The following is a 453,723-nucleotide window of genomic DNA, read 5'->3' on the forward strand; positions in this document are numbered from 1 at the left end:
ATGGGACCGCCGGAAGTCGACCGGCGCTGCAACAACCGCACAAGGGACAGGGACTACATGACCGAGCACGCCAATACCTCCCAGAATCAGCAGCGCCCCGACACGCGAGGACACGGAGCAACACCTTCACGGGCGATGCTGCAGCGGATCCGTCGCGGCGCGTTCCTCGAGACGCTGACGCCCGCGACAACAATCCTCGGCCGAATCCTGATCGTCGCTGCCGTGGTGGTGGGCCTGTTCTACCTCCTGTCCGCCCTGTGGGTGATCGTCCTGCCGTTGATCCTGGCCCTCCTGCTGTCCTCCATCCTCTGGCCCGCCAACCGGCTCCTGCGGCGGTTCATGCCCGCTGCTGCCTCCGCGGCGCTGACCATCATCGGTCTGCTCGTGGGCACGATCGGCGTTAGTTGGAGCGCCGCGGCGCTCTCTGTCGATGGTGTGAAGGACCTGTCCAGCCAGGCCGTGGATAACGTCAGGAACCTGGGCGAGTTCGCCGAGTCCCTCCCCTTCGATGCACCGGACATCGACGAACTGCTGATCTCCGGCCTGTCCTGGCTGCAGGAGAACGTCGGCGAGATCCTCTCCCGGGTGTCCTCCGGTCTCGGCACGATCGGGTCCGTTACCGTGACGATCCTGCTGACCCTCGTCCTGACGTTTTTCTGCCTGAAGGACGGCGACCGGTTCTCCGCCTGGCTCCTGCGCTGGACGACCGGCACGGTCTTCGTGCACACCGCCAAAATCTCATCGCGGAGCTGGAAGACCCTCTCCGCCTACGTCTCCTCACAGGCAGCCGTAGCACTCGTAGACGCCGTCTGTATTGGTGTCGGCCTCTGGATACTCGGTGTGCCGCTGGCCCTGCCACTAGCGGTCCTGGTCTTCTTCGGAGGATTCCTCCCCGTCATCGGGGCCGTCGGATCGGGCTTCCTCGCCACCCTCGTCGCGCTCCTGGCCGACGGCTGGGTCACAGCACTGATCGTGCTGGGCATCGTGCTGCTCGTGCAACAACTCGAAGGCAATGTCCTGCAACCGATCCTCGTCGGCAAATCCCTCAAACTCCATCCGGCTGTCGTTCTCACCGCGGTGACAGCCGGCGGCTCACTCTTCGGACTCATCGGGGCGTTCCTCGCGACCCCGGTCATCGCCGTCGGCATGACCGCTTTCCAGTACGCGCGGGAGCAGATGCTCGAGCCCGCCGCAGCTCCGCACACTGACACGGGCGAGGAACTTATCAGGACCGAAACAGAAGCCAACATCCCTTCCACGACGGAACGCCCACACCCTGCACCGGACTCTCGCTCGTGAGAGACACCCATTGATACCGGCCGAATCGAGTTGCCCTGGGGAGGGCCGCAGCAGATCGGGACTCTTCGAGCCGGGTACTTACGAAGGATGGAGCCACGATGAGTGAGCACGCACCACTGACGAGAGCGAAACGAGGTATTCCTGCGGACAGGTTCATTCTGAGCTACGACCTGACGCATTGGCACACCCGGCTCATGCAGCGCTTCGTCGCCTTCCTGTTTCGACTGAGCTCGCGCATTGGTGCCGTGGTGACCCTCGCCGTCGTGCTCCTTACCGGGGTTCTGCTGATCCTGGGAACTGCGACCGGCGCCACCGAACTGTACGAAGCGACCGTGGAAGGAGACGGCGCCCAGCTCCTGGACACGCCAGCACTCCAAGCGGCGATGGCTATGCGGTCGCCTCCTGTCGATGAGGCCCTCACCGCGTATACGACGATCGGCGGGCCCATCGGCATGAGCGCCCTGGCCGGCACGATCATGATTGTGCTGGCCATCCGGCGACGATCCTGGACCCCCGTGGTACTGATCGTCCTCGCAGCTGCAGGTTCCGTTCTCATCACCGTCGTCAGCAAGCAGTTCATCGGACGCGCCCGACCACCCCTGAGCAATGCCATCCCCCCGTACGAATACTCCGACTCCTTCCCCAGCGGCCACGCACTGAACTCACTGGTCCTGGCCGGCATCATCGCCTACCTGCTGATGCTCCGCCGACGAACACGACGAACCGTGGCATGGACAGCGGTCATCGCCATCCTCTTCGCGATCACCATGGGTATCAGCCGTGTATATCTCGGCCACCACTGGCTCACCGACGTCCTCATGGCCTGGGCGCTAGGCTCCCTCTGGCTCACCATCGTCATCACCACCCACCGCCTCTACCTCACCTCCAAACTTCAATCCGGCATACCTCGGATGACAGTGAACGGGGAGGACGACGAGTGAGCCAAACCTTATCTGAGCAGGAGCGAAGGATATGGCTGATCCTTCAGGCGGTAACCCTGAATGTCCCGTCGCGGCTGAGCTCCCCCCTGTTCCATGCGGTACGGATCACCATGTTCGACTACTACGTACTGGCGATGCTGTCCGAAGCCGAAAGAACGCGGATGACAATGAAGGAACTCGCCGGAACTCTGTCATGCTCCATATCCCGCCTCGGTCATGTCATTCGCAAACTCGAAAAACGCGGATGGATCACCCGCAGCGCCGTTGATGCCGACGGACAGAGAGACAGCAGAGGAAACCGTGGCATGGCCGTGCTGACAGACGTCGGCTTCGACACCGTAGTGTCCCTCGCCGAGAACCATGTGAGAAAGGTGCGGGCTCTCGTATTCGACGCTCTCGATGACCAGGACGTCGCGGACCTCGGACGTATCAGCACCAAAATCCTCGACCAGATTTGCCCACCACAGTGGGACAAAACGGCGGTCTGTTCCGCATCAACGCGGGGAAGGTATTCGCGAGCCAGAACGCGGAGTCCGGCACTCATCATGATGATCCGACGCGATGCTGGCGAGAAGCCCTCTGGTTCCGCTAGGGGTGGTGATGCCGGCGACGTGCCTTCAGTGCCTGGCCGCGAAATGACATCCAGCTGTGGGCAGCCGCAGCCATACACAAACACACCGCGCTGAGGTGAAGGAAGAAGTACGGTCCGGCGATTCCGTCACTGATGATCGCTGCCCATAGCCACGACCCTGCAACTGCCGGCCAGGCCAACGCGCCCAAAAAGTGGCGCCCGACCGCATCATCGCCGGCCCGGGCCTCGCTCTCCTGCTCATCCATACATCCACCCTGTACACATCCGCAGAAGCGCGCAAATCCTCCCTCGAAAAGGGGTACCAGCCCACTCCACCCCGACTCCGGACCGCAAAAGAGTGCCTCGGAAACCTAATGCTTTTGGGACACCCGAATAAGTCGGACACCGCACCATCGCTGCAAATCAGGGTCTGCAACGCGGTGTCGCAGCTGCGTGTAGCGGATACGTTCCAATAAGAGACGCTGATTACCCCTGCTGCCAGCTGTGCCTTTTCGCGAGAGTAGTGGTCCTTTCGCGCAGTGACGGGCAGAGTCACAGGATGCCGCGACGTTCTACTAGAGGATCGAGGTGAGTACCCCTCCATCGGCTCGCACCGCGGCCCCATTCGTTGCGGACGACAGGGGGCTTGCAAGGTACACGGCCAGGGTGGCGATTTCGTCGGGCTCGATGAACCGCTCGAGAAGCGTGGTCTGGTTCCCACCGATGATCATTGCCTTGAGATCGTCTGTCGCGAGCTGTTGTACCTCGGCTATCTGCTCCACCGTCTGGGCTACCCCGTCGGAGTAGGTGGGTCCGCCGAGGATCGTGTTGACCGTGACCCCGGTACCACGGGTGAGTTTGGCGAGTCCGTTCCCCAGGGCGAGCATTCCGGCTTTGGTGACGCCGTAATGGATCATGTCTGCGGGGATGTTCACGCCTGATTCGCTGCTGATGAAGATGATCCGGCCCCATCCTGCGTGGATCATCTGTGGAAGTAGGGCACGTGAGAGCCGCACACCACTCATCAGGTTCACGTCGAAGTAACGTGCCCAGTCATCATCAGAGGTGCTCTCGAAGGGCTTCACGTCGAAGAGCCCAACGTTGTTGACGAGAATGTCGATGCCATCGAGCGACGCCACGAGGCGCTGTACCTCGGCGGGGTCACGGAAGTCGGCGGCGATGCCTGAGACGGTGCCGCCGGGTACTTCTGATTCCAGTTGCCGTACCGCATTCTCGACCCGATCCTCGGTGCGCCCATTGATGACGACCGAGACTCCCTCATCGAGAAGGGCCTTCGCGGTTGAGTAGCCAATGCCCTGGGTGGAGCCGCTGATAAACGCTCGCTTCGTCGCCAACTGCATGTCCATGCTTCGTCGTACCTCACTTATAACTTGACTGGGAAACTAAACTCTAGGGGTCGGATAGTTGCCCGGTCAAGTAAACGAGCGGCGGGTCCGGGCTGGTTCTCGTACTGTGGTCATATGACTGATACCCACCGGCCCGAAGATCTTGCGGGGGATGACCTCGGAACGTGGGTGGGACTGGCAACAGTTCTGGAGTGGTTGCCGCCGGCACTCGATGCGCCGTTGATGCACGACTTCGGTCTGACGCACTTCGAGCACGGCATCCTCTTCGCTCTGTCCAACGCACCCGAGCAGACCCTTCGCATGAGTGAGCTGGCCGGCTTCGCCAACAGTTCACTGTCACGACTGTCCCGCGCAGTCGCACGACTCCAGGGCCGGGGTTTGGTGCAGCGCGCCCAGGACCCGAAGGACGGCAGATCAACCCGGGCAACCCTGACCGATGTCGGACATGAACTACTTGAACAGGCAACGCCGGCTCACGTCGCCACAGTGAGAAGGCTCGTCCTGGACCCGTTGACAGCCACTCAAAGACGCCAGCTCCACAACATCACTACGCGCATCCAGCAAGCCATCCGAACGAACGAAGGATGGCGGCCACCACAAACCGGCCAGTCATCCGCTACCCCTGAGTAGGGCGGACGGCCTGGAACTCCACCCTCCGGACTCCACCTACCTACACCCGGCTGATCCGCTAAAGGTGTTGCGCCATGTGCACCACGCACAACAGGCCGCACGTAGGGCAATCAACTTCTGTCCCTTTATCGTTTCGATTACGGCGCTTCGATCAACAATCCAAAACTGCACTTGACGTGTTCGCTCTGCTTTTTTCAACACGTTCCCAGCATGGGCTGAAGCTTGTGCTGATGGAAGCTTTGGGCGGGTCAGGGGTGGTTCCAACCCAGTGCGTCTCCGACGGCTTTGATTCCTTGGAGCAGGGTGGTGTTGATGTCCACGCCGAGCTGGTTTGGGATGGTGATCATCACCATGTCCGCGGCATCGAGGGCCGCGTCGCTGCGTAGCCGTTCAACGAGCTCTTCAGGTTCACCGTAGAAGCTCGGCCCAAAGCGGCTGCTGATACCTTCCAGTTGCCCGACCCCTTCGCCTCCGGACCGTTTGCTGGCGAAGTAAGCGCGCGTGACGTCATCGACAACCGGCATAATGCTTCGGGCAACCGATACTCGTGGGGCCCAGTCCCAGCCGGTCTCGTGCCAGGCCTTCCTGAACCCGTCGATCTGCTCGAGTTGCAGGCGGTCGAACGGGATGCCCTTCTCATCCTGGATGAGGGTGGAACTCATCAGCTGCATCCCCTGCTTCGCGGTCCAGAGCGCTGAGTGGAGGTTCCCGGCGCCCCACCACACACGTTCGCGCAGGGTGTCCGATCGCGGGGTGATTGGCAGCTTCCGGCCTCCTGGGTAGAGCTGGGGATTCGGGTCGGCAATGGGTGCGCCTTCAAGGGCTGATAGCAGTTCAGCGGTCCGCTCACGAGCCATGTCGGCGTCCGAGGAACCCGGTGCCGGGACATGTCCGAAGGAGCGGTAACCGCGGTCCGCGTGTTCGGGTGAACCCCGGCTCACCCCGAGCTGCAGACGCTCCCCTGAGAGCAAATCAGTTGCTGCGGCCTGCTCCGCGAGGGAGAGCGGGTTCTCATACCTCATGTCGATCACCCCGGTGCCGACCTCCAATGTCGCGGTCCTCGCCGCGATGGAGGAAAGCAGAGGGAACGGATTCGCCTGCTGCTCGGCGAAGTGATGGACCCGGAAATACGCGCCGCTAATGCCGATCTCCTCCGCCGCCACGGCCAGATCGACCGCCTGGAACAAAGATTCCCTGGCGGAACGCACACGCGAACCCCGCTGGTCACTCCAGTAGTTGAAGGACAGGAACCCGATCTTCTTCATCATGCTCACTCCTCATCCGCTACAGGTTGTTCCGCAGCCCAGATCGCTGCAGCGTACAGAACATATAGTTGATACGTCAACTATATTCAAGAGCCTGCCGTGACCCATCATGCGGCGCGTCATCGGATGTGCCCGACGTCACGGACTCCTGGTCAGTCCAGGTAATTGACACATCAATTACCTGGACGTAGTGTTTGAGCATCGGCCGGAGGAAAGCTCCGACCAGAAACCTTCAGCAACAGTCATTGAGAAAGTAGGACCCCATGTCCAAGGTCATCGTCTTCGGCGCCACCGGGTACGCCGGAAGCAACATCACCACCGAGCTGGTCTCCCGCGGCCACGACGTCCAGGGCGTTGCCCGCCGTTCACCGGACACCGCCCCTGAGGGTGTCTCCTTCAGCACCGGATCCCTGCACGACGCCGAAACGGTCCGTACCGCTGTCACCGGAGCCGACGTCATCGTCGTGTCGCTGCCGGCCAGCGCCACCGAGGACGGCGGACCCCGCCTCCTGGACTCCATTCCTGCGGTCATCGATGCCGCCATCGCCGCCGGAGCGCGGCTCGGCGTGGTCGGTGGAGCTGGGTCCTTGAACGCCTATGACGGCGGGCCCAAGGTCATGGACCTCGAGGTCTTCCCGGCGGACTTCCGCCCCGAAGCCCAGAACCACGCGGACGTGCTCGAAGCGCTCCGCGAAGCACCGGCCGACCTCGACTGGTTCTACCTCAGCCCCGCCGGCGGTTTCGGTGCCTGGGCACCGGGTGAGCGCACCGGCACCTTCCGCCTGGGCGGTGACGTCCTGCTCAGCGACGAGAACCACCAATCGAATATTTCCGGTGCCGACTACGCGATCGCGTTCGTCGATGAGATCGAGCAGCCCAAGCACTCCCGTCAGCGCTTCTCCGTCGCCTACTGACGCCGGCGCAGCAGGGCGGCTCCGCTCCCCGGGGCCACCACGAACACGCACTCGGGTCATGACGTCGATCGTCTGGGATGATCGAACCTTCCCAGGAGCTGCCCATCCGGCAGCTCCTGGGCCCACCCTCGGGTCGGAAAATCGGTCCGGCGGTGTCGGGACGAGGTAGCAACAAGGAGGACAGGCATGGACGAGATAATGACCCCGGTCAGGACCAAGCGTTCACCCACTCGGGATGAACTCGCTGTCTGGCGGGACTACATCGAGACCTCCGAAGCGGTCAAACGTGCCCTCACCGCTGACTTCCAAGCAACCTTAGGCATGTCCCCGGGCGACTACGGAGTGATGCTCGCACTCAGCGAGGCGCCCGACCGGGCACTGCGCTCCTCGGACCTGGCAGAGACCATCGGATGGGAACGCAGCAGACTCTCCCACCACCTCCGCCGCATGGAGGACCGGCAGCTGATCACCCGCCACAAGGTCGATGGTGACAGCCGCGGAGCGACCATCACCCTCACCGACGCCGGGGCCGACCTGTTCCGCAGATCATCTCCCTCACACCTGCGCGTGGTCCGCGAGGTGTTCATCGACGCCTTCACCCCCGATCAACTCGACGCCATGAGGACAGCCGTTCAGGCCCTCCGCACCCACCTCCAGAACCGGCCCACCACCGGCTGCTGAGCCAACCCCTACCAACCCGAAAAACGCCCGGCCGCAAGAAAACACCCCGGGCTCACCGAGCACTCCCGGTTCTACGAACTCCAACCTCTGGCCGTACCGGCCCGGCACGTGGCCCCTCGCCGAATCCCTCACCCTCAGCCGAGGACGCTCCCGCCCGCCCCGAACGGCCTCTCACTACCCGACACACCCACCTGGCAGCCGCATGCCCTCATGTCGTGCGGCCCTTTTTCCTAGCCTTCACCTCCACCTCGTACGTCACCTTGTACTTCTTCAGAACAGGACTGTCATGCTCATCGCTCTCTGGATCCTCGTCGCCTTGCTCACCATCGCCTTTCTCGGCGCCGGCTTCGTGAAGCTCGTCAAGCCCCGCACCGCGCTGATTAACCGCGGCATGCCCTGGGCGGAGGACTTCTCCCCCACCACGATTAAACTCATCGGGCTGCTCGAGATTGTCGGCGCGCTCGGCCTGATCTTGCCTCTGGCCACCGGCATCACCCCCGTCCTCACCCCGATCGCCGCCACCGGGCTTGCCATCGTGATGATCGGAGCTGTCGTCGTCCACCAGCGCCGACACGAGCCCGTCATCCCTCCGGCCGTCCTCGCCGTCCTATCGATCGCCACCACCGTCCTGGGCTTCACAACCCTCAGCTAGTCCCGCCCGCTCCACCGCTCACGGCTCACAGGCCGGACCATGATCAGGAGAACACTATGCAGTACCCCATCGAGCTCGGCCTGGACACTTTCGGTGACGTCACCGAAACCACCGATGGCGTCCTTGTAAGCCACGCACAAGCCATCCGCGACGTGGTGGATCAGGCGGTCCTCGCCGACCAGCTCGGCCTGGACTTCTTCGGCCTAGGTGAGCACCATCGCATCGAATTCGCCGTCAGCGCCCCCGAAGTGGTCCTCGCCGCGATCGCCGCCCGCACCAAGAACATTCGCCTCGGATCCGCCGTCACCGTACTCAGCAGCGACGACCCCGTCCGCGTCTACCAGCGCTTCGCGTCCCTCGACGCCCTCAGCCAGGGACGCGCCGAGGTGGTCCTCGGCCGTGGGTCCTTCACCGAGTCCTTTCCCCTGTTCGGCTATAACCTCACTGACTACGAGATCCTGTTCGAGGAGAAGATCGAACTGTTCGCCGAACTGCTCAAAGATGCACCCGTGACCTGGTCGGGTACCAAGCGCGGCAGCCTCGCAAACCAGTGGGTTTATCCCCGCCCTGAATCAGGGACCATGACCACTTGGGTAGGCGTCGGCGGCTCCCCCCAGTCCGTGGTCAGGGCAGCCCACTACGGACTGCCCCTGATGCTTGCAATCATCGGAGGCGAACCGGCACGCTTCGAACCCTACGCCGATCTCTACCGGCGGGCCCTGGCAGAACTCGGCAAGCCGGCACAGCCGATCGCCATTCACTCCTCCGGCTACGTGGCCGAGACGGACGAGGAAGCACTTGAGACTATCTACCCGCACCACATGGCGTTCATGGAGAAAGCCGGCCGTGAACGGGGATGGCCGCCCTTCTCCCGGGCCCAGTACCTCCAGGGCGCTGGACCTGACGGCGCCCTCTACATCGGCTCTCCCGAAACCGTGGCTCATAAAATCGCCAAGAACCTCCGGCTCCTCGGCGCTTCCCGCTTCGACATGCGCTACAGCATGGGCCTACTCGGACACACCCACCTCATGAACAGCATCGAGCTCTACGGAACCCAAGTAGCACCCCGCGTCCGCGAACTCATGCACGAACAGACGCTGCCCTAACCCTGATCCTTGTCCTTCTGATAGCCGAACCTCCCGCAAGCCGAGCAGGGAACACGTCTCACAAACCTAAAGCTTTTCAAGACAGCCGCAGGGCCGTCACGCCGAGCGATCACTCCCCCGCAATTCCGGCCCTCTGCATGTCTCGGAAACTTGTCTCACCGTAGTGCGTCTCGAAAGTGCTCGCCTTCGAGGTTTGTGAGTCAGAATGGCGGGATGAGGCATCTCGGCTACACCAGGGTCAGCACATCGAGTCAGGATGCGCAGCTGCAACTCGACGCACTGGTCGCTGCGGGGGTGCATAAGCGAGATGTCTTCGCTGATGTGACCTCGGGAACGAGGACCGCGATTGAACGTCCTGGTATGAAGAAGTTGCTCGGGTACGCCGACGAGGGAGATACCGTCGTCGTGTGGCGCGTCGACCGGCTGGGCCGGTCCCTCATCGACGTCCTTAACACTGTGAATATGCTCCGCGACCGCGGGATCCTTATTCGATCCCTTTCTGACGGTATTGATCCGGCGACGTTGACGGGCCGGCTGATGCTGAACATGCTGGCGACTCTGGCCGAGTATGAGCGGGAGCTCATCGTGGAACGCATCAACGCCGGCATCGCCGCGTCCAAGCAGACCGGCACGAAATTTGGGCGGCCAGCCGTGAATCCCAAGGTCATCGCCGACAAGCTCGCGATTGCTGCCGACGCTCGAGCGAAGGGGCGCACGGCTGAGGAAGCAGCCCGACTCGTGGGCTGGAGCCGGGCGACGCTGTACCGACACCAGCAAGCCCTAGCGATCAGCGCGCCACCATCGATCGAGGCATCACCGCCTCCGGGCAGCACTGATCGACTCGCATGAATTCGGGACATAGAAAGGCGGTGCGAGTGCGTCGCCCTAAGGATTACACCGATCAGGCAGCCCCCACGAACCGGCCTTTCGCGACGTGGGGTTTGATGGTCCTGGCAGCGGTTAGTGTGCTCCTGCTCCCCGACTGGACAGGGTCCGGCAACCTACGCCCCGTGTGGATTTTTCTCATACCCATTCTGCTCGGTCTTACAGGAGCAGTTCTTGCCCTGAAGCGTGGTCACTATTGGTGGGCTGTGGGGTCGGCACTATGGGGCTTCGTGCTACTCCAAGCGCTCATCGTCGCCACCACCCTGATCAGTGGGCCATAAGCATTCACTCCCTCCGTGGCCTATCAGCGGGACTTGTAAATGCCACGCCTCCGTAGACCGGCCCCGGTCAGACGACGGCGAGAATGGTGCCCGTGACGAGGGCGTTGTTAGCTGCGTGCAGGAGTATTGGGGCCCAGAGGTTCTGATGGAAGCGGCGAAGGAGTGCCAACGCGATCCCCAGAGTGAAGAGGTAGACGAACGTCAGTGGGACGAGGTGAACTGCCGCGAAGAGAGCAGCCGATAGAACGACTGCGACACCAGGCCGAAAGCGTCTGGTCAAACCGTCCAAGAATGCGCCTCGGAACAGGATTTCCTCCCACAGTGGAGTGATGACGGCGACGACCAGCAGGCAAACCGCGATCAGAGGAGCGGACAGGTTGACGATGTCGGCGAGGGGATCGTCAGCGTTTCCAGCCGACGCCGTGTTCACCCCGACGGAGGTAAGGACGATAAGGAACAGGCCCTGCAGGGAACCGCAAACGATGATGGTCGCCGGTATCTGCCAGAGCAGGTGCAGCAACCGGGGCGTGGGGCGCCGAAACCCAAGATCAGCTGGAGTGAGACGGTTCCGGCGGAAGAGATGAAGGTAAAGAGCGAGGAGTACTGCCGCTGTGACTGTGACGAGGAAGACCGGCAGAAGTGACGCAATTGTGAACGTGACCAGGCCTAAGAGCCCCACAGCGACGATCACGCCGGCGACCACGGCGATGTAGATGGCAATGAACATCAGCGCCCAGGACGCCTGCCCGAGAGTCGATGGTGTTACCTGCCTGCGCAACGGCATCGGTTCGGTGGTATAGATGTGCGTCAACGAACAATCCCCAGGGTTGATGTGAAATGTGCGGTCCTGCTTCCAAGCTACGTCCACCCGCTCGCTTCCTCGGCAGATTCTCACTACATAGGTTCGTTTGAGGCTTCTGCGTAGCCAAAGCCCCTGACCTCGATGCAGCCATGACCACCGCCCAGTTGAACCCTGCAGTACGCACAAGCGCACTGGCGGCGTCGAAGGACGCCCGTCCGCAGTGGAGGAATCACTGCCACAAGCAACTAGAAGCGGCGGCATACCGACACCCGGCGCAGCAGTGGAATAGCTTGAGTGATTGACACCCTACGCAATGTAAAGCAGCCTTGTCAGGACAAGCGCGTTTTACATGAGGGGGTGGAGTGCCGAACAAGATCCGCGATCTTCGCGCCGAGATGGGCATGTCGCAGCGAGAGCTAGCCGAAGCTCTTCAGGTCTCGCGGCAGACCGTCAACTCGATCGAGACGGGCCGCTACGATCCATCCCTGCCTTTGGCGATCGCCATCGCCCGCTACTTCCACCGTCCAGTAGAGGAGATTTTCCATGCAGACTGACACCCGCTTTTCATGCAACGTGATGGCCCTGGGAATCCTGTGAGTGATCCTCGGTCTGGTGACCATCGCCGTGGTGCTGCTCCGCGAGCACGCCCCGGGCAACATGATTCCCGGGTTTCTCGTCGGACTGGGGATCGGTATCGCCGCGGCACTGGTCATGGCATGGAGGGTGCTTCGCAGGCCGGAACGTGCCACGACCTTCGAGCGGGCGTGGACCCAGACCGGAGACGAGCGCGAGGACACACTCCTGACCCGTGCACTTGCCGTGGTCGGCCTGGCATCACTCCCCTTGATCGGCATCGCCACCCTAGCCATTGGATTCGGCGCCGAACCACCGATGGTCATGACTCTGCTCATGGCGACCCTGTTCGTCATCGGCGTCGGTTCCTTCGCGGTCATCGACCACCGAACCTGACTATTGAAACATCCGCCTGAAACATCCGCCGCAAGCGTCTTCGATGGACACAGGGCCGAGCACTGCGCCAATTGTCACAATAAGCGAAGCCGACAGGATAAGCAGAAGAATCCCCTTCGTCTTGCATCCCGTGGGATGCAACATACTAGGACGAAGAACAGCATTTCCCCCGCCACTACTGTTCCTGCTATGTTTTGCTACCCTGTCTTTCAAGCAGGGGTGCGTTTTCTCGATACAATGGCTGAATGACCTTGCACAGGCAAGCGTCTACCTCAGCACGCTTTTCTCTGGACGGTGCCCGACTAGCAGAGCCGCCCGACTCGCGTTGTGTAAGGGGTACGAAAATGTGCGACCGCTCTCGCCCATTGAGCGACGGCGCCTTCGCCGTGACCCGCTCCATCTCCGGGCGCCTGTGACGGCTGCGGTGGCCCGGTGATGAGGTCGGCAGGTCCTGCGCACGAGCCCAAGTCCTGCCGCTCCTGCGGACGCCGCATCGAGTGGCGGAAGAAGTGGGAGCGGAACTGGGAGGACGTCGCCTACTGCAGCGACGCCTGCCGGTCCCGCAAAATCCGTGCCACCGACACCGCGCTCGAGAAGTGGCTGCTCGCGCGGCTCGACGCCGCAACCCGCAGTTCGGGGATCGACCCGGCCGACGCCGCAGCGGCCCTCGGCGGCAGTGACAGCCCGCTGCACGAGCCCGCACGCAACGCTGCCCGCAGGCTCGTCGCCCGCGGACTCGCGGAGATGGTGCAGCGCGGCGCCGTCGTAGACCCCTCGACCGCCAAGGGCCCCGTCACACTCCGCAGACCCCGCTGATCCTGCTGACCCCGCTGAATGCATGACCCCGCTGACCGCACCGTGCGCGGGCAGGGTGTTCCGCCGTCGTCCGTGCTCGGCGCGCGGACGGCTCGAAGCGCTGGTGTTGTGGTGGGTAGCAACGCAATTCCTGATGCGCAGGACACAGGCGGATGGTCAGCCGTTCTCTAGCGACGCTGTCGTGCAGGGTGTACCTATACGCAACACTCCGGGTCATGCCAGCCAGTAGGTCTTTTCCAAAAATCGGACCGCATAGTCAGGGCTTGCGGACAGGAAACTGCTTCACACTGCCGTCTTCCGGCCCCAAAAGAAGAACAGTACAAGGAAGGCGCCCAGCCCCGGAAAGGGGCGGTGCTGTGCCACCGCGGACAACACTGGGCAGAAAGCTCAGCATTCCATCGAGTACCGCACACTCATTCTCTTCAATGAAGCACCTGGCTGTGAAGGGGCGCTGCTCGAGCCCTCAGACCGTCAGATATCGAGGTTGCCCCTTCATCAACATGACACGATCCTCTAACACTATATGGCGGGATCAGCCGCTTCAGTATCGTCCTGTAGGGATTGCTTTGCGTTCTTTGGCTGAGAGGGACACTTAGATGAGAAACCCTGCCGCGCGAAAGGCCCGCTTATAGATATCATGGATAACTGTCTCTTTGCGGGCGTTGTAGTCCATGACGCGCTGCGGTGTTTTACCAGCAGCAGCGCGTTTCGTTTCCGCGTAGAGCTCTCTATCGGTGGAGTCGGCACGCAACCAGTCGCGGAAGACGATGTGTTTGACCAGTTCGGGACTGTCCGGGCCGAAGACATGAACATTGGTATCCATGCCGTCAGTTCTACGCGGGCCGTTACGTAACATTCGGTGCTCATGCCACCACGGCTCACGGACCGTAAGGAGGAAGCCGGCGTTCTGCAATTGCGGCAGCCAACTCTGTTCAGCAGCAGGGTCAGCAACCATGAGGTCAAGATCTATGACCGGTTTGGCTGGAAGTCCCGGCACCGCCGTCGATCCGACGTGCTCTACCCGCAGGGCCCTGAGGCCCAAGGCTGAATGCAATCTCTCACAAATTTTTTGAGCCTCACCTGGCCATCGAGAGTCGTATTCCACTACCTCTATCGCAGCACGCAAAGGCTGGATCACCCACGGGCTCGCCCCGGGCGGCGCAGGGACTTCATGGAAACTCAGGATTTCGTCGCGACTCGGCACGCCGAAATCCTACTTGCTGGACATGCGCGACCGCTGGGTCAGACAAGATCATACCGACGGTCCTTTGAAGCTGGACACATCACCCTCGACATGGCCCGCTGGCTAATCGATGCCTGCCTGCCTGCCTCGATCGCTAGCTCCTGTAGCGCGCCAGACAATGATGAGAGGTGTCTTCACTGCCCGGTGAGAAGGACGGCGATAAGGGTCACAATGATCTGACGGTGTGAGCAAAGCTGACCACGGTAGACCTCCGGCTGGAGCAGTCCCGCTAGCCAATCCTGACCTGCCCGGCAACGGACGCCCTCATGCACATCGATGACAGAACACCGGTCAGTATGCCGCTGGGTCTGCGCGATGATTGGTTGAACCCGACTCTCCCCGACGGTTTCGAGGTACAGCAGGCGCTGGAGGAAATCCCGGAACCTCATCTGCTTCCTGGGGTCGTTGGTGCAACGGCGGGAACGCGCGCAACGACGGACCGCACCTGATCGAGCCGGTCGATTAGGCATAGGCGGGAACCGAACCCAGGGACGGTTGAAGGAGGGAACTCAGTAGCGGGCTCCTTCAACCACCGGGCGACGTGTGCGCTACATGTTGTAGATGTAGCGGATGGCGTACTTGTACCGTGAGCCGTCGCGGAAGCATGGCTTGTAGTCGTCGACCTGCGTCCGTGGACTGGCGTTGATGCGGTACAACTCGTACTTCAACGCCGCCATGCATCCCGAATACGTCGCGTAGGTGTTCGTCATGGTCCAGCAACAGACCGGGGCCGCGTTTGCTGGCACACTCGCCCCGAACAGCATGCCGCCTGCCAGTGCTACAGCAGCTGCAGTCTTCGTCACATACTTCATCATTTCTCCCCCTGGTGATGGTAGGCCGTTGTCACCCTATCGAGGGCAGCGGCAGGGAAACAACGGGAAGTACTGATTCCGGCTGTATCGCTTCTATAGCCAGCTTGCCGCGGCGGGTTGGCTGTCGGTGGATTAAGACTCGCCGCCTCCGTCCGTACGCCTTGAATATGCCAGTCCGATGCGAGACCACTAGAACGGCTTCATTTGGGGCTATTGGGGCTGGGCCGATTTTGGATGATCAGTGTGGTTTGGGTTGCGCTAATAAATGTGAGCTTATGGCCTCGGAGTCGACCTAGGTGGTCTTCTTTTCTACAGTGGATGTATGCCCCCATCATCTCAGGCCTCGTCCGACTGTCATAGACCCGGTGCCCGGCGGAGGCCGGGCCGGCTGCCCGTTGTTGGGGTGGCCCGATGAACGGGGACTTGGGGTTGAACATTGCGTTGGTCGTGGTGTTCGTCCTGATCGGTGGTGTCTTCGCCGCGACCGAGATGGCGTTGGTGACCTTGCGTGACAGTCAGGTTAGCGCGATAGCCCAGCGTGGGAAGCGAGGCGCGAAAGTCGCCGCGCTGGCTCGTAACCCGAACACGTTCCTGTCCGCGGTGCAGATCGGGGTGACGGTCGCTGGATTCGCGTCAGCGGCGTACGGGGCCTCATCCATTGCGCCGTCCGTTGCACCCCTGCTGGTGTCACTTGGGTTGGCCGAGCCGGCGGCTCTCACCCTGGCCACGATCCTACTGACCCTGATCGTCGCGTACCTCTCGCTCGTTCTCGGTGAGCTCGCACCGAAACGCCTCGCGATCCAGCGCAACGCGCAGTTCGCCTACGCGGTGGCGCCGGTGCTCAGCGGCTTCGCGCGGCTCATGCGGCCGGTGATCTGGTTGCTGTCCGTGTCGACGAACGCGGTCGTCCGGCTCCTTGGTGGCGACCCGCACCGCACCAGCGAGGAGATGACGGAGGAGGAACTCCGGGACATCGTGATTAGTCATGAAGGACTGCCCGAGGAGGAGCGCCGCATTCTGGACGATGTGCTCTCGCTGCGTGGTCGGCAGATCAGTGAAGTCATGCGCCCCCGACCCGAGGTCGTTGCCATCACCAGCAGCGACACCGTCGGCGAAGCCATTACGCGCATTGAGGAGTTACCATTTTCCCGGTACCCGGTGGTCGACCAGTCCATTGATGACATCACCGGCTTCGTGCATGTACGGGATCTGTACGACGCGGCCGCTCAGCATCCTGATGCACCGCTGGAGTCAGTTCTCCGGCCTATTTCGTACCTGCCCGCCACCGCCAGGGTCCTGCCGACGCTTACGAAACTGCGGGCACGGAACACACACATCGCAGTCGTCATCGACGAATACGGTGGTACGGACGGCATCATCACGTTAGAGGATCTTGTCGAGGAAGTCGTCGGTGAGATTTTCGACGAGTACGACACCGACGCCGCACCCGTGAAACTCGCTGACGGCGGGGGTGTTGTGGACGGGCGGTTGAACCTGCAGGACTTTGCTGAGGCCACTGGCATCGAACTACCCCGCGGTACCTGGGACACGGTTGCCGGCTTCGTCCTCGACCGCCTCGGACGCCTCGCAATGCCGGGAGACACGGTCGAGGTGGATGGAGCAACCTTGCAGGTCACCAACATCGACCGACGACGCATCGCCGAACTCCTCGTCCTACCCGCACCGTCGCACTCCGATGCCGACCCACAGGTCACTTGAAGAGCTCAGCATCAACACCAGAACTGCACCAACGGCATCTTAAGTTGTTCCTTCTGGGTGTTCGCTCCTCACATTGCAAATCTGAAAGCGAGTACCAGCCCGTGACAGCTTCACCTCGCGCATGGCTGAGGAGTGTGTCGCCAATCGTTGACGCGGTCACCACCTGGAGACGTCACGAGAAGCTGAAGCTTTTTAGGTTGAAGAGTCGGTGCCGGGCTACTTAAAGGTGCCTAGGCCACCCAGTCCACCCAGTCCACCCAGTCCACCCAATCCACCCAGTCCACCCAGTCCACCCAGTCCACCGATTAGGTTGCCAGTGGTGATGATCTGGCCGATGCCAGCGCACTTGCGACAGTGCTCGCCGAGAAGTACCTCATTGAGGAAAGAAAGCTTAGTGCGAGAGAGCCCTTGTGCCGCTCAACCAAATGCTCTTCCCTGTGAAGAACAGTCTTATTCGACAAGGCGGCGTTGCAGGTCGTCGACGGACATTGGTTGGTCAAGGAGGAAGCCCTGGCCGGCATCGCACCCAAGGGCGCGTAGCTGAGCGAGTTGGGTAGAGGTTTCGATTCCCTCGGCGATAACGTCGAGGCCCATTCCATGAGCCATGGCCACGATCGCTTTGATGATGTCCTTCGGGCCAGTGTCGGTGAGTTCATCAATGAAAGACTTGTCGATCTTCAGTGTGGTGAAGGGCAGACTGCGCAGCCGGGCCAGTGAGGAGCGACCAGTGCCGAAGTCATCCACAGCCAACTTCACGCCGAGCGCACGTAGTTCTCGCAGCTGGATGGCGATCGTGGCATCAGGACCTGCGAGGATGCTCTCTGTGATTTCCAGGGTCAGGCGGTGAGGAGGCAGTCCTGCTCGATTGAGGGCGTGCGTGACGATGTCGATGAATCCGGGTTCGGCGAGTTGACGGATCGACACGTTCACGGCGACGGCGAGATCTTTCGAGGCGGCGGGTATGCGGGCAATCTGCTGGCACGCTTCGGCAAGTATCCAGGCGCCGATAGGAACGATGACCCCGGTTTTCTCGGCAATGGGTATGAAACTTAGTGGAGAGACAGAGCCGAAAGTAGGATGCTGCCATCGCAAGAGGGCCTCGACTGCCTTGGGCCGGCCGGTGGTGAGGTCACAGATGGGCTGGTAGTGCACCGTGAACTGACCGATTTGCAACGCGGCGCGTAGGTCCGCTTCAAGTTGGACTTGGGCGGTGAGTGCGTAGCTCATCTCGGGTTGGAAGGCTCGCCATTGAGCTTTGCCAGCGGCCTTGGCCGCGTACATGGCTAGGTCGGCATTTCGAAGCAGATCTTCAGCATCGACCGGTGAGGATCCATGGGTTTCCGCGATCCCCACGCTGGCACGCGGAGTGATGTGTTGCCCGCTGATGTTCATCGGGGCATCCAGAGTGTCCACGATCCGTTGGGCCAAGGTCTCGCCGAGGCCGGACGAGGCCTCTTCGGCGAGGACCGCGAACTCGTCGCCGCCGAACCGTGCCACGGTGTCCCCGGCTCGAATCAGACCCTCGAGCCGTGCGGCAATCTCGCAGAGCAGCTGGTCCCCGACGCTGTGCCCGAGGGTGTCATTGACGTATTTAAAGTCATCGACATCAATCATTAACAAGATCGTGGTGGCACCGGTTCGTTCGGCTTCGGTAAGTGCGAACCCGAGCCGATCCATGAGCAACGCCCGGTTCGCGATTCCCGTCAGCGGGTCGTGGAAAGCGCGGTGCTCCATCTCTGAGGCCTGCCGGGCTAAGGCGTCTCTGGTTTCGCGTAACCGCCGATCAGCGGACTTGGCCGCGGTGATATCCCTCCCAACGTACGCCAGGCGCAGTACCGCGCCGGTGTCATCTCGCACAGGTGAAACCGTCAATGACATCTCCACCGCCATCCCATCGGCCCTAAGCTGCACCGTTTCCAGTTGTTCGATCCGCTTCCCTGCAGATACCTCGGCCAGGATGTGATCGAACTCATTTGATGAACTTGCTGGCATCAAGCGGGCAAAGGACTGACCGATCATTTCGGCCGCCGTGTAACCATAGATCCGGTCAGCTCCGGAGTTCCAGGTCCGCACCGTTCCATCGAGGTCGGTGCTGATGATCGCATCCGATGATGCTGCAACGATGGCCGCGAGCTGCCCGGACAACTCAGCAGCGGCGACTCGTTCGCTGACATCACGCAAGAACGCATACAGGGCCACGCCATGTGGATCGTCCTGAGCCCACACTGTGAGATCAATGGGGAATTCGCGGCCCAACCGGTGTCGAGCGGTGACCTGCACCGGCCGACCGACCCGGCGCACTTCACCTGTGGTCACAAACCGGCGCAGCCCTGCCTCGTGCGCCGCTCGGTCCTGTTCGCGCATGATCAGCTCACTGACTTTACGGCCAATCGCCTCGTCCTTGGTGTAGCCGAACAACTTCTCCGCCGCACGATTCCAATCGGTCACCACACCGTAAGCATTCATTCCTACGAAACCATCAGCAGCGTTGTCAATCAATCGCTGCGCGCGGAGGTTTGCCTCCAGCAAGGTCACCTCCGGACCCTTAGACATCCCAGACTCTCCCGACTCGGAGCCACGCTGGCTCCTCCCCTTGACATGACGAGAAGCGTCATCCGCCGCAACGAGTCACATTCCACTACTTTCGCCGAAGTCTACCGGTTCCCGAATCTTCGTCATCAGCATCCTCATGAAGCGGTGTAAGGTCTCAGCTCATCAAGCCTTCACCCTAATTGCGACCGCGAGCAACAGGACGAACACGAACCTTATCGACGTGACCGAACACCTCGTCGGTAGCTGTTCACTCAACACCAACGGCCATCCCCGCAGCTAAGTGGCGCCCTTCTTACAAAATGCCCGGCATTTCTATAGAACACCGAATGTTTCCGGCGCCCGGCCTCTCAGTGCGCGCATCCTCCCTCGCCTGCCCCGGTCCTACCCCATCTCCTGCCCCCTTGTTGGGTGTGGTGCCCTTGATAGCAGGGCGGTGCTGCAAGGTTCTGGGCGACGGGGATCTGTCTCCCGTTCGGCTGTCTCCTGCTCCGGCAGTCGGACCCGCTTGCGCAGCTCACGACTCTCCAACATCTCACTGCGCGCCTGACCAGTCTTCGAGGCATTACCGGCAGGGCGCAGTTACTTCGTGAGCGTCATCGGGTGAATACCGAAATCTTGAGCGACCTGCTCGATTGTCACTTCAACATCGCGGTCTCTCACCACGCGCACTGCGTCGTCACGGGTCTCCTTGGTCTAAGGCTTGGGCACAGCAATATCTTTCGGGCTCACTGTCCGGCGGCCAGATCAGATGTCACCCATCGGTGCAGCAGACCTTGAGCTTCGAGCAGCTTTCCAGGGCCCCGAACAGTGCTTGCGACAGAAGCGCTGCTTAGGAATTATCCCCGCGTTGTCTCGGGCCCAGTCAGAGTCAAATGTGGGCGCCATATGGCGCAGATGGTGAGGTTGCGCACACGTGACGACCACTCCCCCACCGCCGCCTGAATTCAAGGCGATCTTTGGCCGAGCCAACGGACAACTCCTGACGGAGCAAACCGCGCAGGATGCTGTCGACGGCCTCGCCGACATCGCCCGGGACATCATTAGTGCCGCCGGTGGAGCTGGGGTAAGCATCATCGACACCCTTGGCACACGTCTGAGCGTCGGAGCTACCGATCCGCATGTCCTCGCAGCTGATGATCTGCAGTACGGCCTCGGTGAGGGGCCGTGCATGAGTGCCTGGTCGACCGGGATCTCTGTCTACATCAAGGACACGCACCCCGATGACCGTTTTCCTGCCTGGAAGGGCGCCGCAGCAGGTATCGGTATTCGGTCCTGCCTCAGCGTCCCTCTCCTTGCGAAACCAGTCAGCCTCAGCGCAATGAAGGTGTACGCGGACACGGTCAATGCTTCTCCGACGAGGACCGGCGACTGCTCGTGAACCTGGCACGATCCGCCGCGGAGCTTCTTGGTCACGTGCAGACCAGCGACACACCAACGGATCAGCGCGGACGTGAAAACATCCCTGGCCGATCGAGACACTGTCGGGGTAGCCCGTGGGATCCTCATGGAACGCTTCGACCTGCATAAGCAGGAAGCGATGGAACGCCTGATCGGGCTAGCCACCGACACGAACACCACCATCGGCTCGGTGGGCGCCATGATCAGTGAGCGGCAGGACGGCCCTGAGCCCAGCGGTGCACAATGATCCGGGAACTGACGACCTGAAAGTAAGGTGCGCTCACCCGCCACGCCAGGTACGCCGCGGGGCTCACCGTGCTGAACGTCTGGATCCGGTACTTCTAACTCATCGGTAACGCTGACGAGTTCGAGGTCGACGCCTATCTGAATGAACTCATGCCTCTGCCGGCCCTGCACCGGAACCTCGTCGCCCACGCCGTCAATGAACTCATCCGCGAGACACCACCACCCACGTCCCCTACACAGACACACCCTGGCGCCACGCCCACCCGCAGGCCTGGAGGAAGCCATGGACCTGGGCGCGCATGCGTCTTGGTCGTTAGAGAGCTCGCCGCCAGCGACATCTGAGGTGGATTGTACACCACGAATTACTCCGCGACGCGGCGGGGAAGCCCTGCTTACCATTGGTGGCAGACACAGGTCGCCCCAATCTTGTCCAGGCAGTCGAGGAAGGAAAAATACGTCATGGAGGAACACGCGCCAGATGAGCAGTACGCCGAGACGTTCGAGGCGATGAGTAGGGCTGGGTTGTCGCTTAGTGAGGTGTGGGTGCACTACTTCAGCTTGGGCGGGTACATCGATGAGTATGAGGTCAACGCCTATCTCCACGGGCTCCTGAGCCTACCGGAGCTGGACCGGGACATGATTTCCCAAGCCGTCAACGAGCTCTACGACGACATCTGCCGCAGCCCCCGCGCACCTTTCAGCAGAGACTTGCACCGCCGCCACGCCGATTAAGCACCACCCGTAGCTCACCACCGCCCACTGCTGGGCTGAAGCGCTGCACTACGGACAGGCCGTGCTGGGATGCCGGTCCCGCGCTTGTGTCAAGACGGCATACCTGTCGGGTGTGTTGTCCCCGACGGTTACCTTCAACACGCGGAAGATGCATGAGTGCCGGGAAGCTCGAGAATTTGTTGGATCGGATCTGTGCTGACTGACGCCAGTGTGGGAGTGCTATGACTCGTAACGGCTCACCCTATGGGGGTCTGACGTTCCGTGAGAGAGTGAGCCGACAGCCACGATGCACGCCTCGCTGAGTCGAAGGATCAAACATGTGCGATCAGGATGACGAAGAACACCACCATGGTGGAGCTCCTGAGGATGAGGGTCACGATCATGGGACCCGCGAGAGCCGTAGCGGTAACGCCCGTCTGGCAGGGCTGGAGGACGTCGTGGAACGTCTTCGTGAGGTCAACGACCGTCTGGGGCAGATGACTCGTGCAGTGGAGTCCCGAGACGTGATCGGGCAGGCCAAAGGCATTCTCATGGAGAGATACGGGCTTACCGCTGATGAAGCTTTCGCGCTGTCACTCTCTGCGAGCAACAACAGTCAGGCTCGGCTCGGTCAGGTCGCAACGGCTCTCGTCACTGATGGGCGCTTACCCGACATCGCAGGTGGTTGAGAACTCGCAGCAACTGTCGCCGGTCCGGAAAGCTTCTAGACGTTCACCGGTTAGGAGAATTCCTACGCCATGAATGGCGGCGTGGGTGGAGTTCGGAACGAAGGGGGAATGGGTCACGAGTAGTGATGACACGGCTGGTGTAGCCGCTGATCCAATCATCGGTAGTGGCGTTGGTAGCGGCCTTGCTGAGCAGGTCAGCGAGCTGGCGAGGGACCTGCAGCGCGAACCGGACGCGGAGCAGATCCTCGATGACATCGTGCAGGCTGCGATTCGGTTGATCCCCCATGCATCCGAGGCGTCCATCAGCCTGGTGAAGGCACACAGGACCGTAGACTCCCATGCCGCGTCCAGTGACCTGCCGCGGGACGTTGACTCCGTGCAAACCGAAGTGCGTCAGGGTCCATGCCTTGATGCTGCCTACCATGAGCAGATCGTCCGGGTCCCCCACATCGGTGAGGAAACAAGGTGGCCGAAGTTCGCGCAACGAGCCTGGGACCTCGGGGCTCGAAGCATGCTCTCCTTCCAGCTGTTCGTCGACGGCGACAACCTAGGCGCCCTGAATGTGTATGGGGAGCACGTGGGCGCCTTCGGGGACGAGGACGAGGAAATCGGGCAACTCGTTGCCGCGCACGCCGCCATCGCCTTCTCCGACGCCCAACACATCGGCCAGCTCAACGCGGCACTGATCAACCGGGACATCATCGGACAGGCCAAAGGCATCCTGATGGAGCGGTACAAGATCTCCCCTCACCAGGCCTTCACCCTGATCGCGACCGCGAGCAACAGGACGAACACGAAACTCGTCGACGTCGCAGAACACCTCACCACCAGCGGAGAACTCACCACCAAAAAATACCCCCGCACCTGACCGGGACTCCTACACCAGTACGGACAGCGCTCGATCGCGGACCCAACTTTCGACATCTCCGTACCCGGCCGGCCGTCGTGCCTTAATAAGTGCGCGCCTGCCGCAATGTCATCGCGAGCCCGGGGTCCCGTTTGGTTCTGAGCACCAGGGGGACCTGTTCCCCGTCCGGCTGCTTGACCAGGGAACAGGCCTATCCCAGTCCAGCACGAACCCTTACACTCCGACCCGCCGTTCAGGGTCCTGGCGGCGAGGTTGCATTTCCAGCCCCCGTCAGGTGCGCCGGGGCCTTCTCAATGCGCAGGTCGGTCTGGGTGGATTGCGTCGACCAGTGCGTGAAGCGTCGCCGGGGCCGCGCACACATCGAGCATGGCTTGGGCGATGTCGGTGACTTTGCGGTTGTGGTTTTGGCTGAAGCTGCTGATACTGGCGAACGCCTCGTCCGCACTCACACCCTTCAAAGCCATGAGGACGCCTTTGGCTTGCTCGATCACTTCCCGCCGGACCGCTGAGCGGGATACCGCGTCATCGGCGCGCTGATGGGAGTCCACATGGATCGAAGCGGTGATGTCGGTCAGATAGCCGCGGATTCCCGTGGTCTTCCCGTCGTGCTGGACGGCGTTGACGACGCCGAGGACCTGCCGGTGCGATCCCCGGGCGTCGATGATGGTGTGGTACCAGGCGATCGGCTCGGTACTGGTCAGGATCTGCTCCCACAGGGACCTGGCCTTCGCCTGCTCCCCGGGTGCGATATGCGCCATGCCCAACTCCAGCGACGGCATGACATCGCCGCGACGGTATCCATGGATCCGGTACATCACCTCCGACCAGACAAAGGTGCCGGTTTCAAAGAAGTAGTCGAACGTCCCCGTCGGGCAATCCACCGCTTCCGTCGAGCCCCTGGACGCCGGCCCGACAGCAACGGTAGAGCTAGCCTCCGCAGAGTCAGGAGCGGAAGTGACTATGAGATCTTCGGGGAAGTCGCTAGAAGCAGGAAGAGGTGGCATCCGCAGATCCAATGTTCAGAACCAGAATGAGGGCCAACTGCTTAACCCGGACATTGTTCACTGCCACAGTATCAGCGCCTACAGTGCCGGACAGTGCGATCCCGGGGTGTCGAGAGTTCGGTTCGAGGGTGAACGACCAAGCCGTGCGTGACCGACCTACGCGGTGGTCTGACACCCAGCACGACGTACTTTCCTTCATCGTGCTGGAGTTGCAGTGGCGCACCCCGTGCCTCTCACGCTTCGCGAAACGCAGCGTCCTGTTCGGCTTCGGCGGTCGTCTCGACCTCGGTATCCCTATCGGAAGGGGTCGAAGCAGCTGTGTCGCGGATCGCTTGGCGGCAATCGAGCTCTTCCCGCAGCTCATGGTGCTGACCATCGGTCTCCGGATGCACCTCACCGTCACGGATGTACTGCAGATCCCGGGTGCGGTGGTTCCTACTGTTGAGGATGTCCAGATCATCCCGGTCTATCCTCGTCAGATCCTCCGGGAAACCCGCATCCGGATCCAACCTGCTGCTATCGCGCACGAAATGCCTCAATCACGAACTGGCAACCAAGAAGCCCCGCTTCTAGAGGCAAAACCGACGATACCGCATCGCCTCCTCGAGACCTGCCCCACCCCAGAGCACTACAAGGTCACCTGGCGCCGTCTCGGAAACCTGTTCAACCACTGTCTGTCTTAGCGTTGGGCACTTCCAAGGCTATGGTGGCGCGGTGAAGGGTCTTCGATGGATGTTCAGCGCTCTGGCTGTTCTGATTGCAGGATGTTCGTCACCCCCGCAGGTCTTTCCGGGAGGTGCTCAGTTCGATTATCAGCTCGGCGGTGGGTACGAGCCGCCCGAGGGGGTAAGCGTCGTAGTACGGGATGCGACAGACGATCCTGCTGTCGGGATGTACTCGATTTGCTATCTGAATGCGTTCCAGACGCAACCGCAGGCTGCGGAGTCTTGGCTTGCCGCCGGCCTGGTCCTGGAAGTCGACGGTAACTTACTGGCTGATCCCGATTGGCCGGACGATTATCTTCTCGACACGGGTTCAGCCAGCACGAGAAAGGCTATTGCCGCCCGTATCGCTGAAGACATTGTGCAGTGCGCTAGGAAGGGATTCGACGCCGTTGAGCTCGACAACCTCGACTCGTATAGCAGATCTCATGGTCAGTTGACCTTCGAGGACAACCTTGAGGTCGCCGAGGTGCTGGTGAAGCAGGTTCACGATGTCGGCCTCCTTGTAGGACAGAAAAACGCGGCCGAGGAATCTGGCCGGCTACGAGACATCGGCTTTGACTTCGCCGTAGCAGAGCAATGCGTGGAGTTCGATGAGTGTTCTACCTACACCAGCGCTTACGGCGCGAACGTCCTTGCTATCGAGTACTTGGAAGGGTCCGGGTCGGATGATCCCTGTGAAGCGCCAGACAAACCAACGTCCACCATTGTGCGGGATCTGAACCTGACGATGCCAGATGATCCTGCTTACCGGTACACCGCGTGCTAATCCCGTAGCGCCTTGCTGTCACGTGTGGCACCCAACCGGGCTGAGGCAACCGATTCGACACCGCTGACGAATGAGCGAAAGCGAGGACTGACGGCATATACGGCCCGGGGCTGTTCTGACCAGCCGGCTTCTTGACCGCATCAGGACAGCTCAATTCATTCCATCATGGGCCTCACCGTCCATTGAGCGGACAGCCTGCCGTAGCAGGTCTCGACAGAGACTTACCGGACACCATCGACGCCTGTACTAGTAAGCCTGCTTGCTATTTGCTCGTGATGGTGTCTACAGTTGCAAGGCAGCTTGCACCGGTCGACAAATCAGCTGCTTGTATCGGGAGCGAACGCCCAGTATGAGCAGGAGACGACACAGGCCGGTGCCTGTAAGACAAGCGCAAGGCGGCGGGATCCCAGGACGGGAGATCCTGCCGCTTTTTGCTTTGCGCTCTCAGGCGCATCGTTTGGTGACTGACTGCGACAACCCCTCAGCTAAGTCCCAGCAGCAAGGCCCTTACGTGATGCACCTGCAGGCAGGCTCGCGGCCGATGTCGCCATAGTCATGTGCGGCAGCGCCGATGAGGTTCATGGCAGGGAGAGGCGCAGCCGCTAACTGGCCGGCGCTTCCCACGCATGGCACGTAATTCGCGGTTCTGCTCAGGCCGTGGTGATCAGCGCACGGAAATGTGGGTGCTCGTCCAGGAAAGCCTGTGCATGATGGCAGTACGGGATGGTAGCGAGTCTGCGCTTGTGAGCGGCAAGGAGCACATTCTGGATGAGGACCTTCTCGATTCCGGCGCCGTCGAATGTGTCTGCGACGATGGTTCGGTGGAGCCGGAGGGTCCCGCCGCGCAAGGTGTACGCGACGTACCCGGCCAACATCCCATTGCGGAAAAGTTCAAACCGGCGGTTCATCGGGTTATCTCGGAACTTCTCCCGCGTACTCGTGCCGGTCGGCTCGCTCCTTGCCTCATCCTCGCGCTGGCGAAGTTCGTCGACTACCCGCTCGTAGTCCTCGGACGTCCCGTAGGACGGAAAGTCGCTGTCCAAAGCCTTGAGCAGGCGGTTGCTCCAGCGGCGCAATTCCCTGTGCGACACGTCGCTCAGGTCGAACGGCACGTGGAGGAGCGGTTCGGTGACCGTCGACAGCGCCCCGAAGTCCTCGGTGCCTTCCGTCGTGGTTAGGTGCGCCAACTGCAGGGACGAACCCCCCAGATCATCCGACGGGGTATGGCCATCAGGGACCGCCGGCACCGCTCCGGCAAGCATCGTATTCAAGGAAAGAGGAGCTATAGACACGTTCGAACCTTCTCGGGAAGGACTGGCAGGCCATCGGCTCGACCTGTTACCCACCATATGAGAAAGCTCAGGGTCTGTAAAGCTAGATTGCCTAGCTATCTTCGGCGGTCTTGTCTCAGACTCCGAGCGCCCGGGTGGAGGAGCGATCAATCCCTCTCGAGATACATCTCGCTCCAAGGACGTCAACGATGACAGGCTCTGATCGATTGCGGCTTCGAGTTCCGGTTGGATCCGCTTGTGTTCCTAGATGCCGGCTTTGGTGGGGAGGAGGCAGATCTTTCGGCGTTCAGCACGATTCGGGCGCCGCTGGACGAAGCCAGCACTCTTGAGCCTGTCAGCGACGGTGGTCATGCTGGCCGTCGAAAAATCCAGCACCCCGGCCGGCGCTTATAAGTCGAATTCCTCCACGCCAATGTCCGCCCCAATGATCAGGACCGACGCCCGCGCTGCCATCGCGTTCACGCCCAGGTTTTCCTGGGCAAGGTCCTTCTTCATCCCCGTCAGATGGACCGAGACGCGGCGCATGAACACGTCAGTGGACAGATCTTCAGGCTCAGGCAGGTACTGCCTGAAACTGGGCGTAGTACGCCATGACCACCACGCAGATCACCCTCGTGCTCTGGCCTAAAGAATCGGTCCCTGCTGCAAGAAACCCTTTGAGGTAGTGTTCACAGCAGAAGCAGCCGGTGTGGCGTGTCATCCCTAGGCACGGTGAGCACCGGCTGCTTTTTTCTGTCCCAGTCTGCAGGGGCACGTTGATGAGCATGTCGACCAGCGGTTCAATGAGCCGGTGTGAGGTGGTGGATCCGAGGAAATGTCAGTTGAAGTGGGTAGTGACCGGGGCTGGGGTGACGCTTTCCACCACGGCGGCGGCAACCACGCTCAGCTTCACGTTCCGGGAGCTGGAGGCCATCTTGAGAATTTTCACGGCCTCCTCTTGGGAGCACCTGTTTTGGCTCATGATGATTCCGGCCGCGAGGTCGATGATCGTGCGGCTCTGCATTGCGGCCTGAAGGTCCTGCGAATGATCAGCTAGATCGGCGATCCGCACCGCAAGCCGCAGCGAACTTGACGCGGCATCGGCATAGTCCCGTGCCTTTTCGACCGCCGCATCATCGAAGGCACCTACTCGTGGCGAGTACAGGTTCAGGCTCGCGTTGGCTTCTCCATCAAGGATTATCGGTACTCCGATCGCGGACAGCATCCCGTGCTCGGCAATATCGGTCGAATACTCACCGAACCGGTCCTCGGTGCGGAAGTCCTCCACCCGGTACACCTTTTCTTTCCGCGCCGCCCGCAGGCATGGACCGTCGTTGTGCTCGTACTGCAGTTCGTCCATTTTCTCGGCCTCAACACTGCTGCTAGCCACCGTCGCCATTCTGCGCGGACGCAGCAACGTCACCCCACACAACACCGGGGCCGACTCCGTGGACAACTGCTCAGCGGCCATCACAGCCAATGAACTTAGGAACCCACGCACGTCTTCACTATCCAAAACCGCGTCCTGCAGCGCCGCACTGGGCGAAGATGTGGGGTCGTTTCCTACAGGGCTCATTGGGTCCTCAACTCAGTCAGGCAACAACGGAACAGGCGTAGCAGCGCAGCCCATCACTAGGCGCTCTGCTCGGGATCGGAACAAATCCCGCGTGCACGAGACAGGATGACATCGGGCCCCCTCATCACCTCAACATCACTGCACCTCGACATCGCCGCCTTGCTCATTGTGCACCACCCTCTCTGCCGCGCCACCCTTCGCACCTATTCGCACGCCCACACAATTCGGAGCAAAGACCCGCGTGTCGGAGGTGGAGCCCAAGTACGTGGTGACGCGGCACTCATCGAGCAGGCTCACTGCCACCGATGCTGAGATAGCGGTACACCGTCGCCCGGCTGACTCCGATGATCTTCCCGATATCGCCCGGGGCAAGGCCTTGCGCTTTGAGGTCCCTGGCGCGCCTGACCTTCACATGATCTGTGGTCACTTCCCGTCGGCCAGCCTTTCGTCCGTGCTCCGCAGCCGCGGCCATGCCAGCCTTGGTCCGCTCGGCGAGCTGGTCCCGCTCGAGCTGAGCGAAAGCCGACATGACAGTAACCATCGCCCTGCCCATCGGCCCGGTAGTACTGATCCCTTCGGTGACGCTGCGAAAATGCACTCCCCTGCTTTCGAGGTCATCGATCAGGGCGAGCAGGTTCCGGGTGTTGCGCCCAAGCCGGTCCAGCTTCCACACCACCACCTCATCACCGGTCCGCAAATGGTCGAGAAGCTTGTCGAGCTCCGGCCGGCTCGCTGTTGTGCCGCTAACCCCGTGATCGGTGAAGATCCTGTCGCAACCTGCGGCAGAAAGCGCCGCTCGCTGCAAATCCGCGTTCTGCTCCAACGTGCTGACCCTGGCATACCCGATGCTTCCCACTCCTACGCTCCTCACGCTCATCAAAGGCGCTGATTCCCTTTGATGAGAATACTCGACGTGAGACACATTGCTGAGACACAATCGCGGCTCTGGAATCCCCGCCGGCGCTCGAAACGTCTAATCGGGCCAAGAACTTTCCAGTTCGTCCGGTCAAAGGATCCTTTGGCGGGACTCACGCACCGGACCGATACACACGGTCTCGACCCTCGCACACAGGTGTAGCCGTGCCTTGGCACGGGGCTTCATTGCAGTGCTTCTCGATCAGCCCGGCATCGTCGCCTTGGGGTGATTTTTGCGCAAGACCGGCGACGGCGAGTTGATGCACGCTATGGCAGGTGCGTGCATCCTCGTCGTGCTGAGGAGGTGTGCGCTGCTTTATACGATCGGGCGTTTCCTGCTTGATCAGATTCGACTGCAGATCGACGCAGATGAATCGCCACTGCTCGCATCCATGCGTGAGCTGGCGCGAGCACTCTGGCGAGAGCAGGGCGCAGGATTTACGCACCGGGAAGACTCGACCCCTCTGTCGTTCGCGCCGCTTTACCTGAACTCATGGCCGGGGTCCCTGGCCCAGTATTGAGGCAGTGAAGTCGATCGTCGCTGGAGACACTCGCGTAAGGAATGGGCTGGACTCAGCGACGAGGAGTTGAAGGCGCTCGTCGCGGTACTAAACGGCAATAACGATGCACTGGACGCTACTCAGCCCGCCTTTGCCGGAGAACTGTTCTTCTACTTCGCCGCAGATGCAGACTTCGCGGCGGCGCACCTGCTCCCGCTATTCAACGATCCGCAGCGACATGCCTTCGCCTGGAATCCCTTCCTGCACCATCCCAGGTGGAATGACCGGATCCTCGCAGCCGGCCTCTTCGACGGCATGGTGGCCGAGCTCAGCCGTCTCGACGAGTTGCAAGACGGAACCCTGCATCACATTTTTCTGGGGTTCATAACCTCCGTGATGTCATACGCGGGCATCACGAGTACCGATCGAAGGCGCCTGCTTGACCAGACAGTGCTCGCATCAAACGGCTCGCATGCCGCCGGCTTCGCTGAAGCAGTGGCCCGGTTCCTTCGTGAAGACGGCATCGACGGCGCCGAGGTGTGGCGACGGTGGCTTGGAAAACATCTGGAACGCCGCCTCAGCGGGCAGCCTCGGCTCGCATCCGCCGAAGAACTTGCACACTGGGCGGACATCGTCCCCGCCGTCGGTGAGTTCGTCCCTGCCGCCGCGACGCTTCTCGGCGGACACAGCATCGGCCTCAGCGAGAGGTTCTTCAACCCGGATTTGCCGAATGACGTCCTCGCCTCCTATGGCCCTGAGCTCGTTGCTTTCTTTGCGGAGCGGGTTCGAAACATGACCGGCTCAGACCACATGATGACGTATCGCGCGCAGAAACTGGTCGAGACGATACGAAGCGCGGTCAGCGAATCCGTTGCCCAGCCACTAGTTAACGCAGCGACGGAGAGGGGGCTTCTGGATGCTGCGAAATGAAACAACCTCGAGCAGTGGAATCTCGACCTCTGGAGGCCTGCTGCTCGACGCGATATCGGGCCACGCGATGGTGGTTGGAGCTCGGTGACTGGCCGTCTGCCATCCAACCTCAGCGTCTCACTGCTGCCATCACAAAGCTGTACCGGCGATTTCTGGCTCTCAGCTATTTGACCTCCCTTGCGCACGCACCCACGCACGAGGCGTTGGTCCCGGTCCTTTCGGGCTTGATCCCGGTGAGCTGGCGCGTGGCGACTCTTGTACCAGCGCCCGTACAAGAGTGCTCTTTCCTACCTCTATCCACGATTAGTGCTGAGCTTTGCCGTGGCGCTTGCCCTCGCACGAGCATGTGCAATCGTCTCCTTCAGCCTTCCTGCACCGTAGGTCGCAGCCCGGGCCGGCTTGTTACCACTTGTCCCTTAGCTTCATTGCTCCCTCATACTAAAGAGCTCACGGTACTGCCAGAACTGTCATATGCGCTGTTATCGGCGTCAGATCATCCGGAGCAGGTCGCCCGCGCCGACATGTGGCATCCTCTGCCACCATTGGGGAGGCAGTTTGCAATGCGGCTTCTGCGCACACTGGCCACGGAAGGCATTCCAATAGCACCACCAGTTCCGACGAGCAAAGCCGCCCGACTCGCGTTGTGTAAGGGGTACGAAAATGTGCGACCGCTCTCGCCCATTGAGCGACGGCGCCTTCGCCGTGATCCGCTCCATCTCCGGACGCGTGTGACGGCTGCGGTGGCCCGGTGATGAGGTCGGCAGGTCCGGCGCACGAGCCCAAGTCCTGCCGCTCCTGCGGACGCCGCATCGAGTGGCGGAAGAAGTGGGAGCGGAACTGGGAGGACGTCGCCTACTGCAGCGACGCCTGCCGGTCCCGCAAAATCCGTGCCATCGACACCGCGCTCGAGGAGTGGCTGCTCGCGCGGCTCGACGCCGCAGCCCGCGGTTCGGGGATCGACCCGGCCGACGCCGCAGCGGCCCTCGGCGGCAGTGACAGCCCGCTGCACGAGCCTGCACGCAACGCTGCCCGCAGGCTCGTCGCCCGCGGACTCGCGGAGATGGTGCAGAGCGGCGCCGTCGTAGATCCTTCGACCGCCAAGGGCCCCGTCACACTGCGCAGACCCCGCTGATCCTGCTGACCCCACTGAATGCATGACCCCGCTGACCGCACCGTGCGCGGGCAGGGTGTTCCGCCGTCGTCCGTGCTCGGCGCGCGGATGGCTCGAAGCGCTGGTGTTGTGGTTGGGCATCAACGCAATTCCTGATACGCATGACACAGCCCTGTTCCCTGCGATCACGAAACGTCCACGCATACCGGTCATTCTGCCCGTCTCTCGCCACAGCATCATCGGCGTGGTGAACTAAGGCTCCGATGCGCCGACCTGTACGGATGCCTCCTCACGGGCCGGCGCAGCGCCACCATCGTCGTGAAGACCGAGAGCTGATTGGTTGTCAGATTGCTGCGCCTCCTGTCCCAGGTGCACGGCACAAACGTCCCCATGCTCCGCTACTTGTCCCGCACACAGGGGGACAAGCAGGAACCATCAGCCCGCCTGCACACACCCACCCGCGTCACCGACACCGGGGAACTCACCTCGAGTAAATGGTGGATGTGGACAGCCTCCTCATGCTGGGGTGCTACGAAGGAAGCGCTATCGCGCCCGGGCGCGGAAGTACCGGAAGCTAAAGATGTAGAGGCCAATGAGCAGAATGCTCCTGAAAATGGTCAACTGGTTCGAGTGGAACAAGATGGAACCCGAAGTCGGCGCGCCCGTGGACTGGACGGTCCTGGAAAACGGCACCACCCGCACCAGCTTCACCACCGCACTACCAGACTGGTACCACTACGCACCCAAACCACGAACCTGCGGAGAACCCCTCGCCCAAAACCGCCGTGGGTGAGAACCAGGCGTGGGAACTACCTCATGGCCGTCAATGCATGACGCCCAGCTGATGCTGTCCGCGCCCAGCCGTCCACGACCGCCTACACGCGGCCACACATACGCACACACACAGTAGTGAAGATCGGCTTCCTCGAACCACTCATAAGAAACCAGCGCTAGAGGCTGGGTCGGCTCAGTGCCGTCACTCCCTCGACGAGTGACAGTGAAACTAACAGTGACGATCACGGCGCCAATAACGACATGAAGTGTGCTTAGTGTCATTTGAGTTAGAATTCGTAAAGGGGAACTATTTATGGTCTGCACGTAATTGAGGAGTACGACAATGGCGCAGCGTGTTCAGGTGGATTTGATTGACGATCTCAATGGCGAGGAAGCTCATGAAACCGTCCGGTTCGGTATCGACGGAACCGACTACGAGATCGACCTCACGACAGAGAACGCAGAAAAGCTCCGATTAACCCTGTCTGAGTACGTGGACAAGGGCCGGAAGGCAAAGACGGGCCGTCGCGGACAGGCAGCACAGAGCGGGCAGGGCGGGCAGAGCTCGTCCTCGACATCCACGAGTAGGTCCAAGCGGGAAGAGACGCAGAAAATCCGCCAGTGGGCGCAGGACAACCGACACAACCCAAGCTCCCGGGGTCGCATCACCCAGTCCATCATCGACGCCTACAACCAAGCCCACTAGTGCCTGACCTAACGGTTAGCTGGCTGGTAGGGGGGAACAGTGGCGGGACTCGATGATCTGATGTCGGAGTCCGACGGGCGGTGGGCGAAAGCCGAACGGTACGCCCGCGGCTTCGCCGACAATGGGATGGGCGAAGCCCTGCGGGTGTACTACACCCGCTACTTCCCCGTCGGCGTCGTCCTGTACGTCGCCGCCCTGACCCTCATTACCCCGTTTTTGTACGACGAGCCCCCGCAATGGTCGCTTGTGCTGCAGGGTGGCGCCGCCCTCTTCGGTCTCCTCGCGGCGATCGCCGGACTGATCTATAACGCCAAGCGAGTCAAACCACGCGCAGAGCTCGGCCAAAATCTCTCCATCACCATCGGGCTCGAGGTCGACGAGCAAAAGTACCTGAGGCGGGTCATCAGCGGCAAAAAGGCTCCGCCCCAGGATCCTGTTCGTCTTGCTGTAGCGCGCTCAGTCGCCGTGCAGAGCAGAAAGACCCAGGCAACGAACCTGCTGATCGAGCCCATGTACTCCTACTGTCTCGGAGGCCTCTTCGGGGACCTTTCCTTTCTGTGGATGGGCATCGCGGCCGTCTTCCTGATCACCACCGTCCTCTTCGCTCGTGAATTCCGTCGGGCAGGGCGGTTCCTCGCTACCACCGCACCTCAGAACGTGACCTGACCCCCGATCAGCACGAAGAACAGGGTGATCCCGGAACAGGGTAGTGCTTAGCAGGAGCCAGGTGGCCAAGGATCAGATGACCGTCAAGCTGCGGCGAGGTACCGGATTCTCACGAGCTCCGAGCCGGGCAGGATGCTCGCGTCGACCAGGCGCAGTCCGGCCCTGGGCCCGCAGTAGAGCTTGTTTCCCTCTCCAAGGAGTGCAGCACCGACCAGAACGATGAGTTCATCCACGAGCCCCAGCTCAAGCAGAGGACTCCACGTCGTTGCGCTGCCGAACATCACCAAATCACCACCGGACTGCTGCTTCACACGGATGAGTTCCGCCGGCGCCACTGACCGCGGAATGATGCGGGTGGTGTTCGCCCATGGTGCGTCCCGATCCTCCACCATGGAGTCGCTGATGACGAGCTTGGGCAGCGTCATGACGAAGTGTGCGATGTCGTGCTCACGTTGGTTCGCCGACTGGTCGGCTGCGACCGCTGACCAGAAGTCCCAGTTCTCTATGAACCACGTACTGCCGTACACAAGGGCGCCGGCCGTGCGCAGCAATCCATGATTATGGGTGTTGAAGGCGTCCTCGAAAGGCATCACACTGAGGTCGCCATCCCGGCCCTGGAAGTAGCCATCCAGTGATGTGAGGACTGAAACCACGAGTCTGGTCATGCGGTGAGCGTACAACTCCCCCGCCGGCATCGGAAGGAAACCTGACGGCGGCTCGGGTGGCGTCCGGGTCATCCACCTGTGGGCGAATGAAGCCCGAAGGATGAAGCTCAAAGTCGTCCACAAGTGGATGACCCGTGCCTGTACTCACTGCACTCCAATCGTGGCAGACACACCCCTACCCGTCCCGAAAAAGGCAAAACCAGCAGCTCACCAACGACGTCGCAAATTAGTGGTGCACAATCGGTCGTTTCTGCACGCGGGTCTAGACAGCAATCAACGTGCTTGGTGGTGTCCCGTTTAGCGCACCACCACCGGGCTTTTTCTCGGGCGGGGCATACGGGAATCTCATCGATCGGGCGTGAATAGGTCGAACGGGTCACGGCCGGCTCAGTCATCAGTGTCGCGGTCAGCGACCGGCTTACGGGCGGGGCTGTTAGCTCTCCGGCGGACATAGATCGTGCTCACTGGTCCTCTCCATGACTTCGACGGGCTTCAAGCCACAGCTTAAACTTGTGCTGACAGACCGTACAGATACGGTCTGCATCATGAAGGTAAAACATCAATCGAGAGGTAGGAGAAATGTTGGCGTTAGATCAGCTCATTTTTGGGTTAGTAGTCCTCGCCTTCGGTGGAACTCTCGCGTTGATACGAAAAAGAGTCAATACATTGCGTGACGCCTGGCTTGACATGTGGCACCCAAACATACCGACTCACGGTCAAAACGTCTTCAATAAGACAATGTACTACGTACTTATGATAGTGATGCTACTCATGGGCGTCTTCTTCATTCTTTGGAGTGCCTACACCGCATTTGGTTTCCTTGTAACATTCCACAGCTAGGCACCTACATGCCCGCAGGCGACTCACAACGAGAGAACGTGATCTAGTCGCAACGGAGCAGTACCGCGGGAGGATGGGTTACCGGGCGTTGTCAGCAGGGCCGCCAGCGGTGGGGAACTGGGCGATGAGTGCAAGTAGCTTTGTCCGGCGTCGACGGGTCCAGATGGGGTACCAAGCTCCGACGGAGAAGAAGAAGATGGTTGCAAGTATCCAGAACCAAGGGTGTTCGGGATTGTCGATGATCAAGTAGATTCCCATGATCCCGAACGCCCCGAACAACAGGGGGCCAATCCAGGCCATGACTCGGTCCGCGCGGATCGCCTTACGGAGCTCGGGAACCCATTGTTCGGCTGATGCGTCGTCCGGGATCCGGCGTGTGGACATTGCTCGTTCGACGTTGGTCTGTGTAGGCGAACCCGAGGGCTTCTTCTTTTCCCTGGCACTCTTCCACCGGTTGACCCGAAAGATGACAGCGGAGAGCGCAAGGCCTGAGAGAACGGCGAGGGCAACGTCGGCCAACACGACCGTCTCGCTGGTAAGAAGGTCCTTTCCCAGCAAGAAGACTGCATACAACACAGCAATGACGAGGAAGATGATCCAGTTCGGAGTGCGTCGGAGAGCTCTGACCCAGAAGCCCTTCTTTCTGACATCTTGTTCTGTGGAAGTCACACCCACAGTCTGTCAGTCCAGGTACCACTCTGACCGATAAGCGGATCGGCCTACGGACACCTGGGAATCTATCGAGGGCGAGGGTTCCAGCGGCCTCTCTTACGTTGAGCTGACCATCTGCCGCTCAGGATCGTGGCAGACTTCGTGGAAATCGCGAAGACCCACATCCTTCGCAATGCGGGCAAGCCCACTCAAACAGACTAGGTTCAGCTGTGCTACGTCGTCATCGAACGCCGAGGAGGACATCCTGTTGAGCGCAAAGACCTCAGTTCGAATCACTCTCGGGTTTTTCGTAATAATGCCAATCATCGTGCTGGTGGTTATTCTCACAGGAGTCCCAATGAGGGGAGGAAATGAGGGTACCTCTTGGTTCTGTTTTGCGCTAAGCGTCGTCTATTTCCTGGTGTTCTTGAGTTTCAACAGAAGATGGAAAGCCGGGAGGTCGACGGCTCAGCATTTGCGCGTACTTGATCCAAATATCTCAGTGGAGGAAGGAGCGGATCTTCTACAGAAGCACTCTTTCCTAATGTTGGTCTCTTCGGGTCTATTCGTCATCGCCGGTATCACCGCACTACTTATCTACTGAGGTGTACGCCTAATTTACAACCACGCGCCACGGTGAAGATTGCATGCTCATGGCTCGTCAGTTTCGTGTGGCTGAGTCTGTGGCTCCTTGGTGGGAAGTGCCGGTCAAGGATGGGTTCGCGAACGTCCCGAATCGGGGTAAGCGCGTACAGGCGCCCTTCGATTGGGGCATGGTCGCGCCTGTACAACAGTCCGATCAGGAGGTCGACTCCTTCACCGACGAACACGACGCCCTGACACGGCCGGCCAATCACCCGACTGATGCGTGAATGCCTTACGCGTGTCGGTACAGTCGGCGTACCCCAGGATTATCAGACGGTCGTACACGAGCTTCAGAGAGGAAGTGAGATATTGTGTGCAGCAAGAGGGTGGGTACTCCTGTGGAACTGCTGAGGCCGTTCACGATGGAACTGCGTAACGGGATCCTGTCGGTCGGTTGGGCCGAGGGGATGAGCGTTAGTGAGGCAGATGCAGTCGCCTTCATCGAGCATGCTGAGGCGATCTGCAGGACTACTTGTCCGCCGATGCTCGTCGAGCTCAACGAGATGGTGACCTTGAGCAGTAGAGCCCTGAACCACTTCGCGAAGGAACTGAACATTGGGGCGCTGGCCCTGGTGGGTCCGTCCCCTGTCGACAAGACAATCGCAGATCACTTCACCGTGGTCCATAACCCGCCCTACCCGAGCCGCTACTTCCCCCACCGGAACGAAGCCCTGACCTGGCTGACCGCATGCTCCACGCCGGTCTGATCAGAGAGGAGGTGGCTGTGACTTCACCCCGAAGTATCACAGGCAATGATCGATCGCCTAGTGCACCAACTGCAAGATGCAGTGGCGCCGGGCGATCGACCGCAAGGGCAAATTCGCGCTGACCAGGCGGGGCCGTGCTGCGGGTCATCACCCGGTGGCTTGGAGTCCTGTCAGGAAAGACGGCTTCGGTCGGGGTGGTGGTCCTGCAGGTTCTGCTATAGACGGGGTTCGGTGCCGCCCATCGCCCTGGTCACTAGCGGGTGCTTGTCCTTCGACATCCGTGAGCAGGGCGATGACGTCGGGGAGGGCGGGGGGGGCCGGGGTCGTGCCAGATCAGTTCGAGGGGAGCCAGCAAGGGGGGCGCCACGGGGCGGACGACGATCCCGGGTACCGCTAAGTGCTCCGCCACCGCCGGTGCGACCGGCGCTACCCCATGGCCTGCGGCGACCGCGCGAAGCAGGGCTTCGGGTGCATTGATGAGATTCGGCGGGGTGAGCACCTGGTCGGGACGAGACGGGCCCGCGGGGAGCAGGTGGGCGAGGAGGTAGTCGCAGACGCCGGGGAACTGATCGCGGGGGATCATCACGACCGTCTCCTCGGCGAGGTCGGTGACCGGGACGCTTTCCGCGGCGGCTAGCCGGTGCTCGGCCGACAGGGCCAGGTGTACCGGCACGCGAGCCAGGAGCCGCCCCGGAAGGTCCTGGTCCTGCGCGCAGCGCACCCACACGATGGCGGCGTCGGTGTGCCCATCCCGGACCGCGCGGATCGCGTCGCTGTCGGTGGCGGTCACAGCGGTGACCTCTAGCTCGGAGGCCGGCCCGGAGAGGCGGCCCAGGGGATCTTTCAGGATGTGTTCCACACCCGGGGCGACGCGCAGGCTGATATGCCGATGACGGCCGTCGGCGCAGCGGACTTCGGAGCGGGCACGGTCGGCGCGGGCCAACAGGACGTGGGCGTGTTCGAGCAGCACCTCCCCGGCGGGGGTGAGAACCACACGGCGAGGGCTGCGCTCGAGCAGGGTGACGTGCAGGTCCCGCTCCAGGACCTTGATCTGTTGGGACAGAGAAGGGGCAGCGATGCGCAGCCTGCTGGCTGCGCGCCCGAAGTGCCGTTCCTCGGCCACCGCCACGAAGTACCGCAGCTGTCGCAACTCCATGATTCACGTTAGCCCCTGGCTCACGCGCCGGAGGAATTATGTCGTGGTGGCCATCTGGGGTGAGGCGAACAATCGTGGTGTGCGTTGATGGGTTGCCTCGATGGGTCGCCGAAGGCGAGGAGGCCGCTGGATCGGCGTCATCTCCGTTGCCGCATCAATTCAAGGAGGCTCACCGTGAAAGCAGTGGTTTACAAGGGACCGAACGACGTCAGCGTCGAGGACGTGCCGGACGCCAGGATCGAACATCCCGCCGACGTGCTGGTCCGCATCACGTCGGCGAACATCTGCGGCTCGGACCTGCACATGTATGAGGGCCGCACCAGTTTCGAACCCGGACGTACCTTCGGGCACGAGAACCTCGGCGAAGTGATCGAGACCGGCCCGGCCGTGAGCAAGGTGAAGGTGGGCGAACGTGTCGTACTGCCCTTCAACATCGCCTGCGGGTTCTGCAAGAACTGCGAACGGGGTTTCACCAACTACTGCCTGACGATGCAGCCCGAGCCCAAGCTCGCTGGAGCAGCGTACGGCTTCGCGGACATGGGCCCGTATCAGGGCGGTCAGGCCGAGTACTTGCGGGTGCCGTATGGGGATTTCAACTGCCTGCGGCTGGGCGAGGACGCGGTGGAGAAAGAGCTCGATTACGTGATGCTCGCCGACATCTTCCCCACTGGTTGGCATGCGACTGAGTTGGCCGGGGTGTACCCCGGGGACTCGGTGGTCATCTACGGTGCCGGTCCGGTGGGTCTGATGGCCGCCTACTCCGCCATCATCAAGGGCGCCGGCAAGGTCATGGTCGTGGACCGCCAGCGCGATCGCCTGCAGCTGGCGGAACAGATCGGAGCAATCCCGGTCGATGACTCGGTGGTCGATCCGGTGAAATTCGTCAAGGACCAGACCATGGGCTTCGGGGCGGACCGGGGCTGCGAATGCGTCGGCTACCAAGCCCACGACCCCTCGGGCACCGAGCACCCCAACCAAACCCTGAACCGGCTCGTGGATTCCGTCCGGTTCGTCGGCGGCCTCGGCGTGGTCGGTGTGTTCCTCCCCCAGGACCCCGGCGGCCCCGACGAACTCGCCCAGCAGGGCCAGGTGGCCTTCGATTACGGCAACTACTGGTTCAAGGGACAGACGATGGGCTCGGGCCAGTGCCCGGTGAAGAAGTACAACCGGGCCCTACGCGACCTCATCGCCGGCGGAAAGGCCAAGCCCTCGTTCATCGTCAGCCACGAACTCACGCTCGACCAGGCCCCCGAGGGTTACCGGAACTTCGACAACCGCGCAGACGGCTGGACCAAAGTCGTCCTCCACCCGGCCGGGGGCTGAGCGCCGTGACGTCCGACGGAGTCATCACCCCTCGAAAAATAGGTAACACATGAAGCGAGTAATGAGCATGGCCGTCCTGGCCGGGGCAGGCGGGATCATCATCCGCCGCGTCATCCAGTCCTCGCGTAGGACCTCGGGCGAGGAGTCGCAGGATCGACGGTGGGCAGTTACCATCAACCGTCCGCCTCAGGAGGTGGCGCCGCAGGGCCAGTGGCCCGAGCCCCTCGCGAGGCTGGGCGACACCGTCGAGGTCAGGACGCGGACCGCTCCCGGGGGCAAAGGCACCGAGCTGACCGCCCGGCTGCGTCACCGCGGACCCTCCACATCGGGCAACGCGACATCCCGGGCCGAGGGCGAAACCCCGCAGCAGGCGCTGCGCTCGGCGCTGCGCCAGGCAAAGCAGCTCATCGAAGTCGGTGAGGTCCTCCAGGTCGATCCGGCACCACACGGTACACGCAGGCGCACCCCTGGCGGGCTGCTGCTCGAGGCCGCGACCAAGCGAGCCGGTAAGGAAGGAATCCTATGAAGGCGCTGTGCTGGACCGGGGTCAATGAAACCTCCGTCGAGGAGATCCCCGATCCTACGATCCTCAATTCCCACGATGTGATCCTGCGCGTCATCCTCACCACCACGTGTGGGTCCGACCTACATCTGCTCGGCGGGTACATCCCCTTCATGCGCAGCGGGGACGTACTGGGTCATGAGTTCCTCGGTGAGGTCGTCGAGGTCGGTACCGGCGTCCAGAAGCACAAGGTCGGCGACCGGGTCGTGGTGTGCTCGTTCATCAGTTGCGGCAAGTGCTGGTACTGCCAGAACAAGCTGTTCTCGCTGTGTGACAACGGCAACCCCAACCCTGCGATCACGGAAGCGCTATGGGGCTTCGCGCCAGGGGGGTGCTTCGGCTACTCGCACGCCCTTGGCGGGTACGCCGGCAGCCACGCCGACTACATCCGGGTGCCCTACGCCGATCAGGGGGCATTCTCGGTCCCGGACGGCGTGCCCGACCTGACCGCCTTGTTCGCCTCCGACGCTGCCCCGACCGGGTGGACCGGTGTCGATCAGGCCGAGGTCCAGGCCGGGGACGTCGTCGCCGTGTGGGGTGCCGGTGGGGTGGGGCAGATGGCTGCGGCCGCCGCGCAGCTGAGAGGTGCCGAACGTGTGATCGTGATCGACCGGATCGCCAACCGGCTACAACAAGTCGAACAGCACATCGGTGCCGAGACACTGAATTATGAGCAGGTCGACGTGGCAGCCGCACTTCGCGAGGTCACCGGTGGCCGAGGACCCGATGTGTGCATAGAGGCCGTCGGGATGGAGGCCCACAGTTCCGGTCCCGCCTATCTCTACGACCAGGCCAAGCAGCAGCTGCGGTTGCAGACCGACCGGCCGACCGCCGTTCGCGAGGCCATCCACGCCTGCCGCAAAGGCGGAACAGTATTCACCCTCGGCGTCTTCGCCGCAGTCGTGGACAAATTCCCCTTGGGTGCCGTGATGAACAAGGCGCTCACGCTGCGCGGCGCACAGCAGCACGGCCACCGCTACATCCCGCAGATCCTCGAACACATGGCGCGGGGCGAACTGACCACCGAACACCTGGCCACCCACGTCATGCCACTCGACCAGGGACCGCGCGGATACGAGATGTTCAAGAACAAGGAAGACGGCTGCGTCCGAGCTGTCTTCCAACCCGCAGGATAACCCGACGACCAGCAGCTCCAAGGGCGGTCAGGACGTGTCGCTGCCCCTGGCACCGGAACACCCGATCGAGCCCCGGATCGCACACGCACCGACGCGCTGTCCGGGACTCGAGCATCCGGTGACCTGCGCGCCCTGATCCGCCACCCCATGCTGAACCACCCCGCCCGTTCGAGGACCCCATGCCATCGCGTATTCTCTCAGCCCGCCGCGCCCTGATCTGCCTCGGGGCAGGAATCGCCGCCGGGATCATCGCAGCAATCACCGTCGCAGCGGATCTCGGTCCGTTGGTCGGCTGGTGCGTAGCCGGCACCATCGCGCTGACCTGGGTCTGGCGTATCTGCTGGCACCAGGACCCGGCAGGCACGAGAGAACTGGCACAGGAAGAATCAGGGACCCGCATCACCGACAACGCCATCATCGCCGCGTGTCTGGCAAGTATCGCGGCCGTCGCAGTCGCCCTGATCCAATCAAAAAGTGCAGATCTGACCTCGGTGGCCTTGGTCATCCTCGGCGTCCTGGGCACGATGATCGCGTGGGCGCTCGTCAACACCGTCTATGCGCTGAAATACGCCCGCCTGCACTTCATCGACCAGGCCGAAAGCGGCTTCGACGTCAAACAAGACCGGCAGCCCACCTACAGCGACTTCGCCTACTACGCCTTCACCATCGGAATGTCCTACGCAGCACCGGAGATCGAACCGGTCACCAGCAAGACCCGACGCAAAGCCCTCCCACACGCACTCCTGTCCTACTTCTTCGGTACGGTCCTCATCGCCGTCGCCATCAACCTCGTCACCAACCTCAGCCAACAATAAGAGAGCCCAGCATCATCTTCAGGGATACCCCACGACCACAAGGGAACGCAGAGATCCCTACTACGTCTCAGAAACCTCAAGCTTTCCAAGACATCCGTAGGGCTCTCAGCCCGAGTGACCACTCCTGTGAGTCGCAGTGGTGAATGGCGTGTTTTTCGCAGCTTTCTGTGACCCAGTGGCTCAGCTTCGTCGCGGGATTGTCATGCGGAAGTCTGATCCACGGCAGCTCGACTGGTTGTCTTCTGTGATGCAGGAGGTGTGGGAGTCGGCGGTGTGGAGTCCCGTTGCCGCGAGGTCAGATGAGGGAGCTGAAGAGTTCCGCTTTGCTTGTCGGGCCGGCGACGATGATCTCGTCGTCGTCGTACAGGGTGGTCTGGGCCGTGGTGTAGTCCCATTCCCCGCCCTTGCGTTTGACGGCGACGACCGTGACGCCGTGTCTGGCGCGCAGGCCGGTGGTGCCGAGTTCGCGCTCCCAGTACTCGCGTGGGGGCCGGGTTTTCACCATCGCGAAATTGTCCTCGAACTCGACGTAGTCGAGCATGGTGCCCCGGACGAGGAGTGCCACCCGTTTGCCCATGTCGTGCTCGGGCCGGATGACCCGTTCCACACCGAGCTGGGACAGGATCTGGGCGTGTGGCTCGCTGATGGCTTTCGCCCAGATGGTGGGGCGGTCAAAGCGCAGCAGGATCGAGGTGGTCAGGATGCTGGCTTCCAGGTCGGACCCGATCCCCACGACGACGCGGTCGAAATCAGGGAGGGACAGCTGGCGCAACGCTTCCTCTTTCGTGGTGTCAGCGCGGACCACGTGGGTGAGGCGGCCGTTGAAGGACTGGACGGTGTCTTCGTCGCTGTCGATGCCCAGGACTTCGGTCCCTGCTTCCTCCAGCTCGAGGGCCAGGGCGCCCCCGAACCGGCCGAGGCCGATGACTGCGACGGAGTCGGCGGCCGCGACTGCTTCGATGGGTTTGGAGGAAAACATGCGTTGCCTAGCCAATGAGGGGCCTTTCCTTGGGGTATTCGTAGTAGAGCGGTTTGGAACGCAGCGCCAGTGCGGTGGCCAGGGTGACCGGGCCGAGGCGTCCGGCGAACATCACCAGGATCAGGACCACCTGGCCTGCCGGCGGGATGCCGGCGGTGATACCTGTGGACAGACCTACGGTCGCGAAGGCGGAGATGACCTCGAAGAGGATCCGGTCGAGGCCGAAGTCGGTGATGAGCATGAGGAACATCGTGGCGCTGATGACGAGCCCGACGGCGAGCAGCACGATCGAGATGGCTTGCCGGTGCACCGAGCAGGGCAGACGCTTGCCGAAGATATTGACTGCGTTGCCGCCGCTGATCTCCGTGTAGAGGATGAAGAGCAGAACACCGAACGTGGTGATCTTCAGGCCGCCCGCGGTACCTGCCGGGCCTCCCCCGATGAACATGAGGACGTCCATAGCAAGCAGGGTGACGGGGTTGAGTTGGGCGAAGTCCACACTGTTGAAGCCGGCGGTGCGCGTCATCGTCGACTGGAAGAAGCCTGCGAGGAGCCGCTCTTCAGGCCGTAGCGCCCCGAGGGTTGCGGGGTTGGACCACTCGACGGCGGTGATGAACACAGTGCCAAGAACGAGGAGGACGACTGTCCCGGTGAGCACGAGTTTGGTGTTCACGTGCCATGTGCGGGGGTACCGGAAGTGGCGCCGAAGTTCAAACAGGACGGGGAAGCCCAAACCACCGATGATGACGGCGGCGCAGATCGGCAGGCAGATCCATGGGTCCCCGGCGAAACCGATCAGGTTGTCACTGAACAGCGCGAAGCCGGCGTTATTGAAGGACGAGATCGAGTGGAAGACACCCAGCCATACCGCTTCACCAACGCCGTAGCCATACCTAAGGAGGAACCGCGCCACCAGAGCGACGGCGGTGAGTACCTCGACAATCAGGGTGATGCGCAAGACGCCGAGCAGGACGCCTCGGACGTCACCGAACCCCACGCTCTTCGTCTCGGCCGCCGCGGAGATCCTTGAGCGTAGACCCATGCGTCGGGCCAACAGGACGCCGAGGAGGGAGGCGAAGGACATGATGCCGAACCCGCCGACCTGGATCAGTGCCAGGATGATGACGTGACCGCTGCCCGTCCAGTAGACCGGGGTGTCGACGACGATCAGCCCGGTGACGCAGACGGCCGACGTCGCCGTGAACAGGGCCTCCAAGAATGTGGCGCTGCGCGGACCGACCCTCGAGGTGGGGAGCATCCGCAGCGCAGTCCCGATCAGGATCGCTCCCGCGAAACCGAGAACGATCACCTGGGCGGGGTGACGAGGGCTCAGATGCGCAACCCACATCACGACTTTGCGCGCTGTCGGGCGGAGAAGCCCGCCCAAACGTGCCGTCATGGACGCTCGTGACTCCCTGAGGATAGTTCTGCTCGACCTCACGGGAATGCTCCGACCTCCAAAGAGTTGATCGACGTGCTGCAGACGCTCTGCACCAGCCGCTCATTCAACCCTACGAACAGCGAGCTGAGGGGCGTCTTTACATGATCTTGATGCTCCGAGTCAGTGGATTCCGCCGCAGCCTGTTCACCATTCACGGGGCTCTCGCGCGCGGACCGCTGTCCGCTCACCAACGTAGAACGCTGCACCTTCACACCCTCACCGAAACGCCACTTGAATAGGCACGGCGTGCAGCATGATGCAGGGTCGTGAACAGCAGCGCGCCAGCACCCTTCTGAATCAGGAAGCGGCGATCCCTGCCCCACCCTTCAGACGGCGGCGAGAAGGTAATCGTGACGGGGGCGTTGTTCGCTCCGTGCAGGAGTATCGGCGCCCAGAGATTCTAGTGGAACCGTCGAACAAAAACACGTGGCCCCGACTGTGACGGTAGTCCCGCTGAGCTTGCCCTGGGCGGTCTGACCAACACTGTCAGAGTCATTCTTCGTGGCGCCTTTCACGGCTCCGGTTGTTCAGGTTCCGTGTCGACAACGTCGACGTCGCCTTCATATCGCAGATTCACCCGCATGCCGGTAAATAGCGAACAACAGGTGTCATGCGTAGCCCGTGCCCGTCACCTTTGAAGGTCGGGATAGATGCCCCTGGTCTCGGCGCGGCGGTTCCGGTTGGTCACCCAATCCGACGGGTAGATCTTCGGCAGGACATTCGACAGGGCCAGCGAGGCGTAGATGACCGTATTGATCGCTACGAACGCCGCGAGAATGGCGAACAGATTCGAGTGCAGCACCGACTCCGGAAGGAGGATACCAGTGGGGACGATAGGTCCTGCTGACGTGCTGAACATGGCCTAGGCCTCCTGGGATTCGAGCGAGCGTGCCGGGGCGGCGTGGGTGAGGTGCTTCCAGCTGGCCGTACGGCCGAAGGAGAGATCGACGACGCCCTTGACGTAGACGAGGTTGAGGAACATGTCGAAGAACAGCTCGGGGAAGAGGGTCAAAGCCAGCAGCCGTGCTCTCCACCCGCCCTTCCACACCGTGACGACGCGCTCGACGGTGAACAGCAGTCCGAGTCCCAGCCAGAAGGGGAACCAGATCCAGGTCTCGAGTGCCACGACGGTGATCAGAATGAGCGCGAGGTAGGAAGTCAGAGCGATCACCCCGTACCCGATGCCGAGCTGCTGCGCCCAATACCGCATGGTGGGAGCTGTGACACCGTAGGCGCCGATGTTCTCAAGCGCTCCGCGCTGCCAGCGGAGCCGCTGGTTCCACAGCGTGCGCCACGACGGCATGAGCTCGGTCACGACGGTGCAGTCCTGTGGCGAGATCATGAGGCCTCCGAGGGACTTGAGGGCGATGGTGAGTTCGTTGTCCTCCGTGAGAGAAGCAGTGTCGTACACATCACTTGGTGTACCGGGGATGGTCCTGCCGCGGCTGGCGGCGATGGTGCGCAGCGCCACCGGCCGGAACAGTGAGGCGGTTCCCGTCAGTACGAACACCCGTCCGCGACGGCGGCGCATCTGGCGTGAGTAGCGGATGTACTCGTTGCGCTGGAACTGGCCGATCAGCCCGTGCCCGTCCTCGCCGTAGAAGAGTCCGCCGACCGCCATGAGCGCGCGATCATCGACGAAGCGCGCCACGGCGCTGGCGAGGAAGCCGTCATCGAGCTGTGTGTCGGCATCCATGACCATGACGACGTCGTTGTCCCCCTGCTGCGGCAGGACCTTGGTGAGCGCCTGGTTCAGGGCGCCGGCCTTCTTGTGGGTGTTGCCGACCGACTCGATCACCTCGACACCGGCCTCGCGGGCAACGCGGACGGTATCATCCGTGCAGTTGTCGGCGACGACGATGATGCGCTCCGGCCGGTGCGACTGGCTCTGCAGCGACGCGATGGTCTGCGGGAGGGAGGCCTCCTCGTTGTGTGCCGGGATGAGCACTGTGATCGTGACCTCGCCGGCGAACACGCCTCGGTTGGCGGCCATCACGACCTTGGGGGCAAGGGGCTGGTGATTCGGGTTCATCGACCGACGCGCCTTCGTCGCGATCCGGCGTTCCACCACGGCGAGTCCGGCTCCTGCGAGCAGTGCGAGGGCGATCGCGGAGAGGATGACGTTCAGATCCGGGGCGTCGGAGTTGTAGAGGACGCTCCAGACACCGACCACAGCGTCGTGCGGATCGGCGACCGTGGTCTCGGGGCCGTTCACAGCGACCGCCAGCCAAAGCAGGGCTGCGGCCAGCGTGACGAGACCGACGATCACTAGGCCGACAATGCGATCGAGCTTGCCCTTGGTCGCGTAGGGCGCCGGCTCCGCCTCGTCCGGTTCAGGCTCAAGGCAGTTCTGGAAAGCAATTTGCGTGGTCATGGAATGTGTTCCTTTTGAGACCGGCACCACGGCAACTTCCCCTGAAGTACCTGGCATGAGTACAGCGCCACCACCCAGTCGGAAACCGCGCTTCAGCTTCGAGTCTTCCGCACCATCCTTGATCCAATCCGAGGCTAAACCCGAAGAAATAGGCAACGAATGCTATGGATCACCGCCTCTGATGATCCAGGCCGATGACTTTCGTGGAGCTGTTCCGTCTGAGTAGATGACGAAAGAAGATCTGGAAGGAGATCGGATTATGGGACGGATCAGTGTGACGGAGAGTGTGACCCTCGACGGAATCATGCAGGGCCTTGGCCGGGTTGACGAGGACACCCGCAGCGGGTTCGCGCGCGGCGGATGGGGGGCCGGCTATCAGGACGAGGTGTCGATGAATTTCATGGGTGAAAGGATGACCGGTGAGGGGGTGATGCTGTTCGGCCGCCGGACCTACGAGGACATGCTCGGCTACTGGACGGCAGCGACGGACCCGAACCCCTTCACTCAGTATCTGACGCAGGTACAGAAGTACGTAGTCTCCCGCGCACCAAACCCGTCCACCATGAAGCTCGACTACCCAAACTCGACGCTGCTCACCGGTGAGGCAACACACACCGTCCGCGACCTGAAGGATCGAACAAACGGGAACATCACAATCCTTGGGAGCGGCGAGCTTGTTCGCGCCCTGCACACAGCCGGCATGGTCGACGAATACATTCTGCAGATTCATCCCATCGTGCTGGGTCAGGGGACTGCCCTGTTCGGAGCTGCAGACCGGGCAAATCTGACGCTGCAACGGTCCGTCACCACCACTACCGGTGTCATCATCGCCCAGTACTCCGTTACACCCGTATCCAGCGGGAGTGATGAGACCGAAAGCGGCGACCGATAAGCTCCAAGCGGAGAGGTCAGAGCAGTCGGGCACGCTCGAGACGGGGCTTTTCGAGATCACTTGCTCGGTAGGGATCGCCACTGCCCCGATGGAGTCTCGCTGTCCGGCCAGGAGCGACTGTGGTGCGGGAGCAAACCTTGCTGCAGTGTATGAAGGAACCGGCACGAACCGGAGGTCGATGTGAGCGGTGAGGGTACGAGTGACGTCAGTGAGAATCGAACTCAGTTCTGACGAGGCCATTTCTGCACGTGTGGGTGGCCAGCTTCAATCAAACTGGAGAGAGCACACAGGTACTGCCCTAGGACGACGGATAGACGCACCTCGATCGGAAGGTTCAGCATGAGCAGTGAGCGTGGCAGGAACAGAGTCCGGATTGCGCAGGGGCATACTTCGTGAGCGCGCCGGTCACTCGCTCGACCAGTTCATCCCAGGACTCGCGGTCGGAGTTCCGCTTGGTGCGCCCTGTGGCTCGATTGATTGCTGCTTCCGCTGTGGGCACGGCAGTGGTTGCGACGTTCCTCGATACCGCGTCGAGGACAACGATCAATCCGTTCAACTTCTTCGGGTTCTTCACCATGCAGAGCAACATCATGACTGCACTGGTTCTTCTGATCGCCGCGGTCCTGGAACTCGGCCGACGACCGGCTCCGGTGTGGCTTGTGCCCGTACGGGCTGCGGTGACCACCTTCATGGTCGTCGTCGGCGCCGTCTACAACCTGCTGCTGGCAGGTCTTGCTGGCGGAGTCGATCTGGCCTGGGCGAATTGGGTCCTGCACGTCGCGTTCCCCATCTACGCGTTCCTCGACTGGCTCCTCACTACTGACCGACACCCCGTGCCCTTCACAACTATCGGGCTGACCCTTGTCTACCCACTGACATGGTGCGCGGTCGTCCTCGTTCGTGGTGCCACCGACGGCTGGGTGCCCTACCCGTTCCTGGACCCTGCTACCGGTTATGGATCCGTCGCCCTCTACGTCGTCGTCATTGCCGTCGCGTTCGCCGCGTTCGGCGCCCTCGTCATCGGGATCAGCAGGATACGCCTGCCCTGGGCGAACCGCTCCAACTCCACGCGGTAGGTCCCGCGCGTGGACAAGAGCCGCCACTCCCAGCCCACCAGAACCGACCGGAGCCCCGAAATGCAGACGGACCACGGTGATGTCCGTGGTCCTTGCCGCTCACATGCTACTTCGTCCCACTTGCATCCGGGCCTTCGCTTCTCGACTTCGAGGAACGCCACCCATGTCGAGACACACAGTCCGTCAATCCGAAGTTGTAGCTCGTCCCAGCAGCAACCAACGGCGACGCCATGTGCTCCCGCGACGTCGTCGGCCACGCCAGATGCATCGCTCATGGAGCGATAGGCATCACCGCTCAGAACGCGTTCGTCATGCTCACAAGCCGGCTTCTACACCAACACGAAAGTCATCGACGTGGCCGAACACCTCGCCACCACCGGAGCAATGCCCTCCCGGGCCATGAATGCCTGCCACCGGACTGCGGAGCGGGAACCACTCGTTCCCAACGGTCTGCTGGCTATAGGAGAATCGGCGGCCGTGCGCGTCCCGTGGCTTCCTTACGGCCCGGGGCCGTCGTTCGAATGCGACAGTCGACCGGGGCGTGGCTCAGCTGTGCGTCGTGTTCTCCCGCATCTCCTCGAGGCTCAACTCCGGTGCGCCGCCTGCTGCCGCCTCCGGGTCCATCCACACGAAGTCCCAGTGGTGGCCGTCGGGGTCGTCGAAGCTCTTGGAGTACATGAAGCCGTGGTCTTGCTCGCCGGCGGGCGTCGCGCCCGCTGCGAGGGCCTTTGCGTGAACGTCGTCGACCTCCTCTTTGCTCTCAGCGCTGAGGGCGAGCTGCACCTCGGTCGAGGTGGTGGCGTCGATGATCGACTTGCTGGTGAACTCGGCGAAGAACTCCCGCGTGAGCAGCATCGTGGTGATCGTGTCGCTGATCACCACGCTCACGGCATTCTCGTCGCTGAAGCCCTCGTTGATGGAGTACCCGAGCGCTTCGAAGAACGTCCGGGATCGCGCGAGATCACTGACGGCCAGGTTGATGAAGATCGTGGTGGGCATGGAGACGATCCTTCTCTCGGGACGCCGGCGGCCCGTCGCCGCCGATCGTCACTGCATGATGATGAGGGGCGGCCGACATTGTCAAGCGACTGGGAGCAGCGTTGCGGTTCGGCCGGGGCCCGTGGTTCCCAGCTGCCACCCGGCCGCGGAGGTACGTCCCGTAACCCTGAAGCTTCACACGACACTCGAACGGGTCGATTGCCGTGCCACCTCTTCCCCGGAATCACGGGGCTCCCTCTGTCTGGGGAACTCCTCTCGACGCCCTTCTCGAACGCCTAGCCCCGTATGTCGCCGAACAACGACAGGGCCGTTGCTTCGCTACCCGATGAGCTAACTGACGGCGATCAGGGTCGCAACGATTGCGAAGGCGGGGAGAACTCCTTGTTTGATAGCTGCGCTCCTCTTGGTCGGACTTGAGACGAACAAGACCAACGCTGCGGAAGCCATCGACCCGACCCCGGCAAATATCAATGCCGCGCCGACACCGGCGTCAGCCGCCACGAACACGACGATGCCCACCAGAGCAATGAGGGCGAGGAAGAGATTGTAGAAACCCTGGTTGAACGCGAAACTCTTCGTGACCTTGACCTCGGCATCACTGGCCGGCCCGAACGTGCGACGCGCCTGAGGACCTTCCCACGCGAGGGACTCCATCCAGAAGATGTAAAGGTGCAGTACGGCAGCCAAGGCGGTCAGGATCAATGCCATCAGTGTCATGGTGAGCTTTCCGGTAGACGTGCACGGTCCTACGCGGCGAGAGCGAGACGACTCTACCGAGCCACTACACGCCGAATACGGTCGAGCCCCGAGCAGCCAGCGACTCCACGCAGTCGTGCCCACAGCCTATCCGGCCGGATACCATCACGACGCGTTCGATAGGCGATGCCCTGTCGGTGCATCCGGCCAGCGCCGGGAATCCCTAGGTTCGGCACGGGAAACCTCGACCTCATCGAGGCAGCATCACCCCACAGAGCCACCACAGACGCACGCACCACCGAAGCAGGTATGGCCCGCGACCGCAGGTAGCCAGCAATACAGCGGAGTCACCGGACCTGGATCTCGAGCATTTCCCGCCGACTCGTGGGAGATGGAAAGCGAAGGCAACGCCAGTCGGAGGATGACGCGGAGGAACCGGTAGTTGGAGGGAATGCTCGCCGGGCCGCCAGCGGATGAATCTGATGAGTGAGGACCCTTGATGGGAGTTCGGCGCCGATTCCGGCGGCTGGTCCCTCCGGTAGCTCCGATCTCGACTTCCGCCGCCTGGTGGGAGTCGACGGATCGCGTCCGAGCGTTCGCTACCCCGGCTGTCGACGCTCAGTAGGGCCGGCGCTTCCTAGTAAAATGACGATCGGATCTCCGACTGGTCTCCCAATGCTGATGTGTTGAGTTGGTGTGCCGACGCTGCGAAGGCAGCACCATGCCATCATCCAGTGAGGAAGACCCAGTGATCAAGGCCTACACGTTCGACGACCGATTCGACGTCGTCCGCTTCGAGCGTTGCGCTGTCTCCGTGCGCGCCAGGACGAACGTCGTCATCTCCGAGGTAGATGCGCTGATGATCCTGCGGCGATGCTTCGAGCTGACGGACAACCGGCAGTACGTCGTCCTCCTGACGGTCGCCAACATCATGGGTGTAAGTGCTGGTGCCCGCCGTGTCCTGTCCTCCTCCCGCAACGTTCTTGCTGCAGCGCTGTTCGGCCAGGGTGCCATGGATGAGGTTCTCGCCGCTCCCTATCTGCGGGCCGTGTATCCGGGCGAGTACTTCACCGAGGAAGCCAGCGCCCTGCGGTGGCTGGCCATGATGCACGATCTCGTATGCGCCGACCCTGTCCCCCATGCCCTGAGTCTTACCGTGGACCTGGATCCGTTCCGCCCACGGAAGCCACGAGTAGCCTGAACCGCGTCACTTCCACGGCACCCGGTCGTCCTGCCGCATGCAAGGCGAAGCACAGCATGGCGCTAGGTGTCGATGGTGGGGCAGCGCAGCCGTCACAACACCCTCCCCGGCGAGAACTACGCCTCGGGTGATGTGGCGGTCACTGACCCAGCCCGGAGACGCGGCGCTCGACGCACATCGACGGGCACTTCAGGTGATAGCCGACGCCGTGGAACGCATCATTTCTCCATCAGACGTCCCGTCGACCTGAAGCATCACGAGACACTCGAACGGCTCGAGCGCCGTGCAATCATTCCCCGGAATCGAAGGGGGTCCTTCGTCCCAAGTACCCGCCTCATCGGCTTGCAGCAGTATGGGCGGTGGGAAGCACTTCCCCACCGCCCAAATCAGCGCTGACCCGTTAGCTTCTCCTGGAGAAGCTATTGGGCCTTGCCGTTGCCCGGTCGTACGGTGATCGTAGCCGTTGCGGTGGTCTCGATGCCCGCGTGGTTGACCGCGGTGGCGGTGAGCTCGAAGCTGCCTTTGAGCCCTTCGATGGGCAGTTCGTATCGGCCGTCGACTCCGGTGATCTCCTGCCCGTCGACGGTGACGGTGAGTGAGCGGACGCCCGACTCGGCGTCGTCTGCTCGGATGTCGAGCGTGAGTCCGCGCTTGGCACCGACCTTCGTGTCCTTGAGCCCTGTGACGACTGGTGCTGTCTCGTCGGGCACCGGAGCATTCACGTAGGCGATGCTCGGAGCGGGAGGCGTCGTCATCCCCTCGCCCAGGAAGAAGCTCGTGTGAGGGGGCTGGTTGTAGGCGGTGTTCTGCCATGCGACGCCGAGACGGTACACAGGATCGTGCATCAGCGTGCGGATGCGGTGCTCGGTGACATCGGTGGTGGTGAAGATCTTCAGCGATGAGTGGTCAGTACTGCGGTAGACGAGTTCTTCGCGCCAATCACCGAACAGGTCGGCCTGCAGGGCCGGGTTCCCCTTGGTGCCGTTACCGGTGAGTGTGCCGTCCAGGGTGAGGAGCCGTTCTTCTGTCGTCGACTCCCAGTCCCACTTCGAGATGGTCGGAGTCGCACCGGTGGCGAGCTCCAGCGGGTCGGTGTAGTCGTGGTCGGTGATCTCACGCAGCAGGTCCCCGTCCCACCAGGTGAGGAAATTCGCCGCGGGGATGCTCGTGCCGAGGTCCGTGCCGTCGGCTGCGCGGAGTGACCCGACCTTGGAGTAGAACTTGTAGGTCCCTCCGATCGCCCACGCCTCGTTGCCCTCATGGGTCGGGTCGATGTCGCCTGCAGCTCCGCGACCGGTGTCACGGGTACCGGGGATGGACCAGAGGATCCCGCCGGTTGCGGCATCACGCATCGTTGCCGCACGCTGTCCGCTGCTCGTCATGCTCTCGTGCACCGAGTAGACCTCGAGCCCGTCACGGGAGGGGATGTGGTCCGTGACGTGCATCGCGTCGCCGTGGCCGAGGCCGGTGGTGTACAGCGGGGTGCCGTCGCTGTCGATCGTCATGGATCCGAAGACGATCTCGTCGGCGCCGTCGGCGTCGACGTCTGCGATGGAGAGGTTGTGGTTGCCCTGGCCCGCGTACTGGATGCCGGCAGTGGTCGAATCGAATGACCAGCGCTCCTGGATCCTGCCGTCGACGAAGTCGAACGCGGCGATGGAGGTCCTGGCGTAGTACCCGCGGCTGAAGATCATGCTCGGGGTCTCACCGTCGAGGTAGGCCGTGCCCGCCAGGAAGCGGTCCATCCGGTTCCCGCTGGTGTCACCCCAGGAGGCCAGCTCTCCGCGCGCCGGTACGTAGTCGATGCTGTCGAGGGCCGCACCAGTAGTGCCCTCGAAGACGGTCAGATATTCCGGCCCGGCGAGGATGCGGCCGCTCGTGTTGCGGTGGTCCGCCGCGGCGTCGCCGATGACGACGCCGGCACCATCGACTGTGGCGTCGGCGGTCTTCATCGCGACTTCGGCTCGACCGTCACCGTCGTAGTCGAAGACCTGGAACTGGGTGTAGTGCGCTCCGGCACGGATGTTGCGGCCGAGGTCGATCTGCCACAGCCGCGTGCCGTCGAGCGTGTAGGCGTCCAGGTAGACGTTGCCGGTGTAACCGGAGCGCGAGTTGTCCTTCGCGTTCGTCGGGTTCCACTTGAGGATGATCTCGTACTCGCCGTCGCCGTCGAGGTCTCCGACCGATGCGTCGTTGGCCTCGTACTCGTAGGTCTCCCCTGTCGGAGTCGTTCCTCCTGCCGGGCGCTGGAGCGGGATGTCCAGGGACTGATCCCCCCACGGGCTGAACTCATCGGTGACCGTCACTTCGCGCTGGTCGATCAGCGCGGTCACGCGGTAGACAGAGGTACTGGTCCCTGCCTCGTCGAGCATGTTCGTGCTCCCGGTGATCGGGTCTTCAGTGATGCGCACGCCGTCGCGGTAGACGTGAAACCCGACCGATTCAGGGTCGAGGCCGAGCATCCGCCAGCCGACATAGACTCCCCCTTCGGTCGTCACGGCGACCGGGGCCCGATCGAGGTATTCCATCTGCCGGACCGGCGTGTCCTCCGGCGCAGCTGATGCAGGCATGCTCACCAGCGTTGCAGCAGCAACGGCGGCCACTGCCGCCACTGCCGCCGCTCCCAGTGCTCGTCGTGATCTTCGTGGGTGGACGAATGAAACCATAACCATCTCCCTTGATGTCCTGGTACAGAAGAAAGCCCAGAGCCTCCCCAGCCGGGAAACCGCTTTCCTTAACGACTTCATCGTCCGTTCGCTGCCCGACAGTTGTCAAGAGCAACAAGCCGGATCGTGCATCGTCCCTCAAGACATCACGGGCCGAACCGCTAATCGCTGCAGAGTGAGGCATCGCAGCGGCGTGGGCTGCTCGGACGGGAGCGGTCCACCGCGCATCCAGCGTTCCAGTAGCCGGATGTCGCGCCACCGGTCACTTCAGACCTCTCCGTAGGGCCAGTCGAAGTGGGCGCGCGTCTCCTCGAGCGGCAGATGCAGGGTGCGGGCGATGTCATTCCAACTCGCGCCTTCATTGCGTGCCAGCCGGACGGCCGCTGCCAGCTCCCTCTCGGCTCGCTGCGCCTGTTCCTGACGGTCTTTCAACAGGGACTTCCAGTCCTGGATGAGCCGGCCATGCAACGCCAGGTCGTCGTCGCTCGCTTGCTCGAAACAGTCCCCCAGCAGCCGGTACGAGGTGAAGGCTCTGAGGGCTTCGTCGGGGCTGAGGTTGTCGAAGTCGTCGGTGTTGTTCGGACCTGCATAAGGCGGTCTCCTCATCGGCGTGACTCCTCAAGAAAGCGTCGTGTCGGGAAATCCTTCACTCGGGCACAGCGGGAGTAGGGCCCGAACGGCCACCTGCTCCCCTTCACCTGGCCGGCGAAACCATCGCCGTACCCGGGGACAACTGATCCTGCACGGCAGGATAGACCTCACTGGTCGAGTCCGTAACCCGCGACCCCGCGGCCGGGAGAACGAACGATGCCTACCAGAAGCAAAGGTGCTCCGGCGAGACCACCCGAGCTCGGATGATCTGGAACAGGGCGCGGCTATTGCGCCGGCCGTTCGCGGCGCCCTGGATCTCGATCCGCGTCGCCATGATTCGCGGCTGATATTCGTCGCCGGCGACACTCCTGGGAAGCACAACGGGTGAGACACGTTGCGCCGCTTCCTCTCGTCCGTCAGCGAACTGGCGTGCAACAGCGTCACCGATCAGTGAAGAATGAGAAAGTACGCCACATGCCGCGCACACCGTGAGTGCTGTTCTCGACGGCGAGGTCGAGAGCCCCTCCGGCGGACACACCGTTTGCCCGCGTATTCGTCCTGGTCTGCGTCCCTGCACAGCGCTGACCCCCGTCAGAACAGGAAGTGTTCATGCCCTTTCGAAGCAAGCAGACCCTCGAATCCTGGGTCGAGGAGTTCCGTACCACCCGCGAGGGCGGCGCCCTGATCACTGTCCTCGTGCAGGAGGGATTCGATGGCGCGGACACCGGCCTGGTCACCGTCCCCCTGCGCGACGACGGCACGGAGATCTATATGCAGCCCGTCGCCCTCGGAGACCCGACCTGGTCGGTCACCATCGGGATGCGGAACACTGAAACGACGTTGAGCGCAGCCCAACTCCATGGGCTTGCCGCCGAGCTCCTCCTCGCGGCCTCGCTCTGCCAGTTCCTCCAGGAGAAATCCATCCACCACGTCGAAGAACCAGCCGAAGACCGGGACAGCGACCACTAGGGTCTCGGGGTCCTGCGTCGACAGCCCTCCTGATCACCGAGCGATGGAGCGCCTGGCCGCTCGTTGCGCGGCAGGCTTCGCCGGGTCGAGATCCGGGCATCAGCCCGGCCTGTCAGTCCCCTCGTCACTCACGGTGTCAGTGCCGTGTTCTACGCTGTGTAGTGGAGTCCTGTCCGGGGTGTCCGTCGTACTCGACCTACCGTGCACCCTGGGCAGGACTTCCGACTGCCCGCGGGTCCTGCCCCCAGCGCGGCCCCGAGGAGGGACCGCGCTGCGGGCATCAGAGGACGCTGCGGTACACCCCGAGCGTCGTCTCGGCGATGGAGCCCCAGTCGAAGTGCCGCTCCGCGCGTTCCCGTCCCGCCGCGCCCATCGCGGACGCCTTCGCCGGGTCACCGACGAGCGCGTTCAGGGCCGCCGCGAAGTCGTCGACGAACCGCTGCGGATCGAGCGGCGTGCCCGTGCCGTCCTGCACCTGCTCGATGGGCACCAGGGTGCCGGTGACGCCGTCGTCGATCACCTCGGGGATGCCGCCCGTGGCGGACGCGACGACGGCGGCGCCGCATGCCATCGCCTCGAGATTGACGATGCCGAGGGGCTCGTAGATGGACGGGCACGCGAAGACGGTGGCGTGGCTGAGGATCTGGACGACCTCGCGGCGCGGCAGCATCTTCTCGATCAGCACCACGGACCCGCGCCGCTCCCGCAGTTCGGTGATGAGCACCTCGGTCTCGGCCGCCAGTTCCGGCGTGTCCGCGGCGCCCAGGCAGAGGACCAGCTGCACGTCGGCCGGCAACTGAGCGGCCGCGCGGAGGAGGTACGGTACACCCTTCTGCCGCGTGTTGCGGCCCACGAAGACCACGCTCGGCCGGTCCGGGTCGATCCCGTGGGCGCGCAGCGCGTCGTCGTCCTCGTCCCGCGCCCACTGGGCGACGTCGATCCCGTTGTGGACCACGTGCACCTTGCCGGGGTCGACGTCGGGATAGCTGCGGAGGATGTCGGTCCGCATTCCGGCGGACACGGCGATGACGGCCGCGGCCGCCTCGTAGGAGGTCTTCTCCACCCAGGACGAGAGGGCGTAGCCGCCGCCGAGCTGCTCGGCCTTCCAGGGGCGCAGCGGCTCGAGGCTGTGCGCGCTCAGGACGTGCGGGATGCCGTGCAGCAGGGACGCGAGGTGACCGGCCATATTGGCGTACCAAGTGTGCGAGTGCACGAGGTCGGCGCCTCCGATGGCGTCGAGCATCTGAAGGTCGGTGCCAAGGGTCTGCACGGCGGCGTTCGCTCCGACGAGCCCCTCCGGGACGCCGTAGGACAGGACGGATGCTCCGTGGTAGTCCTCCGGCCGGGGCGCACCGAAGGCGTGGACCCGGAGGTCGACCTGCGGCGCCAGGACCCGGCTCAGTTCGGCTACGTGCACCCCCGCGCCACCATAGATCTCGGGCGGGAACTCCTTGGTCACAATGTCTACTCGCACTATCTCAACGTAGTGCAGTGCGTCGGAGTCCTCTAGTGTGAAGTGGACCGGAAGGGTTCCGGGATGTGGGACCTACGCCGGATCGGTCCGGATCGGGACGGCAGATCACTCAAGGAAGAGCGGGGGGTCGATAGTGGCACCGAAGAAAGTACTTGCCGTGGTGTTGGCAGGCGGAGAAGGCAAGCGGCTGATGCCATTGACGGCGGACAGGGCCAAGCCCGCCGTGCCGTTCGCGGGGAGCTACCGGCTCATAGACTTCGCGCTGTCCAACCTGGTCAACTCGGGATACCTCCAGATCGTGGTGCTGACGCAGTACAAGTCGCACAGCCTCGACCGGCACATCTCCGAGACCTGGCGGATGTCCACGCAGCTGCAGAACTACATCGCGTCCGTCCCGGCGCAGCAGCGACGCGGCAAGAGCTGGTTCCTCGGCAGCGCCAATGCCATCTACCAGTCCCTGAACCTCATCCACGACGCCCAGCCGGACATCGTCGTCGTGATCGGCGCGGACCACGTGTACCGCATGGACTTCCAGCAGATGGTCGACGCCCATGTGAAGAGCGGCGCCTCCGTGAGCGTCGCGGCCGTGCGGCAGCCGATGAACCTCGTGGACCAGTTCGGCGTCATCGAGGTCGACCAGCACGACCCCGGTCGCATCGCGGCGTTCGTCGAGAAGCCGACGACGACGCCGGGCCTGCCGGACGATCCGAACAGCTTCCTCGCGTCGATGGGCAACTACGTCTTCACCACTGATGCGCTCGTCAAGGCGCTCGAGGACGACGCCGCACGGCTCGACACCAAACACGACATGGGCGGGGACATCATCCCCTACTTCGTGGAGCGCAACGACGCCGCGGTGTACGACTTCACGACGAACGACATCCCGGGCGCCACCGACCGGGACCGCCAGTACTGGCGCGACGTCGGCACCATGGACTCGTACTACGAGGCCAACATGGACCTCATCTCGCCCCTGCCGCTCTTCAACCTCTACAACCTGCAATGGCCCATCTACACGCGGCAGAGCGTCTCGCCTCCGGCGAAGTTCGTCCGGAGCGCATCGGGCCGGTCCGGCGAGGCACACGACTCGATCGTGTCGGCCGGCGTCGTCGTCTCCGGCGGTGCAGTGCAGGGGTCGATCCTGGCGACGGATGTGTTCATCGACGAGGCCGCCGAGGTCACCGGCTGCGTGCTCCTGGACAAGGTCACCGTCGGCGCGGGCGCCGTGGTCCGGCGCGCCATCATCGACAAGAACGTCCGCATCCCGCCGGGCGCCCAGATCGGGGTGGACTTCGAACTGGATCGCAGCCGCGGGTTCGCGGTCACGGATTCAGGGCTGACGATCGTCAGCAAGGGCCAGGTCGTCGCACCGGCCTACCCCACCACCTGACGCATGCACGGAAAGGCCCCCGGCACGCGCCGGGGGCCTTTCCGTGTCTCGGGGCTAGGCGACCCTCGTGATCGCGACCCTCACGTTCAGGGTGGAGCCCCCGCCGCCGGAGAGGATGCCCTTGAGCGGCGAGACGTCCCGGTAGTCGCGGCCGCGGGCCACGGAGACGTGGAAGTCGCTCACCGGGCCGCTGTTGGTCGGATCCCAGCCGCGCCACTCGCCGTCGTACCACTCGACCCATGCGTGCGACTGACCCGCCACCGTCTCGCCGACGCCGGCGCTGCGTCGCGGGTGGAGGTAGCCGGAGATGTACCGTGCGGGGATGCCGAGGCTGCGCAGGGCGCCGATGGCCACGTGCGCGAGGTCCTGGCAGACGCCCTTCCGCTCGGCCCAGGCATCGCGTGCGTTGGTCTGCACGCCGGTGGCCCCCTGGACGTAGTCCATCTCCGCCCTGAGCCAGTCGAAGACGGCGTGGGCGGCCGCATGCGGGTTCAACCCCTCGGTCACGGCTGCGACCTGTTTCCGCACCTCCTCCCCCGGCTCGCTGAGCGGCGTCTGGCTCAGCCAGTCGGAGAAATCGTCCGTGAGGGACGGCGCCGCGAGGTGCTCCCAGGGCAGGATCTCGTCCTCGCCCGGGACGCGCTCGGACCGGCTGACCTCCACGGTCGAGACGGCCGTGACCTCCAGGTGCTCGTGGGGCACGTGGACGTCGAACGAGGTCACGCGTGTCCCCCAGTAGTCGCGGTAGGTCGCGACGGCGGCACTCGAGGGGTTCACCTTCAGCGTGGACTCGAGGACCACCTGCTGCGGATCGGTCAGCGGCGTCATCCGGGCTTCGTTGTAGGACAGCGAGACCCGGCGCAGGTAGTCGTAGCCGGTGCGGTGTTCGATCAGCAGGCGTGTCATGAGACCTCTCCGACCCAGGACAACTCGTCGGCCTGGGAAAAGTACGTGCGGGAAACGGCATCGGAGGCCCGCGCGCAGGCCTTCTGGACGCGTTCCATGTGCTCGGGCAGCTCGGACATCAGGTCCCGCGTCTGGTGGAACTCGAGGAAGGTCCGGGCCTGTCCCACGATGCGGCTGGCATCGTTGATGAAGCCGACGCGCTGGTAGGCGGGATTCAGCTGGGTCAGGCACTTCTCGGCGTCGCTCAGCGCATAGACGATGGAGCGCGGGAACAACCGGTCCAGGAGCAGGAACTCGGCGGCCTGCTGGTCGCCGAAGGACGCCCGGCGCGTCCGCAGGAACGACTCGTAGGCGCCGGCGCAGCGCAGCATGTTGACCCAGGAGAGGCCGGCCGCGTGGACGTCGTGCGTGGAGAGCATCCGGGCCGTCATGTCCGCCCGCTCCAGGCTGCGCCCGAGGACGAGGAACTGCCAGGACTCGTCGTGGCTCATCGTGGTGTCGGAGAGGCCGCGGACCATCGCGGTACGCTCCACCACCCAGTGGCAGAAGCGGTAGGTGCCCACGACGTCCTTGCGGTGCTGCGTGAGCCCGTACCACGTGGTGTTGAGGCTCTCCCACACGCTGCTGGAGACGGTCTCACGGGCGCGGCGGGCGTTCTCCCGGGCGGCTCCGAGGGCACCGGCGATGGAGGTGGCGCTCGTCCGGTCGTACGCAAGCGCCTGCAGCAGGTCGGAGAGGTCGATGTCGTCCTGCTCCGGGCGGCTGCCCATCACGCCGAGCAGCTGGCGCGAGGTCTCGCGCTGCTGGGGCAGCGGCATCTGGTTGAGCCGTTCGAGATGCACGTCCAGGATGCGCGCGGTGCCGTCCGCCCGTTCGACGTAGCGGCCGATCCAGAAGAGGGATTCAGCGATCCGGCTGAGCATGGGGCCTGCCTTCCAGGGGGGTCGTGTGCGGGATGCGGGGTGCGGGAGCGGTCACTGCTGCTGCTGCTCCGACTGCTTGTCCTGCCAGTTCGTCTCGATCGGCCAGACACTGGTGCGCTCGCGGACGGTCACCGCCGGGCGCTCCCGAGGTCCGTCGTCGCCTGCCGGGCCGCGCACCTCGCCGTCCACCACCCAGGTGTCCTTGGATCCGCCGCCCTGGCTGGAGTTCACGATGAGCGAGCCCTCCTTCATGGCCACGCGCGTCAGCCCGCCGGGCAGCACCCACACCTCCTCGCCGTCGTTGACGGCGAAGGGCCGCAGGTCCACGTGGCGGGGGCTGAACTGCCCGCCGGACATCGTGGGCACGGTGGAGAGCTGGAGGACCGGCTGCGCGATCCAGCCGCGCGGATCCTCGAGGACCTTCGCGCGGAGGACATCGAGCTCGGCCCGGGTGGCGTCGGGTCCGATCACGAGGCCCTTGCCGCCGGAACCGTCCACGGGCTTGACGACGAGTTCGTCCAGCCGGTCGAGCACCTCCTCGCGCGCGTCGGGCTCCTCGAGCCGGTACGTGTCCACGTTGGCGATGATGGGCTCCTCGCCCAGGTAGTACCGGATGAGATCGGGCACGTAGGTGTACACGAGCTTGTCGTCGGCGACGCCGTTGCCCACGGCGTTCGCGATCGTGACCATGCCGGCACGTGCTGCGTTGACGATCCCGGGACACCCGAGCACCGAGTCGGCCCGGAACTGCAGGGGGTCGAGGAACTCGTCGTCGATGCGCTTGTAGATGACGTCCACGCGCTGCTCCCCCGCCGTCGTCCGCATGTACACGCGGTTGCCGCGGCAGATGAGGTCGCGTCCCTCCACGAGCTCCACGCCCATCAGGCCGGCCAGCAGGGTGTGCTCGAAATAGGCGGAGTTGAAGACTCCGGGGGTCAGCACGACGACGGTGGGGTCCTCGACGCCCGGCGGCGCGGTCTTGCGCAGGGCGGCGAGGAGCCGCCGCGGGTACTCCTCGACCGGGCGGATGTGCTGCTGCCCGAACGCCTCGGGGAGGCCCTTCGCCATCGCCCGCCTGTTCTCCAGGACGTAGCTGACGCCGCTCGGCACACGCACGTTGTCCTCGAGGACGCGGAAGGTGCCCTGCTGGTCGCGCACGACGTCGATCCCGGAGATGTGGACGCGCACGCCGCCGGCCGGCGCGAACCCGGCGACCTCCCGGTGGAAGTGGGCGCTGGAGGTGATCAGGCGCCGCGGGATCACGCCGTCGGACACCACGGCCATCTTGTCGTAGACGTCGCTCAGGAACGCCTCGAGCGCCCGCACGCGCTGCGCCACGCCGCGTTCGAGCACGTCCCAGTCGCTGCCGGCGATCACGCGCGGCACGATGTCGAGCGGGAAGGGCCTCTCCTCGCCCGCGAAGTCGAACGTGACGCCGCGGTCCAGGAAGGTGCGCGCCATCGAGTCGGCGCGCGCCGTCACGTCGGCGAGGTTCAGCTCGTCGAGCGCCGCGGCGACCTGGCCGTACTCGGTGCGCGGGAACTGCCCGGGATCGAACATCTCGTCGAAGGCGGGCGTCTTGCGGGCGGCGGCTGCGTAGTCAGCAAAGAGCTCGGACATGGGTCAACAGTGCCATGGATCCCGCGCCGGTACACCGCGGCACACGCCGGTACACGCACGGTTAACACGCCCGAAACGAAGCGGAGGGGGTGCATGGTTGAATGGCCGGATGAAGAACGAGAACCTGCGCCGGGACGAGGCAGCTGCCCGTTCGGCACTGCTGCAGACGGAGCGCTACACAGTCGAACTGGACCTCTCGGATGCCAGGGACCCCGCCAGGGGGACGTACCGGAGCACCACCACCGTCTCCTTCACCTGCCGGGAGCCGGGCAGCTCCACCTTCCTCGACTTCATCGGGGAGGTCACCTCCGTGGAACTGAACGGACGCGCCCTGGATCCGGCAGTGGCCGGCGACGGCGCCCGTGTGAGGCTCGACGATCTGGCAGCGCACAATACGGTGACGGTCGAGGGGCTGGCCGCCTACAGCACGAGCGGCGAGGGACTCCACCGGTTCGTGGACCCGGTGGACGGCGAGACCTACCTCTACACGCAGTACGAGCCGGCGGACGCACGCCGCGTCTTCGCGAACTTCGAGCAGCCCGACCTCAAGGCGTCCTTCACGTTCAGCGTCCTGGCACCGGCGGGGTGGACGGTGGCCTCGAACGGCGCACAGGCGAACGCCCTGCCGTCCGACGACGGCACCGGCACCGTGCACTGGACCTTCGAGCCGACGCGGCGGATCTCGACGTACATCACCACGATCCTGGCCGGCCCCTACCACCGGGAGACCGGCTCCTGGACGGGCACACCGGGGACCGCGGGTGAAGGCCTGGAGGTGCCGCTCGCCCTGTACTGCCGCCGGTCGCTGGCGCCCTCGTTCGACGCCCCGGAGATCCTCGACACGACGCGGCGCGGCCTCGACTTCTTCCACGAGCTGTTCGACTACCCGTACCCCTTCGGCAAGTACGACCAGGCCTTCGTACCGGAGTACAACCTCGGGGCCATGGAGAACCCCGGACTCGTGACGTTCACGGAGAACTACGTCTTCCGGTCGGCCGCCACCGAGGCGCAGCGCGAGGCGCGCGCGAACACGATCCTGCACGAGATGGCGCACATGTGGTTCGGCGACCTCGTGACCATGTCCTGGTGGGACGACCTCTGGCTCAAGGAGTCCTTCGCCGACTACATGGGAGCTCTCGGCGTGGCCGAGGCCACGCGGTGGAGCACGTCGTGGGTGAGTTTCGCCAACCGCCGGAAGGCGTGGGCCTACGTCCAGGACCAGCTCCCGACGACGCACCCGATCGTCGCGGACATCCCCGACCTGGAGGCCGCGAAGCAGAACTTCGACGGCATCACGTATGCCAAGGGCGCTTCGGTGCTGAAACAGCTCGTCGCCTTCGTCGGCCGGGACGCCTTTACCGAGGCGGCGCGGCAGTACTTCCGGAAGCACGAGTACGGGAACACGACCCTCACCGACCTCCTTGACGTGCTGGCCGACGCGACGGGACAGGACCTCGGGTCCTGGTCGCGGTCCTGGTTGCAGACCTCCGGCGTGCCGTCCCTCCGGGCGGAGGTCTCCGCCACGAACGGTGTCCTCTCCGGGGTGACGATCGTGCAGGAGGCCCTGGACCCCGTCACGGGCCGGGACGAGCCCCGGCCCCACCGCATCCGGCTCGGCCTGTACTCCTTCGACACGGAGGGACGCCTGGTCCGGACGGGAACCGAGGCGGTGACGGTCGAGGGCGGGCGGACGCCGGTGCCCGCGCTCGCCGGCGCAGCGCAGCCCGATCTCCTGCTGGTCAACGACGACGACCTCACCTACGCGAAGCTCTCCTTCGACGAGCGGTCGCTCGCCACCCTGCTGTCCTCGATCGACCGCCTGCAGGATCCCCTCGCACGCGCCACCTGCCTGACCGCGCTCTGGTCGAGCACCAGGGATGCGCTCCTGCCGGTGGGCTCCTACCTCGACGCCGTCCTGCTCGCCGCACCGGCCGAGACGGGGGTGGGCGTCCTACAGGTCCTGCTGGCCAATGTGCGCACGGCGGTCGAACGGTTCGCTCCCGCCGACCAGCGGGACGGTCTCCGGGACCGGATGTGCCGCTTCCTGGTGGACGGGCTGCGGAGCGCCGGGGCGGGGTCGGACCTGCAGCTCGCCTGGGGCCGTGCACTCGCCACCGCCGCCCGCACCGTTCCCCGGGCGGCCGACGTGGTGCGCTCCGTCCTCGACGGCGATGAACGGATCCCGGGGTTGCCCCTCGACGCCGAGGTGCGCTGGCTCTTCCTGCAGGGGCTCGCCGCGCAGCAGCGCGTACGGCCGGGCGAGCTGGAGGCCGAGCGCGCGGCCGACCCGACCGCGGCGGGCAGGGTCGGATTCACGCTGGCCTCCGCTGCGATACCGGACGCAGCCATCAAGAAGGCGACGTGGACGGAGGCCGTGCAGGGTGAGCGGCTGTCCAACGAGTTGCTCAGCGCCGCGATCGAGGGCTTCCTGCTCGGCCCGCACGAACTCCTGGCGAGCTACGAGGAGCCCTACTTCGAGGCGCTGCGCCGCGTCTGGTCCGAGCGCGGCATCGAGATGGCGAGCAGGATCGTCCGGGGGCTGTACCCGGGCCGTCAGGATGCCTCGGGTGCACCGGAGTCCCACCCGATCGTGCGGAGGACGGACGAGTGGCTCACGGCCAACGCGGATGCGCCCGCCGCCCTGCGGCGCATCGTCGTCGAGGAGCGGGACCATCTGCTGCGCGCCCTCCGCGCACAGGTTCAGGGCACGCGGTAGAGCCACTCCCCGGTGCCGAACTTGTGCTCCACCAACTCCTCGGCGCGCCGCAGTTCGTCGTCGGACAGGGTCGTGTCCACCGCACCGTAGCGGCGGCGGAAGGTGGACATCATCACGTCGATGATCTGCTCCCGGGACATGCCGGTCTGGCGTCGCAGCGGGTCCACGCGCTTCTTGGCGCTCTTCGTGCCCTTGTCGGACATCTTCTCCTTGCCGATGCGGAGGACCTCGAGCATCTTGTCGGCATCGATGTCGTAGCTCATGGTCACGTGGTGCAGCATGCCGCCGTTCGCCAGCCGCTTCTGGGCCGCGCCGCCGATCTTCCCGATGTCCGTGGCGATGTCGTTGAGGGGCTGGTACCAGGCCCGGATCCCGAGCTCCTCCAGCGCCTCCATGACCCAGGCGTCGAGGAAGGGATACGAGTCCGCGAAGCTCATGCCGTCCACGAGGGACTGCGGGACGTAGAGCGAGTACGTGATGGCGTTCCCGTGCTCCATGAACATGGCGCCGCCGCCGCTGATCCTGCGGACCACGGTCACACCGTGCCGGGCGGCGCCCTCCGGGTCCACCTCGTTGCGCATGGACTGGAAGCTCCCGATCACGACCGACGGCGACTGCCATTCCCAGAACCGCAGGACCGGGTTGCGGGCACCCGCACCGACGTCACGGGTCAGCACCTCGTCCATGGCGACGTGCATCGCGGTGGACAGCGGTGTGGGCGGGATGATCTCCCACTGGTGGTCCGCGAAGCCCGTGGCCCGGCCCAGTGCACGGCGCACCGCGGTGGCGACGGCCTCCGCCGAGAAGCCGAACAGGACGGCGGTGGGATCGAGCCGTGTGGTGATGGCGGCGGCGAGTTCTCCCGGCGCGGTGTCGGCGGGCAGGCCCTCGAGGGCCGCGTTGATGTCCAGGAGGGCTTCGTCCGGTTCGAGGAAGAAGTCGCCGTTGACCGAGACGTGGGCGAGGCGTCCGTCGCGCACATCGAGGTCCACGGCCGTGAGCTTGCCGCCGGGCGTCTTGTACTCGCCGTGCAGGCGGTCGGTGTCCGGAGCGTGAGCCATGGCAGTGCCTTCCGGTAGGGCCCGGTGCCGGGCTCCGTGCTGATGGGATGCGGGGATGGGTCCGACACCGGAGTGTGGTGGCGGAGTGTGGTGGCGGAGCGCGGTGCGGGTCCGGCGTTAAGCGGGAAGAGCCACGCCGGACCGGCGTGGCTCTTCCTGGCGGACGGTGGGCACGGGGCCGTCTGTCCGGTGCTCGCGTGGAGCTGGGCTACTTCTTGCCGCCGAAGCCCTTGAAGCGGGCGTTGAAGCGCTCGACGCGGCCGGCGGAGTCCATGATGCGCTGCTTGCCGGTGTAGAACGGGTGCGACTCCGAGGAGATCTCGACCTCGATGAGGGGGTAGGTGTTGCCGTCTTCCCACTCGATGGTCTTGGGCGAGCCGACCGTCGACTTGGTCAGGAACGCCTTGTCGGAGGCCAGGTCGCGGAACACGACCGACTGGTACTTGGGGTGGATATCAGACTTCACGGGACTACCTTCTCTGGTTGCCTGGATTTTGCCAGGCACGGGAAATTGAAAGGTTGGCGACAGTGCCAGCTGTCCATACTAGCGCAGGTGGGGCGTCGACGCTAAAGCGCGGAGCGCGCGCCGTCGTCGTACCGGCACTCCCAGAAGGCGACGGCGGCTGCCGCGGCGACATTGAGGGAGTCCACCCCGCCGTGCATGGGGATGGTCAGCGCGACGTCGGCCTCGGCGAGGGCGCCGGAGCTCAGGCCCTCCCCCTCGGTGCCCAGCATGAGGGCGAGTCGCTCCTGCTCCCGGGCCGGGAAGTCGCCGAGCTCCCGTGCGCCGGGCACCAGGGCCAGGGCGGCGACGGTGAAGCCCGCCCTGCGGACGGTGGCGAGGTCGTCCGGCCAGGTGCGGAGTCGCACCCAGGGCACCTGGAAGACGCTGCCCATGCTGACGCGCACGGACCGCCGGTACAGCGGGTCGGCGCTGCGGGGGCTCAGCAGCACGGCATCGATGCCGAGGGCCGCCGCGGAGCGGAAGACGGCCCCGAGGTTCGTGTGGTCCACCATGTCCTCGATCACGGCGACGCGCCGCGCTGAGGCGAGGACGTCGGCGAGCGGGAGGGGCGCCGGGCGGTGCACAGCGGCCAGGGCGCCGCGGTGGAGGTGGAACCCGGTGATGGCCTCGAGCGTCGCCTCGGGCGCCACGAACGCCGGGACGGACGGGAAGCGCGCGAGGACGTCGGCGAGGTCCGGCAGCCATTTCGGGGCCAGGAGGAAGGACCGCGGGGCATGGCCGGCGTCGATGGCGCGGCGCAGCACCTTCGAGCTCTCGGCGATGTAGAGGCCCTCGGCCGGCTCCTTCGCGAGGCGGAGCTGGACATCCGTGAGGTTCCGGTAGTCCGAGAGTCGGGGGTCGTCGACGGTCTCGAGCTGGACGAGCGCCATCAGGTGCGCGTACCGGACGCGGGGCCGGCTGCCGGCGGGGTCACGCCCGGGCGACCGCGCTGTAGCGGCCGTTCTCCTCGGTGACCTTGAGAGCGACGTCGAACGCTTCGCTGAGGTTCTCCTCGGTCAGGACGCCTGCGACGGGCCCGGCGGCGACGATGCTGCCGTCGCGGAGGAGCAGCGCGTGCGTGAAGCCGGGGGGCACCTCCTCGAGGTGGTGCGTGACGAGCACCATGGCCGGCGCTTCCTCGTCCCGGGCGAGCTCGGTGAGGCGCTGCACCAGGTCCTCGCGGCCCGCGAGGTCGAGACCGGCGGCCGGTTCGTCGAGGAGCAGCAGTTCGGGGTCCGCCATGAGGGCCCGCGCGATCTGGACACGCTTGCGCTCGCCCTCGCTCAGGGAGCCGAACGGGCGATTCATGAAACGGGACATGCCCCAGGTGTGGAGCAGGCGGAACGCGCGTCGCTCGTCGAGGCGCTCGTACTGCTCGCGCCACCGGCCGGTGACGCCGTAGGAGGCCGTGACGACGACGTTCAGGACCGTCTCGTGCTCCGGGACCTGGGTCGCCAGGGCCGCGGAGGCGAGCCCTATGCGCGGGCGGAGCTCGAAGACGTCCACCGCGCCCATCACCTCGTCGAGGATGCCGACCACGCCGCGGGTGGGGTGCAGGCGTGCGCCGGCGAGCTGCAGCAGGGTGGTCTTGCCCGCTCCGTTGGGGCCCATGACCACCCAGCGCTCCCCCTCGCCGACCTGCCAGTCGATGTCATCGAGAAGGGTCTTGCCGCCCCTGACGAGGCTCACTCCCGCCAGTTCCAGAACGTTCCTCATGGTCCTAGACACTAGGCTAAGGACCGGCCCCGTGGCGAAACCGGAGAGCCTCCGGCCCGGGGCGCCCGCCCGGCGGGTCCCCGGCTCCGCTCGCGTGGCGCACGGACCGCCCACAGGGACGACGCCTTCACCGTGAGACCTCACGGCCTCGGGACAAGTATTCGACGACGCCGCGGCAGCGGCACGGACAGGAGCGGACACATGCCGGACAACGCCAGGGTGGTCGCCTACGCAGCGACGCTCGAGGACGGCCACCGCCGTGACCTGACGGGAATCCTTGAAGCCCTCGGCGTCGACGTGACGGAGGCGTCCTCCGCGGGAACGTCGTCGTACGACGTCCTGACGCTGGAGGTCGTGCTCCCGGCCGCAGCGGCACCGGTGCGCGCCGCCCTCGCCGCGTGGACCTCGACGACCGGCATCGGCGCCGCGTATGTCCCGGCCGCGGTGTACGGGCCGGGACCGAAGCTGCTGATCATGGACGTCGACTCCACGCTCATCAAGCAGGAGGTCATCGAACTGCTCGCGGCGCACGCCGGCCGCGAGGCGGAGGTGGCTGCCGTGACGGAGGCCGCGATGCGGGGCGAACTCGACTTCGCCCAGTCACTCCATCACCGCGTGCGCGCGCTGGAGGGACTGCCGGCGACGGTCATCGAGGAGGTGGTGGCCCGCATCGAACTGAGCGACGGCGCCGAGCGGCTCGTGGAGGCGTATCTCGGGGCCGGTCACCGCGTCGGTGTCGTGTCGGGGGGTTTCTCGCAGGTCCTCGCACCCCTGGCCGACCGCCTCCGGCTGTCCTTCGCGAAGGCGAACGACCTCGAGGTCGTCGGTGGCATCCTGACCGGGCGCGTCGCCGGTGCGGTGGTCGACCGCCGGGAGAAGGAGCGCACCCTCCGTGCCGAGGCGGAGCACGCCGGGATCCCGATCGCCGCCACCGTGGCGGTGGGCGACGGCGCGAACGACCTCGACATGCTGGCGGCGGCGGGCCTGGGTGTCGCGTTCAACGCGAAGCCGGCCGTCCGCGCGGTGGCGGACGCCGCCCTGGACCTGCCGGACCTGGACGTCGTCCGCCACCTGGCAGGCGTGTAGGTCAGCTCTTCGCGAGGAAGTCCTCGGCGCCGCCCACGTACTCCGTGTGGCCGCTCGGCACGTCGGCCGTCGCCATCCGGACGATCTCGGTGGCGAACTCGGCCACCGAGTACAGGCGCCCGGCCTCCTGCCGGCGTGCCTCGATGGCACCCGGGGTGGCCCGGTCGAGCAGGGTCGCGGTGACCGTGCCCTCGATCATGTCGCCGGACACGACCACCAGGGAGATGCCCTTCTCGTCGAGCTGCGGGATCAGGGCGCGCAGCGCATCCTCGCCCGCCCGCTTGCTGCGGGCCACCGGTTCGTAGGCGTCCATGGTGGCGACCTTCTCGATGAAGTGCGCCTGGTGGCTCGTGATGAAGACCACGCGCGACCCCTCCGGCATGACCTCGACGGCTGCCGTCAGCATGCCGACCTGCGCGTCGCGGTTGAGCTTGAGCGCGTAGTCCTCCCCCATGTTCGTCTCCATGCCGCCGGAGGCGTTGAGCACCAGCAGGTCGAGTCCCCCGAAGGTGGAGACGGCGGCGTCGACCAGCGCGGCCGGTCCCTCCGGCGTGGTCAGGTCCGCTCCCACGGCGACGGCCCTGCCGCCGGCCGCCTCGATCGCCGCGACGACCTTGGTGGCGCGCGGCGCCTTCTGGCGGTAGTTGACGACGACGGCCGCGCCCTGCGCGGCGAGCTGCTGCGCGACGTCGGCGCCGATGCCGCGGGAGGATCCGGTGACGATTGCTGTGGTGCCCTCGAGGGTGGCCATGGTGCTCCTTCTACTGGAATTCTGGGTGCTGCCGGGATGCCGCTGGGATCATGCTGGGGTGCTGCAGGTGTCGTGTGCGGGTCAGTGACCCATGCCGAGGCCGCCGTCCACAGGGATGACCGCACCGGAGATGTAGCCTGCGGAGTCGCCGGCCAGCCAGGACACGACGCCGGCGACCTCGTCCGGGGATGCGAAGCGCCCGGCGGGGATGGTGGCCAGGTAGCTCTTCCGGGTCTCCTCGGGCAGTTCAGCGGTCATGTCGGTGTCGATGAAGCCGGGAGCGACGACGTTCGCCGTGATCCCCCGCGAGCCCAGCTCGCGGGTCAGGGAGCGCGCGATGCCAACGAGTCCCGCCTTCGACGCCGAGTAGTTGATCTGGCCGGGGGCGCCGTAGAGGCCCGTGACGCTGGAGATGAGGATGACGCGGCCGCGCCGCAGGCGGATCATGCCGCGCGAGGCGCGCCGGACCACCCGGAACGCACCGGTGAGGTTCGTGTCGATGACGTCGGTGAAGTCGCTCTCGCTCATCCGGAGCAGGAGGGTGTCCCGGGTGATACCGGCATTCGCCACGAGGACCTCCACCGGCCCGTGCTCCGCCTCGACCTGGGTGAAGGCCGCGTCGATCTGCTCCTCGCTCGTGACATCGGCCCGGACGCCCAGCATCCCGTCGGGGATCTCGCCACTTCGGTAGGTGATGGCAACCTTATCGCCGTTGGCTACGAATACCTTGGCGATGGCGAGGCCGATACCCCGGTTTCCTCCGGTTATGAGGACGCTGCGACCGGTTGTCGTCGTCGTGCTGTCTGCACCAGATGCCAAGGGGAAACTCCTCTGTCTGCGGGACCGGAAGGGACCCGCGTTGTTCTGTATCGGGGATCGCGCTGCGATCCGGCGGGGCGTCCCAGCCCCTCCGGGCCCGTTCCGCGGCTCTTCCGTCAAACTATCCCGACGATCCTAGCGGCGCATCCCTCAACTTCGGGAACGGGAGCCCGAGTGAGACAATGGAGGGAGTCTTTTTGGAGTGTGATGAGTAAACAAACGAAGCACGACACAGACGTCCACAGCATCTCCGACGCTCGTGAATCACACAGCGAGGAAATGCGTACACGAATGATCAGGTACACGGTCTCGATGAGCATCCGCCTCGTCTGCTTCGTCCTGATCTTCGTCGTCCCCTACGTGTGGCTGCAGTGGGTGATGATCGCCGGAGCGGTCTTCCTGCCCTACTTCGCCGTGATCGTGGCGAACGGCGGCAGCGACACCAGCAACATCCGGCACAGCGACGCACTGATCGACCGCGCTCCGGTGCGGGAGCTCGAGGCGAAGGTGGTCGACAGCGATCCGGACGACGGCGACGACGTCCTGAGCGGCGAGATCCTCGACGACACCGCCCACCCCGCGGCGCACGGGTCCTCTGCCGCCGGCAACAGCAGGCCCGGTGGCGATGCCTGATCTCCCCTCCGGCCTTCGGCCCGCGGTCGGCACCTCGACCGCGGGCCTCGGGCTGTTCTCACCCCCTGCGCCCGCAGCGGGCGACGGGCCGGTCTGCTCGCGCAAGGGCTGCCGGAACGGGGCCGAGTGGCAGCTGCTCTGGAACAACCCGCGTATCCACACCCCCGAACGCCGGAAGGCCTGGGCATCGTGCCCGGACCACGTCGCGTGGTTCGAGGAGTACCTCCGGGACCGCGGTCTTTGGAGGCAGACGCTTCCCCTCACCGCCGATCGACCGTTGGAGACCCGCTAGGTGTACCGCTTCCTCTTCTCCGCCCGATGGCTCGGCTGGCTCGCCATGGTCGTGGTGCTGGCCGCCGGCTGCGTGGCCCTGGGTCGCTGGCAACTCGACCGCCGCGAGGCCGTCGTGGAGGACATCCAGCGCATCGTGGCGAACTACGACGCCGCCCCGGAACGCTACGTGCCCGGGGAGAACGGCTTCGACGACTACGACCCCTCCCGTGAGTGGTCTCCGGTGACGTTCGTGGGGACCTACGACGTCGCGAACCAGGTGGTGGTCCGCAACCGCCCGATGAACGGGCAGCCGGGGTACGAGGTGCTGACCCCGCTCAGGCTCGACGACGGCACGGCCGTGATCATCGACCGGGGCTGGCTGCCCATCGGCAATGCCGAGGCCGGGCGCCCCGACGAGGTCCCCGAGCCCCCGGCCGGGCAGGTGGAGGTCACCGCCAGGACCAAGCCGGGAGAGCCTGCCGTCAACCGCGGCGCCCCCGAGGGCCAGGTCGCGTCGATCGATCTCCCCGCGCTCGCCGACCGGCTCGACTACCCGGTGCAGGACGCCGCCTACGGGCTCCTGGCGCTCGAGCGCCCGGCAGCGTCGCAGACACCGCTCGCAGCGCCCAAGCCCTCGATCGACGAGGGGCCGCACCTGTCCTACTCCCTGCAGTGGTTCGCCTTCGGGGTCCTGGCCTTCGTCGGCCTCGGCTACGCGGCGCGCCAGCAACGCCGGAGCGACGCGGAGCAGGACGGCACCCTCCCCGAGCAGCCGGTCCGCCGGCGTCGACGTCCGTCGTCGGAGGAGGAAGAGGACGCGATCCTCGACGCGCAGGGCATCCGCTAGGTCCTGCGCGGATCAGGACCCTTCCGGTGCCCCAGGGGCCCAGCCGAGTGCGGCCCGCGCGGCGGCGGGCAGCGAGGCGACGACGAGGTCGTAGGAGTCCTCGATCATGTCCCGCACCGTCCCGGCGGGGAGGTCGCCGTCGAGGCGCACGCCGTTCCAGTGCTTCTTGTCGAGGTGCCAGGCGCCGGTGATCTCGGGGTGAGCTGCGCGAAGCTGGACGGCCAGCGCCGGGTCGCACTTGAGGGAGATGGACGACGGCGCACGGTCGACGGGGACCAGCGCGAAGATCTTCCCCGGACGCGGGGGCGCGGTCGGCACGCGCACCCGGAACACCGCCACCTCCGGGCCGAACGGATAGTCCTCGTAGGCGCCGGGGAAGGACAGGCACGAGCTCCGGAGCCGGTCGAGATCCACGCCACCACCCTAGCGGCTGCGCTCCGGTGATACCCGTGCAGGCTCCGCCGGCCCCGGTGGTGCCGGCGGAGGCTAGGCGAGGGTGACGAGCTCCAGGTAGTCCTGGTTCCAGAGGTCCTCGACGCCGTCCGGCAGCAGGACCACGCGCTCGGGGTCGAGCGCGTCGACGGCTCCCTCGTCGTGGCTCACCATCACCACGGCGCCGCTGTAGTTCTTCAGGGCACCGAGGATCTCGGCCCGGCTCGCCGGGTCCAAGTTGTTGGTGGGCTCGTCGAGCAGCAGGACGTTCGCCGAGGACGCGACGATGGTCGCCAGGGCCAGGCGAGTCTTCTCGCCACCGGACAGCACACCGGCGGGCTTGTCGACGTCGTCGCCCGAGAACAGGAAGGACCCCAGGATCCCGCGCACCTCGGCGTCCTGCATGTCCGGTGCGGAGGACTTCATGTTCTCCAGCACGGTGCGCTGCGTGTCCAGCGTCTCGTGTTCCTGGGCGTAGTAGCCCACCTTGAGGCCGTGGCCCGCGATGACCTGCCCGGTATCGGGCTTGTCCACGCCGGCGAGCATGCGCAGCAGCGTGGTCTTCCCGGCTCCGTTGAGACCGAGGATCACCACCTTCGACCCGCGGTCGATCGCGAGGTCGACGTCGGTGAAGATCTCCAGCGATCCGTAGGACTTGCTGAGGCCCTCGGCCGTCATGGGCGTCTTGCCACACGGAGACGGTTCCGGGAAGCGGAGCGCCGCCACGCGGTCGGAGGCGCGCACGGCATCGAGGCCGCCGAGCAGGCGTTCGGCGCGCTTGGCCATGTTCTGGGCAGCGACGGCCTTCGAGGCCTTCGCCCGCATCTTGTTGGCCTGGTCCATGAGGACCTGGGCCTTCTTCTCGGCATTGGCGCGCTCACGCTTGCGGGCGCGCTCGTCCGTCTCGCGCTGGAGCTGGTACCGCTTCCAGCCCATGTTGTAGACGTCGATGGTCGCGCGGTTGGCGTCCAGCTGGAAGACCTTGTTCACGGTCGCCTCGAGGAGTTCGACGTCGTGGCTGATCACGATCAGGCCGCCCTGGTGGTTCTTGAGGAAGTCACGCAGCCAGGCGATGGAGTCGGCGTCGAGGTGGTTGGTGGGCTCGTCGAGGAGCATCGTCTCCGCGCCCGAGAAGAGGATGCGGGCCAGCTCCACACGCCGGCGCTGACCGCCGGAGAGGGTCTTCAGCGGCTGGTTGAGGATGCGCTCGGGCAGGGCCAGGTTCGAGGAGATGGACGCCGCCTCCGCCTCGGCCGCGTAGCCTCCGCCGGCGAGGAAGGCGGCCTCGATGCGGTCGTAGCGGGCCATCGCCTTGTTCCGCACGGAGGTCTTCTCGCTCGCCATGTCCTCGTGGGCCTGGCGCAGTTCCCCGACCACGGCGTCGAGGTTCCGGGCCGAGAGGATCCGGTCCCGGGCCAGCTGCTCCATGTTCGGCGTGCGGGGGTCCTGCGGGAGGTAGCCGATCTCGCCCGAGCGGGTCACCGTGCCGCCGGCAGGGAGCGACTCCCCCGCCAGGACCTTCGTGAGTGTCGTCTTGCCGGCGCCGTTGCGTCCGACGAGGCCGATCTTGTCGCCCTTGTCCACGCGGAAGGACACCTCGTCCATGAGCAGGCGGGCGCCGGCCCGCAGCTCCAGGTTCGATACGTTGATCACGATGAGGCCTTTCCATGGTGCCGAGGACGGCGATTTCTTGTAGGAATCCCACAAGGGATCCCGGAATGACCGGCGCTAGTGTCGGTACAGAAGCAGTAACGGCTGGAGGAAGTCGACAAATCACCGGAGTAGCCGGTGCGACTCCGGCCTGCTGGAGGAGAGTCCGCCGTGCAGCCACTGGAGAAGACCGTCGCCGGAGCGGGCGGCGCCGGCCGCCCGTCGTCCCGCAAGCGGTGGGATACCACCGATCTCTCGCTGGTCGCGGTCTTTGCCGCCCTCATCGCCGCCCTTGCAATCCTACCCGGTATACCGGTCGGTCCGCTCGGGGTGCCCATCACACTGCAGACTCTCGGGGTGATGCTCGCCGGCGTGGTCCTCGGGCCGGCGCGCGGCGCCGCGGCCGTCCTGCTCTACCTCGCGGCAGGGCTGGTCGGCCTGCCGGTCTTCAGCGGCTTCTCCGGTGGCTTCGGCGTCCTCGCCGGGCCGTCCGCCGGCTACCTCGTGGCGTTCCCCCTCGCGGCCTTCGTCGCCGGCCTGCTCGCCGTCGTCGTGGTGCGCAGGGCACGCCGGTTCCGCACCCTCCTCCTCTTCCTCGCCTGCCTCGCGGCCAGTCTCCTGACCATCCATCCGCTCGGTGTCGCCGGGCTCGTGATGAATGCCGGGCTCCCCCTGAGGGACGCCCTCGTCGTGGACGCCGCCTACCTGCCCGGCGACGTGGCCAAGAACGTCCTGGCCGCCGTCCTCGCCGTCTCGGTGCACCGTGCGTTCCCGCGGCTCCTCACCACCGGGACGCGCGCCCCCCGTGATTGAGTTCAGGGGCGCCGCCGTCCGCACCGACGACGACGACGCCCGCGTGCTCCTGCATCCGCTGACGCTGACCCTCAGGGAGCGGCGTGTCTCGGTGATCGGCGCCAACGGTTCCGGCAAGTCGACGCTGCTGCGCCTGATCAACGGACTGCTGGTCCCCTCGGAGGGAGCGGTAGCGGTGTTCGGCGAGGACACCCGGACGGCCGGACGTGCCGTGCGCCGGGCCGTCGGCTTCGTCTTCACGGATCCCCTGTCGCAACTCGTGATGCCGACGGGCCGCGAGGACGTGGAACTGTCCCTGCGCGCGCGCCGGCTCCCGGCAACGGAACGCCGCGCCCGGGCCGACGGCGTCCTGCGCCGATTCGGCCTCGACCACCTCGCCGACCGCAGCATCTACGACCTCTCGGGCGGCGAGCGGCAGATCCTCGCCCTCGCCGTGGTGCTCGCGGTGGAGCCGTGCATCCTGGTCGCGGATGAACCGACGACGCTGCTGGACCTGCGCAACGACGCGCGCATCCGCTCACTCATCGCGGGCCTCGACCAGCAGGTGGTCTTCACGACCCACAATCTCGATTTCGCCCTGGAGAGCGACCGCACCCTCGTCGTGGACGACGGTCGCGTGGTGTTCGACGGCGTTCCCGCCGACGCCGTCGCCCGGTACCGGGACATCTCCTCGGACGCGCGGGACAGCCGGCGATGAGGGGCTTCGGCAGCACCCTCGGCCTGTATCGGCCCGGACGCGGATTCCTGTACCGGATGCCCCCGTCGGTCAAGGCGGCCGCCTCGCTCGCCTGCGCGTTCGCCGTCGTCGCCTGGCGATCGCCGGCCACCACGGCCGGTGTGCTGGTGCTCGCCCTGGGCGCACTCGTGATCGGTGCGCGCCTGTCCCCCCTCCGGATCCTCCGGATGCTCCTGCCCGCGGCCCCCGTCCTCGGCATCCTCGCGCTGTACCAGGGCATCGGCCAGGGGTGGCTGCGGGCCTTCACGGTGGTCGGCGGCATCACCGCCTGCCTCCTGGCGGCGCGGGCCCTGACCCTCACGACGCCGACGCAGGTCCTCCTCGACGGGGTGGTCCGGCTGGCCGGCCCCTTCCGAGCGGTCGGCGCCGATCCCGAGCGCTTCGCCCTCACGCTCTCCGTCATGCTGCGGAGCATCCCGTACCTCGCGGGGCTGTTCGTGGACGTCCGCGAGGCCGCCCGTGCACGCGGTCTCGAGCGGGACCCGCGCGTGGCCGTGACCCCGCTGGTGATCGGCGCCGTGGCCTACGCCCATCGGACGGGTGAAGCGCTCGCTGCACGGGGCCTCGGAGACGATGACCGCGACGGGCACGACGGCCGTCACGACGGTCACGGCCATCTCGGCAGCCGTGCCGCGGGAAGCAGCATCGGACGTGACCGCGACCCGGGCCGACCCTGACGTGCCGCCGCCCGTGGCGGCGCCCGGCAATCCCTCGGATCCGGCATGGGACGCAGGAAGGGCGGTCCCAGCGTGTGCTGGAACCGCCCTGTCCGGAACTGCCCGGTGCCCGGCTCAGATGTTGAAGCCGAGCGCCCGCATCTGGTCGCGGCCGTCCTCGGTGATCCGCTCCGGACCCCACGGGGGCATCCACACCCAGTTCAACCGCCACTCGTCCACCACGCCGTCCAGCGCCTGGCCCACCTGCTCCTCGAGCACGTCGGTCAGCGGGCATGCCGCGGTGGTGAGCGTCATGTCGATCAGGAGGGCGCCGTCCTCCGCGTAGTTCAGGCCGTAGAGCAGCCCGAGGTCCACGACGTTCACGCCGAGCTCCGGGTCGATCACGTCCCGTAATGCTTCCTCGACGTCGTCCAGCGCGGTCTGCGCCTGCTGCACATCACTCATCGCACTCTTCCTTTCGAGCGGTCCGGCACGCGTGCGTGCCGGGAATCCTGAAGGTCCTAGGCCTCGACGGCGGCCGTGAACCGATCGTAGCCCTCTTCCTCGAGGCGGTCCGCGAGTTCCGGGCCGCCCTGTTCGGCGATGCGCCCGGCGACGAACACGTGGACGAAGTCCGGCTTGATGTAGCGCAGGATCCGCGTGTAGTGCGTGATGAGCAGCGTGCCCATCTCACCCTTGGAGTGCTCGCGGTTCACGCCCTCGGAGACCACCTTCAGGGCGTCGACGTCGAGACCCGAGTCGGTCTCGTCGAGGATCGCGAACTTCGGGCGGAAGAGCTCCAGCTGCAGGATCTCCACGCGCTTCTTCTCACCGCCGGAGAAGCCCTCGTTGACGTTGCGCTGGGCGAAGTCGGCATCGATGCGCAGCTGGGCCATGGCCGTCTTGACGTCCTTGGTCCAGTGCCGCAGGCTCGGGGCCTCGCCGTCGAGCGCGGTCTTGGCCGTGCGCAGGAAGTTGGTCATGGTGACGCCGGGGACCTCGACCGGGTACTGCATGGCCAGGAAGAGACCGGCGCGGGCGCGCTCGTCGACGCTCATGGAGAGGACGTCCTCGCCGTCGAGCGTGATCGAACCGCTGTCGACCTTGTACCGGGGGTGGCCGGCGATCGTCGACGCGAGGGTCGACTTGCCGGAACCGTTGGGCCCCATGATCGCGTGGGTCTCGCCGGTGTTGATCGTCAGCGTGACGCCCTTGAGGATGGGGATGTTGCCCTGCTCGGTGTCGATGCTGACGTGCAGGTCCTTGATTTCAAGTGTGGACATCGTGTTCTTTCTCCTTCGCCTGCTGTGCAGGAAGTGTGTGCGTGGACGGCGCCGGCGTCAGCCGAACTGCGGCGCGGGGGCTCCGTTGGTGACCGTCGTGATATCGACATAGACGTTGCCGTCATGGATCTCGAGTGCGAACACCGGGACGGGCTCGTACGCGGGGAGCTGCAGCGGCTGGCCGCTGCGCAGGTCGAACTGGGACCCGTGGCCCCAGCACTCGATGGCGCAGCCCTCGACGTCGCCCTCCGACAGCGAGATGTCCGCATGCGAGCAGGTGTCGCCCAGTGCGTGGATCTCCCCGTCCGAGTCGCGGACGATGACGACCGGATAGTCGTCGATCAGCACACGCAGCGCCTGCTTGACCTCGATGTCGTCGATATCGCAGATCAGCTCGCCGCGGGGTGCTTCCGCCATCAGAGGTTCCCTGCCGCGAGCTCACGCTCGACCGACGCGGAGAGCCGCTCCTCGAGGGACGGCACCTTGATCTGCTGGATGACCTCGGTGAGGAAGCCGCGCACCACGAGGCGGCGTGCGTCCTTCTCGGGGATCCCGCGGGCCATCAGGTAGAACAGGTGCTCGTCGTCGAAGCGTCCGGTGGCACTGGCGTGGCCGGCACCCTCGATGAGGCCCGTCTCGATCTCGAGGTTCGGCACCGAGTCCGACCGCGCGCCGTCCGTGAGGATCAGGTTGCGGTTCGTCTCGTAGGTGTCCGTACCCTCGGCGGCCTTGCGGATCAGCACGTCACCGACCCACACGGTGTGCGCGTCGTCGCCCTGCAGGGCGCCCTTGTAGGTGACGCGTGACTTGCAGTTCGGGACCGCGTGGTCCACCAGGAGGCGCTGCTCGAGGTGCTGGCCGGCGTCGGCGAAGTACAGTCCGTACATCTCGACCTCGGCTCCGGTGGCGGTGAAGATCGACGACGGCGTGAGGCGCACGAGGTCGCCACCGAGGCTGACGACGACGTGCTTGTAGCGGGCGTCACGGCCCACCTTCGCCTGCTGCGAGGACACGTGCACGGCGTCGTCGTCCCATTCCTGGACACTGACGACGGTCAGCTCGGCACCGTCGCCGACGATGATCTCGACGTTCTGGGCGAGGGTGACCGAACCGGTGTGGTCCAGCACGACGACGGCCTTGGAGAAGGCCTCGGCGTGGATGAGGATGTGCTGGGCCGCCGCGCCGGAGGTCGAGCCGGTGACGCTGACCATGACCTCGCCGTCGGCCACCGTCTCCTTCGGGATGGTGATCACGGTCGCGTCGGAGAACGCGTTCCACGCTGCGGCGGAGACGCGGTCCTCGGGCGTGGCCGCGGTGCCGAGGCGGGCGTCGCTGCGATCCACGGTCTCGACGGTGACGTTCCCGGCGCCGGTGACATTCACCGCGGGAGCCGTGCCGGTCAGGGCATCGGTGTGCAGTCCCCGCAGGCGCTTGAGCGGGGTGAAGCGCCAGTCCTCCTCGAGGCCGGTGAGGGCCGGGAAGTCGGCGAGGTCGAAGGACCTGCGCCGCTCGCCCCGGGACGCCTCGGGCACCACGGGCGCGTTGCCATGGCTGTGCTTCTTGAGGCCGAGCTGCTCCGAGCCCTGGTCGTCGGCGGAGAGGCTCTCGCCCTCCTCCGTGAACCCGTCGATGGACGCCGCGGCGCCCGAGGGGGCGCCCAGGCGGGCCTTCTCGTCGAGGTCTCCGAGATCGGTGACCTCGCGCTCGGTGTCGGGTGAAATTTCCGTGTGGGTGGTCTCAGCCATCGCTAGCCTACGGCCCCTTCCATCTGCAGTTCGATCAGCCGGTTCAGCTCGAGCGCGTACTCCATGGGCAGCTCGCGGGCGATCGGCTCGATGAAGCCGCGCACGATCATGGCCATGGCCTCGTCCTCGGGGAGCCCGCGGGACATTAGGTAGAACAGCTGCTCCTCGCTGACGCGCGACACGGTGGCCTCGTGGCCCATGGTGACGTCGTCCTCGCGGATGTCCACGTACGGGTACGTGTCCGAGCGCGAGATGGTATCGACCAGCAGCGCGTCGCAGCGCACCGTGTTCGCGGAGTGCTTGGCCCCGTCGCGCACCTGGACGAGCCCGCGGTAGGCGGCACGTCCGCCACCGCGTGCGACGGACTTGGAGATGATCGAGGACTTGGTGTTGGGCGCGATGTGGACCATCTTCGAGCCGGTGTCCTGGTGCTGTCCCTCGCCGGCGAAGGCGATCGAGAGCGTCTCGCCCTTGGCGTGCTCGCCGACCAGGTAAACCGCCGGGTACTTCATGGTGACCTTGGAACCGATGTTGCCGTCGATCCACTCCATGGTGGCGCCCTCGTGGGCGATGGCGCGCTTGGTCACGAGGTTGTACACGTTGTTCGACCAGTTCTGGATGGTCGTGTACCGGACGCGCGCGCCCTTCTTGACCACGATCTCGACGACGGCCGAGTGCAGGGAGTCCGACGTGTAGATCGGGGCCGTGCAGCCCTCGATGTAGTGCACGTAGGAGTCCTCGTCCGCGATGATGAGCGTTCGTTCGAACTGGCCCATGTTCTCGGTGTTGATGCGGAAGTAGGCCTGCAGGGGGATCTCGACGTGGACGCCCTTCGGCACGTAGACGAAGGAACCGCCCGACCAGACGGCCGTGTTCAGCGACGCGAACTTGTTGTCGCCGACGGGGATGATGGTGCCGAAGTACTCCTTGAAGATCTCCGGGTGCTCACGCAGCGCGGTGTCCGTGTCGAGGAAGAGCACGCCCTGGCGCTCGAGGTCCTCGCGCAGCTGGTGGTAGACCACCTCGGACTCGTACTGGGCGGCGACACCGGACACGAGGCGGGCGCGCTCGGCCTCGGGGATGCCGAGCTTCTCGTAGGTGTTGCGGATGTCCTCGGGGAGGTCCTCCCACGTGTTCGCCTGCTTCTCCGTGGAGCGGACGAAGTACTTGATGTTATCGAAGTCGATCCCGGAGAGGTCCGCACCCCACGCGGGCATGGGCTTGCGGTCGAAGTACTTGAGGCCCTTCAGGCGGAGATCGAGCATCCATTCGGGCTCGTTCTTCTTGGCGGAGATGTCGCGCACGACCTCCTCGCTCAGACCGCGGCGCGCGTTGTCGCTCGCCTCGTTCTTGTCCGCCCAGCCGTACTGGTAGGTCCCGATGCCCTCGAGTTCGGGGTTCTTCTCGAGGATGTCGCTGATCACCGACTCCGGCACTGCCGATGCAACTGGCTTGCGGTCTACTTGATCCGTCATCATGGCCTTCCTTGCTGATGGATGGATAACGTCGCTGGATTGCTGGGGGGACCGGCGTCCGGAGCCGCCGGCTGCGCGTCGGCGCCGGCTGCGTCCGTGCCGGCCACGGCGGCCGGAGCCGCCGTCGTCCGTCCCAGGGGAATGTGGGTGGTGCAGACGTGCCCGCCGGCGGCCAGCGTGGACAGCCTGCGGACATCGACGTCGAGCAGGCGGGCGAAGACGCCCGTCTCCTGCTCGCAGAACGCCGGGAACGCCGAGGCGAGCCCCTGGATGGGGCAGTGTCCCTGGCAGAGCTGGACGCTCAGCATCACGGGCCGGATCGCGGCGTTGGTGCGCGGACCGCGCCCCTGTGGGAGCCCCACCGTCTTGGTCGATCCCACGAACCCGTCGGCGGTGAGCGCACCTGCCAGGGCGTGGGCTCGCGCCTCGAGATCGGGCCCTGCGGCTTCGACGATCGGGCGGTAGCGCTCCTCCATGCCCGAGAAGCGGGTGCGGGCGAAGTCCTCGATGGCCTGCGGGCCGGCAGCCTCGCCGAGCTGGGCCAGTGCGGCGGTCGCGATGTCGAGGTAGTCGTTGCCGAGCTTCGTCTGGCCGCGCTGGCTCAGGACGTAGCGGCGTGCGGGGCGACCGGCACCGGTCGCGGAACTGCGGACGCGCTTGACCTCGATGAGGCCGTCGGAGGAGAGGGCGTCGAGGTGGCGGCGCATGGCGGCGGGTGTGAATCCGAGGCAGTCACCGAGTTCGGCCGCGCTGACGGGTCCCCGCTCGAGGACGGCGGAGAGCACACGGTCACGCGTACGCTCGTCCGGATCGGGCGAGACGATCTGGGCGGTCCGGTCGGCGGGCGCGGGTCCGCCGGCAGGACCGGCGACCTCGGGAAGGGTGGCGCGGGGCGATACGGTCACGGTCCATTCCTTCCGTCGGCGACAAAATACACAACACAAGCATGACCTAATGTATTCCGGGCCACCACTTAGGCGAGGCTACCCATCCGGGCCCCCGCGCCTCCTACTACCTGACGTAGAATAATGGGGTGCCGACAACTTCCCCCGCCCTCGAGATCGACGGGCTGATCAAGGATTTCGGGCCCGTCGGCTCGCTCGATGGCCGCATGGTCCGGGTGCTCGACGGCGTCAGCCTCAGCGCGGCGCATGGGGCGGTCACCGTCCTCCTCGGAGCCAATGGCGCCGGCAAGACGACGACGCTCGAATGTGCGCAGGGGCTCCAGCGTGCAGACGGTGGGCTGGTCCGGCTCCTCGGCGAGGACCCCGCGCGCGCGACGCCGGACCTGCGGGCGCGAGTCGGCGTGATGCTGCAGGACGGAGGGCTCCCGCCCTCGGTGCGACCCCTCGCCCTCCTGCGCCACGTGGCGTCGATGTACCGGTCCCCGCTGCCCGTGGAGGCGCTGGCCGAGCGCCTCGGCCTGGACGACTTCGGCGCCGTCTCCATCCGTCGTCTCTCCGGTGGGCAGAAGCAGCGCTTGGCCCTGGCCTGCGCCCTCGTCGGACGGCCCGAGGTCGTCTTCCTCGACGAGCCCAGCGCGGGTCTCGACCCGCAGTCGCGCACGATCGTGTTCGACCTCATCCGGGAACTCCGCGCGGACGGCCTCGCCGTCGTCCTCACTACCCACCTGCTCGACGACGCGCAGAAGCTCGCCGACTACGTCTACATCCTCGAGGGCGGCCGGACCGTCGCCGAGGGTACTGTCGCGGACCTCACGGCCGACACGGACACCGACGGGATGCGTGAGCTGCGCTTCGAGACCGTACCCGGACTCACCCTTCCCCCGGACCTGCTCCCCCACCTGCACCAGCGTGAACCCGAACCCGGACAGTACGTGCTCCGCGGCTCACTGACGGCCCGGGACGTCGCCCGCCTGGCGGAGTGGTGGGATGCCTGCGGCGTGATGCCGACGGCGATCGCCATGACGCCCCGGTCCCTGGAGGACGTCTTCCTCGACATCTCCGGACGGAGCATCCGATGAGCACCAGCGCTCCCGCTCCCCGCCGCACGGCTTCCGGTCCCGACGCCGGTGCCGCCCGCGGAACGGCCGCCGGCCTGCCTGTCCGCGTGCTGCGCCACGGCTCCTACGAGGCCCTGGCGATGCTGCGCAACGGGGAGCAGCTCGTCCTGGCGATCGTCCTGCCGCTGCTGGCACTCACCGCCCTGGTGATCACCCCGCTGCTGGACCCCTACGGCCCGAGCCGCATCGACATCGCCGCTCCCGGCGTCCTCGCCCTCTGCACCATGTCCACGGCGTTCACGGGCCAGGGCATCGCGACGGGCTTCGACCGCCGGTACGGCGTGCTCCGCTTCCTCTCGACGACGCCCCTCGGCCGCTCGGGGCTCATCCTCGGCAAAGCCGTCGCCGTCGCCGGTGTGCTGGCCGTCCAGCTCGTCGTGATCGGGGGTGCCGCCGCCCTGATGGGCTGGTCGCCGCGGGCCGAGGGGGTCCTCCCGGCCGCCCTCCTCCTGCTGGTGGGGTCGGCCGCGTTCACGGCCCTCGGACTCCTCGTCGCGGGCACCCTGCGCCCCGAGGCCACCCTCGCGGTCACCAACCTCGTGTGGATCCTGCTCGCCGCTGCCGGCGGGGTGGTCATCCCGGCCGCGAGCCTGCCCGCTGCCGCCGAACCGTTCGTCACCGTCCTGCCGTCGTCGGCCCTCGGCGACGGGCTGAGGAGCGCCCTGGTGGACGGCGCCCTCGATCCCATCGCGTGCCTCGTGCTCCTCGCCTGGGCCGCCCTCGCTAGCCTGGCGGCCATCCGCTGGTTCAAATGGAGCTGACGCCATGACCCTCCCCTCGCTCTCGCGCCTCACGACCCGACTGCCGCGCACCACGACGCCGCTGGTGCGCCGGCTGGCTATCGCCTCGCTCGTGTCGCAGATCGCCATCGTGGTGACCGGCGGCGCGGTCCGCCTCACGGCGTCGGGCCTCGGCTGCCCGGAATGGCCGCGCTGCACGCCCGACTCGATCGTGACCACGCCCGAGATGGGCTTCCACGGTGTGATCGAGTTCGGGAACCGGCTCCTCACGTTCGTGCTGGTCCTCATCGCCGTCGCCATGATCGTCTCCCTGCTCGGCATGCGGCGCGAACGCAAGGACCTGTTCCGCCTGTCCATCGGCCTGTTCCTGGGGATCCCAGCCCAGGCCGTCATCGGCGGGATCACCGTGTGGACCGATCTGAACCCGTGGGTCGTGGGTCTCCACTTCATCGTCTCGATGGTGCTCGTCGCCCTGGCGACCGTCCTGGTCAACCGTGCCCGGCTCACGACGGAGCAGTACCTCGCACGGCGGGCACCGGCCGCCCCGCCCCTCCTGCGCCAGCTGCTCGTCACGGCCACGGTGCTGACGTCCGTCGCCGTCGTGCTCGGCGTGGTCGTGACGGGTTCCGGCCCCCACGCAGGTGACCACGGCGCTGCCCGCAACGGGCTCGACTCCGACCTCATGACGCGCGCGCACGCCCTCCCGGTGTACCTGCTCGTCGCCACCGTGGTGCTCGCGCTCGTCGTCGCCCACCGGGCCAGGGTCCACGAGAAGCTGCGGAAGGCCCTCGGGATCCTCGCCGGAGTGGTGCTGGTGCAGGGCGCCATCGGATACACCCAGCACTTCCTGCACCTGCCGATCGCACTCGTGGCGCTGCACATGCTGGGGGCGTCACTGCTCATGGCCGCCGTCATCCATGCGCAGTACACGGGCACGACCGGCAGGACGCTCCCGGGGACGCGAACCGAGGCGAAGGTGCCGCACACCGTCTCCTAGGGGCGTCGACCTGCGTCCCGTCATCAGGCAGGGAGAACCGGAGCCGTCGACCGGGCGTCGCCTCAGGCGTCGTTCCTGCCATCGTCTCGGTCGTCCGCGAACTCACCCTCGAGGAGGTCGAGGAGCCGCCCGAGCTCGCGCAGCTCGGATCCGGGACTCGGCAGCAGGGGCGGGCGCGGATCGCCCGCCGCCACCCCGCAGGCCCGGGCCAGGAGGTGCAGTCCGCTGATCTTCCGCAGCCCCGCCACATGGTCGACGAGGGGCGCGAGGACCGAGCGCACGCGGTCCACCTCGCGCCGGTCGCCCGCGAGGACGGCGGCGCGGAGCCGGCCGTAGTAGGCGGGCAGGAGCGCGGCGGGGCCGCTGTGCCACGCGTCGGCCGCGACCTCCCCCGTCATCATGAGTAGATCCCCGCTCACGCCATGGCTGAAGGTCTCCGGGACGAGTGCGGCGAGTTCGGCGTGCCGTGCGTTGAAGGTCGCCGCATCGGCCGCCGTGTCCTTGAACGCGATGACCTCCGGAAGGGCGGACAGTTCGGCGACCACCGGCAGCGAGTAGTCGAACTGCGTGGTCCCCGGATTGTTGTAGAGGCAGACGGGCAGGTCCGTGGCGGCGCACACCGCCCGCACCTGCGCCAGGACCTCGTCGTCGGTGAGGGGTACGTAGGAGACCGGGGACAGCACGAGTCCGGCCGCCCCTGCCCGCTGGGCGTCGACGGCGGCGTCCAGCACCTCCCGCGTCCCGACGGAACTGATGCCCACCGCCACCGGGACGCGCCCGTCGAGAGCATCGATCGCCGTCCGCGCGATCTGCGAGCGTTCGGCCGCGTCCAGGTAGGCGAAGCTGCCGGAGGAACCGAGGACGGTCACGGCGTCGACACCGGACGTGGCCAGGGAATCCAGGAGGCCGCGCAGGTCCTCGTGGCGGACGGATCCGTCGGTGTCGAACGGTGTGACGGGGTAGGCGATCAGGCCGGTGAAGTCCATGGCAGCCAGCCTAGGGGGTGGTGCCGCGGCCGGCACCACCGCGACCGGGAACGCGGCGCGGCCCGTGCCTGCCGCCGGAGTGTCCTCGGGTCAGCCCGGCTCAGGCCGGGGGCGGGCTCAGGGCAGGATGGCCGAACCGACGAAGGGATCGATCGCGAGGGCGAGGAAGAGCACGGTGAGATAGCTGATGGAGCCGTGGAAGACCTTCATCGCGGCCTTGTTGTTCAACGCGCCCCGCTGCGCCAGGGAGTACAGCGTGTGGGACTCCCGGATGAACCAGGCGCCGCCGAGGAGGGCGGCCACGGAGTAGACCCAGCCGGCACCGGCGGGGACCAGCAGGAGCGAGCACGCCACCATGGCCCAGGCGTAGAGCACGACCTGCACCGAGACGACGCGGGCGCCGGCGATCGCACCGAGCATCGGGACGCTCGCTGCGTTGTAGTCGTCGCTGTACTTCATGGAGAGCGGCCAGTAGTGCGGGGGCGTCCAGAGGAAGATGATCAGGAACAGGACGACGGCGGGCCACTCGACGGATCCGGTGACGGCGGCCCAGGCGATCAGGACGGGCATGCACCCCGCGGCGCCGCCCCAGACGATGTTCTGCGACGTGCGGCGCTTGAGCACGAGCGTGTAGACGACGACGTAGAGGAAGATGGCGGCGACGCCGAGCAGCCCTGCGAGCGGGTTGGCACCGAACCACAGGACGGCGATCGCCACGGCACCGAGGATCCAGGAGAAAACCAGCGCCTCGCGGGGCGTGACCTCACCGGTCACGAGCGGGCGGTTCTCCGTGCGGTGCATGAGCTTGTCGATGTCGCGGTCGATGTAGCAGTTGAATGCTCCCGCGCTACCGGCCGCAAGGGCTCCGCCGACCATGGTGGCCAGGATCAGGCCGATGGGCGGGAATCCGCCCTGCGCGAAGATCATGGTGGGAAGCGTGGTCACCAGGAGGAGTTCGATCACGCGAGGCTTCGTCAGGGCGAGGTAGGCCTTCGCTTTGCGGCCGAAACCCTGACGGGCCTGCGGGAAACGTGCCGGAGCAGGAGCCTGCTGGGTCTTCACAAGGCAACACTTTCGTTTCTTCCGGAGTAAAAGACAAAGCCCATCATACCCTTTTACGCTCTGTAGAAATCGGGGCCGATCGCCGTCCCGCGGTCCTTGCGGGTACGGCTCCACCGTGTCCGCGAGGACCGGCGACAGGGACCGCGCGGTCGGCGCGGCGCGGAGGAGCGCCCCTGCAGGACTCCGGCGGTGCGGCGCCCATCAGGACGTGGCAGCGGCCGGGCCGGTCTCGTGGCTCGTCCCGCTGCCTCTCCGGCGCCGTCCGCAACCCCTTGATGTGACGGACGACATTCTTCGACTCCCACGACTGTTCGCGGGCCGGAAGGGATAGTGTGGATTCGAAAGCCCGCTGCAGAAGCCTGCCCGGAATCCCTCCGGGTTCGATGCTGTCCGCGGTCGGTGCTTGAACTCGCAGCATTCAACGGTGAACGGCCAGCCCGACGGCGTGCCTGCAAGCACCCCGTCGTCGGCCGTTCCGGACAGAGAGGGGCCCGGAAACGTGCCACAGACGCAAGAGCAGGAACTGACCTGGACCGAACTCGACCAGAAGGCGGTCGACACGGTCCGCATCCTGGCAGCGGACGCGGTGGAGAAGGTGGGCAACGGACACCCGGGGACGGCCATGAGCCTGGCGCCGGCCGCCTACCTCCTGTTCCACAAGCTGATGCGGCACGATCCGTCGGACCCCGAGTGGACCGGCCGCGACCGCTTCGTCCTCTCCCCCGGCCACACCTCGCTCACCCTCTACATCCAGCTCTTCCTGTCCGGGTACGGCCTCGAGCTCGATGACCTGAAGGCACTGCGCACCTGGGGCTCCCTCACGCCCGGGCATCCCGAGTACCGCCACACCAAGGGCGTCGAGATCACCACCGGCCCGCTCGGCCAGGGCCTCGCGACGTCGGTCGGTTTCGCCTACGGCCAGCGCCGCCAGCGCGGGATGTTCGACGCCGACGCACCGGCCGGCACCAGCCCGTTCGACCACACCATCTGGGTCATCGCCTCGGACGGCGACCTCCAGGAGGGCGTGACGGCGGAGGCCTCGTCCCTCGCCGGCCACCAGGAGCTCGGGAACCTCGTGGTGATCTACGACGAGAACCACATCTCGATCGAGGACGACACGGATATCGCCTTCACCGAGGACGTCCTGAAGCGCTACGAGGCGTACGGGTGGCACACCCAGCGCGTCGACTGGACCAAGACCGGCGAGTACGTCGAGGACGTCGCCGAGCTCTACTCCGCGCTCGTCGCCGCGAAGAACGAGACCTCGAAGCCGAGCATCGTCTCGCTGCGCACGATCATCGGCTACCCCGCGCCGAACAAGCAGAACACCGGCAAGATCCACGGCTCCGCGCTCGGCAAGGACGAAGTCGCAGCGCTCAAGGAAGCCCTCGGCTTCGACCCCGAGAAGCACTTCGACGTCGACCCCGAGGTCCTGGACCACGCCCGCGGCGTCGTGCAGCGCGGTGCCGATGCGCACAGCGCCTGGCAGGAGGGCTTCGACGCCTGGAAGGCGGCACACGCCGACGAGGCCGCGCTCCTCGAGCGCATCCAGGCCCGCACCCTGCCCGAGGGCTGGGAGGAGACCCTCCCCACGTTCGAGGCCGGCAAGGACATGTCCACGCGTGCCGCGTCCGGCAAGGTCCTCACGGCCATCGGCCCCGCCCTCCCCGAGCTGTGGGGCGGCAGCGCCGACCTCGCGGAGTCGAACAACACGACCATCGAGGGATCGCCGTCGTTCATCCCGCCGAGCCGCCAGACCAAGTCGTGGTCGGGCAACGAGTACGGCCGCGTGCTGCACTTCGGTATCCGTGAGCACGCTGCCGCGGCCATCGTGAACGGCATCGTGATGCACAGCAGCACCCGCGCGTTCTCGGGGACCTTCCTGATCTTCAGCGACTACCAGCGCCCCGCGGTGCGCCTCGGCGCGCTCATGGGCGTCCCGGCCATCTATGTCTGGACCCACGACTCGATCGGCCTCGGCGAGGACGGCCCCACCCATCAGCCGGTCGAGCAGCTGTCCTCGCTGCGGACCATCCCGGGACTCGACGTCGTCCGCCCGGGCGACGCGAACGAGGTGGCCGTCGCCTGGCGCACCATCCTCGAGAACACCGAGAACCCCGCCGGCATCGTGCTGACGCGGCAGAACATCCCGACCTACCAGCGGGGCGACGGCGCAGCCGAGGGTGACACGTTCGGTTCGGTCGAGGGTGTCGCGAAGGGCGGCTACGTGCTCGCCGAAGCACGGAACGGATCGCCCGATGTGATCCTCGTCGGCACGGGCTCCGAGGTCCAGCTCGCGGTGGAAGCCCGCGATGCCCTCGAGGCGGAGGGCATCTCCGCGCGCGTCGTGTCCATGCCGTGCCTGGAGTGGTTCAACGCCCAGGACGCGTCCTACCGCGAGAGCGTCCTGCCGCGCACCGTCCGCGCCCGCGTGTCCGTCGAGGCCGGCGTCTCGCAGAGCTGGCACGGGATCGTCGGCGACGCCGGACGCAGCGTGTCGCTCGAGCACTTCGGCGCCTCCGCCGACTACAAGACGCTCTACCGCGAGTTCGGCATCACGGCGGACGCCGTCGTCGCGGCCGCCAAGGACTCCCTCGAGGCCGTGGCCGCCGATCCGCTGGCACCGAACGGCACCGCGGCGATGCCGTCGGGCCACCGTGCCACCGAGACCGGTGACCACCAGTAGTCCCGCACCCTCCGTCAGAATCCAGCACACATTCCGCGGAAGCGGACAAGGAGCACACCATGTCAACACCCACAGCTGACCTCTCGGCCGCCGGCGTATCCATCTGGCTCGACGACCTCTCACGGGAGCGCATCAACTCGGGCGCCTTCAAGCACCTCATCGAGGACCGCAACGTCGTGGGCGTCACGACCAACCCGAGCATCTTCGCCGCCGCTCTGAAGAAGGGCGAGTCCTACGCCTCCCAGGTCGGGGCACTGGCGGAGGCCGGCGCCGATGTGGACCAGGCCGTCTTCGACATCACCACCCACGACGTCGCCCAGGCCTGCGACATCTTCGCCGAGGAGGCCAAGCGCACGCACGGCGCCGACGGCCGCGTCTCCATCGAGGTCGATCCCCGCCTGTCCCGCGACACCGCCGGGACCATCGCCGAGGCCAAGCGCCTGCACGCCAAGGTGCAGCGCACCAACGTGCTCATCAAGATCCCGGCGACCGTCGAGGGCCTCGAAGCGATCTCCTCGACCCTGGCGGCCGGTATCAGCGTGAACGTGACCCTCATCTTCTCGCTCGAGCGCTACCGCGCCGTGATCAACGCGTTCATGGTGGGCCTCGAGCAGGCGAGGGAGAACGGTCACGACCTCGCCAGGATCCACTCGGTCGCCTCCTTCTTCGTCTCCCGCGTCGATGCCGAGATCGACGCACGGCTCGACGCCGTCGGGTCCGACGAGGCGAAGGCACTCAAGGGCAAGGCGGGACTCGCGAACGCACGCCTCGCCTACCAGGTCTTCCAGGAGCAGTTCTCCTCGGAGCGCTGGCAGGTCCTGAAGTCCGCCGGCGCCAACGCGCAGCGTCCCCTCTGGGCATCGACGGGCGTCAAGGACCCTAACCTCCCGGACACGCTCTACGTCGCCGGCCTCGTCGCAGCGGACGTCGTGAACACCATGCCGGAGAAGACGCTCGAGGCGATGGCCGACCACGGCGTCGTCGAGGGCGACACCATCACGGGCACGTACGCGGAGTCCAACGAGGTCCTGAACCAGCTCGACGCGATCGGCATCTCGTACGACGAGGTCGTCGAGCAGCTCGAGACCGAGGGCCTCGACAAGTTCGTCGCCAGCTGGTCGGAGCTCCTCGAGACCGTCCAGACCGCACTCGACGCTTCGAAGGGCTGATCCCCATGGGCTCATTCGCACTGACCGCGTCCGGCGCGGCGCTCGCCGCGGTCGAGTCGGCGGTACCCGCACTCGTGCAGGAACGCTTCGCCTCCCGGCTGATGGCGAAGGACCCCACCCTGTGGGGCAGTGATGCCGAGTCCGAAGCCTCGGTCCGCCTGGGCTGGATCGACCTGTTCGAGGGCTCGCGCGCACTCCTCCCGGAGATCGCGGGCCTCCGCGCCGATCTCCTGGCCGAAGGGGTGGACCGGATCGTGCTGTGCGGCATGGGCGGCTCCTCGCTCGCGCCGGAGATCATCACGAAGGAGGCGGGCGTCCCGCTCGTCGTCCTCGACGCCACCGACCCCGACCAGGTGCGCGCTGCCCTCGAGGAGGACCTGCAGCGCACCGCGATCGTGGTGTCGTCGAAGTCCGGCTCCACCGTCGAGACCGACTCGCAGCGCCGGCTGTTCGAGCAGGCGTTCACCGACGCCGGCATCGACGCGGCGTCGCGCATCGTCATCGTGACCGATCCGGGGTCTCCCCTCGATGAGGCGTCGCACAAGGCGGGTTACCGGAAGGTGTTCAACGCCGACCCCCAGGTCGGCGGCCGGTACTCGGCCCTCACGGCCTTCGGCCTGGTACCGTCCGGCCTCGCCGGCGCGGACATCGAGACACTGCTGGACGACGCCGAGGACAGTGCGGAGTTCCTCGGCGACGACGTCGACGACAACGTCGGCCTGCAGCTCGGCGCCGTCCTGGGCGGGACCAGCCCGCTCCGCGACAAGATCGTCTTCGCCGATGCCGGATCCGGGCTGCCCGGCTTCGCCGACTGGGCGGAACAGCTCATCGCGGAGTCCACCGGCAAGCTAGGCACCGGGCTGCTTCCCGTCGTCGCCTCCAGCGGCGCACCCGAGCTCGCGGACGTGGCCGACGACGTCCTGCCCGTCCTCCTGGCCCCGTTCGACGAGGCTCCCACCGACGAGCTCACCGACGGCACCAGGCTGACTGTCAGCGGTACCCTGGGCAGCCAGCTGTTCGTCTGGGAATACGCGGTCGCCGTCGCGGGACGCCTGCTCGGCATCAATCCCTTCGACCAGCCCGACGTCGAGGCGGCCAAGAAGGCCGCGCGCGGCCTGCTGGACGCCCAGCCCGAGCCCTCCCCGGCGGCCTTCGTCGACGGCGCCGTGGAGGTGCGCGGCGACGCCGGCCTGCTCGGGTCGTCGAGCACGGTCGCGGAAGCCCTCGAGGCGCTCCTCGCCGCACTCCCCGCGAACGGCTACCTCTCGGTCCAGGCGTACCTCGACCGGCACCGGCAGGCCGCACTCGAGGAGATCCGGTCACCGCTGGCCGCCGCCACCGGCCGACCGGTCACGTTCGGTTGGGGCCCGCGCTTCCTGCACTCCACGGGCCAGTACCACAAGGGCGGCTCGCCCATCGGGGCGTACCTCCAGCTGACCGGTGCAGCGCACGAGGACCTCGCCATCCCGGACCGGCCGTTCACGTTCGGCGAGCTGATCTCCGCGCAGGCCGCGGGCGACGCCCAGGTCCTCGCCGACCATGGCCGGCCCGTGCTCCGCCTCCACCTGACGGAACGCGAGGCGGGCGTCGCCCAGCTGCGGCGCGTCGTCTCGGCCCTCGCCGCGTCCGGCCGGGACGAGCGGGGAACGGACGGGCATGCCTGACGGCACGACGGCGAGAGCCACCAATCCGCTGCGCGACCCCCGGGACAGGAGGCTCAGCCGGATCGCCGGCCCGTCCTCGCTCGTCCTGTTCGGTGTGACCGGTGACCTCGCCCGGAAGAAGCTCATGCCGGCCATCTACGATCTCGCGAACCGGGGGCTCCTGCCCCCGAGCTTCGGCCTCGTCGGCTTCGGCCGCCGGGACTGGAGTAACGAGGAGTTCGTGGAACAGGTGAAGGACTCTGTCACGCAGCATGCCCGCACGCCGTTCAACGAGACCGTCTGGGAGCAGCTCTCCGCCGGCATCCGCTTCGTCCGGGGCGAGTTCGACGACGACGACGCCTTCAAGAACCTCAGGGAGTGCATCGAGGAACTCGACCAGAGCAGGGGGACCCGGGGGAACCACGCGTTCTACCTCTCGATCCCGCCCAACGCGTTCGAGGCCGTGTGCCAGAAGCTCTCCGAGCACGGCCTGGCGCAGCCCGACGACGGCCAGTGGCGCCGCGTGGTCATCGAGAAGCCCTTCGGGCACGACCTCGAGTCCGCGCGGGAGCTGAACAGCATCGTCGAGGAGGTCTTCCCTCCGGACGCGGTGTTCCGGATCGACCACTACCTGGGCAAGGAGACGGTTCAGAACATCCTGGCCCTGCGCTTCGCCAACCAGCTCTTCGAGCCCCTCTGGAACGCGAACTACGTCGACCACGTGCAGATCACCATGGCCGAGGACATCGGGATCGGCAGCCGCGCAGGCTACTACGACGGTGTGGGCGCTGCCCGCGACGTCATCCAGAACCACCTGCTCCAGCTGCTCGCCCTGACGGCCATGGAGGAACCGATCTCGTTCGACGCCGACCACCTCCGGTCCGAGAAGGAGAAGGTCCTCGCGGCCGTCTCCCTCCCCGCCGACCTCACCGGCCGGTCCGCCCGCGGACAGTACGAGGCCGGCTGGCAGGGCGGGGAGCGCGTCAACGGCTTCCTCGAGGAGGAGGGCATCCCGGCCGACTCCACGACGGAGAGCTTCGCCGCGCTCCGGCTGGACATCAACACACGCCGCTGGGCCGGCGTCCCGTTCTACCTGCGCGCCGGCAAGCGACTGGGGCGCAGGGTCACGGAGATCGCCGTCGTCTTCAAGCGGGCCCCGAACCTCCTGTTCCGGGACCACAACGAGGAGGATTTCGGCCAGAACGCGGTCGTCATCCGGGTCCAGCCCGACGAGGGCGTCACGATCCGCTTCGGCTCCAAGGTGCCCGGCACCCAGACGGAGGTCCGCGACGTGACCATGGACTTCGGGTACGGGCACTCGTTCACAGAGTCCAGCCCCGAGGCCTACGAGCGACTCATCCTCGACGTCCTGCTCGGTGAGCCGCCACTCTTCCCGCGCCAGCAGGAGGTGGAGCTGTCCTGGCAGATCCTCGACCCGTTCGAGAAGCACTGGGCATCCCTCGACGGCCAGCCCGATCCCTATGTCCCGGGGAGCTGGGGTCCCGCATCCGCCGACGAGCTGCTCGCAGCCGATGGACGAACCTGGAGAAGGCCATGATCGTAGAGCTTCCCGACACCACGACCTCCAAGGTGTCCAAGGAGCTGATGGCGATGCGCGAACGCGGCGGCGTCGTCGCCCTCGGGCGCGTGCTCACCCTCGTCGTGATCACGAGGTCGGGACAGGAGGAGGAGGCCATCGACGCGGCGAACGAGGCCAGCCGCGAGCACCCGTGCCGCATCATCGTCCTCGCCGAGGGATCGCCGGACGAGCCGACACGCCTCGACGGCCAGATCCGCGTCGGCGGCGACGCCGGCGCCTCCGAGGTGATCGTGCTGCGCGGTTACGGGGAGCTCTCCGACGAGAACGAGTCGCTGGTGTCCGCCCTCCTGCTGCCCGACGCGCCGATCGTCGCGTGGTGGCCGCACGGCGTGCCCGAGGCCGCGTCCCAGACGTCGATCGGCAGCATCGCGCACCGCCGGATCACCGACTCCGCCAACGAGCCGGACCCGACGGCGGCGCTGTTCAACATCCGCAGCACCTACGCCGCGGGCGACACCGACCTCGCTTGGACGCGCCTCACCAACTGGCGCATCCAGCTCGCAGCCGTGCTGGACCAGCTCGAGGGCGACCAGCCGATCACGGCGGTCACCGTCGAGGGCGCGTCGGACTCCCCCAGCACCGTCCTGCTGGCCGCCTGGCTCACACGGGCGCTGGACGCGCCCGTCGATATCACCGCGGGGCCGGCGGGCACCGGACTCAAACGCGTGCGCCTCATGCGTGACGGTGGGGACATCGAACTCCACCGTCCGCACCACGACGTCGCCGAGCTGCACCAGCCGGACCAGCCCGTCCAGCGCATCTCGCTGCCGCGGCGGGGCCTGCGCGACTGCCTCGCCGAGGAGCTGAGGCGGCTCGACCCCGACGAGGTCTTCGGAGAGGTCATCACCGAAGGACTCGCCCTGACCAACCTGAGGAGCGTGTGACCGTATGAGCGCTGAACCGAAAGTCAGCATCCATCCTTCCCCGACATCCCTGGCGGCGGCCGTGGCGGCGCGACTGATCACGCGCCTGGTCGATGTGCAGAGCGACCGCGGCACGGCCACCGTGGTCCTCACGGGCGGCTCGATCGGCACGGCGGCCCTGCAGGCCGTCGTGGAATCACCGGCGCACACGGCGGTCGACTGGGCGAACGTGCACTTCTGGTGGGGTGACGAGCGGTTCCTGCGCGCCGAGGACCCGGACCGCAACGCCGTCCAGGCGCGCACCGCGTTCCTCGACCGTGTCGCCGTCGACCCCGTGAAGATCCATGAGTTCGGCTCGAAGGACGAGTTCCCCGACGAGGACGCGGCCGCCCTCGACTACGCCGAACAGCTGGCGGCGGCCGCGAAGGCCGAACGCGCGGCGGACGAGGACGCGGTACAGCCCGATCCGCGCCTGCCCCGCTTCGACGTCCTCCTGCTCGGTGTCGGACCCGATGCGCACGTCGCCTCGCTCTTCCCGGAGATGGCCGGCATCCGCACCAAGGGCGAGACGACCGTGGGGGTCGCCGATGCACCCAAGCCTCCGCCGCAGCGCATCTCGCTGACGCTCGAGGCGATCAACACCGCCCAGGAGGTCTGGCTGTCCGTCAGCGGCAGCGACAAGGCCGGTGCTGTGGGACTGGCCCTCGCGGGAGCCGGCCATGTCCAGGTCCCCGCCGCCGGGGCGCGCGGGGTGCGGAAGACCCTGTGGCTGATCGACCAGGACGCGGCACAGAAGCTGCCCGGGCGCCTGATCGACCACGAGGACGAGGAGGAGTCCGTCGGCTGACGACGGCCCGTCGATGACGAAGGCCCCCGCTTCCTGCTGGAAGCGGGGGCCTTCTCCGTACGGTCGTGTGCTGTGCCCTACGACTCGCCGGCGAAACGCTGGATGAGGCCGAGGGCCACGATGACCACGCCCCACGCGAGTCCGAGGGCCACCGTGAACCGGTTGAGGTTGCGCTCGGCAACCCCGGACGATCCCATGCTCGAGGTCATGCCGCCACCGAACATGTCCGACATACCACCGCCACGTCCCTTGTGGAGCAGGATCAGGAGGGTCAGCAGGAGACTCGTGATCCCGAGCAGGACGAGCAGGATGATACGGATGATTTCCACGGGGCCCTTTCAAGGCTCGGTAGCCGCTCAGCGGAGCGGCCGGCGCACGGAACTAGTCTGTCACCAGATGCTGTTCGAACCTGACAATACTAGCAAACTCGGACACGTCGAGGCTCGCACCGCCGACGAGCACGCCGTCGACGTCGCGCTCCTTGAGGATGCTCGCGGCGTTCGCCGCCTTCACCGAGCCGCCGTAGAGCAGGCGCGTCTTCGAGGCGGTCTCCGCATCGAAGAGGGAGCCGAGTTCGGCGCGGATGGCGGCGCACATCTCCTGCGCGTCCTCCGGTCCGGCGACCTCACCCGTACCGATGGCCCAGACAGGCTCGTACGCGACCACGAGGGCGGACGCCTGTTCCGGCGTCAGGCCTGCGACGCCCTGGCGGAGCTGCTCGAGCGTCGAGGCGACATGCGTTCCGGCCTGCCGGATCTCGAGGCCCTCGCCGACGCACAGCACGGGCACCAGTGCATGGCGGTAGGCGGCGTGCACCTTCCGGTTGAGCAGCGCGTCCGACTCGGAGTGGATCGTCCGCCGTTCGGAGTGTCCGACCAGCACGTAGGTGCAGTCGAGCTTGGCCAGGAACTGACCGGAGATGTCCCCCGTGTACGCGCCGGAATCCTCGGGTGAGAGATCCTGGCCGCCGTAGACGACGTCGAGGTTGTCACCCTTGACGAGCGTCTGGACGCCGCGCAGATCGGTGAAGGGCGGGAAGACCGAGACCTCGACGCGCGAGAAGTCGTGGCCCGCGTCATCGAGGGTCCAGGCCAGCTTCTGCAGGAAGGTGATGCCCTGCATGTGGTCCAGGTTCATCTTCCAGTTCCCCGCGATGAGCGGGCGGCGGTCGAAGGCGCCGTTGGTCGAGGTGGTCATCGTCCTACTCCATCTGTTCGTTGCATGGGGGCGGGATCCGCGCGGCCTCGGCCCCGCGGATCCCGCTCTTCCTGTGCGCCCGTTGCCGGGCGGTCGATCGTCCCCGCCCTCCCGCTAGTCGCGGGCGAGAGCCGTGAGGCCGGGCAGTTCCTTGCCTTCGAGGTATTCCAGACTCGCGCCGCCACCGGTCGAGATGTGCCCGAACTGGTCGTCGGCGAAGCCGAGGCCGCGGACGGCAGCGGCGGAGTCGCCGCCGCCGACCACGGTCAGGGCGCCGTCCGCCTGTGCGTCGACGAGGGCCTGGGCGACCGCCCGGGTACCGCCGGCGAACGCCTCGAACTCGAAGACGCCCATCGGCCCGTTCCAGAAGACGGTTCTCGCCTCGGCGATGTTCGCGGCGAAGTCCGCACCCGTCACGGGGCCGATGTCGAGGCCGATGCCGGTCGCTCCGTACGTCCCCGACTCGATGGCGTCCGCGGCGACAACGCCCGAACCGGCGTCGGCGGCGAACTTCTCCGCCACGACGATGTCGGTCGGGAGGACGAACTGCGTGCCGTCACGGGAGCCCCGCTCGAGGTAGCCGCGAACGGTCTCGATCTGGTCCTCCTCGAGCAGGCTCGCGCCCACCTTATGGCCCTGGGCCGCGAGGAACGTGAACAGCATGCCGCCGCCCACGAGGATGCGGTCCGCCGTGCCGATCAGGTTCTCGATGACGGCCAGCTTGTCGGACACCTTGGAACCGCCGAGCACGACGACGAAGGGCCGCTGCGGATCCTTCGTCAGCCGCTCCAGGACCACGAGTTCGGCCTTGACCAGATCACCCTGGTAGGACGGCAGCAGCGCGGCGATGTCGTACACGCTCGCGTGCTTCCGGTGCACCGCACCGAAGGCGTCGTCCACGTAGGCGCCGTCCGGGCCGGCCAGGTCCGCGATCTCGCGGGCGAAGGCCGACCGCTCGGCGTCGTCCTTGCTCGTCTCACGCGCGTCGAAGCGCACGTTCTCGAGGACGAGCACCTCCCCCTCGGCCAGGGCTGCGGCCGCGCTGCGGGCACCCTCACCCGTGGTGTCCGGCGCGAGCGTGACCGGGAAGTCCGCGAGGTCCCGGAGGACGTCCACGGCCGGCTCGAGCGAGTACTTCTGCTCGGGTGCGCCCTTGGGCCGTCCGAGGTGCGCCAGGACGATCACGGCCGCCCCTGCCTCGCTCAGCCTGCGGAGAACGGGCAGGGACGCGCGTACGCGGCCGTCGTCGGTGACCTTCAACTCCGGGACGTCGCCCTCGAGGGGCACGTTGAGGTCCGAGCGCACGAGGACACGGCGTCCGCGGACGCCTTCGGCGAGGAGGTCGTCGAGCGTTGCGTAAGCCACGGGCGATCGCCTAGGAGAGCTTGGCAGCGACGATTTCGGTCAGGTCGACCAGGCGGTTCGAGTAGCCCCACTCGTTGTCGTACCAGCCCACGACCTTGACCTGGTTGCCAAGGACCTTCGTCAGTCCGGAGTCGAAGATGCACGACGCCGGATCCGTCACGATGTCCGAGGAGACGATCGGGTCCTCCGTGTAGGAGAGGTAGCCCTTGAGCGAACCGTCGGCAGCGGCAGCCTTGTAGGCGGCATTGACCTCGTCGGCGGTGACCTCGCGGCCCAGGGTGACCGTCAGGTCGGTGGCCGAACCGGTGGGGACGGGAACGCGGATGGCGTAGCCGTCGAGCTTGCCCTTGAGCTCCGGCAGGACGAGGCCGATCGCCTTGGCCGCACCCGTGGAGGTGGGCACCATGTTGATCGCTGCGGCCCGTGCGCGGCGGAGGTCCTTGTGCGGGCCGTCCTGGAGGTTCTGGTCGGCGGTGTACGCGTGGATCGTCGTCATGAGACCGCGCTCGATGCCGAAGGAGTCGTTCAGCACCTTGGCGAGCGGGCCGAGGCAGTTCGTGGTGCAGGACGCGTTCGAGATGATGTGGTGGTTCTCGGGGTCGTAGTCGCCGTCGTTGACGCCGAGCACCACGGTGAGGTCCTCGTCGGACGCTGGGGCGGAGATCAGGACCTTCCTGGCGCCGGCATCGATGTGCTTCTGCGCGTCGGACGCCTTGGTGAAGAACCCGGTGGACTCGATCACGATGTCGACGCCGAGGTCCTTCCAGGGCAGGTTCGCGGGGTCGCGCTCGGCCAGTACCTTGACGCGCTTGCCACCGACCACGAGGTCACCGCCGTCGACCTCGACGGAGGCCTTCAGGCGGCCGGTCACGGAGTCGTACTTCAGCAGGTGGGCGAGGGCCTCGGGGCTCGTCAGGTCGTTGACGGCAACGATCTCGAGGTCTGCACCCTGCTCGAGGGCCGCGCGGAAGTAGTTGCGACCGATGCGGCCGAAGCCATTGATTCCAACACGAGTAGTCACTGGTTTCCATCTCCTTCATAGGTGGTGCCGCCGCGATGACCCTTCTCGGGTGATGCCGGCGACGAATAAATCTGGTACCGGGCACACCTTCGTGCCGAAGTGAATCGGGTCCTGCTGGCTCCCTGCGGAGCGGTGTCCGTCGCCGGAGCCGTGCGGGGACGCGTCCCTGCACGGCTCCAACCTTACTCAGCGCGGCGTTCCGCACGCACTCCGGACGTGGATCGCCCCGGTTGCGCGGGGCGTGTTGTGGTGGCCGGTCAGCGGCCGGGCGTGATGAGCACCGAGGCGCCGGTGCGTGCCGCCTGGAAGCGGGTCTGGACGTCGGCCCAGTTCACCAGGTTCCACCAGGCCTTAACGTAGTCGGGCTTGACGTTGACGTAGTCCAGGTAGAAGGCGTGCTCCCACATGTCCAGCATCAGCAGCGGCACGGTGCCCACGGGGACGTTGCCCTGCTGGTCGTAGAGCTGTTCGATCACGATGTTCTGGCCGAGCGGCTCGTAGGCGAGCACGGCCCAGCCGGAACCCTGCAGGGAGGTGGCGGCGGCCGTGAAGTGGGCGCGGAACGCGTCGAAGGATCCGAACGCGTCGTCCAGGGCCGCGGCCAGTTCACCCTCGGGCTTGTCGCCGCCCTCGGGGGACATGTTCTTCCAGAAGATGCTGTGGTTGATGACGCCGCCGACGTGGAAGGCGAGGTCCTTGGAGAGCTTGGGAATGGTCCCGAACTGCCCGGTCGCGCGGGCCTCGGCGAGCTGGGCGAGGGCGTCGTTGGCGCCCTTGACGTAGGTGGCCTGGTGCTTGGAGTGGTGCAGCTCCATGATCCGGCCCGAGATGTGCGGCTCCAGGGCCGCGTAGTCGTAATCGAGATCCGGCAGTACGTATTCGCTCACGTAGTCCTCCATGTAGTGGTCCCAGGTGCCGGCGCGCCCGTCGACTCCAGCGGGAGCCCGGACGGCAGGCGGCCCACCTGATCAGAAGCGGGCTTGTCGTTCCATCCTATGCACTTCTTCACTCGTCGAGCATGTCCGCGGTCACATTCGCATCGGTCCCCGGGATCCCGATGTCCGACGCCCTCTTGTCCGCCATGGCGAGCAGGCGCCGGATGCGGCCGGCGATGGCGTCCTTGGTCATGGGCGGGTCCGCCAGGCGGCCGAGTTCGTCCAGGCTCGCCTGCTTGTGGGCCACCCGCAACTCCCCCGCGTAGCGCAGGTGTTCGGGCACCGTCTCGCCGAGGATCTCGAGGGCACGCTCGACGCGCGCGCCCGCGGCCACGGCGGCCTGTGCCGACCGGCGCAGGTTGGCGTCGTCGAAGTTCGCGAGGCGGTTCGCCGTGGCCCGCACCTCCTTGCGCATCCGGCGCTCCTCCCACACCATGAGCGCGTCGTGCGCGCCCATGCGCGTCAGGAGGGCGGCGATGGTGTCGCCGTCGCGGATGACCACGCGGTCCACGCCGCGCACCTCCCGCGCCTTCGCGGCGATGTCGAGCCGCCGTGCTGCCCCGACGAGTGCCAGGGCGGACTCCGGGCCGGGGCAGGTGACCTCGAGGGAGGAGGAGCGGCCGGGTTCCGTCAGGGAGCCGTGTGCGAGGAACGCGCCGCGCCAGACGGCCTCGGCGTCCGCCGTCGAGCCGTTGACGACGGCGGACGGCAATCCCCGGACGGGGCGGCCACGGCTGTCCAGGAGTCCGGTCTGGCGGGCGAGGGACTCCCCTTCGCGCACCACGCGCACCACATAGCGGTTGCCCCGCTTGAGGCCGCCGCCCGAGACGACGATGATCTCGCTGTTGTGCCCGTACACCTCGGCGATGGTCGCCCGGAGCCTGCGCGCCGTCGAGGCGAGGTCCACCTCGGCCTCGATGACGATCCTGCCGGAGATGATATGGAGGCCCCCGGCAAATCTCAGCAGCGCGGACACCTCGGCCTTGCGGACCGAGGACTTCTTGACGTCGAGGTGGGACAGCTCCTCTTTGACATCGGCGGTCAGGGCCACAGATACACTCCTAGTTCTCCCCGAACATGTCGTTGTAGGACGTCGCCAGCCGCAGGGGATCATGTACGGGCTTACCGGTCGAAACTCCCACTGTACCGAAGACCGCCCGTCCGCCCATTCCTGCGACGGCCCGCTCGAACTCCTCGCGGTCTGTTACCACCGCGGGGTCGGCGAGCACCACGTCGACGGTGAAATCCGGTGCGTAGCGGGAGATCACGCTGAGGTGGTCGACCGCGCTCATGCCCTGGGTCTCCTTGGTGTCGTTCGTGAGGTTCATGGTGAGGCACCGCTTGGCGGAGGTCCGGCACAGGGCGTCCCGGAGCTCGGGAAGCAGCAGGTGCGGCAGCACCGAGGTGTACCAGGACCCCGGCCCGAGGACCACCCAGTCGGCCAGCTCGATGGCTTCCAGGGCGTCCCTGCAGGCCGGTGCTGCTGCCGGGAGGAGGCGCACGTTGCTCACGTTGCCGGTGTCGGCGGCCACGGCCAGTCGGGCCTGTCCCGTCACGGTGGTCACGCGCAGGGACCCCTGCACCTCGCTGAGCAGGTCGCCCTCGATCGTCAGGGGCACGCTGGCCATCGGCAGGACCCTGCCCCGCGCGCCGAGCAGGGCGCCGGCCCACTGCAGGCCGGCGACCGGATCACCGAGGAGCTCCCACAGCGTGACGATCAGGAGGTTGCCCATGGCGTGGTCGTCGAGTGAGCCCTCGACGCCGTCCCGGGAGGTGAAGCGGTGCTGCATCACGTCACGCCACGTGCGCCCCCAGTCCGTGTCGTCGCAGAGCGCCGCGAGGGCCATCCGGAGGTCGCCCGGTGGCAGGACACCGAGTTCGCGGCGCAGCCGCCCCGAGGACCCGCCGTCGTCGGCAACGGTCACCACGGCGGTCAGTTCCTGGGTCAGGAGCCGCAGGGCGGACAGCGACGCCGACAGCCCGTGCCCGCCGCCGAGCGCGACGACGGACGGGCCGGGGCCCGGTCCGTCACCCTTCCTGCGGGCCGCGGGCGGGACGAGAGGGAGGGACCCGGAGAACAGGGCCACTACTCACGCCCGAGGTCTCGGTGGTGAGCAGCGACCTGCACGCCCGGCAGCTGGGCCAGGCGCTGTGCGATCTCCTCGGTCACGGCGACGGACCGGTGCTTGCCACCGGTGCAGCCGACCGCGATGGTGGCGTAGTGCTTGTTCTCGCGGCGGTAGCCGTCCAGGACCGGGACGAGGGCGTGGACGTACCGGTCGATGAAGTCACCGGCGCCCTGCGCGCCGAGCACGTAGTCGCGCACGGGCGCGTCGAGCCCGGTCTGGGGTCGCAGGACCGGCACCCAGTGCGGATTCGGGATGAAGCGGACGTCGGCCACGTAGTTGGCGTCCACCGGGAGGCCGTACTTGAAACCGAAGCTCATGACGTTGAGGCGGAGGACGATGGGGCCGGACTCGGAGAACAGCTCGGTCACACTCGTCGCGAGGGCGTGCACATTGAGCTCGCTCGTGTCGATCACGATGTCCGACGTGTGCTTCAGCTCCCTGAGCACGTCGCGCTCCGCCGCGATGCCGTCGAGGATCCGGCCGTCTGCCTGCAGCGGATGCGGCCGGCGACCCTGCTCGAACCGGCGCACCAGGACGGCGTCGTCGGCGTCGAGGAAGAGCACGCGGTAGCCGACCCCGGCCGCCCGCAGCCCGTCCAGCGATGCCTTGATGTCGTTGAAGAGCTCCTTGCCGCGGACGTCGATGACCACGGCGAGCTTGGGGATGGACTGCGGCGTCCGCGCCACGAGCTCCGTGAGCGTCGTGAGCATCTGCGGCGGGAGGTTCTCCACGACGTACCAGCCATGGTCCTCGAGCGCGTTCGCGGCCGTACTGCGTCCGGCCCCGGACATGCCGGTCACGACCAGCAGCTCGGACTGGGTGGGTTTGACCGGAGTCAGGCTCGTGGCCTCAGTCATCGTGGTGCGTCCGTTCCGGCTCGTCGGGGCAGCCCGGTATGGGGGCATGCCCTGGTGTGTGCGGTCTCAGCGGCGCGCCTGCGGCCGCGTCCTCAGCCTAGCTAATCTTCGATGATCTCGCCCGTGGTCATGTTCACGGCAGGGGCGGGCGCGTCGTCCGCGTCGACGGCGAGCGAGGTGCGGATGGTCTCGGCCAGGGCAGGGCCGACACCCGGTACCTCCACGAGTTCCTCGATGCTCGCGGCCCGGATCTTCTTGACCGAGCCGAAGTGCTTGAGCAGCGCCTTGCGCTTGGCCGGGCCGAGGCCCGCGATGTCGTCGAGGGCCGAGGCCGTCATCGACTTCCCGCGCTTCTGGCGGTGGAACGTGATGGCGAAGCGGTGTGCCTCGTCGCGGATGCGCTGCAGGAGGAACAGTCCCTCCGACGCGCGGGGAAGGATGACGGGGAACTCGCTGTCCTGGATCCACACCTCCTCGAGCCGCTTGGCGAGACCGATCACGAAGACGTCGTCGATGCCGAGGTCCGCGAGGGCCCGGGACGCGGCCGCCACCTGGGGAGGTCCGCCGTCGACGACGACGAGGCTGGGCGGGTACGCGAACCGGCTGCGCGGGATCGCCGTCGTGGTGTCGCGGATCGGTGCGCCCTGCTCGTCGACGGCGGGGTGCTCGAGGACCGATGCCTCGTCGTCGACCGGCGCGCTCTCCGGGTCGGGGGCCGCGGCGTCCCGGGTGTCGCCGGCCTTGGACGCGAGGTAGTTGCGGAACCGCCGGTAGATGACGTCGTACATGGAGGCGGTGTCGTCCCGGGCGGCGTCGCCCGTGATGGAGAACTTGCGGTACTCGGACTTCCGGGGCAGGCCGTCCTCGACGACGACCATCGAGGCCACCACGTTGGTTCCCTGCACGTGCGAGATGTCGAAGCACTCGATGCGCATCAGCGGCTGGGGCAGGTCGAGGGCCTCCTGCAGTTCCTGCAGGGCGGCCGACCGGGTGGTGATGTCGCCGGCCCTGCGGCTCTTGTGGAGACGCAGGGCGTCCGCGGCGTTCTGCTCCACGGTGCCCATGAGAGTGGCCTTGTCACCGCGCTGCGGGACCCGGACGTCGACCCGCGCGCCCCGGAGGCCGCGGAGCCATTCGAGCATCTGGTCGGAGTTGCTCGGCAGGACCGGGACGAGGACCTCTCGGGGGATCTGCTCGTTGCTGCTGTTGCCCTCGCCGTACACCTGCTGCAGCAGGTGCTCCACGAGGTCGGGTGTCTCCATGTCCTCGACCTTCTCGACGACCCAGCCGCGCTGGCCGCGGATGCGGCCTCCCCGAACGTGGAAGACCTGGGCGGCGGCCTCCAGTTCGTCCTCCTTCAGCGCGAAGATGTCGGCGTCGGTGTCCTCGCTGAGGACCACCGTGTTGCGTTCGAACACGCGGCGCAGGGCTGCGATGTCGTCGCGCAGGCGGGCAGCCGACTCGTAGTCGAGCTCGGCGACGGCCTCCGCCATCTTCTTCTCGAGTCCGGAGATGAACTTCTTCGCCTCGCCGGACATGAAGTCGCAGAAGTCCTCCGCGAGGGCCCTGTGGTCCTCGGGGGTGATCCGGCCCACGCACGGCGCCGAGCACTTGTCGATGTAGCCGAGCAGGCACGGCCTGCCGGTCCGTTCGGCGCGCTTGAAGACACCGGCGCTGCAGGTCCGGACGGGGAAGACCCGGATCATGGTGTCGACCGTCTCGCGGATGGCCTTCGCCGGGTAGAACGGGCCGAAGTAGCGGGTGTCCTTCTTCTTGTCCCCCCGCAGGACCTGCACGCGCGGGTACTTCTCCCCCATGGTGACGGCCAGGTACGGGTACGACTTGTCGTCCCGGAACATGACGTTGAACCGCGGGTCGAACTCCTTGATCCACGTGTACTCGAGCTGGAGCGCCTCGAGCTCGCTGCCGACGACGGTCCATTCGACGCTCGCGGCGGTGAAGACCATGGTGCGGGTCTTCGCGAGCAGCCCCTGGGGGTTGGCGAAGTAGGAGTTCAGCCGCGACCTGAGGTTCTTGGCCTTGCCCACGTAGATGACCCGGCCGTGCTCGTCGCGGAAGCGGTACACACCGGGATCGAGCGGTATCTCGCCTGTCTTGGGCCGGTATGTCACTGGGTTCGCCACGCCATTCATCCTAGGGCTGGACGGTGACATGCCCCGACCCCGGAGCGTCCTTTCCGCTGACCGCTGACGGGCGGGCCTAGTCGGTCGCGGGGCTCTGGTTGTAGTGCGGGACGCGCTCCTGGCCGGTGAGGGCGGCGATGCTGTCCATGATCGTGTCCGTCGCGCTGCGGCGTGCGGGCAGGGGGTGTCCGGGTCCGGTCTTCGCGAACACCAGGGGCTCGCCGATCCGCAGGGTGAAGTGCTGCGGGCGGACGCCCTTCTTCCCCGCCGGCTGCAGGGCGTCGGTGCCGAGGAGCCCGACCGGCACCACGGGCGCACCGGTGGTGAGCGCGAGCCAGCCGACGCCCGTCCTCCCCCGGTAGAGCCGGCCGTCGCGTGAGCGCGTGCCCTCGGGATAGATGCCGACACCGTCGCCCTGCTCCAGCAGGTCGAGGAGCGTCCGGAGCGCCTGCACGCTGGCGGCCTGCTGCCCGCGCTCCACGGGGATGGAGCCGACGCCCTCGAAGAACGACTTCATCAGGACGCCCTTCACGCCCGAGCCGGTAAAGTACTCCGCCTTGGCGAAGAACGCGACCGGTCGTGGCATCAGCGCCTGGACCAGCACGCTGTCGAGGAAGGACAGGTGGTTGGGCGCGACGATGAAAGGGCCGTCCTTCGGCACGTTGCCGAGTCCCTCGACGGTGGGCCGGCACAGCGTGCTGATCAGGCCGCGGGTCGTGCTGCGCGTCAGGTCATAGACCCCCACGGAGCACCTCCAGCAGGTCGTCGGCGGTGTGCACGACCGCGGCAGCTCCCGCGTCCTCCAGTTCGCCGGGTGCGGCGAAGCCCCACCCGACGCCGATGCAGGCGATCCCGTTGGCGGCCGCGCCCTCGACGTCGTGCCGGCGGTCGCCGACCATCACCGGCCGGAGGGCGTCGGACGCGTGTCGTTCGAGCGCCGCCCGGATGATCGGGGCCTTGCCGCCGACGGTCGCGGCCTCGTCGCGCGGGGATCCGTGGACGGAGGCGAAGAGATGCCGCAGGCCCTGCGCTTCGAGCAGTTCCTCGGCGAGCCACTCGGGCTTCTGGGTCGCCACGGCGACCACCGCTCCCGCGTCGGTCAGCGCCTCGACGCACCGTGCGATCCCCGGGTAGGGGCGGCTGCGTGCCATGCCGGTCGCGACGTAGCCCGCGCGGTAGGTCGCCATGACCTCCTGGACCCGGGACGCCGGGACCCCTGCGAGGGCGGTGAGGGAGTGGGCGAGCGGCGGCCCGACCATGGCCTGGAGGGCGTCGTCGTCGGGCTCGGGGAACCCGTGGCTCACCAGGGCCGAGCTGATGCCTCCGGTGATGGCCCCTGCCGGGTCGACGAGGGTGCCGTCGAGGTCGAAGAGTATCAGCGAATGCATATTTGCCACCGGGCAAGCTTGCCATAGCACCGGGAGGGCATGCATCATGCATGCCCTCCCGGGTATATCAGGCGTGCGGCAGGGCCCTATCCGACCTTGTCGAAGATCTCCTTCAGGAACGTCCCCGTGTAGCTCCGCTCATTGGTCGCCACCTGCTCCGGCGTGCCCGTGGCGATGATCTGACCGCCGCCAGAGCCGCCGTCCGGGCCGAGGTCGATCACCCAGTCGGCGCTCTTGATGACGTCGAGGTTGTGCTCGATGGTGATGACCGTGTTGCCCTTGTCCACCAGGCCCTGGAGGACCAGCAGGAGCTTGCGGATGTCCTCGAAGTGCAGGCCCGTCGTCGGCTCGTCCAGGACGTAGATGCTGCGGCCGTTGGACCGCTTCTGCAGTTCGCTCGCGAGCTTGACGCGCTGCGCCTCGCCGCCGGACAGCGTGGTGGCCGGCTGGCCGAGGCGGACGTAGCCCAGTCCGACCTCCACGAGGGTGTTGAGGTGCCGCGCGATGGGGCTGAAGGCCGCGAAGAACTCGGCCCCCTCCTCGATGGGCATGTCGAGCACGTCCGCGATGGTCTTGCCCTTGTAGTGCACCTCGAGCGTCTCCCGGTTGTACCGGGCCCCGTGGCAGACCTCGCACGGGACGTAGACGTCCGGCAGGAAGTTCATCTCGATCTTCAGTGTGCCGTCACCGGAGCACGCCTCGCAGCGGCCGCCCTTGACGTTGAACGAGAACCTGCCCGGCAGGTATCCGCGGACCTTCGCCTCCGTGGTCTCCGCGAAGAGCTTCCGGATGTTGTCGAACACGCCGGTGTACGTCGCCGGGTTCGAGCGCGGAGTGCGGCCGATGGGGCTCTGGTCGACGTGGATGACCTTGTCCAGGTGCTCCAGCCCGTCGATCCGCTTGTGCCGCCCGGCCACCTGCTTGGCACCGTTCAGCTTGTTCGCCAGCACCTTGTAGAGGATGTCGTTGACGAGCGTGGACTTGCCGGATCCGCTCACACCGGTGACGGCGGTGAGCACGCCGAGCGGGATCGTCGCGTCGACGTTCGTGAGATTGTGCTCGCGAGCGCCGACGACCTTCAGCTGGCGGGAACGGTCGATCTTCCGGCGTTTCTTCGGGATCTCGATCCTGCGCCGTCCCGAGAGGTAGTCGCCGGTCAGGGACTTCTCGTTGGTGAGCAGGTCCTCGAGCAGGCCCGAGTGGACCACTTCGCCGCCGTGCTCGCCGGCACCCGGTCCGATGTCGACGATCCAGTCGGCCTCGGCGATGGTGTCCTCGTCGTGCTCGACGACGATGAGCGTGTTGCCGAGGTTGCGCAGCCGGGTGAGCGTCTCGATGAGGCGGCGGTTGTCACGCTGGTGCAGGCCGATCGACGGCTCGTCGAGCACGTAGAGGACGCCGACGAGACCGGACCCGATCTGGGTGGCGAGGCGGATGCGCTGGGCCTCGCCGCCGGAGAGGGTGCCCGAGGCGCGCTCGAGGTTGAGGTATTCGAGACCGACGTCGAGGAGGAACGTCAGGCGCGCCTGGATCTCCTTGAGCACCTGGTTGGCGATCTGGGCCTCGCGGCCGGTCAGCACGAGGTTGTCGAGGAACTCGGCGCAGTCGCGCATCGGCATGGCCGAGACCTCGGCGATGGAGCGCCCGTTGATCAGCACGGACAGCGACGCCGGGTTCAGGCGTGCCCCGCCGCAGGTGGGGCACGGGATCTCCCGCATGTACTCCTCGTAGCGGTCCCGCGCGTTGTCGGACTCGGTCTCCGCGTGCTTGCGCTGGATGTACTGGATGGCGCCCTCGAAGCCCGTGCTGTACTTGCGCTCCCGCCCGAAGCGGTTCTTGTACTGCACCACGACCTTGTGGTCCTTGCCGTACAGGGCGGCCTCGCGGGCACGGTCCGGGAGCTTGCGCCACGGCGTGGTGATGTCGAACGTCAGCTCGGACGCGAGCCCTTCGAGCAGGCGGGTCCAGTACTCGAGCGTCGCGGTACCGAGCGACCACGGCGCGATGGCGCCCTCCGCGAGGCTCAGGTCCGGATTGGGGACCACGAGCTCCTCGTCGACCTCGAGCTTCGTCCCGATCCCCGTGCAGGCCGGGCAGGCGCCGAAGGGGTTGTTGAACGAGAACGAGCGCGGCTCGATCTCGTCGATGGCGAGCGGGTGCTCGTTCGGGCAGGCGAGGTGCTCGGAGAAGGCGTGGAGGCGCTTCTCGTCGTCCTCCGGGAGGTCCACGAACTCAGCGAGCACGCGACCGTCGGCGAGCTTGAGGGCCGTCTCGACGGAGTCGGTGAGGCGCTGCTGGATGCCGCCCTTGACGACGAGGCGGTCGATGATGACCTCGATGGTGTGCTTGTACTGCTTGCCCAGCTTCGGCGGGTCGCTCAGCTGGATGAGCTTGCCGTCCACCCGGGCGCGCGAATAGCCCTTCGCGGTGAGCTCCTGGAACAGGTCGACGAACTCGCCCTTGCGCGCCCGCACGACGGGAGCGAGGATCTGGAAGCGCGTGCCCTCGTCGAGCTCGAGCAGCTGGTCCACGATCTGCTGGGGGGTCTGCTTCGCCACCGGCTCGCCGCAGACCGGGCAGTGGGGGCGGCCGACACGCGCCCAGAGGAGCCGCATGTAGTCGTAGATCTCGGTGATGGTGCCGACGGTGGAACGCGGATTCTTGCTCGTGGACTTCTGGTCGATCGAGACGGCCGGCGAGAGCCCCTCGATGAAGTCGACGTCCGGCTTGTCCACCTGACCGAGGAACTGGCGTGCGTAGGCGGAGAGGGATTCGACGTAGCGTCGCTGGCCCTCCGCGAAGATGGTGTCGAAGGCGAGGGAGGACTTGCCCGAGCCGGAGAGGCCGGTGAAGACGATCATGGCGTCGCGCGGGAGGTCCAGGTCGACGTTCCGCAGGTTGTGCTCGCGGGCGCCCTTGACGATCAGCCGGGACAGGTCCTGGGGAGCGGGCTCCGGATTGTGGGCGTGCTGCTCGAGGGAATTTGCTATAGACACTCATCCACTGTAGGGGAAAAGGGCTTCGAAGACATATTCGAATTCCCTGTTTTCCGCACGGTTGCCGCGGCCTGCGGCGTGCCGTTCACGCTCGGCGCAATGCCGCCCTCGCGATGGCGACCGCATCGGACTCGGACAGCCCTGCGGAGTGCACCACCGCGGCGAATACATCGGCGGCGGCACCCACCTTCTGTCGAGCGGCGTCGCCCCCGGCCGTGACGGTGGTCCCCGCCCGCCCCTTCGTCTCCACGACGCCGGCGTGCTCCAGCTCGCGGTAGGCACGGGCGACGGTGTTGGCGGCGACGCCGAAGTGCGCTGCGAGCGCTCGGACCGGTGGCAGTCTCGTGCCGACGGCGGCCTCGCCCGAGTTGGCCGCGGCCAGGATCGCCTGCTTGATCTGCTCGAACGGCGGCACCGCGCTCTGTGGGTCCAGCGCCAGCCACCCGGGGATGCCCTGCTCCACGCCCTGTTCCTTCCACGGTACGGTGCCGCGGGGAACGTCTCGCGGTGTACTCGAACCCTACCCGCCGTGTCCGCGCGCCCGGTACGTGCGGATGCCTACACTGTGCTCATGACCGGCCCCCTGCACGACCTCGACGCAATGACCATCCGCCGCATCTCCGTGTCGGAGATGGACAACAACGTGTACCTGCTGACGTCGAAGTCCAGCGGCGCACAGGTGCTCATCGATGCCGCCGACGACGTCCCGGCGATCCTCGGGCTCCTCGCGGACGCGCAGGAGGACACGGACGCCGAGGCCCGGGTGGCCCTGATCATCACCACCCACTCGCACTGGGACCACGTACGGGCGCTGGCAGAGGTCAAGGAGGCCACGAAGGCCCGCACGGCTGCCGGCGAAGCGGACGTCCCGGACATCGCGGTACCGACCGAGGTGCCCCTCAGGCAAGGCGACGTCGGGTCCTTCGAGGGGTTCGATCTCGAGGCGATCTCCCTGCGCGGGCACACGCCCGGGTCCGTCGCGCTGCTGTACCGGGACCCCACCGGGCCTGCGCACCTCTTCACCGGTGATTCGCTGTTCCCCGGCGGGGTCGGGAACACGCAGGGCGATCCGCAGCGGTTCGCGTCGCTGTACGACGACGTCGTGACCCGCATCTTCGACCGCCTGCCGGACGACACCATCGTGCACCCCGGCCATGGCGGCGGGACGACCCTCGGGGCCGAGCGGGGCTCGCTGGCGGAGTGGAAGCAGCGCGGCTGGTAGCCGGCGGCAGGACGAGGCGGAGGACGAGGCGGGCGGCCCGTCAGCCGGCCCTGTGCCCGACGGCGAAGATCCGCCGGAAGCCGAACACCGTGCCGTGCTCGCCCCGGGGGTAGGCCTCCCGCAGGAGCGCGCCGTACCCGGCCTCGAACCCGGCGGCCTCATCGTCGGACAGTGCGTCCAGCACGGGCCGCAGGGCCGTGCCGCGCACCCAGTCGAGGACGGCGTCCTCCCCCGGGAGCACCTGCTCGTACGTCGTCTCCCACACGTCCGCCTCGAGTCCGGCGGCCAGGAGGACGCCGAGGTAGTCGATCGGCTCGCCGACGGCGTCGTCATGGCGGAGCACACCGCGCAGCCGTGACGCCCACTGCCCGCTGCCGGCATGGCTGCGCAGCAGGGCATGGGACGGCGCCGAGAAGTTACCGGGTACCTGCAGCGCGAGCCAGCCGCCGACCGGCAGCGCTGCGGCCCACCGGGCGAGAAGCCCCTGATGGCCCGGCACCCACTGGAGGGCGGCGTTCGTCACCAGGACGTCGTCGGCACCGGGTTCGTAGTTCCGCAGGTCGCCGAGCTGGAACCGCAGGTTCGGGAGCGCCGTCCTCCGCCGTGCGGCACCGACCATCTCCGCGCTGGAGTCGATCCCGACCACCTGCGCGGTGGGCCAGCGGCGTGCGAGGACCTCGGTCAGCTCCCCGGGCCCGCATCCGAGGTCGACGACGGAGCGTGGGGCCTCATGACCCACCCGCGCCAGGAGGTCGAGGAACGGCCGGCCGCGGTGGCCCGCATGCCGACCGTAGAGTCCCGGGTCCCAGCGCATGATCCACCCTAACTCCGCGGGCGACTCCCCCACCGGTAGGCTGAACGGATCATGAGGATCCAAGAGCACCTGCCCCGGCACGACGACGGCGACCTTCCCGCGGACGCGGTCTACGAGGCCTTCACGGGCTGGGCGACGGCGCGGGGCCTGACGCTCTACCCGGCGCAGGACGAGGCGGCGATGGAGCTCGTCTCGGGGAACAACGTCATCCTCGCGACGCCCACCGGCTCGGGGAAGTCCCTCGTCGCGATCGCAGCACACCTGAAGTCGTTCGCCGACGGGCGTACGAGTTACTACACGGCGCCGATCAAGGCGCTCGTCTCCGAGAAGTTCTTCGCGCTCTGTGACATCTTCGGCCCGGAGAACGTCGGGATGATCACGGGCGACTCCGGCGTGAACCAGGATGCCCCGATCATCTGCTGCACGGCCGAGATCCTCGCGAACCTCGCCCTGCGCGAGGGCGCGGCGGCCGACGTCGACACGGTGGTGATGGACGAGTTCCACTTCTACTCCGATCCCCAGCGCGGCTGGGCGTGGCAGGTGCCGCTGCTCGAACTGCCGCAGGCGCAGTTCCTCCTCATGTCCGCGACGCTCGGAGACGTCACGCGCTTCGAGAAGGACCTCACCGAGCGCACGGGGCGGGCGACGGCGACCGTGACCTCCGTCGAACGACCCATCCCGCTCCACTTCTACTATGTCGAGACGCCGGTGCAGGAGTCCCTCGAGGAACTGCTCTCCACCCGCCAGGCTCCGGTGTACGTGGTGCACTTCAGTCAGGCCGAAGCGATCGAGCGGGCGCAGAACCTGATGAGCGTCAACATCTGCACGCGGGAGGAGAAGGACCGCATCGCCGAGCTGATCGCGACGTTCCGGTTTTCCGCCGGCTTCGGGAAGACACTCAACCGGCTCGTGCGCCACGGCATCGGCGTGCACCATGCCGGGATGCTGCCGAAGTATCGGCGCCTGGTCGAGCAACTCGCCCAGGCCGGCCTGCTGAAGGTGATCTGTGGGACGGACACCCTCGGGGTCGGCATCAACGTGCCGATCCGCACGGTCCTCCTGACGGCGCTCAGCAAGTACGACGGCGTGCGCACGCGCCTGCTCAACGCCCGCGAGTTCCACCAGATCTCGGGCCGTGCCGGCCGCGCGGGCTACGACACGGCGGGGACCGTGGTCGTCCAGGCACCCGAGCACGTGGTCGAGAACGCCAAGGCCATGGCGAAGGCCGTCTCGAAGTTCGGCGACGACCAGAAGAAGCTGCGCCAGGTGGTCCGGAAGAAGCCGCAGCAGGGCTTCGTCTCGTGGGGGAAACCCACCTACGAGCGGCTCGTCGAAAGCATCCCGGATCCCCTGACGTCGTCCTTCTCGGTGAGCCATTCGATGCTGCTGAACCTGCTCGAGCGACCCGGTGATCCCTTCACGGCGACCAAACGGCTGCTGACCGAGAACCACGAGACGCGCGCTTCGCAGCTGCGGCTGATGCGCCGCGCGATCGGCATCTACCGCGAGCTCGTCACGGCCGGCATCGTCGAGAGGCTGCCCGAACCCGAGCCTGACGGGCGCCAGGTCCGCCTGAAGGTGCACCTCCAGGCGAACTTCGCACTGAACCAGCCCCTTTCCCCGTTCGCCCTCGCGAGCCTGGAACTCCTCGACCCCGAGGCTCCGGGCTACGCGCTCGACGTCGTGTCCGTCATCGAGGCGACGCTCGAGAAGCCGCGCCAGGTCCTCAACGCGCAGGAGAAGAAGGCACGCGGCGAGGCGGTGGCGGCCATGAAGGCCGAGGGGATCGACTACGACGCCCGCATGGCGCGGCTCGAGGAGGTCACCTACCCGAAGCCGCTCGAGGAACTGCTGCAGCAGGCCTTCGACGTGTACCGGGCCTCGGCGCCCTGGCTCGGCGACTTCGAACTCGCGCCGAAGTCCGTGGTCCGCGACATGTACGAGCGGGCCATGAGCTTCGGCGAGTACGTCGCCTTCTACGCGCTCACGCGGTCGGAGGGCATCCTCCTGCGCTATCTCGCCGACTGCTACAAGGCCCTGCGTCACACCGTGCCGGTCGAGGCCCTCCGGGAGGACCTCAGCGACATCCTGGAGTGGCTCGGTGAACTGGTGCGCCAGGTGGACAGCAGCCTCCTCGACGAATGGACCCAGCTCGCCGCCGGGATCGACGCGGGTGCCGCTGCGGCTGCCGCCGTCGACCTGCCGGAGGAACCACCCTCGGTGACGTCCAACGAGCGGGCCTTCCGCGTCATGGTCCGCAACGAGATGTTCCAGCGCGTCAAGCTCTTCGCCGACGAGCAGGACGAGGCCCTCGCTGCGCTCGACGCCGACTCGGGCTGGACCGCGGACCGGTGGGCGGACGCCATGGACGGGTACTTCGGGGACTACGAGGACATCGACGACGGCCCCGAGGCACGCGGCCCCGATCTGCTCCTCATCACGAAGGTCCCGGGCGCCTGGAAGGTGCGGCAGATCCTCAAGGACCCGGAGGGGAACAGGGACTGGGGCATCAATGCCGAGATCGACCTCGCGGCGTCCGACGAGGCCGGCAGCCCCGTGGTCCGGATCCTCGGTGTCGGGGCGCCCGTCGCTGCCTGACCCCGTTCTCGCCGCCCCTGTCCGCATCGCACAGCGGACACGATGGCCGCGGGCGGAGGGAGGCGGACGGATGGCTACGCTTGGAGCATGACTACCATTCGGGAGGCACGGCCGGCGGACGTCCCGGTCATCCTCCAGCTCATCCACGACCTCGCCCTCTACGAACGTGAGCCGGACGCGGTGAAGAACACGGCGGAATCCCTCGACGCCGCGCTGTTCGGGGACGCCCCCACGATCTACGCTCACGTTGCCGAGGCCCGGGGGGAGGTCCAGGGCTTCGCCCTCTGGTTCCTCAACTACTCCACGTGGGAGGGGGTCAACGGGATCTACCTCGAGGACCTCTACGTGCGGCCCGAGGCCCGGGGTGCCGGTCACGGCAAGGCCCTCCTCACCAACCTCGCGAAGCTCGCCGCGGAGCGGGGCTACGCTCGCGTCGAGTGGTCGGTGCTGGACTGGAACGAGCCGTCCATCCGCTTCTACGAGAGCCTCGGCGCCCGGGTGCAGTCTGGATGGAGCACCTTCCGGCTGACGGGCGACGCCCTCGCCGCGGTCGCCGCGTCATGAGCGAACGCGCCCTGCTGCACGACGACGACCACCGGGCCGACCCTGCAGCCGACCCTGCACCCGACCCTGCCGCCGGTCATGCAGCCGGTCATGCAGCCGACCAAGCAGCCAACCGAGCAGCCGGTCATGCGGCCGACCCTGCCGCCGAGCACACCGTCGGAAGGACGGCCGTCATGCGCGGGCTGCGCGCGACAGGCCACACATTCCGTGTGCCGCTCGACCACGCGGACCCGGCGTCGCCGTCCATCGAGGTGTTCGCGCGCGAGTACTCGTCCCTGGACCACGGCGACGACGAGGTCTCCCGTCTCCCCTGGCTGCTGTTCCTCCAGGGCGGACCCGGCGGGCGGGGGGTCCGCGCCACGCAACTGTCCGGGTGGCTGAAGTCCGCGGCCAGGGAGTTCCGGATCCTCATGCTGGACCAGCGGGGCACGGGGTTGTCCACCCCGGCCGACGCCATGACACTCGCGTCGCTGCCGACGCCCCAGGCCCGGGCGGACTACCTCACGCGTTTCCGTGCCGACTCGATCGTGGCGGACGCCGAGCTGATCCGCCACCGCCTGGGCAGCCCGCCCTGGACGGTGTTCGGGCAGAGCTACGGGGGCTTCTGCACACTCACCTATCTGTCGATCGCTCCCGAGGGAATGCAGCGCGCGCTCATCACGGGAGGCCTCGCACCCCTGTCCGGAGCGCCCGACGAGGTCTACCGGGCGACGTTCCGGCGGGTCGAGGAACGCAATGCCGAGTACTTCTCCTGGTACCCCGGGGACCGGGACCTCGTGACGCGGATCGCCCGCCACCTCGACGCCGTCGAGGAACACCTGCCGAGCGGCGAGCGGCTCACGGCGCGGCGCTTCCAGATGGTCGGTTCGTTCCTCGGTGGCAACACGCGGGTCCACGGCCTCCACTACCTGCTCGAGGACGCCTTCACACAGACCGCGGACGGGCCCCGCCTGTCCGCGACCTTCCTCGAGCAGGTCTCCGGCATCGTGAGCAGGGCGTCCCAGCCGCTTTACGCCCTCCTGCACGAATCGATCTACTGCCAGGGCGCCGCCTCCTCCTGGGCCGCGCAGCGCGTCCTCGAGGAGTACCCGCAGTTCCGCGAGGACGCCGACGCCACCCTCCTCACCGGCGAGATGATCTACGACTGGTACTTCGAGGAGGATCCCGCGCTGCGGCCGCTGCAGGCCGTGGCAGGGATCCTCGCGGAGAAGGATGACTGGGGCAGGCTCTACGACGCCGACGTCCTGGCGACCAACACGATCCCGGCCGCGGCCGCGGTCTACCGGCACGACATCTACGTCGATCGGGAGCTCTCCCTGGCGACGGCAGCTGCCGTCCGGAACCTCGAGGTCTGGGAGACGGACGAGTTCCACCACGACGGGATCGCCGACGACGGCGAGGGCATCTTCGAGCGGCTGCTCTCGATGACCCGGCGGTAGCGCCGCCGGTCGACAACGAGCGACGCCGAACGACGAGGGACCCCGCACATCGTGCGGGGTCCCTCGTCGTCCGGAGGCTCGAGGAGCCTCCGTCAGGCGGTGCTAGTGGCGGGGGTTCTTGGTCCCTGCCTCGTCGGCTGCCTCGTCGAGTCCCTCGTCGACCGCGGGGGAGGACTCTTCCTCGACACCGTCGCGCGCTTCGTTGCCCTCGATGACCCTCGAGCGGATGAGGCTCGCGATCACGGCGATGATGATCGTGGCCACGATGACGGCCAGCGACACGAACGTCGGGATCTCGGGCGCCCACTCGATGTGCTCACCGTTGTTGATGAACGGCAGCTCGTTGACGTGCATGGCGTGCAGGATGAGCTTCACGCCGATGAAGGCGAGGATCACGGACAGTGCGTGCTTCAGGTAGATGAGGCGCGTCATCAGGCCGCCGAGCAGGAAGTAGAGCTGACGCAGGCCCATGAGGGCGAAGATGTTCGCCGTGAAGACGATGAACGCGCTCTGCGTGAGGCCGAAGATGGCCGGGATGGAGTCGACGGCGAAGAGCAGGTCGGTCAGTCCGATCGTCACGAAGACGATGAGCATCGGGGTGAAGACCTTCTTGCCGTCGACGACGGTGCGCACCTTGTTGCCGTCGTAGGACTCGGACATCGGGAGGACTGACTTGAGCTTCGAGATCAGCTTGTTGTCGCCCGCGTGCTCCTCGTCCTCGCCGGAGTCGGTGGCCTGCTTGTAGGCCGTGTACAGCAGGAAGGCGCCGAAGATGTAGAAGATCCAGCTGAAGTTCTCGATGACGGCCGCACCCAGGGCGATGAAGATGCCGCGCAGGATCAGGGCGATGATGATACCCACCATGAGCACTTCCTGCTGGTACTTCCTGGGTACGGAGAAGCGCGCCATGATGATGATGAAGACGAACAGGTTGTCGATACTCAGGCTGTACTCGGTGATCCAGCCGGCCACGAACTGGCCTCCGTACTCCGGCCCCGTGAAGACGAACATCAGCGCCGCGAACACGAGGGCGAGCCCCACGTAGAAGGCCACCCACAGTCCGGCCTCCTTCATGGAGGGCTCGTGCGGTCGCTTGACCACGAGCAGCAGATCGAACAGCAGGATGATCCCGAGCACGACGAACGTGCCGATCTCAAACCAGACGGGTAACGCGGGCATGGAGTACCTTCCGGAGGGTGCGGTGAATGGCCGTAAGTCTCTCCGCCGCGGCTCGACGCCGACCGACCGCTACGCCCGGCCGAGCGACGATGCTCAGCGTGTTGACGTCCGTAGCGCTTGGGATACTCCCCTACGTTCGGTCCATGGTACCCGCGGAGCGGGAAAGCCGACGACTAATCACCACAGGATGACCACTCGCCGGCTTCCTTGACGTGCCTCCGCCGCTCGTCCAGCGCCGTCCCGCGCGACTGCCCGCAGGATCAGGCGTGGCCTGCGGACTGCATCTGACGGAGCTCCTTCTTCAGGTCACCCACCTCGTCGCGCAGGCGCCCGGCCAGTTCGAACTGCAGCTCGGCCGCAGCGGCATGCATCTGGTCGGTGAGCTGCTGGATCAGGTCCGTGAGGTCCTCGGCGGGGACCGAGGCCAGCCCCTCGTGGCGGCCCGCGCCCTTCTTCGGCTTCCGGTTCTTGCCCGCTTCCTCGAGCAGGGCGCGCGTATCGGCGTCCTCGCGGTTGATCGTGTCCGTGATGTCCGCGATCCGCTTCCGCAGCGGCGTCGGATCGATGCCGTGCTCGAGGTTGTGCGCGACCTGGATGGCCCGGCGCCGGTTCGTCTCGTCGATCGCGCGTTCCATGGAATCCGTGATGCGGTCGGCGTACATGTGGACCTCGCCGGACACGTTACGGGCAGCACGGCCGATGGTCTGGATCAGGGAGGTGGTGCTCCTCAGGAAGCCCTCCTTGTCGGCGTCGAGGATGCTCACGAGCGACACCTCCGGAAGATCGAGGCCTTCTCGGAGCAGATTGATGCCGACGAGGACGTCGAAGGTGCCCATGCGCAGTTCGCGCAGCAGTTCCACGCGCCGCAGGGTATCGACGTCGGAGTGCAGGTACTCCACCTTCACTCCGTGCTCCAGGAGGTACCCGGTGAGGTCCTCGGCCATGCGCTTCGTGAGGGTGGTGACGAGCACGCGCTCGTTGATCTCGACGCGCTTGCGGATCTCGCCGAGCAGATCGTCGATCTGTCCCTTGGTCGGCTTGACCACTACCTCGGGATCCACGAGGCCGGTAGGACGGATGATCTGCTGCACGAAGCCATCGGCCTTGCCGAGCTCGTACTTGCCCGGGGTGGCGGACAGGTACACCGTCTGGCCGATGCGCTCCAGGAATTCGTCCCACTTCAAAGGCCGGTTGTCCATCGCCGACGGCAGGCGGAAGCCGTGATCGACGAGGGTCCGCTTGCGGGAGGAGTCGCCCTCGTACATGGCGCCGATCTGCGGGATGGTCACGTGCGACTCATCGACGACCAGGAGGAAGTCGTCCGGGAAGTAGTCGAGCAGGCAGTGGGGCGCAGAGGCCGGGTCCCGGCCGTCGATGTGGCGCGAGTAGTTCTCGATGCCGTTGCAGAAGCCCATCTGCTGCATCATCTCGAGGTCGTAGGTGACGCGCATGCGGAGCCGCTGCGCCTCGACGAGCTTGTTCTGGGACTCGAGTTCCGCGAGCCGGACCTGCAGCTCGTCCTCGATGTCCTTGATGGCCCGCGTCATGCGGTCAGGGCCGGCGACATAGTGCGAGGCGGGGAAGACGTACATCTCCTCCTCCTCGCGGATCACGTTGCCGGTCAGGGGATCGAGCGTGTAGATGTTCTCGACCTCGTCGCCGAAGAACTCGATCCGCAGCGCGTGCTCCTCGTACATCGGGATGATCTCGACCGTGTCGCCGCGCACCCGGAACGTGCCCCGGTGGAAGTCCATGTCGTTGCGCGTGTACTGCATGCCGACGAACTGCCGCAGCAGTTCGTCACGGTTCATCTGGTCGCCCCGGCGCAGCGTGACCATCTTGTTGATGTATTCCTCGGGCGTTCCCAGGCCGTAGATGCAGGAGACGGTCGCGACCACGATCACGTCGCGGCGCGTCAGCAGCGCGTTGGTGGCGGAGTGACGGAGGCGCTCCACCTCCTCGTTGATGGAGGAGTCCTTCTCGATGAAGGTGTCCGTCTGCGGGACGTAGGCCTCGGGCTGGTAGTAGTCGTAGTAGGAGACGAAGTACTCGACCGCGTTGTTGGGCAGGAGCTCCCGGAACTCGTTCGCGAGCTGTGCGGCGAGGGTCTTGTTCTGCACCATCACCAGCGTGGGGCGCTGCACCTGCTCGATGAGCCAGGCGGTGGTCGCACTCTTGCCGGTACCGGTGGCGCCGAGCAGGACGACGTCCTTCTCGCCCGCGTTGATGCGCTCGGCCAGTTCCCGGATGGCGGTGGGCTGGTCACCCGCCGGCTGGTACTCGCTGATGACCTCGAAGGGTGCCACGACACGCTTGATATCCTGCGCAAGACTCATGGCTTAACGGTAGCCCCTTGCTGTGACACTTCTCCTCGGATCTGCTCGCGGCTGAACCCCGCCGACGGCTGGGCCGGAGGCTCAGGCGGGAGCGGGAGGAGCGGTCACGACCACCGTGACGTCGGTGGCCGGATCGGCCCAGCGGTGTGTCGCGAACGGACCGCCCGCGCCCGGCGGGGCAGCCGCTCCGACTCGCGGGAAGCCGGCGGCGGCGATGGCGCCGGAGAGGGCGTCGAACTCCTCCCCCGCCCCTGGCAGCACGGACACGGCGGCGGCGGAGACGTCGTCGGGCGGGTGGCGGGCAGCGCCACGGCGGGATTCCACGATCGAGGCGGCGGACGAGGCCGGGAGCGCGGCCCGGAGCTTCGCCGCGATCCGGCGGCTGAGTCCGCTCGTGCCGGGCAGCCCCGCTTCCGCGGGCTGGACGTTCGCTCCGGGCTCATGTCCGCCGGCGTCCAGGGTGTCCCGGAAGGGCAGGACGCGCTGGTGCCACAGGGTATCCGTGGCCGCGAGGAGGTCGGCGAGCCCGCGGTCGTTGGCCAGGACGGCGTCCGCCTCGCGGAGCCGGTCCGCGCGCGACACCTGCGCTGCCATGCGCTGTTCCGCGTCCTCGCGCCGCATGCCCCGCTGATCGACCATCCGCTGGAGCCGGAGCTCGTCCGGGGCGTCGACGACGACGACGAGGTGGAAGCGGGACGCCTGCCCCGTCTCCACGAGGAGCGGGATGTCCTCGACCACGACGGCACCGGCCGGCGCTCCGTCGATCAGCCTCGCCGCCCCCGCACGTACCCGCGGATGCACGATGGCATTGAGGCGTTCGCGCGCGCCGTCGTCGGCGAACACGAGGCGGCCCAGGGCGGGCCGGTCCAGTGCACCGTCGGGCGTCAGCAACCCCGTCCCGAAGGCGGCCACGATCTCGGCGAGGCCTTCGGAACCGGGTTCCACGGCAGCACGGGCGAGGAGGTCGGCGTCGACGACCACGGCGCCGAGCTCCGCGAAGCGGCGGGCCACCACGGATTTCCCCGCGGCGATGCCCCCTGTCAGTCCGATGCGCAGCATGAGGCAAGACTAGTCGTGCCTCTCCGCCCAGCTGTCAAGAAGCAGCGGCGCACGCTTCCGGGGCGGAAGTGTCAGTGCCCCGAAATACGCTAAGGGGACTTACCTTTTCGAGGAGGACCGTGACCGTCACCCTGCAGGATCTCAAGGAAACCGCTGCTTCCACCTTCGGCTGGGACCTTCGCCCCGGCCAGAAGCGGGCCATGGAGGCGGTGCTCGATGGGCACAGCATTCTCTGCGTGATGCCGACAGGGAGCGGCAAATCGGCCATCTACCAGGTTCCAGCGCTCGCGATGCCGGGCGTCGCCGTCGTGGTCTCCCCGCTGATCGCACTGCAGCACGACCAGGCGGACGCGATCAACGAGAGCGCCGGCGCCACCCGCGCCCACGTGATCAACTCGGGGAGAAAGAAGAGCGAGATCGAGGCGGCCTGGGCGGCAGCGGCGGACGACGACGAGTCCTCGCGGGCGAAGTTCCTCTTCCTCGCACCGGAGCAGGTCGCACGCGACGAGGTGGCCGCCCGACTGCGCTCGCTCGACGTCTCCCTCGTCGTCGTCGACGAGGCGCACTGCGTCTCGTCCTGGGGCCACGACTTCCGGCCCGACTATCTTCAACTCGGCCACCTCGTCCGAGACCTCAATGTTCCCGTCGTCGCCCTGACCGCGACCGCCTCCCACCCCGTGCAGAGGGAGATCGTGGACAGGCTGCACCTGAAGGATCCGGTCGTCCTGGCGGAGGGGTTCGACCGCCCGAACCTCTTCCTCGACGTCGTGCACCACGTCGAGGGAGACGCCAAGCAGCGGGCCGTCCGCGATCAGGTCCTCGGGCTCGAGGGTCCGGGGCTCGTGTACGTCGCGACGAAGAAGGCCGCCGACAGGCTCTCCTCCGAGCTGCAGGAGCGAGGGCGGCGTGCGGACGTCTACCACGCCGGGCGGGTGAAGAAGGAGCGCGAAGCGGTGCACGAGGGATTCCTCGACGGGTCCGTCGACATCGTGGTGGCGACGACGGCCTTCGGGATGGGCATCGACAAACCCGACGTGCGCTTCGTCGTCCATGCGGACGTCTCGGATTCCCTGGACAGCTACTACCAGGAGATTGGCCGCGGCGGACGCGACGGACTCGACGCGCAGGCGACCCTGCACTACCGCCCGGAGGACCTGTCCCTGCGACGTTTCTTCGCCGCGAAGTCCGTCAACCGGAAGCAACTCCGCGAATTGTTCCTGCTCCTCGCCGCGCAGGAGAAGCCGGTGAAGATGAAGAAACTCAAAGAGCTGTCGGACCTGTCCCCCCGGAAACTCAGCGGGCTCCTCAACCTGCTCGAAGGGTCCGAGAGCATTAGGGACGGCGTCAAGGGCTATCGCGCCAGGAGGGTGCCCGCCGATGACGCCGTCAGGAGGGCCGTCGAGTATGCGGAGAACCGTGAGCGGATCGACGAGTCCCGCATCGAGATGGCCCGTCGCTATGCCGAGACGAAGGGGTGCCGCCGCCAGTTCCTGCTCTCCTATTTCGGGGAGGAACTCCCCGGGCCGTGCGGCAACTGCGGCAACTGCGCCCGGGAGGATCTTGCGGCCGATCCGGCTTCCACCGGGGAGAAGCCGATGCCCGACGTGGACGTGCCGTTCGACGTCGACACCGACGTGGAGCATCCCGAATGGGGTCACGGGACGGTGATGGGTTACGAGGAGGGCATCGTCACGGTGCTGTTCGACTCGGTGGGCTACAAGACCCTGTCGGTAGGGCTCGTGGAGGAAAAGGGCCTGCTGACCGCCGGGCCGGCCGCCGGATGACGCGGACGGTCCGGCGGCAGCAGCAATGCCGCCGGCTGTGCAGGGCGGTGGAGCGCCCCGCAGGGCTGCGACTAGCGGGGCTGGGCGGGGTTCGTCGGATCGCCCTCTGAGGGCGGGTTGATCGGCGGGCCGGACGTCGCCGGACTGACCGGCGATCCGCCCGCCGTGCTGCTCACCTCGGGTGTCGAGGTGCCCGCTCCCTCGGACAGTTCGGCACCGCCCTGCACTGCCTCCAGGCGCTGCTGCAGGACGAGTTTCACGGGAAGGCGGTTCCCGTGCGCCTCCTCGTAGTCGATCAGCGCGCGCAGGCCTCCCTCGTCGAGGCCCGTGATGCGCGTGGGCAGGGTGCCGAGCGGGATGTGGTCGTAGTCGGGCAACGGTAGTGCGTCATGGCCTGATGATCCGGTCACGTCAACTCCTAGGCTCATTGGGAAGCATGCTTAGTAAAGCCACCCTAGGCACGGGAGCGACCGACGGGCAAGCAGCTCTTGGGTGCGTCGGAGCAGTGGCAGGACGCCACCGGTCGTCCTCCCTACGCCCTCCGCGGGCCGGTGGAACAGCGCATGGAGACCGGGCCGCCGTGTGTATCCTGATACTTTGTATCCCATCCGAACGACTGTGGTGCCGAGGCTGGAACTGTGACTTCTCCGATGGAAGAGCTGACTGTGGTCTTCGCCAGACTCAAGGGCCTCCTGCTCACCGAAGGCAAGGCCGGACGAGCGGTCGAGGACCTTGCCGAGGCCGTGAAGAAGTCGATCCCGGGTTCGCTCGGTGCGGGTGTGTCCCTGATGGACGACCAGGGCCGCAAGCGCAGCACCGGTTACACCGACGACGTGGTTGCCGCCGCCGATGCCCTGCAGTACGAACTGGGTCAGGGCCCCTGCCTGACGGCATGGGCCGCGGAGACGACCGTGCAGATCGACGACGTCGTATCCGATGACCGATGGCCGCTCTGGCGGAAGGCGGTCGCGGACCTCCCGTTGCGTTCGACCCTCAGCACCGTCCTCGTGCACGACGGCAGGAGCATCGGCGCCCTCAAGGTCTATTCACCCCTCCCGTCCGCCTTCTCGGCCCAGGACCGCAAGCAGCTGGCCCTCCTCGCCTCCCCGGTGGCCACACTGCTGGGCAGCGCCCAACCGGACAGCGCACCCGCGGCAGCGAGCAGGGCGCTGCAGGCCGCGCTCGGCACCCGGGACCTCATCCACACCGCCCGGGGCATCCTGATGGAACGGCACGGACTGGACGCCGACTCGGCGCTGCGCAGCATGCTGTCGGAAGCATCGACGACGAAGACGGACCTGCGGGCCGTAGCCCTCTCCGTCATCGACGGCACCGCCGGTAGCTCGCACTAAGGCGTAGCCCGTGGAGAACCATCCAGATCACGAATATCAGCGGATCCACCTCCTCCGGGCGATCCGCCATGCGCAGATCGAGGCCAGTGAGCTCTGGCTGCACTACTTCGGCCTGGGCGGAGACGCCGGCGAGTACGAGGTCGAGGCCTACCTCCACGGCTCCTTCACCCTGCCGCCGCTCCAGCGGGACCTCCTCGCCCACGCGGCCAACGAACTGATCGACCGCCTCCCTCCACCGCCCCGCGCCCCCTACAGCACCGATCCCGCCGAGGACGGGGAGCAGCCCGACGGAGACGCGTCCCTGCAGGCGGGCGGGGGTGGCCATGAGGGAACGGCTCTCGACTGGCTCTTCAAGCCGAGGGCCGGCACGGAACCGGAGGCGGACAGCAACGACTCCGACTCCGGTTCTGCCACCGAACCCTGAGCGGACCTAGGATGGTGCGGGTGACTCCGTTCAGCCCCGACCGCCTGCGCCGCCGCCCCGACATCGAGTCCGCGGAGCTGGTCGCCGTCGACGCGGCGGACCGTCTGCTGCTCGACACCGCTGCGGACCGTCTCGCGCTCGGGGGCGGCGTCGCGACGATCAACGACTCCTACGGGGCCCTCACCCTGGGTGCTGTCGGACTATCGGGCGGAACGCCGATCCGGGTGTTCCAGGACGGCGTGGTCCACGAGCGGGCACTCGCCCTGAACGCCGCCGACGCCGGCATGGCGGACACCTACCGGCCCTGCCCCCTGGACGGCTCGCTGCTCGACGGCGTCACGACCGTCCTGCTGCGCCTCCCGCGATCGCTCGACGAACTCGACGAGATCGCCTGGACCATCGCCACGCACGGAGCACCGGACGTACAGGTGATCGCCGGAGGCAGGCTCAAACACATGTCCGTCTCCATGAATGCCGTGCTCGGCCGGTACTTCGGGGACGTCACGGCCGGCCTGGCCCGCCAGAAGTCGCGTGTCCTCCGGGCAGCGGAGCCCCGCCCCACGTCCACGTCCACTTTCCCCCGGGCTGCGAGGTTCGACGTCGGCCTCGACCGTCCCCTGGAACTGCGCGCCTACGGCGCGACCTTCGGTGGAGCCGCGCTGGACCCGGGGACCCAGCTCCTGCTCCCCCACCTGCGCGGTCTGGCCGACGCCCTGCCGGACGATCTCCACGCCGGGAAGGTCATCGATCTGGGCTGCGGGAACGGCGCCATCTCCGCCTACCTCGCCCTGACCCACCCGGACCTCGAGGTGCACGCCACGGACCAGTCGGCCTCGGCGACCGCCTCGACGGCCGCAACCGCGGCGGCCAACGGTGTGGCCGACCGGGTCAGGGTGAGCAGGGACGACGCGCTGTCCGCCCTACCCGACGCCTCGGCGGGCGTGATCGTCCTCAACCCGCCGTTCCATACCGGCAGTACGGTGCATACCGGCGTCGCCCATCGCCTTTTCGACGCCTGCGCCCGTGTCCTGGTCCCGGGGGGCGAGCTGTGGACCGTGTGGAACGGCCATCTCCGCTACCGCCCCGTCCTCGAACGGACCGTCGGCCCGACCCGGCAACTCGACCGCTCCCCCCGCTTCACGGTCACCCGGTCGACGCGGAGGGTATGACCGCTACCGGCGCGCGGATCTCCCGCGGCTCTCCACCGTTCCGCAACCACCTGGTCTCCGCGGATGGGGGTGGCATGGGATGAAGGAAGGCCCCCGTCCGGTGGACGGGGGCCTTCCTCAATCTCAGCTGTAGCGCGGCAGCTTACGCTCCGGTCAGCTTCTCACGCAGTGCTGCGAGTGCCTCGTCGGAGGCGAGCGTGCCGGATCCGGTGTCGGCGGCGACGGGCTCCGAGGAGTAGCTCGTCGCGTTCGACTCGACAGGCTCGTTCGCTGCAGCGGCGTCGTCGGACGCGTGCTGGACGACCTGCTTCTTGTGGGCCTCCCAACGTGACTGGGCCTCCGCGTACTGGGCCTCCCAGGCCGCACGCTGCGTCTCGTAGCCCTCGAGCCATTCGTTCGACTCGGGGTCGAAGCCCTCGGGGTACTTGTAGTTGCCCTCTTCGTCGTACTCGGCGGCCATACCGTAGAGCGCCGGATCGAACTCGGTGCTGTCGGCGTCGACGCCCTCGTTGGCCTGCTTGAGGCTGAGGGAGATCCGGCGACGCTCGAGGTCGATGTCGATGACCTTGACGAAGAGCTCGTCGCCGACGGAGACGACCTGCTCGGCCAGTTCGACGTGGCGGACTGCGAGCTCCGAGATGTGCACGAGGCCTTCGATGCCGTCCTCGACGCGAACGAACGCACCGAAGGGAACGAGCTTGGTGACCTTGCCGGGAACGACCTGGCCCAGCGCGTGCGTACGGGCGAAGGTCTGCCAGGGATCTTCCTGCGTGGCCTTCAGCGAGAGTGAGACACGCTCGCGGTCCAGGTCGACCTCGAGGACCTCGACGGTGACTTCCTGGCCGACCTCGACAACCTCGGACGGGTGATCGATGTGCTTCCAGGAGAGCTCGGAGACGTGGACGAGACCGTCGACGCCGCCGAGGTCCACGAACGCACCGAAGTTGACGATCGAGGAGACGACGCCCGGACGGACCTGGCCCTTCTCGAGCTTGTTGAGGAACGTGGAACGGACCTCGGACTGGGTCTGCTCGAGCCAGGCACGACGCGACAGCACGACGTTGTTGCGGTTCTTGTCGAGCTCGATGATCTTCGCTTCGATCTGCTGGCCGATGTACGGAGCCAGGTCGCGGACGCGACGCATCTCGACGAGGGACGCGGGCAGGAAGCCGCGCAGGCCGATGTCCAGGATGAGGCCACCCTTGACGACCTCGATGACGGTACCGGTGACGACGCCGTCTTCTTCCTTGACCTTCTCGATGTCGCCCCAGGCACGCTCGTACTGAGCGCGCTTCTTGGAGAGGATCAGGCGGCCTTCTTTGTCTTCCTTGGTGAGAACCAGAGCCTCGACCTGATCGCCCACGGAGACGACGTCCCCGGGATCGACGTCGTGCTTGATGGAAAGCTCGCGGGAAGGAATGACACCCTCGGTCTTGTAACCGATGTCGAGCAGGACCTCGTCGCGGTCGACCTTGACGACCGTACCCTCGACGAGATCTCCGTCGTTGAAGTACTTGATGGTGGCGTCGATCGCTGCGAGGAAGTCCTCAGCGGTGCCGATGTCGTTGATGGCGACGACGGGGGCACCTTGCTTCTCGGTGGTGGTGATGGTCATGTAGTTGGGGCTCCGTTGTGGATGTTTACTTGCTCCGGTCAGGACGGACACCGCGATTCCAGCTGGGCCGGGCGCGGGTTCCGATGTCCGGATGTGGACGAAATGGAAAGAACCTCGGAAGGTTCAGGAGAGGTAGCACGCCGAAGGGCCTCCGGCTTGCACCGGAAACCACGAGAGCGCACCACGCGCCTGTTCAGTCTAGCTTCGGGGTCCAACAGCGTCAAAGCAATGCGGTCGGGCCGGGGGTCTCCACCGATCGTCTGCGACCCCTTCAGTGGGAGGCGGAGTACCTCGAGTTTCTCTCGACCTCAGGTAAGGCTAACCTAAAGAGTCCCCGCTTCACTTCCTGCCTCCGGGCAGCCCTTCAAGGTGGTCACCCGTGCGTTCGTCCTTCCCGTCCCGTGTCCTCGTGGCCGCGGTGGCCGCCCTCGTCCTCACCGGCTGCGGATTCAGTGGTGGTTCGGTTCCCTCCGATGGCAGCACCGCGACGGCCGACACGAGCCAGCGCATCGTGGTCGACAACTTCCGGGCGCCGGTGGCCGACTGGGCGCTGGAATCCGATGCCGCCTACATCCTGTCGCTGTCCGGGTGCCTGGAGACGCTCACCCGGTACGACCAGCAGGAAGGGAAGGTCCAGCCCTTCCTCGCCACCGAGTGGAAGCAGGCTTCCCCCCTGGAGTGGGACTTCACCCTGCGCCAGGGAGTCTCCTTCCAGGACGGCACGGAACTGACCGCGGAGTCCGTGGTATCCGCGCTGAACCACGTCCTGGACGCCGATGTTCCGGCGCGGGCCTTCAACCGGACGGTGATCAGCTCCGTCAGCGCCGTCGACGCCGATACCGTCCGGGTGAGCACCCCGGAGGAGAATCCCCTGGTGCCGTACCGCCTGGCGAGCGTGAATACCGGCATCCTGGCTCCCGCGGCCTACGGGGACGGCCAGGTGGATCCGTTCGGGCACTGCACCGGCCCCTTCACGCCGGTGTCCGAGCAGCCCAAGCAGTCCCTGACGCTGGACCGCAACGAGAAGTACTGGGGCGGGGACGTGCAGCTCGCCGGAGCGGAGATCCGCTTCATCACGAACGGCGCCACGCGGGCGGCACAGATCCAGACCGGGGAGGCGGACATCTCCCTGTCGATCCCCGTGTCCAGCTTGGCGGCCCTGGAGGGCGCGCCCGGAGTCACCGTCCTCGAGGCGGACTCGCCGCGCACGGCGACGCTCTATCTGAACAACGGGCGCGCGCCGCTCGACGATGTGGACGTGCGCAGGGCGATACGGAAGGGCCTGGACCTGGACGCCCTCGCGGCCAGCGTGTACGAGGGTGCGGCCCTTCCGGCCACCGGTCCCTTCGCCTCCTCCGAGCCGTGGGCGGACGGCGTGGGCGAGGACCAGGAGCAGGACCTGGACGGGGCCCGCGATCTGCTCGCCGCCGCCGGTTACACCGCTGACCGACCCCTGGAGATCATCGCCATCGTGGAACGTGCGGAGTTCAGCGACGTCGCAGCCGTGATCCAGGAGAACCTGAAGAACATCGGCATCCCGGTGACCATCGAGGCCAAGGAGTACGCAGCGGCGGAGCCGGACGTCCTGGCCGGCGACTACGACATGCTGCTGAGCCAGCGCAACCGACTGATCGACATCGCCGATCCCATCGGCTTCCTCACGGCGGACTACACCTGCGAGGGCACGTACAACCTGAGCCATCTCTGCAGTGCGGAGTACGACGGCGTCATCGCCGAGGCGGCAGCGACCGTGGACCAGACCGAGCGCTACGCGTTGTACGCCGAGGCCGGCCGTATCCTCCAGGACGAGGCCGTCAACGCCTGGCTCGTGAACGAACAGGCCACCGACGCTGTCCGCTCCAACGTCCTCTCCTACGTCCAGGACCCGCTCTCCCGCTATGTCCTGACGGCGAAGACCGCCAAGACCGCACCCTAGCCCTCCAGCAGACACCCCCTCCATGCTGCACTTCATCACCAAACGCATGGCCACCCTGGTGGCCGCCGTCGCGGTGTCCTCCTTCGCGGTGTTCCTCATCCCCTACCTCACCCCGGGGGACCCCGTGCGGAAGATCATCCGATCACGGGTGGCCGGGGACGCGGTGGACGAGGCCACCGTCCAGGGCCTGGCCGAGAGCCTGGGCCTGAATGACCCCCTTCCCGCCCAGTACCTGCGGTGGGTGGGCGACGTCGCCGGCGGCAACATGGGGCTGTCCTATGTCAGCAGGACCCCGGTGGCGGAGCAGGTGCTGCCGGCACTGGCCGTCACCCTCAGCCTGGTGGTCCTGTCGCTCGGACTGGCGGTCTCGCTCGCCCTCCCGCTGGGCATCGTCTCCGGGCTCCGGCCGGGAAGTGCGGCGGACAAGGCCATCACCACTGTCACGCAGGCCCTCATCGCCATGCCCGAGTACTGGGTGGCGCCCGTGCTGGTCCTGGTCTTCGCCCTCGAACTGTCCGTGCTGCCCACCGCCGGCTGGAACGACCCGTCGTCCGCCGTGCTTCCCGCAGTGACACTGGCCCTGCGCCCCATCAGCTTCTTCACCTCGGCGGTCCGGGCAGGCATCATCGACAGCGCCGCGGCGGACCATGTCCTGGCCTCGCGTGCCCGGGGCCTGAGCCGGGCCCAGTCGGTGGTCCGCCATGTCATCCCGAACGGGCTGGTCCCCCTGTCCACGCTCTTCGCCGTGTGGTTCGCGGGGCTCCTGGGTGGCTCCGTCATCGTGGAGGTCATCTTCGCCGTCCCGGGAATGGGTCGGCTCCTCTTCGATGCCGTCGTCAACGGCGATATCCCGCTCGCGCAGGGCGGAGTGGTGGTGGTCGTGGTCCTCGCGGTCGGCGTCACCACAGCGGCCGACCTCGTCCACCGGTTCCTGAGCCCGGCGCTGGGAGCCTCCCTTGCGTAGCCGGATCACCGGAACGACCGTCGCCGCGTCCGTCCTCGTCCTCATCGTCCTCGTCGTCCTCTTCGCGCCCTGGCTCGCGCCCTATCCGCCCGCGGAGCAGAATCTGACCGAGCGCCTCGCTCCTCCGTCCGCCGGGCACTGGCTGGGCACCGACAATCTGGGCCGGGACACCCTGAGCCGCATCCTCGACGGCGGCCGCTTCTCCATGTCGGTGGCGGCGCTCGCCACCGTGTCGACCTGCCTGCTGGGGGTGGCCATCGGCGTCCTGAGTGCGCGGCGCCGGGGCTGGGTGGACGAGTTCCTGACCCGGACGAACGACGTCCTGCTCGCACTGCCGGAGATGGTGGTGGCCCTGTTCGTCGTGGCGGCGCTCGGGACGGGGTTCGGGCCGTTGCTGCTCGCCCTGACCGTCACGGGATGGACGCCCTTCGCACGTCTGGCACGAGCCCTCGCCTACGACGTCTCCGCCCGTGGCTTCGTCGAGGCAGCGCGCGTGGTGGGCTGCCGGTCGTCGTTCATCGTCCTCCGGCATGTCCTGCCGCACCTGGCAGGTCCCATCCTCGGTCAGGCGGCGCTGCGGTTCGGGCACCTGCTGATCAGTGTGGGAGCCCTGTCCTACCTCGGTCTGGGGGTGCAGCCCCCACAGGCCGACTGGGGGTCCATGATCGCTACCGCCCAGCCCTTTGCGGACCGCGCTCCGATGGGGATCCTCGCCCCCGGCGTGGTCATCTTCACCGTGGCACTCTGTGTGACCCTGCTGGGCCAGCGTGCGGCGCGCAGAACGGCACCTCCCCTGCTCCTTCCCGCCCGGGCCGACTCGTGACGGCGGGCCTGGTCCTGGACGGTCTCGACGTCCGCACCGACTCCTCCGGGAGCCGGGGTGCGCCACTGCTCGACGGCGTTTCCCTCTCGGTCGGTCCCGGTGAGTTCGTGGCGCTGGTCGGTGGGTCCGGCTCGGGGAAGACGCTCACCGCGATGTCCTGCCTGCGCCTGCTGCCGCCTCGGCTCGCCATCACCGGCGGGTCCATCCGGCTCGGTGACCTCGACCTGACCCGGGCCGCCGAGCAGGAACTGAACGGTGTACGTGGCGGCAGGCTGGGGATGCTGTTCCAGCAACCCGGGCGCATGTTCAATCCGAACCGGACCGTCGGACAGCACCTCAGGGAACCGTTGCGACTGCATTCGGGCCTCCGGGGAGTGGGAGCGTACAGCAGGGCCCTCGAACTGCTCGCCGAGGTCGGGTTCCCGGATCCGGCCCGGGGCCTCAAGGCCTATCCGCACCAGCTCTCGGGCGGGATGGCCCAGCGCGCCATGACGGCCGTGGCGCTGGCGGGGCAACCGGAGATGCTCCTGGCCGACGAACCCACCTCCGCGCTGGACAAGGTCCTGGAACGGCAGATCCTCCAGTTGCTCGACCGGGAACGCCGGGAACGTGGACTGGGCATCCTGTACATCACCCACAACATCGCGTCCGTCGCCGCATACGCCGACCGCGTCCTGGTCATGAGTGCCGGATCCATCGTCGAGGAGGGCGTCACGAGCGAGCTGCTCGCCCGACCCCGGAACCCGTACACCCGGGAGCTGCTGACAGCCGCCCGCCTCGCGCCCGAGTCCCGACGTCGTCAGCCCTCCGCAGAACGCGAGATCCTGGTCCTGGACGGGGTGGGCAAGAGCTTTCCGGCACCCCGGGGAAAACGCCATACCGCCCTCGAGGACGTCTCCCTCTCCCTCAGGCGCGGAGAGATCCTCGGGATCCTGGGCCAGTCGGGGTCGGGCAAGAGCACACTCGCGAAAGCCGTCGTGGGGCTCGAATCCGTCGATACCGGGTCCATCACCCGTTCTCCCGACGGCGCCGGTGGAGACCGGATCACCGCCGTGCAGCTCGTGTTCCAGGAGCCGCACAGCGCCTTCGACCCCCGCATGACCCTGCGGACCAGCCTCCGCGCACCGCTTCACGCACGCCGGGAACTGACGCCCAGGGAACGGGACGACCGGATCAGTGCTGCGATGGAGGAGGTGGACCTGGACGAGAGCCTGCTGGAGCGGCATCCCGGCCAGTGCTCAGGCGGTCAGCTCCAGCGAGCCACCATCGCCCGGGCACTCCTCCTGGAGCCACGGATCCTGATCTGCGACGAGGCCACCTCGGCACTCGACGCGCTCTCGCAGCGCACCATCCTGAATCTGCTGCTCCGCCTGCAACGCGAGCACCACCTCTCCCTGGTCGTCATCTCCCATGACATGGACGTGGTGAGGTACATGTGCGACAGGGTTGCCGTCATCCTGCAGGGGCGGGTGGTCGAGGTTGCCCAGACCCGGGACTTCTTCGCCACGCCCCTGCACCCGCACAGCCGGACGCTCGTCGCCGCGTCGATCCCCTGTCGCGCCGAAGGACTCTGGGCGGCTCTGCATGCTCCCGGGCTGGTCCGGGCGCCGGACGGAAAGGCATCCCGTGACGAGGCTTGACGCGCCGCTGCCGGGACCGGCTGCCCGCGCCACCCGTGCTCCGGACCACCCCGGGTGACACGCTCCGCCTCCGGTGATCTCTCCCGATGATCCCTGCTCCCTCGACGACTCAGCGCGGCGCACCGGTGCTCCTGTCCACCCAACTGGTCTTCAACATCGGCTTCTACGCCGTCGTCCCCTTCCTGGCGCTCGTCATGTCCGAGGACCTCGGGCTGGGTGCCGCCGCCATCGGCGTCGTACTCGGCGTGAGGACCTTCAGCCAGCAGGGCCTGTTCCTGCTTGGAGGGGTGCTCGCCGACCGGTGGGGCCCTCGCCGCAGCATCCTGTCCGGTTGCGTGCTCCGGGCGGCGGGCTATTGCGGACTGGCCGCGGCCGACAGCTTCTGGCCGTTCCTCCTGGGCGCCGTACTGACCGGCATGGGTGGCGCCCTCTTCTCGCCCGCCGTCGAGGGGCTCGTCGGCGCACTCGATCGAGCCCGCGCAGCGGACGGCAGCCGGCGCCGGAGTCTGTTCGCGTGGCTCGTCCTGTTCGGCGAGGTGGGCGCCGTCACCGGGCCCCTGGTCGGGACCGGCCTCCTGCCACTCGGCTTCCCGATCGTCGCCGGGTCCGCCGCCTGCCTCTTCCTCACGGTGGGAGTGGTCCTCTGGCTGATCATGCCGCGGGGGCTTCCGACGACGGCCCCCTCGCCCCGGGCAGCAGCCGGGGGCCATGACACCTGGGCCTGCCTGCGGGAGCGTCGCTTCCTCGCGTTCTGCGCGTTCTTCGGCATCAACCTCCTCGCGTACAACCAGCTGTACTTCACGCTCCCTCTCGAACTCCAGCAGAGCGGGGCGGGCGCCGGACTTCTGGGCATGCTGTTCACCATCGCCTCGATCCTGACGATCGCACTCCAACTACCGGCGTCGTCCGTGGCAGCGAGGATGGGGACGGTCGCGGCGCTACGGGCCGGGTTCTCGTGCATCGCCGTGGCCTTTCTGCTGATCACGCTGCTCGGTACCACCGGCATGCACCTCGTGCCCGGACTCCCGGCGGCCACCGGACCGGTGTGTCTCGTCGTCCTCCTCAGCCTCGGACGCATGCTCGTCGGGCCCGCCGGGCTGCAGCAGGTGCAAGGTTTCGCCGGGGCACGGCCGCTGGGTGCCTACTACGGGCTCCTCACCAGCTGCGGAGGCCTCGCCGTGGTCTGCGGCAACACGCTGATAGGTGTGCTCCGGGACACCGTGGGCAGCACCTCCGGCTGGGTGCTCCTGGTCCTCCTCAGCGGGGCTGCCGCTGTCTTCCTCCCCCGTTTCCTTCCCCTGCCGTCCACGGCGGCGTGACCTCCGACGGGCATCGGCTCACAACCCCTTCTTCCTGCACCCTCGGATCGGCCGTCGGCGGCGCGCTTCGCAGACACCCTCGGTCCGATCGGACGCTCCGCCTGGAGGCGGATCTAGAAATGCGTGATGCAGTACGGCTCCTCGGAGCGTCCGAACAGCGTGTCGAGGAGCTCGACAGCGTCCTCGGCTGCAGCGTCGAGAGCGCCGGCCGCTGCGAGTGCTGAAGCCGACACCCCCCCGAGGTAGAGCGAGCCGAGCGCATTGATGGTGAGGGTGGCGTCGGGTGCCGCCGCGGCCTCGACGTGCTCCATCTGGGCGACGCCGTCGACGACGGTCAGGACGTAGGAGCCGCCGGCGAGCCCGAGCGCGTCCAGGACCTCCAGGACGATCGTGCCGCTCCCACGGTACGAGCGCCTGCCGAGCGCGGCCGGCACGTCGAGCAGGCGGACCCAGAGGACGTCCTCGGTCCCCTTCACGTCGTAGCAGCGCCGGTCGCGCAGCGCCCAGGGCAGCGGGTCGTCCCGCCGCGCTCCGTCCCAGGTGACGACCTGCACGAGGTCGAGCGATCCCAGGTACCGCCACAGTTCGAGGTAGGCAGAGGGTGTGGCTGCCACCAGATCCACGATCTTCATCGTGTAGGGCGTCGTGTCCCAGCCTGCGAAGCGGTAGGACACGTACCCTGCCGGCGTCCCCTCGGCGTCGTAGTGCACCGCCATCCGCACGTTGCGGTCCTCGACCGGCCGTTCCCTGCCCCACTCGCCCGAGGCGCGGCGCGGGTAGGCGTACTGCCGGTCCACGGAACCGAAGGTCACGGCGTGGAAGCCTGCGAAGATCTGCTCGGCGAGGCGCACTGCGTGCTCCCGGGCCACCAGCGTCGTCGTACCGGTTCTCGGTGCCGTCACCTCGAACCGCTCGCGGACGTCCACCTCGACGGCCTGCGTGAACGTGGCGCAGCCGAATCCGAAGCGCCCGTAGATCGTCGCCTCCGACGCGGTCAGGATGGCCAGCGGGAGCCCCCGTTCCGCGGCCTCCCGAAGGTCCCTGGTCATCATGGAGCGCAGGATGCCGTTACGCCGGTGGCTCGGCCGGACAGTGACAGCTGTGATCTGGTGGGCTTCGATCTGTCCCGCTCCGACGTTGAGCGGATGCACCATCGTGCCGTAGGTGGCCACCGGATGGTCCGCACCGAGAGCCTCGGCGGGCTGGGCACGATCGTGGACGCCCCACAGGACCCGCTGGTCCGCCTGGTACGCCCCGAGGAATTTCGGGATGTCCTCCGGATCGAACGTGCCCTCGTGGAACCCGATCCCCTCCGCATCGAGCCACTTCGTGAAGCGGCCGTCCGCCGTGACGTCCTCGTCGGCGGCAGGGCTGAAGATCTCGGTGTGCAGGTCGGGTGCGGTGTTGTGGCTCACTCCACCACCCTAGCCGCGGCGGTCCGGCGTGGACCAGGGGCGCCGTCGGCGCCGACTTCAGGGGTGGCAGGACGACGCCCTCCGGCGGCGGGGGCGGGGCGCCTCTTAGCGCGCTCGCATCGGGAGGAGTACGACGACGGCGCCCGGCTCGAGGGCCGGAATGCCTTTCCAGGCTCCTGTGCTGAGCGCGGGAGGACGACGCCGTCCGGCGGAGGGACGGTGTGTGTCTTCGGGCGCTCGGGCCGGGCATGGTCCGACGACACCGTCCGACGGAGGGGCCGGGACGCCTCTTCGCGCGCTCGCGTCGGGAGGAGTACGACGACGGCGCCCCACCTCTGATTTCGTGAGCGATCGCACCCCGATTCCATGAAAATAGGGAGCGTCCTGTCGTTGTCCACATAGGCCGAGGAGCACGCGGAATAGTACGCGTGTTCGATAAAATTCAGGGTATGGCCATTGCCCCGCTCGAGTGTTCCGCGCAGACCCCGACTGCAGTGGGTACGCTGAACTCGGCCTTCGCTGCGCTCACGGAGTATGCCCGAGAGCTGGGCCGGCAAGGCCGTGTCCCCTCCCGGCCGGAGGCACTGCAGCTCATCATCGACATCGAACGTGTCTCGAGGGTCGTGGACCATCTGCAAGTCCTCGCCGCACGCCTCGCCGAGGAACACTACCGGGTCGACGAACCCGATCACGGCAGTACGTCCGGGAGTACGTCCGGGAGTACGTCCGCACCCGGGTCGCTGCTGGCCCGGGCAGAACAGGCCATTCGCGCCGAGGCTCCGATTCCGGCCGCTTGCAGCACCGCCTCCGCGGGTACCGCCTCCTCGAGCACCGCTTCGTGGGGTACCGCGTCGTTGGGTGTCGGCAGCGCCACGGGATCCTTCTGGGGGTCGCGGGCGGGTGCAGCACCGGATGGATTCAGGGATTGCGCGGACTTCCTGCGCGGGACTCTGGGGATCAGCCGTGCCGAAGCCCGACGCCGGCTGGCCCTGGCGGACCTGGTGCTGTGCCAGATGTCGCCAACGGGTGCGGCGCTGCCTGCCCGGCTGGAGACCCTCAGTGCAGTGGTGGAGGCGGGGCTGGTCAGCGGTCGGGCCGCGACGATCGTGTCCCAGGCAGTACAACGGGTGCAGTCCTTCGCGACTCCGGAACAGGTCGAGTCGATGGAGGACCACCTGACCCGGCAGGCGGTCGAGTCCGACGAGGACGTCCTGCGGGTCGTGGCCCGCCGCTGGGAAGGAGTCCTCGACCAGGACGGGCAGGAACCCACCGACAAGGTGCTCCGGGCTCGCCAGGGCGTCTTCCTCAGGGGCCGCCGCCATGGCCTGCACGTCCTCGAGATCGGCGCCACCGACGAGCAGTTCGAACACCTTGCCACCGTCATGAACACCGCCACCAATCCGCGCATGCACACCGACCGCGCCAGTACGGCCAGTGCCGGTGCCGACGGCCTCGGCCCTGCGGCCGAAGGCGCGGGCGAATCCGGCGCCTCCGGTGCTGCTGCCGAGAGCGGGCCAAGATCAGACACCGGCTACGGCGCAGCCTCCGGAGCAGGCTCCGGTGCAGGCTCCGGCTGGGGTGGGGGATCAGATTCAGGCAGAAACACGGATTTGTACGGTGACCCGGAGGGAGCAACAAGGGCTCAGATGTTGCTCGAAGGATTGGTCTCCGCGTGCAAGATCGCCCTGAGCACGACTAGTCTTCCCGCAACCGGCGGCCACCGACCTCAGGTGATGGTCACCATCGATTATCAGGACCTCATCGAACATACCCAGAACCTCACCCTGGACCTCCCCGGCAACCTCGCCAGGGGCCTCACCGGTCAGACGCAGCGGGCAGGGCAGCGGCCGGGTCACACGGTCTTCGCCGGCCAGGCCAGTGCCAGGACCATCCGGCGGATCGCCTGCGACGCGGACATCATCCCGATCGTTCTCGGCGGTGCGGGTCAGGTCCTGGACCTCGGGAGAGCCCAACGCCTCTTCCCACCCCACCTGCGTCGAGCCCTGGTCGCCCGTGACAAGGGCTGTGCCTTCCCGGATTGCACCATCCCGGCGCCCTGGTGCGAAGCCCACCACATCGACCCCTGGTCCCGCGGCGGGAGAACGAGCATCGGCAACGGAGCGCTGCTGTGCTCACGACACCACCACCTCATCCACCAGGGCATGTGGACGATAGAGCCCCGAGGCGGCATTCCCTGGTTCCGCGCGCCCGGATACCCTGGCCGGGCAGGCGTTCCCCGGACCAACACCTACTCGCATACCGGACGAATCGTTCGAGACGAACTACTGCACCACGAACAGCTGCACGATGAATCACACCACCAAGGACGACGGCCCGTCGAACCACTCCACGACATGACCCGGGGCATCCCCGCCACCCTTGCCTGGAACAGGGCGGAGCAGACGAGGCCTGGTTGGAACCGACCGGAACAGACGAGGCCCGGCTGGGACCAACCGGAACAGACGAGGCCTGGCTGGAACAGACCGGAACAGACTACCCATGGCTGGAACAGACCGGAACAGACCACCCCTGGCTGCAACAGACTGGAACAGACCCACCCGAGCGGGAACAGAGAGGTACTGACCTGAACCGCTGTAGTCCGACCTGACCCGACATGACCCAACCTGAACCGCCCGGATTGACCTGATCGACCTGATCGACCGAATTGACTCGATCGACTTGCTCGACCGGAACGGACGTGAGCAGATCAGCCCTGCTTCGGAAGAACCGCTACGGATCCGACAAGACCGTCACAGGTCAGAACGGACCGGACCGGACCAAGCCAGACCGGACCGGAGCACCGCAACACCTCGTTCTGGTCCGCGGACGCTCAGGTCGTCCCCGGTGCACTACACCTAGTGGGCGGCGTCGTGCCAGCTTGCTCCTGTGCCCACCGAGACGTCGAGCGGAACGGAGAGATCCGCCGCTGCGCCCATCTGCTGCCGCACGAGCGCCTCGACCTCCTCGGACTCACCCTCGGCGATCTCGAGCACGAGTTCGTCGTGCACCTGCAGCAGCATGCGCGACGCGAGGCCCCGCTGGGTCAGTGCGTCGTCGACGCCGAGCATGGCCTTCTTGATGATGTCCGCAGCCGAACCCTGGATGGGCGCGTTGAGAGCCGCCCGCTCTGCCATCTCGCGGAGCTGCCGGTTGTCGCTCGACAGGTCCGGCAGGTAGCGGCGCCGACCCTCGATGGTGGAGGTGAAGCCGTCCTTGCGGGCCTGCTCCACGATGCCGCGCAGGTAGTCGCGCACCGCGCCGAAGCGCTCGAAGTAGTCACGCATGAGGGTGCGCGCCTCGTCCACCGAGATGTTGAGCTGCTTGGAGAGCCCGAACGAGCTCAGGCCGTAGACCAGCCCGTAGGACATCGCCTTCACCTTGGACCGCATGGCGCTGGTGACTTCCTCCGGCGCGACGCCGAAGATGTGCGAGCCGACGAAGCGGTGGAGGTCCTCGCCCTCCTGGAACGCCGAGATGAGTCCCTCGTCACCGGACAGGTGCGCCATGATGCGCATCTCGATCTGCGAGTAGTCGGCCGTCATCAGGCTCTCGAATTTCTCGCCGTTGCGTCCCTGCCCGACGACGAACACCTCGCGGATGCGGCGGCCCTCGTCGGAACGGACGGGGATGTTCTGCAGGTTCGGATTGGTCGAGGAAAGCCGACCTGTCGCCGCGATGGTCTGCAGGTACGTGGTGTGGATGCGGCCGTCGTCGTCCACCGCCTTGCGGAGCCCCTCGACCGTCTGGCGGAGCTTCAGTGCATCGCGGTAGGCGAGAAGCTGCTCGAGGAAGGGGTGCCCCGTCTTGGCGATCAGGTCCGTCAGGGCGTCGGCGTCAGTGGAATAGCCCGTCTTGATCTTCTTGGTCTTCGGCAGCTCGAGCTCGTCGAACAGGACGGTCTGCAGCTGCTTCGGCGAGCCGAGATTGATCTCCTTGCCGATGATCCGGTACGCCTCGGCTCCGGCGGCACTGATCGTCTTCGAGAAGTCGTCGAAGAGCCGGTCGAGCCCGTCGACGGAGACGGCCACGCCGGTGAGTTCCATGCGGGCGAGCACTTCCGCGAGCGGAAGCTCCAGCCCACCGAGCAGCTGGTTGGCCCCGCGCTCGACGAGCTGACCGGCGAAGTGCTCACTGAGGCGCAGTGCGGCATAGGCGGCGACCACGGCCGGCGATGCGACGTCGTTGCCGCCGAGGTCGAGCGCCTGCTGGCCCGACGAATCATTGGCAGACGCCGTGATGGACAGCCGCAGGTGGTACTGGGCGAGGTCGGCGAGATCGTAGCTCCGCCGGTCGGGCTGGATGAGGTACCCGGAGAGGGCTGTATCGTCGATCTCCCCCGCCAGCACGAGGCCCCGGGCGGACAGCAGCTTGAACACTGCCTTGAAGTCGTGGACGATCTTCGGCGCGTCGGTGTCGGACAGCCAGTCCCCCAGCACCTTCTCGGCCTCGGCATCGAGAGCTTCCAGCGGGATGAAGGCTGCGGAGAGCCCGGTGACCACGGCGACCCCGACGACGTCGGTCACCCCGGCCGTCGTCTCGGTGGCCAGCGCCACCGAGGCCTGCGCCTGGTTCGTGGCCCTGAACCATTGCTCGAGTCCGGCGGCGTCGTCGAGCAGCACGTGTGCGGGAGCACTCTGCTCATCGCCCTCGTCAGCGGTCTCCTCCTCGCCGAAGAGGTCGAACAGCCGTTTGCGCAGCGTGTTGAACTGCAGGGAATCGAAGAGGTCCTCGACCGCCGACCGGTCCGGGTGCTGCGAGACCATGGCGTCGAGGTCCACGGGTAGGTCCAGATCGGTGAGCAGCCGGTTCAGGCGCCGGTTCCGCTTGACGTCCTCGATGTTGGCGCGCAGCGAATCCCCGACCTTCCCGCCGATCTTGTCGAGGTTCTCGAGGATCCCCTCGAGCCCCCCGTACAGCTTGATCCACTTCGCCGCGGTCTTCGGGCCGACGCCGGGTACCCCCGGCAGGTTGTCGGCGCTCTCCCCCACCAGCGCAGCGAGGTCCGAGTACTGGTGCGGCGGTACGAAGTACTTCTCCTCGATGGCCTGCGCATCCATCTGCGGGATGTTGGTCACGCCCTGCTTCGGATAGAGCACGGTCACGCGGTCGTTGACGAGCTGGAAGGCGTCCCGGTCCCCGCTCACCACCTGCACGTCCCAATCGGCACTCGCCGCCTGGTACGCGAGGGTGGCCAGGATGTCGTCCGCCTCGTAGCCGTCGAGGGAGATGGTCGGGATGCGCATCGCCTCCATGACCTTGATGATCAGGTCCACCTGTCCGTGGAACTCCTCGGGCGTCTTGGAACGGCCGCCCTTGTACTCCGTGTACTCCTCGGAGCGGAAGGTCGGTGTGTCGAGGTCGAAAGCGACTGCCACGTGGCTCGGCTTCTGGTCCTTGATGAGGTTGATGAGCATCGCCGTGAAGCCGTAGACCGCATTCGTGTGCTGGCCGGTGTCGGTCGAGAAGTTCTCGGGCGGGAGCGCGTAGAAGGCACGGAAGGCCATGGAGTGCCCGTCGATGACGAGGAGCCGGTTGCGTGAACCGTCGCTGCGACGCGCCGGCGCCTGCCCGCCGGCCGGTGCCACAGAGCCGTCCGGAGTGCTCTCCGCGGGCGGTGCGATGGTCAGGGTGGCAGCTGGTTTGGTCGTTTCACTCACAGGTGCCAGCCTAGTTGCCATGACAGACAACCGCACCCGGCCCGACGCCGTCCACGCACCCTCCGGAGACCGGCTGGCCGAGCTCGTCGCAGCGGGCATCCCGCCGGAGATGCACGGCTGGCTCGGCCGCTACGGCGTCGGCGCCCTGACCGTGAAGATGGGCATCGTCTTCTCCGAGATGAGCGCCGAGCGCATGGTCGCCACCATGCCGGTCGAGGGCAACCAGCAGGTCGCGGGCATCCTCCACGGCGGCGCCCACGTGGTGCTCGCCGAGACCCTGGGGTCGTTCGCCGCGGGACTCCACGCCGGCCCGGGCAGGCAGGCCGTCGGCATCGAGGTGGGAGCGACGCACCACCGCAGCATCGATTCCGGCACGGTGACGGGCACCGCGACGGCCATCCACCTCGGCCGGACCCTCACAACGCACGAGGTGGTGATGACCGACGAGCAGGGTCGGCGCCTCTCCACGGCCCGCATCACGAACCTGATCCGGGAGGTCAGGGACTGATCCGGCGTACCGGCCGCGGTGCAGCTCCTTCCGAGCCGGGAACGGGACACCGTACCCCGATGCGGAAGCGACCGGATCGGGCAACGATCCGGCCCGTCCGATGAGCACGACGGCGACCTACCGGGCGGGTGCGGGGTCGCGATTGCAAGCTCCGACTGAGCCGGGAACTCCTGTTGCCCCGCCTGAGGGCGCTGCCTACCGTGAAAGAAGGGCTGCACCACCGCCGCCCCGGTAGGAACTCGAACGGAGACCCCGTGGCCGACAAGAAGACGAAGACCATCGCCGCCGTTCTCGCCGCCGGCGCCCTCTTCCTGGGCGGGTGCGATCTCGGCAACAAGGACAGCGACAACTCCGGGACCGATACCGGGAACTACGACGACAACAACGGGATCGACACCGACCTCGGAGACGACAGTCGCGGCAACGACCTCGACGACGCCCCGGACGGCGGGAACGACAAGTGACGGATCGCGGTCCCGTCCTCGCCCGGGCGGCGTTGCGCGGCGTGGCAGCGGGCCTGGTCGGGACGGCCGCAATGACGGTCGGAGAACTCGTGGAGCAACGCATCACGGGTCGTCCGGACTCGCACATCCCCGCCCGGACCCTCCGGATCCTGCTGGGTCGGCCCGCCGACGACGCCGTCCGCTACCCCGTGTGGAACCACGCCATGCACTGGCTGACCGGAGCGACCCTGGGCGCGCTCCGCGGCCTGTGGTCGGTGACGGGGATCCGTGGGGGTTCCGCAACGGCGGCGCACGCCGTCGTCCGCCTCGCGTTCGACCAGACACTCGAGAACGCGACGGGTGCGGGCGCAGCCCCCTCCCTTTGGCCTGCCGGCGAGAAAACCGCCGACTACCTGCACAAGGGGATCTTCGCCGTCGTGACGGGCGCGGTCTCCGACGCCCTCAACCAGCCCGTGCTCGTGAGCACGGCGGGGGCGCGCAGCCACTGAGCGACGCCCGCCAATGACGCCCATCAGGCGTCCGCCGCCGCCATGCCTTCCTGGATGTGCCGGCGCAGCTCCGCCGGACGGAACGGCTTGCGGAGATAGCGGTCGGCGCCGGCCTCGAAGCCCCGTTTCTCGTCCGACGGATGGGCGCGCGCCGTGAGCATGACGATGAAGGTCGTCGAGAACCTGCGGATCCGCTCCGCCACTTCGAAGCCGTCGATGTCCGGCAGGCCGACGTCGAGCGTCACCACGTCCGGCATGAGGCGGCGGACCATCTCGACACCGGCGAGACCGGCCGGCGCGGTGTGCACACGGAAGCCCGCGCCGGTCAGTACGGTGTGCAGCAGATCGCGGACGTCATCGTCGTCTTCGATGACCACAGCAGTGCGGGTGTGCTCCTTGCTCGGCATAGCCTGAGTTTACTCCGCAGCGGTGTCCGGCCGGTCGTGCGAACCGGCTCAGGACTCCGGACGGACGGTCGCCTCCACCGGGTCGGCCCCGCCCGTCGGCTGGACCAGAACGCGCTGGACGGTCTCCGGCACGTCGGGGAACGCCCCGATCATGAGCAGTTCGCTCGTCTCCCCGGGCAACGCTCCCCCGCTGTACTGCTCCACCAGGTCGACGACCTCCGGGGAGGACTCCCCGCCGTTCGCTGCCGCACCCCATTCCTCGAGGACGGTCGCTGCCGGCCTGAGCTCGAGGTCCTGGCCTTCCGGAGTGGAGACGGTGATGGTCTCCAGGTCGAGGGTCACTCCCCCTTCGGGATTCTGCACGGTCACCAGTGAATAGGTCACCGCCTCCTGGCCCAGCTCCTCGCGCACCGCCTCGACATCCTCGGGCGCCTCGGCCGGCAGGACGACGTCGCCCCTTGCCTCATCGATCAGGAACGAGAACGTACCGCTGTTGGCATCTGCGAGGCCCTCGACGGACGGCGCATCCGATGGCGCTGCGGCCTGCTCGGTCGCCGTCTCGGCGGGGTCGGGCGTGGGACCGGGAGGCTCGGCATCCGTGGCGGGATTTCCGCCGCACCCGGTGACCAGGATGAGCAGGAGGGTCGAGAACAGCACGGTCTTCTTCATGGGTCTCCCGATGGCCGGGCAGCGGCCGGAGTCAGGCCCGGCTCCTGCCGGGCGCGGCAACGTTCCCTCCCGTTCTACCAGCGCGGGCAGGAGCTTGCGCCGGGAACCGCTCGTCCTGCCTTTCGTTGACAGGGCGGCTCAGGCGCGGTTTCGTGCGCGGCTGGGCTGCACGCGCAGAGGTTCCCCTGGCATCTTCGGGAAGTCCGGCGGGAACGGCAGCTCGCCCAGTCCCGCCTCGACGTCGCGGTCCCACCATTCGCGGAGGACGTCGATGCTGCCCGGATCGGCATGCAGCCCCTCCCAGGGGTCGCCGGTCGTCGCCAGCCTCTGGGGCACGGTCGTGATGGTGAAGGCTGCCGGGTCGACGCCGGTCAGTTCGTCCCAGCTGAGTGGGCACGACACGGGGGCGTGGGGCAGGGCGCGCGGGCTGTACGCGCCGGCCATGGTGCGGTCGCGGTTCGCCTGGTTGTAGTCCACGAAGATGCGGGCACCGCGTTCCTCCTTCCACCAGGCCGTCGTCACCCGGTCCGGCATGCGCCGCTCGAGTTCCCGTGCGGCGGCGATCAGGGCCCGGCGGACCTCGAGGAACTCGTGGGTCGGCTCGATCGGCGCGAAGACGTGGAGCCCGCGGTTCCCCGAGGTCTTCACGAAGCAGGTCAGTCCCGCCTCCCGCAGGACGGCCCGGAGTTCGTGGGCGGCCGCCACCACGTCGGCGAACGTCGTCCCGGGCTGCGGGTCGAGGTCGATCCGCAATTCGTCCGGCAGGTCGGGGGCATCCGCGCGGGACGCCCACGGATGGAAGACCACGGTGTTCATCTGCGCGGCCCACACGGCGGACGCCGGCTCGTCGAGGACGAGCTGAGGGTGTGCACGGCCACTGGGATAGACCACCGTCACACTCCGCACGTAGTCCGGCGCACCCTTCGGCGGATTCTTGCTGAAGAAGTACTCGCCGTCCACGTCGCCGCCGAAGCGCTGCAGGGAGACCGGGCGTCCGCCGTTGGCGCGCAGGAAGGCAGGCGCGACGGCGACGAGATAGCGCGCGAGGTCCAGCTTGGTCAGCCCGGCCTGCGGCCAGAGCACACGGGACGGGCTGGACAGGCGGACGGCCCGCGAACCGTCCGGACCGTCGACATCGAGGATCATCGCTTCGCTGGCCATGGACCCAATCTACCCCCGGCACCTTCGAGCGGGACTTCCCTGCTCCTGACCGTGCGACGCTGGGTACATGGATCTCGAGGTGACACCCGCACTCACGATTCCCGCATCGGAACTGGGCTGGCGGTTCTCGCGTTCGTCCGGGCCGGGGGGCCAGCACGTCAATACCTCGGACAGCCGCACGGAACTCTCGTGGGATGTCGCGCGCTCGGCGGCGCTCTCGGACAGCCAGCGCCAGATACTGCTCACGCGTCTCGGACCCCGTCTCGTGTCCGGGGTGATCACTGTGACGGCCTCGGAGCGCCGGTCACAGCTGCGCAATCGCGAGATCGCCCTGGCCAAACTCGCCGCTAAGGTGGCAGAGGCGCTCGCACCCGAGCCGGCAGCCCGCCGGGCGACGAGACCCACCAGGGGCTCGGTCCGCCGGCGACTGGCTGCCAAGGAACGACGGTCGTCCACGAAACGGCAGCGGCAGCGGCCCGCGACCGAGCAGTGACGTCCCCGGACTTGCTGAAGACCGGTGCCCGAAGTGGGACTCGAACCCACACACCTCTCGATACTGCATTTTGAGTGCAGCGCGTCTGCCAATTCCGCCATTCGGGCCGTTCGCGCCCGGGCGGGGCGGAGGTACAGGGACTTCATTCGCCTCCGGTGCGCGAATCCACTCTACATGCCGATAGGCTGTTTCCGGGAACGGGAGCATGCCCTCTCCGGGCCCATCGGAACGCCACATCATCAAGGAGCAACAGTGTCTGAACCCACCGAATCCACGCCCGCCGGACCCGCACGCCGGGTCATCGTGGCCGAGGACGAGACGCTCATCCGACTCGACATCATCGAGATCCTGCGTGGGGAAGGGTACGAGGTCGTCGCGGAGGCCGACAACGGCGAGAAGGCCGTGGCCCTTGCCGAGGAGCACAAGCCGGATCTCGTCCTCATGGACGTGAAGATGCCCGTCATGGATGGCATCACCGCCGCGGAACAGATCGTCAAGGCACGCATCGCGCCGGTGGTCCTGCTGACGGCCTTCAGCCAGAAGGAACTCATCGAGCGCGCCCGCGACGCCGGTGCAATGGCCTACGTGGTCAAGCCCTTCACACCGGCCGACCTCATCCCCGCCATCGAGATCGCCATGTCGCGCCACGAGGAGATCAAGGCCCTCGAGGCAGAGGTGTCCGACCTCCAGGAGCAGTTCGCCACCCGCAAGCTGGTGGAGCGTGCCAAGAGCCTGCTGACCACCAAGATGGGCCTCACCGAACCCGAGGCCTTCCGCTGGATCCAGAAGACGTCCATGGACCGCCGCCTCAGCATGCGCGAGGTCGCCGAGACGATCATCAACCAGGTCAACTGACCCCTGGCCGAGGACCTTCCGGTCCGCAGACGCGAAGAGCCCCATCCTCACGGATGGGGCTCTTCGCGTCTGACCGGTGGGTCGGCCTACTTCTTCTTGGTGGGCCAGGGGCCCACGTCCTCCTTGATGTAGGACGTGTGGCTGTCGGGAAGCTGGCCGGCGTCGGTGATGTCGCCGACACGGTGGACCTTGATCGAGTTGGTCGACCCGGCCTGTCCGGGAGGGGAACCGGCGGCGATGACCACGAGGTCGTCGACCTCGACGAGGCCCTGCTCGAAGAGGACACGGTCCACCTGCGAGGTCATCTGGTCGGTGTGCTCCACGAACTCGACGAGCTTGGGCTGGATACCCCAGATGAGCGACATCGTGTTGAGCGTCGACTGCACCGGGGTGAACGCGAAGACCGGCTTCTTCGGGCGGAGGCGCGAGAGGCGTCGGGCGGAGTCACCGGACTGCGTGAAGGTGCAGATGTACTTGGCGTCGAGCTGGTCCGAGATCTCGACGGCGGCACGGGTGATCGCACCACCGCGGGTCTTCGGCCTGCTGCCCAGCGGCGGGACGCGCTCGAGGCCGTGGCGCTCGGTGGACTCGATGATGTCCGCCATGGTGCGGACGGTCTCGATCGGGTACTTGCCGACGCTCGTCTCGCCCGAGAGCATCACGGCGTCAGCACCGTCGAGGACGGCGTTGGCGCAGTCCGACGCCTCGGCGCGCGTGGGGCGGGGGTTGTCGATCATGGATTCGAGCACCTGCGTGGCGACGATGACCGGCTTGGCCCAGCGGCGGGCCAGCTCGACGGCGCGCTTCTGGACGATCGGGACGTCCTGCAGGGGAAGCTCGACGCCGAGATCGCCGCGGGCCACCATGATGGCGTCGAAGGCGTCGATGATCTCCTCGAGGGCGTCGACGGCCTGCGGCTTCTCGATCTTCGCGATGACGGGGACCCTGCGGCCTTCCTCGTCCATGATCTCGTGCACGCGCTTCACGTCACCGGCGTCGCGCACGAAGGACAGCGCCACCATGTCGACGCCGATCTGGATGGCCCAGCGGAGGTCCTCCTCGTCCTTGTCGCTGAGGGCGGGGACGTTGACGGCGACACCGGGCAGGTTGATGCCCTTGTTGTTCGACACCATGCCGCCCACGACGACCTCGGTGGTGACCTTGACGTCGTCGACCGCGGTGGCGCGGAGCGAGACCTTGCCGTCGTCGATCAGGAGCATGTCGCCCACGTTGACGTCCTGGGGCAGTCCCTTGAACGTGGTGGAGCAGATGTCCTGCGTGCCTTCGACGTCCTCGACGGTGATGGTGAAGACGTCCCCGGGGGTGAGGGCGTGGGGGCCGTCGGCGAACCGGCCGAGGCGGATCTTGGGACCTTGGAGGTCCGCGAAGATGCCGACGGGCTTGCCGAGTTCCTCGGACGCGCGGCGCACGTTCTCGTAGGTGCTGCTGTGCACGGCGTAGTCGCCGTGGCTCATGTTCATCCGGGCTACGTCGACGCCCGCCTCGAGCACCGCGAGGGTGTTCTCATAGCTGGCGATTGCGGGGCCGAATGTTGCAACGATTTTTGCGCGTCTCATAAACCTAGCCTAGTCGTGTTTGGGTCGTGGGGATTCTGTGCGGAGCCGGTCAGAGCACGGCGATCGAGCGGTCGGTCGGCGCCACGGGCGCGGGGAGCTTGGTGGAACCCATGAGCCACTGGTCCACGGCGGCAGCGCAGGCGCGGCCTTCCGCGATGGCCCAGACGATCAGCGACTGGCCGCGGCCGGCGTCGCCCGCCGAGAAGACCCCCGGCGTGTTCGTCATGTAGTAGCCGTCCCGTGCCACGTTCCCGCGGTCGTCGAACTCGGCCTGGACCTGCTCCGTGATGCCGGCGGGCTCGGCCCCCGTGAAGCCCAGGGAGAGGAAGACGAGGTCCGCGGGGATCTCGCGCTCCGTGCCCTCCTTAGGCACCCGTCGGCCGTTCACGAACTCCGTCTCGGCGACCTTGATGCCGCGCAGTACGCCGTTGTCGCCGACGAACTCGACGGTGGAGGCCAGGTAGCGCCGCTCGCCGCCTTCCTCGTGGGCGCTCGCGATGTCGAACAGCGTGGGGAAGGTGGGCCAGGGCTGGTCCGGGCGGCGCTCGGTGGGCGGCTGCTGGCCGATGGCGAGCGTGGTGACCGATGCCGCGTGCTGCCGGTGGGCCGTGCCCAGGCAGTCGGCACCGGTGTCGCCGCCGCCGAGGATGACGACGTGCTTGCCCTCCGCATGGATCTGGTCCTCGATCGCCTCGCCGGCGACGACGCGGTTGGCCTGTACCAGGTAGTCCATGGCGAAGTGGACGCCCTCGAGGTCCCGGCCCGGGATGGGGAGGTCGCGCGGCACGGTGGCACCGGTGGCGACGACGACGGCGTCGTACCGCCGCTTCAGCTGGCCCCAGCTGATGTCCTTGCCGACGTCGACGCCGGTCCGGAAGCGCGTGCCCTCGGCCTTCATCTGGTCGAGGCGGCGCTCGAGGTGAATCTTCTCCATCTTGAAGTCGGGGATGCCGTAGCGGAGCAGGCCGCCGATGCGGTCGTCGCGCTCGTAGACGGCCACCGTGTGGCCCGCCCGCGTCAGCTGCTGCGCGGCGGCGAGCCCCGCAGGTCCCGAACCGACGACGGCGATGGTGCGGTCGGTCAGGCGCTCCGGCGGATGCGGTTCCACCCAGCCCTCGTCGAAGGCCAGGTCCGCGATGGACACCTCGACCTGCTTGATGGTCACGGGCGGCTGGTTGATGCCGAGCACGCACGAGGACTCGCACGGTGCGGGGCAGAGCCGGCCGGTGAACTCGGGGAAGTTGTTCGTGGCGTGCAGGCGATCGATCGCCTCACGTCCCTTGTCGCGGAACGTCAGGTCGTTCCACTCCGGGATCAGGTTGCCGAGCGGGCAGCCCTGGTGGCAGAACGGGATGCCGCAGTCCATGCAGCGGCCCGCCTGGCTCTTGAGGACGCCCTTCTCCTGCGCCTCGTACACTTCCTTCCAGTCCATGATCCGCACCGGAACGGGCCGGCGTGGCTGGGTCTGGCGCTCGCGCACCTTCATGAATCCGCGTGGGTCAGCCACCGGTTACCTCCAGGATCTTTGTCCACGCCTCTTCGCCGTCAGGGTCGAGGCCCTGCTCGACGGCGGTGGCGCGGGCGTCCAGTACCGCGGCGTAGTCGCGCGGCAGGACCTTGGTGAATCGGGGGACGGTGTCCTCGAAGGACGCCAGCAGGCTCTCGGCCAGGTTCGACTCGGTCTCCTCGACGTGCTGGATGAGCAGCCGCCGCACGATCTCGACGTCCTCGGCGTCCAGCCCGACGAGCAGGAGCTCGCCGTTCTCGAGGCTCTGCTTGTTGACGCGCGCGCGGTCGAGGTCCAGCACGTAGGCCGTGCCACCCGACATGCCCGCACCGAAGTTGCGGCCCGTGCGGCCGAGGATCAGGGCCTGGCCGCCCGTCATGTACTCGCAGCCGTGGTCGCCGATCCCCTCGGCCACCGCCGTCGCCCCGGAGTTCCGGACGAGGAACCGCTCCCCCACCTGGCCGCGCAGAAACATCTCGCCACTCGTGGCACCGTAGCCGATGACGTTGCCGGCGATCACGTTGTGGTCCGCGCGGAACACGTTGGAGCGGTCCGGGCGCACGATGATGCGGCCGCCGGACAGTCCCTTGCCGACGTAGTCGTTCGAGTCGCCGAGCAGCCGCAGCGTGATCCCGGCGGGCAGGAACGCGCCGAGCGACTGCCCCGCCTGTCCCGTGAGGGTGACGTCGATGGTGTCGGTGGCCAGCGTGTCCAGTCCGAAGGTCCGGGTGACCTCGTGACCGAGCATGGTGCCCACCGACCGGTCCGTGTTGACGACGTCGACGGAGATGCGTACCGGCGAGCGGTGGTGCAGTGCGTCGGCACTCATCTCGATGAGCTTGTTGTCGAAGTGCTGATCCAGCTCGTGGTTCTGCGGGAGCATGTTCCGCATCGGCTCGCCGGAGTCGGACTCGTTGCCCCGCAGGATCGGGTCCAGGTCTAGGCCGTCGGCCTTCCAGTGCTCGATCGCCTCGCGGGCGTCGAGCAGCTCGCTGTGGCCGATGGCCTCCTCGAGCGACCGGAAGCCGAGCTCGGCGAGGATCTCGCGGACCTCCTCGGCGATGAACTCGAAGAAGTTGACCACGAACTCGGGCTTGCCCGTGAAACGGCTGCGCAGCTCCGGGTTCTGCGTGGCCACGCCGACGGGACACGTGTCGAGGTGGCAGACGCGCATCATGATGCAACCCGACACCACGAGCGGTGCCGTGGCGAAGCCGAACTCCTCACCACCGAGCAGTGCGGCGATGACGACGTCGCGCCCGGTCTTGAGCTGGCCGTCCACCTGCACCACCACGCGGTCGCGCAGCCCGTTGAGCATGAGGGTCTGCTGCGTCTCGGCGAGCCCGAGCTCCCACGGGATGCCCGCGTGCTTGAGCGAATTGAGCGGGCTCGCGCCGGTCCCGCCGTCGTGGCCTGACACGAGGACGACGTCGGCCTTGGCCTTCGTGACACCCGCGGCGACCGTGCCGATACCCACCTCGGAGACCAGCTTCACGTGGACCCGTGCGCTCGGGTTGGACCTCTTGAGGTCGTAGATGAGCTGTGCCAGGTCCTCGATGGAGTAGATGTCGTGGTGCGGCGGCGGCGAGATGAGCGCGACGCCCGGGGTGGAGTGCCGGGTGCGCGCGATCCAGGGGTACACCTTCTGGCTCATGAGCTGGCCGCCCTCGCCGGGCTTGGCTCCCTGGGCCATCTTGATCTGGATGTCGTCGGCGTTCGTCAGGTACAGGCTCGTGACGCCGAACCGGCCCGAGGCGACCTGCTTGATGGCCGACCGACGCTCGGGATCGAGCAGGCGCTCGACGTCCTCGCCGCCCTCACCCGTGTTGGACTTCGCGCCGAGGCGGTTCATCGCGATGGCGAGCGTCTCGTGGGCTTCCTTCGAGATGGAGCCGTAGCTCATCGCGCCCGTGGAGAAACGCTTGACGATGGACGAGACCGGCTCGACCTCGTCGATGCCGATGGGTTCGCGTGCGTCACCGCGCAGCCTGAGCAGCCCGCGGAGCGTCATCAGGTCCCGCGACTGGTCGTCCACGCCCTGGGTGTACGCCTTGAAGATGTCGTAGCGGCGCTCGCGCGTGGCGTGCTGCAGCCGGAAGACGGTCTCGGGGTTGAAGAGGTGCGGCGGTCCCTCGCGGCGCCACTGGTACTCGCCGCCGTTGTCGAGGCCGCGATGGGGATCCTCGATGCCGTCCTGCGGGTACGCGCTCTCATGGCGAGCGGCGGTCTCGGCCGCGACGACGTCCAGCCCGACGCCGCCGAGCTGGGTCTGCGTGCCGTGGAAGTATTCGTCGACGAGCTCCTGCGACAGCCCGAGCGCCTCGAAGGTCTGGGCACCGCAGTAGGAGCTGACCGTCGAGATGCCCATCTTGGACATGATCTTCAGGACACCCTTGCCGAGGCCCTTGATGAGGTGCGCGACGGCGGCTTCGGCCGTGACGCCGGTGATGTCGCCGTTGCGGACGAGTTCCTCACAGCTCTCCATGGCCAGGTAGGGGTTGACCGCGGAGGCTCCGTAGCCGATGAGCACCGCCACGTGGTGGACCTCGCGCACGTCGCCGGCCTCGACCACGAGCGAGGTCTTGGTGCGGTTGGCGCTCTTGAGGAGGTGGTGGTGCACGGCGCTGGTCAGGAGCAGGGACGGGATGGGGGCCCACTGTGCGTTCGAGTCGCGGTCGGACAGCACCACGTACTCGACGCCGCGGTTCAGCGCGCTGGACACCTGCTCGCAGATCTCCGCGAGGCGTGCCCGCAGGGCGGCCTCGCCGCCGTCGTGCCGGTACAGGCCGCGCACCCGGACCGTGAGCCGGTCGCCGTCGTCGGTCTCGAGGTTGGCGATCTTCGCCAGCTCGTCGTTGGTGATGACGGGGAACTTCAGGGCGATCTGCTTGGATCGCACCTGCCCGGTGGAGAGCAGGTTGCCGTCCGGTCCGATGGTGACGCCCATCGAGGTCACGAGTTCCTCGCGGATCGAGTCCAGCGGCGGGTTGGTCACCTGCGCGAAGGACTGCACGAAGTAGTCGAACAGGAGGCGCGGACGCTTGGACAGCACCGCGATCGGGGTGTCCGAGCCCATGGCTCCGAGCGGCTCGGCGCCGTTCTTGGCCATGGGGCCGAGCAGGATGCGCAGTTCCTCCTGCGTGTACCCGAAGGTGCGCTGGCGGCGGTTGATCGACGCCTTGGTGTGGATGACGTGCTCGCGCTCCGGGAGGTCCTCGAGCTGGATCAGGTTCTCCTTGACCCACTCACCCCACGGGTTGGCGGCGGCGACCTCGGCCTTGATCTCCTGGTCCTCGATCAGGCGGCCTTCCTCCGTGTCGACGAGGAACATCTTGCCCGGCGAGACACGGCCCTTGCGGACCACGCGGGAGGGCTCGACGTCGAGAACACCCACCTCGGAGGCGAGGATGACGAGGCCGTCCTCGGTCACCCAGTAGCGGGCGGGGCGCAGTCCGTTGCGGTCCAGCACGGCACCGACGAGGCGGCCGTCGGTGAAGGACACGGCCGCCGGTCCGTCCCAGGGCTCCATGAGCATGGAGTGGTACTGGTAGAACGCGCGGCGGGCGGGGTCCATGGTGGCGTGGTTCTCCCACGCCTCCGGGATCATCATCATGATCGAGTGCGTGATCGGGCGGCCCGAGAGCGTCAGCAGCTCCGCGACCTCGTCGAACGACGCCGAGTCCGAGGCGCCCGGGGTGCAGATCGGGTACAGCTCCTCCGGCGAGTCCCCGAGCAGCGGGTTGGACAGCTGCGACTGCCGGGCACGCATCCAGTTGCGGTTGCCCTTGACCGTGTTGATCTCGCCGTTGTGGGCGATGGTCCGGAAGGGCTGCGCGAGCGGCCAGGACGGGAAGGTGTTGGTGGAGAACCGGGAGTGCACGATGCCGAGGCGCGTCTTGAAACGCTCGTCGGACAGATCCGGGTAAAAGGGCTCGAGCTGCGCCGTGGTGAGCATGCCCTTGTAGACGATGGTCTTCGAGGACAGCGAGGGGAAGTAGACGCCGTACTTGTTCTGGGCACGCTTCCGCACCCGGAACGCGCGTCCGTCGAGATCGGCCGTGCTGCCGTCCGCCGGGGCCAGGAAGAGCTGCACGAAGTGCGGCATGCAGGCACGGGCCATCGCACCCACGAGGTCGGCGACGACGGGGACGACCCGCCAGCCGAGCACCTCGAGACCTTCGGACTCGGCGATGGACTCCAGCCCGGCACGCGCCGTCTCCTCCTCCTTCGCCTCGGCCGGCAGGAACGCGGTGCCGACGACGTAGGAGCCGGCGGGCGGCAGCGGGAAGTCGACGACGGCGCGGAAGAACTCGTCGGGGACCTGGGTCAGCAGGCCCGCACCGTCCCCGGTGCCCTCGTCCGCGCCCACGGCACCTCTGTGCTCGAGGTTGCGCAGCGCTGTCAGGGCGGCGTCGACGATGTCGTGGCCGGGCTCACCCCGCAGGGTCGCGATCACGGCGAGGCCGCACGCGTCCTTCTCGTTCTCCGGGTTGTAGAGCCCGGTCGCCTCCGGCAGGGAGGCGAACCGCGTGAAGGGGGATTGCACGGTCGCAGCCGTGGATGGTGTCGTTCCGGAGTCCGTCCCGGTCGACTTTCCTGGCGTCAAAGCAGTCATAGAAAGGATCCTTCCCCCATGATGGAGCGTCGGGAGGGGACAGCCCTGGCCCCGGGGGCACCGCTGTCTGGAAGCGGGCACCGTCTATCGATCTCGTGCACATCGTCCGGCCGACGTTGCCCGGCGCTCTTGGCGGGCAGTCGCAGAAGTGGTCCTGCGCCGGCTGGGGACGGTGTCGGTGCGGGCAGGAAGGTGATCCGGCCGTCGCACCTGGAGTCCACAACTGTGTGGTGTTGCGTCCTTTAGGGGCGGTGGCCCGGGGACTGCTATCGGGAGCCGGAGACCGCGGCCCCGCTTGCGCGGAGTCCTGGAACGGTACTCAGGCGCCGTTTGTTTCGGAAAGGTTACCACGATCGTTCCGCGTGCCCAGCCCGGTGTCCGCTGCGTGGGCACCTGTGGCTGAAGCGTTATCGGACGCACCCGACCGGCCTGCCACAGGAGCCTCAGCCGGTCCCGTGCCGTCGCCTCCTGGGACGGGACCCGCCGCTGCGACACGCCGAGTCCCGGCCTCGGATGCCGCAGGTGCATCGGCCTTCGCCGCTCCACCGGCCTTGCCCGTGCCATCGGCCATGCCCGTGTCGGCAGCCTTCCCTGTGGCGGCGGCCTTCACCGCGTCGGCGGCCTGTGCCTCGGCACCGGCCTTGCCCGTGTCGGCAGCGTTCGATCCGGCCCCCGGATCGTCTGTTCCTGCGGTCTTGGCCGTGCCACCGGCCGTAGCGCCGGGCACGGTACCGTCCTGCAGCCCGGTGCCGTCCTGCGGCTCGGGCTCGCGACCGGGGAGATACACGGACGGGTCGTCGGCGGGACGGCGCTTGACCGCGAGGAACACGAGCACGGCGAGCGACACGAGGAACACGGCGCTGCTCGTCCAGACGTTGAGCCGCTGCGTCACGCCGAACAGGGCGACCATCTCGGCGTCGTCGATGCGCAGCGTCTCGATCCAGACGCGTCCGAGCGTGTAGTACGCGGCGTAGAGCCAGAACATGCGCCCGCCGCGGAGCCGGAAACGCCGCGCGAGCAGGAGCAGGAGCGCGACGCCTGCGAGGTTCCACACGAGCTCGTAGAGGAACGTCGGGTGGAACAGGGTGCCCGGTTCCTGGTCGAGCGGGAAGTTCGCGTTGTCGGCGTCGATCTCGAGGCCCCACGGAAGGGTGGTGGGCGCACCGAAGAGTTCCTGGTTGAACCAGTTGCCCAGGCGGCCGACGGCCTGCGCGAGGAGGACGCCCGGGGCTGCCGCATCGGCGAAGGCCGAGAGCCTCACTCCTGCGCGTCGGGCACCGATCCACGCTCCCACGGCGCCGAGTGCGATCGCACCCCAGATCCCGAGGCCGCCCTGCCAGATCTGCGGGATCCGGGCGAGGTCCCCCTCGGGCCCGAAGTAGGCGTCGGGCGAGGAGAACACGTGATAGAGCCGGCCGCCGATGATACCGAAGGGGATGGCCCAGATCGCGATGTCCCACACGGTGTCGGCGGAGCCGCCGAACGACACGAAGCGCCTCTGCGTCAGGATGAGCGCCAGGATGATGCCGGCGAGGATGCACAGCGCGTAGGCATGGATGGTCAGCGGTCCGAGGTCGAAACTGGCCCAGGCTGCGGGTGGGCTCGGGATCGAGGCCGCGAGGCCGCCGCCGATCATGCCGGGGCCTTCGACGTGCCGGTGCTGAGCTCCCGGGTGAGTTCGGCGACGGCTTCCACGCCGCCGTCGCGCAGTGCGGCGACGAGGGCCGTACCGACGATGACGCCGTCCGCATAGGCACCGATCTCGCGCACCTGGGCCGAGGTCGAGACACCGAGGCCCACGCAGGCACGCTCCGCGCCGGCAGCATGGGCGGCATCCACCACGGCGCGGGCGGCGGCGCCGACCGAGGTACGGGCGCCGGTCACGCCCATGACGGACACGGCGTAGACGAAGCCGCGGCTCGCGTCGACGGTGTCCTGCATGCGCTGCGGAGACGTGGAGGGGGCGACCAGGAAGACGCGGTCGAGGCCGAATTCCTCGGATGCCTCGAGCCACTCGGAGGCCTCGTCGGGAATGAGGTCCGGCGTGATGAGTCCGGCGCCGCCTGCTGCGGCGAGGCGCTCGGCGAACGCACGGACTCCCATCCGCATGACGGGGTTCCAATAGGTCATGACCAGGACGGCGGCGTCCGTGCTGCGGGTGATGCCCTCGACGACGTCGAAGATCCGGGGCACGGTGAAGCCGTTGGCGAGAGCCTCGACGGTCGCTTCCTGGATGACGTGGCCGTCCATGACGGGATCCGAGTAGGGGATGCCGATCTCGATGAGGTCCACGCCGTTCTGGGCCATGGCGATGCCGGCGTCGATGGTGGTCTGGACATCGGGGAACCCTGCGGGCAGGTAGCCGATGAGTGCTGCGCGGCCCTCGCTGCGCGCCTTCTCGATCGCGGCGGCGGCCTTGGAACCGCCGGCGGCCGATCCGGCCGCGGAGCGAGCGGGATCAGGGACGTCCACGGGAGGCGTCGGTCCGGTCGAATGCGTCATCACAGTTGTTCACCCTCCTGGGCGATCTCCTGCTCGGCGCTGTCGTCCGGCAGCAGGTCGAAATAGCCCGCGGCGGTCGCCAAGTCCTTGTCCCCGCGACCGGAGAGGTTCACGACGACGATCTTGTCCGACGCCTGCTCCCCCGGCCCGAGGTCCGCAGCGAGGCGCCGACCCACCTTCATGGCACCGGCGAGGGCGTGCGCCGTCTCGATGGCGGGGATGATGCCCTCGGTCTGGCTGAGGAGGCGGAACGCCTCCATGGCCTCCGCGTCGGTGATGGGTTCGTAGTGCGCCCGTCCGATGTCGGCGAGGTACGCGTGCTCCGGTCCGACGCCGGGGTAGTCGAGGCCCGCGGAGATGGAGTGGGACTCCATCGTCTGGCCGTCCTCGTCCTGCATGAGGTAGGACCGCGCGCCGTGCAGGACGCCGGGGCGTCCCAGGGTGATGGTGGCCGCGTGGCGGCCGGTCTCGACGCCGTCGCCGCCCGCCTCGAAGCCGTAGAGTGCGACGTCGCGGTCGTCGAGGAAGCCGTGGAACATGCCGATGGCGTTCGACCCGCCACCGACGCAGGCGCAGATCGCGTCGGGGAGCCTGCCGGCCTGGTCGAGGATCTGCTCGCGCGCCTCCTCCCCGATGACCTCGTGGAAGTAGCGCACCATCGCGGGGAACGGGTGCGCTCCGGCTGCCGTCCCGAGGAGGTAGTGCGTGGTCTCGACGTTGGCCACCCAGTCGCGGAGGGCGTCGTTGATGGCGTCCTTCAACGTCTGCGAACCGTTGGTGACGGGGATGACCGTCGCCCCGAGCAGCTGCATGCGGGCGACATTGAGGGCCTGGCGCCGCGTGTCCTCGGCGCCCATGTAGACGACGCATTCGAGGCCGAGCAGGGCCGCCGCGGTGGCGCTCGCGACGCCGTGCTGGCCGGCGCCGGTCTCCGCGATCACGCGGGTCTTGCCCATGCGCTTGGCGATCAGGGCCTGGCCCAGCACGTTGTTGATCTTGTGCGAGCCGGTGTGGTTCAGGTCCTCGCGCTTGAGGAACACGCGGACGCCTCCGCAGTGCTCGGCGAAGCGCTGCGCCTCGGTGAGGAGCGACGGCCTGCCGGCGTAGTTCCGGTTCAGGTCGGCGACCTGCGCGGTGAACTCGGGGTCGGCCTTGGCCTTATCGAACGTGTCCTGCAGTTCGTCGAGCGCGGCGATCAGTGATTCCGGCATCCAGCGTCCGCCGTAGGCGCCGAAGTAGGGGCCGGGAGCGTGGCGGAGGCTCTGGTCGTGGCTGAGGAAGGCCTCGGCCGTCCCCGCGTCGATGGCGTCCGCTGCTCCGTCGCCGGCTCCGGGGTTGCCCGTGTCCTGGTGCGTGTCGGTCATGACTTCAGCTGTCCCGTCCTGTTGGTCCTGACCCGGGTGGCTCTGCCGTCCGGGTCCGTCTCGGACCGGCGATGGCCGGCCCCTGTTTCGTGCTCGCTGTACTGCTGCCGGCTGAACTGCCGGCCGCGTCGGCGCCGGATTCCGGGCCTGCCCGTGTGCCCGGCCGGCCGCGGATCCCGGCGTCGGTCAGGTGTGCGCTGCGGCCCTGTCCTGCAAGGCCGTGCGGCCTGACTCCTTGAACGCGTCGATCGTGGCGGCCGGATCGTTGTGCCGGACGAGTGCCTCCCCCACCAGGACGGCGTGCGCGCCGTGTCCTGCGTAGTCGGCGACATCGGCGGCGTCCCGCACGCCCGACTCGGCGATGACGACCGCGCCGGCGGGGACGAGGTGCGCGAGTTCCGCGAAGACCCCGCGGTCGATGTCGAGCGTCTTGAGGTTCCGGACGTTCACGCCGATGATGCGGGCCTCCGCGGCCGCGGCACGCCGCACCTCCTCCGCCGTGTGCGTCTCCACGATCGCGTTCATCCCGAGCCGGTGCGTCAGGGCCAGGAACGAGGTGAGCTCCTCGTCGGAGAGGGCCGCGACGATCAGGAGGACGACGTCGGCTCCGTGGGCGCGGGCCTCCCAGATCTGGTACTCGTCCACCGTGAAGTCCTTGCGGAGCACGGGGAGGCCCACGGCGGCGCGGACGGCGTCGAGGTCGGCGAGCGATCCACCGAAACGCCGCTGCTCCGTCAGCACGGAGATGACGGCGGCACCGCCCTGTTCGTAGGACGCGGCGAGGGCCGCCGGATCGGCGATGTCAGCCAGGGCACCCTTGGACGGGCTGCTCCGCTTCACCTCGGCGATGACCGCCAGGGCATCGCCCCGGCCTGCCCCGAGCGCCTCGAAGGCGTCGAGCGGAGCGGGTGCGGCGAGCGCTGCGGCCCGCACGTCCTCGAGGGGAAGGCTACGGCGACGCTCCGCGAGGTCCTCGCGGACGCCGACGATGATGTCGTCGAGGACCGTCATCTAGTGGCCGTTGTTCTTGAGCTTCGATCCGCCCACGCCGTAGCCGATCCTGCGCATGATGAAGCCGACGATCAGGCCGACGAACATGATGCCGATGCCGACCCAGAAGAGCAGCGTGCCGAAATCGTGATTGCCCTCGGTGCTGGCGAGGATGTAGGCGAAGGAGGCGAGTGCGGCTCCGGCCAGCATGATGAACACGCAGGTCCACGCCGCGGGGCTGTTGCCGTGACCGATCGTCTCGTCGCCCATCTGGGCGTGGTTCGCGGGGGTGTTGCGGGTAGCGGAGGTGCGGGTCTCGGATGCCATGGAAATCTCCTTCGAACGGGTTCCGTTCCATTCTGCCATTGATGGCGTGACCCGGCGGAACGTGGATGGTGGTGGAGCCGGTGGACGGCGGCTCCGGGAGGCGTGGCCGGGGAAGAGGTCAGCGCGTCGGATCGTTGCCGCGCGAGAGCTCGTCCCAGCTGTCGATCTCGTCCGCGTGGGAGCTGGTGCGCCCTGTCGGCGTGCGGGCGGAGCCGGGGGCCTCAACCGGGCCGGTGCCCGGTACCGGCGGAGCGTCCTCGGTGCCGCTGCCGGAGCCGTCGGACACAGCACTGCCGGAACTGCCGGAACTGCCGGAACTGCCGGAACTGCCGGAACCGGCGCCGCGCCCTGCATTCTGCTCCGCCGTGGCCACCGACGGGGTAGGCGAGGTGGGCGGGGTCGACACGCCCGGCCCAGCCGTCCGCGCGGCGTCGTCGGAGACGGCGCCGGGGGCGACGTCACCGGTGGACGGGGCCGGCGCGCCGGGTCGGAGGCCGCCTCCAGGAGTCCGCCCGACCCGGGACGCGCCGGCGTCGTACCGCCGGTTCACCCCCCAGGTTCGGCCCGCCAGGACCACCCAGGCGGCGGCGAGTGCCAGCAGGATCCCGGCCACGACGGCGAGCCAGGGCATGCCGGTCGCGCTCGCCTCGGCTCCGGTCAGGCCGCTGACGCCGATGGCGGTGCCGATGGCCGGCTCTGCCGCTCCGGCGGGATCGAGGGCCACGGATGCGCTGGACAGCGCGATCCCGACGCCGGACAGCACGAGGATGACGGCGATGATCCAGCGCGCCACCCGGCCGGCGATCGAGACGGCGAGGGCCGCAGCCAGCGCCACGAGCGCGAACGCCGTCACGGGGGTCGCCGCGTCGCTGCCCGCGATGGCGAGGTCGGGCATCTGGACGGCATCCTGCGGCAGGCGCACCGAGAGCCAGGTCCGGGTCGTCGAGCCGAAGGCGAGCAGTGCGAGGACCACGATCCCCATCACCACGATCCCGCGGCGCGCGAAGCGGCGCGGTGCCGGTCCCTCCGCGGCGCTCACGGCACGTCCGCCGTCGCCGGGCGCAGGCCGGCCGCCGTGAGTGCCGCGCGCAGTGGCGCTGCTGCCTTGTTGACCGTCTCGAGTGCCTCGGCCTCGAGGACGGAGTCGGCGACGATCCCGCCGCCGGACTGCACATAGGCCTTCCCGTTCCGCAGGAGCGCGGAGCGGATGGCGATCGCCATGTCCATGTCCCCGGCGAAGTCCAGGTAGCCCACCACTCCCCCGTAGATGCCCCGCCGGTGGGGTTCCACCTCGTCGATGAGGCGCAGCGCGCGTGGCTTGGGTGCGCCGGAGAGCGTGCCGGCCGGGAAGGTCGCCGCCAGGACGTCGTAGGCGCTCCTGGCGGGCGAGAGCCTGCCGACCACGGTGGAGACGAGGTGCATGATGTGGCTGAACTTCTCGACCTCCATGAACTGCGTGACGTCGACGCTGCCCGGTACGCAGACCTTCGAGAGGTCGTTGCGCGCGAGGTCGACGAGCATGAGGTGCTCCGCCTTCTCCTTAGTGTCGGCGCGGAGCTCGACGGCGAGGTCGCGGTCTTCCTCGGTGGTCCTCCCGCGGGGGCGGGAACCGGCGATGGGGTGCGTGATGACCTCGTCGCCCGTGACCGTCACGAGGGCTTCGGGCGAACTGCCCACGATCGAGTAGCCCTGCCCCTCGGCGTCCTCGAGGCTGAACAGGTACATGTAGGGGCTCGGGTTCGTGGTGCGGAGGATGCGGTAGACGTCGAGGGCCGAGGCGTCGCACTCGATCTCGAAGCGGCGGCTGATGACCACCTGGAAGACGTCGCCGTCCACGATGGCCCGCTTGCCGCGCTCGATCGCCTTCAGGTAGTCGGGCTCGAACCAGGACTCACGCACGCGGTCCATGGACGCCTCGGCTGTCGGCGCGTCCGGTGCCATGACGGACACGGCGAGCTCGGCGGGAGCCACGAGCGTGGCGAGCATCGCGCGGACCCGCGCGACGGCGTCGTGCCAGGCCTCGTCGACGCGCTCGTCCGTGCCGTCGAAGTTGATCGCATTCGCCACGAGGGTCAGGGAGCCCTCGGCGTTGTCGTGGATGGCCAGGTCGGAGACGAGGCACATCGCCAGCTCGGGCAGCAGCAGGTCGTCCTCGGGCGGGCTGGTGAGCCGCTCCCAGTGCCGGACGGCCTCCCAGCCCACGAAGCCGACCATGCCGGACGTGAACGGGGGCAGCTCCTCGAAGCGCTCCGTGCGGAGCGCCTCGACCGTGAGGCGCAGGGCCTCGACGGGGTCACCGCCCACCGGGACCCCCGCCGGCGGTTCACCCAGCCAGTGCGCCTCGCCGTCGCGGGTGGTCAGCGTGGCACGGGACCGCGCGCCGATGAAGGAGTAGCGCGACCACACTCCGCCCACGGCCGCGGACTCCATCAGGAACGTCCCGGGCTGCCCGGCTGCCAGCTTCCGGTAGATGCCGATGGGCGTGTGGGAGTCCGCGAGGACCTTGAGGTGCACGGGGACCACACGGCGGCCCTGGGCCAGCTCGCGGAATTCCTCGAGGGTGGGGCGGATCGTGCCCAGCTGCTCCATGGCGTCAGGGTCCTTTCACATCGGGACGGCCGGCGGTCACGGCGGGCAAGGCCCGGCCGTCGAAGCAGGTGCGCGTGCCGGTGTGGCAGGCCGCACCCTCCTGGTCGACCGTGACGAGCAGGGCATCGCCGTCGCAGTCCAGCGCGACGCCCCTGACCCACTGCCGGTGGCCGGAGGTGTCACCCTTGCGCCAGTACTCCGAGCGGGACCGCGAGTAGAAGGTCACACGGCCGCTCGTGAGCGTGCGGTGCAGCGCCTCCTCGTCCATCCACCCGAGCATCAGCACCTCGAGTGTGTCGTACTGCTGGACGACGGCGGCGACCAGGCCGGCGTCGTCCTTCTTCAGCGCCGCGGCGATGGCCGGGTCGAGGAGCGGACGCTCCTCCCCGGCGACGTCGGTCGGGGCAGCGGCGGGATTGTCCGGGGAGGAGGTGGAGGAAGGCATCACCTGTGATTCTAGTGCGGTCGACGGCGGGGCGCGGCGCACCTGCCCCGGCCGGTGTCCCCCGTGCTACTTTCAGCTGTGATGCACTACGTAACCCCGTCCCGCGAGGTCCTGGCCGAGACGCTGCTGGCAGCCGGCCCCGACGCACCGACCCTGTGCGAGGGCTGGCGGACACGCGACCTGGCCGCACACCTCTACCTCCGCGAGCACAAGCCTGCGCTGGGCGTCGGGATGGTGGTCCCGAGGCTGGCGGCCCTCACCGAGCGTGCGACGCGGGACATGGCCGAACGCGCCGCATCACCTGCCGGTTTCGAAGCGCTGGTGAACCGGTTCCTGGCGGGACCGCCCGCCCTCTCGCCGATGCGCATCAACCCGATCGACAAGAGCGTCAACCTGATCGAGTACTTCGTCCATACGGAGGACGTCCGCCGCGCCGGCACCCGATGGGCTCCGCGCGCACTCGACGAGGACTACGCGGAGGCGCTCTGGGAGGAACTCGTCAAGCGTGCTGCGATCCTGTACCGCGGCGCGGACCTCGGCATCGTGCTGGTACGCCCGGGCGGTCCGCGGCACGTGGCCAAGCGCGCACCGGTCTCGGTGGCCATCGTCGGGGACCCCGGAGAACTCCTCCTGCACGCCCACGGCCGACGCCGGCAGGCCCTGGTCACCTTCGAGGGTCAGCCGGACGCGGTCGCCCTGCTCGAGAGCGCCGACGTCGGCATCTGAAGCCGCGCGGCTCCTGCGGCCACCGGCGCCTGGAGTGCGCACCGACCGCGCAGAGACTGCGGGCCGCGCTCCGATCGCGAGTCCCCACCCATGGCGCGCACCAGTACACCGGCCTGGCACCGACTTCACACCGCCACCGCTCCGCCCCTGACCGGGGGCCGAGGATGGTCCGGTCCGTCAGCGGACGGGGAACCCTGCAGCTCGGATGGCGGCCTTGACCTGCGCGATGGCGTCCACCGGGCCGAAGTGGAAGACGGACGCCGCGAGGACCGCGTCGGCGCCTGCCTCGACCGCCGGCGGGAAGTGCTCCGGCCTGCCGGCCCCGCCCGAGGCGATCAGCGGCACCCCGACGGCGGCACGGACGGCGCGGATGAGTTCCAGGTCGAAACCCTCCTTGGTGCCGTCGGCATCGATGGAGTTGAGCAGGATCTCGCCGACACCACGGTCCGCCGCTTCCTTCGCCCACGCGACGGCGTCGATCCCGGTCCCCTTGCGGCCCCCGTAGGTGGTGACCTCGAAACCCGACGGGGTGCTCGCGTCCCGGGTGCGCCGCGCGTCGAGCGAGAGCACGAGGACCTGCGCTCCGAAGTGGCCCGTGATCTCGTCGATGACGGAGGGGCGTGCGACGGCGGCCGTGTTGATGGACGCCTTGTCCGCACCGAAGCGCAGGAGGCGGTCGACGTCGGAGATCTCGCGCACGCCTCCGCCCACGGTCAGCGGGATGAAGACCTCCTCGGCGGTTCGGGCGACCACGTCGAAGGTCGTCTCGCGGTTGCCGGAGGACGCGGTGACGTCGAGGAAGGTCAACTCGTCCGCGCCGGCGCGGTCGTAGCGGTGCGCGAGCTCGACGGGGTCACCGGCGTCGCGCAGGTCCTCGAAGTTGACGCCCTTGACGACGCGCCCGGCGTCGACGTCGAGGCAGGGGATGACGCGGACGGCAACGGTCATGGCTGTGCTCCCCTAGATCCGGCAGGCGTGGATGGTGCTGACGAGGATGGCGCGCGCGCCGAGTTCGTACAGCTCGTCCATGGTGCGGTTGGTCTGGTTCCGCCGGACCATGGACCGCACGGCGACCCACTCGGAGTCGCGCAGCGGCGAGACCGTCGGGGACTCGAGGCCCGGCGTCAGGGCGGCGGCCTCGTCGACGAGGTCCTTGCGGATGTCGTAGTCCATCATCACGTACTGGCGTGCCACGAGGACGCCCTGCAGGCGCCGCAGGAGCACGTCGAGCCCTGCGGGGGCCCCGACGCCCGCGCGGCCGATCAGCACGGCCTCGCTCTGGAGGATGGGGTCCCCGAAGATCTCCATCCCCGCGGCACGGAGTGTGTTGCCGGTCTCGACGACGTCAGCGATCGCGTCGGCCACGCCGAGGCGTACCGAGGACTCCACGGCACCGTCGAGCCTCACCACTGCGGCGCTGATGCCGCGCTCGGCGAGGTAGTCCTTGAGCAGGCCCTCGTAGCTCGTGGCGAGGCGCTTGCCCTCGAGCTGCTCCACGGTGGCGAAATCGCCCACCGGACCGGCGAAGCGGAAGGTCGACGCGCCGAACCCGAGCTGCAGGAGCTCCTCGGCCTGCACCTGCGCGTCGAGGAAGAGATCCCGGCCGGTGATGCCGACGTCGAGCGTGCCCGAGCCGACGTACACGGCGATGTCACGGGGACGGAGGAAGAAGAACTCGATCTCGTTCTCGGGATCGACGAGCACGAGCTCCCGGGAATCACGGCGCTGGCGGTAGCCGGCCTCGGCGAGCATGGACGAGGCGGCCTCGGAGAGGGCGCCCTTGTTGGGGACTGCTACACGGAGCATTGGGGGTCTTTCGCTGGATCGGAGGGGTGGCAGGCGGGAGCCGCGGGCGGGGTACGCCGGCGCGGCTAGAGATGCTGGTAGACGTCCTCCAGGGTGAGTCCCTTCGCCAGCATGAGGACCTGCAGGTGGTACAGCAGCTGGGAGATCTCCTCGGCGGCATCCTCGGTGGACTCGTACTCGGCGGCCATCCACACCTCGGCGGCCTCTTCGACGACCTTCTTGCCGATGCCGTGCACGCCTGAATCGAGCTCCGCGACGGTCCGCGATCCGGCGGGCCGCTCGGCGGCCTTCGCACTCAGTTCCTCGAACAGGGAATCAAAGGTTTTCACGTCCCCTAGGCTATCGGCTCGGCGGGCCGACCCGTTCCTCCGGCTCCCCGGTGTGACGGACGCCTCCGCGCTCACCGCGTCCACGATCGCAGGACGGCGGCCGTCGCCAGCGCCGCGGAGACCGCCTCGTGCCCCTTGTCCTCGGAGGAACCCGGCAGGCCGGCGCGGTCGAGCCCCTGCTGTTCGGTGTCGCAGGTCAGCACACCGAAGCCCACCGGCACGCCCGTGCTGACGCTCACGTCCGTGAGGCCGGACGTCGCCGCCTGGCAGACGTACTCGAAGTGGGGGGTGCCGCCCCGGATGACGACGCCGAGCGCTGCCACGGCGTCCACGTGCGGAGCGAGGCGCGCGGCGGCGACAGGCAGTTCGAAACTGCCGGGGACGCGGATCTCGGTCACCTCGGCTCCCGCCTCGGCTGCGGCACGGCGGGCGCCGTCGAGCAGACCGTCCATGATCTGCGTGTGCCAGCTGGCCGCGATGATCGCGAGACGCAGGGGGGCGCCCTCCTGCGTGGTCAGTCCGCTGATGTCGATGCTGGGTGCTCCGTGGCCGCTCATGGTTCTCCTTCGGTAGTGCTGATGCTGGGTGGTGTGGGTCGTCGGGTCGTGGTGGGTGCCGCCGGCTCAGGCGCCGGCCGCGTCCGGCTGCTCGTCGACGTCGTCGCAGCCGTCGCGCTCCCCCAGGTACGCGACGAGGTCCTCGATGGAGACGAGCGGGATGCCGTGGTCGTCGGCGAAACGGCGCAGCGCGGGCAGACGCATCATGTCACCGTGGTCGTGCACCAGTTCCGCGATCACCGCGGCGGGCCGCTTGCCGGCGAGCCGGCTCAGTTCGACGCCGGCCTCGGTGTGTCCCTGCCGCTCGCGGACGCCGCCGGGGGCGGCGCGCAGCGGGAAGACGTGACCCGGCCGGGTGAGGTCCGAGGGGACGCTCGCCGGATCCGCGAGCACCGTCACGGTGCGGGCGCGGTCCGCGGCGCTGATCCCGGTGCTGACACCGGTCGCGGCGTCGCACGAGACCGTGTAGGCCGTGCCCTTCGAGTCCTCGTTCACGGCGGTCATCGGCGGCAGGAGGAGACGGTCCGCGTCCTCGGCCGGCAGCGGCACGCACAGGACGCCCGACGTCCAGCGCACGGTCCAGCCCACCAGTTCGGGTGTGGCGTCCTGGGCGGCGAAGACGATGTCGCCCTCGTTCTCACGGTCCTCGTCGTCGACGACGACGACGGCGCGTCCCGCGGCGATGGCCTCGACGGCGTCCCCGATGGGGTCCAGCCGGATGCCTCCTGCAGCGCTCACTGCCCGCCTCCGACGTCCGTGCCCGACCGCGCATCCACGGCGGCGAAGCCGAGGAGCCGTTCGGCGTACTTCGCGAGCACGTCCATCTCGAGGTTGACGGGGTCGCCGAGGGACTTGGCCCCGAGGCCGGTCTCCCTGAGGGTGGTCGGGATCAGCCCGACCTCGAACCACTGCTCCGGTTCGTCGGGTGCGCTGACGGCGGTGACGGTCAGCGAGACACCGTCGATGGCCACCGAGCCCTTCTCCGCCGCGTACCGGCCGAGTTTCGCCGGGAGGCCGAAGCGGAGCCGGTGCCAGGCACCCAGGTCCTCGCGTTCCAGCAGCACCCCGAGGCCGTCCACGTGGCCCTGCACGACATGCCCGTCGAGGCGGCCCCCTGCCGGGACGCAGCGCTCGAGGTTGACGGGAGCCCCCGGCCGCAGCTCGCCGGTGGTGGTCCGGCGGAGGGTCTCCCCCATGACGTCAACGCCGACTCGTCCGCCGTCGAGCGTCACGGCCGTCAGGCACACGCCGTTGACGGCGATGGACGCGCCGGGGGTGAGGTCCTGGCCGGTCTGCGGCGCCTCGAAGACGAGGAGGCCGCTCTCGCCGTCGGGCGCGAGCTCGAGTGAGACCACGCTGCCCTGCTCGGACACGATTCCTGTGAACACTGGTACTTCCTTCGGCTGGGGGTCGGGACTGGAGATGGGGCTGGAGATGGGGCTGGAGATGGGACCGGAGATGGGGCTGGTCGGCCGGGAGAGGTCAGGGGCCGGTGGACGGTGGCCGCAGATGCATCCGGACGTCCGGGCCCAGCTGCTGGATGCCGGGCCCCCCGGCATCGTCCAGGGCCCACCGGGTGGCGGCTTCGAGGGTGCCCACGCCCAGGTCGGGGAACGCCGGTGCGCCGTCACCGAGGATCAGCGGGGCGACGTAGCTGAACAGCTCGTCCACCACGCCCTCCCGGAGGAAGGCGGAGGCGACGCGGGGTCCGCCCTCGACCAGGAGGTGGCGGACTCCCCTGCCGAACAGCTCGTCGAGCACCTCCCGCACGTCCCGCGTCGGCAGGTGGAGGAAGCCCGGCCCCCTGATCGCGGCGTCTTCGGGTACGGAGGTGCGCCCCATCACGACGCGCAGGCCCTTCCCCGGGGTCGGGGTCGCCGCGGGGGCGCCGCGGGGCGTGAGGCGGGGGTCGTCGGCGAGGAGTGTACCCGTGCCTACCAGGACGGCGTCGGCGAGGGAACGGATCCGGTGGCCGTCCGCGCGCGCCTGCGGACCGGTGATCCACTGGCTCGTGCCGTCCACGGCCGCGACCCGGCCGTCGAGCGACTGCGCGGACTTGAGCGTGACGAACGGTCGGGCTCCAGCGAGGGCTGCGGCCCAGCGTGCGTTGAGCCGGCGGGAGCGGTCGGCGTCGAGACCGCCGACGCAGTCGACGCCCGCTCCGCGGAGCCGCTGCGCTCCCCCCGCAGCCGGCCCGTTGACGTCGGCGGCGGCGTACACGACGCGTGCGACACCCGCGTCGATGAGGGCCTCGCTGCAGGGGCCCGTCCGGCCGGTGTGGTTGCACGGTTCGAGGGTGACCACCACGGTGGCGCCGCGCGGGTCGCCGCCCCGACGACGTACCTCGGCGAGGGCCGCCGGTTCGGCGTGCGGCGTGCCCGCGCCCCTGTGGTGGCCCTCGCCGAGGAGTGCGCCGTCGGCCGAGAGCACGACGGCGCCGACGAGGGGGTTCGCGCCCCGCACGCCCTGCGCTGCGAGGTCCAGGGCGCGGCCCATCGCCTCCGACTCTGCCGTGGTCACGGCCGGCGTCGTCGTGCTCATCGCAGGGTCGGATCCGGCAGGAGCGTCTCGATGCTCGGCTTGGCAGTGCGCTGGGCGCGTGCCCAGACGAAGAAGCCGACCAGGGTGAAGGCACCGTAGAAGATGTACATGAAGGCGCTCGCGTAGTAGCCGGCGCTGAAGAGGAGGGGCACGCCGACGATGTCGACGGCGACCCAGACGAGCCAGAACTCGACCCAGCCCTTCGCCATGCCGTAGGTGGCGAGCAGGGAGCCGACGAAGGTCCAGGCATCGGCCCAGACCGGCTCGTAGGAGCCGAGCACGCGGAAGAGCGGCGTCAGCGCGAACGTGCCGACCACCAGGAAGGCGACCATGCCGAGGCGCGCCCGGGTGCCGGCCCACTGGGGCGTGACGGCCTGCCCGCCGCTGTGCCTGCTGGCCTGCCACTGACGCCAGCCGTAGATCGAGACGGCGATGAACATGACCTGGCGTCCCGCCTGGCCGAGGAGGTTCGCTGCACTGGCGGCACCGAAGAGGGAGCCGAGGAACACCGTCAGGAGGAGGAGGTTGCCGACGATGCCGACGGGCCATGCCCAGACCCTGCGGCGCATCCCGCCGAGGGCGCTGAGGAGGCCGAACACATTGCCGACCACTTCACGCGCCAGGAGGGAACCGTCGCCTACCGGGATGCGGGCTTCGAAGAGCCACTGCAGAAAGTCCATGCCGATCCTTCGCCGATACGACGGCTCCGGGCAATGGCAGCAGGAGGGGCACCCTCCCGCGGGCGATGCCGCGAAGGCGCTGCGGCCCGTGGTGCGGGCAGCGGCGAGCCCCTGCTGTTCGTGCTTCTCCCATCCAGACTTTGACTGTCGGTCCCGGAATTCCACCGGCTCAACCGCCGCCGTCCCGCGGGTGCGGAACGAGGAACGGGTCGCGGACTATCACCGCCGGTTCGGACTCACACCGACCCCGGAGCACGTACTGCTCCCAGTATTTCACAGGCGGGCCGCAGGTCCGGGCCCGTCGTCACAATTCTTCCGACAGCGATCGGACGGTCGGACGCGGTGCGGACACGACAGGGCACCCCGTGCGGAGTGCCCTGTCCCGGTGCTGCCCGGCCCCGCCGTCCGATCAGCCCTCGGCGGCGGCCTTGGGCTTGGCGTCGACGCCGGCCTCTCTGCGCTGCTGCGGCGTGATCGGCGCGGGCGCAGCCGTCAGCGGGTCGTATCCGCCGCCGGACTTCGGGAACGCGATGACGTCGCGGATCGAGTCCGTACCTGCCAGCAGGGAGACCACGCGGTCCCAGCCGAGCGCGATGCCGCCGTGGGGAGGCGCACCGTACTTGAAGCCCTCGAGCAGGAAGCCGAACTTCTCCTGGGCTTCCTCGGCGCCGAGGCCCATGACGGCGAACACGCGCTCCTGCACGTCGCGCTGGTGGATACGGATGGATCCGCCGCCGAGCTCGTTGCCGTTGCAGACGATGTCGTAGGCGTACGCCAGGGCGTTCTCGGGGTCGGTGTCGAAGCTGTCGAGGAACTCCGGCTTCGGGGACGTGAACGCGTGGTGGACGGCCGTCCACGCTCCTCCGCCGACGGCGACGTCGCCTGCGGCGACCGCAGCCGAGGCGGGCTCGAACATGGGTGCGTCGACCACCCACACGAAGGCCCAGTCGCCCTCCTTGATGAGCCCCGTGCGTCGCCCGATCTCGACGCGCGCAGCGCCGAGGATGGCGCGCGAGGACGTCCTGTCCCCCGCGGCGAAGAAGATGCAGTCGCCGGGGGCCGCACCGACGGCGGCCGCGAGGCCGTCCCGCTCAGTGTCCGTCAGGTTCTTGGCGACCGGGCCCCGGAGGCTGCCGTCGTCGTCGATCAGGACGTAGGCGAGGCCCTTGGCGCCGCGCTGCTTCGCCCACTCCTGCCAGGCGTCGAGCTGGCGGCGGGGCTGGGACCCCCCGCCGGGCATGACCACGGCGCCGACGTAGGGCGCCTTGAAGACGCCGAACCCGGTGTCCTTGAAGAACTCGGTCAGCTCGGTCAGTTCGAGGCCGAAACGGAGGTCCGGCTTGTCCGAGCCGTACTTCGCCATCGCGTCCGCGTAGGTCATGCGGCGGATCGGGAGCGGGATCTCGACGTCGATGAGCTTCCACAGGGCGGACACCAGCTGCTCGCCGAGGGCGATGATGTCGTCCTGCTCGACGAAGCTCGCCTCGATGTCGAGCTGCGTGAACTCGGGCTGGCGGTCGGCGCGGAAGTCCTCGTCCCGGTAGCAGCGCGCGAGCTGGTAGTACTTCTCGAACCCGCCGACCTGCAGCAGCTGCTTGAACAGCTGGGGCGACTGGGGCAGGGCGTACCAGGAGCCGGGTGCGAGCCGGGCGGGCACCAGGAAGTCGCGGGCACCCTCGGGCGTGGAGCGTGTCAGCGTCGGCGTCTCGATCTCCACGAAGCCGTCCCCGTGCAGGAGTTCGCGTGCCACGCGGCTGGCCTCGGAGCGCAGGCGCAGGTTGGCCTGGGGGCCGGGACGGCGGAGGTCGAGGTAGCGGTGGCGCAGGCGCGCCTCCTCGCCGACCTCGACGTGCTCGTCGATCTGGAACGGCAGCGGGTCGGAGGTGTTGAGGATGGTCACGGTGTCCGCGATGACCTCGATCGCCCCCGTGGGCAGGGCGGGGTTCTCGTTGCCCTCGGGGCGCTGCTGGACACTGCCGACGATCTGGAGGACGTACTCGTTGCGCAGGCTGGAGAACACATCCTCCTCGCGCACCACCACCTGGGCGACGCCTGAAGCGTCACGGAGGTCGAGGAACGCCACCCCGCCGTGGTCGCGGCGGCGGGCCACCCAGCCCGCCAGGGTGACCGTCTGTCCTACGTGCTCGGGCCGAAGGGAGCCCAGTTCATGCGTGCGGAGCACAGCATTCCTTCCCACAGATCTGTTTCGATGAGTCGCAGGCCAGCTGCACCTGCCTAGAGTTGGTTCAAGCCCGACCAACTTTACCGGTCCGGTCCGGCGGGTCGGACCGTCGCCCCCGACGGCGGCGTCCGGCCCTCGTACCGCCGGTGCTCCGACGCCGCGTACCGCGTCCGACCCCGAGGAGAACCGTGTCCCAGCCCCCGGAACTGCGCCGAGCCATGGGCGGCTTCGACGCCACCACCGTCGGGATCGGCGCGATGATCGGCGCAGGCACCTTCGTGGTCTTCGCCCCGGCAGCAGCCGCCGCCGGCTCGCTCCTGCCCCTCGCCGTGGTCCTCGCGGGTCTCGTCGCCTACTGCAACGCGTCGGCGACGGCCGCCCTGGCTGTCCGGTACCCCTCGAGCGGTGGGGTCTATCTGTACGGACGGGAGCGCCTGGGACCCTGGCCCGGCTTCCTCGCCGGCTGGGGCTTCGTCACGGGCAAGCTCGCCTCCTGCGCCGCCATGGCGCTGACCTTCGGCCTCTATGCCGCGCCGGGCGCGGAGAAGGCCGCCGCGGTGGCCGCCGTCGTCGCACTGACGACGGTGAACCTCTTCGGGATCACGCGGACGGCCCTCGCCACACGCGTCATCGTCTCGCTCGTGCTGCCGGTCCTCGCCTTCGTGATCGTCGTCGGATTCACCTCCCCGGCGGCGACGGTGGACGCCGTGCCGGCAGGGGCAGGGGGCGTGCTCCAGGCCTCGGCGCTGCTCTTCTTCGCCTTCGCGGGGTACGCCCGGATCGCGACGATGGGCGAGGAGGTCCGGGAACCGCGCAGGAACATCCCTGCAGCGATCCTCGGCGCGCTCGGGGTGACGCTGGTGCTGTACCTGCTGCTGGCGCTCTCCCTCCTGCACGCTCTCGGGCCCGAGACCCTGGCCGGCACGACCACGCCGCTCCGGGACGTCATGGACGTCGGGGTCCCCGGCGAAGGATCGATGGGGCGGGGCGGTGCCGTCGTGACCCTCGCGGCGGCACTAGCCAGCCTCGGCGCACTGCTCGCCCTCATCGCGGGCGTCGGCCGCACGAGCCTCGCCATGGCCCGCGGCGGCGACCTGCCGAGGGTCCTCGCCCGCATCTCGGTCCGGCACTCCGTACCCTGGGTGGCCGATCTCGCGACGGCCGTCGTCGTCGGAGCCCTCCTGCTCGCCACGGATGTGCTGACCGTGGTCGGGTTCTCCAGTTTCGGCGTCCTGCTCTACTACGCGATCGCGAACATCTCGGCGCTCACGCTCCGCGAACGCCCGTGGTACTCCCCGCGCTGGCTCAACGGTGTGGGTGCGGTCGGCTGCCTCGTCCTCGCGTTCACGCTGCCGGCGGCGCCGGTGCTGACCATGGTCACGGTGCTCGCCGCGGGGGTGGCCGTCCGCGCCGTCGTCCTGGCCGCGCGGCGGCGGGCTGCCTGAACGGCATCTGAGGAGCGCCACCCGACGGCACCTGGGACCTGGGACCTGGGACCGCAGCGGCACCGGCGGAGTGCCGGGTGAGCTCAGGCGGTGGCGACCACCGGGCGCAGGTCCGCGGCCGGCGGGGACCACGACGCGGGGTCGGCGGACACCTGCTCGCCGGACCGGATGTCCTTCACCTCGTGCGCACCGTCCGGCGAGGTGAACCACACGAAGGGGATGCCGCGGCGGTCGGCGAACTTGATCTGCTTCCCGAACTTCTCGGCGCTCGCGGCGACCTCGGCGGAGATCCCCCGGCTCCTCAGCGCAGCGGCGACGTCCTGTGCCTCGGACCACGAGTCGTCGTCCGCGAGCGTCACCAGCACAGCCGTGGGGACGGGACGGGAGACCGTGGCGAAACCCTGGCTGAGGATCCGCGACACGATGCGGGTCACGCCGATGGACAGCCCGACGCCGGGGAACGTGCGGTTGCCCTTGCGCGCCAGGGCGTCGTAGCGCCCGCCGGAGCAGATCGAGCCGAGGCCCTCGTGTCCGTTCAGGACCGTCTCGTAGACGGTGCCCGTGTAGTAGTCGAGACCGCGGGCGATGCTGAGGTCCGCGACGACCCGGCCCGGCGCACGCCGCGACGCCTCGCCGACGACCTGCCGGAGTTCCTCGAGGCCCTCCTCGAGCAGCTCGCCGGAGATGCCGAGGCTGCGGACGCGGTCCACGAAGGAGGTGTCGGTGGTGCGGATGGCGGCGAGTTCGAGTGCAAGCCTCACCTGCTCGTCATCGGCGCCGACCTCCTCGCGCAGCAGGGCACCCACCTTCTCCGCGCCGATCTTCTCGAGCTTGTCGATGCTCCGCAGGACGGCGGCCGTGTCCTCGAGTCCGATACCGCGATAGAACCCCTCGGTGAGCTTGCGGTTGTTGACGCGCAGCGTGAAGTCGGGGATCGGAAGCGCACCGAGGGCCTCGACGACGGCGAGGGCGAGTTCGACGTCGTACCGGAACGGCAGCACGCCGTCACCCACGACGTCGATGTCCGCCTGGGTGAACTCGCGGGCGCGGCCCTCCTGCGGCCGCTCCCCGCGCCAGCACTTCTGGATCTGGAACCGCCGGAAGGGGAAGGCGAGGTGGCCGGCGTTCTCGACGACGTAGCGGGCGAACGGAACCGTCAGGTCGTAGTGCAGCGCGAGTCCGCTCTCGGAGGCGGACGCCTCGTCGGCCTGGAGGCGGGACACGGCGTACACCTCCTTGTCGATCTCACCCTTGCGCAGCAGGTGCTCCACCGTCTCGACGGCACGCGTCTCGATGCTCGAGAAGCCGTGGAGCTCGAAGGTCCGCTGGAGCACCTCGAGGACGTGGAGCTCGATCAGGCGCTCCTCCGGCAGCCATTCGGGAAAGCCTGACAGTGATGCCTTGCGGGCCATGGGGTGGGTCTCCTCCGGGGCGGGGTGTGCCGGCCGGCGCCTGGGCAGGGCGGCCGGCCGGTTCTGCGGCCTCAATCCTAGGTGCCGCGGGTGGTCCGCGGGAAAAGCACCGAGCGGGGACGCCGCCCGCCGTCCAGCGGGAGGCTCCTCTACCCGCTCCGGGACGCGGGTGGAGGACCAGTGGGTAAAGTAACCTCAGGGCAGGTTCCGTGATGTTCCTGGATCCTGCAGAAAATGGCCCCGGCGTTGCTCACGGCCATCCGACGAGCGAAAGACTTCTAGCGGTGACAGACAGTCAGCAATCCGACGAAACGACCATCAGCGGAGCTCCCCAGCAGGACGGCGGGACGGACGACGGTATTCATGCCCCGTCCGCCGGCGATGGTTCGGACACCTCCACGGACGAATCCCCCGCCGCCGTGACCGGAGCCGCGCCGCAGGACGGGCCTGACGCCGGGCCCTCCGCCGACGAGGTGGATGCCCCCGCTGTCGATCCGTCCGGAATGGCGGATGCCCTCGCAGCCGATCCAGCGGACGCGGCCGACGCCGCCGTGGCGGATCCCGCCGTGTCGGATCCCGCAGACAAGGCCGACGCCGCCGTGGCGGATCCTGCAGGCGACGCCGATGCCGCCGTGTCTGATCCCGTAGCCGACGCCGACGCCGCCGTGGCGGATTCAGCAGGCAAGGCCGACGCCGCCGTGGCGGATTCAGCAGGCAAGGCCGACGCCGCCGTGGCAGATGCCGCCGTGTCGGATCCCGTAGCCGACGCCGCCGTGGCGGATGCCGCCGGCACCGCGGAAGCGGAGGCCTCTGCGCCTCCGGCGGAAGGATCCGCGGACCCCGTGGAGTCCTCCGACGACGACATGCGCTCACCGGAGGACGCGGACGTGCCGGCCGAGGCGGCAGAGGGGACGACCGGGACGATCGAGCAGGCTGTGCCCCTGGCGCCCGAGCCTGCCCCGCTGAGCACGCCGTCGCCCCGCCTGACCGCTCCCCGCCCGCCGCTGCCGACGGCGATGGCCCCGCGTCCAGCGAAGAAGGCCGCACAGCCCGTGGCAGCACCCCCGGCCCACAGCACCTCCCTCGAGGAGGCGGGCAGATTCGCGCGCGTGGAGGAGGACGGCCACGTCTTCCTCCTCGTGGAGGGGGACGAGCACGCCGTCGGCCAGTACCCGGACGCCACGCGTGAAGAGGCGCTGGCCTACTTCGTCAGGAAGTACGACGACGTCGTCAGCCAGGTCGCCCTGCTCGAGCAGCGCGTGCAGGCGAAGGCGCCGTCCTCGGACATGGCGAAGACGGCCAAGCACCTGCGTGCGCAGGTCGGCGAACGGAAGATGGTCGGAGACGTCCTGGCCCTCGAGGCGCGGATCGATGCGCTGCTCGGCGCCATCAGCGGGCTCGAGAAGGCCGAACGCGCGGTGCAGGACGAGCTGAAGGCGAAGGAGCTCGCGGCCCGCGAGGCGATCGTCGCCGAAGCCGAGGAACTCGCCGGCAGGGACCCCTCCACCGTGCAGTGGAAGGCGAGCAGCACCCGCATGAACGAGTTGTTCGAGCTGTGGAAGGCGGCGCAGAAGAACGGGCCGAGGCTGGGCCGCGGCACGGAGGATGCGCTCTGGAAGCGGTTCCGGTCGGCACGCACGGTCTTCGACCGGCACCGGCGCGCCTACTTCTCCCAGCTCGACAGCGACAACGCCGAGGCGAAGCAGGCGAAGGAAGCCCTCATCAAGCGCGCCGAGCAGCTCGCGGACTCGACGGACTGGGGCCACACCGCCGCCGAGTACCGGCGCCTGATGGACGAGTGGAAGGCATCCAAGCGCGCCAGCCGCAAGGACGACGACGCCCTCTGGGCCCGTTTCCGCGCGGCGCAGGACCGCTTCTTCGAGGCCCGGAAGGCAGCCAACGAAGCCGTCGACGAGGAGTACGCGGGCAACCTGACGGCCAAGGAGGCACTGCTGAAGGAAGCCCAGCAGATCCTGCCCATCAGGGACCTCGCTGCAGCCAAGAAGGCACTGCAGTCCGTGCGTGACCGCTGGGACGAGGCAGGCAAGGTCCCCCGCGCCGACATGGGGCGCATCGACGGTGCCCTGCGGCAGGTCGAGGACGCCGTGAAGGCTGCCGACGACGAGCACTGGACGAAGACGAACCCCGAGACGAAGGCACGCACCAACAGTGCGCTCGCCCAGCTCGAGGCGACGATCGCGCAGCTCAGGGACGACCTCGCCGATGCCGAGCGCGCGGGGAACGCCAAGAAGATCGCCTCCGCACGGGAAGCGCTGGCGGCACGCGAGCAGTGGCTCGAGATGCTGCAGAAGTCGGCCCAGGACTTCTCCTGACCCCATCCCTCCCGTCCGTCCGCGGACAGGACCGAGCCCCCCGGCACCGTTGTCCACATCGGTGCCGGGGGGCTTTTCCGTGCGCGGCGCAGTGGCGATGCTGGAGCGATGCCTCCCCTGGACAGCGCCGGCGCCGCAGCTCCACCCGAACGCACCCTCGGCACATCGAATCCGGTGACGTCCACCGGCGGAGCGCTCTTCCACGCGGGTGAGATCTTCACCTCGGCAGAGCTGCAGGCCATGCGGCTCGACGGGCTCGTGCAGCTGGTCATCGGCGACTCCTATCTCCGCAGCGATTTCCGGGAGGATGCGGCCGCGCGGTCGCAGGCAGCGGCACGGAGCGTCCCCTCCTCACTCCGCCCGCGCGTCGCGCTCGGCCGCACCTGCGCCGCCTGGGTCTACGGCTGTGCTCCCCGGCCGTCGCTGATCAGCCTCGTCACGGACCACCGCCGCCGCACCACGGCCCTACCGCCCTTCACACCCGCAGTCCTGCATCAGGTGGCGCTCGGGCCCTTCGACGTCAACCTGGTGGGAGGGGTCTCGGTGACGACACCGCTCCGGACGGCGCTGGACATCGCCGTGCACGGGGAGGACACCGGCGCCGTCGAGATCCTGCGTGCGATCGGGACGGCACGGGAGCTCGCGTGTCCGCTGCGGCTCGTGGAAGCAGCACTCGTCAACACCTCACGGGTGCCGGGCAAGACGCGGGCCCTCGCGAGGCTGCGCCTCGCCCGGAACCCGGGGCAGTCCCGGGCGTGAGCGGGCCGGTCAGGAGCGGCGCTGGGAACCGGTGGTCCGGTACACGTCGAAGACGCCGTCGATCCGGCGCACGGCGCTCAGGATGTGGTTCAGGTACTTCGGATCGCCCATCTCGAAGGCGAAACGCGACATCGCCACGCGGTCCGACGACGTGTTGACGTTCGCGGCCAGGATGTTCACGTGGTTCTCGGCGAGCACGCTCGTCACGTCCGAGAGCAGGCTCTTGCGGTCCAGCGCCTCCACCTGGATCTCCACGAGGAACACACTGGACTGGGTGGGAGCCCAGTCGACGGGGACGATACGGTCCGGCTGGTCACGCAGTTCCTGCACGTTGCGGCAGTCGCTGCGGTGGACCGAGACGCCGGACCCCCGTGTGACGAACCCGATGATCGGGTCCGGCGGGACCGGGGTGCAGCAGCGAGCCAGCTTCACCCACACGTCCCCGACCCCACGCACGGTCACACCCGAGTCGGAGAACTTCGGGCGGCGGGGCTGCGTGGCGACCGCCGTCTCGGCGATGTTCTCCTCCGCCCCCTCGTGTCCGCCCATGAGCGCCACGAGGTGCTCGATCACGTTCTGGGCCGACGTGTGGCCGTCACCGACCGCGGCGTACAGGGCCGAGATGTCCTGGTGGCGCAGATCCTGCGCGACCGTCAGCAGCGCGCTGTGCGTCATCATCCGTTGCAGCGGCAGGTTCTGCTTGCGCATCGCGCGCGTCAGCAGTTCCTTGCCCTTGTCGATCGCCTCTTCGCGGCGCTCCTTGGTGAACCACTGGCGGATCTTGTTCCGGGCACGCGGACTCTTGACGAAGCCCTGCCAGTCCTGGCTCGGCCCCGCCCCCTCGGCCTTCGAGGTGAAGATCTCCACCCAGTCGCCGTGGTTCAGCTCGCTGTTCAGCGGCACGAGCTTGCCGTTGACCCTCGCGCCGATGGTCCTGTGGCCCACCTCGGTGTGCACCGCGTAGGCGAAGTCGACCGGCGTCGAGCCGGCGGGCAATGCCATGACCTCACCCTTCGGGGTGAAGACGAAGACCTCGCGCGCGTTGATCTCGAACCGCAGCGAGTCGAGGAACTCGTCCGGGTCCGACGTCTCCTGCTGCCAGTCGACGAGGCTGCGGAGCCAGCCCATGTCGCCGTTGTCCGAGGCCTCCAGCTGCCGGCCGCCGCTCTTGTACTTCCAATGCGCCGCGACGCCGTACTCGGCGCGCCGGTGCATGTCGTGCGTCCGGATCTGGATCTCGACGGGCTTCCCGCCGGGGCCGATCACGGTGGTGTGCAGCGACTGGTACATGTTGAACTTCGGCATCGCGATGTAGTCCTTGAACCGTCCTGGCAGGGGGTTCCAGCGCGAATGCAGCGATCCGAGGGTCGCATAGCAGTCGCGGACACTGTCCACCAGGACACGCACGCCCATCAGGTCGTGGATGTCGTCGAAGTCCTTGCCCCGCACGATCATCTTCTGGTAGATCGAGTAGTAGTGCTTCGGCCTGCCGGTGATCGTCGCCTTGATCTTGACTGCCCGGAGGTCTTCCTCGATCTGGTTCCGAACGAGGCCGAGGTGCTTCTCGCGCTCCGGGGTCCGGTCCCCCACCATCCGCACGATCTCCTCGTACACCTTGGGGTGGAGCGCCGCGAAGGAGAGGTCCTCGAGTTCCCACTTGATGGTGTTCATGCCGAGGCGGTGGGCGAGCGGCGCGAAGATCTCGAGCGTCTCCCGCGCCTTCTTCGCCGACGAGGCGGGCGAGACGAACCGCCACGTCCGGGCGTTGTGCAGCCGGTCCGCCAGCTTGATGACGAGGACACGGATGTCCTTGGCCATCGCGACGACCATCTTGCGCACGGTCTCGGCCTGCGCGGCGTCCCCGAAGGACACCTTGTCGAGCTTCGTGACGCCGTCGACGAGCATCGCGACCTCCGGCCCGAAGTCGCGCTTGAGTTCGTCGAGGGTGTAGGAGGTGTCCTCGACGGTGTCGTGCAGCAGGGCAGCCGCCAGGGTGGTGCCGGTCATGCCGAGCTCGGCGAGGATCGTGGCGACCGCCACGGGGTGCGTGATGTACGGGTCCCCGCTCTTGCGGGTCTGGCCGTCGTGGCTGCGTTCCGCGACGAGGTAGGCACGCTGGATGAGGTCGAGGTCCTCCCTGGGATTGTTCGCACGGACGGTGCGCAGGAGGGGCTCGAGGACGGGTGAATAGCCGGAGGAGCCGCGGCCGGTGAGGCGGGCGATGCGCGCCCGTGTGCGGCCCCGCCGCCCGGGCGCCACCTGGTCAGCACTCGTGGCCGACGGTGCGGAGGCTGCCGAGGCCGGCTGCACCAGCCCGCGTGGGGCCGGCGCCGCGGGCTGCACGAGTCCGCGGGAAGGGGCAGGTCGTGGGTCATCGGTGGCGATCGGAGCAGGAACTCCTGGCGCCGTAACGCCCTGGTCCTCGCCGGACCGTACCGCAGGGTTCACCGCTTCAGCCATATGCAGTCCCTCAATCTCGATCTCGGATCCGGCAAGGACTCAAGATGCCACACGTTCGCGACAACTCCAAGTCTAGCTGGGCTTTGAACGGCATCGGCCGCAGGGATGCCCGGACGGGCTCCCTGCGGCCGATGGTCGTGCTGCGGTCGGCAGCGGTGCGTGGATCAGGCCGACGCCGCTTCGAGCGACCGCCGGTTCAGGACCTTCTTCTCCTGCTTCTTCAGCTCGGGCTCGTTGAGCCGCAGCGCCGCGTACAGCGGCGCCGCGATGAAGATGGTGCCGAGAGTGCCGAGGATGATGCCGATGAACAGTGCCAGCGACAGGTCCTGCAGGGTGCCGGCGCCCAGCAGGAAGGCGCCGATGAACAGGATCGACGCGACCGGCAGGATCGCGACCACCGAGGTGTTGATCGAGCGGACGAGCGTCTGGTTCACCGCGAGGTTGACCTGCTCGGCGAAGGTGCGCTTCGTGGAGATCGTGACGTCGGCCGTGTTCTCGCGGATCTTGTCGAACACCACCACCGTGTCGTACAGGGCGTAGCTGAGGATCGTGAGGAAGCCGATGATCGCCGAGGGTGTCACCTCGAAGTCGCTGAGCGAGTACAGTCCCGCGGTCACGACCATGACCACCACGAGGGCGGCCATCGCAGCGAGGGCCATCTTCCATGTGCGGAAGTAGATGGCCATGAGTACCGCGGCCAGGAAGACGAACACGCCGAAGCCGATCAGGGCCTGGCGGCTGACGTCCTCACCCCAGGTCGGGCCGACGAAGCTCGAGGTCACCTGGTCCTCGCCCACCCCGTACCCGCTGATGAGGTTGTCGCGGACGCTGAGGGTCTCGTCGTCCGAGAGGCGCTCGGTCTGGACACGCATGGTGTCGGCCGCGATGTTGGTGACCCGCGGGACGGCGTCGGGCACGACGTCCGTCACGGCGGCCTCCCCGATCGCGGTGTCGGTGTTCTCGGTGGCGGACACCGTGAACTCGGATCCGCCGCGGAAGTCGATGCCGAGGTTGAAGCCGCCCTTGACCACCGGGATGATGATCGAGATCAGCACGGCGAGACCGGCGATGAGGAACCAGAGGTTCCGCTTGGCGACGAAGGGATAGGAGCGCTTCCCCGAGTACAGCTCGTTGCCGAACGTGGCAAAGCTTGTGCGGCTCATTCGTTGTTCTCTTTCTGGGACGAACCGGTGCGCCCGGCAAGGGCCTTCTGCTGCTCCGCGCGGCGGCGCTCGGCGATGGTCATGCGGCGGTCGGCTTCGGCCGCGGCGCCCTTGTTCCTGGTCCGGGCCACCGCGACGGACTGCTCCCCCTTCTCGGTCCTCTCGCCCGGCTCGCGCAGCCTGCCTGCTCCGCGGTAGAGCGGGATGCCTCCGAGCCTGCTCGGGTCCAGCCCCGACCAGGGGTGTCCCTCGCCGAAGAACTTGGTCCTGGCCAGCAGGCGGAGCACCGGATGGGTGAAGAGGAAGACGACCACGAGGTCGGCGATGGCCGTCAGGCCGAGCGTGAAGGCGAAGCCACGGACGTTGCCGACGGCCACGAAGTACAGCACGAGTGCGGCCAGCAGGTTCACGGCCTTCGACGCGAGCACGGTGCGCTTGGCACGGCGCCAGCCGTTCTCGACGGCGGAGATGAGCCCGCGCCCGTCACGGAGCTCGTCCCGGATGCGCTCGAAGTAGACGATGAACGAGTCGGCGGTCTGGCCGATGGCGACGATCAGCCCGGCGACACCGGCCAGGGACAGCCGGTAGTTCTCCGTCCAGCCGAGGATGCAGATGGCCAGGTAGGTGAGGACGCCGGCGACCACCAGCGATGCGATGGTGACGAGGCCCAGCAACCGGTACTGGAACATCGAGTACACGGCGACGAGGAGGAGTCCGATCAGGCCGGCGACGAGACCGAGCCGGAGCTGGTCGGCACCGAGGGTCGCGGAGATCTGCTGCTCGCTCTGGATCTCGAAGCTGATCGGCAGTGCGCCGTACTTCAGCTGCTCGGACAGTGCGGCGGCGGATTCCTCCGTGAAGTTGCCACTGATCTGGGGGTTGCCGTCGGGGATCACGGCGTTGGTGGTCGGCGCCGAGACGATCCGGCCGTCGAGCACGATGGCGAACTGGTTGCGGGGGTCTCCCGAGCCGATGGCGTAGAGGCGCTCGGTGACCTCCCGGAAGGTCTGCGTGCCCTCGTCGTTGAAGTCGATGTTCACGGCCCAGGTGTTCAGTGCCTGGCCCTGCGCTCCGCGCTGCAGCCCGTAGCTCGCGGTCGAGATGTCCGTCCCGGGGACCTCGACGGGTCCCAGGATGTACTTGCCCTGCGTGTCGGGCTCGCAGGCGACCATCGGCTGGTCGGCCGGCGCGGGCTCCTCGGCGGGCTCGAGCGCGGCGGGATCGAGGCAGTCCAGTGCCTCGAACTGCTTGTAGAGCTCCGGGGTGATCCAGTTCGGATCGCTCGCGTCCTGCGGCTCGGCCGCCGGCTGCGGCAGCTGGTCGTCGGGTGTCGGGGTCTCCGCGGGCGGCGCCTGGCCCGGTCCTCCGGCGAGGACCGGTCGGAACTCCATCTGGGCCGAGGCCTGGATGAGGTCGCGCGTCTCGGGATCCGGGGTGCCGGGCAGCGACACGATGACGTTCTGCCCGGACTGCGTGTTGATCTCGGCCTCGGCGACGCCGGAGCCGTCCACGCGCTGGCGGATGATCTCGACGGCCTGGTCGAGCTGTTCGGGGGTGATCTCCGTGCCGCCCTGGACCCGTGGGGCGAGGATCATCTGTGTTCCGCCCTCGAGGTCGAGGGCCAGCCGGGGACTCCAGCTCGCGGTGCTCCAGTAGGAACCCGCTCCCAGCAGGATCGCGAGCAGTGCTGTCAATGCGCCCAGCCAGACTAGTGTCCGCTTGGCTGCCGTCCCGGGACCGGTACGAGGCATGGTGGGTGTCCTTATTCAGTGGCGCGGCTCTCGCGCCGGGTTGATCCAGAGAGGGCGCGGCTGAGTACCGCGCCCCAGAAGATGCTAGTTGTCGGGGTTCACTTTGGGGTCGCGCGCATCCCGCGCGTCGCGGTTCTCCCGGGTGGACTGCTCGCGGTCCAGCCGCTCCAGCGTCTCCTCCGGGGTCTCGACGCCCGATACCGCGCCGGGAGTTCCCGCGGCGGTCGAACCGGCCGTCGGCGTCCGATCGAGCGACGACGCGTCGTCGGGCACCGCGGCGCCGTCGTAGGCGTCGAGATCGCCGCGGTCCGCCGTGGCGTCCGCGTCATGGGCGACGGTCGGTTCCTGCGTGACGACCTTGGAGAGGGCCTGGGTGTGCACCGTGGCGGTGTTCCCGGGCGACAGTTCGAGGACGGCCTTGTTGTTCTCCTGGTCGATCGAGACGATCGTCCCGTAGAGGCCGAACTGGGTCATGACCTCGGTGCCGGGCTCCATCTGCGTCCGCATCTCCTTCACCTGCTGCTGCGTCTTCCGCTGCCTGCGGAACATGGTGAAGATCAGGAATGCCAGCGCCAGCGGCAGCAGGAGGGAGAAGATGTCGAAGGGAGGGGCATCTCCGGAGGTGGTCTGGGCGACTACATGTGCGAGCACTGGGAATTTCCGTTCCTGGGACTGGAGGTGTGGGCGGCAGGACTGTGCCCCGGCACACATTCGAAGACACCAGTGTAAAGGGGAAAGCTGGGCGTCTCCTCGTCAGGAGTCCGGCCGGCTCCAGCTGTCAAGGCCCGATTCCGCTCCGAGGAGGGTGTCCGGCGCCACGGAGAACAGGTCCTCCGGCATGGCCGCGGCCACGTTCGCGGGCATCTCCAGGCCCAGATGCTTCCACGCTGCCGCCGTCGCGATCCTGCCGCGCGGAGTGCGCCCCAGCATGCCCTCACGGACCAGGTACGGCTCGGCGACGGTCTCCACCGTCTCCGGTTCCTCCCCCACCGCGATGGCGAGGGTCGACAGCCCCACGGGACCGCCGTTGAACTTGGTGATCAGCGCTGTCAGGACGGACCGGTCCAGCCGGTCCAGGCCCCTGGCGTCCACCTCGTACATGTCGAGGGCTGCGCTGGCTGACCGCGCGTCGATGAGGTCGATACCGTGCACGAGCGCCCAGTCCCGCACGCGTCGGAGCAACCGGTTCGCGATACGGGGCGTTCCCCGTGAACGCCCGGCGATCTCGGCGAAGGCGGCGGAGTTCACCTTCATGTCCATGAGCATCGCGGAGCGGCGGAGCACCAGCTCGAGCTCCTCGGTCGAGTAGAACTCGAGGTGACCGGTGAATCCGAACCGGTCGCGGAGGGGTCCGGGCAGCAGCCCGGCGCGGGTGGTCGCGCCGACGAGTGTGAACGGCGGCAGCTCCAGCGGGATCGCGGTGGCCCCGGGGCCCTTGCCCACGATGATGTCCACGCGGAAGTCCTCCATGGCCATGTAGAGCATCTCCTCGGCGGGCCGCGACATGCGGTGGATCTCGTCGAGGAACAGGACCTCCCCCTCCGTCAGGGAGGAGAGGATCGCGGCGAGGTCACCGGCGTGCTGGATCGCGGGCCCGGAGGTGATGCGCAGCGGTGCGTTCATCTCCGCGGCGATGATCATGGCGAGCGTCGTCTTCCCGAGTCCGGGAGGGCCGGAGAGCAGGACGTGGTCAGCGCTGCGCCCGCGCAGGCGCGAGGCCTCCAGGACGAGCGAGAGCTGCCGCCGTACCCGCTTCTGACCGACGAAGTCGTCGAGGTTCTTCGGCCGCAGGGCCGCCTCCACCGCCCTGTCCTCGGGGTCGGCCGCCGGCGCGACGAGCGGGGCGTCCTCGGGGTGACTGTCCGTCATGACCCGACCTTCGTCCGGGCCGAGCTACGCGCGCCGTCCTGGCCGAGGCGACGCAGGGTGAGCTTCAGGATCTGGCCCACGTCGCCCGTCTCGGCGATCTCCGGTGCCTCCGCGACGGCCGCGTCGATGGCGGCCCCGGCGTCCTTCTCGGACCAGCCGAGCCCCATCATGGCCGTGAGTACCTGGCCCTGCCACGTCTGCTGGGAGACGCCCGGCTTCGACTCCAGGGGCACGAGCTTCCCGGCGAGTTCGAGCACGATGCGCCGCGCACCCTTGGGGCCGATGCCGGGCACCTTGCTGAACGCCTTGTCGTCACCCGAGGAAGCAGCCACCCGGATCGCGTCCGGTGCGTGGACGGCGAGGACGGCGAGGGCGAGGCGGGGGCCCACGCCGCTGACCGCCAGGAGCGTCTCGAAGACCTCGCGCTGATCGGCGTCCTCGAAACCGAAGAGCGTCATGGAATCCTCGCGCACGATCATCGCGGTGGCGACCGTCGCCTCGGCCCCGACGCGCAGCCCGGCAAGGGTCTGCGGCGTGGCCTGGACCTGCATGCCGAAGCCGTTGACGTCGAGAACGGCGGAGTGCAGGCCCACGTGGGTCACTGTCCCGCGCAGGGAACTGATCATGAGGGTCTCCAGGGGCACGAGTGGGAAGGGGCGGGCCGGGCTGTCACCCGGCGTCGAACATACGTTCTAATCGTCAACCGTACCGGCCTCTCCGCGCAGGGGCGACCCCGCCACACCGGGAAGGGCGTATCCGCTCCGGCACGGAGCGGCTGCAGGGCCGGTCGACGGCGATCGAGGCGCCGTGCCGGGGTTCGGGCAGCGTAGGCCCGGACCGGCTAGCGACGTCGGGCGCGGGCTTCCGCCTCGGCCCAGATCCGCTGGGCGGGCGTGACGGACCCGCCGGACGCCGCAGCACCCTGCAGGCCCACTCCCCTCCGCCAGGCGTGCGTGATCGCGAGCGCGAGCGCGTCGGCGGCGTCGGCCGGCTTCGGCGCGGTCTCCAGGCGCAGGATCTTAGTCACCATCTTCGTGACGGCGACCTTGTCCGCCTGCCCGTTCCCCGTGACGGCGGCCTTGACCTCGGTGGGCGTGTGAAGGGCCACCGGGATGCCCCGGCGCGCGGCGGCCACGATGACGACCCCGGACGCCTGCGCGGTACCCATGACGGTACTGATGTTGGTTCCGCTGAACACGCGCTCGACGGCGAGGGCCTGCGGTTCGTGCAGGTCCAGCCACGAGTCGACGGCCTCCGAGATGACCAGGAGCCGCTCGTCGAGGCTCCTGCCCGCCTCCGTACCGACCACGCCGACGGCGACGAGCGTCGAGCGCCGGTTCGGCTCGATGTCGACGACGGCGAGGCCGCAGCGCGTCAGCCCCGGGTCCACGCCCATGACGCGGTACGTCACGGTGTCACCGGTCCTGCGATGCCGAGCGGTGCGATGTCAGTCGTCGTTCTCGAGCTCACCCAGGACGTCGTCCGAGAGGTGGGCGTTCGAGTAGACGTTCTGGACGTCGTCGAGCTCCTCCAGGGCGTCCACGAGCTTGAGGAACTTCCGGCCGCCGTCGGCGTCGAGGTCCACCTGCATCGACGGCACGAACTCGACCTCGTCGGTCTCGTACTCGATGCCGCTCTCATCGAGCGCCGCAACCACGGCCCGGAGGTCCTGCGGCTCGGAGACGATCTCGAAGGTGTCGGTGGACTCCTTGACCTCGTCCGCTCCCGCGTCGAGGACCGACAGCAGCAGCTCGTCCTCGGTGAGTCCGTTCTTCGGCAGCGTGACGACGCCCTTGCGCGCGAACAGGTACGCCACGGAACCGGGATCCGCGATGGTCCCGCCGTTGCGGCTGATCCCGAGGCGCACCTCGGAGGCCGCGCGGTTCTTGTTGTCCGTGAGGCACTCGATGAGCAGGGCCGAGCCCTGGGGCCCACGGGCCTCGTACATGATGGTCTGGTAGTCGACGGCCTCGCCGAGCAGGCCGGCGCCGCGCTTCACGGCACGGTTGATGTTGTCGATCGGCACGGAGGTCTTCTTCGCCTTCGACACGGCCAGCTCGAGGCCGGGGTTACCCGCGACGTCGGCCCCGCCGGCCCGCGCGGCGACCTCGATGTTCTTGATCAGCTTGGCGAAGGACTTCGCGCGCTTGGCGTCGATCGCCGCCTTCTTGTGCTTGGTGGTTGCCCACTTGGAGTGCCCCGACATGCTTACGCTTCCCCTCTGATCATCCGAATAAACAGTTCGTGGACCCGCCGCTCCCCCGTGACCTCCGGATGGAAGCTCGTGGCCAGCAGGTTCCCTGAACGCACTGCGACAATTCTAGCGACCGGCTCCAACTCGGACGCCCCGCCGGCACCGTCGTCCCCCGCCGCCCCGCCCGGGCTGGTGGACGTGCCGGCGGCCGGGCCCGGCTGTGGAGCCTGCCCGGCGGGCACCTGCGCGAGCACCTCGACGCCGTCGCCCACCTTCTCCACCCACGGCGCGCGGATGAAGACGGCCCGCACGGGGTCCCCTCCCGCAGCACTGCCGGTCGTTGCGAGGCCCGCAAAGGCGAGGTCGGTTTCGAAGGACTCCCGCTGGCGGCCGAAGGCGTTGCGCCGCACCACCATGTCGAGCCCGCCGAGCGTCTGCTGCGGATTGCCGAGCCGGTCCACCGATGGATCGGCGATGACGTCGGACAGCAGGATCATGCCGGCGCACGAGCCGTAGACGGGCAGGCCGCCGGCGATGAGGTCCCGCAGCGGGTCCGCCAGGCCGAAAGTGCGGGTGAGCTTGTCCATCGTCGTGGACTCGCCGCCGGGGATGATCAGGCCGTCGATCGCTGCGAGTTCCGAGGGCCGCCGGACGGGCACGGCGCGCCCGCCCAGCGAGGTGATGGTCGCGATGTGCTCGCGCACGTCACCCTGGACCGCGAGCACTCCGACGACGACGTCCGCGCGGACCGTCGTCGTACCGGCGGCAGCGCGGACCGTGGCGTGGTCGGAGGCGGCGGACGGAGCGGCGCCCGACGTGGGCAGGGGGGCCGAGAAGGACGGGGAGGTCATCCCTCAATTCTAGGTCGCCGGCACCGTCCTGCCGCCGCCGGAGGGCCGGCGTGAGCAGCGCCTCCCCGCCGCGTCCCGGGAAGACGGGCCGGCCTGCGATAATTTATAGCCATGAATCCCCTTCCAGTCCTCGTGGGCAAGGCCGTGCGCGTCGCTTCGCGCCTGCGCGGCGGCGGCTCCGCGTTCCCCGGCCTCGTGGTCGAGCGCCTCGACCCCGGCTTCATGGGCCGGGCGCTCTCCGGCCTCCCCCACGGCGTCGTCGTCGTGAGCGGGACGAACGGCAAGACCACCACCACCAAGATGGTCGTCGAGCTGCTCGAGGGCCAGGGCCTGAGCGTCTTCACCAACCGGACGGGCAGCAACTTCACCCGCGGCGTCGCCGCCGCGCTGCTCGGCGAGGTCGACTGGCGTGGACGCCTGAAGGCCGACGTCGCCGTGCTCGAGCTCGACGAGGCGCACGCCGTGCACTTCGTGAAGCTCGTCCCACCCCGGCACTCGCTGCTCCTGAACGTCCTCCGCGACCAGCTCGACCGCTTCGGCGAGATCGATGCCACGACACGCCTGCTCGAGCGCATCGCCCTCGCCACCACGGGGACCGTCGTCCTCAACCGTGAGGACCCCCGCGTCGCGGGCCTCGCCTCGTCCGTACCGGCGACCGAGGTCGTCTACTTCGGCCTCGACGCGTCGCTGAGGAGCACCTTTCCCAACGACGACGAACTGCGCGGTGCCGAGGGCACCGCGCCGGCGTCGGCCCTGCCCGCGGACGTGGTGCTGCGCTCGGTGGACGGGAACTCGGCGGAATTCGAGGTCGCCGGTTCGACCACCCGGACCGACCTCCGCCTCCGCGGCGTCTACAACATCTTCAACGCTGCGGCGGCCCTCGCGGCGGCCCGGGCGGTCCTGGGCGGGACGGCCGACACCGCGAGACTGTTCTCGTCGCTGGCCGCCGTCGAACCCGCCTTCGGTCGCGGGGAGAGCCTCGTGGTCGACGGGCAGGCGCTCGAACTGGTGCTCGTCAAGAACCCGAGCGGTTTCCGGCTGGGGCTGAAGTCCTTCGACCCCGCCGGCTGCGCGACCATGATCGCCATCAACGACAACTACGCCGACGGCCGCGACATGTCCTGGCTGTGGGACGTCGACTTCGACTCCCTGGGCCTCGGCGGCGTGGACGTCGTCAGCGGCGTCCGCGCCTACGACATGGCGCTCCGGCTCAAGTACGACGACGTCCGAGTCGGCGCCGTCGAGCCCGACATCACCGACGCGCTCAGGGAGTTCGTCCGGATGTCGGCAGGGCGCCCGAAGCGTATCTTCTGCACCTACACCGCCATGCTCGCGGTCCGCCGCGAACTGTCCAAGATCACGAAGGTCGAGGTGGTCTCCTGATGAGTGACGCCCCATCCGCGAGCTCGCTGACGGAGGCCCCTGCCGATCCGTCGAAGGGCTCCCTGCGCATCCTGCAGCTGTACCCGCGGGAGATGAACATCTACGGCGACTACGGGAACGTCCTCGTCCTCAAGCAGCGCCTCGCGTGGCGAGGCTACGGGGCCGAGATCCTCGAGCACAACGCCGGGGACGCCTTCCCGGAGGACGTCGACATCATCGTCGGCGGCGGCGGCCAGGACAGCGGGCAGGTCGTGATCCAGGACGATCTGCAGGCCATCGCCCCCCGCCTGCGGGAGCTGGCCGAGAACGGCACCCCGATGCTCCTCATCTGCGGCCTCTACCAGCTCTTCGGCAACGTCTTCCGCACGCATGACGGCACCGTCATCCCCGGCATCGGCGTCCTCGACCTGGAGACACGCGGCGGGACCGAACGGTTGATCGGCAACGTCGTCGCGCGGAGCGACGAGTTCGGGGAGATCCACGGCTACGAGAACCACAGCGGGCAGACCTTCCTCGGGAGCGGACTGAGGCCCCTGGCGACAGTGGTCAAGGGGGCAGGCAACAATGCGGAGGAGAACCACGAGGGCGCCCGCCATCGGAACATCGTGGCGAGCTACCTCCACGGTTCCCTGCTGCCGAAGAATCCCGCGATCGCCGACTTCCTGCTGCGCACCGCCGCGGAACGCCGGTTCGGCTCGTTCCAGGACGACGGCGTCGACGACTCCCTGGCCGAGCTCGCCCGGCAGCACGCCGGCGCGAGACCGCGGTAGCCGGGACAGCATCCCGGCGGGCCCGTCAAGGCCCCGGGCCGATCGGGAAGCCCGGCGGGTGGTGCCGGTAACGTTCGGTGCGACGGGCCCGGTCAGGGCCCGCGAGCCGTCGGACCGCCGCACGCGGTCCGCGAAAGGAGCGCCATGGCACAGGGAATTGCAGCCGTCTGGGTACCCGTCGAGGACATGGACAGGGCCGTCGCCTTCTACCGCGACACCCTCGGTCTCAGCGTGACGATGCAGGACACCGACTGGACGGAGATCGACGCCGGTGGGCTGACCGTCGGTCTCAACGCCCGGGAGAACACCCACGGCGGATCGGGCGGTGGCGCCGTCATCAGCTTCTCGCCCGAGGGTTCCATCGAGGACGAGGTGCAGCGCATCGCCGCGCGCGGTGGCGCGTCGATCGAAGGGGAGATCAGCGAGTACCCCTGGGGCCGGATCCTGCCGTTCAAGGACAGCGAGGGCAACGACCTCCAGCTGTACAGCCCGCCGGCCTGACCGGCGGCCTGACCGGCGAGGTCCCGGAGGTGCGGGGAAGGGTCCGGTGCGTCGCCCGGGCGGAGGGCCGAGGACCTACGAGAGGAGCCAGTCCCCTCGGTTCCGGATCTCCTGCACGGCCCAGCCGTTGCCGTCCGGGTCCGAGAAGTAGATGAAGGCGGACGCGTCACCCTCACCCATCCGGGTGACGGGATCGACGGCGACGCCGCGCTCCACCAGTTCCGCGCGGGCCAGTTCGACGTCACGCACCACGAGCTGCAGGCCGGAGACGGGTCGGCCGGCGTCGGACCCCATGCCCTCGGTCAGGACCACCGAACACGAGGATCCCCGGGGCGTGAGCTGGACGATCCTGACGCCCGGCGCAGGCTTCACGTCGTGATCCAGGACGAAGCCGACCCGGTCGCGGTAGAACGCGAGCGAGCGGTCGAGGTCGGCGCTCGGGAGCACGACGACTTCCAGTTTCCATTCCAGTGCTGTTTCCGGCATAGGCGAACACTACAGGCACTCCTGCCCGGCGTCCCGGCGTCCCGGAGCGGTTCCCGGGACGCCCTGCCGTCCCGGCCGTCCTCGCCGTCCCGGTCCCCATCGCTCTCGGCTGGTGCCGGTCACCTGCCGTCCCAGGACCGGTCGGGGCACGAACGACACCACAGCCCGACGGCGCGTCCAGCCGCCTGCCGGCCGACCCGCAGGAACGCGCCGGATATCAGGTGTGCGGTCGTTCGCGTCCGGCCGACTTGTGGCCGGCGATGGCGGCGCGGAGGTCTCCCTCTTCGTGGCCGCCCTTCTTCCTGCTCGAGGGCAGCAGTCCCAGCAGGGGGTGCACGACGACGAGGACCAGGGCACCCCAGGCCAGTCCGAGGACGGCCGAGCAGAGGGTGTTCACGAGCCATGCAAGGAGACCGCCGACCACGGGGACGCCGACGAACGGGTGCTCGAGCACGTGGACCAGGTCGTACGGCGCATGCCAGCCGAGGTCGTAGGCGCCCTGCAGCATGATGTGCCCGCCCACCCACAGCATCGCGACGGTCCCGACGAGGGTGATCGCCGCCAGGACTCCGGGCATGCCCTTCACGAGCATCCGGCCGAGGCGCTGCGAGCCCTCCGAGTCCTTGGTGGTCAGATGCAGGCCGATGTCGTCCATCTTGACGATCAGCGCCACCGCGCCGTACACGAGCACCGTGATGGCGAGCGCGACGACGATCAGGATGAGCGCCCGGGCCACCAGGGACTCGTCGGACACCTCGTTCATCGAGATGACCATGATCTCGCAGGAGAGGATGAAGTCGGTGGTGATGGCGCCCTTGGTGACCCTGGCCTCCGCCTCCGGCCCCCGCTCCACCGCCGGCGCCTGCTTGGACTCGTGGTGGCCGCGGATCTTGTGCCAGACCTTCTCCGCGCCCTCGTAGCAGAGGTAGGTGCCGCCGAGCATGAGGATGAACGGGATGATGCCCGGGATGAACGCACTGACGAGCAGCAGGGCGGGCAGGATGATCAGCAGCTTGTTCCGCAGCGAGCCCCAGAAGATCCGCTTGATCATCGGCAGCTCGCGGGAGGGATCGGCACCGGAGACGTACTGCGGGGTGACGGCGGCGTCGTCGATCACCACGCCGGCGGCCTTCGCCCCCGCTTTGGCGGCGCCGGCGGCGACGTCGTCCACCGAGGCGGCCGCGATGCGGGCGAGGGCTGCGACGTCGTCCAGCAGGGCGACGAGACCGCCGCTCACAGTGCGCGTCCGCTCTGCTCGAGGGCGGGCTGCTGGGCAGGGCTGCTGCGGTCGAGGCACGGATTCGGCATGTTCGGAGTATATGGGAGCGCCGGCCGGTGGGCCGCGTGGCGCGGTCGCAGGACCGGCGGCAGTGTCCGGGCGGCAGCGTCCGGGCGGCGAAGATGAAGAAGTCCTCATGCAGTCTTCACGACGACCTCACCTGCGTGCGCCAGAGTAGGTACGGCGACGGGGACTCCGACGCCGGCGGCCCGGTACCGTCCCGATCCGCCCCCGTTCTGACCCATCCGCACGACCACAAGGAGAACCCCATGGCTCTTGGCCCCCGCATCCTCGCTGCAGCAGGGCTGCTCGCGGTGCCGGCACTCCTCGCGGTCGGGAGCCAGGAACTGAGCCGCCCCGCCGACATCCCTTCCGTGGATCCGCAGACCGTCGTCGTGGAGCTCGCTCCGACCGGTGGGAAGGACACCCGCTCGACCGGGACCGATGAGCCCTCAGGGCCCGCGCCGGCCCCGGAACGGCCGGCCGCACCGTCGCCCTCTGCCGCCCCGGCCCCCACGCTCCGGCCCGCGCCCGAGCCTGCGCCTGTCCCCGTACCAGCAGCCCCACCGGCGCCTGCACCCGTACCCGCCGTCCCACCGGCACCTGCACCTGCGTCGGGCCAGGGCACGCCCGGGCTGGTGGAGCGCGAGGTGTTCGACGACGACGGGGAGGACGAAGGACCCGACGGGATCGACGACGACGCCACGAGCCAGGACGGCCAGGACTGATGGGGCTGCAACCACTTCCTCCGGGCTCGAGGCCCGCCGCGGGATCAGCGACCGCGGGGCGGACGGTCCGGCCCGTGGGTGGCTCGGCCGTCTCCGCACGATGGCGCATCGTGGGCTGGATCGTGCTCACCACGGCCCTGGCCCTCCTGGCGCTGCTCGTCACCGTCCGCTCCCTGCTGATCGCCGGCGTCGATCGGGATGCCAACGACGACGTCGTCCAGGAAGCGCAGGAGTTCACCACCTTCGCGGCGGAGGCCGTGGATCCACTCACGGCCCAGCCGTACTCGTCGGTCAGCGAGCTGCTGGAACGCTATCTGTCCCGCCAGAACGCCTCCGCCGGCGAGGTGATCCTCGGAGTGACCGGGGGCGAGGTGCTGTACCTGGGGTCCGATGGACGCGGCAACAACGACGAATACCGGCTGCCCTCCGACACGGCGCTGCTGGAGGAGCTGCGGACGGACCCGGCCGCGTCCGGCGTACGCGAGACGGCGGCGGGGCCCATGCGGTGGGGGAAGGTCGAGGTACAGGCCGGTACCGAGTCCGGGACACTCGTGGTCGCCGCGTTCCCGCGCGGAGGGTACGAGCAGGTGCAGGAGACCGTGACCGTGATCTTCTTCGTCGCGCTCGGCGGTCTGCTGTTCACCGCCGGGATCGCGTGGCTGGTGGCAGGCCAGATCCTGCGGCCCGTCCGGGACGTGAGGCGCGTGGCCACCGAGATCACCGAGTCCGATCTCACCGCACGCGTGCCGGTCCAGGGCCGCGACGACGTCGCCGCGCTCGCGGTCACGTTCAACGACATGCTGGATCGCCTCGAGCAGGCGTACGTCACGCAGCGACGCTTCATCGACGACGCCAGCCACGAACTGAGGACGCCGATCACCGTGATCCGCGGGCACTTGGAACTGATCGACGACGACCCGGCGGGTCGTGCGGCCACCCTGACCCTCGTGGACGGCGAGCTGTCCCGGATGGCGAGGATCGTCTCCGACCTCCTCCTGCTGGTCAAGGCAGAGCGCCCCGACTTCGTCCAGCCCGCCCCGACCGACGTCGCCGAGCTGATGCTCGACCTCGAAGCGAAGATGCAGGCACTCGGCGACCGGCGATGGCTCCTCATGGAGGTCGCCGAAGGGACGGTTGCGCTGGACAGCCAGCGCGTCACCCAGGCGGTGCTCCAGCTGGGAGCCAATGCCGTGCAGTACACGCCCGACGGCACCGACATCAGCCTCGGTTCCGCGTTCGAAGGTGCCGGTACCGACCGGCGGCTGCGTATCTGGGTGAAGGACTCCGGCCCCGGCGTAACCGAGGACGAGGCCGCGGTGATCTTCGAACGCTTCGAGCACGGTTCGGCGAAAGCGCTGCCGGCCGACAGGCTGCGGACCGGCGGAGCGCGCGGCGGTGCAGGACTGGGGCTGTCCATCGTGCGGGCCATCGCGGACGGGCACGACGGCTCCGCCTGGGTGCGCAGCGAACCGGGCCGCGGTGCCACGTTCGGGCTCCTCCTGCCGGCACCCGCGAGGCTCCGGGTCGATCCTGCGTCGGGACCGCCCCTCCAGCCGCCGGGGACCATCCCCCCGGGCAGGGGCACGACGACCGGCCGGCAGACCACAGGGAACAAGCCTTCGACCATCTCGAAGCCCGCTCCGCCCCAGCGGGCCATCCTACGACCGACACCGCAGGAGACACCATGAGCCGCATCCTGATCGCCGAGGACGACCCCCGCGTCGCCTCCTTCATCCAGAAGGGCCTGCACGCGGCCGGCTACTCCACGGAACATGCCGCGGACGGCGAGACGGCGCTCTTCCTCGCCCGTGCCGCCGGTTTCGACCTCATCATCCTCGACATCGGACTCCCCCTGATGGACGGGTTCGAGGTCCTCGCCCAGATCAGGGGGGAGGGCGTGCCGACACCCGTGATCGTCCTGACCGCGAGGGACAGCGTCCCGGACACGGTGGCGGGGCTCGAGGGCGGTGCCGACGACTACGTCACGAAACCGTTCCACGTCGCGGAACTCCTCGCGCGTATCCGCCTGCGCCTCACGGACCGGGCACCCATGACAGCCGGCACCGTGATCGAGCATCAGGGCCTGTCGCTGGACCTCCATTCCAGGCGGGCACGCATCGGGGACGACGCCGTCGAGCTGACGTCGCGCGAATTCGCGATCCTGGAGGTCTTCCTGAGGCACCCCGACCGCGTCATCTCCCGCGAGCAGCTCCTCAACCAGGTGTGGGGCTACGGATTCGATCCGGGCTCGAACGTCGTCGACGTCTACGTCCGTGCCCTGCGCCGGAAGATCGGCGCAGAGCGGATCGAGACGATCCGCGGAGCAGGATACCGGCTGCCATGACCCTGGTCGAGCACTCCACCACGCCGCCACGGACGGCGAAGGCTCCCGGCACCGCGCCCGTCGCCGATGCCGGCGCACGGGCCGCAGCACGACGCTCCCTCGTCATCCGGTCGGTGGCCGCCACCGTCGGACTCACGATCGCCGCCGCCGTCGTCCTCGCCGCCCGGCAACCCGACGCAGGCCTGTCCCCGCAGGGCGCGGTCACGCTCATGGTCTTCGTGCTGGCGGTGTGGCTCTGGATCTTCACCTCGATCGACGACACGTACATCGCGCTCGGCGCGGCGACGGTCCTGGTCCTCACCGGGACGATGGAGACCGGGGAGCTCTTCTCCACCCTGGGCGAGGAGACCATCTGGCTGCTCCTCGCCGCGTTCGTCATCGCCGCAGGTGTCCGCGCCTCGGGACTGGCCAACCGCGGGGCAGCGTTCATCATCACGGGCGCGACGACACCGCGGCAACTCGCACACCTGACGACCCTCGCCCTCGTCGTCACCACCTTCGCCGTCCCCTCGACGTCCGGGCGCGCCGCGCTGGCCCTGCCGGTGTTCCTGGCACTGAGGCAGGCACTCGCCGGCCGCGTCGCGCTCATCAAAGCCCTGGCGATCCTCTTCCCGTCGGTGATCCTCCTCTCCGCGGTCGGGTCCTTCCTCGGGGCCGGCGCCCACCTCATCACCAGCCAGATCCTCGAGACCGCGACGGGCAGCAGTTTCGACTTCGCCACGTGGCTCCTTCTCGGCCTGCCCCTCGCCCTGGTCGCATCCCACCTCTGCGCCGAGATCGTGGTGCGCATGTTCACCACCGCCGCCGAGCGCGGCGAACACCTGCGGATCCATGTCGCCGCCCTCGAAGAGCACTCCGACACCCCCGTCACCGGTCCGCTGACCGTCGCCGAGTCCCGTGCCGCGCTCCTGCTGGGCGCCGTCGTCGTCCTGTGGTGTACCGAGCCGCTGCACGGGCTCCATCCCGCCCTCGTCGCGCTGATCGGCGCCCTCGTCGCGGCGTCGCCGAGCTACGGCTCGGTGGACCTCGCCAAGGGACTGAAATCGGTGCCGTGGTCCCTGCTGCTCTTCATGGCCGCGACGCTGGCTCTCGGCAACGCCCTCGTCTCCACCGGAGCGGCCGATTGGCTGGCGAGCGGCGTGCTGGGGCCCATCCGTTCGCTGGGAGCGGCAGCAGCCCCCCTCTTCGTGGTGCTCGTGGTGCTCCTCTCCACCGTCGCCCACCTCGTCATCCAGAGCAGGTCGGCCCGGTCGGCCGTCCTGATCCCCGTCGTGATCGCCCTCTCACCGGCCGTCGGGGTGGAACCCATGGCAGCGGCGTTCGCATCGACGGCGGCTGCGGGTTTCTGCCACACCCTCACGAGTTCCGCGAAGCCCGTGGCGATGTTCGCCGCGGTGGACGGCGCCGAGACCTACACGCCGAAGGACCTCCTCCGGCTGTCATCGCTCCTGGCGCCCGTCAACGTGGCCCTGGTGCTGATCTTCAGCTTCCTGGTCTGGCCGCTCCTCGGCCTGCCGCTCTTCCCCTGACGACCCGTTCCATCGCCCGTCCCTACCCGAAGGAGAACCACCATGGCAGTCCCCCAGCGCATCCTCATCGCACCCAGCGGCTTCAAGGAGTCCCTCGACGCGGAGACGGTGGCGCGGTCCATCGCCGCGGGCGTCCGCCGGGTCCTGCCGGGGGTGCAGGTCACTGCCGTGCCGATCGCGGACGGCGGCGAAGGGACGGCCGCGACCCTCGCGGCAGCGACGGACGGCGTCCTCGTGCCGGTGAACGTCACGGGACCGGTCGGCGCGCCGGTCGAATCGCACTATGCGAGGCTCGGCGGAAGCGCCACCGGCACGGCCGTCGTCGAGATGGCCGCCGCCGCCGGGCTCCGCCTCGTGCCGCGAAAACTCCGCGACCCCGGAGCCACGACCACCTACGGCGTGGGTGAGCTGATCCGCGCGGCGCTCGACGAGGGCATCCGCACCATCGTGGTGGGGTGTGGGGACTCCGGGACGAGCGACGGAGGCGCCGGGGCGCTCCAGGCGCTCGGTGCGCGCGTCCTCGACGGGAAGGGGCGGGACCTCCCCTTCGGCGGCTCCGCCCTGATCGACGCGGAGCGGCTCGACCTCTCCGGCCTGCATCCCGCCGTCCACGAGGCGACGATCGTCCTGGCATGCAACCAGCACAACGTGCTGTGCGGCAAGACCGGCGTCGCCCGCGTGTTCGGACCGCAGAAGGGAGCATCGCCCCGGCAGGTCGAGGAACTCGCGAAGGCCATGCGCCAGTGGGCGAGGGTCCTCGAACGTGACGGGCTCGCCGCCGGGACGGACTACCGGACCGGCCCGGGGACGGGGGCGTCCGGCGGCCTCGGTGCCGGGCTCGCCGCCGTCGGCGCCCGGCTGGTGCCACGCTTCGAGGCCCTGATCGACAGCGGTCTCGCCGGACTCGACCTCGACGCGCTCATGCGCGGGGCGGACCTCGTCATCACGGCCGAGGGCGCCATCGACTTCCAGACACCGAACGGAAAGGTACCCGCCGTCGTCGCGCGCAGGGCCCAGCTCGCCGGCGTACCCGTCCTGGCACTGGCGGGCTCCCTCGGGAAGGGCGCCCCGGACGTGCACGACATCGGCATCGACGCGATCGCCTCCATCATGACCATCCCGATGAACCTGGCGGACGCCGTCGCGAACGGCGAGCAACTGCTCATCGAGGCCACCGAGCGGACCATGCGGTTGCTCCTGCTCGGCGCCGCCGTGTCATCGTCCATCGACGCCCGGTACCGCGAGCTCCGGCCCATCTGAGGCAGTACGGCGGCACGCGGACGGAGTGCGGACGAGCCTGCAGGTAGTGCACGGATGAGCGACGACGTGCAAAAGTTAGTTCCCATGAGCAACCCTTTCCTCGCGCCAAGCACCCTCGACTACCAGCTGCCGCCGTTCGCCGACATCCGGGACGAGCACTACCTGCCGGCCTTCGACGCGGGTTTCGCCGAACACCTCGCCGAGATCGACGCCATCACGGACACCGCCGAACCACCCACGTTCGAGAACACCGTGCTGCGGCTCGAACAGGCGGGCAGCACCCTGGACCGCGTCTCGCGCGTGTTCTTCAGCAACTCCGTCAGCCATGCGACGGACGCGATCCAGGGCCTCGAGCAGCAGGTCGCCCCCCGCCTCGCGGAGCACGAGGACAACATCAAGCTCAATCGCGCACTGTTCGAACGCCTCCGTCAGGTGCCGCTCGACGGCCTGGACGACGAGTCCACGCGCCTCGTCCAGGAGTACGTCCGCAGCTTCGTGCGGGCGGGAGCCGAACTCGACGACGACGCGCAGGCGACGCTCCGCCGGCTCAACTCCGAACTCTCAGCACTCAGCACCGAGTTCTCGCAGAAACTGCTGAAGGACACCAACGACTCCGCCCTGCTGCTCGACTCCGCCGACGACCTCGACGGACTGTCCGCGGACGCGATCTCCGCTGCCGCCACGGCGGCGACCGACGCGGGCCACGACGGCAGGTACCTCCTGACACTGATCCTCCCGACGGCGCAGCCGGCCCTCGAGTCACTCACCGACAGGGAGGTCCGCCGTCGCCTGCACGAGGCCGCCGTCGACCGCGGCGCACGCGGCAACGACGCCGACACCCTCGCGATCGCCACCCGCATGGCGACCCTGCGCGCCGAGCGCGCAGCCCTGCTCGGCTTCGACACGCACGCCGCGGCAGCGACCGACAACCAGACCGCCCCGTCGCTGGACGCGATCATGGACCGCATGCGCGAACTCGCGGCCCCCGCCGTGCGCAACGCCCGGGCCGAAGCCGCCGAGCTGGAGGCCGAGGCCGGCCATCCGATCGAACCGTGGGACTGGGCCTACTACGCCTCGAAGGTCCGGAAGGCGAAGTTCGACGTCGACCTGGACGCCCTCCGCCCCTACTTCGAACTCGAGCGCGTCCTGCAGGACGGAGTGTTCTACGCCGCGACCCGGCTGTACGGTCTCACGTTCACCGAACGCCCCGACCTTCTCGGGTACCACCCCGACGTCCGCGTGTGGGAGGTCTTCAACGAGGACGGCTCGGGCCTCGGCCTGTTCCTCGGCGACTTCTACACCCGCGACACCAAGAGCGGCGGTGCCTGGATGAACTCCTTCGTGGACCAGTCGCGGCTCCAGGGCACACGCGCCGTCGTCATCAACAACCTGAACATCTCCAGGCCCGCGGCGGGCGAGCCCACCCTGCTGTCCTACGACCAGGTGGTCACCATGTTCCACGAGTTCGGCCACGCACTGCACGGCCTGTTCTCCGACGTCATCTACCCGCTGTTCTCCGGCACGTCGGTGCCGCGCGACTTCGTGGAGTACCCGTCGCAGGTCAACGAGATGTGGATCCTCTGGCCGGAGATCGTCGCGAACTACGCCCGCCACCACGAGACGGGCGAACCGCTCCCCCAGGACGTCATCGACCGCATCCACGCCGCCGGCGCCTGGGGCGAGGGATTCGAGACGACCGCCTACCTCGGTGCCACCCTGCTGGACCTGGCCTGGCACTCGATCCCGCCGGGCACGGTCGTCGAGGACCCGCTGGCCTTCGAAGCCTCGGCCCTCGCCGATGCCGGCGTCGACTTCGCGCCCGTTCCGCCGCGGTACCGCACCTCCTACTTCAAGCACATCTTCGCCGGCGGGTACGCGGCGTCCTACTACGCCTACATCTGGAGCGAGATGCTCGACGCCGACACCGTGGAGTGGTTCAAGTCCTCGGGCGGCCTGACGCGCGCCAACGGGGACCACTTCCGGCGGGAGCTGCTGTCGCGGGGCAACAGCATCGATCCGCTGGAGGCGTTCCGCGCCTTCCGGGGCCGGGACGCCGACCTCGAGCCCCTGCTCGTCCGCCGCGGGCTCGCATGACCGGCCCTGCCGGCGGTCCAGCCGCATGGTGACCATCGACCAGTGCCAGCGGCTGCAGGCCGCCTGGTCCGCGGCGCTGGCCACGGCGACGGGCGGGAGGACCTTCTCGACGCACGGCTCCACGTGGGTGTGGCTGCCCGCGCGACGCGAACTGGGCATGATGTTCCCGGAGTCCGTGAGCGCGCACGCCGTGCGGCCCGCCCTGGCCGAGGGGGTGCGGCTCGGCGCCTCCTCGGTCCGGGTCTGGCTCAACGGCGCGGTGGACCCCGTCGAGCTCGCCGGTCTGGGATTCGGTCCGAGCTGGCAGCCCTGGTGGATGGCGGCACCCGCGGCCGCCGTGGTCGTGCCCGGGGACGACGACGCCGTCCTCGCCACCGACGTACCCGACTACTCGGGTCCGCTGGAACAGGAGCTGCGGGTGGTCCGCTCCCAGCCGCGGCAGGCGTGGCATGCCGTGACACGGAGTGGGGAAGGCGGCAGCATCTCCGGAGCCGCGTACTCGTTCTACCCGTCCGGCGTCACGGGCCTGCGACGCCTCGGCGGTGTCCACAACCTCGAGGTGCTCCCGGACCACCAGCGGCGCGGGCTCGCCACGGCCCTGCTGAGCGCCACGGCGCGGGCCGCACTGCAGGCCGGTGCGGTGGACCTCGCCGTCAACGCCATACCGCAGGGCTACGAGTTCTTCTCGAAGCGGGGCTTCACACTGCTCGGACGCGGCAGGACCTACGCGCTGCACCTCTGACCGGCTGCGGCCCGACGGTGGACGCATGACAGCCGAGCCGCGTCCCCCCCGCCGACGGTGATGTCGGAGGTGCGTGGGCCCGGTCCCGGCGGGACCGCGCCCGGGCGTTCGGGGCGACGGCCGAGGACATCCTCGGGGACCTCCTCGGGGACCGCGAGGCCCCGCGAGGCACTGACGCCGTCGCCGCCTCCGCGGGAAACGGCAGAGGACCGCGCCCTACCGTTCGCGTTCCTCTCCACCGCCCGTGCTGTGCTGCTACCAGCCGCGCTCGGCGAGGCGGTGCGGCTGCGGGATCTCGTCGACGTTGATGCCGACCATGGCCTCGCCCAGACCGCGCGAGACCTTGGCGATCATGTCCGGATCGTCGTGGAACGTGGTCGCCTGGACGATCGCGTTGGCGCGTTCGGCCGGGTTGCCCGACTTGAAGATGCCGGAGCCGACGAAGACGCCGTCCGCGCCGAGCTGCATCATCATGGCCGCGTCCGCCGGGGTCGCGATGCCGCCGGCGGTGAACAGGACCACGGGGAGTCGACCGGCGGAGGCGACCTCCTTCACCAGCTCGTAGGGCGCCTGGAGTTCCTTCGCGGCGACGTACAGCTCGTCCTCGGCCATGGAGGAGAGGCGGTTGAGCTCCGCGCGGATGGTGCGCATGTGCATCGTGGCGTTCGAGACGTCGCCGGTGCCGGCCTCGCCCTTCGAGCGGATCATCGCAGCGCCCTCGGTGATGCGCCGCAGTGCCTCACCGAGGTTGGTCGCACCGCAGACGAAGGGGACGGTGAACTTCCACTTGTCGATGTGGTTCGCGTAGTCGGCGGGCGTGAGGACCTCGGACTCGTCGATGTAGTCGACCCCGAGGGACTGCAGGACCTGCGCCTCCACGAAGTGGCCGATCCGGGCCTTGGCCATGACCGGGATGGAGACGGCCTCGATGATGCTGTCGATCATGTCGGGATCGCTCATGCGGGACACGCCGCCCTGGGCGCGGATGTCCGCGGGAACCCGTTCGAGCGCCATGACCGCTACCGCACCGGCGTCTTCGGCGATGCGGGCCTGCTCTGCTGTGACGACATCCATGATGACGCCGCCCTTGAGCATTTCGGCCATCCCGCGCTTGACCCGGTTGCCGCCGGTCTGTGCTGTGGTTGCCGAATTGTCTTCAACGGTGGACACGACTTGCCCCTAAAGGTAGATAAAAGCTGACCCTTCATGATACGCCGCCGCAGGACGCCCTTCCGGTCGCGGCCGCCGCCCCGGTCCCGGCCGTTCCCGCGGGCTCCGGACCCCGGCGCGGGACCGCGCACGTCAGCGATCCGACAGCTATCCGGCAGCGATCCGGCAGCGATCCGGCAGCGTCACACGGCGTCACGCGGCGGAATGCCGCGTCTTCCTGCTGGAAAGCGGACGATATGCCGCCTACGCTCGGAGCCACAGATCAAGAGTTCCGACGCGAAGCCCTGGCTCGTCGGACGGCAACCCCCTCCGTGGCGGGGTGCCCCAGGTGAAGATCCGGCCCCGTGCATCAGCGCGGGGCAAGCACGGCGCGGACCTCCAGCGGTTCCGCGTCCCGTCGATGGGACATCCATGTCGTACATCTGCCTGCTGCTCTCGGGAGCAGCCCTTCTGATCAACGGACTCGGCCTCCTCGGCCGGGTCCCGCCACGTGACGCGGGATTCCTCAATCTCGCGGTCGGTGTGCTCCAGCTCGTCCTCGCAACGGTCGTCGCAGCGACCGGGGCGCCGGATCCTGCCGCGTTCAGCACGGCGAGCGGGATCTTCCTCTTCGGGCTCACCTACCTGTACGTGGGTCTCGGCTCCGTCGCGGGTCTGGGCTCCGCCGGCGTCGGCTGGTTCTGCGGGCTCGTCGCCGTGCTCGCCGTCGTCTTCGCGGCCACGTCGCTGGACACCGACCCGCTCGGCTCGGTGCTCTGGCTCGCGTGGGCGGTGCTGTGGGGTCTGTTCTTCCTGATCCTCGCCCTCGACGCCGTCCGTCTGACCCGGGTCACCGGCTGGAGCGCGATCCTGGTCGGAACCGCCAGCACCGTGATCCCCGCCGTCCTCGGCCTCAACGGGGCCTGGCCCGTCGGCGGAGCCTCCGCCGTCGGCGCCGCGGCCGTCATCGGCGCACTGTTCGTCGGCGCCGGCGTCGCCGGTTCCCGTCCGGCGAGAACGGCCGTCCCCCGGGTCGCCGTCCACGCCTGATCTCCCCGCCCCCGCCCCCTCCCAGCCCCACTCCCAGCCCCACTCCCAGCCCCACTCCCAGCCCCACTCCCAGCCCGATCGGAAGGCCCACCATGACCACCCTGACGCACACTTATCCCACCGCGGACGCCGACTACGAACTCCTCGCGGCCCGCTTCCGACCCCTCTTCGCACGCATCGCAGACGGCGCATCGCGCCGCGAACAGGAGCACGAGCTGCCCCGGCAGGAGATCCGCGCCCTGATCGACGCCGGATTCGGGGCACTGCGGGTACCGGTCGCCGCCGGCGGGTTCGGCGCCTCGCTCCCGCAGCTGTTCCGCCTCCTCACCGAACTGGCCGCCGCCGATTCGAACATCCCCCAGGCGCTGCGCGCCCACTTCGCGTTCGTGGAGGACCGCCTCGTGTCCGCCGGTCCCCAGCGCGACGTATGGCTCCAGCGCTTCGTGGACGGCGAGATCGTGGGCAACTCCTGGACGGAGGTCGGCACCGTCACCATCGGTGACGTGATCACCAAGGTGAGCCCGGACCCGGGCAGCACCCACGGCGACTTCCGCATCAGCGGCACGAAGTACTACTCGACCGGCAGCATCTTCGCGGACTGGATCGACACGTTCGCCCAGCGGACGGACAACGGTGTCAAGGTCATCGCGGTGGTCAGCACGCACCAGGAGGGCGTCACGCACGGGGACGACTGGGACGGCTTCGGCCAGCAGACCACCGGCTCGGGTACGTCCACCTTCGACCGCGCCCGCGTCGAGGCCGGGAACGTCATCGACTTCGACACCCGGTTCAAGTACCAGACGGCCTTCTACCAGGCGGTGCTGCTGGCCGTCCTCGCGGGCAGCATCACCGCGGCCGAGCGGGACGTCGCGCGAGAGGTACGGAACCGCACGAGGATCTTCAGCCACGGGAATGCGCCGTCGTTCGCTGCCGATCCACAGATCCTCCAGGTGATCGGCGAGGTCTCCGCCGCCGCCTACGCCGCGGATGCCACCGTGGAGCGGGCCGCCCGGTCCCTGCAGCACGCCTACGAGGGCGCGTTCCTGGCCGACGAGGTCGAGGACGAGCGCCGGAACGACGTCGCCGAACTCGAGACGGCCAAGGCGCAGGTGGTCCTGTCGGCGCTCGCCACCCGCGCCACGTCCGACGTCTTCAATGCGCTGGCCGCGTCCGGCGTCAGCACGTCGAAGAACTTCGACCGGCACTGGCGGAACGCCCGCACCGCGGCCAACCACAACCCCTGGGTGTTCAAGGCGAGGATCGTCGGCGACCACTCCGTCAACGGGACCGTGCCTCCCCGCGTGTGGTCCATCGGTGCGGCGCCGGGTGCGGGCAAGCCCTGAGCAACCTGCAGGACGGGACCGCCCGCGGTCCCGTCCTGCCCGGCCTCACCCGCGCCGCGCGCCGCCCGCCTGCCGCGCCGGGCAGACCTCGCGCCGCTCCAGTTCGTCCAGCACGGCATCGAGTGCCCCGGCGGGCCACGGCGACGACGGCGTCCACACCGCCCGGTGCAGCGGCGCAGAGGGAGCCGTCCTGCGCTGCAGCAGGAGGAGGTCCGTCTCGGAGACGATGTGCAGATCGGTCGGGAGGAACCCTGTCCCGGGTGTCATGGCGTGTCCTGTTCTGGTGGATGGGTCATCCTCCGTTAGACGCACGACCGGGGGCCGAATCATCGGTTCCGGCGCAAGGAAGGGCGAAGGATGCGGGCCCGCATCCACCGCCTGCCGTCGAAGCTCAGCCTTTGGGCAGGATTGGCCCAGCGGATCAGTCGTGACGAAAGCCCGCTGATAGCTTTCAAAAGACACCTGCCGTCCTCGGCCGCTCCTTCGGGAGCGATCCGGGGCCGCACGGCCACTGAGCAGCTGGGGAGCTTGCTATGAATTCTCGCGAACGCGAAAAACTGATCGTCGACAACCTGCCGCTGGTCGGGTACCTCGTCTCGACCCTGTGCGCCCGCGCCACGCATCTCTCGCGGGATGACCTCGCGTCGGTCGGGGCCATCGCCCTGATCACATCTGCGGACTCCTTCGACCCGACCCTGGGCGTGCCCTTCGGCGCCTACGCCCGGCGCCGTATCACGGGGGCCTTCGCCGACGAGATGCGGTCCAACGACTGGGCTCCGCGTTCCGCGCGACGGAGGATCGGCGACACGATCGCTGCACAGGACACGCTGGCCGCCTCCCTCGGGCGCACGCCCACGACGGACGAGCTCGCCATGACGCTCGGCGTCAGCCGGCACGAGGTCCAGGCTGCGCTCGGCGACGCCGCGCGATCCGTCCAGGCGCTCGACGAGACCGTCCTCGACATCGTCCCCTGCCTCGACCAGCTCCCCGAGGCATCGCTGCTGGCCGACGAGCAGGTCCGGCACATCCGCGCCGCGGTGGCCCATCTCCCCGCCCGCATGCGCCACATCATCCAGGAGGTCTTCTTCGAGGGACGATCGGTGACCGAGGTGGCAGCGGAGCTCGGGACCACCCACTCGGCCGTCTCCCAGCAGAAGTCCGAGGCGCTCCGGCTGCTGCAGGACGGCCTGGCGACCCACTACTCCGACACAGCGGGCTCCGCGCCCGCTCCGATCTCGCGCGTCTCGCCCAAGCGCAGGGCGGAATACCTGTCCGCGCTCGGTTCGGCGCTGACGCCCCTGCGCGGCCACGCGGCGACGTACGCCACGGCTCGCCCGGCGTTCGCCTCGGCGTCCTGACCGTCCCGTACCGGCGGCGAGGTCAGGACGCGGGCCTGGCCTCCAGCGACTGGCGATGGACGGCCCGCACCCTCTGGTAGACGGTGACGAGGCTTGCCGCGGCCAGGACGACGAGGACGGCCAGCAGGAAACCCTCGGGCAGGCCCAGTCCCGTCAGCCCGGTGACCACCAGGACGGAGACGAGTCGCTCCGCACGCTCCGCGAGCCCCACGTTCGCCGTGAAGCCGAGCGACTCGGCCTTGGCGCGGGCGTACGAGACGATCATGCCCAGCACGAGGCAGGCGAGTGCGGCGACCGCGATCGCGGCGTTCCCGCCACCCGTGAAGAACCAGATCGCGACACCCGCGAACAGCGCGCCGTCGGCGACGCGGTCGAGCGTCGAGTCGAGGAAGCTCCCCCACCGGCCTCCACGGCCCTGCATCCGGGCCATGATCCCGTCGATCACGTCGGAGAACACGAACAGCGTGATGAAGACCGTTCCCCAGAACAGCTGGCCGAGCGGGTAGAGCACCAGCGCGCCACCGGCGACACCGACCGTCCCCGCGATCGTGACGGCGTCGGGCGTCACGCCCCACCTCAGCAGCAGGCGTGCCAGCGGCGTGAAGAGGGCCGTGAAGAATCCCCGCGCGTATCGGTTGAGCATCAGGCGTCCGATCCCGCCGGCCCGGCCGCGGACGGCCAGGCAGCCGCCACCTGCGCATGCACGTCGCCGAGGGTCTGCGTGATCGCCTTCGTCTGCGCGATGATCGGCAGGAAGTTCCCGTCACCGCCCCAGCGCGGCACGACGTGCTGGTGGAGGTGGGCGGCGATACCGGCGCCCCCGGTGACGCCCTGGTTCATGCCGAGATTGAACCCCGACGGGTTGGACACCTTGCGCAGCACACGCATGGCCGTCTGCGTGAGGGCGGCGATCTCCGCGGTCTCCGCCTCGTCGATGTCCGTGTAGTCGGGCACGTGCCGGTAGGGGCAGACCAGGAGGTGGCCGGCGTTGTAGGGGAACAGGTTGAGCAGTACGAAGGCATGGGTCCCGCGGTGCACGATGAGGGATTCCTCGTCGCTCCGGTGCGGCGCCCGGCAGAACGGACAGGTCTGTTCCGACGTGACCTGGTCCTGCCCTCCCTTGATGTAGGCGAGCCGGTGCGGTGTCCACAGCCGCTGGAAGGCGTCCGGCACGCCCGCCAGCCCGAAGTCGTCCGTCACCGCCGCATCCCCCGGAGGGGTCGCGGGCATCCCCCGGCGGTCCGCGTCCTCCATCAGACGGTGGCTTCCCTGCTGCGGACCGCCTCCACGATCCGGCGGACGGCCTCGTCCACGGGCACCTGGTTGTCCTGGCTGCCGTCCCGGAAGCGGAAGGAGACGGCACCGGCCTCCTGGTCCTCACCGCCGGCGATGAGGACGAACGGCACCTTCTCCTTGCTCGCGGTCCGGATCTTCTTCGGGAACCGGTCCGATCCCGCATCGACCTGCGCGCGGATGCCCTCGGCCTTCAGCTTGTCGACGACGTCGAACAGGTAGTCGTTGAACGCCTCGGCGACCGGGACGGCGAGCACCTGCACGGGGGCGAGCCAGGCGGGGAACGCGCCGGCGTAGTGCTCGGTGAGCACCCCCATGAAACGCTCGATCGAACCGAACAGGGCCCGGTGGATCATGACCGGACGCTGGCGGGACCCGTCGGCCGCTTGGTACTCGAGCTCGAAGCGCTCGGGCAGGTTGAAGTCGAGCTGGATCGTCGACATCTGCCAGGTGCGGCCGATCGCGTCGCGTGCCTGCACGGAGATCTTCGGGCCGTAGAACGCGGCTCCCCCGGGGTCGGGCACGAGCTCCAGGCCGGAGGCCTCCGCGACCTCGGCGAGGGTGCGCGTCGCCTCGTCCCAGATCTCGTCGGAGCCGACCGACTTCTCCGGGTTGCGCGTGGACAGCTCGAGGTAGAAGTCCTCGAGGCCGTAGTCCTTGAGGAGGCCCAGGACGAAGTTCAGCGTCCCGGTGAGCTCGTCCTTCATCTGCTCACGGGTGCAGTAGATGTGGGCGTCGTCCTGGGTCATGCCACGCACACGCGTCAGGCCGTGGATGACACCGGACTTCTCGTACCGGTACACCGAGCCGAATTCGAAGAGCCGCAGCGGCAGCTCACGGTAGGACCGCCCGCGCGAGCGGAAGATCAGGTTGTGCATCGGGCAGTTCATCGGCTTCAGGTAGTAGTCCTGGCCGGGCTTGCGCACGGTGCCGTCCTCGTTGAGCTCCTCGTCCACGTGCATCGCCGGGAACATGCCGTCCCGGTACCAGTCGAGGTGGCCGGAGACCTCGTAGAGGTGGCCCTTCGTGATGTGCGGCGTGTAGACGAACTCGTACCCGGCGTCGGTGTGCCGCTGGCGGGAGTAGTCCTCCATCGCCTTGCGGATGATGCCGCCCTTGGGGTGGAACACCGGCAGCCCCGAGCCCAGTTCGTCCGGGAAGGAGAAGAGGTCGAGCTCGGTGCCGAGCCGGCGGTGGTCGCGACGCTCCGCTTCCGCGAGGCGCTCCTGGTAGGCCTTCAGGGCGTCCTTCGTGGGCCACGCCGTGCCGTAGATCCGCTGCAGCTGCTTGTTCTTCTCGCTGCCGCGCCAGTAGGCGGCGGCCGAGCGGGTCAGGGCGTACGCGTTGGAGATGAGCTTGGTGTTCGGCAGGTGCGGGCCGCGGCAGAGGTCCTTCCAGACGACGTCCCCGGACTTGCGGTCCACGTTGTCGTAGACGGAGAGCTCGCCGACGCCCACCTCGACGGACGCGCCGTCCTCATCCGTGGCCCCGCCCTTGAGCCCGATCAGCTCGAGCTTGTACGGCTCGTCCTTCATCGCCTCGCGGGCCTCGTCCTCGGACACGACCCGGCGCACGAAGCGCTGATTGGCGTTGACGATCTTGAGCATCATCTTCTCGAGCTGCTTGAGCTCGTCGGGCGTGAACGGCTCCTCCACGTCGAAGTCGAAGTAGAAACCGTCGGTGATGTACGGGCCGATACCGAGCTTGGCTCCCGGACGCAACTGCTGGACGGCCTGCGCCATGACGTGCGCGGCGGAGTGCCGCAGCACCTCCAGCCCCGCAGGATCCTCGAGGGTCACGCCCTCCACCGAGGCACCCTCGGCCAGTTCCTGGTCGAGGTCCTTCAGCTCGCCGTCCACGCGCATCACGACGACGTCCCGCCGCTCACTGAACAGCTCCGTCCCGGTGGTGCCCGTGGTCGCCTGCTGCTCTTCGCCGTCGACGATGAGTTTCATGGACTGGGGCGCTGACACGGGGGGTCTCCTCGATGCTGGGGAAATGGGCCGCCCGGAAGGGCGTGACGGGATCCGGCCGGGACCGGGACCGCCTCGTCGATCGTATCGGGTGGGCGGAGGGGCGACCAACAAGCTCGCCGCAGGACGTCGCCGTCCCGCGCAGGGGCTAGGGCTCCCGCCGCACCCGCAGCTCGAACTCGATGAACGCGGAGATCATCGCACGGTAGGTCTCCTCGACGACGGCGGGATCGACGCCCTGCCTGGACGCGTAGCCCCGCACGTTGGTGATCACCTGCTCCACGCGGGCCGGCGCTCGCACCGACGCGTCGTCGTGCTTGAGCGCTCCTGCCCTGCGGACGAGCCGCTCCCTCCGGGAGATGAGGGACACGATCTGCTCGTCCACCTCGTTGATGGCCACCCGGACTGCCGCCAACTGCTTCGCGTTCTGCTCTTCGTCTGCTTCAGCCATGGCGGAAGCCTACCGGGGCATCCGGCACCCGACGGGGTCGGACGGGGGCGGACCGGGTCGGGCGGGCGCGGGAGGACGTCGGTTCGGTGATATGCGAGGAATGACGCGGCACCGTCCCGTGTTGATGCAGGTGCGGGTGGACGAGCCGCCCGCGACCGACAGATGCGCGCGGCGACCCGGGCGCAGATATGAGGAGCACCGTGGACTACACGCCAGAAGCCGGATCCATCACCATGTTCTCCACCTCGTGGTGCGGATACTGCCGGCGCCTGAAGTCTCAGCTCGACGCCCAGGGCATCGGCTACAACGAGGTCAACATCGAGGAGGTCGAGGGCACCGCAGAGCTCGTTGCCTCCCTCAACGGGGGCAACCAGACCGTGCCCACCGTCATCTTCCCGGACGGCACGACCGCCACCAATCCCTCCGCCGCCGAGGTGCGGGCCAGGATCGCCGTCTAGCCCGGACGCGATCCGCGCACCGCGGCCGTCCCCCATATGCTGGGAGCGGTGGGCCCGTCCTCCGGTCCACCGCTCCCAGCGGAAGGACAGCAAGACATGGTGCACAGAGTCCAGGGCGTCGTGGTGCGGGCGAAGGATGCCCCCGCGGCCATCGAGACCATCCTCGTCCCGGATCCGGGGCCCGGCGAAGCCCTCGTCGACATCCTGACCTGCGGCGTCTGCCACACGGACCTGCACTACAAGCAGGGCGGCATCAACGACGAGTTCCCCTTCCTGCTGGGGCACGAGGCCACCGGCGTCGTGAGCGCCGTGGGCGACGGCGTCACCACGGTCGCCCCCGGCGACCGCGTGATCCTCAACTGGCGGGCCGTGTGCGGCGAGTGCCGGGCATGCCGCCGGGGTGAACCGCAGTACTGCTTCGACACCCACAACGCCACCCAGAAGATGACGCTGGAGGACGGCACGGTCCTGTCCCCCGCCCTCGGGATCGGTGCGTTCGCCGAGAAGACGCTCGTGGCGGCGGGCCAGTGCACGAAGGTGGATCCCGCAGCGGACGCAGCGGCCGTGGGACTGCTGGGGTGCGGGGTGATGGCCGGCATCGGCGCCGCCATCAACACGGGCAGGGTCTCCCGCGGTGACTCCGTCGCCGTCATCGGGTGCGGCGGCGTCGGCATCGCGGCTGTCGCGGGCTCGCGGCTCGCGGGAGCCACCACGATCATCGCCGTGGACATCGACGACCGGAAGCTCGAGCTCGCAAGGGGCCTCGGCGCGACGCACGTGCTGAACTCGAAGGACGAGGACCCCGTGGAAGCCATCCGCGCGCTCACCGGCGGGAACGGCGCCGACGTCGTGATCGACGCCGTCGGGCGTCCCGAAACGTACAAGCAGGCGTTCTACGCCCGCGATCTCGCCGGGACGGTGGTGCTCGTCGGGGTCCCCACGCCCGAGATGACCATCGAACTCCCACTGCTCGACGTCTTCGGGCGCGGCGGATCGCTGAAGTCCTCCTGGTACGGCGACTGCCTGCCCAGCCGCGACTTCCCGATGCTCGTCAGCCACTACCTGCAGGGCAACCTCGACCTCGATGCGTTCGTCACCGAGCGCATCCGGCTCGACCAGGTCGAGGAGGCCTTCGGGAAGATGCACGGCGGCGCCGTCCTGCGCTCGGTGGTGGAGCTCTGATGGCCGCACGCGTCGAACACCTTGTCACGTCGGGCACCTTCTCGCTCGACGGCGGCACCTGGGACGTCGACAACAACGTGTGGATCGTGGGTGACGACGAGGAGTGCGTCATCATCGACGCCCCGCACGACGCCGCCGCGATCGTGGACCAGGTGAACGGGCGGGTCGTCCGGGCCATCCTCCTGACCCACGCCCACGACGACCACATCCGCGCGGTCGGCGACCTCTTCGACGCCGTGCACGCGCCGATCCATCTGCACGACGGCGACCGGGAGCTCTGGGACATGGTGTTCCCGGAGCTGAGTCCCGACCAGTCGATCGGTGACGGCGACACGATCGAGGTCGCGGGGGTGTCCCTGAGGGCGCTGCACACGCCCGGCCACTCCCCCGGCTCCGTCTGCTACTACCTGGAGGAGGCCGGCACCGTCTTCACGGGCGACACGCTGTTCCAGGGCGGCCCGGGCGCCACAGGGCGTTCCTACAGCGACTTCCCGACGATCATCGAGTCCATCCGGACGAGGCTGCTGACCCTGCCGCCGGACACGATCGCGCGTACCGGCCACGGGGACAGCACCACGATCGGCGACGAGGCGCCGCACCTCGAGGAATGGATCCGGCGCGGACACTGACCGTGCAGCGCCGACCCGTGCAGCGCCGACCCGTGCAGCGCCGGAGGCGTCCCGGTCGCCCGTCAGCGGCGGGACGCCTCCGGTGCCTCCAGGCGCACGACGGCGGTGTAGGCCGCCAGCAGCGCGTCCTGCACGGCGTCGACCGTGACGTCGTGCGCGAGATCCTGGGCGGCACCGGCGGTGGCCGGCCGCCACGGAAGCTCCAGGGCTGCATAGACATCGGTGAGCACGGCGCGCAGCGGGGCCGGATCCTCGACGACGACGACCGACGAGAACAGCCAGGCGCCGGCGACCACCCGCTGGGCGGTGCCGACGAGCTTGATCGTGGGCACGCCGTCGATCCGCCCGTGGACGCTGAACTCGCCCGGGCAGTACTCGCCCGGCACCTCCCCGACGTGCGCGTCGACTCCCAGGCCGGCGAGGACCTCCGCGAAGAAGGTCCCGAAGGACGCGAAGCGCGCGCGCGTGCCGGCCACGGGGTCGGGCGCGGGTTCGATGTGGTCCACCACGAGGCAGCCCCGGTGGTAGGCGGCAGCGCGGCCGCCGGCCCGCCGCACGAGCGGCTCGAACCCGAGCGCCGTGGCGGCCGCGCCCGCCGCCGGGAATCCGGGCAGCCGCGCGTCCCGCTGCCCGAAGGCGACGGTGGGACTCGGGCGGTACAGGCGCACCGTGGCGGGTCGTTCGCCGGCGGCGACGTCGCGCAGCAGCCCGATCCCACGCCCCAGCTCCCCGCCGGCGTCCGCCGACGGAGGGTCGAGGACGAGTGCCAGCTCGGCAGCGCCCTGCCACGGATTGCTCATCGGTCCATCGTAGGCAGTGCGCGGCGGTCCGACGGCACGGGCGGCCGGAGGGATCAGGCGACGACGTCCATCCGCAGCGTGGTCTCGTGCCCGTAGTCGCCGAGGGAACGCCGCGTGAGCCGGACGTCCGTCCCGCCGGGCACGTCCAGCAGGCGTGTCCCGGCGCCCAGCAGGAGCGGCTCGATGAAGACCAGGATCTCGTGCAGGCGCCCGAGCGCCAGGCACTGCCGCGCGATGTCGGCACCCAGGACGGCCACGTCCCTGTCGCCCGCGGCCTCTTCGGCCCGGTCGAGGCCGGTGGCGACGTCGGACACGTGGTCGACGCCGTCCGCCGGCCCCTGCGGGGCCGTGGGTCACGACGAACTGGGGTCCCGACCAGGTGCCGCCGAAGGGGCCCTCGGCGTCGGTGCCGCTGTTCGGATCGTCGCCGGATCAGGGCGTCGGCAGCGGCGTCCATTCGAGCCAGAGGCCGGCCTCGACGGCGATGGCGGAGGGGACCGTGTGCGGACCGTCGAACTCCCGGTACACCACCTCGTAGCCGCGCCGCTTGAGCGCGGGAACCACCTTCCTGCTCGTGGCGTCGATCGGGAGGACGGTGTCCGCCGTCCCGTGGGAGATGAAGACGGCGGGCTGCCCGTTCGAGGGTCCGGCGGGGACGAAGCCCGGGGAGAAGGCCACCACCTTCCGGAAGAGGTCCCCGTTCGTGAGCCCCAGGCCCAGGGCGTAGGAGGCGCCGTCGGAGAAGCCGCCGATACCGATGCGTTCGGGGTCCACCTGCACGAACGAGAACACCTCCTCCAGCGCCCGGTCGATGACCTCCGTGTCCGGACCGTACCCGCCCCGGATCGCGTCCCAGGTGGCTGCCCGGGACGCCGGTGCGAGGATCACGATCCCGAGCTGCTCGGCGGCCGCCCGCAGCACGGACAGGCCGCCCTGTGCGTCGCCGCCGGCGCCGTGGAGGGCGATCAGGAGCGGGACGGGTCCGCCGGTGTCCAGCGACTCCGGCACGAACACGATCGGGTCTCGCGTGGTCGCGATACCGAGGGCATGGACCCCCGTTCTGGTCCCGCTGCCGAATTCCGCCGTTCCCGGGCGCGCGGCCAGGAGGGCGGGATGCGGCGCCGCCTCGTCGGGCTGTCTGCTGTTCATGGGTCCTCCGTCGCACGCCGTCTCCGCGACGAGGAGCGGCGCGGCCAGCGCGCCGGCAAGCACGGTCCTCCTCGTCGCCACATCCGGATTCTAGGTCCCGGTGGTCCCTACTCTCCCGGTTGCCGTTGCGCCCGGATTCGGCTATCGGCTCCGCCGTCCCGTGGGGGCGCGCCATGCTTCAGCCAGGTCCCTGGTGGAAGCGGCGGGGTCGGCCGCCGCGCAGATGGCGGACACCACCGCCATCCCCGCCGCCCCGGCACCCCGCAGCGCGGCGGCGTCCACGGTGGTGATCCCGCCGATCGCCACACAGGGCAGGTCGGCGCCGGCGGCCAGCGTCGCGAACCCCTCGACGCCGAGCGGCGCCGGATGGTCCGGTTTCGTGGCGGTGGCGTGCACCGCTCCGATGCCGAGGTAGTCCACCGTGCCGGCGGGCAGGGCGTGCGCGGCGGCGACCTGCCCGGGTGTCGCCGCGCTCAGTCCGACGACGGCATCGACGCCGACGATGCGCCGCACCACGCCCGGTGGCAGGTCGGACTGGCCCACGTGCACGCCGTCGACGCGCGCCCCGAGCTCTCGCGCCGCGAGGTAGACGTCCACCCGGTCGTCGACCAGGACCGGCACCCGACCCTCGGCGGCGCGGGCCACTGCGGTGACGAGCGACACGAGATCCCGCCCGCCCGCGTGCTTGTCCCGGACCTGCACGCAGGTGACACCGGCGGCGACGGCCGCCGCGACCACGTCGGCGACGGGCCGGGGCGCGCACAGGGCCGTGTCCGTCACGAGGTAGAGCGGCAGGTACTCCGCCGGAGCAGGCCGGGGCATCAGTCGCTCCCGGACAGGCGCAGGCCACGGCGGACATCCGACGGCGTGACGTCGGCGAGCGCATCGAGGAAGCGCGGGGCGAACGAGCCGGGACCTGCCGCCCCGGCCGCGGCACGCTCCGCGGCGAGGGTGTACACGCCGGTCGCAGCTGTGGCCGCGAGCAGTGCATCCGGGGTGAGGGACGCGAAGGCGGCCATCACGGCTCCGAGCGCGCAGCCTCCACCGGTCACGCGCGTCAGGAGCGGGGTGCCGTTGGCGATCCGGACGACGGGCCCGTGCGCCGGCACGACGGCGTCGACGGCCCCCGACACGGCGACGACCGAGCCGTGGCGGATCGCCAGCAGGCGCGCCGCGTCCAGCGCGTCATCGGGACCGTCCACGGAGTCGACGCCGCGCCCGCCGCCTCCCGTGCCGGCCAGCGCGATGATCTCCGAGGGGTTGCCGCGGATGATCGTCGGCCGGATCGCGACGAGGTCCTGTGCCGTCCGGGTCCGGACCGCGAGGAATCCCACCGCGACGGGGTCCAGGACCCACGGGGTCCCCGCGGCGGCCGCCGCCTCCGCCGCCTCGCGCATGGCGACGCACTGGGCCGGGGTCGGTGTGCCGAGATTGACCAGGACCCCCGAGGCGACCGGCGCGAACTGGCCGGCCTCCTCCGGGATGTCCACCATCGCCGGCGTCGCGCCCACGGCGAGCAGCACGTTCGCTGTGACATTCGTGACCACGGCGTTGGTGATGCACTGCACCAGCGGCACGGCGTCGCGCAGTGCGGCGAGCAGCGCGGCACACGCCTCGGCCGTCACCTGCGGGTCGGCGCCCCGGAGGCTCTCGGACGGTGTTCCGAGAGGTGTTCCGAGGGGTGTTCCGAGGGGTGTTCCGAGTGGTTCGAGGGTCGGTTCCGACATGTGCTGCCTTTCGCTTGCCACGGCGGAAGGACGGCCGGACGTCGGACCGGCAGGACATCCCTTCGCCAGTATGAGCTGGATCAGGTTCGACGGGTCTCATCTCAGCCCCGGAAAGGGACACCCCGTGTCGCTGCTCGAACGATAGCGGCTGGCTGCCGGAGCGTCCAGCCCTGCGGGCGCCCCGGTCAGCGGCCGCCCTGGATGCGGCGGCTGCGCTGTTCGATGCCGGGGCCACCGTACGGGTAGTCGCTGAAGGTGGGGGCACTGACCTCGCCGAGGCGGCCGAGGTCGCCGGGCGACAGCTCGAGGTCGGATGACGCCAGGTTGTCCGCCAGCTGTTCCCGGGTGCGGGCACCGAGGATCACCGAGGTCACCCCCGGTTGCGCGGCGACCCAGGCGAGCGCCACGTGGGAGGCGTTGACGCTCCGCTCCGCGGCGATCTCCGTGACCGTGTCGATGATCCGCCAGGTCCTGTCCTGGGCGTTGCGCTTCTCCCAGGCCTCCATGCCGCGCTGGGGGTTCTCACCGAGGCGGGTGGCGCCGGTCGGCTCGGTGTCACGGGAGTACTTGCCGGTCAGCCAGCCGCCACCGAGGGGCGACCACGGCAGCATGCCCATGCCCGCGTCGAGGACCGCGGGCACGATCTCGGCCTCGATCTCCCGCACGAGCAGCGAGTACTGGGGCTGCAGCGTCACCGGCAGCGAGTAGCCGCGCTGGCGGGCGAGCATGACGGCCTTCGTCAGCTGCCAGCCGGTGTAGTTCGAGAAGCCGTAGTACCCGATCTTCCCCTGGACGATCGCCTCGTCGAGGAAGCCGAGCGTCTCCTCGAGCGGCGTCAGCGGATCCCACGAGTGCACCTGGTACAGGTCGATGTGGTCGACGCCGAGCCGCGTGAGCGAGGCGTCGAGCGCCCGGCGGAGGTGCCGCCTGGACAGCCCGAGGTCGTTGACGTCGTCGCCCATGGGGAAACGGCCCTTGGAGGCCAGGACCATGCGGTCGCGCTCCGTCGGGTTCCTGGCGAGCCACCGACCGATGATCTCCTCGGACGCCCCCGCCGTGTACACGTCCGCGGTGTCGATCAGGTTGCCGCCGGCCGCCGCGTAGTCGGCGAGGATGGCGTGGGAGGTGGACTCGTCCGACTCCGCTCCGAAGGTCATCGTGCCGAGGGCGAGGTGAGAGACCGACGTGCCGCTGTTGCCGAGTTTCCGGTATTCCATGGGGTTCTCCTTCGTTCGGGCGCCGGGCGGCGCCGTGGTGCCGTGGATCGGGCGGGTGGATCGGGTAGGTCGCGCAGTACTGCCGGCGCACCGCAAGGGGACGCCGTCGATCGGACGGCGCCCCTGTGCGGAGTGCTCAGTCGGTGACCGTGACGCCCTTCCAGAAAGCGTAGTAACCGCGGATGTTCTCCGCCGCTTCCTTCGGTTCCGGATAACTCCAGGCGGCGTCCCGGTTCTGCTCCCCCGCCACGTCCAGGGTGAAGTAGCTGGCCGTGCCCTTCCAGTGGCACACGGTGTGTGTCCCGGTGGGGACGAAGAACTCCTGCGAGACAGAAGCGGGCGGGAAGTAGTGGTTCCCCTCGACCATCACGGTGTCCGCTGATTCCGCGATCACGGTGTCGTTCCAGATTGCTTTCGGCATGGTTCCTCTTCCTCGAAGACGTCCCACGGACGCGTGGGGGCGCTGTCCTCCGCCGCGGCGTCGGCCATGACACCTGCAACCCCGGGGACGGCCCCGGCATTCCGGCTGCAGAGCTGCTACAGCTTCCGCACCGTGAGGATCTGCTCGAGCCGCCCGAACGGGCCGTCGAGGTCGTGGACCACGCTGGAGGTCAGCCCCACGCCGTTCGCGCCGAACGTGACCCGCGTGTCGAGGCCGAGCCACTCGCCCTCCGGCAGGCGGTGCAGGTGGATCTGCAGGTCCACGTTCGGGTAGAGCCAGCTGTCGCCGCCCGGCGGGACACGGGTGGCGATCCCGTTGGCGGCGTCCATCATGCCCACGAGCCGCACGACGTCGGGGGTCTCCTCTCCCTCGACCATCGAGTAGGGGTTCCTCATCCAGACCTGCCCCCGTCCTGGCCGGTGGCCGGGGACCACCCGGACCTCGAGCGACCTGATGAACCCTCCCGGCCACGCCGTCATGCCCTCGTGCGGTCCGGCCTCGTCGGGGCCGGGGATCCGCGGGTCCTCGACAGCGGCGACGACACCCGTGTCCTGGCCGGCGAGGCGCCACGCCTTCGCAACGATCGCCGTCTTGCCGCCTGCCTCCATCCGCGCCTCCACCAGTTCGATTGTCCGGCCCGGCCGGACGACGGCGGTCGTCACCTCGAACTCGCCTCCCGGGATCAGGCCGAGGATGTCGAAGCTCAGGCGGCCCAGATGCATTCCGTCGCGCGGCTCGCAGGCGAGCAGGCGCTGTGTGAGGAGTCCCGAGATGGGCGCCATGTGCTGCTCGTGGGCGTTCCAGGCACCCTGGGCGTGATCGGTCGACGCGAACCTGCCGCCGCCGAGATCACGGTAGAAGGAATCAGGCACGGGGAATCTCCTTCGTCGGGGAATGCCGGGGCTCCTGCGCTGCGCGCCGGAAAGAGCGGCCGGGACCGCGACCGCACCCGCCCCATGCTAGTGGAGCAGCGGCGCCTTCCTGCCCGGAGCGGGAGGGACACCGGGGGTCGGAATAGAGTTCCGGTGTGCGGGGTTCAGATGATTGACCGGGCCTGCGTTCGCACCTGCCCGATCCACGACCACGGCACCCGGGACGATCGATCCCGACGGTGCGCACAGCCGAACCGAGCGGATCACCATGACCTCCCAGAGTCCCCCGTCCCGCGTCTCCGACGCTCTTCCGACACCGCCGGACACTCCACCGGCCGCCGGCACCCCCGCTCCCGCCCCCTCCCGGTCCACAGGCGTCGACGGCGCCCTCCCGGCACGCGACAAGCTGGTCATCACGCTGCTGCTCATCTCCGCCTTCGTGGTGATCCTCAACGAGACCATCATGGGCGTGGCGATCCCCCGCCTCGTGGAGGACCTGGGCATCACGGTGGGCGCCGGTCAATGGCTGAGCACCGCGTTCATGCTGACGATGGCCGTCGTCATCCCCGTGACGGGTTTCCTCCTCCAGCGCTACAACACGCGACCGGTCTTCATGGCCGCCATGGGCCTGTTCAGCCTGGGCACGCTCATCGCCGCGATGGCGCCGGGCTTCGGCGTCCTCGTGGTCGGCCGCGTGGTCCAGGCCACCGGCACAGCGATCATGATGCCCCTGCTCATGACCACCGTGATGACCCTCGTGCCGCCGATGTCCAGGGGCAAGATCATGGGCAACATCTCGATCGTCATCTCCGTGGCCCCCGCGCTGGGCCCGACCATCTCGGGCGCCATCCTCAGCGTGCTCGACTGGCGCTGGATGTTCTGGCTGGTCCTGCCGATCTCGCTCGCTGCCCTGGCCGTCGGTTCCGCCAAGATGCAGAACGTCACCGACCCGCGGCGGTCCGCGATCGACGTCCCGTCGGTCGTCCTGTCCGCGGTCGCCTTCGGTGGCGTCATCTACGGTCTCAGCCAGCTCGGCGAGGCCTCGACCGGCAGCGCCGTCCCTGCATGGCTCCCGCTGGTCGCGGGCGTCGTCGGGCTCGCCGCCTTCATCTCGCGCCAGCTCGTGCTGCAGCGGCGCGACGCGGCCCTGCTGGACCTCCGTGTCTTCGCCTCGAGGAACTTCACGGTCTCGATCGTCGCGATCGCCATCAGCATGATGGCGCTGTTCGGCACCATCATCCTGATCCCCATCTACGTCCAGACCGTCCTCGGGATGGATCCGCTGGTCTCAGGACTGCTCCTCCTGCCGGGCGGCCTGGCGATGGGTCTCCTGGGTCCCGTCGTCGGCCGCATCTACGACCGCCGCGGCCCCCGCGTGCTCCTGGTCCCGGGCGCGCTCCTGGTCAGCGGGGTGTTCTGGTCCATGACCCGGGTCACCGAGACCACCCCGGTCTGGCTGGTCCTGGTCGCGCACGTCCTGCTCAGCGTGGGCCTGGCGCTCATGTTCACGCCGCTGCTCACCTCCGCGCTGGGGTCCGTCAAACCGCACCTCTACTCGCACGGCAGCGCCGTGTTCGGCACCGCCCAGCAGCTGGCGGGGGCGGCCGGCACCGCCCTGTTCATCTCGGTCATGACCATCCGGAGCACGTCCCTGGCCGGCACGGGCGTCGCCGCTGAGGCCGCCCTGGCCGGCGGCATCCGCGCGGCGTTCCTGTACGGCGCGATCATCTTCCTGCTCGCCGTCGTCGCCTCGTTCTTCGTGCGGGCGCCCGAGGAGAACGGGAACTCCCCCGTCCCCGTGCACTAGGCATCCGCACGACGACGAAGCCCCGCCGGACGGTTCCGGCGGGGCTTCGTCGTTCGCGCGTGCACTCAGGAGGCGGGCTGGCGCAGTTCGATGTAGCCGTCCGTCGTGACCCGGGTCTCGTACACCGGCTGCGGCACAGCGGCCGGTCCGCGGTAGTTCTTGCCGTCGTCGAGCCGGAACATGCTCTGGTGCCACGGGCAGGTGATGCAGCCGTCCTCGATCGTGCCCTTCTCCAGCGGCCCGCCGAGGTGGTTGCAGACGCTGTCCATGGCAGTGAGCTTCCCGCCGTGGCGCAGCAGCAGGATCGGCACGCCGTTCGCTTCGACCGTGTGCCGTCCGCCTTCGACGACGTCGGCGTCGCTGGCCACCCGCGTCCAGTCCTTCGGTGCCTCGTGCCACGCCGTCCGGTTCACATTGACGCCGCTCGCGTAACTGAGGTGGCCGCCGAGGAACGCGCTGAGCAGCATCGACCCCAAGCCGCCCAGGCCGAGCAGCACCCCGAGGCCGCGCCGGTCCTTCGCCCTGGCGACGGCGGAGGCGGTGTACAGCGTCAGGGCCAGTGAATTGCCGGCCGCATGGACGATCCCGACGCGGCGCTCCTTCTCCTGCGTGTCCGACCAGTCGTGCAGGCCCGTGGCCGCCGTCGGGACGGCGGTGAGGATCCCCACCGTCACGAGGAGGTCGGCCGCCCTGCGGGAACTCCTGCCACCGGCGAGGTCGAGGAACGAGGCCATGCTCCAGGCACCCGACGGGATGACGACCAGCATGGGATGGAGGTGGTGGCCGATGGCCGTACCGCTCAGGAGGTTGCGGATCCTCCGGGGCCGTACGGCCTTGCTGACGGCTGCGGCGAGGGGATCCGCGATCCGGTCCAGCGACGTCGCGTGCTCGAGTCCGTCCAGGATTCCGTACACGATGTTCATGCTGTGCTCCTTCTGATCCGGGACGGTGTCCCGCATGTCCGGCGGGTGTCGACGACGGTGCCGCCCGTTCCCCACCGTTCCAGCAGCCCCTACACCTGACAACCCGGCGCGGCGCAGCGAGGTTTCCCTTGGCGACGCACCGGATCGGTGCGAGAATCCCGCAGGGTGACCACCGCGCACAGCGTGGCGCGCCGCCCCGCCATCGATCCCCGCACCCCTGGAAGGACCGGCCGTGCCCGCCGTGCCGCTGCACCTCTCCGCCCACCCGGACGTCGAGCTGACCGCCGACTGCTCGAGGTGCTTCGCGCTGTGCTGCTCCGCGCTCGGCTTCGAACGATCGACCGACTTCGCGCACGACAAGCCCGCAGGCCAGGCATGCCGCAACCTCGCCGCCGACTTCTCCTGCACCATCCACGCCCGGCTCCGTGGCGAGGGGTACAAGGGCTGCACCGTGTTCGACTGCTTCGGCGCCGGCCAGCACGTGGCGCAGCAGACGTTCGGCGGTCGCAGCTGGACGGCACATCCGGAAGTACGGCCCGCGATGTTCGCCGCCTTCCCCGTCGTCCGGCAACTGCACGAGGTGCTCTGGCACCTCGACGACGCCGCGCGACTGGCAGGATCGTCCGGGTCCGTGCCTCCGCAGCACGCCTCCTCGATCGCCGCCCTGGTGTCGGAGACGGTGTCCCTCACGCGGCTGGATCCGGCGGGCCTCGACGCCGTCGACCTCGACGCGCTCCGGGCCAGGGTCGGACCGGCGCTGTCGGCGGTGAGCCGAGCGGTCAGGACGGCTGCCGGCGGCAGGCGCATCCCCCGGCGGCTGGCGCCGGGTGCCGATCTCCTCGGTGCGGACCTGGCCGGGCAGGACCTCCGGGGTGCGGACCTCCGGGGCAGCTGTCTCATCGCGGCCGACCTCAGGGGGGCCGACCTGCGCTGGGTGGACCTGCTCGGTGCCGACCTGCGGGACGCGCACCTGCACGGCGCCGACCTCTCCCATGCGCTCTTCCTCACCCCGATGCAGGTCGCCGCGGCGTCGGGTGACAGCCGGACGCGGCTGCCCGACCGGATCGACGCGCCGTCCTCCTGGAACACCTGAGGACATCCGCGCCGCGCCACCGGTACCGCCGGAATGCCACCGGATCAAGCACGAAGCTGCCTCCCCGCGCTTGTAAACTGGGGACAGGACTCCGGATGGGGGCAGTCCGGGCGACAAAAGGGTGGCAATGCACAGCAGCACGACGAGCGGGGCCCGCGGCGCCCCGGTACCGCGTCGGAGGAACTCGGCGCACGTGGCCCTTCTGTCCCTCGGGCTCTCGCTCGGTCTTCTGGCAGGTACCGTTCCTCCCGCCTCCGCGGAGACCCGCGACGCCACGGCCTCGGACGCCGAACCTCCTGCGGCCATGGCCCGGCAGGCGCGGACCGACAAGACCCCGGGTGAGACGCCCGCGGATCCGACGACCGCGAAGCTGCCTGCCGTCGCGCCTGCGCAGCTCCCGGTCGGCAGCGCCGCCAGGAATCCCGCCACGGGTCGCCTCGAAGTGGTCGTGCCCGACGTGCAGCGCACCGCAGTCCTCATCGGCGACTCGCAGTCGGGCGGAGCGGACACCTGGCCCCAGATCGCCCTGCACGAACTCGGGTACTCCGTGCGGTTCCTCGGCGCGGGCGGTACGGGCTTCGTCGCGACGAACGGAGCGGGCGACGCGAACTACCACGATGCGCTCACCAGCGGGGACTGGGTCCTGCCGCACGGGGATCCCGCCCTCGTGGTCGTCGAGGGCGGAGGCAACGACGCCCGGTCCGGCGTCTCGGACGGCGACATCCTCGCGAGCGCCAACGCCCTGATCCTCGAGCTCGAACGCACGTACCCGTCCTCCCGCATGGTCATGATCGGCACGCTCAGCCGCAGCGCGACGGACGGCGGCGCCCGTCGGGCCGAGGTCGACGCCCTGCTCGGCACCCTCGCCCGCCAGCGCGGGATCCCCTTCGTGTCGGCCGGGGGCTGGCTGACCACCCACGCCCTCGAGGAATTCCTCGCGGACGACGTGCATCTCAACCCCGTGGGCCATCAGAAGGCGGCGCTCCTGCTCGAGCAGGATCTCGCCGCCCTGAAGCTGGCTGCCGCATATACCGCCGTCGACCCGCTCGCCCGCCTGCCGCGGGAACTGCGCCCCCTCGAATAGCACGACGGGGCTCAGCCGCGCAGTGTCCCGCGTCAACCCTCAGTCGGCTTATTGTTGATCCATGAGCTTCAACGACAACACCCGGCTCGATCCGTCGCGCGTTCGTGACCGTCGCGGACGCGGCCGGGGTGCCGCCGTGGGCGGCGGGGTCGGTGGCGGCCTCCTCCTCATCCTCTCGCTGATCTTCGGACCGGGCGTCGTGGATCAGCTGGGACTCCAGGAGGGCGCTCCGACCTCGCAGCAGGAGGACGGGGAGGTCGAGGCGATCAACGCGTGCCAGACCGGCGCCGACGCCAACGAGCAGCTCGATTGCCGCATCCTCGGCACGGCCGAGAGCCTCGACAGCTTCTGGCTCCCCTACCTGGACCAGTTCGGCGTCGCATACACCCAGCCCGGTGTCGTGCTCTTCACCGGCAGCACGGATACCGGCTGCGGCACAGCCACGAGCGCCGTCGGGCCCTTCTACTGCCCCGCGGACCAGCAGACCTACTACGACACGGCGTTCTTCGACGAGCTCGTGACGCAGTTCGGTTCGGCCAGCGGCCCGCTCGCCCAGGAGTACGTGGTGGCCCACGAGTTCGGCCACCACATCCAGAACCTCATCGGCACCCTCGGTGCCGCCCAGCAGGATCCGGAGGGAGCCGAATCCGGCGGTGTCCGCGTCGAGCTGCAGGCCGACTGCCTGGCCGGGATGTGGGCCGCCCACGCCACCTCGGTCCCCGATCCCGAGTCGGGAGAACCGTTTTTGCGGACGTTCTCGACGACGGACCTCGAGGACGCGCTCTCCGCCGCCGCGTCCGTCGGTGACGACCGCATCCAGGAAGCCGTCACCGGCCGGGTCGACCCGGAGGGCTGGACGCACGGCTCGAGCGCCCAGCGGCAGGCCTGGTTCTCGCAGGGCTACGAGACCGGGGACCTGAGGTCCTGTGACACCTTCGCCGCCCGCGACCTCGACAGCCCCTGACGCCATGCCGTCGATCCACGCCCTGGCCTCGGAGCCCGGACGATGACCGAGCCGCTCGCCGTCGTCGTGCCCGTCTTCAACGAACCCGGGATCGCGCGGACCCTCGAAGCACTGCGCCGGCAGCGCGGGGACGCGGACCTGCGCATCTACGTGGTGGACAACGGGTCCACGGATGACACCGTGCTGCGGGTCCGGCGGTTCGCCGCGGCCCACCCGTTGCTGAACGTCACGGTCCTCACGGAAGTCCAGAAGGGCACGGGAGCGGCGAGCGACACCGGTTTCCGCGCTGCGATCGCCGACGGGTTCCGCCTCGTGGCGCGCACGGACGGTGACAGCGAGCCGGCGGAGGACTGGGCCGACCGCATCCGCAGGACGTTCGCCCGGCACCCGGAGGTCCAGTTGCTGGGTGGGACAAGCGTGCCGCTGCGCGACCGGTACTACCGGTGGGGTGACGACCAGCTGATGCCCGGTGCGCTGGTGCTCCTGCGGATCATGATGGCCGTCACCTATCTCGACGTCGCCTACCTGCGCTTCGTCGCTGGTCACAACATGGCAATCCGGGCGTCCGCCTACCTGGAGGTCGGCGGATTCGGCCGGACGGCGATCGACACGCGCGACGAGGACATCGACCTGTCCGTCCGCGTGTCCCGCCGGCTGGGTCGCGCCGCGGTGCGCATCGACGCGGGGCTGAAGGTCGCGACGTCGATGCGGCGGGTCCGGCGCTACGGCCTCGGCCTCATGGGCGTCCACCACCTCGTACCGGCGCTGCGCGGCAAGCTCATCCGGACCATCGACATCCGGTAGCGCCTCCGGTCCCGGTCAGCCGGCTCCGGCGGCCCGCACCAGCGCCACCGCGTCCTCGACGGCCGTGTCCCGGCCCGTCTGCGCGCCGGAGACCAGGCGCACCGTGCGCCGGAAGGATGCGTCGTCGCCGTCCCCGGCCCGGAAGGCCGGCAGGTGCGCGAGGACCGCTGCACGGCGCAGCCACGGGTCGTCCGCCGCCGCCCAACGGTCCAGCACAGCGGACGCGCGGACGGCATCCTGTCCCCGCAGGCGCAGCAGCAGGGGGCCGACGACGTCGACGGCGAGGGGGTCCACGAGCTCCCGGAGGAGCGCCGAGCGGAGGAAGCCCTCGATCCGGGTGAGGTCGGACGAGCGCAGGAGCCGCACCGACGACTGCAGGAGCACGACGGCCGCGAACCGCCGCTCGAACACCGGGCTGGACCACAGCTCGGAGGCGACGGCCGCGACGTCGTCGTGTCCGAGGCTCCGGTACCGGCGCTCCGCGTTGCGGACGGCGCCCCGGACCGCCCCGACGGAAGCGCCGTAGTACGCGAGGTCCGTCCCGTACCGCCGCTCGTACTCCTCCGCCCGCTCCTCCGAGCTCTCGTACTGGAGCGACTCGTCGATGAAGTCGGCGGGATCGCTCATCGGTGCCCGCTCAATAGAGGAAGATGTCGATCCACGCGCGGTTGTGCGCGTGGATCAGGACGAGGAACAGGACGAAGTCGAACAGCAGGTGGACGCACACGATGTAGGAGAGCGATCGCGTCCGCGTGAAGATGAAGGCCTGGAGGAGCGCGAACGGGAAGATGAACAACGGCGCCCAGGCGTGGAAGCCCAGCTCCCACAGGAACGAGGTGAAGAGCACCGCCTGCAGCACGTTGGCCTGCGCCATGGGCAGGTGGCGGCGCAGGAGGGCGAAGACCGTGCAGATGAAGAATAGCTCGTCCCAGATGCCGAGCCCGTTGGTGCCGAGGAACAGCCGGGCGATCTCGTCCGGCTCCGAGGCCGCGGGCCAGTTCTCGTACACCCCGGTGCCCAGCATGTAGACGGGCAGCAGGGCGTAGCCGATGACGACGACGGCGGGAAGGTACCACTTCTCCGCGCGTGACCACGGTCCGGAGCGCACCGGGAAGGTGATGGCGTGGTCGCGGTAGGCGAAGCGGGACACCGCGTAGGGGAGGCCGACGGCGAGGATCATCGCCGTGCCCATGACGCCCATGTGTGCCGGACTGATGTCCGTGGTGATCGGCACCAGGCTCATGACGGCCAGCCCGAAGGCGATGAGCAGCAGGTCCCGGAACAGCACCCGGTCCAGCACCACCGCCGCGACGAGCGCGATCGCCAGCAGGAGGTACCCGATACCCGATGCATGGAGCACGAACAGGGCGAACCCCGCGAGGGAGACCAGCGTGGCGGGGATCAGCGCGCGCGACGGCGTGTTCCAGGCGCCCTGCTTCCAGGCCCGCCGGCGCGTCTCCTCCGGCTGTGCCGGTGCCACCGGGCGGGCGTGCTGCTCCACGGGATCGTGCTCCTTCGGTGGTTCCTCGCCATCATTCTTTCGCCTGCCGACCGATCGGTCCACTGCCGGCCCGCGCCGCGCTCCCCCGGTAGCCCGGTATCCCCGATGCGAGACTGGGGTCATGCGTGAGCTCGTCATCCTCGGCACGGCCTCCCAGGTGCCCACCCGGTCCCGCAACCACAACGGCTACTTCCTGCGGTGGGAGCGCGAGGGGATCCTCTTCGATCCCGGCGAGGGCACGCAGCGGCAGATGATCCACGCCAGCGTCTCCGCCTCGCGGATCACGAGGATCTGCCTGACGCACGTGCACGGCGACCACTGCTTCGGGCTGCCCGGCGTGCTGTCGCGGATGGTGCTCGACGGCGTGGAGCACCCTGTGCACCTCCACTATCCGGTGTCGGGCGAGGAAGTGGTGCGGTCGCTCGTCTCCCTCGCGACGCCGGGGTTGGACCTGCACCTGCACCCGCACGGTGTCGAAGGGCCGATAGCCGCCGGGATCGAGGTGCAGCCCCTGAAGCATCGCATCGAGGCCTACGGCTACCGTGTGACGGAGCCGGACGGGCGGAACTTCCTCCCCGACCGCCTCGCCGCCGCGGGCATCGGGGGGCCCGACGTCGGCCGCCTGCAGCGCGAGGGCCGGCTGGGCGACGTGCGGCTGGAGGATGTCAGCGTGCACCGGCCGGGCCGCCGGTTCGCCTTCGTCATGGACACCGCACTGTGCGACGGCGCGTTCGCGCTCGCCGACGGCGCCGACCTGCTCGTCACGGAGAGCACGTTCAGCGACGACGACGCAGCCCTCGCGGACCAGTACCTGCACCTGACGGCCGGCCAGGCGGGCAGCCTCGCGCGCGCCGGGAGAGCGGGCACCCTCGTGCTGACGCACTTCTCCTCCCGGTACGACGACGTCGGGGAGCTCGCCGCGCAGGCACGCCTCTCGGCCGGTCGGGCGACCGTGGTGGCGGCGTCCGACCTCGACCGCCTTCCCTTCCCGCGGCGGGCGCGAGGATAGACGCCGGGCGGGCCGGGGGCACCCACCCACGCCGTGCCCCCGGACTGCCGGGCCGCTGGGACGCAGCCCGCCGCGTCGTACCGCGCCCCGGGTGGTCGCGGACCCGGCGGCCGCCTCGACAGTGCAGCGGGCGGGATCCAGACTTGAAGCACCGGACAGGGATTGAGGTGGCACCGGGTGGACCCGAACAGGTACGAGGATCACGGTGAGCGTCGGCGCGCACCGACGGAGCCCCGCCGTCGGACGCTGAGGATGGTCCTGCTGCTCGCCATCGCGGTGTTCGCCGTATCCATCGCCTTCGTCCTCGTGTATGCCACGGGACTCTCCTGGCCGACGGCCGTCCTCATCACCGTGGTCCTCGCCGGAGGCCAGGCCTATACGCTGCGGCGCACCCTGTTCCCCGGGGACGGGGGCGACGGCACGGACCCGTAGTCCGCTGCGAGCCGGCCCGGACCGCTCTCGTCGAACTGATCGGCCCGCGGCTCGCACGGTAGCCCGACGGGACCGCGTGCTCGCCGGGGCACCCCGCCCTGGAACCGGTCCACGCGTCCGCGACCCATGTATCGGCCGGGGAAACCACCGACGACGAGCAGGGTCGCACCCGCGCGGGCAAGGCAGACGCCAAACCCGTGGCGACCCTGCGCCCACGCACACCAGGAGCCGAGGACCACGAGAACGGCGGACCTATCGGCAGCGGCACGGACGATCCCCACTCGCCGTGCGACCGCCCCTTGCAGTGCACCACTCGTGGTGATGGCAGCCCTCTGAGCGCGGGTCGGGTCCATCTCTCACGCGGCGACGCTTCCGCCGTCGTGCCATCCTCGTGACGGTCCGATCCGAATACCCGATGACATCCTTCCATCGGGTTTAACAGTGGGCCCGCTGGGAGGATGTCGCCTCCTTCACAGAAATCACCGCGGGCGATGCCGCCTGCGGAACCTGCGGTGCGGTGTCAGACGTACCAGTGCCAGGCAGGTGGCTGCCAGAAATCCGGGACAGCGTGGGAACTGTACTGGTTGCAGCCCATGCACAGATAGCTCACGGTGCCGAGGTGCTCCTGCCCGTCGGGCAGCACCCTGCTCGGTACGAAGTCCTCGAACGCCAGATGCTCGGCGGTGTCACATGAGGCACAGAACGGGATGTCCCCCTGATCCGGGGATGACTGACCGATCGGGATCCGGGGCACGGGAATGATGGACGCAGAGGATAAAGCCATGGTTTCTCCTCGAAAATCCGACCATGGCCGCTGTTTGACCACTGTGTCAGGCCGGGCCTCAAGCGTAGGTCGTCAAGGAAAGCCCGACAAGCCCCCGATGAGCAGAAATGCTTGACGAACACGGAAAGTGCGTGTCGCCTTGGGCCGTAAGGAAGTGCCGTGCGGTCGACATCGCATGAGAGAGTGTGGACCGGGGGAAGGATCTGGTCGGTCTCAGCCGCGATATCTCGAGGATCCAAGTGATGGGGAACGACCCGAATGACACGAATCGCCGAGGCGACCCGAACGAGCAGGACGAGCCTGCCGATCGGAGCGATGCGGGCACACCGGACGACGACGCGGCTCTCGAGCGGGTGACGGAACGCCTGCGGGAGATGACCGAGAAGGTCGAACACCTGACGATGGGCATCGAGAGCCGGGATGTGATCGGGCAGGCCAAGGGCATCCTCATGGAGCGCTACGGCCTCACGGGCGAGCAGGCATTCGAAGTACTCGTCTCGGTGAGCTCGACCACGAACCTGAAGCTCCGTCAGATCGCCGTGGACCTGGTGGTCACCCGGACCCTGCCGGGGCTCCCCGAGCAGTAGCGGCCACAGCCCGTGCCCCGCCGGGCTCCGGCCCTCCCAGCGGCGCCCGAAATCGACGCACCGAAGAATCCGAGCGGCTGAGCAGAACGGAAAACCAAAAAAAGCTAGGCTGATGAGCAAATGCATAAAGCAGAATCCTAGGGTGCTTGATAAACAGCCGGGTGAAAGCACCCGAGCCCGCCGACCCCTTCTGCGATTACTCGCCAGTACGAAATACGACGCCTACCATGGATGAATTGGGTGTGGCTGGGGTCACATAGGGGTAGCCCTATCCCGCTTCCGGGCCAGCCGGAAAGCAGCGTTGAATTCCGGTTTCGACGACGAGCCCGGGCAGTTCCTCTGCCCGGGTGACGAGGGGGTAATGATGGCCGGATCGTTCGAACTCTTCCGTGACGGAGGAATTTCCTTCAGGTTCAGGTTGAAAGGGCCCGACGGTACGGTTGTCGCCGTATCCGGGCCGTTCTCGGACAAAGTGTCGGCGGTCGAGGGTATCGACGCCGTTCGTGAGTGCGCGGGTACGGGGCTGATTACTGACCTCTGCCCACCGATGTCCCGTGAAGCGATGGCATTCGACCCGGCGTCCTCCACCAGGGCGGCATAACGACCCCCTCGAAGCGCTCGCAGCGCCCGGCCAAGAATATGCCGGAGCTGCAGGCCGGACGCTATCAATAGGACGGCACGGTCCCCGACATCCCGTTCCGAGAGGCAGAACCGACAATAGCCCTTCTGCTGGCTGCGGTGCCCCGGAGCAAGAGGATCAGGCGACGTCGAAGGGAGCGCATCGGCGGATCTGCAGGCACCCGAACTCGACCAGGACGTCGACATCACGTGATTCATCGTCAGCAATCGCGAGACCGACGTGTTCGTCCCTTGAGCCACGTGCCCCACCTGGCCTACTGTGGCCTGCATGTATCTGGAGAATCTCGTCGTCGACGCCGCGGAACCCCGGCGACTCGGCCGCTTCTGGGAGGCGGTGGTCGGCGGAGAGACACTCACGGACGAGCCCGGGGTGTACGAGACCAGGCTCAGTATCGAGGGTGGTCCGGTGCTGGATCTGTGCTTCCAGCGCGTCCCCGGTTCTCCCCCACCGCCGCGGCTGCACGTCGACCTTCGGGGCGGCTCCCGGCAGACGGAAGAGGTCGATCGGTTACTCGGGCTCGGTGCCCGGCACCTCGATGTGGGTCAGGGGGACGTGCCATGGGTGGTTCTCGCCGATCCTGAGGGAAACCCCTGCTGTGTCATGGACGAGCGGGCGGACCATGCCCGGACCGGGCCGATCGCGGCGCTGCCCCTCGACTCCGCCGACGCGGACCGGGACGCGCGGTTCTGGTCCTGGCTCACCGGCTGGATCCGGGTCCCGGGACGGTTGCCCACACTGCGCCACCCGTCGCTGCGGGGCCCGCTTCTCGTCCTCTGCCCCGAGCCGTCACCCAAGGGCACCGCGAAGAATCGGCTGCACCTGGACGTCAGGCTCGAGGATGGGGATGATCCCGACGACGTCGCGGCGGGCATCATCGAGCGGGGCGGCCGTGAACTGCGCCCCGACTGGGGCGACCTGCCGTGGCGTATCTACGCCGATCCGTCGGGCAACGAACTGTGCGTGCTGCCGGCCCACTCCTGACAGCGGGCCTCACGCCGATACCGCCGGGATCACGTCGGGAATCCCTTTGCCGTAGTCCTGAGCTGCATCGATGTCCCCGAAGGTCGTCAGGCACTCCACCCGAGGACGGTGCCCCCGAACACCATGGCGCCGAACCACGTCACCACCGCGACGACAGGCACGAGGAGTAGCCGATAGGACCGGCGCAACGCCAACTTCACGCCGACACAGGTCAGCACCAGCCACCAGCCGAGGAACACTGCCAAAGCCCAGAGCGGGGCGACGAGACCGCTGGTCAGGTAGAGATACCCGACCGCGAGCTGAGCGGCTGCGGCAAGAACGGCAGTCACCACGTATAACGCGAGGCCCCCGCGGTCGAGTGCGGGCTCGGGAAAGTGCACACCCGCAGTCTAGTCGTGTCGTCGGGAGACACTGTCGTGGTGGGCAGAGGACGCAGGCCGTGGACTCGGGGATCGTGAAGCTCATCCTCCCAGCGCCACACCCAGGCACAGGAAGGCGACATGAGCGAGGACCGCAGACGGGAATTGGGTGCATCAGATGCCCCGGTCGAGGACGAACTGAAGGAGTCCTTCGACAAGACGATCGAAGAAGGCGCCGAAAGACTCCATCGCACTACGAGGAACATCCTCGTGACCGGTGTCTTCGGAGGGTTCGAGATCGGTCTCGGCATCATGGCCTATCTGGCCGTCATGCACGAGACGGGGAACCACCTTCTCGCCGGCCTCGCCTTCAGCGTCGGCCTCGTCGCGCTCCTGTTGGCGCACAGCGAGCTCTTCACCGAGAACTTCCTCATGCCGGTCGCCGCCGTCGTCGCCAGAGAGGGAAGCATCGCCCAGCTGGGAAAACTATGGGCAGGCACCCTCGTGGCCAACCTCGCCGGTGGATGGGTTTTCGTCTGGATCGTCATGCAGGCCTTCCCGGAGTGGACCGACACGGTCAGCGAGAGCGCACACCACTACGTCGACGCGCCCTTCTCCCTGCAGACCGTCGCCCTCGCCGCCCTCGGGGGAAGCACCATCACCCTGATGAGCCGCATGCAGCAGGGCACGAACAACGACGTCGCCCGAATCGTCGCCACCGTCATCGGCGGATTCCTCCTGGCGGGACTCCAGCTGTTTCACTCCGTCCTCGACTCGCTGCTCATCTTCGCCGCCATCCATGCCGGTGCCGACATCAGCTATGGGCAATGGCTCGGCTGGTTCGGCTACACGCTGCTCTTCAACATGCTCGGTGGACTGGTACTGGTCACCCTCCTCCGGCTCGTTCGTACCAAGGAACTTCTCGAGCAACGCAGGAGCGAAGCCCCGGATGACCCAGAAGCACCCCATGACCGATAGCAGGACTCCGCACGGACACGAAGCCTGCCCGCGGATGATCAGGGTGCTCCCGGTGCACGACGGCGTGGCCCTTGCCGCGGTTGATGAGCAAGCGGTTTCGGGGCGTCGTGTCGATGGTCGCCAGAACGGCGACGGAGATGATGTCGGCTTTCCTCGAGCCTCGGACCGGACTGCTTCGACCCCGAGTACGTCCGGATTGACTCTCATACCCCCCGTGGGTATAAAGGATGGCATATACCCCTCAGGGGTATCTTAAAGACAGCGACCCTGCAGGAGCACCCCATGCCCACGACGTCACCCACCTCCCGGCCTGCCGACGGGTCTATCCCTGAAAAGAGTCGGAAGCTCGGTCTGGCGTTGTTGGTGGTCGCGAGCGCCCAGCTGATGCTGGTCCTCGATGATTCGATTGCGAACATCGCCCTGCCGTCGATCCAGAACGAGCTCGGCATCCCCTCCGCGAGTCTGCCCTGGGTGATCAATGCCTACATCCTGGCGTTCGGCGGTCTGCTGCTCTTCGGGGGAAGGCTCGGGGACCTCTTCGGGCGGCAGCGGGTCCTGCAGATCGGCATCGGCATGTTCACCCTCTCGTCTCTTGTCGCGGGAATCGCGCCCGCCGGTCCCGTCCTCGTCGCGGCCCGCGCGGTGCAGGGACTCGGCGCGGCGCTGACTGCACCGAACGCCCTGGCCCTGATCACCACGACCTTCCCTGCCGGCGAGGCACGGAATAAGGCGCTGGCCCTGTACGGGGCCATGTCCGGCCTCGGCGTGACCGTGGGACTACTCCTGGGAGGTGTGCTGACAGGGACGCTCGGTTGGCGGTGGGTGTTCTTCATCAACCTCCCCGTCAGCCTCGCCCTGCTCGCCGGCACCCGGATCCTCGTCGACGCACCCAAGCACACCGGCAGACTCGATCTGCCCGGAGCGGTCACCGGCACCGGCGGGATCGCCGCCCTGGTCTTCGCCATCATCCACGGAGGTGAGCAGGGCTGGGATGTCCCGGCGACACTGATCGCATTCGCCCTGGCCGCCGTCCTGCTGCCTGCGTTCGTCATCATCGAAGCCCGCAGCACGGACCCGATGCTCCCGTTGCGCCTGTTCCGGGACCGCAACCGGACCGGTTCCTACCTCGGTATGCTGTTCATCAGTTTCGGGCCCATGGGCACCTTCTACCTGCTGACCCTCTACATGCAGCACATCCTCGAGTACGGCGCGGTCCGCACCGGACTGGCCTGGCTGCCCTTCGGCGCCGGCATCATCATCTCCGCTGGCCTCGCCTCGAAGCTCGTCCTCCGCTTCGCTCCCCGCACTGTCGCAGTCGCCGGGATCCTCGTCTCCACCGCCGCCATCGTGTGGCTGTCGACCATCACCCCGACCTCCGGGTACGTCCAGCATCTCATGGTCGGCATCTTCGCCGTCGCCGTCGGATTCGGGTTGAGTTTCGTGCCACTGACCCTCACCGCCGTGACCGACGTCCGCCCCGAAGACTCCGGGATCGTCTCGGCTCTCCTTAACGCAGCCCAACAGATCGGCGTCGCCCTCGGCATCGCAGTCCTGTCCACCGTCAGCGTCACCACGACAGAAGACCGAATCCCGAATGCGCTCACGGTCCTTCACCAGGCCCGGGCAACGGGCGATACCGATACTGCCGCGACCACGAGCCAGGCCATCGTCGACGGCTACACTACGGCGTTGAGCAGCGGAGCACTCATCCTGGCCGCAGCCGCACTCGTCGTCACCCTCATGGTCACCGCCCGCCCCCACCAGCGCTGACATCTCATCCAAAGCCTTCAGGATCAGCGACGGCGCCCGGCCGCGATCGAGCGGCACCCGGTGCAGAACGATGCGGCAGGCTTTACAGGCTAACTACTTAGAGAGACAATCTAGCCATGGAAGTTTCAGCTGCAGATCCGCGAGTCGCGGCAGGTGTCGAATGGCCCAGCGACTGGCTCAGAGCCACGCTGGGTTTCCTCGCGCTTCGCGCCTTGTCCGCCGGGCCCTCCTACGGGTACGCGATCATCAGCGAACTGGAGCGACATGGCTTCGGGACCATCAAGGGTGGAACCCTGTATCCGCTTCTCACCCGGTACGAGGCAGCGGGCCTGGTAACCACGGAGTGGCGGGCCGGCGAGGGCGGTCCAGGCCGCAAATATTTCGCCCTGACCGATCAGGGCCGCTCCGAACTCACTCGTCTCGGTGCTGACTGGGAGCGCTTCGTCGAGACGAGTGTGCAGTACCTCGATCCCGCACGATCAACAAAGGGGACCTCCGCATGAGGCAGCAGACCAGCGACAAGAAGTGGTTCGACCAGCTCGTCATCGAGCTCCGGCTACGCCAGGTACACGGGAGCGCCATCGGGGACACCGTCGCGAGCGCCAGGGAGCTCCTCGGCGACACCGGCCAGCAGGCCGAAGAAGCGTTCGGGCCCGCGCGTGATTACGCTGCAGCACTCGAACTCCCCTCCGCGCCCCGGAACGACTGGGTGCGGGATGCGCTCTGGCCATCGCTGCTCGGACTCCTGGCCTTCCTGCTCTTCAACCAGGCAGTCGTGTCATGGACCCGGTCCGAGCTCCTGCTCGGCTCCCCGGCGCAGCTGGCCCTCCTCGCCACACCAGTGGTGCTCGTAGCCTTCTTGCCGCTCTATCTCGATGCCGTCATCCGCCGGATCTGGGTCGGCATCGGCATCAGCGGTATCTGCGCGCTGGCAGGAGTCCTGTCGGCCTTCGCTGCCCCTGACGATCGTGCCGAGGCATGGCTGGCAATCGACCCGGTGCCCTGGCTCATCGGCAGCGCCCTGGTCATGGTGGCACTCTCGGTCAGGAACACCGCTCGGTCGTCCCTCTCGATGGACGACGAGATCATCGATCCACGCTCGGGTACCGCGGACACCACCGGAACGGGTGCGAGAGTCCTGGTCCAGGTCACCAACTGGCTGTTCCCCCTCCTCGCCCTCGTCATGCTCGGCCTCGCAGTCGCACTCCGCTAGCGCTGTCAGGGACCGGAACGACTACTGCTGCGGGGCTATGCGCCAGTATGGACATCCCTCGGACGATCGAGCGCAGGCGCCAGGGCCCGGATGACGACAGCGGCGCCGATGAGAGTTGTACCCATGGGTATCAACGCCCAGCGGACCAGCGTCAGAACGATGTCCACTGCTCCTACCCCGATTGCTGCAGTCGGCCCCACGGCCTCTGTGAGCAGACCGAGTAGCTGAGGAAGGAGAACCAGCACGAATCCGCCGGCCACAACGAGGATGACGCCCCACTGAACACACTTCTTCGCTGTCGATTCCACTGTTCCCCCGAACGAAACTTCTAGTTGTCCGCTGATCCTAGTGGCCAGGAGTGGGGAAGGAACAGGTGATCCGCGAGCCAGGTGCAGAATCGTCGGGTCCTTCTGCCACAGGCGAGGTGGACACCGCTCCTGTGTCGGTCCGATCGCTGCCATGGAAGACTGCTGGCATGAATGCCCCAGCGCGCGATCACGACCTCGTCCTCTTCGGTGCCACCGGCTTCGTCGGCGAACTGATCGCCGGCTACCTCGCGGTCCACGCTCCACCGGACCTGCGCGTGGGACTCGCGGGGAGGTCGAGGGAGAAGCTCGAGGCGGTACGGCGCAGGCTGCCTGCTGCTGCGCGCGACTGGGCCCTCATCGAGGCCGACTCGGAACACCCTGCGACGCTCGCCGCGCTGGCTGCGGACACCCGGGTCCTCTTCACCACGGTGGGTCCCTATGCGAAGTACGGGCTCCCGGTCGTCGAGGCATGTGCCCGCGCCGGCACGCACTACGGGGATCTGACGGGTGAGGTGTCCTTCGTCCGCGAAGCCATCGATCGCTTCGACGCTTCGGCGAGGACCACCGGTGCACGGATCGTCCATGCGTGCGGTTACGACTCCGTCCCCTCGGACCTCGCGGCGCTCCTCCTGCACCAGGCCGCGGAGTCCGACGGCGCAGGCGGACTGACCGAGGTCCAGCTCGTGGCGACGGCCAAAGGTGGCTTCAGCGGCGGCACCATCGAGTCGATGCGTGGGCAGCTCGATGCAACGCGGTCGGACCCCGTGCTGCGATCACTGCTGGGCGATCCCTACTCCCTCGCTGCGGATCGGGCGGCGGAGCCTTCGACCCGGCAGCCGTCGGATCTGGGGTGGGTCGGCCGCTCGGAGGACGGCCTGTGGACCGCACCCTTCGTCATGGCGTCGGTGAATACGCGCATCGTGCGTCGCAGCAATGCCCTGCAGGGTTGGGCCTACGGTCGGACCCTGCGGTACGGGGAGGTGATGGGCACGCGGCGTGATCCCGCAGGCGCCCTCCTCGCCGGAGCGATGGCGCTCGGCCTGCGGGTGTTCGGAGCCGCGATGGCCTTTCCTCCAACGCGGAAGCTACTGGACCGGGCCCTACCCGCGCCGGGCACCGGCCCGACCGAGGCTGTGCGGACCTCGGGCTGGTTCCGTTCCGAGGTGACCGCGTCGACGGAGAGCGGCCGGCGGTACCGCGCTGTCGCAGCCGGCCCGGGCGACCCCGGATACGCCGCCACCGCCGTCATGGCCGGGGAGGTGGCGCTCTCACTCGCGCTCGACGGCGACCGTTTGCCGCCCGCCGCAGGATCGCTGACCCCGGCGACTGCCCTCGGCGACGTCCTGGTGCAGAGGCTGCGCACGGCAGGCCATACCTACGACGTCACGCCCCTCACCTGACGGACGAAGTGCCTCACTGCCGACAAGCCTCCGACCGATGCCGCGACGCTGGCGCTGTGGCTGGACGGAGAGAGGCCCGAGGCCGAACCACGCGCCCTCGGAGTGCCGGACGAGAACGGAAGAGAAAGCGACAGAACCTACTCTTCGTCCCGATTATTCTGCAACGAGGGACAGTGCCAGGTCGCCGGCAGCACGCAGCGCACGAACGACGGCAGCCTCTGCTCCCGAGCTGAAGGTCTTCCCATCGAACGCATCGTCGATCAGGACCTCGATCCGAGGATTCCGATGCCTGGATAACCCGTATCGTTGGGTGCACACGGCCCGAGTGCTCGCAGCATGTGCGCTCTTGGAAGGTGATGTCCGGCCTGTAGCAGAGCGGGCCTGCCAGCCCGGCGCAAGCGCCCAGTGCTTCGCCTTACTCAAGCAGGTTGATCATGCCAGCAGACGACCCTCAGGGATTGCGACCGAATCCTCCACAGCCACCGGCCGGTACACTCCCCTTCCCGGATTCGGGAAGCTCGCCGGATGGCAGTGCGGTGCCTGCCGCCCTGGGAAGCATCGAGGATGTACCACCCGGGTCGTTACGACTGATCTCCGGACGGGTGGACCTCCCGGAGGGATTCCATCCGGAACGGCACGCAGCACGTGGAGCGACCGGTGACGGAACGACGACAGAACTCCGCCTGGTTCTGCAACGCCTGGCTGAAGTGACCGAGAAAGTCGAGCACCTCACCCGCGCGATCTCGCGCCGGGACGTGATCGAGCGAGCCGCAGGAATGCTGATGGAGCGGTACGGGCTCACCGGTGAGCAGGCACTCGAGCTACTGGTCGCGACGAGTTCGGCCAGTAACAGCAAGCTGGCTGCCGTCGCCGCTCATCTCACAGCCACGGGGGTCTTGGAGCAGCCGCTACAGCCTTGACCCACCCTGAGAACGACGAATGCGCGGCGTGCGTCCCACGGCTGCAGTGGCAGGCAAAGCTTGAGCGAGAGCACGGGTGATGTTGAAAGTCTGCTGCGCATACTGGACCTACGCCTGAAAGATGTTCCGTGCTTCGTCGCGCGGGGCTCAGCCGGCCACACCGACGGGCCTCGTGCACGAACGTGGGATCTCCTTCACAGGTCAAGCAGCTGGACTGTGAAGGGGAACCGAACATGGACGAGTAGGGACGAGGTCGGCCGAACTCATCAACCGGTCAAGAATCTTGCCGGTTCTCTTGTCGCGTTGAAGGACACTTCACCAGTGACCTCCACTGCTTCCTCGTCCCAGGAAACCCCTGATTCGCCGGCACACGCGTCCGGGGTCGGAGCTCATTCCGTCGAGGCGATCGAGTATTTCGTCAACTGCCCGACCGGCATCGTCGAGCACTACTTCGAATCCCGTGCACTGCACTGGTCCGACGAGTTGTACCGCATCCACGGGTACGAACGCGGCGAGATCGTACCGACCCTCGACCTCGGCGTCTCCCACTTCGAGCCGGCCGATAAGGACGCGGCCAGGTCCCTGTGGGAGAGCCTGTTGAGCCAGGGTGGTCCGCGCTCGGCGTACCTGTCCCTGCGAGATGTGACCGGAAAGGCCCGCAAGTGGATCAGGCAGCGGAGTCAGCTGACCAACCGGAAGGTGATCGCCATCTCGCAGGACATCATCGATCGCACTCACCAACTCAACCAGCAGAGCCGGCCTGAACTCCTTGCCCGGGCATTGCTGGATCTGTTGCCGACACCCTGAACTGTCCCACCCACTCCTTCCGGGACCTGGCACTTCACCGGTGCTCGACGGCGGACTGCCGGCTCCTGGGGTGTCCTGGAAGCTGTCGACTCCACGCCTACTGGGCCTGCCTGTACCGCGTTCTTGTATAAGGGGCCCTTTCAGGATTGGATCGCTTCATGAACCCGACCCGGATCAACACGAGCGCCTTACCGGAGAACCTTGCACTCCTGATCACAGGTATCGGCGTGGCGGCCGTCATCGTGGTGGTGGCGTGTGCGGTCGTGATGCATTACGTCGACAGGTCCAAGGAACAGCGTTCCAAGTAGTAGGTCGGAAGATGGGGTCCGATCCACGCTGCGCAACCTACTGATCGCCATCAGTAGCCGAGGGCTAGGGTGAGCCATGACGACCATCGTCGAGCCACAGTGGCGCGAACGATCCGGTACGTCCGGGAACCAGTCGTCGATCCAGCTCCTCGGTTCGATCACGACGGTAAGAGACCGCAACTGGAACGTCGATCCCGACCACGAGATCGACGCATTCCGTGCCGTCCGCTCTCCCACGAAAGGTTGTCCGGTGGCCCGCAACAGCAGCATGACGTCATCTCCCGTCGACTCACCTCCCCGCTTCATCGACCCGAGGCGATGGGGAACCCTGATCGGATTGTTCGGTGCAGGTGTCTTCGTCTTCTCGTACACGCCGGGATTCGCAGGGTTCACGACGGTGGCCGCACGCATTCTGGTCATCGCTGCAATCACCGGCACGCTCTGGTTTCTCTTCGGCTCTCCGCGCTTCCTCGGCCCGTTCAGTGCTCCTCGTGGTCGGCACATCGGGATCTACCTGCTGTGCGTGATCATGGAATTCGCGCTCATAGCCTTCGGCACGGGACGGCTTACATCGGTAGGGAAACCAGAGCTTCAGCCCGCGCTGATCGCCCTGGTCGTCGGTCTCCACTTCATACCCTTCGCCTGGGCCTTCAGGGAACGTATGTTCTACACGCTCGGTTCAGTCCTTGCTCTCCTCGGTGGTGCTGGTCTGCTCATCGGCACAGGAATCAGCGCACTGACAGCGGCGGTGGGAGCTGGGCTCATGATGTCGCTCATCCTGCTTGCCTACAGCCTGGGGATGTTCGCCGGCCCGCGACAGGGAAATGATCGATAGCAGGCACTGATGCCGCTGGGCCCGCCGCTCGCTATCGGATGGCGTTGTCGAGTCGCTGCAACCATGACTGGAAATTCTCGGGGCCGTCGAAGTGGGCACCGGCTAGTCTGCTCACGTCCGGAGCCATGTCAGGGCCATCGACGACGAGCGTGTAGCCCCCTGCTGAGGTTGCCACGTCGAAGGCAGGCAGGTCGCCCCGATCATCACCCGCGTACGCGACGGTCTGCAGTCTCCAGGTGCTGATGATGCGTCGAAGTGCTGTGCCTTTGTCCTGCTGCAGGGGCATGCGGAGTTCCTCCACGAATTTGCCGGGTTCGCGCCGCAGCGCGTAAGTGTCGACCACTTCCCGAAGAAGTGGAGTGATCAGCTTCGTCGCGACATCGCGGTCGGGTGCACGCCGCCAGTGAACGGCGACTGCGAGGGATTTGTCTTCGACGTATACACCCTCGACACCGTCCAACTCCCGGTGCAGCGTCGCGGTGGCTTCTTCGACGGCGGTCATCCACTGTCGGGCTTCGGGAACGACCTCGATGCCGTGATCGGTGAAGTGTTCGAGACCGTAGGAACCATAAAGTTCTACCCCTGGGATGGTTGCCCGCGCAGCGAGGAAGCCGGCCGGGCGTCCGGAGAGGAGGGCGACGACCGACAGCTTGGTCGCCAGACTCCCGAGGATCTCCTCGGTACCGTCCAGTAGCTCGCTGGCATCAGGATCATCGGTGATCCGGGAGAGGACACCGTCGAAGTCCATCACCAACCCGGCGCTCTCGTTCGTCGCCAGAGCTTGCACTACGGAGGTCTCCAGGTCCATGTATCCACCCTAGACCGACGGCGTCACGCACCATTCGCGTGGACGATCCTCGATCTGGGATGCGGAACGGGAATGCTCACCGTGACTCCCGCAGGTGAAGGACGGGACGTCGTGGGTGTGGACCCGTCGCCCACCATGCTCTCCTACGCACAGCACAGGGATGGAGCCGACACCGTCGAGTGGATGCTGGGTGACAGCGGAAGCATTCCACCTGGGCGGTTTCGATATCGAGGCCACCTACGGGACCTGGATGCGGACGCCGTTCGACGACACCTGCCCCCTCATCATCCTGATCGCAAGAGCACTCTGAGGATTTGTGTGCCGTTCACTCAGCGGCCTGCTTCGACCTGCGCACTTCGAGGCGCTCCACAGGCACGACGAGAATGTCCACCTGACGGACGAACATCGATGCTCGCTCAGGCTACGAAGATGCAGAACGGATGACCAGCGGGATCGGCGTAGACGTATAACGGCTCGTTCGGGTCGTCCGTACGATCGAACCGAAGCTCTGCACCCAGTGCCAGTGCCCTGGAATGGTGATGCTCGAGCGCTTCCCGGTCAGGAACGGTCAGATCGAGGTGCATCTGCATCGGCACATCGGGCCTGGGCCAGGTCGTCCGCTCCAGGTGGTCGACCTGCTGGAAAGCGAGGGTGCTGCTTCCCTGCCCGTCCGTGAGAACGAGCCAATCGACATCATCACGCGTGCCCTCATCCGCGGGCTCGTCTCCTGGCCGGTAGTGGAACCCGAGGAGTTGTCGGTAGAACTCCGCCAGCCCTCGCACATCGGTCGTGTCGAGAACCGTCTGCAGTATCCGAGGGAATCCGGTCATGAGCCGAGACTGACGTTCAACGGACACGAGTTGTGGTCTTCGGAGAACACCGCCGGTGACGTGTGCGTGCTCACGCCGTGGCTCTCCACGTGAGGACCGAGGCTCCTGCTTTCGTTGCAGGTCCGGCGGGCACCGCCCTCATCAGGGTGTTCCGCACAGTGATTCCGATCCTGCTCTGCACGTCAGCTCCGACCTGCCCGGCGCGGCGCGATCGGCTGATCATTTTCTGGGTGCGCGGGCGGCGGAGTGCGTCGAAAGAGCGCACAGCGGATTGCAGGGGCACTCCCTCCTTGACGCGTCGACCGATCAGAAGCCCGATGCATGCGCCGTCCTCCAGGGAGGAGTTCGCTCCTTGCCCCATGGTGGGGATCATGGCGTGTGCCGCGTCGCCGATGAGCACCACCCGTCCGAAGATGTAGGTCCGAAGGTTCGGGGGGAGGTCGTAGACGTCGTGACGCATGACTCGATCGCCCGGGGTGAGTTCGATGAGGGGTCGTACGGGGTCCGCCCAGTTCCTGAAATGGTGCATGGCGGCGGCCTTTTCATCCGGCCGACGATGGCCTTCTTTCGAAGAGGTGTACCCGTACCAGTACACCTGGGCAGCTCCGATACGCACCGCTCCGAACTCTGTTCCCGGGCCCCATCTGACGATGAAATCCTCCGTCACAAGTGCCGAGTCGGCGACGATTCCGCGCCATGACGACTTACCACTGAATCGGGGCCCTGTTCCAGGAGCAACGAGGCCCCTGACAGTGCTGCGAAGACCGTCAGCCCCGATGACGAGGTCGGCGTCATGGGATACGGCACCCTTCGCGCTGACACAGCCCACTCGCGCCGTGGCTCCGCCCGGTGAACCCGGAGCGACGCTGACGACGCGGGTACCGCTCATCAATACGGCCCCGTGGGCAGCGGTCAGCAACGAGTCATGGAGGTCTTGTCGGTGGATCCCGTAGACCTCCTGGTCCGAACCTGACGCACGCGGTACGCGCAGCAACCATGAGCCGTGTTCATCCGTGGTGCCGGCCATCCGCACCCGGTAACCGGCATCGCGGACAGCGGTGTCGACGCCGATGGATGCCAGTGCCGACATCCCATTAGGAGTGATTGTCAGACCTGCACCGACCTCGGTGAAGGCTCGCGCCTGCTCGAGCACGGTCACCCTCCAGCCCTCGTGCAGAAGGGATACCGCCGCAGCCAGACCTGCAATGCCCCCGCCGACAACTACTGCACGGTGCTCGACCGTCATGACAACACCTTTCAACTTGCCTCCACCAACCGGAGCCTACGCCGAGCAGTCTCCGATCAGGGTCAGGGGAACGCGGAGCGAGCAGAGCAGCAAGCTCTCACCTCGAACGGTAGCCGTGCTCCTGCTCGCAGTCCTGGTGCGGTAGCTTGGAGGCAATCCCGACGAACCGATGCATGGGCCGCTTCCGCGGCAACTCGTCAGGCCACTCACCGCAATCTGTCGACTCCTTGCTTTTCCGTCGCTCAGGAGATACTCATGGCCCCAAGCCGCAATCCACTCGATGACCTGCGCGAGACGCTCGGCCATCTCACGGACCAGCTCAAATCTTCGGGGTCGGACCGCGTCGAGGACCTGCGCGGCGAGTACTTCCCGGCGCGTCCCGGTCCCGCTCGCCCGCTGGCCGAGGTGCAGGCCGAACTCGACGCCCTGGTCGGGCTGGACACCGTCAAGGAGCAGGTGCGAGCGCTCGTCGCCCTCCTGCAGGTGCAGGCCCGTCGCAAGGCCCACGGCCTGCCGGAGGTCGCTACCTCCCAGCATCTGGTGTTCCTCGGGAACCCGGGCACCGGCAAGACCACCGTGGCGCGTCTCCTTGCCGAGATGTACCGCGCTGTCGGGCTGCTGCAGAAGGGACATCTCGTGGAGGTGGACCGGTCCGGCCTCGTGGGGCAGTACGTCGGTGCGACAGCCATCAAGACGGACCGCGTGATCCGGCGTGCTCTGGACGGCGTCCTGTTCATCGATGAGGCGTACGCCCTGACCCCGGAGGACGGCCGCATGGACTTCGGTCCTGAGGCCATCGAGGTCCTGCTCAAGCGGATGGAGGATCATCGTCACCGCCTCGTGGTCATCGTGGCCGGATACCCGCAGCTGATGGAGGCGTTCCTCCTGTCGAATCCCGGCCTGCGGTCGCGCTTCGCGCGGGAGATCACGTTCCCGGACTACTCGATCGACGCGCTCCAGACGATCTTCCACCAGATGCTCGCCCAGCACGAGTACGTCCTGGCGCCGGGGGCTGACGACATGCTGCGTCGCATCTTCTCAGGTCTCCATGTCGGTGAGGACTCGGGTAATGCCCGCTTTGCCCGGACGTTGTTCGAGCAGGCGCTGAACCGGCAGGCGCTGAGGCTGTCACTCGATGAGGGCCGCGACTTCGATGCGCTTGACCGGGAGGACGTCATGACGCTCACCGCGGACGATCTCGTCGAGGCTGCGCAGGCGCTGGGCGGCGAGCCGGAGCCGGAGCCCCGACCCGAGCCGGAGCCGACGCACTGGTGGAACTGGCGGACCTGGCCGTAGCCGGCAAGGACCGCTTGGATCAGTCCCAAAGATCCTCGTGCCCTACCGGTTCATCGTCCAGCCATTCCCCATCGAACCGCCACTGCAAGCCAGGAACCAATCGTCGATCGGCCCAGCACGAACCAGCCGTCGTCTCTTCCGATTCCGTGTCGCTGAACGGAGAGTTATGAGACTTCCTCGACCGGTCGGGAGCAACGCTGTCTTCATCGACTCACCCTGAAGCCTCGAGTCCATCAGCAGTCGAAGTTTGGCCACGGAAGCGCCTCGTCATGGAAGGGTCAAAGTGTTGCTTCAGAGCCTCCGCCAACGGGTCCGCTGCAGGGCTGCTCGAGCCGACTCCAGACGTGATCCTGTGCAGCTGTTTTCATCGATGACGGTTGGGTGTTGAATGGGCGCACCCCTTGCGGGGTCCACCGGGACGGGTTCAGCCGACCGGGCGGAGAAGAAGTTGTATCGGAATCTATGGATGGAAGAGGACATGATGCAGCGACGACACAATGGTGTGTATTCGTTCCTCGCCGTGACGCTCGTGGCGCTCACTGCGTGCTCGGGAGGATCCGGGGAAGAGTCTCCGGATCCTGATTCGCTGACGGTGTGGACGACGGAAGACCTGCCGGACCGGGTGGCTTCCCAGCAGGCCATCATGGATCGCTTCACCGAATCGTCCGGGGTCCAGGTGGAACTCGTCGCGATTGCGGAAGATCAATTGACGTCCGTGCTGTCCTCCTCGGCTGCCTCGGGTGAGCTACCGGACGTCATTGGAGCGCTCTCCCTGAACGGGATGAATCAGCTCTTCACCGATGGACTGCTGGACACATCGGCTGCGGCAGCGGTCGTGGAGGAACTCGGTACGGATACCTTTTCCGCCCGCTCCCTCGAGCTGACCTCGTCGGAGGACCAGCAGCTGTCGGTCCCCAGCGATGCATTCGCTCAACTCCTCTTCTACCGGCAGGATCTGTTCGACCAGGCGGGGCTCGACGTCCCGAACTCCTATGAGGCGATAGAGGCCGCCGCCGAAGAGCTGAACTCCGATTCCCTGGCCGGCATCGTCGCCGCCACGGCACCCGCTGATTCGTTCACCCAGCAGACGTTCGAACAGTTCGCGCTGGCGAACGGATGCGAATTGGTGGACGACGACGGCAACGTCACGCTGGACAGCAGCCAGTGCCAGGATGCCTTCACCTTCTACTCGGATCTCCTGCGCGACTATTCCGTGCCGGGCAACCAGGACGCGGACACCACACGAGCGAGCTACTTCGCGGGCGAAGCGGCCATGACCGTGTGGTCATCGTTCCTCCTCGACGAACTCGCGGGGCTGCGCAGCGACGCCTTGCCCACGTGCCCGCAGTGCGCGGACAACCCCACCTTCCTTGCCGAGAACACCGGTATCGTGACCGCCATCAAGGGTCCCGACGGCGATGAGGCTGCCGGGTACGGCGAGGTGGTGTCGTGGAACATCCTCAACGACGCATCGCCCGCCGCGCAGGAACTGGTCACTTTCATGATGAGCGACGGATACCAGGACTGGTTGGCAGTCGCCCCCGAAGGAAAAATCCCTGCACGGTCGGGGACTGCTGACAATCCGACCGAGTACGCCGATGCGTGGCAGGGACTCGAGGCCGGTGTCGACACCAAGGCCCTGCTGTCCTCGGTCTATCCCGCCGAGACGCTCGACGAGATCACCCAGAGCACCGACCGTTTCAGGCGATGGGGCATCCCCCAGGGCCAGGGCGCGCTGGCCTCGGCGGTCAGCGGACAGTTCATCGCCCCGCAGATCATCGCATCCATGGTCAGTTCGGGCACCAGCGGCGAGGACGCGGCGAACCAGGCCCAGGACGAGGCCGAGACGCTGAAGAACGATCTGGGCCAGTGACGATCGTGGGCCCGCAATGGGTGCACCGCGTGTCCGCCACGGCTTGCCGCTGAGGAGCAGGAGATGACGTCGACTCCCACGTCCCGCCGGCGGACGCTGTCACAACGGGACGCCCGCACGGGGATCCTCCTGATGTCCCCCACCCTGTTCATCGTGCTCGCCGTCGTGGTCCTGCCGCTGGTGTGGTCCATACTGATCGCGTTCCAGCAGTTGAGGCTGCTGGAAATCGGTACGGCGAGTCCATTCCGGCCTCTGACGACGGCCAACTTCGAACGGGTGTTCGCCTCGGGCGAGCTCTGGGTGAGTCTTGGTACGACCTTCGTCTATACCGCGGGCTCGGTATTGCTATCCATCACCCTGGGCCTGATCGCCGCGATAGCAGTGCGCAAGCCCTTTCGAGGCAGGACCTTCGTCCGGGCAGCGTTCCTCCTGCCCTACGTGGCTCCGGTCGTCGCCGTCACCTTCGTGTGGCGCACCATGCTGAGTCCGCAGTTCGGCATCGTCAACGAAGCGGGGCAGTCAGTGTTCGGGTGGGCACAGCCCATTCCCTTTCTTTCCGAAGCGCAGCGCACCCTCGAGGTCCTCGGTGCGGAGTTCCCGATACCGACCGCACTGATGACCGCGATCGCGTTCGAAGGGTGGAGGTACTTCCCGTTCGCTTTCCTGTTCCTGATGGCGCGACTCGAGGCACTGTCGGCCGAGACGGAAGAAGCGGCACTCGTGGACGGCGCCACACCTCTTCAGTCCTTCCGCTACATCGTCCTGCCGCAACTCATGCCGGTCATCGCCCTCCTCGCGATCCTCCGGACCATTTGGACGTTCAACGAATTCGACGACATCTTCCTGCTCACCGGCGGAGCAGCCGGTACGGGCGTTGCCAGCGTCCGTGTCTACGAATTCCTCACCGTGCAGCGCAATGTCGGAGCGGCATCAGCACAGTCCCTCATCCTGTCCCTGGTCCTGATCGTGATGCTCGCCCTCTACATGGCACTGCTGCGCAAGCGAGGAGAACGACTATGAGCACACCCGCTGCACAGACCCGACCCGACGCCCACAGCACCCCGGTGCCGACCAGCCGCACGGCGCAGTCACCGCCCCGGCGTCGCCCGACCCGCTATGCACTCGAACGGAGGATATTCGCCGTTCTGAGGTGGGTCGTGATCGCCGGCTTCCTCCTCGTGACTCTGCTGCCGTTCTACTACATGGTCCTGCTGTCGCTGAAGCCGATCGAATCACTGCTACGCGACCCCGCATCCGTGATCGTGACACCCGCGGAGTTCACCCTCAGAGCCTATGAACAGGTACTCACCCCCGTATCAGCAGGCGGCCAGGGATTCGGGACTTTCCTGCTCAACAGCGCCTTCGTCGCCATCAGCGCAGTCATCCTGTCCCTGATCGTCGCCGTCCCCGGTGCGTATGCGGTGGCACGTCTGCCCTTCTTCGGGCACCGTCAGGTGAACGCCCTGTTTCTCGCGGCGTACCTCTTTCCTGCCATCGTCATGGCCATCCCGCTGTTCGTCCTGTTCACTCGTCTGGGACTCCGCGGCTCTCTCGTGGGCCTGGTGCTGGTCTACATCGCCCAGACAGTACCCGTCGCCATCTACATGCTGCGCAACTACCTCGAGACGGTTCCCGTATCCGTCGAGGAAGCCGGTCTCGTGGACGGGCTGAGCCGCTTGGGCGTGCTCCGCCGCATCAGCCTGCCTCTCATCACACCCTCCATCATGGCTACCGGGCTGTTTATCTTCATGATTGCGTGGAACGAGTTCCTCTTCGCGCTCCTGTTCCTCGTGGAGAAACGTGAAAGCTGGACCGTTTCGCTGGGCTTGTCCCAACTGTCCGGAAGTGCGGAGATCCCCACGACGGTCCTCATGGCGGGCTCGGTGGTCCTCACGTTGCCCATCCTGATCGTGTTCTTCTCGACAGAACGTCTTCTCACCGGCGGGCTGACCGCCGGCGCAGAAAAAGGCTGATCACGCACCTCGCCGGCAGGCCTTCCGGGTGGACCTTGGTCAGGATGGCTCCTTGTCGTGCTGCGTCTCCAATTCCCTGCGCAGTTTCCTCATTCCGTCGCGGATCCGCGTTTTCGCCGTGGGGGCGGGGATCCCGAGGTGCTCGGCCACTTCGTTGTAGGTCAGGTGGGAGAAGTACGCCAGGGAGATGGCTTGATGCTGCAGTGGTGACAGGACGGACATGGCGGCCTGCACATCCGCTGAATTTTCCCGTTCCAGGACTGTTTCTGCGACCTCATCGAAGCCGGTGTCCCAGTTGCGTCGCCCCCACTTCTCATCGCGGGCCCGGCGGGTAGTGTCCATCCGAAGCCGGTCCACCGCTCGGCGATGCGCGAGGGTCATGAGCCAGGACACCGGGTGGCCGAGCTCCGGCCGGTAGCGATCGCCCTGCTCCCACACCATCAGGAACACCTCCTGGGTCACCTCCGCGCAACTGTCGGGGTTCTGCAGTGTCTTGCGCACCATCCCGTAGACCCTGCGCGCGCACTGCTCGTACAAGATCTGGAAAGCCTCCGGATCCTTGGACCCCACAGCGACGAGAACAGCAGCGAGATCCAGTGATGCATCCCCCGCACCCCGAAACGGGCCGCGATGAGCAGTGCTGGGACGGTAAGAGCTCCGCGGTTCGAGAGTGGAGCCACGGACGGAGGGAGGCGAGGTGGAGGAAATGGCGGGGCTTCCTGACTGAGACCGGAACCGGAGCGCTCGTGCCGCCGCTCCACAGGTGAAGAGCTACGCCCTTCGCCCTGAATGTAATCTGTTCCACCACGCACGTCCACCGAACACACCAGTCTCAGCTGTCACAATGGCCACCGCGGTTGCGCCAACCCAGCCTGCCATGCAGGTCATCATGACTGTACGAAGCACTGATACTGTTCGGGGCGCGGTCGATCCTGCAGCGGGCGACGTGCCGTCGCCCGCGCGTACTGGTTTAATGAGCAGGTTCATTGTCAGGGCAGGCAGCGCCGACGAGAGCAGAATTGCACAGGCAGAACAGGTGGAGGCATTGGAATGCGTGGAGGACCGCAGCGAGCGCTGATGATCCAAGCCATCGCCGCTGCGGCGCTGACCATGGACGTCATCACGGACCGGTACCTCACCTCGGGCGGCGCCGCGTCCCCTGAAGCCGTCAACAAGTACCTGAGCGGCCTGGGCGACCTCCCGTCCCGCGAAAGCGATCGACTCGCCGATACCGTGAACGACCTCGGCCGGAAGTCACCAGCTCTGCCGGTTCCCTATCGGGCGGAAGACACCGCCGGCGATTCTCCCGAACAATCACGACGCTCTCTCGGAGCCTCCGGCGCATTTCTACTCTCCGACTCAGAACAAGAACAAGCACGCATCGACGCCGTCACCCGCACAAACCTTCTCGACACACCTCCCGAGGAACGGTTCGACCGCATCACCCACACTGCGCAACGCCACTTCGAGGTCAGCACCGCGATCGTCACCCTCATCGACGACAAACGGCAATTCCTGAAGTCGGTCGTCGGCCCGGTGGAGCAGAACATGCCCAGAGCCCGGTCATTCTGCAACACCACCATCCGGACCCCTTCCCCACTCATCGTCCGCGACACCTTCCACGACGAACATTTTCGGTGGAACCCGCTCGTCCTCGGAGAGCCCTTCATCCGCTTCTACGCCGGATACCCGCTGCGAAGCCCTGACGGCTGGATCATCGGTACCCTCTGTGTCATAGACCAGCACGCACGCACCTTCTCAGACGCGGACGAGCACTCCCTGCGCCGCCTCGCGGAGATCACCGAACACGAACTCGCCGCCTGACCGAGCTCCCCCACCCCCAACGCTTCCTGCACCGGTCAAGGGCGTCTTGATCCTCGGCAAGCGTCGGAGAACCTTCGACGAGCAACCTCACCCGCTGGCGCCTGACACCCGCCGGCGACCTCCTGCAAACGCCCGACACCAGCGTCGCCCAGATCGCCCGCAGCGTCGGCTACACCAACGCCTACTCCTTCAGCACAGCCTTCAGAAGACAGGTCGGCGTCACACCATCCGAGTTCCGCCGACACCGCGCGGTCCTGCCAGCCGGGCTTGGGTGTGCTGTTGAGGTGAAGATCCAACGCGATGCCTTCGGGGGTGGCTGAGACCACACCCTTGAAGGTGGCGCAGTTGCCACATAGGCACTTCAGGAACTCCAGCTCATTGGCCCCCACTGTTCCGTGTTCGGCTGTGACGGCGGGGTATCCCTTTCGTCGGGGTCTGGCGGGTGGAGGCGGACCACCGGCTCAGCCTATGCGAGCGAGATCACGTCGGATGTAGCGCAGGTGCGCCCACTCCTCCTCCAGGATCACGCGGATGCAGTCACCGACGCTGGGACGCCAGTCGTCGCCGCCCCACGGGTTCTCACGTTCTTCCGCGAGCAGGTCCGTCGTAGCCGTGGCCAGGAAGTTGGTCACCTGTCCCTGTCGTTCGGCCCGGACGTCGAGGATCTCCTCGTACGTCGGCGGGTCAGCGCGGAAGATCGACACGTCGAAGCCCATCTGGTCGGCGCCGGTGAAGATCTGCCCGAGTTCGTGGAACGGCTGCTGTATCTGCAGGATCCCGCCGCGGAGCCAGGCGTCTGTCGCCAGGATGAGGTGCCGTAGGGTCTGGGCCAGGGACCACTCGTCCTCCACATGGGCATCGACCAGGTCCTGCGGCGTGCCCGTCACCGTCTCCTGCCACGCGGACTGCACCGCCATCCACCCCTCGCGGAGGCCTTCGGGCGTCCGGGCCTTCTGCAGCTCGCGGCCCGGGAACTGCCGGTTGAGTTCGGCGTCCACGAGCGGCACCACGTCAACGCCGTTGACGAACAGGCTGCCGAAGAACAGGTCATGACTGTCGATGTCGAGTCCGTCCACGTCGACACCGCGCATCGTCACACCACTGACGTCGGAGAATCGCAGAGTGGCCCCCTTGAAATTCGCTTTGACGAAGGTCGCGCCCTCGAATTCCTTCGTGCCGGAATAGGTCGTCATCGCTCCATTATCAGCGCCGCCGGGGACACTTCGAGGCTGGGACAACACAGCGCGCGATCCTTCGAGGCATACAGGCGAGCAGGTGTTCTGGTGGCCCAGGCTACGACGGCGCCGGGCCGGGCCCACGTGCAGTCGTAGCCGTCGCGCACGATGTCCTCTGGATCAGCACGTCATCGGTGTGGTCGATCGATTCCGCTACGGCCCGGCACCTCCTATCAGGAGGATCGGAGCAGGTCGGCAATGGCCGTGAAGCCCAGCCGCTCCGCGTTCTGCAAAGCCGTTCTGCCCTCGACATCCCGGATGTCGGGATCTGCTCCCGCTTCCAGGAGCTGACGCACCACCTCCACCTGGTTCGGCCCACCGTCGTTGAGCAGGATGGCTTCCTGAAGTGCGGTCCAGCCGAGGTTGTTGACATGGTCCACATCGGTACCGGCGGCGATAAGGATGCTCACCGTCTCGACATAGCCGTGCTCACTCGCCGGAATCAGGGCTGTTCCCCCGTATCGGTTGGTGCTCCGCACGTCAGCGCCAGCGGCAAGCGTCAGTTGCAGGACCTCATTGAACCCCTCCGCTCCCGCGTACAGGAACGCGGAATCCTGGAGGTCGTCCTTGGCGTTGACATTCCCGCCCGCGTCGATGAGTTGGCGGACCCGGGTGGGATCATTCGCTTTCGCAGCAAGGATCAACTGACGGTCGACGTCCGCCTGGTCCTCGGGTGAGAGCGCCGGTGGCTCGAAGGGCGACACCGTCGCTGACGGCAGGGGCGCGTCGGGCGGCGGGTTCGACGGCGTGGCCGGCGTGGTCGGCCGCGACGGCGGCTCGGTCAGCACCGTGGGAGGAGCCCCAGACCGGGACGGCCGGCCCTCCGTAGCCGTCCCGGTCCGGGTCTCCTCCGACGAAGACGAACCTCCGTCCACCGGTGCGCACCCGGCCAGAGCCAGGCCCGCGAGGAGGGTCGTCATCGTCATGGTCCAGAGGACCGGCGCACGCAAGCGCAACGTCGATATCTCCCGGGCGGTGAGACCGCCCGGGTGCGACCGTCCGGCGCGCGAACGACGCCGGAGGGTTAGAAGTCCCAGTCCTCGTCCTCGGTGTTCACGGCCTTGCCGATCACGTACGAGGAGCCCGATCCGGAGAAGAAGTCGTGGTTCTCGTCGGCGTTCGGGGACAGCGCCGAGAGGATCGCCGGATTCACATCGGTGACGGACGACGGGAACATCGCCTCGTAGCCCAGGTTCATCAGCGCCTTGTTGGCGTTGTAGTGCAGGAACTTCTTGACGTCCTCGGCCAGGCCCACGGAGTCGTACAGGTCGTGCGTGTACTGGACCTCGTTCTCGTACAGCTCGAAGAGCAGCTCGAACGTGTAGTCCTTGAGCTCCTGGCGGCGCTCCGGCGTCGCGCTCTCCAGCCCGCGCTGGAACTTGTACCCGATGTAGTACCCGTGCACGGCCTCGTCACGGATGATCAGGCGCACCAGGTCCGCGGTGTTCGTGAGCTTGGCGCGCGATGACCAGTACATCGGCAGGTAGAAGCCGGAGTAGAACAGGAAGCTCTCGAGCAGCGTCGAGGCGACCTTGCGCTTGAGGGGATCATCGCCGCGGTAGTAGTCCGTGACGATGCTCGCCTTCTTCTGCAGGTTCACGTTCTCCGTGGACCAGCGGAAGGCCTCGTCGATCTCCTTGGTGGAGGCCAGCGTGGAGAAAATCGAGGAGTAGCTCTTGGCGTGCACCGACTCCATGAACGCGATGTTCGTGAGCACGGCTTCCTCGTGCGGCGTGACCGCGTCGGGGATGAGGCTGACGGCACCGACGGTTGCCTGCACGGTGTCGAGCAGGGTGAGGCCGGTGAAGACGCGCATGGTGAGCGTCTGCTCCTCCGGCGTCAGGGTCGCCCACGACTGCACGTCGTTGGACAGCGGCACCTTCTCGGGCAGCCAGAAGTTGTTCACCAGGCGGTTCCAGACGTCGACGTCCTTGTCGTCCTGGATGCGGTTCCAGTTGATGGCCTGGACCTGGTCGACGAGCTTCAGCTTCTCGCTCATGGTGTGTTCCTTGTCTGCGTGTAAGTAATGCCGGTGATACCAGTGGAGCCTGGAGCGTCAGGCCGGGCGGAATGCCCGGCCTGACGACTTAGTTGCCTAGAGCATGCAACTGACGCAGCCCTCCACCTCGGTCCCCTCCAGCGCGAGCTGGCGGAGACGGATGTAGTAGACAGTCTTGATGCCCTTGCGCCAGGCGTAGATCTGCGACTTGTTGATCTCACGCGTGGTGGCGGTGTCCTTGAAGAACAGCGTCAGGGACAGGCCCTGGTCCACGTGCTGCGTAGCAGCGGCGTAGGTGTCGATGATCTTCTCGTAGCCGATCTCGTACGCGTCCTGGTAGTACTCCAGGTTGTCGTTGGTGAGGTACGGGGCCGGGTAGTACACGCGGCCCAGCTTGCCTTCCTTGCGGATCTCGATCTTCGACGCCACCGGGTGGATGGAGGACGTCGAGTTGTTGATGTACGAGATGGACCCGGTGGGCGGGACGGCCTGGAGGTTCTGGTTGTAGATGCCGTGCTCCATGACCGAGGCCTTCAGGGCACGCCAGTCCTCCTGCGTGGGGATGTGCACGTCGGCGAACAGCTCACGGACGCGCGGCGTCGCCGGCTCCCACACCTGATCGGTGTACGTGTCGAAGAACTCCCCGCTCGCGTACTTGGACTTCTCGAAGCCTGCGAACCGGCGGCCGGTCTCGATGGACATCAGGTTCGACGCCCGGATGCAGTGGTACACCACGGAGTAGAAGTAGATGTTCGTGAAGTCCAGGCCCTCCTCGGAGCCGTAGTGGACCCGCTCCCGGGCGAGGTAGCCGTGCAGGTTCATCTGGCCGAGGCCGATGGCGTGCGAGGCGTCGTTGCCCTTGGCGATCGACGGCACCGAGCTGATGTGGCTCATGTCCGAGACGGCCGAGAGGGTGCGGATCGCGGTCTCGATGGTCCGGCCGAAGTCGGGCGAGTCCATGGTCTTCGCGATGTTCAGCGAGCCGAGGTTGCAGGAGATGTCCTTGCCCACGGAGTCGTAGGACAGGTCCTCGTTGTACGTGGTGGGCTCGGAGACCTGGAGGATCTCGGAGCACAGGTTCGACATGATGATCTTGCCCTCGATCGGGTTGGCCCGGTTCACGGTGTCCTCGAACATGATGTACGGGTAGCCGGACTCGAACTGGATCTCCGCGAGGGTCTGGAAGAACTCGCGCGCCTTGATCTTGGTCTTCTTGATGCGGGCGTCGTCCACCATCTCGTAGTACTTCTCGGTGACCGAGATGTCGGAGAACGGCATGCCGTAGACGCGCTCGACGTCGTACGGGGAGAACAGGTACATGTCCTCGTCGCGCTTGGCGAGCTCGAACGTGATGTCGGGGACCACGACGCCGAGGGACAGCGTCTTGATGCGGATCTTCTCGTCCGCGTTCTCGCGCTTGGTGTCCAAGAAGCGGTTGATGTCCGGGTGGTGGGCGTGCAGGTACACGGCGCCGGCACCCTGGCGGGCGCCGAGCTGGTTGGCGTAGGAAAAGCTGTCCTCGAGGAGCTTCATCACGGGGATGACGCCGGAGGACTGGTTCTCGATCTGCTTGATCGGCGCGCCGACCTCGCGGATGTTGGTGAGGGCGAAGGCGACGCCGCCGCCGCGCTTGGAGAGCTGCAGGGCCGAGTTGATGGACCGGCCGATCGACTCCATGTTGTCCTCGATGCGGAGGAGGAAGCAGGAGACGAGCTCGCCGCGCTGGCGCTTGCCGGCGTTGAGGAACGTGGGGGTGGCGGGCTGGAAGCGGCCGTCGATGATCTCGTCGACCATCTGCTCGGCGAGCTGCTCGTTGCCGCGGGCCAGGTGCAGGGCGACCATGCAGACGCGGTCCTCGTAGCGCTCGAGGTAGCGCTTGCCGTCGAACGTCTTCAGCGTGTACGAGGTGTAGTACTTGAAGGCGCCGAGGAAGGTCTCGAAGCGGAACTTCTTGGCGTAGGCACGCTTGAAGAGGTCGCGGATGAAGTTCATCGTGTACTGGTGGAGCGTCTCGCGCTCGTAGTACTCGTTCTTCACGAGGTAGTCGAGCTTCTCCTCGAGGTCGTGGAAGAAGACCGTGTTGTTGTTCACGTGCTGCAGGAAGTACTGGTGCGCAGCCTCGCGGTCGGCATCGAACTGGATCTCCCCGTTCGGTCCGTACAGGTTGAGCATCGCGTTCAGCTCGTGATAGCCCAGGTCCTTGAAGCGGTCGGCCGCGGCAGCGGGTGCGCCCGTCTCCGTCTCTGCAACACTCATGTCCAAAACTCTTCCAATCCTTTGGTTACTCGGTCCACGTCCTCGGACGTGCCCATGACTTCGAATCTGTACAGCACCGGCACATGGCACTTGGCCGCGATGATGTCGGCGGCAAGACAGTAGGTCTCACCGAAATTGGTGTTCCCCGCCCCGATGACCCCCTTCAGGAGGCTGCGGTTCTGCTCGTTGTTCAGGAACTTGACGACCTGCCGGGGCACCGCGCCCTTACCGGTGATCCCTCCGTAAGTGGGGAGGACCAGGACGTACGGGCGGGTTGCCTGCAGGGTCGGCTCCTTGGTGAGCAGCGGCATGCGGGCGGCCCGGACCCCCAGCTTCGTGACGAAGCGGTGGGTGTTGTCGGAGACCGACGAGAAGTAGATCAACGGGGCGTCGGTGACCGGCCCCTCCCCGTCCTCGGCAGCTGCCGGATCAGCGGAGGTGGTGCGGTCGTCCACAGCGGTGGCGGTCATGGCCGATGCCGGTCCCGTGGAACCCTCTGAAGGATCCGTTCAGGCTACCGAGCTGACGACGGAGTCCGCGAGGGAGGCGATCTTGTCGGGGCGGAATCCGGACCAGTGGTCGTTGTCCGTGATGACGACGGGAGCCTGCATGTAGCCCATGGAGCGGACGCGCTCGAGGGCGGCAGGATCCTGCGAGATGTCGACGCTCTGGTAGGCGATGCCCTTCTTGTCCAGAGCCCGGTAGGTGGCGTTGCACTGTACGCAAGCCGGCTTCGTGTAAACCGTGACGGTCATGTCTAAGTCCCCTTTTCTCTACTGCTGTCGTGCTGTGTCATGGGTGGCGCGCGGCCCCGGAAAGGGGAAGGAAATCCGGGGATTTCCGCGCCTCCGGGCCCATGCCCGTCCAGCGGTTGTTTCTGTCCTTCGATACTACATCTAGTGCGGCCCGCTGGCGCAGACCCCAACATGATGTATTACAAGTATGTCATTCCGGGAGCGAGTAGTCCACACGATGTCCACAGACGGAGCCCTCCGGAAAGCCCGGAAACGTGCCGATCCGGCGCGTCCACAAGGCATCTCTCCACACGCTGTGGAGTACTTCCGCACAGGTGCAGAAACTGCCGTGTCGCGCTTCGTCCGGCGTGTCGCGTGCCGACGGTCGACGTCGTCGCATTGCCTCTGGACAGGCGTGCGCGCAGCGCGTACAGCGACAGCCGGTGCTGCTCCTGGCGAGCGGCACCGGCTGTCGGTGTGGCGCGTGAGCGGGCCGGCAGGCCACCCGGCGAGCGGGCGCCCGGCCGGGGCTGCCGTTCAGGGACGCCGGTCGAAGATCAGTTGCTGGACGTCGAGATAGCCGGCCTGGAAGCCCGCCCTCGAGTAGCAGAGGTAGAACGTCCACATGCGCTCGAAGGTCTCGTCGAAGCCCAGGGCCGCGACCTCGTCGTGCCGGGCGAGGAAACGCTCCTCCCAGAGGCGGAGGGTCTGCGCATAGTGGTCGCCCATCGAGAGGCGCTCACGCACCCTCAGGCTCGTGTAGCGGTCGGTGACGTCCTCGATCGCGCGGACGGACGGGATGAATCCACCGGGGAAGATGTACTTGTGGATCCACGTGTAGGTCCGCCGCGTCGCCATCATGCGCTCGTGGGGAAGCGTGATGGCCTGGACCGCGACCCGGCCGCCCGGCGCGAGGACCCGATCGATGGTCTGGAAGTAGACGGCCCAGAACTCGTAGCCCACGGCCTCGATCATCTCGACCGAGACGACGGCGTCGTACTGACCCTCGACCAGCCGGTAGTCCTTCAGCTCGACCCGCACGCGGTCCGCGAAGCCGGCCTCCCTGATGCGCTCCTCGGCGAGTTCCTTCTGCTCCCGGGACAGTGTCACGGACACGACCGTCGCTCCCCTGGCCGCGGCGCGGAGCGCCAGTTCGCCCCAGCCGGTGCCGATCTCGAGGACACGGGTCCCCTGTCCCACGTCCGCCTGGTCGAGCAGGCGGTCGATCTTCCGCTGCTGCGCGGCGGCGAGCTCGTGCCACTCGACGTGCAGCAGGTCCTTGCCGGTCGCGTCGAACAGGGCGCTCGAGTAGGACATGGTCGGGTCGAGGAAGAGGGCGAAGAGTTCGTTCGACAGGTCGTAGTGCCGGGAGATGTTCGAGCGCGTGTTGGCCGTGCTGTTCCGTTCACGGCGGGGCGGCTTGGGCAGGTAGAGACCGCGCAGCTTCTGCAGCGGGACGGGTACGAGGTGCGCCGCACGCTCGGCGAAGACCTCGAGGACCTCGGTGAGGTCCGACGCCGTCCAGTCCTCCGCCATGTAGGACTCGCCGAGGCCGATCAGGCCGTTGTCCCCGAGCCTCGCGTAGAAGTCGGCGGGCCGGTGGATGCGCATCTCCGGCCGCGGTCCGCCGCCGGGCGCGCCCAGCACGGTGCCGTCGTCGTGAATGACCCGGAGCTGGAGGGTGTTCACCGCGGCGGAGAAGATCTTCTCCGCGATCGTCGCGGCGATCCTGTTCCTCGCTCCGGCGGGGACGCCGGCGATCCCCGGCCAGACCGCCGGATCGACGTCCGCCTGCGAAGGAACAACTGTGGTGCTCATCGAACTACCTCCCGGGTCCACAGGCGCTCCCTGCTGGTGGGTAGCCGCCGTCGCCAGAGTCTAATCTCCTGCCCGAGGATCTCCAGCGCCACGTAACGCTGGGACATCAGGCCGGCCGGCGACACGTGGACGGCGGGAACGCAGGAGATCGCTGGTGGCCACGGGTAGGCTCGACGGGATCCGTTCGTCCTCCCGGGGCGCCTCGTCCGGCGGCGGCGCTGGTGGGGGTCACATCACGCGAGCTGGCTCGCGACGGGAGTCCCACCACCGGGAGAGTGCTACTTGGTCAACCCGATCCACCTGCGGACCCTGCTCGAGGTGATCCGCCATGGATCGTTCAGCGGGGCCGCCACGAGTCTCGGCTACACGGCGTCCGCCGTCTCGCAGCAGATGTCGGCCCTCGAGCGTGACACGGGCGCCACGCTGTTCACCCGGTCCGCCCGCAGCGCCGTCCCCACGGACGCAGCCGTCGCGATGTCCCGGCACGCGGCGAAGGTGCTCACGGACATCGACGCGCTGCTCGCCTCCACGGCGCGCTCCGGCAGCGGACCGGAGCACGAACTCAGGCTCGGCATCTTCCCGAGCCTCGCCACGTTCGCTCTGCCGCGGCTGCTCCGCATGCCGGAGTGGCAGCGGCTGGGTGTCTCCCTGCGCGTGTTCGTCGGCGAACCCGCTCACACGATCCAGGGGCTGCGGACCGGCGGAGACCTGGACCTCGCCCTCGTCTACCAGGTCGGTCAGGCCGGCCTGGCCTGGCCCTCGACGCTCAGTCGGCAATGGATCGGCGACGACGACTTCCGGGTCATCCTGCCGGCGAGTTGGGGAATCCGCAGCGGTTCCCGCGTGACCGCCGACCAGCTCGCGGACATGCCGTGGATCATGCACCACCCGGGCACGGCGGACGCCACGGTCATCGAACGGCTGTTCGCGAGCTGCAACCTCCATCCGCGCATCGCGGCGTACTGCGACGACTTCAATGCGAGCCTCGAACTCACCGCGGCGGGCCTGGGAGCTGCGCTGGTGCCGGAACTGGCCATGGTCAACCGGCCCGACGGCATCGTGGCCCTCGACGTTCCCGAGATCCGGCTGGCCCGCAGCATCTTCGCCCTGCGGACCGGCGACGCCGACGACGCCAGGGTGCGACTGTTCATGGACCAGCTGGCCGAGATCCTCCGGAGCCAGAGCATCGGCCCGAAGCACACGGCGCCCGGATACGCACCCACCTCGGGCCGCTGAATCCCGTATTGCATGCGCCCTCGCGCCGTCCGTACCGTCGGGGCAGGCGTGGGCGCCGGCCCGCGGGCTTCCACAGCGTCCGAGGAGGACCCCCATGCGGATCAAGAACAGCGTTGTCGTCATCACCGGGGCGGCGAGCGGCATCGGTCGCGCGACCGCGCTCCGGTTCGCCCGCCGCAGGACGAGCCTCGTCCTCGCGAGCAGACGTGTGGAGGCACTCGAATCGCTCGTCGCCGAGTGCACGGCGCTCGGCTCCCGCGCCGTCGCGGTCCCCACCGACACCTCGGATCACGACGCCGTGCAGGAGCTGGCGAGCAGGGCCGTCGAGGAGTTCGGGCGGATCGACGTCTGGGTGAACAACGCCGCCGTCTCCTTCTTCTCGCCGTTCCTGGAGGTGCCCCTGCGTGACTTCGAGCGCGTGATCGACGTCAACGTCATGGGCTACGTCTACGGTGCACGGGCGGCTCTCGAACGGATGCAGGACCAGGGCTCGGGCGTACTCGTCAACGTGGCCTCGATCGTCGGGGAGGTCCCCCAGCCCTACACCTCCGCGTACTCGGTGTCGAAGGCGGCGGTCCGCGCCCTCGGCGTCAGCCTGCGGTCCGAGCTGACGCTGGACCGGAAGAAGCACATCCACGTGTGCACGGTCCTTCCGCCGACCATCGACACCCCGTTCTTCAACCACGCGGCCAACTACACGGGCCGACGCGCCGTGGCCATGCCTCCGGTCTACAGCCCGGATCGCGTCGCGAAGACGATCCTCGACGTCGTCGAGGTGCCGACCCGCGAAGTCGCCGTCGGGCGGATCGGCCGGTCGATGGTGCGGCAGCACCGCCTCATGCCGGGGCGGATGGAGAAGCTGATGGCGCACCAGGTGGAGCACACCCACCTGTCCAGGACGGAACCGGCGGAGGACTCGACCGGGAACCTGTACGGCCCCTCGCTCGATCCCGCGAATGCGGCGGTCACGGGCGGATGGAGCGGAAGACGCCGCACCGCGCAACGCCTGGTCCTCGGTACCGTCCTCGCGGGAGCGGGTGCCGTCGTCTTCGCCGACACGCTGAAGTCGGCGGCTCCAGCGGTGACGGGGGCCATCGCCGCCGCGGGCCGGGCCGTCGCCAGACCCTCCTGAACGTCGAACGGGCAGGGGGCGCCGTAGCCCCGGGGGTGCGGGTGGCCGGTCACAGGGAAGCGGCGAGACCGGCTTCCGGGGGTCGTTCGAGGTCCAGGGCGTCGAGCACGTCGAGCGCGGCGGAGTGCTCGTTGAAGGTATAGAGATGAAGGCCGGGAGCGCCGTCGTCGAGCGCCGCCCGCGCGAGTTCGACGGTGGCGGCGACGCCGACCCGACGACGCTCGTCGTCGGTCCGGGCGCCGTCGAGCCGCGCCTGGAGTCCCTCGTCGACGTCGATCCCCGCGAGTCCGCCGAGCTTCTTCAGCCGGCGGGAGCTCGTCATCGGCATGACGCCGGGGATGATCGGGATGGTGACACCGGCCCGACGGGCACGGGCCACGAGCCCCGCGTAGTCCGAGGAGTGGAAGAAGACCTGGGTGATGGCGAAATCCGCGCCCGCCGCCTCCTTGGCCAGGAGCACCTCGATGTCCTGCTTCACGCTCGGCGAGTCGGGGTGCCGCGTGGCGTACGCCGCCACTCCCACGGACACCTTGCCGGCGGCGAGATGTGCGGTCCGCTGCGCCTCGACCTCGCGGATCAGGCGGACGAGTTGATCGGCGTGCTCTACCTCGCCCGGCTGTCCCTCGGACCCCTCGGGCGTGTCACCGCGGAGGGCGAGAATCCCCCGGACCCCACCGCCGATGAGCCGTTCGACGATCTCGGTCAGTTCGGCACGGCTGCTGCCGACGGAGGTCAGGTGGGCCAGCGGTTTCAGCGTGGTCTCGGTGAGCAGCCGCCGCAGGAGATCGACCGCGGTCTCCCGGTTGCTGCCGGCCGCGCCGTACGTGACCGACACGAAGTCGGGGCGGGTGCGCTCGAGGCGGCGGATGGTCGTCCACAGCGCGTCCTCCGCCGCCGCGTTCCGCGGCGGATACAGCTCGTAGGACAGCGCCGGATACGTGGCAGGCGGCATCTGGATTCCTTCCCGTACGTGTCGTCCTCTGGGTGCGGCGAGTTCGGGCGACGGAGGCGGCGTGTGCAGGACGGCGGGTCCCCGGCCCGCCGGGATCAGGACGATGCCCGGAGGGGCGGGGTCAGTCCGCTTCCTCGGGCACGTCCGCCGAGCGCACTTCGCTCCGGATGATGCCGAGTTCCTCCAGCTTTGCCGACATACCTGCTCCGTCGGGAGCGTAGATCCACGGGATCCCCGGTGTCGTCGGCACCCCGGCCTTCGAGCGGCCACCCGCGAGCACCGCCTCTCCGACCGACAACTGACGGATCGCGATGGCGCGGACGTTCTGCGGATGGCGCTGCGCGAACTCCGAGTAGATCGCCTCGTCATGCTGGCCGTCGTCGCCCACCAGCAGCCACTTCACGCCGGGGAACTCCTCGGCCAACCGCTCGAGCGACGTCCGCTTGTGTTCCTGGCCGCTGCGGAACCAGCGATCGCGGGTGGGCCCCCAATCGGTCAGGAGCTTGGGCCCGGCAGGATAGAGATTGCGGGAGAGGAAACGGGAGAGGGTCGGCGCGACGTTCCAGGCACCGGTCGAGAGATAGAGCACCGGCGCCGACGGCAGCGTCCTCACGATCCGCTCGTACAGCACGGCCATGCCCGGCGTCGGCATGCGTGCGTGCTCATCGAGCACGAAGGTGTTCCAGGCCGCCAGGAACGGGCGCGGCAACGCGGTCACCATCACGGTGTCGTCGATGTCGGAGACGACGCCGAAGTCCGTCCCGTCCGCCACCACGCGCATCGGGGCTTCGACGACCCTGGAGGCACCGGAGTGGAGCGAGATGGTGTGCCAGCCCGCCTCGAGGTCCACCGGGATGCGAGCGTCGACGATGCCGCCGCGGTCCGCCGTGACGTCATGCAAGACGCCGTCGATGGTCACGTGCACGACGGCGTGGGCCACCGGAGCATTCGTGAAGTTGCGCCAGCCGCGCATGCCCTCCTTGATCGGCTTCAGGGGGCCGTCGTCCGCGCCGTGCCCGGTGTCCCTCGGATCGCTGAGGACGACGCGCGCCAGTACCCGGACCCACGACGTCGTGCCGTACCCGGTGTAGGGGATGACGGTCTCGACCCGGCCGCGCCGGACGGCGAGGCGCGTCTGCAGCCTCAGCCAGGCGTCGTCGAGGCGGACGGCGAGGTGGCGTCCCTCCGGTCCGGACGGCGTCGTACTGCTGTTCTCGGCGTCGGCTGATGGGTCGTGAGGCTCCGCGGGGCGTGGACACATGCCCACCAGTCTGGCACGAGCGGATGTGGCCCACGACCCTGCGGCGCGAACGCGTACGATCCGCGTCGGCTGCACAGGTCACGGGCCGCTAACAACTTCGCATCCAGGTTGCGGCCGGCTTGTCGCCCGGAACCACGCCTGCGACGCTGGGATCTCGAGGGACGGGACGATCATCGGGGGACGACGTGGCGAACAGTTGGGACGACGCAGGGGTGCGCCTGAAGGAGGACGCCGCTCTGCGGGCCTGGGACGCGTCGGCCGCCGAGGACCCGGGTACCACCGCCCTCGACCTGGCCCATGCCGTCCTCTTCGGGAAGGCCCAGGCCGCGCTGGAAGCCGTCGCGGCGGGTGGTGTGGGGCTCACGACCGATCATGCGAGGGCGTTGCATTTCGCCAACGAGATGGCGCAGCTGCGGCATTACGGTCCGCTGACCGCCGTCGATGACGGCCTGCCGGTCCTCGCCCCCGGAGTTCGCGCCATCATCGCCACGTTCGACGCCCATGGTGTGTGGGACGGCCGGCCCGCCTGGAACCTCTGACCTCCGTCGGGGAGCGCTGCCGACGGATCCGAAAGTCTTTCGTCCCGTGACCCATCCGTCCGGGATGCAGGTCCGAATGCATGTCGGTCGGCGTGCTCCTGCGCGGGCTGCCGCCGGCGAGCGGCCCGGCCGAGATGCCCGACAGTACTGTGAGTTGCCGCTCCGAGGTCGCCTGAGGCGGTTACCCGATATGGATACACACGTGATGCCCCGATGCACGGACCAGGCACCGGGCAGGACCGGCGAGAGGCGGCTCTCGGTGACCGCCCTGCCCTTCATGCTCTGCCTGCGCTGGCAGCCGCGGATCGTCATCGACCGGGAGGACATCACGGTCGCGGGATCGGCGATCGCCGCATCCGGCCGCGGCGGTCTTCCCCTGCTGGTCGAGGTCTCCGCCCTTCGGGAGGTCACCTGGGCAGCGAGGGAGCTCGTCCTCGCCTACGAGCATCCAGCACGGATCGCCATCCTCGGGTACGACGACGTCGACCGCGTCCTCATGGCGTTCATGGTCAGATCGGCGACGAAGACCCGATTCTTCCTGGACCGGGACGCCGCGGTCCGTTGGTTGCTGCGGGCCTGACGCCCGACGAACCACCCCGGCCGTCCTCCGGACCCGTCCGGGCGCCCGGTCGTGGCACACTCGATGGCATGGCGGCACTGATCATCGGGTGGGACCCCGGGCAGCCGGGGTGGACCGGCGTCTACGCGGCGGACGTCGAAACGGTCCGGAGGACCGGCGTCGTCCGGCAGGAGTGGCAGGTGCCGGGCGACCCCGCCCTTGTCGAGGGCCTGGACGTATGGCTGCTCGCGGTGGGCGCGCGTCCCGCCCAGCACGGCCTGATCGGGCACGGGATCCTTGCCGCAATCCGCTTTCCGACGTGCTCGGAGGCCGGGTCGGTGGAGATCGACGTCGATCTCGACCTCCTGCTGCCCAGCGGCGACCAGGTGCCATGTGCCGACGTCGCCGGACGGCTACCGGATCTCCGCACCGGAGAACCCCCGGTGCGATTCATCGACGGTCCGGCGGAACTCGCCGTCCGGATGCTGTGGGCGGAGGCCAACCCCGCGGACCCCGCGTCCCTCGACCCGGTCCCCGGCGCCCTGCCCGCGTCGGCCGTCCGACGCGTGCCGGTCAACGGGTTCGAGCGGGACCAGGACCTGCGGCGCGTCGCGATGGCCCACCGGGGTTCTGTATGCCATGCGTGCGGGCTGGATCCCGAACAGGTCTACGGGATCGAGGGCCCCGCGGTGATGCAGGTCCACCACATCACGCCGCACGCGCACCTCGAGGCCGGGTATGAGGTCGACCCCCTCGTCGACCTCATACCCCTGTGCCCCACCTGCCACGTCGTGGCCCACAGCCGCTGGCCCGAGCCCTACGGCGTCGAGGACATCAGGACGATGCTGCGTGGGGCGGGATTCCTGCGCGGATCGGTGCTCACCCCGGAACAACTCGAGTCCGAGGCGGCTGCGGCGCGGATCCTCGGCACCTGACCCCGCTACCGCGCGTCGACCGATGACCGGCTCAGGGGACGACGACGATCCGGTATTCGGCGGGGAGTTCCGGACCCGCGGCGCCCTCGAAGGCGATGGGCAGGCCACGGGCGAGCGGCCAGTCGATGCTGTCGGTCGCCTGGACGTGCACATGCGGTTGTGTGCTGTTCCCGGAGTTCCCGCACGCCCCGACCAGGGCACCGGCGGTCACCCGGTCGCCGCGCCGGACAGCGAGCGAACCCTGGCGCAGATGGGCGACGAGCACGAAGGGGCCGCCCGCGGCGAGGGCGATGACGACGTGATTGCCAGCGATCGCACCCGCACCGTCCCGGAGACGGCGCGGTTGGCCCAGCGCGTAGGCGAGCAGGTGGAGCTGCGACCGGCGGGCCTCGTGGTCACTCTCGCCGTCGTGGGCGACGACGACGACGCCCGTGCAGGGTGCCAGTACCGGGACCCCGAACCCGAAGAAGTCCTCCGGCGGTTCCGTCGCGACGAGCGCGCGCCAGCCCCAACGGGCCGTACGGTGGCGAGCATCGACGGGCACGAGGTCGATGGCGTAGGTGGTCCCCATCCGATCGGTGCCGTGACTGGGTACCCTCCGGGCCGGGCTGTTGCGGACCAAGAGGAGGCCCCGGAGGGGATATCGCAGAAGGACGGGATGCTGCTCCGGGGCATTCGGCGCCACAGCACGGTCCTCCTTCGTCGTCCCGATACGTCCATCCGATACGTCCATCCTGCCCTGCGGCAAGCGTTCCCGTCCCGGTTCATTCTCAGTACACTGGGGCGCATGACCGGGCAGGAACCGGTCCCGCCGGGGGCCGCTGCGGTTCCGCATGGCAGCACGGGCCTCTCCGAGGACGTCGCCGTCCCTTTTCGGCAGCCCGGCGACTCCGAGGACCGGCCCGACAGCGAGTCGCTCCACACGTCCGTCCGCAGTCCGGCGGAGCGGTCCCGCACTTTTCTGCGCATCCTGGTGAACACCGGGGTCGCGAACATCACGACCAGTTACCTGTGGTTCGCCCTCACGTTCTGGGCCTACCTGCAGACCCGCAACGTGATCGCCACCGGAGTGATCGGCGGTGCCTACATGCTGTTGATCGCCCTCTCCAGCATCAGCTTCGGCACCTTCGTGGACCGCTACCGCAAGCTGGCCGTGATGCGCTTCGCCGCTGGCTTCACGCTGGTGATGTTCGTGCTGTCCGGAGGGATGTTCCTGCTGACGCCCGCCGCCACCCTGCTGGATCTGCGACAGCCGTGGTTCTGGGCCTTCACCCTGATCATCCTGATCGGTGCCGTCGTCGAGAACATGCGGAACATCGCCCTCGCCACCACGGTCACCATCCTCATCGAACCGGACCGGCGGGCCAACGCCAACGGGCTGGTGGGCATGGTGCAGGGACTCATGTTCATCGTGACCTCGGTGCTCTCCGGGTTGTCGGTCGGGCTGATCGGCATGGGCTGGACCATCGTCGTCGCCCTTGTGCTCACGGCTCTTGCGTTCGCGCACCTGCTCACGCTGCGCATGCCCGAAGAGGTGCGCGCGGCCGCGACGGACGCCCACGGCGGCTTCGACCTGCGTGGCTCCTTCGCTGCCGTCCTGGCCATCTCCGGACTGTTCGCGCTGATCCTGTTCTCCACGTTCAACAACTTCGTGGGCGGCGTCTACATGGCCCTGATGGACCCCTACGGGCTGGAGCTGTTCCCCGTGGAGCTGTGGGGGACCTGGTTCGCGGTCGGCGCCACCGGGTTCCTGGTGGGCGGCGCCCTGATCGGCAAGTTCGGCCTCGGAGCCAACCCGCTGCGCACCATGCTCATCGCCGTCGTCCTGATGGGGATCGTCGGTGCGGCCTTCACGGTGCGCGAGTGGGCGTGGCTGTACGTCGCCGGCATCTGGCTCTACCTCGTCCTGGTCCCCTTCGTGGAGGCCGCCGAGCAGACGGTCATCCAGCGGGTGGTCCCCCTGCAGCGGCAGGGGCGTGTATTCGGATTCGCCATGGCGTTCGAATCGGCGGCAGCACCCGTCACCGCGTTCCTGATCGCGCCGATCGCGCAGTTCTGGATCATCCCCTATGCACGATCGGCCGAGGGCGGCTCGCACCTCGCCCCCCTGCTGGGCGAGGGCACCTCCCGGGGCATCGCCCTCGTGTTCCTGGTGGCGGGGATCATCATCATCGCGGCCGCGGTGCTGGCGTTCCTGACGCCTGTCTACCGCCGGGTCTCGGAATCGTATGCCCGGACGACCGCCGAGGGTGCGGAACCGTCGCAGGAGTAGTCGGGTTCCGGCGTGGAGCAAAGCGCTCCGGCACGGGACAGGCGGAACTCCGACCATCCCGGCCGTCGAGGCCGCAGACGGACCTGACGCTTCCTTCCGATCGATCGATACCGATATAATCGTCGAATGGCGATGAATTACGATCTGCACCAGCATGACGCGGTCGCGCGGTTGTTCCGTGCGCTGGCCGAGCCTGCCCGGCTGTCCCTGGTGCACTGCCTGGCGGACGGCCCGCACCGGGTGGGCGAGCTCTCCGCGCATCTCGGCCTGGCCCAGTCCACGGTGTCGGCCCATCTGGCGGTCCTCAAGGGTGCCGGCCTCGTCGAGGCGGCCCCTGACGGTCGTGCGACCCTGTACCGGCTGGCCACCTCCGGCCTCGATGGACTCCTGCACGCCGGCGAACGCCTGATCGATCCGCACGGACCGGACCAGGATCCGCTCGACCACCATGCGGCATCAGGGACGGACCGGGACTCCGCCCGCCTGCCGGGCGGTGGGCGATGAGTGGCAGCCACAGCCACGGCCACAGCCATGGGATCAGCACTGCTCCGACCGCCGGCGGATCCCACCGGCGACGGCTGATCGGGGCACTCGCCATCACCGTATCGGTGATGCTGATCGAGGTCGTCGGCGCACTCGCGTCCGGATCGGTGTCACTGCTGGCCGATGCCGGACACATGCTCAGCGACTCGGCGGGTCTGGCGATCGCGATCGTCGCCACGGGCCTGGCGGCCCGACCCGGGACCGAGCGCCGCACCTTCGGGTGGAAGCGCGTGGAGATCCTCGCCGCCCTCGTGAATGGCCTGGTCGTCGCTGTCATCGGGGTCCTGATGCTCATCGAGGGAACCAGGCGGGCCCTGGGCCCGGCCGACGTCGACGCACCGGTCATGCTGGTGGCGGCCGCACTCGGCCTGGTCGCGAACATCGTCGCCCTGCGCCTGCTGGCGGGCGGGCAGAAGAAGAGCCTCAATGTCCGCGGCGCCTACCTCGAAGTGCTGGGTGACCTGCTGGGCTCCGCCGCGGTGATCGTCGCCGCCCTGGTCATCTGGTCCACCGGGTTCCTGGCGGCGGACGGACTGGCCGGCATCGCCATCGGCCTGCTGATCCTCCCGCGCGCCTACGGCCTGCTCAAAGCCGTGGTGCTCGTCCTGCTGGAGGCCACCCCCAGTGACACCGACCTGGCCGAAGTGCGCCGACACATGGAGGAGGTCCCGGGCGTGGTGCTCGTGGAGGATCTGCACGCCTGGACCATCACCTCGGGCCTGCCCGCACTCACCGCGCACGTACAGGTCGACGACGACGCCTTCGACAACGGATCCGCCCCCCGGATCCTCAGCGACCTCAACACGTGCATCGGCGACCACTTCGACATCCGCCACTCCACCCTGCAGCTCGAGCCCGCCTCGGGCCGCCACAACCACTGCTGACGCCCGGGCCCGCCGTCAGGTCCCGGCGTCGATGGTGGCAGCGGCCGGACGTGCGTCAGCCGGCGGCGGGTCCGGTCAGCAACGTCCCTGACGGAAGCCGCAGGAGGCCGGCGATCCGGGCGGGAAGCGGCTGGGCGACGGCCGCCGATCGCGCGCTGTCACTCACGCGGAAGGTGGCGGGGTCGGCGACGGCTCCCCCGGTCAGTTCCGTGTCACTCCTCCCCTGTCCCGTCGCGGCCCTGAACGTGTCGAGGGTCGCGAAGACGGCCGGGTTGCCGGCGCCCCGCGACCAGACCACGAGCCAGGTGGGAGCGGACACCGTCGCGCGGTGCAGGACGTTGCCCGCCGTCGTCACGCCCATGGCTTCCGCCGAGAACTGGCCCGAGTAGTCCTCGACGCACAGCAGGCAATTGCCGATGGTACCGCTGATCACGTTGTTGCGGACGGTCACCGGACCGTTGATCCAGGACATCGTCGGATCAGGGAACGCCTGGCGAGGGTCGTGGCCCGGTGTGCCGCGGTCCGCGGCGCGTCGTGCGTCCTGGACGATATTGACGGGTCGCCCGTTGCTGATGAACGAGTTGTTCCAGACCTCGACGTCGCTGGTGTTGTTGATCTTCAGGCCGTGGCCCTTGTTCCCGGCGACGACGTTCCCGGCGACGACGGCACGGGCTGAGATCTCGACCGAGATCCCGTGGCCGCTGTTCCCGGTGATCCTGTTCCCGGACGCGGTGAGATCGACCACGGACTCGTCGAACCAGAGTCCGGTGCCGTTGTTCGCGGTGAACGTGCTGTCCTGGACCTGCACGGTCCGGGTGCGGCCGATCTTGAAGCCACCCGCCACCGGTGCACTGTTGAAACCCTCGGTGTTGTTGTCCGTCACCTTGAGGTTGGTTGCCGACAACCGGTCGGCGTACGTCGCGGACGCGCCGAGCATGCCGTTCTGCGTGAGCGTGATGCCCTTCAGGCGGACGTCCGTCCCGGATACCGCGAGTCCGGTCGTGGAGGTCTGCTCGATGACGACGTTCTCGACCGCGATGTTGCTGCTCTCCAGGGTCACTGCGGCCATGTGCGGCACGGAGGGTGAGAAGCGGCGGACACCGATGCCCTTGAGCTCCGAGCCGGCGGACTGCACCGAGATAGCCTTGGCGATCGAACCGGCCCTGACCTGCCTGCCGGCGGGGTCCGATCCTAGGAAGAGGCGGTCAGCGCCGTAGTCGACGTAGAAAGAGCCGGCGGTCAGGTCGGCGAGGGATCTCACCTGGCGCTGGGCCGTGCCGTCGATCCACACCTGGTCCGGGTGCGCGGCCATGGGGCGGCTGGGGTTGACGAAGGACCAGCCCGGCTGGGTGCCGTCGGCGCTGCCCCAGGTGTACGTCGGGCTCGCGTCGAACTCGGCCGTCCAGCCGTCGACGACGAAGACCCTCCCCTCGGGCGTGAAACCGGAGACCGGGACGCTGCCGTCGAGCCACACCTCCTCGTGAGGGAACGCCTGGAGCGTGATGCGCTTGGTGGACGGGATCTTGACCGCTTCGAGGTACGAACCGGCGCGGAGGACGATGGTCTGCCCGCTGACGGCCTTCGTGACCGCGCCCTTGATCGTCTTGAGCGGTGCGTCCTGCGTGCCGCGCGCCGTGTCGCTCCCGTTCCCGGCGACGAAGATCGCGTCCGCGGGGACGGGGTACGACGTCGTGCCGACGGGGGCGGAACCGGACGCCGCGACTGCGACCGGAGCGGGGACGACAGGAGCAGGTGCGGGAGCCGGAACGACAGGTGCCGGGGCCGGGGCGGGAACGACCGGAGTCGGGGACGGTGACGGGGAGGGCGTAGGAGCCACCGTCGGGACCGGGGTCGGCACCGGTGTCGGCGACGCCGCGGGCGTCGGGGTCACGACCGGTGCAGGGGCAGCGGTCGTCGGCGCGGGCACCGGAGCCGCGGTGAGGGCCGGACCAGGTGCCGGAGCGACGGCGGTCTGCGCCCAGAACTTGGCGCCTTCGTCCTTCCAGCCGGCGGCCTTGAGCTTCGCCTGGTCCGCCGGTGATGCGGAGAAACGGTGGAGGGCGCCCTTCTGGTAGCGGCGCACCTCGAGCCCGCAGCCGACCTTCGTCGCGGAGGCGTAGAACTCGATCTTCTGGCTGACATACCCGTACCTGGTCTGTGCGTTCTCGTACTCACCGACGCCGGCAGTATCGGCGACGAACAGGAAGTCACCACCCTTGTACATCCGATGGACGGGCACCAGTCCGGGCCTCGCCGCCGGGGAGACCTTGAAGACGACACCGCGCTTGTCGGTGAAGCCGTTCCTGGTGGCCGCGCTGGTCACCTCGGTCGACGACGTGGTCAGCAGGGAAGCCCCGGACGTGGGGTTGATGCTCTGGTGGACGCTCTGCGTCATCGGCGTGCAGACGGTCGTCGCCGCCGTGGCCGGCAGCGCCACCCCTGCGAGCAGGGGCAGAACGGCGGCCGTGACAGCAGCGGCCGCCACGGATCGGCGGAGGTGGTTCGTGAACAATCTCGGTCCTTCGTACGGGCAGATGGCGTCTGCAGTCCGGGCCCTGTCCAGACCGGGGCGACCCCGGGGCCTGTCATGCCTGTGTGCGGCCTACTATCGGAACGCGCGGCGCCGTCGTTAGGATCCGTCGGGACCCGGTTACCAGAGGACCGGACGGGTACCATGACGCCGGGCAGCCGATCCAGGGCCGGCCTCCTCATGCGAAACGGTCGCACGTGCGTGCTCGTCCGGAGGAGCGCCGGCGAACACCGGCTCGTGCCACGTCGGTCGGACCGTTCAGCGTGATGCTCCGCCGTCCTCCGCCTTCGTCAGCGTGAAGATCCCGTAGCGCATGGCACCGGTGCGGTAGGCCAGGATCAAGCGGGGCACACTCAGGAGGAAGATGCGATTCCGTCCACCGATCGCGAGACGACGGGTCTCACGATCGACGAGCAAGGCCTTCGCAATGCGGCGGGCACAGATCGACCATGTGCGCGCGACGTTGCGGCTGACGTCCTCGTAACTGGTGACCGCGAAGCCCGCCGCTCGCGCCATCGCCTCGTACTCCTCGCGCGTGCCCATGGAGGGCAGACGCCCTTCGCGGCAGATCGGCTCGAGCAGATGGCGGACCTTCACGTCGCTCGCGTCGGTCTCGGCGAGCCACGCGCAGACGACCAGACGGCCGCCGGGTGACAGGACACGATGCGCCTCGGCGAAGAACCCGGGCTTGTCGACCATGTGCTCGCTCGACTCGATCGCCCAGGCGGCGTCGGCCGATGCGTCGGCCAGTCCGTTGACGAGCCAGTCACGAAGCGTGATCTCCACGTCGGGGACGGGATGTGCGGCGGCATAGTCGACCTGCGCGGCGGAGAGCGTGAAGCCGGTGACGATGACCTGGCGCGTCGCCGCGAGCCGCCGTGCGGTGGATCCGTAGCCGCAGCCGATGTCGACGCAGCGCTCGCCGGGCGAGAGATGCAGCCGGTCGCCGACAGTGTCGACGAGCGCCTCGACGGCCTCGGCGGGCGTCTCGCGCCCTGTCGTCCATAGCCCGTGATGGACGTGCTCGCCCCAGACGCGACGATAGACCGGATCGAGCTCGTCGTAGTGATCCGCGACGGCGACGGCGTCCTGGGAGATATCGGGGGCGATCACGCGATCACAGTACATCGGTGATGCATTTCACCGGAAGGTCCCGGCTCGCGACGCGTCGCTTCCGGTGCGCGGTGATGGACACCAGCGCGGCCGGACCGCCGTGGCAGGCCCGACCACCTGCCCGATCAGTGCTCGAAGTGTGTGACCGGTGCCTGCCCGCTGACGGAAGCGACAACGGCCGCAGCCAGGTTGCGGAGCTTCCTGTTCCTGGCGCTGGCGGCGGCTTTGAGGATGGTCATCGCCTCATGCTGACTGCACGTGTTCTGGGACATGATGATTCCGGCCGCGAGATCGATCGTCGTTCGCGAGGTCATCGCGACCGTCAGATTCTGTCCCGTGTCGGTCAGGTGCGCGATCCTCACGGCCAATCGCAACCCCTGGGATGCTTCGTCGGCGAACTGCTGCGCCAGGGCGATCCGTTCCGGTCCGAACGCATCCGGTGTGTCCGCGTACAGGTTCAGGGCGGCCGCCGCTTCCCCGCTGAGGAGGACTGGTACGGCGAGGATCGATCGGACACCGTGGGCGTGGGCCAGGGTGAAGTACTCCGGCCACCGATCGTCGTCGGCGACGTCGCGCACGTACACGCGCGTCTCGGTGCGGGTCGCTTCCAGGCACGGTCCGTTCCCGGACGCGTTCTGCAGTTCGTCGAGCCGCCGGGCGACCTGGTCGCTGCTGGCTGCCGTCCCCTGCTTCCTCGGACGCAGCAGGGTCACTCCGCATCGGACCGTGGAGTCGTGCCCGGAGAGGCGCTCTGCCGCGAATCGGGCGAGATGGGTCAGGAATTCCTCGACGTCGGGGCTGTCCAGGACCAGGTTCTGCAGGACGACGGACGTCTCGCCGGTCCCGTACTCGGTCTCCCCTGTCCCGTACTCATCGGGACGATCGTTCGGTGTTTGCTGGGAGGTCGCGTCACGGTGAGTACCCGTTGCAGCAGTCTCGCGGTTCGTCATCAAGGAAATCAACCTCGCTCGGCAGTCATCGGCAGGCGGCGCAGGAACCCATCTCGATGGGCGCACGCGCTCGTGCACTGCCGCTTCTGCTCATCGACAACTCACAACCCTACCCCCCACCTCTGCCCCATCCGGAGTCAGGGGCGTTCCCGGTTGTGGTCCGGTTGTCCCGACCAGGATCCGTTCCTCCGACGAGCCGGCTCCGCATCAGCCGGACAGAGGATCCGCGGCCCGCGCGCTTCGGCGCACGGCGTCGGAGCCCGCTCGAGTCCTCGTCCCTCTCCCCCACTCCGGCATCACCCACGATTCTGGCAAGCGTGCCTTCACGTGCCGTTCGGCGTGAAGCGGTACCCCATACCCGCTTCAGTCAGCAGGTACCGGGGCGAACCTGCATCCGGCTCGAGCTTCTTCCGCAGCTGACTGATGTACAGGCGGAGATACCCGGAGTCACGAACGTGCTCCGGCCCCCATACTTCTGTGAGCAGGTGCTCCTGCGTGACGAGACGCCCAGGGTTCAGCATCAAGGTCTCGAGCAGGCGCCACTCGGTGCGGGTCAGATGGATGGCGGTACCGTCGGTGGTCCGGACCACCGATTTGGCGACGAGGTCCACGCGCACGTCTCCGAAACTTGCGCCTGCTTCTTCCTGCGCGGGCAGGCGCCGTCGTGTGAGGGCCCGCATCCGAGCCAGCAACTCGTCGGTCAGGAACGGTTTGGTGACGTAGTCGTCCGCACCGGCGTCCAGTGCCTGCACCTTGTCGATCGAGTCCATCCGGCCCGAGATCACGAGGATCGGCACCGAGCTCCAGCCTCGGAGTCCGTGGATGACGTCGATGCCGCTGAGATGGGGCATGCCGAGGTCCAGCACCACGATGTCGGGGTGGTGCTCGGCCGCGCGCCGCAGGGCTGCAGCCCCATCAGCGGCTAGGACGACGTCGTAGTCCGACGCTGTGAACGTGATGCTGAGAGCCCGCAGGATCTGCGGGTCGTCGTCGGCGATGAGGACCTTCATGCCCCTCCGACACTGTTCCCAGTGAGTAGAGCCTCGTGCGGTTGGGGGGCGCGCGGCAGTGATATCACGGAGGTGAGTCCGCCCCCGGGGGTGTCCTCGAGTGTCAGGTGACCGCCCATGCCTTCAACGAAGCCCTTAGCCAGTGCCATACCAAGCCCGAGGCCGGTGTCATTGTCGGTATCGCCCAGCCGTTGAAAGGGCATGAGTACCTGGTCTTTCCGGTCGTCCGAGATGCCGGGCCCGCGGTCGATGATGCGCAGTTCTGTTCGCCCGCCGAAATCGCTCACCGACAACACCGGTGGTTCCCCGTGGCTGGCGTATCGGATGGCGTTGGACAGCAGGTTCACGAGCACGCGCTGCAGCAGGACGGCATCGGCAAGGAGTAGCTGCGGCTCGGCAGGGGTATCCAGCTCGATATCGCCCGGGCCGAGGTCCAGTTCCTCGAGTGCGGGAAGGATGACGTCCTCGGGCCGCACGGGTTCGAGCACGACGCCGAGCACGCCGGCCTGGATGCGGCTGGCGTCGAGCAGGTCGGTCACGAGGTCCGACAGGGTTCCGAGGCTCTGTTCGGCGGTCTCCAGGAGCGCGCCCTGCTCGTCCGGGGAGAAGATGATGGTGGATGATCGAAGACTGGTGACGGCAGTGGTTGCGGCGGTGAGGGGGCGGCGGAGATCGTGCCCGACGGCGGCGAGCAGCGCCGTGCGTACCCGGTCGGCTTCGGCGAGGGGGCCTACTTCACTCGCGGCCCGGGAAAGATCCCGGTACTCGAGGGCTGTGTCCACTTGGGTCGTGATGACGGCGAGCAGTCTCCGGTCCGCAGCTGCCAGCGGCCGGCCATCGAGTTCGAGGACTGCACGCTCGCCCACGGGGACAGTCACGGTCTCGGCCTGCCCGGGCGATGGCGGCAGGGAGGTGGCCTCGCTCAGCAGGGTACCGTCGACACCCCGCAGTCGAACGGCGTCGAGCCCGAAGGCCTCCCGGGTCCGGGTCACCAGTGCCCGCAGCGTGTCCTGCCCGCGGAGCACCCCTCCCGCTATGGTCGCGAGTAGTTCGGATTCCGCGGCAGCGCGCGACGCCGCGCGGGTCCGACGCGCAGCCTGGTCGACGACGTAGCTGACCAGGACGGCGTTGACGATGTAGAGAATGAGCGCGGTGAAGTGCGCCGGCTCGCCGATGGTGAGGGTGCGGACCGGGTCGATGAAGAAGAAGTCGAGTGTCAGGCCGGACAGGACGGCGGCGAACAACGCGGGCCAGATCCCGCCGATCAGGGCGACGACGATCACGAGCAGCTGGTAGCTGAGCACGTCCCCGGTGATGGACTCCTGAGACCGGAAAATTGTCAGCAGCAGGGTCAGGAGCGGGCCGCCGACCAGAGCCACCAGGGCACCGAGCGCCCGACGCCGCCAGGACAGTGCCCCGCCGGGATGAGGCAGCGCGAACCTGCGGCCGGCCGCAGCATGAGTGACCATGTGCACGTCGATCTCGCCCGACTCCCGGATCACGGTGGCGCCGATCCCGGGACCGGTGAGAAGGGCGGCGAGGCGCGACCTGCGGCTCACGCCGATGACGAGCTGGCTGGCGTTGGCGCCCTTCGCGAAGTCCACGAGAGCCTTCGAGGTCTGGTCACCCACCACCTCGTGGTACGTGCCACCGAGCTTCTGCACGAGGCCCCGCTGCGCCGCGAGCTCGGCCGGATCGGCGTCGCGCAGGCCGTCCTGGTTCGTGACGTGCACCGCCAGGAGCTGCCCTCCCGCGGACCGCGAGGCGATCCGCGCCCCGCGGCGGAGCAGTGTGCGGCCCTCCGGCCCGCCGGTCAGCGCCACGACGACCCTCTCGCGTGCCTCCCACTTATCGTCGATGCCCTGCTCGGACCGGTACCGCTGCAGCGCGCTGTCCACCTCGTCCGCGAGCCACAGGAGCGCGAGTTCGCGCAACGCGGTGAGGTTGCCGACACGGAAATAGTTGGACAGCGCGGCGTCGATGCGCCCGGACGGGTAGATGCAGCCGTCGGCGAGGCGCCCGCGCAGGGCCTCCGGCGCGAGGTCCACCACCTCCACCTGGTCGGCCCGGCGCAGCACCTCGTCCGGGATGGTCTCGCGGTGCGGCACACCCGTGATGCGCTCTACGACGTCGTTGAGGGACTCGATGTGCTGGACGTTGATGGTGCTCAGGACGTTGATCCCGGCGTCGAGCAGCGCCTCGACGTCCTGCCACCTTTTCTCGTGGTCGGTCCCCGGGGCATTCGTGTGAGCAAGTTCGTCGACGAGCGCTATCTCGGGGCGACGTGCCAGGACACCCTCGAGGTCGAGGTCGGTGAGGTGCACGCCGCGGTGGTCCACGGTCCGGCGCGGCAGCACCGCGAGGCCGTCGGCCATGGCCTCGGTGGCAATACGCCCGTGCGTCTCGACGATGGCCACGACGACGTCGCGCCCCTCACCGAGGAGCCGACGGCCCTCCTCGAGCATCGTGTAGGTCTTGCCCACCCCGGGTGCCGCTCCCAGGAACACCTTCAATCGGCCTCGTGTCATGGGCCTAAGTGTCCAGCTGCGCGAGGGCCATGTTCAATTCGACCACGTTGACCGTCGGCTCCCCGAGGTACCCGAGGTCGGGGCCCTGCGTGCTCTCCTCCACGAGGGCTTCGACGTCGCCCTTTTCAAGTCCGCGTTCGGCGGCCACGCGCGCCACCTGCAGCTGCGCGTACGCGGGGCTGATGTGCGGGTCGAGCCCCGACGCCGATGCTGTGAGCGCATCTGCGGGAACCATGGCCGGATCCACGCCTTCGAGCTCGGCGACGGCGGCCCGCCGCTCCTCGATCGCCGTGACAAGGTCGCGGTTCTCGGGGCCGAGGTTGCTGCCGCTGGAGGCGCCGCCGTCGTACCCGTTCCCCGCGGCGGACGGACGGGACTGGAACCACTCCGGGAAGGCGGCGCCGTCGGCGTCGGCGAAGGACTGGCCGATGATCGCTGACCCGACGGCGGTGCCGTCGAGGATGAGCGGCTGCCCATCGGCGCGGTTGTTCAGTGCCAGCTGGCCGATGCCCGTGATGGCGAGCGGGTAGCCGATGCCGAGGACGAGGGTCAGGACGACGAGCGCCCGGACTGCGGTACCGAGCTGTCGGACGGTGCTGCGGGAAGAACTCATGACAGGCCTTTGCGGTGGTATGGCAGGAATGGAGGATCAGAATCCGGGCACGAGGGACAGCACCAGGTCGATGGCCTTGATGCCGATGAACGGGGCGATGATGCCGCCGAGCCCGTAGACGAACAGGTTCCGGTTGAGAGTGCTGGACGCCGACGCCGCGCGGTACTTCACACCGCGCAGGGACAGCGGGATCAACGCGACGATGATCAGCGCATTGAAGATGATTGCGGCGAGGATCGCCGACGACGGCGAGTGCAGCTGCATCACGTTGAGTGCCGCGAGGCCCGGGAGGGCGCCGGTGAACATGGCGGGAATGATCGCGAAGTACTTCGCGACGTCGTTCGCGATGGAGAACGTGGTCAGCGCCCCGCGTGTGATGAGCAGCTGCTTGCCGATCCTGACGATGTCGATGAGTTTCGTGGGGTCGGAATCCAGGTCCACCATGTTTCCCGCCTCCTTCGCGGCGGAGGTGCCGGTGTTCATGGCCACGCCGACGTCCGCCAGTGCCAGGGCAGGGGCGTCGTTCGTACCGTCACCGGTCATCGCGACGAGAGAGCCTCCCTCCTGTTCCTTGCGGATGAGGCGCATCTTGTCCTCGGGCGTCGCTTCGGCGAGATAGTCGTCCAGACCGGCCTCCGCGGCGATGGCCTGTGCGGTGAGGTGGTTGTCGCCGGTGATCATGACGGTGCGGATGCCCATGGAGCGCAGCTCCGCGAACCGCTCCGGGAGCCCTTCCTTCACGACATCCTTGAGGTGGACGACGCCGAGGACCCGGGCCCTACCCGTGACGTCCCGCACGGCGACCACGAGAGGCGTCCCACCCGACTGGGAGATGCGGTCCACCGTCTCCCCGAGCTCCGCAGTGACCATGCCGGAGGCGGCCGTGACCCACTCGCGGACCGCGCTCCCGGCGCCTTTGCGGACGCTCGATCCATCCACGAAGTCGACACCGCTCATCCTGGTCCGAGCCGAGAACGGGACCACATCGCCGTCCACCTCCTTGCGGACGAAGCCCTCGGTGACCGCGAGGTCCACGATCGAGGTTCCCTCCGGAGTGGGGTCGCTGAGGGACGACTGTGCGGCGGCGGCGATCAGCTCGTGGCGGTCTGCGTCGGCGACGGTGATGAACTCGCTCGCCCGCCGGTTGCCGTAGGTGATGGTGCCGGTCTTGTCGAGGAGGAGGGTCGTGACGTCACCCGCCGCCTCGACCGCCCGGCCGGACATGGCGAGGACGTTGTGCTGCACGAGCCGGTCCATGCCCGCGATGCCGATGGCAGAGAGCAGCGCCCCGATCGTGGTCGGGATGAGGCAGACGAGCAGTGCCACCAGCACCGGTACGCTGACCGTGACGTCCGAGGAGCTCGCGATCGGGTTGATGGTGAGGACCACCACGGTGAACACGATCGAGAGCGTGGCGAGCAGGATGTTCAGCGCCACCTCGTTCGGAGTCTTCTGACGTTCGGCGCCCTCGACGAGCCGGATCATGCGGTCCACGAAGGTGTCCCCCGGCTGGCTCGTGATGAGGACGACGATGCGGTCCGACAGTACACGCGTGCCGCCCGTGACGGCGGACCGGTCGCCGCCGGTTTCGCGGACCACGGGGGCTGACTCGCCGGTGATCGCCGACTCGTCCACAGAGGCGATGCCCCAGATGATCTCTCCGTCACCCGGTACTGTCTCATCGGCCTCGATCAGCACGATGTCGCCGCGGGCGACCTCCGAGGATGACACCGCGGTCACGGTCGCCCGCCAGGCACCCGGGTCGGTCTCGGGTGCGTAGTCGCGTACCACCCGTGCCGTCGTGCCCGTCCGTGCCTGGCGCAGGCTGGAGGCCTGCGCCTTGCCCCGACCCTCGGCGACGGACTCGGCGAGATTCGCGAACAGAACCGTCAGCCAGAGCCAGCCGGCGATGAGCCAGGTGAACGAGGGTGGGACCTCGCTGCCACCCGATGCCTGTGGCCCTCCGAGGAACGGTTCGGCGATGGCGATGGCGGTGATCAGCGCCGCTCCTGCCTCGACGATGAACATGACGGGCGTGCGGACCATCTGACGCGGGTCGAGCTTTCGGACGGCACCGGGCAGAGCCTGAGCAAGCTGGGCGGCGGAGAACGCCGAGGCCCTTCTCGGCGGTGTGGGCCGGGGACTGGCGCTGTCGCTGCTGCTGACGGCGGATGTTTCGGTGATGGTGGACATGATCTAGAGCGTTCCTTCCGCAAGGGGACCCAGTGCGAGCACGGGGAAGAAGGTGAGGGCGGTGACGACGACAGTGACCCCGACGAGGAGGGTGACGGACTGGATCCGGTCCGTGGGCACCGTCCCGGCGGTGGCGGGCACCCTGTCCTGTATCGCGAAGGACCCGGCAAGGGCGAGGACGAAGACCATGGGCAGGAAGCGTCCCAGCAGCATGACCACACCGAGCGCGGTGTTCAACCACGGCGTGTTCGCGGTGAGACCTGCGAAGGCCGATCCGTTGTTGTTGGCCGCGGAGGTGAACGCGTAGAGCACTTCGGACAGACCATGGAGGCCGGGGTTGAGGATGGACGTGCTGTCGATGTCCGTGCGGAGGGCAGGCACCGCGAAGCTCAGGGCGGTTCCCGCGAGGACGAGTGTCGGCATGGTCAGGATGTAGAGGCTCGCGAGCTTGATCTCCCGCGCACCGATCTTCTTGCCGAGGTACTCGGGCGTCCGGCCCACGAGCAGACCGGAGATGAAGACGGTGACGACGGCGAGGATCAGCATGCCGTACAGACCCGACCCCACGCCGCCCGGGGCGACTTCGCCGAGCATCATGTTGATCATCGGCAGCATCCCGCCGATCGCGGTGGAACTGTCATGCATCGAGTTCACGGCACCGGTGGAGGTGAGCGTGCTGGCAGAGCCGAACAGCGTCGACCCGACGACCCCGAAGCGTTGCTCCTTGCCCTCCATCGCGGCCCCCGCGGCCTGCGGTGCGGTGCCGTTCCCTGCCAGTTCGGCCAGGGTCGCCGCGGTCGTTGACAGCAGGAAGATCGCTGACATGGCGCCGAGGATGGCGTAGCCCTGGCGGCGCTGGCCGATCATCGTGCCGAAGGTGCGGGGCAGGCTGAACGGGATCGCGAGCATCAGGATGACCTGGAACACGCTCGTCCAGGGTGACGGGTTCTCGAAGGGGTGCGCGGAGTTGGCGTTGAAGAAGCCGCCTCCGTTGGTGCCGAGCAGCTTGATGGCCTCCTGTGAGGCCACCGGGCCGCCGGGGAGGGTTTGTCCGGCACCTGTCAGGGTGGTGACGGTCGTGAAACCGGCGAAGTTCTGGATGACCCCGCCTGCGAGCAGCACGAGAGCAGCGATGACGGCGCCTGGCAGCAGAATCCGCCAAAGCGACCGGGTCAGGTCCACCCAGAAATTACCGAGAGCCGCGTTCCGACGGGCCGCCAGCCCCCGCACGAAAGCAATTGCGACGGCGAGCCCGACGGCCGCGGAGACGAAGTTCTGCACCGCGAGGGCCGCCATCTGCACGGCGTAGCCCAGGGTCACCTCCGGCGAGTAGGACTGCCAGTTGGTGTTGGTCACGAAGGAGACAGCCGTGTTGAAGGCGAGTCCCTCGGGAACCGCCGGTAGTCCGAGCGAGTAAGGCAGCACGGCCTGCGTGCGCTGCAGCACGTACACGAGTAGGACACCGACCACGGAGAAGGAGAGGACAGCCGTGAGGTAGGAGCGCCAGGACTGGAGCGACGCCGGGACGACGCCGAGCACGCGGTAGAACCCCCGCTCCATCCGGAGGTCCTTCGTGCCGGTGAAGGTCCGGGCCATGTAGTCGCCCAGCGGACGGTGGAGCAGGGCGAGCACGACGACGACGGTCAGCAGCGGCAGAAACGCCGCGGCCTGGGTCATCAGAAACGCTCCGGCCGCACGAGGGCGTACACCAGGTAGCCCAGGGCCGCGACACCGAGGACGACGGCGATCAGATTGAAGACGATCACAGTTTTTCCACCGCCCTGGCGATCAGGGCGATCACACCGAACAGGGCTGCGCTGCCCACGAGATATACGACATCAAGCACGAGTAACTCCATCAGACGGGATAGTGCACTTCGATCCGCAGGCTTCCTGCCGGGCGGGTGCCACGGCGGGCACGGAATCGAGTACACACCCCGCAACGGAGCGGAAAGCCGATCCTTACGCTTTCCTAACGGCTACACCGCGCATCTCTACGCTTTCTTGATGCTCGAGGTCCTTCGGTCCGCGGAGGACCGCCGCCTGTGGAACGCGGAGCGTGAGGGTGTGCACACAGTCGCCGGAACTCGTGGGTGCTGGGAATCCCGGTACGGCCAGGCAATAGCCGCAGCCCTGTCCGCGGGATGTAGGCGTAGCCCGCCTCCTCGCGCAGGAATGCTTCAGGTCGCGGGCGGAGGCGAGGCTTGGACGGTGATGGCGGTGGTGGTCGCATTGATCTGCGCGAGGATCAGCCAGGTCACGAGGCACCCACCGATGAGGAACACGGTCAATTGGAGGAGCACGGGAAGGGCCGGGGTGACCACGGTGACACCGACGCACAGCCCCAGCCATACCAGGGCGGCTGTGCGCGGGGGTTGCAGGCGCAGAATGCAATGCGGGGACCGAGGATGGCACGCAACCGGCAGGTGTACGCGGATGGGTCTACGGTGGAACCACGACCTCGTGAGGAGGGGCAGTGATGGGCAAGCCGATGAACGCCGCCGAGCATCACACCGCGCTCTCCGACGCCGCTCACCTCATCGGGGTGCAGCCCTATGCTCTGTGGCTGGACTACTTCGGACTGTGCGGAAACCTCACCCCCCTGGACATCGAGGCCTACATCTGTGGGCTTGCCCCTCTCCCGGCAGCGGACCGGTCCATCCTGGAACAGGCGCTGTGGGAGCTTGATCCCGTCCTCTACGGTCTCGCCGTCCATGCGACCCGAACCTCCTGACCCTCCCGCCGGAGGGAAGCTGCTCGTCCGCGCATCGATCTGCATCCCGGGCAGGTGTAGGTGGACTCTCGTGTCGGTGAGGCTTGCTACTCTTCGGTACGAACAGAGTTGAGCAGCCAGCTCTGCGACGTCCCGTAGAGAGCCGTCTCCTCGTGCAGTCATCCAACCCGTCGCCTCCGACCCGTCGGGGCTTCGACGCGCCGTCCGACATCTTCGAGAATTGCCCGACAGGCACGTTCCAGTACATCTTCGCCACCGATACTTTTCACTGGTCCGACGAGATGTTCCTCATGCACGGGTACGAGCCCGGCGAGATCGTACCGACATATGAGCTCGGTCAGAGCCACGTCCACCCGAGCATGCGTGAGAGCAGTGCTGCGTTCTGGGCCGAGGCGACCGACCTGGACGGCCCACTGTCCGCCTATCTGACCCTGCAGGACCGCAACGGCAAGGACTTCCAGACGCTCGTCGTGGGAGGGCCACTCTTGGAGGACGGGGAACGCATCGGCGTGTGGGGCCTGCTGATCGACCTCACCCACTCCATCCACGCCGATTCCCACCGGCTCGCGAACGAAGCAGTCGCCGCTTCGGTCGCCAAGCGCAGCACCATCGACCAGGCCAAGGGGATCCTCGCCGGCCGCATGGGTATCAGCCTCCAGGATGCGTTCGACGTGATGAGCCAGCACAGCCAGGACACGAACCGGAAGGTCAACGCCATCGCCCAGGATGTCGTCGAAGCGCTTGGACAGCGACTCACCTACCAGGTCGACGGCAGGGAGCAGGCCCGCAAGTTCCTGCGCTCCCTCTGACCACCCTGGCGCCCGCCGAGAGGTTCGACGCGTTCGGATCGGTTGCTCCGGGAAGGCCGGCACCACGCTGCCCGCCGAGCGATGGGCCGCCGTGCCGGGCATGCGCGGGCGTCCTGGACCATGCACGGAAGCGACGGCGAGCCGGACTGTCATGGGTAGACAGGCACCGGGACGTGTGGTGTCCGGTGGCGGGCTTCGGCGCGTAGTCCGAGGTAGGTGCCGGTGATGATGAGGACGGCTCCGATGATGCCGAGGACATCGAGTGTTTCCTGCCCGATGCTGAGTCCGACGAGGACCGCCCAGATGGGTTCGGTCCCCATGAGGAGACTGGCCCTCGATGCTGAGGTGCGCTGGATGGCCCAGGTCTGCACGAGGAACGCGAACACACTGCAGGCGAGTCCGAGGTAGAGGACGCCGACCCACTCGCCGGTATCGAAGTGCCGCACGGCGTGGAGCACGCCTCGATAGTCGGCGAGGGTGTAGATGAGGGCGCACACCGCGCTTTGAATCAGGGTCAGCATGAGCGCGCTGAATCCGCGTCCCCGGGTGAGGACCGAGACCGCGGTGACGTGGACAGCGCGTACGAGTGCGGCCGCGAGGACGAGCATGTCCCCGAGCGTCGGTGCCACGAACCCGTCCCCGGAGACGAGGAGACACACGCCGACGACCGCGACGATCCCGGCGATGAGCACCATGCGCGGCAGTGGTACGCGGAACGCGATGCTCTCAGTCACAGGGGTGAACACGATGACGAGACTGATGACCAGCCCGGCGTTCGTGGCGCTGGTGCCGGCGATCCCGTGGGTTTCCAGGATGAGCACAGCGGCCTGGGTGCATCCCAGAACCGCACCGACGACCGTTTCGCGGCGGGAGGCCCTACGCCGGTTCCAGAACAACCAGAGTGCCACCAGGGCCACGGTGGTGATGAGGAAGCGCAGGGAAAGGATGACCGTGACCCCGACGGTCTCCGTGAGGGTCTTGGCCGCGAGGTAACTGCTGCCCCACACGAGAGCGACCAGCAGCAGGAGCAGATCCACCCGGCGTGCAGCAACAAACCCCCCGAACGTGTCTCGATGACCGGCGAGGACGGTTCCCGGTGTCCGGGACAGCAGTGATGACAGCACTTCGCCATTCTGCTGGTCGAACATCGGTAAGACGAGAGGGTCGTTGGTGAACTAGGGGTTTAGGATTCGCTTATGGATCTTCACCAGTTGCGGCTGCTTCGCGAGTTGGGCGAACGGGGCAGCCTCGCCGCGGTGGCCCGGTCCCTCCATGTCTCGGCGTCCGCCGTGTCGCAACAACTCACTGCGCTGCAACGCAGGGTCGAGGTACCCCTGACCGAACGCAAGGGACGGAACCTTGTCCTGACAGGCGCCGGCCGGGCCCTGGCATCAGCTGCGGTGGACATCAGTGTCGCGATGAGCTCCGCCGAGCAGGCCGTCAGCCGGTACGTGCAGGACCCCACCGCGACGGTGAGTATCTCGGCGTTCACCAGTGCCGGCCTGACCTGGTTCGGCCCCCTCCTCCACGCTCTGTCCGCCGACGGGAACCCGCGGGTGGTCCTGCACGACAGGGACGTGGGACAGGAGGCCTTTCCCGCCCTCGCCGCCGACTACGACCTGGTCATCGCGCACCGCCTCGAACACAGCAAGCCGTGGCCGGACACCATCTCCGTCCTACCCCTGGTGCATGAACCCCTGGACGTGGCCATGTCGGACCGACACCGGCTCGCCCTCGCCCCCAGTGTGGGTGTCGCAGACCTCCTCGATGAGGAGTGGGTGTCCGTCCAGGACGGATACCCACTGGAGTCCGCCCTGCAAGCCATCGCCGTTCATGCCGGCAGACCCCCGACGGTCACGCACCGCATCAACGAGTTCCTCATCGCGGCCGCGATCGTCTCAACCGGTTCTGCGATCGCCCTGATGCCCCGCCGCACCGCACCGCCGCCACCGGGCGGCGGGATCGTCCTGAAATCGCTCCACGACCTACCCCTCGCCCGGCACGTCGACATCCTCTGCCGCCCCGAAGCCCTCCACCGTACTGCCGTCCGCACGGTCGTCACCACGCTCCAGAACCACGCGTCCGGTGGTCCTGACCAGACGGGCTCTGGAGCCTCCGCGTCATGATCCGCGAAGTCGTCGGCAACGCAAGGATGAACCTCCTCCGCCTGGACGACATGGAGAAGGCATACCCCGGCTTTCTCCCCGCCGTCCTTGCCGGCTCAGCCACCGTCGGCTAGAACACGACGTCCTGCACTGACGCTCGAGCGCGACCTTTCCGCTGCATCCTGCTACCCAGCGAGCCTTCCGTACCTCCGGCATACGAGGTGCCCCCTTCCCAGGGGCTCCGACCCGTCCCCCGCGCTCATCCGTAGATGGATCGGTTGAGGGCAGCGATCTCGTCGGAGGTCAATGATTCGAACTTCTCCCCGATGGTCGCCATGGCCTGGTCACGTCGACCGGGCAGGAGGTCCTTCTGGGCCCGCGCGAGGGCTGCCGGCAGCTCGTCCCGGGTCAGCGCGGTGCAATAGGCGGGGGCGCCAGGCTGTTGGCGCCACGACTCGGAGAGAGAACCGGCATCGACGGCATCGAACCCCGTGTCCTCCACCAGGCTCATCGCAGCCCGCTTGCCGACCGCATCGTCGCCTGCGACAGGAATGGCGAGGCGGCCTGCCTGCCCTGCCGGTCGTCCTTCGGTTTCGAAGGTGCCCGAGAGGATCGCGTTCCAGGCCTTCGTGACGGGGCGCCCGATCTGTTCGCCGACCCATAGACCTTCCACCTGCCCGCTGTCGAGGGCTTCGATGTGGCCGTCGCGCAGCGGGTAGTAGTTCGACGTGTCGATGACGACCGCGTGCGCGGGAAGCCCCTCGACGAGGGCGCGGATGCCCGTCATCCGACGGAGTGGAATCGACGTGACGAGCACGTCGACGTCCCGGGCGACGTCGGCCGATGCGACCGCAGTCGCCCCTGTCACCAGGACGGCCGCATCGATGGTCTCCGGGCCGCGGGAGTTGGCGACCTTCACCTCATGCCCTGCCTCCGCGAGCTTGTGCGCCAGCGTCGAACCAATGAATCCTGCTCCGAGGATGCCGATCTTCATGAATGTCCTTCCATCGAACCCACTGTGGGTTCCCAGTCTCCAACGTTCCACCGATGGCAAGGTCAAATCGTGGCGACGGCGAGCGCCCTCCAGATGTCGTGTGACGAGTGTCTCAGCCCTGCGGATTTGACCTTGCCACTAATGAGAAGGTTGCACGATAGGACGTGAGGCTCCGCCAGGCCGCGTTCCCCGCAGCCCAGAAGTACGCCGCGAGCGGCCGACCGCTCACGCGCACTCCCTGCGGCACCGCCGTCGACGAGCCTCGTTCCGACCCCTTCGTCATGATCAGGAGAACCCCGTGCCGGGATCGACACCGAATGAGACAGCCCTGACCGCACCCCACCCACTCCCCGACGCCGCAGCCGCGTACACGCCTGGCGCAGGCCCGGATGAGACCACGCCTGCTGCCGGCGCTCCTGGTGATCGGATGGCGCCCGGAAGCGCGATGATCATCGGTCTGCTGATGGTCTCGGCGTTCGTGGTCCTGCTGAACGAGATGATGCTCGGCGTCGCCCTGCCGACGCTGATCGCGGACCTCGACATCACCCCGACGACGGGTCAGTGGCTGACGACGGGGTACCTGCTGACCCTGGCGGTGCTCATTCCGGCGACGGGGTTCGTGATGCGCAGGTTCACCACGCGCGGGATCTTCCTCGGCTCGATGTCGCTCTTCCTTCTCGGCACGGTCATCGCCGCGGTGGCTCCGGGCTTCGGCGTGCTTCTCGCCGGCCGGATCATCCAGGCGATGGGTACAGCGGTGTTCGTGCCCTTGCTGATCACCACGACCATGCGTCTGGTGCCGGCGTCGCGGCGGGGCAGGATGATGGCCCTCGTCACGGCGGTGCCCGCCATCGCACCCGCGGTCGGACCCGCAGTCTCGGGAGTGATCCTGTCCCAGCTCTCCTGGCGGTGGCTGTTCCTCCTCATGCTGCCCATCGTCGTGGTGGCACTGGCGCTGGGCGCGCTGAAGCTACGGAACGTCACCACACCCGAGCGGGTGAGCCTGGACGTGGTGTCCGTGCTGCTGTCCGTCGTCGGGTTCGGCGGGCTGGTCTTCGGCCTGGCGTCGATCGGCGAATCGGTCTCCGGCCACGCACCGGTCGCGCCCTCCATCCCCATCCTCATCGGCCTGGCCGGCGTGGCGGCCTTCGTCCACCGGCAGGTGAAGCTGCAGAAGAACGGGGGTGCATTCCTGGACATGCGGATCTTCTCCACCCGCGCCTACGTCATGCCGACGGTCGTGATGACGTTCGTCGCGCTGAACGGCTTCGGCGTGGTCCTGGTCCTGCCGCTGATCCTGACTGCCGTCCTCGGACTGGACACCCTGCAGATGGGCCTGTTCCTCTTCCCGGGCGGGGCGATGATCGCTATCGTCTCCGCACTCGGCGGACGCATCTACGACAGGGTAGGGCCCAAGCCACTGGCGATTCCCGGCTCCATCATCTGGGTGGGGACCATCTGGTTCCTCACGACCATCGACGAGAACACGAGTGTGTGGCTGGTCCTGGGCGTCTACCTCGTCATGACCGGAACGCAGGCACTGATGTGGGCGCCGATGACAACCTCCGCCCTGGGCTCACTGCCGGCGGAGCTCTACCCGCACGGCACCGCAGCGTTCTCCACCGTCCAGCAGTTGGCCGGCGCGGCGGGAGGCGCGATCCTCATCTCCGCCTTCACCATCGGCGCGAACGCTCCTCAGGCGGGTGCCCTCAGCGCCGCCCAGAGCATCGACGCCGGACAGGCCGCCTTCACCGTCGCTGCGATCCTCGCCCTCGGCGCCGTCGTCGGCGCGCTCTTCGTCAGCAAGGCCCGCACCACCCATGACGGGTGATCCGCGTGGATCCCACGAAGACAGCGGACCACCGGCCCCGTGCTGTGTCAGCGCAGGCTCACCCTGCTCTGAGCGGCCGCTCCTGGGAGCCGGCCTCGTCGATGGCCTGGATGTACCGGGTGATGGAGTCCCGGTTGTGGGTGAGGAAATCGATCTTCTCCGACATGCGGTCCCGCTCGGTCACCAGCAGCTCCCGCAATCCGGGCTCGGCGTTCCTCACGACGATGGTCTGCGGCTGGTCCAGGCAGGGCAGGATACTCGAGATGATCCGCGTCGGGATTCCCGAGTCCACCAGCCCACGGACCTTCTTCACCCGGTCCACCAGGTAGTCGTCGTACGTCCTGTACCCGTTGTCCAGACGCCGGGGCGAGATGAGGCCCTGCTCCTCGTAATACCGCAGCATCCGGGCAGGAACGCCCGTCTTCTGGGCGAGCTCGCCGATACGCATTGGACCTCCGGGACATGTGATCGGAACCGCCGATTTGACCTTCACATTAGTGGCAAGGTTGACACTTATCAAGATGGCCGGAGCGACCAGCACGCGCTACGAGCGTCAGGCATTGGTAACGACCACGTGTACGAGGAGAACCTTTGAAGAAGTCGCAGATGATCCTGGGTATGCACCTGGGCAACGGCTACGGGTCCCAGAGCTCAGCCTGGCGGGCCCCCAACGTGAACCCGGCGAACTATGCGAGCTTCGACGCGCAGGTCCGGTACGCGCAGGCCGCCGAGCGCGGGAAGTTCGCCTTCCTGTTCCTCCCGGACTTCCCCGGACTACAGGCCGACGTGGATCATGAAGCACCGCAGATCACCCTCGATCCGATGATGACCCTCGCGGCGATCGCCCGGGCCACAGAGCGCATCGGGCTCGTCGCCACCGGTTCCACGACGTTCAACGAGCCCTTCAACATCGCCCGCCAGTTCAAGGCCCTGGACGTGATGAGCCACGGACGCGCCGGATGGAATGCGGTCACAACCAGCGACCCAAATGCTGCAGCGAACTTCGGCCAGGGTATCGCGCCCCGGCCGCAGCGATACCAGCGTGCCCACGAGACCATCCAGATCACCCAGGCCCTCTGGGGTAGCTGGCAGCAGGACGCGTGGATCAAGGACCAGAAGACCGGGCGGTTCGCTCACCCCGACAAGATCCAGCCCATCAACATGCAGGGCGAGTACGTCGCCTCCCGCGGACCGCTGCCCATCCCACCGTCCGAGCAGGGCCAGCCCGTCATCTTCTCCGCCGGAGGAGGCGCCAACGGGCTCGAGATCGCCGGACGCTACGCCAACGGTGTCATCGGCGCCACATTCACCATCGACGACGCCCGCAGGCAGCGCCAGGCCTACCGCGACGCCGCGGCCAGGGCAGGGCGGAACCCCGACGAGATCAAGTTCTTCGCCGGAGTCATGCCCGCCATCGGCAGGACCAAACGCGCAGCCCTGGACCGGCGCGTGCAGCTGGCAGAGCTCACGGCAGCATCCCGCGTCCCCTACCTCGGCTCGATGCTGAGCCTCCAGCTCGACCCGAGCCAGCTCGACCAACCCCTCACCCCCGCTCAGCTGGCGGCTGCGTCCCCGAGCCCATTTGATCCCCGCTCCCCCCGGGCCCTGGAAGTTGCACGCGAGGGATGGACGCTCCGCGACATCCTCGCCCACGGGGTCATCGACTACCACCCCACCCCTGTCGGTACCGCATCGGAAACCGTGGACCACCTGCAGGAATGGTTCGAAGCCGGGGCCTGCGACGGATTCTGGGTGTCCATCGACGTGAACGAGGACGGCATCGACACCTTCGTCGACGAGGTCGTCCCCCTCCTGCAGGAGCGCGGCGTCTACCACCACGACTACGACGGCGCCACCCTCCGCGACCACCTCGGCGCCCCCGCCCACTACGGACTCGACCCCCGCCTCGCCCTCCAGTAACGACCGACAGGAGCGTGTGAGACAACGGACGTCGCGTGGAGACTTGACCATCACCCGGAGTTGACGGTGTCGATTGGCGAGCTCACCTCACGACCATCTGAGGCGGGCGGAGCCGGGGGTGAGTCCTGTCCTGCGTCCTCGTCCCGACGTCGATCGGTCCGTGGGCCAGCTGCCTGGACGCAAGCGGTACGAGATCGTCCGCCCCTGGGATACGGGCTGTTGCTGGTGCGCACAGGACGTAGTGGGCCGGGAGATACGGGTATCCGGCTGGCCCGGTGGGGTGGGTGGTACTCGTGCGCGCTGCAGGTCCCCCCCCGTAGCTTCTACAGCATCAGGGCGCCCGCGCCGGCTCCCGTGCACGGGAGTGCCGGGAGCGTCCCTGTTCGACAGTCCCTCTCTGAATGGAGCTCGATGCCTACTTCTCTTATGCTGTCAGGACCTTCTGGGCGGGAGCAGGCATGAGGATCACCCTCCTGGCGGACTCCTGCACGACGGGCTGGCTGAACTGGGGCCATGGTGAACTGTGGCTGACGCCGCATCACGTGGTGCGGATCGGTCGGCGTGAGCTCACCCTGAGGTCCGCCGCGAAAGGTGGTGCGATGGGCGGTGCCGTCGCTGCGGCAGGAGGTCTGGGACTCCTCGCAGTGCAGGCGGCGGACAAGAAATTCGCCAGTGGTCGACCCGCACCCGGCGCGGTGGTCGAGGTCGAGAAGGACACCTGGGAGGGCGAGCTCGACGGTCAGCCGAAGGCCTTGATTCTCGGCCGCGACGATATCGACTCCCTCGACTATCGGCACGGAATCAGCTCTTCCCGCCTGCACATCAGGATGACCGACGGACGTGAGCACAAGCTGCTGTGGTTGCCCAATCCTTATGCCGGGAATCTCCTCGCCCACGCTTTCGGTCCCCGGATGCACCGATCGTGACGGGCAGCGTAGCGGCACCGTTCCACGGACACCGTGATCAGCCGGAATTCGGTTCCCATCAGTACAGGCTGCGTTCACGCCGCTGACACGTGGTTTCCCGATGGCTGTCAGCATCCCTGCCTACCGTCGGACCCATGAGCTTCGATCTCGATCTTCGTCCTGTTCACGCCCTGTCGGTCCTCGCGGCAGGATCGACCGTCCACGCAGCAGGACGTTCGCGTTCCATCACTGTCGGGCTCCGACTGGCCGAGGCAGTCCACGTACGGCAGGCCCTGCACAACACGGATCTGTCCCCGTCGGACTACCGCCGAGTCCTCCGGCAGTTCCTCGGCCGCGACGTCGAATCCCTGGTGCAGATCGATCGTCATGAACTGCGGCCATTGCTGCGCCGGCTGGACTCGCTCTGACTGCTCTCGAACGGAATTGTCAGCCGGTGGGAGGTCGCGTTCCGTCCTACGTCCCGGTCACGGGCACGGGCACGGGCAGCGCCGTCGGACAGGGTTGCCGGGTCGGGTGGGAGGGTGACGCGTGCACCGTTCATACCGTTGCTCGACGCACAGCTCGAGCGTAGGTTGACTGCATGGATCGAGCCCCTGCGAGTCGGTTGCCGGTCGTGCCGGTCGTGCCGGTCGTTGCGCCGGTGCTGGCCCTGGGTGGTGGGGCAGCTCTCCTGATGGCCGAGCGGATCGGTTTCATCAGTGAGGCGGCCGAGCAGGTCTCGACGCTTCTGTGGCTCGGAGGGTGGGTGGTGATCGTCTGGGCACTACTGCTCCTGGGTGCCCAGCTGGTGACGCTGGGCGTGCAGCTTCACGCTCATCGGTCCGTCAGTCGCTGGGACGCTTGCAGTGTCGGAGCGACGACCCTCCTTCTTGGCGTGGTGATCGCGAGTCATCCGCTGTGGGGAACAGGATCGGGCGTCGGAGGCTGAGGGCATCACTCGAACAGGACCTCGTCGGGGATGGCAGAAGGAGTGCATCCCGTGGTTCAGGGCAAGAAAAAAACCGCCGGAATCAGGACCTTCACCCTGATTCCAGCGGTTCGTGGTGGAGCTAAGGGGATTCGAACCCCTGACCCCCTGCATGCCATGCAGGTGCGCTACCAGCTGCGCCATAGCCCCGTGCCGTGCTGCTCCAGGAGGCCTTCACCCCGCCGAAGCAACTTGACCAGTCTAGTAAATTCTCACGACTTCGCCAAATCGGCCGTTCGGGCATCTCAGCCCTCCAGGGGCTCCACGGGAAGCGACCCCAGACCGACGTTGTGCTCGGTCAACTGCCACGAGAACAGCGCTCCGGATCTGCCGACGACCTCGTGCACTTCCGACCAGTGGCAGTTCGAGAGCCCCGCAAGGGCACCCCAGCGCTCCGGCGGCAGCCCCATCAGGGCGGCCAGGGCCGCCCTGATCGCTCCACCGTGGCTGACGACCACGAGGGTCTCCGACGGCGCGATACGGGAGACGGCATCCGTCACCGCGGCGAGCATGCGCTGTCCCACCTCGATCCGGTTCTCCGCACCACCGGCCCGCACTTCGGGGTCTCCCCCGCGCCAGGCGGCGTTGTCGTCCGCGAACTGCTCGTCGATGGCGGCGAAGGACAGTCCCTGCCACTCGCCGGCGTCGGTCTCACGCAGCCGCACGTCGTAGGAGACGTCCATGCTGCTGAGACAGGCCAGTGCGGCGGCGGTGTCGGCCGCGCGCCGCAGGTCGGACGAGATGATCATCGAGGGCTGCCGCGTGACGAGGACCTCTGCGGCGCGCGCAGCCTGCTCACGACCCGTGTCGTCGAGGTCGATGTCCTCCTGGCCCTGGAACAATCCGGACCGGTTCCACTCCGTGCGGCCGTGGCGCCAGAAGATGATCCGCCGGGCCGCCGGATGGGTGTGGGGGTTCCGGGTCACTCCGCGGCGTCGTCGGCTGCTACGACCTGCGGTGAGGTCTGCAGCTCACCCTCGAGCTGGAGGTCCACGGACGGGCAGTCCTTCCAGAGCCGGTCCAGGGCGTAGAACACCCGGTCCTCCTCGTGCTGGACGTGGACGATCACCTCGGCGTAGTCGAGGAGGACCCAGCGGCCCTCACTGCGCCCCTCACGCCGCACGGGCTTCAGGCCCTGCTTGGACAGTTCCTCCTCGATGCCGTCGACGATGGCATTGACCTGCCGCTCACTCGGCGCGGACGCGATGACGAAGACGTCCGTGATCGCCAGCCTGTCGCTGACGTCGAGGGCGACGATATCCTGGGCGATCTTGTCCGCCGCGGCGTGCGCCGCGGTGCGGGCAATGCCGATGGACTGTTCGGTAGCGCTCACTGATCTCCTTGTGTGGTGCCAGCGGTTTCACCCATTGAGGGAGCTGACGGTCATTATTATCCCGGTTGCGAGCGCTGCTGCGCCCACCCCGAGCAACGAATACTGGATATAGCGCAGCCGGCGCAGCCGTCCGAGGCCGGCGGTCATGGCGTCGAGTGGCTCCAGGCCGAACGCGCTCCGGGCCCCGATCGGTTCCGTCGGGCCGCCGTCCGAAGAGCTTGCAGACACGCCCTCGCCCGTGGCGGGGTTCCGCTCGGGACGCGGGATGACCACCGGTATCAGCGAGGTCGACGGCGCCCGCAGGACGGATCGCGTGCCGCCCGGAAGCCGGACGAACTCGGGTGGCGCGACGAACGAGAGGTTGTGTGCCGCGGTCGGATCATGGGGGACGGACGGCTGCGGCGGCCCCTGCGCCGCGACCTGCTGGATGTTACGGGCGCGGGCGTTGAGGGCCGCCGCCCGCTCGGCCAGCGCCTGCTGGCGTGCCAGCATCGCGGGGTCGACGGAGAAGGGGTCGTCGGTGGCAGCGGCCTGCAGGCCGGCCGCGTGCGCGGCGGCGTCCTCGATCAGCGCGTTGCGCCTGGCGAGGGCCTCCTCGATGCTCATGTCCTCGACGCGGCGCGTATCCGTCCCCCGGGAGGCCGTATCGCCGAGGGGCCGCCGCGCGCCGTCGTCCGCGTGTGCCTGCTGCTGCCGACGGCGGTCCCTGCGCCCGCCCGGCAAGGGTTCGGTGGAGCGCACGGCCAGGGACGCACCATAGCCGACGGCAGGGCCCGCCACGTCCGGCCGGACCGACGGGTCGACGGCGACCGCCGACACGCCGTCGGCGGTGGGGGCGACAGCCCTGCCCTGCGACCGCAGCAGCCTCAGTTGCCTGCGGGTCGGTAGTTCGACGCGCACACCCTCGAGCAGGGCGGCCTGGTGCTCGGCCAGGGCGCGCAGAGCCCCGAGCGCTTCCCGGTTCCGTGCGGAGATCTCCGACTCCTGCGCTCCTGGCGCTGGACGGTCGGTCTCCTGCGACCCGGCCGTCCGTGCGGCGTCCTCTGCCTTGCTCATCGCTGATTCATCCAGTCGGTTGTTTCTCGCCCTCGACGCCCGAGGACGGCGCGCCCTCCTGCCGGATGTCGCGCCGGTAGAGCCGGTGCTTGGCGATGTACTGCACGACGCCGTCGGGCACCAGGTACCAGACCGGCTTGCCCTCGCCCACACGGCGCCTGCAATCGGTGCTGGAGATCGCCATGGCCGGCACTTCCAGGAGGCTCACGTCGCGCCCGCGGCCGTTCAGCTCGTGCCCCGGCCGCGTCACCCCGATGAAGTGCGCCAGGGACCAGAGTTCCTCGGCGTTCTTCCACGTGAGGATCTGGGCCATGGCATCCGCGCCGGTGATGAAGAACAGTTGCGCATCCGGCCGTTCGACCTTCAGGTCGCGCAGCGTGTCGATCGTGAAGGTGGGGCCCGGCCGGTCGATGTCCACGCGGCTCACCGTGAAGCTGGGGTTCGACGCCGTGGCGATCACGGTCATCAGGTACCGGTGCTCGGCCGCCGTGACGTCCTTGTCGGCCTTCTGCCAGGGCTGGCCCGTCGGGACGAAGACCACCTCGTCCAGATCGAAGACCGATGCGACCTCGCTGGCGGCCACGAGGTGACCGTGGTGGATCGGATCGAAGGTGCCGCCCATGACGCCGAGGCGCCACGGCGAACCATCACGATGCCGCTGCCGGAGGCCACCCATGACGTCCCGCTCGATACCCTCTGCCACCAGGACTGCTAGTGCCGGTTCGCTTCGCCGTGATCGTGGTTGTTCGCGTGCTGCTTGTGCGGGTCGATGTGCTCTTCGACGGCCTCGTGGCGGTTGCGAACGTTGGAGAAGGAGATCGTCACGATCATCAGGGTGAGCAGGACACCCATGGCGATCAGTCCGTACGCGATCGCCGGCATCGGCAGCTCGGAGTGGGTTTCCAGGGCTTCGTTCGCCAGCAGTGCGCTGCCGAGGGAGTAGAGCATCGTGGTTCCTCTGTCGGGTCAGGTTCTGCCGGTGGTTCCGGTCCGGCGTGGGCATTTCCTCCAATGGTACGCGCAACGGGGCACGGGGCTCCGCCGACGGGAGGTCCGTCAGCGCCGGACGTGCCCCTCGCCCTGCACGATCCACTTGGTCGTCGTGAGCTCGGCCAGCCCCATCGGTCCCCTCGCGTGCATCTTCTGCGTGGAGATCCCGACCTCGGCCCCGAGGCCCAGTTCGCCGCCGTCGACGAACCGTGTCGATGCGTTGACCAGCACGGCGGCGGAGTCCACGCCGGCTACGAACTCCTCGGAGGACGCGAGGCTGTTGGTGATGATGGCCTCGCTGTGCCCGGTGCTCCAGCGTCGGATGTGCTGCAGCGCCTCGTCGACGCTGTCCACGGTGCGGACTGCGAGGTCGAGCTGCATGTACTCGCGGTTCCAGTCGTCGTCGGTCGCCGACGGGGCAGCCGTCCCCTCGGGCAGGAACGCACGTGAGCGGTCGTCGACGTGGAGCGTCACCCCGGCGCGCGAGAGGGCGGCGAGGACTGCAGGAGCGGCTCCGGAGCGGCTGTGCACGAGGAGGGTCTCGACCGTGTTGCAGACGCTGGGGCGCTGCGTCTTGGCATTGAGCAGGATGTCGACGGCCATCTCCTCGTCGGCGCTCTCGTCGAGGAGGATGTGCACGTTGCCCTCGCCGGTCTCGATCACGGGAACCCGGGCGTTCGCGACGACGGACTGGATGAGCTCGCGCCCGCCGCGCGGGATCAGCACGTCCACGCGTCCGCGGGCCTCCATGAGCACGCGGGCGCCCTCCCGCCCGAACTCGTCGATGGTCAGGACGGCGTCGTCGGGCAGCCCGTGGTCCTCGAGGGTGTCCCGGATGATGCCAACGAGCGCCGCGTTCGTGGCGGCGGCCGCGCTGCCCCCGCGGAGGATCACGGCATTCCCGCTCTTCAGGGCCAGGCCGGCAATGTCGACCGTGACATTCGGGCGGGCCTCGTAGATCGCCGCGACCACGCCGAGGGGCACCCGGACCTGCCGCATCCGGAGCCCGTTGGGCAGCGTCTCCGCACGCACGGCGGTCCCGACGGGATCAGGAAGGGCGGCCAGCTGGGCGAGTGCATCCGCGAGCCGGCCGATGCGCTCCGGGTCCAGGCTCAGCCGGTCCAGCAGGTAGTCGGAGGTCCCGGCGGCACGGCCGCGCTCGACGTCGGCCCGGTTGGCGGCCAGCACGAGGTCCCGCCGGGCGACCAGCGCGTCGGCGATCGCCAGCAGCACGCGGTCCTTGCGGGCGCGGTTCGCCCGGCCGAGGATCCTCGAGGCGGTCCTGGCCCGGTCCGTGATCGCGTGGACCGCCGCGGTGAGCTGTTCCGGGGTGAGCGACGGCGTGTCGTCGGTCCGGGCGGTCGTGGGCTCAGCCTGCAGATCGGTCATCCCAGCAGTCTAGCGAGGAGCCGGTTCGGAGGACGCCCGGAGGTCGGGTTATGACGCGGCGGCAGGCCGCAGCACCACGAGGTCGTTCACGTGCACCACGGAACGCTCGTACTCGGCGCCCAGCTCCTCCGCGAGATCATGCGTGGAGCGTCCGAGCATGCGCGGCAGCTCGGACGAGCTGTAGTTGACGAGTCCGCGCGCCACCACGGTCCCGTCGCTGCTCACGAGCTGCACGGGGTCACCGGCCTCGAAGACGCCGGAGACGCCGACCACTCCCGCGGGGAGGAGGGACCGCCGCCGCTCCCCCACGGCGCGGACGGCGCCGTCGTCGAGCACGAGGGTGCCGAGGACCCTCGCGAGGTGGGCCAGCCAGAGCAGGCGGATGGGCTGCCGCTTGCCGGTCGCCGTGAACCAGGTGCCCACGTCCTCGCCGCGCAGCGCAGCGGCGGCATTCGCTGTGGACGTCACGAGCGCGGGGATGCCGGACGCCGCCGCGATGGTGGCGGCCTCGACCTTCGTGACCATGCCGCCCGTGCCGACGCCCGCCTTGCCTGCACGCCCGATCGTGACACCGTCCAGGTCGGCCGGCGACTCCACGAGCGGGATGCGCAGGGCACCCTCGCTCGGTGGGCCGTCGTAGAGCGCATCGACGTCGCTGAGGAGCACCAGTGCCTCCGCCTTGACGAGGTGGGCGACGAGGGCGGCCAGGCGGTCGTTGTCCCCGAAGCGGATCTCATGGCTGGCCACGGTGTCGTTCTCGTTGACGATCGGCACGACGCCGAAGTTCAGGAGCCGCTCCATCGCCCGGTGCGCGTTGGCGTAGTGGGACCGCCGGATCAGGTCGTCCGCGGTCAGCAGGATCTGGCTCACCGTCACGCCGTGCGCGGCGAAGGCCTGCGAGTACTGCGCCATCAGCAGGCCCTGGCCGACGCTCGCTGCGGCCTGCTGCGTGGACAGCTGCGCGGGACGCCGGGCGAGACCCAGCGGCGCCAGACCTGCCGCGATCGCACCGGAGGACACGAGGATCACCTCGGTCCCCGCGGTGCGCCGCGCGGCGAGGACATCGGCGAGGCCCACGAGTGCCTCGCCGGAGATGCCGCCCGAGACGGACGTCAGGGACGACGAACCGACCTTGACGACGATCCTCCGCGCGGACGGTAGTCCCGCCCGGGAGGCCAGCGGATGCAGTGACGTGTCCAGGCCCACGGCTAGCCCTCGGACTCGCCGTCCGCTTCCTGCGGCGCAGGGGCAGGCCGCGTCCGGTTCTGCACCGATTCGGTCCAGATGCCGGCCTTGCGGTCCGCCTCGAGATCGGCACGGGCGGCAGCCTTCGCCTCCTTGCGCTCCTGGTACTCCTCACGCTTCTGCTCGCGCGTCGGCCGGACGTACTCGGCCAGGCGCAGGTCGGAACCGCGCGGTCCGGCGAGCAGCTCGGCGCCGCCCATCATCGTGGGCTCCCAGTCGAAGACGACGCCGTCGCCCTCGCCGATCACCACGGTGTCGCCGGGCTTGGCGCCGACCTTGAACAGCTCCTCCTCGACACCGACCTTGGCCAGGCGGTCCGCGAGGTAGCCGACGGCCTCGTCGTTGGTGAAGTCGGTCTGCTTGACCCAGCGTTCGGGCTTCTCGCCGAGCACGCGGAAGAGGGGAAGGGCGTCCTTCTCCTCGAGGCGGATCCGGAACGGTGCGGCGTTGACGCCTCGGGGGCGCAGCACGGGCGGCGCGACCTTCGGAGGTGCGGCGGCAACGGTTTTGCGCGCGTTCTCGACGATCTCCGCCATCGCGAACCCGAGCTGGCGCAGTCCCTCGTGGCTCGACGCGGACACCTCGAAGACGCGGTAGCCGCGCTCCTCGAGCTCGGGACGGACGAAGTCCGCCATGTCCCGTCCGTCCGGCACATCCACCTTGTTGAGGGCGACGAGGCGCGGGCGCTCGTTGAGGGGGACGACGTCGCCGTCGGGCCCTGCGTAGCTCATGTCCACCGAGTACTTCTCGAGCTCACGCTCGATGATGCCGAGGTCCTTCAGCGGATCGCGGTCCGTCTCGAGGGCGGCGCAGTCCAGCACGTGCACGAGGGCGGCGCAGCGCTCCACGTGGCGCAGGAAGTGGTGGCCGAGGCCCTTGCCCTCGCTCGCACCCTCGATCAGGCCGGGGACGTCCGCGATGGTGAAGCGCGTGGAACCCGCTTCGACGACGCCCAGGTTCGGCACGAGCGTGGTGAAGGGGTAGTCGGCGATCTTCGGGCGGGCCGCCGACATCGCGGCGATCAGGCTGGACTTTCCGGCGGAAGGGAAGCCTACGAGGGCGATGTCCGCGATGGACTTGAGCTCGAGGACGACATCCCGCTCGTCACCGGGGATGCCGAGCAGCGCGAACCCCGGGGCCTTGCGCTTCTGTGAGGACAGCGCGGCATTGCCGAGGCCGCCCTGGCCGCCGGCCGCCGCGACGAACTCGGTGCCTTCACCGACGAGGTCGGCGAGGACCTCGCCGTCCTTCGACTTGACCACGGTGCCGTCCGGCACCGGCAGGACGAGAGTCTCCCCGTTCTTGCCGCCGCGCCAGTCACCCATCCCGTTGCCGCCGTTCGTGGCATGCCGGTGGGGGGCGTGGTGGTAGTCGAGGAGCGTGGTGGTCTGGTGGTCGACGCGGAGGATGACGTTGCCGCCGTCGCCGCCGTTACCGCCGTCGGGCCCGCCGAGGGGCTTGAACTTCTCGCGGTGGACAGAGACGCAGCCGTGGCCGCCGGTGCCTCCGGATACGTGCAGGACTACGCGGTCAACGAAACTCGCCACGTCGGTCTCCTTCTACAAATGCTTCACTGTGCCGAGTCGGGTCGGCTTAAAAGAAGGTGGGGCGAGCCATAGAGGCTCACCCCACCCGAATGCTTGGTGCACCGTGCGCTGGCAGAGACTACTCTGCTGCCGCGCCCACGATGTTGACGACCTTGCGTCCACGACGGGTACCGAATTCCACGGCACCTGCCTCGAGTGCGAACAGGGTGTCGTCGCCGCCGCGGCCGACATTGGCGCCCGGGTGGAAGTGGGTGCCGCGCTGGCGGACGATGATCTCGCCGGCCTTGACGACCTGGCCGCCGAAGCGCTTGACGCCGAGGAACTGTGCGTTCGAGTCGCGGCCGTTGCGAGTGGAGCTTGCGCCCTTCTTATGTGCCATGAGTTATGCCTGCCTTCGCTGAAGTGTCTACGTGACCGATCGGTAGCCCGAAGGGACTACGCGATGCCTGTGATTTTGACGCGGGTCAGTTCCGAACGGTGACCCTGGCGCTTCTTGTAGCCGGTCTTGTTCTTGAACTTCTGGATGACAATCTTCGGTCCACGAAGATTCTCGACGATCTCGGCAGTGACGGTGACCTTCGCGAGGTCCTCCGCTGCGGAGGTGATCTTGGCGCCGTCTACCAGAAGGAGGGCGGGAAGCTTGAACGTGCTTCCTGCCTGACCGGTGACGCGGTCAAGGGTAACGAGGTCTCCTACAGAAACCTTTTCTTGGCGGCCGCCTGCGCGGACAATCGCGTACACCACTTGGGAACTCACTTCTCTCGACAATCTTGACTTCTGATGAAAAAACCTGGGTGCGCCTCGGCGGCAATCCTGGGGTTGCTCGTCGTGCGGGACCCGCACTGGTGCCTTCGACGTCGCCGCCCGGAGGCCGCTCGTGTCTGCTGAACATCCCAGTCTGCGAATCCTGCGCAGTTGCCGCCGGACATGCCGGTTGACAGGCAAGTGCACCGAGGGTTCAGATTACGCCAGTACAGCGCCCTCCCGCAAATCAGCGGGCGCGCGGCGCGCGGCAGCGCGGGCCCTCGGGGCGTCGAAGAAGTCCCGTTCATAGGCGGCGGACCAGCGGAACGCCGCGAGCATCGCCGTGCGTTCGACCGGGGACGCCCGTCGGTGCGCACCGTCGGCGATCTGCTTGGCGCGCGCGGTGGCCTCCGCGAAGCCGGGGTCGGCGTAGGTCGCGATCCATGCGGCGTAGGGATGCGGGCCGGACGGGCCGTGGCCTCCGGATCCTCCCTGCGGTCTCTCCTGCACCCTCTCCTGCACGTGGTCGCCGACCGCTGCGTAGAGCCAGAAGCACGGCAGGACGGCGGCGACGAGTTCCGCGTACGATCCCCGCCCGGCGACGGCCCGGAGGTGGTCGCAGTAGGCGCGGGTGACGGGACCCGCATCGCCCTCCCCTGCCCGGATGCCGGTCTTCCCCGACAGCCAGGTCCGGTGCAGCTCCGCCTCGGTCTGCAGGCACGACGTCGCCGCGGACAGCCAGAACAGCTGCTCGTCCTCGGCCGGCGCCATGGCGGCGGCACGGGCCAGGACGGCGGAGTAGTCGCGGAGGTACAGCGCGTCCTGCTGCAGGTAGTAGGCGAAGTCGGTCGCGGGAAGATCCCCCTCCGTCAGCGCGGTGAGGAAGGGCAGCTCCAGGAGGTTCCGGCGCAGTCCGGCGATGTCGCGCCAGGCGAGCTCCGTGAAGCGCTGGTGCGCGCGAGGATCAGGTCCGGCGTGGAAGTGGTGCACCGGTCCGCTGCCTGCTCCCACGTCCAGCAGGTCGGCGCCCTGCAGTGCCCCTTCGAGCCAGGACTTCGCCTCCCGCACCGCCGCGGGCCAGTCGCCGGTCACGGCGAACCGCGTGGCGATCGCGGACGACAGCGAGCAGCCCGTACCGTGCGTGTTCTCGGTCGGCACCCGGCAGCCGTCGAGGACCACGGCGTCCGCGCCGCCCGGTGCGTCCTGCGGGGCGGGGATGAGGGCGTCCGGGCATCGTTCGCCGGGCAGGTGTCCGCCCTTCACCAGCACCCGGGTGCCGAGCCGGGCCGCGAGGACCCTCCCCTGCTCGAGCGCTGCGGACCAGGAGGCGGCAGGATCCGCTCCGACGAGGACGGCGAGCTCCGCGATGTTCGGGGTCACCAGCGACGCACGCCGGGCGAGGTCGACGACGGCGCGTACCGCGTCGTCGTCGAGCAGCCGCGCACCGCTGGTGGCGACCATGACCGGATCGAGCACGACGACCCGCGGGCGGGCGTGGTCGAGCCATGCGCCGACGCAGCGCGCCACGGCGGCGGAACCGAGCATCCCGATCTTCACGGCGTCGATGCGCACGTCCTCGGCGATGGCGTCGAGTTGCTGCCGGAGGAAGTCCGTGGGCGGGGTGTGCACCGCGGTGACGCCGCGGGTGTTCTGCGCCGTCAGGGCGGTCACCACGGCCATCGCGTACCCGCCCGTGGCGCTGATGCTCTTGATGTCCGCCTGGATCCCGGCGCCGCCGCTCGGATCCGAGCCGGCGATGCTCAGGATGTTGGGGATCCCGGAGATCGGATCGCACGCTGTTCGGGCAGTGTCCATGACTGACATCCCTCCGCTAGGCACGGGCGCGAGGCCCACTAGATCAGGTTCGACGGGTGTGATCTCAGCCCTGCATCCGGCAGGGCACCCCGTGTCACCGACCAGCCTATAGCAGCCGGGCGCCCATGGACGGGACACGCGAAGGCCGGAGCCCCTGGGGACTCCGGCCTTCGCGTGCCTGCCGATCCGTCGTGCGTGGAGCTGCTACAGCTCCGACGCCGGCACGCCGACGCCGAAGATCAGCGGCTCCGCACCGGACGGCTCCGGCTTCCGCGCAATCGGCCCGGCCTTAGCGACGTGCCGCGTCCCGGAGGGCTCGGCGGCGCTCTCGGCACCCTGGGTCTCGATGGTGGTGTCCGCAGCGCCCTGCGCGCTGCGGGCGACCCGGCGTCGCGGCCGGGACCGGCGCGCCGGCGCCTCGGGCGCAGGAACGACGACGGGAGGCGCGGCGCTGGTCGCGGGGACCGCCCGGACCTCGGCGGCCTCCTCGCGGTCGCCGTCTGCCGCGGCGCCGTCGCCAGCGGGCGCGACGTCGACGGCCGGGACGTCGACGGCCGGGACGTCCACATCGGCGGGCCGGCGGTTGAAGGCCTCGCTCAGGCTGTCCAGCGTCAGGCGCGTCGCGGGCGCCTCCTGGGCCTCCTCGACGGCCGGCCGACGGCTCTCCGCCCGTGGCAGTGTCACCGTCTCGCCGTTGATCGTCAGCACGGCTTCCGTGACCTGGACGTCGGCGTCGGCAGGGGCCTGCTCCGCGTGCTCCTCGTGGGCGTGGTGCGTGGCGGCCGCGATGCTGGCGAGGGCGGCCCGGGCCGCTTCGGCCTTCGCCGCGCGGTCAGGGGTCTCGGCCACGGGGGCCGGGGGCAGTGCGATGCCCTCGTCCTGCTGGTTGCCCCGTCCCCGGTTGCGCTTGCGCTCGCTCCGGGACGGCTTGTCCTGGCGCAGCTGCTGCTGGTTGTCGGGCGCAGGCACGGAACGGCGGTGCTCCACGGGCTCCATGTGGGTGACGACGCCGCGGCCCGCACAGTGCTCGCAGTCCTCGCCGAAGACCTCGAGCAGGCCCGTGCCCATGCGCTTGCGCGTCATCTGGACGAGCCCCAGCGAGGTCACCTCGGCGACCTGGTGCTTGGTCCTGTCACGGCCGAGGCATTCGACGAGACGGCGCAGCACGAGGTCGCGGTTCGCCTCGAGCACCATGTCGATGAAGTCGATCACGATGATCCCGCCGATGTCGCGGAGCCGCAGCTGGCGCACGACCTCCTCGGCCGCCTCGAGGTTGTTCTTCGTGACGGTCTCCTCGAGGTTGCCGCCGCTGCCGGTGAACTTGCCCGTGTTGACGTCGACCACGGTCATGGCCTCGGTCCGGTCGATCACGAGCGAGCCGCCCGACGGCAGGAACACCTTGCGCTCCAGGGCCTTCGAGATCTGCTCGTCGATGCGCGAGGCGGCGAAGATGTCCTCGTCGCCCGTCCACTTCTCGAGCCTGCCGACGAGGTCCGGCGCCACGTACATGACGTAGGCCTCGATGGTGTCCCAGGCCTCCTCGCCGGAGACGACGAGCTTGGAGAAGTCCTCGTTGAAGACGTCGCGGACCACCTTGATGGTGAGGTCGGGCTCACCGTAGAGGAGTTCGGGCGCCAGGGTCTTGGTCGAGCCGGCCTTGCGCTCGATCTCCTCCCACTGGGCACGGAGGCGGTTGATGTCGTGCGTCAGCTCCTCCTCGCTGGCACCCTCCGCCGCCGTCCGGACGATCACGCCGGCGTTCTCGGGCAGGCGGTCCTTGAGGATCCGCTTGAGGCGGTTGCGCTCGACGTCGGGCAGCTTGCGGGAGATACCGGTCATGGAGCCGCCGGGCACGTACACGAGGTAGCGGCCGGGCAGGGAGATCTGGCTCGTGAGCCTCGCACCCTTGTGGCCCACCGGGTCCTTCGTGACCTGCACGAGGACGGGATCGCCCGACTTCAGCGCGAGTTCGATGCGGCGCGGCTGGCCGTCGAGGCCGGCCGCGTCCCAGTTGACCTCTCCGGCGTACAGGACGGCGTTGCGGCCGCGTCCGATGTCGACGAACGCCGCCTCCATGCTCGGCAGCACGTTCTGCACCTTGCCGACGTACACGTTGCCGATCAGCGAGTCCTGCTGCGTCCTGGACACGAAGTGCTCCGCGAGGATGCCGTCCTCGAGAACGCCGATCTGGATCCTGTCATCGCGCTGGCGGACGATCATCTGGCGGTCCACGGATTCGCGGCGGGCGAGGAACTCGGCCTCGGTGATGACCTGGCGGCGGCGGCCCGTGTCACGGGACTCGCGGCGGCGTTGCTTCTTGGCCTCCAGCCGGGTGGAGCCGCGGACGCTGGTCACACGGTCCGAGACGGGCTCGCTGGACTGGCGGGGAGCCCGCACGCGGGTGACGGTGTTGGGCGGATCGTCGTCCTCGCCGCCGGTCAGCTCGAGGTCCTGGTCTCCACGGCGGCGGCGACGACGACGGCGCGACGTGACGCCCGCGCCCTCCTCGGGGCCGTTCGCCGGGGACCGTCCGTCGGTGTCCTCAGGACCCTCTGTCTGGCCGTCGTCGGTTCCGGCGTCGGCCTGGCCGGCATCGCTGCGGCTGCGCGTGCGACTCCGACGGCTCCGACGCGAGCGACGACCGGACTCGTCCGACTCCTCCTCGTCCGTGTCCTCCTGCGGCGGCGCCACCTTCACGGACGGCACGGTGACGGTGCTGAGATCCGGTGCGTGGAACAGCAGCGACAGCGGCGACTCGGGGACCGCGAAGGGATCGAACCGGTTCTCGTCCGACGGCGTGTCCTCCTGGCCGGCATCGACCTGCGTGACGTCGCCCTGCGCGGCTCCGTCCTGGGGCTGCGCGGACTGCCGGGACTCCGACGCGGCCTCCGGGCGCCCTGCGGGAGTGTCGGCTGCTGCGGGAGTGCCGTCTGCTACGGGTTCCGCCACTGCGGCGTCGTCCGACTGCGCGGGCTCCGACGCCCTGCGGCTGCGCGTCCTCGTCGAGGTACGGCGCGCCCGTGCGGGCTTCTCCTCGGCCGGAACGGCGGGGATCGAGGCGGCGTCCGCTCCGACTGCGTCGGGCGCGTCGGCGGGTGAGGCAGCGGTTGCGGCGTCGGCTGCGGTTGCGGCATCGGCTGCGGGTGAGGCTGGAGGTGCAGCATCGGCTGCGGGCTGCTCGACGGGACGGGCTGGGCCGGCTTCAGCGGTCGCGGCGCGTCGGCGGGTGCGGGGGGCACGGGCGGTGGCCGTCGCTGCAGGGGCGTCGGAGGCCGGCGGTGCTGCTCCGTCGCCGGCGGGTCCGGCCATGGCGTCCGCCTCGGTCTCGTCCGTCACCACGACGGGCTTGCGCGCCCGGGTGGCCCGCTTGCGGACGGGGGCGGCTGCTTCCTCCTCGGGGGACGCCTCCGGTGCCTTGGGTGGTGCTCCCTCGGGGGCACTCGCGGTGCGGCGCTTCCGCGGCGCCTTCGCCGGTGCGGCCTGCTCCTGGGATTCCGGCGCGGTAGCGGGTGCTTCCGTCACTGCCTGTTCGATTCCCTGCTGCTCTGACTGATCCATGCGTGCTCGCTCCAAACCCCTGCGGCACCGTCCACATTCCAGCGCCCTCCAGGGCGGTATGTCGGCCGGCCGCGGGCCCTTCGCCCGGCGGCTGACCGGAAGTCGTTGTCATGCCGTCCGAGGTCACACCGTCATGGGGGTGCGGAATCACTCGGAGGCCAGTGGCGCTTTTCCAACTCAGCCGCCCGTGTGGACGGTGGGTCCCGCCAGCGGATTCCGCCTACGTCCGCCGATGGGGCGGAGTCGATAGGACGGAAGCATCGCTCACGGAACGGAAGCCTGTCACCGGACCGGCGTGGGAATGTGGTTCCCCCACCAGCCATCGCCATTGTCTCACACCGGTCCCGGAAAGGGACCGATGGTGCGGGCTGCACTCGCGGACAGGAGCCGGTCCCTCGTGCTCCGGGCGAGCGGTTCGGGCGTTCCCGGACCGCTCATCGGCGTCCGCCGTCGACGGATGCCGGCCGTGTCCGCCGTCGTCGCGTTCGCGGACGCCTCCCCCGCGGGGTTCGGGCGGTGGCGTGCTGCGGGAAGCGGCGATCCACCGCTTCCCGCAGGGATCAGTGCTTCGGGAACTGCCCGGTGACCGGCGATGCGTCGTCGGCGAGCGGCCTCGCGACCGGCACCTTCGTGCCCAGGACCTGCGCGACGACGTCGTGCGTGATCTGCTGGGCGGTGAGGCCGACGCGCTCGAGGACCTGGTTCCGGGAGCCGTGGTCGAGGAACTCGACGGGGAGTCCGACCTCGTTGAGCGCGGTGTCCACGCCCGCGGACCGCATCTCCTGGCGGATCCTCGATCCCACGCCACCCGCACGGACACCGTCCTCGATGACGATCACGATGCGGTGCTCGGCTGCGAGGTCGATCACCGAGCGGCGCACCGGCAGGAGCCAGCGGGGATCGATCACGGTGGAGCTGATGCCCTGCGCGCCGAGCCTGTTCGACACGTCGAGCGCGAGCTCGCTCATGGCCCCGACGCTGACGATCAGGACGTCGTTGGCGCGGGAGCCGGCGGGCCGGCGGGACAGCACATCGACGCCGTCGTGCAGGCGTTCGATCGCCTCCACCTCCGCGCCGACGGATCCCTTCGAGTAGCGGACCACGCTCGGGGCGTCCGAGATGGCGACGGCCTCGCGCAGTTCCTCGCGCAGCCGCGTGGCATCGCGGGGGGCGGCGAGGTGCAGGCCCGGGACGGCCTGGAGCAGGGCGAGATCCCACATCCCGTGATGGCTCGCGCCGTCGGGTCCCGTGACGCCCGAGCGGTCCAGGACGATCGTCACCCCGGCCCGATGCAGGGCCACGTCCATCAGGAGCTGGTCGAACGCGCGGTTCAGGAAGGTCGCGTAGAGGGCGATGACAGGGTGCAGGCCGCCGAAGGCCATCCCGGCCGCGCTGGCCACGGCGTGCTGCTCGGCGATGCCGACGTCGAACACGCGGTCCGGGTGCCGGGCGGCGAAGCGGTGCAGTCCGACGGGGATGAGCATGGCGCCGGTGATGCCGACGATGTCCGGCCGCTCGTCGGCGATGTCGGCGATCTCGTTCGCGAAGACCGAGGTCCAGGACTGCTGGCCCGCGGCGTCCACCGGTTCGCCCGTCTCGGGGTCGATGATGCCGACGGCGTGGAACTGGTCGGCCTCGTGGGCCCGGGCCGGGGCGTACCCGTGGCCCTTCTCCGTGATGGCGTGCACGATCACGGGCCCCTCGTAGTTCTTCGCGAGGTGCAGTGCCTGTTCGACGGCGGCCTGGTCGTGGCCGTCCACGGGGCCGACGTACTTCATGCCGAGGTCCTCGAACAGGCCCTGGGGTGCCCACCAGTCCTTGATGCCCTTCTTCATGGCGTGGAGGCTCTTGTAGCTGAACGCGCCGGCCGTGCCGCCGTTCTGCATGCGGGTCTTCACCCAGTCGAGGGTGCGCTCGTAGACGCGGTGGGTGCGCACGGAATCGAGGGTGGGACGCAGCGAGGCGAGATAGTCGGCCACACCGCCGATGGTGGGCGCGTAGGAACGGCCGTTGTCGTTGACGACGATCACGACCCTGCGCCGCTTGTCCGCGGCGATGTTGTTGATCGCCTCCCAGGCCATGCCGCCGGTGAGCGCACCGTCGCCCACGAGGACGACGGCGTAGCGGTCGCCCTCGCCGTTGAGGACCCGGGCCCGGGAGATGCCGTCGGCCCAGGAGAGCGAGGACGAGGCATGGGAGCTCTCGACGACGTCGTGCACGGACTCCGCGCGCGACGGGTAACCGGACAGGCCGCCCTGCTGGCGCAGGGTGCTGAAATCCTGCCGCCCGGTCACGAGCTTGTGCACGTAGGACTGGTGGCCGGTGTCGAAGATGATGCTGTCCCGCGGTGAGTCGAAGACGCGGTGGATGCCGAGGGTCAGCTCGACGACCCCGAGGTTGGGCCCCAGGTGTCCTCCGGTCCGCGAGACGTTGCTGACCAAAAAGGTACGGATCTCCTCGGCGAGCGCTGACAGTTGCGCGTCGCTGAGCTTGCTCAGGTCCTGTGGGCCGTGGATCGTCTCCAAGAGTCCCATCGGCGCCTCCTCGGTTCGTTCGGCGTGGCGAGGGATCGCCCTCGATTGACCTTAACTCTAACGTCCGGGTGTCCGGCGGGGTGCCTCGATCGTCCGCCCGGCTCGCCCGAGCCCTCCGTCGTCAGGCCGGCGGCGGCAGGAGCCGCGCGAAGGATTCCATGTGGTGCGTGTGCGGGTAGAGGTCGAAGACGCGCAGGGAGTCGAGCGACCAGCCCGCGGCGAGGAAGTAGCCGAGGTCGCGGGCGAACGACGCCGGGTCGCAGGACACGTAGCCGACGACGCGCGGGCGGGCCTGCACGATCTGCCGGACCACCTTCCTGCCGGCCCCCGCCCGCGGCGGGTCGAGCAGGACGGCGTCGAGCGGTTCGCTCCAGCGGCCGAGCACGGCGTCCACCCGCCCCTGCACGATCGACACGTGGTCCTGGCCGTGCAGGTTGCGCCGCGCATCGCGGCTCGTCCCGGGCGCACCCTCGACCGACAGCACCGAACCCTCCGGCCCGACGGCGCGGGCGAGTGGCACGGTGAACAGACCCGCGCCCGCGTAGAGATCGGCGATGCGTTCACCCGGCGCCGGCTGCAGCCCGTCGAGCACCGCGGACACGAGCGCCTCGGGAGCGCCCCGGTGGATCTGCCAGAAACCGGCTCCCGTGACCCGGTAGTCGATGCCGAGGACGCTCTCCTGCAGCCACGTCCTCCCCTTCAGCCGCTCGACCTGCCCCGACGCGGGATCGAGGACGCCCACGGAGGCGCCGTGGACGGACGAGGCCACCGAGGCGACGCGCCGCGGGGACGTGCCCGCCGCGGGGACGAGCAGCACGAGCGGCTCACCCCCGCCCGACGGGACGGCGACGTCCACCCTCTCGATGCCGCTGAGGTCCAGCGCCCACAGCCGCAGGTCGTTGACGGCCGCGACGGCCAGCGGCATCTCCCGGACGGGGACGACGCCGTGGGAACGGTGCAGGTGCATGGCGAGACGGCCGGCGGAATCCACGGCGAAAGCCGCGCGCGTGCGCCAGGCCAGGCCGTCGGGTGCCTCCCCCGGCGCTGCCTCGACCGTCACCGCCCGGTCGGTCTTCGCGAGGCGGGCCAGCTGCTCCTCGACGATGGCACCCTTGAGCCGGCGCTGCTCGTCGAGGGCGATATGGCCGAATTCGGCGCCCCCGACGGCGGAGCGTCCCTTCGCGGCGGCCGTGAGGGCGTCCGCCAGGGGCCAGGGATGGGTCACGCGGTGCGGGGAGGGCTCGATCACCTCGACGACATCCGCCCGCCAGAAGCTCGCGGCCTCGTCGGTGTCGGTGAACCGCACGCGGACCACTTCCCCCGGCAGGGCGTGGCGGACGAAGACCACGCGGCCTTCGTGCCGGGCCACGAAGTGCCCGCCGTGGGCGGGCCGTTCGATGGTCAGCTCGGCCGTGCCGGCGGCGGAGCCTGCTGCCCGGTCCAGGTTCTCGGTGGGGTCGGCGGCTGGTACGGCGTCGGTCATGGTGTCTTCCTACTTCAGGTCCTGGTAGATCTGGGCCGCGTCGGAGGACGCGAGCTGCCACGGCACGCTGGCGACCATCACGCCGGGCACGAAGTGCAGCCGTGCCTTGATGCGGAGGGCGGTCTGGTTGTGGACCAGCTGCTCCCACCACTTTCCCACCACGTACTCGGGGATGTAGACCACGATCAGGTCGCGGGGCGAGTCCCGGCGCATCGTCCTGATGTACTCGAGGATCGGTGTGATGGTGTCCCGGTAGGGCGAGGCGAGGACGGTGATCGGCACCGGGATCTCGTACTTCGCCCAGTCGGCGAGGGTTCGGCGGGTCTGCTCGGGATCGACGTCGACCGTGATGGCATCCAGGCGCGACGGACGCGAGGCCCGGGCGAAGGCGAGGGCGCGCAGCACCGGCTTCCGGACGTGTGAGACGAGGATCACGGCGTGCACGCGTGAGGGCAGGGCCCGCAGGCGGACCGCGTCGTCGATCGCGAGTTCCTCGGCGACGGCGTCGTAGTGCTTCTTGATGCTGCGCATCACCGCGAACAGGATCGCCATGGCGAGCACCGCGATCCATGCGCCGTACTCGAACTTGGTGACGAGGATGACGGCGAGGACCGCGGCGGTGAGCCCGAAGCCGAGGGAGTTGATGGCACGGGACTTGTGGATCCTCCACCGCTCCTGCTTGCCCACCGTGCTGCGGAGGGTCCTGTTCCAGTGCCGGATGAGGCCCAGCTGGCCACCCGTGAAGGAGACGAACACCCCCACGATGTACAGCTGCACCAGCGCCGTGACGTCGGCCCGGAACACGAGGATCAGGACGATGGCCCCCAGCCCGAGGGCGAGGATCCCGTTGCTGAACGTCAGCCTGTCCCCGCGGGTGCGCAGCTGGCGCGGCAGGTAGCCGTCCGTCGCGAGGATGGACGCGAGGACGGGGAATGCGTTGAAGGCGGCGTGGGCCGCGAGGAGCAGGATCAGGGCGGTCGCCGCCACGACCGCGTAGAAGGCGGGAGACCCGGCGTCGAAGACGGTCCTCGCCAGCTGGCTGACCACGGGCGCCTGGATGTAGTCGTCCGGGACGGGCGCGCCGTCGAGCAGCAGCTGGGCCTGCGGGTCCTGGACCACGTGCACGCGGGTGGCGTTCGCGAGGTAGAGGACGCCGGCGAGCATCGCCGAGGCGACGACGCCGAGGATCACGAGCGTCGTCGCCGCGTTGCGGCTGTGCGGAGCCTCGAAGCGCGGCACGTTGGCACCCGGCCCTTCGAGGCCCGTGAGGGCCGCAGCACCTGCGGAGAACGCCCGGAGGATCAGGAGCGCGCCGGCCAGCCCCACGAGGCCGGCGTCGAGGGCGGCATCCGGGACGATCTCGAACCGCGCGCTGGGCGCCTGCGCGAGCGTCCCCGTGACCGCCTGGCCGATGCCGGTGGCACACAGCGCGAGGATCCCGGCGAGGAAGGCGTAGGTGATGACGGCGCGGGCGCGGATACCGCGCGTGATGCCCCGCAGGTTCAGCAGCACGAGCACCGCGACGCCGACGACGGCGAGGACCACGCGTCCACCCTCGAGGCCGGGCGCGAGGGAGACGACGTACTGTGCGGCGGCGGAGACCGAGACGGCCACGGTGAGCAGGTAGTCGATCATCAGCGCGGACGCCACGGTGGTGCCGGCGCGGGGTCCGATATTCCGCTTGGCGATCTCGTAGTCGCCGCCGCCCGAGGGATATGCGTGTACCGCCTGGCGGTAGGAGGCGACGACGACGAGCAGGACGGCGATGACGGCCAGGCCGACCCACGGCGAGACGGCCACGGACGCCACACCCGCGAGCGCGAGCGTCAGCAGGATCTCGTCCGGGGCGTAGGCCACCGAGGACAGCGCACTCGCCGAGAAGACGGGCATGGCGAGGCGCTTCGGCAGGCTCCTGTTCCTCAGCCTGTCGCTGGCGAAGGGCTTGCCCACCAGCACCCGCTTGACGGCCTCGAGAAAAGTCAGCACAGCCCACAGACTAGCGCGTCGGCGCCGGGACCAAGCCACTAGGCTTGATGCTGGTACAGCAGGGAACGGCAGGATCTACACCAAGAATCAGGGGTGCCCCCGGTGGCTCATTTTGTGATCATGGGATGCGGCAGGGTAGGCGTCAGCCTCGCCCACACGCTCGACGAATCCGGTCACTCGGTGGCGATCATCGACCAGGACGACCGCGCCTTCCGCCGCCTGCGGTCGTCCTTCGGCGGGCGCAAGGTCACGGGTGTCGGGTTCGACCGGGAGACCCTCAAGTACGCGGAGATCGAGGATGCCTACGCCTTCGCCGCCGTCTCGAGCGGCGACAACTCCAACATCCTCGCGACCCGGGTCGCCAGGGAGACGTTCCACGTGCCCCACGTCGTCGCCCGTATCTACGACCCGGGGCGCGCCGAGATCTACCAGCGGCTCGGGATCCCCACGGTCGCCGCGGTGCGCTGGAGCGCCGACCAGGTGCTGCGTCGCATCCTGCCGGAACAGACCATCAACGGCGATTTCCGGGAGACCTCCGGCCGGCTGATCCTCGCCGAGCTCGCGTTGAGCGATGCCTGGCTGGGCCGGTCCCTGCGCAGTATCGAGTCCGCGAGCGGGGTCCGGGTCGCGTACCTCACCCGATTCGGGGAGGGGATCCTGCCGACCGCCGAGACCAACTACCAGCAAGGGGATATCCTGCACGCCATGATGCAGACGACGGCGACGGACGAGATCGGTCGCATCCTCGCGGCCGCACCGCAGGAGGATCTCTCATGAGGGTCGTCATCGCCGGGGCCGGGAGTGTCGGCTCGTCCATCGCACGGGAGCTGCTGGGCAACAAGCACGAGATCCTGCTCATCGACGAGAAGCCGGAGGTGATCGGCCGCAGCGGGCTCAAGGGAGCCAAGTGGCTGATCGGTGATGCGTGTGAACTGACGACGCTCAAGGATGCCCGCCTGGAGGAGGCCGATGTCGTGGTGTCCGCCACCGGTGACGACAAGGTCAACCTCGTGGTGTCGCTGCTCGCGAAGAGCGAATTCGGTGTGGGCCGCACCGTGGGGCGCGTGAACAACCCGAAGAACGACTGGATGTTCGACGACTCGTGGGGTGTGGACGTCGCCGTCAACACCCCGCGCCTCATGACGGCCCTCGTGGAGGAAGCCGTCGAGATCGGCGATCTGGTCCGCCTGCTGACGCTCCAGACCGGTGTGTCGTCGATCGTCGAGTTCACAGTCCCTCAGGACTCCCCGCTCGTCGGCGGGACGGTCGGCTCCATCGAGCTGCCGGTGGACTGCGCCGTGGTGGCCCTGCTGCGGGACGACTCCCCCATCACCCCGAGCCCCGACGACGTCGTCGAGGGCGGCGACGAGATGTTCTTCCTCGCGGCGATCGCGGCGGAGGACGAACTGCGCGTCGCGCTCTCGGCGCGGAGCGACGGGGCCGGGAGCTAGCTGCGCGGGCCCGCCGGGGGAAGATCTCCACGATCGCGTCGAGGTCCGCGCACGTGCCGTGCGGGGTGGGACTTACCACCAGGGCGGCGGGAGCTGCCGCAGGTCGGGAAGAACGCCTGGTCCGCCCCGACTCGGCCCTGCCGGTGCGCGGGCGGCGTGTAGCCGTACCGATCGGGTTCCTGGTGCTCGGCGTCGATCGTCACGACTCCTGGTTGCTGCTGAGCAGGGCCGAGGGGGCCGGATCCTGCAGCGGGGTGGCCGACAGGACCCCGACCACCACCGCGTCGGCGATGACGTCCCCGAGGCTGCCGGCCCTCGCGTAGGCGGTCCGCTGACGGCCGGCACCGGTCCCCCGCGCCAGGAGCTGGAACAGCAGGAACTCCACGGTGCCGAGTTCGCCCTGGTCCTCCAGGACCGGTTGGAGGTGGTCGAGCAGAGCCATGACCACCTCGAACGCGCCGCGCGGCTCGCCGGACAGCGGGTGCATCAGCCGGTCGTCGAGCCCGAACCTGCTGGCCTGCCAGCAGGCGAGCCGGAGCTGCACGGCGGGGGCCGGTACGGGTGCCACGCCGGCGCGCCACTGTCGCGCTGCCGTCTCCACGAGGCCCCGCACCAGGGCCGCGAGGAGAACGGCGTCGTCGGCCTGCAGGCAGACGTCGCCCACCCGGACCTCCACCGTGGGATGGCGGTGGCTCAGCCGGGCGTCGAAGTAGATCTGCCCCTCGTCGAGGGGGACCCCGGACCGGAGGATCTCCCGCACCTGGGCGCGATAGGCCTGGGCGGACCCGAAGATCTCGCAGGGACCGACGGTGGGCCAGCGGTTCCAGGCCTGGGAGCGGTAGCTCGCATAGCCGGTGTCCGTGGCGTTCCAGAAGGGGGAATTGGACGTGATGGCGGCCAGCACCGGGAGCCAGATCCGGATCCGGTCGAGGACGGCGACGCCCTCCTCGTCCGACACCACTTCCACGTGGACATGGCAACCACAGGTCAGCTGCTCCACCGCGGTGAGGCCGAACCGCTCCACCATCCGCTGGTAGCGCAGGCCAGGTGTCGTCGTGCTCGTCGCCGGAAGTGGTGATGTGGCGAGGGCGACGGCCCGGGCACCGACCGAGCGGGCCGTGGCGTCCGCTCGAATGCGCTGTGCGGTGATGTCACGGGACAGTTCGGCGAGGCCGATCCGCGGAGGGGTGCAGGTCTCGATCTGTTCCTGCTTCATCTCACTGCTGAGGCCGTCGGCTCCGCCGAGGCGCTCCAGCACGTCGCCCAGCGCGACGGGGTGTCCGTCGACGCCGTCGACGATCAGGAATTCCTCTTCGACACCTGTTCGACGCATCTTCGCGATCCTGTGGCACTGGATGGAGGGCCGGGCGCCGTTCGACCGACCCCCGGAGTGCCAGCATCGTAGGCCTGCCGAATCCGGCTCCGCAAGGAATGCTGCCGGGCCGATCGGGCTTGAAAAAGGGGATCCGCGACGGTCGCCGCGAGGACGACGACGAGGGGTGCCCGGCTACGTGCCGGGGACGATGCCCGAGTCGGAGTCGGAGTCGGAGTCGGCCGGGCGCGGCCGAGAGACGACCCATGCCAGCCACAGCCCGAGGGCATACAGCGGCAGGCCCATGGCAACGCGCATGGAACCCAGCGCCGCCACGTTCTCCGTCAGGTAGAGCGGCACCTGCACCACGAGGCGCAGCGCCAGCACCGAGACGATGATCCAGGTGGCGAGGGAGTACGCGCGGACGCGGACGGGATCCTTCCGCCACTCGATGCCCTCGTTGCGGAGGAGACCGAACAGGAGTCCTGCGAACGGCCAGCGGAGGACCACCGACGCGGCCATCGCGAGGATGTAGGCACCGTTGATGAAGAACCCGGGGAGGAAGAAGTCCTCCGCGTTGCCCGTGCGCAGGGCGACGAAGGCGCAGAAGGCGACGCCCACGAGTCCGGCGAGGGCCTGCGTGACGGGCGTGCGCGAGACGAGCCGGATCCCGGTGAAGACGGCGGAGACCGCCAGCGCCGCGACGAGCGAGACCGGGAGGTCGGTGGTGATCGTGAAGAGGACGGTGAAGACCAGGCCCGGCGCGATGCTCTCGGCGAGTCCCTGCACGCCACCGATCGAGGACAGGACGTCGATCTGGCCGGAGTGGTTGCGCTTCACCCCGGACCTGGCTGCGTACTGCGTGGCCAGGTCGGCCGCCGTGGGCCGGGCCTGCTGCGGGTCGGGGCGGGAGGCCGGGCGTCCATCGGCGCCGGAAGGCTCCGAGGACGCGCCGGGCTCGTTCGTGGGGTGGCTCATTCAGGACTCCTCGGGGCGGCCGATGATCTCGTAGCGGGGGTTGTACACGGTGGGCAGGCCGTCGACCCGGCTCAGCATGCCCTCGAAGCGCAACGCTACCCCTGCCTCCATGCCGGGGATGCGGCGCTGGCCCATCCAGACGATGCGCACGTCCTCCCGGGCGCCGTTCCAGTCGATCCGCGCCAGGACGGTGAACGACGGCGATGCGGTCACCGGCGCGATGGTGATCCGGTCGATCACGCCCCGTGCCTTGATCCTGCCGCGTTCCGGCAGCGCTGCGGGCACACCGGACGTACCCGCGGGCCCGCCCGTCGGTATGGACGAACCGGCCGGGCCTGGTGAGTACTGCCGGGAGGGCACGTCGGCTAGCGGGTCTCGGTGATCTCGGGCCCGCGCTCCAGCGGGTTCAGGTCCGGGCGGGCGGCAGCCGGAGCAGCCGGCGGGCCGGCTGCGGCGTCCTTCGGCAGCCGGAGCTGCAACAGCTCCCGGGGCGGCAGGGGGTGGTCGCCACGGACCACGACGACGCTGCGGAACAGCTTCTCGATGGGCGCCGCGGCGCTCGGGTTCAGGGCCGCGGGGCCGCCGAAGACACCGCGGAGGAACCAGCGGGGTCCGTTGATCCCCACGAAGCGGGCGACGCGGACGCCGGCCTGCCCGTCGGGCGTCTGTGCCGGCAGCTTGGCGAGCAGCTCCGTGCCGAGGCGTCCCGGGCGCTCCTCGACGGTTCCGCCCTGGGAGCCGACGGAGGTCCCGATCTGCTCCCTGATCTCGTCCCAGAGCCCCTCCGTCTTGGGCGCGGCGAAGGCCTGGAGCTGCAGGGTGGATCCGGCCAGGTCCAGCGTCACCGCGATGACCCTCTTGCTCCGCTCCTCCACCTCGAGGCGCAGCTGGAGTCCTTCGGCGGCATTGATGCGAAGGGCACCGAGGTCGATGTAGCCGTGGTCGGTGTCCTGCTCGGAGGCGTCGAACGGACCCTGGGCGGCGCGGTCGTAGTCGGCACTCGCCACGTGGCCGGCGGGTGCGGCCGGTTCGAGGGGGGCTCCGGCCTCGTCCGGGGCTGCTGCCGGTGTGTCCGCCGGTACCGGCGCGTCGTCGACGGCGTCCGCCGCCGGCTCCTGCGTCAGCGGCGCGTCGGCGGCGTCGTCCTGCTTCTTCTTCCTGAGGCGCCCAAAAGCCATGTCCGGGGTCCTTTCCTGATGAGGTTCTCGTGGGGGTGCGATATTCCGTGCGACGCGGCGGACGCCTGCGGGAGGCGTCAGCCGCCGGCCGCGGAGCGGAGGTCCGCGGGTGTCGCGTCGAGGGCACCGAAGCCGCCGGTGGACCCGAAACCGCCCGTGCCCCGCACGCTGTCGGGCAACTCGTCAACCACGGCGAAAACCGCGTGCTCGACCCGCTGGATGACCAGCTGCGCGATCCGGTCACCGCGGGAAAGCCGCACCGCCTCGGACCGGTCCGTGTTGAGCAGGCAGACCTTGATCTCCCCGCGGTAGCCCGCGTCGATGGTGCCCGGCGCGTTGACGATGGTCAGGCCGTGGCGTGCAGCGAGTCCGGACCGCGGATGGACGAGCCCGGCGTACCCGCGGGGAAGCGCCAGGGCCACTCCCGTGGGGACGAGCGCCCGCGCACCGGGCTCGAGGACGACGTCGACGGCGGTGCGCAGGTCCGCGCCCGCATCGCCGTCGGTGGCGTAGGCGGGCGGCTCGAGGCCGTCGTCGAGCATCAAGATCTGGACCCGGAGGTCCTGCTGTGTACCCATTGACCGCATCTCCCACGCAAGCTATCCGGTTACCAGCGTCCCACTTTAGCGCCTTTGCCGGTGCCCTACCCGACAGGCCCGGGCCACACCGACGGTGGCTCCTCCCGGACGAGGGCGGGGACGTCCCGGCCCCCGTCCGGGAGGGAGGGACCGTGCCCCACCCGCCGCTCCTGCGGCCCGGCCGGGATGAGACCGCCGCCAAATGATGGAATGCTGGTTCCATGTCCAGCGCGCCAGGGGAAGCACCCCGCAACACATCCGACGAGGCCGTCCTGTACGAGGAGCGCCTCTGGCCCTCACCCTGGATCTGGCTGATCGCCGCGGGATTCTCCTCGGCCGTGATCGTGATGTTCGCTCCCATCTCGATGGGATTCGGCTACGGTGCGGCGCTCGTCGTCGCCGTCATCGTGTTCACCCTGCTGATCCTGTCGACACCGCGTATCGCCGTCACCGGGACGACGCTGACCGTCGGGCGCGCGAGCATCGAGCGGAAGTACCTGGGCTCGGTGGAGTGGTTCGGCGGCGACGACGCGACCCACCAGCGGGGCCCGGGCCTGAACGGGCTCGCGTACCTCTGCATCAGGGGGTGGATCTCCCCCGTGGTGCGCATCGAGGTCACGGACCCCGAGGACCGCACACCCTACTGGCTGACCTCGTCCCGCACCCCGGAACGCCTCGTGGCCGCGCTCGCGGCCTGATCCGGCGCCCGCGCCCGGTTGGGACGGGGAACGACGCCGTCGGTCGACGGTGCCACATCTGCTGTGGTTGTGTCAGCCCTCGCAGTCCATGCAGTACAGCTGCCCGCCCCTGTCGAGTGCGATCTGCGACCGGTGACGGACGAGGAAGCACGAGGCGCAGGTGAACTCGTCGGCCTGCGCGGCGAGGATCTGCACGGAGATCTCCTCGCTGGAGAGGTCAGCTCCCGGCAGATCGTAGGAATCCGCCGCTTCGAGTTCGTCATCGTCGACCGGTGCGATCATCTGCGCGGTCTGCCCCGCCGGCCGATGCCTCCCGAGAACGTCCGTGCGGGTGTTCGAGTCGTCGTCGTCGACCGCCGTGCGCGGCGCGTCGTAGTCTGTCGTCATACCTGTCTTCCGCTCCATACTCTCTGGCCAACGCCGGGGTCTGCCCCTCCGGCTCCAACAACGCCGAAAGGCCGGGATTTGTGCCCGCTCCCGGTGTGCCGGCCGCCACGCCTCACCGCGTAGTAGGAAAGGCCGACATTCAATGGCAAAGTTTCACGTAGCAATTATTGTCGGCTGGAGGAATTGATGCAGGAGTTACGCCTGGTGGGTGTCCATGAGGATGGCGAACATCTGCTGTTGAGCGGCGGGGACGGCACGTCCTACCGCCTTCCCATCGACGATGCGCTGCGGGCCGCGAGCGACCGGATCCCGGACGCACCCCTGGCAGCATCACCGGAGGCTCCGGAGGCTCCGGAGCCGGTCCGTCCGAAGCCCGCGAAACCCCCGAAGCCGCCGAAGCCGCCGGTGCATCTGACCCCTCGGGACATCCAGTCGCGTATCCGCTCGGGCGCCACGGCCGAACAGGTCGCCGCCGAATCCGGACTCGATCTCGCGCACGTCGAGCGGTACGAGGGACCGGTGCGTGCCGAGCGCGACTACGTGGCCTATCTGGCCCAGCGGGTGGAGGTCGCCACGCCGCTGCCCAGCCACGACGGCTACCGATCGGCCTTCGGGGACGACCCCGCACTGCTCGGGGACATGGTCGCCTTCCGTGTCCAGAGTTACGGGATCGACCCCGTGTCGCTCGAATGGGACTCCTGGCGCCGTCCGGACGGCTCCTGGCACGTCGAGGCGTCCTTCGACCTGCCGGACGATTCGACGGTGGACCTCGGCGAACAGCCTCCCGCCCAGTGGACGTACAACCCCACGCGCAAGACCGTCGCCAACGCCAACCGCTGGGCGCAGGTGCTCAGCGAACTGGAGCCGCTCGACGGCCCGCTCCCCTCACGCCGGCTCAGCGCCGTGGCGGACCGTGTGTTCGACTTCGAGGCGGAGAAGGAGGACGAGGCTCCGACGCCGGACCAGGACGGTCTGCTCGATGTGCTCCGCTCCCGTCGCGGCCAGCGCCTCGGCGCCGACGAGGAAGGCGACGACGCCCTCGCCGAGCTGCTGACACGCGGGAGCATCCCCGCCGCGCATCCCCGTGACGAGGACGCGGACCAGGAGACGCCGGAGGGCGAGGAGGTCCCCATGCCGGGGCTGGCCCTCGCTCCTCGGTCCGGGGTCGCCGCCGACACGGAGACGGACACCGGTCAGGACGACGGCAGCGACACCGATGACGGCACGGACGAGGAGTCCGCCGACGACGGTCAGGGCGGCGACGTCCTCGGGAGCGCGGCCGCCGATCCCACCCACCACGAGGACGGCACGCCCCGGCTGTACGAGGGCGTCAGCACGGATACGCGCGAGATCAGCATCTTCGCGCGACCGACGCGCAGGCTCCAACCGCCGGCAGCGACGCAGCAGGGGACGGGGTCGCCGGCGGCACGCGCCGGCGGCCGCGGCGCGGCGGCGGCAGCGAAGGGCCCCGACAAGGATCCCGCCGAGCAGACGGTCAAGAATGCGGGCAAGGACCCCATCAAGGATCAGGGCAAGGACGCAGCGGAGGCCACCCCCGAGCGGCGCGTCAAACCGAAACGATCCAGCGTCCCCAGCTGGGACGACATCGTGTTCGGACGCAAGGGCGACTGAAGCGCGCTGCGTGCCTCCGCGCTGTCGGTGGCGGCGCCGTTCTGCGGTGCGCCCGGCTCAGGAGCCGCTGGCACCCGGTTCCGCGTCCTGCAGGGTCGGGGTACCTCCGCTGCGCGGCGGGATCGCCCTCTCCTCGAAGGGCAGCGGCATCTCGTTGGAGACGAGGGACGGCGACGTGCGGGACGTCTGCCGTCGCATGTGGTGCCGACGGCAGAGCGTCTCGTAGCCCACCACCGGCACGCGGACGGACGTGACCGGGTCCGCGGCTGCCCCGGCAGCCGGTGCCGCAGGCGAGTCCTCGTCGCCGGGCTGGTCGACGTCTCCCACCACCATCTGGTCGCCCTCGACCACCATGACGCCGTCGACCGTGCGCGCGTTGTGCGTGGCCCGCTTGCCGCACCAGCACAGGGCCTCGACCTGCAGGACCTGGACGCGGTCCGCGAGCTCGATGAGGCGCTGCGACCCGGGAAACAGCCGTGTCCGGAAATCGGAGGTGATGCCGAAGCTGAACACGTCGATGTCCATCTCGTCCACGATGCGGGCCAGCTGGTCGATCTGGTCGACGGTGTAGAACTGCGCCTCGTCGCAGATGACGTAGTCGATGCGTGCGCCCATGGTCTGCCGCAGCGTCAGTTCGACCCAGAAGTCGGTCTCGGGGAAGACCTCGACCGCCGGTACCTGCAGGCCGAGCCTGCTCGAGATCATGGATTCGCCGGCGCGGTCGTGGGAGCTGAAGAGCAGCCCGCGACGCCCGCGTGCCTTGTGGTTGTGGTCCATCTGGAGCGCGAGCGTCGACTTGCCGCAGTCCATGGTGCCGGAGAAGAACAACAGCTCAGCCACGGCCGGCACCCTTGCCGCTCCCCCGTCGGGAACCGCCGGCGGGGGGTTTGCCCAGGACCAGCAGCGGGATCTCCCGCTCGGCCCGCGTCAGCGAGCCGTGCTGCCCGACGACGTCGAACGCGGCCGGCTGGACGCGCCGCCCGTCGAGGAGGGCGATGCCTTCCCGTGCGAGGACCAGGAGGTCCCCGATACGTGGCAGCACCGTGTCCGAGACCGGTCCGAAGTAGCCTGCGGCCACGGCCTCGTCCCGCGGGAGGATCCACGCCCGGGTACCGAACGCCTCGTGCCAGCGCAGGGCGAGCGAGTCGCGGTCGCGGACGGCGAGATCCTGCTCGAGGTACAGGTGGAGCATGCGCGGCTCGCCCCCTGTGTGGGCCACTCCGTCGACGAGATCGGCGCGCTCGGAGTAGTCGATGCGCTGCGACGGCGGGATGTCCACCATGCCGTGGTCGGCGGTGAGGAGCAGGAGAGTGTCGGGCGGGACCCTCCGGGCCAGGAGCCTGAGCGCGGCGTCCAGGTCCTCCAGGGTCCGCAGCCACTCCGCGGAGTCGACGCCGTACCGGTGTCCGGCCTTGTCGAGGTCGTTGAGGTAGAAGTACATGAGCATGCGCGGGGCGCTCGCCAGCTGCTCGGCCGCCGCGTCGATGCGGGCGTGGATGGTCTGCGCGCCGACGAAGGCGCCGCCCCGCAGGGCCGCCCGCGTCATGGGCGAGTCAGCGAAGCGGGGCTGGCTCACGGTGACGACCGGAAGGTGCTGGGACACGCGCTCGAAGACCGTCGGGTGCGGTTGCCAGGCGAGCGGGTCGACGCCGGCGTCCCAGCGGCCCAGCATGTTGACCACGCGTCCCTGCGCAGGATCGAGGACGTCGTAGCCGACCATGCCGTGCAGGCCGGGTGCGAGGCCCGTACCGAGGCAGGCAAGGGACGCGGCCGTGGTGGACGGGAAAGCCGAGGACAGCGCTCGGGCCGCGTCGAGGCTCTCCCGGAGGTACGGAGCGTGGGCCGCGTACTTCCTGAGCAGCGACAGACCGAGGCCGTCCACCATGACCACGGCGATCCGGCGGGAGGCCGGCAGGGCGAGGGCGTTGCCGAAGCCATCGACGCCCAGGGCCGCGGCCGAACTGGTGAGGACCTCGGCGACGGTGGCGGTCCCGTAGGCGGGCGCGGGCGGGAGGCGCTCCAGGTGCTGGAAGGGCATCAACCGCTACCGCTGGTGATGGGGGCGGTTGAAGCGCCCGCCGAAGCCGGGTTGGCGGCGCGGGGCCACGTCGGATCCGACGTACCCACCCGACGCGGGGCTCGCCGTGTTCACCTTCCTCAGGGCACGGGCGAAGGCCTTGGCGTTCTGCACCGCCTGGGCGCCGTCGGCCTCGGCACTGACACGCAGCACGATGTCCTCCTGCGCCACCGTGCCCGTGAAACCGTGGTCGGCGTCGCACTGCGGGTCGCCGCAGCTCGCGGGGCCGATGTCGAGGCGCTGGCCGCCCGACCAGGCGATCGCGAGCGTCATCTCGCGGACCTGGTCGCTGGGCTTGTAGTCCTGCGGCTGCGCGTAGAGGTAGCTGAGGACCACCGATCGGATCTGGCTCACCGGGACGGATTCGGTGGAGATCTGCGCCATCACCTGCTCGCCCGCGTCGTCGAGCTGCTGGTCGTCCACGTGCGTGATGACCAGCATGTCCTCGGTGAGGACGAGCACCGTGATGTGCCGGTGCACCTCGGTGCGCTCGAAGTGCGTCTCGAGGTGGGCCACGTGGGACAGCGGCTCGCGGCCGTCGAGGGCGTCGTGGACGACGTCGGCCACGAGACGCGGGTAGAAGCCGGCCCGCTCGAGCGATGCATCGAGGTCACGCCGCTGGGCGGAAAGCGATGGGGTCATACCCCCAGTTTCCCCCACCGGGCCGGGTTGTGCCTAACCAGCGGGCGTCAGTCCCGCATGGCGCGGCGGGCGCTGTCCGTGCGCCGCTGGGGGTTCCCGACGTCGATCGCGGCGCTCAGGACCGCAAGGCCCGACGTCGCGACGAGGACCGGATTGAAGTCGAGGCGGGCGATCTCGGGGTGGTTGTCCTTCAGGAGCGCCACGCGGGCCACGAGGTCCTCGAGCGCCGGAACGTCCGCGGCAGGGAGCCCCTGGTAGCCGAAGAGCTTGCGGGAGGCGCGCGGTGCCCGCACGAGATCGGCGAGGTCCCCGGTGCTCAGGGGCGGGACGGCGTGCGCCCAGTCGTCGAGCAGGTTGACGGCGTCACCCGCGAGGCCGAAGGAGACCACGGGCCCCATGAGGGGATCCTCGATGGCGCGGATGCTGCAGGCCTGGCCGGAGGGGGCCATGGACTGCACTTCCATGCCGAAGCTGCCGAAGGGCGCCAGGACGTGCGCCATCTGCGTGATGTTGCGTCGCAGCGATTCGGCGTCGTCGATGTTGAGCCGCACGCCGCCGAGGTCCAGGCGGTGGCGGAGGTGCTCGTCCATGGTCTTGAGGGCAACCGGCCAGCCGAGGCGCTCGGCCGCCTCGACCGCTTCGTCGGCCGAGGCGAACCGCACCGACGGCAGGAGCCGGATCCCGTACGCCTCCATGAGTGCCCCGCACTCCTCGGGGGCGAGCCGGGTCAGCTCGACATCCGTGACGCGCGCCCGGACGCCGGCCAGGACGCGGACGGCCTCGTCGACGTCCACGCCGTCGGGGTCGAGGAACTCGCCGTGGTCCCGCGTGCGCCACAGTGCGTAGCGCACCACGGCGCCCAGGGCGGCCAGGGCGGCGCCGGGACTCGGGAAGCAGGGTATGCCACGCTGCAGGGGTAGGACCGTGTCCGCGGCCTGCGGTTCCGGGGCCGCACCGGCGAGGGGGGCCCGGACCGTTCCGGGGCCGCCCGCCGCCGCCTCCGCCGGGGACCCCGGTGACAGCCGATCGGACGACAGCGCCGCCGTCCTCCGAGGGTCCGTCACCCGGGGATCCGGCGACGGCGCGGAGGCGACGAGGCCGTCGAGTTGGAGGCGTGTGTCCAGGGTGCCGGTGAACGAGGCGATGACGGGCTTGCCGGCCTCCTCGGCGCATTGCTGGAGGCAGGCCGCGATAGTCTCGGCCGGGAGTCCCCGGGCGGGCAGCGTCGTGACCACGGCGGCGTGGACCGCATCATCCCGCAGTGCATCCGCGACCACCGACCTGAGGGCGGGAAGCGCCACGGACTGCCCGGTGTCGAGCTCGAGCCCGGCCTCCAGCCGCGCGACGGTCATGCCCTGCGAGGCCACGCCGTCGGCGACCACCTTGCCGAGGGCCGAGGAGTTGCTGAAGACGGCGACGCCCGGTCCCTGCGGCAGCGGCTGGCTCGCGACGATCTGCGCGATGTCCATCAGCTGCTCCGTCGTCTCGACCCTCATGACGCCGGACTGCCGGAGCATCGAGTCGAGCGCTCCCGGCGGTGCCTGGGTGGTGCGGACCGCGTGTCCCGGCGGCAGCTGCAGGCCCGTGACATCGGACTTCGCCACGATGACGGGCTTGGTGAGGGCGAGGCGGCGGGCGATGCGCGAGAACTTCCTCGGGTTGCCGATCGACTCGAAGTAGAGACCCACGGCGCGCGTGCTCGGATCGTCCTCCCAGAACTGCATGGCATCGTTGCCGGACACGTCGGCCCGGTTGCCGGCGGAGATCACCGAGGACACCCCGAGCCCGCGCCGCCGCGCGCTGGCGTAGAGGAGGACACCGAGGCCGGCGGACTGGCTGAACAGGGAGAGCGCTCCCCGTTCGGGCAGGCCGGGCGCCATCGAGGCGTTCAGCCGGACCGCGGGGTCGGTGTTGACGAGGCCCAGGGATGCCGGCCCCACCACGCGCATGCCGTGCGCCCTGGCCTTGTGCACGAGGGCGCGCTGGCGCGCCAGCCCGTCGCCGCCGTCGTCGGCATAGCCTGCGGTGGCCACGAGGAGTCCCCTGACGCCTGCACGGGCACACTCCTCCACGACGGCGTCCACCTGCTCGTGCGGCACGGCGATGACGGCGAGGTCCACCTGCTCGGGTACCTCCGCGAGGGAGGCGTGGGACATGATGCCGTGCAGTTCGAAGGCCTCGGGGTTGACGGCGTACACCGTGCCCGTGAAGCCACCGTCGATCAGGTGCTCGAGGAGGGCATGGCCCACCGTCCCCCACTCGCGGCTCGCGCCGATCACCGCCACGGACGACGGCGTCAGGAGCTCCGCCATGCTCCTGGCCTCGGCGCGGTGCTCCCTCGACTCCATGACGGCCTGCGACCGGCGGGTGGGATCGATGTCGAAGCCCAGCATCACGACCCCGTCGTCGAAGTGCCGATCGACCTCGTAGCCGGCCTCGGCGAAGACGGTGATCATCTTGCGGTTCTCGGGAAGGACCTCGGCCGAGAACCGGCGGATGCCGTTCTCGCGGGCGGCCGCGGCGAGGTGCTCGAGCAGGATGGAGCCGACCCCGCGTCCCTGGTGGTGGTCCGAGACGTTGAAGGCGACCTCGGCCTCGAGCGGATCGTCGAGGCGGTCGTAGCGGCCGATGCCGATGATGTCCGTGCCGCGCGTGATGACGAAGGCCACGCGGTCCCGGTGGTCCACCTCCGTGAAGCGCTTGAGCTCCTTCGCGCTGAGCGTGGCCTTGTACGTGAAGAAGCGGAGGTAGATCGAATTCTGCGACTGGCGCACGTGGAAGGCCTGCACCGCGTCCGCGTCGAGGGGCGAGATGGGCCGCAGGTGCGCCGTCCCGCCGTCGCGCAGGACGACATCAGCCTCCCAATATTCCGGGTATTGTCCGTCCGCCACCATAGACTCAGGGTAGTCGGCATCCCCTCGACCGTGGGTCGGTCCGCTGCCGGAACCGCCCGCGGACCGCGGATGCCCGCCGACCACCCGATCTGCCCACCCGAGTTGTTGAGGAACCGCACCGCACATGGCCAGGCGCCAGAACTCCGCACCGCCGGAGGATTTCACCGAGAAGATCATCGACATCGATGTCGAGACCGAGATGGAGGAGTCCTTCCTGGAGTACGCGTACTCCGTGATCTACTCGCGCGCCCTGCCGGATGCGCGCGACGGCCTCAAGCCCGTCCAGCGGCGCATCCTGTACATGATGACGGACATGGGCCTGCGCCCCGACCGCGGGCACGTGAAGTCCGCACGCGTGGTCGGTGAGGTCATGGGCAAGCTGCACCCGCACGGTGACAGCGCCATCTACGACGCCATGGTGCGCATGGCGCAGGACTTCTCGCTGAGGCTGCCCCTCATCGACGGCCACGGCAACTTCGGGTCGCTCGACGACGGTCCGGCGGCCGCCCGGTACACGGAGGCGCGCCTTGCGGCGGCCGCCCTGGCGCTGACCGACCACCTCGACGAGGACGTCGTCGACTTCGTCCCCAACTACGACAACCAGCTCACGCAGCCGGAGGTCCTCCCCGCGGCGTTCCCCAACCTGCTCGTCAACGGTGCCAGCGGGATCGCCGTCGGCATGGCGACGAACATGCCGCCGCACAACCTCGGCGAGGTGGTCGCTGCGGCACGCCATCTCATCGCGAACCCGGATGCCTCGCTCGAGGACGTGATGCGCTTCGTCCCCGGGCCCGACCTCCCGAGCGGTGGCAGGATCGTGGGGCTCGACGGCGTACGCGACGCCTACGCGACGGGCCGCGGGTCCTTCAAGACCCGCGCGAAGGTCACCGTGGAGCAGCTCTCGGCGCGGCGCACGGGCCTCGTGGTCACCGAGCTCCCCTACACCGTGGGCCCCGAGAAGGTGATCGAGCGGATCAAGGACGCGGTCACGTCGAAGAAGCTGCAGGGCATCTCGGACATCGTGGACCTCACCGATCGCACGCACGGCCTGCGCCTCGTGATCGAGCTCAAGAACGGCTTCAACCCGAACGCCGTCCTCGCGCAGCTGTACCGCTTCACGCCGATGGAGGACTCGTTCGGCATCAACAACGTGGCCCTCGTCGACGGTCAGCCCCGCACCCTCGGGCTCGTGGAGCTGCTCCGGGTGTACATCGCCCACCGCATCCTGGTGGTGCGCCGTCGCACCTCCTACCGGCTGCAGCGCAAGCGCGACCGCCTGCACCTCGTGGAGGGGCTGCTCATCGCGATCGTCGACATCGACGAGGTGATCCAGATCATCCGGTCCTCGGACGAGGCGTCCGCGGCGCGCGAGCGCCTGATGTCCATCTACGACCTGTCCGAGACGCAGGCGAACTACATCCTGGAGCTCCGGCTGCGGCAGCTGACCCGGTACTCGCGGATCGAGCTGGAGAAGGAACAGGACCAGCTCCGCCGCGAGATCGCCGAACTCGAGGCGATCCTCGGCTCCGAGGAGCGCCTGAGGACCCTCGTCTCCGACGAACTCGCCGGACTCTCCGACCAGTTCGCCACGCCGCGGCGCACGGTGCTCCTCGAGTCGGAGGCCTCGGCGCCGCTCAAGGGGACCCTGCCCGCCGCTCCTGCCGGCAAGGGCGCCAAGGCGGTCCTCCCGCTGGAGATCGCCGACGACCCCTGCTGGGTCCTCCTGTCGGCCTCGGGGCAGCTCGCCCGCACGTCCGACCGCCAGCCGCTCGGTGACGGCCAGCGCATCAAGCACGACGCCTTCCGGTCCGTGCTGCCCTCGACGGCCCGGGGCGAGGTGGGAGCCGTGACGTCCGGGGGACGCATGATCCGCCTCCAGGTGATGGACATGCCGGCCCTGCCGCCCACCGCCGGCGTGCCGAACCTGGCGGGCGGAGTGCCGTCGTCGGAGTTCATCACGCTCGAGCGCGGCGAGTCCCTCGTGGGACTGGCACCGCTGAGCGGCGTCGTCGCCCTGGGTACCGCGCAGGGCGTGGTGAAACGCGTGCAGCCCGACTACCCGCTGAACCGTGACGACTGGGAGGTCATCTCCCTCAAGCCGAAGGACAGGGTCGTCGGTGTCGCGACGGCCGGCGACGAGGACGACCTCGTGTTCATCACCCGCCTCGCACAGTTGCTGCGTTTCCCGGCGTCGGCGGTACGGCCGCAGGGCCGGACGGCCGGCGGCATGGCGGGCATCAAGCTCGCGGCCGGGGACGCCGTCCTGCACTTCGGCGCGATCGCCCGGGGTGACGAGCAGGGCGTGGTGGTCACGGTCTCCGCCGCGGACGACGCGCTGCCCGGCACGACGGCCGGTTCGGCGAAGGTCACCGAGTTCTCCGAGTACCCCCCGAAGGGCCGGGCGACGGCGGGGGTCAGGGCCCACCGTTTCCTCCGCGGCGAGGAAGCCCTGTCGCTGGCGTGGGCGGGCCATGGGCCCGCGCGCGCGGCGTCCGCGAACGGTGTGGCCCGGGCGCTGCCCACCGAACACGGGCGGCGCGACGGTTCGGGCGTCCCCCTCACCCAGCAGATCGACGCCGTCGGGCCGAGCCTGCTCGGTCTCATCGAGGCGTCCCGCCCCGTCGCTCCCGTCGCCGGCGTGCGCCTGGTGGACGGGTCGGCGCCGGATCCTGTCGTGCACGGAGGACCGGCGGCCGGAGCGGACGACGAGGGACAGGGCACCCTGCTCTAGCCGGTGGGTGCCCGCGGCGTGCCTCAGCCGGTGGGTGCCCGCGGCGTGCCTCAGCCGGTGCGGGCGGGAAGCGGGAGGTCGAACACGATCGAGCGCTGCGTCGGCACGTAGCCCATGCGTTCGTAGAGGCCCAGCGCACCGGACGGATTCTCGGTGTCCACGCCGAGCCCGGCGTTGTCGATGCCCGCCGCACGGTACCGCCGCATCGCCTCCGCGAGCAGAGCCGGAGCGAGACCGCGTCCGCGCCACGTCCTGCGGACGCCCAGCAGGTCCGTGTAGCCCTCCGTGTGGCCGAGCAGCTCCTTCGAGTCGGGGTCGTAGCTGGCGAGCTGGTATGCCGCCACCTCGCCCCTCGCAGGGTCGAGCAGTGCCAGGCTCCAGTCGGCGCGGAACTCGGGGTGGGTGACCGTGAACTGCCAGGATTCCTGGTCGCGGGGTTCGCTGCCCCAGTGGTCCTGGAAGGCGTCGTTGTGGGCGAGGCGGACGAGTTCGCTGATGTTCCTGTCGGATCCCTCGGCGAAACTGACGAGTTCCAGCTCCGGAGGGATCGGCAGGTCCGGGATCGGCTGGTCCAGCGGCCTCGTCATCTCGGTGAAGTACCGGACGATACTGCTCCCGCTCGCCCGCAGCAGCGCAAGGTGCGAGGGGTTGCGTTCCTCGACGTAGTTCCGGAAGATCCCCTCCTCCTGTCCGGTCTCCAGCAGGCGCATCCCGGCCCGCCACGCCTGCCAGGCGAAGACGGCACGGCCGATCCCGCGCCCGCGCCACGCGGGGTCCACGCCGCCCGCGCCGTGCACCAGGGAGGAGCCGGTATTCATGGAGAGGCGTCCGAACGCGCGCGGCACGCCGTCCCCGTCGAAGCCGGCGATCGTGTCACGACGCGAATCGTTCTTCGACGCCCGCAGCGCCTGCTCGAGGTCGGCGCGTTGCTCCACCCAGTCCGGCTGGTCCTCCTCCGCGATGCGCCTGACCAGCTCGAGCCAGGGGTCGATGTCGGCGTAGGCGAGTGGTCGCCACTGCAGCAGGGCGGGGAGGTCCGGAGCCTCGGCGTCCCGGGCGCGCGTGGTACGGGCATCCGGGGTGTCTGCGGTACTCATGACCCCAGCGTATTGCAGGGCGGGGACGCGCGCCCGGCAGGCGCGGCGCCTAGCCCCGCTCGGCGCCCGTGCGGGCGCCCAGCGCCATGACCCCGTCGCAGAGCGCCGCTTCGTCCCGATCGTGCGTGACGAGGAGGACGGCCGTGTCCGGGAGCCCGCGCCGCAGGTCCGCGAGCAGCGAGCGGGCACCCTCGGCGTCGAGGTGCGCCGTGGGCTCGTCCAGGAGGACGACGCCGGAGCGGGTCAGCAGGGCGCGGGCGACGGCGAGCCGCTGCCGCTGGCCGCCCGAGAGCCGGGATCCGCCGGGACCCACCGGAGCGTCGAGACCCTTCTCGAGGCCGGCGACCAGCCCGGCGAGCCCCACGGCCTGCAGTGCCGCCTTCAGCTCCGCCGGGGTGGCGGGGTCGTCGGGAGTGCGTGCGAGCTGCAGGTTCGCGCGCAGGCTCGAGTTGAACAGATGGCTCTCCTGCGGGCACCAGGCGATGCGCGGCACCTCGCCCGCCGTCACCGGCCGGCCGTCCACCAGCAGCCTGCCGTCCTCGAGGGGCAGGAAACCCAGGAGGGCTCCGATGACGGTCGACTTGCCGCTGCCGGAGGGTCCGGTGAGCCCTGTCCAGCGTCCCGGACGGAGGTCGAGATCGACATCCTGCACCACGGGATGTCCGGGCTCGTAGCCGATGGCTGCCCGGTCCAGGGCCACCGTCCGCACCGGCAGGCCGGCCCCGGGGCCCCGATGGCCCTCCGCGCCCGTGGTGGATGCACTGAGCGAGGGCTGGATGCGCCGTGTGACGGCCGCCAGCGGACCCCAGTGCTGCACCGCCGAGCTCCCGGCGACGAACGGCTCCACCAGGGCGAGTTGCATGAGGACCAGGACGGCGGTGAGGTCGGCGGGCAGGCCGGTGGCCGTCGTGAGGATGCCGAGGGACGCGGCGCAGCAGGCCGCCACGATCACCGCCGTCGAGGTCCCGGCCGCCGCCGCCGACCGACGGGCGGCTGCTGCGGCGCGGCGGTCGAGTCGCCGGGTGGAGCCCAGCGCCGCGTGGTGCGCGCCGTTCACCCGCAGGTCCGGCGCTGCCCTCAGCAGGCCGGTGACGCGCTGGAGCGCGTCGGCGCGGACCTGCACGGCGGCTGCTCCGGCGGCCCGCTCCCGGACCACGGCGATCAGCGGGGCGACGACGAGGGCGGCGCCGACGGACAGGGCCTGCCAGCCGAGGGACGCGGGATGCAGCGCGGCGGTGGCGGCCAGCGCGGCGACCCCCGTGAGGACCGCGGTCGCGAAGGGCAGCAGGGCACGCGAGGACAGGTCCCGCAGTTCGTCGATGTCACCGACGAGACGTTCGATCCCGCCCGAGCCGCGGGCGAGCAGCCGCCAGGCGCGGCCCGCCCCGAGGAGCCCGGTCCACAGGCGCAGCCGGGTCTCGTCGGCGCGGTGGAAGACGGCACGGTGCAGCCAGAGGCGCTCCTCGTAGCGCAGGAGGGAGCGCCCGATGCCGAAGAACCGGACGCCGACGATCGCGGTGAGGAGATGGAGGATGGGCGGCTGCTCGGCGGCGCGGACGATCAGCCAGCCGCTGAGCGCCGTCAGTGCGACGGCGAAGACCGAGGCGCCGAGCCCCAGCCCCGCGGCCGCCAGGAACCGGCGGTCCCACGGCCGGACCAGGACCAGCACGTCGCGCGCGCCGGCAAACCACGACGTGCCGGGACCGGCGGCGCGAACGCCCGGGAGGACGTCCGGTCCCGGGGCCTGCGGCCTGTCCGTACCAGGCGTGCCGGCCGGTGCCGGACGGGCGGCTCCGAGGGTCGCATCCCGCCGTCCCCCCACGCCGAGCCGCACCTCGGCCGATGCGATGGCGGCCGTCTCGTCGTCGTGCGCGATCAGGAGGACGGCCAGCCCTGGCCGGCGCCCCTCGATGGCGGTGCGGATGGCACGCGATGCTGCGGGATCCACGTGCGCCGTGGGCTCGTCGAGCAGCAGGAGCCGGACCGACGGATCCTGCGCCCGCAGCAGCGCGCGTGCGACGGCGACCCGCCGCAGTTCACCGGGGCTCAGCTCCCCCGTGTGCCGCCCAGCGAGGTCCGCGGCGCCGACGGCGGCGAGCCCGGTCCCGATGGCGGGGTCGTCCTCGGACAACCCGGCGTACAGCGCGAGTTCGGCGCGGACCGTGTCCATCACGAGTTCGGGATGCTGCGGGACCCAGGCGATGCCGCCGTCCACCGGCCCTGCGATGCTCCCCTGCAGCCGGAGCCCGGCCGGTGCCGCCGCTCCCCCGGCCAGCGCCCGCATCAGGGTGGACTTGCCCGAGCCGCTCGGGCCCCGCAGCGCCGTGATGGAGCCCGATCCGAGGACGAACGACACGTCCTCGAAGACCGGCTCCCGGACGCCGTCGTACCCGGCCGTCAGCCGATCGACGCGGAGGAGGACTCCGGTCTCCTCCCGCACTGCGGGAGCGGAGGCGGACGACAGCCCGGAACGGGAGGGAGCCACCGGGGCGTCGACGACCGCCCGGACCCGGGCTCCGGCCTCCTCGCCGTCCTCGCTGGCGTGGTGGGCCGCACCGACGTCGCGCAGGGGTCCGTAGCACTCGGGCGCGAGGATCAGCGCGATGAGGGCCGTCTCCAGGCCGAGGTCCCCGTGGATGAGGCGCACACCGGCGAAGACCGCGACGACGGCGACGGAGATCGTGCTGATGAGCTCGAGCGCGAGGGACGAGAGGAAGACCGTGCGCAGCGTGGTCATGGTGCGGGACGTGTAGGTGCCGGCGATGTCGCGCAGGGCACGCGTCTGCTCGGCGGCACGCCCCAGGCCCACGAGGACGGGCAGGCCCCTGGCGAGTTCGAGGAGGTGGTCGGACAGTCGCCCCAGCGCGTCCGCGGCCTGCCGCGTCCGCTCCTGGGTGTGGAGGCCGATGAGTGCCATGAAGACGGGCACGAGCGGGACGGTGAGGACGATGATGAGGGCGCTCACCCAGTCGGCGGCGAGGATCCGTGCGCCGACGATCAGCGGCACCACGGCGCAGGTGATGAGCGCGGGGAGGTACTGCGCGTAGTACTTGTCCAGGCCGTCGAGTCCGCGGGTGAGCAGTACCGCGAGGGAGCCCTGCCCGCTGCCGGCAGGAGCGGCCTGCGTGGTGCCGCCGTCGTCCAGCACGCGCACCAGGGCGGCCTCGCGCAGGCGCTCGCGCACGCCGAGGGCGAGGCGGGCTGCCGTGGCGTCCTGGCCCCACGCCGCGATCGTACGCAGCGCGGCACCGAGGACGCCCTGCAGCAGGACGGCCCGGACGTCCGGCGACCCGCTCGCGACGGACGCGATGCCGAGCGCGAGGGCCTGGGCCATGAGGACCAGCCCTGCGGCCCGGGTGGCGGCGAGGACGCCGAGAAGGTAGACGGCCGACGTCGAACCGGCCGCCCCCGCCGGCCCGCCGGACCTGAGCACGGCCATCGGGGACGGGCGGCGGGGTGCCTGCCCGTCCCCGCCCGCGCCGGTCCCCGCGGCGGCCGGTGGGGTGCTGTACGGCCGCATGGCCGTCCTGGTGGCTCCACTCACAGGGCTGTCACCGCGTGGGCGGCCGGGATGCTCGCCTCCGACACGCGCCGCCGGAAGACCCAGTACGTCCAGGCCTGGTAGGCGAGGACGAGCGGTACGCCGAAGCAGGCCACCACGCTCATCAGTCCCAGCGTGTAGGGCGAGGACGAGGCATTCTGCACCGTGAGGTCGAACGCGGGGTCGAGGGTGGAGGGCAGGACGACGGGGAAGACCGCGCCGAAGATCGATCCCACGAGGGCCAGCATCCCGCCGCCGAGCGCCGCGAACGCCCGCCCGTCCCGACCTCCCACGGCGGAGCGGTACGACGCGGTGAGGCACGCCACCGCGAGCACGACGGCGAGCCAGGTGACCACCGAGCCGGTGCGCACCTGCACGAGGACCGTCCAGCCCAGGAACGGGATCAGCGCGAACGGCAGGAGGCGGCGGAACAGGCGATCGGCCTGGCCCCGCACGCCCCCCTCGGTCTTGAGCGCCACGAACGCCGCGGCGTGCACGAGGCAGAACAGGACGACGGCGGCCGCGCCGAGGAGCGCCGGCGGGGTGGCCCACGCGAAAGCGCCTCCCACGCGGTCACCGTTCGCATCGAGCGGCAGTCCCGTCGTCGTCAACGCGAGCGCGGCACCGATGCCCGCCGCAGCGGTGAAGGAGCCGACGGCGATGGCCCAGTCCCAGCGGTTGCGCCAGGAGTCGCTGTCCTGCTTGCCGCGCCACTCGAAGGCGACCGCACGGAAGATCAGGCCGAGCAGCACCAGCAGGAACGGCAGGTAGAGCGCCGACAGCAGCGAGGCGTACCAGTGCGGGAAGGCAGCGAAGGTCGCACCGATGGCGGTGACGAGCCACACCTCGTTGCCGTCCCAGACGGGGCCGACGGTGTTGAGCAGGACGCGCCGCTGGGTGTCGTTGCGGGCCAGGAGCTTCATGAGCATCCCCACCCCGAGGTCGAATCCCTCGAGGAAGAGGTAGCCGGCCCAGAGCACGGCGATCAGCACGAACCAGAGGGTGGGCAGTGCCTCGGTCATCGGGGAGCCTTCCATGGGTCAGGGTGGTTCGTCGTCGCGGGGGTGATGTCGACGCCGGTGGCGGAGCTGGTGGAGGGGGTGTCAGTAGGCGAAGGCCAGGACATCGCCGTCGTCCTTCCTGCCGCCGTGCGGGCGTGCCGCGTCCTCGTCCTCGGCGGCGTGTGCGAGCTCCGGCATGGCGGACGCGGTTCCGCCGCGGACGTAGGTGACGAGCAGCCGCACCTCGACCACGAGGAGGACCGCGTACACCGAGGTGAGCACCACGAGGGAGGCGATCAGCTCGGCCAGGGAGACACCGGGTGAGACGGCGGCGGCGGTGAACATGAACACGCTGTCGATCCCCGACGGGTCCGGGTTGGGCGCGACGACGAAGGGCTGCCGTCCCATCTCGGTGAAGATCCAGCCGGCCGAGTTGGCCCCGAAGGGCGCGAGGATACCGAACACGGCGAGCCTCATGAGCCAGCGGGACTCCGGGACGGTTCCCCTGCGCAGGACCCAGAGGGCCGCGGCGGCGGCCGCCGCGGCGATCGCGCCGAAGCCGATCATGATGCGGAAGCCCCAGTAGGTGACCTCCATGACCGGCAGGTAGTCGATCTCGGTGCCGGCGCGCTCGCCGTACATGGGGTCGTCGGGCAGGGTGGTGCCGTACTTCTCCTGGTACTCGGGCAGCAGGGTGTTGACGCCCTTGACCTCGGTGGTGAAGTCGCCGTTGGCGAGGAAGGACAGCACACCGGGGACCTCGATCACCGCCGTGATGTCGTCGCAGCTCTGCGCCCCGAGGTTGCCGACGGACAGGATCGAGAAGCCCGTGCCGTCATGGCACGCTGCTTCGGCGGCGGCCATCTTCATGGGCTGCTGGTCGAACATGAGCTTGCCCTGCAGGTCACCGGTGATCCCGGTGCCGGCGAACGCGATCATCGCGACGACGGCGCCGGCCCGGGCCGAGCGGAGCCATACGGCGTGGTCGACGGCGTCCCGGGCGCCGCGCGGGTTCCCGACGACGAGGCTGCCGTCCGGCCCGAGGCTGTCCAGGCCGTCGCGGCGCCGCTTCCACAGGTGGTACCAGCTGATGCCGAGGAGGAAGGCCCCGGCGACGGCGAGGGCACCGAAGACGGTGTGCGGGAAGGCGACGAGGGCCGTGTTGTTCGTGACGACCGCCCAGGCGTCCACCATGACCGGCCGGCCGTCGACCATCTCGACACCCACGGGGTGCTGCATCCAGGAGTTCGCCACGAGGATGAAGTACGCGGAGAACACCGAGGCCAGGACGGCGGCCCACAGGCTCAGGAGGTGGATGAGGCGAGGGAGGCGTCCCCACCCGAAGATCCAGAGGCCGAGAAAGGTGGACTCGACGAAGAAGGCGAGGAGCGCCTCCATGGCCAGCGGCGCTCCGAAGACGTCGCCCACGAAGCGGCTGTACTCGCTCCAGGCCATGCCGAACTGGAACTCCTGCACCAGCCCGGTCGCCACGCCCATGATGAAGTTGATGAGGAAGAGCTTCCCCCAGAACTTCGTCATGCGGAGGTAGTGGTCCTTGCCGGTGCGGTGCCACAGGGTCTGCATGCCGGCGACCAGCAGCCCCAGCCCGATGGTGAGGGGGACCATGAGGAAGTGGTAGACAGTGGTGATCCCGAATTGCCACCTGGCAATTTCCAAGGCTTCCATGGGGCCCTTTCAGCAGCGCCTGGCGTCGGCGACGACGGAACTTCTACAACCCGTAGAACAAGTTCTTCTACACATCGTAGAACAAATCCACACCAATTTCTACGCGGAGTAGAAATGTCTGCGCGGACGCTGTACTTTAGAGGCATCACGCTTGATCGCTCCCTGCGGGGAGCGGATCCGGGTTCGAGGCGGACCGGGATCGCGCAGAAATTGAAGGAAGAACATGGCAACGCTCGGAGACCTCGAACGCACGGTGATGGACCTGCTGTGGACAACGCCGGAAGCGATGACCGCGAACGAACTACGGGACGCCATCGCGGAGGCACCCTCGGGTGAGGTGGGACGCGAACTCGCCGTGACGACGGTGCTCACCGTCCTCTCACGCCTGGAGAAGAAGGGCCTGGTCGAGCGGGAGCGCGACAGCCGCCCCCACCGGTACAGGTCGGTGACGAGCCGCGAGGACCACACGGCCGAACTCATGCACGAGGTGCTCGTGACGGCGCCGGACCGTGAAGCCGTGCTCGCCAGGTTCATCGGCAGCGTCTCCGAGGCCGAGGCCGAGACCCTCCGCAAGCTGCTCGGCGGCAGCTGACCCGCCCGTGTTCTGGGCCTCGTACCTGCTCGCTGCTCTCGCGATCATCCTTGCGTGGCCCGCGCCCATCGCGTTGTCACGGGCCTCCTGGCCCGCACGCGCGCCCTTCACGGCCATGGTGCTCTGGCAGTCGATAGCACTCGCCGGTGGCCTGTCCATGATCGGGGCCATGCTCGTCTGGGGCCTCGAGCCGCTGGGTGACAACCTCGTGTCGGCGTCGGCCGGATTCTTCACCATCCTGCTCGACGACGAATCGGCGCAGACGCTCGGCGTGGTCCACGTCTTCGCCATCAGCGCGGCGACCCTCCTGTTCGCGCACCTCCTCTTCACCCTCGCGCTGACATTCATCCGGATCCGGCGACAGCGTCGGCGCCACCGCGACATGCTCACGCTACTCAGCTCACCCGCCGCCGACCAGCCCTCGACCCTCGTGATCAACCACCCCGCGCCCGTGGCCTACTGCCTGCCCGGCGGGGCCCGCTCCGTCACCGTCATGTCCGACGGCCTCATGGACCTCCTGTCGCGCGCCGAGCTCGACGCCGTCCTGACCCATGAGAACGCGCACCTGCACCAGCGCCATCACCTGCTGCTCTGGGCATTCGCCGCCTGGCGTTCCGCCCTGCCGTGGCTGCCGACATCGCAACTCGCGCAGCGGGCCGTCAGTGAACTGATCGAGATGCTGGCCGACGACGAGGCGCTCCGCCACGTGGACGAGCCCACGCTCGTCCGGGCGATCGCCATCGTCGGATCCGGCGCCCTGCCCTCGTCGCCGGACGCCCTCGACGATCCCCTCGCCGAAACGGGCCGGAGCGGTGGGGCGGTCCGAGCGGACGTGACCGGCGGTACCGCCGACGTGCAGTCGACGGCCCACCGGCTGCGCCGCCTGCTCACTCCCCTGCCGCCCCTCAGCCGGCTCCAGCAGGGGGCAGCGCTCTCCGCCGCCGGTCTGCTGCTGGTGGTCCCTCCGGCACTCCTGGTGGCACCCGAGCTGCTCGGCTGAACCCGACCTCCCGGAAGGATGGGCGCCGCCTCCTCCTCGCCACCGGTCGATCGTCGGTGGCTCGAGCGGCCGGAAGACCGGTGACTCCTCCTCTTCCGCCTGTTCCGGGCCGTTAGTAGACTTCGCGGCACGGGCCTCAGCAGGCTCGGAGGGAGCAGACCTGCGCTGGGCAGTGTCGCGGTTTGCAACCACTACCGCGCGCATGCGTCGGCGCCCTGGAAGTTGGAGCACTTCTAGAGATCGAGGCACGTCATGCGCAAGACATTCCTACTCGGCGCCGCAGCCTGCGCCCTGGCACTGACCGGTATGGGCTCGTCCCCGGCCTTCGGGGCGGGCCCTGTGGAAAGAGGCCCTGATAAGGACCGGGTCAACTATGAGAAGGGCACGGAGCACGCCAATTCCATCTGTGCGTTCTCGGGGCAGAACGACGACCCCGAGGAGGCCTATCCGTTCGGCGGCCGGGTGCAGTCCTACGGACAGCTGGTGAGGCTCGGGCTCAAGGGTGACTTCCCGAGCCCGGGTGAGGTGTGCAGCCTGCCCTACACCCCCGGGGCAGAGGCCCCCTGACGGACGGCCGGGCCGGCCCCGGTCTCGGGGCCGGCACCGGCACTGCACCAGGCGGCACATCCGGAGGAAGCACACCCCCGACGGTTCCGGGAGTTCCGTGCGGCTTCTCCCGGAGCCGGCGGCGCCGGTCAGGCGTCGATGCGGTCCCGATCGAGCGACGAAGCGCCCGCGACGATGAAGTCCTTGCGCGGTGCGACGTCGCTTCCCATGAGCAGGCCGAAGACACGCTCGGCCGACTCGGCCTCCTGGATGCGCACGCGGCGCAGGGTGCGGTGCCGCGGGTCCATGGTGGTCTCCGCGAGCTGGCCCGCGTCCATCTCCCCCAGGCCCTTGTAACGCTGGATGGGCGACTTGTACCGCTTGCCCTGCTTCTCCATGGCCGCCAGCAGCCGCGTCAGCTCCGCCTCCGAGTAGGTGTAGATCATCTCGTTGGCCTTCGACCCGCCGTTGATCACCTCGACACGGTGCAGCGGTGGGACGGCGGCGTAGACGCGGCCGGCCTCCACCAGCGGGCGCATGTACCGGAAGAACAGCGTCAGCAGCAGCGTCCGGATGTGGGCTCCGTCGACATCGGCGTCGGTCATCAGGATGATCTTGCCGTAGCGTCGGGCGTCCAGCTGGAAGCTCCGCCCCGAACCCGCCCCGATGACCTGGATGAGGGCGGCACACTCCGCGTTGGAGAGCATGTCCCCGACCGAGGCCTTCTGCACGTTGAGGATCTTGCCGCGGATGGGCAGGAGCGCCTGGTAGTCGGAGGACCGCGCCAGCTTGGCGGTCCCGAGGGCGCTGTCGCCCTCGACGATGAACAGTTCGGAGCGCTCCTGGTCGTCGATGCGGCAGTCGGCGAGCTTGACGGGCATGCTCGACGTCTCGAGGGCGTTCTTGCGCCGCTGGGTCTCCTTGTGGACCCGGGCCGAGATCCGCGACTTCATCTCGGCGACGACCTTCTCGAGCAGCAGCGCCGACTGCGCCTTGTCGTTGCGGGCGGAGGAGGACAGGCGTGCCTGCAGTTCCTTCTCCACCACCTTCGCGACGATGGCCTTGACGGCCGACGTCCCGAGGATCTCCTTGGTCTGCCCCTCGAACTGCGGCTCGGCGAGGCGCACCGTGAGGACGGCCGTCAGCCCGGCGAAGACGTCGTCCTTCTCGATCTTGTCGCTGCCCGCCTTCAGCTTGCGGGCGTTGGCCTCGATGACCTTCCGGAAGGTCTTCAGCAGCGCCTGCTCGAACCCGCTCTGGTGGGTGCCGCCCTTCGGCGTGGCGATGATGTTCACGTAGCTCCGGACCGTCGTCTCGTAGCCGATGCCCCAGCGCAGCGCGATGTCGACGTCGCAGTCGCGTTCCACCTCCGCCATCTGGCTGTGTCCGCGCTCGTCGAGGACCGGCACCGACTCCTTGAAGCGGCCGGACCCCTGGAAGCGCCACACATCGGTGACCGCGGTGTCGAGGGCGAGGAACTCGGCGTACTCGGAGATCCCGCCGTCGTGCTGGAAGATCTCCTCCACCGGACCGGACTCACCCGGCGTTCCGGGAAGCCTCCGTTCGTCGCGCAGCGTGATCCGGAGCCCCGGCACGAGGAAGGAGGTCTGCCGCGCGCGGGTCTGCAGTTCCTCGTAGGAGAACGTGGCATCGCGGGTGAAGATCTGCCGGTCGGCCCAGTAGCGGATGCGCGTGCCGGTTCGCCCGCGCTTGGCCGTGCCGACGACCTCGAGGCGCGAACCGTCGAGGAAGGGTTCGAAGGACGACTCCGGCGAGGGCGTCCGGCCGTCCCTGAAGACACCGGGCTCTCCGCGCCGGAAGGACATGGCGTACGTCTTGCTGCCGCGGTCGACGAACACGTCGAGACGGGAGGACAGCGCGTTGACGACGCTCGCTCCGACGCCGTGGAGGCCGCCCGACGCCGTGTAGGACCCGCCGCCGAACTTGCCGCCGGCGTGCAGCTTGGTGAAGACGACCTCGACGCCGGTGAGTCCGGTCTTCGGCTCGATGTCCACCGGGATGCCTCGGCCGTCGTCATGGATCTCGACGGATCCGTCCGCGTGCAGGATCACCGTGATGCTCTGGCCGTAGCCGGCCAGTGCCTCGTCCACCGAGTTGTCGATGATCTCCCACAGGCAGTGCATCAGGCCGCGGGAGTCCGTCGACCCGATGTACATGCCGGGACGCTTGCGCACCGCTTCGAGGCCCTCGAGGACCGAGAGGTGCCGGGCGGTGTAGTCCGAGGTGGGGGGTGTCACGGGGGAAGAGTCTCCTTGGCGGAACGGGCACGATCCAGGACAGGCGTCAGGAGGGTGAGGGGGAAGAGTAGGACCAGTTTATTACGTGCCGCCGACACGACGGGGAAGACGCGTCCCGAGGGCGTTCCCGGGCCTGCCGGACCCAACCCCTACCCCCTGGTACGCCCGGAGCGAAAGGAGGCCCAGCCTGCGAAGGGGCGGCGACGAATAGTGGTTATATGAGTACACGATCCACATGAGGAGGCTTTCATGACCACTGCAGTAGCAACTCGCGAACTCACTGCCCTGGACCGCTGCGACCGATGCGGCGCCCAGGCCTACGTGCGGGCCGTCCTTTCGTCCTCCGGTGGAGAGCTTCTGTTCTGCGGCCACCACGCGCGCGCCGTCGAAGCGAACCTGAAGCCGCTCACGTCCGAGTGGCAGGACGAGACGAAGCGGCTTCACGAGAAGCCGGCCGTCGTCGGCGACTGATCGTCGTCGGACGCCGCACCCCACGATCCGAGAACAAGCGCTCCGTGTACAGGCGCTGAAGCGTAAGGGCCCCTCCGCCAGGAGGGGCCCTTCCTGCGTCGTGGGGCGGGGACGGGATCGCAGTCCCCGCCCGGCACCGATGGTCCGCCCGGCGGTAGGGCTCTCCACCGGGCGGACGCGGACGGACGCGGGCGGACGCGGGCGGACGCTCACGGATGCGGCGGTACCGGAGCGGGTACGCGAAAGGGCCCCTCCCGGAGGAAGGGCCCTTTCGGAGGTCCTGTGATCAGTCGAGGTAGTCCCGCAGCACCTGCGACCGCGACGGGTGACGCAGCTTGGACATCGTCTTCGATTCGATCTGGCGGATGCGCTCACGCGTGACCCCGTAGACCTTGCCGATCTCGTCCAGCGTCTTCGGCTGGCCGTCGGTCAGCCCGAACCGCATGGCGACCACGCCCGCCTCCCGTTCGGAGAGGGTGTCGAGGACCGAGTGCAGCTGCTCCTGCAGGAGCGTGAAGCTCACGGCATCGGCGGGCACGACGGCCTCGGAGTCCTCGATCAGGTCACCGAACTCCGAATCGCCGTCCTCGCCCAGGGGCGTGTGGAGTGAGATGGGCTCGCGGCCGTACTTCTGCACCTCGACGACCTTCTCGGGGGTCATGTCGAGCTCGAGCGCCAGCTCCTCGGGAGTGGGTTCGCGGCCGAGGTCCTGCAGCATCTGGCGCTGCACGCGGGCCAGCTTGTTGATGACCTCCACCATGTGCACCGGGATGCGGATGGTCCTGGCCTGGTCGGCCATGGCACGGGTGATGGCCTGGCGGATCCACCAGGTGGCGTAGGTCGAGAACTTGAAGCCCTTGGTGTAGTCGAACTTCTCGACGGCGCGGATCAGGCCGAGGTTGCCTTCCTGGATGAGGTCGAGGAAGAGCATGCCGCGTCCGGTGTACCGCTTGGCCAGGGACACCACGAGGCGGAGGTTCGCCTCGAGCAGGTGGTTCTTCGCCCGCTTGCCGTCGTGGATGACGAACTCGAGTTCACGCTTGAGCTTCGGATCCATGTCCGGATCGGCGGCGATCTTCTCTTCGGCGAACAATCCGGCCTCGATGCGGAGGGCGAGATCGACCTCCTGCTCGGCGTTGAGCAGTGCGACCTTGCCGATCTGCTTCAGGTAGTCCTTGACGGGGTCGGCGGTCGCGCCGGCAGAGACGACCTGCTGGGCGGGGGCATCGTCGTCATCGGCGTCCGAGTAGACGAAGCCGGTGGTGGTGCCGACCTCGGCCGCCTCGGGCTTGAGGTCCTCCGGGTCCACCTCGACGGCGACGTCGACGGCGGGGTCCGCTCCGTCGAGCGTATCCACCGAACCCTGTGCATCCGAGGTCGAAGCCTTCGCGGCCGCAGCGGACGAAGCAGCTTTCGTGGCAGGCTTCTTGGCCGCTACCCGTCGCTTGGTAGTGGTGGTACCGGCGTCTGGCGACGCCGGTGCTGCTGTCTTCTTGACCGACACAGAGAACCTTTCGTACGGCGGTGTGTGGTGCCATCAGAGGGACAACACCACTATGACCCTGTCAAGTCCGCGCTGTTCACCAGAGGTGTCCGGCGGGGCGGGTCCCTAGGGAACGGCCCTGCCGCCCGCGCTATTCCCCGTGGGTCCGCCTTTCGGCGTGGATCCCGGGAAATGCTCGGTGACGTTCTGGTACGCGGACCCAACCGGGTCTCACTACCATTGTCTCACGATCGGCGTCCACGCCGGAAATCATCGGCCGGGCTGTTCAGCCGTCCCGGCGTGCTGCGGGACGGCTGTCGGATCCTTCCCCGCCGCACCTGCCGGCCAGGCCGTGGACCTGCTCCTGGCCCAGGCCGGCAGCCCCCCGCGCCGGAGGAGTTCGTGGAGCAGGCGGGCGAGCCGGTACCCCGGTACCGCCCGTTCCGCGGCGTCGAGGTAGACCGCCGCCCTGGATCCGCGTCCGCGGGCGTACTCGAACCAGGCCGACATGGTGAGACCGGCGGCCCTGGCCTCACCGTCCGATACCTCCGCCAGTCGTCCGAGGACGACCGTCATGCCGTCCACGCGGTCCCAAGCGATGGCGCCGGTGAACCTGCCGGCCAGCACGTCCGCGTAGACCGGACCCGCATCGCCGACGATCGGGCCTCCACCCGGTGGTGACGCCGCGGGCGCTCTCCCCGCCCGGCCGGTGCCGGTCCCCGGGTCCCGGCCGCGCTCCGTCGATGCCGGCAGGCGCAGGGCCGCGCGCAGTCCCGTTGCCTCCCGCACGTCCGGCAGCACCCGGTCTCCGCGGACCGCGCCATTGTCGGCGCGTGTCCCGGCGGGTCCGGAATCGTCGATGAGGCCGCATGCCGCGACCCCGGCCCGAGCCGTGCCCGACCCGACACAGGCACTCACCAGGAGGAAATCACGGACGGTCCGCGACTCGATACTCGCCAGGAGGAACGCCGCGACATCGGGCTCGGCGTCGACGACGAGTGCTTCCGGCCGCAGGAGGACCGCATCCCACACGTCCGATACCGCCTGGAACTGGGCCGGGGACGTCCAGCGACCGGCGCAGCCGGACGCGTAGCGTGCGCGGGCCTCCTCCACCACCCGGAGGCGGTGTACCGGCGAGGAGGTCCGTCGTGCCACGGACGGAGCGGCGCGGAGCACGGCGTCCGACGCCGAGGCATCGAACGCGCTTCCGCTGAAGATCAGCTCGGCGTTGAGCGGACTGAGGACCACGGCGTCGAGCGGTCGGCCGGGCCATGGGCAGCACTCGTCGTCGCTGCAGAAGTAGTCGCGCCAGGCAGAGGCCGAGACGAGCCAGCCCCCGTGGACCGGCAGTCCGGCGGCTTCCAGGACCGCTTCGACGACTCGGACCAGTCCGTGCCGGGGTGGGAGTGCCTGCCGTGGCCAGCCCTGCTTCGTGTAGACGACGAGGAGGGTGCCGTCGGCGTCGGCGTCCCCCCGCAGGAAGGACACCACCCCTTCGGCGAACGCGCGGGAGTCCCTGCCGTCGGGCGGCAGGTCCACCCGCAGGGTGGCGCCGAGCCTCCGGCCCTGCGTCGTGAGGACCACGAGGCTCTCGTCGGGCAGGAATCCGAGGGCGTGCGGGACGTAGGACAGGATGTCCGCCGGGGACGAGACGGCGATGGGAGGGGACGGTGGGATGCCCGGTGCCGGGCTCGCAGGGGATGACATGCCGCCAGCCTGCTATGCAGACAGGGCCCCCGCTCTGCCCGCCGACGTCATGTGGACAAGCCCGCCGCTTGGATGGTTCCCGATGCGACCTAGTCGCCGGAGGGCCTCCGGGCAGCCTTCTCGTTCCGGCGGCGGCGGCGCTCACGGGCCAGCGCATCGCGGATGGGCGGGACGACCACGCCCTGCTCCGCCATCCGCCGGCGCACCCTGCGCCGGGCGATGACGACCGCCACGACCCCCGCCGCCAGGAACACCAGCTGCACGGCCATGGCGAGGCGGAAGGACGCGAGGGCGTAGAGGTCACCCCGGGAGAAGCCGCTGCCGAGCAGGACGTCGAGGACGACACCGATGACGAACATCGACAGTAGGGACGCCATGAAGCCGCCGATGTTGACGATGCCCGTCGCGGTTCCCATGCGGGCCGCGGGGTTGAACGTACGGGCGAAGTCGAAGGCGATCATCGACCCCGGCCCGCCGACGGCCAGCGCGACGACCAGCAGCGTCAGCAGCGGCAGCGGAGCCGGTCCGGGGTAGAGCAGCACCGCCAGCCAGGCGGCGGCCATGAGGGCGGCGATCGCCAGCACCATGGTGGATCGCCGCAGGGGATGCCGACCCACGTACCTCCCGAGCAGTGGTCCGCAGGCGATCCCCACCGCGACGAACAGGGTCATCAGGGCGGAGGCGACACCCTCCCCCACCTTCTCCGCACGGACCAGATAGGGGTAGCCCCACATGAGGACGAAGACCGTGCCGGGGAACTGGATGGTGAAGTGCGACCACAGGCCGAGGCGCGTCCCCGGTTGTCTCCACGCCGCGGCGAGCGAGGTGCCGGTCTGCCGCAGCGTCTGCGGGGAGCGCTCGATCCCCGCCAGCGGCGAGTCGCGGATCACGGTGATCGAGAGGACGACGGCGAGCACCGAGAGGGCCGCGGCCGAGAGGAAGGCCGGCTGCCAGCCGAAGGTGGACAGCAGTGCCACGAACGGGATGACCGAGACCACCTGCCCGAGCTGGCCGATGATGCCCGTCCACTGCGTGAGGACCGGGATCCGCCGGGGCTCGAACCACGCGGGCAGCAGCCTCAGGACACTGATGAAGGTCGTCGCGTCGCCCGCCCCCACGAACAGCCGTCCGACAATTCCCGCACCGACCGAGTCCGCGAAGGCGAGCTGCGCCTGGCCGAGCGCCATGAGGACGCCTCCGGCGACGATGAGCGTCCTCGGCCCCCACCGGTCCACGAGGACACCGACCGGCACCTGGAGGCCTGCGTAGACGAGCAGCTGCACCACCGTGAACACGGACAGCTGCGAGGCGGAGGCGCTGAAGCGGTCCGTCGCCTCCAGCCCGGCGACACCGAAGGTGGTGCGCTGCGTCACTGCAACGAGGTAGGCGGTGACACCGGCCGCCCAGACAAGAAGTGCCCTCGAGGATCTCACAGCCCCATTATCGCGTGGCGGGTGACCCATCCACTCCCGCGTTACGGCTCGTGGCCGGCAGCGCGCCCGCGGGCGGACGGCCTGCCGTCCGGATCGCGACCCATTCGGCGACGGGGCTACGCCGCGGAGCGCGACTCCGGACCGGCCGGTCCTTCGTCGTCGCGTCCCGCGGCGTCCCCTGGTCCCGGCTCCCGGTCACGACTTTCGCCGCTCTCGTGGCTGCTGTCGTGGCTGCCGTAGTCGATGGGGCTCGCGCCCAGGAACTCCGTGTCCCAGAGCAGCGTGGACTCCTCCTCCGCCTGCGGGCTCGCGAGGTACGCCTCGACGGCCGCACCGAGCTCCTCGGCGCTGGCCAGCTCGCTGTTCTCCTTGACCAGCAGCGACCTGCGCGCGGCTCCGTCCGCGTACTCGTCGTAGCGCTTCTCGAGCGACGCGACCACCGACTGCACCTCGGCCGAGTTGCCGACCTGCCGGGCGATCTGGCGCTCGACGTCGCGCCCCGTCTCGCGGAGCCGGTCCGTCGGCAGCACGAGCCGCGCCGTGGCGCCCAGGTACTCGAGTCCGGCGACGGCTGCCGGCGGATACTCGGCCTCGGAGAGGTAGTGGGGCACGTGGATGACGTGACCCACGACGTCGTTCCCCGCCTCGACGAGGCGCAGCTCGAGCACGTGACCGATGGACGCCTGCAACTCCGCGGTCGGGCGCCAGGCGTTCATGCCGTCGATCAGGTCGGATCGGTTGCCGTGCAGGGTCACCCCGATGGGTCGCGTGTGCGGGACCGGCATCGGGATGGCATGGATCCAGGAGACGAGCGGCACCTCGAGGTCCTCCACCAGGCCGACGACGGCGCTCGCGAAGCGCTCCCACTGCAGATCGGGTTCGACGCCGGTCAGGAGCAGGAACGGCTCCCCCAGTCCGTCGAACAGCCGGTGCAGCTCGAGCCGGTGCGGCTGGTAATCGGTCAGGTGGTCCTCGGCGAACGTGATCTTCGGGCGACGGCCGCGGTAGTCCATGAGCTGGTCGGCGTCGAACTCGGCCACCAGCTCGTGCTCGAGGACTTCGAGCAGCTCCTCGCTGACCTGCGAGACGACGTGCCCGGCATCCAGGAAGCCGGTGAGGCTCACGAGCAGGGGGAGCCCCTTGATCCGCGGGTCGCCGAAGACGTCGGCGTCGGTGTTGTACAGGGTTCGTGGATCCAGCATGGCTCTCTCCTCCGGTTGGGTCCTGCTCCTGTCAACGCCGTCCGCGCCCGCTTCATTCCGTACCACGCGATGCGTCCCGGGAGGAGGATCCACCCCCACCGACCGCCCCGCCCTCGGCGACGCCGCACCTCGCGGGGCAGCGACTACGATCGTCAGGACGGTTCCCGGACCACCAGATGCCGGAGCCGCGCAGAACCTGGACAACCCATCCGGACACGAGGAGACATATTCCGTGATCAAGACGACCGAACTACACCTGACGGCTTCCGCGAAGGACCTCAAGAAGATCCCGAGTGACGCGCTCGTGATCGCGGTCGCCAAGGGGACGGACGGGCCGGTCCTCCTCGACAGCCCGCTGCCCCCGAAGGCGGCGCGCGCCCTCGGGGACTCGCTCCAGGTGCTCGGCATCACCGGTGCCGCCGACGAGGTGCGCCGCCTTCCCGGGCTGCCCGACACCGGAGCCGACTCCCTCGTCCTCTCCGGCGTGGGCAGCGTGGCCGACGGCGAGGCACTGTCCCCGGAGACCCTGCGCCGTGCCGCCGGTGCCGCCGTCCGCCAGCTCACCGGCCTGGAGATCGTCGTGCTCGCGCTCCCGGCCGGCACCGTCGCCGCCGCCGCCGCCGTCGCCGAGGGTGCCGCGTTCGGCGCCTACAGCTACGAGGGCCACAAGTCGGGGATCAGGGCCGACGGGACCGTGGCCCCGTCGAAGGACCAGGCCGCCGTCCGCACCGTCGTCGTCCACACGTCCGCGGCCGACGACGTGAACCTCGCGCCTGCCTTCAGGCGCGCCACCATCCTGGGCAAGAACGTCAACGCGACGCGCTCCCTCGTGAACCAGCCGCCGAGCCACCTCTACCCCGAGACGTTCGCCCAGGCCGCGAAGGACCTCTCGCGGGGGCTCCCCGTCAAGGTCACGGTAATGGACGAGAAGCGCCTGGAGCGCGACGGCTACGGCGGGATCCTCGGCGTCGGCAAGGGCTCCACGCGGCCTCCCCGCATGGTGAAGGTGGAGTACTCCCCCGCGAACTCGGCCGTGCACCTCGCCCTCGTGGGCAAGGGCATCACGTTCGACTCCGGCGGACTCTCCCTCAAGCCCGCCGCAGGGATGCAGACCATGAAGCTGGACATGGCCGGCGCCGCTGTCGTCCTCACCACGCTCCTCGCCGTCGCGGAACTCGGCCTCCCTGCCAAGGTCACGGCGTGGCTCTGCCTCGCCGAGAACATGCCCTCGGGCTCCGCGCAGCGCCCCGAGGACGTGCTGTCCATCTACGGGGGCCGCACCGTCGAGGTCCTGAACACCGACGCCGAGGGCCGCCTCGTGATGGCCGACGGGCTTGCCGCCGCGAGCGAGGAGTCCCCCGACGCCATCATCGACATCGCCACCCTCACCGGCGCCCAGATGATCGCCCTCGGCACCCGCGTCTCCGGCGTCATGGGCGACGACGGGGTCCGCGACGCCGTCAAGGCCGCCGCGGACCGCGCGGGCGAGCAGTTCTGGCCCATGCCCCTGCCCGAGGAACTGCGTCCGAGCCTCGAGTCGCAGGTCGCCGACATCGCCAACATCGGTGAACGGCACGGCGGCATGATGACCGCCGCCGTGTTCCTGCGCGAGTTCGTCGGCCAGGTCGACGGCGAGAAGATCCCGTGGGCGCACCTCGACATCGCCGGACCGGCCTTCAACGAGGGGTCCCCCTACGGCTACACCCCGAAGGCCGGAACCGGCGTCGGCGTCCGCACCCTGCTGGCCTACGTCGAGGACGTGCTCGCCCGCACCGCCTGACGGAACGGGTGCCGCGGCGGACTACCGCCGCGGCACCCACCCAGCCTGCCCGACCTGCCCGACCTGTTCGCGTGACGCTGGGCACATCCGGGCGCGGACGGCACGTCCTCGGCACACTTCAAGTGGATGCGGGCTTGTTCTGGGGATAGGGTGAAAAACGAGAGCACACCAAGCACCCGCCGTGTGCCCCGCGACCGCATCAGCAATCGATTTATCAACCGACGCGTCCTGCGCGTCAACAGACCACGCGAGGGAGCGTTCAAGTGGCCGGATCGGCAACTGCGCAAGAATTCGACATCCTGGTACTCGGTGGAGGAAGCGGCGGCTACGCTGCCGCACTCCGTGCGGTGCAGCTGGGCTTCACCGTGGGACTCATCGAGAAGGGCAAGCTGGGCGGCACCTGCCTCCACAACGGCTGCATCCCGACCAAGGCACTCCTGCACTCGGCCGAGATCGCCGACGGCGCCCGCGACTCCGAGAAGTACGGCGTGAAGGCGACCTTCGAGTCCATCGACATGAACGCCGTGAACGCGTACAAGGACGGCATCATCGCCGGCAAGTACCGCGGACTCCAGGGCCTCATCAAGTCCAAGGGCATCACGGTGATCGAGGGCTCGGGCAAGCTCGCGTCGCAGAACACCATCGACGTCGACGGCACCGTCTACACCGGCAAGCACATCATCCTCGCCACCGGTTCCTTCTCGCGCAGCCTCCCCGGCCTCGAGATCGGCGGCAAGGTCATCACCTCCGACCAGGCCCTCACGATGGACTTCGTCCCCAAGACCGTGGTCATCCTCGGCGGCGGCGTCATCGGCTGCGAGTTCGCGTCCGTCTGGAAGTCCTTCGGCGTGGACGTCACCATCATCGAGGCGCTCCCCTCCCTCGTCCCGAACGAGGACGCGTCGATCGTCAAGAACTTCGAGCGGGCGTTCAAGAAGCGCGGCATCAAGTTCAACACCGGCACCCGGTTCAAGTCGGTCCAGCAGAACGACGACGGCGTCGTCGTCACCCTCGAGGACGGCAAGACGTTCGAGGCCGATCTCATGCTCGTCGCCGTCGGCCGCGGCCCCGTCACGCAGAACCTCGGCTACGAGGAAGCGGGCCTCACGATGGACCGCGGGTTCGTCATCACCAACGAGCGCCTCCACACCGGCGTCGGCAACATCTACGCGATCGGCGACATCGTCCCCGGACTGCAGCTGGCCCACCGCGGCTTCCAGCAGGGCATCTTCGTCGCCGAGGAGATCGGCGGCCTCAAGCCCGTCGTCGTGGCCGACCTCAACATCCCCAAGGTCACCTACAGCGATCCCGAGATCGCATCGGTCGGCTACACCGAGAAGGCCGCACGCGAGAAGTTCGGCGACGACCGCGTCGAGACGCACGAATACAACCTCGCCGGCAACGGCAAGAGCTCGATCATCGGCACCGGCGGCATCGTCAAGCTCGTCCGCGAGAAGGACGGCCCGATCGTCGGCGTGCACATGCTCGGCACGCGCATGGGCGAGCAGATCGGTGAGGCCCAGCTGATCGTCAACTGGGAGGCGTACCCCGAGGACGTCGCCCCGCTGATCCACGCCCACCCCACGCAGAACGAGGCGCTCGGCGAGGCGCACCTCGCCCTCGCCGGCAAGCCGCTGCACGGCTGAGCCGGGCACCCGCACCACCCCGAGCCTGGTCCACGCCCCGAGGGCGTGGACTAAGCTCGGAACCAGGAATTGCAAGCACGTCCAGCTGAGCGGGCCCCGGTCGTCGACCAGCTGCCAAGGAACGATCTATGAAGGAGAAACGGGCGCATTATGTCTGAATCCGTGAACTTGCCCGCTCTCGGTGAAAGCGTCACCGAAGGCACCGTCACCCGCTGGCTCAAGCAGGTCGGTGACCGCGTCGAGGTCGACGAGCCCCTCCTCGAGGTCTCCACCGACAAGGTCGACACCGAGATCCCCTCGCCCATCGCCGGAGTCATCGAGGAGATCCTGGTCGCGGAGGACGAGACCGCGGAGGTCGGCGCACCGCTGGTACGCATCGGGGACGGTTCGGGTAGCGGTTCCTCCGACGCCGGCAGCGCCGCTCCCGCCGCCGAGGAGGCCCCGGCCGAGCCCGAGCAGCCCGCCGCCGAGGAAGCCCCCCAGGCGGATGCCGCACCCGCAGCGAGTGAGACCTCCGACGATTCCGATTCCGGCGAAGGCACCGAGGTCACCCTCCCCGCCCTCGGCGAGAGCGTCACCGAGGGTACCGTGACGCGCTGGCTCAAGGCCGTCGGCGACGACGTCGAGGTCGACGAGCCCCTGCTCGAGGTCTCCACCGACAAGGTCGACACCGAGATCCCCTCGCCCGTGGCCGGCAAGCTGCAGGAGATCCGCGTCAACGAGGACGAGACCGCCGAGGTCGGCGCCGTTCTCGCGGTCATCGGATCGGGCGCGTCCGCGCCGAAGAAGGTCGAGGCCGCGTCGGGTGAGCCGCTCGTGGCCGCACCGGCCGAGGAGCGCAACGACGCCCCCACCGAGAAGCAGGGCGCAGGCCAGGAGGCACAGCGCGCATCGACGACCTCCGAGCCCGACGACGACGCCAGCGGCGCGCCCGAGCCCGCCGCCGCCGAGGAGAAGCCGGCCGCAGCGCAGGAGCCGGCGCCGTCGGAGGACTCCGGGAACCAGGACGCCACCGCCTACGTGACTCCCCTGGTCCGCCGCCTCGCGAACCAGAACAAGGTCGACCTGTCCACCGTCAAGGGGACCGGCGTCGGTGGACGCATCCGCAAGCAGGACGTCCTCGAGGCAGCGGAGGCGCAGAAGGCCCAGCAGCCGGCTCCCGCCGCACCGTCGGCGCCCGCGGCACCGGCTCCGGCCGCGCCGTCGAAGCCTGCCGCTCCCGCCGTCGAGCCGTCCAAGCTCCGCGGCACCGTCGAGAAGGCGCCGCGGATCCGGCAGACCATCGCGAAGCGCATGCGCGAGTCGCTCGAGGTCTCCGCCCAGCTCACCCAGGTGATCGAGGTCGACATGACGCGCATCGCGAAGCTGCGTGCGTCCTCCAAGGACACCTTCCAGGCACAGAACGGCGCGAAGCTCACTTTCCTCCCCTTCATCTCGAAGGCGGTCACCGAGGCGCTCAAGCAGCACCCGAAGCTGAACGCATCCTTCGACGAGGAGAAGAAGGAGGTCACGTACCACGACGCCGAGCACCTCGCGATCGCCGTGGACACCGAGAAGGGCCTGCTCGTTCCCGTCATCAAGGACGCCGGCAACCTCAACCTCGGCGGACTCGCCAAGAAGATCGCCGACGTCGGAGCCCGCACCCGCAACGGCCAGATCGGTCCCGACGAACTCTCGGGCGGCACCTTCACGATCACGAACATCGGGTCGGCCGGAGCGCTCTTCGACACCCCGATCATCAACCAGCCGCAGGTGGGCATCCTCGGCACGGGCATCATCGTCAAGCGCCCCGTGGTCATCACGGGCGTCGACGGCGACGACACCATCGCCATCCGGTCGATGATGTACCTGAGCCTGACCTACGACCACCGACTGGTCGACGGCGCGGATGCGGGTCGTTTCCTGCAGACGCTGAAGGCCCGCCTCGAGGGCGGCGCGTTCGAGGCCGATCTCGGCCTGTAGTCCATCCCCGGCTCCGGCCGGCCGCACAGGAGCCGCTTCCCACCAGGGAGGCGGCTCCTGTGCGTCCGACGCCCTGCGGAGGACCGCTCGAGGCCCGGCGGAGGCCGCCTCCCGTGATGGAACTCCGCCCCGGGGCTCCCTAGGATGGGTATGAAGAACCCCGGCGTGACATCCGCGCCGGTCCGACCGCAAGGAGAACCATGGCTACCGTACGCACAGCCCACACCGTCTGGAGTGGCGACCTCCCCTCCGGCTCAGGCCAGGTAACGCTGGATTCGTCCGGTATCGGGACCTACGACGTCACCTGGAAGGCGCGTGCCGAGCAGTCCGAGGGCAAGACGAGCCCCGAGGAACTCATCGCCGCCGCGCACTCCGCCTGCTTCTCGATGGCCTTCAGCCACGCCCTCGGCGAAGAGGGGAAGACACCCGAGCGCGTCGAGACGAAGGCGGAGGTCGACTTCCAGCCAGGAACGGGCATCACGGCCATCCGACTGACTCTCGACGCCACCGTGCCGGGCCTGTCCGAGGAGGACTTCCAGCGCCTGGCGCAGGCCGCCAAGGAGGGCTGCCCCGTGTCGCAGGCCCTCGCCGCCGTCAAGGACATCTCGCTCACCGCGACGCTCCAGGGCTGAGCTCCGCACGCGAACGAGAAGGGACCCCGGACATCGTCCGGGGTCCCTTCTCGTTCTCGCCCGCAGCCGTGGGACTACTGGCCGAGGAGGTCCTGCGGACGCGGCGGCAGCGGACCGGGCCGCAGCGCGGGGTAGCCCTCCCTGGCCGGCGGCACGGCGGCGGGATCCTCGGCGAGCAGGTCCCGCAGGATCCCGACGCCCCGCTCGAGCTGGGGGTCCTCGCCCGCCGCGTGGGCGTGCGGCGGGAAGGGCACCTCGACGTCCGGATCCACGCCATGGTTCTCGATGAACCAGCCGATCCCATCCGTCACGTGGAAGCCGTAGCGCGGCTGGTTCACGCCCGTCCCGTCCGCGAGCTTGAAGCGCCCGTCGATACCGACGACGCCGCCCCACGTCCGCGTGCCGACCACGGGCCCGATCCCGCGCAGCTTGGCGACCTGCGTGATGATGTCGCCGTCGGACCCCGCGAACTCGTCGGTCAGGACGACCACGGGCCCGCGTGGTGCGTGGGCCGGGTACGTGCCCGGCGCTTCTCCACGAGGCATCGACCAGGCCGTGACGCGGCGCCCGATCAGCTCCGCGACGAGCTGCGAGGTGTGCCCGCCCCGGTTGCGGCGCACGTCCACCACGAGCGCGTCGCGTGCCGTCTCCCGGTCGAGGTCGCGGTGCAGCTGGCCCCAGCCGTGCGCCACCATGTCGGGGATGTGCAGATAGCCGAAGCGCCCGCCGGACGCCTCCTGCACCGCCGCCCGATTGGCCGCGACCCACGTCTGGTAGCGCAGGCGCTCCTCGCTGCGGAGGGGCACGACGGCGACGCGGCGCCGCTCCACGGCGTCTCCCCCCGAACCTCCGCCGGCACCCGACCTCACCGTCAGCTCGACGGTGACCCCGGCTGCTCCGGCCAGGAGGACCCCCGGCCCGAAGGCGGCCGGCACCGGTACGCCATCGATCGCCTCGATCACGTCGCCGGCCTGGACGGCGGCCCCCGGTGCACTGAGGGGCGAGACGGCCTTCGGGTCCGAGGACTCCGTCGCGAAGACCTTCGTGACGGCCCAGCCACCGTCGGCCGGCGCGAACTCCCCGCCGAGGAACCCCTGGTGGCCCCCGGGCTCGGTGACCAGGACCGGAGCGACGTAGGCGTGGGAGGTCCCGAGTTCACCGTGCAGCTCCCACAGCAGATCCGCGAGGTCGTCGTGGCTCCCCAGCCGGGCGACGAGCGGCAGGTACCGCTCCCGGACCCCCGCCCAGTCGATACCCGCCATGTCCTCCGTCCAGTAGAAATCACGCTGCAGGCGCCATGCCTCCTCGAACGCCTGGGTCCAGACGCTGACCGGATCGAGCATCACGCGGATGCGGTCCAGGGTGACATCGACGTACCTCGGGGAATCGGCGTCGACCTTGCCATCGGTGGGGATCGCCGTGACCTTGCCGCCCGAGGTGTGCACCGCCGTCGAGCCGTCGGCGCTGACCTCGTACGCGTCGACGTCCCGCGCGAGGACCTCGACGGTCCTCCGGGCGAGATCGAAGCGCTCGAGCCGCCGCGGCGGCTCCTCCTCCGAGGAGGATGCACGGCCGTCCCCAGTGACGCCCCCGATGTCGCCGGCGGTCCACAGCAGCCCGCCCTCGACCGCCCGGAGGACGTCGTAGGTCCCCTGCCCGACGGGCAGCGCGATGGTCCGCGCCATCAGGAGCTCGGCATCGACGACGACGCGCGGGGCCTCCCCGGCCGCGTCGGGGGCTGTGCCGTTCTTCCCGGCGTCCTTCCCGGCGTCCTTCCCGGCGTCCTTCCCGGCGTCCTTCCCGGCGTCCTTCCCGGCGTCCTTCCCGGCGGAGGCAGCGGTGGGTCCGAAGGGGGACGGCGTGCCGGCCGCGAGCGCCACGAGGTACGGTTTCGTCGAGGCCGGGAAGCTGAGGTCGAACCGGTGGGTGTCGTAGACGGGGTCGAAGCTCCTGTCCGAGAGGAACGCCAGGTACTTCCCGTCCCGGGTGAACGTGGGCGACCAGTCACGGAACCGACCGTCGGTGACATCGATGACCTCCTCGGGCGCCGCCACGGCGGCGAGGCGCACGCGGTTGCGCGTCCCCTCCTGCGCCATGGGTTCCGCCCAGGCCAGCCACGCCGAGTCCTGTGAGAACGTCACGGCCTCGATGGGCCCCTGGTCGGTCGCGACGATCCGCCGGCGCTCCCCCGACGCGAGCGTGACGACGTCCAGCGCCCCCGTCTCGGACGCGACGGCGATGCGCGTACCGTCCGGGCTGACGGCGAGCGCCGAGGCCCGGAAACGCCCGTCGAAGGCTACGCGCTGCAGGACGTCGTCGGCGGCGACGGCCTGGGCGCCGACCCGGGCTGCTTCACCGTCCCCGGCGGACACATCGGACGCCGCGATCCTCCCAGGAGGTGCGAACACCTCCCGGATGTAGAGGGCCTCCTCGCCCTCCGTGTCCGCGACATACGCGACCCGCGAGGAGCCGACGGGACGGCCGAGGCGCGCCCGGACACCCGCCGCGGCTTCGACGACGCGTGAGGGACCGTCCCGGTGGGTGAGCCAGTGCAGGGTGCCGTGCGCCTCGATGATCGATGCCCTCCCGTCGGCCGTGGGGAAGGCGCAGGCCAGGTGGCGATCGACCTTGAGCGGCTGGGGGCGGCGTGCGGTCGACGCCGACCCGAGTGCGATGGACAGCCGGACGGCCTCCCCGCCGAGCGAGGGCAGGTGCCACAGGGTCCCCGCCGATTCGAAGACGACGCCGGTGCCGTCCGTGCTCGCATGCCGCACGTAGTACTCGTCGTGGTCGGTGTGGCGGCGCAGGTCGCCACCCTGCGGGTCCACGGAGTACAGGTTGCCGTGACCCTCGTGGTCGGACAGGAAGGCGAGGCGGCCGGCCACCCACATGGGGTCCGCGAGGTTGCCGTCCACCTCGGGCAGCAGGCGCCGGAAATCACCGCTGCCGTCGGCGTCGATCCAGAACTTGCCGGCCGTGCCGCCCCGGTAGCGCTTCCACCAGGCCGGTTCGCGGGTGAGGACGCTGCCGATGACCACGGGCTCCCCGTCGCCTGACAGGGGATCCCCGGCGATCGTGTCCACGGGACCGAGGGGGATGACGGTCTGCTCCGACCCGTCGACCGGCACGCGGTAGGCCCAGCTGAGGCGCGAGTCCTCGTGGCGGAACGCACTCGTGGCAAGGACGTCACCGGACGCGGTGAATCCCTTGACACGCGTACTCTGGTGGCCCCAGTAGGTGAGTCTGCGGAAATTCCCGCCCTCCACGTCAGCGGCGACGACCTCCGGCGCTCCACCCTGCACGACCGTCCAGGCGATGGTCGTGCCGTCCGGCGAGAAACAGGGGTTCCTCGCAGCCAGCTGCATGGCCGAGATCCGCCACGCGCGGCCCCCCTCGAGTGGCGCGACCCACACGTCGTTCTCGGCGACGAACGTGACGCGGTTGCCGTGGATATGCGGATAGCGCAGGTAATCGGAGTCCATCGGTCGATCTTAGCCACGGGACCGCTGGCACCGGGATGACCGCCGCGCGCTGCAGGGCCGGGGCCCGAGGACGCCGCCCGCGACGACGCCGCCATACCGCTCGGCGATGACAAGTGGTTCGATGGAGCCATGCGTATCCTCCTCGCCGGCGCGTCCGGGACCATCGGTACAGCCCTCATCCGCCAGCTCGAGAAGAACCACGAGGTCACGCGCCTCGTACGGCGCGCTCCGAAAGGCCCCGGGGAGATCCGCTGGAACCCCTCCTCGGGTGAGCTGGACGTCGCGGCCGTGGAACGCGCCGACGCCGTGATCAACCTGTCGGGCGCGGGCATCGCGGGTGGTCCCTGGACGAGGGGCTACAAGGAGACCCTCTACTCCTCGCGCATCCTCCCCACCCGGACGCTGGTGCAGGCCATGCGCGCGGCCGCCGATCCGCCGCAGGTCTTCATCAGCCAGTCGGCGTCCGGCTACTACGGGGACCGGGATGATGAGCTGCTGACGGAGAATTCCGCCTCCGGCGACACCCTGCTGGCCGATATCTGCCGATGCTGGGAGGCCGAGGCCCGCAACGCCCCGGACGCCGTGCGCGTCGTGCTGGCCCGCACGGGGATCGTGATGGCGAAGGAGGGCGGCGCGCTCCCCAACCTGCTGGTCCCCATCCGGCTGTTCGCCGGGACGTCGCTCGGCTCGGGACGCCAGTGGTGGCCGTGGATCAGCCTGAACGACGAGGTCAGGGCCCTCGAGTTCCTGCTCACGGCACCCCTGTCCGGTCCCGTCAACCTGAGCGCACCCGCTCCCGCGACCCTCGATACGATCACGCTGCAGCTCGGCCGGGTGTTCCACCGCCCGGTATGGTTCCGTGTGCCGGGCGCCCTGCTGAAGGCGGTCATCGGACAGCTCGGGTACGAACTGCTGCTGGTCAGCGCGCGCATGGAACCGCGGGCCCTGACAGCAGCGGGCTTCACCTTCGACGAACCGACGCCGGAAGCGCTCGCCGCCTGGGTCCACCGGCGCGTCACCGGCTAGGACGGCGGGCGCATCCATTCGGTCGTCTCACCCGGGTGACACGACCGAATGGATGCGCCAGCCGCCTCCGGAGTCCCAGAGGACGAAGATCAGGTCCTGCAGGCCCGCTGCCATCAGCGGGCGCGGCGCGTCCGCAGAAAGCCCTGCCGGGCCTGCCGCCTCCGTGTAGGAGGACACGGCCGCCGTCGCCCGGACCAGCGACACCTCCGTGCCGGCAGGTGGCGTCGAGGCCGGAAGGCCCGCGACCGCCGTCATCGCCGCCTGTTCCTCCCCACCGAGTGCTGCAGGATCGCGGATCGTGATGGACAGGTCCCGGAGGCTCCGCCCCGAGGCCGCGAGCGCGGTGACGGCCTCCTGGTCGGCCGACATCGCGGGTGAGCCCTGGACGTCGACGGTCGCCAGCAGGGACGGATCGGCGGTCGCGAAGGCCTCGGCCCGGAGGGCGGCGAGACCGACGAGCGCCGTGACCGGGTCGGCGTCCAGCGTGACCCCGGCCGGCGCCTGCGGATCCGGAGGCCCTGGAGCCGCCTGCTCCTGCCCGGCTCCTCCCTGCGCGGCATCGTCCTGTCCTGCCCTTTCGTCCCCGGCCCTCTCCTGCCCGCCACCTTCCTGCCGAGTTTCTTCCTGCCGGGTTTCTTCCTGTGCGGCTCCCCCTGACCGCCCGCCGTCCACCACCGAACCCTCTCCCGTCGCCCTCTCCGGGGCCGGGACGATCACACCGCCGGAAGTGGCGGCCCCCGGTCGGTCCGCGCCCGGCGCACCGGGCCCGCCCAGCGTCAGCGCGATGCCCCCCAGCAGCAGCACGAGGGCAGCCACCCCCGAGACGATCGCGAGCAGCGTACGGATGCGCCCGGGTCCGGGCCGCACACCTCCCCGGCCGACGGCGGGAACCCCGGGAGTCCTTCGGCCCGCGGTCGCCCCGCGCGGACGCGGTCGCCCGTCCTTCCGGTCCCGGTCCCGGCCCCGGCCACCTGCGACGCACTTCCAGCGCCGGGTCAGGCCGGAGGGAGCAGTGCCCGTACGCCTGGTCAGCAGGTGCGGCAGCACGCTGGGATGCACGGCCGGTACGAGGTCGACCGGCCCCGGCTCGGTGCTGGACAGCAGCACGCGGGCGAAGGAGTCGGCGGTAGGCCGTCGGGCCCGGGACGGGTCCAGGCCGTCCTCGATGAGCTCCATGAGCTGCGGCGGCACGTCCGGGATGATCAGCGCGAGCGGCGGGCGGTGCTCGGCGGGCCCGGGGACGCGGCCGGTCAACGCGAACCACGACACCGCTGCGAGGGCGAAGACATCCGCTCCGGTGTCGAAGGAACCGTCGCGCAGCGGGTCGATGAAGCCGGGCGTGCCCGCGCCCGGAACGGGATCGGCCCCGAGGAGCCGCGCGGTCCCGAAGTCGCCGAGCAGGGGCTTGCCCTCCTGCGTGAAGAGGATGTTGCCGGGCGTCACGTCCCCGTGCAGTGCCCCGGCACCGTGCAGGTGGGCGAGCACCTGGGCGATGGGCGCCAGGGCCGTGACGACCTCCGGGATCGGGAGGGGACCGCGGCTGGTGACCAGGTTGAGCAGGGATCCACCGGGAGCGAGGTCCATCAGCAGCCCGGGACCCGCGTCCGTTCCCACGATGCGGAGCACCCTGAGGAGGTGGTCGTGGCGGAACCGCTGGAGGGTCAGCAGCTCGCGCGAGATGTCGTCGTCCGTCCGATCGGACGGCCCGTGCGGCCCGGACAGCCCGTACGGCCCATCGGCACCGTCGGACGATCGCTGCCCTCCGGCGCGGGGCGGAAATCCGCCGTCGGGGGGTCCCGCGGCGCGGCGCCCACGCCGTCCCGCGACCAGGGCGGATGTCGGGGAAGCCTGCGTTGGCGTTGCCGTCCGGGGCGCAACGGGGACCTTGAGCGCGAAGGATCGACCGTCGTCGTCGGTCACGAGCCACACGGCGGACGTCCCGCCGCGGCCGAGGAGCCGTCCGACCCGGAAGCCCGCGGCCACCGGCCGGGGGACCTCCTCGGCATCGGGGGGAGTCGAGCGGGCGTCCGCCCGGACCTCGTGCAGCGTTGCCGTGGTCGACGCATGGTCCGCGGGTCGTGCTGATGCCGTGGGATCGCTCATGCATCAGTTCTAGGGCATGAGAGCGGGTGACCGGCGTTATCCACAGGCCCGAGCGCATCGCTGATCCACCCGGCCACGGCTTCGAATATGTGTTCTAATTTTAATCCTCAGATACACCGAAGGCAGGTAGGTCATGATTCCCTCACCAGCGGATCCGGTCGGCTCCTGGCGGACGTTCGATGACGCGGTCGCACTCACGTTCGACGCCACCGGCGGTGAGTCACGGCCCTCCTGTCTGCACTGGCGCGGGTCGGCTTGGCACGTCGTGGACGGGTGCATGCACTGGTCCACCTGGCGCGCGCTGCCGGTGGCTCCGTCTCCGTCGCAGGGGACTGCTCCGACGCGCGGCCTCAGGGCCGACTTCTGGCGTTTCCGCGCGCAGACGAGCGGGTTCTCCCCCGTCCTCCACTTCGAGGTGCGGCGCGCCGAACGGGAGTGGCGGCTCGTGCGGCTCCGCGCGACGTTCGAACTGCCGGAGAAGGGAACGGAGGGCTGATCGACCCCGACGCGGCCACCGCGGAGCAGGACGGCGCGATGTGTCGGTCCACCGGACTACCCTTGCTTCATGACTCTCGTACTGTCGCGCGTCGGACTCGCTCCGGACTACATCGAGTACACGGACGGCTGGGACCGGCAGAAGGCCCTTCACGCGCAGGTCGTGGACGGCACCGCACCCAGCACGGTCCTGCTCCTCGAGCACACGCCCGTCTACACCGCGGGCAAGCGGACGGAGGACCACGAGCGACCGTTCGACGGCACACCCGTGGTCCCGGTGGATCGCGGCGGGAAACTCACCTGGCACGGACCGGGGCAGCTCGTGGGGTACCCGATCCTCGCGCTGCGGGATCCGGCCCGCGTGGCCGAGTACGTCCACATCCTCGAGGAGGTCATCATCACCTCGCTCCTCCACTTCGGGATCGATGGCATCAGGATCGAGGGCCGCTCGGGAGTATGGCTGGCGGCGACGGACGAGCGACCCGCCCGGAAGATCGCGGCGATCGGCATCCGGGTGAAGGACCGCGTCACGATGCACGGTTTCGCGGTCAACTGCAGCAACGACCTCGCGCCGTTCCAGCAGATCGTCCCCTGCGGGATCAGTGACGCCGGCGTCACCTCCATCTCCGCCGAATGCGGCAGGACCGTCACTCCCGTGGAGATCGTTTCGCTAATAGAGGCCGGACTGCGTAACAATGAGGCGGTGCTGGTGGGCGAGGACGACACCGACGCACCCCGTATCGGCACTGCCGACGCCGCCGACACGCGCGCGGCCGGCCCCTCCCGGAACACCCCGTCAGAAGGAGCTTTACTGTGAGCCTTGCACCCGAGGGTCGCCGCCTGCTGCGCATCGAGGCGCGCAATGCCGAGACGCCGGTGGAGCGCAAGCCGGACTGGATCAAGGCGAAAGTCAACATCGGTCCCGAATTCGTCGCGATGAAGAACCTCGTGAAGAAGGAGGGGCTGCACACCGTGTGCGAGGAGGCGGGGTGTCCCAACATCTTCGAGTGCTGGGAGGACCGCGAGGCCACCTTCCTCATCGGAGGGTCCGAGTGCACCAGGCGGTGCGACTTCTGCCAGATCGACACCGGCAAACCGCAGCCGCTCGACCGCAGTGAGCCCTTCAAGGTCGCACAGTCGGTGCGGTCCATGAACCTGCGCTACGCGACCGTCACGGGCGTGGCGCGTGACGACCTGCCCGACGAGGGGGTCTGGCTGTACGCCGAGACCATCCGGCAGATCCACAGCATGAACCCCGGCACGGGCGTGGAGATCCTCATCCCGGACTTCTCCGGTCGGCCCGAGCACATCGCGGCCATCTGCGATGCCGCCCCCGAAGTCTTCGCACACAACGTGGAGACCGTGCCGCGCATCTTCAAGCGCATCCGGCCGGCGTTCCGCTACGAGCGCTCGCTCGATGTCATCACCCAGGGACGCGACCACGGCATGGTGACGAAGTCCAACCTGATCCTCGGCATGGGAGAGACGCGGCAGGAGATCTCCGAGGCGCTGCGGGACCTCCATGCCGCGGGCTGCGACCTCATCACGATCACGCAGTACCTGCGCCCCAGCGAACGCCACCTCCCCGTCGACCGGTGGGTCAAGCCCGGCGAGTTCGTCGAGCTGAGCCAGGAGGCCGAGGAGATCGGTTTCCTCGGCGTCATGAGCGGCCCCCTCGTCCGCTCCTCCTACCGTGCGGGCCGTCTCTGGGCCCGCGCCATGCGCAAGAAGGGGCTCGAACTGCCGGCCGAACTCGCCCACCTCGACGAGTCGGGCTCCGCCTCGCAGGAAGCCTCCTCGCTCCTCGCCGGCTGACGCGACTCCCACCCGCCGCCACGGGGTGCCTGCTCAGTCGGCACTTCCCGGCCATCCCGTAGAATCGAAGAACTATGTCGCACACGATCGATCCTTCAGGCTCACCCACGCCCAAACGCCGTCTTTTCTCCCGCAAGCCGAAAGCGGAGAAGGGGCCGAAGAAGACCGGGCGGATGAAGCAGATCGTCGAGGTCTTCAAGATGACGCGGCGCAACGACCCCAGCGCCGTCTGGTTCATGCTGCTCGCCTTCGTCGGCATCATCGCGGTGGGCCTGCTGATCGGCCTGCTGATCGACAACATCATCACCCTCATGATCATCGCGATCCCGCTCGCGTTCCTCGCGGCGATCTTCATCCTCTCCCGCAGGGCCGAACGTGCTGCGTTCTCGCAGATCGAGGGCAAGCCCGGCGCTGCCGGTGCAGCGCTGAGCGTCCTGCGCCGCGGATGGATCCTGCAGGAGCAGCCGGTCGCCGTGAACCCCCGCACACAGGACGCGGTGTTCCGGGTCATCGGCCGGCCGGGGGTCATCCTCGTGTCGGAGGGGCCCTCCACCCGGGTGAAGCAGCTGGTCGACGGCGAGAAGCGCAGGATGGCGCGGATCATCCCGAACGTCCCGGTGCACGTCATCGAGACGGGGCGCGGCGACCGCCAGGTCCCTCTCGCCAAGGTCCCGAAGGCCGTGCAGAAGCTGAAGAAGACGCTGACGAAGCAGGAGGTCCACGCCGTCGACAAGCGACTGAGCGCGCTGGGCACCAAGATGCCGATCCCGAAGGGCGTCGATCCCTTCAAGGCCCGCCCGGACCGCAAGGCGATGCGGGGACGCTGAGTCCCGCACCCGATCCTGATGAAGAGAGCCCCTCCCGCCGGCAGCGGGAGGGGCTCTCTCTCTGAGGACGGGACGACGTCCTCAGATGCGGAACAGGCCGGTGTTGCGGACGCGGTCGTGGAGTCCGCGCTGGTCGCTGTCGATGACGAGCGCCGGGATGACGAGGCACAGCAGGACGCTGCGGATGAGCGCCGTCAGGTAGCCGGCGGGTCGGCCGTCGAGCGTCTGGACCTGCATCCGCAGCAGCCGGTGCCCGATGCTGTAGCCGAAGAAGCCGACGAACAGGACCTGCTCCACGAGGAAGATGTACAGCGTCGCGAAGCCGTCGTAGCCGAAGAACGCGGCCGACAGCAGCGAGCAGAGGATCCAGTCGATGAGCAGCGCACCGGCTCTGGGGCCGAAGCGGGCGATGGACCCCGGCCCCGACTCCGGCCGTCCGAGCCGCTGCCCGGGCCACTGCTGGTTGCCCGACGGCGACGGACCTTCCATCCATGAGCCGATGTCGTTTCTGTTCACCACCGTTCCAGCCTACCCGCGGACCGGGTGGAGGGGTCCGCATTATGCCTCCGCCTCCGCGGGGGCGCTAGGGTGGGAGGCGCAGTTCCCCTTCTGTAACGTCCCGGAAACAATGACGACACCAGCGAGAAACTGCCCGCTCCTACAGTTGGAACGAGTCGGCGGCAGCGTTCCATCCTGCCAGAGCTCGTGACATCCCGTGCGGTGCAGGGACACGCGCTGGCGCCGGGTCATCACCCAGCCATGCGTTAGGAGCATGATTCGATGTTTAAGAATGCGGACGAGGTCCTCAAGTTCATCGCCGACGAAGACATCAGGTTCGTCGATGTCCGGTTCACCGACCTCCCCGGAGTGCAGCAGCACTTCAACGTTCCCGCCAAGTCGGTCGACGCGGACTTCTTCATCCACGGCCAGCTCTTCGACGGCTCCTCCATCCGCGGGTTCCAGGGCATCGCGGAATCCGACATGCAGCTCATCCCGGATGTGACGACGGCGTTCATCGACCCGTTCCGCACCGAGAAGACCCTCGCGCTGAACTTCTCCATCGTCAATCCGCGCACCGGCGATCCCTACCACCGCGATCCCCGCAGCGTGGCCGAACGCGCCGAGGCCTACCTCTCCTCGACCGGCATCGCGGACACGGCGTTCTTCGCCCCCGAGGCCGAGTTCTTCATCTTCGACAACGTGCAGTACGAGTCCTCCCCGCAGGGCAGCTTCTACAAGGTGGACTCCATCGAGGCGCCCTGGAACAGCGGCCGCGAGGAGGTCGGCGGCAACCTGGGCAACAAGACGCCGTTCAAGGGCGGCTACTTCCCGGTCTCCCCCGTCGACAAGCAGGCCGACCTCCGCGACGCCATCTGCGTGGAGCTGGACAAGGCCGGCCTCGAGGTCGAACGCTCGCACCACGAGGTGGGCGGCGCCGGCCAGGCCGAGATCAACTACAAGTTCACGACCATGACGCACGCTGCGGACGACCTGCAGAAGTTCAAGTACATCGTCAAGAACGTCTCCAACGCCTGGGGCAAGACGGCCACCTTCATGCCGAAGCCGATCTTCGGTGACAACGGGTCCGGCATGCACTGCCACCAGTCCCTGTGGAGCGACGGTCAGCCGCTGTTCTACGACGAGCGCGGCTACGCCGGCCTCTCGGACACGGCCCGCTGGTACATCGGCGGCCTGCTGAAGCACGCCTCCGCCGTCCTCGCCTTCACGAACCCGACGGTCAACTCCTACCGCCGCCTGGTCAAGGGCTTCGAGGCCCCCGTCAACATGGTCTACTCGCAGGGCAACCGCTCCGCCGGTATCCGCATCCCGATCACGGGCTCGAACCCGAAGGCGAAGCGCATCGAGTTCCGTGCGCCGGACCCCTCCTCGAACCCGTACCTGGCCTTCGCCGCACAGCTCATGGCAGGCCTCGACGGCATCAAGAACCGCATCGAGCCCGCCGATCCGATCGACAAGGACCTCTACGAGCTCCCGGCCGAGGAAGCGAAGGACATCCAGAAGGCCCCCGGCTCCCTCGAGGAGGCCCTGCTGGCCCTCGAGGCGGACAACGAGTTCCTGCAGGCCGGCGACGTCTTCACGCAGGACCTGATCGACACCTGGATCGAGTACAAGCGCGAGATGGAGATCAAGCCGCTCTCGCTGCGCCCGAACCCCTACGAGTTCGAGCTCTACTACGGCGTCTAGCAGCACCCGCACCGACGACGACGGCGGCTCCCCGACAGCGGGGGGCCGCCGTCGTCGTCTCCCCGGACGGCTGCCTAGTACCCGTAGAAGTGCCGCTCGAACACGGCCCTGCTGCGCCGCGTGAGCCGCAGGTAGTCCTCCTCCAGCTCCGATCCGCTCCCCGGGCCGTACCCGCACCATCGAGCCACGGCCTCGAGGTCCCGACGCGACGACGGCAGCAGGTCCGAGCCGCGCCCGCTCCAGATGACGTTCGCGGCACGGATCCGGGTCGCGAGGGTCCAGCTGTCGCGCAGCAGCCCGACGTCCTCCGACGGGAGCAGTCCCTCGTCGCCGAGGGCGTCGAGGGCGGCGAGGGTCGACTGGACCCGCAGGGCCGGAACGGCGTGGGCGTGCTGCAGTTGGAGGAGCTGCACGAGCCATTCGACGTCGCTGAGGGCGCCACGGCCCAGCTTGAGGTGACGGGACGGGTCGGCGCCGCGCGGGAGCCGCTCGGACTCCACGCGCGCCTTGATGCGCCGGATCTCCCGGACACCGGTCTCGCCGAGGTCCTGCGGGTACCGCACGGGATCGATCAGCGCGAGGAACTCGGCGGCCAGGTCGTCGTCGCCCGCGAGCGGCCGCGCCCGCAGCAGCGCCTGCGCCTCCCAGACGAGGGACCACCGGCGGTAGTACTCCCGGTAGGAGGAGATGGAGCGCACCATCGCGCCCTGCTTGCCCTCCGGGCGCAGTGCCGTGTCGATCTCGAGGACCCGTTCGGCGAGGACCGGCGGTTTGCACGGCTGGGTCAGCAGCGCGGCGAGGCGGGCGACGACAGCCTCGGCCTGCTTCTGCGCTGCCGCCTCGTCGGCCCCGGGCAGCGGGCGGTGGACATAGATGACGTCGGCGTCCGACCCGTAGGTGATCTCCCGACCGCCCTGGCGTCCCATGGCCATGACGACGACGTGGGTGAGCTGCTCCTCCTGCCCGAACACCTGGTTCTCGGCCACGTGCAGGGCACCGAGGATGGCGGCGCGGTCGGCGTCGGCGAGGGCCTCCCCCACCTCTGGCTGTGACAGGAGGTTGGAGCTGTCCGCTATCGCGATGCGGAGCAGTTCGCGGCGGCGGATGAGCCGGATCAGCCGGATGGCCTCGTTCGGCGCAGGATGCCGCGACATCTTCGACCGGATCTCCTGCCACTGGGTGTCGAAGGTGTCGGGGACCAGTTCGGCGTCGGACCCGAGCCACTTCGTCGACTCGGGCGAGACCTCCAGCAGGTCGGTGATGAAGCGGCTGCTCGACAGGACGGCGCAGAGCCGCTCGGCCGCCGCGTTGGAGTCGCGCAGCATGCCGAGGTACCAGTGGCTCTCGCCGAGGGACTCGCTGAGCCGCCGGAATCCGAGCAGGCCGGCATCGGGATCGACCCCGTCGGCGAACCAGGCCAGGAGGATGGGCAGCAGCTGCTTCTGCAGCATCGCCCGTCGGCGCAGGCCACCGGTCAGCGCCTCGATGTGGCGCATGGCGCCGCGCGGGTCCTGGTAACCCAGGGCAGCCAGGCGGGCCTGGGCGGCCTCGGCCGTGAGCTGGACGTCCTCGGGCTGCAGTGTCGCCGCGTTGTTGAGCAGGGGCCGGTAGAAGATCGATTCGTGGAGGCGCTTGACGAGCTTCCTCGTCCGCTGCCATGTGTCGTGGAGGCTCTGCGCGCTGGGCCGCACCGTGACCATGCATCCCTCGGAGGACCGGGCGAGGGCGCGGAGGGCTGTCTCGTCCTCCGGCATGAGGTGGGTCCGGCGCATCTGCATGAGCTGGATCCGGTGCTCGAGGACCCGCAGGTACCGGTAGGCGTCGTCGAGGTCCAGCGCGTCCGAGCGCCCGATGTACCCTCCGGCGCTCAGCGCGCCGATCGCGGAGACAGTGTCCCTGGCCCTCAGCGACTCGTCGAGCCGGCCGTGCACGAGCTGGAGCAGCTGGACGGTGAACTCGACGTCGCGCAGGCCTCCCGGTCCGAGCTTGAGCTGGCGTGCCTCCTCGTCGCGGGGGATGTTGTCGGTCACCCGGCGCCGCATGGCCCGGACGGCCTCCACGAATCCCTCGCGCTGGGACGACGCCCAGATGAAGGGGGCTATCGCCTCCTCGTACCGCCGGCCCAGCTCCGGGTCGCCGGCCGCGGCCCGGGCCTTCAGGAGAGCCTGGAACTCCCAGGTCTTCGCCCATCGCTGGTAGTAGGACACGTGGGACTGCAGCGTGCGTACGAGCTGCCCGTCCTTGCCCTCGGGCCGCAGGTTCGCGTCCACCTCCCAGAGTGCCGGTTCGGTGCCCGGGGAGTAGACGCCGCGGGACATCCCGGAGGCCAGGCCGGTGCCGATCCTCGTGAGCGTCGAGTCGTCGAGGTCCTCGCCCTCGGCGACGTAGACGACGTCGACGTCGGAGATGTAGTTGAGCTCGCGGGCACCGCACTTCCCCATTGCGATGACCGCGAGCTTCACGCGGGCGACGGTGTCGGCACCGTAGACCTCGCCGAGGTCCGCGCGGGCGACGGCGAGGGAGGCCTCGAGGGCGGCGGTGGCGAGGTCGGCGAGCTCGCGGGCGACCACGGGCAGGTAGTCGACGGGGGCGCATTGGCAGAGGTCCCGCACCGCGAGGTCCGTGAGGTGGCGCCGGTACGCCACCCTGAGCCTGCGGTACGCCTCGATCCCGCCGACCCCCGCCACGGGATTGGCCTCGGCCGGATCCGCGTCGACCGAGGAGAGCAGCGCGGCCCGGAGCTCCTCCTGCGTGACCACCGGGAGGACCGCAGGAGCGGGCCGGACGACGTCGAGGTGCCGGGGGTGCCGCATGAGGAACTCGCCGAGGGCCTCGGAGGCTCCGAGCAGTCGGAAGAGGGGCGCGCGCCTGCCCTGGTCCGAGAAGGCCGCACCCACCGCCCTGCGGTCGACGGCCAGGAGCCGCACGAAGGACTGCAGCGCGAGGTCCGGATCGGCCGCCACGGCCAGCCCGGCGAACAGGTCGTCGTCGTTGAGTCCCTGCAGCTCAGGAGCGCCGAGGAACCGGCGGCTCTTCTCGAGGTCCGTGAAGCCGTAGCTGATCAGCTTGCGGTTGAGGCTCATGCGCCAACACTAGCCAAGCCGCGGGCGGCCTAGAGGATGTTGAGGTTGCGGCGCAGCTCGTACGGGGTCACCTGGATCCGGTAGTCGTGCCACTCCGCGCGCTTGTTCCGCAGGAAGTTCTCGAACACCTGCTCCCCGAGGATGTCGGCGACGAGCTCCGAATCCTCCATGACGCGGATCGCGTCGTGCAGGCTCGCGGGCAGCGGGTCGTGTCCCATCGCGCGGCGCTCCGCCGCGGTCAGGCTCCACACGTCGTCCTCGGCGGCGGGCGGGAGTTCGTACCCCTCCTCGATGCCCTTGAGCCCTGCGCCGAGCAGCACGGAGTAGGCGAGGTAGGGATTGCTCGCCGAGTCGATGCCCCGGTACTCGATGCGCGCGGACTGCCCCTTGTTGGGCTTGTACAGCGGTACGCGCACCAGGGCGGAGCGGTTGTTGTGGCCCCACGAGAGGTAGCTGGGAGCCTCGCCACCGCCCCAGAGCCGCTTGAAGGAGTTGACGAACTGGTTGGTCACGGCCGTGAACTCCGGGGCATGGCGCAGGATGCCCGCGATGAACTGGCGGGCGGTCTGCGAGAGCTGGAACTCCGCGCCCGCCTCGTAGAAGGCGTTGGTGTCGCCCTCGAACAGGGAGAAGTGGGTGTGCATGCCCGAGCCCGGATGTTCCGAGAAGGGCTTGGGCATGAACGTCGCGTAGCTGCCGGAGGTGAGCGCCACCTCCTTGATGATCGTGCGGAACGTCATGATGTTGTCCGCGGTCTGCAGCGCGTCGGCGTAGCGCAGGTCGATCTCGTTCTGCCCCGGCCCGGCCTCGTGGTGGCTGAACTCGACGGAGATGCCCACGGACTCGAGCATCGCCACGGCGGTGCGGCGGAAGTCCTGGGCCACGCCGCCGGGGACGTGGTCGAAGTAGCCGGCGGAGTCCACCGGGACGGGCTGCCCGTCGGGGCCGAGTTCCGCGGACTTGAGCAGGTAGAACTCGATCTCCGGGTGGGTGTAGCAGGTGAACCCCATGTCCGCGGCCTTCGCCAGGGTCTTCTTGAGGACTCCCCGCGGGTCGGCGGTGGAGGGCTGCCCGTCCGGCGTCAGGATGTCGCAGAACATGCGCGACGTCTGCTCCTTGTCGCCGCGCCAGGGCAGGATCTGGAAGGTCGACGGGTCGGGCTGGGCCAGCATGTCCGACTCGTAGACACGGGCCAGGCCCTCGATCGAGGACCCGTCGAAACCGAGGCCCTCCTCGAAGGCGCCCTCCACTTCCGCCGGGGCGAGGGCGACGGACTTCAGCGAGCCGACCACGTCGGTGAACCACAGGCGTACGTAGCGCACGTCGCGCTCCTCGATCGTCCGCAGTACGAACTCCTGCTGCCGGTCCATGACCACCCTCATTCCTTGTCTCGTTCCCCGGGCCGCCCCGTCGGGGCAGCGGGCTGTCCATGCCCGACGTCGCTCACGTCGGCTCACGTCGGCGCGCCGCGGCGGCGGTACCTCGGTGCCGCCGGGCACGCGTGCGCCTGCCGTCCTCACTCTACTGACCTGCGCGGGCGGCGACGGCTCCGCCCATTCTGGCGTGCCGAGATTAACGCGCGGTTACACGGTGCGCAGGTACGGTCCATCCCGCCCGGGACGGACGGGTCACGGCCGGGAGGCGGGGCCGTGGTCCGCTAGTCTCGTGGCATGACTTCCGCCGAATTGCCAGCCCCCTACGGAGGGGGAGCAGCCGCGCCGTCGACCCCGGGGACCGCGAGCGGGTCGAAACGGCCGGGCCGGGTCCGGATCCATCATCTGCAGCAGGCCAAGGACCAGGGCGCGCGCTTCGCCATGCTGACGGCGTACGACCAGTACGCCGCGCAGGTGTTCGACGAGGCCGGGATCGAGGTGCTCCTCGTGGGCGACTCGGCCGCGAACAACGTCCTGGGCCACGCCACCACGCTGCCGATCACCCTCGACGAGATGATCCTGTTCAGCCGCGCCGTGAGCAGGGCCACGACACGCGCCCTCGTCGTGGCGGACCTGCCCTTCGGCAGTTACGAGGTGTCCCCCCAGCAGGCCGTCGAATCCTCCGTCCGCCTCCTGAAGGAGGGCCTCGTCCACGCCGTGAAGATGGAGGGCGGCGCGGACTACGCGGACACGGTGCGCGCCCTCGTCCGGGCGGGCATCCCGGTGATGGCCCACATCGGCTTCACCCCGCAGAGCGAGCATGCACTCGGCGGCTACCGGGTCCAGGGCCGCGGGGACGCCTCCCGTCGCATCGTCGACGACGCCGTCGCCCTCGCGGACGCCGGAGCGTTCTGCGTGCTGATGGAGATGGTGCCGGCGGAGACGGCGGACGCCGTCGACGCGGCCGTGCGCGTCCCGACGGTCGGCATCGGCGCCGGCGCCGGCACGACGGGCCAGGTACTGGTCTGGCAGGACATGGCCGGGCTGCGCGGCGGCCGGCAGGCGACGTTCGTCAAGCAGTACGCGGACCTGCGGACCGTCCTCTCGGATGCCGCCAGGGCGTACGCGGACGAGGTCCGGGCCGGCACGTTCCCCGGCCCGGAGCACACCTTCTAGCGGCGTCCGGAGGCGAGGGCCTCAGTCGTCGTCCTGGTCCCACGCGTCGTTGCGCTGCTGGACCTTCTCGAGGGCCTTCTCCGCCTCGGCCCTCGTGGCGTACGGCCCGATCAGCTGGGACCAGTCCGACTGCCGGTCCTCCTCCACCTCGTGCGTGCGCACGTTGAACCAGTACTCCGTCACGTCGACCTCCTAGATCCAGGGCAGGGGCGATGTCACCCGGTGATCCGGCCGACGGCCCCCTCGGGGAGGCCGACCCGGCCCGCTATAGGATCAAGGGTATGCCCCAGTCCTCCGCCACCGCTCCCGTCGGGACCCTGACCCCCGGCACCGTCTCGCCGCAGCGCCCCGTCCCCTCCGGCATCGCCCGCCCAGAGTACGTGGGCCGCACGGCGCCCGCCCCCTTCACCGGATCCGAGGTCAAGACGCCCGAGACCATCGAGAAGATCCGCATCGCCGCGCGGATCGCCGCGCAGGCCATCGTGGAGGTGGGCCGAGCGGCGAAGCCCGGCGTGACCACCGACCAGCTGGACCGCGTCGGCCACGAGTTCCTCCTCGACCACGGGGCCTACCCGTCCACGCTGGGCTACCGCGGCTTCCCGAAGTCGCTGTGCTCATCGCTGAACGAGGTCATCTGCCACGGCATCCCGGACTCGACCGTGATCGAGGACGGCGACATCCTCAACATCGACATCACGGCCTACAAGGACGGCGTCCACGGGGACACCAACTACACGTTCTGCATCGGCGACGTGGACGAGGAGTCCCGCCTCCTCGTCGAACGGACCGAGGAATCCCTGAACCGGGCGATCCGTGTGGTCGCGCCGGGGCGCGAGATCAATGTCATAGGACGCGCCATCGAGTCCTACGCGAAGCGCTTCGGTTATGGTGTTGTCCGTGACTTCACCGGGCACGGCGTCGGAGAAGCGTTCCACACGGGCCTGATCATCCCGCACTACGACGCCGCCCCCGCCCACAATCGCGTCATCGAGCCGGGGATGGTCTTCACCATCGAACCGATGCTGACGCTCGGGACCATCGACTGGACCATGTGGGCGGACGACTGGACCGTCGTCACGAAGGACCGGAAGAGGACAGCGCAGTTCGAGCACACACTCGTTGTCACCGACCGCGGCGCGGAGGTCCTGACCCTGCCCTAGCGCAGCCACCCCGCGGACCCCTGCCCGTACGCTGCAGTACCCTCATCCCGGCTCGCGCCGGTCCACCCTTCAACGGAGAATCATGGCCAAGGACACCGACAAGAAAAAATCGAAGAAGCTCCCCGCGACCGTCATCGGCGTCGACATCGGCGGCACCGGCATCAAGGGCGGCATCGTCGACCTCGAGAAGGGCGTGATCGTCGGTGAGCGCTACCGCATCCCGACGCCGAAGCCCTCCACGCCCGAGGCCGTCGCCGACGTGGTCGCCCAGATCGTCGCGGAGCTGTCCTCCCGGCCCGAGGGGCCGGGAGCCGACGTGCCCGTCGGTGTCACCTTCCCGGCCATCATCCAGCACGGTGTCGCTCGGTCCGCGGCGAACGTGGACAAGAGCTGGGTCGATACCGACGTCGACGCCCTGTTCACCCGGGTGCTCGGCCGGGACGTGCACGTGATCAACGACGCCGACGCCGCCGGGCTCGCCGAGGTCCGCTACGGAGCCGGCAAGGGGAAGCTGGGCACCGTCCTGGTCATCACCCTCGGCACGGGCATCGGATCGGCGTTCATCTTCGACGGCAGGCTGGTGCCCAACGCCGAACTCGGCCACCTGGAGATCGACGGGCACGACGCGGAGACGAAGGCATCAGCGGTGGCCCGTGAGCGTGACGGCATCGGCTGGGACGAGTACGCCGTCCGCCTGCAGCGCTACTTCTCGCACGTCGAGTTCCTCTTCTCCCCCGAACTGTTCATCGTCGGCGGCGGCATCTCGAAGCGGAGCAGCGAATACCTGCCGGCGCTGCAGCTCCGCACGCCGATCATCCCGGCGCAGCTCAAGAACCACGCAGGGATCGTGGGCGGGGCGCTGCAGGCCGCCCTGCTCTTCAGCCCGACGGTCTGACCCCGTCACAGCAGGAGCCCGGTACGGATCCGTACCGGGCTCCTGCTGTCTGTCCTGCCCCTCCGGGCGGACGTGGAACCGGTGGTGGCGTCGGCTTCCCCTCCGCAGCCACCACCGGGGTCTTCGGTGCGCTATTGCGCTGTCAACGGCCGTTGCGCCCCGGAGGGGACGCGCTCGTTGTCCTTCGCCTGCTCGCGGAGGGTCTCGATGGCATCCTCGAAGTCCTCGAGCGACTCGAAGCCCTGGTACACGCTGGCGAACCGCAGGTATGCGATCTGGTCGAGCTTCCGCAGGGGTTTCAGGATCGCCAGTCCCACCTCGTGCGCATCGATCTCGGCGACGCCGCTGGCACGGACGTTCTCCTCGACCTCCTGGGCGAGGAGCGCCAGGTCGTCCTCCGTGACGGGCCTGCCCTGGCAGGCCTTCCGCACGCCGTTGATGATCTTCATCCGGCTGAACGGCTCCCCCGCACCCGAGCGCTTGATCACGCTGAGGCTCGTGGTCTCCACGGTGCTGAAGCGGCGGCCGCACTGGGGGCACTGGCGGCGGCGGCGGATGGCCGACCCGTCGTCCCCGAGGCGGCTGTCGACCACCCGGGAGTCGGGGTTGCGGCAGTACGGACAGTACACGGCTTCCCCTCCCGCTCGCTGATGGTCGTCCTGCCCATTTTAGGACTAGATGTGGTGAAACAACAATCCTGTAATTACCACATGTAGTGCTGGAGGAGCGATCCGGGGCTTCAGGAGCCAGCCGTCGGGAAGCGCGCCGTGACCGCCTCGCCGTGCGCGGGCAGGTTCTCCGCGGCCGACAGCGCCACGATCGACGTCGCCACCTCCCGCAGCGCCTCGCGGTCGTAGTCGACGAGCTGCACGGCACGCAGGAACGTCGTGACGTTCAGGCCGGACGCGAAGGCCGCGGTCCCGCCCGTCGGCAGGACGTGGTTGGACCCCGCGCAGTAGTCGCCGAGGCTGACCGGGCTGTAGCTGCCGATGAAGACGGCGCCCGCACTCCGGATCCGTCCCGCCACGGCTCTGGCATCAGCGGTCTGGATCTCGAGGTGCTCGGCGGCATAGGCGTCGCAGACGGCGATGCCGTGGTCCATGTCGTCGACGAGGACCACGCCGGACTGCGGCCCCGAGAGGGCCGTGAGGACCCGCTCGGCGTGGCGCGTCCGGGCGACCCGGGACCGGAGGGCCTCGACGACGGCGGCCGCGAGCTGCTCGGAATCCGTGATCAGGACGGACGCGGCCTGCGGATCATGTTCGGCCTGGCTCACGAGGTCCGCTGCCACGAGGTCGGCGTCGGCCGTCGCATCGGCGAGGACCGCGATCTCCGTGGTCCCTGCCTCCGAGTCGATACCGACCCGCCCGCGGACCAGGCGTTTGGCCGTGGCGACGAAGACGTTGCCGGGTCCGGTGATGACGTCGACCGGCTCGATGGCCGGCTGCGCGGAGCCGTCCGCCGTCCCCGCGATCCCGTAGGCCAGGGCGGCGACGGCCTGGGCCCCGCCGATCGCATACACCTCGGTGATGCCGAGCATGGACGCCGCGGCGAGGATGACCGGGTGGGGCCAGCCGCCGAACTCCTTCTGCGGGGGTGAGGCGAGGGCGATCGACCCGACGCCGGCTGCCTGCGCCGGCACCACGTTCATCACCACCGACGACGGGTAGACAGCGAGCCCGCCCGGGACGTACAGGCCCACACGGTGGACCGGGATCCACTTGTGCGTGAGGCGGGCGCCGGGCGCGACCTCGACCTCGACGTCCGTGGGGACCTGGGCGGACGCGAAGATGCGCGCACGCCGGATGGCCTCCTCCAGCGCCGTCCGCACTTCGGGGTCGAGCCCCGCGACTGCCGCCCCGATGACCTCGGCCGGCACGCGCGGGTGCTCCTGCTCCACGCCGTCGAACCGTCGTGCGAGGTCCCGGAGGGCGTCGACGCCCCGCGCGCGGACGTCGTCGATGATGGCCTGGACGGCCGCCTCCGACGAGTGGGCGCTGGCGGCAGCGCGCGGCATGGCCCGCTTGAGCTCACCCGGCGACAGCGCCCGCCCGCGCAGGTCGATGGTGCGGAAGCCGACGGTCGGGAAGCTGCTGGGCGCTGGATTCACCCTGAGAGTCTACCGGGACCCCGGGCGGAGCTGCTGCGGATCGGGCGGGGACGCCGCCCGAGGTCAGGACCGCCGGCGCGCCAGGCCGATCAGGGCCGTGGCGAAGATGATGAGGGCGGCGACGGCCGGCCAGATCAGGAGGGCGCCGTAGGACTGGAGGACGAAATCGGACCCGGGCAGCTCGGCACGCCCGTGGGGTCCGAACAGAAAGGCGAGACCCTCGCCGACCGCGAGTGCGAGGACGGATCCGAGGATCGACCCTCCGACGGCGGCCACGATGCGCGCCACAACTCCCGGCAGCCCGAGCCGCAGGGCGACGACGGTCCCCACGGCGATACCGGCCACGAACTCCAGACCGGCGAGGGTGAGATCGCGGAGCAGCCACTGGTCCGCCGACGCCGGATCGCCGAAGAGCCGCCCCGTGGGGGCAAGGAGCCACCAGCCCGCGCCGACGACCGCACCGAGCAGGATCGTCGAACCGAGCCACCAGAACACGCCCGCCGGCGGCACCGAGCGCCGGTCCTCTGCCACCGCATAGACCGGAGGCGGATAGTTGCTTGATCCGGTGTCCGGCTCCTCGTCAGCGCGCATGACTTCTACATTAACAAACCACTCCTCGCCCCGGGCACGCGCCTAGTGTGGGGGTGGCAGCGTGAACAGCCGTCCGCCTCGGACCGGCCCATCCGCACCGCGTTGTCCACCGCCGTCGATCCCCGGAGGAACCACGTGAACAACCCCAGCACCGCGCCGGCAGGCCTGCAGTCCGCCGAACTCCACGGCGAGTCGTTCCGCGAGGTCTTCCGCCGCCATGCCGCCGGCGTGGCCATCATCACGGCGACCTACGACGGCGTCCCCTACGGTTTCACCGCGACGTCCGTCGCGTCGCTGTCCGCCGAGCCGCCGCGGTTCTCCTTCAACATGGCCCGCACGTCCTCCTCGTGGCCCGCCGTCGCGAACACGAACTTCGTGGGGGTCCACATGCTCAGCACGGAGAACGAAGGCCTGGCCAACCGCTTCGCCCGCACCAAGGACCGGTTCACCGGCGACCACTGGGAGGCCGGGACCGAGGGCGTGCCGATCCTCAAGGACGTCGCCGGGTGGCTCGTCGGCCGCATCAGCATGCGCCTCTCCTTCGAGAACAACGCGGTCGTCGTCGCCGAGGTGATCGCCGGGAACATCGGACCCGACGGCGCTCCCCTGCTCTACCACGGCGGCAGTTACGGTACGCCGACGGCCACCGACTACGTCATCTAGGCGTCCTGCCCGCGCCGTCCGGTACTTCCAGTGAGCGCCGGACGACCCGCATGCGGGATCAGGCGTCCAGGCAGGCAGGTCCCAGCAGCACCTTCAGGTCGCCGAAGAGCCCCGGCGTCGGATTGACCCGCAGGTCGACGCCGAGCTTCATCACCTCGACCTTGCGGGAGCCGCTGAGCCTGATCAGGACCTCGCTCGTGCCCGGGTGCGTCCTCAGCACGTCGCCGAGCGCGGTGACCGCGGTCTCCGTGGCCTTGTGCTGCAGCATGGAGATCACCACGGGACCCGAGTGCCCCTCGCTGAGGTCAGGCACCGTCAGTTCCTGCGCGTTGAGCATCACGGCGCCGTCGTCCCGGCGCTGCAGCCGACCCCGGACCACCACGATGAGGTCCTCCGCCAGCACGGCCGAGATGGGCCCGTACACCTGGCCGAAGAACATGACCTCCATGGATCCGGCGAGGTCCTCGACCTCCGCCCGCGCATACGCGTTGCCGCTGTTCTTCGCGATCCTGCGCTGCAGGGACGTGATCATGCCGGCGATCGTGACGATCGCCCCGTCCGCCGGACCCTCCTCGCTGATGATCGACGGGATCGACGAGTCGGCGTGCTGGCCGAGGATGCCCTCGAGCCCCTGCAGGGGGTGGTCCGAGACGTAGAGGCCGAGCATGTCGCGCTCGAAGGCCAGCTTGTCCTTCTTGTCCCACTCGGGCAGGTCCGGCACCTCGACGGACAGGCCGCCCACGGAGCCCCCGGCGTCGTCGAACGCGCTGAAGAGGTCGAACTGGTTCGCCGCCTCGTTGCGCTTGAGGACGATCACCGAGTCCACGGCCTCCTCGTGGATCATCGCGAGGGCGCGCCGTGGATGGCGGAGCGAGTCGAACGCGCCGGCCTTGATGAGCGATTCGATGGTGCGCTTGTTGCAGACGACGGCGGGCACCTTCTGCAGGAAGTCGCTGAAGGACGTGAACGCACCCTTCTCCTCACGGGCACCGACCATGGCGCCGACGACGTTCGCGCCGACGTTGCGGATGGCACCCATGCCGAAGCGGATGTCCTTGCCCACCGGGGTGAAGTTGACGCTGGACTCGTTGACGTCCGGCGGCAGGACGGTGATGCCCATGCGGCGGCACTCGTTGAGGTAGATGGCCAGCTTGTCCTTGTCGTCACCGACGCTGGTGAGCAGGGCCGCCATGTACTCCGCGGGGTAGTGCGCCTTGAGGTAGGCCGTCCAGTAGGACACGAGCCCGTAGGCCGCGGTGTGCGCCTTGTTGAAGGCATAGTCGGAGAAGGACTCCAGCACGGTCCAGAGCTTGTCCATCGCCGCCTGGGAGTAGCCGTTGGACTTCATGCCGGCGAAGAAGTCGGCCTGCTGCTTGTCCAGCTCGGACTTCTTCTTCTTGCCCATGGCGCGGCGGAGCATGTCCGCCTGGCCGAGCGTGAAGTTCGCCAGTTTCTGCGCGGCCGACATGACCTGCTCCTGGTACACGATCAGGCCGTACGTCCCGCCGAGGATCTCCTCGAGCGGTCCCTCGAGTTCGGGGTGGATCGGCTCGATGTCCTGCAGGCCGTTCTTGCGCAGCGCGTAGTTCGTGTGCGAGTTCACCCCCATGGGTCCCGGCCGGTACAGCGCCAGGACGGCGGAGATGTCCTCGAAGTTGTCGGGGCGCATGAGCTTCAGCAGGGACCGCATGGGGCCGCCGTCGAGCTGGAAGACGCCGAGGGTGTCCCCGCGCGCCAGGAGCTCGTAGGACTCCTTGTCATCGAGCTCGAGGTCCTCTAGGACGAGGTCCACGCCCTTGTTCGCCGTGATGTTCTCGACGGCGTCCGTGATGATCGTCAGGTTCCTCAGGCCGAGGAAGTCCATCTTGATCAGTCCGAGCCCCTCGCACGTGGGGTAGTCGAACTGGGTGATGATCTGGCCGTCCTGCTCACGGCGCATGATCGGGATGATGTCGATCAGGGGGTCGGAGGACATGATGACGCCCGCCGCGTGCACGCCCCACTGCCGCTTGAGCCCCTCGAGGCCGAGGGCGGTCTCGAAGACCTTCGCCGAGTCGGCGTCGGACTTGAGGAGCTCCCGCAGCTCCTCCGCCTCGGAGAAGCGCTTGGCGTCCTTGTTGTGGACGTCCGCGAGGGCGAGGCCCTTGCCCATGACGTCCGGCGGCATGGCCTTAGTGAGGCGCTCCCCGGTGGAGAACGGGTAGCCCATGACCCGGGAGGAGTCCTTGAGGGCCTGCTTGGCCTTGATGGTGCCGTACGTGACGATCATGGCCACGCGCTCGTCGCCGTACTTCTCCGTCACGTAGCGGATGACCTCGGAGCGGCGCCGATCATCGAAGTCGACGTCGAAGTCGGGCATGGAGACGCGCTCGGGGTTCAGGAACCGCTCGAAGATGAGGCCGTGCTTGAGGGGGTCGAGGTCGGTGATGCGCATGGCGTACGCCACCATGGAGCCCGCACCGGATCCTCGGCCCGGACCCACCCGGATGCCGTTGTTCTTGGCCCAGTTGATGAAGTCGGCCACCACGAGGAAGTACCCCGGGAAGCCCATCTGGGTGATGACGCCGACCTCGAACTCCGCCTGCTTGCGGACGTCGTCGGGCACGCCGGCCGGGTAGCGGTACTGCAGCCCGGTCTCGACCTCCTTGACGAACCAGGACTGCTCGTTCTCGCCCTCGGGGACCGGGAACCGCGGCATGTAGTTGGCCTTGGTGTTGAAGTCGACGTCGCACCGCTCGGCGATGAGCAGCGTGTTGTCGCAGGCATCGGGGAAGTCCCGGAAGATCGCCCGCATCTCGGCCGGCGATTTGAGGTAGAACTCGTCGGCATCGAACTTGAACCGCTTGGGGTCGGCGAGGGTTGATCCCGACTGCACGCAGAGCAGCGCCGCGTGGGCCTTGGAGTCCTCGGCGTGGGTGTAGTGGAGGTCGTTGGTGGCGACGAGCGGCAGGCCGAGCTCCCGGGCGAGCTTGATCAGGTCCGCCTTGACGTTGCGCTCGATGTCGAGCCCGTGGTCCATCAGTTCGCAGAAGTAGTTCTCGGCGCCGAAGATGTCGCGGAAGTCCGAGGCCGCCTGCTTCGCCTCGTCGTACAGGCCGAGGCGGAGCTTCGTCTGCACCTCGCCGGAGGGGCAGCCCGTGGTCGCGATGAGGCCCTTGCCGTAGGTCTGGAGGAGGTCGCGGTCCATGCGGGGCTTGTACAGGTAGCCCTCGAGGGAGGCGAGCGACGACATCCGGAACAGGTTGTGCATGCCCTCGGTGGTCTCGGACCACAGTGTCATGTGCGTGTACGCTCCGGCGCCCGAGACGTCGTCGCGCCCGCCGCCGCCCCACTGCACGCGCGTGCGGTCGTTGCGCGCGGTCCCCGGCGTGAGGTATGCCTCGACGCCGATGATGGGCTTGATGCCGGCGCTCTTCGCCTTGCTCCAGAAGTCGAAGGCGCCGAAGACGAATCCGTGGTCCGTCGTGGCGAGGGCGCTCATCCCGAGTTCCTCGGTGTGGCTGAACAGGTCCGTCAGGCGGGCCGCGCCGTCGAGCATCGAGTACTCGGTGTGGTTGTGGAGATGGACGAACGAGTCGGTCGATGCAGGAGTAGCCACCCGCCAAGTCTAGTGCTCCGGGACCTGCCCGGCCGTCGCGGGGCGGGCTCGGGACTGTCTCCCGAGGTCGCTCCGGCGTGTCCTCGCGGCTCGCCCGGGCGTGTCACACCAGCCCGGTGGAGAGGGCGGTCAGTGCGTAGGCCAGGTCCACGGGGTACGGGCTTGAGACCGTGACCGGTTCGCCCGTCCGGGGGTGGGCGAAGCCGAGCCGGTGGGCGTGCAGCCACTGTCGCGTCAGCCCGAGCTCGGCCGCCAGCCGCGGGTCGGCGCCGTAGGTGAGGTCGCCGGCGCAGGGGTGGCGCAGCGCGGAGAAGTGCACGCGGATCTGGTGCGTCCTGCCCGTCTCGAGGTGGACCTCGACGAGGCTCGCGCGGCCGAAGGCCTCGAGCACCTCGTAGTGCGTCACGGAGTCGCGCCCGCCCTCCAGGACGGCGAACCGCCATTCGTGGTGCGGGTGGCGGCCGATCGGGGCGTCGATCGTGCCCTTGAGGGGTTCGGGCAGTCCCTGCACGACGGCGTGGTACACCTTGTCGACGGTGCGTTCCTTGAAGGCCCGCTTCAGTGCCGTGTAGGCGGGTTCGGTCTTGGCGACGACCATCGCGCCGGAGGTCCCGACGTCGAGCCGGTGGACGATCCCGACGCGCTCGGGCGCCCCCGAGGTCGAGATGCGGTACCCGGCCGCCGCGAGTGCGCCGACCACGGTGGGGCCGACCCAGCCCGGGGACGGGTGGGCGGCGACCCCGACGGGTTTGTCCACGACGACGAAATCCTCGTCGTCGAGCAGGATGCCCATGCCGTCCACGGCCTCGGGGATGACGCGGTGCTTGTCCTCCGGATCCGGCAGGTCGACGTCGATCCGGTCGCCGGCGTGCACGCGGTCGGACTTCGCGAGCGGCGACCCGTCGCGGTGCACGCGGCCGTCGGCACACCACTGGGCGACCGCGGAGCGGGAGGCGTCCAGCAGCCGTGCCAGCGCGGCGTCGGTGCGGCTGCCGCCGTCGGCTTCGGGGATGACGAGCTGCCGGCGCTCAGCGGGCATCGTCGCCCCGCTCCCGGTCCGCGGATCCGGTCGCCGAGTCCGGCGTGCTGTCCGGCGTGCTGTCCGTCGTGCTGTCCGTCGTGCTGTCCGTCGTCCTGTCCGGCGCTGCGGTCCCTGCAGTGGCCGGTGCGCTCCCTGCGTCGTCGGTGCTGCGCCGGCCGTCCATGCCGATCCCGCGCAGGGTCAGGAGACAGATCAGCACCACACCGCTGACGACGGCGGAGTCGGCGATGTTGAAGATCGCGAAGTTGGGCAGGGCGATGAAGTCGACCACGTGGCCCTGGCCGAACGAGGGTTCCCTGAGCAGCCGGTCGGTGAGGTTGCCCAGGGCGCCGCCGAGGACCAGTCCCAGGGCCACGGACCAGCCCCAGGAGGCGACCTTCCTGACCTGCAGCACGATGGCGACGGCGACAGCGACCATGATGATGGTGAAGAACCAGGTGTAGTCGGTGCCGATGGAGAACGCCGCTCCGGGGTTGCGGATGAACCGCCAGTTGAGCAGGGGCGGCAGGACCTCGGTGACCTGGCCCTCGGTCATCGTCGACACGACCCACCACTTGGTGAGCTGGTCGAACGTGTAGGCGACAAGGGTGCACAGGAGCATCACGATCCCGAAGCGCGCGGGGATCCGCCGGGCGTGGCCCGGCTCGGCAGCGGTCGCCGCTGCGGGGCCGCCGTGGTCCGCCGGGTCGCTGGGCCTGCGTTCCGGGGCGGTGGACTCCCGGGTGGTTTCCGGAGCTCGGCGCGGCTCAGGGGTGGGATCGGTCGGCTGGTGCTCGTTCACGGTGTATCCAAGGTCTAGTCGCTGGTGTCCGCCGAGGTGCGCGGCGGCTGGAACGGCGAAAGGGCCGGCCCCCGGGGTTCTGGCCCCGGCGACCGGCCCTTCTCCTGGTCCGACGGCGGTCGGACCCGGCATCCTGCTAGGACGCGGACGCGTCGGCCGCGAGCGAACCGCGGGCGTCGAGGTCCCGGAGCTGGCCCTCGATGTATGCCTTCAGGCGGGAACGGTAGTCGCTCTCGAAGCCACGGAGCTGTTCGACCTTGTGCTCGAGCACGGCTTTCTGCTCCTCGAGGTCGCCGAGGGTCTTGCGGCTCTTCTCCTCGGCGTCGTTGACGAGGCCGCTGGCTTCGATCTGCGCCTCGGCGATGATCTTGTCGCGCTGCTCGACACCTGCGTTGACGTACTCGTCGTGCAGGCGCTGCGCCATGGCGAGGACGCCGGCGGCGGCATCGGTGGACGCCGCGGGAGCAGCGGGTGAGGTCGCTGCAGGCGCGGCCGGGGCAGGCGCCGGGTTGGGCTCGTCGGCGGCGGGAACGGCGGTCGCCTCGTCCTCCGCGGGAACGTCCTCGGTCTGGGTGCTGGCGGCGACCGGCGCAGGCACTGCGCCGGACTGCAAGGTGTCGGAGGACTCGCCGGCGAGCTTGCGGCGCAGTTCCTCGTTCTCGGAGTTCAGGCGGCGCAGTTCCACGACGATCTCGTCGAGGAAATCGTCCACCTCGTCCTGGTCGTAGCCCTCGCGGAACTTCGTCGGCTGGAACCTCTTGTTGACAACGTCTTCTGGCGTCAAAGCCATCTGGTCACCTCATACTGATAGAGGCCGGTCCGCCGGAAGAGCGGGCACGGCTGCGGTACCGAATTGCGGACATGATCAGCTGGACTCACGTCGGACTGTGAATCAGCGTATAGCTTCTCGAACTTCATCACGAAACGGACTCGGACGCTAGGCGGCGAGACCGGCGGACACGGACATCAGGATCAGCACCACGATGAAGAGCACGAGGAACGCGAGATCGAGCTGGACGCCGCCGAGGCGAAGCGGCGGGATGAGTCGGCGAAGGGCCTTGATGGGCGGATCGGTCACCGAGTAGACACCCGAGGCGAGCACGAGGGCGAGCTTCTGCGGTCGCCAGTCACGGGCGAACCCCTGCACGGCGTCGTAGATGATCCGGAGGATCAGCGCGAGCTGGAAGAGCATCAGTACCAGGTAGATCAGGGCGAATACCAAACTCACAGAGCAGTTCCAGTCCTTCGGGCCTTATGGGTCGGGGGCGACCGTGGAGGCCGCTGGGGTCAGCTCTGGTTGAAGAAGCTGGTCTGCGCTTCGCTTGCCTTCAGGTCCTCGCCGAGGACTTCAATATACGACGGCGACAGCAGGAACACCTTATTGGTGACGCGCTCGATGCTGCCGTGGAGGCCGAACACGAGGCCCGCCGAGAAGTCGACGAGGCGCTTGGCATCGGCCTCGCCCATGTCCGTGACATTCATGATGACCGGGATGCCGTCGCGGAAGCTCTCGCCGATCAGCTTCGCGTCGTTGTACGACCGGGGGTGGATCGTGGTGATCTGGCGCAGGGCGCCGGAGTCCTCACGGGACGACGGCGCACGCTTGATCGGTGTCACGGGGGCGCGGTACTCCTCGGCGGGAGCGACCCGGGTGACGGCGGGAGCCGGCTCGAGGTGACGCTCGTCGCGGTCGTAATCCACTGAATATTCCTCGTTCCTGCTGTGCGCGCTTTTCGTTTCGGGCTCGTAGTGCTCATCACCGTCGGCGAGCCCAAGGTAGATCATCGTCTTGCGCAGTGCGCCAGCCATGGTGACTCCTGTTCTGGAAGTGGATTGGTGGGCTCCGGGGCCGTGCCGCACGCGGCCGGCCCGACTGCCCGTCGTGCCGCCGTTACAGCGTCGACGCTACCCCACGGCCGGACGGGGACCGAGGACATCAGAACCAATCCTCAGGTGTGTCGCCCCGGCAGCCACAGCGTCCTCGAGATCGCCGCTCATGCCCGCCGAAACGGCCGATGCGGCCGGATCCACGGCACGCACGGCATCGGCGATCCCCAGGAGTCGGGCGAAGGCCCGTGCGGGTGGGACGCCGAGCGGCGCCACAGCCATCACTCCGGCCAGGCGGAGGCCGTCCGTGGCGGCGACGGCCTCGGCCAGCGCACCCGCCTCCTCCGGCAGGGCGCCTCCGCGGCCGCCGGACCCGGCGTCCTCGTCGAGGGTGAACTGGAGGAAGCAGTGGAGATCGCTCCGGGCGCTGCTCCCCGCTGCGGCCCGCCGCTCCTGCTCCACGGCGACGGCCCTGCCCAGCGCGGACACGAGCGGGGCCCGGTCCACGGAGTGCACGCTGTGCGCGTAGCGCACCACCGACTTGGCCTTGTTGGTCTGCAGCTGGCCGATGAAGTGCCAGGCCAGGCCGAGCGGTTCGAGTTCGGCTGCCTTCGCGGCGGCCTCCTGATCCCGGTTCTCCCCCACGTCGGTGACGCCGAGGCCCGCCAGGATACGCACGTCGGATGCGGGGAAGTACTTGGTGACCACGACGAGCTCGGGCTCCGCGCGCCGGGCGGCGACCGCCGCAGCGGAGATGCGGTCGCGGACCGCGGCGAGGCGGGCCTCGAGCTCGCGTGCGCGGTTCCCGTCCTGCCCCGATGCGTCCACCGGATAGTTCATGCCCGCCACACCAGCCCGGCGATCCTGCCCGCTCCGGGTTCCCGCCGGTGCGAGTACAGTCCCGGGTTCTCCAGGGTGCAGGCCGGGCCGCACCCTTCGACCCGCTGGGCCCGGACGGACGACCGCTCGAGCTGGCGCTGGACGGCCGCCGGGAGGTCGAGCGCCGGCGTTCCCGTCGGCGTCCGCGACGCGGCCTCCGGGACGGTGAGCGCGATCGACTCCATCATCCCGGCAGGCACCTCGTAGCAGGATCCGCACACCGAGGGTCCGATCCACGCTGCCAGGTCCCGGGCACCATGGCTCCGCAACAGGCGGACGGCACCTTCGACGATCCCGTTGCCGACACCGGCACGGCCCGCGTGCACGACGGCCGTGGCGCCCGTACCGCCGTCGGTGACCGCCGCGTCCGCGAGGACGATCGGGACGCAATCGGCGACGAGAACGGCCAGCGGCTCACTGCCGTCGAGGGACACCATCGCATCCGCGCCCGGGGGGACGGGATCGCCGGCGGCGACCAGGGCGACCCGGTCGGAATGGGTCTGGCTCATGAACCGGAGTGACCCCGCGGGGACGCCCAGCGCTTCCTCGATCCCCCGCCTGTTGTCCCGGACGGCGTCCGGAGCATCCCCCACGTGGAGGGCGAGGTTGCCGGCAGCCGCGGAGGTGAAGGCGACGCGGAGACCCGGACGCACCTCCGCGTTCCAGTAGAACGGGGAGGTGCGTCCGGGACCTTCGGCTGCGTCCACCGACTACTTGAGGAAGTCGGGTACGTCGAGGTCGTCGGACCGTCCGGCCGAGAAGTCCGGCTCCACGATCGCGGGGAGGTCCACGTCGAAGCCCGAGTCCGCGGGCACTGCCTGCACGTTCTGCGCACGCTGCTGCGACCAGGCGCCGAGGCCGGCGGTGGCGGCGCCGGCCATGCGCTGCTGGTCCCCACCGACGCTCGGCGCGACGGCCGGGCGCGATGCGGGGGCAGGGGCGGCGGCAGGCTGCGAGGTGGCATCCACCTGGTCGAAGCCGGCCGCGATCACGGTCACGCGCGCCTCGTCGCCCAGCGCATCGTCGATGACCGCACCGAAGATGATGTTCGCCTCGGGATGTGCGACCTCCTGCACGAGGCGGGCGGCCTCGTTGATCTCGAAGAGGCCGAGATCCGAGCCACCCTGGATCGAGAGCAGCACGCCGTGCGCGCCGTCGATCGAGGCTTCGAGCAGCGGCGATGCGATGGCGAGCTCCGCGGCCTTGACAGCGCGATCCTCGCCGCGAGCCGAGCCGATGCCCATGAGCGCCGAACCGGCGCCCTGCATGACGGACTTCACATCGGCGAAGTCGAGGTTGATCAGGCCCGGCGTGGTGATGAGGTCCGTGATGCCCTGGACACCGGACAGCAGCACCTGGTCGGCGGAGCGGAACGCGTCGAGCATCGAGACGTTCCGGTCGCTGATGGAGAGCAGCCGGTCGTTCGGGATCACGATGAGCGTGTCGACCTCCTCGCGGAGGGTGTCGATGCCGCTCTCGGCCTGGTTCGAGCGCCGCCGGCCCTCGAACGTGAACGGACGGGTGACGACGCCGATCGTCAGGGCGCCGAGGGAACGTGCGATCCGGGCGACGACGGGAGCGCCGCCGGTGCCCGTGCCGCCACCTTCGCCGGCGGTCACGAAGACCATGTCGGCTCCGCGCAGGACTTCCTCGATCTCCTCGGAGTGGTCCTCCGCCGCGCGGCGGCCGACCTCCGGGTCCGCTCCGGCGCCGAGGCCGCGGGTCAGCTCGCGACCGACGTCGAGCTTGACGTCGGCATCGCTCATGAGCAGCGCCTGCGCGTCGGTATTGATGGCAATGAACTCCACGCCACGGAGCCCGACCTCGATCATGCGGTTGACGGCGTTGACGCCGCCGCCGCCGATGCCGACGACCTTGATGACGGCCAAGTAATTCTGAGGTGCTGCCACGTCCTGTGTCCCTTGTTCGAATCTGTGTGCTGTACGGGGGCTGCCGGGTGTTCCGGGTTCAACCTTTACCTTCGACAACGTTAACGTTCAGGTTGAGAGTTAACGTTATGTCAAGTAACTTCTATGTTCGACGCTAGGTGCAAGCGCTCCGCGTTGCAATGACCTGACGCCGCGTGTCGGTTCTGTCGACGCGCTGTGTACTCTTTTCACGCTCTGTTCGACCGCGGGCCGCACAGAGCGCGAGGCCGTGCCTCACCGGGTGACCGGTCGGTCGGGGGTGCTCACGTCGAACACCTTCACCGGCGGATCGGTGGCGGGCATCGCGAGCATCGCCTCCAGGACGCTCGCCTTCTCGGAGCTGCGCTCGGCGCTGCCCCAGAAGATCCTCCGGTCCCCGGCCAGTGAGAGCTGGATGGAGTCGACGCTCGCTGCCGAGGCGCTGTTGAGCCGGGACAGCACGGAGACGGGCAACTCCGCCAGTACCGCCGTGATCGAGGAGAAGACCTCGGAGTTGACCGCGTTGGTCCCGCCGTCGATCAGCGGGAGCTTCACCTCGTCGCGTCGCGCCACGGTGCTCAGCTGGCGGCCGTCCGCATCGATCAGCACGAAGTCGCCCCCGTTCTGCAGGACGGCGACGGGTACGCGTTCGCGGACGGTGACCACGAGCGTCGACGGGGGCTCGGCGGCGATCCCGACGTCCTCGATCGGCGCCTTGTCCGCCAGCAGCCCGCGGACCTGGTCCGGCGCGATCCTCGTCAGCGACGTCCCCATCAGCGGAGCGAGGGCCGTCTCGACCTCCGACGCGGTGACCAGCGAGTTGCCCTCCACCTCGACCGTCCGCAGCGCCAGCGCCGGCGAGAACACGACGTACGCGACCACGCCGCCGAGGACCAGCACGAGCGCGGTGATGGCCAGGACGGTGTTCCGCACCCGGTGGGAGCGTCGGGGCGCGGGGAACTCGAGGACCTTCCCGGCGGAGGCCGGCCGGTCCGCGCGGTCGACGCGGCCCGGCGCTTCCGCCCCGGCCGCCGCCCCGGCCTTCGGCACGGCCGGTACCCGGGCGATGCGTGGCTTCCTCGGCGTCATGCGCCGGTCCCCGCCGGTCCTGTTCCGTCCGCCCGCTCCTTCAGCAGGCGGACCAGCCGGATGCCGTACTGCGTGACGTCTCCCGCTCCGATGGTCAGGATGATGTCACCGGGTTCCGCCCGGTCGATCACGGAGCGGAGGGCCTCGTCCGGGTCCTCGCGATAGGAGGCGCCGGCACCCGGCATGAGATCGGTGATGGTCCAGCCGCCGATGTCGTCGACCGGGTCCTCGCGTGCCGCGTACACCGGCAGCACGGTCGCGGAATCCGCGAGGGACAGCGCCTCGGCGAAGCCCGCGGCGAACTCCCGGGTGCGGGAGAACAGGTGGGGCTGGAACAGGACATGCACCCCGTGCTCCCCCGCCACGGTCCGGGCGGCCGTCAGGGCGGCATGGACCTCGGTCGGATGGTGGGCGTAGTCGTCGAACACCCGGATGCCGTCGCCCTCGCCCCTGGCCTCGAAACGTCGCGCGGCGCCGGAGAAGAGCGACAGGCCGGTCGCGGCGACGGCCGGATCCACCCCGAGTTCGAGGGCGACGGCGAAAGCCGCGGCGGCGTTGAGGATGTTGTGCCGCCCCGGCACGCTCAGCTGCAGTTCCTGCTGTGCGTCCAGCCCGTCGACGGCGAAGGACAGGACGCTGTTGGTGGTGCTGCCCACGGCCCTCGTGTCACTGATCCGGATGTCCGCCGTCCCGGCGTAGCCGTAGGTGCGCACGCGGCGTGGTTCCGGTACCCCGGCGGCCAGTGCGGCGGCACCGGCGTCGTCGGCGCACGCCACGAGGAGCCCGTCCTCGGGGAGCCGCCGGGCGAAGGTGCGGAAGGCCGCATGGACCGCGTCCGCCGTCCCGTAGTGGTCGAGATGGTCCGCTTCGACGTTCGTCACGACGGCGATGCGGGGCTCGTAGTTCAGGAACGAGCCGTCCGATTCGTCCGCTTCGGCGACGAAGACGCTTCCGCCCGCCCACTCGGCGTTGACGCCGAGGGCGGCCACGTCTCCCCCGATGGCGAAGGACGGACCCACGCCGGCGTTGCGCAGGAGGACGGTGATCATCGCGGTCGTCGTGGTCTTGCCGTGCGTACCGGCGACGGCGACGGCCTGCTGGCCGGTCATCGCCGCCGCGAGTGCCTCCGAACGGTGCAGCACCGGCAGGCCGCGACGGCGTGCCTCGACCAGTTCCGGGTTCGTGTCGCGGATCGCCGAGGACACGACGATCGTCCCGGTGTCGGGTACCGCCTCCGCGGAGTGCCCCACGGTCACGTCGGCGCCGAGCGCGGACAGCGCACGGAGCCCCTTCGATTCGGCCGCGTCCGAGCCCGAGACCCGCAGGCCCTGGCCGAGGAGGACCCGCGCGACGGCCGACATGCCGGCACCGCCGAGTCCGATGAAATGTACGGGTTCCTGCAGTCCGGCGTCGAGCGCCGGCGCGGTGCTGGTGGTTGCGATGCCGCCGCCTTCCGTCCCTGCCCCTCCGGGGGCCGTCGTCGTGATCCGGGGCGCCGGTCCCGCCCGCCGGTCTGCTTCCTCGCGCTCCGTGGTCACCGGGCGCCTCCTGCGGCGGAGAGGACGAGGTCGGCCATCCGCCGGTCGGCGTCGCGCACGCCCAGGGCGTGCGATGCCCGTGACATCCGGACGAGCCGTGCCTCATCGGCGACGAGCGGACGCACGGTGTCGCGGATCCACTCCGCGGTGAAGGCCGCGTCGTCGACCAGGAGGGCGCCGCCGGATTCCACCAGCCCTGCCGCGTTGAGTCGCTGCTCGCCGTTGCCGTGCGGCAGGGGCACGAGGACGGCGGGAACACCCACGGCGCTGATCTCGCTGACGGTGGCGGCGCCGGCGCGGGCGACCAGGAGGTCGGCGGCCGCGTACACGTGTTCCATGCCGTCGACGAACTCGACCTGGTGGTAGCCCGGCATGGCCAGCACGGATCCGTCGCCGCCGAGGACCTGCTTGCCGCGTCCTGTGATGTGGAGGACCTGGATGCCGGCGGCGACGAGGCCGGGCACGGCCTCGGCGACGGACCGGTTGAGGCTCGCCGCACCGGAGGACCCTCCGGTCACGATCAGGGTGGGACGGTCCGGGTCGAGCCCGAGCGACGCCCGGGCGTCCTCGCTGCCGGCGGCGCGATCGAGGCCTGAGATGCTGCGGCGCATGGGCATGCCCACCAGCACGGCGTCGCGCAGCCCGGTGCCCTCGAAGGCGACGGCGACGCGCGCCGCGATCCGCGCGCCCACCCGATTGGCGATGCCGGCTCGTGCGTTGGCCTCGTGGATGACGATCGGCACCCGCCGCGTCCAGGCCGCGAGATAGACGGGTGTCGAGACGTATCCGCCGACCCCGACGACGACGTCTGCTGCGGCGTCCGCGAGGATGGCGCGCGCCTGCCGCACGGCCCGGACGAGGCGGACGGGCAGTTTGAGGAGGTCGATGGAGGGTCGCCGCGGCATGGGGACCCGGTCGATGGTGCGCAGGTCGAAACCGGCGGCGGGGACCAGTCGGGTCTCCATCCCGGCCTCGGTGCCCACGGCCGTGATGCGTGCGCCCGGCTCCCGTTCGACGATCGCCCCCGCGATCGCGAGGAGGGGGCTGATGTGGCCGGCCGTGCCGCCGCCCGCGAGGACGACCGACACGGGATGGTCAGGGGTGGAGGAGGTCATGAATGTGCGTGGTTTCTTCCGGCGGTGGAGGTCATGGCAGGAACCGTCGGAGACGGCGCCGGCGTGGGGACGTGCGGGGTCTTGCGTGCGAAGGACAGGAGGACGCCGACGGCGGCCAGCGTGAACGTCAGCGCGGACCCGCCGTAGGAGATGAAGGGCAGCGGTACGCCGATGACGGGCAGCAGGCCGGTGACCATGCCGATGTTGACGAAGGCCTGGCCGATCAGCCACACGAGGATGGATCCCATGAGGATCCGCACGAAGGGGTCGGTGTAGCGCAGGGCCACCCTGATGGTGGCGACGGCGAGGATGCCGAACAGGAGCACGACGACGAGGGTGCCGACGAGGCCGAACTCCTCGCCGATGATGGCGAAGATGAAGTCGTTGTGCGCCTCGGGGATCCAGTTCCACTTCTGGCGGCTCTGCCCGATCCCGACGCCGAACCACCCGCCCGACGCCATGGCGAACAGGCCGTTGTCCGACTGCAGGCAGAGATCGGCGCCATCGTCGCAGTTCAGGCCCAGCCAGGCGCTGATCCGCCCGCCGCGGTTGGAGCTCGTGGCGACCATGAGCAGGGCACCGGCCAGCGCCGCGAGACCCGTGAGCGTGAACAGCTTCAGCGGTGCGCCCGCGAAGAACAGCGCCGCACCGGCGATCATCATGAGCACGAGGCCCGTCCCGAGGTCACCGCCGATCAGGACGAGGCCGATCGGGAGTCCGCCGAAGGGCAGCGCGGGGATCATGGCGTGCTTCCAGTCCCGGATCAGTGCCTTCTTCCGCTCCAGGACGGCGGCGAACCACAGGGCGATGGCGAGCTTCGTCGGTTCGGACGGCTGGAAGGTCTGGCTGCCGATGCGGATCCAGTTCTTGTTGCCGTTGATCTCGACCCCGATGACGAGCACCAGGACCAGCAGCACCACCGCGATCCCGAGGCTCGGCCATGCGAGGGCCCGGTAGGCGCGGGGACCGAGCCGGGACAGGACGAGCATCAGGAGGAGCCCGGCGCCGGCCCACAGGGCCTGCTTGAGGAAGAGGTCGAAGCTGTCCTTGCCCTCGGAGATCGCTTCGACGGATGACGCCGACAGCACCATCATGAGCCCGATCGCGGTGAGGGCGAGGGCGGAACCGAGGATCAGGTAGTAGCTGGACCCGGTGGGCGCGCGGTCGGAGCCCTCGAGCAGCACCCAGCCGCGCTGCAGCCGGGCCCGGAGTCCGGTGCCCGCCCGGTCGGCGGAGCCGGTGGTGGCGGGGTCCGCCGTCGGAGCACCGGACTTGATGGTCCGTGCCTTCGCTGCGGCGCTCCCGCTGGGCGTCGCACTGTGTGCGGGGCCCGCGCCGACGGAGCTGACCGGTCGGCCCGTCTCCTTCGTCCGGGCGGGCCGGACCGAGGGCTTGCGTCCTCCCGGACGGGTTGGCGTGGCCACCATTACGACTCCTTCGCGGTTGTCCCCTGTCCGCCACGTGCACGGACGGCCGCCACGAAGGCGGCTCCCCGGTGCGCATAGGAGGAGAACTGGTCCATGGACGCTGCGGCCGGCGCCAGGAGCACCGTGTCGCCGTCCTGGGCGAGGCGCGCCGCTTCGGCGACGGCCCACTGCATCAGGGCGGCGGCCGGATCGGCTGACCCGCCGGCGCCGCGCCCCTGTCCAGTGTGAAGGGTGGGATGGAGGGAGACCGGAACATCGGGTGCGTGTCGGGCGAGGGCGCCCTGCAGCGGTGCGGGGTCCGTCCCGAGAAGCACGACGGCCTTCAGTCGGTGGGCATGCTCGGTGACGAGGTCGTCGTAGGAGACACCCTTGGACAGTCCGCCCGCGACCCAGACCACCGATTGGAACGAGGCCAGCGACGCCGAGGCCGCGTGCGGGTTCGTCGCCTTCGAATCGTTGATCCAGAGCACCCCGCCCTCGTTCTCGACGACCTGGATCCGGTGGTCGCCCGGCTGGAAGGCCCGGATGCCGTCGCGCACCGCCGCCGCCGGTATCCCTGCCGCACGGACGAGGGCTGCGGCGGCGAGGGCGTTGGCGACCAGGTGCCGCGGGACGACCTCGCCGAGTTCGCTGATGGAGGCGAGTTCGGCGGCGGAGTCCTTGCGCTGCTCGATGAAGGCTCGGTCCACGAGGAGGTCCTCGACGACGCCCATCATGCTGACGGACGGCATGCCGGTGGTGAACCCGACGGCCCGGCAGCCCTCGACGACATCGGCCTCCTCGACCATCTCCTCCGTCTCACGCTGCTCGACGTTGTAGATGCACGCGATCCTCGTGCGCTCGTAGACGGAGGCCTTGGCGGCGAGGTAGGCCTCGTAGCTGCCGTGCCAGTCCACATGGTCCTCGGCCACGTTGAGGCAGACGCTCGCGAGCGGCGAGATGGAGTGCGCCCAGTGCAGCTGGAAGCTGGAGAGTTCGACGGCGAGGAACTCGTACCCCTGAGGATCACGGATCACGTCGAGGATGGGTGTGCCGACGTTGCCGGCGGCGACCGCGCGCTTGCCCGCGGCGAGGAGCATGGACTCCGTCAGTCCGACGGTGGTGGTCTTCCCGTTGGTCCCGGTGATGGTGAGCCATTCCGCCGTCGGGCGGCCTTCGCGGGTCCGTACCCGCCAGGCGAGCTCGACGTCGCCCCAGATCGGGACTCCGGCCGCCGCCGCCTCGGCGAGCAGCGGCTGCGTGGGGCGCCAGCCGGGAGAGGTGACGACGACGTCGGCGGGTTCCCCGTCGACCGGGGGCAGGGACGCTGCGTGCTCCGCCCCGAGCAGGACGGCGTGCGCACCGACGATGCGCAGGGTGTCGGCCTTCGCCTCGTTCTCCTCGGTCGCGCCGGCATCGACGACGACGACGACGGCCCCGAGCTCGACGAGGGTGTCGGCCGCGGAGAAGCCGGAGGCGCCGATGCCCGCGACGACGACGCGCAGGCCGGCCCAGTCCGAGTCCCAGGTCGTCAGACCGGCGAGCCGGGGTGTCTCCCAGGTGTTGGGTGCCGTCGATCCGGTAGCGTCCGATCCGCTCATCCCACGACCCATTCCGCGTAGAAGATCCCGAGCGCCGCGGCGACGAAGAGTCCGGCAAGGATCCAGAACCGGACCACCACCGTGACCTCCTGCCAGCCCTTCAGCTCGAAGTGGTGCTGCAGCGGTGCCATCTTGAAGACGCGCTTGCCGCCCGACAGCTTGAAGTAGCCGACCTGGATGATCACGGAGAGCGTGATCATGACGAACAGGCCCGCGAGGATCACGAGGAGGAGTTCCGTCCGGGACAGGATGGCGAAACCGGCGATCGCGCCGCCGATGGCGAGGGAGCCGGTGTCGCCCATGAAGATCTTGGCCGGCGAGGTGTTCCACCAGAGGAAGCCGACCAGGGCACCGCACATGGACCCGGCGATCAGGGCGAGGTCCAGCGGGTCGCGGACCTCGTAGCAGACGCTTCCGGCGCCGGGCGAGCCGCAGCTCTGGTTGCCCTGCCAGATCCCGATGAGGAGGTAGGCGCCGAAGACCAGGATCGAGGCGCCGGCGGCGAGTCCGTCGAGCCCATCGGCGAGGTTCACGCCGTTGCTCGCGCCGGTGATGATGAGGTTCGACCAGATGACGAACAGGATCGCGCCGAGGACCGTGCCCGCGAAGGCGAGGTCGATCGGCGTGTCACGGATGAAGGAGATGGCGGTCGACGCCGGCGTCCGCCCCTCCTCGTTGGGGAACATCAGCGCCAGCACGCCGAAGATCACGCCCACGGCGGTCTGCCCGATGATCTTCGCGGGCGCGCTCAGGCCGAGGCTCCGCTGCTTCGAGATCTTGATGTAGTCGTCGGCGAAGCCCACCAGGCCCATTCCGGCGGCCAGGAACAGCAGCAGCAGTCCGGAGGCCGTGGGACCGCCCACGGAGGAACCCGTAGCCACCATCAGCAGATGCGTCAGGAAGTAGGCGAGCAGCACCGACGCGACGATCACCGCGCCGCCCATGGTGGGCGTCCCGCGCTTGATGTGGTGGGCCGTGGGGCCGTCGTCGCGGATGAACTGCCCGTAGCCCTTGTTCACCAGGAGCTTGATGAACAGGGGTGTCCCGACGAATGCGAAGAAGAGCGCGGAGGCAGAGCCTATGAGGAGTGCGATCACGGCTGCTGGGCCTTTCCGGGAGCGGCAGGTCCGCTGTCCGCTTCGACGACTGCTGCGGGGGGCTCGGTCGCGCCGGGGCCGGCCTGGGCGACTCGGTCCCCGAGATATCTCAGTCCCGCCCCGTTGGAGGACTTGAACAGGACGATGTCGCCCGGTTCCAGCTCCGCCTCGAGCATCCGCTCCGCGGCGTCGACGTCGTCGACATGGACGGCCTCGCTGCCCCAGGACCCCTCGAGCACGGCACCGTTGAAGAGTGCCCGGGTGTTCGGGCCCACGCAGATGAGCTTGGAGATGTTGAGGCGTACGACGACGCGCCCGAGGAGGTCGTGCTCCTCGATGGAGCTGTCCCCGAGCTCGAGCATCTCACCGAGCACGGCCCACGTACGTCGGCGGCCGCGGCCGAGTTCGGCGAGCGTCCGGAGCGCTGCGCGCATCGACTCGGGATTGGCGTTGTAGGCGTCGTTGATGACCGTCACGCCGTCGGCGCGCTCGGTGCGCTCCATGCGCCACCGGCTGGCGGCGGACTGGCTGCGCAGGCTCGCGGCGATCGTCCCGGGAGCGCAGCCGACCTCGTAGGCGACGGTGGCTGCGGCCAGCAGGTTGGCGGTGTGGTGCAGTCCCAGGAGCGGGGAGACGACGTCGTGGGCACTGCCGTCCGGGAAGACGAGGGTGAAGGCGGGGTTGCCCTCCGCCGTCGTGGTGCTGTCGCGTGCCCGGACGACGTCGGACCCGGCGGCTGCGAAGTCGTCCGAGGAGGTGAAGAAGGCGGTCCGGGCGCCGGTGCGCCCCTGCATGGCCAGGACGCGCTCGTCGTCGGCGTTGATGACGGCGGTCCCGGCGGCCGGCAGGGCCTCGAACAGCTCGCCCTTGGCCTTCGCGATGTTCTCGACGCCGCCGAACTCGCCGGCGTGGGCGGAGCCGACGCCGAGCACGACGCCGAGGTCCGGCTGCACGAGCGACGCGAGGTACGCGATGTGGCCGGGCTTCGTGGCCCCCATCTCGATGACGAGGTAGCGCGTGTCCCAGTCCGCCTCGAACACGGTCAGGGGGACGCCGACCTCTCCATTGTAGGACCCGCGCGGCGCGACGGTGGGGCCGTGGGCCGCGAGGATGCCGGCGAGCAGGTCCTTGGTGGTGGTCTTGCCCGCCGAACCGGTGATGCCGATGACGGTCACCTCGCCGTTCGCCCGCAGCCGCCGGACCGTCTCGGCGGCCAGCACGCCCATGGCGAGGACCGCGTCGGGGACGACGACGGCGGCGAACGGGGTCCCGTCCGGTCCGGTGACCTCCCGTTCGGCCAGCGCCAGGACGGCTCCGCACCCGAAGGCGGCACCGATGAAGAGGTGGCCGTCGGACTCCTCGCCGGGCTTGGCCACGAACAGGGACCCGGGGACGCACTCCCTGGAATCCGTGGCCGCGGAAGTGACGGTGATGGCCGACCTGTCCTGGTCGGGACCGACCAGGACGCCGCCCGTGAGTGCCGCGATCTCGGCTGCGCTGAATTCAATCATGACGGTTCAGGACTCTATCCCGGACGTCGAAAGCACAGAGAATCCGTGCCTTGTCAACGCGGAGCGCAGTTCCAGGCGATCGTCGAGCGACAGATTGACGCCCTTCACCTCCTGCCACACCTCGTGGCCGCGGCCGGCGATGAGAACGGTGTCGGAGACGGTGGACAGCGCGACCGCGTGGTCTATCGCAGCCGCCCGGGGGAAGACCTCGAGCACCTCGCAGTCGAGCCCCTCGTCGCGGACCGCGGCCTCGGCGCCGGCCCGGACGGTGCGCCGGATGACCGCCTCGTCCTCGTCGTGCGGGTCGTCGTCGGTGACGATGAGGATGTCGGACAGGCGTGCGCCCACCGCCCCCATGATCGGGCGCTTCGTCTCGTCCCGCTGTCCCGTGGCGCCGAAGACCGCGATGACGCGGCCGCCCGGCCGGCGCACCGAGGCCAGCGTCCGTTCGAGGGCGTCCGGATTGTGGGCGAAGTCGACGATCGCCGCGGGAGCCTCACCGATGAGCTGCATGCGCCCCGGGACCTCGGTGGTGAAGGGGTCCGAGTCGTCCAGGGCGCGCTGGACGTCCTCCACCGGGACGCCCGAGGCGAGGACCATGCCGGTCGCCAGGGCGGCGTTGGAGATGTTGAACGTCCCGGGCAGCCCGCTGCGGATCCGCAGTCGCCCGCCCGTCCGGCCCTGGAGCACGAAGGCGTGGCCGAGGCCGCTCGGTTCGACCCCGGTCACCGTCCAGTCGGCCTGCGCGTCCCGGTCGTCCGCCTGCGGATCGGTCCGCACCGTCAGCACGGGGACCTCCGCCGTGGCGGCCAGCCTGCGGCCCCAGGGGTCGTCCACGAGCACCACTGCTCGCCGGCACCGCTCGGGGGTGAAGAGCGCAGCCTTCACCGCGAAGTACTCCTCCATGGTGCCGTGCAGGTCCAGGTGGTCCTGAGTGAGGTTGGTGAAGCCCGCGACGTCGAAACGTACTCCGTCCACCCGGCCGAACTCGAGCGCGTGCGAGGAGACCTCCATGGAGGCCGCGGCGAGCCCACGCTCCCGCATCAGGGCGAGGAGGGAATGCACCTGGGGCGATTCGGGCGTGGTGAGCGCGCTGGGGATGGCCTCGCCGCCTGCCCGGATCTCGATGGTGCCGATCAGCCCGGTGGACCTGCCCAGGGCGCCCAGGAGGGCGTTGAGGAAATAGGTGGTCGTGGTCTTCCCGTTCGTGCCGGTGACGCCGAAGAGGGTCGGGGTCGGCTGCGCGGGGGCGCCCTCGGACCGTCCGGCGAAGATCTCGCGGGCGAGCGGGCCGACCGCGCGGCGCGGGTCCGGGACGACGACGACCGGCGGCAGCTCGATCTGCCCCGCCGTCTCGGCCGCGAGGCGGGCCCCTTCCTCGTCCGTCAGGATGGCCAGGGCGCCCGCCCGGGCGGCCTGCAGGGCGAATGCGGCTCCGTGGCGGGAGGCGCCCGGCAGGGCGGCGTAGACGTCACCGGGCAGGACGGAGCGCGAATCGAGCGTGATGCCGGCGACGGTGGGGAGCCCCGGTGGTACCGACGGGCCGGCCAGCGTGCCGATGGCGGCGAGGGCCGAGGACAGCTCGACCGGGCGCGGGGCGCGGGGCCGCATCAGGGAAGCCGTGCTCCCCTGCGGAGTGTTCGATTGCACGTTCTCTTGCCTCCGGGTCAGTATTCGACCGGGTAGATGTCCGGCTTCGTCGTCGAAGCCGGGACGTTGTTGGAGTTGAGGACCTGCTTCATGACCTTCTGGAAGGACTCGCCGGGAATCAGGTAGTACAGGTCGCCCTGCGGACGCTGGAGCGTGATGACGACGACGTACTCGGGATCCTCGATGGGTGCGATCCCGGCATACGACAGAGTGTAGCCGTCGTACCCGCCGGTGGCGCTCGGTGCCTCGGCCGTGCCGGTCTTCGCCCCGACGCGGTACTGCTCGAGCTCGCCGGACTTGCCGGAGCCCTCCTCGGTGACGGTCTCGAGCATCTTCCGCATCTGCGCAGCGGTCTCCTCCGACACCACCTTCGTGCCCTCGGCCTCGGGGACCTCGTGCTCCGTGCCGTCGGGGTCGATGTACGCGTCGATCAGCCGCGGCTGGAGCCGCACGCCGTCGTTCGCGATCGTCTGGTACACCATCGCGGTGTGCAGCGCGGTCTGCGTCAGGCCCTGGCCGAAGAGCACCGTGTACTGCTGGCGGTCGTCCCACTGGTCGGGCGGAGTGAGGAGGCCCTGGTTCTCCTCGCCGAGGCCCGTGCCGAGCGGTTCACCGATCCCGAACTTCTTGAGCCAGTCGTAGCGTTCCTGCTTGGACAGCTTCCCGCCGATCTGCACCGTACCGGTGTTCATGGACTTGGCGAGGATCCCTGCCGCCGTCCGCTTCTCCGTGCCGTGCTCCCACGCGTCCTTGAACGTCTGGTCGCCGATGGTGTAGCGGTTCTCCAGGGTGAACTTCGACGTCGGCTCGATCAGTCCCTGCTCGAGGGCGGCAGCCATCGTGATGACCTTCGTCGTCGACCCCGGCTCGAAGGACGCGCTGACCGAGTTCGGGCTGCGCTTGTCCGCGGGTGTCGCCTCCGGATCGTTCGGGTCGAGCGTCGTCGACTCGGCCATCGCCCGGATCGCTCCGGTCTTCGCCTCCACGACGACGATGTTGCCCCACTCGGCGTCGTAGTCCTTCACCTGCGAGGCGATGGTCTGCTGGGCGAACCACTGGAGGTCCTGATCGATCGTCAACCGCACGCTCTGGCCGTCGACCGCGGGCACGTCCTCGTTCGTGGCGTAGGGGATGCGGATCCCGTCCCCGCCGATCTCGAACGTGCGGCTTCCCGCCTCGCCGGTGAGCTGGTCGTCCAGGGACACCTCCAGGCCGGAGCGCGGAGCACCGTCGGCGCCCACGTAGCCGATGATCGACCCGGCCACGGGTCCGGCGGGGTAGGTGCGCACACTGGTCATGTCCGCGTACACGCCCGGGATGCCGACGGCCAGTGCCCTGTCCTTGACCTCCGGCGTGACGGACTTCGCCACATAATTGAAGGACTTGTCCCCCATGATGGACGCCTCGAGCGTCCCCGCGTCGATGCCGAGCACGGCCGAGAGCTCGGCGAATCCCTGGTCCATCGGGATGTCCATCTCGCGCTCGTCGGAACCGGCCGGTGTCCGGTCGAAATCGTCGACGGCACTGAGTCGCTGGTCCACCACGATGTCGTAGCGCTCCACGCTGCGAGCGAAGTACTTTCCGTTCATGTCCACGATAGAGCCGCGGATGGGCTGCACGGCGGTGCTGGTGAGCCGCTTGGACAACCCTGCCTGCGCCATGCCGTTGAGGTCCAGCGCCTGGAGCTGGAACAGGCGTACGCCGAGGACCAGGAGCAGCACGAGGACGAAGGCCAGTCCCACGCGGAGGCGCGTCGACCCGAGGGCCAGTCGGAGGCTGTCGGGGCTGCCGATGCGTGCAGGGGTCACGGGGAATCCTTGTCGAGACAGTACGGGCGGTGCGTCGGGCGGCTGGGGCTGAGGCGCCGCCTGCTACCGGTCGGTGCCGGCCTGCTCGGGACCGGGGATCGTCCCCGATGCCACGCTCCCCGCGTCTCCGTCCGTGGAACCGTCCGCAGCGACGCCGGTGTCGCCTCCGGCCGTCTCCTCGACCGGTTCCGCCGGGGGCGCCTCGACGGCCACCGGGACGGGCTGCTCCGTGACGAGGTTCGGTGCGGCGATCAGGACCTCGGGCTTGCGGCCCTCCACCGCGGGTTCCGGAGTGCCCGTCACCTTCTTCGTCTCGAGCTCGATCGTCCCGAAGGTCGGGGAGGACACCATGCCGAGTTTCGTGGCGGCGGCTGCGAGGTTCTGCGGGGCCTCCTTGCCCTCGATCTCGAGGACGAGCGCCTCGTTCTGCTGGCTGAGGGCCACCTGCTGGTTCCGCAGCTGGACGAGTTCGTACTGCGTCCCGGAGACCGAGATGTTGAGCATCAGGACCGCGGCGAGGGCAGCACCGAGGACGAGCAGGCTGAAGACCGCCAGGGGCATCCGCCGGCGGGCAGGACGCGCTGGGACCACCGACAGGGGGGTGCGGGTCTTCTGCGCCGTGCCGGCCGGTGTGCCGGCCGTCGTGCCGGCCAGGCGCCCCGGGGCGAGGGCGAGCGCGCCGCTCCCGGAGAAGGCCGCAGTGCCGTGTCGCTTCTCGACTGTCAATGCCTGGCTCATCTGTTCTTCCTGTCGACGGGTCCTGCTTTGATTCGTTCAACTGCCCGGAGCTTGGCCGAGGCCGCTCGCGGATTCTCTTCGACCTCCGCTGCCGTGGGCGCCTCGGTGCCACGTGTCAGGGAGCGGAGGTAGGCCTTGTGCTCCTCGAGTTCCACCGGGAAACCGACCGGCGCCGAGGATCGAGTTCCTGCGGTGAACGCGCTCTTGACGATGCGGTCCTCGAGGGAGTGGTAGGACATCGCGACGACACGGCCTCCGGTCACGATCGAGTCGACGGCCGCGGGGACGGCCCGTTCGAGGACGGTCAGTTCCTCGTTGACCTCGATCCGCAGCGCCTGGAAGGTCCGCTTGGCCGGATGTCCACCCGTTCGCGCGGCCGCGGCGGGAACGACACTGCGGATCACCTCCACGAGCTGGGCGGTCGTACGGAGGGGTTCGGCCTGCCGCGCCTGCACGATCGCCGTGGCGATGCGGCCGGCGAACTTCTCCTCGCCCCACGTGCGGATGATGCGCAGCAGGTCTTCCGCGGCGTAGGTGTTCACGACCTCGGCCGCGGTGATCCCCCTGCTCGTGTCCATGCGCATGTCGAGCGGCGCGTCGAAGGAGTAGGCGAACCCGCGGTCGCGCTCGTCGAGCTGGAGCGACGAGACGCCCAGGTCGAAGAGGACGCCGTCCACCCCGTCGATCCCGAGGTCGGCCAGCACCTCGGGCAGTTCGTCGTAGACGGCGTGCACCAGATCGGTACGGTCCGAGAAGGCGGCGAGGCGCTCGCCGGCGAGCTCGAGGGCCTCCGTGTCCCGGTCGATCCCCACGAGGTGTGCCGAGGGGAACCGCTCCAGCATGCTCTCCGCATGGCCGCCCATGCCGAGGGTCGCATCGACGACGACGGCCCGGCGCCCGGCGGCTTCGGCGGAGGCTACGGACGGAGCGAGGAGGGAGACGCAGCGGTCGCGGAGGACGGGGACGTGTCGCTCGTCCGTCGGCCGGTCATCGCGCATCCAGCCTCTCCCTCCTGCAGCTCGTGGTACATCGTGTCGGTGTTTCCCTGCAGGCTGCCGGAAGGAGGGTCCGGCTTCTTGAATCAGACCCCCATCCGGCCGGATCGTCGTCGCCTGGCTCCGGGGAAGTGGAGCCAGGTGTCGAATCGTATCCGGCGGCTGGAGATCTCATCCAAGAGACGTTGCCCACCCGCGTCGTCATTACTGCGTTCTTGTCCTGCTGGTCCTGCCGGTCGGTCAGATGATGCCCGGGAAGGCATCCTCGTCCGTCTCCGAGAAAGCCGTCTCCTTCTCGTCGAGGTAGGACTCCCACGCCTCCGCGGCCCAGATCTCCGCACGGCTCCCCGCACCGATCACGGCCAGGTCCCGGTCGAGTCCCGCGTACGTGCGCAGTGCCGGAGGTATGGTGATCCTGCCCTGCTTGTCCGGCACCTCGTCCGAGGCCCCCGACAGGAAGATGCGGTTGTAGTCCCTCGCCTGGCGTGACGAGATCGGTGCGGCCCGCATCTGCTCGTGAACCCTCTCGAACTCACTCATGCTGAAGACGTAGATACAGCGCTCCTGGCCCCTCGTGAGGACCAGTCCCTCGCTCAGTTCCTCGCGGAACTTCGCAGGGAGGATGAGCCTGCCCTTCTCGTCGAGGCGGGGGGTGTGAGTTCCGAGGAACATCCCTGACCGCCTGTTCTGAGTCCGCCAAGCCCAGCCCGTTGCTGCCTTGCTCTTATGTTCCCCACTTTACTCCACAACCCTCCCCGGTCAATGCATCCCGGTCCCCGGCGCGCCCTCCGACTCCCGTCGCAGCGAGCGCCGACGCGGGGCAGGACATGGAGGCGGCGGTGGTGCATCCCGTGGAGGGAAGTGGAGGCCCGGTGGGCGGGAAGAGGGTGCAGGACGGCGGCGCATGGTGCCCGACTGGGGGGAAGCAGCACTTAAAAGGAAAGAACCCGCCGAAGCGGGTTCTTTCCTTCCATCCGGCCGACGAGGGCTCGGACGATGCCGGTTCCGGCAGGTCCTGCTAGGTCTGGTCCCGTTTGCGCTCGTCCCACTTGTCCTCGAGGCTGGACATGAATCCGCTCTTGCCTCCCGAGGGGGCGTTCGACGGCCTGCCGATGGGTTGTCCTGCCTCCACCTGCTTCGACTTCGTGGTCGCGAAGTACACGCCCGCACCCATGATCAGGAATCCTGCCACCCCGATGAAGATGTTCTGGTAGACGATGCCGGCGAGAAGGACCAGGATCCCCGCGATCGTGATGAGCGAACCGATGACCAGGCGCCGGGTCGACATCGACTTCCGGGTGTCCGAGGCCATCGAGTGCGCGAACTTGGGATCGTCGGCGTGCAACTGCTGTTCAAGCTGATCAAGCAACCTCTGCTCGTGTTCCGAGAGTGCCATGACCGCCTCCTTGATGTGGGTACCAACGTTCCTCCACCCAACCAACGCTCCGGACGCGGGCCAGGTTCCCGGCGGAAGGGTCGGCGACCCCAGGCTCCGGACGGCGGATTTGCGTACTCGACGGCAGTTGGACTACCTACTTAAAGACTAGTTTGCTACGTGGTGGGCGCAAAGTCACAATGCGGTGTTGATCGGCTTCTCCGCACAGTGTTATCGGGCACTCAAGCCGCGGGATCGCGCGGGTTCCGCCGCTCGCCGGCACGTCCGCCCGGGGGCGATCCGGACGGGCCGCCCGCCCCGGCGCCCGCACCTCCTCCATCCGGCGCAGCGGGACGTCCGCCGGGCCCGTTCGCGGGTCGTCCACGGCCCTTCGCGGAGAGGAGCCCCGCCGGCACCACGCCGGCCTCACCGAACTTCCGGTTCACATCGTCCAGGGCCCGTTCGGCGATCCGCCAGTTGTCGTCCTTGCGGTCGATCGTCAGCTGGCTGGACCCGTCCCCTCCTCCCTGGAGGGACTCGGCGCGGAGTCCGATCAGGCGGACGGCCATCGGACGATCGCCCAGGGCGGCGAGCAGCGCCGTCGCGGCCGCGTACAGCGCGTTCGCGCTGTCCACGGGTTCGTCGAGCTTCTTCGACCGGGTGAGTGTGGAGAAGTCGGCGTACCGGAGTTTCAGGGCGACTCCCCCGGCCCGGACCCCGGAAGCCCGGAGCCTCGTCCCCGTTCGGTGCGCAAGCCTCAGGAGTTCGCGCCGCAGGACGTCGGAATCCTCGATGTCGCGGGAGAACGTCTCCTCCGCACCGATGCTCTTCTCGGGCCGCGCGACCACGACCCTCCGCGGGTCACGGCCCCAGGCCAGGTGGTGGACATGCTCGCCCGACGCGCCCAGCAGCCTCTTCAGCGTGGACAGGGGCGTGTGGGCGACGTCCTCGACGGTGCGGATGCCGATCCGGGCCAGGACCTCCTGCGTCTTCGCGCCGACTCCCCACAGGGCCGAGACGGGCAGCGTGTGCAGGTACGCGACGGTCTGGTCCCCGGGAATGAGCAGCAGGCCGTCGGGCTTCGCCCGGGTCGACGCGATCTTCGCGACGAACTTCGTGGTGGCCGCCCCGACGCTCGCCGTGATGCCGAGGCTCGACTGGATCTCCGCCCTCACCTGCTCGCCGATCTCGCGTGGCCCGCCGAGGCGACGGATGGAACCCGCGACATCGAGGAAGGCCTCGTCGACGCTGAGCTGCTCGACCTCGGGGGTGACCGAACGGAAGATGCGCATGATCTCCGCCGACACCTCGGCGTACCGTCCGTGATGGGGTGGCAGGATGACGGCTGTCGGGCACTGCCGCATCGCCACGGACATCGGCATCGCGGAGCGGACCCCGAACCTGCGCGCCTCGTACGAGGCCGACAGGACGACGGAGCGTCCGGACGGCGAGCCGACGATGACGGGCACCCCATGCAGATGCGGATGGTCGAGGAGCTCGACGGAGACGTAGAAGGCATCCATGTCGATATGCAGGATGTGGCACTCGGCGTGCTCCGCCGCCGTCCTCCGCTCGTCCTTTGACACCGACACATCGTACGCAGCACCACCGACAGGTCCTCATCGGAGAGCTTCCGACCGTCCGGTGAGGTTCTTACCGCGCCCGGTCGGCGGGTAGCCGGCCAGCAGGGCCGCTCGGTGCCGCCGGTTAGAGTGGGAGCACCACGACCAGCCGAGCTGCCCGGGAGATCCATGCTGTCCGCACCTGCCACCCCCGACCAGGGCGGCCCTGTTCCCGATGCCATCACCGCCGAGCAGGAGCGGTTCCGCTCCTCCCTCACCCGGACCATCGAGGAGTTCCTGGCCGAACAGCGGGATGTCCTGGCCGCCATCTCCGACGAATCCCTGCCCCTCCTTGCGAGTATCGCGACGCTGACGGGCGGGGGGAAGCGGATGCGTGCGCTGCTGTGCTACTGGGGATGGCGTGCGGCAGGCGGGTCGCCCTCCTCGCCGGCGCCCGTCGTCGCGGGGACCGCGCTCGAGTTCTTCCAGGCGGCGGCACTGATCCATGACGACATCATCGACCGTTCGGACACGCGCAGGGGGCGCCCCAGCGTGCACCGGCAGTTCAGCGGGCGGCATGCCGACGCGGGGTGGCACCTCGATCCGGAACGCTTCGGCGTGTCGGCGGCGATCCTCGCCGGCGATCTCTGCCTCGCGTTCAGCGAGGAACTGTTCACGGCGTCGTGCGCCGACACGGCGGGTACCGGCGCCCGGACGATCTTCAATCGGATGCGGACCGAGGTGATGGCCGGTCAGTACCTGGACCTCCTCGAGGAGGCCGTCGGTCCAGATCAGACGCCGGCCGTCGCCGAGGAACGTGCGCTCAACATCCTGCGGTTCAAGTCCGCGAAGTACTCCATGGAGCGTCCGCTGATGCTCGGTGGAGCGCTGGCCGGGGCCGATGAGGCCCTGCTCACGGCGTTCTCCGCTTTCGCCCTCCCCCTCGGCGAGGCTTTCCAGCTGCGGGACGATGTCCTCGGCGTGTTCGGGGATCCCGTGGTCACGGGCAAGCCGGCGGGTGACGACCTCCGCGAGGGCAAGCGCACCTTCCTGATCGCCCGCGCGATCGGCTCGAGCGGACCCGAGGCAGGCGCGTCGATCAACGCGATGCTGGGCGATACGTCCCTCGACGACATCGCGGTCGATGCGCTGCGGAGCCTCATCATCGGGAGCGGCGCCCTGGCCCACACCGAACACCTCATCGCGCGGAAGTCCGAGGAGGCCTTCGAGGCACTGGCCGGGCTCCCGATCGATCAGGTGGCGAAGCGTGCACTCCGCCTGCTCGCGGAGGCGGCGGTCACGCGGACCGCGTGACCCCTGCGGAGGGATGCCTCCGCGCAGTCCCTGCCTACCAGGCGGCTGCCTGGGCGCGACGGCGGATCTCGGTCTTCCGCCCCTCGCGCAGAGCGTCGATGGGGCGGCCCGGAAGAGTCTCGTCCTCGGTGTAGAGCCAGCGGATGATGTCCTCGTCGCCGTAGCCGGAATCGGCCAGGACGACGACGGTCCCCCTCAGGCTGTCCAGGACGGTGCCGTCGACGAGGAACTCGGCCGGCACGCTGCGGACGTTGCGGTCGCCGATCCGCACGCTGACGAGCGACCTGTCGCTGATGAGCGAGTGCACCCTGGTGATCGGCAGATCGAGGGCCTCGGCCACCTCGGGGAGATTGAGCCAGGACGGGACGAGTTGTTCGAGTTCAGTCACCGTTCAAGGGTGCCATGCTCCAGCAGCCATCTCCACTCGGGCGAGTCGGCGGACAGCGCCCCCGCGGATCGCGTATCCAGGCGATACGTCTTACGACGGGGCCCGACACGCCGACAGTCGTCTGTGCCGCCTATTGTTCGGCTCTTGTGCTAAACCGCATTTCGTGTAAATTCACAGGAGTCACACAAGTAACAGTATCAACAGGTGACTCAATAGCATCACCAGCACGTGCACCGGCCCGGTTCCGAGCACCACTCCGGGCAGGTGCGTCCGCGCGGACTCAGCCGCCAACAGACGAGGAACGAACAATGACTGCCCAGCGATCGAAAGCACCGCTGAACGGCACCCGCAGGAAGGCCGTCGGCGCCAGCCCACGCGGCCTGAACGTCGCCGTGACCACCGCCGCCCTGCCCGCGGTGATTCTCTCTTCCGTAGCCCTCGCCCAACCGGCGACGGCAGCACCCGCCCCGCAGGCTTCCACCGCACGGCACCTCGCAGCGACGGTGACACCCGTTCCTGCCCGTTCCATCGTGCCCGCGGCCCTCGTCGCGAGCCAGGTCCCCGCGCAGAAGATCGCCATCGTGACGCAGACCGTGCCCAGCAGCTACACGATCAAGCCGGGCGACACGATCGGCGCGATCTCCAAGCGGTACGGGCTCTCCACGGACGCCGTCCTCAAGCTCAACCGGATGGACGCGCGCACCGTCATCTATCCCGGGCAGAAGATCAAGCTGACCGGGAGCACCGCCCCGACGGCCAAGCCGGCTCCCGCCGCCCCCGCCCCGCAGTCCGCGACGACCTACGTCGTCAAGCCCGGTGACACCCTCGGGGCCATCGCCGCCCGCAACGGCGTCAGCCTGCAGAGCCTCCTGGCCGCCAACAAGCTCTCGATGACCTCGATCATCTACCCCGGCCAGAAGCTCGGCCTCGGAGGCAAGGCACCCGCGGCGACACCGGCTCCCGCCCCAGCCCCTGCCCCAGCCCCTGCCGGCGGCACCTACACGGTCAAGCCGGGCGACACCCTCGGCGCCATCGCCTCGCGCACCAAGGTGGGCCTGACTGCACTCCTGAAGGCCAACAACCTGTCCATGTCGTCGATCATCCACCCCGGGCAGGTGCTGAAGCTGTCCGGCACCGCCGCGGCGCAGCCGACGCCACCGAAGGCCACCCCTCCCGCTGCTGCACCGTCCCCCGCGCCGGCGTCGGGCGCCTACACCGTCAGGGCGGGCGACACCCTCGGGGCCATCGCCTCCCGCCACGGCGTGGCGTTGAACAATCTCCTTACCGCCAACAGGATGACGACCTCCACGATCATCTACCCCGGGCAGAAGCTCACGATCCCGGCCAAGGGTGCCGCACCCGCTCCTGCTCCCGCGCCCGCTCCCGGGGGACTCGTGCCGTCGACCTTCCTCGGCTACCAGTACCCCGACAGGGTCGTCGCCGACGCGAACGCCAACAAGGCGCTGCTCAACTCCCTGCCGGCGCCGTCACCGGCCGAGATGAAGCAGATCGTCGCGGACACCGCCCGCTCCATGGGCGTGGACCCGAGCCTCGCCCTGGCCTTCGCCTTCCAGGAATCCAGCTTCAACCAGCGCTCGGTCTCCCCTGCCAACGCCATCGGCACCATGCAGGTCATCCCCTCCTCCGGGCAGTGGGCGAGCGAGCTCGTGGGCCGCAAGCTCAACCTCATGGATCCGTACGACAACGCGACGGCAGGTATCGCGATCATCCGGTCCCTCGTGCGCACCAGCCCGTCACTGGACATCGCCATCGCGTCCTACTACCAGGGCCAGTACTCCGTGCAGACCAGGGGTATGTTCGAGGACACGAAGCACTACGTCGCCGCCATCAAGGCACACCAGAAGAACTTCCGGTAGGCCTTCCGGCAGGCCGGCGGGAGGGGGCGGGATCGCGTGGTGGTCCCGCCCCCTCCCGCTGCACCCGTCTAGGATCGGAGGGTGCACCAGCATCGGAAGGACCCGCTCGAGGGCACGACTGTCGACGGACGCTACATCGTCCATTCGCGGCTGGCCCGTGGCGGCATGTCCACCGTCTATCTGGCCACCGACCGCCGGCTCGACCGCCGCGTGGCGCTCAAGGTGCTGTACCCGCACCTCGCCGAGGAACCCGGCTTCATCGACCGGTTCGAGCAGGAAGCGAAATCGGCCGCCCGCCTGTCGCACCCCCACGTGGTGGGCGTCCTCGACCAGGGCGTCGACGACGCGGGCGGGCAACCCGTCGCATACCTCGTCATGGAGTTCGTTCCCGGAAGGACCCTGCGGGACGTCCTGCGGGACCGCGGGCGACTGCCCCCGCGGGAGGCGCTGCAGCTGCTGGACGCCGTCGTCGAAGGACTGGCGGCGGCTCATGAGGCCGGCCTGATCCATCGCGACGTGAAGCCGGAGAACGTACTCCTCTCCGACGCGGGACAGGTGAAGATCGCCGATTTCGGCCTCGCCCGTGCGGTCTCGGCCACCACCGGCACCGCGACCCTCGTCGGCACGGCCGCGTACCTGTCCCCCGAGCTTGTCCTCGGCAGACCTGCGGAAGCGCAGAGCGACATCTACTCGACGGGCATCATGCTCTTCGAACTCCTGACGGGCCGGCAGCCCTTCACGGGCGAGACGCCCATCCAGGTGGCGATCCAGCACGCCCAGTCCGACGTGCCCGCACCGTCACTCCTCCTTCCCGGACTGGCCGCGGACATCGACGAGCTCGTCCAGTGGTGCACGTCGCGCGACCCGGAGGACCGGCCCGTGGACGGTTCCGCCCTCCTCGGCGAACTCCGGCACATCCGGGCGACCCTCAGCGACGGGGAACTGGACTTCGCGTCCCCGGACGCGCCCGCACCGGATCCGGGACAGGACCAGCTGACGGCTGCCGTCATCCCCCGGCTCCCGTCCGGAGACGCACGGACCGAGGCCCTGTCGTGGTCCGCGCTTGCGGGCGCGGACGAGCGGGACGACACCGCCGGGTGGACCGGAGTACTGCCCGCCCGGGGACGCGAGGACAACCGCACGAGCGTCATCGAGCCGGACCGCAACGCCACCCGCGTGCTCGGGGCGATGCCGGGACGCTCGCCGTCGTCCCCGCCGGCTCCCGGTACGGCGTCCGCGGCAGGGGCGCCCGGCGGTGCACCGCTGGTCCGGCCGGCGACGGACATGACACAGGTGATACGACCGGGAGTCGACGCCGAGGCCACCCTGCCGGGCCACGGCCTCTCCGGCCCGGCCGGGTCGGAGCACGATGCCCACGCCGCCGTGCGCGGTACCGGGGGCCCCGACGGCCGGCCTGCCGGGAGCACGGCTCGTGCCCTCACCCGACGGCAGCAGGCGCGGCAGGCGCAACGGCCGCAGAAAGCCCTGCTCGGGCGAACCGCGCGACGCTCCGTGCGGGTGTTCGTGGTGCTGCTGATCCTGCTCGCCGGACTCGTCGCCGGGGCCGGCTGGTTGTTCGGCTCGGGACCGGCGGGCCTGGTCTCGCTTCCCGATGTCGCCGACGTCCCGCTCGCGGAGGCACGCGCCGCGCTGAAGGAGGAGGGCTTCGCCTCCCTGACCACCGACGAGGTCTTCTCCGAGTCCGTGCTGGCGGGCCTGGTCATCGCCACCGACCCCACGGCGTCGTCCCCGGTGCGGCGCTTCGAGAGGGTGGAACTCATCGTGTCGAAAGGCCCCGAACTGTTCCGCGTGCCCGACCTCGTCGGCAGGACCGGTGTCGACGCCGCCGCCGGGATCGGGGCGGCAGGCCTGGCGGTCGGAGCACTCGACGAGGAGTACGACGACACGGTGCCGGCAGGACTGGTGCTCCGCCAGAGCCCGGAGGAGGGAGCCGAGCGCCGCCGGAACGCTCCGGTCGACCTGGTCGTCTCCCTGGGTCCCGCGCCCATCGCGGTCCCGGACGTCACGGGCCTCACCGAGCAGGAGGCGATCGCCGCGCTGGAGCAGGCCGGACTCGAGGCGACCGTGAGCGACACGCCGGAGTACAGCCGCACCGTGCCCGCCGGGGCGGTGCTGGCACAGAGCCCGGCCGGCACAGAGGTGCAGCGGGGTACGGCCGTCGCCCTGACGCTGTCCCGGGGCCCGCGCATGGTGCGGGTCCCCAGTGTCTTCTCGCTGACGGAGGAACGCGCCGTCGCAGCCTTGGAGGACGCCGGGTTCACCGTGCAGGTGGACTACACCTTCGGCGCCGCAGTCCTCGGCCTCGTCGCCGGGCAGAGCCCGACGGGCGAGCAGCCCGAGGGGACCACGATCCGCATCACCGTCACGTAGGGCGGGACCCTTCGGCTCGTCGTCGGAACACGAAGGAGGCGGCCACCGGACGTGGCCGCCTCCTGGTTCCCCGTCGACGCGCGGTCAGCTCTTGGAGAGCGCCCCCGCGACGAGGAACGCCATCTCGAGCGACTGCATGTGGTTGAGGCGCGGGTCGCAGACCGACTCGTAGCGCTCGATGAACGCATCCTGATCGATCGGGTCCGCCCCGCCGAGGCACTCGGCGACGTCGTCGCCCGTCATCTCCACGTGGAGGCCGCCGGGGAAGGTCCCCAGGGCGTTGTGGACCTCGAAGAAGCCACGCACCTCGTCGATGACGTCGTCGAAGTTGCGCGTCTTGTACCCGTTGGGCGACGTGACGGTGTTGCCGTGCATCGGGTCCGTGACCCAGAGGACCTGCGCTCCCGAGGCCGTCACGCGCTCCACGAGCGCGGGGAGCTTCTCGCGGATGTTCTGCGCACCCATGCGGGTGATGAAGGTGAGCCTGCCCGGTTCGCGGTTCGGGTCGAGCTTGTCGATGAGCGCGAGGGCGTCGTCGCCCGATGTCGAGGGCCCGAGCTTGACGCCGATCGGGTTCCGCACGCGGGACAGGAAGTCCACGTGGGCGCCGTCGATCTCCCGTGTCCGCTCCCCGATCCACAGGAAGTGCGCCGACGTGTCGTACGGCAGCGACGTCCGCGAGTCGATCCGCGTCAGGGCCCGCTCGTAGTCGAGCAGCAGTGCTTCGTGGCTGGCGAAGAACTCGACCCGCTTCAGTGCCTCGAAGTCCGCACCGCACGCGTCCATGAAACGCACGGCCCGGTCGATCTCCCGTGCGAGCGACTCGTAGCGGGAGTGGGCAGGGTTCGCGGTGAAGCCCTTGTTCCAGTGGTGGACCAGACGCAGATCGGCGAAGCCGCCCTGCGTGAACGCACGGATGAGGTTCAGTGTGGAGGCCGAGGTGTGGTAGGCCTTCACCATCCGCGAGGCGTCGTGCCCGCGGGTCTCGGGCGTGAAGTCGTACCCGTTGACCATGTCACCCCGGTAGGCGGGAAGGGTGACGCCGTCGCGCGTCTCGTCGTTGGACGAGCGGGGCTTGGCGAACTGGCCTGCCATCCGGCCCATCTTGATGACCGGCAGGGACGCGCCGTAGGTGAGGACGACGGCCATCTGGAGGATCGTGCGGACGCGGGCGCTGATCTTGTCCGCCGTCGCGCCGTCGAAGGTCTCCGCACAGTCTCCGCCCTGCAGGAGGAATGCCTTCCCCTGCGCAGCGGCCGCCAGCCGCTCACGCAGCACGTCCACCTCTCCGGCGAAGACGAGCGGCGGAAGGCTCGAGAGTTCCTTGACCGACGCCGAATAGACTCCGGGGTCCTGCCACGAGGGCTGCTGGGCCGCGGTCAACGAACGCCAGGCATCGAGGCCGGCGGTGGTGGACAGGGCAGGTGCCGCGGTGCGGGGAAGGACGGGAGCTAGTGAATCAGTCACAGGGAAATTCTACGGGCTGGACGTCCAGCACCCGATTCGGCCTGTCACGGCGGCTTCGCGGGATGTCACACAGTCCGGCGGGACGGGACGGAGTCGCCCTAGCCGGCCTCGGGGCCGGCGTCCTTTCCGTCGTCGGCCCGGGCGGCCGCGTCGGCGGATGGTGCGCGGCCGACCTCGGTGACGGTTCCCGGCGCCGGTCCGCTCGCGTCCTGGGAGATCCGCACGGCGGCACGACGGCTGTCCGCTCCCGGCTTGGGCGTCTTGCGGCCGGCCGCCTTCTCCGCTGCCAGGCGCTCCTTGACCGTGCTCGCGTAGGCGTCGACGTACTCCTGCCCGGACAGCCGCATCAGCTCGTACATGATCTCGTCGGTGACCGAGCGCTGGACGAAGCGGTCGTCCTCGAGTCCCTCGTAGCGCGTGAAGTCGAGCGGCTCGCCGATGATGATGCCCACGCGCCGGATGTTGGGGATGCGGCGGCCGATGGGCTGCACCTTGTCCGTCCCGATCATCGCTACCGGGATCACCGGTACGCCGGTCGCCAGCACCAGCTTCGCGACTCCCGTCTTCCCCCGGTACAGGCGCCCATCGGGGCTGCGGGTGCCCTCGGGGTAGATCCCGAGGATGCCGCCGTCGTTCAGGATGTCCATGCCGGCCGTCAGGGAGGACGACGACGCCGCACCGCCCGAACGGTCCATCGGCAGCTGGTTCGACAGCCGGAAGAAGAGGGCGGTCAGCCTGCCCTTCAGGCCCTTCCCCGTGAAGTACTCCGACTTGGCGAGGAACACGACCGGGCGCGGGACGACGATCGGCAGGAAGATCGAGTCGGAGAAGGACAGGTGGTTGCTGACGATCACCGCCGGGCCCGACGAGGGGATGTTGTCGAGGCCCTTGACCCAGGGGCGGAAGAGGAGGTTGAGGATCGGACCGACGATGATCCGCTTCATCACCCAATAGAACACGCTGCTCGTCCTCCCTGCATGGACGGTCCGGCACTGTGCGTGCCGCCCGCTTTTCTCCTGTGGAAGCCTACTCTAAGGGCGTGCGGCCCCTGGACGCCGTGCGGGCCTCCCCGCTGCGTCCTGTCCTGTCCGGCCCGGAGGGGTTCGCCGCCGTCCTGCCGTGCGGTGCACCCGGTGCCCGCAAGGACTCCGGAACGCCGGCAGGCGGTTGACGTAGCGCCGCGCGATGTCCACGATTGAACCAGCACGCCCTCTGAATCCCAGAACGCCGGGCGGATCACATCCGACGCCGGGCCGCAGCACGCGACAGCAGGTACCGAGATATGGGCCCCCGAGGTCAGGAACCGAACGAATCCACCGATGACGCCGTCTGGCAGGACCTCGTGGCGCGGCTCGAAGGGACAGCCACGGACGCCGGCCCCGGCGGGGAGCACCGCTCCGGCGCGTCGCCCGCCGGAACGACGGATGCGGAGCGGAACGGGCCCGGGGCGGACGGCCTGACCGACCTGGGCGAGTCCGGGACCGCTCCGACGGCGAGGGAGCGTGCCGACGCGATCTTCCGCAACCAGCCGCTCCGCTCCGAGGGTCCGCGCGACTACGACGCGCCGGCGGACTCGGAGGACGACGAGGGCTTCACCCCGGAGGAGCCGCCGCCGCTCGGCACGGGCGATCCACTGACCGTCCTGGCCTGGATCGGGGCGGCGGGCGGGCCCGTCATGCTCCTCCTGTTCGCCATGTTCTGGCGGGACGCACCGCTCGCCGCCACGCTCGGCGTCCTGGCCCTGTTCCTCGCCGGGGCGGGATACCTCATCAGCAGGCTGCCCACCCACCGGGATCTGGGGGACGACGGCGCCGAGGTGTAGCGCCGTCGCGGTTCAGGTGCCGCTGCGCGAGAGCAGCCGTGAGAGGTCCGCGGCGCCGATGAGGCCGGCCTCCGGACCGAGCGCCGCCCGCTCGATCCGGGCCGCGGGCCGGAAGCCGCGACCGGTCAGATTGCGTCCGAAGGCGCGCCTCGCCGGGTCCAGCAGGAGTTCACCCGCCGCGCTCAGACCACCGCCGATCACGAAGGTCCCCGGATCCAGGGCTGCCGCGAGGTTCGCCAGCCCCAGGCCCAGCCACTGCCCGACGTCGTCGACCAGTTCACGCGACGCCGGGTCACCCTCCATCGCGAGGCGGGTCACGAGCGCGCCCGTGATCGCCGCATCGTCACCGGTAGCGGCGGCGATGATTGCCTGCGCCACGGGGGAGTTCGCGGCCGCGAGTTCCCGGGCCTCGCGGCCCAGCGCGTTGCCGGACGCGTACTGCTCCCAGCACCCACGGTTGCCGCACTCGCAGCGGTGACCCTGCGGCACGATGATCTGGTGCCCGAACTCACCGGCGACGCCGTACCGGCCGCGCTCGACGCGGCCGCCCAGGATCATCGCCCCTCCGATACCGGTGCCCAGGGTGACGCAGACCAGACGCGACTCACCCCGGCCCGCACCGAAACGCCACTCGGCCCAGGCTGCGGCGTCGGCGTCGTTGACGACCGTCACCCGGCGCCGGAGCAGCTTCTCGAGGTTCCGGCGCAGCGGCTCGTTGCGCCAGGCGAGGTGGGGACTGAACAGGACGGTGCTGTTGGAGAGGTCCATCCAGCCGGCGGCACCGATGCCGATCGAGCGGATCCGGTACTCGTGTGACAGTTCACGGACGAGGTCGGTGATGACCGACTCCACCGCGCGCGGGTCCTGGCCCGGCGTCGCGCGACGCGCCTCGGCGAGGATCCGCCCGTGGACGTCCACCACGCCCGCGGCCACCTTCGTGCCGCCGATGTCGACGCCGACCGCGAGTCCGCGACGCGCCGGATTGGGGAAGGTGCTCCGGGCGGCCCTCGCGGTCAGCGGACCGTTGCCACGCCAGCCGGGACCGGACTCGGTGCGCGGGCGCCGGCCGCGGGGGCCGGACGTCTCGGGCAGAATCGGCATGCGGTCCCTCCGGAGTCGTGGGGGCGCGCGGACACGCCACCGTTATCGATTCGTACATTACTGGACCGTAATCTGGGGAGGTGAACCTATAGGCTGAAGCGACCCCGCGGTCAAGGTGATATCGAAGGAGCTATCGTGCGTGACATCAGCGTTCCCGTCCTCGTGGACGTCCCCCGCCAGAGCAACACGGCGGACCTCGTGATCCGGCAGGCGGCCAAGCCGTCGAACCCGGCGCTGTTCGCCGTCAAGGGGGCCTCGGGCGAGTGGACGGACATCCGGGCCACGGAGTTCCGCCGCCAGGTGGAGGACGTCGCGAAGGGCCTCATCGCCTCGGGCGTGCAGCCCGGTGACCGTGTGGCCATCATGGCCCGCACCCGGTACGAGTGGTCGCTGGCGGACTTCGCCATCTGGTTCGCCGGCGCCGTCTCCGTCCCGGTCTACGAGACCTCCTCCCCCGCGCAGGTCGCCTGGATCCTCAGCGACTCCGGCGCGGTCGGGGCCTTCGTGGAGTCCGCCCGCCACGAGAACGTGGTGCGCGAGGCGGTGGCGCTCGAGGGGATCGCGTCCCTGCAGCACGTCTGGCAGTTCGACGGGGACGGACTGGACACCCTGCGCACCGCCGGTGTCGGCACGGACGAGCAGACGCTGTCCGACCGCCGTGCCTATGCAGGGCTCCACGACGTCGCGACCATCATCTACACCTCCGGCACCACGGGGAAGCCGAAGGGCTGCGAACTGACGCACGGCAACTTCGTTGAACTCTCGGAGAACGCCGCGGCAGCACTGCCCGAAGTGGCGCGCGAGGGCGGCCAGACCATCATGTTCCTGCCCCTGGCGCACGTCTTCGCGCGCTTCATCTCGGTACTCTGCGTCGCGGCGGGAGCCACCGTGGCCCACACCCCCGACGTCAAGAACCTGCTCCCGGACCTCCAGAGCTACAAGCCGACCTTCATCCTGGCCGTGCCGCGCGTTTTCGAGAAGGTCTACAACAACTCGATGCTGAAGGCCGAGGACGGCGGCAAGGGCAGGATCTTCCACGCCGGCGCGGACGTCGCCATCGCCTGGTCGAAGGCCGAGCAGGCGGGCAGGATCCCGCTGGGCCTGAAGGTCAAGCACGCCGTCTTCGACCGGCTGCTCTACGGCAAGATCCGCACCGCGATGGGTGGCCGCGTGCAGCACGCGGTCTCCGGCGGTGCTCCGCTCGGTGACCGGCTCGGCCACTTCTTCCACGGCATCGGGCTGATGGTGCTCGAGGGCTACGGCCTGACGGAGACCACGGCGCCCATCACCGTGAACACCCCCAGGCGCATCAAGATCGGCACCGTCGGGGCACCCCTTCCGGGCAACGCCGTGCGGATCGCGGACGACGGCGAGATCCTCACCCAGGGTGTCTGCGTCATGAAGGGCTACTTCAACCGCCCGGAGCTCACCGACGAGGCCTTCGTCGACGGCTGGTTCCGTACCGGCGACATCGGCGAACTGGACGACGACGGTTTCCTGCGCATCACGGGCCGCAAGAAGGAGATCATCGTGACGGCCAGCGGCAAGAACGTCATCCCCGCGATGCTGGAGGACGCCATCCGCGCGAACGCCCTGGTCTCGCAGTGCGTCGTGATCGGCGACCAGCGTCCCTTCATCTCGGCGCTCATCACCCTCGACGAGGAAGCGCTGCCGGGCTGGCTCGAGCGGCACCAGCTCCCCGCCGGCACCACCATGGCGGAGGCCTCGGAACATCCGGCGGTGCTCGCCGAGATCCAGGAGCTCGTGGACACGGCCAACACGACGGTGTCGCGGGCCGAAGCGATCAAGGTGTTCCGGATCGTGCCGACAGACTTCACGGAGACGACCGGGCACCTGACCCCGTCCCTCAAGATCAAGCGCGCCCAGGTCCTCAAGGACTACTCGGACGTCGTCGAGTCGATCTACTCGACCGCCAAGGTCTAGGCGATGGTCCCTCCGCAGACCCTGCGGAGGGACGGTCGCCTCAGTCGAGCGCGAGGTTCAGGAGCGCGTTCTCGACCACCTCGGTGAGCGCGGGATGGATCCAGTACTGTCCGCGCGCCATCGAGCGGGCATCGAGGCCGAAGGACATCGCCTGGATCAGGGGCTGGATGATCATGGACGCCTCGTGGCCGAGGATGTGCGCACCCAGGATCCGTCCTGTCGACCGCTCGGCGATGATCTTCGCGAACCCTTGGGTGTCCTCCATGGCCCACCCGTACGCCGTCGACCCGTAGTGCTGCACGGCGGTCACGATCGTGGTGCCCGACGCCTCGGCATGGAGGAGCGCCTCCTCCTCGGTCATGCCGACCGAGGCCGCCTGCGGGTGGGAGAACACCGCGGCCGGCACGAACCGGTGGTCGCTCGCCCGCAGGGCCTCCGGGTGCAGCAGGTTGTGCGCGACGATCTTCGCCTCGTGGTTCGCCACGTGCTTGAGCTGGTGGGCGCTGCTCACGTCACCCAGGGACCACAACCCCTCGACCGGCCGCCCGTCGCGCAGCACCCGCTGGTACTCATCGACCGCGAGGCGCCCGTCGTCGTGCAGGTCCAGGCCGGCGTCCGACGCGCCGAGCCTGTCCGTGTTGGGAGTGCGACCCACGGCCATGAGGACGGCATCGACCTCGAGGTCCACCGCACCGGCGGACCCGCTGAGGCGCACGGTCACGCTGCCGTCGTCGTTGGCGGTGATCCCGGTGACATCGGTGTCGAGCCGGAGGTCCCACTGCCGCGCCGCGTGCTCGGTGAAGGCCTCGGAGACGGTCTCGTCGAGCTGCCGCAGCATACCCCCGGAACGGACCGCGATGGTCACATCGGTCCCGAAGGAGCCGAAGACGTGGGCGAACTCCGCTGCGATGTACCCGCCGCCCACGATCAGCAGGCGCCGTGGCCGGTCCTGGAGGCGCATCACGGTATCCGACGTGTGCACCTGCGGCAGGGAGATGCCCGGGATCTCGGGCAGGACGGCGCGGGAGCCCGCGGCGATGACCACCTGGTCGGCGGTGACCAGATCACCCGACGCCGTCTCGAACGACGTCTCCCCGGTCAGCCGCACGTACTCCTCGATGAGCGTCACGTTCTCGAGTTCGTCGGCGCGGTAGGCCCTCCCGCCCGAGGAGATGGCGTCGATCCGGGTGAAGATCCTGTCCCGGATGTCGCTCCAGCGCACGCGGTCGAGGGTGAGGTCCACGCCGAGGCGCGAGGACTCCCCGGCCGCCGCGGCCAGCTGGGCCGGATAGACGTACATCTTCGTGGGGATGCATCCCACGTTGAGGCACGTGCCGCCGAAGGTACCGCCGTCGACGAGGACGACCTTCCGGTCAGCCCATTCCGGCGAGATGAGCGTGTTGCCGGAGCCGGAGCCGATGACGGCGAGGTCGTAGTGGGTCACACGACGCAGTCTAGCCGCGCCCGGGCCGACAGCAGGCCGGAGCTGCACCCCCCCACCGCATTTCCCGAGCCTGCCGGTTCCTCCCCCTCGATCCGACCCGTGGCGTCAGGCGGGGGTGATGGTGAGGAGGAGGTCTCCGCCCTGGGCGGGTCGGGTGCCGGTGAACGTGGTGCGCTGGATGGTGCCGGTGATGGGGGTGGTGATGTTGGCTTCCATCTTCATGGCTTCGATGGTGGCGACGGTGTCTCCGGCGGTGACGGCGGTTCCTTCGGTGAGGGTGATGGTGACGGACCCGGCGAAGGGTGCAGGGATGTGGCCGGGGGTGCCGGGGTCGGCTTTCTCGGCGGTCTTCACGTCACTGGTGGCGTTCTTGTCCCGGACGGCCACCGGTCGCATCTGCCCGTTGAGGGTGCACATGACGGTGCGCATGCCCTTCTCGTCGGGGTCGGACACGGCTTCGAGGGTCGCGATGAGCCGGACGCCCTTGTCGAGTTCGATGACGTGTTCGGTGCCCGGTTGCAGCCCGTAGAGGTAGTCCGCGGTGCCGAGCACGGACACGTCCCCGTACGTGTCCCTCGTGGCGGTGAAGTCCCTGGTGGGTCCGGCGAAGAGCAGTCGGTTCAGCGCCTGCCGGCGCTCGGCGGGCGTCCCGGCGAGGTCCTTCCGGTCCTCGGCGGTGATGTCCGCGTCGCGTGGTTTGAGTTCGCGTCCCTTCAGGGCTTTGCTCCGGAAGGGTTCGGGCCAGCCGCCGGGCGGGTTGCCGAGGTCTCCGTTGAGGAATCCGATGACCGAATCGGGGATGTCGTAGTCCTGCGGGTTGTCCTGGAACGCGGCGGGGTCGGCGTTGGAGCCGACCAGGGCCAGGGCGAGGTCCCCGACGACCTTGGAGGACGGGGTGACTTTCACCAGGCGGCCCAAGATCCTGTCGGCCGCCGTGTACATGTCCTCGATCGCCTCGAAGCGCTCCCCCAGTCCGAGCGCGATGGCCTGCTGCTTGAGGTTGGAGAGCTGCCCGCCGGGGATCTCGTGCCGGTAGACCCGACCGGTGGGGCCGGGCAGGCCGGACTCGAACGGGGCGTACATGCGCCGCACGGCCTCCCAGTAGGGTTCCAGCGCGCACACGGCATCCAGGTCCAGGCCGGTGTCCCGGGGCGTGTGGGCCAGGGCCGCGACCAGGGCCGAGGCGGAGGGCTGGCTGGTGGTCCCGGCCAGGGGTGCGCTGGCCACGTCCACGGCGTCCACCCCGGCGTCGACCGCGGCCAGGAGGGTCGCGAGCTGGCCGCCGGCGGTGTCGTGGGTGTGCAGGTGCACGGGCACCTCGAAGCGGTCCCGCAGGGCGGTCACCAGTTTCGCGGCCGCGGCGGGACGCAGGAGCCCGGCCATGTCCTTGATCGCCAGGATGTGCGCCCCGGCGTCCACGATCCGCTGGGCGAGGTCGAGGTAGTAGTCCAGGGTGTAGAGCGTCTCGGCGGGGTCGAGCATGTCGGCCGTGTAGCACAGGGCGACCTCGGCGACCGCGGTCCCGGTGTCCCGGACCGCGCGGATGGCCGGTTCCATCTGGGACACGTCGTTCAGCGCGTCGAAGATCCTGAAGATGTCGATACCCGACGCGGCCGCTTCCTGCACGAAGGCCGTGGTGACGGCTTCGGGATAGGGGGTGTAGCCGACGGTGTTCCGGCCGCGCAGCAGCATCTGCAGGCAGATGTCCGGGATCTGGCGGCGCAGCGCGTCCAGGCGCTCCCACGGGTCCTCCCCCAGGAACCGCAGCGCCACGTCATAAGTCGCCCCGCCCCACGCCTCCACCGACAGCAATCCCGGGGTCAGCGCCGACACCGACGCACCCGCGGCGACCAGGTCACGGGTCCGCACCCGTGTGGCCAGCAGCGACTGGTGCGCGTCCCGGAACGTCGTGTCCGTCACCGCCACAGCGGTCTGCTCCCGCAACGCCCGCGCGAAGCCCTCCGGCCCGAGCTCCAGCAGGCGCTGCCGGCTCCCCATCGGAGCCTGCGCGTCCTGCCGGTCCTCGGGCTCACCGTGGGCCAGGGCGGTCGATGCGGGCAGTTCGGGGAGTTTCTCCCGTGGGTCGAGGTGCGCGGGCCGTGCCCCGTTGGGCTGGTTCACGGTCACGTCCGCGAGCCAGGTGAGCAGCTTCGTGCCCCGGTCGGCCGGGATGCGGGCGGTGAGCAGTTCGGGACGCTCGTCGATGAAGGAGGTGGCGACGTTCCCGGCGATGAAATCCGGGTCGTCCAGGACCGCCTGCAGGAAGGAGATGTTCGTGGAGACACCGCGGACCCGGAACTCCGCCAACGCACGCCTCGCCCTCGTGACGGCGGCCGGGTAGTCCCGACCCCGGCAGGTGAGCTTCACCAGCATCGAGTCGAAGTGCGGGCTGATCTCCGCCCCCGCATACACCGTCCCGCCGTCCAGGCGTACCCCGGCTCCGCCGGCGGACCGGTACGCGGAGATCCGTCCCACATCGGGCCGGAACCCGTTCGCCGGGTCCTCCGTCGTGATGCGGCTTTGCAGGGCGGCGCCGCGCAGGCTCACCGTGTCCTGCGACAGGCCCAGATCCGCCAGGGACTCCCCGGCGGCGATCCGCAGCTGGGACTGCACGAGGTCCACGTCGGTGACCTCCTCGGTGACCGTGTGCTCGACCTGGATGCGCGGGTTCATCTCGATGAACACGTGCTGGCCGGCCCGCTCCCCGACCGTGTCCACGAGGAACTCCACGGTGCCCGCGTTCACATAGCCCAGCGCGGTCGCGAACTTCACCGCGTCCCGGTGCAGTGCCTGCCGGATCCCCTCGTCCAGGTTCGGCGCCGGGGCGATCTCGATGACCTTCTGGTGCCGGCGCTGCAGCGAGCAGTCCCGCTCGAAGAGGTGCATGACGTTGCCCTCGGCGTCGGCGAGGATCTGCACCTCGATGTGCCGGGGCCGCAGCACCGCCTGCTCCAGGAACATCGTCGGATCCCCGAACGCGGACTGGGCCTCACGCATCGCCGCCTCCAGGGCCTCCGGCAACGCCTCGCGGGTATCCACCCGCCGCATCCCGCGCCCACCGCCACCGGCCACGGCCTTCGCGAACACCGGGAACCCGATCTCGTCCGCCGCGGCGATCAGCTCGTCCACATCGGCGCTCGGCCGCGAGGACGCCAGCACCGGGATGCCCGCCGCCCGGGCCGCGTCCAACGCCTTGACCTTGTTCCCGGCGAGCTCCAGCACGTCCGCCGGCGGACCCACGAACGTGATCCCCGCCTCCGCCGCCGCCCGGGCCAGGCCCGGATTCTCCGACAGGAACCCGTAGCCCGGGTAGATCGCGTCACAGCCGGCCTCGACCGCGACCCGGATGATCTCCTCGATGTCCAGGTACGCCCGCACCGGGTGGCCCTCCTCACCGATCAGATACGCCTCGTCGGCCTTCTGCCGGTGGATCGAGTTCCGGTCCTCGTGCGGGAACACCGCCACCGTCTTCGCGCCCACCTCATGACCGGCCCGAAATGCACGAATGGCGATCTCGCCACGATTAGCCACCAGAATCTTCGAGAACATCGTGCTCCTGCATCCTTGCCGGTCGGGTTCCTCACGCTGGACTGATCCTACCCGGCACGTCCGCCACGTCGAGGGCCCCTGACACGGCACGAAACGCACGGGGCGTCGTCGTCCCCGTGATGGGCATCCCTGCCGTTCCGGGCGTCGGGCGGGGCCACCCTATGATGGACGGGGATCAAGAGCGAGCCGCCTTCCTCCATGGCGGTTCCGGATAGGTGTGGGTTCGAACGTGCAGGTAGTGAGCATCAGCAGCCTCAAGGGCGGCGTGGGCAAGACGTCGGTCACCACGGGGTTGGCCTCGGCCGCACTTGCAGCCGGCATCCCGACGCTCGTCGTCGACCTCGATCCGCACGCGGATGCGACCACGGCCCTCGGCGTGAAGCCGTCGGACCAGACCGACATCGGGCGCCTGCTGAAGAATGCGCGGCGCGGCGACCTGGCCGGCAACACGGTCCCGAGCGGCTGGGTGGCGACTGCCGCCCGGCATTCGAGAGCGCGCACGTCCACGCTCGACGTCGCCATGGGATCCGCCTATTCCGGGATCTACGACCGTCCGGATCTCGGGCGCCGTGACCAGCGCCGGCTGGCGACGCTCCTGTCCCGCGTCGAGGGCTACAGCCTGGTGCTGATCGACTGCCCGCCGTCCCTCAACGGACTGACGCGCATCGCGTGGACCGCCAGCAACAAGGTCCTGCTCGTGGCAGAGCCGGGCCTGTTCTCTGTCGCGGGGACCGAGCGCACCATGCGGGCCCTCGAGCTCTTCCGCCGCGAATTCGCACCCGACCTCAAGACCGCGGGCATCGTCGCGAACCGGGTGCGCTCGACGTCGGACGAGCACACGTTCCGGCTCCGCGAGATGCGGCAGATGTTCGGTGGCCTGCTGCTGAGCCCCACGATCCCCGAGCAGGCGAACTGGCAGCAGATCCAGGGGGCCGCCCACTCGGTCCACCACTGGCCGGGTGAGTCGGCGCGCCAGGCATCGGGCTACTTCGACGACCTCCTGAAGAGCGTCGTCGATTCCGGCAGGATGCGGAGCCGCAGCCCGAAGCGCTGACCGGACCGATCCTTCAGGGGGACGAACGCCCCCGATCAGGGGGTGCGGAGCTTCCTGCTCCCGAGCCGCGCCGTGTCAGGGCGGGCGATGCCGTCAGGACGGACCCTGAGCCGGCTGTCAGCTGATCTTGCGCGTCGCCCGGCGCTTGCTGAGTTCGTCGCCGGGGTACTCCTGGTCGGGAGCATGCTCGCTCGGAAGGGCCGCGAGGCTTCCTTCGACCTCACGCCACACCCGGCCGACCGCTATCCCGAAGACGCCCTGTCCGCCCTGCACGAGGTCGATGACCTCGTCGGCGGACGTGCACTCGTAGACGCTCGCGCCGTCGCTCATGAGCGTGATCTGGGCGAGGTCCTCGACGCCCCGCTCACGGAGGTGCTCCACGGCGGTGCGGATCTGCTGGAGGGACACCCCGGTGTCCAGCAGGCGCTTGACCACCTTGAGGACGAGGATGTCGCGGAATCCGTAGAGGCGGTGCGTGCCCGATCCCGAAGCCCCGCGGACAGCGGGTTCGACGAGCCCGGTACGTGCCCAGTAGTCGAGCTGCCGGTAGGTGATGCCTGCGGCCTTGCAGGCGGTGGGACCGCGATATCCGGCGTCTTCGTCGAGGACGGGGAGGTCTTCCGTGAACAGTAAGCCCTGGGCGCTCGGCGGGACACCAGCGCCTGCCGGGCTGGATGCCTTGCCGGCGTCACCCTTCGGACTCACGTGCTGCCTCCTCGTCGGGTTCCCGGGGACATTTGCCGGGCGGGCGGAACCTCAGGATGTGCACTCAAGTGTGCCCCGGGCCCCCCGCACACGCAATGGGAACTGTATGCTTCGACGTTAGATCGCGGGAGGGTCGAGGTCAAAGATGCTGGGCCCCAAGGGTCGGCGTGTCGCCTGCGGCTCGCCGATCGCGCCTCCGACGGTGGGCCTGCAGCCCACCCGGGCCGTCAGCGCTCGAAGTCCTCGGGCTCGACATCGGCGAGGAACTCCCGGAACTGGAGCACCTCCTTCTCGGCGGTCTCCTCGGTGTCGCCGTCCTCCGCGTCCTCCGCGTCGGCATCGGCGATCTCGACGCCGGCGACCGCCAGGACCTCGTCGGCACAGTAGATGGGACAGGGCACGCGCAGTGCGACGGCCAGGGCGTCCGAGGCCCGCGAACTCACCGTCACGCCGTCACTGAAGACGAGCTGCGCGTGGTAGACCGTGTCCTCCACCGAGGTGATGCGTACCTCGGAGATCTCCTTGCCCGCCGCGGCGACGACGTCGACGAGCAGATCGTGGGTCATGGGCCGTGGCGGCACGATGCCCTGCTGCACGAAGGCGATGGCACTGGCCTCCGGCGCTCCGATCCAGATGGGCAGGTGACGCTCCCCCGCGGTCTCCTTGAGCAGGACCAGGGGCTGGTTCGACGGCAGTTCGATCCGCACGCCCACCACTTCTACTTCGATCACGGGATGCCGCCTAACTGTCCATCCGGGCTATCTGGCTGTGCACCAGGGCACTGTGCAGGCCGAGGCACAACTCGCTGATCTCACGCGCCGTCTCCGCGGCCCGCGCCTTCGATGCCACGTCCTTGCGGGAGGCGACGGGGGCGACCACCCGCTCGACGAGCCCGAGTTCGCGGTCGGCGGCCGCGCGGAACGGCCTCAGGTGGCGGGGCTCGATCCCGTGGCTCTCGAGCTGGACGCACGCCCTGGTGATCTTGAGGGCGTGCTCGTCGAAGCGGTTGTCCACGGCGGTGATCAGCCCGAAACTCACGAGGTCGTCGACGAGCCTCCGGGGCGCGCCCGCCTCGGCGGCGAGGGTCTCCGCCGTCAGCCTCCGTCCGTGCGCAGTGAGCTCGCGGGAGAGCTGGTCGGACACCACCCGCGGGGAGAGCGTCATGCCTCCGGGCAGCGAATCGGGACGTTCGCCGCGGTCGATCGCATCGACGTAGTCCTTGATGACCTTGAGCGGGAGGTACTGGTCCCGCTGCAGTGCGAGGACGAAGCGAAGCTGTTCGACATCGTGTCCGGTGTACTTGCGGTACCCGGCACGCGTGCGCTGCGGGGAGATCAGACCCTTCTCCTCGAGGAAACGGATCTTCGACGCCGTCACCTGGGGGAAATCCCCGGCCAGTTCGCGCAGGACCTCACCGATGTTCAGGACACCGGAGCCGGAGAGGCCGGACGCGACGCCGGCCGGGCGGCGGGCGGGTTGGGAGGAAGGCATGGAGCGGACTAGGCCTGCGCTGCGGTGTGCTGGGTGGCCTGGCCGGGAACGGTGCGCGCCGAGTAGAAGGTCAGCCGGAACTTGCCGATCTGCACCTCGTTGCCGTTGCGCAGCGCGACGGAATCGACGCGGTCGTTGTTGACGTACGTCCCGTTCAGGCTGCGGGTGTCCACGACCATGAAGCCGGTGTCGGTCCGGCGGAACTCGGCATGCTGACGGGAGACCGTCACGTCGTCGAGGAAGATGTCCGCGTTCGGGTGCCGGCCGGCCTTCGTGATGTCCTCGTCGAGGAGGAACCGGGCGCCGGCGTTCGGTCCCGAGTGGGCGATCAGGAGTGCAGAGCCTGCCGGCAGTGCCGCGACGGACGCCTGCTCCTCGCGCGTCAGGTGCCGCTCCAGTTCGGTCGTCGCGGCTTGCGGCGGCAGACCGATCGTCGTTGTCTCAGGAGACGTCATGTTCGGCTCTTCTCCATTCACGGCTGGATTTCCATCGGGCTCCATCGGTCTTTCCTCCCCTACTGCGCGGTGCGCCAGGTTGTCACCAGCCGCACCATCCCCGCTGCCTTCGCCGGGTAGAACTAGCCTACCTGCTGGGAGTAGTCGCCCGAACTCAGGAGGTTCTGCACCACGGAAGGATCGGCCACCTTGATCTCGAGCAGCCACCCCTCGCCGTAGGGGTCCGAGTTGATCAGGGACGGGTCGTCGTCGAGCGCCTCGTTGCGCGAGACGACCTCGCCCGCGACAGGGGCATAGATGTCGCTGACGCTCTTGGTCGACTCGACCTCGCCGATGACGTCCGAGCCGGCCACACTGGTGCCCTCCTCGGGCATCTGCACGTAGACGACGTCCCCTAGCGCGTCCTGGGCGAAGTCGGTGATGCCGATGCGCACGGTGCCGTCGACGGCGGGCTCACTGACCCATTCGTGCTCCGCGGTGTAGTAGAGGCCATCGGGGATGTTACTCATGGTTGCCTTTCGGACGCACGGGTTCCCGGGCGGCGGGACTGCCCGTCCGGGTACGGATACTGGTCGAGTATAGGCATATCCGGCGACGCCGTGACGCGCCTCTCACCTGCCCCGCGCGAGGGAGCTCGCCCTGCCCCCGGACATGCAAAAAGCCCGCCTCCGCCGGCCATCAAGCCGGTGGAAACGGGCCCTGCAGTGTCGGGATGACAGGATTTGAACCTGCGACCCCTTGACCCCCAGTCAAGTGCGCTACCAAGCTGCGCCACATCCCGATCGGCCTGTCCAGCAGGCCAAACCACTCGGATAACAATACAGCATTTCCCGGGCGGGTCAGCACACCGGCGAGGTGTCAGCGCTTGCGGCTGCGCTTCTCGCGGACGCGCATGCTGACCTCGATGGGTGTGCCCTCGAAGCCGAACGTCTCCCGCAGGCGGCGCGTGATGAAGCGGCGATACCCCGGATCCAGGAAGCCCGTGGTGAAGAGGACGAACTTCGGCGGACGGCTCGAGGCCTGCGTGCCGAAGAGGATGCGGGGCTGCTTGCCACCGCGCACCGGGTGCGGGTGGGCGGCGACGAGCTCACCGAGGAAGGCGTTGAGGCGTCCCGTCGGGATACGCCGGTCCCACGATTCGAGCGCGACGTCCAGCGCGGGCACCAGGCGGTCCTTGTGCCACCCCGTCAGCGCCGAGATGTTGACGCGCGGCGCCCAGTCGACGTGCGCCAGGTCCTGCTCGATCTCACGCTCGAGGTACCGGCGGCGTTCGTCGTCGAGCAGATCCCACTTGTTGAAGGCCAGCACGATCGCGCGCCCGGACTCGATGGCCATGTTCAGGATGCGGATGTCCTGCTCGCTCAGCACCTCGTCGACGGCGAGGAGCACGACGGCGACCTCCGCCTTCTCCAGTGCCGACTGCGTACGCAGCGAGGCATAGTAGTCGGCCCCCTGCTGCATGTGCACCCGGCGGCGGATGCCCGCGGTATCGACGAAGCGCCACGTGCGTCCGCCGAGCTCGATCATCTCGTCCACGGGGTCGCGGGTGGTCCCGGCGAGGGGATCGACGACCACACGGTCGGAGCCGGCGAGCTTGTTCAGGAGGGAGGACTTGCCGACGTTCGGTCGTCCGATGAGTGCGATCCGGCGCGGGCCGCCGGAGCGCTCGATCCCGCCGTGCTCGGAGAACTCGGGCAGGGTCTTGTTGACCTCGTCGAGCATGTCGGCGGTGCCGCGCCCGTGCAGGGCCGACACCGGCCACGGCTGTCCGAACCCGAGTCCCCACAGCACGGAGGCGTCGGCCTCGTTCTGGATGTCGTCGACCTTGTTGGCCACGAGGATGACGGGCTTCTTCTTGCGGCGCAGCATGCGCACGACCGCCTCGTCGGTCGCGGTGGCACCGACGGTCGCATCGACGACGAGCAGGACGGCGTCGGCCATGTCGACCGCGATCTCCGCCTGGTCGGCCACGCGCGCGGCGATGCCCTTCGCGTCCTGCTCCCACCCACCGGTGTCCACCAGGGTGAAGTTGCGGCCCGACCACTGGGCCGGGTAGGACACGCGGTCACGGGTCACGCCGGGGGTGTCCTCGACGACGGCCTCACGGCGGCCGAGGATGCGGTTCACCAGGGTGGACTTGCCGACGTTCGGTCGCCCGACGATGGCGAGCACGGGGTTGAGCCGGCCCTCCGCCTCGTCGTCGAAGTCCTCGTCCTGGCGGGCGAGGAGCGCTGCGTCCTCGTCGTCGAGCTCGTAGTCCTCGAGGCCGGCGCGGAGCGACGCGGCCCGCTGCTCGGCCTCGGCGTCGTCGAGCGTGTCGAGCAGCTCGCTGACCTGGTCCTGGCCGGTGGGCTCGTAGTCCTCGTCGGGTCCGGCGCCCTGGTCCGTCGCGTTCGGCGAAAGGTTCTCGCTCATCGTTGTTTCCTTCGGTTGGTGTTCACCGTCTCCCGACGGTAATCCTGGTGGGCTCGCGCCCGGAAGCTCTTGCGGTGGTGCTAGTGCGCGACCGTGCGCACGATGCCGAGGACCGCCGCGACGGTCTGCTCGAAGTCGAGGTCCGAGGAGTCGAGCGTGACCACGCCGTCCGCTGCCTGCTGGAAGTCGACCACTGTCGAATCCTTGGCATCACGCTCGGTGACCTGCTGCTTGAGCTGGGCCTCCGACTGCGTCCCGCCGAGCTGGTCGCCACGACGGCGCAGCCGGGCCTCCTCGCTCGCGGTGAGGAGGATCCGCACTTCGGCGTCGGGGGCGACGACGGTGGTGATGTCCCGCCCTTCGGCGACGATGCGGTGCCCTGCACCGGCGATCAGCGCACGCTGCCGGCGGATCAGTTCCGCACGGGCGCCCATGGTCGTCGCGACCGCGCTGACGGCCGAGGACACCTCCGGCTCGCGGATGGCCGCGGTGACGTCGTCGCCGGAGATCGTCACGGACTCACGGTCCGGACTGGTGCTGATGAAGAGTTCGATGGATCGCGCGGCCGCCTCGACGGCGACCCGGTCCGCCAGGTCGATGCCCGTGGCGATGCAGTGGAGCGTGACCGCCCGGTACATCGCCCCGGTGTCCAGGTAGGCGGCGCGCAGGCGCCGGGCCACCTCGCGGCTGACGCTCGACTTGCCCGACCCCGACGGGCCGTCGATGGCGACGACGAGGGACTTGCCGAGGCGGAAGCCGGAGTAGGGGCTCGACGCCACCGCCTCCCCCGCAGGCTCCGCCGCGTCGGATGTCTGCATGGTCTCTGCTGAGGTCTGAATCACTGCACTACCTTCCAGCCCCGCTGCACGAGGGACTCCGTCAGTTCTTGTCGTTTGCCTGGCAGGACGGAGAGCTCGGCGAGGCCCACCTCGCGTCCCGGGGAGTGTTCGAGCCGGAAATCCTCGACGTTGATCCCGGTGTGGCCGATCTCCGTGAGGAGCTTCGCGATCTGGCCCGGAACGTCGTCGACGAGCACGGTCAGGCGTGCGAAGGAGTTGGGCGGCGTCCCGTGCTTGCCGGGCACGCGCGCCTGGCCCGCGTTCCCCTCGGACATCAGCTGCGCCATGTCGAGGCGGGCGCCGCCCGCCGTCGGGTCCTCGAGCGTGCCGATCAGGCGGTCGAGGTCCTCGCGGACGCCGTAGAGGATGTCGACGAGCCGGGCGGCGTTGGCCGACAGGATCTGCACCCACAGGCGCGGATCGCTCGCGGCGATCCGTGTGACGTCCCGCAGCCCGTTCCCCGCGAGGGAGAGTGCCTGGACGGGTGAGTCCTGCAGCCTGCTCGCGACGAGCGACGACACCACCTGCGGGAGGTGGGAGATGAGCGCGACGGCCTCGTCGTGCTCCTCGACGGACATGCGTGCGGGCACGGCGCCGAGGTCGACGGCGAGCGACTCGGCGCGCAGGACGGCCTCGGGCGCGCTGTCGGCGTGTGCGCAGAGGACCCAGGGTGCTCCGGTGAACAGCTCGGCCCGCGCGGCGACCGGACCGGACTTCTCACGGCCCGCCATGGGGTGCGTCCCCACGTAGCGGGACAGGTGCGCAGCGGCGTCCGGGGTCGCCGAGAGTTCACGCAGGACGGCTTCCTTGACGCTGCAGATGTCCACGACGACGGCGCCGGGATAGGCCAGCAGTGCCCCGGCCACCACGCTGGCGGTGACGTCGGGCGGCGTCGCCACGACCACCAGCTCGGGTGACACCGACTCGCCGGCGCCCTGCGCCTGGCCGAGGAGCCGGCCCGCACCGATGTCGCGGGCCACCGCCTCCGTCGACGGCGAGCTGTCGGACAGGACGACGTCGAGCCCGCGCGCGCGCAGGCCCAGCCCGATGCTCGCCCCCAGCAGGCCCGCCCCGATGACCAGGACGGGACCGGCGAGGTGCGTTCCCTGTTCCGTGCGCATGGACATCGGCTAGAGGCCCACCGATGCCAGCAGGTGCCCGACCTCCTGGCGCCCGAGCACGCGGATGCTGCCCTGGCGCTGGTCGCCGACCCGGATGGGTCCGAGCTGGGTGCGCACGAGGCGCTCGACGGGGTGGCCGACGGCGTCGAAGAGCCTCCGGACCACGCGGTTGCGGCCGGAGTGCAGGACGACCTCGACGAGGACGTGGCCCGGCGTCGAATCGACGAGCTTGAAGGAGTCCACCTGAGCGAGTCCGTCCTCGAGCTCGATGCCCTCCTTCATCTGGGCGCCGACACCCTGCGCCATCGGTCCGCGGACCTGGACGAGGTACGTCTTCGGGACCTCGTAGGACGGGTGGGTCAGGCGGTTGGTGAGCTCGCCGTCGTTCGTGAGCAGGAGCAGGCCCTCGGTCTCGGCGTCGAGCCTGCCGACGTGGAAGAGGCGCTCGTTCTTGTTCTTGTTCTTCAGGAAGTCGCTGATGCAGGGGCGGCCCTCCGGATCCTCCATCGTCGAGACCACCCCGCGCGGCTTGTTGAAGACGTAGTACTTCAGGTGCTCGTCCAGCTGCAGGCGGATCCCGTCCACGTGGATGGCGACCTGCTCCGGATCGACCCGCACGCCGAGCTCCGTCACGACGGTGCCGTCCACCTCGACGCGGCCGTCGAGGATCATCTCCTCGCAGACACGGCGGGAGGCGACGCCCGCGAGCGCCATGACCTTCTGCAGGCGCACGCCCTCCGGGTTGTGGACGTCGATCTCGTCCGCAGGGCGGCTCGCACGCCTGGGTCTGGCCGGACGCACCGGTCCGAGATTCTGCCCGAACCGCTCGCGGCCGAAGGCCTTGGGTCCCGCGGGCTTCTGGCGTCCGGCGCCCTCCTGCCCGCCGGAGCGGGAGCCCGGCTTGGAGCCGGCAGCGGGGCGTCCTGGGGTCTTCGCGCCGAAGCGGCCCGACGGGGTTCCCGAGGACGGGCGGCCGGCGGCGGAACGGGCACGGCCCTCGGCGGAATCACGGCGTCCACCGCCCGCGGAGGCCGGGCGGCCTTCGGCGGAGCGGCCGCCGCGTTCTGAACGGTCCTGGGACGGACGGCCCTCGGACCGGCCGGCATCACGTCCGCCGCGGTCCTGGGACGGACGGCCCTCGGACCGGCCGCCGCGCTCTGCTCGCTCCTGGAAGGGTCGTCCCTCGGCCGGACGGCCTGCGCCCTGCGCCGAGCCGCCGCGGGGCGAGGACTTCCGGCCACGGGCAGCATCGGATGGGCGTCCGGTCGACCCGCCGCGGCGCGGCGTATTGCGTCCGGAACCGGATCCTGGCTGCTGTGTCATGTAGAAAGTCCTTCTCGTAGGTCGTGCTCAGTACGTCGTCTCGTCATACTCCCCAAGGCTCTCGAGGCCCGGCAGATGGGGAGCGATCCGGGGCAATTCGTCGACGCTGCCCAGCCCCAATCTTTCCAGAAAGAGGGTGGTGGTCCCATAGAGGACCGCACCGGTCTCCGGATCGGTCTCGAGCTCGACAACCAGTCCTCGCTGGAGCAGCGTCCGGACCACCGAGTCGACAGTGACGCCCCGGATCGCTGAGACCCGGGCACGGGACACCGGCTGGCGGTACGCGATGACCGCCAGGGTCTCGAGTGCTGCCTGTGAGAGCCGGGCTGACTGGCCGTCGAGCACGAAATCGGCGACAACGGAGGCGAAGTGCTTCCGGGAGAAGATGCGCCACCCGCCGGCGATGGTCCGTAGTTCGAAACCGCGCGGCGAAGTGCGCTCGGTGTTCTGGGGGCCGGACCCAGTATAGCCGTCGTACTCGCGCTGCAGTTCCACGAGTACCGCGTGCACCAGGGCCGTCGGACGCTCGAGCACTGCAGCGAGCTGTTCGTCCGTGACGGGGCGGTCGGCGACCATGAGGATCGCCTCCACCGCTCCGCGGAGCCCGCCCGGGAGTTCCTCGACGGGGATCTCCCCGCTGCCGGAATCGGCTCCGGTGGGCTCATCCATGCCGGCCCCCGTCACCGTGCGCTCCGACGAGGTCCCCTTCGAAGTCGCTCGTCAACCGTTCCGCGGTCCACCGGTGGTCCTCGGCGCTCCAGGTCACCAGCAGCTCGGACAGCGGCGCCGACTGCTCGAAGGAGATGGCGCCGTCCCGGAACAGTTCGAGCAGCGCGAGGAACCGCACCACGAGCACCAGGCGCGACGCGGCGTCCGCCGTCAGCTGCCGGAAGGACAGCGGGCCGCGGGCCAGCAGCAGGTCCTGGAGCACCACGGCCTCGTCCCGCACGCTGACCGGTGGTGCGTGGAGATGCTCGATGCTGACCTGCAGCGGCTGCTCCTGGCGCGGAGCCAGCACCTTTGCGGCGAGGGCGGCGAACTCCTCGGCGGAATGCTTCCACACGAGTTCGGGGAGGAGTCGGGTGAACGCGGGTTCGAGGGGGACGTCGCGGGGGTGGCGCGCGTCCTCCTCCTCGAGCCGCTGCGCGAGGTGCCGAGCCATCTCCTTGAACGCCCTGTATTGGAGGAGGCGGGCGAACAGGAGGTCGCGGGCTTCGAGGAGCGCGATGTCCTCCTCGTCCTCGACGGCGCCGGCCGGCAGGAGCCGCGCTGCCTTCAGGTCGAGCAGCGTGGCCGCGACGACGAGGAACTCGCTCGCCTCGTCGAGCTTCCATTCGCCCTCGGCGGCCTGGATCCTCCGGATGTGGGCGATGAACTCGTCCGTGACCTGTGCGAGGGCGATCTCCGTGATGTCGAGTTCCCGCCGTGAGATCAGGTTCAGCAGCAGGTCGAAAGGCCCGCTGAAGTTGGTGAGCTGCACCTCGAAGACAGGGCGACCCGTGGCCGCAGGCGCCGCAGTGTCGTCGCCGTCGGCCGCCGGGGCTGCGGCTCCGCCCCGGGTTCCGGGGTCCACCGTCGTCGGCAGTCCTGCCCCACGCGTGGTCATGGGCACCATCTAGCTGTACCGGGCGGACCCGGGGGCGATCGGCACTAGGGCGCTCCACCCCTGCTGATGAGCTCCTTCGCGAGCCTGCGGTAGGCGTCGGCTCCGGAGTGGTTCGCCGCATAGGACGTGATGGGCTCGGCGGCCACGGTCGCGTCCGCGAACTTGATGGTGCGCTTGATGACGGTCTCGAAGACCTTGTCCCCGAACGCCTCCACGAGGCGCGCGATGACTTCGCGGCTGTGCAGGGTCCGCGCGTCGTACATCGTGGCGAGCACGCCGTCGATCTGGAGCCTCGGGTTCAGGCGGTCCTGCACCTTCTCGATGGTCTCCACCAGCAGCGCGACGGCACGCAGGGCGAAGAACTCGCAGATCAGCGGGATGATGACCCCGTGTGCCGCGGTGAGGGCGTTGACCGTCAGCAGTCCGAGGGAGGGCTGGCAATCGATCAGGATGACGTCGTAGTCGTCCGACACCTTGCGCAGCGCGCGGTCGAGGACCTGCTCGCGGGCCACCTCGTTGACGAGCTGCACCTCGGCGGCGGACAGGTCGATGTTCGCCGGCAGCAGGTCGATGTTCTCGATCGCGGTGTGCTGGATGGCGTCGTGGATGGTCACCTTCCGGTCCATCAGCACGTTGTACACCGTCACGTCGAGTTCGTGCGGGTTGGTGCCGAGGCCCGCGGACAGGGCGCCCTGGGGGTCGAAGTCGACCAGCAGGACCTTCCGTCCGGCCTCCGCGAGCGCCGCGCCCAGGTTGATGGTCGACGTCGTCTTCCCGACGCCGCCCTTCTGGTTGACCATCGCGATGACCCGCGCCGGGCCGTGCGACTCCAGGACCCTCGGCTCGGGGAATTCCGTCACAGGGCGGCCGGTCGGGCCCAGTCCCGCGTCCACTGCGCTGGGCAGAGTTGTGGAACCATGTTCACTACTCACGTTGTTCTCCACGCTTCCATCAGAATCGGTGCGGGCCGGTCGACGATCCAACGCGAGCGGCATTTCTCATAGTCAACGGTACAACGCCCACGGCGACCGCCGTGGCGGGCCCTGCTGTTCGGGCGCGAGCCTTGAACCTCGACCAGAGGTCGAAGGTCGGTCCGACGGACGGGCGCCGAGTGCCGCGCCGTGCCGGCAGGCACCGGTTCGCGGCCGCCGGACGGAGACGGCGACGCCCCGGAAGCAATCCGGGGCGTCGCCGTCGTCTCGTTGCGGACCTCCGTCCGACAGGTACGTGCGTCAGGGAGCGGTGTTCCCCCGGACGGCGGCCTCGGTCCTGGCCTCCGCGCTGTCCTCGACGTCGTCGTTGTCGAAGCGGTGATCGGTGCTCATCGTGGTCTCGTCGAACGGCAGGCGTCCCTCGAGGACCTCGTCGACGCGGCCCCGGTCGATCTCCCTGGTCCAGGTTCCGATCAGGACGGTGGCGACGGCGTTGCCGGTGAAGTTCGTCAGGGCACGGGCCTCGGACATGAACCGGTCGATACCGACGATCAGGCCGACACCGTCCACCAGGTCGGGGCGGTGCGACTGCAGGCCGCCGGCAAGGGTCGCGAGACCGGCACCTGTGACGCCGGCCGCACCCTTGGAGGCGATGATCATGAAGATCAGGAGGGAGATCTGCTCGCCGAGGGCCAGTGGCTTGCCCAGGGCTTCCGCGACGAAGAGCGAGGCCATCGTGAGGTAGATGGCGGTCCCGTCCAGGTTGAAGGAGTACCCGGTGGGGACGGTCACGCCGACCACGGGCTTTGAGATACCGAGGTGTTCCATCTTCGCGATGAGGCGGGGCAGCGCCGCTTCGGAGGACGAGGTGCTGAAGATGAGCAGGTACTCGCGGCCGAGGTACTTCATCAGCTTGAGGATGTTGACGCCGGTGGCGAGCTTCAGCAGCCCGCCGAGGATGACGACGATGAAGAGGATGCAGGTGATGTAGAACGCGATCATCAGGGTGGCCATGCTGATGATCGCCTGGATGCCGGTCTCACCGACCACGGCCGCGATGGCGCCGAAGGCGCCGATGGGCGCGAGCCACATGATCATGACGAGGATGCGGAAGACCAGTGCCTGGATGTGTCCGATGCCGCGGAGGACCGGCTTGCCCGCCGAGCCCATCTTCTGCAGGGCGAAGCCGACGAGCAGCGCGACGAACAGGGTCTGCAGGATGCTCGGCCCGGTCAAGGCCGACAGGAGTGTCGTCGGGATGATGCTGAGCAGGAAGCCGACGGTGCCGCCCTCGCCGCCCTCGGCGGACTCCGGCACCTCGTAGGTCGAGGACGAGATGTCGAGGCCCTCGCCGGGCTGGATGAGGTTGCCCACGACGAGGCCGATGGCGAGCGCGAAGGTGGACATGAGGATGAAGTAGCCGAGTGCCAGGCCACCCACCTTGCCGACCGTCGCAGCCTTGGCGATGGAACCGATACCGAGCACGATGGTGCAGAAGATGATGGGGGCGATCATCATCTTGATGAGGTTGATGAAGCCCGTCCCGAGCGGCTTGAGCGCCTTGGCGAATTCGGGGGCGGCCAGGCCGAGGATCGCGCCGAGCACCACGGCGACGATGACCGCGATGTAGAGGAAGTGGGTCTTGTCGACCCGCTTGCGGGGTTGTGCGGGTCCGCTGTCGGACCGCGATGGCGCCATAGCCATGGTGTCTCCCTAGGTGTTCGGCCGCCCGGTGGCGCCGGCGGGGAAGGTCGTTCTTCGTCCGCGGGGGAGGTACCAGGAAGCGTACTGTTGAGTATTTCCCCCTCATCATCGCATCGGGCGTGACCGGGGTCACGATTGAGTTCATACTGGTCGTGGCCCGGCGCCGGGGCGCGGCGGCCCGGTCCCGGACCGGCAGGAACCGGAAGGAGCAGGATCACGGCGTGAGTCGATGGAGCCTCGCCCAGCAGTTCTTCGTGGCCCAACTCCTGTTCATCCTCGTCCTTGCCGCTGCCCTCTCGGTCATCCTCTACGCGGACGCCGAACAGGGCGTCAACGACGCCACGGCCGAACGCATGGTCGCGGTCGCCACGGCCATCGCCCTCGAACCGGCGGTCCTCGAAGCCGTCGAGGGGCCTGATCCCTCGGCCACCCTGCAGCCCTACGCCGTGGACGTCATGGACCGGCTGGGCGTGGACTTCATCACGATCATGGACACCGACAGGACGCGCTTCACGCACCGCACCCCGGAGCAGATCGGCAGGCCCTACATCGGCTCGGTCTCCGAGGCGCTGGCCGGTCGGACGCAGACCGAGACCTACGCCGGCACCCTCGGCCCGTCCATCCGGTCCATCGTCCCCGTGGTCGACGACGGCGGGGCGGTGCGGGCGATGGTCGCGGCGGGCATCACGGTGGATCGTGCCGCCATCGCACGGAACGCGCAGCTCCCCCTGGTCGCGTTCATCGCGCTCGGCGCACTCGCCCTCGGCGCGCTGGCCTCCTACCTGCTCAGCCGACGACTGCGGGATGCGACGCTGGGAATGGGACCCGCCGAGCTCTCGCGCACCTTCGTGTTCTACGATTCCGTGCTCCACTCCGTCCGCGAGGGCCTCCTGCTGACCGATGCGGCCGGCTCCCTCGTCCTCTACAACGACCAGGCCGCGCGGCTCCTCGGACTGGACGGGACACGGAAGCCCATACCGGCGTCGCACCTCGCGGTGGCACCGTCCCTGCGGGACCTCCTCGGTTCGGGGCGGCGGGCGCGCGACGAGGTGCACCTGACCGAGAGCCGGGTGCTCGTGGTCAACCAGGAACCCGCCGTCCCGCCGTCCATCCCCGGGCGGGCCGTCCATCCGCACGGGGCGCTCGGCACCGTCACGACCCTGCGGGACCACACGGAGATCGAGGCCCTGACCGGACAGGTCGAGACCATGCGCACCCTCACCGATGCCCTCCGCTCGCAGACCCACGAACACGCCAACCGCCTGCACACGATCGTGTCGCTCGTGGAACTCGGCAGGAGCGCGGACGCCATCGACTTCGCCACCCGGGACCTGCAGCAGTCCCAGCGCCTCACCGACGAGGTGGTCGAGGCCATCGACGAGCCCTTCCTCGCGGCCCTGCTGGTGGGCAAGGCCGCGCAGGCCAACGAGCGCGGGATCACCCTGACCTCGCAGATCGCACCCGACGCGCAGGCCGGGTCGCTGAACCCCGTGGACCTCGTGACGATCATCGGCAACCTCCTCGACAACGCCTTCGACGAAGCGGCCGGTTCGGAGGAATCCCGCGTCCTCCTCGTCGTCCGCCGCCTGGCGGGCGGGAACGGCACGGCCGAACTCGAGATCGTCGTCGAGGACAGCGGGAACGGCCTCCCCGACTCCGAGAAGGCGAAGGTGTTCGAGGTCGGCTACAGCACGAAGCAATCGGCGGAGGACACCGGTGCCGGCCGCGGTTTCGGGCTGGCGCTGGTCCGGCAGGCCGTCCAGCGCTTCGCGGGCACGCTCGAGGTGACGGACACGGAGGACGGCGGGGCCCGCTTCATGGTTCGGCTCCCCTACCCTGGGGCTCCCGCGGGCACCCCGGACCGGTCGGGTCCGCCGGCCGTGCGCCTGGCCGTCGACGGGGGCCACCCGTGAGCGCAATCCGTGTCCTGGTCGTCGAGGACGATCCGGTGGCCGCGGACGCCCATGCGGAGTACGTCCGGCGGCTCGACGGGTTCGAGCTCGTCGGCGTCGCCCGGAGTGGGGCGGAGCTCGCGGTCTTCCTCCAGCCGTCCGGCGAGGCACCGGGCAGGGCGGACCTCGTCGCGGACCTCATGCTGCTCGACATGAACCTGCCGGATGCCCACGGTCTCGACATCATCCGCCGGATCCGCGGGCTCGGTCTGCCGCTCGACATCATCGCCATCACGGCGGTGCGGGATCTGCACGTGGTGCGCTCCGCCATCTCGTCCGGCATCGTGCAGTACCTCATCAAACCCTTCACGTACTCGGCGTTCAGGGAGAAACTCGGCACCTACCGGGACTTCCGCCAGAACCTGGTGGAGCAGGCGACCGCCACCACGCAGGCCGAGGTGGACCAGGCGTTCGCCTCGCTCCGGCCCGCCACCGCCGCCACCCTGCCCAAGGGACTCTCCGCAGAGACCCTCCGCGCGGTCTCGCGCCTGCTGAAGTCGCTGCAGGAACCCACGTCCGCCATCGAGATGTCGGAGGCGCTGTCCATGTCCAGGGTCACCGCGCGGCGGTACCTGGAGTACCTCGCGGACCAGCAGTCCGTCCTCCGCACGCCCCGCTACGGCACGAGGGGACGCCCCGAGTTCGAGTACAGCTGGGCGCGGAACAGCGCGGACCGCTAGCCCTGCAGACGGGTCATTCTGCGGGCACGGGCCGCAGCAGCGGCTCCAGCACGGCGAGGACCGCCGGGTCCTCGATCGTCGAGGGCACCGCATAGGGCTCCCCGGCTGCCATCTGCCGCATGGTCTTCCGCAGGATCTTGCCCGACCTGGTCTTCGGGAGGGCGTCCACCACCACGGCGGACCTGAAGTCGGCCACGGGACCGATCGTGCCGCGGACCATGGCCACGAGTTCGGCTTCCAGGTCCGCGGGATCGACCGACACCCCGGCTTTGAGGACCACGTAGCCGCTTGCACGCTGGCCCTTGAGCGGATCCCGGAGGCCGAGCACGGCGCATTCGGCGACGGCCGGATGCTGCGCGAGAACCTGTTCGATGGCCCCCGTCGAGAGCCTGTGGCCCGCGACGTTGATGACGTCGTCGGTCCGTCCCATCACGAAGACGTAGCCGTCCTCGTCCATGTAGCCCGAGTCCCCGCTCGTGTAGTAGCCCTCGAAGGCGGCCAGGTAGGAGTCCCGGTACCGCGCGTCGCTCCCCCACAGGGTCGGGAGGGTGCCCGGCGGCAATGGAAGCCGCAGGGCGATGCCGCCCTCCGTACCCGCCGGGACGGGGGTGCCGTGCTGGTCCAGGATGACGACGTCGAACCCCGGGGACGGCAACGACGGCGAGCCGGGCTTCAGCGGCACGCCGCCGAAGCCGCGTGGATTGGCGCAGATGGGCCAGCCCGTCTCCGTCTGCCACCAGTTGTCGACGACGGGTGTGCCGAGGACGTCGGCGACCCACGCGGACGTACCGGTGTCGAGCCGCTCCCCCGCCGAGAAGAGGGTTTCGAGGGCGGACAGGTCGTGGGAGCGCAGGAGCGCGCCGTCCGGATCGGCGCGGCGGATGGCCCGCAGTGCCGTGGGGGCGGTGAACAGCACCCTGACGCCGTGCTGTTCGATGAGCCTGCCGAAAGCACCGGCGTCGGGGGTCCCCACGGGCTTGCCCTCGTACAGGATGGTCGTGGCGCCGGCCAGGAGCGGCCCGTACACGATGTAGGAGTGGCCCACGACCCAGCCGACGTCGGAGGCGGTGAGCATCGCGTCCCCCGGCCCGATGCCGAAGATCTCCCGCATGGACCACGTGAGCGCGACGGCGTGGCCTCCGTTGTCGCGGACCACTCCCTTCGGGGCGCCCGTCGTGCCCGAGGTGTAGAGGATGTAGAGGGGATCCGTCGCAGCGACCCCGACCGGGTCGACCGGCTCGGCCGCGGCGACGGCGTCGTCCCAGTCCACCCAGCGGCTGCCGGACTGCCGGTAGTCCCCGATACGGTGCACGAAGCCCTCGCGTGCCTTGGCGACGACGGGTGTCCCGGTACTGTCCGCGAGGGCGAGTGCCTCCTGCACCGCCGGCAGGTATTCCACGCGTCGCCCGGGTTCCAGCCCGCCCGACGCCGTGACGACGGCGGCGGGCCGGGCGTCGCGGATGCGGGCTGCAAGCTCCGCCGGGGCGAAGCCGCCGAACACCACGGAGTGCACGGCACCGAGGCGTGCGGCGGCGAGCATGGCCACCACGGCCTCGGGGATCATCGGCAGGTAGACCAGCACCCGGTCGCCCTTCCCGACGCCCAGCCCTGCCAGCACGCCGGCGAAGACGGCGACCTCGTCCCGCAGGCCGGCGTAGGTGTACGAGCGGGTCGTGCCCAGCATCGCCGAATCGTGGACCAGCGCCACCCGGTCGCCGTGGCCCGCCTCGACATGCCGGTCGAGGGCGTTGTAGCTCGTGTTCAGGGAAGCATCCGGGAACCATCGGTAGAGCGGGGCGGCGGAGGCATCGAGGGCGGCGACCGGCGGCGTGCTCCAGTCGACGGCGCGGGCAGCCTCGAGCCAGAAGGCCTCGGGGTCCGCGAGGCTCGCAGCGTGCAGTCGTCGGTACTGGTCCGGCCCGCCGGTGTCGTGTCCGTCCCGGGATGCTGCAGCAGCCATGATCGCGCCTCGTCGCGCGTGATGGGGGAACAGTATCACGGCCTTTCCGCGACTCTTTCTGTATACACAGAGAGGGGTCGACGCCGTCCCGACGGGCCCAGCGTGGACTTCGTGCTGCTTCTTGTATACATTGAGGAGGAACGCTCGTAGCGCGAGCGCGGACAGGACGACGGGGAGGACGCCGATGCGGGCCAGCGACCGCGCCTACTCCCTGCTCCGCTCCGACATCGTGGAGTGGAGGCTCGCCCCCGGCGAGCTGCTCGCGGAGGTGGAACAGTCCGCCCGGCTGGGTGTGTCGCGGACCCCTGTGCGTGAGGCACTGTCCCGGCTCGTCGCCGAAGGTCTGGCCACCCCGCACGGCGGGCGCGGGGTGGTCGTCTCCGCGATCTCCCTCGACGCCGTCACGGACCTGTTCGACGTGCGGCTGCCCCTGGAGTGCGCCGCCGTCCGGCTCGCCGCCCGTCGCGGGGACCACGCGGTGTTCGCCGCGCTCGCCGACGAGTTCGCGGCGTCCGGGAGACTCATCGAGGGCGACGGTGGCGGGCAGGACGCATACTACGGACTCGTCGCGCGGCTCGACCGGGCCGTCGACGAGGCCGCACTCAATCCGTACCTCCTCCAGGCGCAGAAACCCATCCGCACCCATCTGGCGCGGGTCCGCCGACTCGCCCGGGACAACCCGCGCCGACTCCTGGCCTCGGCCCGCGAACACGAGCAGATCGCGCTCGCGCTGAGCGCCGGACACGCCGACCTCGCGGAGGCCTCGATGCGCGTGCACCTCCACAACAGCCTGCAGCACCTCCTGTCCCCACCCACCGGGGACCATGACACGTCGCCGAACCATCGAGAGGAACACCATGGTTGACATCCATCCCGTCCGCGTCCACCGCAGCGAGGAGAACCTGCCCCGGACCGGGCAGCTCGCGTGGAAGATCGCCGACGTCGCAGCGGACGACGTCGAGGTCACCCCGGAGGTCACCGACATGGTGATCAACCGCATCATCGACAACGCCTCCGTCGCCGTCGCGTCGCTGAACCGTGCCCCGGTCGTCGCGGCCCGCGCCCAGGCGTCGAGCCACCCCGTGTCCGCGCACGGCTCGGGTGCGTCCGTCTTCGGCATCGACTCCCCCGTCTCGGCCGAGTGGGCCGCCTGGGCCAACGGCGTCGCGGTGCGTGAACTCGACTACCACGACACCTTCCTCGCCGCCGACTACTCCCACCCGGGGGACAACATCCCGCCAATCCTCGCAGCCGCTCAGCACACCGGCGCCTCCGGCCGGGACCTCGTGCGGGCGATCGCCACGGGCTACGAGATCCAGGTCGACCTCGTGAAGGCCATCTGCCTGCACGAGCACAAGATCGACCACGTGGCCCACCTCGGCCCCTCCGCCGCGGCAGGCATCGGCACGCTCCTCGGCCTCGACCGCGACGTCGTCTTCCACGCCGTCGGCCAGGCCCTGCACACCACGACGGCGACGCGCCAGTCCCGCAAGGGCGAGATCTCGACCTGGAAGGCCCACGCCCCGGCCTTCGCCGGCAAGATGGCCGTGGAGGCGGTCGACCGCGCCATGCGGGGCCAGACCTCCCCCACCCCGATCTACGAGGGCGAGGACGGCGTGATCGCCTGGCTGCTCGACGGGCCTGAAGCCTCCTACGACGTGCCCCTGCCGGCGCCGGGTGAAGCCAAGCGTGCCATCCTCGACACCTATACGAAGGAGCACTCCGCCGAGTACCAGGCACAGGCCTGGATCGACCTCGCGCGGCGCCTCCACGGCTCCCATCCGGAGGTGACGGATCCGGAGAACGTCGCGTCCGTCGTCATCGCCACATCGCACCACACCCACTACGTGATCGGGTCCGGCGCCAACGACCCGCAGAAGTACGATCCGACCGCCTCGCGGGAGACGCTCGACCACTCGATCCCCTACATCTTCACCGTGGCCCTGCAGGACGGCCGCTGGCACCACGAGGACTCCTACGCCCCGGCCCGCGCTGCCCGTCCGGACACCGTGGCACTCTGGCACAAGGTCACCACCGTCGAGGACCCCGAGTGGACCCGTCGGTACCACTCCCTGGACATCGCGGAGAAGGCGTTCGGCGGCAGGGTGGAGATCACCCTGACCGACGGCACCGTCATCTCCGAGGTGATCGCGGTGGCGGATGCGCACCCCCTCGGTGCACGGCCCTTCGCACGGGCCGACTACGTCGCCAAGTTGCGGATGTTGGCGGCAGGCATCGTCGACGACACCGAGCTCGACCGCTTCCTCGCCGCCGTCGAGCAGCTGCCGGATCTCCCGGCCGGTTCGCTCGGGCAGCTCAACATCGTCGCCCGCCCCGGCTACCTCGATGCGGCCGCCGCGCCGCAGGGACTCCTGTAGGCCGCCGTGCTGTACTCGAGCGTGCCACCCGAGCAGAAGCGCCGGACACTCCGGGAGTCCCTGGCCTCCGGTCGGATCCAGCAGTTCCCCGGCGCCTTCAACCCCCTGTCGGCCCGCCTCATCGGGGACAGGGGGTTCGACGGCGTCTACATCTCCGGGGCCGTGATCGCGGCCGATCTCGGGCTGCCGGACATCGGCCTGACCACCCTCACCGAGGTCGCACACCGCGCCGGCCAGATCGCCCGCATGACCGACCTGCCGTGCATCGTCGACGCCGACACGGGCTTCGGAGAACCGATGAACGTCGCCCGCAGCGTCCAGGAGCTCGAGAACGCCGGACTCGCCGGCTGCCATATCGAGGACCAGTTCAACCCGAAGCGCTGCGGCCACCTCGACGGCAAGAACGTCGTCGACCTCGACACGGCCGTCAAGCGCATCCGCGCAGCAGCCGACGCCCGGCGTGACCCGGACTTCCTCATCATGGCCCGCACCGACATCCGGGGGACGGACACGCTCGAAGCGGCCCAGGAACGGTCCCGGGCGCTTGTGGACGCCGGGGCGGACGCCATCTTCCCCGAAGCGATGCGCAGCCTCAAGGAGTTCCGGGCCATCCGGGAGGCCGTCGACGTGCCGATCCTGGCCAACATGACGGAGTTCGGCAAGAGTGATCTCTTCACGGTCGACCAGCTGCAGGACGCGGGCGTGACCATGGTGATCTACCCGGTCACCCTGCTCCGCAGTGCGATGGGCGCCGCCGAGCGTACGCTGGACTCGATCAGGGCCCACGGGACGCAGGAGGCGGTCGTGGGAGAGATGCAGACGCGCAGCCGCCTGTACGACCTGGTGGACTACGAGGGGTACAACCGCTTCGACTCCTCCGTCTTCAACTTCGAGGTGCCGGAGGGGCGCCACCGCGACGGCGGAGCGGACCGTTGACCATCGCCGACGCGCTGTCGCCGGCTCCAGGACCGAATTCCCAGAAGGAGCAGCCGTGACCGGACCAGAGATCCACAAGGGGCTCGCCGGGGTAGTCGTCGACTACACCGCCATCTCGAAGGTCAACCCGGAGACCAATTCCCTGCTGTACCGGGGGTACCCCGTGCAGGAACTGGCAGGGCACCGCGACTTCGAGGACGTCGCCTACCTGCTGTGGAACGGCGACCTGCCCGACGCCGCCGAACGGCAGCGCTTCGACGCCGTCGAACGCGCGCACCGGAGGCTGCCGGAGAACGTGATCGCGGCGATCGACCTGCTGCCCGCCACCGCGCACCCCATGGACGTCGCGCGGACGGCCGTGTCCGTTCTGGGCGCCTGCCATCCGCTGGCGGGAGACGATTCCGTCGAGGCGAACATGGAGAAGGCCGCCGCACTGTTCGCCGCCTTCCCCGCGGTCGTCGCCTACGACCAGCGCCGTCGCCGCGGCCAGGCGCTCGTGGAGCCCCGCGACGACCTCGGCTACTCGGCGAACTTCCTCTGGATGACCTTCGGGGAGGAAGCCCCCTCCGAGGTGGTGCACGCGTTCGACGTCTCGATGGTCCTGTACGCCGAGCACTCCTTCAACGCGTCGACGTTCACCGCACGGGTCATCACCTCGACGCTCTCCGACCTGCACTCCGCTGTCACCGGCGCCATCGGCGCGCTCAAGGGTGCATTGCACGGCGGTGCGAACGAGGCCGTCATGCACACGTTCGAGGAGATCGGCATCCGCGAGGACGAGTCCGCGGAGGACGCCGCGGCACGTGCCAAGGCCTGGATGGAGGAGGCCCTGGCGGCCAAGAAGAAAGTCATGGGCTTCGGGCACCGTGTCTACAAGAACGGGGACTCGCGCGTCCCGACGATGAAGTCCGCGCTCGACGCGATGATCGGATACTACGGACGCAGCGAGATCCTCGGGCTGTACTCAGGACTCGAGACCGCGATGGACGAGGCCAAGGGCATCAAGCCCAACCTCGACTATCCGGCCGGCCCCACCTACCACCTGATGGGCTTCGACACGGAGATGTTCACTCCGCTGTTCATCGCCGCGCGGATCACCGGGTGGACAGCGCACATCATGGAACAGGTGGCGTCGAACTCGCTCATCCGTCCCCTGAGCCTCTACAACGGCCCGGACGAACGGCACGTGGGCGGGAGCTGAGCACCGGGAGCCGGCGGCACCCCACCGTGCCGTCGGCACGCATCCGGTCACTCCAGGACGGCGCTGTCCACCGCTTCGTTGTCGGGAGCCATGACGATGCGCGCGTCGACCGGATGCCCGTCGAGCAGCGCCGGGATCCAGTGGGGGCCGTCCTGCCACATGCCGTTCCACGGCAGTGCGTCGACGGCATACCAGCGCGGCTCGATCTCCTCGCCGGCCACCGGCAGGGCGTTCCCGGCATCCGCCGTGAAGAGGTGCGCGGCCATGTTCCAGCCCGGCTGGGCCGGGAACGACCAGGTGATCCGTCCGGCACTGCGGACATCGGCGGCCGAGAGCTGAATCCCGCTCTCCTCGGCGACCTCGCGGACCGCCGCATCGACCGCGGATTCCTGCCCGTCGATCTTCCCGCCCAGGGCCACGACCCGGCCCGTCCCGAAACCGGTGCGCTTCAGTCCGAGCAGGACCTCCCGTACGCCGTCGTGGACCCGGAACAGGAAGCAGAGGGCCACGTTGCGGTACGCGATCCCGTCGATGGTCTGCCACTCGCCGGGGAGAGCGGGTGTTCCGGGTACGCCCGTGGCCCGTGCCATGTCAGGCGCGGGCCCGGGGGTGCGCGGCGGCATACACTTCCCGCAGTGTCTCCGCGGTGACCAGCGTGTAGACCTGGGTGGTCGTGACGGAGGCATGCCCGAGCAGTTCCTGGACCACGCGCACGTCGGCACCCCCCTCCAGCAGGTGGGTCGCGAAGGAGTGCCGGAGCGTGTGCGGGGAGACGTCCCGCTGCACCGCCGCCCGCTCCGTCGCCGACTTCAGGATGCTCCACGCGCTCTGGCGGCTCAGGCGCCCACCGCGCGTGTTGAGGAAGAGCGCCGGGCTGCCCTTGCCCTTCGCGGCGAGAGCGGGGCGCCCCTGCACGAGGTAGGTGTCGACCGCACGGGCCGCGTAGGAGCCCACGGGCACGAGTCGCTCCTTCGAGCCCTTGCCGGTGAGCCGGACGACGGCGGGACCGTCGACCACGTCCGTGACGGAGACGTCGTCGACGTCCAGGCCCACCGCCTCACTGATCCGGGCCCCGGTGGAATACAGGAACTCGAGGAGAGCACGGTCCCGCCGGCCCGACGGCGTCCCGGTGTCGACGGCCTCCAAAATGCGCACGACGTCGGCCACGGGGATCGCCTTCGGCAGGCGCCGGCCCGTCATGGGCGGGTGGACCTCGCGTGCCGGGTCACCCTCGGTGATCCCCTCCAGGGCCCAGAAACGGTGCAGCCCGCGGACGGCGACGATGGTTCGCGCGGCAGAACGCGGACTCAGGGCCGACAGCCCGTCCGCCCCCGAGACGACGGCCTGCGCGAAGGCCGACACGTCGTGTCGACTGATCCTCGCTGCCTCGTCCACGCCGCGCCCGTCGAGGAAGGCCTCATAGCGCCGCAGGTCGCGGCGATAGGCGGCGAGCGTGTTGGCGGACAGTCCCCGCTCCACGGACATGTGCTGCAGGTAGTCCCGGACGAGGCCCGACAGCGGTCCGGACTCCGCGCCGCCGGTGGACACGTCGCCGGTGGACACGTCGCCGGTGGACACGTCGGACTCCGCGCCGCCGGTGGACACATCGGACTCCGCGTCGCCGGTGGACACGTCGCCGGTGGACACGTCGGCCAGGAGCACCGGCACGCCGGACCGTACCGCACCGGCCTCCCCGGTCCGGTCCGGCAGCGTCGCCCCCGCAGTCGGGTCCGGCACCGTCGTCAGGCCTCGAGCACGGCGCCGTGCGGCCAGGTGGAGTGCCGGCTGGGGTGCTCGGGCCAGGGCGTCGTGGCCGGCCGGAGGTCCACGAAGCCGTTCTCCCGGGCCACCCGGGCCGCGAGGATCGCAGCAGCCGCGGACGGACTGTGGATGCGGCCTTCGAGCACGGCGTCCACCGCGGCGTCGAGGTCAACCCACCGGAGTTCGATCTCGGCCTCCTCGTGGGTGCGGGTATGGCGGTCCGCCTCGGGCACCTCACCGATACCCCGCGCGAGGTACACGCGCAGCGCCTCGGAGGAGGACCCGGGTGAGAGGAAGAGGTCGACGAGGACGTGCCACTGCCGGGCGGTGAGGTCGGCCTCCTCGGCGAGCTCGCGGGCGGCGGCGTCGACGAATTCCTCACCCTCCTCGTCGAGGAGGCCGGCGGGGATCTCCCACAGCGCCATGCGCACCGGGTGCCGGTACTGGCGCAGGAGGAGCACCTGCCCGTCGTCGTCGAGCACCAGCACGGCGACGGCCCCGGGGTGCCGGATGAAGTCGCGCGTGATGGACTCGCCGTCGTCCGTGAGGGTGAACTCCTCGCTGACGACGTCCCACACCCGCCCCTCGTAGACCGTGGTGGTCCCGAGGAGCCGGCGCGGGCTCTGCTCGTCGCCGAACGTGGCGTCGCCGTTGCCGACCGGCTGCACGGTCAGGCCTTCGCGCCGCGGCGCTCGAGGGCCGCCTTGACGAGGCCCGCGAAGAGCGGGTGCGGCCGCGTGGGACGCGACCCCAGTTCGGGGTGCGCCTGCGTGGAGACGTAGTAGGGGTGCACGTCCTTCGGCAGTTCGGCGAACTCGACGAGCTTGCCGTCCGTCGTCGTCCCGGAGAAGACGAGGCCGGCGTCGGCGATCTGCTGGCGGAACTCGTTGTTCACCTCGTAGCGGTGGCGGTGCCGTTCGAACACCGTGGTCTTGCCGTAGGTCCCGGCGATGACGGAGCCCTCCTGGAGCTTCGCCTCCCAGCGGCCCAGGCGCATCGTGCCGCCCATGTCCCCCTCGCCGGCCACGATGTGGAGCTGCTCGGCCATCGTCGCGATGACCGGGTACTCCGTGTCCGGTTCGAACTCGCTGGAGGACGCACCCTCGAGTCCGACCACGTTCCGGGCGTACTCGATGACCATGCACTGCAGGCCCAGGCACAGGCCGAGGGTCGGGATCCTGTTCTCGCGGGCGTAGGTCAGCGCTCCGAGCTTCCCCTCCAGTCCGCGGATGCCGAAACCGCCCGGGATGCACACCGCGTCCACGCCGTCGAGGGCCTTCTTCGCGCCCTCGGGCGTCTGGCACTCGTCGGAGGGGACCCACTTGATCGTGACCTTCGCCTTATTGGCGAAGCCACCCGCCCGCAGTGCCTCGGTGACCGACAGGTAGGCGTCGGGGAGGTCGATGTACTTGCCGACTAGCGCGACCTCGACCTGGTGCTTCGGGTTGTGGACGGCCTCGAGGAGCTTGTTCCACTTGGTCCAGTTGACGTCCTTGAACTTCAGGTCGAGCGACTGGACGATGTAGGCGTCGAGGCCCTGGGCGTGCAGGGTCTTCGGGATGTCGTAGATGCTGGGCGCATCCGCGGCGTTGACGACGGCGTCGAGGTCGACGTCGCACATGCGGCCGATCTTCTCCCGCATCGCCGCGGGGACCTCGCGATCCGAGCGGATGACGATGGCGTCGGGCTGGATACCGATGGAGCGCAGCATCGCGACGGAGTGCTGGGTGGGCTTGGTCTTCAGTTCCTGGGACGGGCCGATGTACGGGACCAGCGAGACGTGCAGGAAGAAGACGTTGTTCCGGCCGATGTCCTGGCGGACCTGGCGGGCCGACTCGAGGAAGGGCTGCGACTCGATGTCACCGACCGTGCCGCCGATCTCGGTGATAATGACATCGGGCGCCTTCTTGCCCGGTGCCCCTTCGGCCGGCAGGCGCATGCGCCGCTTGATCTCGTCCGTGATGTGCGGGATGACCTGGACGGTGTCTCCGAGGTACTCCCCGCGGCGTTCCTTCGCGATGACCGTCGAGTAGACCTGGCCCGTCGTGACGTTCGCCGAACCGTCGAGGTTCTCGTCGAGGAACCGTTCGTAGTGCCCGATGTCGAGGTCGGTCTCGGAGCCGTCGTCCGTGACGAACACCTCGCCGTGCTGGAAGGGGTTCATCGTGCCGGGGTCGACGTTGAGGTAGGGATCAAGCTTCTGCATCGTCACGGAGAGGCCGCGCGCCCTCAGGAGGTGACCCAGGCTGGAAGCCGTCAGTCCCTTGCCGAGTGAGGAGGCCACGCCGCCAGTCACGAAGATGTGCTTGGTCGTTGCGGATTTAAGGAACCGGGAGTTTATTTGCTGCGCCACGGAATTCAAGCCTATCACCGAGCGGAGGTGCGGGCGGCATCGGCGAGGAGCTCCTCGGCGTGGGCGCGTGCCGATGCCGAGTCCTCCTGGCCTGCGAGCATCCTCGCCAGCTCCCGCACGCGCTCGTCGTCGGGCAGCACCTCGACATCGCTGGCGGTGACGCCACCGCCGTCCCCGTCCCGCGACACGTTCTTCGTGACGCGGATGTGCCGCGCCGCGAAGGCCGCGACCTGCGGGAGGTGCGTCACCACGATGACCTGCACGTGCTCCGCCAGCATCGCGAGGCGTCGGCCGATCTCGACGGCGGCCTTGCCGCCCACGCCGGCGTCCACCTCGTCGAAGACGAAGGTCGGTACGGGGTCCACCGCCGCGAGGACCACCTCGATGGCGAGCATGACCCGCGAGAGCTCGCCGCCGGATGCTCCCTTGCCCAGCGCGCGCGGTGCCGACCCGGGGTGCGGCTGCAGGTTGAAGGCGATGTCGTCGGCACCGTGGAGAGTCAGCGCCTCTGCCGGCGTGACCTCGATCAGCAGCTGGGCGTCCGGCATCGCGAGGGCGGTGAGCTCGTCGCTGACCTTCTCGGCCAGACTCTCGGCAGCGGCGCGGCGCAGGGACGACAGCGCGTCCGCGAGTTCGTGCACCTGCCGGTCGAGGCCGTCGATGACGTCGTCGAGCTCCTCCACGCGGGAGGAGTCGCCACTGAGTTCGAGCAGGCGCTTGACGGCGTCCTCCTGCCAGGCCAGCACCTCGTCGATGCTCGGGGCATACTTCCGCACCAGGACGGAGAGTGCCGCACGGCGGGATTCGACCTCCTCCAGCCTGCCGGCGCCCTCGCCGTCGAGGGCTGTCCCGTATCCCGCCAGTTCGGCGGAGATGTCGGCCAGCAGGTAGCCGACCTCCGCGAGCCGCTCCGCGAGCTTCCCGAGGTCGGCGTCGTGCTCGGCGACCGCTTCGAGCTGGCGCTTGGCCTCGTCCACCAGTGACACGGCGTCCGCACTGGCCCCGATGTCTTCCGAGACGAGCGCCTGGTGGGCCACGAGTGCTGCGGTCCGCAGTTCCTCCAGGTTGCCCAGCCGCATCGATTCGGCCTTCAGCGCGGCGTCCTCCCCCGGCTGGGGGTCGAGGTCGCCGATCTCCGTCAGCGCCGCCTCCAGGCCCTCGGCCTCGCGCAGCCGCTCCCGCGCTTCGCTCCTCAGCCGGTCACGCTCGGCCAGGGCGTCCCGCCACCGGCGGAAGGCGTCTGCGTAGTCCCGCAGCGCCTCCTCGACGGGCTTGCCGCCGAACTTGTCCAACGCCTGCCGCTGCGCCGGGGCGCCCTTGAGCCGCAGCTGGTCGGACTGCCCGTGCACGACGACGAGTTCGTCCCCCAGTTCGGCGAGGACGCCGACGGGAGCGGCCCGCCCGCCGACGTACGCCCGGCTGCGCCCCTCGCTCGTGACGGTGCGGGCGAGGATCAGTTCCGCGACGCCCTCGTACTCCTCCAGGGCAGCACCCGCCTCCGCCGCCCGCAGGGCGGCCGGGCTGGCCGGATCGAGCCGGAGGACGGCCTCGGCGGACGCGGATCTGGCGCCGAGCCGCACGGCACCTGCGTCCGAGCGTGCGCCGCGGAGCAGTCCCAGGGCCGTGATGACCATGGTCTTGCCCGCGCCGGTCTCGCCGGTCACGACCGTCAGGCCCGGCCCGAGGTTGAGAGTGGCGTCGGTGATGACGCCGAGGTCGCGGATACGCATCTCCTCGATCATCGTGTTGGTCCGTCCTGGTGCTTCACGGGGCCCCGCCACCCCTGGATGGGTAGCTCGAACTTGCGGACGAGGCGCTCCGAGAACGGCGTCTGATGCGTCCGCGCGAGCCGCACGGGATGCTCAGACCGACGGACCTCGACACGTGCGCCGGGCGGCAGGTCGATGCTCCTGCGTCCGTCGCACCACAGCACGCCCGACGCCTCGGTGCGGGTCAGCAGTTCGACGGCGAGCACCGAGGTCGGCGCGACGACGAGCGGCTTCGCGAACAGCGCGTGGGCGCTGATGGGGACCATCAACAGTGCCTCGACCTCCGGCCACACGATCGGTCCGCTGGCGGAGAAGGCATAGGCGGTGGAACCGGTGGGCGTCGCCAGGACGACGCCGTCACAGCCGAAGGAGCTCACGGGCCGACCGTCGACCTCCATGACGACCTCGATCATCCGCTCACGGTTCGCCTTCTCGACGGCCGCCTCGTTGAGCGCCCAGCTCTGCCCGAGCAGGGTGTCGCCGTGCCACACGAGGACATCGATGGTGGTCCTCTCCTCCACGGTGTAGCTGCGGTCCGCGACCCACCGCACGGTCTCCTCGAGGTCCGCGCGTTCGCTCTCGGCCAGGAACCCGACATGCCCGAGGTTGACGCCGAGCAGGGGGATGTCCGCCTCGCGGACGAGTTCGGCCGCCCGGAGGATGGTGCCGTCACCACCGAGCACCATCACCAGTTCCACGTCGCCGAAGTCGACGCCGTCGCCCAGCACCTCGGCGGGAGCGGCGAGTTCCCCGTACTCGCGCTGGATGTCGGCCAGCTCCTCGCGGCGCAGCACAGGCTGGAGGCCCAGGTCGTGGAGGCGCGTGCACGCTTCCTGTGCCGCGACCATGGCGTTCCTGCGGCCGGTGTGCGCGAGCACAAGGATTCTTCTACTCATCAAGCTCCGTCTGGTCGGTCGGGCGTCCCGGGCTGGCGAAGAGTGCGCTCTGGTCGAGCGCATGGTCCGTCAACCGGTCCAGCTCCCCCTCGATCCTAGGCATCAATCCGTCGCGGGGCACCTTTATCCACACGAAGTACTCCAGGTTGCCGTCCTGGCCCGGCAGTTCGCTCTGCGCGAGGCCCCCGATGTCCAGTCCGTACCCGAGGGCGCCGCGCACCACTCCTGCCACGGCGTCGCGCCGGGCATGCGTCGATGTCACGACGCCGAGCCGGTTGAGGCGCCCCCGGCCGACCTCGAACTGCGGCTTCACCATCAGGAGCAGCTCGCCGCCGGCCTTTGTCGCGTCGGCCAGGGCCCCCAGGACCAGACGAAGCGAGATGAAGGACAGGTCCGCGACGGTGAGGTCGACCCGGCCGCCGATCTGCGCCGGCTCGAGGTGTCGGACGTTCATGCCCTCGAACACCAGCACGCGCGGGTCGTCCCGTAATTGCTGGACGAGCTGGCCGTGTCCGACGTCGACGGCGGCTACTTCCCGAGCGCCGCGCCGGAGGAGGACGTCGGTGAATCCTCCGGTCGAAGCTCCGGCGTCCAGGCATCGCTTCCCCGCCGGATCGACGGCGGGGAAGGCGCGGAGCGCCCCGTCGAGCTTGGTGCCCGCGCGGCTCACGTACTCCTCGCCGCGCTCCTCGACCCGGAGGTCATCGGTCGGGAGGGTCGGGGCAGCGGGCTTCAGCGCCACGCTGCCCTCCCTGAGCACCCTGCCCGCGGCGATCAGCTGCGCCGCATGGGAGCGGGACCGCGCGAGACCCCGCGCTACGAGTTCCTGGTCAAGGCGAGCCATGGGCTCCTGCCTGGCGGAGCTTCTGCTCCGGATTCAGTTCGCCGCCCAGACGCCCATGGACCTCGAGGAACACCTCGGCATGCTCGGCGACCGGGAGATCCGGGAGCTCCCGGAGGACGGCCACGATCTGGTCGACCTGCGCGTCCCCTGTCGCGGGCCCGGCGCCGTCCGCCACCCCTCGTCGTTCCTGCCGCGCGTCGCCTGCCACTTCTGCGCCCTCACCCACCGGACGTGAACCTGATGTCCGGTGGGGAGTCCGGCGTCGTGTCGGGGTGGGCGGCCCACCACGCGGCGCACGCGGCACGCCAGCCGTCCAGGTCGTCCTCGCCCGCGCTGATGCTCACGGTGGTCCCCGCGACCCGGGCCAGCGCCCGGCGGCAGCGGTACGAGTCGTCCTCGGACGTGACCGGCGGATACTCCTCGTACAACTCCGAGAGGGAGCCGATCAGATAGTCGGGGCGTTCCTCGACCCGCGCTGCCAGGGCGGTGCGCACCGTGTCCACGCCCGTGAGGACGAGGGCCGTGGCCATGCCCGCACGGTTCCCGCCGAGGATGTCGGTGTCGAGGCGGTCGCCCACCACGAGTGCGCGCTCGACGCCGGAGTGCCGTGCCGCTGTCCGGAAGAGGGCGGCCTCGGGCTTCCCGGCGACGAAGGGCACCTTCCCGGTGGCTGCGGCGACCGCTGCCACGAGCGAACCGTTCCCCGGCGCTATCCCCCGCTCCTGCGGGATGGACATGTCCGTGTTCGTCGCCACCCAGACCGCCCCGGCGGTGACCGCGTAGGCCGCCTCCGCCAGGTCCTTCCAGCCGAGCGCGGGAGCGAATCCCTGGATGACGGCGTCCGGTTGGTCGTCCGCCGACGCGACGACCACGAGGCCCTGCTCCCGGACGGCGTCCGCGAGGGTCTCGCTCCCGATGACGAGCACCGTCGATCCGGCGGCCACCTTGCCGGCGAGCAGTTCGGCGCCGGCCAGCGCCGAGCCGAAGACCTGCTCCGCCGCGGCCGGCGCCCCCAATTCCCGGAGGTGGGCGGCCACCTGCCCGGACGAGCGCGACGCATTGTTCGTCACGTACGCCAGACTCTTGCCTTCACCGCCGAGCCGTTCAAGGGCCTCGGTCGCTCCGTCGATGGCCCGAGGGCCGGCGTACACCACACCGTCGAGGTCCGTCAGGAGGCCGTCGTAGGCATCGATGAGGCGCTCAGTCATCGGCCGCGTCCTCCTGGGTCGCCTTCGGCCTCGTGACCCTTGTGCGCTGGGGCGCGGCGACGTCGACTGAAGGTTCCATCCCGGTTCCTTCCGTCGATGCCGCCTCCGAGAACTCGACGGCCGGGTTCGACGGCTCACCTGGATCCCCGATGTCGTCACGACCTGACGGTGAGATGTCGGAGGTGCCGGAATCGTCCATGCTGAAGAGCATCTCCGTCTGGAGAGGCTCCACCGGAGCAGCGGTCTCACCGACGGGAACAGCATCGACGGGAACCGACCCACGGGGCTCATCGCCGGAGGGTCCTGGGTCGGCAGCAGCTTCCGCCGCCTCCTGGATCACGATCGCCTGGCCGGACGTCGCCTCGTCGGCGCTGTCGGCATCCGCCCCCTCGCCGTCGAGGTCCAGCCCATCGATCGAGGGCTCAGCATCAGTGTCATCCTCGGAACCGGCCTTCGAATCGATCATTGAATCGACCTCAGAATCGACGACCGGATCGACGGGGGACTCCACATCGTCGGGCGCGCCGCCGTCGTCACCGCCTCCGGACGCGGGCGACTCCACGTCGTCGTCACCGCCGTCGTCGTCACCGCCGTCGTCACCGCCGTCGTCACCGTCGTCGTCACCGTCCGACGTGGCGACGCCTCGGTCGGTCCCGGCTGATCCTCCGAGCACATCGGCGACCTTGGGGACGGGCACCGGGGCCTCGTCGTCCTCCTCGCCGAGGTCGATGATGTCCGGTTCGAGGTCGTCGTCGAGGCCGAGGGCCTTCTCGGCCACTCCCGCCTGTCGACGCCAGGTGCCCGACTCGCCGGACCGCCCGACAGCATCGAGGGCATCGGCGTAGGCGCGAAACAGCCGCGGGCTGAAGGAAAAGGCTCGGTGGAGGTCGAGTTGCGGGATCTCCAGTGCGGCGACGGCCGCGTCGAGCTGACCAAGATCCGCACGCGCACCCGCAACGACCATTGCCAGCTCCACCTTGCCCGCGGTATCCAGCGATTCTGCTTCTTCGCTCCGCGCGAGGTCGAGTGCCCTGTCGGCACGCCCGAGGCCACGCTCGCAGTCGGCCATGATCGGGAGGTGGACGTTCGATCCGCTGATCCTCCTGAACGTGCGGAACTCGCGCAGCGCCTCACCGTAGTGGCCCGCAGCGTATGCCGTCAGACCGACGGCCTCGCGCACTGCAGCCAATCGTCCCCCACGGCGGCTCGCCGCCAGGGCGTGCTGGAAAGCCAGTTCGGGGTCGAGGTCGATGAGACGACCCGCCATCACCAGGTGCTTCGCCACCCACAGCGCGCTGCGCTCCTCGAGGTTGCGCACCTGGGCGCGGGTCACCCGATCGAGCTCATCTCCCTTGACGTCCTCGTCGATCTCCGGTGAACGCTCACGATCCGGCCGGTTGGCACTGCGGAGGTCACGGGCGTTGTGCGTCCGGGGGCCCGCTGCGTTCTCCTCCGGGCGGCTCCCATGGCGGCGATCGTCGGAGCGACGCTCTCCGCCGGCACCCCGATCCGGACGATCCGCAGGACGACGGAACGAACCACTGCGCTCGGTCGAACGCCGCTCATCACCCGACCGCCCGCCGGTCGCACCTGAACGGGACTGCCAAGGACGTTCTCCGCCCTCACCGGACCGGCCCGCCGGCGATCCCCCACGACCGGAGAAACGCGACTGCTTGTCCGCGGCCGATCCCGACGACGCCCCGCCTCGGGACGCGGATCCGCGAAGCTGCGCTCCCCTGCCGCCACCCGGAGCCCGATCGGTGCGTTCCACGGCGTTCGGTCCACGATAGCCGCCCTCTGCCCGCGCACCACGGGTCTCATCCCGCCGCTGGCCGGATGCGTGGTTACGGTCCTGTGCCGGGCGGCCGTCCCGCGAGGACGCCGACCGGTCACGCTGCTCATTCTGCCCGTCCCTGGTGTACCGCCCGCCGCTGCGATCCGCTCCACGGGACTCGGACTGGCCCTTCCAGGCAGGCCGGCCCGCAGCAGGCCGCCCGCTGCTCGAGCCGCGGAAGCCGCCTTCAGCGCGGGGGCCGCGGCGCTCCTCGTTGGCACCGGCCCGCTCTCCGTTGGGTCGACCGCTGGTCCGATCCCCTCGATCGGCCCGATCGCCGGACGGTGCCCCGCCATCCGGAAATCGTTCGTTGCTCCCGCCACGGGACGAGGGGCGCCCGCCCTGGCCGCCGGACTTCGACCCCCAGGAATGACGACGTTCGGTCTGCCCCGACCCGCCCTCGCTGCGGCCGGCCCCGCCCTCCGACCGGCGGGGTTGCCCGTCTCGTCCAGCGTTGTGCTCCTGGTCAGCCATGGCAGCGGGGTCCTCTCATCAGTTGTCGGCACGATCTGCCGACGGGTCTCTATTTTGCTATGGGTCCTACCCATCTATGGAACCACGAAGGACCCTCGACGACTTCATCGCACAGTGACGAGGCGACCGCCGCGGACTGGATGTCCCATGCCGGGCCAGCCAGCATCACGGCATCGAGGGGTTGGGGCTGCCCGGCCCGGCGCCACCGGGGGTGGATCGGGTGGGCATCGGCGGGTGGTTGGGGGGTGTTGTTTAAGTGGGGAAGGCCCCGCACCTGGTGGTGCGGGGCCTTCCCGTTGGAGTGTTGTCCGGCGGTGTCCTACTCTCCCACACTCTCTCGGGTGCAGTACCATCGGCGCTGT

Annotated in this window: 410 protein-coding genes, 3 tRNA genes, 4 pseudogenes and 4 riboswitches; of the genes and pseudogenes, 175 read left to right on the forward strand and 242 right to left on the reverse strand. The window is 68.7% G+C overall.

Features of this window, described 5'->3' with window-relative positions:
- The 3 genes from ACX80L_RS09920 to ACX80L_RS09930 form a co-directional block, all read left to right on the forward strand.
- On the forward strand, window positions 1-1,299 hold a 1,299-nt coding region (locus ACX80L_RS09920; RefSeq protein ID WP_459289364.1), incomplete at its 5' end, for an AI-2E family transporter.
- A gap of 98 nt (window positions 1,300-1,397) precedes the next feature.
- Entirely contained in the window at window positions 1,398-2,240 is an 843-nt protein-coding gene (locus ACX80L_RS09925; protein WP_459289366.1) for a phosphatase PAP2 family protein, read from the forward strand.
- Window positions 2,237-2,926, forward strand: a complete 690-nt coding sequence (locus ACX80L_RS09930; RefSeq protein WP_459289368.1) for a MarR family winged helix-turn-helix transcriptional regulator — start codon at window positions 2,237-2,239, stop codon at window positions 2,924-2,926. Before ACX80L_RS09925 ends, ACX80L_RS09930 begins: the two co-directional genes overlap by 4 nt.
- A 460-nt stretch (window positions 2,927-3,386) precedes the next feature.
- Here ACX80L_RS09930 and ACX80L_RS09935 read toward each other — a convergent pair whose 3' ends face one another.
- Window positions 3,387-4,178, reverse strand: coding sequence for an SDR family NAD(P)-dependent oxidoreductase (locus ACX80L_RS09935; RefSeq protein ID WP_459289370.1), 792 nt, complete (start codon window positions 4,176-4,178; stop codon window positions 3,387-3,389).
- Between the two features lie 114 nt (window positions 4,179-4,292).
- Here ACX80L_RS09935 and ACX80L_RS09940 point away from each other — a divergent pair, with 114 nt between their 5' ends.
- Window positions 4,293-4,808, forward strand: a complete 516-nt coding sequence (locus ACX80L_RS09940; RefSeq protein WP_459289372.1) for a MarR family winged helix-turn-helix transcriptional regulator — start codon at window positions 4,293-4,295, stop codon at window positions 4,806-4,808.
- A gap of 248 nt (window positions 4,809-5,056) precedes the next feature.
- On the opposite strand, the gene ACX80L_RS09945 is transcribed toward ACX80L_RS09940, so the two are convergent.
- Entirely contained in the window at window positions 5,057-6,076 is a 1,020-nt protein-coding gene (locus ACX80L_RS09945) for an LLM class flavin-dependent oxidoreductase (protein WP_459289374.1), read from the reverse strand.
- Window positions 6,077-6,336: 260 nt separating this feature from the next.
- Here ACX80L_RS09945 and ACX80L_RS09950 point away from each other — a divergent pair, with 260 nt between their 5' ends.
- From ACX80L_RS09950 to ACX80L_RS09970, 5 genes are all read left to right on the forward strand, one after another.
- Complete coding sequence (locus tag ACX80L_RS09950; protein WP_459289375.1) at window positions 6,337-6,987, forward strand: NAD(P)-dependent oxidoreductase; 651 nt, start codon at window positions 6,337-6,339, stop codon at window positions 6,985-6,987.
- Between the two features lie 186 nt (window positions 6,988-7,173).
- Window positions 7,174-7,668 carry a MarR family winged helix-turn-helix transcriptional regulator gene (locus ACX80L_RS09955; protein ID WP_459289377.1) on the forward strand — a complete coding sequence of 165 codons (495 nt, stop codon included), beginning with the start codon at window positions 7,174-7,176 and terminating at the stop codon, window positions 7,666-7,668.
- A gap of 286 nt (window positions 7,669-7,954) precedes the next feature.
- A complete protein-coding gene (locus ACX80L_RS09960) occupies window positions 7,955-8,320 on the forward strand; it encodes a DoxX family protein (RefSeq protein WP_459289379.1) in 366 nt (121 codons plus the stop codon).
- Between the two features lie 56 nt (window positions 8,321-8,376).
- Window positions 8,377-9,426 (forward strand): LLM class flavin-dependent oxidoreductase, encoded by a 1,050-nt coding sequence (locus ACX80L_RS09965; protein WP_459289381.1) that lies wholly within the window; start codon window positions 8,377-8,379, stop codon window positions 9,424-9,426.
- Window positions 9,427-9,639: 213 nt separating this feature from the next.
- A complete protein-coding gene (locus ACX80L_RS09970; protein ID WP_459289383.1) occupies window positions 9,640-10,275 on the forward strand; it encodes a recombinase family protein in 636 nt (211 codons plus the stop codon).
- 384 nt (window positions 10,276-10,659) lie between these two features.
- Here ACX80L_RS09970 and ACX80L_RS09975 read toward each other — a convergent pair whose 3' ends face one another.
- Complete coding sequence (locus tag ACX80L_RS09975) at window positions 10,660-11,403, reverse strand: CPBP family intramembrane glutamic endopeptidase (protein ID WP_459289385.1); 744 nt, start codon at window positions 11,401-11,403, stop codon at window positions 10,660-10,662.
- 353 nt (window positions 11,404-11,756) lie between these two features.
- Between ACX80L_RS09975 and ACX80L_RS09980 the strand changes: the two genes are divergently transcribed.
- The 3 genes from ACX80L_RS09980 (at window position 11,757) to ACX80L_RS09990 (ending at window position 13,179) form a co-directional block, all read left to right on the forward strand.
- Complete coding sequence (locus tag ACX80L_RS09980) at window positions 11,757-11,948, forward strand: helix-turn-helix transcriptional regulator (protein WP_459289387.1); 192 nt, start codon at window positions 11,757-11,759, stop codon at window positions 11,946-11,948.
- Between the two features lie 43 nt (window positions 11,949-11,991).
- The gene (locus ACX80L_RS09985) at window positions 11,992-12,363 is read left to right on the forward strand and encodes a hypothetical protein (protein ID WP_459289388.1); all 372 of its coding nucleotides are present in this window, start codon (window positions 11,992-11,994) and stop codon (window positions 12,361-12,363) included.
- Window positions 12,364-12,798: 435 nt separating this feature from the next.
- On the forward strand, window positions 12,799-13,179 hold the full coding sequence (locus tag ACX80L_RS09990; protein WP_459289390.1) for a DUF2256 domain-containing protein: 381 nt from the start codon (window positions 12,799-12,801) through the stop codon (window positions 13,177-13,179).
- A gap of 592 nt (window positions 13,180-13,771) precedes the next feature.
- Here the strand turns inward: ACX80L_RS09990 and ACX80L_RS09995 are convergent.
- Window positions 13,772-14,383: a GrpB family protein gene (locus ACX80L_RS09995; protein WP_459289392.1), complete on the reverse strand. Its 612-nt coding sequence runs from the start codon at window positions 14,381-14,383 to the stop codon at window positions 13,772-13,774.
- A gap of 305 nt (window positions 14,384-14,688) precedes the next feature.
- Between ACX80L_RS09995 and ACX80L_RS10000 the strand changes: the two genes are divergently transcribed.
- Window positions 14,689-14,871, forward strand: coding sequence for a hypothetical protein (locus ACX80L_RS10000; RefSeq protein WP_459289394.1), 183 nt, complete (start codon window positions 14,689-14,691; stop codon window positions 14,869-14,871).
- 99 nt (window positions 14,872-14,970) lie between these two features.
- On the opposite strand, the gene ACX80L_RS10005 is transcribed toward ACX80L_RS10000, so the two are convergent.
- Complete coding sequence (locus ACX80L_RS10005) at window positions 14,971-15,132, reverse strand: hypothetical protein (RefSeq protein WP_459289396.1); 162 nt, start codon at window positions 15,130-15,132, stop codon at window positions 14,971-14,973.
- A 513-nt stretch (window positions 15,133-15,645) separates the two neighbouring features.
- Between ACX80L_RS10005 and ACX80L_RS10010 the strand changes: the two genes are divergently transcribed.
- Window positions 15,646-16,953, forward strand: a complete 1,308-nt coding sequence (locus ACX80L_RS10010) for a hemolysin family protein (RefSeq protein ID WP_459289398.1) — start codon at window positions 15,646-15,648, stop codon at window positions 16,951-16,953.
- 450 nt (window positions 16,954-17,403) lie between these two features.
- On the opposite strand, the gene ACX80L_RS10015 is transcribed toward ACX80L_RS10010, so the two are convergent.
- A complete protein-coding gene (locus tag ACX80L_RS10015; RefSeq protein WP_459289400.1) occupies window positions 17,404-19,488 on the reverse strand; it encodes a sensor domain-containing protein in 2,085 nt (694 codons plus the stop codon).
- Window positions 19,489-19,642: 154 nt separating this feature from the next.
- Here ACX80L_RS10015 and ACX80L_RS10020 point away from each other — a divergent pair, with 154 nt between their 5' ends.
- From ACX80L_RS10020 to ACX80L_RS10045, 6 genes are all read left to right on the forward strand, one after another.
- Entirely contained in the window at window positions 19,643-19,786 is a 144-nt protein-coding gene (locus ACX80L_RS10020) for an ANTAR domain-containing protein (protein ID WP_459289402.1), read from the forward strand.
- A gap of 633 nt (window positions 19,787-20,419) precedes the next feature.
- Window positions 20,420-20,884: a GAF domain-containing protein gene (locus tag ACX80L_RS10025; protein WP_459289404.1), complete on the forward strand. Its 465-nt coding sequence runs from the start codon at window positions 20,420-20,422 to the stop codon at window positions 20,882-20,884.
- Between the two features lie 72 nt (window positions 20,885-20,956).
- Window positions 20,957-21,151: an ANTAR domain-containing protein gene (locus ACX80L_RS10030; RefSeq protein WP_459289406.1), complete on the forward strand. Its 195-nt coding sequence runs from the start codon at window positions 20,957-20,959 to the stop codon at window positions 21,149-21,151.
- Window positions 21,152-21,609: 458 nt separating this feature from the next.
- Window positions 21,610-21,882 carry a hypothetical protein gene (locus ACX80L_RS10035; RefSeq protein ID WP_459289408.1) on the forward strand — a complete coding sequence of 91 codons (273 nt, stop codon included), beginning with the start codon at window positions 21,610-21,612 and terminating at the stop codon, window positions 21,880-21,882.
- Window positions 21,883-22,199: 317 nt separating this feature from the next.
- Complete coding sequence (locus ACX80L_RS10040) at window positions 22,200-22,550, forward strand: ANTAR domain-containing protein (RefSeq protein WP_459289409.1); 351 nt, start codon at window positions 22,200-22,202, stop codon at window positions 22,548-22,550.
- A gap of 85 nt (window positions 22,551-22,635) precedes the next feature.
- The gene (locus tag ACX80L_RS10045) at window positions 22,636-23,418 is read left to right on the forward strand and encodes a GAF and ANTAR domain-containing protein (RefSeq protein WP_459289411.1); all 783 of its coding nucleotides are present in this window, start codon (window positions 22,636-22,638) and stop codon (window positions 23,416-23,418) included.
- A gap of 290 nt (window positions 23,419-23,708) precedes the next feature.
- On the opposite strand, the gene ACX80L_RS10050 is transcribed toward ACX80L_RS10045, so the two are convergent.
- The gene (locus tag ACX80L_RS10050) at window positions 23,709-24,299 is read right to left on the reverse strand and encodes a PAS and ANTAR domain-containing protein (protein ID WP_459289413.1); all 591 of its coding nucleotides are present in this window, start codon (window positions 24,297-24,299) and stop codon (window positions 23,709-23,711) included.
- A gap of 251 nt (window positions 24,300-24,550) precedes the next feature.
- Here ACX80L_RS10050 and ACX80L_RS10055 point away from each other — a divergent pair, with 251 nt between their 5' ends.
- Entirely contained in the window at window positions 24,551-25,105 is a 555-nt protein-coding gene (locus ACX80L_RS10055) for a hypothetical protein (protein ID WP_459289415.1), read from the forward strand.
- Between the two features lie 49 nt (window positions 25,106-25,154).
- Complete coding sequence (locus ACX80L_RS10060; RefSeq protein ID WP_459289417.1) at window positions 25,155-25,913, forward strand: endo alpha-1,4 polygalactosaminidase; 759 nt, start codon at window positions 25,155-25,157, stop codon at window positions 25,911-25,913.
- 650 nt (window positions 25,914-26,563) lie between these two features.
- Here ACX80L_RS10060 and ACX80L_RS10065 read toward each other — a convergent pair.
- From ACX80L_RS10065 to ACX80L_RS10080, 4 genes are all read right to left on the reverse strand, one after another.
- Window positions 26,564-27,205, reverse strand: coding sequence for a GNAT family N-acetyltransferase (locus ACX80L_RS10065; RefSeq protein ID WP_459289419.1), 642 nt, complete (start codon window positions 27,203-27,205; stop codon window positions 26,564-26,566).
- 243 nt (window positions 27,206-27,448) lie between these two features.
- On the reverse strand, window positions 27,449-27,580 hold the full coding sequence (locus ACX80L_RS10070; RefSeq protein WP_459289421.1) for a MarR family transcriptional regulator: 132 nt from the start codon (window positions 27,578-27,580) through the stop codon (window positions 27,449-27,451).
- A 442-nt stretch (window positions 27,581-28,022) separates the two neighbouring features.
- The gene (locus ACX80L_RS10075; RefSeq protein WP_459289423.1) at window positions 28,023-28,655 is read right to left on the reverse strand and encodes a GAF and ANTAR domain-containing protein; all 633 of its coding nucleotides are present in this window, start codon (window positions 28,653-28,655) and stop codon (window positions 28,023-28,025) included.
- A gap of 385 nt (window positions 28,656-29,040) precedes the next feature.
- Complete coding sequence (locus tag ACX80L_RS10080) at window positions 29,041-29,637, reverse strand: recombinase family protein (RefSeq protein WP_459289425.1); 597 nt, start codon at window positions 29,635-29,637, stop codon at window positions 29,041-29,043.
- A gap of 271 nt (window positions 29,638-29,908) precedes the next feature.
- Here ACX80L_RS10080 and ACX80L_RS10085 point away from each other — a divergent pair, with 271 nt between their 5' ends.
- The 7 genes from ACX80L_RS10085 to ACX80L_RS10115 all read left to right on the forward strand — a co-directional run bounded on the left by ACX80L_RS10085 (window position 29,909) and on the right by ACX80L_RS10115 (window position 34,362).
- Entirely contained in the window at window positions 29,909-30,196 is a 288-nt protein-coding gene (locus ACX80L_RS10085; RefSeq protein ID WP_459289427.1) for a hypothetical protein, read from the forward strand.
- Window positions 30,197-30,262: 66 nt separating this feature from the next.
- Window positions 30,263-31,105 (forward strand): hypothetical protein, encoded by an 843-nt coding sequence (locus ACX80L_RS10090; protein ID WP_459289429.1) that lies wholly within the window; start codon window positions 30,263-30,265, stop codon window positions 31,103-31,105.
- 751 nt (window positions 31,106-31,856) lie between these two features.
- Window positions 31,857-32,237, forward strand: coding sequence for a DUF2256 domain-containing protein (locus ACX80L_RS10095; RefSeq protein ID WP_459289431.1), 381 nt, complete (start codon window positions 31,857-31,859; stop codon window positions 32,235-32,237).
- 22 nt (window positions 32,238-32,259) lie between these two features.
- The gene (locus tag ACX80L_RS10100) at window positions 32,260-32,472 is read left to right on the forward strand and encodes a hypothetical protein (protein ID WP_459289433.1); all 213 of its coding nucleotides are present in this window, start codon (window positions 32,260-32,262) and stop codon (window positions 32,470-32,472) included.
- A 336-nt stretch (window positions 32,473-32,808) separates the two neighbouring features.
- A complete protein-coding gene (locus tag ACX80L_RS10105; protein ID WP_459289435.1) occupies window positions 32,809-33,009 on the forward strand; it encodes a hypothetical protein in 201 nt (66 codons plus the stop codon).
- A 324-nt stretch (window positions 33,010-33,333) separates the two neighbouring features.
- A complete protein-coding gene (locus tag ACX80L_RS10110) occupies window positions 33,334-33,696 on the forward strand; it encodes a histone-like nucleoid-structuring protein Lsr2 (RefSeq protein ID WP_459289437.1) in 363 nt (120 codons plus the stop codon).
- Between the two features lie 39 nt (window positions 33,697-33,735).
- Window positions 33,736-34,362 (forward strand): hypothetical protein, encoded by a 627-nt coding sequence (locus ACX80L_RS10115; protein ID WP_459289439.1) that lies wholly within the window; start codon window positions 33,736-33,738, stop codon window positions 34,360-34,362.
- A gap of 83 nt (window positions 34,363-34,445) precedes the next feature.
- Here the strand turns inward: ACX80L_RS10115 and ACX80L_RS10120 are convergent, their stop codons facing one another.
- Together ACX80L_RS10120 and ACX80L_RS10125 are read right to left on the reverse strand one after the other, a co-directional pair.
- The gene (locus tag ACX80L_RS10120; RefSeq protein WP_459289441.1) at window positions 34,446-35,027 is read right to left on the reverse strand and encodes a dihydrofolate reductase family protein; all 582 of its coding nucleotides are present in this window, start codon (window positions 35,025-35,027) and stop codon (window positions 34,446-34,448) included.
- Between the two features lie 918 nt (window positions 35,028-35,945).
- Window positions 35,946-36,536, reverse strand: coding sequence for a hypothetical protein (locus ACX80L_RS10125; protein ID WP_459289443.1), 591 nt, complete (start codon window positions 36,534-36,536; stop codon window positions 35,946-35,948).
- A 989-nt stretch (window positions 36,537-37,525) separates the two neighbouring features.
- Between ACX80L_RS10125 and ACX80L_RS10130 the strand changes: the two genes are divergently transcribed.
- Window positions 37,526-37,870: a DUF7793 family protein gene (locus ACX80L_RS10130; protein WP_459289445.1), complete on the forward strand. Its 345-nt coding sequence runs from the start codon at window positions 37,526-37,528 to the stop codon at window positions 37,868-37,870.
- Window positions 37,871-38,123: 253 nt separating this feature from the next.
- Here the strand turns inward: ACX80L_RS10130 and ACX80L_RS10135 are convergent, their stop codons facing one another.
- Window positions 38,124-39,026 carry a LysR family transcriptional regulator gene (locus ACX80L_RS10135; protein WP_459289447.1) on the reverse strand — a complete coding sequence of 301 codons (903 nt, stop codon included), beginning with the start codon at window positions 39,024-39,026 and terminating at the stop codon, window positions 38,124-38,126.
- A gap of 174 nt (window positions 39,027-39,200) precedes the next feature.
- Between ACX80L_RS10135 and ACX80L_RS10140 the strand changes: the two genes are divergently transcribed.
- The 4 genes from ACX80L_RS10140 to ACX80L_RS10155 all read left to right on the forward strand — a co-directional run bounded on the left by ACX80L_RS10140 (window position 39,201) and on the right by ACX80L_RS10155 (window position 42,862).
- A complete protein-coding gene (locus ACX80L_RS10140) occupies window positions 39,201-40,349 on the forward strand; it encodes a glutathione-independent formaldehyde dehydrogenase (RefSeq protein WP_459289449.1) in 1,149 nt (382 codons plus the stop codon).
- A gap of 61 nt (window positions 40,350-40,410) precedes the next feature.
- A complete protein-coding gene (locus tag ACX80L_RS10145) occupies window positions 40,411-40,875 on the forward strand; it encodes a hypothetical protein (RefSeq protein ID WP_459289451.1) in 465 nt (154 codons plus the stop codon).
- A complete protein-coding gene (locus ACX80L_RS10150; protein ID WP_459289453.1) occupies window positions 40,872-42,047 on the forward strand; it encodes a zinc-dependent alcohol dehydrogenase in 1,176 nt (391 codons plus the stop codon). The genes ACX80L_RS10145 and ACX80L_RS10150 overlap by 4 nt, the downstream gene beginning before the upstream one ends.
- A gap of 179 nt (window positions 42,048-42,226) precedes the next feature.
- A complete protein-coding gene (locus ACX80L_RS10155) occupies window positions 42,227-42,862 on the forward strand; it encodes a DUF1345 domain-containing protein (protein WP_459289455.1) in 636 nt (211 codons plus the stop codon).
- A gap of 295 nt (window positions 42,863-43,157) precedes the next feature.
- On the opposite strand, the gene ACX80L_RS10160 is transcribed toward ACX80L_RS10155, so the two are convergent.
- From ACX80L_RS10160 to ACX80L_RS10175, 4 genes are all read right to left on the reverse strand, one after another.
- The gene (locus tag ACX80L_RS10160) at window positions 43,158-43,841 is read right to left on the reverse strand and encodes a potassium channel family protein (RefSeq protein WP_459289457.1); all 684 of its coding nucleotides are present in this window, start codon (window positions 43,839-43,841) and stop codon (window positions 43,158-43,160) included.
- A 7-nt stretch (window positions 43,842-43,848) separates the two neighbouring features.
- On the reverse strand, window positions 43,849-45,150 hold the full coding sequence (locus ACX80L_RS10165) for a TrkH family potassium uptake protein (protein WP_459289459.1): 1,302 nt from the start codon (window positions 45,148-45,150) through the stop codon (window positions 43,849-43,851).
- 760 nt (window positions 45,151-45,910) lie between these two features.
- Window positions 45,911-46,141 carry a hypothetical protein gene (locus ACX80L_RS10170; RefSeq protein ID WP_459289461.1) on the reverse strand — a complete coding sequence of 77 codons (231 nt, stop codon included), beginning with the start codon at window positions 46,139-46,141 and terminating at the stop codon, window positions 45,911-45,913.
- Window positions 46,142-46,144: 3 nt separating this feature from the next.
- The gene (locus ACX80L_RS10175; protein ID WP_459289463.1) at window positions 46,145-47,656 is read right to left on the reverse strand and encodes a glycosyltransferase family 2 protein; all 1,512 of its coding nucleotides are present in this window, start codon (window positions 47,654-47,656) and stop codon (window positions 46,145-46,147) included.
- Between the two features lie 226 nt (window positions 47,657-47,882).
- Between ACX80L_RS10175 and ACX80L_RS10180 the strand changes: the two genes are divergently transcribed.
- Window positions 47,883-48,548 (forward strand): dihydrofolate reductase family protein, encoded by a 666-nt coding sequence (locus ACX80L_RS10180; RefSeq protein WP_459289465.1) that lies wholly within the window; start codon window positions 47,883-47,885, stop codon window positions 48,546-48,548.
- A 464-nt stretch (window positions 48,549-49,012) separates the two neighbouring features.
- Complete coding sequence (locus ACX80L_RS10185; RefSeq protein WP_459289467.1) at window positions 49,013-49,624, forward strand: Pr6Pr family membrane protein; 612 nt, start codon at window positions 49,013-49,015, stop codon at window positions 49,622-49,624.
- Window positions 49,625-50,170: 546 nt separating this feature from the next.
- Here ACX80L_RS10185 and ACX80L_RS10190 read toward each other — a convergent pair.
- Complete coding sequence (locus tag ACX80L_RS10190; RefSeq protein ID WP_459289469.1) at window positions 50,171-50,623, reverse strand: VOC family protein; 453 nt, start codon at window positions 50,621-50,623, stop codon at window positions 50,171-50,173.
- A gap of 330 nt (window positions 50,624-50,953) precedes the next feature.
- Window positions 50,954-51,331, reverse strand: a complete 378-nt coding sequence (locus ACX80L_RS10195; protein ID WP_459289471.1) for a DUF1304 domain-containing protein — start codon at window positions 51,329-51,331, stop codon at window positions 50,954-50,956.
- 709 nt (window positions 51,332-52,040) lie between these two features.
- Between ACX80L_RS10195 and ACX80L_RS10200 the strand changes: the two genes are divergently transcribed.
- Complete coding sequence (locus ACX80L_RS10200) at window positions 52,041-52,520, forward strand: DUF7793 family protein (protein WP_133081913.1); 480 nt, start codon at window positions 52,041-52,043, stop codon at window positions 52,518-52,520.
- 419 nt (window positions 52,521-52,939) lie between these two features.
- On the opposite strand, the gene ACX80L_RS10205 is transcribed toward ACX80L_RS10200, so the two are convergent.
- On the reverse strand, window positions 52,940-55,090 hold the full coding sequence (locus tag ACX80L_RS10205) for a rhamnogalacturonan lyase (RefSeq protein ID WP_459289473.1): 2,151 nt from the start codon (window positions 55,088-55,090) through the stop codon (window positions 52,940-52,942).
- A 363-nt stretch (window positions 55,091-55,453) separates the two neighbouring features.
- On the reverse strand, window positions 55,454-55,792 hold the full coding sequence (locus ACX80L_RS10210; RefSeq protein ID WP_459289475.1) for a hypothetical protein: 339 nt from the start codon (window positions 55,790-55,792) through the stop codon (window positions 55,454-55,456).
- Between the two features lie 594 nt (window positions 55,793-56,386).
- Between ACX80L_RS10210 and ACX80L_RS10215 the strand changes: the two genes are divergently transcribed.
- Window positions 56,387-56,746: a hypothetical protein gene (locus ACX80L_RS10215; RefSeq protein ID WP_459289477.1), complete on the forward strand. Its 360-nt coding sequence runs from the start codon at window positions 56,387-56,389 to the stop codon at window positions 56,744-56,746.
- A 280-nt stretch (window positions 56,747-57,026) separates the two neighbouring features.
- Here the strand turns inward: ACX80L_RS10215 and glgA are convergent, their stop codons facing one another.
- Window positions 57,027-58,220 (reverse strand): glycogen synthase, encoded by a 1,194-nt coding sequence (gene glgA, locus ACX80L_RS10220; protein ID WP_459289479.1) that lies wholly within the window; start codon window positions 58,218-58,220, stop codon window positions 57,027-57,029.
- A 130-nt stretch (window positions 58,221-58,350) separates the two neighbouring features.
- Here glgA and glgC point away from each other — a divergent pair, with 130 nt between their 5' ends.
- Window positions 58,351-59,610: a glucose-1-phosphate adenylyltransferase gene (gene glgC / locus ACX80L_RS10225; protein WP_133081972.1), complete on the forward strand. Its 1,260-nt coding sequence runs from the start codon at window positions 58,351-58,353 to the stop codon at window positions 59,608-59,610.
- A gap of 54 nt (window positions 59,611-59,664) precedes the next feature.
- On the opposite strand, the gene ACX80L_RS10230 is transcribed toward glgC, so the two are convergent.
- Genes ACX80L_RS10230 through ACX80L_RS10240 form a run of 3 tightly spaced genes read right to left on the reverse strand, consistent with a single transcriptional unit; the run spans window position 59,665 to window position 63,059 of the window.
- Window positions 59,665-60,516: a transglutaminase family protein gene (locus ACX80L_RS10230; protein ID WP_459289481.1), complete on the reverse strand. Its 852-nt coding sequence runs from the start codon at window positions 60,514-60,516 to the stop codon at window positions 59,665-59,667.
- Entirely contained in the window at window positions 60,513-61,439 is a 927-nt protein-coding gene (locus tag ACX80L_RS10235; RefSeq protein WP_133081908.1) for an alpha-E domain-containing protein, read from the reverse strand. Before ACX80L_RS10235 ends, ACX80L_RS10230 begins: the two co-directional genes overlap by 4 nt.
- A 51-nt stretch (window positions 61,440-61,490) precedes the next feature.
- Window positions 61,491-63,059, reverse strand: a complete 1,569-nt coding sequence (locus ACX80L_RS10240) for a circularly permuted type 2 ATP-grasp protein (RefSeq protein WP_133081907.1) — start codon at window positions 63,057-63,059, stop codon at window positions 61,491-61,493.
- A 109-nt stretch (window positions 63,060-63,168) separates the two neighbouring features.
- Between ACX80L_RS10240 and pepN the strand changes: the two genes are divergently transcribed.
- Entirely contained in the window at window positions 63,169-65,775 is a 2,607-nt protein-coding gene (pepN, locus tag ACX80L_RS10245; RefSeq protein ID WP_459289483.1) for an aminopeptidase N, read from the forward strand.
- On the opposite strand, the gene ACX80L_RS10250 is transcribed toward pepN, so the two are convergent.
- The 4 genes from ACX80L_RS10250 to ACX80L_RS10265 form a co-directional block, all read right to left on the reverse strand.
- Window positions 65,760-66,836: a lipoyl protein ligase domain-containing protein gene (locus ACX80L_RS10250; protein WP_133081905.1), complete on the reverse strand. Its 1,077-nt coding sequence runs from the start codon at window positions 66,834-66,836 to the stop codon at window positions 65,760-65,762. The genes pepN and ACX80L_RS10250 overlap by 16 nt on opposite strands.
- Window positions 66,837-67,044: 208 nt before the next feature.
- Window positions 67,045-67,302: a type B 50S ribosomal protein L31 gene (locus ACX80L_RS10255; RefSeq protein WP_105030659.1), complete on the reverse strand. Its 258-nt coding sequence runs from the start codon at window positions 67,300-67,302 to the stop codon at window positions 67,045-67,047.
- 101 nt (window positions 67,303-67,403) lie between these two features.
- Complete coding sequence (locus tag ACX80L_RS10260) at window positions 67,404-68,231, reverse strand: TrmH family RNA methyltransferase (RefSeq protein WP_459289485.1); 828 nt, start codon at window positions 68,229-68,231, stop codon at window positions 67,404-67,406.
- Between the two features lie 40 nt (window positions 68,232-68,271).
- Complete coding sequence (locus ACX80L_RS10265) at window positions 68,272-69,057, reverse strand: ABC transporter ATP-binding protein (protein ID WP_208741127.1); 786 nt, start codon at window positions 69,055-69,057, stop codon at window positions 68,272-68,274.
- 201 nt (window positions 69,058-69,258) lie between these two features.
- Between ACX80L_RS10265 and serB the strand changes: the two genes are divergently transcribed.
- A complete protein-coding gene (gene serB, locus ACX80L_RS10270) occupies window positions 69,259-70,143 on the forward strand; it encodes a phosphoserine phosphatase SerB (protein ID WP_459289488.1) in 885 nt (294 codons plus the stop codon).
- A gap of 1 nt (window position 70,144) precedes the next feature.
- On the opposite strand, the gene ACX80L_RS10275 is transcribed toward serB, so the two are convergent.
- Window positions 70,145-70,894, reverse strand: a complete 750-nt coding sequence (locus ACX80L_RS10275; RefSeq protein ID WP_459289490.1) for an SDR family oxidoreductase — start codon at window positions 70,892-70,894, stop codon at window positions 70,145-70,147.
- Window positions 70,895-70,975: 81 nt separating this feature from the next.
- Window positions 70,976-71,713: a 3-oxoacyl-ACP reductase FabG gene (fabG, locus tag ACX80L_RS10280; RefSeq protein WP_459289491.1), complete on the reverse strand. Its 738-nt coding sequence runs from the start codon at window positions 71,711-71,713 to the stop codon at window positions 70,976-70,978.
- 207 nt (window positions 71,714-71,920) lie between these two features.
- On the opposite strand from fabG, the gene ACX80L_RS10285 reads away from it, so the two are divergent.
- The 3 genes from ACX80L_RS10285 to ACX80L_RS10295 are packed head-to-tail and all read left to right on the forward strand — an operon-like array spanning window position 71,921 to window position 73,466.
- Window positions 71,921-72,346 carry a DUF3099 domain-containing protein gene (locus tag ACX80L_RS10285; RefSeq protein WP_133081899.1) on the forward strand — a complete coding sequence of 142 codons (426 nt, stop codon included), beginning with the start codon at window positions 71,921-71,923 and terminating at the stop codon, window positions 72,344-72,346.
- Complete coding sequence (locus ACX80L_RS10290; protein WP_244186227.1) at window positions 72,339-72,638, forward strand: hypothetical protein; 300 nt, start codon at window positions 72,339-72,341, stop codon at window positions 72,636-72,638. Before ACX80L_RS10285 ends, ACX80L_RS10290 begins: the two co-directional genes overlap by 8 nt.
- Entirely contained in the window at window positions 72,639-73,466 is an 828-nt protein-coding gene (locus ACX80L_RS10295; RefSeq protein ID WP_208741119.1) for an SURF1 family cytochrome oxidase biogenesis protein, read from the forward strand.
- A 12-nt stretch (window positions 73,467-73,478) separates the two neighbouring features.
- On the opposite strand, the gene ACX80L_RS10300 is transcribed toward ACX80L_RS10295, so the two are convergent.
- Together ACX80L_RS10300 and ACX80L_RS10305 are read right to left on the reverse strand one after the other, a co-directional pair.
- Window positions 73,479-73,880 carry an MmcQ/YjbR family DNA-binding protein gene (locus ACX80L_RS10300; RefSeq protein ID WP_459267861.1) on the reverse strand — a complete coding sequence of 134 codons (402 nt, stop codon included), beginning with the start codon at window positions 73,878-73,880 and terminating at the stop codon, window positions 73,479-73,481.
- Window positions 73,881-73,952: 72 nt separating this feature from the next.
- The gene (locus ACX80L_RS10305; RefSeq protein ID WP_133081896.1) at window positions 73,953-75,551 is read right to left on the reverse strand and encodes an ABC-F family ATP-binding cassette domain-containing protein; all 1,599 of its coding nucleotides are present in this window, start codon (window positions 75,549-75,551) and stop codon (window positions 73,953-73,955) included.
- 168 nt (window positions 75,552-75,719) lie between these two features.
- Between ACX80L_RS10305 and ACX80L_RS10310 the strand changes: the two genes are divergently transcribed.
- Genes ACX80L_RS10310 through ACX80L_RS10320 form a run of 3 tightly spaced genes read left to right on the forward strand, consistent with a single transcriptional unit; the run spans window position 75,720 to window position 77,774 of the window.
- Window positions 75,720-76,361 (forward strand): biotin transporter BioY, encoded by a 642-nt coding sequence (locus tag ACX80L_RS10310; protein WP_459289495.1) that lies wholly within the window; start codon window positions 75,720-75,722, stop codon window positions 76,359-76,361.
- Complete coding sequence (locus ACX80L_RS10315) at window positions 76,354-77,058, forward strand: energy-coupling factor ABC transporter ATP-binding protein (RefSeq protein WP_459289496.1); 705 nt, start codon at window positions 76,354-76,356, stop codon at window positions 77,056-77,058. The genes ACX80L_RS10310 and ACX80L_RS10315 overlap by 8 nt, the downstream gene beginning before the upstream one ends.
- Window positions 77,055-77,774 carry an energy-coupling factor transporter transmembrane component T family protein gene (locus tag ACX80L_RS10320; protein WP_459289498.1) on the forward strand — a complete coding sequence of 240 codons (720 nt, stop codon included), beginning with the start codon at window positions 77,055-77,057 and terminating at the stop codon, window positions 77,772-77,774. Before ACX80L_RS10315 ends, ACX80L_RS10320 begins: the two co-directional genes overlap by 4 nt.
- Window positions 77,775-77,888: 114 nt before the next feature.
- Here ACX80L_RS10320 and ACX80L_RS10325 read toward each other — a convergent pair whose 3' ends face one another.
- The 6 genes from ACX80L_RS10325 to ACX80L_RS10350 are packed head-to-tail and all read right to left on the reverse strand — an operon-like array spanning window position 77,889 to window position 83,161.
- Window positions 77,889-78,218, reverse strand: a complete 330-nt coding sequence (locus tag ACX80L_RS10325; protein ID WP_133081892.1) for a metal-sulfur cluster assembly factor — start codon at window positions 78,216-78,218, stop codon at window positions 77,889-77,891.
- 56 nt (window positions 78,219-78,274) lie between these two features.
- Complete coding sequence (sufC, locus tag ACX80L_RS10330; protein WP_459289500.1) at window positions 78,275-79,036, reverse strand: Fe-S cluster assembly ATPase SufC; 762 nt, start codon at window positions 79,034-79,036, stop codon at window positions 78,275-78,277.
- Window positions 79,037-79,093: 57 nt separating this feature from the next.
- Entirely contained in the window at window positions 79,094-79,453 is a 360-nt protein-coding gene (locus tag ACX80L_RS10335; protein WP_459289502.1) for a non-heme iron oxygenase ferredoxin subunit, read from the reverse strand.
- A complete protein-coding gene (gene sufD, locus ACX80L_RS10340) occupies window positions 79,453-80,781 on the reverse strand; it encodes a Fe-S cluster assembly protein SufD (RefSeq protein WP_459289503.1) in 1,329 nt (442 codons plus the stop codon). Before sufD ends, ACX80L_RS10335 begins: the two co-directional genes overlap by 1 nt.
- A gap of 2 nt (window positions 80,782-80,783) precedes the next feature.
- Window positions 80,784-82,256, reverse strand: a complete 1,473-nt coding sequence (gene sufB / locus ACX80L_RS10345; protein ID WP_133081888.1) for a Fe-S cluster assembly protein SufB — start codon at window positions 82,254-82,256, stop codon at window positions 80,784-80,786.
- Window positions 82,256-83,161: a helix-turn-helix transcriptional regulator gene (locus tag ACX80L_RS10350; protein ID WP_459289505.1), complete on the reverse strand. Its 906-nt coding sequence runs from the start codon at window positions 83,159-83,161 to the stop codon at window positions 82,256-82,258. The genes sufB and ACX80L_RS10350 overlap by 1 nt, the downstream gene beginning before the upstream one ends.
- 128 nt (window positions 83,162-83,289) lie before the next feature.
- Between ACX80L_RS10350 and ACX80L_RS10355 the strand changes: the two genes are divergently transcribed.
- From ACX80L_RS10355 to ACX80L_RS10365, 3 genes are read left to right on the forward strand one after another with little or no spacing between them, the layout of a single operon-like run.
- Window positions 83,290-84,240: an ABC transporter ATP-binding protein gene (locus ACX80L_RS10355; protein WP_459267856.1), complete on the forward strand. Its 951-nt coding sequence runs from the start codon at window positions 83,290-83,292 to the stop codon at window positions 84,238-84,240.
- Complete coding sequence (locus tag ACX80L_RS10360; RefSeq protein ID WP_459267855.1) at window positions 84,237-85,040, forward strand: ABC transporter permease; 804 nt, start codon at window positions 84,237-84,239, stop codon at window positions 85,038-85,040. Before ACX80L_RS10355 ends, ACX80L_RS10360 begins: the two co-directional genes overlap by 4 nt.
- A 4-nt stretch (window positions 85,041-85,044) precedes the next feature.
- On the forward strand, window positions 85,045-86,016 hold the full coding sequence (locus ACX80L_RS10365; protein WP_459267854.1) for a COX15/CtaA family protein: 972 nt from the start codon (window positions 85,045-85,047) through the stop codon (window positions 86,014-86,016).
- Window positions 86,017-86,078: 62 nt separating this feature from the next.
- Here ACX80L_RS10365 and ACX80L_RS10370 read toward each other — a convergent pair whose 3' ends face one another.
- On the reverse strand, window positions 86,079-87,002 hold the full coding sequence (locus ACX80L_RS10370; protein ID WP_459289507.1) for a dihydrodipicolinate synthase family protein: 924 nt from the start codon (window positions 87,000-87,002) through the stop codon (window positions 86,079-86,081).
- 117 nt (window positions 87,003-87,119) lie between these two features.
- Complete coding sequence (locus ACX80L_RS10375) at window positions 87,120-88,064, reverse strand: heme o synthase (RefSeq protein ID WP_459289509.1); 945 nt, start codon at window positions 88,062-88,064, stop codon at window positions 87,120-87,122.
- Window positions 88,065-88,563: 499 nt separating this feature from the next.
- Here ACX80L_RS10375 and tkt point away from each other — a divergent pair, with 499 nt between their 5' ends.
- Genes tkt through pgl form a run of 6 tightly spaced genes read left to right on the forward strand, consistent with a single transcriptional unit; the run spans window position 88,564 to window position 96,872 of the window.
- On the forward strand, window positions 88,564-90,750 hold the full coding sequence (gene tkt / locus ACX80L_RS10380; RefSeq protein WP_133081883.1) for a transketolase: 2,187 nt from the start codon (window positions 88,564-88,566) through the stop codon (window positions 90,748-90,750).
- A gap of 59 nt (window positions 90,751-90,809) precedes the next feature.
- Window positions 90,810-91,919 (forward strand): transaldolase, encoded by a 1,110-nt coding sequence (tal, locus tag ACX80L_RS10385; protein ID WP_133081882.1) that lies wholly within the window; start codon window positions 90,810-90,812, stop codon window positions 91,917-91,919.
- A 5-nt stretch (window positions 91,920-91,924) separates the two neighbouring features.
- Entirely contained in the window at window positions 91,925-93,583 is a 1,659-nt protein-coding gene (locus tag ACX80L_RS10390; protein WP_459289511.1) for a glucose-6-phosphate isomerase, read from the forward strand.
- Window positions 93,576-95,120 carry a glucose-6-phosphate dehydrogenase gene (zwf, locus tag ACX80L_RS10395; protein ID WP_459289513.1) on the forward strand — a complete coding sequence of 515 codons (1,545 nt, stop codon included), beginning with the start codon at window positions 93,576-93,578 and terminating at the stop codon, window positions 95,118-95,120. Before ACX80L_RS10390 ends, zwf begins: the two co-directional genes overlap by 8 nt.
- Entirely contained in the window at window positions 95,117-96,046 is a 930-nt protein-coding gene (locus tag ACX80L_RS10400) for a glucose-6-phosphate dehydrogenase assembly protein OpcA (RefSeq protein WP_133081879.1), read from the forward strand. The genes zwf and ACX80L_RS10400 overlap by 4 nt, the downstream gene beginning before the upstream one ends.
- Window positions 96,047-96,050: 4 nt before the next feature.
- Complete coding sequence (gene pgl, locus ACX80L_RS10405) at window positions 96,051-96,872, forward strand: 6-phosphogluconolactonase (protein WP_133081878.1); 822 nt, start codon at window positions 96,051-96,053, stop codon at window positions 96,870-96,872.
- 77 nt (window positions 96,873-96,949) lie between these two features.
- On the opposite strand, the gene secG is transcribed toward pgl, so the two are convergent.
- The 13 genes from secG to ACX80L_RS10470 all read right to left on the reverse strand — a co-directional run bounded on the left by secG (window position 96,950) and on the right by ACX80L_RS10470 (window position 111,367).
- Complete coding sequence (gene secG, locus ACX80L_RS10410; protein ID WP_459289515.1) at window positions 96,950-97,201, reverse strand: preprotein translocase subunit SecG; 252 nt, start codon at window positions 97,199-97,201, stop codon at window positions 96,950-96,952.
- A 52-nt stretch (window positions 97,202-97,253) separates the two neighbouring features.
- Window positions 97,254-98,069 carry a triose-phosphate isomerase gene (gene tpiA / locus ACX80L_RS10415; RefSeq protein ID WP_133081877.1) on the reverse strand — a complete coding sequence of 272 codons (816 nt, stop codon included), beginning with the start codon at window positions 98,067-98,069 and terminating at the stop codon, window positions 97,254-97,256.
- A 114-nt stretch (window positions 98,070-98,183) separates the two neighbouring features.
- Window positions 98,184-99,434 carry a phosphoglycerate kinase gene (locus ACX80L_RS10420; protein WP_459289517.1) on the reverse strand — a complete coding sequence of 417 codons (1,251 nt, stop codon included), beginning with the start codon at window positions 99,432-99,434 and terminating at the stop codon, window positions 98,184-98,186.
- 10 nt (window positions 99,435-99,444) lie between these two features.
- On the reverse strand, window positions 99,445-100,455 hold the full coding sequence (gap, locus tag ACX80L_RS10425; RefSeq protein ID WP_133081875.1) for a type I glyceraldehyde-3-phosphate dehydrogenase: 1,011 nt from the start codon (window positions 100,453-100,455) through the stop codon (window positions 99,445-99,447).
- A 257-nt stretch (window positions 100,456-100,712) separates the two neighbouring features.
- Window positions 100,713-101,342, reverse strand: coding sequence for a superoxide dismutase (locus tag ACX80L_RS10430; RefSeq protein ID WP_208741084.1), 630 nt, complete (start codon window positions 101,340-101,342; stop codon window positions 100,713-100,715).
- Window positions 101,343-101,460: 118 nt separating this feature from the next.
- Window positions 101,461-102,441, reverse strand: a complete 981-nt coding sequence (whiA, locus tag ACX80L_RS10435) for a DNA-binding protein WhiA (protein WP_133081873.1) — start codon at window positions 102,439-102,441, stop codon at window positions 101,461-101,463.
- Between the two features lie 10 nt (window positions 102,442-102,451).
- A complete protein-coding gene (locus ACX80L_RS10440) occupies window positions 102,452-103,477 on the reverse strand; it encodes a gluconeogenesis factor YvcK family protein (RefSeq protein WP_133081872.1) in 1,026 nt (341 codons plus the stop codon).
- Window positions 103,477-104,376: an RNase adapter RapZ gene (rapZ, locus tag ACX80L_RS10445; protein WP_459267845.1), complete on the reverse strand. Its 900-nt coding sequence runs from the start codon at window positions 104,374-104,376 to the stop codon at window positions 103,477-103,479. Before rapZ ends, ACX80L_RS10440 begins: the two co-directional genes overlap by 1 nt.
- A 101-nt stretch (window positions 104,377-104,477) precedes the next feature.
- Entirely contained in the window at window positions 104,478-106,520 is a 2,043-nt protein-coding gene (gene uvrC, locus ACX80L_RS10450) for an excinuclease ABC subunit UvrC (RefSeq protein WP_459289520.1), read from the reverse strand.
- A gap of 76 nt (window positions 106,521-106,596) precedes the next feature.
- Window positions 106,597-107,265 carry a lysophospholipid acyltransferase family protein gene (locus ACX80L_RS10455; protein WP_208741078.1) on the reverse strand — a complete coding sequence of 223 codons (669 nt, stop codon included), beginning with the start codon at window positions 107,263-107,265 and terminating at the stop codon, window positions 106,597-106,599.
- Window positions 107,252-107,908 (reverse strand): HAD hydrolase-like protein, encoded by a 657-nt coding sequence (locus tag ACX80L_RS10460; protein WP_244186300.1) that lies wholly within the window; start codon window positions 107,906-107,908, stop codon window positions 107,252-107,254. The genes ACX80L_RS10455 and ACX80L_RS10460 overlap by 14 nt, the downstream gene beginning before the upstream one ends.
- Before the next feature lie 86 nt (window positions 107,909-107,994).
- Window positions 107,995-110,904 carry an excinuclease ABC subunit UvrA gene (gene uvrA, locus ACX80L_RS10465; protein WP_459267843.1) on the reverse strand — a complete coding sequence of 970 codons (2,910 nt, stop codon included), beginning with the start codon at window positions 110,902-110,904 and terminating at the stop codon, window positions 107,995-107,997.
- Between the two features lie 85 nt (window positions 110,905-110,989).
- Window positions 110,990-111,367, reverse strand: a complete 378-nt coding sequence (locus ACX80L_RS10470; RefSeq protein ID WP_459289521.1) for a GntR family transcriptional regulator — start codon at window positions 111,365-111,367, stop codon at window positions 110,990-110,992.
- 108 nt (window positions 111,368-111,475) lie between these two features.
- Between ACX80L_RS10470 and ACX80L_RS10475 the strand changes: the two genes are divergently transcribed.
- A complete protein-coding gene (locus tag ACX80L_RS10475; RefSeq protein ID WP_133081866.1) occupies window positions 111,476-112,126 on the forward strand; it encodes an MBL fold metallo-hydrolase in 651 nt (216 codons plus the stop codon).
- Between the two features lie 40 nt (window positions 112,127-112,166).
- Here ACX80L_RS10475 and ACX80L_RS10480 read toward each other — a convergent pair whose 3' ends face one another.
- Window positions 112,167-112,940, reverse strand: coding sequence for a trans-aconitate 2-methyltransferase (locus tag ACX80L_RS10480; RefSeq protein ID WP_459289523.1), 774 nt, complete (start codon window positions 112,938-112,940; stop codon window positions 112,167-112,169).
- A gap of 51 nt (window positions 112,941-112,991) precedes the next feature.
- Here ACX80L_RS10480 and ACX80L_RS10485 point away from each other — a divergent pair, with 51 nt between their 5' ends.
- The 3 genes from ACX80L_RS10485 (at window position 112,992) to ACX80L_RS10495 (ending at window position 117,541) form a co-directional block, all read left to right on the forward strand.
- Window positions 112,992-115,538 carry a DEAD/DEAH box helicase gene (locus ACX80L_RS10485; protein WP_208741071.1) on the forward strand — a complete coding sequence of 849 codons (2,547 nt, stop codon included), beginning with the start codon at window positions 112,992-112,994 and terminating at the stop codon, window positions 115,536-115,538.
- Between the two features lie 87 nt (window positions 115,539-115,625).
- Entirely contained in the window at window positions 115,626-116,102 is a 477-nt protein-coding gene (locus tag ACX80L_RS10490) for a GNAT family N-acetyltransferase (protein ID WP_133081863.1), read from the forward strand.
- Window positions 116,103-116,275: 173 nt separating this feature from the next.
- Window positions 116,276-117,541 carry an alpha/beta fold hydrolase gene (locus tag ACX80L_RS10495; protein WP_459289892.1) on the forward strand — a complete coding sequence of 422 codons (1,266 nt, stop codon included), beginning with the start codon at window positions 116,276-116,278 and terminating at the stop codon, window positions 117,539-117,541.
- Between the two features lie 102 nt (window positions 117,542-117,643).
- Here ACX80L_RS10495 and ACX80L_RS10500 read toward each other — a convergent pair whose 3' ends face one another.
- From ACX80L_RS10500 to coaE, 3 genes are all read right to left on the reverse strand, one after another.
- The gene (locus tag ACX80L_RS10500) at window positions 117,644-118,720 is read right to left on the reverse strand and encodes a TerC/Alx family metal homeostasis membrane protein (RefSeq protein WP_133081862.1); all 1,077 of its coding nucleotides are present in this window, start codon (window positions 118,718-118,720) and stop codon (window positions 117,644-117,646) included.
- Window positions 118,721-118,980: 260 nt separating this feature from the next.
- Window positions 118,981-121,056, reverse strand: coding sequence for an excinuclease ABC subunit UvrB (uvrB, locus tag ACX80L_RS10505; RefSeq protein ID WP_133081861.1), 2,076 nt, complete (start codon window positions 121,054-121,056; stop codon window positions 118,981-118,983).
- Between the two features lie 81 nt (window positions 121,057-121,137).
- Entirely contained in the window at window positions 121,138-122,115 is a 978-nt protein-coding gene (gene coaE / locus ACX80L_RS10510) for a dephospho-CoA kinase (protein ID WP_459289526.1), read from the reverse strand.
- 119 nt (window positions 122,116-122,234) lie between these two features.
- Here coaE and ACX80L_RS10515 point away from each other — a divergent pair, with 119 nt between their 5' ends.
- Window positions 122,235-123,899, forward strand: a complete 1,665-nt coding sequence (locus ACX80L_RS10515; RefSeq protein WP_459289528.1) for a RecQ family ATP-dependent DNA helicase — start codon at window positions 122,235-122,237, stop codon at window positions 123,897-123,899.
- A 71-nt stretch (window positions 123,900-123,970) separates the two neighbouring features.
- Here the strand turns inward: ACX80L_RS10515 and ACX80L_RS10520 are convergent, their stop codons facing one another.
- Window positions 123,971-124,309, reverse strand: a complete 339-nt coding sequence (locus ACX80L_RS10520) for a hypothetical protein (protein ID WP_459289530.1) — start codon at window positions 124,307-124,309, stop codon at window positions 123,971-123,973.
- 240 nt (window positions 124,310-124,549) lie between these two features.
- Between ACX80L_RS10520 and ACX80L_RS10525 the strand changes: the two genes are divergently transcribed.
- The 3 genes from ACX80L_RS10525 to ACX80L_RS10535 are packed head-to-tail and all read left to right on the forward strand — an operon-like array spanning window position 124,550 to window position 126,844.
- Window positions 124,550-125,251 (forward strand): GAF and ANTAR domain-containing protein, encoded by a 702-nt coding sequence (locus ACX80L_RS10525; protein ID WP_459289532.1) that lies wholly within the window; start codon window positions 124,550-124,552, stop codon window positions 125,249-125,251.
- Window positions 125,252-125,261: 10 nt separating this feature from the next.
- Window positions 125,262-125,675 carry a hypothetical protein gene (locus tag ACX80L_RS10530; RefSeq protein WP_459289534.1) on the forward strand — a complete coding sequence of 138 codons (414 nt, stop codon included), beginning with the start codon at window positions 125,262-125,264 and terminating at the stop codon, window positions 125,673-125,675.
- A gap of 11 nt (window positions 125,676-125,686) precedes the next feature.
- Complete coding sequence (locus ACX80L_RS10535; RefSeq protein WP_459289536.1) at window positions 125,687-126,844, forward strand: class I SAM-dependent methyltransferase; 1,158 nt, start codon at window positions 125,687-125,689, stop codon at window positions 126,842-126,844.
- Between the two features lie 142 nt (window positions 126,845-126,986).
- Here ACX80L_RS10535 and rpsA read toward each other — a convergent pair whose 3' ends face one another.
- Window positions 126,987-128,459, reverse strand: a complete 1,473-nt coding sequence (gene rpsA, locus ACX80L_RS10540; protein ID WP_133081856.1) for a 30S ribosomal protein S1 — start codon at window positions 128,457-128,459, stop codon at window positions 126,987-126,989.
- Between the two features lie 379 nt (window positions 128,460-128,838).
- Here rpsA and ACX80L_RS10545 point away from each other — a divergent pair, with 379 nt between their 5' ends.
- From ACX80L_RS10545 to ACX80L_RS10565, 5 genes are all read left to right on the forward strand, one after another.
- Window positions 128,839-130,395, forward strand: coding sequence for an ABC transporter substrate-binding protein (locus ACX80L_RS10545; RefSeq protein WP_459289538.1), 1,557 nt, complete (start codon window positions 128,839-128,841; stop codon window positions 130,393-130,395).
- 22 nt (window positions 130,396-130,417) lie between these two features.
- A complete protein-coding gene (locus ACX80L_RS10550; protein ID WP_459289540.1) occupies window positions 130,418-131,359 on the forward strand; it encodes an ABC transporter permease in 942 nt (313 codons plus the stop codon).
- On the forward strand, window positions 131,352-132,182 hold the full coding sequence (locus ACX80L_RS10555; RefSeq protein ID WP_459289542.1) for an ABC transporter permease: 831 nt from the start codon (window positions 131,352-131,354) through the stop codon (window positions 132,180-132,182). Before ACX80L_RS10550 ends, ACX80L_RS10555 begins: the two co-directional genes overlap by 8 nt.
- Entirely contained in the window at window positions 132,179-133,822 is a 1,644-nt protein-coding gene (locus ACX80L_RS10560) for an ATP-binding cassette domain-containing protein (protein ID WP_459289544.1), read from the forward strand. The genes ACX80L_RS10555 and ACX80L_RS10560 overlap by 4 nt, the downstream gene beginning before the upstream one ends.
- 86 nt (window positions 133,823-133,908) lie before the next feature.
- Window positions 133,909-135,141 carry an MFS transporter gene (locus ACX80L_RS10565; protein ID WP_459289546.1) on the forward strand — a complete coding sequence of 411 codons (1,233 nt, stop codon included), beginning with the start codon at window positions 133,909-133,911 and terminating at the stop codon, window positions 135,139-135,141.
- 113 nt (window positions 135,142-135,254) lie between these two features.
- Here ACX80L_RS10565 and ACX80L_RS10570 read toward each other — a convergent pair whose 3' ends face one another.
- Window positions 135,255-136,556 carry a GNAT family N-acetyltransferase gene (locus ACX80L_RS10570; RefSeq protein ID WP_459289547.1) on the reverse strand — a complete coding sequence of 434 codons (1,302 nt, stop codon included), beginning with the start codon at window positions 136,554-136,556 and terminating at the stop codon, window positions 135,255-135,257.
- A 449-nt stretch (window positions 136,557-137,005) separates the two neighbouring features.
- On the opposite strand from ACX80L_RS10570, the gene ACX80L_RS10575 reads away from it, so the two are divergent.
- Window positions 137,006-139,144, forward strand: a complete 2,139-nt coding sequence (locus ACX80L_RS10575; protein WP_459289549.1) for an HNH endonuclease signature motif containing protein — start codon at window positions 137,006-137,008, stop codon at window positions 139,142-139,144.
- A 267-nt stretch (window positions 139,145-139,411) separates the two neighbouring features.
- Here ACX80L_RS10575 and polA read toward each other — a convergent pair whose 3' ends face one another.
- The gene (gene polA, locus ACX80L_RS10580; RefSeq protein WP_459267885.1) at window positions 139,412-142,060 is read right to left on the reverse strand and encodes a DNA polymerase I; all 2,649 of its coding nucleotides are present in this window, start codon (window positions 142,058-142,060) and stop codon (window positions 139,412-139,414) included.
- Window positions 142,061-142,232: 172 nt separating this feature from the next.
- On the opposite strand from polA, the gene ACX80L_RS10585 reads away from it, so the two are divergent.
- The 3 genes from ACX80L_RS10585 to ACX80L_RS10595 all read left to right on the forward strand — a co-directional run bounded on the left by ACX80L_RS10585 (window position 142,233) and on the right by ACX80L_RS10595 (window position 143,673).
- Window positions 142,233-142,721: a hotdog fold thioesterase gene (locus ACX80L_RS10585; RefSeq protein ID WP_459289550.1), complete on the forward strand. Its 489-nt coding sequence runs from the start codon at window positions 142,233-142,235 to the stop codon at window positions 142,719-142,721.
- A gap of 254 nt (window positions 142,722-142,975) precedes the next feature.
- On the forward strand, window positions 142,976-143,185 hold the full coding sequence (locus ACX80L_RS10590) for a hypothetical protein (protein ID WP_208741039.1): 210 nt from the start codon (window positions 142,976-142,978) through the stop codon (window positions 143,183-143,185).
- Window positions 143,182-143,673: a hypothetical protein gene (locus tag ACX80L_RS10595; RefSeq protein ID WP_459289553.1), complete on the forward strand. Its 492-nt coding sequence runs from the start codon at window positions 143,182-143,184 to the stop codon at window positions 143,671-143,673. Before ACX80L_RS10590 ends, ACX80L_RS10595 begins: the two co-directional genes overlap by 4 nt.
- Window positions 143,674-143,696: 23 nt before the next feature.
- On the opposite strand, the gene ACX80L_RS10600 is transcribed toward ACX80L_RS10595, so the two are convergent.
- The 3 genes from ACX80L_RS10600 to ligD all read right to left on the reverse strand — a co-directional run bounded on the left by ACX80L_RS10600 (window position 143,697) and on the right by ligD (window position 145,910).
- Entirely contained in the window at window positions 143,697-144,080 is a 384-nt protein-coding gene (locus tag ACX80L_RS10600; RefSeq protein WP_133081847.1) for a response regulator transcription factor, read from the reverse strand.
- Between the two features lie 48 nt (window positions 144,081-144,128).
- A complete protein-coding gene (locus ACX80L_RS10605) occupies window positions 144,129-144,749 on the reverse strand; it encodes a hypothetical protein (RefSeq protein ID WP_459289555.1) in 621 nt (206 codons plus the stop codon).
- Window positions 144,750-144,887: 138 nt separating this feature from the next.
- A complete protein-coding gene (gene ligD, locus ACX80L_RS10610) occupies window positions 144,888-145,910 on the reverse strand; it encodes a non-homologous end-joining DNA ligase (protein ID WP_459289557.1) in 1,023 nt (340 codons plus the stop codon).
- Between the two features lie 67 nt (window positions 145,911-145,977).
- On the opposite strand from ligD, the gene arfB reads away from it, so the two are divergent.
- Window positions 145,978-146,403 carry an alternative ribosome rescue aminoacyl-tRNA hydrolase ArfB gene (gene arfB, locus ACX80L_RS10615; protein WP_459289559.1) on the forward strand — a complete coding sequence of 142 codons (426 nt, stop codon included), beginning with the start codon at window positions 145,978-145,980 and terminating at the stop codon, window positions 146,401-146,403.
- A 25-nt stretch (window positions 146,404-146,428) separates the two neighbouring features.
- Here arfB and ACX80L_RS10620 read toward each other — a convergent pair.
- Window positions 146,429-146,510 (reverse strand) — tRNA-Leu (locus tag ACX80L_RS10620).
- A gap of 145 nt (window positions 146,511-146,655) precedes the next feature.
- Between ACX80L_RS10620 and ACX80L_RS10625 the strand changes: the two genes are divergently transcribed.
- Entirely contained in the window at window positions 146,656-147,258 is a 603-nt protein-coding gene (locus tag ACX80L_RS10625; protein ID WP_208741031.1) for an ANTAR domain-containing response regulator, read from the forward strand.
- Between the two features lie 86 nt (window positions 147,259-147,344).
- Here ACX80L_RS10625 and pyk read toward each other — a convergent pair whose 3' ends face one another.
- The 11 genes from pyk to hisI form a co-directional block, all read right to left on the reverse strand.
- On the reverse strand, window positions 147,345-148,835 hold the full coding sequence (pyk, locus tag ACX80L_RS10630; protein ID WP_459289561.1) for a pyruvate kinase: 1,491 nt from the start codon (window positions 148,833-148,835) through the stop codon (window positions 147,345-147,347).
- Between the two features lie 49 nt (window positions 148,836-148,884).
- On the reverse strand, window positions 148,885-150,342 hold the full coding sequence (locus ACX80L_RS10635; protein WP_133081841.1) for a glutamate synthase subunit beta: 1,458 nt from the start codon (window positions 150,340-150,342) through the stop codon (window positions 148,885-148,887).
- Window positions 150,335-154,957, reverse strand: a complete 4,623-nt coding sequence (gene gltB / locus ACX80L_RS10640; RefSeq protein WP_459289563.1) for a glutamate synthase large subunit — start codon at window positions 154,955-154,957, stop codon at window positions 150,335-150,337. Before gltB ends, ACX80L_RS10635 begins: the two co-directional genes overlap by 8 nt.
- Before the next feature lie 319 nt (window positions 154,958-155,276).
- A complete protein-coding gene (lgt, locus tag ACX80L_RS10645; RefSeq protein ID WP_459289565.1) occupies window positions 155,277-156,593 on the reverse strand; it encodes a prolipoprotein diacylglyceryl transferase in 1,317 nt (438 codons plus the stop codon).
- Window positions 156,590-157,459: a tryptophan synthase subunit alpha gene (gene trpA, locus ACX80L_RS10650; RefSeq protein ID WP_459289567.1), complete on the reverse strand. Its 870-nt coding sequence runs from the start codon at window positions 157,457-157,459 to the stop codon at window positions 156,590-156,592. Before trpA ends, lgt begins: the two co-directional genes overlap by 4 nt.
- The gene (gene trpB / locus ACX80L_RS10655; RefSeq protein ID WP_459289569.1) at window positions 157,459-158,823 is read right to left on the reverse strand and encodes a tryptophan synthase subunit beta; all 1,365 of its coding nucleotides are present in this window, start codon (window positions 158,821-158,823) and stop codon (window positions 157,459-157,461) included. The genes trpA and trpB overlap by 1 nt, the downstream gene beginning before the upstream one ends.
- Window positions 158,824-159,009: 186 nt before the next feature.
- Window positions 159,010-159,834, reverse strand: a complete 825-nt coding sequence (gene trpC, locus ACX80L_RS10660) for an indole-3-glycerol phosphate synthase TrpC (RefSeq protein WP_208741021.1) — start codon at window positions 159,832-159,834, stop codon at window positions 159,010-159,012.
- Window positions 159,835-160,140, reverse strand: coding sequence for an HGxxPAAW family protein (locus ACX80L_RS10665; RefSeq protein ID WP_133081835.1), 306 nt, complete (start codon window positions 160,138-160,140; stop codon window positions 159,835-159,837). It lies immediately after the preceding gene.
- Between the two features lie 118 nt (window positions 160,141-160,258).
- A complete protein-coding gene (locus tag ACX80L_RS10670) occupies window positions 160,259-161,179 on the reverse strand; it encodes a Trp biosynthesis-associated membrane protein (protein ID WP_459289572.1) in 921 nt (306 codons plus the stop codon).
- Complete coding sequence (locus ACX80L_RS10675; RefSeq protein ID WP_133081833.1) at window positions 161,176-162,729, reverse strand: anthranilate synthase component I; 1,554 nt, start codon at window positions 162,727-162,729, stop codon at window positions 161,176-161,178. The genes ACX80L_RS10670 and ACX80L_RS10675 overlap by 4 nt, the downstream gene beginning before the upstream one ends.
- A gap of 4 nt (window positions 162,730-162,733) precedes the next feature.
- Window positions 162,734-163,174: a phosphoribosyl-AMP cyclohydrolase gene (gene hisI / locus ACX80L_RS10680; RefSeq protein ID WP_133081832.1), complete on the reverse strand. Its 441-nt coding sequence runs from the start codon at window positions 163,172-163,174 to the stop codon at window positions 162,734-162,736.
- An 81-nt stretch (window positions 163,175-163,255) separates the two neighbouring features.
- On the opposite strand from hisI, the gene ACX80L_RS10685 reads away from it, so the two are divergent.
- Window positions 163,256-163,900 carry a TIGR03085 family metal-binding protein gene (locus ACX80L_RS10685; RefSeq protein WP_459289574.1) on the forward strand — a complete coding sequence of 215 codons (645 nt, stop codon included), beginning with the start codon at window positions 163,256-163,258 and terminating at the stop codon, window positions 163,898-163,900.
- A gap of 177 nt (window positions 163,901-164,077) precedes the next feature.
- On the opposite strand, the gene hisF is transcribed toward ACX80L_RS10685, so the two are convergent.
- The 9 genes from hisF to aspS all read right to left on the reverse strand — a co-directional run bounded on the left by hisF (window position 164,078) and on the right by aspS (window position 171,995).
- Entirely contained in the window at window positions 164,078-164,848 is a 771-nt protein-coding gene (gene hisF / locus ACX80L_RS10690; protein ID WP_208741014.1) for an imidazole glycerol phosphate synthase subunit HisF, read from the reverse strand.
- 12 nt (window positions 164,849-164,860) lie between these two features.
- Complete coding sequence (gene hisG, locus ACX80L_RS10695; RefSeq protein ID WP_459289576.1) at window positions 164,861-165,706, reverse strand: ATP phosphoribosyltransferase; 846 nt, start codon at window positions 165,704-165,706, stop codon at window positions 164,861-164,863.
- A gap of 65 nt (window positions 165,707-165,771) precedes the next feature.
- Window positions 165,772-166,035: a phosphoribosyl-ATP diphosphatase gene (locus tag ACX80L_RS10700; RefSeq protein ID WP_459289578.1), complete on the reverse strand. Its 264-nt coding sequence runs from the start codon at window positions 166,033-166,035 to the stop codon at window positions 165,772-165,774.
- A 71-nt stretch (window positions 166,036-166,106) separates the two neighbouring features.
- Window positions 166,107-166,592, reverse strand: a complete 486-nt coding sequence (gene ribH / locus ACX80L_RS10705; RefSeq protein ID WP_133081827.1) for a 6,7-dimethyl-8-ribityllumazine synthase — start codon at window positions 166,590-166,592, stop codon at window positions 166,107-166,109.
- A gap of 66 nt (window positions 166,593-166,658) precedes the next feature.
- Window positions 166,659-167,330, reverse strand: coding sequence for a 3,4-dihydroxy-2-butanone-4-phosphate synthase (gene ribB, locus ACX80L_RS10710; RefSeq protein WP_459289581.1), 672 nt, complete (start codon window positions 167,328-167,330; stop codon window positions 166,659-166,661).
- A complete protein-coding gene (locus ACX80L_RS10715; RefSeq protein WP_459289583.1) occupies window positions 167,327-167,980 on the reverse strand; it encodes a riboflavin synthase in 654 nt (217 codons plus the stop codon). Before ACX80L_RS10715 ends, ribB begins: the two co-directional genes overlap by 4 nt.
- Window positions 167,981-168,074: 94 nt before the next feature.
- On the reverse strand, window positions 168,075-169,133 hold the full coding sequence (gene ribD / locus ACX80L_RS10720) for a bifunctional diaminohydroxyphosphoribosylaminopyrimidine deaminase/5-amino-6-(5-phosphoribosylamino)uracil reductase RibD (RefSeq protein WP_459289585.1): 1,059 nt from the start codon (window positions 169,131-169,133) through the stop codon (window positions 168,075-168,077).
- Window positions 169,130-169,813, reverse strand: coding sequence for a nicotinamide riboside transporter PnuC (pnuC, locus tag ACX80L_RS10725; protein WP_133081823.1), 684 nt, complete (start codon window positions 169,811-169,813; stop codon window positions 169,130-169,132). The genes ribD and pnuC overlap by 4 nt, the downstream gene beginning before the upstream one ends.
- 117 nt (window positions 169,814-169,930) lie before the next feature.
- A riboswitch (FMN riboswitch) is annotated at window positions 169,931-170,072 on the reverse strand.
- Window positions 170,073-170,222: 150 nt separating this feature from the next.
- On the reverse strand, window positions 170,223-171,995 hold the full coding sequence (aspS, locus tag ACX80L_RS10730; RefSeq protein ID WP_133081822.1) for an aspartate--tRNA ligase: 1,773 nt from the start codon (window positions 171,993-171,995) through the stop codon (window positions 170,223-170,225).
- A gap of 188 nt (window positions 171,996-172,183) precedes the next feature.
- Here aspS and ACX80L_RS10735 point away from each other — a divergent pair, with 188 nt between their 5' ends.
- Window positions 172,184-173,440, forward strand: a complete 1,257-nt coding sequence (locus tag ACX80L_RS10735) for an APC family permease (protein WP_459289587.1) — start codon at window positions 172,184-172,186, stop codon at window positions 173,438-173,440.
- 83 nt (window positions 173,441-173,523) lie between these two features.
- On the opposite strand, the gene hisS is transcribed toward ACX80L_RS10735, so the two are convergent.
- On the reverse strand, window positions 173,524-174,852 hold the full coding sequence (gene hisS / locus ACX80L_RS10740; protein WP_459289589.1) for a histidine--tRNA ligase: 1,329 nt from the start codon (window positions 174,850-174,852) through the stop codon (window positions 173,524-173,526).
- A gap of 731 nt (window positions 174,853-175,583) precedes the next feature.
- Between hisS and ACX80L_RS10745 the strand changes: the two genes are divergently transcribed.
- Together ACX80L_RS10745 and ACX80L_RS10750 are read left to right on the forward strand one after the other, a co-directional pair.
- Window positions 175,584-177,185 carry a DUF349 domain-containing protein gene (locus ACX80L_RS10745; protein WP_459289894.1) on the forward strand — a complete coding sequence of 534 codons (1,602 nt, stop codon included), beginning with the start codon at window positions 175,584-175,586 and terminating at the stop codon, window positions 177,183-177,185.
- 108 nt (window positions 177,186-177,293) lie between these two features.
- The gene (locus ACX80L_RS10750) at window positions 177,294-177,944 is read left to right on the forward strand and encodes a hypothetical protein (protein WP_459267807.1); all 651 of its coding nucleotides are present in this window, start codon (window positions 177,294-177,296) and stop codon (window positions 177,942-177,944) included.
- A 9-nt stretch (window positions 177,945-177,953) separates the two neighbouring features.
- Here ACX80L_RS10750 and ACX80L_RS10755 read toward each other — a convergent pair whose 3' ends face one another.
- The 9 genes from ACX80L_RS10755 to pdxT form a co-directional block, all read right to left on the reverse strand.
- Window positions 177,954-180,404, reverse strand: a complete 2,451-nt coding sequence (locus ACX80L_RS10755) for a RelA/SpoT family protein (protein WP_459267806.1) — start codon at window positions 180,402-180,404, stop codon at window positions 177,954-177,956.
- A gap of 164 nt (window positions 180,405-180,568) precedes the next feature.
- The gene (secF, locus tag ACX80L_RS10760) at window positions 180,569-181,567 is read right to left on the reverse strand and encodes a protein translocase subunit SecF (RefSeq protein ID WP_133081818.1); all 999 of its coding nucleotides are present in this window, start codon (window positions 181,565-181,567) and stop codon (window positions 180,569-180,571) included.
- The gene (gene secD, locus ACX80L_RS10765; protein WP_133081817.1) at window positions 181,564-183,318 is read right to left on the reverse strand and encodes a protein translocase subunit SecD; all 1,755 of its coding nucleotides are present in this window, start codon (window positions 183,316-183,318) and stop codon (window positions 181,564-181,566) included. The genes secF and secD overlap by 4 nt, the downstream gene beginning before the upstream one ends.
- 84 nt (window positions 183,319-183,402) lie before the next feature.
- A complete protein-coding gene (gene yajC / locus ACX80L_RS10770) occupies window positions 183,403-183,969 on the reverse strand; it encodes a preprotein translocase subunit YajC (protein ID WP_459267804.1) in 567 nt (188 codons plus the stop codon).
- A 102-nt stretch (window positions 183,970-184,071) separates the two neighbouring features.
- On the reverse strand, window positions 184,072-185,187 hold the full coding sequence (ruvB, locus tag ACX80L_RS10775) for a Holliday junction branch migration DNA helicase RuvB (RefSeq protein WP_133081815.1): 1,116 nt from the start codon (window positions 185,185-185,187) through the stop codon (window positions 184,072-184,074).
- A complete protein-coding gene (ruvA, locus tag ACX80L_RS10780; RefSeq protein ID WP_459289592.1) occupies window positions 185,184-185,813 on the reverse strand; it encodes a Holliday junction branch migration protein RuvA in 630 nt (209 codons plus the stop codon). The genes ruvB and ruvA overlap by 4 nt, the downstream gene beginning before the upstream one ends.
- 215 nt (window positions 185,814-186,028) lie before the next feature.
- On the reverse strand, window positions 186,029-186,598 hold the full coding sequence (gene ruvC / locus ACX80L_RS10785; protein ID WP_459267801.1) for a crossover junction endodeoxyribonuclease RuvC: 570 nt from the start codon (window positions 186,596-186,598) through the stop codon (window positions 186,029-186,031).
- Window positions 186,599-186,634: 36 nt separating this feature from the next.
- Window positions 186,635-187,393, reverse strand: a complete 759-nt coding sequence (locus ACX80L_RS10790) for a YebC/PmpR family DNA-binding transcriptional regulator (protein WP_459289594.1) — start codon at window positions 187,391-187,393, stop codon at window positions 186,635-186,637.
- 2 nt (window positions 187,394-187,395) lie between these two features.
- Window positions 187,396-188,232 (reverse strand): pyridoxal 5'-phosphate synthase glutaminase subunit PdxT, encoded by an 837-nt coding sequence (gene pdxT, locus ACX80L_RS10795; RefSeq protein WP_459289596.1) that lies wholly within the window; start codon window positions 188,230-188,232, stop codon window positions 187,396-187,398.
- 111 nt (window positions 188,233-188,343) lie between these two features.
- On the opposite strand from pdxT, the gene ACX80L_RS10800 reads away from it, so the two are divergent.
- From ACX80L_RS10800 to ACX80L_RS10810, 3 genes are all read left to right on the forward strand, one after another.
- Window positions 188,344-189,615: a MurT ligase domain-containing protein gene (locus ACX80L_RS10800; RefSeq protein ID WP_459289598.1), complete on the forward strand. Its 1,272-nt coding sequence runs from the start codon at window positions 188,344-188,346 to the stop codon at window positions 189,613-189,615.
- Entirely contained in the window at window positions 189,615-190,385 is a 771-nt protein-coding gene (locus tag ACX80L_RS10805) for a type 1 glutamine amidotransferase (RefSeq protein ID WP_459289600.1), read from the forward strand. Before ACX80L_RS10800 ends, ACX80L_RS10805 begins: the two co-directional genes overlap by 1 nt.
- Window positions 190,386-190,529: 144 nt before the next feature.
- Window positions 190,530-190,886: a VOC family protein gene (locus ACX80L_RS10810; protein WP_133081808.1), complete on the forward strand. Its 357-nt coding sequence runs from the start codon at window positions 190,530-190,532 to the stop codon at window positions 190,884-190,886.
- Between the two features lie 75 nt (window positions 190,887-190,961).
- Here ACX80L_RS10810 and ACX80L_RS10815 read toward each other — a convergent pair whose 3' ends face one another.
- Together ACX80L_RS10815 and ACX80L_RS10820 are read right to left on the reverse strand one after the other, a co-directional pair.
- Window positions 190,962-191,372, reverse strand: coding sequence for a VOC family protein (locus ACX80L_RS10815; protein ID WP_459289602.1), 411 nt, complete (start codon window positions 191,370-191,372; stop codon window positions 190,962-190,964).
- Between the two features lie 217 nt (window positions 191,373-191,589).
- A complete protein-coding gene (locus ACX80L_RS10820) occupies window positions 191,590-192,609 on the reverse strand; it encodes a DUF808 domain-containing protein (protein ID WP_208739255.1) in 1,020 nt (339 codons plus the stop codon).
- A 311-nt stretch (window positions 192,610-192,920) separates the two neighbouring features.
- On the opposite strand from ACX80L_RS10820, the gene ACX80L_RS10825 reads away from it, so the two are divergent.
- From ACX80L_RS10825 to ACX80L_RS10855, 7 genes are all read left to right on the forward strand, one after another.
- Window positions 192,921-193,379 (forward strand): hypothetical protein, encoded by a 459-nt coding sequence (locus ACX80L_RS10825; RefSeq protein WP_459289604.1) that lies wholly within the window; start codon window positions 192,921-192,923, stop codon window positions 193,377-193,379.
- Window positions 193,379-195,067 (forward strand): sensor histidine kinase, encoded by a 1,689-nt coding sequence (locus tag ACX80L_RS10830; RefSeq protein ID WP_459289606.1) that lies wholly within the window; start codon window positions 193,379-193,381, stop codon window positions 195,065-195,067. The genes ACX80L_RS10825 and ACX80L_RS10830 overlap by 1 nt, the downstream gene beginning before the upstream one ends.
- Window positions 195,064-195,723: a response regulator transcription factor gene (locus tag ACX80L_RS10835; RefSeq protein WP_133081803.1), complete on the forward strand. Its 660-nt coding sequence runs from the start codon at window positions 195,064-195,066 to the stop codon at window positions 195,721-195,723. The genes ACX80L_RS10830 and ACX80L_RS10835 overlap by 4 nt, the downstream gene beginning before the upstream one ends.
- On the forward strand, window positions 195,720-197,252 hold the full coding sequence (locus ACX80L_RS10840; protein WP_459289608.1) for an SLC13 family permease: 1,533 nt from the start codon (window positions 195,720-195,722) through the stop codon (window positions 197,250-197,252). The genes ACX80L_RS10835 and ACX80L_RS10840 overlap by 4 nt, the downstream gene beginning before the upstream one ends.
- A 42-nt stretch (window positions 197,253-197,294) precedes the next feature.
- Complete coding sequence (locus ACX80L_RS10845; protein ID WP_459267791.1) at window positions 197,295-198,512, forward strand: glycerate kinase family protein; 1,218 nt, start codon at window positions 197,295-197,297, stop codon at window positions 198,510-198,512.
- Between the two features lie 84 nt (window positions 198,513-198,596).
- A complete protein-coding gene (locus ACX80L_RS10850) occupies window positions 198,597-200,606 on the forward strand; it encodes a M3 family metallopeptidase (protein WP_459289610.1) in 2,010 nt (669 codons plus the stop codon).
- Window positions 200,607-200,631: 25 nt separating this feature from the next.
- Window positions 200,632-201,348: a GNAT family N-acetyltransferase gene (locus ACX80L_RS10855; RefSeq protein WP_459289612.1), complete on the forward strand. Its 717-nt coding sequence runs from the start codon at window positions 200,632-200,634 to the stop codon at window positions 201,346-201,348.
- A gap of 255 nt (window positions 201,349-201,603) precedes the next feature.
- Here ACX80L_RS10855 and pdxS read toward each other — a convergent pair whose 3' ends face one another.
- Window positions 201,604-202,518 carry a pyridoxal 5'-phosphate synthase lyase subunit PdxS gene (pdxS, locus tag ACX80L_RS10860; RefSeq protein WP_133081798.1) on the reverse strand — a complete coding sequence of 305 codons (915 nt, stop codon included), beginning with the start codon at window positions 202,516-202,518 and terminating at the stop codon, window positions 201,604-201,606.
- Window positions 202,519-202,778: 260 nt separating this feature from the next.
- Window positions 202,779-202,890, forward strand: a riboswitch (SAM riboswitch).
- Window positions 202,891-202,929: 39 nt separating this feature from the next.
- On the opposite strand from pdxS, the gene ACX80L_RS10865 reads away from it, so the two are divergent.
- Window positions 202,930-203,547 (forward strand): AmiS/UreI family transporter, encoded by a 618-nt coding sequence (locus ACX80L_RS10865; RefSeq protein WP_459289614.1) that lies wholly within the window; start codon window positions 202,930-202,932, stop codon window positions 203,545-203,547.
- Between the two features lie 92 nt (window positions 203,548-203,639).
- Window positions 203,640-204,890 (forward strand): acyl-CoA dehydrogenase family protein, encoded by a 1,251-nt coding sequence (locus ACX80L_RS10870; RefSeq protein WP_459289615.1) that lies wholly within the window; start codon window positions 203,640-203,642, stop codon window positions 204,888-204,890.
- 45 nt (window positions 204,891-204,935) lie between these two features.
- Here ACX80L_RS10870 and ACX80L_RS10875 read toward each other — a convergent pair whose 3' ends face one another.
- Window positions 204,936-205,157: a hypothetical protein gene (locus ACX80L_RS10875; protein ID WP_459289616.1), complete on the reverse strand. Its 222-nt coding sequence runs from the start codon at window positions 205,155-205,157 to the stop codon at window positions 204,936-204,938.
- A 266-nt stretch (window positions 205,158-205,423) separates the two neighbouring features.
- Between ACX80L_RS10875 and ACX80L_RS10880 the strand changes: the two genes are divergently transcribed.
- Window positions 205,424-206,248, forward strand: a complete 825-nt coding sequence (locus tag ACX80L_RS10880) for a sigma-70 family RNA polymerase sigma factor (RefSeq protein WP_459289618.1) — start codon at window positions 205,424-205,426, stop codon at window positions 206,246-206,248.
- Window positions 206,249-206,270: 22 nt separating this feature from the next.
- Here ACX80L_RS10880 and pgsA read toward each other — a convergent pair whose 3' ends face one another.
- The 4 genes from pgsA to ACX80L_RS10900 all read right to left on the reverse strand — a co-directional run bounded on the left by pgsA (window position 206,271) and on the right by ACX80L_RS10900 (window position 209,965).
- On the reverse strand, window positions 206,271-206,891 hold the full coding sequence (gene pgsA, locus ACX80L_RS10885; protein ID WP_133081793.1) for a phosphatidylinositol phosphate synthase: 621 nt from the start codon (window positions 206,889-206,891) through the stop codon (window positions 206,271-206,273).
- Window positions 206,891-207,502, reverse strand: coding sequence for an HIT family protein (locus tag ACX80L_RS10890; RefSeq protein ID WP_459289620.1), 612 nt, complete (start codon window positions 207,500-207,502; stop codon window positions 206,891-206,893). Before ACX80L_RS10890 ends, pgsA begins: the two co-directional genes overlap by 1 nt.
- Window positions 207,502-209,496, reverse strand: coding sequence for a threonine--tRNA ligase (gene thrS / locus ACX80L_RS10895; protein ID WP_432206151.1), 1,995 nt, complete (start codon window positions 209,494-209,496; stop codon window positions 207,502-207,504). The genes ACX80L_RS10890 and thrS overlap by 1 nt, the downstream gene beginning before the upstream one ends.
- Before the next feature lie 166 nt (window positions 209,497-209,662).
- Window positions 209,663-209,965, reverse strand: a complete 303-nt coding sequence (locus tag ACX80L_RS10900) for a chorismate mutase (RefSeq protein WP_133081791.1) — start codon at window positions 209,963-209,965, stop codon at window positions 209,663-209,665.
- A 200-nt stretch (window positions 209,966-210,165) separates the two neighbouring features.
- Here ACX80L_RS10900 and ACX80L_RS10905 point away from each other — a divergent pair, with 200 nt between their 5' ends.
- The 3 genes from ACX80L_RS10905 to ACX80L_RS10915 all read left to right on the forward strand — a co-directional run bounded on the left by ACX80L_RS10905 (window position 210,166) and on the right by ACX80L_RS10915 (window position 212,234).
- Window positions 210,166-210,423 carry a mycoredoxin gene (locus ACX80L_RS10905; protein WP_279628599.1) on the forward strand — a complete coding sequence of 86 codons (258 nt, stop codon included), beginning with the start codon at window positions 210,166-210,168 and terminating at the stop codon, window positions 210,421-210,423.
- A 96-nt stretch (window positions 210,424-210,519) separates the two neighbouring features.
- Window positions 210,520-211,605, forward strand: a complete 1,086-nt coding sequence (locus ACX80L_RS10910; protein ID WP_459289622.1) for an S-(hydroxymethyl)mycothiol dehydrogenase — start codon at window positions 210,520-210,522, stop codon at window positions 211,603-211,605.
- A complete protein-coding gene (locus ACX80L_RS10915; protein WP_208741252.1) occupies window positions 211,605-212,234 on the forward strand; it encodes an MBL fold metallo-hydrolase in 630 nt (209 codons plus the stop codon). The genes ACX80L_RS10910 and ACX80L_RS10915 overlap by 1 nt, the downstream gene beginning before the upstream one ends.
- Window positions 212,235-212,296: 62 nt before the next feature.
- Here the strand turns inward: ACX80L_RS10915 and ACX80L_RS10920 are convergent, their stop codons facing one another.
- The 8 genes from ACX80L_RS10920 to ACX80L_RS10955 all read right to left on the reverse strand — a co-directional run bounded on the left by ACX80L_RS10920 (window position 212,297) and on the right by ACX80L_RS10955 (window position 218,441).
- A complete protein-coding gene (locus ACX80L_RS10920) occupies window positions 212,297-213,034 on the reverse strand; it encodes a lipoate--protein ligase family protein (protein WP_459289625.1) in 738 nt (245 codons plus the stop codon).
- 53 nt (window positions 213,035-213,087) lie between these two features.
- The gene (locus tag ACX80L_RS10925; protein ID WP_459289627.1) at window positions 213,088-213,348 is read right to left on the reverse strand and encodes a hypothetical protein; all 261 of its coding nucleotides are present in this window, start codon (window positions 213,346-213,348) and stop codon (window positions 213,088-213,090) included.
- 118 nt (window positions 213,349-213,466) lie between these two features.
- Window positions 213,467-214,264, reverse strand: coding sequence for an alpha/beta hydrolase (locus ACX80L_RS10930; RefSeq protein WP_459289629.1), 798 nt, complete (start codon window positions 214,262-214,264; stop codon window positions 213,467-213,469).
- A 60-nt stretch (window positions 214,265-214,324) separates the two neighbouring features.
- Entirely contained in the window at window positions 214,325-215,005 is a 681-nt protein-coding gene (gene thiE, locus ACX80L_RS10935) for a thiamine phosphate synthase (RefSeq protein WP_459289631.1), read from the reverse strand.
- Window positions 215,005-215,910, reverse strand: coding sequence for a hydroxyethylthiazole kinase (thiM, locus tag ACX80L_RS10940; protein WP_459289633.1), 906 nt, complete (start codon window positions 215,908-215,910; stop codon window positions 215,005-215,007). The genes thiE and thiM overlap by 1 nt, the downstream gene beginning before the upstream one ends.
- Window positions 215,911-215,950: 40 nt before the next feature.
- Window positions 215,951-216,045: riboswitch (TPP riboswitch) on the reverse strand.
- Window positions 216,046-216,095: 50 nt separating this feature from the next.
- The gene (locus tag ACX80L_RS10945; RefSeq protein WP_459289635.1) at window positions 216,096-217,127 is read right to left on the reverse strand and encodes an aldo/keto reductase; all 1,032 of its coding nucleotides are present in this window, start codon (window positions 217,125-217,127) and stop codon (window positions 216,096-216,098) included.
- A 136-nt stretch (window positions 217,128-217,263) separates the two neighbouring features.
- Entirely contained in the window at window positions 217,264-217,548 is a 285-nt protein-coding gene (locus ACX80L_RS10950; RefSeq protein ID WP_459289637.1) for a DUF427 domain-containing protein, read from the reverse strand.
- Between the two features lie 116 nt (window positions 217,549-217,664).
- Entirely contained in the window at window positions 217,665-218,441 is a 777-nt protein-coding gene (locus tag ACX80L_RS10955) for a thioesterase family protein (RefSeq protein WP_459289639.1), read from the reverse strand.
- Window positions 218,442-218,709: 268 nt separating this feature from the next.
- Here ACX80L_RS10955 and ACX80L_RS10960 point away from each other — a divergent pair, with 268 nt between their 5' ends.
- The gene (locus tag ACX80L_RS10960) at window positions 218,710-220,248 is read left to right on the forward strand and encodes an MDR family MFS transporter (protein ID WP_459289641.1); all 1,539 of its coding nucleotides are present in this window, start codon (window positions 218,710-218,712) and stop codon (window positions 220,246-220,248) included.
- A gap of 65 nt (window positions 220,249-220,313) precedes the next feature.
- On the opposite strand, the gene ACX80L_RS10965 is transcribed toward ACX80L_RS10960, so the two are convergent.
- Window positions 220,314-221,171, reverse strand: coding sequence for a Rieske (2Fe-2S) protein (locus ACX80L_RS10965; RefSeq protein ID WP_459289643.1), 858 nt, complete (start codon window positions 221,169-221,171; stop codon window positions 220,314-220,316).
- Between the two features lie 232 nt (window positions 221,172-221,403).
- On the opposite strand from ACX80L_RS10965, the gene ACX80L_RS10970 reads away from it, so the two are divergent.
- The 4 genes from ACX80L_RS10970 to ACX80L_RS10985 all read left to right on the forward strand — a co-directional run bounded on the left by ACX80L_RS10970 (window position 221,404) and on the right by ACX80L_RS10985 (window position 225,116).
- A complete protein-coding gene (locus ACX80L_RS10970) occupies window positions 221,404-222,264 on the forward strand; it encodes a pentapeptide repeat-containing protein (RefSeq protein WP_459289645.1) in 861 nt (286 codons plus the stop codon).
- A 193-nt stretch (window positions 222,265-222,457) separates the two neighbouring features.
- Window positions 222,458-223,348, forward strand: a complete 891-nt coding sequence (locus ACX80L_RS10975) for an SGNH/GDSL hydrolase family protein (RefSeq protein WP_459289647.1) — start codon at window positions 222,458-222,460, stop codon at window positions 223,346-223,348.
- A gap of 61 nt (window positions 223,349-223,409) precedes the next feature.
- Window positions 223,410-224,312, forward strand: a complete 903-nt coding sequence (ypfJ, locus tag ACX80L_RS10980) for a KPN_02809 family neutral zinc metallopeptidase (RefSeq protein ID WP_459289649.1) — start codon at window positions 223,410-223,412, stop codon at window positions 224,310-224,312.
- A 42-nt stretch (window positions 224,313-224,354) separates the two neighbouring features.
- On the forward strand, window positions 224,355-225,116 hold the full coding sequence (locus ACX80L_RS10985; RefSeq protein ID WP_133081777.1) for a glycosyltransferase: 762 nt from the start codon (window positions 224,355-224,357) through the stop codon (window positions 225,114-225,116).
- A gap of 15 nt (window positions 225,117-225,131) precedes the next feature.
- Here the strand turns inward: ACX80L_RS10985 and ACX80L_RS10990 are convergent, their stop codons facing one another.
- Together ACX80L_RS10990 and ACX80L_RS10995 are read right to left on the reverse strand one after the other, a co-directional pair.
- Window positions 225,132-225,743: a DNA alkylation repair protein gene (locus ACX80L_RS10990; protein ID WP_459289651.1), complete on the reverse strand. Its 612-nt coding sequence runs from the start codon at window positions 225,741-225,743 to the stop codon at window positions 225,132-225,134.
- A gap of 10 nt (window positions 225,744-225,753) precedes the next feature.
- Window positions 225,754-226,521 (reverse strand): CPBP family intramembrane glutamic endopeptidase, encoded by a 768-nt coding sequence (locus ACX80L_RS10995; RefSeq protein WP_459289895.1) that lies wholly within the window; start codon window positions 226,519-226,521, stop codon window positions 225,754-225,756.
- 217 nt (window positions 226,522-226,738) lie between these two features.
- Between ACX80L_RS10995 and ACX80L_RS11000 the strand changes: the two genes are divergently transcribed.
- Window positions 226,739-227,626, forward strand: a complete 888-nt coding sequence (locus ACX80L_RS11000; RefSeq protein ID WP_459289653.1) for a ribonuclease Z — start codon at window positions 226,739-226,741, stop codon at window positions 227,624-227,626.
- A gap of 177 nt (window positions 227,627-227,803) precedes the next feature.
- Window positions 227,804-228,058, forward strand: coding sequence for a hypothetical protein (locus ACX80L_RS11005; protein WP_459289657.1), 255 nt, complete (start codon window positions 227,804-227,806; stop codon window positions 228,056-228,058).
- A 520-nt stretch (window positions 228,059-228,578) separates the two neighbouring features.
- Here ACX80L_RS11005 and ACX80L_RS11010 read toward each other — a convergent pair.
- A complete protein-coding gene (locus ACX80L_RS11010; RefSeq protein WP_459289659.1) occupies window positions 228,579-228,842 on the reverse strand; it encodes a hypothetical protein in 264 nt (87 codons plus the stop codon).
- Between the two features lie 242 nt (window positions 228,843-229,084).
- Between ACX80L_RS11010 and ACX80L_RS11015 the strand changes: the two genes are divergently transcribed.
- The 3 genes from ACX80L_RS11015 (at window position 229,085) to ACX80L_RS11025 (ending at window position 231,050) form a co-directional block, all read left to right on the forward strand.
- Entirely contained in the window at window positions 229,085-229,429 is a 345-nt protein-coding gene (locus ACX80L_RS11015; protein ID WP_133081772.1) for an ANTAR domain-containing protein, read from the forward strand.
- Between the two features lie 364 nt (window positions 229,430-229,793).
- A complete protein-coding gene (locus ACX80L_RS11020; RefSeq protein ID WP_459289897.1) occupies window positions 229,794-230,030 on the forward strand; it encodes a YegP family protein in 237 nt (78 codons plus the stop codon).
- Between the two features lie 306 nt (window positions 230,031-230,336).
- Window positions 230,337-231,050, forward strand: a complete 714-nt coding sequence (locus ACX80L_RS11025; protein ID WP_208739602.1) for a VOC family protein — start codon at window positions 230,337-230,339, stop codon at window positions 231,048-231,050.
- Between the two features lie 86 nt (window positions 231,051-231,136).
- Here the strand turns inward: ACX80L_RS11025 and ACX80L_RS11030 are convergent, their stop codons facing one another.
- Complete coding sequence (locus ACX80L_RS11030; RefSeq protein ID WP_459289661.1) at window positions 231,137-231,430, reverse strand: hypothetical protein; 294 nt, start codon at window positions 231,428-231,430, stop codon at window positions 231,137-231,139.
- Window positions 231,431-231,550: 120 nt separating this feature from the next.
- On the opposite strand from ACX80L_RS11030, the gene ACX80L_RS11035 reads away from it, so the two are divergent.
- The 9 genes from ACX80L_RS11035 to ACX80L_RS11075 all read left to right on the forward strand — a co-directional run bounded on the left by ACX80L_RS11035 (window position 231,551) and on the right by ACX80L_RS11075 (window position 239,948).
- Complete coding sequence (locus ACX80L_RS11035) at window positions 231,551-232,387, forward strand: formate/nitrite transporter family protein (RefSeq protein WP_459289663.1); 837 nt, start codon at window positions 231,551-231,553, stop codon at window positions 232,385-232,387.
- A gap of 282 nt (window positions 232,388-232,669) precedes the next feature.
- A complete protein-coding gene (locus ACX80L_RS11040) occupies window positions 232,670-234,157 on the forward strand; it encodes an MFS transporter (protein WP_459289665.1) in 1,488 nt (495 codons plus the stop codon).
- A 116-nt stretch (window positions 234,158-234,273) separates the two neighbouring features.
- The gene (locus ACX80L_RS11045; protein WP_459267771.1) at window positions 234,274-234,660 is read left to right on the forward strand and encodes a PadR family transcriptional regulator; all 387 of its coding nucleotides are present in this window, start codon (window positions 234,274-234,276) and stop codon (window positions 234,658-234,660) included.
- A complete protein-coding gene (locus tag ACX80L_RS11050) occupies window positions 234,657-235,370 on the forward strand; it encodes a hypothetical protein (protein ID WP_459289667.1) in 714 nt (237 codons plus the stop codon). The genes ACX80L_RS11045 and ACX80L_RS11050 overlap by 4 nt, the downstream gene beginning before the upstream one ends.
- A 475-nt stretch (window positions 235,371-235,845) precedes the next feature.
- Window positions 235,846-237,078, forward strand: coding sequence for a saccharopine dehydrogenase family protein (locus ACX80L_RS11055; RefSeq protein WP_459267769.1), 1,233 nt, complete (start codon window positions 235,846-235,848; stop codon window positions 237,076-237,078).
- A 536-nt stretch (window positions 237,079-237,614) separates the two neighbouring features.
- Window positions 237,615-237,998: an ANTAR domain-containing protein gene (locus ACX80L_RS11060; protein ID WP_459289669.1), complete on the forward strand. Its 384-nt coding sequence runs from the start codon at window positions 237,615-237,617 to the stop codon at window positions 237,996-237,998.
- Between the two features lie 321 nt (window positions 237,999-238,319).
- A complete protein-coding gene (locus ACX80L_RS11065; protein ID WP_459289671.1) occupies window positions 238,320-238,805 on the forward strand; it encodes a PAS domain-containing protein in 486 nt (161 codons plus the stop codon).
- A gap of 158 nt (window positions 238,806-238,963) precedes the next feature.
- The gene (locus ACX80L_RS11070) at window positions 238,964-239,113 is read left to right on the forward strand and encodes a hypothetical protein (protein WP_459289673.1); all 150 of its coding nucleotides are present in this window, start codon (window positions 238,964-238,966) and stop codon (window positions 239,111-239,113) included.
- A gap of 76 nt (window positions 239,114-239,189) precedes the next feature.
- Window positions 239,190-239,948 carry a hypothetical protein gene (locus ACX80L_RS11075; RefSeq protein ID WP_459289675.1) on the forward strand — a complete coding sequence of 253 codons (759 nt, stop codon included), beginning with the start codon at window positions 239,190-239,192 and terminating at the stop codon, window positions 239,946-239,948.
- A 31-nt stretch (window positions 239,949-239,979) separates the two neighbouring features.
- On the opposite strand, the gene otsB is transcribed toward ACX80L_RS11075, so the two are convergent.
- Entirely contained in the window at window positions 239,980-240,756 is a 777-nt protein-coding gene (otsB, locus tag ACX80L_RS11080) for a trehalose-phosphatase (protein ID WP_459289677.1), read from the reverse strand.
- Here otsB and ACX80L_RS11085 point away from each other — a divergent pair.
- Window positions 240,730-240,906: pseudogene (locus ACX80L_RS11085) on the forward strand (class I SAM-dependent methyltransferase); the annotation flags it as partial. The gene otsB and the pseudogene ACX80L_RS11085 sit on opposite strands and share 27 nt — an antisense overlap.
- 266 nt (window positions 240,907-241,172) lie before the next feature.
- Here ACX80L_RS11085 and ACX80L_RS11090 read toward each other — a convergent pair.
- Both ACX80L_RS11090 and ACX80L_RS11095 read right to left on the reverse strand, forming a co-directional pair.
- Window positions 241,173-241,586: a VOC family protein gene (locus ACX80L_RS11090; protein ID WP_459289899.1), complete on the reverse strand. Its 414-nt coding sequence runs from the start codon at window positions 241,584-241,586 to the stop codon at window positions 241,173-241,175.
- 70 nt (window positions 241,587-241,656) lie between these two features.
- On the reverse strand, window positions 241,657-242,832 hold the full coding sequence (locus tag ACX80L_RS11095) for an FAD-dependent monooxygenase (RefSeq protein WP_459289679.1): 1,176 nt from the start codon (window positions 242,830-242,832) through the stop codon (window positions 241,657-241,659).
- Window positions 242,833-243,087: 255 nt separating this feature from the next.
- Here ACX80L_RS11095 and ACX80L_RS11100 point away from each other — a divergent pair, with 255 nt between their 5' ends.
- From ACX80L_RS11100 to ACX80L_RS11115, 4 genes are all read left to right on the forward strand, one after another.
- On the forward strand, window positions 243,088-244,128 hold the full coding sequence (locus ACX80L_RS11100) for an AAA family ATPase (RefSeq protein ID WP_133081759.1): 1,041 nt from the start codon (window positions 243,088-243,090) through the stop codon (window positions 244,126-244,128).
- Window positions 244,129-244,606: 478 nt separating this feature from the next.
- Complete coding sequence (locus ACX80L_RS11105; RefSeq protein ID WP_459289681.1) at window positions 244,607-246,001, forward strand: ABC transporter substrate-binding protein; 1,395 nt, start codon at window positions 244,607-244,609, stop codon at window positions 245,999-246,001.
- A 63-nt stretch (window positions 246,002-246,064) separates the two neighbouring features.
- On the forward strand, window positions 246,065-247,021 hold the full coding sequence (locus tag ACX80L_RS11110) for a carbohydrate ABC transporter permease (RefSeq protein WP_208740310.1): 957 nt from the start codon (window positions 246,065-246,067) through the stop codon (window positions 247,019-247,021).
- Window positions 247,018-247,974, forward strand: a complete 957-nt coding sequence (locus ACX80L_RS11115; protein WP_459289684.1) for a carbohydrate ABC transporter permease — start codon at window positions 247,018-247,020, stop codon at window positions 247,972-247,974. The genes ACX80L_RS11110 and ACX80L_RS11115 overlap by 4 nt, the downstream gene beginning before the upstream one ends.
- Before the next feature lie 39 nt (window positions 247,975-248,013).
- Here ACX80L_RS11115 and ACX80L_RS11120 read toward each other — a convergent pair whose 3' ends face one another.
- Window positions 248,014-248,544, reverse strand: coding sequence for a sigma-70 family RNA polymerase sigma factor (locus tag ACX80L_RS11120; protein ID WP_208740312.1), 531 nt, complete (start codon window positions 248,542-248,544; stop codon window positions 248,014-248,016).
- A 307-nt stretch (window positions 248,545-248,851) separates the two neighbouring features.
- Between ACX80L_RS11120 and ACX80L_RS11125 the strand changes: the two genes are divergently transcribed.
- From ACX80L_RS11125 to ACX80L_RS11135, 3 genes and pseudogenes are all read left to right on the forward strand, one after another.
- Window positions 248,852-249,052: a hypothetical protein gene (locus ACX80L_RS11125; RefSeq protein WP_459289686.1), complete on the forward strand. Its 201-nt coding sequence runs from the start codon at window positions 248,852-248,854 to the stop codon at window positions 249,050-249,052.
- Entirely contained in the window at window positions 249,052-249,798 is a 747-nt protein-coding gene (locus ACX80L_RS11130; protein ID WP_459289688.1) for a GAF domain-containing protein, read from the forward strand. The genes ACX80L_RS11125 and ACX80L_RS11130 overlap by 1 nt, the downstream gene beginning before the upstream one ends.
- 77 nt (window positions 249,799-249,875) lie before the next feature.
- Window positions 249,876-250,118 (forward strand): annotated as a pseudogene (locus ACX80L_RS11135) (helix-turn-helix transcriptional regulator); the annotation flags it as partial.
- 141 nt (window positions 250,119-250,259) lie between these two features.
- Here ACX80L_RS11135 and ACX80L_RS11140 read toward each other — a convergent pair.
- The 7 genes from ACX80L_RS11140 to ACX80L_RS11170 all read right to left on the reverse strand — a co-directional run bounded on the left by ACX80L_RS11140 (window position 250,260) and on the right by ACX80L_RS11170 (window position 257,840).
- Entirely contained in the window at window positions 250,260-250,991 is a 732-nt protein-coding gene (locus ACX80L_RS11140) for a DinB family protein (protein ID WP_459289690.1), read from the reverse strand.
- Window positions 250,992-251,206: 215 nt separating this feature from the next.
- On the reverse strand, window positions 251,207-251,821 hold the full coding sequence (locus ACX80L_RS11145) for an ankyrin repeat domain-containing protein (protein WP_459289692.1): 615 nt from the start codon (window positions 251,819-251,821) through the stop codon (window positions 251,207-251,209).
- Between the two features lie 236 nt (window positions 251,822-252,057).
- The gene (gene nrdF, locus ACX80L_RS11150) at window positions 252,058-253,032 is read right to left on the reverse strand and encodes a class 1b ribonucleoside-diphosphate reductase subunit beta (protein WP_459289694.1); all 975 of its coding nucleotides are present in this window, start codon (window positions 253,030-253,032) and stop codon (window positions 252,058-252,060) included.
- Between the two features lie 96 nt (window positions 253,033-253,128).
- Window positions 253,129-255,288 (reverse strand): class 1b ribonucleoside-diphosphate reductase subunit alpha, encoded by a 2,160-nt coding sequence (nrdE, locus tag ACX80L_RS11155; RefSeq protein ID WP_459289696.1) that lies wholly within the window; start codon window positions 255,286-255,288, stop codon window positions 253,129-253,131.
- Window positions 255,285-255,758: a class Ib ribonucleoside-diphosphate reductase assembly flavoprotein NrdI gene (gene nrdI, locus ACX80L_RS11160; protein WP_459289698.1), complete on the reverse strand. Its 474-nt coding sequence runs from the start codon at window positions 255,756-255,758 to the stop codon at window positions 255,285-255,287. The genes nrdE and nrdI overlap by 4 nt, the downstream gene beginning before the upstream one ends.
- A gap of 39 nt (window positions 255,759-255,797) precedes the next feature.
- Window positions 255,798-256,043, reverse strand: coding sequence for a glutaredoxin-like protein NrdH (nrdH, locus tag ACX80L_RS11165; RefSeq protein ID WP_133081749.1), 246 nt, complete (start codon window positions 256,041-256,043; stop codon window positions 255,798-255,800).
- A 516-nt stretch (window positions 256,044-256,559) separates the two neighbouring features.
- On the reverse strand, window positions 256,560-257,840 hold the full coding sequence (locus ACX80L_RS11170; RefSeq protein WP_459289700.1) for a class I SAM-dependent methyltransferase: 1,281 nt from the start codon (window positions 257,838-257,840) through the stop codon (window positions 256,560-256,562).
- 282 nt (window positions 257,841-258,122) lie between these two features.
- Here ACX80L_RS11170 and ACX80L_RS11175 point away from each other — a divergent pair, with 282 nt between their 5' ends.
- Window positions 258,123-259,076 carry a LysR family transcriptional regulator gene (locus ACX80L_RS11175; RefSeq protein ID WP_133081747.1) on the forward strand — a complete coding sequence of 318 codons (954 nt, stop codon included), beginning with the start codon at window positions 258,123-258,125 and terminating at the stop codon, window positions 259,074-259,076.
- Window positions 259,077-259,170: 94 nt separating this feature from the next.
- Entirely contained in the window at window positions 259,171-260,208 is a 1,038-nt protein-coding gene (locus tag ACX80L_RS11180; protein ID WP_459289702.1) for an SDR family oxidoreductase, read from the forward strand.
- Between the two features lie 49 nt (window positions 260,209-260,257).
- On the opposite strand, the gene ACX80L_RS11185 is transcribed toward ACX80L_RS11180, so the two are convergent.
- Window positions 260,258-261,160, reverse strand: coding sequence for a methylenetetrahydrofolate reductase (locus ACX80L_RS11185; RefSeq protein WP_459289704.1), 903 nt, complete (start codon window positions 261,158-261,160; stop codon window positions 260,258-260,260).
- Between the two features lie 121 nt (window positions 261,161-261,281).
- Window positions 261,282-262,421 (reverse strand): App1 family protein, encoded by a 1,140-nt coding sequence (locus ACX80L_RS11190; protein WP_459289706.1) that lies wholly within the window; start codon window positions 262,419-262,421, stop codon window positions 261,282-261,284.
- Window positions 262,422-262,606: 185 nt separating this feature from the next.
- On the opposite strand from ACX80L_RS11190, the gene ACX80L_RS11195 reads away from it, so the two are divergent.
- The 3 genes from ACX80L_RS11195 (at window position 262,607) to ACX80L_RS11205 (ending at window position 264,454) form a co-directional block, all read left to right on the forward strand.
- Window positions 262,607-262,960, forward strand: coding sequence for a hypothetical protein (locus ACX80L_RS11195; RefSeq protein WP_133081743.1), 354 nt, complete (start codon window positions 262,607-262,609; stop codon window positions 262,958-262,960).
- A 190-nt stretch (window positions 262,961-263,150) separates the two neighbouring features.
- Complete coding sequence (locus ACX80L_RS11200; RefSeq protein WP_459289708.1) at window positions 263,151-263,540, forward strand: hypothetical protein; 390 nt, start codon at window positions 263,151-263,153, stop codon at window positions 263,538-263,540.
- A 68-nt stretch (window positions 263,541-263,608) separates the two neighbouring features.
- Window positions 263,609-264,454 carry an HNH endonuclease gene (locus tag ACX80L_RS11205; RefSeq protein ID WP_459289710.1) on the forward strand — a complete coding sequence of 282 codons (846 nt, stop codon included), beginning with the start codon at window positions 263,609-263,611 and terminating at the stop codon, window positions 264,452-264,454.
- A gap of 31 nt (window positions 264,455-264,485) precedes the next feature.
- Here the strand turns inward: ACX80L_RS11205 and ACX80L_RS11210 are convergent, their stop codons facing one another.
- The gene (locus ACX80L_RS11210; RefSeq protein ID WP_459289712.1) at window positions 264,486-265,025 is read right to left on the reverse strand and encodes a M23 family metallopeptidase; all 540 of its coding nucleotides are present in this window, start codon (window positions 265,023-265,025) and stop codon (window positions 264,486-264,488) included.
- 216 nt (window positions 265,026-265,241) lie between these two features.
- Here ACX80L_RS11210 and ACX80L_RS11215 point away from each other — a divergent pair, with 216 nt between their 5' ends.
- The 3 genes from ACX80L_RS11215 (at window position 265,242) to ACX80L_RS11225 (ending at window position 268,153) form a co-directional block, all read left to right on the forward strand.
- Window positions 265,242-266,726 (forward strand): MFS transporter, encoded by a 1,485-nt coding sequence (locus tag ACX80L_RS11215; RefSeq protein WP_459289714.1) that lies wholly within the window; start codon window positions 265,242-265,244, stop codon window positions 266,724-266,726.
- Between the two features lie 126 nt (window positions 266,727-266,852).
- Window positions 266,853-267,230, forward strand: coding sequence for an ArsR/SmtB family transcription factor (locus tag ACX80L_RS11220; protein WP_459289716.1), 378 nt, complete (start codon window positions 266,853-266,855; stop codon window positions 267,228-267,230).
- The gene (locus tag ACX80L_RS11225; RefSeq protein WP_459289718.1) at window positions 267,227-268,153 is read left to right on the forward strand and encodes a cation diffusion facilitator family transporter; all 927 of its coding nucleotides are present in this window, start codon (window positions 267,227-267,229) and stop codon (window positions 268,151-268,153) included. The genes ACX80L_RS11220 and ACX80L_RS11225 overlap by 4 nt, the downstream gene beginning before the upstream one ends.
- 55 nt (window positions 268,154-268,208) lie before the next feature.
- Here the strand turns inward: ACX80L_RS11225 and ACX80L_RS11230 are convergent, their stop codons facing one another.
- From ACX80L_RS11230 to ACX80L_RS11275, 10 genes are all read right to left on the reverse strand, one after another.
- Window positions 268,209-270,665, reverse strand: a complete 2,457-nt coding sequence (locus ACX80L_RS11230) for a right-handed parallel beta-helix repeat-containing protein (protein ID WP_459289720.1) — start codon at window positions 270,663-270,665, stop codon at window positions 268,209-268,211.
- Window positions 270,666-270,941: 276 nt separating this feature from the next.
- Window positions 270,942-271,796, reverse strand: a complete 855-nt coding sequence (locus ACX80L_RS11235) for an SAM-dependent methyltransferase (protein ID WP_459289722.1) — start codon at window positions 271,794-271,796, stop codon at window positions 270,942-270,944.
- 125 nt (window positions 271,797-271,921) lie between these two features.
- Complete coding sequence (locus ACX80L_RS11240; RefSeq protein ID WP_459289724.1) at window positions 271,922-272,746, reverse strand: GAF and ANTAR domain-containing protein; 825 nt, start codon at window positions 272,744-272,746, stop codon at window positions 271,922-271,924.
- Window positions 272,747-273,069: 323 nt separating this feature from the next.
- Window positions 273,070-273,756, reverse strand: coding sequence for a response regulator (locus ACX80L_RS11245; protein ID WP_459289726.1), 687 nt, complete (start codon window positions 273,754-273,756; stop codon window positions 273,070-273,072).
- Window positions 273,753-276,284: a DUF4118 domain-containing protein gene (locus ACX80L_RS11250; protein WP_459289728.1), complete on the reverse strand. Its 2,532-nt coding sequence runs from the start codon at window positions 276,282-276,284 to the stop codon at window positions 273,753-273,755. The genes ACX80L_RS11245 and ACX80L_RS11250 overlap by 4 nt, the downstream gene beginning before the upstream one ends.
- Window positions 276,285-276,288: 4 nt before the next feature.
- Window positions 276,289-276,897 carry a potassium-transporting ATPase subunit KdpC gene (kdpC, locus tag ACX80L_RS11255; protein WP_459289730.1) on the reverse strand — a complete coding sequence of 203 codons (609 nt, stop codon included), beginning with the start codon at window positions 276,895-276,897 and terminating at the stop codon, window positions 276,289-276,291.
- Between the two features lie 36 nt (window positions 276,898-276,933).
- Complete coding sequence (gene kdpB, locus ACX80L_RS11260; RefSeq protein WP_208739588.1) at window positions 276,934-279,090, reverse strand: potassium-transporting ATPase subunit KdpB; 2,157 nt, start codon at window positions 279,088-279,090, stop codon at window positions 276,934-276,936.
- 3 nt (window positions 279,091-279,093) lie between these two features.
- Window positions 279,094-280,767 (reverse strand): potassium-transporting ATPase subunit KdpA, encoded by a 1,674-nt coding sequence (gene kdpA, locus ACX80L_RS11265; RefSeq protein ID WP_208739589.1) that lies wholly within the window; start codon window positions 280,765-280,767, stop codon window positions 279,094-279,096.
- Complete coding sequence (gene kdpF / locus ACX80L_RS11270) at window positions 280,767-280,856, reverse strand: K(+)-transporting ATPase subunit F (RefSeq protein WP_208739590.1); 90 nt, start codon at window positions 280,854-280,856, stop codon at window positions 280,767-280,769. The genes kdpA and kdpF overlap by 1 nt, the downstream gene beginning before the upstream one ends.
- A gap of 413 nt (window positions 280,857-281,269) precedes the next feature.
- Window positions 281,270-281,413 carry a hypothetical protein gene (locus tag ACX80L_RS11275; RefSeq protein ID WP_208739591.1) on the reverse strand — a complete coding sequence of 48 codons (144 nt, stop codon included), beginning with the start codon at window positions 281,411-281,413 and terminating at the stop codon, window positions 281,270-281,272.
- Between the two features lie 155 nt (window positions 281,414-281,568).
- Between ACX80L_RS11275 and ACX80L_RS11280 the strand changes: the two genes are divergently transcribed.
- Both ACX80L_RS11280 and ACX80L_RS11285 read left to right on the forward strand, forming a co-directional pair.
- On the forward strand, window positions 281,569-281,823 hold the full coding sequence (locus ACX80L_RS11280; RefSeq protein ID WP_133081734.1) for a hypothetical protein: 255 nt from the start codon (window positions 281,569-281,571) through the stop codon (window positions 281,821-281,823).
- A 152-nt stretch (window positions 281,824-281,975) separates the two neighbouring features.
- Window positions 281,976-282,632: an ANTAR domain-containing protein gene (locus ACX80L_RS11285; protein ID WP_133081733.1), complete on the forward strand. Its 657-nt coding sequence runs from the start codon at window positions 281,976-281,978 to the stop codon at window positions 282,630-282,632.
- Window positions 282,633-282,781: 149 nt separating this feature from the next.
- On the opposite strand, the gene ACX80L_RS11290 is transcribed toward ACX80L_RS11285, so the two are convergent.
- Window positions 282,782-283,756, reverse strand: coding sequence for a DMT family transporter (locus ACX80L_RS11290; protein WP_459289734.1), 975 nt, complete (start codon window positions 283,754-283,756; stop codon window positions 282,782-282,784).
- 72 nt (window positions 283,757-283,828) lie between these two features.
- Between ACX80L_RS11290 and ACX80L_RS11295 the strand changes: the two genes are divergently transcribed.
- A complete protein-coding gene (locus tag ACX80L_RS11295) occupies window positions 283,829-284,758 on the forward strand; it encodes a LysR substrate-binding domain-containing protein (RefSeq protein WP_133081731.1) in 930 nt (309 codons plus the stop codon).
- A 238-nt stretch (window positions 284,759-284,996) separates the two neighbouring features.
- Here ACX80L_RS11295 and ACX80L_RS11300 read toward each other — a convergent pair whose 3' ends face one another.
- On the reverse strand, window positions 284,997-285,731 hold the full coding sequence (locus ACX80L_RS11300; RefSeq protein WP_459289737.1) for an NADPH-dependent F420 reductase: 735 nt from the start codon (window positions 285,729-285,731) through the stop codon (window positions 284,997-284,999).
- A 427-nt stretch (window positions 285,732-286,158) separates the two neighbouring features.
- Here ACX80L_RS11300 and ACX80L_RS11305 point away from each other — a divergent pair, with 427 nt between their 5' ends.
- Window positions 286,159-287,562, forward strand: coding sequence for a DHA2 family efflux MFS transporter permease subunit (locus ACX80L_RS11305; protein WP_459289739.1), 1,404 nt, complete (start codon window positions 286,159-286,161; stop codon window positions 287,560-287,562).
- A gap of 58 nt (window positions 287,563-287,620) precedes the next feature.
- On the opposite strand, the gene ACX80L_RS11310 is transcribed toward ACX80L_RS11305, so the two are convergent.
- Window positions 287,621-288,010, reverse strand: a complete 390-nt coding sequence (locus ACX80L_RS11310) for a MerR family transcriptional regulator (RefSeq protein WP_133081728.1) — start codon at window positions 288,008-288,010, stop codon at window positions 287,621-287,623.
- A gap of 143 nt (window positions 288,011-288,153) precedes the next feature.
- Here ACX80L_RS11310 and ACX80L_RS11315 point away from each other — a divergent pair, with 143 nt between their 5' ends.
- The 4 genes from ACX80L_RS11315 (at window position 288,154) to ACX80L_RS11330 (ending at window position 291,336) form a co-directional block, all read left to right on the forward strand.
- A complete protein-coding gene (locus tag ACX80L_RS11315; RefSeq protein WP_459289741.1) occupies window positions 288,154-289,482 on the forward strand; it encodes an NtaA/DmoA family FMN-dependent monooxygenase in 1,329 nt (442 codons plus the stop codon).
- Between the two features lie 458 nt (window positions 289,483-289,940).
- A complete protein-coding gene (locus ACX80L_RS11320) occupies window positions 289,941-290,408 on the forward strand; it encodes a hypothetical protein (RefSeq protein ID WP_459289743.1) in 468 nt (155 codons plus the stop codon).
- A gap of 134 nt (window positions 290,409-290,542) precedes the next feature.
- Window positions 290,543-290,815, forward strand: coding sequence for a hypothetical protein (locus ACX80L_RS11325; protein WP_133081726.1), 273 nt, complete (start codon window positions 290,543-290,545; stop codon window positions 290,813-290,815).
- Window positions 290,816-290,988: 173 nt separating this feature from the next.
- Window positions 290,989-291,336 (forward strand): hypothetical protein, encoded by a 348-nt coding sequence (locus ACX80L_RS11330; RefSeq protein ID WP_133081725.1) that lies wholly within the window; start codon window positions 290,989-290,991, stop codon window positions 291,334-291,336.
- A gap of 113 nt (window positions 291,337-291,449) precedes the next feature.
- Here the strand turns inward: ACX80L_RS11330 and ACX80L_RS11335 are convergent.
- From ACX80L_RS11335 to ACX80L_RS11410, 16 genes are all read right to left on the reverse strand, one after another.
- Window positions 291,450-291,525: transfer RNA gene (locus tag ACX80L_RS11335), tRNA-Ala, on the reverse strand.
- Window positions 291,526-291,620: 95 nt separating this feature from the next.
- Window positions 291,621-292,301: a histidine phosphatase family protein gene (locus ACX80L_RS11340; RefSeq protein ID WP_459289745.1), complete on the reverse strand. Its 681-nt coding sequence runs from the start codon at window positions 292,299-292,301 to the stop codon at window positions 291,621-291,623.
- Window positions 292,298-292,708, reverse strand: coding sequence for a ribosome silencing factor (rsfS, locus tag ACX80L_RS11345; protein WP_133081723.1), 411 nt, complete (start codon window positions 292,706-292,708; stop codon window positions 292,298-292,300). Before rsfS ends, ACX80L_RS11340 begins: the two co-directional genes overlap by 4 nt.
- Before the next feature lie 27 nt (window positions 292,709-292,735).
- Window positions 292,736-293,764: a hypothetical protein gene (locus tag ACX80L_RS11350; protein WP_459289747.1), complete on the reverse strand. Its 1,029-nt coding sequence runs from the start codon at window positions 293,762-293,764 to the stop codon at window positions 292,736-292,738.
- Between the two features lie 7 nt (window positions 293,765-293,771).
- Complete coding sequence (gene nadD, locus ACX80L_RS11355; protein WP_279628611.1) at window positions 293,772-294,440, reverse strand: nicotinate-nucleotide adenylyltransferase; 669 nt, start codon at window positions 294,438-294,440, stop codon at window positions 293,772-293,774.
- A gap of 35 nt (window positions 294,441-294,475) precedes the next feature.
- Window positions 294,476-294,712: a hypothetical protein gene (locus ACX80L_RS11360; RefSeq protein ID WP_133081721.1), complete on the reverse strand. Its 237-nt coding sequence runs from the start codon at window positions 294,710-294,712 to the stop codon at window positions 294,476-294,478.
- Between the two features lie 108 nt (window positions 294,713-294,820).
- Window positions 294,821-296,143: a glutamate-5-semialdehyde dehydrogenase gene (locus tag ACX80L_RS11365; RefSeq protein ID WP_459289749.1), complete on the reverse strand. Its 1,323-nt coding sequence runs from the start codon at window positions 296,141-296,143 to the stop codon at window positions 294,821-294,823.
- Between the two features lie 48 nt (window positions 296,144-296,191).
- Window positions 296,192-297,349, reverse strand: a complete 1,158-nt coding sequence (proB, locus tag ACX80L_RS11370; RefSeq protein WP_459289751.1) for a glutamate 5-kinase — start codon at window positions 297,347-297,349, stop codon at window positions 296,192-296,194.
- A gap of 2 nt (window positions 297,350-297,351) precedes the next feature.
- On the reverse strand, window positions 297,352-298,935 hold the full coding sequence (obgE, locus tag ACX80L_RS11375) for a GTPase ObgE (protein WP_459289753.1): 1,584 nt from the start codon (window positions 298,933-298,935) through the stop codon (window positions 297,352-297,354).
- 118 nt (window positions 298,936-299,053) lie between these two features.
- Entirely contained in the window at window positions 299,054-299,314 is a 261-nt protein-coding gene (gene rpmA / locus ACX80L_RS11380) for a 50S ribosomal protein L27 (RefSeq protein WP_087073579.1), read from the reverse strand.
- A 56-nt stretch (window positions 299,315-299,370) separates the two neighbouring features.
- Entirely contained in the window at window positions 299,371-299,679 is a 309-nt protein-coding gene (rplU, locus tag ACX80L_RS11385; RefSeq protein WP_087073581.1) for a 50S ribosomal protein L21, read from the reverse strand.
- 219 nt (window positions 299,680-299,898) lie between these two features.
- Window positions 299,899-301,494: a bifunctional hydroxymethylpyrimidine kinase/phosphomethylpyrimidine kinase gene (thiD, locus tag ACX80L_RS11390; protein ID WP_459289755.1), complete on the reverse strand. Its 1,596-nt coding sequence runs from the start codon at window positions 301,492-301,494 to the stop codon at window positions 299,899-299,901.
- Window positions 301,486-301,596: riboswitch (TPP riboswitch) on the reverse strand. Its footprint overlaps the gene before it by 9 nt.
- A 102-nt stretch (window positions 301,597-301,698) precedes the next feature.
- On the reverse strand, window positions 301,699-305,052 hold the full coding sequence (locus ACX80L_RS11395; RefSeq protein ID WP_459289757.1) for an Rne/Rng family ribonuclease: 3,354 nt from the start codon (window positions 305,050-305,052) through the stop codon (window positions 301,699-301,701).
- Window positions 305,053-305,612: 560 nt separating this feature from the next.
- Window positions 305,613-307,586 carry a 1-deoxy-D-xylulose-5-phosphate synthase gene (dxs, locus tag ACX80L_RS11400; RefSeq protein WP_459289759.1) on the reverse strand — a complete coding sequence of 658 codons (1,974 nt, stop codon included), beginning with the start codon at window positions 307,584-307,586 and terminating at the stop codon, window positions 305,613-305,615.
- Window positions 307,587-307,707: 121 nt separating this feature from the next.
- A complete protein-coding gene (locus tag ACX80L_RS11405; RefSeq protein ID WP_459289761.1) occupies window positions 307,708-309,069 on the reverse strand; it encodes a class I SAM-dependent RNA methyltransferase in 1,362 nt (453 codons plus the stop codon).
- A gap of 9 nt (window positions 309,070-309,078) precedes the next feature.
- Entirely contained in the window at window positions 309,079-311,055 is a 1,977-nt protein-coding gene (locus ACX80L_RS11410) for an APC family permease (protein WP_244186213.1), read from the reverse strand.
- Between the two features lie 102 nt (window positions 311,056-311,157).
- Here ACX80L_RS11410 and ACX80L_RS11415 point away from each other — a divergent pair, with 102 nt between their 5' ends.
- Window positions 311,158-311,832 (forward strand): potassium channel family protein, encoded by a 675-nt coding sequence (locus ACX80L_RS11415; RefSeq protein WP_133081714.1) that lies wholly within the window; start codon window positions 311,158-311,160, stop codon window positions 311,830-311,832.
- Complete coding sequence (locus tag ACX80L_RS11420; protein ID WP_459289764.1) at window positions 311,829-312,506, forward strand: potassium channel family protein; 678 nt, start codon at window positions 311,829-311,831, stop codon at window positions 312,504-312,506. Before ACX80L_RS11415 ends, ACX80L_RS11420 begins: the two co-directional genes overlap by 4 nt.
- A 199-nt stretch (window positions 312,507-312,705) precedes the next feature.
- Here the strand turns inward: ACX80L_RS11420 and ACX80L_RS11425 are convergent, their stop codons facing one another.
- The 5 genes from ACX80L_RS11425 to dut form a co-directional block, all read right to left on the reverse strand.
- Entirely contained in the window at window positions 312,706-313,839 is a 1,134-nt protein-coding gene (locus ACX80L_RS11425; RefSeq protein WP_459289766.1) for a glutamate--cysteine ligase, read from the reverse strand.
- Window positions 313,840-314,013: 174 nt separating this feature from the next.
- Complete coding sequence (locus ACX80L_RS11430) at window positions 314,014-314,796, reverse strand: DUF3159 domain-containing protein (protein WP_459289768.1); 783 nt, start codon at window positions 314,794-314,796, stop codon at window positions 314,014-314,016.
- Window positions 314,797-315,036: a hypothetical protein gene (locus tag ACX80L_RS11435; protein WP_244186211.1), complete on the reverse strand. Its 240-nt coding sequence runs from the start codon at window positions 315,034-315,036 to the stop codon at window positions 314,797-314,799.
- Between the two features lie 125 nt (window positions 315,037-315,161).
- A complete protein-coding gene (locus tag ACX80L_RS11440) occupies window positions 315,162-315,974 on the reverse strand; it encodes a DUF3710 domain-containing protein (protein ID WP_208740975.1) in 813 nt (270 codons plus the stop codon).
- A gap of 77 nt (window positions 315,975-316,051) precedes the next feature.
- Complete coding sequence (dut, locus tag ACX80L_RS11445) at window positions 316,052-316,561, reverse strand: dUTP diphosphatase (protein WP_133081708.1); 510 nt, start codon at window positions 316,559-316,561, stop codon at window positions 316,052-316,054.
- Between the two features lie 212 nt (window positions 316,562-316,773).
- Here dut and ACX80L_RS11450 point away from each other — a divergent pair, with 212 nt between their 5' ends.
- Window positions 316,774-317,250 carry a DUF3093 domain-containing protein gene (locus ACX80L_RS11450; RefSeq protein WP_133081707.1) on the forward strand — a complete coding sequence of 159 codons (477 nt, stop codon included), beginning with the start codon at window positions 316,774-316,776 and terminating at the stop codon, window positions 317,248-317,250.
- Between the two features lie 72 nt (window positions 317,251-317,322).
- Here ACX80L_RS11450 and ACX80L_RS11455 read toward each other — a convergent pair whose 3' ends face one another.
- Window positions 317,323-317,637: a DUF4193 domain-containing protein gene (locus ACX80L_RS11455; protein WP_459289770.1), complete on the reverse strand. Its 315-nt coding sequence runs from the start codon at window positions 317,635-317,637 to the stop codon at window positions 317,323-317,325.
- Window positions 317,638-317,823: 186 nt separating this feature from the next.
- Between ACX80L_RS11455 and sepH the strand changes: the two genes are divergently transcribed.
- The gene (gene sepH, locus ACX80L_RS11460; protein WP_459289772.1) at window positions 317,824-319,269 is read left to right on the forward strand and encodes a septation protein SepH; all 1,446 of its coding nucleotides are present in this window, start codon (window positions 317,824-317,826) and stop codon (window positions 319,267-319,269) included.
- Between the two features lie 57 nt (window positions 319,270-319,326).
- Here the strand turns inward: sepH and ACX80L_RS11465 are convergent, their stop codons facing one another.
- The 4 genes from ACX80L_RS11465 to ACX80L_RS11480 are packed head-to-tail and all read right to left on the reverse strand — an operon-like array spanning window position 319,327 to window position 324,882.
- Window positions 319,327-320,109, reverse strand: a complete 783-nt coding sequence (locus tag ACX80L_RS11465; RefSeq protein ID WP_459289774.1) for a thymidine kinase — start codon at window positions 320,107-320,109, stop codon at window positions 319,327-319,329.
- Window positions 320,102-321,307: an alkaline phosphatase family protein gene (locus ACX80L_RS11470; protein ID WP_459289776.1), complete on the reverse strand. Its 1,206-nt coding sequence runs from the start codon at window positions 321,305-321,307 to the stop codon at window positions 320,102-320,104. The genes ACX80L_RS11465 and ACX80L_RS11470 overlap by 8 nt, the downstream gene beginning before the upstream one ends.
- Window positions 321,308-321,313: 6 nt before the next feature.
- Window positions 321,314-321,988, reverse strand: a complete 675-nt coding sequence (locus ACX80L_RS11475) for a DUF5998 family protein (RefSeq protein WP_133081702.1) — start codon at window positions 321,986-321,988, stop codon at window positions 321,314-321,316.
- A gap of 47 nt (window positions 321,989-322,035) precedes the next feature.
- On the reverse strand, window positions 322,036-324,882 hold the full coding sequence (locus ACX80L_RS11480) for a bifunctional acetate--CoA ligase family protein/GNAT family N-acetyltransferase (protein WP_459289778.1): 2,847 nt from the start codon (window positions 324,880-324,882) through the stop codon (window positions 322,036-322,038).
- Window positions 324,883-325,006: 124 nt separating this feature from the next.
- Here ACX80L_RS11480 and ACX80L_RS11485 point away from each other — a divergent pair, with 124 nt between their 5' ends.
- Window positions 325,007-327,613 carry a DNA gyrase/topoisomerase IV subunit A gene (locus ACX80L_RS11485; RefSeq protein ID WP_459289780.1) on the forward strand — a complete coding sequence of 869 codons (2,607 nt, stop codon included), beginning with the start codon at window positions 325,007-325,009 and terminating at the stop codon, window positions 327,611-327,613.
- A 50-nt stretch (window positions 327,614-327,663) separates the two neighbouring features.
- On the opposite strand, the gene ACX80L_RS11490 is transcribed toward ACX80L_RS11485, so the two are convergent.
- From ACX80L_RS11490 to ACX80L_RS11505, 4 genes are all read right to left on the reverse strand, one after another.
- A complete protein-coding gene (locus tag ACX80L_RS11490; RefSeq protein WP_208740220.1) occupies window positions 327,664-328,710 on the reverse strand; it encodes a GNAT family N-acetyltransferase in 1,047 nt (348 codons plus the stop codon).
- A gap of 49 nt (window positions 328,711-328,759) precedes the next feature.
- Window positions 328,760-332,230, reverse strand: a complete 3,471-nt coding sequence (gene cydC, locus ACX80L_RS11495; RefSeq protein ID WP_459289783.1) for a thiol reductant ABC exporter subunit CydC — start codon at window positions 332,228-332,230, stop codon at window positions 328,760-328,762.
- Window positions 332,231-332,250: 20 nt separating this feature from the next.
- Window positions 332,251-333,273, reverse strand: a complete 1,023-nt coding sequence (gene cydB / locus ACX80L_RS11500; protein ID WP_208740955.1) for a cytochrome d ubiquinol oxidase subunit II — start codon at window positions 333,271-333,273, stop codon at window positions 332,251-332,253.
- 81 nt (window positions 333,274-333,354) lie between these two features.
- Window positions 333,355-334,938, reverse strand: a complete 1,584-nt coding sequence (locus tag ACX80L_RS11505; protein ID WP_459289785.1) for a cytochrome ubiquinol oxidase subunit I — start codon at window positions 334,936-334,938, stop codon at window positions 333,355-333,357.
- Between the two features lie 223 nt (window positions 334,939-335,161).
- On the opposite strand from ACX80L_RS11505, the gene ACX80L_RS11510 reads away from it, so the two are divergent.
- The 3 genes from ACX80L_RS11510 to ACX80L_RS11520 all read left to right on the forward strand — a co-directional run bounded on the left by ACX80L_RS11510 (window position 335,162) and on the right by ACX80L_RS11520 (window position 337,097).
- Entirely contained in the window at window positions 335,162-335,530 is a 369-nt protein-coding gene (locus tag ACX80L_RS11510; RefSeq protein ID WP_133081698.1) for a BlaI/MecI/CopY family transcriptional regulator, read from the forward strand.
- Window positions 335,531-335,537: 7 nt separating this feature from the next.
- Window positions 335,538-336,530, forward strand: coding sequence for a M48 family metalloprotease (locus tag ACX80L_RS11515; RefSeq protein ID WP_133081697.1), 993 nt, complete (start codon window positions 335,538-335,540; stop codon window positions 336,528-336,530).
- A gap of 252 nt (window positions 336,531-336,782) precedes the next feature.
- The gene (locus ACX80L_RS11520; protein ID WP_459289787.1) at window positions 336,783-337,097 is read left to right on the forward strand and encodes a hypothetical protein; all 315 of its coding nucleotides are present in this window, start codon (window positions 336,783-336,785) and stop codon (window positions 337,095-337,097) included.
- A gap of 128 nt (window positions 337,098-337,225) precedes the next feature.
- Here the strand turns inward: ACX80L_RS11520 and ACX80L_RS11525 are convergent, their stop codons facing one another.
- Window positions 337,226-339,334: a DNA gyrase/topoisomerase IV subunit B gene (locus tag ACX80L_RS11525; RefSeq protein ID WP_459289789.1), complete on the reverse strand. Its 2,109-nt coding sequence runs from the start codon at window positions 339,332-339,334 to the stop codon at window positions 337,226-337,228.
- Between the two features lie 249 nt (window positions 339,335-339,583).
- Between ACX80L_RS11525 and ACX80L_RS11530 the strand changes: the two genes are divergently transcribed.
- Window positions 339,584-339,805, forward strand: coding sequence for a DUF7455 domain-containing protein (locus ACX80L_RS11530; RefSeq protein WP_133081694.1), 222 nt, complete (start codon window positions 339,584-339,586; stop codon window positions 339,803-339,805).
- A 286-nt stretch (window positions 339,806-340,091) separates the two neighbouring features.
- Here the strand turns inward: ACX80L_RS11530 and ACX80L_RS11535 are convergent, their stop codons facing one another.
- The 4 genes and pseudogenes from ACX80L_RS11535 to ACX80L_RS11550 form a co-directional block, all read right to left on the reverse strand.
- The gene (locus ACX80L_RS11535; RefSeq protein ID WP_208740947.1) at window positions 340,092-341,309 is read right to left on the reverse strand and encodes an RNA polymerase sigma factor; all 1,218 of its coding nucleotides are present in this window, start codon (window positions 341,307-341,309) and stop codon (window positions 340,092-340,094) included.
- A 249-nt stretch (window positions 341,310-341,558) separates the two neighbouring features.
- Window positions 341,559-342,995 (reverse strand): DUF4192 family protein, encoded by a 1,437-nt coding sequence (locus ACX80L_RS11540; protein WP_459289794.1) that lies wholly within the window; start codon window positions 342,993-342,995, stop codon window positions 341,559-341,561.
- A gap of 89 nt (window positions 342,996-343,084) precedes the next feature.
- The gene (locus tag ACX80L_RS11545) at window positions 343,085-344,428 is read right to left on the reverse strand and encodes an MFS transporter (RefSeq protein WP_459289796.1); all 1,344 of its coding nucleotides are present in this window, start codon (window positions 344,426-344,428) and stop codon (window positions 343,085-343,087) included.
- A 308-nt stretch (window positions 344,429-344,736) separates the two neighbouring features.
- A pseudogene (locus ACX80L_RS11550) lies at window positions 344,737-345,630 on the reverse strand (proteasome assembly chaperone family protein); the annotation flags it as partial.
- 232 nt (window positions 345,631-345,862) lie between these two features.
- Between ACX80L_RS11550 and ACX80L_RS11555 the strand changes: the two are divergent.
- The 4 genes from ACX80L_RS11555 to ACX80L_RS11570 all read left to right on the forward strand — a co-directional run bounded on the left by ACX80L_RS11555 (window position 345,863) and on the right by ACX80L_RS11570 (window position 351,650).
- Window positions 345,863-347,410 (forward strand): leucyl aminopeptidase, encoded by a 1,548-nt coding sequence (locus ACX80L_RS11555; RefSeq protein WP_459289798.1) that lies wholly within the window; start codon window positions 345,863-345,865, stop codon window positions 347,408-347,410.
- A 263-nt stretch (window positions 347,411-347,673) separates the two neighbouring features.
- Window positions 347,674-349,056 (forward strand): dihydrolipoyl dehydrogenase, encoded by a 1,383-nt coding sequence (gene lpdA, locus ACX80L_RS11560; protein WP_459289800.1) that lies wholly within the window; start codon window positions 347,674-347,676, stop codon window positions 349,054-349,056.
- 150 nt (window positions 349,057-349,206) lie between these two features.
- Window positions 349,207-351,018 (forward strand): 2-oxoglutarate dehydrogenase, E2 component, dihydrolipoamide succinyltransferase, encoded by a 1,812-nt coding sequence (sucB, locus tag ACX80L_RS11565; protein WP_459289802.1) that lies wholly within the window; start codon window positions 349,207-349,209, stop codon window positions 351,016-351,018.
- Between the two features lie 200 nt (window positions 351,019-351,218).
- Window positions 351,219-351,650 carry an OsmC family protein gene (locus tag ACX80L_RS11570; RefSeq protein WP_133081686.1) on the forward strand — a complete coding sequence of 144 codons (432 nt, stop codon included), beginning with the start codon at window positions 351,219-351,221 and terminating at the stop codon, window positions 351,648-351,650.
- A gap of 74 nt (window positions 351,651-351,724) precedes the next feature.
- Here the strand turns inward: ACX80L_RS11570 and ACX80L_RS11575 are convergent, their stop codons facing one another.
- Window positions 351,725-355,132: a S41 family peptidase gene (locus ACX80L_RS11575; RefSeq protein ID WP_459289804.1), complete on the reverse strand. Its 3,408-nt coding sequence runs from the start codon at window positions 355,130-355,132 to the stop codon at window positions 351,725-351,727.
- Between the two features lie 129 nt (window positions 355,133-355,261).
- Here ACX80L_RS11575 and ACX80L_RS11580 point away from each other — a divergent pair, with 129 nt between their 5' ends.
- Window positions 355,262-356,158: a TIGR01777 family oxidoreductase gene (locus ACX80L_RS11580; RefSeq protein ID WP_459289806.1), complete on the forward strand. Its 897-nt coding sequence runs from the start codon at window positions 355,262-355,264 to the stop codon at window positions 356,156-356,158.
- Window positions 356,159-356,185: 27 nt separating this feature from the next.
- Here ACX80L_RS11580 and ACX80L_RS11585 read toward each other — a convergent pair whose 3' ends face one another.
- Window positions 356,186-358,261, reverse strand: a complete 2,076-nt coding sequence (locus ACX80L_RS11585; protein ID WP_459289808.1) for a protein kinase domain-containing protein — start codon at window positions 358,259-358,261, stop codon at window positions 356,186-356,188.
- A 133-nt stretch (window positions 358,262-358,394) separates the two neighbouring features.
- Between ACX80L_RS11585 and ACX80L_RS11590 the strand changes: the two genes are divergently transcribed.
- The 4 genes from ACX80L_RS11590 to ACX80L_RS11605 all read left to right on the forward strand — a co-directional run bounded on the left by ACX80L_RS11590 (window position 358,395) and on the right by ACX80L_RS11605 (window position 361,398).
- Window positions 358,395-358,757 (forward strand): hypothetical protein, encoded by a 363-nt coding sequence (locus ACX80L_RS11590; protein ID WP_459289810.1) that lies wholly within the window; start codon window positions 358,395-358,397, stop codon window positions 358,755-358,757.
- A 69-nt stretch (window positions 358,758-358,826) separates the two neighbouring features.
- On the forward strand, window positions 358,827-359,573 hold the full coding sequence (lipB, locus tag ACX80L_RS11595) for a lipoyl(octanoyl) transferase LipB (protein ID WP_459289812.1): 747 nt from the start codon (window positions 358,827-358,829) through the stop codon (window positions 359,571-359,573).
- Entirely contained in the window at window positions 359,570-360,571 is a 1,002-nt protein-coding gene (gene lipA / locus ACX80L_RS11600; RefSeq protein WP_459289814.1) for a lipoyl synthase, read from the forward strand. Before lipB ends, lipA begins: the two co-directional genes overlap by 4 nt.
- A gap of 74 nt (window positions 360,572-360,645) precedes the next feature.
- Window positions 360,646-361,398: a DUF4191 domain-containing protein gene (locus ACX80L_RS11605; RefSeq protein ID WP_208740932.1), complete on the forward strand. Its 753-nt coding sequence runs from the start codon at window positions 360,646-360,648 to the stop codon at window positions 361,396-361,398.
- An 81-nt stretch (window positions 361,399-361,479) separates the two neighbouring features.
- Here ACX80L_RS11605 and ACX80L_RS11610 read toward each other — a convergent pair whose 3' ends face one another.
- Window positions 361,480-361,917 (reverse strand): RDD family protein, encoded by a 438-nt coding sequence (locus ACX80L_RS11610; protein ID WP_133081678.1) that lies wholly within the window; start codon window positions 361,915-361,917, stop codon window positions 361,480-361,482.
- A gap of 261 nt (window positions 361,918-362,178) precedes the next feature.
- On the opposite strand from ACX80L_RS11610, the gene glnA (ACX80L_RS11615) reads away from it, so the two are divergent.
- Window positions 362,179-363,603 (forward strand): type I glutamate--ammonia ligase, encoded by a 1,425-nt coding sequence (glnA, locus tag ACX80L_RS11615; protein WP_133081677.1) that lies wholly within the window; start codon window positions 362,179-362,181, stop codon window positions 363,601-363,603.
- Between the two features lie 74 nt (window positions 363,604-363,677).
- Here glnA (ACX80L_RS11615) and ACX80L_RS11620 read toward each other — a convergent pair whose 3' ends face one another.
- Both ACX80L_RS11620 and glnA (ACX80L_RS11625) read right to left on the reverse strand, forming a co-directional pair.
- Window positions 363,678-366,686: a bifunctional [glutamine synthetase] adenylyltransferase/[glutamine synthetase]-adenylyl-L-tyrosine phosphorylase gene (locus ACX80L_RS11620; protein WP_459289816.1), complete on the reverse strand. Its 3,009-nt coding sequence runs from the start codon at window positions 366,684-366,686 to the stop codon at window positions 363,678-363,680.
- A 29-nt stretch (window positions 366,687-366,715) separates the two neighbouring features.
- Entirely contained in the window at window positions 366,716-368,056 is a 1,341-nt protein-coding gene (gene glnA / locus ACX80L_RS11625; RefSeq protein ID WP_133081675.1) for a type I glutamate--ammonia ligase, read from the reverse strand.
- Between the two features lie 300 nt (window positions 368,057-368,356).
- Between glnA (ACX80L_RS11625) and panB the strand changes: the two genes are divergently transcribed.
- Window positions 368,357-369,235, forward strand: coding sequence for a 3-methyl-2-oxobutanoate hydroxymethyltransferase (gene panB, locus ACX80L_RS11630; RefSeq protein ID WP_459289818.1), 879 nt, complete (start codon window positions 368,357-368,359; stop codon window positions 369,233-369,235).
- 21 nt (window positions 369,236-369,256) lie between these two features.
- Here the strand turns inward: panB and ACX80L_RS11635 are convergent, their stop codons facing one another.
- Complete coding sequence (locus ACX80L_RS11635) at window positions 369,257-369,418, reverse strand: SPOR domain-containing protein (RefSeq protein ID WP_208740926.1); 162 nt, start codon at window positions 369,416-369,418, stop codon at window positions 369,257-369,259.
- Window positions 369,419-369,516: 98 nt separating this feature from the next.
- On the opposite strand from ACX80L_RS11635, the gene map reads away from it, so the two are divergent.
- The gene (gene map / locus ACX80L_RS11640; RefSeq protein WP_459289821.1) at window positions 369,517-370,395 is read left to right on the forward strand and encodes a type I methionyl aminopeptidase; all 879 of its coding nucleotides are present in this window, start codon (window positions 369,517-369,519) and stop codon (window positions 370,393-370,395) included.
- Window positions 370,396-370,477: 82 nt separating this feature from the next.
- The gene (gene ppgK / locus ACX80L_RS11645) at window positions 370,478-371,290 is read left to right on the forward strand and encodes a polyphosphate--glucose phosphotransferase (RefSeq protein WP_133081671.1); all 813 of its coding nucleotides are present in this window, start codon (window positions 370,478-370,480) and stop codon (window positions 371,288-371,290) included.
- 131 nt (window positions 371,291-371,421) lie between these two features.
- Here ppgK and nrdR read toward each other — a convergent pair whose 3' ends face one another.
- From nrdR to ACX80L_RS11660, 3 genes are all read right to left on the reverse strand, one after another.
- Window positions 371,422-371,919: a transcriptional regulator NrdR gene (nrdR, locus tag ACX80L_RS11650; protein ID WP_133081670.1), complete on the reverse strand. Its 498-nt coding sequence runs from the start codon at window positions 371,917-371,919 to the stop codon at window positions 371,422-371,424.
- Window positions 371,920-372,029: 110 nt separating this feature from the next.
- Complete coding sequence (gene hisD, locus ACX80L_RS11655) at window positions 372,030-373,400, reverse strand: histidinol dehydrogenase (protein WP_459289823.1); 1,371 nt, start codon at window positions 373,398-373,400, stop codon at window positions 372,030-372,032.
- Window positions 373,401-373,463: 63 nt separating this feature from the next.
- Window positions 373,464-373,991, reverse strand: coding sequence for a hypothetical protein (locus ACX80L_RS11660; protein WP_133081669.1), 528 nt, complete (start codon window positions 373,989-373,991; stop codon window positions 373,464-373,466).
- Window positions 373,992-374,126: 135 nt separating this feature from the next.
- Here ACX80L_RS11660 and ACX80L_RS11665 point away from each other — a divergent pair, with 135 nt between their 5' ends.
- The gene (locus ACX80L_RS11665) at window positions 374,127-374,654 is read left to right on the forward strand and encodes a flavin reductase family protein (protein ID WP_244186205.1); all 528 of its coding nucleotides are present in this window, start codon (window positions 374,127-374,129) and stop codon (window positions 374,652-374,654) included.
- A 58-nt stretch (window positions 374,655-374,712) separates the two neighbouring features.
- On the opposite strand, the gene dnaE is transcribed toward ACX80L_RS11665, so the two are convergent.
- From dnaE to dinB, 23 genes and pseudogenes are all read right to left on the reverse strand, one after another.
- On the reverse strand, window positions 374,713-378,252 hold the full coding sequence (gene dnaE, locus ACX80L_RS11670; protein WP_459289825.1) for a DNA polymerase III subunit alpha: 3,540 nt from the start codon (window positions 378,250-378,252) through the stop codon (window positions 374,713-374,715).
- A 103-nt stretch (window positions 378,253-378,355) separates the two neighbouring features.
- A complete protein-coding gene (locus ACX80L_RS11675; RefSeq protein WP_133081668.1) occupies window positions 378,356-379,291 on the reverse strand; it encodes an RluA family pseudouridine synthase in 936 nt (311 codons plus the stop codon).
- 121 nt (window positions 379,292-379,412) lie between these two features.
- A pseudogene (lspA, locus tag ACX80L_RS11680) lies at window positions 379,413-379,919 on the reverse strand (signal peptidase II); the annotation flags it as partial.
- A gap of 292 nt (window positions 379,920-380,211) precedes the next feature.
- Window positions 380,212-380,865 (reverse strand): DivIVA domain-containing protein, encoded by a 654-nt coding sequence (locus ACX80L_RS11685; protein WP_459289827.1) that lies wholly within the window; start codon window positions 380,863-380,865, stop codon window positions 380,212-380,214.
- A 147-nt stretch (window positions 380,866-381,012) separates the two neighbouring features.
- Window positions 381,013-381,303, reverse strand: coding sequence for a YggT family protein (locus tag ACX80L_RS11690; protein ID WP_133081666.1), 291 nt, complete (start codon window positions 381,301-381,303; stop codon window positions 381,013-381,015).
- Between the two features lie 59 nt (window positions 381,304-381,362).
- Window positions 381,363-381,884, reverse strand: coding sequence for a cell division protein SepF (locus ACX80L_RS11695; protein ID WP_133081665.1), 522 nt, complete (start codon window positions 381,882-381,884; stop codon window positions 381,363-381,365).
- A gap of 96 nt (window positions 381,885-381,980) precedes the next feature.
- On the reverse strand, window positions 381,981-382,742 hold the full coding sequence (locus ACX80L_RS11700; RefSeq protein ID WP_459289829.1) for a YggS family pyridoxal phosphate-dependent enzyme: 762 nt from the start codon (window positions 382,740-382,742) through the stop codon (window positions 381,981-381,983).
- Window positions 382,739-383,488, reverse strand: a complete 750-nt coding sequence (locus ACX80L_RS11705; protein WP_133081663.1) for a laccase domain-containing protein — start codon at window positions 383,486-383,488, stop codon at window positions 382,739-382,741. The genes ACX80L_RS11700 and ACX80L_RS11705 overlap by 4 nt, the downstream gene beginning before the upstream one ends.
- A 3-nt stretch (window positions 383,489-383,491) precedes the next feature.
- Window positions 383,492-384,691 (reverse strand): cell division protein FtsZ, encoded by a 1,200-nt coding sequence (gene ftsZ / locus ACX80L_RS11710; protein WP_133081662.1) that lies wholly within the window; start codon window positions 384,689-384,691, stop codon window positions 383,492-383,494.
- A gap of 252 nt (window positions 384,692-384,943) precedes the next feature.
- Window positions 384,944-385,777: a cell division protein FtsQ/DivIB gene (locus ACX80L_RS11715; RefSeq protein WP_459289831.1), complete on the reverse strand. Its 834-nt coding sequence runs from the start codon at window positions 385,775-385,777 to the stop codon at window positions 384,944-384,946.
- On the reverse strand, window positions 385,774-387,138 hold the full coding sequence (gene murC / locus ACX80L_RS11720; protein WP_459289901.1) for a UDP-N-acetylmuramate--L-alanine ligase: 1,365 nt from the start codon (window positions 387,136-387,138) through the stop codon (window positions 385,774-385,776). The genes ACX80L_RS11715 and murC overlap by 4 nt, the downstream gene beginning before the upstream one ends.
- Window positions 387,139-387,311: 173 nt before the next feature.
- On the reverse strand, window positions 387,312-388,430 hold the full coding sequence (gene murG / locus ACX80L_RS11725; RefSeq protein WP_459289833.1) for an undecaprenyldiphospho-muramoylpentapeptide beta-N-acetylglucosaminyltransferase: 1,119 nt from the start codon (window positions 388,428-388,430) through the stop codon (window positions 387,312-387,314).
- Window positions 388,427-389,857: a putative lipid II flippase FtsW gene (gene ftsW / locus ACX80L_RS11730; protein ID WP_459289835.1), complete on the reverse strand. Its 1,431-nt coding sequence runs from the start codon at window positions 389,855-389,857 to the stop codon at window positions 388,427-388,429. Before ftsW ends, murG begins: the two co-directional genes overlap by 4 nt.
- Window positions 389,857-391,437, reverse strand: coding sequence for a UDP-N-acetylmuramoyl-L-alanine--D-glutamate ligase (murD, locus tag ACX80L_RS11735; RefSeq protein ID WP_459289837.1), 1,581 nt, complete (start codon window positions 391,435-391,437; stop codon window positions 389,857-389,859). The genes ftsW and murD overlap by 1 nt, the downstream gene beginning before the upstream one ends.
- Complete coding sequence (gene mraY / locus ACX80L_RS11740) at window positions 391,434-392,534, reverse strand: phospho-N-acetylmuramoyl-pentapeptide-transferase (RefSeq protein ID WP_133081657.1); 1,101 nt, start codon at window positions 392,532-392,534, stop codon at window positions 391,434-391,436. The genes murD and mraY overlap by 4 nt, the downstream gene beginning before the upstream one ends.
- A complete protein-coding gene (locus ACX80L_RS11745) occupies window positions 392,531-394,045 on the reverse strand; it encodes a UDP-N-acetylmuramoyl-tripeptide--D-alanyl-D-alanine ligase (RefSeq protein WP_459289839.1) in 1,515 nt (504 codons plus the stop codon). Before ACX80L_RS11745 ends, mraY begins: the two co-directional genes overlap by 4 nt.
- Window positions 394,046-394,051: 6 nt before the next feature.
- On the reverse strand, window positions 394,052-395,656 hold the full coding sequence (locus tag ACX80L_RS11750; protein ID WP_459289903.1) for a UDP-N-acetylmuramoyl-L-alanyl-D-glutamate--2,6-diaminopimelate ligase: 1,605 nt from the start codon (window positions 395,654-395,656) through the stop codon (window positions 394,052-394,054).
- Window positions 395,657-395,712: 56 nt separating this feature from the next.
- On the reverse strand, window positions 395,713-397,503 hold the full coding sequence (locus tag ACX80L_RS11755; protein ID WP_459267667.1) for a peptidoglycan D,D-transpeptidase FtsI family protein: 1,791 nt from the start codon (window positions 397,501-397,503) through the stop codon (window positions 395,713-395,715).
- A 63-nt stretch (window positions 397,504-397,566) separates the two neighbouring features.
- The gene (locus ACX80L_RS11760) at window positions 397,567-398,241 is read right to left on the reverse strand and encodes a hypothetical protein (RefSeq protein WP_459289841.1); all 675 of its coding nucleotides are present in this window, start codon (window positions 398,239-398,241) and stop codon (window positions 397,567-397,569) included.
- Window positions 398,238-399,239, reverse strand: a complete 1,002-nt coding sequence (rsmH, locus tag ACX80L_RS11765; RefSeq protein WP_459289843.1) for a 16S rRNA (cytosine(1402)-N(4))-methyltransferase RsmH — start codon at window positions 399,237-399,239, stop codon at window positions 398,238-398,240. Before rsmH ends, ACX80L_RS11760 begins: the two co-directional genes overlap by 4 nt.
- 237 nt (window positions 399,240-399,476) lie before the next feature.
- Complete coding sequence (mraZ, locus tag ACX80L_RS11770) at window positions 399,477-399,908, reverse strand: division/cell wall cluster transcriptional repressor MraZ (RefSeq protein WP_133081654.1); 432 nt, start codon at window positions 399,906-399,908, stop codon at window positions 399,477-399,479.
- Between the two features lie 346 nt (window positions 399,909-400,254).
- The gene (locus tag ACX80L_RS11775) at window positions 400,255-400,632 is read right to left on the reverse strand and encodes a DUF3040 domain-containing protein (protein ID WP_133081653.1); all 378 of its coding nucleotides are present in this window, start codon (window positions 400,630-400,632) and stop codon (window positions 400,255-400,257) included.
- Between the two features lie 221 nt (window positions 400,633-400,853).
- Window positions 400,854-402,197, reverse strand: coding sequence for a DNA polymerase IV (gene dinB, locus ACX80L_RS11780; RefSeq protein ID WP_459289846.1), 1,344 nt, complete (start codon window positions 402,195-402,197; stop codon window positions 400,854-400,856).
- Between the two features lie 165 nt (window positions 402,198-402,362).
- On the opposite strand from dinB, the gene ACX80L_RS11785 reads away from it, so the two are divergent.
- The gene (locus tag ACX80L_RS11785) at window positions 402,363-403,487 is read left to right on the forward strand and encodes a polyprenyl synthetase family protein (protein ID WP_459289848.1); all 1,125 of its coding nucleotides are present in this window, start codon (window positions 402,363-402,365) and stop codon (window positions 403,485-403,487) included.
- A gap of 34 nt (window positions 403,488-403,521) precedes the next feature.
- Here the strand turns inward: ACX80L_RS11785 and ACX80L_RS11790 are convergent, their stop codons facing one another.
- Window positions 403,522-403,875 carry an Rv2175c family DNA-binding protein gene (locus tag ACX80L_RS11790; protein WP_133081651.1) on the reverse strand — a complete coding sequence of 118 codons (354 nt, stop codon included), beginning with the start codon at window positions 403,873-403,875 and terminating at the stop codon, window positions 403,522-403,524.
- A gap of 308 nt (window positions 403,876-404,183) precedes the next feature.
- Here ACX80L_RS11790 and ACX80L_RS11795 point away from each other — a divergent pair, with 308 nt between their 5' ends.
- Both ACX80L_RS11795 and ACX80L_RS11800 read left to right on the forward strand, forming a co-directional pair.
- Window positions 404,184-405,752, forward strand: coding sequence for a LysM peptidoglycan-binding domain-containing protein (locus ACX80L_RS11795; RefSeq protein WP_459289850.1), 1,569 nt, complete (start codon window positions 404,184-404,186; stop codon window positions 405,750-405,752).
- 81 nt (window positions 405,753-405,833) lie between these two features.
- Complete coding sequence (locus ACX80L_RS11800; RefSeq protein ID WP_459289852.1) at window positions 405,834-408,143, forward strand: protein kinase domain-containing protein; 2,310 nt, start codon at window positions 405,834-405,836, stop codon at window positions 408,141-408,143.
- 84 nt (window positions 408,144-408,227) lie between these two features.
- Here the strand turns inward: ACX80L_RS11800 and ACX80L_RS11805 are convergent, their stop codons facing one another.
- Together ACX80L_RS11805 and ACX80L_RS11810 are read right to left on the reverse strand one after the other, a co-directional pair.
- On the reverse strand, window positions 408,228-409,610 hold the full coding sequence (locus ACX80L_RS11805; RefSeq protein ID WP_133081648.1) for a class II 3-deoxy-7-phosphoheptulonate synthase: 1,383 nt from the start codon (window positions 409,608-409,610) through the stop codon (window positions 408,228-408,230).
- A 98-nt stretch (window positions 409,611-409,708) separates the two neighbouring features.
- On the reverse strand, window positions 409,709-410,569 hold the full coding sequence (locus tag ACX80L_RS11810) for a lysophospholipid acyltransferase family protein (RefSeq protein ID WP_208739797.1): 861 nt from the start codon (window positions 410,567-410,569) through the stop codon (window positions 409,709-409,711).
- An 80-nt stretch (window positions 410,570-410,649) separates the two neighbouring features.
- Here ACX80L_RS11810 and ACX80L_RS11815 point away from each other — a divergent pair, with 80 nt between their 5' ends.
- Together ACX80L_RS11815 and ACX80L_RS11820 are read left to right on the forward strand one after the other, a co-directional pair.
- The gene (locus ACX80L_RS11815; protein ID WP_459289854.1) at window positions 410,650-410,781 is read left to right on the forward strand and encodes a hypothetical protein; all 132 of its coding nucleotides are present in this window, start codon (window positions 410,650-410,652) and stop codon (window positions 410,779-410,781) included.
- Window positions 410,782-410,892: 111 nt separating this feature from the next.
- Window positions 410,893-411,432, forward strand: coding sequence for a hypothetical protein (locus tag ACX80L_RS11820; RefSeq protein WP_133081646.1), 540 nt, complete (start codon window positions 410,893-410,895; stop codon window positions 411,430-411,432).
- A gap of 12 nt (window positions 411,433-411,444) precedes the next feature.
- On the opposite strand, the gene ACX80L_RS11825 is transcribed toward ACX80L_RS11820, so the two are convergent.
- Entirely contained in the window at window positions 411,445-412,533 is a 1,089-nt protein-coding gene (locus ACX80L_RS11825) for an ROK family glucokinase (protein WP_133081645.1), read from the reverse strand.
- A gap of 135 nt (window positions 412,534-412,668) precedes the next feature.
- On the opposite strand from ACX80L_RS11825, the gene ACX80L_RS11830 reads away from it, so the two are divergent.
- Window positions 412,669-414,477, forward strand: a complete 1,809-nt coding sequence (locus ACX80L_RS11830; RefSeq protein ID WP_459289856.1) for an AMP-dependent synthetase/ligase — start codon at window positions 412,669-412,671, stop codon at window positions 414,475-414,477.
- Between the two features lie 40 nt (window positions 414,478-414,517).
- Here ACX80L_RS11830 and ACX80L_RS11835 read toward each other — a convergent pair whose 3' ends face one another.
- Both ACX80L_RS11835 and ACX80L_RS11840 read right to left on the reverse strand, forming a co-directional pair.
- The gene (locus ACX80L_RS11835; protein WP_459289858.1) at window positions 414,518-415,921 is read right to left on the reverse strand and encodes a mycothione reductase; all 1,404 of its coding nucleotides are present in this window, start codon (window positions 415,919-415,921) and stop codon (window positions 414,518-414,520) included.
- A 105-nt stretch (window positions 415,922-416,026) separates the two neighbouring features.
- Window positions 416,027-419,470, reverse strand: a complete 3,444-nt coding sequence (locus ACX80L_RS11840; protein ID WP_459289860.1) for a pyruvate carboxylase — start codon at window positions 419,468-419,470, stop codon at window positions 416,027-416,029.
- Window positions 419,471-419,699: 229 nt separating this feature from the next.
- Between ACX80L_RS11840 and ACX80L_RS11845 the strand changes: the two genes are divergently transcribed.
- Entirely contained in the window at window positions 419,700-420,524 is an 825-nt protein-coding gene (locus tag ACX80L_RS11845; RefSeq protein ID WP_208740900.1) for a ParA family protein, read from the forward strand.
- Between the two features lie 117 nt (window positions 420,525-420,641).
- Here the strand turns inward: ACX80L_RS11845 and ACX80L_RS11850 are convergent, their stop codons facing one another.
- The 14 genes from ACX80L_RS11850 to ACX80L_RS11915 all read right to left on the reverse strand — a co-directional run bounded on the left by ACX80L_RS11850 (window position 420,642) and on the right by ACX80L_RS11915 (window position 433,109).
- On the reverse strand, window positions 420,642-421,229 hold the full coding sequence (locus tag ACX80L_RS11850; RefSeq protein ID WP_133081640.1) for a MerR family transcriptional regulator: 588 nt from the start codon (window positions 421,227-421,229) through the stop codon (window positions 420,642-420,644).
- Window positions 421,230-421,456: 227 nt separating this feature from the next.
- Window positions 421,457-421,960, reverse strand: coding sequence for a bifunctional nuclease family protein (locus ACX80L_RS11855; RefSeq protein WP_133081639.1), 504 nt, complete (start codon window positions 421,958-421,960; stop codon window positions 421,457-421,459).
- Window positions 421,961-421,970: 10 nt separating this feature from the next.
- Window positions 421,971-422,720 carry a transcriptional regulator FtsR gene (gene ftsR, locus ACX80L_RS11860; RefSeq protein WP_133081638.1) on the reverse strand — a complete coding sequence of 250 codons (750 nt, stop codon included), beginning with the start codon at window positions 422,718-422,720 and terminating at the stop codon, window positions 421,971-421,973.
- Window positions 422,721-422,728: 8 nt separating this feature from the next.
- Complete coding sequence (locus ACX80L_RS11865) at window positions 422,729-423,175, reverse strand: FHA domain-containing protein (RefSeq protein ID WP_244186199.1); 447 nt, start codon at window positions 423,173-423,175, stop codon at window positions 422,729-422,731.
- A gap of 122 nt (window positions 423,176-423,297) precedes the next feature.
- Complete coding sequence (gene gcvH / locus ACX80L_RS11870; RefSeq protein ID WP_459289863.1) at window positions 423,298-423,684, reverse strand: glycine cleavage system protein GcvH; 387 nt, start codon at window positions 423,682-423,684, stop codon at window positions 423,298-423,300.
- A 198-nt stretch (window positions 423,685-423,882) separates the two neighbouring features.
- Window positions 423,883-423,956, reverse strand: a tRNA-Pro gene (locus ACX80L_RS11875).
- 77 nt (window positions 423,957-424,033) lie between these two features.
- Complete coding sequence (gene der / locus ACX80L_RS11880) at window positions 424,034-425,590, reverse strand: ribosome biogenesis GTPase Der (RefSeq protein ID WP_133081635.1); 1,557 nt, start codon at window positions 425,588-425,590, stop codon at window positions 424,034-424,036.
- Window positions 425,591-425,670: 80 nt separating this feature from the next.
- Window positions 425,671-426,408, reverse strand: a complete 738-nt coding sequence (cmk, locus tag ACX80L_RS11885; protein ID WP_459289905.1) for a (d)CMP kinase — start codon at window positions 426,406-426,408, stop codon at window positions 425,671-425,673.
- A 20-nt stretch (window positions 426,409-426,428) separates the two neighbouring features.
- The gene (locus ACX80L_RS11890) at window positions 426,429-427,556 is read right to left on the reverse strand and encodes a prephenate dehydrogenase (protein WP_459289865.1); all 1,128 of its coding nucleotides are present in this window, start codon (window positions 427,554-427,556) and stop codon (window positions 426,429-426,431) included.
- 3 nt (window positions 427,557-427,559) lie between these two features.
- Window positions 427,560-428,873 (reverse strand): pseudouridine synthase, encoded by a 1,314-nt coding sequence (locus ACX80L_RS11895; RefSeq protein WP_133081633.1) that lies wholly within the window; start codon window positions 428,871-428,873, stop codon window positions 427,560-427,562.
- Between the two features lie 27 nt (window positions 428,874-428,900).
- The gene (gene scpB, locus ACX80L_RS11900) at window positions 428,901-429,542 is read right to left on the reverse strand and encodes an SMC-Scp complex subunit ScpB (RefSeq protein ID WP_208740890.1); all 642 of its coding nucleotides are present in this window, start codon (window positions 429,540-429,542) and stop codon (window positions 428,901-428,903) included.
- Entirely contained in the window at window positions 429,535-430,479 is a 945-nt protein-coding gene (locus ACX80L_RS11905; protein WP_459289867.1) for a segregation and condensation protein A, read from the reverse strand. Before ACX80L_RS11905 ends, scpB begins: the two co-directional genes overlap by 8 nt.
- 44 nt (window positions 430,480-430,523) lie before the next feature.
- Window positions 430,524-431,411 (reverse strand): ParA family protein, encoded by an 888-nt coding sequence (locus tag ACX80L_RS11910; protein ID WP_459289869.1) that lies wholly within the window; start codon window positions 431,409-431,411, stop codon window positions 430,524-430,526.
- Between the two features lie 300 nt (window positions 431,412-431,711).
- Window positions 431,712-433,109 (reverse strand): cation:dicarboxylate symporter family transporter, encoded by a 1,398-nt coding sequence (locus ACX80L_RS11915; RefSeq protein WP_459289907.1) that lies wholly within the window; start codon window positions 433,107-433,109, stop codon window positions 431,712-431,714.
- Between the two features lie 227 nt (window positions 433,110-433,336).
- Between ACX80L_RS11915 and ACX80L_RS11920 the strand changes: the two genes are divergently transcribed.
- Complete coding sequence (locus ACX80L_RS11920) at window positions 433,337-435,028, forward strand: ATP-binding protein (RefSeq protein ID WP_133081629.1); 1,692 nt, start codon at window positions 433,337-433,339, stop codon at window positions 435,026-435,028.
- On the forward strand, window positions 435,025-435,747 hold the full coding sequence (locus tag ACX80L_RS11925; protein ID WP_459289872.1) for a response regulator: 723 nt from the start codon (window positions 435,025-435,027) through the stop codon (window positions 435,745-435,747). Before ACX80L_RS11920 ends, ACX80L_RS11925 begins: the two co-directional genes overlap by 4 nt.
- Before the next feature lie 13 nt (window positions 435,748-435,760).
- Here ACX80L_RS11925 and ACX80L_RS11930 read toward each other — a convergent pair whose 3' ends face one another.
- The gene (locus ACX80L_RS11930) at window positions 435,761-437,707 is read right to left on the reverse strand and encodes an AMP-binding protein (RefSeq protein ID WP_459289874.1); all 1,947 of its coding nucleotides are present in this window, start codon (window positions 437,705-437,707) and stop codon (window positions 435,761-435,763) included.
- 184 nt (window positions 437,708-437,891) lie between these two features.
- Between ACX80L_RS11930 and ACX80L_RS11935 the strand changes: the two genes are divergently transcribed.
- From ACX80L_RS11935 to ACX80L_RS11950, 4 genes are read left to right on the forward strand one after another with little or no spacing between them, the layout of a single operon-like run.
- The gene (locus tag ACX80L_RS11935) at window positions 437,892-438,572 is read left to right on the forward strand and encodes a GntR family transcriptional regulator (protein ID WP_459289876.1); all 681 of its coding nucleotides are present in this window, start codon (window positions 437,892-437,894) and stop codon (window positions 438,570-438,572) included.
- Entirely contained in the window at window positions 438,565-440,085 is a 1,521-nt protein-coding gene (locus tag ACX80L_RS11940; RefSeq protein ID WP_459289878.1) for an MmgE/PrpD family protein, read from the forward strand. The genes ACX80L_RS11935 and ACX80L_RS11940 overlap by 8 nt, the downstream gene beginning before the upstream one ends.
- A 6-nt stretch (window positions 440,086-440,091) precedes the next feature.
- Window positions 440,092-441,021 (forward strand): methylisocitrate lyase, encoded by a 930-nt coding sequence (prpB, locus tag ACX80L_RS11945; RefSeq protein WP_459289880.1) that lies wholly within the window; start codon window positions 440,092-440,094, stop codon window positions 441,019-441,021.
- Between the two features lie 55 nt (window positions 441,022-441,076).
- Complete coding sequence (locus ACX80L_RS11950; protein ID WP_459289882.1) at window positions 441,077-442,222, forward strand: bifunctional 2-methylcitrate synthase/citrate synthase; 1,146 nt, start codon at window positions 441,077-441,079, stop codon at window positions 442,220-442,222.
- Between the two features lie 47 nt (window positions 442,223-442,269).
- On the opposite strand, the gene ACX80L_RS11955 is transcribed toward ACX80L_RS11950, so the two are convergent.
- The 7 genes from ACX80L_RS11955 to ACX80L_RS11985 form a co-directional block, all read right to left on the reverse strand.
- Entirely contained in the window at window positions 442,270-442,812 is a 543-nt protein-coding gene (locus ACX80L_RS11955) for an 8-oxo-dGTP diphosphatase (RefSeq protein WP_459289884.1), read from the reverse strand.
- Between the two features lies 1 nt (window position 442,813).
- Window positions 442,814-443,707, reverse strand: a complete 894-nt coding sequence (gene xerD / locus ACX80L_RS11960; protein WP_459289909.1) for a site-specific tyrosine recombinase XerD — start codon at window positions 443,705-443,707, stop codon at window positions 442,814-442,816.
- Window positions 443,708-443,964: 257 nt separating this feature from the next.
- Window positions 443,965-444,651: an NUDIX domain-containing protein gene (locus ACX80L_RS11965; RefSeq protein WP_459289886.1), complete on the reverse strand. Its 687-nt coding sequence runs from the start codon at window positions 444,649-444,651 to the stop codon at window positions 443,965-443,967.
- 2 nt (window positions 444,652-444,653) lie between these two features.
- Window positions 444,654-446,354, reverse strand: coding sequence for a CTP synthase (locus ACX80L_RS11970; protein WP_133081621.1), 1,701 nt, complete (start codon window positions 446,352-446,354; stop codon window positions 444,654-444,656).
- A complete protein-coding gene (recN, locus tag ACX80L_RS11975) occupies window positions 446,351-448,078 on the reverse strand; it encodes a DNA repair protein RecN (protein WP_133081620.1) in 1,728 nt (575 codons plus the stop codon). The genes ACX80L_RS11970 and recN overlap by 4 nt, the downstream gene beginning before the upstream one ends.
- Window positions 448,075-449,001: an NAD kinase gene (locus ACX80L_RS11980; RefSeq protein ID WP_459267645.1), complete on the reverse strand. Its 927-nt coding sequence runs from the start codon at window positions 448,999-449,001 to the stop codon at window positions 448,075-448,077. The genes recN and ACX80L_RS11980 overlap by 4 nt, the downstream gene beginning before the upstream one ends.
- Complete coding sequence (locus ACX80L_RS11985; RefSeq protein WP_459267644.1) at window positions 448,994-449,845, reverse strand: TlyA family RNA methyltransferase; 852 nt, start codon at window positions 449,843-449,845, stop codon at window positions 448,994-448,996. Before ACX80L_RS11985 ends, ACX80L_RS11980 begins: the two co-directional genes overlap by 8 nt.
- Here ACX80L_RS11985 and ACX80L_RS11990 point away from each other — a divergent pair.
- A complete protein-coding gene (locus ACX80L_RS11990) occupies window positions 449,844-450,080 on the forward strand; it encodes a hypothetical protein (RefSeq protein WP_459267643.1) in 237 nt (78 codons plus the stop codon). The genes ACX80L_RS11985 and ACX80L_RS11990 overlap by 2 nt on opposite strands.
- Here the strand turns inward: ACX80L_RS11990 and ACX80L_RS11995 are convergent.
- Window positions 450,064-451,053, reverse strand: a complete 990-nt coding sequence (locus tag ACX80L_RS11995) for an HAD-IIA family hydrolase (protein ID WP_459289888.1) — start codon at window positions 451,051-451,053, stop codon at window positions 450,064-450,066. The two genes, ACX80L_RS11990 and ACX80L_RS11995, sit on opposite strands and share 17 nt — an antisense overlap.
- Window positions 451,046-452,386: a hypothetical protein gene (locus ACX80L_RS12000; RefSeq protein ID WP_459289890.1), complete on the reverse strand. Its 1,341-nt coding sequence runs from the start codon at window positions 452,384-452,386 to the stop codon at window positions 451,046-451,048. Before ACX80L_RS12000 ends, ACX80L_RS11995 begins: the two co-directional genes overlap by 8 nt.
- Between the last annotated feature and the right edge of the window lie 1,337 nt (window positions 452,387-453,723).

Source organism: Arthrobacter sp. MDT1-48-3, from assembly GCF_054511015.1.

Coding starts and splice junctions, on each gene's coding strand:
- ACX80L_RS11605 (WP_208740932.1), top strand. CDS start 360,646: ATGTCGCACACGATCGATCCTTCAGGCTCACCCACGCCCAAACGCCGT.
- ACX80L_RS11775 (WP_133081653.1), bottom strand. CDS start 400,632: ATGGCACTCTCGGAACACGAGCAGAGGTTGCTTGATCAGCTTGAACAG.
- ACX80L_RS10815 (WP_459289602.1), bottom strand. CDS start 191,372: ATGCCGGAAACAGCACTGGAATGGAAACTGGAAGTCGTCGTGCTCCCG.
- ACX80L_RS11405 (WP_459289761.1), bottom strand. CDS start 309,069: ATGACCGACGCCGTACCAGCCGCCGACCCCACCGAGAACCTGGACCGG.
- pepN (WP_459289483.1), top strand. CDS start 63,169: ATGAAGAACGAGAACCTGCGCCGGGACGAGGCAGCTGCCCGTTCGGCA.
- ACX80L_RS10750 (WP_459267807.1), top strand. CDS start 177,294: ATGCCTCCCCTGGACAGCGCCGGCGCCGCAGCTCCACCCGAACGCACC.
- ACX80L_RS10575 (WP_459289549.1), top strand. CDS start 137,006: ATGGCCATTGCCCCGCTCGAGTGTTCCGCGCAGACCCCGACTGCAGTG.
- gltB (WP_459289563.1), bottom strand. CDS start 154,957: ATGACTGCTTTGACGCCAGGAAAGTCGACCGGGACGGACTCCGGAACG.
- ACX80L_RS09965 (WP_459289381.1), top strand. CDS start 8,377: ATGCAGTACCCCATCGAGCTCGGCCTGGACACTTTCGGTGACGTCACC.
- ypfJ (WP_459289649.1), top strand. CDS start 223,410: ATGAGCTTCAACGACAACACCCGGCTCGATCCGTCGCGCGTTCGTGAC.
- ACX80L_RS11200 (WP_459289708.1), top strand. CDS start 263,151: ATGGATACACACGTGATGCCCCGATGCACGGACCAGGCACCGGGCAGG.
- ACX80L_RS11365 (WP_459289749.1), bottom strand. CDS start 296,143: ATGACCGATCTGCAGGCTGAGCCCACGACCGCCCGGACCGACGACACG.
- otsB (WP_459289677.1), bottom strand. CDS start 240,756: ATGGACCTGGAGACCTCCGTAGTGCAAGCTCTGGCGACGAACGAGAGC.
- ACX80L_RS11185 (WP_459289704.1), bottom strand. CDS start 261,160: ATGCCGCCTGCCACGTATCCGGCGCTGTCCTACGAGCTGTATCCGCCG.
- ACX80L_RS11330 (WP_133081725.1), top strand. CDS start 290,989: ATGGATCGAGCCCCTGCGAGTCGGTTGCCGGTCGTGCCGGTCGTGCCG.
- ACX80L_RS10985 (WP_133081777.1), top strand. CDS start 224,355: ATGACCGAGCCGCTCGCCGTCGTCGTGCCCGTCTTCAACGAACCCGGG.
- mraZ (WP_133081654.1), bottom strand. CDS start 399,908: ATGTTCCTCGGAACTCACACCCCCCGCCTCGACGAGAAGGGCAGGCTC.
- ruvA (WP_459289592.1), bottom strand. CDS start 185,813: ATGATCAGTTCCCTGCGCGGGACAGTGACCCACGTGGGCCTGCACTCC.
- ACX80L_RS11015 (WP_133081772.1), top strand. CDS start 229,085: ATGGGGAACGACCCGAATGACACGAATCGCCGAGGCGACCCGAACGAG.
- ACX80L_RS11530 (WP_133081694.1), top strand. CDS start 339,584: ATGACCACTGCAGTAGCAACTCGCGAACTCACTGCCCTGGACCGCTGC.
- ACX80L_RS10335 (WP_459289502.1), bottom strand. CDS start 79,453: ATGGCGGAAGCACCCCGCGGCGAGCTGATCTGCGATATCGACGACATC.
- thrS (WP_432206151.1), bottom strand. CDS start 209,496: ATGAAACTCATCGTCGACGGCGAAGAGCAGCAGGCGACCACGGGCACC.
- sucB (WP_459289802.1), top strand. CDS start 349,207: ATGTCTGAATCCGTGAACTTGCCCGCTCTCGGTGAAAGCGTCACCGAA.
- ACX80L_RS10830 (WP_459289606.1), top strand. CDS start 193,379: ATGGGGCTGCAACCACTTCCTCCGGGCTCGAGGCCCGCCGCGGGATCA.
- ACX80L_RS11025 (WP_208739602.1), top strand. CDS start 230,337: ATGTATCTGGAGAATCTCGTCGTCGACGCCGCGGAACCCCGGCGACTC.
- coaE (WP_459289526.1), bottom strand. CDS start 122,115: ATGCTGCGCATCGGACTGACAGGGGGCATCGCCGCGGGGAAATCCGTG.
- ACX80L_RS11360 (WP_133081721.1), bottom strand. CDS start 294,712: ATGCTCTACTCCCTCGGCAGCGCACTGCTGGCGAACGAAGCCCTGGAA.
- ACX80L_RS10005 (WP_459289396.1), bottom strand. CDS start 15,132: ATGACGAACACCTACGCGACGTATTCGGGATGCATGGCGGCGTTGAAG.
- ACX80L_RS10390 (WP_459289511.1), top strand. CDS start 91,925: ATGGGCTCATTCGCACTGACCGCGTCCGGCGCGGCGCTCGCCGCGGTC.
- ACX80L_RS11240 (WP_459289724.1), bottom strand. CDS start 272,746: ATGACGAACCGCGAGACTGCTGCAACGGGTACTCACCGTGACGCGACC.
- murD (WP_459289837.1), bottom strand. CDS start 391,437: ATGAGCGGATCGGACGCTACCGGATCGACGGCACCCAACACCTGGGAG.
- secF (WP_133081818.1), bottom strand. CDS start 181,567: ATGAGCCGCACAAGCTTTGCCACGTTCGGCAACGAGCTGTACTCGGGG.
- ACX80L_RS10875 (WP_459289616.1), bottom strand. CDS start 205,157: ATGACACCCGGGACAGGGTTCCTCCCGACCGATCTGCACATCGTCTCC.
- map (WP_459289821.1), top strand. CDS start 369,517: ATGCCCCAGTCCTCCGCCACCGCTCCCGTCGGGACCCTGACCCCCGGC.
- ppgK (WP_133081671.1), top strand. CDS start 370,478: ATGGCCAAGGACACCGACAAGAAAAAATCGAAGAAGCTCCCCGCGACC.
- ACX80L_RS10870 (WP_459289615.1), top strand. CDS start 203,640: ATGACCACCCTGACGCACACTTATCCCACCGCGGACGCCGACTACGAA.
- ACX80L_RS10105 (WP_459289435.1), top strand. CDS start 32,809: ATGAGCAGAATGCTCCTGAAAATGGTCAACTGGTTCGAGTGGAACAAG.
- ACX80L_RS10150 (WP_459289453.1), top strand. CDS start 40,872: ATGAAGGCGCTGTGCTGGACCGGGGTCAATGAAACCTCCGTCGAGGAG.
- ACX80L_RS11090 (WP_459289899.1), bottom strand. CDS start 241,586: ATGACCGGATTCCCTCGGATACTGCAGACGGTTCTCGACACGACCGAT.
- ACX80L_RS10365 (WP_459267854.1), top strand. CDS start 85,045: ATGACCCTCCCCTCGCTCTCGCGCCTCACGACCCGACTGCCGCGCACC.
- ACX80L_RS11890 (WP_459289865.1), bottom strand. CDS start 427,556: ATGTCCATGCGCACGGAACAGGGAACGCACCTCGCCGGTCCCGTCCTG.
- ACX80L_RS10600 (WP_133081847.1), bottom strand. CDS start 144,080: ATGCCGAGCAAGGAGCACACCCGCACTGCTGTGGTCATCGAAGACGAC.
- ACX80L_RS10230 (WP_459289481.1), bottom strand. CDS start 60,516: ATGACACGCCTGCTGATCGAACACCGCACCGGCTACGACTACCTGCGC.
- glnA (WP_133081675.1), bottom strand. CDS start 368,056: ATGGACCGGCAGCAGGAGTTCGTACTGCGGACGATCGAGGAGCGCGAC.
- ACX80L_RS10285 (WP_133081899.1), top strand. CDS start 71,921: ATGAGTAAACAAACGAAGCACGACACAGACGTCCACAGCATCTCCGAC.
- ACX80L_RS10130 (WP_459289445.1), top strand. CDS start 37,526: ATGGAACTGCGTAACGGGATCCTGTCGGTCGGTTGGGCCGAGGGGATG.
- dut (WP_133081708.1), bottom strand. CDS start 316,561: ATGCGGTCAATGGGTACACAGCAGGACCTCCGGGTCCAGATCTTGATG.
- ACX80L_RS11475 (WP_133081702.1), bottom strand. CDS start 321,988: ATGACCCCATCGCTTTCCGCCCAGCGGCGTGACCTCGATGCATCGCTC.
- ACX80L_RS10175 (WP_459289463.1), bottom strand. CDS start 47,656: ATGACCACGCAAATTGCTTTCCAGAACTGCCTTGAGCCTGAACCGGAC.
- sufD (WP_459289503.1), bottom strand. CDS start 80,781: ATGGCTGAGACCACCCACACGGAAATTTCACCCGACACCGAGCGCGAG.
- ACX80L_RS11190 (WP_459289706.1), bottom strand. CDS start 262,421: ATGTGTCCACGCCCCGCGGAGCCTCACGACCCATCAGCCGACGCCGAG.
- ACX80L_RS11760 (WP_459289841.1), bottom strand. CDS start 398,241: ATGAGCCAGGCATTGACAGTCGAGAAGCGACACGGCACTGCGGCCTTC.
- ACX80L_RS10490 (WP_133081863.1), top strand. CDS start 115,626: ATGACTACCATTCGGGAGGCACGGCCGGCGGACGTCCCGGTCATCCTC.
- ACX80L_RS11295 (WP_133081731.1), top strand. CDS start 283,829: ATGGATCTTCACCAGTTGCGGCTGCTTCGCGAGTTGGGCGAACGGGGC.
- ACX80L_RS11420 (WP_459289764.1), top strand. CDS start 311,829: ATGAGGGTCGTCATCGCCGGGGCCGGGAGTGTCGGCTCGTCCATCGCA.
- ACX80L_RS09925 (WP_459289366.1), top strand. CDS start 1,398: ATGAGTGAGCACGCACCACTGACGAGAGCGAAACGAGGTATTCCTGCG.
- ACX80L_RS11455 (WP_459289770.1), bottom strand. CDS start 317,637: ATGACGACAGACTACGACGCGCCGCGCACGGCGGTCGACGACGACGAC.
- ACX80L_RS11100 (WP_133081759.1), top strand. CDS start 243,088: ATGGCCCCAAGCCGCAATCCACTCGATGACCTGCGCGAGACGCTCGGC.
- ftsR (WP_133081638.1), bottom strand. CDS start 422,720: ATGCCTTCCTCCCAACCCGCCCGCCGCCCGGCCGGCGTCGCGTCCGGC.
- ACX80L_RS10120 (WP_459289441.1), bottom strand. CDS start 35,027: ATGACCAGACTCGTGGTTTCAGTCCTCACATCACTGGATGGCTACTTC.
- ACX80L_RS11865 (WP_244186199.1), bottom strand. CDS start 423,175: ATGACGTCTCCTGAGACAACGACGATCGGTCTGCCGCCGCAAGCCGCG.
- ACX80L_RS11570 (WP_133081686.1), top strand. CDS start 351,219: ATGGCTACCGTACGCACAGCCCACACCGTCTGGAGTGGCGACCTCCCC.
- ACX80L_RS10960 (WP_459289641.1), top strand. CDS start 218,710: ATGACCTCCCAGAGTCCCCCGTCCCGCGTCTCCGACGCTCTTCCGACA.
- ACX80L_RS11990 (WP_459267643.1), top strand. CDS start 449,844: ATGGGCTCCTGCCTGGCGGAGCTTCTGCTCCGGATTCAGTTCGCCGCC.
- murG (WP_459289833.1), bottom strand. CDS start 388,430: ATGACCTCCTCCACCCCTGACCATCCCGTGTCGGTCGTCCTCGCGGGC.
- ACX80L_RS11170 (WP_459289700.1), bottom strand. CDS start 257,840: ATGAGCACCACAGTTGTTCCTTCGCAGGCGGACGTCGATCCGGCGGTC.
- ACX80L_RS10535 (WP_459289536.1), top strand. CDS start 125,687: ATGGTGCGGGTGACTCCGTTCAGCCCCGACCGCCTGCGCCGCCGCCCC.
- ACX80L_RS11010 (WP_459289659.1), bottom strand. CDS start 228,842: ATGGCTTTATCCTCTGCGTCCATCATTCCCGTGCCCCGGATCCCGATC.
- recN (WP_133081620.1), bottom strand. CDS start 448,078: ATGATCGAGGAGATGCGTATCCGCGACCTCGGCGTCATCACCGACGCC.
- ACX80L_RS11955 (WP_459289884.1), bottom strand. CDS start 442,812: ATGGCACGGGCCACGGGCGTACCCGGAACACCCGCTCTCCCCGGCGAG.
- ACX80L_RS11685 (WP_459289827.1), bottom strand. CDS start 380,865: ATGGCTTTGACGCCAGAAGACGTTGTCAACAAGAGGTTCCAGCCGACG.
- ACX80L_RS10260 (WP_459289485.1), bottom strand. CDS start 68,231: ATGGCGCTCGTCCAGCTCGAGACCGTCGACGACCCCCGACTCTCGGAC.
- ACX80L_RS11110 (WP_208740310.1), top strand. CDS start 246,065: ATGACGTCGACTCCCACGTCCCGCCGGCGGACGCTGTCACAACGGGAC.
- ACX80L_RS11075 (WP_459289675.1), top strand. CDS start 239,190: ATGACGACCATCGTCGAGCCACAGTGGCGCGAACGATCCGGTACGTCC.
- ACX80L_RS11585 (WP_459289808.1), bottom strand. CDS start 358,261: ATGAGCGATCCCACGGCATCAGCACGACCCGCGGACCATGCGTCGACC.
- ACX80L_RS11125 (WP_459289686.1), top strand. CDS start 248,852: ATGCAGGTCATCATGACTGTACGAAGCACTGATACTGTTCGGGGCGCG.
- ACX80L_RS11140 (WP_459289690.1), bottom strand. CDS start 250,991: ATGACGACCTATTCCGGCACGAAGGAATTCGAGGGCGCGACCTTCGTC.
- ACX80L_RS10290 (WP_244186227.1), top strand. CDS start 72,339: ATGCCTGATCTCCCCTCCGGCCTTCGGCCCGCGGTCGGCACCTCGACC.
- ACX80L_RS11250 (WP_459289728.1), bottom strand. CDS start 276,284: ATGACACGAGGCCGATTGAAGGTGTTCCTGGGAGCGGCACCCGGGGTG.
- ACX80L_RS11825 (WP_133081645.1), bottom strand. CDS start 412,533: ATGCCGATTCTGCCCGAGACGTCCGGCCCCCGCGGCCGGCGCCCGCGC.
- ACX80L_RS11470 (WP_459289776.1), bottom strand. CDS start 321,307: ATGCCCTTCCAGCACCTGGAGCGCCTCCCGCCCGCGCCCGCCTACGGG.
- ACX80L_RS10040 (WP_459289409.1), top strand. CDS start 22,200: ATGTGCGATCAGGATGACGAAGAACACCACCATGGTGGAGCTCCTGAG.
- hisI (WP_133081832.1), bottom strand. CDS start 163,174: ATGCCTTCCTCCACCTCCTCCCCGGACAATCCCGCCGCTGCCCCGACC.
- ACX80L_RS10060 (WP_459289417.1), top strand. CDS start 25,155: ATGTTCAGCGCTCTGGCTGTTCTGATTGCAGGATGTTCGTCACCCCCG.
- ACX80L_RS10800 (WP_459289598.1), top strand. CDS start 188,344: ATGAATCCCCTTCCAGTCCTCGTGGGCAAGGCCGTGCGCGTCGCTTCG.
- ACX80L_RS11225 (WP_459289718.1), top strand. CDS start 267,227: ATGAGTGGCAGCCACAGCCACGGCCACAGCCATGGGATCAGCACTGCT.
- ACX80L_RS10000 (WP_459289394.1), top strand. CDS start 14,689: ATGCACATCGATGACAGAACACCGGTCAGTATGCCGCTGGGTCTGCGC.
- ribH (WP_133081827.1), bottom strand. CDS start 166,592: ATGAGCGGCCACGGAGCACCCAGCATCGACATCAGCGGACTGACCACG.
- ACX80L_RS09935 (WP_459289370.1), bottom strand. CDS start 4,178: ATGGACATGCAGTTGGCGACGAAGCGAGCGTTTATCAGCGGCTCCACC.
- ACX80L_RS10155 (WP_459289455.1), top strand. CDS start 42,227: ATGCCATCGCGTATTCTCTCAGCCCGCCGCGCCCTGATCTGCCTCGGG.
- ACX80L_RS10685 (WP_459289574.1), top strand. CDS start 163,256: ATGCACTACGTAACCCCGTCCCGCGAGGTCCTGGCCGAGACGCTGCTG.
- ACX80L_RS10210 (WP_459289475.1), bottom strand. CDS start 55,792: ATGAGGAGACCGCCTTATGCAGGTCCGAACAACACCGACGACTTCGAC.
- ACX80L_RS11895 (WP_133081633.1), bottom strand. CDS start 428,873: ATGACACAGCAGCCAGGATCCGGTTCCGGACGCAATACGCCGCGCCGC.
- ACX80L_RS09970 (WP_459289383.1), top strand. CDS start 9,640: ATGAGGCATCTCGGCTACACCAGGGTCAGCACATCGAGTCAGGATGCG.
- sufB (WP_133081888.1), bottom strand. CDS start 82,256: ATGACGGATCAAGTAGACCGCAAGCCAGTTGCATCGGCAGTGCCGGAG.
- ACX80L_RS11695 (WP_133081665.1), bottom strand. CDS start 381,884: ATGGCTGGCGCACTGCGCAAGACGATGATCTACCTTGGGCTCGCCGAC.
- ACX80L_RS10920 (WP_459289625.1), bottom strand. CDS start 213,034: ATGAGCAATCCGTGGCAGGGCGCTGCCGAGCTGGCACTCGTCCTCGAC.
- ACX80L_RS10190 (WP_459289469.1), bottom strand. CDS start 50,623: ATGCCCACCACGATCTTCATCAACCTGGCCGTCAGTGATCTCGCGCGA.
- zwf (WP_459289513.1), top strand. CDS start 93,576: ATGCCTGACGGCACGACGGCGAGAGCCACCAATCCGCTGCGCGACCCC.
- ACX80L_RS09960 (WP_459289379.1), top strand. CDS start 7,955: ATGCTCATCGCTCTCTGGATCCTCGTCGCCTTGCTCACCATCGCCTTT.
- ACX80L_RS11980 (WP_459267645.1), bottom strand. CDS start 449,001: ATGAGTAGAAGAATCCTTGTGCTCGCGCACACCGGCCGCAGGAACGCC.
- ACX80L_RS11715 (WP_459289831.1), bottom strand. CDS start 385,777: ATGACGCCGAGGAAGCCACGCATCGCCCGGGTACCGGCCGTGCCGAAG.
- ACX80L_RS11575 (WP_459289804.1), bottom strand. CDS start 355,132: ATGGACTCCGATTACCTGCGCTATCCGCATATCCACGGCAACCGCGTC.
- ACX80L_RS10145 (WP_459289451.1), top strand. CDS start 40,411: ATGAGCATGGCCGTCCTGGCCGGGGCAGGCGGGATCATCATCCGCCGC.
- ACX80L_RS10180 (WP_459289465.1), top strand. CDS start 47,883: ATGACGAAAGAAGATCTGGAAGGAGATCGGATTATGGGACGGATCAGT.
- ACX80L_RS10835 (WP_133081803.1), top strand. CDS start 195,064: ATGAGCCGCATCCTGATCGCCGAGGACGACCCCCGCGTCGCCTCCTTC.
- ACX80L_RS10950 (WP_459289637.1), bottom strand. CDS start 217,548: ATGCCGAAAGCAATCTGGAACGACACCGTGATCGCGGAATCAGCGGAC.
- rapZ (WP_459267845.1), bottom strand. CDS start 104,376: ATGACTGAGGCCACGAGCCTGACTCCGGTCAAACCCACCCAGTCCGAG.
- ACX80L_RS11310 (WP_133081728.1), bottom strand. CDS start 288,010: ATGCGTATCGGCGAGCTCGCCCAGAAGACGGGCGTTCCTGCCCGGATG.
- ACX80L_RS10565 (WP_459289546.1), top strand. CDS start 133,909: ATGATCCCTGCTCCCTCGACGACTCAGCGCGGCGCACCGGTGCTCCTG.
- ACX80L_RS11095 (WP_459289679.1), bottom strand. CDS start 242,832: ATGACGGTCGAGCACCGTGCAGTAGTTGTCGGCGGGGGCATTGCAGGT.
- pdxT (WP_459289596.1), bottom strand. CDS start 188,232: ATGACCTCCCCGTCCTTCTCGGCCCCCCTGCCCACGTCGGGCGCCGCT.
- hisF (WP_208741014.1), bottom strand. CDS start 164,848: ATGACCGTTGCCGTCCGCGTCATCCCCTGCCTCGACGTCGACGCCGGG.
- gcvH (WP_459289863.1), bottom strand. CDS start 423,684: ATGAGTAACATCCCCGATGGCCTCTACTACACCGCGGAGCACGAATGG.
- serB (WP_459289488.1), top strand. CDS start 69,259: ATGCCGGACAACGCCAGGGTGGTCGCCTACGCAGCGACGCTCGAGGAC.
- ACX80L_RS11510 (WP_133081698.1), top strand. CDS start 335,162: ATGGCAACGCTCGGAGACCTCGAACGCACGGTGATGGACCTGCTGTGG.
- ACX80L_RS10900 (WP_133081791.1), bottom strand. CDS start 209,965: ATGGCTGAAGCAGACGAAGAGCAGAACGCGAAGCAGTTGGCGGCAGTC.
- tpiA (WP_133081877.1), bottom strand. CDS start 98,069: ATGACCACCTCGACCAACGGCGCCTTCGACCGCCGCCCGCTCATCGCG.
- ACX80L_RS10205 (WP_459289473.1), bottom strand. CDS start 55,090: ATGCCTGCATCAGCTGCGCCGGAGGACACGCCGGTCCGGCAGATGGAA.
- ACX80L_RS11840 (WP_459289860.1), bottom strand. CDS start 419,470: ATGTTCTCGAAGATTCTGGTGGCTAATCGTGGCGAGATCGCCATTCGT.
- ACX80L_RS11480 (WP_459289778.1), bottom strand. CDS start 324,882: ATGGTGGCGGACGGACAATACCCGGAATATTGGGAGGCTGATGTCGTC.
- ACX80L_RS11430 (WP_459289768.1), bottom strand. CDS start 314,796: ATGAGCCACCCCACGAACGAGCCCGGCGCGTCCTCGGAGCCTTCCGGC.
- ACX80L_RS10325 (WP_133081892.1), bottom strand. CDS start 78,218: ATGAGTGATGTGCAGCAGGCGCAGACCGCGCTGGACGACGTCGAGGAA.
- ACX80L_RS11905 (WP_459289867.1), bottom strand. CDS start 430,479: ATGACCACGCGTGGGGCAGGACTGCCGACGACGGTGGACCCCGGAACC.
- ACX80L_RS11490 (WP_208740220.1), bottom strand. CDS start 328,710: ATGAGTACCGCAGACACCCCGGATGCCCGTACCACGCGCGCCCGGGAC.
- nrdF (WP_459289694.1), bottom strand. CDS start 253,032: ATGAGCGAGAAGCTGAAGCTCGTCGACCAGGTCCAGGCCATCAACTGG.
- ACX80L_RS10495 (WP_459289892.1), top strand. CDS start 116,276: ATGCGCGGGCTGCGCGCGACAGGCCACACATTCCGTGTGCCGCTCGAC.
- secD (WP_133081817.1), bottom strand. CDS start 183,318: ATGCCTCGTACCGGTCCCGGGACGGCAGCCAAGCGGACACTAGTCTGG.
- ACX80L_RS10400 (WP_133081879.1), top strand. CDS start 95,117: ATGATCGTAGAGCTTCCCGACACCACGACCTCCAAGGTGTCCAAGGAG.
- ACX80L_RS10965 (WP_459289643.1), bottom strand. CDS start 221,171: ATGAACATCGTGTACGGAATCCTGGACGGACTCGAGCACGCGACGTCG.
- ACX80L_RS09950 (WP_459289375.1), top strand. CDS start 6,337: ATGTCCAAGGTCATCGTCTTCGGCGCCACCGGGTACGCCGGAAGCAAC.
- ACX80L_RS10200 (WP_133081913.1), top strand. CDS start 52,041: ATGCCATCATCCAGTGAGGAAGACCCAGTGATCAAGGCCTACACGTTC.
- ACX80L_RS11930 (WP_459289874.1), bottom strand. CDS start 437,707: ATGGCTGCTGCAGCATCCCGGGACGGACACGACACCGGCGGGCCGGAC.
- ACX80L_RS10910 (WP_459289622.1), top strand. CDS start 210,520: ATGGTGCACAGAGTCCAGGGCGTCGTGGTGCGGGCGAAGGATGCCCCC.
- panB (WP_459289818.1), top strand. CDS start 368,357: ATGACTTCCGCCGAATTGCCAGCCCCCTACGGAGGGGGAGCAGCCGCG.
- ACX80L_RS11130 (WP_459289688.1), top strand. CDS start 249,052: ATGATCCAAGCCATCGCCGCTGCGGCGCTGACCATGGACGTCATCACG.
- nrdE (WP_459289696.1), bottom strand. CDS start 255,288: ATGAGTGTTGCAGAGACGGAGACGGGCGCACCCGCTGCCGCGGCCGAC.
- ACX80L_RS11985 (WP_459267644.1), bottom strand. CDS start 449,845: ATGGCTCGCCTTGACCAGGAACTCGTAGCGCGGGGTCTCGCGCGGTCC.
- sufC (WP_459289500.1), bottom strand. CDS start 79,036: ATGTCCACACTTGAAATCAAGGACCTGCACGTCAGCATCGACACCGAG.
- pyk (WP_459289561.1), bottom strand. CDS start 148,835: ATGAGACGCGCAAAAATCGTTGCAACATTCGGCCCCGCAATCGCCAGC.
- arfB (WP_459289559.1), top strand. CDS start 145,978: ATGGATCTCGAGGTGACACCCGCACTCACGATTCCCGCATCGGAACTG.
- ACX80L_RS11210 (WP_459289712.1), bottom strand. CDS start 265,025: ATGGGGACCACCTACGCCATCGACCTCGTGCCCGTCGATGCTCGCCAC.
- ACX80L_RS11055 (WP_459267769.1), top strand. CDS start 235,846: ATGAATGCCCCAGCGCGCGATCACGACCTCGTCCTCTTCGGTGCCACC.
- ACX80L_RS11620 (WP_459289816.1), bottom strand. CDS start 366,686: ATGAGCCTCAACCGCAAGCTGATCAGCTACGGCTTCACGGACCTCGAG.
- ACX80L_RS10170 (WP_459289461.1), bottom strand. CDS start 46,141: ATGTTCAGCACGTCAGCAGGACCTATCGTCCCCACTGGTATCCTCCTT.
- ACX80L_RS11350 (WP_459289747.1), bottom strand. CDS start 293,764: ATGAGCAAGGCAGAGGACGCCGCACGGACGGCCGGGTCGCAGGAGACC.
- ACX80L_RS10240 (WP_133081907.1), bottom strand. CDS start 63,059: ATGTCCGAGCTCTTTGCTGACTACGCAGCCGCCGCCCGCAAGACGCCC.
- ACX80L_RS11280 (WP_133081734.1), top strand. CDS start 281,569: ATGGGCAAGCCGATGAACGCCGCCGAGCATCACACCGCGCTCTCCGAC.
- cydB (WP_208740955.1), bottom strand. CDS start 333,273: ATGACCGAGGCACTGCCCACCCTCTGGTTCGTGCTGATCGCCGTGCTC.
- ACX80L_RS10100 (WP_459289433.1), top strand. CDS start 32,260: ATGACCCCGCTGACCGCACCGTGCGCGGGCAGGGTGTTCCGCCGTCGT.
- ACX80L_RS10790 (WP_459289594.1), bottom strand. CDS start 187,393: ATGTCGGGGCACTCCAAGTGGGCAACCACCAAGCACAAGAAGGCGGCG.
- ACX80L_RS09990 (WP_459289390.1), top strand. CDS start 12,799: ATGAGGTCGGCAGGTCCTGCGCACGAGCCCAAGTCCTGCCGCTCCTGC.
- ACX80L_RS10500 (WP_133081862.1), bottom strand. CDS start 118,720: ATGCCCGCGTTACCCGTCTGGTTTGAGATCGGCACGTTCGTCGTGCTC.
- thiM (WP_459289633.1), bottom strand. CDS start 215,910: ATGTCGGAACCGACCCTCGAACCACTCGGAACACCCCTCGGAACACCC.
- ACX80L_RS10810 (WP_133081808.1), top strand. CDS start 190,530: ATGGCACAGGGAATTGCAGCCGTCTGGGTACCCGTCGAGGACATGGAC.
- lipB (WP_459289812.1), top strand. CDS start 358,827: ATGACTCTCGTACTGTCGCGCGTCGGACTCGCTCCGGACTACATCGAG.
- ACX80L_RS11220 (WP_459289716.1), top strand. CDS start 266,853: ATGGCGATGAATTACGATCTGCACCAGCATGACGCGGTCGCGCGGTTG.
- thiD (WP_459289755.1), bottom strand. CDS start 301,494: ATGGACACTGCCCGAACAGCGTGCGATCCGATCTCCGGGATCCCCAAC.
- ACX80L_RS11915 (WP_459289907.1), bottom strand. CDS start 433,109: ATGGCGCCATCGCGGTCCGACAGCGGACCCGCACAACCCCGCAAGCGG.
- ACX80L_RS10880 (WP_459289618.1), top strand. CDS start 205,424: ATGAATTCTCGCGAACGCGAAAAACTGATCGTCGACAACCTGCCGCTG.
- cydC (WP_459289783.1), bottom strand. CDS start 332,230: ATGCGGCCGTACAGCACCCCACCGGCCGCCGCGGGGACCGGCGCGGGC.
- ribD (WP_459289585.1), bottom strand. CDS start 169,133: ATGAGCACGACGACGCCGGCCGTGACCACGGCAGAGTCGGAGGCGATG.
- ACX80L_RS10135 (WP_459289447.1), bottom strand. CDS start 39,026: ATGGAGTTGCGACAGCTGCGGTACTTCGTGGCGGTGGCCGAGGAACGG.
- rpsA (WP_133081856.1), bottom strand. CDS start 128,459: ATGACCATCACCACCACCGAGAAGCAAGGTGCCCCCGTCGTCGCCATC.
- ACX80L_RS10370 (WP_459289507.1), bottom strand. CDS start 87,002: ATGGACTTCACCGGCCTGATCGCCTACCCCGTCACACCGTTCGACACC.
- ACX80L_RS10805 (WP_459289600.1), top strand. CDS start 189,615: ATGAGTGACGCCCCATCCGCGAGCTCGCTGACGGAGGCCCCTGCCGAT.
- ACX80L_RS11450 (WP_133081707.1), top strand. CDS start 316,774: ATGTCCAGCGCGCCAGGGGAAGCACCCCGCAACACATCCGACGAGGCC.
- ACX80L_RS11485 (WP_459289780.1), top strand. CDS start 325,007: ATGGCCAGGCGCCAGAACTCCGCACCGCCGGAGGATTTCACCGAGAAG.
- kdpA (WP_208739589.1), bottom strand. CDS start 280,767: ATGACCCAGGCCGCGGCGTTTCTGCCGCTGCTGACCGTCGTCGTCGTG.
- ruvB (WP_133081815.1), bottom strand. CDS start 185,187: ATGACGGACAGTCACCCCGAGGACGCCCCGCTCGTCGCGCCGGCGGCC.
- ACX80L_RS10250 (WP_133081905.1), bottom strand. CDS start 66,836: ATGGCTCACGCTCCGGACACCGACCGCCTGCACGGCGAGTACAAGACG.
- ACX80L_RS10020 (WP_459289402.1), top strand. CDS start 19,643: ATGAAGCGGTGTAAGGTCTCAGCTCATCAAGCCTTCACCCTAATTGCG.
- ACX80L_RS11820 (WP_133081646.1), top strand. CDS start 410,893: ATGGGCCCCCGAGGTCAGGAACCGAACGAATCCACCGATGACGCCGTC.
- ACX80L_RS10845 (WP_459267791.1), top strand. CDS start 197,295: ATGGCAGTCCCCCAGCGCATCCTCATCGCACCCAGCGGCTTCAAGGAG.
- hisS (WP_459289589.1), bottom strand. CDS start 174,852: ATGGCCCGCAAGGCATCACTGTCAGGCTTTCCCGAATGGCTGCCGGAG.
- ACX80L_RS11745 (WP_459289839.1), bottom strand. CDS start 394,045: ATGATTGAATTCAGCGCAGCCGAGATCGCGGCACTCACGGGCGGCGTC.
- pgsA (WP_133081793.1), bottom strand. CDS start 206,891: ATGCTCAACCGATACGCGCGGGGATTCTTCACGGCCCTCTTCACGCCG.
- pgl (WP_133081878.1), top strand. CDS start 96,051: ATGAGCGCTGAACCGAAAGTCAGCATCCATCCTTCCCCGACATCCCTG.
- scpB (WP_208740890.1), bottom strand. CDS start 429,542: ATGGATGAGCCCACCGGAGCCGATTCCGGCAGCGGGGAGATCCCCGTC.
- ACX80L_RS10265 (WP_208741127.1), bottom strand. CDS start 69,057: ATGAGGAACGTTCTGGAACTGGCGGGAGTGAGCCTCGTCAGGGGCGGC.
- ACX80L_RS10665 (WP_133081835.1), bottom strand. CDS start 160,140: ATGGCATCCGAGACCCGCACCTCCGCTACCCGCAACACCCCCGCGAAC.
- ACX80L_RS11700 (WP_459289829.1), bottom strand. CDS start 382,742: ATGAACTATCCGGTGGACGCATCGGGGCAGGACGGGAACCGCGCACGC.
- ACX80L_RS10550 (WP_459289540.1), top strand. CDS start 130,418: ATGCTGCACTTCATCACCAAACGCATGGCCACCCTGGTGGCCGCCGTC.
- ACX80L_RS10915 (WP_208741252.1), top strand. CDS start 211,605: ATGGCCGCACGCGTCGAACACCTTGTCACGTCGGGCACCTTCTCGCTC.
- trpB (WP_459289569.1), bottom strand. CDS start 158,823: ATGACCGACACGCACCAGGACACGGGCAACCCCGGAGCCGGCGACGGA.
- ACX80L_RS11750 (WP_459289903.1), bottom strand. CDS start 395,656: ATGCGGCCCCGCGCCCCGCGCCCGGTCGAGCTGTCCTCGGCCCTCGCC.
- ACX80L_RS10485 (WP_208741071.1), top strand. CDS start 112,992: ATGAGGATCCAAGAGCACCTGCCCCGGCACGACGACGGCGACCTTCCC.
- ACX80L_RS11020 (WP_459289897.1), top strand. CDS start 229,794: ATGGCCGGATCGTTCGAACTCTTCCGTGACGGAGGAATTTCCTTCAGG.
- ACX80L_RS10275 (WP_459289490.1), bottom strand. CDS start 70,894: ATGGCCACCCTCGAGGGCACCACAGCAATCGTCACCGGATCCTCCCGC.
- kdpC (WP_459289730.1), bottom strand. CDS start 276,897: ATGAGTTCTTCCCGCAGCACCGTCCGACAGCTCGGTACCGCAGTCCGG.
- thiE (WP_459289631.1), bottom strand. CDS start 215,005: ATGCCCCGGCCTGCTCCGGCGGAGTACCTGCCGCTCTACCTCGTGACG.
- ACX80L_RS10605 (WP_459289555.1), bottom strand. CDS start 144,749: ATGAAGAAGACCGTGCTGTTCTCGACCCTCCTGCTCATCCTGGTCACC.
- ACX80L_RS10890 (WP_459289620.1), bottom strand. CDS start 207,502: ATGGAGGACGCGGACCGCCGGGGGATGCCCGCGACCCCTCCGGGGGAT.
- ACX80L_RS11785 (WP_459289848.1), top strand. CDS start 402,363: ATGCTGTCCGCACCTGCCACCCCCGACCAGGGCGGCCCTGTTCCCGAT.
- ACX80L_RS11070 (WP_459289673.1), top strand. CDS start 238,964: ATGAACCCGACCCGGATCAACACGAGCGCCTTACCGGAGAACCTTGCA.
- ACX80L_RS10855 (WP_459289612.1), top strand. CDS start 200,632: ATGGTGACCATCGACCAGTGCCAGCGGCTGCAGGCCGCCTGGTCCGCG.
- der (WP_133081635.1), bottom strand. CDS start 425,590: ATGAGCGAGAACCTTTCGCCGAACGCGACGGACCAGGGCGCCGGACCC.
- ACX80L_RS11660 (WP_133081669.1), bottom strand. CDS start 373,991: ATGCGCGCTGACGAGGAGCCGGACACCGGATCAAGCAACTATCCGCCT.
- ACX80L_RS11035 (WP_459289663.1), top strand. CDS start 231,551: ATGAGCGAGGACCGCAGACGGGAATTGGGTGCATCAGATGCCCCGGTC.
- ACX80L_RS11300 (WP_459289737.1), bottom strand. CDS start 285,731: ATGAAGATCGGCATCCTCGGAGCAGGATTCATTGGTTCGACGCTGGCG.
- ACX80L_RS11305 (WP_459289739.1), top strand. CDS start 286,159: ATGGCGCCCGGAAGCGCGATGATCATCGGTCTGCTGATGGTCTCGGCG.
- ACX80L_RS11105 (WP_459289681.1), top strand. CDS start 244,607: ATGATGCAGCGACGACACAATGGTGTGTATTCGTTCCTCGCCGTGACG.
- ACX80L_RS10010 (WP_459289398.1), top strand. CDS start 15,646: ATGAACGGGGACTTGGGGTTGAACATTGCGTTGGTCGTGGTGTTCGTC.
- ACX80L_RS10475 (WP_133081866.1), top strand. CDS start 111,476: ATGACCGGCCCCCTGCACGACCTCGACGCAATGACCATCCGCCGCATC.
- cmk (WP_459289905.1), bottom strand. CDS start 426,408: ATGCAGACATCCGACGCGGCGGAGCCTGCGGGGGAGGCGGTGGCGTCG.
- ACX80L_RS11320 (WP_459289743.1), top strand. CDS start 289,941: ATGAGGATCACCCTCCTGGCGGACTCCTGCACGACGGGCTGGCTGAAC.
- ACX80L_RS10360 (WP_459267855.1), top strand. CDS start 84,237: ATGAGCACCAGCGCTCCCGCTCCCCGCCGCACGGCTTCCGGTCCCGAC.
- xerD (WP_459289909.1), bottom strand. CDS start 443,707: ATGTCCGTGGAGCGGGGACTGTCCGCCAACACGCTCGCCGCCTATCGC.
- polA (WP_459267885.1), bottom strand. CDS start 142,060: ATGGCCTTCCGTGCCTTCTACGCGCTCCCGCCCGAGAACTTCTCGACC.
- ACX80L_RS11440 (WP_208740975.1), bottom strand. CDS start 315,974: ATGGCTTTTGGGCGCCTCAGGAAGAAGAAGCAGGACGACGCCGCCGAC.
- pnuC (WP_133081823.1), bottom strand. CDS start 169,813: ATGGACTTTCTGCAGTGGCTCTTCGAAGCCCGCATCCCGGTAGGCGAC.
- murC (WP_459289901.1), bottom strand. CDS start 387,138: ATGTCGGCCGTCGCGCGGGTCCTCCTCGGCCAGGGCCTGCGGGTCTCG.
- ACX80L_RS11590 (WP_459289810.1), top strand. CDS start 358,395: ATGATTCCCTCACCAGCGGATCCGGTCGGCTCCTGGCGGACGTTCGAT.
- ACX80L_RS10460 (WP_244186300.1), bottom strand. CDS start 107,908: ATGCATTCGCTGATACTCTTCGACCTCGACGGCACCCTCGTCGACCCG.
- ACX80L_RS10755 (WP_459267806.1), bottom strand. CDS start 180,404: ATGGCTGAAGCGGTGAACCCTGCGGTACGGTCCGGCGAGGACCAGGGC.
- nrdH (WP_133081749.1), bottom strand. CDS start 256,043: ATGACCGTCACGGTTTACACGAAGCCGGCTTGCGTACAGTGCAACGCC.
- dxs (WP_459289759.1), bottom strand. CDS start 307,586: ATGGGACTCTTGGAGACGATCCACGGCCCACAGGACCTGAGCAAGCTC.
- ACX80L_RS11245 (WP_459289726.1), bottom strand. CDS start 273,756: ATGAAGGTCCTCATCGCCGACGACGACCCGCAGATCCTGCGGGCTCTC.
- ACX80L_RS11050 (WP_459289667.1), top strand. CDS start 234,657: ATGAGGCAGCAGACCAGCGACAAGAAGTGGTTCGACCAGCTCGTCATC.
- lgt (WP_459289565.1), bottom strand. CDS start 156,593: ATGATCGGCGGCGGCCTCGCGGCCTCGATCCCGAGCCCACCCGCAGCC.
- ACX80L_RS11540 (WP_459289794.1), bottom strand. CDS start 342,995: ATGTCATCCCCTGCGAGCCCGGCACCGGGCATCCCACCGTCCCCTCCC.
- ftsW (WP_459289835.1), bottom strand. CDS start 389,857: ATGGTGGCCACGCCAACCCGTCCGGGAGGACGCAAGCCCTCGGTCCGG.
- rsmH (WP_459289843.1), bottom strand. CDS start 399,239: ATGCGCGATGACCGGCCGACGGACGAGCGACACGTCCCCGTCCTCCGC.
- uvrB (WP_133081861.1), bottom strand. CDS start 121,056: ATGAGTCTTGCGCAGGATATCAAGCGTGTCGTGGCACCCTTCGAGGTC.
- ACX80L_RS11215 (WP_459289714.1), top strand. CDS start 265,242: ATGACCGGGCAGGAACCGGTCCCGCCGGGGGCCGCTGCGGTTCCGCAT.
- ACX80L_RS10215 (WP_459289477.1), top strand. CDS start 56,387: ATGCCCTTTCGAAGCAAGCAGACCCTCGAATCCTGGGTCGAGGAGTTC.
- ACX80L_RS10035 (WP_459289408.1), top strand. CDS start 21,610: ATGGAGGAACACGCGCCAGATGAGCAGTACGCCGAGACGTTCGAGGCG.
- ACX80L_RS10320 (WP_459289498.1), top strand. CDS start 77,055: ATGAGGGGCTTCGGCAGCACCCTCGGCCTGTATCGGCCCGGACGCGGA.
- ACX80L_RS11205 (WP_459289710.1), top strand. CDS start 263,609: ATGGCGGCACTGATCATCGGGTGGGACCCCGGGCAGCCGGGGTGGACC.
- ACX80L_RS11940 (WP_459289878.1), top strand. CDS start 438,565: ATGGTTGACATCCATCCCGTCCGCGTCCACCGCAGCGAGGAGAACCTG.
- ACX80L_RS11040 (WP_459289665.1), top strand. CDS start 232,670: ATGCCCACGACGTCACCCACCTCCCGGCCTGCCGACGGGTCTATCCCT.
- ACX80L_RS10585 (WP_459289550.1), top strand. CDS start 142,233: ATGACAGACAACCGCACCCGGCCCGACGCCGTCCACGCACCCTCCGGA.
- rpmA (WP_087073579.1), bottom strand. CDS start 299,314: ATGGCACATAAGAAGGGCGCAAGCTCCACTCGCAACGGCCGCGACTCG.
- ligD (WP_459289557.1), bottom strand. CDS start 145,910: ATGGCCAGCGAAGCGATGATCCTCGATGTCGACGGTCCGGACGGTTCG.
- ACX80L_RS11045 (WP_459267771.1), top strand. CDS start 234,274: ATGGAAGTTTCAGCTGCAGATCCGCGAGTCGCGGCAGGTGTCGAATGG.
- trpC (WP_208741021.1), bottom strand. CDS start 159,834: ATGACGGTCCTCGACGACATCATCGTCGGCGTCCGCGAGGACCTCGCG.
- glnA (WP_133081677.1), top strand. CDS start 362,179: ATGTTTAAGAATGCGGACGAGGTCCTCAAGTTCATCGCCGACGAAGAC.
- ACX80L_RS11995 (WP_459289888.1), bottom strand. CDS start 451,053: ATGACTGAGCGCCTCATCGATGCCTACGACGGCCTCCTGACGGACCTC.
- nadD (WP_279628611.1), bottom strand. CDS start 294,440: ATGGGTGGCCTCCGGCAGCGGCATCGTGATGGTTCGCCGTGGCGCCTC.
- ACX80L_RS10675 (WP_133081833.1), bottom strand. CDS start 162,729: ATGGAGCAGCTGGGCACGATCCGCCCCACCCTCGAGGAATTCCGCGAG.
- ACX80L_RS11180 (WP_459289702.1), top strand. CDS start 259,171: ATGCGGATCAAGAACAGCGTTGTCGTCATCACCGGGGCGGCGAGCGGC.
- ACX80L_RS10075 (WP_459289423.1), bottom strand. CDS start 28,655: ATGGCCGCTGAGCAGTTGTCCACGGAGTCGGCCCCGGTGTTGTGTGGG.
- ACX80L_RS10235 (WP_133081908.1), bottom strand. CDS start 61,439: ATGCTCAGCCGGATCGCTGAATCCCTCTTCTGGATCGGCCGCTACGTC.
- ACX80L_RS11325 (WP_133081726.1), top strand. CDS start 290,543: ATGAGCTTCGATCTCGATCTTCGTCCTGTTCACGCCCTGTCGGTCCTC.
- ACX80L_RS10840 (WP_459289608.1), top strand. CDS start 195,720: ATGACCCTGGTCGAGCACTCCACCACGCCGCCACGGACGGCGAAGGCT.
- ACX80L_RS09955 (WP_459289377.1), top strand. CDS start 7,174: ATGGACGAGATAATGACCCCGGTCAGGACCAAGCGTTCACCCACTCGG.
- trpA (WP_459289567.1), bottom strand. CDS start 157,459: ATGACGCATTCGACCGGACCGACGCCTCCCGTGGACGTCCCTGATCCC.
- ACX80L_RS11000 (WP_459289653.1), top strand. CDS start 226,739: ATGCGTGAGCTCGTCATCCTCGGCACGGCCTCCCAGGTGCCCACCCGG.
- ACX80L_RS10195 (WP_459289471.1), bottom strand. CDS start 51,331: ATGGCATTGATCCTGACCGCCTTGGCTGCCGTACTGCACCTTTACATC.
- ACX80L_RS09940 (WP_459289372.1), top strand. CDS start 4,293: ATGACTGATACCCACCGGCCCGAAGATCTTGCGGGGGATGACCTCGGA.
- ACX80L_RS11520 (WP_459289787.1), top strand. CDS start 336,783: ATGCGCAAGACATTCCTACTCGGCGCCGCAGCCTGCGCCCTGGCACTG.
- ACX80L_RS09945 (WP_459289374.1), bottom strand. CDS start 6,076: ATGATGAAGAAGATCGGGTTCCTGTCCTTCAACTACTGGAGTGACCAG.
- kdpB (WP_208739588.1), bottom strand. CDS start 279,090: ATGTCCACCATCACCGAAACATCCGCCGTCAGCAGCAGCGACAGCGCC.
- ACX80L_RS11795 (WP_459289850.1), top strand. CDS start 404,184: ATGACTGCCCAGCGATCGAAAGCACCGCTGAACGGCACCCGCAGGAAG.
- ACX80L_RS10865 (WP_459289614.1), top strand. CDS start 202,930: ATGTCGTACATCTGCCTGCTGCTCTCGGGAGCAGCCCTTCTGATCAAC.
- ACX80L_RS11395 (WP_459289757.1), bottom strand. CDS start 305,052: ATGGATCAGTCAGAGCAGCAGGGAATCGAACAGGCAGTGACGGAAGCA.
- hisG (WP_459289576.1), bottom strand. CDS start 165,706: ATGCTCCGTGTAGCAGTCCCCAACAAGGGCGCCCTCTCCGAGGCCGCC.
- ACX80L_RS10850 (WP_459289610.1), top strand. CDS start 198,597: ATGAGCAACCCTTTCCTCGCGCCAAGCACCCTCGACTACCAGCTGCCG.
- ACX80L_RS10080 (WP_459289425.1), bottom strand. CDS start 29,637: ATGAGCGTGAGGAGCGTAGGAGTGGGAAGCATCGGGTATGCCAGGGTC.
- ACX80L_RS11505 (WP_459289785.1), bottom strand. CDS start 334,938: ATGGAAGCCTTGGAAATTGCCAGGTGGCAATTCGGGATCACCACTGTC.
- ACX80L_RS11675 (WP_133081668.1), bottom strand. CDS start 379,291: ATGCCCGCTGAGCGCCGGCAGCTCGTCATCCCCGAAGCCGACGGCGGC.
- tal (WP_133081882.1), top strand. CDS start 90,810: ATGTCAACACCCACAGCTGACCTCTCGGCCGCCGGCGTATCCATCTGG.
- ACX80L_RS11935 (WP_459289876.1), top strand. CDS start 437,892: ATGCGGGCCAGCGACCGCGCCTACTCCCTGCTCCGCTCCGACATCGTG.
- ACX80L_RS10480 (WP_459289523.1), bottom strand. CDS start 112,940: ATGCGCTGGGACCCGGGACTCTACGGTCGGCATGCGGGCCACCGCGGC.
- ACX80L_RS10110 (WP_459289437.1), top strand. CDS start 33,334: ATGGCGCAGCGTGTTCAGGTGGATTTGATTGACGATCTCAATGGCGAG.
- ACX80L_RS10095 (WP_459289431.1), top strand. CDS start 31,857: ATGAGGTCGGCAGGTCCGGCGCACGAGCCCAAGTCCTGCCGCTCCTGC.
- ACX80L_RS10825 (WP_459289604.1), top strand. CDS start 192,921: ATGGCTCTTGGCCCCCGCATCCTCGCTGCAGCAGGGCTGCTCGCGGTG.
- ACX80L_RS10990 (WP_459289651.1), bottom strand. CDS start 225,743: ATGAGCGATCCCGCCGACTTCATCGACGAGTCGCTCCAGTACGAGAGC.
- ACX80L_RS11580 (WP_459289806.1), top strand. CDS start 355,262: ATGCGTATCCTCCTCGCCGGCGCGTCCGGGACCATCGGTACAGCCCTC.
- ACX80L_RS10525 (WP_459289532.1), top strand. CDS start 124,550: ATGGAAGAGCTGACTGTGGTCTTCGCCAGACTCAAGGGCCTCCTGCTC.
- ACX80L_RS10160 (WP_459289457.1), bottom strand. CDS start 43,841: ATGTTTTCCTCCAAACCCATCGAAGCAGTCGCGGCCGCCGACTCCGTC.
- sepH (WP_459289772.1), top strand. CDS start 317,824: ATGCAGGAGTTACGCCTGGTGGGTGTCCATGAGGATGGCGAACATCTG.
- nrdI (WP_459289698.1), bottom strand. CDS start 255,758: ATGACCGCCACCGCTGTGGACGACCGCACCACCTCCGCTGATCCGGCA.
- ACX80L_RS10945 (WP_459289635.1), bottom strand. CDS start 217,127: ATGGAATACCGGAAACTCGGCAACAGCGGCACGTCGGTCTCTCACCTC.
- ACX80L_RS11115 (WP_459289684.1), top strand. CDS start 247,018: ATGAGCACACCCGCTGCACAGACCCGACCCGACGCCCACAGCACCCCG.
- ACX80L_RS11425 (WP_459289766.1), bottom strand. CDS start 313,839: ATGCGTCGAACAGGTGTCGAAGAGGAATTCCTGATCGTCGACGGCGTC.